This is a genomic window from Pedobacter puniceum (assembly GCF_009674685.1).
Lineage (GTDB): Bacteria > Bacteroidota > Bacteroidia > Sphingobacteriales > Sphingobacteriaceae > Pseudopedobacter > Pseudopedobacter puniceum.
On sequence record NZ_WKJI01000001.1, the window covers coordinates 1,153,432 to 1,562,697 of the forward strand.

Genomic DNA, 409,266 nt, shown 5'->3' on the forward strand with positions numbered 1-409,266 from the left:
TCGGTTAAAATAAAATACAATAAGAGCGCCTAAAAGATAACAAACAGCAATTCTTTGCAATACCCCCCAAACCCTCAGTTCGAGAACGTTTTTAGCTACCAAATCGCCTTCCTCCCATTTTACAAAAGGGAAATAACCTAACAAAAAACCTATAAGAAATATTAAGCCAGCTCTTTTAAAAACTTTTTTAAGGAAAGCAGCATCCCCAGCAGCTTTTAACTTTTGCATACCAAAGCTTAAAGCATTCCCCACTACAAATAAGAATGTTGGGAAAACTAAATCTGTTACCGTAAAGCCATGCCATGCGGCATGTTTAAAAGGGGCATAAATTTGGCTCCAATTGCCGGGAGTGTTTACCACAATCATGAGGCAAACGGTAAGACCTCTTAAAACATCTAAAGAGAGGTATCTTGCTGTTGTAGCTTGGTTTTGTTCCATATAGAAATCAAATTATGAGAATAACTTAATAAAATTTTTAAAAAGATTTTAGCAAAATATGATTTTTTTATTAAGTTTGAAATAGAATTAAAATAGCATATTCATTATACATATAAAAAATCAACCATGTCTCGTTTAAACCTTCTTGAAGAAACTCGCTTTGAAAAATTACCAGTTAGCGTATTTGATAACCAGCATGCTGCTTCTATAAATGTAGCACAAAGAATTGCAAATCTGATAAAAGCCAAGCAAGAAAAAGGCGAAAAAGCTATTCTGGGCCTTGCTACCGGTGCTACCCCAGTAGGCGTTTATGCAGAATTGGTACGTATGCATAAAGAAGAAGGCTTATCCTTTAAAAATGTGGTAACATTTAATCTGGACGAATACTACCCTATGAAACCAGATGCTGCACAAAGCTATGTTACTTTCATGAACGAGCAGCTTTTTAACCATATAGATATTGATAAAGAAAATATTCATATCCCAGATGGTACTTTGCCAGAAAATGAAGTGGCAGACTTTTGTTTAAACTACGAGAAAAAAATAAGTGCTTATGGCGGTTTAGACCTTCAAATTTTAGGTATCGGCCGTACCGGGCATATTGGTTTTAACGAGCCAGGTTCTGCCCCTAACTCGGGCACACGTTTAGTAACTCTTGATGATTTAACCAGAAGAGATGCTTCCAGAGATTTTGGTGGTAAAGAAAATGTACCTACCAAAGCCATTACTATGGGTGTTGGCACTATTTTTAAAGCCCGCGAAATCATTTTAATGGCATGGAACCAGAAAAAAGCGCCTATCATTAAAAAAGCAGTCGAGGGCGAAATTTCTGCCGAAGTACCCGCTACTTACCTACAATTATCAGATCAGGTAGAGTTTATTTTAGATCAAGATGCGGCATCAGAACTAACTCGTTTTGATACTCCTTGGCTGGTAAGAGATTGTGTTTGGGATGCTAAAACCATTAAAAAAGCGGTTATTTGGCTAGCTAAAACTGTTAACAAACCTATTTTAAAGCTTACCGAAGAAGATTATAACAACAACGGTATGGCGCAACTGGCTACAGAAAAAGGTCCGGTTTATAATATCAACATCGATATATTTAACAAATTACAACATACCATTACCGGCTGGCCAGGTGGTAAACCTAATGCAGATGATAGCCAAAGACCAGAAAGGGCAAATCCGGCAAAGAAAACTTCTATCATCTTCTCTCCACATCCAGATGATGATGTTATTTCTATGGGTGGTACTTTCATCCGTTTGGCAGACCAAGGGCATGATGTACATGTAGCTTATCAAACATCAGGTAATACCGCTGTTTGGGATGATGATGCCTTACGCTATTTAGAATTTGCTATTGATTTTGCCAAAGTACAAGGTAATGATGCATCTACCCTAGAGCAAACTTATAAGGATGTAAGGAACTTCTTAGAAAAGAAAAAACCTAATCAGCCCGATATTAAAGAGCTTTTAACCGTAAAAGGTTTAATTAGAAAAGGTGAAGCTATTGCCGGAGCCCGATTTGCAGGTTTAAAAGATGAAAATATCCATTTTATGGATTTACCTTTTTACGATAGATACAAAGCCAGTAGCAAGGTAAGTTTTGAGGATGACATCATCCAAACTATGGAATTATTGAAGAAATATAAACCGCAACAGGTTTTTGCCGCTGGTGATTTTGCCGACCCACATGGTACGCACAAAGTGTGTTTCAATATTATATTAACGGCTTTACAAAGATTAAAACTTACAGAATACTGGATAAAAGACTGCTGGCTATGGTTATACCGTGGTGCTTGGCATGAGTTTGAGATTCATGAAATACAAATGGCTGTTCCGCTTTCTCCACAAGAGGTAAAAAGAAAACGTTTAGCTATATTTAAACATCAATCTCAGAAAGACTTACCTGTTTTCCCTGGAGATGATTCTAGAGAATTCTGGGTGAGAGCCGAAGAAAGAACAAGCGAAACCGCCAAAGCATATGACCAATTAGGTTTGGCAGAGTATGAAGCTATGGAAGCTTTTGTGAGATGGGAATATTAAACCAAAAACACTAAACAAATTATATGACCCAATCTTCATCTTATCAGCCAGCGCAAAAATCTGGTTTAAACCCAATATTCATTATTGGGGCTTTATTTTTCATTTTTGGTTTTGTTACTTGGTTAAACTCGGTACTTATCCCCTATTTAAAAATAGCTTGCGAGCTTAACCATTTCCAATCTTATTTGGTAGCTTTTGCTTTCTATATTGCTTATTTGGTGATGGCCCCAGTTTCTACCAAAGCATTAAATATATTTGGTTTTAAAAATGGGATGGCCGTTGGTTTAGTTATCATGGCTATTGGCGCTTTATTATTTATCCCTGCCGCCATGACCAGAACTTACAACCTTTTCCTTTTAGGTTTATTTGTGCAAGGTAGTGGCTTAGCTATTTTACAAACTGCATCTAACCCATACATTACCATTTTAGGGCCTGCAGAAAGTGCTGCAAAGCGTATCAGCATCATGGGGATATGTAATAAACTTGCTGGTGCTGCTGCTCCTGCAATTTTAGGCTCTATCATTTTAAAAGACACTAAAAGTTTCGAAGAAAATTTAGCCAACTTAAGTGAAGTTGCCAAAGCTGCTCAGTTAGATGAATTGGCTGCTCGTGTAATTACGCCTTATATGGCTATCATAGCTGTTTTAGCCATTCTGGCTTTTTTAATTTACCGTTCTAGCTTACCAGAAATAGATACCAATGCCGAGGATGAAAGCGTAGCAGCATCAAACTCTGGCAAAACCAGTGTATTACAGTTTCCGCATTTGGTACTGGGTGTTATTACTCTATTCTTGTACGTTGGTGTTGAGGTTATTGCAGGCGATACCATCATCAGCTATGGTTTAAGCCAAGGTATTGAGCCTGATACAGCTACTTTCTTTACTACCTATACCTTAATAGCTATGGTAGTAGGTTATATTTTAGGTATTATCTGTATCCCTAAATACATTAAACAAGAAAACGCTTTAAAACTTTGTGCGCTTTTAGGTATAGCTTTCGCGATGTTAGCCATCTTCTCTAGCGGATATACTTCTGTTTTAGCCATTGCATTATTAGGCTTGGCAAATGCTTTAATGTGGCCAGCTATTTGGCCATTAGCTTTAAATGGCTTAGGCCGATTTACCAAAGCAGGCTCCTCTCTATTGGTGATGGGTATTGCCGGTGGTGCAGTAATCCCATTATTATATGGCGCTCTGACGGATGCCTTTAATGCTCAACAAGCTTATTGGATTATGGTACCTTGCTATTTATTCATCTGGTTTTATGCCGTTAAGGGCAGTAAGATTAGGTAGTTGGTTAGTTTGTTAGTTGGTTAGGTGGTTAGTTTGTTAGGGCCCAAAAGGTTTATAAGTACTTAGGGCTTAAGAAGTTCATAGGTATTTAAGAATTGACTAACCGTTTCTATAGATTTTAAAAGCGTCTCTTCTTTTGTGATGAGGCGCTTTTTTGTGGTTAAAAACGTTATTTCAATTAGATTTGAAATATCATCTCTTCTTACACTTCTTTTTAATCATTGATTTATTGGGGATTGTATCAATACTCATACGCTCGCTAAGTATGCCGAAAGTATCTCCCTCTGGAGGGAGAATCAAGGAGGGAGGAAATTCCTATTATTTACTTAAAGCAAAGACTTTCACTCTACACTATCAAGCACTCTCAGCAAACGAGCGTATGACAGTAAACTCAAATAAACAATAAAAAATAAGCGATTGGATAAAAGAGCAGCTTATCTATTAAACCATACCATATTTTTGGATGATAGCCATTTGCCCAGCATGATAAGTGGTATGAGATACAATTCTACCAAAAGCTTCGGACTTGGTTTTGGTACCAAACTCTTGTGTACTGATATGAGTTCCCCAATCTTCATCGGTTTGCTGCTCAACAATAGATTTTAGTTTTTCAAAAGACTCTTTCACATAAGCTTTTAAAGCTGCTGTATCTACCCATTCGCCTGTATCTTTTTTATCAATAACTGTTTTAGCACTTACTTTAATTGTACTATCTCCAAATACATTCTTAGCAAAAAGTAGCTCTACATCACCTATATGTCTAATCAAAAAACCAATAGAGTTGGGCGCATCACCCAATTTCTTTTGTAAATCTAGTTCAGAAATACTTTCTAGCTGATTGGTAAATCTAGTTCTGGCCTCTAGCCAAAGTTCTAGCATCATTGCAGTTTTCGTTTTCATCATCTCTTAATTTAGGCAATCTACAAGTGTGAAAAAATGATTTAAATCCCTTTTTAAAGCTCAAAGCAAAAGGCGGAAAGCTTAAGGCTTAAATCGTTATCAAAAATTTAATTTTCTTGATTAAGATAAATCAATCACTAAAGACCGGCAACTGTTGTCCTTCCTCCCCTACCTTTACTATCAAACGCTCTAAAAGTTACATTCCCTTTATCAGCTAAAGGCTTTGTATACACTGGGCTACTGGCTTGTGGTAAGCTGCCATCTGTAGTGTATCTGATGGTGAAACCAGGTAATTGCATATTCGCTTTTAAGAGTCCGTTTTCTTTAAGCACACCCACCGGAGGGATGCGGTATTGGTAACCACCATTAAAATAAGCTAAACGTGGTAGCTCTCTTTTTCCTAGCAGGTTTACAAACCAGTTCCAGTCTTGCTTATAATGATTTTCTGCCAATAAGCTATCCGTTGCAGAAGACCAAATAGGCTCTGCTGCCCAAGCTCTTTCTGCAAAACCAAGGAGTTTAGGTAGCAACATATATTCTAATTGCTGCGGACCGCTAATCTTCTCAGACCAAATTTGAGCTTGTAAACCAACAATATTACTTTGCCCATAAGCGGTTAAACGTTCTTTATTTTTTAAGATAGATTTATCTAAAACATTGCCTTGTAAATCTTCTTTGGCACTTTTATAATAATCAAAAGGATTGAAATAGAAAGGCTTATCCACATCTACATAAGAACCCCAATATAAACCGGGCTCGTCTGCATCTTTTTCGTAAGCCAAATCAAAATAGAAATTGGTTACAGGTGCTAAAATAACTTTATAACCTGCATTGGCTAAACGGTAAGCCAAATCTTCTTGGCCCCAACCCCAAACGTTATTCCACACATAAGCATGAAAATTTTGAGAGGTAAAATCAGGATTTGCGATGTATTGGTTTTTACCATCTAACTTGGTTTTACGCATGGCAACCTCTTCCCAACCAGAAAGGTATAAGCCTTTTTGCTTTAAAATAGTATTGGCTTTAGCCAGATAATGGTACCATAAATCATCATATTCTCTGATGTTTTCTTTTTGCATCAACTGAGTAATAGCAGGAGATTTTTGCCAAACACCAGCCGGAACTTCATCGCCACCTAAATGAATGGTTTTTAAAGGTGCATCAGCTTCTTGATACATGGCCATCACCTCATCTACCACTTTTTCTATAAAGCTGTAGGTAGATGGCAGAGCGATATTCATCACATTATCATGATAGCCTTGAACAGATTTATAAATAGATTTATCTAGCGTATCTCTTAATAAATAACGTTTTGCTTCTTGCGGATTTCCGGCTTTCATGAAACGCTCATATCGGGCATCCATAGCTTTTATAGCTGCCCTAGCATGGCCAGGAGTTTCTATCTCGGGGATGATTTGGATATGCCTAGCTTTAGCATAGCGTAAAATTTCTATAAAATCAGTCTTGCTGTAAAAACCGCTTCCTGGGAAAGCACTAGTATCTGGCCCAGAGCCGTAAGAAGGTTGTAAGTTTTGCTTATCATCTAAAGTATGACCTCTTTTAGCGCCCACTTGTGTAAGTTCTGGCAAAGCCGGAATTTCTAAACGCCAGCCTTCATCATCATTTAAATGGAAATGTAGGTTGTTGAGCTTATACAAGGCCATCAAATCTAAAACCTTCAAAACTTGTGCTTTAGTTTGGAAATTACGGGCAACATCTAACATAAAAGAGCGGTAGGCAAACCTTGGCTCGTCTGTAATTTCTATAGCCGGGATAGTAATTTGTGTTTGTGGTGCTTTCCAAACCGATAAAGGCATCAGCATTTTTAAAGATTGTATTGCATAAAAAGCACCTGCTGTTTGCGTGGCCGCGATGATAATAGAATCGGGTTTAACCTTTAGCTGGTAAGCTTCTTTAGACAAACCGTTTACCTTTTTTAGGATGATTACTTGTTTTACATCTTGCTTGGCAAGCATCAGTTTTTTACCTAAAAACTGAGCGATATCTTGCTGTAAAAGCTTAGCCTCATTACTAAAAAAATCATCATAAACCAAGGTAGTCTTAGCGTTTAAAAGAAATTGCCCTGTTAATTTTACCGCACTTATTGGCGAAGGCAAAACCAGTTTACTATCTGATAAAGCCCCGTTGCTGATAGCTTCATTCTTCTGATAAATAAGTGCCGGCGAAAGCTTTAAACTTGCTTTTTCTGTCGTTGGTACAGCATTAACCTTAAAATTTTTAATGGGATATGCTTTTTGAGGTTCCTTATCAAAAACCAAATACAAACCACTTGGCGCATCGGTATAGGTAAAGGATCTACCCTCTGCAACATAAGTGATAACAGCTTTTGATGCCGGAGCAAGGGCTTTAAAATTTGTTGATGGAGTTAGACTAGCAAACTCGCCATTGATGGTTTGCAGTACCGCATTTGCACTTAAAACTTGGGTAACTTTTCTTGGGTAAGAAAAATATAGTTTCCAGCCATTTGCTGGTAAGCTTTGTTTGCTTTGGTTATGGATAGTGAAAGATGCTATAAACTGGTTTTTACCTTCATAATGATTAGCTAATAAATTCCACGCTATAGCTATTTTATCAACAGCTATAGGTTGTGCTATCAAGTTAACGCTAAACAGTAAGGTTAAACAGCTTAAAAATATTTTCTTCATCATTATTCATTTTAGGTATTTGATTGTATTTATAGCATCTTATTCAACGTTGACACACGCTATGGCGTATATTTCCATAAATCGGTATTTTTTCTGAAATAGATATTTCCAGAAGCATCCATAGCTAATAAACTAGCTCCTTTATCTAAAATGGTAACTTCTTTAGTTTTTGGGTCGAGCTTAAAGAAATGATTATTTCCCGTTCCGTAAATCATCCCTGATGGATGTATGGTTAAGAAAGCACTTCTCCAGATATGGCTTTTGAAAGGCGGAAAATCATACAATTTGTGGGTAGAAAGTACTACTCTTTGGGTTGCATCATAAATGAATAAAGTACCATCTGCAACACCCCAAATGTAGCCATCGGGTCCATTTATTAAACAAGTAATAGCTGTTGCGCCAGCTACAGGTATTATTTGATGCGTTTTTTGATTTTTATCTAAATCCCAAGAGAAAAGAACTGCTTCTTTGGTGGCTGGCATAATACCTAAACCTCCAGAAATGGTTGTACCTACCAAAATTTCTTTGCCTGTATAAGCTAAACTAGAAATAGCTTGTTGCTTTATAGGCTCATGAAAGGCTTTTAATTCTTGCGTTTTCACATCAAGAGTAATCAAAGCCCCCCCTAGTTTACCATACTCAGGTATCATTCCAAAAACCATTTGCTGGCGTTCTGGAATACTTAATACCGCAAAAGATCTACTTTGTCCTTCTATTTCACCAAGCTTTTTTGGATTGTTAGCTTTCAAATCCCATTTCTGTTGCGTATGGTATTGGTAAAATTTACCTTTTGGATAAATTCCGAAATAGATATTTTCGCCTTGTGAGGCCATACCTTCGGTTTGATCTAAACCGGATAATCTGCTTTTCTGACCACTCACCGGATGGTAAGTTGCATGTCCGCCAGCTAAATACCCTCCCATCCAGATATTACCATCAGGACCGTAAAGTAAAGCATTGATAGGAATAGGTTGTGCCGGAATAGCTAATTTAGTTTTCTCTGAGGTTTTATTTTTAAGACTGTATTTAACTAAATTGGCTCCTGATGTTAATATATAGACATCATCTTTAATAATTTTTATTGCGTTAGCCGTACCAACATCAGCCAAAAGCTTCTCTGCTAAACTAACAGATTTTGATGCATTAAAACTCATTAACGAACCTTTAGCTGTATAAAAAGCTGCTTTGCCTTTTTGGTCAGAAGCAACAGCTTTCATGTCTATATCTTGAATTTCCTGCTCTATTTGTTTAGTTTTTAAATTATATACCAATGTGGTACTTCCGGCGGTTAAGAGCGCTAGAAGACGATCAGATCCGTTTTTACCCGGTACAATTTCTAAACTGTATACAAACTCTTTATCTTGATATTTTTTGGGCAAAAGTTCCTTTTTTTCGCCGCTTATCGGATTCAGCTCTATTAAATGAGCATGAGAACCAATACCTGCATATAAAAGTCCGGTTTTGGCATGGTAGGCCAAGCTTCTTACATAATTCTCGCCAGCAACCAAAGGCCCTTTTGCAACATCAGAAAAACCATCCTTAGGGTGATATCTAAAAACCCTACAGCCAGGATAGGTAGCACCAAAAACTTCACCATCTTTACCTGCCGTAAGGTTCCACAAATAAGTTTCGCCTTTTAAAGCGGTACCCAAATCTTCAACCTCTTGTGTACCGGGCTTGTGTTTAAAAAGATTACCACCTGCACCAGGGATATATAAATAACCATCACTAGCTTGTGCCATATCCCAAACACCATCAGATTCTGGTAAAGCTTTATCTAAAAGCAATTTTTTACTTTTAACATCAAAAGCCAGTAAATGGGCTGGCTCCCCTCTAACAACGGTATAAACCAAGGGGGTTCCTTGTGTATCTTCAACAAAGATACTTCCTTGTATCATGGCAGCAAATACTTGCGGACCCAAGTTGGTAAACTTACCTGTTTTAGGTTGCGCAAAAGTAGCCAAAGAAATACCAGTCGCTATTACTAGCGTAAGCATATATTTTAAGTTCATAATTTACTTATCGTTTTTTAAAAATTCGCTTACAAAAGCGTCATCGTTTAAGTGTGGGTATGCCTTATAAACACGATCTATTTCTTCCATTTGGCCATCAGAAAGTTCTTCTTTAGGGTTTAAGCACCACCTACCTTCTAGTAAACCTTGTCTTCTTAAAACCTCATGAATTCCTGGTATACAGCCGTGGAAAGCTTGTGATGGATCAAACAATGCGGCATTAACATCTGTAACTTCAATACCTTTAATCAGAAGTTCATGTGCCTTTTGTGCTGTTGGGTTTGCCCGATGTTCTTTAATTTCCTCAAGCAGCTCTACCGCTTTCTTTGTCCAAACTGCCCAATGACCTAATAAGCCCCCAATAAACTGTTTCTCAAAAGTTTTCCCTTCTACCTCAAAGCGGTAGCTGGTTAACAAATCAGCCACAATATTATCATCATTACCAGTGTACATCGCTATTTTATCTCTTCTTGAGGAATGGCTTACCGCCCTCATAACATCTAATGTTTGGTAGCGATTAAAAGAAGCACATTTAATAGCTTCAATATTTTCAATCTCGGCAAATTGTAACCAAAAATCATAGCTAAATATTCTACCTCCTACAGATGGCTGTAAGTAAAAACCAAAAACTGGCATTACAGCAGCAACAGCTTTAACACGATCTAAGATTTGTTCCTCAGACCAGTTTTGTAAACCACCCATACTTAGCAAACCAATATCGTAACCGTATTTTAAAGCTATTTCTGCTTCTTTAACGGCTTGTGCTGTTGGCCCACAAATACCTGCAACTTTGATAAAAGGTCTGTCTAAATTTGCTTTGGTAACTTCTTCTGACGCTAATCTTAAAACCGTTTCAAAAAGATTTACTTCTGGGTCTCTAATTTCAAACTGGGTAGAGTGTACACCAACGGCTATACCCCCAGTACCGCTAGACATATAATATCTGCTTAATTGTCTCTGCTTAAATTCGTTTAATGTTCTATCTGCATTTAATGCTAATGGATGAGCCGGAATAACCGTTCCAAAATGTAAATGTCTTTTTAGCTCTTCTGATAATAATTTCATTAGAATTTACCTCCTCTTTCTTGAAAATGTGTTGCTTTGCCAAACTCTTCACCACCTTGTTGTAACCAAGTTGCTGTGATATCTATAATTTCTCTTACTGTAACTTTAGGATAACCAAATAACCTGTGGCATTCTGATGCATTATTAAGTAATGCTGTACCTTCTGCTTCATAAATAAACTTAGGTTCTTTACCAAAAATTTTCCCGAATTGATTGGCTATCCATTTAATAGATAGGGTTTCTGGACCTGTTACGTTTAACATTTTTGCTGGCGCCTCACAATGTAATAAAGAACGTATAGCAATTTCATTAGCATCTCCTTGCCAAATCACATTCACGTTTTCTGTACGCAGGTCAATTTCTTTTCCTTCTAAAACAGATTTTGCAAGCTCCATCATCACACCATATCTAAAATCTACAGCGTAGTTTAAGCGATAAATAAGTGTAGGTGTTTGATTTTTTTGAGAGAAATATTCAAAAATGCGTTCTCTGCCCAAACAAGACTGCGCATACTCGCCAATAGGCTCTGGTGTAGTTTCTTCAGAAACACCGCCAGATGTTACTGGTACAAAAGGTAAAACATTACCTGATGAAAATGCTACGATATTTGAGTTTTTATATTTTTCTGCTACCCTACCCGGTAAATAAGCATTCATAGCCCAAGTAAAACCTTCTTTACCTGTTGTACCAAATTTATTTCCGGCTAGGTAAATCACATTTTTGGCATCAGGTAGTGCTTGTAGTTCCGCATCATTTAATAAATCGCAAGAAATGGTTTCTATACCTACAGCTTCTAATGCTGCTTTTGCTTTGGCATCAGAAAATCTCGAAACACCAATAATTCTTTTGTTTATACCCGCGGCTTTAGCTGCTGAAACAGCTAGTTTACCCATACTTGGGCCCATTTTACCACCAATGCCTAAAAGAATAATATCTCCTTCTATTTTAGCCATATCAGCAATTAATGCTGCCGATGGTGCTAATAATTCAGATTCTAACTTTTCTAAATCTTTCATTCGTTTCTTGCTTAATCTTATAATTATTTAATAAATAGCTCGTAAAAATTCCAAATTGCCAATGAGCTTAATAGTACTAAGCCTATAGCTCCACCTACTTTAGCAAAACTATTATTCACATTTTCACCCATCATTTTCTTGTCATTGGCAATAGAAAACATGGCTATACCTATAATGGGAACTAAAAATATGGTAACACTTTGTGCAAAAATGATAAGTTCTAAAGGTAACTTTCCAAAGATGAGAGAAATGCTGGCTCCACAAACCATTACTAAAGCTATCAGTAACCTTACTGCTTTAGAACTTAATTTACTACTATAACCCAAAGCATCGCCCAAAAGGCTACCGCCAACGGTAGCGTTACCTACTAATGATGAAAAAGAGGCTCCAAATAACCCTGCTAAAAATAAATCAGCTGCGTATGTCCCAAATAATGGCTCTAAAGCTTTAGACATTTCTGATGCAGAATTTACTTTTATTCCTTGCGGATGTAATACAGCAGCAGCACAAATGATGACAACTGCACTCATAATCCCTAAAATATATATCCCTGTTGCGCTTCTGTTTTTTTGAGGTTTGGCGCCAGGCTTTCTGCTTTCTTGTACCAAATAAGCCTGATAAAAAGCCCCTACTATAGAAAAACAAGAAGCCATAAAAGCTATTAGCAAACCTGTTGAACCCACTGGAAAACTTGGAATAAACCCACCAGCAATACCAGTTAAAGAAGGTTTACTCAAAAACAAAGTTGTTAAAAATGAGAAAAGCATCAATCCTACCAATGCAATCATTAAACGTTCTAGGGTTTTATAAAAACTTCTAAAAAATAACAATGCAATGCCTAAGATATTGAAGACTAAAACCCATATCCACGCTTTAGTACCGCTGGCTTCTGCAATGGCAATACCTACCCCTATAGAGTTTCCTGCTTGAAAAGAAGTGGTGACTAAAAACACACCAAACCCTATTATTAATCCAGCTTTGTTACCCCATTTTACTTTAATTTGAGATAAGAGACTATTTTCGCTACTTAGCCCTATACGAGCCCCCATATTGGTAAAAATGAGCATAAAGAAGATAGCAATTACAACCACCCAAAGGGTTGAGTAGCCATATTCTGCACCAAGTTTTGAAGTAATGGTCATTTTACTTGGACCAAAAACCAGAGCTGCTGTAATAATACCTGGCCCTAGACCTTTTAATAATTTCACCAGCTTATTTTGCTGATTTTGTTCTTCCATACTAGCGGTTTTGTGCGATTTCTGTTTCGTTAATTTTAGAGGCCTGATTTCCCCAATTTTGTCTAATATAAATAAGAATATCTGCCAACTCCTGATCTTTTAAAAAAGCGAAACTTGGCATTTTCTGAGGGTTTTCCTTTCTATTGATTCCATTTAACACCGCTTTTATAAGACCTGTTGAAGGACCATTTACCATAGCAGAACCTGCCAAAGCCGGAAAAACATCTTTTACGCCTTTTCCATCTGCCTGATGACAGGATACACAATAACTTTGATACAGTTGTGCCGCATTTAAGTGTTGTAGCGTTGCTTGGGCCTTTAAACCTGTCAAAGGCTTTTTTAATACCTTATCGGATATACTTATCTTTAATATCTTATCATCTCCCGGTAAGGGAAAATCAACTTGAGGTTTCCAATCTTTATTACTTGTTGAAATATAAATTACACCGTTTGCATCCACACATACATCTCTCAAACGCCCATAATAATTCTCAAAAAATATCTCTTCGGATACGATGGCTTTACCCTCTTCATTTAATTTTAAAACACGTAAACTTTGACCTTTTAAGGTAGTTAATAGTAGGCTATTATTCCACTCGGGAATACTTGCAGAACCATAATACGCGATACCAGCAGGAGCAATTACGGGAGTCCAAGATTTAACTGGCTCTTTGGTGTTATTTGCCTGAGCAAAAACAATTTCTTCTGGTAAATTATGTAAGCCTTCTATAGCAGGCCAACCATAATTTCTATTTTTTTCTATCAAATTTACTTCGTCCTCAATAGCATCTCCATGTTCAGATGTAAATACGTTTCCTTTATTGGTAACAGTAATACCCTGCATATTTCTAAAACCTCTGGCCCATACGTAACTTTTAGGATTTGGATTATCGGCTGGTATGCTGCCATCGGGGTTTAAACGCAAAATTTTACCATTCAAAAAGTTTAAGTCCTGAGATTCATCACCATGATAAGCGTCGCCAGTTGCCCAAAGTATTTTACCAGATTTTGAGAAGGTTATACGCCCTCCATTATGTGCTTTAAAACCTTTAACTTTCAACAACTCTTTTGGAGACTCCAGTGTATCGCCTTTAAAAGTATATCTTACCAATTTATTAAATATCAAAGTATCGGTTTTTGTAGTATAATGCACATATACATAAGGATTTTGCTTAAAATCTGGATGAACTGCCATGGCTAATAAACCCGCAGTTCTTTGATGCCAAACTTCTGGTATAACCAATAACTTTTGTTGTTGATGTGTTTCTAGATTGATGTAAGATATAGCTCCATATTGCTCTGTAAAAAATAAAAAATTATTATTCGTTATAGCAATATCCCAAGGTACTTCTAAACTATCTTGAAGAGTCTCTACCTTTAAAATACTAGATTCTAGTTTTACATTATCTAAGAAAGTTAAATCCTTGTTTTCTGGCTTAGAACAGGAACACCATACAACAGAAAGCAATATTATTAAGCTTAAAGCTCTGTTTGTAAGGGTTGTAGGTATAATTGGCATAACCTAATCTTTTACATTTAATTATTTAAGATTTGAAAGTTATAAAAAAAATTAAAAAGCAACTGAAAATTCTTTAATATTTTTTTTGACTATCCTTTTAAAGTTATGATGCTACTTCTTTCTTTTTACACGGATTGGCTTAATAAAATCAGTATTTATTTCTGTTGGTAGTTGATAAACACGCCCTTTTATATCAGAAAAATATAATCTGGAAACTGATTTTTCTCTCCCATGTCCATCTGCCCAAAAAGCATAAAAATCTGGATGAACATTTACAGGTCTTCTGGCATAAGAATGATTATATATACTATTAGCTGTTAAAGCCTTACTTTTCCAGGTTTTACCTTGATTTTTACTTGTCCACATCACCATTTCTCCGCCTGTATTATAAGGTTGAGGCCCCATAGTAGTTGGTCCAATTACTCGCCAGATACCTTTATCATCTATATATAAAGAACCCATATCATAATTATTACCAGAAGTAGTTATCGGATTAATTTCCCAGTTTTCTCCGGTAAATCTGGCGGTATGCCAAGTACGCGGACCTTTTTCTGGTCCTGCTTCATAACCTTTACTGGTTAGGTATAGAATAACAGGTTTCCCTGTTTCATCATAAGCTAAATCATTAATATAAACATTTAAACCTTTACTATAATAATCTTTTACAAGCGCTTCATTATTAACGGTTTTTAAAGGTGTACTTAAAGTTTCTCCTTTAGCATTCTGCCAGCTTTTACCAAAATCTGATGTCTGCAAGTAATACAAATTACTTCTATAATTAAGTCCGTTCTCTCCTACTTTAACAGGATGGAAATTAAAACTTGTACCTACAGTGGTTCCATAACTTCCACTGGTTTGATAGTGGCCTTCTTCTATGGCGGCTATATCTTTCCATTCAGTATAATTTACACCGTTTTGGCTTATCATGAAACTGATAGTTCTTCTTGGTTTAGAGGGTTGCCCCGGAATAACCTTTCTATCGTAATGCGTAAATAGATTGATAAAACCGTTATCAGGCTGATACCAGGTTTGCAGATAAGAGAAATTATTCATGGCTACCACCTCACCATTAACTAGCTTAGTAGCCTTAATTTCTTCAAACTCATTGATATCGTAAGGCTTTTTACTTTTATGGATATAAGAAGGACTATTGGTACCATGCGCTGTAGAGAAAAGCCAGATGTAGCCTTCTTTATCAATATTCATCACCGGATTATCGTGAGCATTGTCTGTTTTCTTATCTAAAACCACTGTTGGTTTTGGAACCATACCTGTTTGATGATCAAAATAAGAAACCATATGAAGCAAGGTTTTCCCAGAAGCATCACTCCCACCATAACAAAAAAAGGTTTTATGAACCTCTTTTACATAAATAGAAAATGGGTAATGATTGGCAGGATAAGTCCCTAAACCTCCGCTGTATTTATATACATATTCATCATGAGAAGGCTGGTTGCTATACCAAATACCTCTATAACCATCATCTTTTTGGTTAAGGGTTATTGGGCTTTCTTGGGCAACAGCTAAAGTATTAAAAGTTATAAGTACTAAAAGGCATAAATTCTTCATGGAAAAGCAATCTGAAAGGAAAAAGAAAAAGGGCTAAAGCATGGATGAAGAATTAACACCAAATAATATAGCTGGTGAAACATCAATGCTTTAGCCCTTCATGATGATTAATTATAACCCGGATTTTGGATTATCTTAGCTTTATTAATATCTATTTGTGTTTGCGGAATTGGGAATAAAGCTTCATGTGCTTCCATTCCTTTAGAACCTAATAAAGTTAAAGCTCTATCTGTTCTTACCAAATCAAACCAACGGTGACCTTCAAAAGCTAGCTCAACAAACCTTTCTTGTTCAATAGCTAATCTGAAAGCTGCTTGGTTTGCTACTCTTAAAGCAGCATCAGGGTTATTACTAGTTTTAATTGGTAAACCCGCTCTAGTTCTAATCTGGTTTAAGTAAGTAAATGCAGGTCCATCAGCAACATAACCCAGTTCATTCAAAGCTTCTGCATACATTAAAAGAACATCTGCATATCTTAAAACTATCCAGTTATTATCGCCATCTATATTAGCCGCTGGTGTGCCAGAATATTTTACTATATAATTATGGACAACCGTGTTTCCGGCTAAAACATAACTGGTACGCATAGAAACTGCTTTTCTAGCATCGTTAGCTTCATAAGCATTATTCATTTCTGCTGTTGGGATATTTTGCCCTAGAGGGTTACCCACAGTTACCACCGCTGTACCAGAACCTATAGGTGCAAATTGATTGGTAAAAGGACTACCCTCTCCGTTAGAAGCTCTTTTAAATTGAACTTCAAAAATAGACTCACGGCTATTTTCATTTGCGATACCAAATACACTAGCATAAGATGGCAATAACTGATATTTAGTTTGTGCTTGCGCATCAATAACTTGCTTAAGCTTTTGAGCGGCTAAATCCCATCTTTTCTGAGTTAAATATACTTTACCCAATAAAGACATAGCAGCACCTTTTGTTGCTCTACCAATATCTCCACCTGTATATTCATAAGGTAAAGCAGCCTCAGCATCTGTTAAATCAGAAATAATTTGATTGTAAACGTTTTCTACTGATTCTCTACCATAATCATAACCTTCTTGTGGGTTTACAATAACTTTTGTAACCAAAGGCACTCCACCAAAAATCCTTACCAAGTTAAAATACATTAAGCCTCTTAAAAATTTAGCTTCGCCAATGTATCTGGCTTTTAAAGTCTCATCCATCGTAACTGTCTGTATTTTCTCTATTACGATATTAGTGTTTTGGATAGCCTGATAATGGCCTGCCCATGTAGTACTACTGATAGAGGTTGTAGGTAAGTTTACAAACTTGTCTACCGCGTCTAAATCTGCACCAGCGTTTACATTTGTAATTTCTGTATTATCAGAACGTAAATCGCCAATGATATGCATAGAAGAATAATACAAACCAGCATATTGTAGTCCTCCATAAGCTGCTGTAAGCGCATTTTTCATGTCGTCTCCAGTCTTATAGAAATTATTAGCATTTAGCTGAGCTACTGGTGCTAATTCTAAAAAATCTTTTTTGCAACTACTTGCAGAAAGTAATACAATTACACCTGCAGTGAATAATGTTTTAATATTTCTCATGTCTATAACTGTATTAGAATCCAAAATTTAATCCAAACATAAAGGTGCGGGCTAAAGGATAACCTCCCGAATCAACACCTGGTACTAAAGGATTAGCACCTTCAAAGCTTACCTCTGGGTTATAACCTTCGTATTTAGTAAAAGTATAAGCGTTTTGGATGGTAAAGCTTAATCTGGCATTAGCAACTTTTAAGGCTTTAAGAGCCGATGCTGGTAAGTTATATCCTAAAGTTATATTTCTGATTCTTAAGAAAGAGCCATCTTCAACAAACTGAGAAGTAACGTTATTGATAACAGAGGCAACACCTAAAGCACCAAAATTACGGTCTATTTGTGGGCTAACTCCATCACCACGGTCGGTTTCTGATTTCCATCCGTTTGAGGTACTTTTTAACACGTTATAAGAACCAGCATAATTTCCGTAAAATCTTCTTGCTGCATTTAAAACCTCAAAACCTTGTACGCCTTGTAGGGTGAAAGCAAAATCGAAGTTTTTGTAAGCAAAGCTGTTAGTCATACCATAAGTAAAATCTGGAAACGGACTACCTAATCTTGTCCTGTCATCCGCAGTAATTTTACCATCGCCATTAACATCAGCAAATCTTAACTGGCCAGGTTTAGAGATTTTAACACCCGAAGCGTTTTCTACTGCTGGGTTGTTATTAACATCATCTAGATTCTGATAAATACCAACAACTTTATAACCGAAGAAAGAACCCGGCTGGGCACCAATTTCTGTAATGTGCGTATTACCAGCGGCAAAAGTTGGTTGTCTTCTTAAAATAGCAGAACCATCTGGCCCTAAAGCAACCACTTTGATGTTATTGGTAGAGAAGTTAAAGTCTGTAGTCCACTTAAATTCTTTAACCATGTTACGGCTAACTAAAGTAAATTCAAAACCTTTATTATTAATCTCTCCAATGTTTCTTAAAGCTTCGCTATATCCTGTTAAAGTTGGTACAGGTACGTTTAATAATAAGTCTGAAGTAGTTTTATTATAATAATCAAAAGACATAGAGAAACGATTTTGTAATAAACCAAACTCTAAACCAGCATCAAACTGCTTATTTCTCTCCCAACCTAAAAGACTATTGGCTATTGTAGTTTGTCTGATACCATTATTAACTATACCTCCGCTAGGTCCAAAAATATAATTCTCTATACCTGTTAAACCTATAGAGCCATAGTTGGTGATGAAATTATTACCTGTTAAACCATAACTAGCTCTAACTTTTAACTCGCTTAACCAATTTACATCTTTCAAGAAATCTTCTTCAGAAACCCTCCAACCTAAAGATACAGAAGGGAATGTTCCCCATTTATTGTCACCACCAAAACGCGATGAACCATCTTGTCTGAAAGTTGCTGTTAACAGATATTTATCATTATAACTATAATTTAAACGGGCAATATATGATAACAATGACCATGCTTGAGGACCAGAAGAAGCACCAACAGTTACTAAACCAGCTGCATTGATAGTTCTTACAGCATCGCTAGCATAATTGCTTCCACTTAAGCTGGTTAAGTCTGTTTTTTCCTTTTGGATGGTGTAACCCGCCAATACATCAAATGCATGTTTATCGATAGTTTTCTTATAATTTAAGGTAAACTCTGACAACCAGTTTCTACTGTTAGACTCATCATAAGAACCTACAGGAAGCTTTGTTGCATTGGTACTATTAGGGTTGATGATAGAAGGACTAAATACATCCTGGTCAAAGTTTCTAAAATCAGCCCCTACTAAAGTTTTAAAATTTAAGTCTTTTGCTATGTTAAAATCCACATAAGCAGTACCTAATAATCTTAAAGTATTTTGTTGTTGGAAATATTCGTTAGCTATTTTTACTGGATTATCAACCTCACTAGTACCAATACCTAGTCCTGTAATTTGTGTATAATTTCCATTAGCGTCATAAGGTTTAAGGTGCGGTGGTGCAGTTAATGCCGATTGAATGATACCTCCACCCTGCCAGTTTCCTTCTGCTAAAGTTTGGTTAGAGAAAGTAAATGATGGCGTTAAGTTGGCCCCTACTTTAACTCTTTTATTTAACTGAGATTCTACATTAGCTCTAAAAGAATAACGCTTTAAATCTGAACCTGTAACAATACCATCTTGCGCTAAATAACCACCAGAAACAAAGAATCTTGTTTTATCATTACCGCCAGAGAAATTTAACTGATAATTACTCATAGGTGCAGTTCTAAAAATCTCATTTTGCCAATTGGTACCTTCACCTAAAGATTCTGGATCTGAGAATACAGCAGGCAATAAATACATGACGTTATTTAAACGAGCAGAGTTAGGATCTGATGCAGAACGACCAGGACCTGAATTTACCCAAGCATTATTTCTTGCTTCATTAATAAAATAGGCATATTCTTTAGCATTTAATACATCTAAAGTTTTCTCTACTTGTTGTACACCGGTATTTAAACTAAAATCTATTTTAGAAACACCACTTTTACCAGATTTAGTGGTAATGATAACCACACCATTAGAACCCCTAGAACCATAAATAGCTGTTGCTGATGCATCTTTTAAAACCTGAATATTATCAATATCAGCTGGGTTAATGGTATTTAAAGGGTTATTTCTTTGATTATAATCATTAGTAACCGGAAAACCATCTACCACATATAAAGGCTCATTTCCAGCACTTAGAGAACCTGCGCCTCTAATTCTTACTGTAGAACCACCACCCGGTGCACCTGTTGCCTGTGTTACTTGCACACCTGCCATTTGTGCCGCCATAGCATTATCTAAGCTTACTACGGGTTGGTCTTTAATTCTTTGCGCATTGATAGAGCTAATAGACCCTGTAACGTCTTTACGTTGTTGGGTTCCGTAACCTACTACCACTACGGTATTTAAATTTTGACTATCCTCTACCAAACTAATATTGATAGTGTTTTTACCAGCTATAGCAACTTCTTGTACTACAAAACCAGTGTAGGTTACCACAATAACTGCATTATCTGTAAGACCATTTAAGCTAAAATTACCATTTACATCAGTTTGGGTAACCTTATCAGAACCTTTAACCTTAATGGTAGCACCTGGCAAAGGCTGACCAGATTTATCTGTAACCTTTCCTTTTACATCAACCGGTAATTTAGGCTGAGGCTTAATTTCAATTTTATTAACTACAATAGTTTTATTATCAATAGAATAACTAAAAGGCTGTCCTTTAAAACTTTCTTGTAAAGCTCTTTCAAGACTTGCTCCTTTTAAATTTAAGGTAACGGGTTTGGCATTTACCAGCTCGTTATACTTATAAAAAAAGAAATAGCCACTTTGCTCGCCAATGGTAGTAAGTGCTTTTTCTAAGGAAATATTCTTCCCTGTAATGCTAATACTTTGCGAAAAACTTTTTGCGCTAAGCTGCAAACATCCAAGGGTTAATAAGATTGCCGTCAGTTTCATAATACGAAACGCTTTCGAAGGGAATAATCCGGATACTTTCCGGATTTTACCGTAAACATTTAATTGCATACTTTTGTAAAGTTTGGGTTAATAGATTAAGTTCCTTCCACAGAATTTTTTTAGGGTTAATCCAAACCGGAACAGCTTTTTAAAAAGCTTCCTTTAGGCCGGTTGTGTTGGTAGCACACCCGGTTTTTTTGTTGGATGAGATATACAGTACTTATGTCTTCATATCATATCTTTTTATTAGGTTAAACATTATTAATTGGTTATGATGATTTTATCACCTTTAATGGTGGTATTAATTTTACTCAATTGCAAGATTCTTAAAACCTCAGATACGTTTTCACTTCTATTGATTTTCCCCACAAATAAATCTTCCGATATTTTTCCTCGATACTCTACATCAACATTATACCATCTAGAAACTTGTCTCATAATGGTTTGGATATTATCTCTATTGAATTTAAAATATCCATTTTTCCAAGCTACAGCAGCTTCCTCATCTGCATCTGACACCTTAAAGTTTTTAGCTTGGCTAGTTAATATCGCTTGTTGACCAGGCTTTAAAATAGTTGATATATTTTCTTCTTTACCTTGTTGATTAAGCTTATAAATTTTAACACTACCTTCTATAAGTGTTGTCTTATCAGCACTTTCATCATCATAAGTATTGATATTAAAATGAGTTCCTAAAACCTCTATCATTTGATGAGCCGAGCTTACTTTAAAAGGCATATTTTTATTCTTCGCAACTTCAAAATAAGCTTCCCCTGTAATTTCCACTTTACGCTCTGTACCTGTAAAAACAGTAGGAAATTTTATTGATGAAGAAGCATTTAACCAAACTTTAGTACCATCTGATAAGGTTAATTTATATTGCCCCCCACGAGGAGTACTTATCATATTTAAAGCTGCATTTTGTGCAGCTTGCTTGCTGCGATAAACAATTTGTCCATCTTTTGTTTTTACAATCTCTGCTCCGGCATCTTGTGTGATAAGACCATTTTCCTTATCATTCAAAATGATAGATGAGCCATCTGCTAAAGTTAAAACAGCTTTATTACCTCCGGGTGGGATATCCAATTTGGTAACTTGTTCTTCTTGTTTATTTGTAGGGCCTGTATTTTGCTGAGTAAAGAGGTAAGATGCTACGCCAATCAATAATAAAGCAACCGCAGCGGCAGCCCATCTCTTTATCCAAATTACTTTGGAAGAGCTTTTACGCTCTTCCGCAGCAATCTGTTCACTCAAACCAACTTTTATTATGTTTTTTAGCTGGGCTTTAGCCACTTCGTCCATCTTGTCTAACACATTCTCCTCAACCTCAAAAAGGTCATAATAAGCTTCTAAGAAAGCAATCTCTTCAGGAGTGGCTGTCCCTTGCCTATATTTATGAAGAATGATATAAAATTCCTTTTGATCCATCTTTTGCCGACTCCTTTTTTTGAGCCTTTAGAGATAAGACCGCCGAGGAACGAAAAGTCCCACGAGAAATAAAAAATTTTAAAGATTTTGTAATAAGAACACCAGATATAAAGGACCTAATGACTCTCTTAATTGAGCCATACTCTTTCCTAATTGGTTTTGTACAGTTTTTCTACTGATTTGAAGTTTATCAGCTATTTGTTGTGTGGTTAAATCTTCGTGATAACGCATCCTAAAGATTTCTTGTTGAGACGGTGTTAAAGAGTTTATCAATCGTTCATATTTGATTAAAAACTCTTTCCTTAATATTTCTGCATCAGCTTGGTCTTTAGCAATACCCAATTGAGCTAAAACTTCGGGAATTGGCGTGTATTTTTGTTCTTTTTCTATCCATTTAAAAACATTATTTCTTACAGATGTATGCAAATAAGAAACTAAATTATCTATAGAAAGCTCTTTACGACGAAGCCACAATTGAAGAAAAATATCTTGGGTGATATCTTTTGCATAATCGGCATCTTTAAGACGTTTATAAGCTGCATTATAAATTTGCTCCCAATATTTATCATATAGGGTATCAAATGCAAGATTATCATCATCTTCCTGCATCTGTAATAATAATAACTTATCCTCTTCTTTATGGCTAATAAACATCTTAAAATGAGATAGGATTTACTCAAATTTATTGAATATTTTTAATAATCCAACCTTACTTTGTTAAAAGCTTCCTTATCAAGACTAAGTATTGAATTTATTTATTAACCATTTTAACATTAATTATCGGTGGCTTTAAATAAATTATCAAACTTTGGATAAATTTAAAATTCTTAAAGCCCCCCTTGCCACAATAATAAAAACTAAGGCTCCAATAATTAAATCAGGATAAGGAGATGAAGTAAAATAAATCATAATAGCAGCTAAGATGACTCCTATATTAACAAATACATCATTTGAAGTAAAAATCATACTAGCTTGCATATGTGCTTCTTTACTTTTACTCTTTTGCAGAAAATACAAACAAGCAGCATTACCTATTAAAGCCAAAGATGAAATCCATATCATGGTGTTAATTTGTGGTAGGCTCTCTAAACCGTAAAAACGCTTTATAACTTCTATAAAACCCCAAACAGCTAATAATAACTGAAAGTAACCACTAGCCTTAGCTATATTTTTCTTAAAAAAAACAGATTTACCAATAGCAAACAAAGCTAATCCATATACAAAACTATCGGCTAACATATCTAAACTATCTGCTAGTAACCCCATAGAACCTGCTATTAGCCCTGCTATAATTTCTATCATAAATAAAGCAAAATTTATTGATAGCACTATCCATAACAGTTTTTTATCAGCTTCTTGAGGAATAGGTACATCTAATTCATCTGCAACGACACTTTCTATAAGCGATGTATTAAAATTAAGGCTATCTAATTTTTGATGAATCTCTGCAGCTGCATCTTCATGATAAACCAGAAGTTTTCTATTTGGAATATCAAAATTTAAAGATTTGATATTAGAAAAACCATCTAATTTCATTCTGATGATTTGCTCTTCAGAAGGACAATCCATTTTTTCTATATGGAAGGTTGTTTTATTCATCACCAAAATGAAATTTATATAAGATTTTATAAAAATAAAAAAGTCCTGAACAATGTTCAGGACTTTTAAAATTTAAGCTTTATGTTTTTAAACCTTTTTTACATTTACAGCTTGAGGACCTTTTTTACCATCAGCAATCTCAAACTCTACATCATCATTGTCTGAGATAGCATTTACGCCTCCAATAACGTCTTTAAAGTGAACAAAAATGTCTTTTCCATCACAAATAATGAAACCAAAACCTTTTTGTGCATTAAACCATTTTACTTTACCCGTTTTCATAATTAATTTAAGTGTTTTAATAATAATCAGACCTAAATTTCTTACTGATTGGGTAAAATAATTTAAGAAAGATTGTAATTCTATTTATTTCTTAATCTCTAAAATATAAAATATATTCTAAAAACAACAGATTTTATAAAAATTACTTATTAGGCTGCGGCGTTGTTCTTAAATAAGGTTTAATTTCTTTAAATCCTTTTGGAAACTTAGCCGGAATATCCTCAGTTTTAATAGCTGGCGCAACAACTACATCTTCCCCATCTTTCCAATCTGCTGGTGTGGCAACACTATGATAAGCAGTTAGCTGTAAAGAGTCTATCACCCTTAAAATTTCTTGGAAATTTCTACCTGTTGATGCAGGATAAGAAATAATCAACTTAACGGTTTTATCTGGCGCTATAATAAATAAAGATCTTACTGTAAAAGTTGTGGATGCATTTGGGTGCAACATACCATAAGCTTCAGAAATACTTTTGTCTTCATCCGCAATGATAGGAAAATTAACCTCCACACCTTGTGTTTCATTAATATCACTTATCCAGCCCTTATGAGATTCTACAGAATCAACACTTAGAGCCATTACCTTTACATTTCTTTTGGCAAACTCATTATTTAAGGCTGCTGTACGACCTAATTCTGTTGTACAAACTGGCGTATAATCTGCCGGATGCGAAAATAAAACACCCCAGCTATCACCTAAATATTCATAGAAATCAATTTCTCCTTCAGAGGTCTTTGCCTTGAAATTTGGAGCTACATCACCTAGTCTTAACATAATTTGAAATTTTTAATTCTCTACTAATTTAGTAGACATATTTACATAAAACAAGAAACCACAATCATGCCATTAATTATATGACATTCAAATTTGATTTCTAAAAGCTTAACCTATGCTAAATAGTTGTTTTTCTAATTTAGTAGCTCGTAAGCGGGCATCAAAAACTGCACATACATTACGCAGAAAGCGTTTACCTGTTTTGGTAACTTTTATAGACTGATGCTCTTGAATGATTAAACCATCTTCTACCAACTCTGGTAATCCTAATAAATTTTCTCTAAAAGCATCATTTTGCAAATCATCATCGCTCCAAGTGGTTACACCTTTACACATGATGTTTAAAATATGCCTCCTAATTAATAAATCCTCATTATTTAAGACGTGTCCTTTAACCACAGGTAATTCTCCGGCATTTATTAAAGCTAAATACTCTTCTTCACTTTTTACATTCTGTGCAAAGGCATCCCAAGTATCGCCAATAGAAGAAACACCTAAACCAACCAATAAACGAGTGTATTGATGGGTATAACCCATAAAATTACGGTGTAGCTTTTTGTTTTGTGCAGCTATATTTAGGCTATCATGAGCAAAAGCAAAATGATCCATACCGATATCTAAATAACCAGCAGCTAAAAGCATTTCTCTGCCTTTTTCGTACAATTCTTGTCTTAAATGGGTATCAGGCAAATCGGCCTCGGTAAACTTACGCTGACCAGATTTTACCCAAGGCACATGAGCATAGCTATAAAACGCTATTCTATCAGGCTTTAAGCCGATAACTTTTTCTACCGTAGCAGTAAGACTGGCAACAGTTTGTAATGGCAAACCATAAATTAAATCGAAATTTACTGAAGTATAACCAATTGCTCTGGCTTGTTTACTCACTACATCTACCTCTTCTACAGATTGTATTCTGTTAATCATGATTTGAACTTGCTCATCAAAATCTTGAATACCTAAACTTAATCTTTTAAAACCTAAAGCATATAATACTTCAAGATGTGCTAAAGTGGTATTTGCCGGATGCGCTTCAAAACTAAATTCTGCATCTTCATGAATTAAACAATCTTCTAAAATACCTTTGATTAAAAGCGCTAGATTTTCTGGAGAGAAAAATGTTGGCGTACCACCGCCTAAATGTATTTCTTTTAACTGAGGTTGAGCACCAAAAACAGCTTTATACAATTTCCACTCCTTTATAACAGCTTTTAAATATGGTTCTTCTACCCCATGGTTTTTAGTAATACGTTTATTGCAGGCACAATAAGTACACAAACTTTCACAATAAGGTAAATGGATATAAACACTTATACCATCTTTATGATTACTGATATCAAAAGATTGCTTTACTTTTTGCAACCATAAAGATTTGTTAAAAGTACTTTCATCCCAAAACGGAACAGTAGGATAACTGGTATACCTAGGTACAGGTACCGTATATTTTGTAATGATATCTTGCGTAAGCATATTATGATTGATGAGGTAGCAATGGTTTTTCTTTGATAGCTTCTTTTTGGCAGTTTTTAGCACAGGCACAAGCTTTACCTACACACTTATTTTCTTGCCAAAGGTCTAAGCTTTTTATGGTAAGCTGCGTTATTTCTTGCAAAACCTCTGTAGTTAAAAAAGCTTGATGTGGTGTGATAATAACATTAGGAAAAGCTAATAACTGTTGTAATAAACAATCTTTTTCTTTGTCTTGATGATGATTTTCAAAAAATAAACCATGCTCATATTCATAAACATCGGCACCTAAAGCACCAATTTTACCAGATTTAAGTGCTTGTAAAACATCATTAGTATTTAACAAACCTCCTCTGCCTGTATTGATAAGCATCACCCCAGGTCTCATCTTGGCTAAATTCTCTGCATTAATAATATGTCTGGTTTCATCATTTAAAGGAACATGTAAAGAAATAATATCTGATTTAGCATAAAGCTCTTCTAAACCAACATGTTGTATTCCTGTATGTTGATGTTTTACTTGGTCATAAGCCAAAACTTTACAGCCAAACCCATTAAATATTTTTGCGGTAATTAGACCAATTTCGCCTAAACCTATTATACCCACAGTTTTACCATACAAAGTAAAACCTACTAACCCATCTAGCCTAAAATCAAAGTTTTTACTTCTTTGTGTTGATAATAAAATTTTACGATTTAAAGCCAAAACAAGTGTTAAAACGTGTTCTGCTATGCTATGTGGAGAGTAAGACGGTATATTGGCTATTTTAATGTTGGCTGCTGCAGCGGCTTGCTTATCAATATGATCTGTACCTACAGAACGTGTGGCAATGTATTTAACGCCATAATGAGCCAGCTTTTTTATAACTGATGCCGAGACATCGTCACTTGTAAAAACTACAACAGCATCTTTACCCTCTGCATATGATGTAGTTTCATCAGTCAGAGGATTAGATATTAAAGTAATATCATGCTTTTTTTGATTGGCCTTTGCCAGCAATTCCTTCTCAAAAGACCTCGTACTGTAAACTACAACTTTCATTTGCTTCGCTTTATACAAGCAAAGCTACCAGCTATATTCTTATTGTAACATGAGGCTAGTCAGCAAGAAAAGTGATTAAAATCAATTTTTCATGTTTTTTAATCGGTTCACATCTAAGATATGTATCTCACCACCTTTTTTCTCAATCAGTTTCTCTTCTTTAAAATCACTTAGTGTACGACTCACCGTTTCTGTTGCCATGCCGGCCATTGCGGCTAAATCATCTCTAGAAATTTTAAAAACATCTTGGTTTTTATTTACTTCTCTAATACGCATTAATGTTTCTGCCAAACGCTTCCTAACAGAATGATAAGCTAATTGAACCAACTGCTCTTCCTTTTGATGAATGTGGGCAGAAAGTAATTGGATAAACTGCATAGCAACCGCTGTATTATTATTTAACAGCGCATTAACTTGGTCTTTGTGAAGCATACAGATGCTACTATTTTCCATAGCCTCTGCCGTTTCTGTATGCAATTGACTTATCAAAGCATCATGCACACCAAAATATTCATCAGTATGGTAAATTCCTGTCAAAAGTTCTCTACCATCTTCACTCAACTTAACGGTTTTAATTTTACCCTCCAGAACTAAATAAATACCTTGTGCATGGTCTTGGTCGTAATAAATAATCTGACCCTTTTTAACCTGTCTTATTTTCTTTTGCGAGATTAATGATTTTAAGTCTTGCTTATCTTCTACTTGTAAGGCAAAGTCTTCTAGATTTTTTAATCCCTTAGTGTAAAACTCTTCTTGTTTTTGCTTTTTATTAAGCCTACTTTCTATGGCATTTAAAAGCTCCATATCGTCAAAAGGCTTAATCAGATAATCATCTGCACCCATCTCCATTCCTTTACGCATATCTGCTCTTTCTGCCTTAGCGGTTAAGAAAATAAAAGGAATATTAGCCGTTTCCGGATTTTTATTTAGTAAATACAAAACGCCATAACCATCAAGTTCTGGCATCATGATATCACAAATAATTAAATCTGGAAGATACTTCTGAGCCTTATCAGCCCCAAGTTTACCATTAACAGCAGTTTCTACTTCGTAACCAGCCAAACCTAAAATTTCAGCTGTACCTTCTCTAATATCCTCGTTATCTTCTATAATCAGGATTTTCTTTTTCATACTAAAGATTAAAAATCAGGGTAAATTTAGCGCCTTTATTTTCCGAACTCTCAAACTCCACTTCACCATTCATGAGTTTAATATAACGATTAACAATATTTAATCCTAAACCTGTGCCAGGGATACTCCCCGTATTGTTGGCTCTAAAGAAAGGTTCAAATAAATGTTTTTGATCATTTACAGGTATTCCAATACCATCATCCTTAATGATAACCATACAGCGTTTCTCATCAAGCTCGGTATTAAACTCTATAAAAGTGTTCTCACCAGAGTATTTAATGGCATTAGCAATAAGGTTAATGATACAATTTTTCAATAATGCGGCATCTAAAGTAACCAAACTACTTTTTCCGGTATGTTGATAAATGATATTTTGGTTTTGCTTGGCTATCAATTGCATTTCTTCGGTAATTTCTTCTGCCAGCTTCACCAAATCAAATGGTGCCGCTTGTGGATTAATTTTACCTGCCTCTAGCCTTTCTAAGGATAAGAAATCATTTAGAATGTTAGTGAGGTTGCCCACACCAACTTTTATTTTGCCTACATGTTTAGCAATATTAGGATTTTGATACTCTTGAGCATACTTTTCTATTAACGATGCAGAGAGTTGTATAGAACTTAACGGCGTTCTAAACTCATGCGAAGCCATAGAAACAAAACGACTTTTCAGTTGGTTAAGTTCTTTTTCTTTTTCAAGGGATAAACTTACCTCTTCTTTTGCATCTTGTAACTGCGCTACAATTGATTGTAAAGCTTGTGTACGCTCTTCAACCAAATGCTCTAATCTTGATGTATATTTTTTTAGCTGCTCTTCGGCGTCCTTTTCTCTGCTTAAATCATGTATGAAACCGGTATATACTATCCTACCTTCATACTGTACCTTACTTACCGCAAGCCTAAATGGAAATTCGCTTTTATCTTTTCTTAACCCCGTAACCTCTCTTCCAATACCGATAATGTGTGCTTCGCCAGTTTGATGGTAACGATGAATATAAGCATCATGCTGAGACCTGTATGGTTCTGGCATTAAAACCGAAATATTCTTTCCTACAACCTCTTCAACCTCATAACCAAAGAGTTCACACGCAGAAGGGTTTATGGCTTCTATAATTCCCTTCGTATCAATCGTGATGATACCATCTATGGCATTATTAATAATTGCTTCAAGTAAAGCCTCTTTATCCATTTGGCTAATTTATCTTAAAAGTATTACTAATAAAAATACTTATGAAGATTATTTATATCGCTCATCAAATGCTTTCTCTAAAGCTTCTCTATGGTCTGGATGCGCTATCTCAATTAAAGCTCTCCCTCTTTGTTTTAAGCTTTTTCCGTATAAGTTTACAATACCATATTCAGTTACCACCCATTGTACGTGTCCTCTAGTGGTTACCACACCTGCACCTTCTTTTAAAAATGGAACAATTCTGGAGATACCTTTATTGGTTGTTGATGGCAAAGCAATAATAGGTTTACCACCTTGAGATAAAGATGCACCTCTGATGAAATCCATTTGGCCACCGATACCAGAGAATTGGTATGTTCCGATAGAATCTGCACAAACCTGACCTGTTAAATCTATTTCTATAGCACTATTAATAGCTATTACTTTAGGATTTTGGCGAATCACACTTGTATCATTCACGTAATTGATATTCATTACCCTTACGGATGTATTATCATCAACAAAATCATATAATTTTCTGGTACCCACCATAAAAGAAGTCACATTTTTGCCTCTATTAAGCTTCTTCATGCTATTATCAATCACACCGCTTTCTATTAATGGAATTACACCATCAGAAAGCATTTCTGTGTGCAGACCTAGATTTTTATGGTTTACTAAATTTTTCAAAACTTGGTCTGGTATACTTCCAATTCCTAATTGTAAGGTAGAGCCATCCTCTATCAAAGAAGCTACATTTTTACCAATTTGCACCACCACATCGCTAGCTTTTGCAGAGTAATCCACCTCTGGTAACTCGGCCTTTTGCCAAACCAAAGCGTTTATTTTATTAACATGGATAAATCCATCTCCGTGTGTTCTTGGCATAAAAGGATTAACCTGAGCGATGACATATTTCGCATTTTCTATAGCTGCTCTGGCAATATCTACTGATGTACCTAAAGAACAATAACCGTGTTTATCTGGTACAGATACATGAATTATAGCAACATCAATAGGTAAATAGTTTTCGTTAAAAAGAATAGGAATCTCACTTAAAAATACTGGAACATAATCTCCAAACTGGCTATTAGCCACAGCTCTTGAATTTGCAGAAACAAATAAGGAATTAAAAAAAAAGCTATCCCTGTATTTTTCATCATTAAAATTAACATCTCCTAAAGTGGTAATACTTACCAACTCAACATTTTTTAGCTCCTCATATCTATGTTGTAAAGCTTTTATAATGTGTACAGGTGTGGCAGCACTTCCGTGTAAAAACACCCTATCTCCTGATTTTACTGCTTTTACCGCCTCTGCGGCACTTATATAATTAACATCCATCTTGTTTATTTTTTTGCTCAAAATAGCTGCATTTTAAGCCTCTAAAAAATGACAATCGTCATCAAAAAAGGTTTCTCTTATCTCTAAAAATCATAAAAAATTAAAGCTTTAGTGATTTACATCATATTCTAGAACAATAATTTATCGGTATTTCGTGAAAAATTTAAATTTAAATGAGTCATACATTTCATATTCCTGTTTTAGGTTTAGCATATTCTGTTGATACACCACTAAAAGTAGGCCGTTATGGTATTTCTTCTGTAGCATCTATTGTTGATGATAATCTGATAGAAAGAATGCGAGCATACCATGCAACACAAAATCAGGAAAATTATACTCCAATAGGTGATAAAGAGCCCAATTTTAGAGCTAAGAGAATTACTGCATATTTAAACCTCATGCAAGACTTGCTTGATAAGCAATTTGAGGCTTTAAAACAACAAGTGTTTGAGCCAGGTACAGATTTAACTAGATATTTTGAATTACAACCAGACCACTCTGTCCTTAAAAAAACCTATTTACAAATGCTTAATATTCAAGATGATGATTTAAAAGCGATTGTACAAAGGCAATTAAAAGAAAAAATGCATAAAGGAGCCATAGATGTAAATATTATGGCTAAAGTAGATAAACTAAATAACCCTATAAATGGAGAAGAGCAATTAAGTGATGCGCTGGCTTCTTTACAAGGCTTTGCTCAAAGTAAGTTAAATGCTGGTGTAGTCTTATCTGCCGGGATGAACCCAAGATTATATGCTCATCTAGAGAATTTTAAGGATTTTTATCCTGATGAACATCAAAAGCTTCAAAAAACTATCATTTTAAAAGTATCTGATTTTAGGTCAGCACTGATACAAGCTAAATTCTTAGCTAAAAAAGGTTTATGGGTATCAGAATTTAGGATAGAATCTGGATTAAATTGTGGCGGGCATGCTTTTGCTACTGACGGTTATTTATTAGGCCCAATTTTAGAAGAATTTAAGGTAAAAAGACAAGAAATGCTTGCCGAGCTTTCTGCCATGTACAAAAATGCTCTCATTGCAAAAGGTTATACTGGCGATATAGAAATACCACGAATGAAAATTAGTGTACAAGGTGGTATAGGTACAGCAGAAGAAGACAGTTTTTTATTAAAGCATTATGAGTTAGATGCAACGGGCTGGGGAAGTCCGTTTTTATTGGTTCCCGAAGCCACCAATGTTGATGAAGAAACCTTAAACAATTTAGCAGAAGCTACCAAAGAAGATTTCTACATCAGCGGCTCATCGCCTTTGGGTGTTCCTTTTAATAACTTTAGAAAAACCACAGCAGAAAAACTCCGTTTAGAGCGTATTGCGAAAGGAAAACCAGGCAGCCCTTGTACAAAAAAATACTTAGTTTCTAATACCGAGTTTACAAAAGAGCCTATTTGTACAGCCTCTAGAAAATATCAAAACTTAAAAATAAAATCACTCCAAAACAGTGATTTAAGCGAGCAAGAGTTACAAGCTAAAATAAACGAAGTAACAGAAAAAATTTGCCTTTGCGAGGGCTTGGTAACTTCTGCTTATCTTAAAAATGACATGATAAAACCTAAAGAAAATAAGGCTGTTACCATTTGTCCAGGTCCAAACATCGCTTATTTTTCTGGTAAGTTTTCTTTAGATGAAATGGTAAAACATATTTACGGCAAAATTAACTTACTGGCTGGTATAGAGCGTTCTAACATTTTTATCAACGAGCTTAATTTATATATAGAACATCTTAAAAAAGATATCAGCATGAGTTGGCAAGATTTATCTGATAAAAAGGTTAAATATTACACCAAGTTTAGAGAGCAGTTAGAACAAGGCATTAATTATTATAAACAACTAATCCCTGAAATTCAAAACCAAACGGATGTATATAAAAACAAGATGCTTAAGGAGTTACAAGAAGCAGAAGAAAGACTTAAAATGATGATTTTCTCAACAGAAAATGCATGATATAAAAATCAGTTGTTTGATTAAACAACTGATTTTTTGCTTTTAGCCAATATGGAAGTAATAATCATATCGGCATGTATTCTAGAATTTTCTATAAACCAAAGGTGCGTATCCATACCACCACAAATAACACCGGCTAAGTAAATACCTTCTCTATTTGTTTCCATAGTATCGGGGTTATGTTGTGGATATTTTTTATCATCCTCGCTCATGGCAACCCCCATTTTATTTAAAAATTCAAAATTTGGTTGGTAGCCTGTTAAAGCTAAAACAAAATCATTTTCTAAGTTTAGTTCTCCATCCGGAGTATCAACAATAACCTCTTTTTCTTTTATTTCTTTGATGGATGATTTAAAATAAGCTTTTATAGCACCTTCTGATATTCGGTTTTGAATATCGGGTCTAACCCAATACTTAACACGTTCGCCAATATCTTCAGCCCTGATAATCATGGTAACATCTGCTCCTTTTCTGTAACATTCTAAAGCAGCATCTACCGATGAATTACTAGCACCTACAACAATGACCTTTTGTAAGGCAAAATAATGCGGGTCTTTATAATAATGATAAACTTTTGGCAAATCCTCTCCCGGCACATTCAACAAAGCTGGTAAATCATAAAAACCGGTAGATAAGATAACATTCTTGCCTTTGTATGTATTTTTTGAGGTGATGATTTCATAATCATCCTTTTTATCTAAACTTTGTACCTCTTCAAAAAGCTTGATATTAAGTTTAAATTTTAAAGCTACCCTGCGGTAATATTCTAACGCTTCTGAACGGCTTGGTTTTGGATTATTAGAAACAAAAGGAACATCACCAATCTCTAGCTTTTCTGAAGTAGAAAAAAAGGTCATGTTTTGCGGATAATTATAAATAGAGTTTACTAAACATCCTTTTTCTATGATGACATAGCTAAGCCCTGCTTGCTTTGCTTTAATACCACAAGCTAAACCAATGGGGCCTCCGCCAATAATGATGATATCATAAACATCTTCCATAATTAAACCTCTTTTCTTTTTCGAATATCGTTAAAACAAAAAAGCTTCCAAATTGTGGAAGCTTCTAAAATTTTATTTTAATATAATTTTATTTACCTGCTGCCTTAGCGTGGTCTGCTAAAAACTGAGCTAAACCGTTATCAGTTAATGGGTGTTTTAATAATCCCATGATAGAAGATAAAGGTCCTGTCATTACATCGGCACCAATTTTAGCACACTCTACAATATGTACAGAATTTCTGATAGAGGCCGCTAAAATTTCTGTTTCAAATCCGTAGTTATCAAAAATTAAACGGATATCTTCAATTAAACCAAAGCTATCAGCACCAATATCATCTAAACGACCTAAGAAAGGAGAAACATAGCTTGCGCCTGCTTTAGCAGCTAAAAGCGCTTGACCAGCAGAGAAAATTAAGGTACAATTAGTTCTAATTCCTTTGCTGCTAAAGTATTTTAAAGCTTTGATACCATCTTTAATCATAGGAATTTTAACTACAATTTTAGGGTTTAAAGCAGCTAAAGCTTCACCTTCTTTTACCATACCTTCAAAATCTGTAGAAATTACTTCAGCACTAACGTTATCGTCTACTAAATCACAAATTGCTCTATAGTGGTTTAAAACGTTCTCTTCTCCGGTAATACCTTCTTTAGCCATTAAGCTTGGGTTGGTAGTTACGCCATCTAATACGCCTAAATCTTGTGCTTCTTTAATTTGTGCAAGGTTTGCGGTATCTATAAAAAATTTCATGTTGTTTAATTTGAAAAATGTGAATATGTATTTGGTTAATTTTTTGATTCAATATTATTGATGTATCAATATTGATGCAAATCTATCAAAATAATCTTTTTTTAATCATTTAAATCGATTGTTTTATAAGAAAATAACAGAAAAATTAAATCTTGGTAGAAATAAAGAAGAAAAAAAATGGGCTAGCACCTTCTATCGCACCGCTACAACCTCCTACCCTTGCTGCGTTCCCACCCTGGGGGAGTTCAGAAGGAGCTGGTCGTAGAAGACTAACCCGGCACAAAGGTATAATTTTTATGCGTTTTCATGCAAATTTTCTTGTTTTATAAACAAGTAGCTGATTATCAAAAAGAAAATTATTTTTTCTTCCGCTTTTTAAGTGGTTCTTGGGCGGCTTCTTTTAATAAACTTTTCCAATCATGAGGATTATCTTCGGAAATAGCCAAAGTTTCCTCATACTCTGTATGGCGTACTTCCATGGCTTTAATAGGGTTGGTTAAATACGTTTCTATTTCAGCTAGTATTGTTTTTTCTTCTTCACTACAAAACGAAATAGCTTTACCACGGTTTACTCCTCTACCCGTTCGTCCTATACGATGAACATAATTTTCGGCTATATCGGGCAAATCGTAATTAATAACATAGTCTACACCTTTTACATCTATCCCTCTAGAACTTACATCGGTAGCTATTAAAACTTTTATTTTGCCTGTTCTAAAGTTTTCCAGCACACTAAATCTATCTTTTTGTTCTTTATCTCCATGAATGGTTGCTGTTACAATGGCTACCCTTTCCATAGCTTTTGCTACACGCTCTGCCCTAACTTTAGTTCTTACAAAAACCATCATTTTCGTTTCCGGATTTTCCTTTATCAATCTCTCTAAAAAGAACCTTTTATCATCCATTTCAACATATATGACTGCATGGTCTACATTTTTAGAAACAGGGTCTTTGGGTGATAATTGAATCCTTACAGGCTTATTTACCAGAGCATAAGCCAAATCTTTAATAGTTTCATTAATGGTAGCCGAAAAAAACATGGTTTGTCTTCTTCGTGGTAAAAAAGTTATGAGCTTCTGTATATCAGCATAGAAACCTTTTGCCAGCATATGGTCGGCTTCATCCAAAACCAAATAGTCTATTTTTTTAAGGTTAAGGATACTTTTATGCACCAAATCCATAATACGGCCAGGTGTAGCAATTAAAATATCAACACCAGCTTTTATTTCTTGAAGCTGAGGATCTATATCTACTCCACCAATAATAGCAGCTGTTTTAATGCTTGTATATTTAGCTAATTCAATAAATACATCTTGTATTTGCAAAGCTAATTCTCTGGTTGGTACCATCACTACAGCTTTCACATGTTGCTCTTGCTGATAGCGCTTCTTTTCTTGCAACATGCTAATTAAGGGTATGGCAAAAGCGGCAGTTTTCCCTGTTCCGGTTTGTGCTATAGCCAAAATATCTTGTCCAGATAAGATTTGAGGAATAGATTTAAATTGTATATCGGTAGGTTTTCTAAAACCTAGTTCTTCTAAACTTCTTTTTAACTCTGGGGATATATGGTATTTATTGAATTTCATGCTGTCCAAAGGTAGCAATCTTTAAACTAATTGATTATTTTTAGCTACGTGAAAAATATAATCCTCCTTATCCTTATAGTTTGCATTAAAAGTACTTATGCCCAAAAAGTTGGATTAGTTTTTAGTGGTGGTGGTGCTAAAGGCCTTGCTCATATTGGTGTATTAAAAGCTTTAGAAGAAAATAATATCCCTGTAGATTATATTACTGGGACATCTATGGGTGCTGTAGTTGGCGCTATGTATGCAGCAGGATATTCACCAGAAGAAATAGAATATATTGCTTTAAGCGATGAATTTCAGAATTGGGTAGCTGGCAAATACAGTAGCAATTACAGTTATTTTTATCAGAAAAAACCAGAAAACCCTTCTTTTTTTACTGCCAAAATTCAAATAGATACAAGTTTTAATTTAAAACTTCGCTCTAACCTTATCAATGATATTCCTTTAAACTTTGCTTTAATAGAGCTGCTCTCGCAAGCATCAGCCAATGCTAAAGATAATTTTGACAACTTATTTATCCCTTACCGTTGTATGGTTTCTGATGTGCTATCACAGGAAATGATTGCACTAAAAAAAGGAAATCTCGCGGAAGCTGTTAGAGGCAGTATGACAGTCCCACTGGTTTACCGCCCAATAAAAATAGATGATAAATATGTTTTTGATGGCGGTTTGTATAATAACTTCCCGGTTGATATAATGAAGAAAGACTTTAACCCTGATGTGATTATTGGTGCTAATGTATCTTCAAAAAACTTTACAGATTACCCCAAAGACAACGATGATAAATTGATGAACCGCTTATTGGTTTACCTCTTTTTAAGTAAAACCGATTCTAGCGCTATTGGTAAAAACGGCATTTATATAGAGCCAGAAATGGCTAATTATAGCGCAACTAATTTTAAACCTGTTAAAGCCATTATAGAAGCTGGTTATTTACAGACACTGGCTAATATGGAAGAAATTAAAGCCAAAATTGCCAAAAGAGTATCAAAAGAAGAAATTACTGCAAAACGTAAAGCTTTCACTAGTAAAAATCCTTACTTAACTTTTAACCAAGTAAATGTTTATGGGGTAAATTCTAAAAAGCGCTCTTATATTAAAAACACTTTTAATTATGATAATAAGCAACTATCGCTTTTAGAAATTAAAGAGGGTTATTACAAGCTTTTAGGTGATGATAATTTTGAAACCGTTTACCCAAGCTTAAAATTTAAACCAGAAACTAATAATTACGAATTTGATGTTCAGGTACAATCTGAAACCAATTTTAAGGTAGATTTGGGTGGTAATATTTCTAATAGGCCAATCAGCAATATTTATCTAGGTTTACAATATAACTACCTTAACAAACTGGCTTATACTTTCAATAGTAATTTTTATTCGGGTAGGTTTTACCAGTCTGCACAAAGTGCCATAAGGATTGATTTTCCTTTTAAAACGCCACTCTTCTTAGAAACAGAGTTTGTGTATAACAATTGGGATTATTTTAGCTCTGGAGAGTTATTTGCAATTAATAACAGACCTCCAGCATTTATCAAACAATCTGATAAAAGAATAGGGCTAAAATTTGGAATCCCGATAAGTAGAAACACAGTTTTAACCCTAAATGGGGCTTATTTTCATAACCGAGATAATTACAGTCCAACAGAAAATTTTAGCGTTGGCGATATTTTAGATAAATCAACTTTTGATGGCTTTTTATCAAGCATCAGATACACCAAAAATAAATTAAATTATAAGCAATACGCCAATACGGGCTCTTACCTGAGTTATGGTTTGTCTTATTATACCGGTACAGAAAACTATCAACCTGGTAATATTTTACGTAATACACCAGAATTTAACCTTATAATTCCTTCAGCTAATAACAGGCAATGGTTTAAATTTGATATTAAGGCTGAAAAATTTTACCGTATATCCTCACATTATCATTTGGCTTACGTTACTGATAACGTTTACGCTAACCGACCAACCTTTACAACTTTTAAAAGTAATTTATTAAGCACAGCAGCATTTTATCCTTTACAAGACTCTAGGTCTATATTTTTAGATAATTTAAGGGCTGATAAATATTTAAGCCTAGGGATGAAACATATCTTTTTATTAAAAAGAAACTTAGATTTGCGCTTAGAAGGATATGTTTTTCAACCTTTTAACGAGGTTAATTTAAAAGGCTTACAACAAACAAAATTGGGTTCACTTTTTTCAGATAGACACCTTATAGGAGCAAGTTCTATGGTGTATCATAGTCCGGTAGGGCCAATTGCCTTAAATTTAAACTATTATCAAGATCAACCTCGTCCGTTAGGAATTTTATTCCATATTGGATATTTACTTTACAATAAAAGAGCTATAGAATGATAAAAAAATTTACCTTAATTATTTTCTTTTTATTTAGTATAACGATGGCATTTTCACAAACGCCTGAAAACTTTACTATCAAAAACTTTATCATTAAAGAAAGCTTTTTAAAAGCTGATAGAATAGCTGTTATTATTACAGATTCTCTTAAAAACCCGAGAACTACAATTAACGGAACTTATAAATTTGATATTAACGGTTTTAGTAAAGATTTAATTTTTCACGATGGTGTAGCAAATTGCGATATGTCTATTGAAAAATCTACTTTCATGTACATTAAACATGAAAACGACGAAACTAATGTTTCTAATTTATATTACATCTATAAATCAAGCGAAAGCTTAACCCCTATTGCTATAAGTTGGTATATTTTATTGGTTATCCCTATAGGCTTAATACTACTAGGCTATATGTTTAGGAAATTGATAGGCTTAATAATTTTTATATTGATGGCTTATATATACTTTAATTATAGTAAAGGTTTATCCATCGGTACTTTTATAGAAAGTATTTTTGATGGATTAAAAAACTTATTCTAAAAAGGTTAGAAAGGCATACCTATACCAAACTGTATTTGCGTTGTTGAGAACCTATCGGGATTATTTGTAATGGCATATCGGGCTTTTAAATCTCTCTTGGCTTCCCTATCAAAGTAATATTGTGTTATCCATTGCTCTGAACCTCTAAACTGCGGATCTTTAACTTTAAAACCAGCATCCAACCTAAATACAAAGAAAGAAACATCAAAACGTAAACCAACACCCGTACCAATGGCCATTTGCTCCCATAGTTTATTAAATTTAATTTGAGCACCCTCAAAGCCATTATCTCTTAATTGCCAGATATTACCAAAATCAACAAAGGTGGCTCCCTTTACTTTTGCACCGAAGAAATTATCTAAAATTTTAAAACGATATTCTAAATTACCTTCAAATTTTAAATCTCCTAATTGGTCTATATTTCTTAGGTTCAAACGTGTAGAATCGCTTTCTAAAGAACTTCTGTTATAATTGCCAGGGCCTAAAGTACGAGCCTGCCATCCCCTAATACCACTAGAACCACCTGCAAAAAACTGCTTATCAAAAGGTAAAGTTTTTACGTTACCAAAAGAGTAACCAATGCCAGGGTTTAACCTTACCACAAACTGCTTTTCTTGACCTAGATATCTGTAAAACCTAATATCGGTTTCTATTTTAGCAAACTGATAATATGGTACACCTAAGAAAGTTTTTTGCCCTCTGCTGTTATCTTTACCAATAAGCTGTGCTGCCAAAGCAGCCGTGTTACCACCAACTTCTATATTACCATTAAAAAAAGTAAAATTGCTTAGGGTTGATAATCTTGCAAGATTTAAGGTATAATTATAGATAGAGCTTGATACCAATTGTGAGCGTAAGGTATTTAAAAAGAAAGCATATCCTCTATTAATCAAATCTTGCTCTACAACAGGGTCTATCATACCTAAAGCATACTGTACATTAATAGGTGTTAAAGAGTGTAATTTATATTTGGTTTCTAACCAATCATGTGTAAAATTGGCTCCTACTGCTCTTCTTAAATACCTATCCTTTAACTCATAAATCTGAAAACTTGCACCTAATCTTGTTCTTGGGATACCGCTATAACCAATAAAAGGTAAATTAAAAGGTGTAACCAATCTAGGGAAAGTTAAGCTTGCCCCAACTTGATAATCTCTACTTAAAAGTCTATCGTTTAAGCCTCCTGTTAAGTTCTTATCAAACTGCAAACCTCCCCTTAACTTAATTTCTAGAATCTCTGCTCCACCAAAAATATTTCTATTTTGGTAGGTTAAGCCCAAGTTAGCCCCAGTAATACTAGAGTTAAAAGTATAATCTCCATCAATACGGTTTGATTTCTTTTTTAATGGAATGATATCAATTAAGCCAATTAATTCTGTAGAATTTGGTCTCTTTCTAAAATCAATAGATACGCTTTTAAATACATTAAGCTCAAATAAACGTTGGTTTGTTAACTCAACATTTTCAATAGAATATTGCTCGCCTTTGTTCAAGAAGATATATGGAGCTATTTTTTTAGCTTTAAAAAACCTAGAATAATCATAAAAACGGTATTGAGAATCTATCACGGCGGTATCTCTATCTACCCCTTGTTTTATAATACCTGTACTTGGCTGTATTCTGATATAAGTATTTCCTATAGAATACTGTTGGTGTGGTATAGAGTCTGGATTTAAAATTTGTATAGTAACATTGGCTTGATTATTATTCAGGTTGGTATCTATTTCTGCTCTTACATATTGCCTGATAAAATCATAATAACCATTTTTCTTCATCAGATTATAAATCTGATCTCTTTCATAAGCGATACTATCCTCATCTAATCTCTCGCCCGGAGTTATCCGTGTAAATTTACTTCTTTGTGCCAAATAAAGATCTTTAATCTCCTGATTTTTAACATCGAAGCTTACATCTTTAAACTTAAATGAAGGGCCTGGGGTAGCCGTAAAACTAATGCTAGCTTTTTTCTTCTTTACCTCAATAGCACTTTCAACTTTCGCATTTAGAAAGCCTTTGGTATTTAAAAATTTTTGTATTTGCCCTCTAGAAACCTCTACCAAAGAGCTATCTAGAATGTGCGGTGCCTCGCCTAAATTTTTCTTTCCCTTTTTATTGAAAGTATTATAAACCCATAAGTTGAATGGAGCATTAGGTCTGATATCTAAAGAAACATAAGATTCTGCCTGTTCTTCAAACGCTTTATCTACCCCATTGATACTTAGCTTTGTGATTAAAGCTTCATTTTCTTTTAATCTTTTAGTAGACCTACAAGCACTAAAAAATAGAGTGAAAAGAAGTAATATTGTAACAGGATAAATAATATATGCTTTCAAAATCTCAAATAAGTTTTATCAAATCCTTACACCAAAAAAAATACCGTAAAGAAAGCGGTCTTTTTTTAGTTGAAGGTATGAAATCTATAACTGAATTTTTAAACTCTCAGTATAGTGTCCAAAGTATTTATTGTTTGGCTGATTATATCCCAAAATTGCCTAAATTATCTCAAAAACAAAAAGTTTTTGAGGTGAGTGAACAAGATTTAACTAAAATTAGCACTTTAAAAACCCCACAAGAAGCTTTAGCTATTTTAGAAATCCCACAAGAAGCCAGTTTTAATGAACTTAAAGCTGATAATGAAATTGTTTTTGTACTAGATGGCGTACAAGACCCTGGTAATTTAGGCACCATTATAAGAACTTTAGATTGGTTTGGTTTTGATAAAATTATTTGCTCGCAAGATACTGTAGAAGTTTATAATCCAAAGGTTGTGCAAGCTACCATGGGGTCTTTAGCGAGGGTAAAAGTTGCTTATACAGATCTAAAACAACTTTTAAGCAAAGAAAAACTACCTGTTTATGGAACTTTATTAAACGGTAAAAACATTTTTGAAGTTAAATGGCCTTCATCAGGATATGTTATTTTAGGAAGCGAAGGAAATGGTATCTCTAAGGAAATCAAAGCTTTAGTTACAGAAGCTGTTACCATACCAGGTGCTGGGCATACAGAATCTTTAAATGTTGCCATTTCTGCGGCTATTTGCTGTACAGAAATAAAGAGAATTAATTACATTAAAAATTGACTTGTATTAAAATTTTACTATTTTTGCAGTCCTTAAAAGAAAAGGTCGAGTGGCCGAGTGGCTAGGCAGAGGTCTGCAAAACCTTGTACAGCGGTTCGAATCCGCTCTCGACCTCATTTAAAATTTTATATATAAAAAAAGTCATGGCAGTAACGCGTTTAAAAAGAAAAGACAGAAGAAATAAGACCGTTTCACGTCTTGAAGTTCAGTTTCTTAAGAATGCTTCTAACATTGAAGTAGGAAGTCGTTCTAAAGAAGGAAGAAGTCAAGTTGTTAAAAACAATGAAGTATTAGCTTCATTAAACGCATCTAAATAATTCGATAGAATTAATATCTTCTAAGATTTAACCTATATATCGGCCGGTATATAGGTTTTTTTATGGCTTTTTATAAGGGGAAATGATTGGGATAGAGAGAACTATCCAACCAATCCTTTCAAAATACGCTTTACTAAACCAGGCCCTTCATAAACAAAACCTGTATAAACTTGTACCAAGCTTGCACCAGCTTCTAGCTTTTCTTTAGCATCTTTAGCACTATGTATCCCTCCTACTCCAATGATAGGGAAAGCTTTATTAGATTTTTCAGATAAATATCTAATCACCTCGGTAGATCTTTTCCCTACCGGCTTACCACTTACACCGCCCATTTCATTTTTTAAAGATGTGGATGCTTGTAAACCATCTCTAGAAATAGTAGTATTGGTTGCAATAATGCCTGCAATTTTTGTTTCTTGTACAATTTCTATGATATCATCTAACTGAGAGTCTGTTAAATCAGGAGCAATTTTTAATAAGATAGGCTTAGAAACACCATCTTTTAAATTTCTTTGCTGTAAGGTATTCAAAATATGTTTTAAAGGCTCTTTTTCTTGTAATGCTCTTAAATTGGGCGTATTGGGTGAGCTTACATTTACCACAAAATAATCTACCACATGAAACAACCTATCAAAACATTTGATATAATCGTTTACAGCTTCTTCATTAGGTGTGTTTTTATTCTTTCCAATATTACCCCCTATAATCAAGCCATCGCGTTTAACGCTTTCTAATTTTCTAGCTAAAACATCAACACCTTTGTTGTTAAAACCCATTCTATTGATTAAGGCAGCATCTTCTTGCAGTCTAAACATTCTAGGTTTATCATTACCTGGCTGTGGCAAAGGTGTTACTGTACCTACCTCAATAAAGCCAAAACCAAAATTTGCTAACTCTTCTATGTACTCGCCGTTTTTATCAAAACCTGCGGCTAAACCAACCGGATTTTTAAATTTCAAGCCAAAAAGTTCTTTTTCTAAAGTAGGATGATTAAAACCATAAACTTTTTTTAACAAAGCGGGTAAGCCCCATATCTTCTGAGCATTTTTTAAACTTCCGGTAACGAAATAGTGGATTTTTTCTGGGTCGAATTGAAAAAACAGCGGTTTAATAAGTTTGTACATGTTGGCAAATCTACAAATTTTTAAATCCTAATGCTATGTGAACCTTTACATAAATAAAATATCAAAATAAAAAAAAAGGATTGCCTACCTATTGTGTAAACAATCCTTTTTTAATGATACTAGTGAGAATTATTCTGCGCTAGCTTCTTCATTAATAGAGTTTTCTGCAAGCTCTGTCAGTAAAACATCTGTTTCTTTTTCTTCGTTTAAAGTTTCTTCTAACAAAGCTTGTGCTTCTGTAAAACCAAGCGTTCCGGCTAGAGATCTTAAGGTGCCATAAGTAGCAATTTCGTAATGCTCTACTTTCTGTGCTGCAGCTATTAAAGCAACATCCCTAACTTCTGTGCCATCTTCAGTGTCTTCTATCAACTCTTCGGCTTCTTTAATTAAACCTTCCATAGCATCACATTTCTTAGCTGTGGCTTTTTCACCAACAGATTCAAAAACGCTTTCTAAACGCGTAATTTGATTTTCTGTTTGGGTTAAATGCTCTTCAAAAGCAGTTTTTAATTGTTCTGAAGTAGCAGCTTTAGCCATTTTTTTTAGGCTTTTTGTAAGGTGTTTTTCGGCCCAAAGGATGTCTTTTAAAGAATCAACAAATAGTTCTTTTAAAGCTCCTGATTCTTTTTCTGTTCTTGCCTTTGCAGCACCTTGTGCTTTTGAGGCTTTTGTTTTTGTAGTAGGCATGTTATTTCTTAGGGTATTTAATTTCTATAAACTAACCAATAACGATGCCACTAAAAAGCCTGTAGTGAAAAATTTTAAATATAAAGTACCTGTATATTTAGAAGTTTGGTTTAAGAACATATTTTTCATAAAATCTAAAAATATGCTCTGCAGCTTCTTCTGCGGTATCTACCAATCTAAATAAGTTTAAATCTTCCGGACTTATATTTCTCTCTTGCTCTAGCATTGTATTTTTTATCCAATCTATTAAACCTGTCCAATAATCCTTACCGACTAAAACTATTGGGAAACGAGCTATTTTACCGGTTTGTATTAAAGTCATAGCTTCAAAAAGCTCATCCATAGTACCAAAACCACCTGGCAAAACAATATAGCCTTGAGAATACTTCATAAACATTACTTTTCTGATAAAGAAGTAATCAAACTCTAAGATTTTATCCCTATCAATGTATCTGTTATGAAATTGCTCAAAAGGTAGCTCTATATTTAAACCAACTGATTTTCCTCCTGCTTCAAAAGCACCTTTATTACCGGCCTCCATAATACCTGGGCCACCACCAGTAATAACACCATAGCCACGCTCTGTTAATAGTTTACCTGTTTCTACAGCTATTTGATAATATTTATTTTCAGTTGGTGTTCTGGCAGAACCAAAAATTGATACACATGGACCTATTTTAGCTAATTTCTCGAAACCATCAACAAACTCGGCCATGATTTTAAATATCTGCCAAGAGTCTGTTACTTTTATTTCTTGCCAAGTTTTGTTCTCAAACGCACTTCTTATTTTCTCATCATTTGTCATAAACTTCTGTTATATAGTTTCTCTTCGGCTGTAGTTTTTGTAGATATTAAATACAAGCCTAAAAATGTTATCAATCCGTTAATTACTATCAATTCATTATCAAAAACATAACCACCTAAAATTGTTTTAGAATTTATGTTTAAAACATAACATATGGCTGGTGCTGCTAAACAAATAATAGGTACCCATTTATCTTTTACACTTTTATGTGCAAATAAACCAAAAGCATATAAACCCAATAAAGGGCCATAAGTATAAGATGCTACTGTAAAAATAGCACTCACCACCGCTTTATTATTTACTTGGTTAAACAAAATAACAACCAAAAACATCAATACAGAAAAACCAACATGTACGGCATGCCTTATTTTAATGTATTTAGCATCATTGATATTATCTTTTTTATCGAAATTTAAAAAATCTACACAAAAAGAGGTTGTTAAAGCTGTTAATGCCGAGTCTGTTGTAGCAAAAGTTGCAGCTGTTAAACCTAACATAAAAATAATGGCAGGCACAAGGGTTAAATGGTTGAGGGCTATCTCAGGGAAAAGAAAATCTGTTCTAATATTACCTGCATCATCTACCGGAATGGCAATACCATTCTTATTTGCATACACATAAAGTAAAGCACCAACACTTAAAAAGAACAGGTTTATCAACACAAAAATCCCTGTAAAGGTAAACATGTTCTTTTGTGCCTCTTTGATGTTTTTACAGCTTAAATTTTTCTGCATCAAATCTTGATCTAAACCTATCATAGCAATGGTAACAAACATCCCTCCTAGTATTTGCTTAGCAACATGAAATTTGTTATCTAAAAAGTTTTCAAAGAAAAATATTTGAGAATAACCGCTATGCTTAATGGTTTCAAAGGCATCAAATACATTTAAGTTTAAACTACTACAGATGAAATAGATGGTCATTAATACCGATAAAACTAAAAAAGTAGTTTGTAAAGTATCTGTAATGATGATGGTTTTTAAACCTCCTTTGTAGGTATAAAGCCAAATTAAAGCCAGTGAAAGTAAAACCGTTAACCAAAACGGAACACCAAATGCATCAAAAATGAAGCGTTGCATCACAATAACAACCAAATACAATCTAAAGGCCGAGCCAATGGTACGGCTCATTAAAAATATGGCTGCTGCGGTTTTATAACTTACAATACCAAGTCTTTTTTCTATATAACCATAAATGGATGTTAAGTTTAAACGATAATACAAAGGTAATAACACTGTAGCAACGATAATAAAACCTAAAGCATTACCCAAAACAAACTGAAAATATTGAAACTGATTACCTGCTGGTGCACCCACCTGCCCTGGTACCGAGATAAAGGTTACACCACTTAAAGCTGTCCCTATCATCCCAAAAGCCACTAAATACCATTTTGAATTTCTATTGGCAATAAAAAATGTGGAGTTATCTGAAGACTTCTTCGAAGTGATAAAGGATATCAATATCAATACAAAAAAATAAGACAGAATAAAGATTAGTAAAGTTATGGGCGACATTTTAAGCTTGTTTTATCAATCGCTATTTAACATTTAATTTTTAATTTAGCAAAATGAATTTCTCCTCTAAATTATTAGAGAATGCCGTTAACGAGTTTGGTAACTTGCCCGGAATAGGCAAAAAAACTGCATTAAGATTAGTTTTACATCTTTTAAAAGAAAGCAAAGAAGACGTTGAGACCTTTGCTAGCAGCATTGTTACTTTAAAAAACAATATTAAATACTGCAAAACCTGCCATAACATTTCAGATTTTGATATTTGCGAGATATGCAACTCTTTTAAAAGAGACCATTCCTTAATTTGCGTGGTTGAAGATACCAGAGATGTGATGGCTATAGAAAACACCAACCAGTACAATGGCTTATATCACGTTTTAAACGGATTAATATCTCCTATGGACGGTATTGGCCCTGCAGATTTGATGATAGACTCTTTAGTGGAACGTATTAAAAACCAAGAAGTTAAAGAAATTATATTTGCCCTTAGCGCTACTATGGAAGGTGACACCACCATATTTTACCTGCATAAAAAGCTTAAAGACTTTAATCTTAAGATTAGTACGCTAGCCAGAGGTATTGCTTTTGGCGGTGAAATAGAATACGCAGATGAGATTACCTTAGGAAGATCTATTACCACCCGTGTTCCTTATGAAAACACTTTAAATAAATAAGCTTGAAACTGTCTATTGTTATTGTAAACTATAATGTAAGAGATTTGCTGCAACAAGCAATTGATTCTTTATTAGATGCATGCAAGGATATAGAACACGAGTTTTTTGTAGTAGACAATGCTTCTGATGATAAAAGTGTGGAGATGCTACAAAGCCATTATCCAACAATAAAAGTCATCAGTAACAATTATAATATTGGTTTTTCTAAGGCTAATAACCAAGCGATAAAGCAAGCTAAAGGAGAATATATTTTAGTTATTAACCCAGACACCATCACCAGTAAAGATACGCTAAGTAAAACCCTAGCTTTTATGGATGAACACCCTGAAGCTGGTGGTTTAGGACTGAGGATGATAAACGGACAAGGAGAATTCTTAGAAGAATCTAAAAGACAAATCCCGGGGGTTTCAACTGTATTATTCCATTTTTCTGGCTTAAGTAAACTGCTACCTCAATCAAAGTTTTTTAGTAGCTATTATGCGCATCAGGTTGGTGAATTTGAAATTGCCGAAGTGGATATTTTGGCTGGTGCTTTTATGCTGTTAAGGAAAAAAGCTTTAGATAAAGCAGGTTTGTTTGATGAAAATTTCTTTATGTATGGCGAGGATATAGACCTTTCTTACCGCTTAAAACTTAGTGGCTATAAAAATTATTATTACGGCAACACCTATATTATCCATTTCAAGGGGCAAAGTACCAAAAAGTATAATTGGCGATATATCAAGAATTTTTACGGAGCAATGCTGATATTTGCCCGTAAGTATTTTTTTAAATTTTAAATCATGGATTTTCAAAACAAAGTTGTAGTTATTACAGGCGCATCTAGCGGTATTGGCAAAGCATTGGCAGAAGAATTTGCTAAAAAAGGAGCCCATATTGCAATAGCTGCAAGACAGTATGTTAAACTTTGCGAAATTACCAATGAAATTCAGGAAAAATACAAAGTAAAAGCATTAGCCATTCAGGCTGATGTAACACAGGAAGAAGATTGTAAAAACATCATCAACCAAACTTTATATACCATGGGCCGCATTGATATTTTAATTAATAATGCGGGTATTTCTATGCGAGCTTTATTTAGAGATTTAGATTTAGAAGTCTTAAAACAAGTAATGGATATTAATTTTTGGGGTGCTGTTTATTGTACCAAATATGCTTTACCAGAATTAATTAATAATAATGGCTCTGTAGTTGCCATATCCTCTATTGCAGGTTATAAAGGTTTACCAGGCAGAACGGGCTACTCGGCTTCAAAATTTGCTATGAATGGTTTCTTTGAAGCGTTGAGGGTAGAGAATTTAAAGACAGGATTGCATGTAATGGTGGCTTGCCCTGGCTTTACAGCGTCTAACATCAGAAATGTAGCTTTAAATAGCGAAGCCCGTCCTCAAGGAGAAACCAGTATGGATGAAGGCAAGATGATGACGGCCGAAGAAGTAGCTCGTAAAATTATTGGCGGAATAGCTAGCAGAAAAAACACTTTAATTATGACGGCCCAAGGAAAACTAACCGTTTTCTTACAAAAGATAGCCCCTAGCTTCTTAAATAAATTGGTTTACAACCATTTTACTAAAGAAAAAGACCCTTTAATTAGGTAAATTATAATCTGCTTGTCTGTTTTTTAAGATAATCGGTTTTTTTATTTTTTAATTTTTAAAAAAATATCATATTTGCTTTTGCAATGAGACATACAAGCGTAAATACAATTTGGTGGTGGCATTACGAACAATCGTAAGGCAAAACCTATTTGTATATACCTGATAAGATACTGTTAAGGGGCTGCCGTTGAGGATGCCCCTTTTTTATTTGATTTTTTTGAGCATATTTTGATGAAAGAAATTCTAAACCATTTATTTGAACATAAGACTTTTAGCACCGCAGAGTCTAAAGAGATATTAAAGAAAATTACCTTAGGCAATTATAATAACTCGCAAATGGCGGCTTTTATGACAGCCTATTGCATGCGTTCTATTACCGTAGATGAGTTACAAGGCTTTAAAGATGCTATGCTAGAGCTTTGCCTACCTGTTAAACTTAACCAAAACTTCAACCTGATAGATTTATGCGGTACCGGTGGCGATGGTAAAGACACTTTTAATATTTCTACATTAGCTTCTTTTGTAGTTGCTGGTGCTGGTTATCATGTTGCAAAACATGGTAATTACGGTGTTTCATCTGGTTGTGGCTCATCAAACGTGATGGAATATTTAGGCTATCAATTCACCAATCAAGAAGATAAACTATTAAAAAGTTTAGACCAGGCCGGAATTTGCTTTTTACATGCTCCTTTGTTTCATCCGGCTATGAAACATATTGCTCCTCTTCGTAAAGAACTTGGGGTAAAAACATTTTTCAATATGTTGGGGCCTATGGTTAATCCGGCGCAACCGCAAAACCAAATTGTTGGTGTATTTAGTTTAGAGCTAGCCCGTTTATATGCTTATATCTATCAAAAATCAAATTTAAACTATACCATTTTACACGCTTTAGAAGGTTATGATGAGGTATCTCTAACCTGCGATTTTAAAACTTTCTCTAACCAAGGCGAACAATTGTATGCCATTAAAGACATAGGTTTTGATAAAATTGATGCTGAAACCATTACAGGTGGCTCAACTGTTGAAGATTCTGCTAAAATATTTTTAAGTGTTTTAAACAACCAAGCGAGTACAGAACAAAGCAGCGTTGTTTTGGTAAATGCAGCCTTAGCTATCAAAACCATAGAGAATGATTTAAGCTTTTCAGATTGCTTTTATAAAGCAGAAACGGCCTTGCTCAATGGCAGTGCATTAAAATCTTTTCAAAAACTTATAGCAATTAGCAAGAATTAAGATGAGCTTAAAAATAAAAGTTTGCGGAATGAAATATGAGGCTAATATCAACGAATTAGGCTCTTTAGAACCAGATTTTATGGGTTTTATATTTTACCCTAAATCTGCCCGATTTATTGGTGTTGATTTTGACCGTCAGGATGTTTTAAAGCTTCCTAAACATATTATCAAAACTGCTGTTTACGTTAATGCACTAGCGCATGAGATTGTAGAGTTTAGTAGAATTTACGGCATCGGCACAGTACAACTTCACGGAGAGGAAAGTCCAGAGCTTTGCCTAAACCTAAAAAAAGAAGGTTTTAAAGTAATCAAGGCATTCGGTATTCATCCTGATTTTAATTTTGATGAATTAACAGCTTACGCGGATGTTGTTGATTTCTTTTTATTTGATACAAAAATTGATTCTTACGGCGGTTCTGGTAAAACTTTTGACTGGGATATCTTAAATCAATATCAATTAAACATACCATTTATGTTAAGTGGAGGTTTATCATTAGAAAACCTCGAAAAAGTTAAAAAACTAACACACCCACAGCTATATGGTGTCGATTTAAATTCTAAATTTGAAGTTGAACCGGGTGTTAAAAATATAGCATTATTAGAAGAGGCATTTAAAATTATCAGATCATAGTTATGGGACATACAAACTATAGAGTAACAGAGAAAGGATATTACGGAGATTTTGGCGGGGCTTATATCCCAGAAATGTTATACCCTAATATTGAGGAGCTTAGAAACAATTACTTAAACATCATAGCACAGCCAGACTTTCAAGCCGAATTTCAATCGCTATTGAAAGACTATGTAGGCAGGCCTTCACCATTATATCTGGCTAAAAGATTATCAGAAAGATATGGTACTAGCATTTTCTTAAAACGCGAAGATTTAAACCATACCGGTGCTCATAAAATTAATAATACCATTGGACAAATTCTTTTAGCCGAGAAATTAGGCAAAAAAAGAATCATTGCCGAGACTGGTGCCGGACAACATGGCGTAGCAACCGCTACCGTTTGCGCTTTGAAAGGTTTAGAATGTGTGATTTATATGGGCGAGGTTGATATAGAAAGACAAGCACCAAACGTGGCTCGTATGAAAATGATGGGTGCAACGGTTGTTCCTGCAACTTCTGGAAGTAAAACACTTAAAGATGCCACCAACGAAGCCATGAGAGACTGGATTAACAACCCGGTTGATACGCATTATATTATTGGTTCTGTGGTTGGGCCACACCCCTACCCAGAAATGGTTTCTCAGTTTCAATCTATCATTTCTGAAGAAACTAAAAAACAATTGATAGAGCATACAGGCTCACCATCTCCAGATTATGTGTTGGCTTGTGTGGGCGGTGGCAGTAACGCTATGGGTATGTTTTATCATTTTTTGGATGACGAACATGTTAAGCTTATTGCGGCTGAAGCTGCTGGTTTAGGTGTAAACTCTGGCCACTCGGCAGCAACATCTGTACTGGGTAAAGAAGGAGTATTACATGGCTCAAGAACTATTTTAATGCAAACAGAAGATGGCCAAGTGATAGAACCTTATTCTATATCTGCCGGTTTAGATTACCCTGGTATTGGCCCTCAGCATGCGCATTTACATAAAACCAAGCGTGTAGAATATGTAAGTATTACCGATGCTGAAGCTATGGATGCAAGTTTATTACTTTCTAAATTAGAAGGTATTATCCCTGCTATAGAATCGGCACATGCCTTAGCACAATTAGAGAAAATGACCTTTAAAGGTGATGAAATTGTAGTTGTTTGCTTATCAGGACGTGGCGATAAGGATTTAAACACCTTTATGAAATATTTTAACCTTTAAATAATAGATCAACAACCTTTAAAGCTTGTTTAAAGCTTTTACATTTTATACATGAACCGACTTAAACAACTATTCGATAAAAAAGACAAAGATATTTTATCGGTATATTTTACAGCAGGATACCCAACTTTAGACGCTACACTTAAAATTGCCGAGGAACTTCAAAATGCCGGAGCAGATTTTTTAGAGATAGGTTTCCCCTACTCAGACCCCTTAGCAGATGGCCCTGTTATCCAAAAAAGTTCTGAAGTGGCTATAGCAAATGGTATGACTTTAAAAGTGCTGTTTGAGCAATTGAAATCTTTAAGAGAAAAAATACATATCCCTGTTTTACTGATGGGTTATGCTAACCCAATGATACAATATGGTGTAAAGGAATTCTGTAAAAAAGCCGCAGAAGTTGGTGTTGATGGTGTTATTGTACCAGATTTGCCGATGTACGAATATGAAGAACTGTATAAAGATGATTTTATTGATAACGGTTTAAGCAATGTTTTTTTGGTTACACCACAAACTTCAGAAGAAAGAATCAGAAAAATTGATGGTTTATCTAATGGATTTATCTATTTATTATCTTCATCATCAACCACAGGTAAAGCCCTAAACGTATCAGACGAAATTGGCGTTTACTACCAAAGGGTAAAAGATATGAAACTTAACAATCCTTTGATTATTGGTTTTGGTATATCAGATCAAAAAAGCTTTGAAAGAGCTAACCAATATGCAAACGGAGCTATTGTGGGAAGCGCATTTGTTAAAACTCTTGCTGATAAGGATGATTATTTAGCTCATATTCATGATTTTATTAAGGGAATTAAGGGGTAGAGTTAGGGTGGAAAGTTTAAAGTTGTAAGTTAAAAGTCGGAGGTCCGATGACTGCGGTCCGAAGGCTGGTGTTATAAGTTTAGAGTCGGATGACCGATGACCGCAGGCTGGGTGCTGAGAGTGGAAAGTGCTGGGTGGTGAATGATGAAATACCTTTTTTATTAAAACATAACTGATAAAGAGAAAGAAGCGGATTTTTTAGAAATTTCGCTTTTTTTTGTTTTAGGGATTTCATCAAAATTCAATATTTACTCATATCGATATCATCAAAATCTTTAATTTCTGAAAGTTTAGCTAATTGTTTTACATCAATTTTCTTCCAAAATTCTTTATAAATCTCTTTCCCTTTTGAGGATACTTTTATAACCTCTTTAATTAATTTTTTCTTTGTCAAAAAATTGATGCTTGTTTCATCAAATGTAATTCCATCAAAAACATAATTACTTCTATAAACGCTTTCATAACCAATAAGCTTAAAATCAGTATTTATAGCTTTGAAAACATACATCCAAGAACCATATCTACCATGTTCATAAGAAATATTAAGATTTCCATTTTTAATACTAATAGCTAGTTCTGGAGCATAATAAACGCCTCCATCTTCATGCTCAGAAGAAAAGCAATCGAGGTTTTTTAAAGCCAATTCAAAGGAATCTTTTTTGTCAAATAAAATGATTATCCCTCTTCGGTTTCGGTCTAATTTTCCACGATATTCATCTACAACAAATTGCTCTTTATCAGTAGCTTTTATGAGCAAAACCACATCATTTATCCCATCCTTATTTAAGTCGCCTTTTATTTCTTCTAAAATCACGAAGCCTTGAGGTATAAAATCATTAACATTTCTATTCGCTTTAACTTGAGCAAAAGTTGTCGTAGTTAAAAACGTGATAAAAATGATAAGTATTGATTTCATGGCGAGAACTTAAGATAAAAGGGAATTTTTATATTTTTTGAGTATCGAGTTTTATTCCACCTAAGCTAATTTTTAATCTCGATATTTAATTGTCTTCCTTCCGCTACAGCTTTTTTATCCATTGAGGAGCCAATTGCATAGCCTATAACAAAACCAAACGGCAAGCCCACGCCTAAATAGGCTATATTTCCTAAACTTAAACCTATGGCTACCCCTATTGGCAAACCAAAAGATGTAAAACCAAATATCATCCAAAGGTTTCTGTAATAGTTTATAGGAACAATTTTAAGTTCTTTTTCAATTTGCTTTAAAATTGAGGTTTGTTTTTGCCTTATTAGTTTAAAGAGCTGACTTCCTGTTAAAGAAGAAGCGTTTATTTCATCTATGGCATCGTTAATTAATTTTTCAATATTTTCTGGTAATTCTCTTTTTCTTAACTCATTTAAAAGCGCAGCAAATTGAGTGTAAACTTTATACTGTTTATCCTCGGTAGAAATATCTTGTCTTTGGTTTAATTCTTTAATGTTCATGTTTTTATTGAATAAGAGATTGATTTTGAGTTGGGTTAGGTTGATTTTTAACGTTTGGCGGTATGGTTAGTTGCCGATTTCGAAGCACTTTCCTGTCAAGTTACAACTACTTTTGATACGAGCTGTGCCGCTCGAATACCCACTGCACCGGCAATTAACTATACCACGTGTTGGCAACTGGTGTTCATTCATATCCGTCTGTTATTCATTTATTTAGCTTTATTTTCTTGTCATTGTCAATCTGCACCAACCTATCCACGAAGCACAAATTTATTTTGTTTTTTTGAGCGTTGGCAATCCTAAAACCGTCATGAAAGGCGGAAGCTCTTTTGCAAGCCTTTGGTTTGAGCGTTGGCTTGAGCGGGCTTGCAAATGTGCTTACGACTGTGGGAAGGCTCTTTATCATTTTCTTATGTTTAAATTTTTGCTAATTGTTTTAAAAAATTCAAGGCATTTTCTCTGTCAAGAATTTCGTGTATTTTTTGGTTTTCATAATTTCGTAAACAACGATAGCAAGAAGGAGAGCATTCACAAGAATCCAATAAATTTATTGCTCTTTTTATTACCACTTTTAATACTTCTCCATCTTCTGTTACAAGACGTCTTGAATGTCCTGCACCACCCGGAACTGCATCGTAAATTATTATTTTATGTTCTGTTCTTCCGTTTGAAATCTTAAAAGTTAAACAAGCCTTGATATCTCGTCTTTCAATGTTAAGTTCATGTGCAAAAGAATTAAGTAGAGCATACATAACCGACAACATTGTTGGATAGTCTGAAGTGTCGCAACCAAAAGATATTTTTGCCACATCTGTCTTAAATTCATGATGCAAACTATATCTTGTGAGTGAAGTATTTACACATTTTCCTTTCCCAAAAGGATTTTTATGTCCGTTAGTATTTCTTTCAATACGAGTGACGCCGGATTTATAATCTTCATATTCTGACAATTTACTTGCTTCATCACTTGCAATTGAATATCCACATTTTGGACACACATAGAAAAAATCAGTAGATTTAACAACAAGAGAATCATTCGCAGTTGATTCAACTTCTAATTTGATGTTTTCAAATTCATATTCATATTTACTAATTGGGTACGCTGTCTTGTCACCAATATAGATGGCTTCTGTTTTATATTTTCGTTCTTGTGAACTAAGCGGAACATCTTTTATTTCCTCTTCTGCAATAAAACCTGCTCTCGGCTCAATACTTTTATAAAAATCTCTGTTTTTTAGTTCTTTACCACAAATAGCACAAGGTATTCCATCTGAACCGATTGGCATTTTAGAATAATTCATGTTCTCACAATCGGGACATTTTGAAAGATATGCTGTTTCGAAGTCGCTCATTTCGCTTTTGTTTACAATGGGTTTTCTAATGTAACGGCTTTTATATAAGCCCCCATCGGCAACCACTTCCGAAGACGGAGCATATTCGGCAATAGCAACTGATAAATCGCGACTTAGATTTAAAGATTTGAAACTTTGTGCTGCAATGTTTTGTGTTAATTCTACTGAATCAATAGGGAAACCATATTTTGGAAGAATATTGCCTCGAACAAGAAAATCAATCAAATCGTTTTTTTGGTACCTGTCTAATTTACGACTAAATATAGAAGCAGTTTTTTCATCTCTTGCCCGCATTGCCTTTTCGTATTCCTTTTTTAAATACTCAACATTCTGTTCAAACTCCTTTATAATTTTCGAAAATGTTCCTTGCTCTCCAATAAAATCGTCCAACCATTCAAAACTATTGATGTATTTGTCTTTCAGTTGTTTATTTGTGATTGCAATAGAATTTCTTAATAAATCGGATAATTCAATTGGTTCAGAGTTAAGCCAGTCAATGAAACCCACATATCCCTTTTCGTTAATAAATGGTTTCGCATTATTAGCGGAATACAAATCTGGATTGATTTTCAAGTATAAGCTTAAAGCCACAGCATAGACATGACGTTTTAAAATTTTCTCATTATCCAAAATAAAGTTTGGTGGATAAATCATTCCATTTATCATTTCTTTTGGACTATCAAAAAAAGTAAAGTCATGAGAACTTAACCTCGCAAATGTCAATGCAAATGCGGCTGCATCTATACTTCTACCTGCACGACCAACTCTTTGAGCATAATTTGAAGCAAGAGGTGGAATATTACGTAAAAAAACGGTTTCCAAATCTCCAACATCAACTCCCATTTCAAACGTGGTAGAACAGGAAAGAGCGTTAATTTCTTTTCGGATAAATTGTTGCTGATAATCTAATGCATCCTTTTTAGCAAGTTGAGCGGTATGTTCCTTAACAAATAAAGGGGATACTTTTTCGCTATCATATAACAATGCATAATAGTTGTCGCTGCAAAACTCTTTTGAATTTAGTCTTTCCAAATTACCTTCACAGCCAATTTGAATACAATTGTTTCCAATATTAAATTGAGTTACTTTTCCGCACTTTTGGCACTTCCACAGAATTGCATTTTTACCTAAGTTTGTTTTGAAATAATTTGCGGGTACAAAATATCCTTTACCATCATTTGTTTGGAGTTTGTATTTGTTATTGTCTGATACCAAATAATCCCAGTAGTTACCTAAAAACTCAACAGCTTTATCATCATCCAGTTTGAGAATTTTAGTTGTGAGCAATAATTTATTCGAACGATAATATTTTTTCTCTCCGCTTTTCAATGTTCTTGGTGTAGGCATGAAACCTTGAGAATTAAAAACTGAATTATCCTTGTATTTTGTTATAATTTTCTGATTTGGTGTAAAATACAAGTATTCTCTATCACTAGGATTTATATCTGATATTTTATCTGTAACAATTGCAGCCGAACGTACTATTTCAAAAGCAAGGAAGTTTAGGAAGTTCTTTGCGTCCTGTTTTGAAAGATTAAAATTATTGACAACCACCTGAATTATATCTTCACTGTTTCCAAGATATTCAAAAGAAATTTTACCCAATGAAACGAGTGAGGTATCACGGTTGCAATTATAAAGCTCGTTGAGCACCGCAACCCAGGCATTACGTCGATTTTCGGTAATTGACGATTCTATATTGTCGGAATTGCTTTTGCGAAACAAATTTAATCCTGAATAATAATTGTCAAGTACACTTACAAAATCGCTTATCCCAATACCATTCCTGTAATTATTTTCTTCTTGTGTTACAACATTCCAAATTCCACGACGGCGTAAGAATTCTTTGTATGAATCACTTAAAAAACAAGCAAATTTTGCAGCACCTTGACGGCTGTCTGAGAAAATCAAAAATTGACTTCCCGTTCTGGATTTACTTTTTTTCTTTTCGGTTTTTTGTAAAAATGGATTATTTGTTGATTGTTTTTCGGCGTTTTCTTCAATGTCAAATTTATATTCTGGTATTTGTTCGTATAAAGATGTCGCAACAACTCCAGTGGCTGCATCATACCCCAAATTAAAGCGTCTCAAAGTTCCACCACAATTTAAACAGTCATCTTTGGGTAATTTTGAAATCTTTATTTTTTGAGTGTTTCCGCAAGTACACCAACTATTGTGAACTTCGTCATCTGCTACGATGGCACCGCAGGTTTTACATAAATAAAAAACAGTATCTTCTTTTTCCTTCTTAGTTTTTGTTTTGAAATCATCTTTACAATTTTCTTCCTCGTCTTCATATAAATCTTGGTTGTATTGCACTTGATAAAAACTCCGTTCATCCAAATTACTTGCTCTTACCAGTTTGCCATTTGAAACCTTTCCAAGAATAGCAATCTCCCCACAATCTTCACAAACAGCAATTTCAAACATTTTTGCTGTTTTTTCATACGAAAGAGGGAAATGGTCTTTTCTTATTAGCGACAAACTATTTTCATAGTCAAGTGCTAAATAACAGCCATCAAGTGCTTTGAGAAAATAATGATATCGAATATCAATTAGCGGTTTCCCGTTTTTTCTTGCCTTCGCACACAACGCAATAAATCTTACCGCTTCCTGACTTGTAATTTCAAGTTGTTCAGCAAAATCAATGAGTTTTAACAAACTCCCTTTGTTTCTCATTTTAGCATACAAACTGGAAGAAGAAATGATATCATATAATATTTCTGCCTCTCTTCCTTGAGAGTATGTAAAATCAAGGTTGTACTTATTTAAAATATCATTAAAGAAATTTTCCTCATTTGCTAAATCAGTAAAAAGTTGAATCGGGTACTGATAAATTTCAGATGATTTTTGTGAGTTATCACGATAAGCTGTAATAATCTCGTTAGTATTATAATTACATCCTGTTAATCGTTCCGCAAATTCTACAACTCTCTTATTACTTGCAATACTTCCATCTCCCAATGTTGCAGAGGTTAAAATAAATTGAGGTTTCTTTTCTCCTGTTATTCTTCCTTTTAACCTTCCCATCAAAAATGCAGTTTCAATACCGGTTGCTCCTGCATAGACGTGTGCTTCGTCTAATACTACAAACTTAAAATTGGAATTACTGAATATTGAATCATCACCTGGTCGAAAAAGCATGTGTTCTAACATTGCATAGTTTGTAAACAAAATATGGGGTGGTCGTTCTTTCATTCTTTCACGAGAAACTTCCTCATTTGGCAATCTCTTTCTTAATTCTGGATATTTTTCGTTGGCATACATTGCTTCATAAAGCTTAATAGCATCCGTTTCTCTGTTCTCTGTACCGCCATTATATACTCCAAAACGAATATCAGGGTATGCCATCAGAATTTCACGTAGTCCTTTAATTTGGTCATTAGCCAAAGCATTCATGGGATAAATGAAAATTGCCCTAACTCCATCATTCAGTTGCCCTTTTTCCTTTTCTCGGAGCAATTCGTTGATGACTGGTATTAAAAAGCAATTTGTTTTACCACTACCTGTTCCAGTTGATACTACTACATTATTTCCTAAAACTATTTTTTCAACTGCCTTTTCTTGATGCAAATACAGAGGTCGAGAAATAGGAAGTTTTGGTGGGTATTTTTTATTTCTTTCTAAATCTGTGAAAAGCGGCGATAATGTTCCGTTTTTAATCAATTCGTCAATTGATTTTCCAGACTTGAATGAATCCTTAATTTCAACGTAAGGACCGTTAGAAACAGTTTTATCTAACTCTTCAAGTAGTTTTTTTTGCAGATTTTGATTACGAAAATGAAACGTAGTATTAATATACCCAATATATTCTTTCTTGATTTCGTCTGCTGCTTTTGCCGGATTAAACATTATCTTCTTCCTTAAATTTGTATAGGTTTATTTCACCATAATAATTATCCTGTTTTTGAATATTGCAAATACCTCTACGCAATTTATCGCAGAATAAATTGCCAATAAAATCATTACCACCTTCCCAGCCTGCCACTAACCAAAGTGTATTGTTGTCTCTCAATTCAATTCTGACAGGATTAGTTTTATCATATGTCCCTTTTTCATTTATCATAGCACTTATCACTCTTGTTTCACCATTTTTGTCTATTACGCACAATTGTCCTGTGTAGTAATTGTTTTCATCTTCTTGTACAAATTTTAATTTATCGATAAAGTATTTAGGTATGAAGGGAATCCATTCAGATTTTTTGCTGTCAAAACAGTTTGCACTTAATAGTGTAATCTTTTTGTATTTAAATCGAAGTTTTTCAGGTGTACCAATAAGTAATTCTCCTTCATAAATTAGTTGATAGTTTTCTGCTTTTGAAAAGATATTTTTGTCCTGAATTTTTACCTGAATTTTACATATATCGTCTTGCAGATTTTTAATTTCACTGTTCTTAAAATTGATTTTCGACCGGAAATTATTATCTGCTGATTTAATTATGAGGAAGAATTCATTGCTTTTTTCTCCTACGAATGAATCTTCAACATTCCAAAAAACTTTACCATCGCTATATGACAATGGATTTGCAATAAAATGTTCTTTTGTGGAAACAGTAAAAATTTCAAAATAATCCTTTCCCAAAACAATATAAACAGAAATATCTGTTATGCTCTCATTGGCGTAGATTGCTCTCCCGATTTCAAAATTTCCACTTTGATTTTTAACAATTTCAAACGGTTTTCCATTTGTCTTGCCGAATATTGTAATGTCATCATTTTCTTTGGGATTATCAATTTCTAATATATCTCCATTTACCAAAAAATCTTTATACCATAATTTTTTGTTAATAGGTTCATTTTGCCATTCATTATCGTTTATTCTCCATCTTAGATAGGGAATTTTTATCAACAGCATACCGTCATTGATGGGACATCTTATTTCATTATCTTGATTACTCCACGTTAATTCTAATGCTTCGTCACCGTTTTTTACAATCAGCTTTCGCTCTAAATCACCGTAATAAAATGGATGGTTAAACTGTATTTCAAAATTCGGCAAAACAATAATTGTTTCGCTTAGAATCATTGATTCTTTTTCGTAGGAATATAAATTGATTTCTGTAGGATAATTTTCGTGAAACAACCCTAGTGCTTTTAATCCAAATTGATAGCATCCGCTTTCAATTCTTTCAAAGGTTAGCTCTTGCAATTTGTGAACTTTCTTATCAATTCGTAATTCCAATGCTTTTAAATTGGCATTTTCGGGAACTAATAGTTTGACACCGCTGGAATATACAATACAAGAAATATCTTCCAAGAACCACTCTATATTTAATTCACTTCCTATTAAACAAACAGTCTTACCAAGGCTTGCGGTTTTTGTTTTATCAACAAAAAATACTTGTTTTATTAAACCCGATAAACTTTCTCCAGCTTTAGGGTAAATATTATATAAATTGGTTCCATAAGTTGTCAATTCGTCCGGTATTCTTCTCAACGAATCAATGTCTTTGGAATAAACAAAATAATTGGTCGGCTTATTTATTTGACTTAAAACTTCGTTTTCTCCCTCAAATAAAATAAACTCTCTATTTAATGATGTCGCTTTGTTTCTTTCCGAATCAAAAATTACAGTATGATTTTCTTTAATTTCAATGCTTAGATTTATTGTATTATAATTTCTCAACAAATCATTCAATTCAAATTCAATTTGTTTTGTTGCAACAACTAATTCGCCTTGTTTTGTTCTTATTTCTTGTGAAATAATCTGTTCTCCATTCACAAAAACCTTAAGAGACACAATGCTGTTACCATCATCTAATCTAATCGAAGGGATGTAGAGAAAAACAGAATTTTCGTCTCTAATATATCTCGCAACAATATTTTCTTTTGAAACAGTAGGAACTCTTTTTTTTCGAGTCGTATTATCAGATACTTTTTCAGATTCTGTTTTATTTTTCCACCATTCTACAATGTAGCGTTCTAATCTTGTGTTTTCATCAATAGGCTCTCTATTGAAAAGCTTATTGATTTGATAGAATGTATCATTTATAAATTGTACAAAATCACCAGATAAATCTTCATTTACTGAAAAGGACCTTAATCCAATTTTTATAGAATATGCACTTGAACCGATTGAAACTTTTTTATCTTCACGATAGCCACCACTTAAAACAGTTTTCATTTGTGCAGCAACTATCTCGCAAAGCCATTCATCTTCATTTGTAAAACCGAAATCCAAGTCTTTTTTGAAAATATTATAACAAAGGTCATAAAATGAAAAAAGACTATTCTTCGGCGAAAATGAATGCATCATCAGGGTTGAATAGTACTTTTTGCCTGTCAAAACAACAGGAATTAAGTGTCTTCTTCCCAACTGCGAGATAACGTCTGTGAAAGCATGATATAATTTTTGGTTGATGTAATCCTCATTTATTAAATGTTTTGATATATAATCCCAAAAACGACTGTTTTCTTCAGCATCGTGTTCATTATCAGAATCTTTCCATCGTTTTGCAATTTCAACAAGCGTAGTAAATATCAATTTATGATGTTTGTCTTCAAATACGTTACTGCAATAAAGAAGAGAATTACACAACAGTCCGACGTTCTCAAGCAACTCTGAGTACTCATCTTCAGTAAAATCGAAGTTGCCTAACAATTTATGTTCGATGAAGTTTCTGTTTATTTTTTGAAGCAATTCGCCCATATCATCTTTTAACTCAATGTTAGTTGTTTTTCCGTTTTTTAGTATTGCCGCTAATTGTTGTTTATCTTCTGTAACTGCATCATTTGAAATTTGTCAAGATTCTACCGATTACTCCTGTGCGTAAGCAAGATTGCACTCTTTGCCAAAGCTTTGGTTTCAGCGTAGGCTTGTGGGGCTTTGGCAATGTTTGCAATGTGGGTGGGATTTCCTTCTTCTTTGTGGGTGGGAAGAAAAAAACAAAATAAATTCCCATCAAATTTGCACTGTCCTGTCATAAAGCTAAATTCTTTATTGTTTCAATTTTAACGTTAACGTATCTGTCTGCTCGTCTGTCTTTTTACACTTGTTGCCAACTTATATATATGTATAGTTTTACTTCCGTAATACACCCAAAACTTGGTGTATTACGGAAGTTTTTATTATTTAAAAAATCAAATCCTTGCTATAAAATAACAGGTAGCTATAAATTTCATCAGGTAATTAAATCTTTAGCTCTAAGAAAATGAATATTTCTTAAAAGTCAAAATTTACGATGGGTAGATTTTATCTAAACAGATTTTGCTCCTCGCTTAGCTATGGTATTTAAAACCAAATAGCCTAAAATACCAGCCAGTACAGATGCTATCAAGATAGAAAACTTAGCTTGCAACTGGTTCTCATACTCACTAAAAGATAAGAGTGCAATAAAGATAGACATGGTAAAACCTATGCCTGCCAGTAAGCCTAGGCCTAAAACTTGTTTCCATTTTACGCCGCTTGGTAAAGCACTTATTTTAAATTTTACAGCTAGAAAAGACATCAGCATAATACCTAAAGGCTTGCCTACTATTAAGCCTAAAATAATACCTAAGCTTAAAGGGCTAGTTAAGCCATCTAACATGGCAGATTCAAATTTGATATTGGTATTTGCCAAGGCAAAAACAGGCATAATGAAGAAGTTTACTGGTTTTACCAGCAGGTGTTCTAATTTCTCTAACGCAGATTCTTGATCGTCTTCTGTTGTAGGTAAGAAAAAAGCGGTTAAAACGCCTGCTATGGTAGCATGTACACCAAAACCATGTACAAAATACCATAAACATAATCCTGGGATGATGTACATCCAAATTCTTTTTACATTAAAATAATTGAGTGCAAACAATAAAGCCAAACAAGCTAAAATATAAGGCAGGTAGGTTAAATGTAGCTCCTCCGTATAAAAAAACGCAATCACGAGGATAGCGCCTAAATCATCTACAATAGCTAAAGCAGTTAAAAATATTTTTAATGATAAAGGGACTTTATTTCCTAATAATGAGATAACGGCTATGGCAAAAGCTATATCTGTGGCCATAGGTATGCCCCAACCGTGTAAAGTTGGTGCAGAAAGATTAACCAAAGCATAAATTAAAGCCGGAGCCAACATACCGCCTACGGCAGCAAATATGGGTAAACTAGCTTGTTTTATAGATGATAACTCGCCCTCTACCAACTCCCTTTTAATTTCTAAACCTACTAAAAGGAAAAATATAGCCATTAAGCCATCGTTTATCCATAACAATACCGGGTAACGCAAATGCAAAGCATCGCTTTGGTAACCAACTTCCTTGTTTAAAAAATTTTCTAAGGCAGGCCCTAAACTGGTATTGGCAATAGTTAAGGATATGATAACACATATCATCAATAAAATACCACCGGCAGATTGCGACTGGAAGAAATCTTTAAATACTTTTAAATTGATAAGTTTCGGCATAGAAAAATGATTTTGGGGTTTGTTATAAATATTCGGATAAGTCGCCTTTTCCTTCACGGATGATGTCAAATTCACCATCAAAACAGCTTACTACGGTAGAGGCTACGTTATCGCCATAGCCACCATCAATAACCAAATCAACCTGATCTTTATATTTCTCGTAGATTAATTCTGGATCTGTAGAGTATTCGATAATATCATCATCATCATGGATAGAGGTAGAAACGATAGGATTGCCCAACTCTTTTACAATACAACGGGCAATATTATTATCGGGAACACGAATACCAACCGTTTTCTTTTGACTAGATAAAAGCTTTGGAACTTTATTGCTAGCATTAAAAATAAAAGTAAAAGGACCTGGCAAAGCTTTCTTTAAAACTCTGAAAGTGGTATTGTCTATGGGTTTGATATAATCTGAGATATGGCTTAAATCGTAACAAATGAAAGAAAAATTGGCTTTCTCTGGTTTTATTCCTCTTAAACGAGCTATCTTTTCTATGGCCTTGCTGTTGGTAATATCGCAACCCAAACCATATACAGTATCTGTTGGGTAAATGATGATGCCCCCCTTTCTTAATACCTGTACTACTTGTTCAATAGCTTTCTCGTTTGGATTCTCTTCGTATATACGTAACAGCATTATATTTCTCTTTTTTACCTTTAAACTAACCTCAACTGTATAGTATGCTATACAATTTTCATGCCTTAATTTTCATAAAATATGCTTTTATTACTTCAAAAAGCCATTTTTCTATGAAAGAGGCTTTAATATTTAACCATTAGGCTATTTTAAAAGCTAGAATGGCATAGTATTCGTATTTCTATTAACAAATCTAATATTAAAATTATGAAAACTATGATAACGGAAGCAGCTAAAGACATAATAAGGAAGTTTGATCAAGAATTGTTCTCGATTTTAAGAGAGGATGTTAAAAAATTCCGTCAAAATCATCAAGATAATATGATAAACTTCAATACCAAAAGGTTTGATATGGAGCTAAAACAAATTTTAGCTGCCGAGTTAGAACAGTTTAGAAAACAAAGTGCTACCCCATTAGTTAAGGTAGGATAATTAAGCTAATACTCTATCATATAATATATCAAGTAGTCATGTCATCAAAAAAAATGATTACTTAACGTGAAACAAAAAAGGCCAGATTTTCATCCGGCCTTTTTTATTAAAATTCTGCATTTTTTGGAAAGCGTGGGAAAGGTATTACATCGCGGATATTAGTCATACCGGTTACAAAAAGTACTAACCTCTCGAAACCTAAACCAAAACCAGCATGTGGTGCGCTACCAAAACGACGTGTATCTAAATACCAGTATAATTCATCTTGAGGGATACCCATATCTTGCATGCGCTGGGTAAGTTTATCTAATCTTTCTTCTCTTTGCGAGCCACCAACAATCTCTCCTATTCCTGGAAATAAAATATCCATAGCAGCAACCGTTTTTTGTCCGTTTACCTCTTCATCATTTTGCCTCATGTAAAATGATTTGATATCTGCCGGATAGTTGGTTAAGATAACTGGCTTTTTGAAATGTTTTTCTACCAAATATCTTTCGTGTTCGCTCTGTAAATCGGCACCCCACTCATCAATAATATAATTAAATTGCTTTTTCTGATTAGGTTTAGAGCGTTTTAAAATCTCTATAGCTTCTGTATAAGTTAAACGCTCAAAATTGTTATCTAAGCAAAAATGTAATTTCTCTAATAAGTTAAGCTCGCTACGCTCTGCTTGAGGCTTATTTTTCTCTTCTTCTAACAAACGGTTTTTTAAGAACTCTAATTCATCTTTACAGTTTTCTAAAGCATGTTTGATAACATATTTAAGAAGGTCTTCCGCTAAGTTCATATTGTCTTCTATATCAGCGAAAGCTACTTCTGGCTCTATCATCCAAAACTCTGCTAAGTGCCTAGTGGTGTTAGAGTTTTCTGCTCTAAAGGTTGGCCCAAAAGTATAAATCTCTCCTAAAGCCATAGCACCAAGCTCGCCCTCTAGCTGACCAGAAACCGTTAAATTTGCAGAACGACCGAAGAAATCTTCTTTAAAATTCACTTCGCCAGTTTCTGTACGTGGGGTTTTATCAAAATCTAAAGTAGTTACTCTAAACATTTCGCCAGCTCCTTCTGCATCAGAAGCGGTGATGATTGGCGTATGTAAATAAACAAAGCCTCTTTCATGAAAGAATTGGTGTACCGCAAAAGCTAAATGATGTCTGATTTTGAAAACCGCATTAAAAGTATTGGTACGAAAACGCAAGTGCGCTATTTCTCTTAAGAACTCTAAGCTGTGCTTTTTAGGCTGTAGCGGGAATTTCTCAGCATCACTTTCGCCTAAAATTTCTACCGAGCTTGCCTTCACTTCTACGGTTTGACCTTTACCTAAAGACTCTACCAGTTTACCTGTAATCTTTAAGGCTGCACCTGTAGTTATTTTTTTTAATATTTCATCCGGAGTTTGCTCAAAATCAACCACTACCTGTAAATTGGCCATGCAAGAACCATCATTTAAAGCGATGAATTGGTTATTTCTAAACGTTTTTACCCAACCCATTACTATTACTTCTTTGCCAAATGTGGTAGTTACCAGCAGATCTTTAACTTTTTCTCTCTTAATCATATTCAATCGGATGTTTTTGATAAAGGCCAAAAATACAAACCTTTCTGTTAATTAAAACAAGAAATAGAACTAATAAGACAATTAAAGCAGGCAGTTGTTAATTTTTGTTAAAATTGTTTTGATGTAGATGATGATATTAAACCATTATCATAATTTGTGTTCTTACTTGTATAAAATTTAAACCCCATGATGATGAAAAAATTAATTCAAAAAATTTCTATGGCTGGTATGTTGTTATTAGCCGTATCTATGACTGCACAAGCACAAGAAGGGCCTAAAAGAAAAGGTCCACAAGGTGGCGGCCCAGGCAGACCAGATGCACCTGTAAGAGAAATGGTTGCTAATATGACCGAAGAGCAAAAGGCTATGGTTAAAGCAAGTATGGAGCAACAAAAGGCAGACCGCGAAGCGCTAAGAGCTACTTTTACCGAGGAGCAAAAGGCTATCATGGCCGACCAAAGTAAGGATATGCTAGAAAAAAGAAAAGCCTTAGAAGCTAGTTACACTGCTGCACAAAAAGAATTAGTGGCTAAGCAAAGAGAAAAAGCTAAAGCGATGAGAGAGAAACTAGAGGCTACTTATACTGCAGAACAAAAAGCAGAAATGAAAGAAAGAAGAGCTAAGATGGGCGAAATGATGAGAGATAAGAAAAAAGCTGAATAATTTGTTTTAAATTTATTGAAGACCGATGATGTGATTTACAGTAACATCATCGGTTTTTATTTTTATAGGCTGATAAATTATTAAGAATGAAAGCTTTGTAATGTTTTTTAATAATTTTTAAAGAAATATTGCAGAATATGATTTGTAAGCCTATATTTGCACCACTTAAGCAATTTAAGTGATGGTTGCATAGCTCAGCTGGATAGAGCAACTGCCTTCTAAGCAGTAGGTCTTTGGTTCGAATCCAAATGCGACCACCCTAAAGAGGCTTCAGAGATTATCTGAGGCCTTTTTTATTTTGAGAGATTTTGTGAAGTTAAAGATTGAAAGTGAAATGTTAGTACAATTGTTAGTACACTTTTTTAGTTGACTAACATTGCAAACAGGTGCCATAATAACAGTTTTATGGCTTCAATTAAAATCATGTTGGATAAACGACGTCCAAAGAAAAATCAAGAATTCAATATCATATTTCGGATAACTCACGATAGAGTACCACATATTGTTCCAACAGGCTTGTCTACGCATCCTAATGATTGGAATGAGGGATTGTCATGTTTCAAAGCTAGTACAAGAAGTTCTACAAATCTTAACAACATATTAAGCACTAAACTACATAAGATACAGGAAGCCATTTCAGAGCTTGAAGCAAGAAATGAATTCTCCATTAGTGCAATACGGGAAACTCTTATCGTTAAAGAAGAGAAACCGAAAACTGATAAAGTATACTGTTTCAATGAATTCTCTAAATCTTTAATAGAAACACTTATTAGGTCAAATAAGACTGGTAACTCTCAAGTTTATAACGTAGCTAAAAACAGGTTAATGAGTTATGCTGGTAAGGATACTCTCTTATTTAAAGAGATAGACTATCAATTTCTCGAAGGATTTAAAGATAAACTCGCTTCTGAAAACATTAAACCAAATACAATCAGCAACTACTTAAGGACTATTAGAGCTATTTTTAATAAAGCAATTAAAGCAAAAGTTGTAGATAGGTCTTTATATCCCTTCTATGATATTCAGATTAAAGGTGAGAAAACGCAAAAGCGTTCCATTACAAAAGAAGATATTTTAAAACTTAACAAAGAGAAAGTAAAGGTTGGCTCTCAGGAGTGGCATGCTAAAAACTACTTCTTTCTAAGCTTCGCTCTAATAGGTGCGTCATTTACAGATATAGCTTATCTAACAAAGGATAATATACAAAAGGATAGAATCGTATTTAGAAGAAGGAAAACTAAAAAGCTATATGATATTAAATTAACACCATTAGCTAAAAGTATACTTAAACTATATACTCCTGATAAATATCTGCTTCCAATATTTCCTTCAAATATGATCGAAGACGGCATCGAATCTAAAAATATTACCAGGCAAGCTATTAAACAGACAAATAAATATCTAGATAGAATAGCTAAGAGGTGTAAGATTGAATTGAATATAACTACTTATGTTGCTAGACACAGTTGGGCTACAATATCAAAACGAATGGGTTATTCTAACGAACTTATTGCAGAAGCATTAGGACATGAATATGGTAATAAAATCACAAATATCTATTTAGACTCATTTGATCAACATCTTATCGATGATTTGAATTTAAAAGTTCAAAAGGGATTAAAGTAATATCTATTTAAGCAGGGTGTGAAAGCATCCTGCTTTTTTTATATTCATTCGGTGGTGTTACCTTTTAAAGAAATATCCAATTTTATAAATACATCCTTACAGACAGATATTTTTATTTAATTTGAAAATGAAGTTTTCAAAAGATAAACCAGAGATAATAATCTTTCCAGACAAAAAAGTAGCATCGCAAATTATTTGGGAGGAATATAAAATTAAAGGCGATCGAATTTCACACCATACTATATTCCAACAACTTGGAGATGTTTTATTTACCGAAGACACATTACCAGATTTTATAGAGAGCTTTAGTTTTAAGGGCGTTGGATTAAACCAATTTACTTCTGTCGAAGAAACTATTCAGCTAGTTGAAAACATTAAAAGTATAGCTCCCAAAGAGCTTTCAATAGATACCATATTATTTTTAGCTATGTTTTATGATGGCTTTTTAAAGATTGTGGTAGTAAGCAAAAAGACTGAGCAATATTTGGATAAATTAATAGACGTTTTTATAGATCTTTCTGCTCGTCAGGTAACGACTGATTATGAATTTTCAGTATCGGAAAAAACATTCGAACGTATGACACTAGAAGATAAACAAGCGTTTATCATTAATGAAACCAATATGGAAGGGAGAATGATAAATAAAGGTGAAGTGATGCATTATATTTCTGACGAATTTGATGTTGTTCTTAAAGGAAGAAAATCAAATGGAAAAAAGGTCATTCGTTCGGGATATGATAAAAAAGGAGTAATATCTCTACCAGAAAGATTATCAAAAAGGATACTAAGTATTGTTTTAGAAGAGATTTTTGAAGAACACAAAAAATATAATACAAAATTTTATCAAATGCTTTCTGCGAGTGAAGCGAATTTGTTTGAATTAGAAAATCGTACTAAATATAAAGAATATGACCTGTCAAACCTTGCTTTATATAACTTAACAATTAGACTTGTTGACTATCTAAAAAAATTAAGTTTATTCGAATTCCAAAAAGATCTATATGCTTTTATATATGATTTTTTTATTTGTCTCAATGTATTGTCTCCAAAAGAGGTCTTAAACAGTGTTGATAAATATTACGCCGTTAAATCAATATTAAAAGATAATGATCCTAATAAGATGTCTCGTAAAAGGGGGAAGTTTCAATTCTTTAAATCAATAAATAAAAATTAATTCGACTTATGGTCAGTCATTTATGGGGTTTTAAGAAATTCAAATAACGATGGTAAATCCCCCTCCTTTATTTGCACTCGTTCTCTCTAATGAGGCAAAAAAATAATGACAAAAATTAATTTCACTGAACTCTTCGTGAGTTCAAACTCCGAAAAAGCAGTAGACACTGCTAAACCATCATTGTTTAATGATGAGAATCCAAATGGATACTTTAGTAGAGAAGAATTAGCAAATCACCTGCTATCTTTAAAAAGGGACAGGAAAAAACAATGGCAAATCCATCATTTGGATTTACTATTTAAATTCTTCAAATCAAAAGGAACCTTAACAAGGTTTCCACAACACACTATTGAAGACGGTGAAGATGTGACGTGGATTTCCATTAGAATTGGGAAAGTGGTGAAACCTGTTAAAATCATTCACTTTAGTGGAATGAAGCAATTGATCGATGATTATGCTTCTGGCGTGATCAAAATCAATCAAACATTGGAAGAGCTTTGTGACGAGGCTAATTCCTAAACTTACTAGGGTAGACTAATTCGGTCTACCCTTTTTATCAAATTATTTATTAAAGCTAATTAAGGAGAATAACCTCCTAAGGAGTCTTATTGAAAAAAATTTCGTAGTAATGAAAAAGAAAACCATCAAGATAAAGACAGATCAATATCTGTCTGACATCATCGATTTTATAGAGAATAAAACTATTTATGAAAAGCCTACTGGAGCCGGGATTACCAGAATGGAACTAAAAGCAAAAAGACATAGCTTAATTATAGAAGCTAATAGACCAGTTATTCAAGGCAAGTGCTCGCAATTTAACGGTAGAGACAGAAGAAACTTGTTGATTAGAGGCGTATATGAAGGAATTACAGTTTCGGATATTGTTTCTTATTTAGAATCAGACGTGAAATACAAAAAGATAATTACCACTCCTGAAAGCTATCCTAAAGTGATTACTGCATTTAGTCAGCTAGGAATTTTGGATGAATTAATTAACGATTACTTTATGCTATTCGATGAATGTGAGAAGACAATACAAGATATAGATTATAGGGATGATATCATACTTCCAATGAATGACTTTTTTAAGTTTAAAAACAAAGCATTTGTTTCGGCAACTCCTATTATACCATCTGATCCAAGATTCGAACAGCAAAAATTTAAATATGTACTGATTAAGCCTGTTAAAATAATAAAGCAACCAGTAAATTTAATCACTACCAACAATGTGTTTTTAAGTTTCCAAAAGTATCTTCAGCATTCAAATGAAGAGCAATATTTTATTTTCCTGAATTCTACAAAAGCTATAGTAGCTCTAATAGAATACTTAAGCATAAAGGATGAATCAATGATATTTTGTTCGGATGAAAGCAAGGGTAAATTAGCCTTAAATAAATACAAGAATGTAAAGACTTTAATGGATGAGTCAGCTTTTAGGAAATTTAACTTCTTTACATCCAGATTTAATTCAGCAGTGGATATTTTAGGTATCACCAAGCCTAATATTATAGTTATTACTGATTGTTATATCGCAGAACATACAAAAGTTGATCCCAACAGCGAAGTTATACAAATGATAGGTAGGTTTAGAAAACCTGAGAAGGGAACAATAGAACGAAAGTTAACGCATATTGCAAATTTAAATCCTGATCTGGGATATGATACAGAAGAAGTGATTGTTAAGGACATCAATGAAATGAAAGTAATTCATAGTTACTTAGTTGCTTTTCACGACGCAGTTACCTCACACATTGCAAAGAAAATTACTCGAGAACTGTTGGAAAAAACTCTTTTTTCTAAGTATCTAAATAAGGACGGTAGTATAAATCATTACATGATAGATAATGCATTGTTTAGTAATAAGGTAAATGGATATTATAGAAGTGAGGATTACTTATACAATGCTTATGAAGAAAGCAAGAAATATATTATCAAGAAGAACAACGAAAATTTTGTTATTACTGATGAACAGAAACGCATAATAAATTCATCATTAGATAGGTTGAAAACCGCTTTAGAATTATTAATTCCAATCTTAACGAATTTGGTGGAAAGAGGATTAGAAGATGCAGAAGTGCTTTTAGAGCTTAAAATGATTGAAAAAGAACATCCAACAACCTATAAAACGATAAAGGCAGTTGGAATCGAAAGAGTTGTTGAATTAAAAGATGTTTTAAGCATTCAAAAAGAAGCTGCTGAAATTAAAAGTCGTGAAGGTGTTGAGCATTTTGGTCTTATGGAATATCTTAAAAATAATATATATGTTGGATCTGGTTATACCATGAAACAGATAACATCAATTTTGAAAAGAGGTATAAATGAATTTAAATTATCTCGTCTTAAACCTAACATGGAACTTTTAAAGCAGTATTTCGATATTTCTGATCGAATATACCTGAACAGCAAAGCCGGAAAGAAAATATATGGCTATAAAATACATAAGAGTAAATTCAACTTATAGTATCGTTTACATTAGGGGTTATATACCCCCTCTTAATAAAACAGGAAAAGACAGAATTAAAGCTCCTATCTTACTATAGGAGTTTTACTCGTGGAAATAGCCTTCGTTTTAGTCTGGAAATCGATCAATTGATTATCGAATCTCTTATTTTAAAATATAACTATCAAAATAATCTAAATGGTTTTACCTTTTAAAGCAGAAGAAAGGATTGTAACATGGAGATTCGCTTCTACATTCTTTAAAAGGTTACTTATCAGAGTTACTCATTAAGCATCCTTATATTTTTTAGGAGGATAGATCAATAATCCCCTGGACGAGCTAACTTTTCTCCTTAAGTTGCGTAGTATCCCGAAATTTCAGACAACATACTGAGATAATAATTCAATACAGCGGTGAATGATAATATAAATAAGATTGCAAAGTCAACGATAAGTAACGCTCTTAACTTAAACTTATTCACATCGTTTAATACGTGTTTTTGATATAAAAAGTTGAATATCAAGTAAGTAAAGGATATAATTAGTGAACAAACAATGTAGATTATAAACTCTTCTATGCACTCACTTTTAAGAATATTTAATGATCCTTCTTTAGTTTCTTCTTTAGGTCCCTGGGTAATTAAAGCTAATCTAATATAGTATACTGCTCCCAAAAGGATTGTTGTCGAATTTAACAGATATAATGCTGTTTCCTTTAAATCGTAATATGTCTTTTTATAAGCTAAAATAATAATCCTAATAATAAGGGATACCCATATTATACAAGAGATTAATATCAAAATCTGATTAATTAATAATCCAGTTTCCCAAGTCATTGATATGATTATTCTAATTTGAATATTATTTCAGGTCTTTTAATTGATTGATTTATAATATCTAAAGAATCAGTATGGTATTCATCTCTAATAGCAAATGCAATATCATTTTCAGTAACAAATCTCTTTAGAGGTTCTAGTGCAGGTAATCTGTTCTTAAGCTCAATTAAACCATCTTTAGTTTTAATATGTAAAGAAACATCCTTTCCTCTCAATGTTGAAATTAAGATAAACTGTATATTATCGCCAACAATGATTTGTTTGTCAGCAAACGGAAACGAAGTTATCAAAGCTATAGAATCTGAACTAAAACTATCTATTCTAACAGAAGTACCATTTCTTAACAGAAAGATGATTACACCAATTACTAGCAAGATCGTTAGCTGTGTCATTGAGTAAATATAGAAGAATAATTAAACTTATTAACTCTATCAGCAGAAGCTATTTATACCCCCCGGCTAGCTTTATATTCCTTCAAATAATTACAGCTTTCTTTTTCAGAAATTACCCCCCGGGTGTGTGGTTTGCACAGACTAATGACCTGATATAAACCCCCGGACTTGATTTCGTGTGGAATCTAATTATATGGCATTTATTTTATGATAGAGGCAGGACCATAAAGCATAAAAACTTCTCTTTCCTGTTTATAAGGTAACAACATTACGTACACTATATAAGTAATGCCTGATGGAAACCAAAGTATCTTACCTTATAAAATAATAAGCGGGATTACAGCACCAAGAGAACCACTAAATCTCTAATCTAAGCTGAATTAACTAATCATATTCTTAATCTGAACAACATACACGCCTTGGTTTAGCAACCAGGGCGCTATTATTATTAACCTTTTAACTTATAAATCATGATTTTCTTTGAGTTTTATCAAATCATTGTACCCAAGAAGACACTCTTAGCTAAATATCCTGGAGGTCTAGAACACTTCATTAAAGACATTCCAAACGGAACCTATACCGAAGATGCTGAATTAGCAAGTGTAAGGTTTCTTAAACTGGATGATATTAACGAATTTGTTGATTTACTAGTCAAGAAAGGACTCCACTTCCACAGAGATGAGTTCTATAGTACCGACTTTGCTGTTTTTACTGGAATGGGTCAGTGGTGGATTACAGATTGGCTACACTTTAATACTGCTGTCTGTTTTCTTAATGAATACTGATAATTTATTAATACAGGATAAAGAATTCTAATTATATTTGTTTTATAACAATCCATCAAATACGAAACAGACATAAATTCAATTACATATTGTTAAGATATAAGCGTTAGCTTTTTGTTCTTGCAACTGGAAACCTGAGAAATTTCAATTATGCAACGAGAACAGAGAAGTGTAACGTTTCATGCTAATAAGCGTGGGACGTGACCTATCTGTTGCATGAGCTTCTCAGGGCTCCCAGTTCAGATTAAGGTTACAGTCCTGCGCTTATTGCATTTATAAACACTGGTGTCGGGTCTGCATCAGTAAACTAAAACCCAATTACATTTTATGAAGAAAATTTTATTGTTGGCATTCACTGCATCAGTAATGCTTGGCGCATGTAAGAAAAGTGATGATGCCAAAGAAGAGGTTTGTACAACCGTTTCATCTTACAGCGAAGCTTATGACAATTCTACAAACACCTACACTTTAACTTATGATAGTCAGAATAGGATAACTAACCAAGCTTCATCTGATGGAAGTTTCACACGCTCATTTACTTATAATGCTTCAATAATAACTGAGGTAACAAACGAAAATGGATTCATTTATAATTACACCTATAGTTTAGATGGAAACAACAGGATAGTAAAAGAGCAGAGTGGATCAGAGGTAATAGCTACGTATAAATACGATAATAATGGCTACTTATCAGAAATAGGGAGAAATGGTCAAATTATTTCTCTTAAATGGGAGAATGGGAACTTAGTTGAGAAGGATAACGGTAATGGAAAAACTACTTATACCTATTATGAGGACACTGCGCCTACATCCCATCTTGTAGTAATTGGTGAGTTTGTAAGTGAGTCTGGCGCATTATATAACTACTTTGGAAAAACACCTAAGAATCTGTTAAAGGAGAAGAGTGGCAATGTTTACACCTATGAAAAGGATAATCAGGGTAGAGTAACTAAGGTTACTGTTACAAGTGGAGATTATAAAGATATATTCTCGTTAAACTATAGCTGTCAATAACAAAACTAAAATAGTGGGCAGACTGAATCGTCTGCCCAATTAATTACACTAAAAACATATTGTTATGTCTAATAATGGCAAATTTTTTCTTAAAGCATGGGTTATAGTTACTATAGTTCTATATAGCATCTGCTCTTTTATTTCATGGGATATTGAAATAGATGAATGGACTGGCTTTGTTCGAGGTCTCTTTATTGTACTCGTTGTAGTATCTGGAATTGGAGCAATAATCTTATCTAACCAAGACAATTAGGAGTACTCTTACTCATTTAAAAGGTAACACATTCAAGGTAGGCATATTGTCTACCTTTTTTTATTTAATAACATTATGGAAAAGATATCACATAGCCGTAGGGCTAAAATGGCAGTAGCTAATGAGCTAAAGAAATATTTAATTGAATGGTTTGATTATCGGTTTAAAGTGGTAGAAATCACAATATTATTCGATAAAATGACAATCTCACATAAGGATAAGTTACTAACCGACAAGGTTGAGCAGATAAAGCAGATGGCTAAAAGTGAGAATGCAAAGCCTTATGCGATAGAGACATTAAATCAGATGAAGTTTGTTATGCAGTTTCAACATCTCAAAATATTCCGTAATATAATTTACATGTTTGATGAAGCAGGAATAGATACGGTTCAATTAAATATAGGATATGAAGATTTTCATACATTCAGCGTACCAAAGCCTAAAGAACAAAAGGAGTCATAGGAATATGGCTCTTTTATTTATCTTTAATTTTAACTATGAAATATTCTATTGAATCAATTTATTTCCAAGCAGGTCAATACGATGCTTATTGTTTAGTTGAATTTTATTATGGCTCAAATGCACATTTGAAATTTGGTAAATCAATACATGGAATGTTGGTTTATGATTCTGAAGAAAGAAAAAACTTAGAAAGGAAAATCAGTCTTGAATTATCAGAAATACCATTTACTGATGGTTTTGTTAGATTTAATTCATCAGATAATATTGAAGAATTGCTAAATGAGGGATTTTTAGTTAGCGAAGTGGAAAGATTTGCAACAGTAGGTGGAATAGGTCCAAAAGTTTATGGAATTTCTAACGAGAAGGAAATACCGAACACGATATTAGTACCATTTTCAAATAGAGACTCGAACTTAGAGTCTTGGCTGTTACTTGAATTAAGAAATTTTAATAACCGGATTGAAGCAAATAATACACTGTTACCAGAAGAAATTTTGAGATACAATACAATTGTTTATATTTTAAAAGGTGAAGAAGAATTTCCAGTTGAACTTCTAGATGAGAATTCCCTCACTGTTAAAAGCGATGCATTATTTTGGATACTGTCACATAAATATAAAAATTCTTTAGAATCAGGAAAATTAAAGATTACACCTGAAGAGTATTTACAATTTCGAATATTGCTTGCATCTCGAAAAACCAGTCGCTTGGAAATAGTTAAACGACAACTTGGAATATCTGATAAACAATTAAAAGAATTTGAAAATTCTTCGCCTGATAACTATAAAGAATTTATAGGATTAATTTTACGGTTTGAAATAACAGCCATTACTTTTAACTACTTCTCCAAACCTATATATTGGGATTTCGATAGGTATATACATATATTCTTAAGACATTATAAGTCATTTTTTATAAGATCTTCTACCAAAGGTCAAGGAACTTTATTTTTATATAGTTACAAAAATATTTTAAACCTAATAAGAATAGTCATAGAACACAATAAGAAAGATATTGAAGAAGCATGGCTTCATGGCAAGGAATTCAGAAAAAGTGGTAGACAAAGTCTATATTTTAACGGAAATTATTTTTCAATAAGAATTAATGCTAACGGGAAATTAACTCAGTTTCATCCACAAGAGTACTAAATAGCAATCCTGATTCATACCTTACCCGCATTTTGCTGCTTACCACGGGATAAGCCATGAACCAGTCTTTAGTTTAGTGGAAGGGTGCAATGATTCTGCTATTTTAAAAGGTAACTGCGTACAGTTCTTTGGTTCTGTATTTCATCGGTGGAGCCTGTGCAAACATGACAGGAAATAAGGCATTCCAACAAACTAAGCTTTTTGCATAAAGTACGCCAGATTCATTGCGTTGATAAGTTCTACGAACACATCAACTCCATCTGCTCCATGCTCAATCCTGGACTAGCGTCTAGGATTCTTTCCATCACTTGCATTCTGTCATACTTGATGCTTAAAGCAAAGTTTTGTTTGCATAAAAGCTGCTTTGTCTTTCTAAACACTCCCGTTGGTTGTTATTTAGAAATCCAACCGCTTTTCATAATTTTGACTCGCCTACGCATTCGTTCAGGCTTCAAACTGTCATAGTTATTGAGTAACCCCATGCTCTTACCTTTTAAATCAATAACTCCGCCAGTCCTCGTTTTATCTTTTCAAGATAAAATATCTCTTAATCGCATCTTGCAGATGCTCCCTTTAAGAGACCTTTCTCAACTCGTATGCGTCTCGTCGTTTGCTCCGAGGTCGATTTAGGATTGGCATTGCTTTATTAGTACTTGATATGCTCATATTGCTGAAATTATTTTTGTAATTTTGAATATAAAGTTAAGCGCATGGATCTACAGACCAGAAAACTAAACATCATCCAATACCTGATTGAGCTTAAAGATGAGAAGTTGTTCAATAAGATTGAAACAATCATTAAGGATAAGGTTGGTAACAAAAAGATGAAGCCTTTTACACAGGAAGAGCTGTTGAGCAGAGCTAAACAATCTAATGACGATTATCTTGCTGGCAACGTTAAAACACAAGAAGATCTAGAGATTGAATCAGAAAACTGGTAAGTTAATGAAAGTAATCTGGACCAGCTTTGCAATTGAAAATCTTAAACATATCTCTGAATACTACACTAAAGTAGCTGGAAAGAATATTGCATTTAAAATAAGGACAGAGCTATTTAAAGCCACAAAACAACTTAAGAACCATCCTGATTCTGGTCAGGTAGAGCCCTTTCTTGAACAACTAAACCAAGGACATAGGTATGTAGTAAGTGGGAACTACAAGGTGGTTTATAAAAGAGTTGAAGAAGGAGTTTTGATTACCGATGTCTTTGATACTCGTCAAGACCCAATCAAAATAAACGACACTAAGCGAAAGTAAAATAAAGAGTAAACTAATCCTTCACTGGTTTTACCGTTTAAAGCATGAGGATGTTGGTTCTTTTATAAGGTAACACCATCTAGTCCTAACCTGATAAGACTTCCTCATTTTGGTTAAATCTTGTCAGTATATAAGAGTTGTCAAAAACTGAACTTTTTGAGGAAGATTGCTTAAAGTATAGTTTTACATCATTTTGTGCTTAAACATTAGTTTAGCATGATTTAACGCTTAAACATCAACTTTACATTTTCCCGTTTCGATTAAGTAGTATATACCCCCCTTTAATAAAACGATACGATTGCTCTTTAATTGATGTAACTGTTGTTTGTTTCTGTGGCTTCTAAAAGTGGTGGTTAAAATGGTTGGAAATCGATAAAACTAACTTCACTTCTAGAATAATGAATTACAGAATTAATATTTACATTTAGTCTAATATTCAAGTTTCAATATACGCTCTTAGGAGATGATTATTTATGAATTATTGGATATGTTAATATGAACGTACTCTCTAAAATAGCTATAGGTTTGATAATCGCAAGCGGATTGATGTTTATCATAACTGCATCAATGTTTACTTACACTGGCGAAATGCTTAGCTCAATCATATTAGTTATAGGCGAATATTGTCTTATGCTCTGGCTACCAACATTTCTAATAGGGGTTCTTCTTTTGGTTATAGCGAAGATAGTTCAGTACATTAAATGGTACAACAATAAAAGATAAGTGCTACTATCAACAGAAAAGAAATCATCAATCATTCCATCCAATTTAAGCTTGTGGTCTGAACACGTTTAAAGAAATTCCGGCATAAACGCTCCTGTGGCATTTGCGCTCATTCCTATTTATATCCGTTGCTTCTTTACTTAGATTCAGCCCAAAGCTGATTCTGATTCCATAATTAATTCATTAACATTTTAATCATTAAACATTATGGAACAAAGTAATGCCTTATTACAGGTAAGTGAAATTCAATTGGTTTATAAACCAGTTATCAGACCTTCTCAAAGGTTAAAAGTTGGTCAAGCATCAGATGTCTACAAGATACTGCTGGATGGATGGGACAAAGATTCCATACACTTAGTCGAACAATTTAAGATAGTGCTTCTTAACAAAGCCTGTAAAGTTTTAGGGGTATCTACAATATCAACTGGTGGAATAACCGGAACAATAGTCGATATGAAATTAGTGTTTGGAATAGCACTAAAAGGTGGAGCATCAAGTATCGTACTTACACATAATCATCCCAGCGGTGGATTAATACCAAGTACACAGGATAGAAACTTGACGAGAAAAATTTATGAAGCAGGCAGGATACTAGATATTGATGTGGTTGATCATTTGATTATATCAACTGAAGGATATTATAGCTTTGCTGAAGAAGGAATTTTGTAACTTTATATATTATATATTTTTAACAAAGGCACCTTGTTAGTACAAATGTTAGTACAGTTTACATAAAATCATTAAAAATCACGTCTGAAGCATAGCTCAGCTGGATAGAGCAACTGCCTTCTAAGCAGTAGGTCTTTGGTTCGAATCCAAATGCGACCACAAAAAGCCGATTTTTAATCGGCTTTTTTTGTTTCTAAAAAATTGATTTTTAGAGTATAAAGAATCATCTTGCGCTTGTTTGCAACTAATGTTTAAAATGATTTTTCGATTATATCGATGACCTATGAGGCCGAAGAGACTGTGCGCAATAGCCCAAAAAAAGAAATATTTTAAAAGGCCAATTCATAAACTTAACTCTCGATAGCTATAGCAACTAACTAAGCCCTCAAAACCTTCTCAATCTTCTTCCCTTTTGCTAATTCATCAACCAATTTATCTAAATACCGAACATTTTTAGTTAGCGGATTTTCTATCTCTTCTATTTTATAACCACAAATACTACCTTTTATCAAACTTGCTAAAGGGTTTAAATGGGCTTTATCAAAAAAATCTTTAAGAGTTAGACCATCAGCTATAAAAGCTTCAATTTCTGCATCTTGAAAACCAGTTAACCAAGTAATCACTTGATGAAGTTCTTCTTTTGTTTTCCCTTTACGCTCAACTTTTGCTAAATAATGAGGATAAACAGATGCAAAAGTCATTTTTGCTATGCGATTGTCGTGTTCAACAGTAGTATTCATATTTAATCATCAAGATTATCAACAATTACCAAAGCACTTAATTTAGGTGGCGCCACATAGCAATAAGCAACATGAAGAAGGTCTTTTAAAATATCAGCTTGTATGCGGGTATATTGAACTAATGTCCATCCATGGCCTCCAAATTTATTAGGTACGGCATAAACAACGTCAGGAAATAACCTGCTAAAAACATCCTGATCTACTACATTAAACTTTAAGCAGCAGCGATTCGCCTGATGATTAAAAGTAGCAAATATCTTCCCCTTAACTTTAAAAGCTGTTTTTTGATGATGTGGAGCTTCTTTAACTTCGGGCAGTGCCAAAGCAAAATTCCTGAATGTCTCAAAGTTTACCATAAGCTTTTATTTAAAGCTAAGATAATGATTTAGCGTATTTATAAATGTCCGCCCGACTTAAATTCACTTTTCCCTTGCTGGGTTCTACATTCGGCAGGTAAAAACACAAAAGATTTTCCAGTATAATCTACCAAGGCTTTATTCATATTTTTAGATGATTTACTTGGGAGTTCCTCTATCTTTTGACCTTGTATAATTTGTTCTTCTCTCACTAAAAAAGTAAGCTGTTGTATCTTTTCTGTTTCGATATCTCTTAGCTCAACCGTTAAAGTATCTCCTTGTATTTCTCCGGTAAAAGCCCCATACATAGGTTTTCTATCATCATTATATTGATACAAAATTTTACCATCAAGCTTTTTATCATGTTGCTTGATTTCTAAAAAAGCAGAATCTTTACCAATAGTGGCCAAATAACAAGGCTCCAAATTGATTTCTGCTTTTCTAACCGTATCTGTGCCAACACTACCTAAAGAATCAACTTCATCTAAAGAAACATCGGTGTTTTTGGGGTTGTTACAAGCATAAATACCATAGCTTAAGGCTAAAGCTATCAGCAGTAAAAAGTTTAGTTTTTTCATATCCTTAAAATAAAAAAAGAGCCTGCCTAAAATATTTCAGACAAGCTCCAAACGCAACGAGGTTAATCGTGACCTTCTGTTTTCACAATTTTATTATAAATGCCGAAAAGCAAAAAAGGCGCTACCCACTGCCCTATAAATAAAGCGGTATGTTTTTTACCCATAAGTTTTAAGGTTAAAGAAGTACCCATAGCTGCCACCGCTATCCATAAATAAGCATCTGACGGCACTTGAGCAGTTTTATCTTCTATTGTTTTTGCAACTTTACCTTCTTGATATTGATTTTGATTTTCCATAACGGTATTTTTTTAAAATTAAAGTGTGCTGTTCTTTTTCTTCTTGTGAGTTTTTATCTGTAAATAGCCCAAATAAAATGGCTAAACAACCAATAAGTAAATGCGGAATAGTAACTTCCTGATAAAAATTAAATAACCAAGGCGATGCAGCTAAAAATATTCCAGTAAAAACATCTACATACAAGTGAGTTTTCATGCTGATAATTTTTTGAAAGCCGCCTTCATACCTGGTTAATAAAGACATCATGAGAATCATTAATCCAATTAAGATGGCTATTAATCTGGCTGATGCCACATGTTCAAACTGAAATAGCCATGGTGCTAATAACAGGAAAACACCTGATAAATAATCAGCAACAGCGTGTAATAACCTACTTATTTTCATGATGTTTAACGTGTTGTAGTATTTGTATCAGAATCATCATTAAGCATGGTATCAGCATTATTATCTAAAGTATCCTGATAGCTATTACCGCCAGAAGGCGCTGTACCCATACCATCTTCTTGGTCATGTTGGTCTGAGTTGGCTGGTGATTTATCTCTGTCGTTACCACCACAGGCGGTTAATAAGCTGCCAACAATTAATATTGATGCAGCTAGGGTTAAAAATGACTTTTTCATAATGTATTTTTTTATAGATAGATAAATAAGAGCTTATTTAAAATTGCTCTTCGGGTTTAATTTTTTGTTCTGTTTGAGCGTATGCTTCATCAATGGGAGAGTGCTAAAATAGGCTCGTTTCCTTCCGGAAAACCATTAACAAACTCAAAACTACCTTTACCGTCTGGAGATTGGCCCATAGTCCAGCGTTCTCCCGGGTCTTCCGGATTATTAATATTAGTGGAAACAAAAGCGTAATTAAAAGCCAGGTTTTCTTTATCCTGAGGGAAACTATTAGGAATAGGATGAACACCTTTTAAACCGCCTAAATCTTCTAAAACTGCTAACCACTGGTTTTGGTGCATGGTATCTCTAGCAATTAAGAATGATAACATATCTTTCATTCCTGGGTCTTCTGTAGATTTCCATAAGCGGGTAGCTAACAACCTACCTGTAGATTCTGCCATTACATTGGCATACATATCGGCAGCTAAATTACCACTAGCCACCACCCAAGAACCATTGAATGGAACTCCGTTACTATCTGCTGCCATAGCCGCCAAACCTGCTGATAGGTAATGACGAGGATCCATCCCTCCTATAATCTCTTTAACCACCGGATTGTTGGATACCACCTCATCAATAATGTTACCTTTTGCGCCTTCTAGGTTTAAGGCAACGGCAGTACAAAGCATTTCTATATGTGAAATCTCTTCTGTACCAGTCTCTAATAACATATCTCGGTATTTTTGTGGGCCACGGTTGCCCCATGCCTGAAAAAGATATTGTAGGCAAACCCTTATTTCGCCTTCTATACCGCCTATCGCTTGTTGTAATAAGCGAGCAAACTGCGGGTCGGGTTTATCAACTTTTACAGTGTACTGTAATTTTTTATCGTGAAAAAACATAATATAAATTTTTAATGGTAGATAATACTAAACATTACCAAGTAAGTGCCACAACCTTAGTGATTTATACGGTATTTAATGTGCTAAATATCTAAATTTTAGGTTGCCTTACCTTTATGCTCCCAATGGTCTTTAAGGAGGTTTCCTGATGCGTCTTCTTTTAAACGACGAGCAAATCTTTCGCCTTTAACGTTCCCTTTTTCGTCAAGTCTACCTAAAAACAATAGGATTGGCCTCCCCTTTTCATCGGTTTTAAAAACCAAATCATACTGTTGGTAACGGACATGTACTTTAGAAGATGCTTCGTAATTTTTATTTAATATCTTCTGTATTTGTTCTCCAATTTTCATAAGGTAGATGTTTAATTTTATGGATTAGAAAGCATCCCAATACGATGATGAGGATAGAAAAAGTAAGGAAAGATAAATTCCAGATTAGAGGATTTACATCAAAATCTTTTACCGAGTGGAATTTAAAAATATGATGATTTAATATCCCTTCAATGAGGTTAAAGAACCCCCATCCTAAAAGCAAACCTCCTATAAATAAATTCTGATGTTTAAGTAATATATTTTGTTGTAATAGCCTATATAAAAGTATGATACCAAAAAATGTAATAAAGAAAGTAAAAGCATGAAATATGCCATCCCAAAACATATTCACGCTTTTAGAGGTAAAATCTAGCGGGATTATTTTTGCAGAAACCATTTCATGCCATTGTAATATTTGATGAAATACAATACCATCTATAAAACCACCTAAACCAATACCTAAAACACAAGCTGATGCCACTAATGGCTTTCTGCTTAAAGGCTTTTGAGGATTGTTTTTATAAGCTAGCGCTTGATATCCTAAAAAAGCGGTTAATAAGCCTAGAAAAATAAAAGGAACAAAAAGCTGTACTAGCTCAATAGTAGTTAAGCTAACAGCAATAGCATTTTGCAAAGGCCGATTGCAGGTAACGCAAAACATCATTAAATCATCCATAGGTAGCAAGGCTAAATGTTAATTGAAAGGTTTAAAAACCGCTCGCATACATTTATTGGTTTTGTCGTTAAACATTTCATAAGCTTTTTGGCCAGCCTCTAAAGAAACAGGATGTGTTAATAAAAACTCTGGGTTGATGATTTCTCTTCTTATTAAATCAAACAACATGGGCACATATTTTTGCCCATGCATTTGCCCTCCTCTAATGGTTAAACCTTTATTCATGAAAAGTCCCATTGGAATTTTATCTACCAAACCAGCATAAACCCCAACTACAGAAACTGTCCCGCCTTTACGGCAAGCAGCAATAGCTTGTCTTAAAACAGAAGCCCTATCAGATTCTAACCGTAGAAACTGTTTGGTTTTGTCGTAAACATGCTCTATACCAGTGGTATGTGCCTCCATACCTACAGCATCAATACAGCAATCAGGCCCTCTGCCTCCGGTAGCTTCTTTTAGCTCTTCTAATATATCGGTATCTTCATAATTAAGAATATCTGCACCGCTATATCTTGCAGCATTGGCTAAACGATAATCTAACCTATCTATAGCAATTACCCTTTCTGCGCCCATTGCGTAAGCGCATTGCATAGCCATTTGCCCAACGCCACCAGCACCCCAAACGGCTACAATATCACCGGGTTTAACGGCTGCCATCTCAGCGGCCATGTATCCGGTAGGTACTCCATCAGAAACAAAGACAGCTTTTTCATCAGAAATATCTTCGGGGATTTTAAAAGCTCCATGGTCTGCAAAAGGGACACGAATATACTCGGCGTGGCTACCTGCATAACCACCAAAAAGATGCGAATAACCAAATATACCCGCTGTTGGGTATTGATAAATTTTTTCCTGTAATAAACCATTGGGGTTAGAGTTATCGCATAAAGACCATGTTTCTTCTTTACAATATTGGCACTCGCCACACCCAATAACAGAAATAACTACTACACGGTCGCCTTTCTTTAGGTTTTTCACCTCTGCACCAGTTTCAACTACTTCGCCAATAAACTCATGACCAATAATATCACCAGCCCGCATAGAGGGTACAAAACCGTTAATCAGATGCAAATCTGAGCCGCAAACCGAGCTCATAGTAACTTTTATAATAGCATCTTTAGGATTTAAAATTTCAGGATCTGGTACGCGTTCAACTCTTAAATCGCGTACACCATTCCAACATAAAGCTTTCATAAGTTATTTTTTTTAGGTGAGATGATTATTTTCTTCCTGATGATTGCCCCTTGATGGTTGCTACTTCACCAGCCTCTATCACTTGTTTAAAGGCCCTGATATCTTCTTTCAAAAGCGTTTTAAAAAGCGGATTAAAAAGTTTAGCTACTCCCTCGCCCAAAGCACCTGCTGGCGGATGGTAACTAAAAATAACTTTAAGAACAGTGCCCTGCCCCCTAGGAGCATCATAAAACTCTACCTTACCGGCATTATCTATGCTAGAGTTTTCTACAGATTGCCAGCCAATAAGCTCGTTAGGTATTTCTTTAACAATTTCAGCATTCCATTTAATAGTGCCAACGCCACCTGGTATTTTAGCTATCCATTCAGATTGTACATCATTTTTTTGGTCAACACGTTGTAAGTGGCTCATAAAAAAAGGCAAATTTTCTAGCTGACGCCAATACCTGTAAACTTCTTCTCGTGGTTTATTTACCGTAAAAATAACTCTTGTATTAATGGCATTTGTTTCATTACTATTTTTGTTTAGGCCCGTATAAAGCGGGCAGTTACCACTTAAACCTCTGTAAACTAAATAAGCACCAGTAAGCACTTTTATTGGATTTGATAAGGCCCTTTTATAATGTTTAGCTAATAAAATACCTCCGGCCGCTAAAGAAAGTAAACGCTCTGCTGTGTTTACATTATTAAAATTGTTTTTACGTTTAGGTTGATGATAGCCAGCATGTAATAATTGTTCTGTTTTCATGATAGTGTTTTTTAGGTAATGATGAAAAGTCCAAAGTTTATGCCGCAGAACATCTAAAAATTTGAAAACAGTACTAATACGGTTTAACAGCATGATGATATATCCTAGCCTAAGAGATATTAAAACCACCATTTTATGCAGAAAACATATTCTTTAAAGCAGATAAAAATTGAGTTTAAAAAAAATCAAGTATTTACACCCTAAAGAAACCGTATTTACCGGCTCTACTTCTGCATCATATTTGTTTTTATCTGTACGGATTTAGCCAAGCTATAAAAAAGGAATTTTATAGATTAAAAAAAGCCCTATATCTACCTATTCTCAAAAAAGCTTGTATGGTAAAAATCCATACAAGCCCTATTTGAGATGATGAAATAGCAGCCGAATTATCCAAAATTTATCTACCAAATTGAAAAACATTTATGAAAAAAATTCTGATAACCGGCGGAGCTGGTTTTATAGGCTCTCACCTATGCGATGAATTAATTACTAAAGGATATGATGTAACTGTTTACGACAATCTTTTACCACAAGTGCATGGCCAAACCGCGAGACAGAAAATAAGATTTTAAGATATCAAGAAAGTCTTGATCATCATCTAAGATTAATATTATAGGCATAAACTCAAAATAGGTAGCCTGAAACTTAATCAAAGGAAGAAAAGCTTACAGGTAGGTGTGCTAAAGTAAACAGGTTATTTAAACATTTATACAGTATTTATACCTTTTAATTACCGTATAAACACGCTATATTTTATTCTATTATACCATTCAACACCGCATATTTTATTAATGCCGCAGTATTTTTAACCTTTGTTTTATCAATAAGATTTTGCCTATAACCTTCTATGGTTCTTTTACTTATGAAAAGTTTGTCAGACATTTCATTATTGGTATAACCTTCAGACATGAGGTATAAAATTTCTATTTCTCGAGCAGAAAAATTATGATGTAAAGCCCAATTTTTCTTTTGTGACGGCAAACTCATCAACTTATCTAAAAACCTTAGAGAAAGCTCATTACAGATGTATTTATGACCATTATGAACATGTTTTAAAGCAAAAATCAATTCATCAGAACCTATATTTTTAAATAAATAGCCTGATGCACCTTCTTTAAAAGTATCTATAATAAATTCTTCATGATCTAACATAGAAAGTATAACTACCGATAGCTGCGGATACCTTTGTTTAATAGTTTTAATTAAATTGACTCCCTCTACATCTGGCACATTGATATTAGCTAGTAAAATATCGGCCACCAAGCCCGTTTCTAATAAATCAAGTACATCTTTACTATATTGAGAATCAGCCACCACTTTTAAATCTGCATCTCGCTCTAATAAAATTTTTATACCGTTTCTTACTAGATTATGATTTTCTGCGAGTATGATATTGATCATGATAGCTGTAATTAGATTTTAAAACATACAAATTCTCGTCGTAACATACGCCTATTTGTTTATTAGCAATATGTATACCTAATCAGTTTTTAAATATTTAAACCGCTATTAATTCATAAACTTATCTTATAATAAACATATAAAGTATAAATAATAATTTATGAATTATAAGTTTCAAATTTGAAGCGCTAGAAATATCAAATATGAAACGAATATTCTTCTACGGTCAAAAATCACTTACTCCTGCCCTTTTTACCTTTTCAATGTTGCTCATCATAATCAGTTTTATAACCGATGAGTCTTTGAGCAAACTAGCATTGGTGGCAGCTATTCTTACATTAATATGGATAGGAAAAAAGCAAATGGAATTGAGCCTAAAAATGACCAGTAGAAAACTAGCTGATGGCAAGAGAGATCATCTAGCAACTATAGAAAACAATTTAGAATGGAACTTCAACAGTAGTAACAAACAAACCACAAAAGTTGATATTCCTAAAAAAAGTCATGATTTAAACTTTAATCATCTGGCTTTAAAGCAAGATACAAACCATAAAAGGCTCACAAAAAATTACCCTAAACAATTTCATAAACATGGTATTGAGGTAGCCCAGTTAGAAAGTAACGATAGCTACAGCATTGCCAAGAAAGCAATTTCCCTAAACTAACCCTTAACTAATGGATCTTCATCTTTTAATTGACAATTTAACAAATCCTGCTCTTTTATTTTTTATTCTTGGTATAATAGCTGTAAGACTTAAAAGCGATTTAGCAATACCAGACCAAACATCAAAATTTATTTCTCTTTATTTATTATTCTCTATTGGTTTTAAAGGCGGACAAGAATTAGCTCATAGCGAGTTTTCCATGTCGATTATTTATGCCATCATTTTTGGTATATGCACAGCCACTGCCATACCTTTTTACACCTTTTTTATTCTCAAGAAAAAGCTTTCTGTTTACAATGCTGGGGCAATTGCTGCTGCTTATGGCTCGGTAAGTGCTGTTACTTTTGTTACAGCAGTTTCTTTCTTAGAAATACAAAATATAGGCTTTAATGGACATATGGTTGCTGTGATGGCGCTTATGGAAGCTCCTGCTATTATTATAGGTGTTATTTTGATAAGGATTTTTGCTAAAAACGACCCTATGAAACCGCAACAAAGCCTCAGCCAAATTATTAAACACTCTTTTACTAACGGTAGTGTACTGCTTATTTTAGGAAGTTTAATCATTGGACTTTTGGCAAGTGATGAGCAAGCCATGGGTATTAAACCTTTTACTACCGATATTTTTAAAGGTTTTCTAGCAATATTCTTACTTGATATGGGAATTGTTAGCGGTAAAAAGCTACAAGATTTCTTAAACAGCGGTAAATTTACTGTGGTTTTTGCTACAGTAACACCTTTAGTAAATGGATTAATTGTAGCTTACTTAAGTAGAATCATTACCCATGAACCTGGTGATAGATTTATTATGGCTGTTTTAGCTGCCAGTGCTTCTTATATAGCTGTACCAGCTGCCATGAAAATTGCTGTACCTAAAGCCAACCCAGGTATTTTCATCCCAATGGCTTTAGCCGTAACCTTCCCTGTAAATATTACCATTGGTATGCCTGCTTATTTAGCGGTTATATTATGTAGTTAATTAGTTGGTTGGGGGTATTAGATACTTAGGTGATTAGTTCTGATAGCTACGGGGAGTTAGGTGACTAAGCGGATGATATATATAAAAAATGAGTTGTTAGTTTTAACGATGATTTTAAAACTAACAACTCATCACTTTTAACTCTCAACTTTTAACGCCCACTTCGCTTCGCTTCCATCCAAAAAATAAGATGATGATAAAGCAAAAGAAAGGAATAAGATAACCTATTTGTATATTATCTCCATTATAATCTATTACTGTACCCATTAAATAAGGCAAAATAGCACCACCAACAATAGACATTATAAGCCAAGATGAACCGGGTTTTGTTTCTTCTCCAAGATTGGTAATACCTAAAGAAAAAATGGTTGGAAACATAATAGACATTAAAAAACCAATGATTCCTAAAGCGTAAATCACGAAAATACCTTGCGTAGTAACAGCTAACAAACACATCAGCGCTGCTAAAACCGCATATAAGGACAATAATTTACGTGGTGTAGTATATTTTAAAAAGAAAGTACCTACAAACCTACCAGCCATAAATAAGAAGCCATAAATGGTTAAATAGTAAGCTGCTGATTTTTCATCTAAACCAGCGCCTTGCTGCGCCATTCTGATAAAAAAGCTGGTTACACATACTTGCGCACCTACATAAAAGAATTGTGCTATAACCGCCCATCTTAAATGGCGATGTTTTAGGACTGCAAAAAATCCGGTTTTGGCTTTTTCTTCTTTACTTGGCTTTATTTCTGGGAAATGGATAAAATAAAACAAAACAGCAACCAAAATTACGATGATACCTAATACCAAATAAGGAGTTTTAACTGCTGCTGCTTCAGAAAATAAATAGCTCATTTTTTCGCTCTTTGGCATATCCGCTAGCTGCGCTGCTGTATATTCTTTTCCAGATAATATAAAGTTTGCGCCAATAATAGGCGCTACCATAGCTGCCAACCCGTTAAATGATGCAGCTAAGTTTAATCGGGTTGTTGCCCCTTCTGGCTTACCTAAGATGGCGGCATAAGGGTTTGCTGCTGTTTCTAAAACGGTTAAACCGCAACCAATAATAAACAAAGCAATTAAGAAAATACTGTATGATAGCGTATTTGCAGCCGGAATAAACAAAAATGCTCCCATTGCAAATACCAATAAACCTATAATCATACTGGCTTTATAGCCAAATTTTCTGAGCATCATTCCGGCTGGAATAGCCATTAAAAAATAAGCTAAAAAAATAGAGGTATCTATTAAAGTAGACTGTCTGTTATTTAGCTGACAAGCTTTTTTTAAGTGCGGAATCAAGATAGAATCCAAATTATGAGCCATCCCCCATAAAAAAAACAAACACACTATTAAGATAAAAGGCAATACATAGTTTTGTTTTGATCCTTCACTTTGGCTTAATACCGATGACTGATTTACTGAGTTCGTATTCATATCAAACAGATTTTCTTTTTACCAATAAGATATGATCACACACCAAAACTACCTCGCCATGTTGATTAATAACCTCTACATGTTCTGTAACGTTACCATATTCGGGCTTTTTAGCATCAGATTTGGCAGAAATGGTAATTTCTGAATGGATGGTATCGCCAATAAAAACAGGCTTAATAAATCTTAACCTATCATAACCTTTAGACATCGCCTCAGGGTTTATTTCCGAAGCTGTTAAGCCAATACCAATGCTAAATATCATGGTACCATGCGCAATACGCTGCTTAAAAGGCTGTGTCTTACACCATTCTGCATCCATATGGTGCGGAAAAAAATCTCCGGTATGCCCTGCATGAACTACAAAATCTGTCTCGGTAATGGTTCTACCTAAGGTTACTCTTTTCTCTTCTAATTGGTAATCCTCAAAAAAAATCGACTTAAAATACATATTTAGTTGTTAGGTGGTTAGGTATTAGTTGGTTAGTTTGTTAGGTGGTTAGTTGTTAGTTTGTTAGACAATAAGTGCTTTAGACAGCGGTCATCGGACTTTTCACTATCCACCTCAGACAGCGGTCATCGGTCCTCGGTCATCGGACTCTTTACTTTAAACTCACTTCATAAGCTTTCTCTACCAGCATCATGGTTTGGAAAACGTCTTCTACGCTAGTGGGTAAAACCTTAGTTTCTCCGTTTTTATAGCGCATGAGGCTAGACATGGTACCAATAAAAGCATCGGGAAACCAAGAACCTTCTAAATTGATACTTTTCCATTCTGGTGCTTTTTCGTCTTCTAATAAGCAATATTCAAAAACATCGGGTACACCATTAGGATAATCCATTAACAAACCCATTTTAGCTTTTATAGCTCCTTTAGTACCTTCCCATTTAATAAAGCTTTCTTGATGATGCGGGCCAAAAGCATGATCGTGGTTGGTATTGATAACTGAGTGTAACGTATCGCCATAATCCAAAATAATGGTAGAACGAGATGAGGATAACTTCTTTGCAGGATGTTTTAAAGTTTTAGCTAAAACACCTTTTGGGTTACCTAAAAAAGAGCGCATTAAATCTATATAATGAATACTATGGTATTGGATTTCTAAACGTGGGTGCACCATCACATGCGGAAATAACTCCCAAGGTGTTTCTACGGTTACCCTGACCTCCATATCGTATAAATCGCCTAAGAAACCTTTTTCTATAAGATATCTGGCTGCACTTACATAAGGTGCAAAACGCAACTGGCAGTTGATGGCCGCTACCAAATTCTTCTTTCTACAAACTTCTAGGATATCTTGTGTTTGCTGGATATCATCGCCCATAGGCTTTTGTATCAGAACAGCGCTACCGTCTGGCAATTGTTCTAAGATACTGATATAACTTTCGGGCATGGTTGTAATATCATAAACCGCATTTGAAGGCGCTTTAGCTACTGCATCAGCAACAGAATCATAAACATTAGGAATATGAAAATCTTGCGCTACCTGCGCCGCTCTTTCCCTGGTACGATTGGTAATTCCTACAACCTCAAAACCTGCTTTTTTATAGGCAGGTAAATGGGCATCTTTTACAATTCCGCCTGCACCAATCATAATGATGGGCAACTTTTTTTGAGGTAATATAGGATGATATTGAATATCCATATCTATTAAATATTTTATTTAATTAAAAAACTATAAAATATTGATTGTATTTATTTTATGCTGAGTATCTTCTAGTAAAACTTTTACATCACTGGTAGTTGAACATGCTTTCACAACCAACTCATCTATTAAGTTTGCAATGGCAGACCAATGCTTGCTTTGTGGCAACGTTTTAGCATGTTTATGCAACTCTTCTAACTTATGATAATAAGGAATGATACGATTAACATCAGCATCTTGCCAGGTAGATTTTCTACAGCCAATACCCCCTTCTAAAGTGAGTAATTTATCTTGCTGAGCTTGGGTTGCATACTTCACAAAAGCCAATGCTATATCCTGGTGTTTACTTCCTGTACCCACGGCATACATCCAATACACATTTAAAGAACAAGCTTCACCGTTGCCAACTTTGGGTAAGCCTGCTACATCAACCTTACCTTTAACTTTTGAGCTTTCTGAAACTTCACAAACAGCCGCAAAGCCAAACCAATTCACCATCATGGCTACCTCGCCACGGGCAAAAGCCTCACCTGCTTGTACAGATTCATATTGCGCTGATTGTGGATGTATAGCTTGATGATTCTTTAATAAATCTCTATAAAATATTAAACCATCAGCAGCTTCTGGGGTGTTAATTTGGATATTTCCATCTGCGTCAAGCAATTCACCTCCTCGGCTCCATAGCTGTAAACAAAAATCAAAAACGGTATTATGCCCATCAGGAAAAGCTGCTATCACAGTACCGTATAAATTATCCTCAGGTCTTTGAAAAAATTCGGCTATTTCTATAAAATCATCCCAGCTTAGGGGCACTTTTAAATCCTTACCATACAAGTCTTTAAACTTTTGCTGCTCTTGCGGAGATTCAAATAAATCTTTACGATATATTAAGCACTCAGGTCCATCATGAAAAGGCAAACCCAATAATTTACCATCAAACTGTTGAATATCTAATAAAGAGTTACTCCATACAGCAAGCTCTTGCTTATTTAGAGCAGGTTTAATATCTGCTATAGCATTAGCTGTATAGGCTTCTAATAACCAATCGGTTACTAAATGTGCTGAATCCCAGTTTCCATTTTTTAAGCCTTCATTAGTGATTAATTCATGATGCAATTCGGGTAAGTCCATTGCTATAAACTCGGCCTCAAGCTTACAACCTGTTGCTACGCAAAAGCTTTCCCAAATCTTTTGCATACTGCGCTCAAAAGGTTCAAACTTTCTTACCGCAAACCTAAACTTGTTTGTATTACTCATTTGATAACTCTTTTATAATCTTAGCATTATCTTGCCCTAATGCAGGTGACGCTTTCGCTGATGTTAATAGCTGACCATCCATACGAATAGGGCAACGCGTGGTTTTATAAGAGAAACCATCTAACATGGTAACCTCTTGCAGCATCTCTAAAGCTTTAAAACCATCATGGGCCATTAACTTATCCCAGGTTAAAACATCTGCACACCAAATATCTGCTGGCTCTAGTACAGATAGCCATTTTTCTGTTGTATCTGTCTTCAAATGCGAGGCTAAAACCGCTTTTATTTCATCTCTCTTATCAAAAGCCTCTGCAGTTTCTTGATAGGCTAGCAAGGCATCGCAGCTTAATAAATTACCTAAAACTGGTATTTGCCCCATAGCTAAAGCTAACCATCCGTTTTGGGTTTGATATATCCCGTAAGGAGCGCCTAAATAAGCATGAGCATTGTTACTAGCTGTTCTTTGTGGTAACTGTCCGCCATCTCTGTTAAAAGTAGTAATAGCTTCAAACTGGAAATCAAAAGCGGTTTCTAGCATACTTACCTGTACCAAAGCCCCCATACCACTTATAGCCTTCTTTACCAAACAAGCCAATAAACCATTTGCTAAGTTTGCCCCTGCCAGCATATCTATGATAGATAAACCCATAGGAACAGGACCATCATCAGCATCGCCACTTAACCAAGTTAAACCACTTAAAGATTGTAGAAGTAAATCTTGTCCCGGGTTACCTTTCCAAATGCCATCGGTACCGTAACCCGATATTTCACCATAAACCACCTGCGGGTTTTGGGCTTTTACGCTTTCATAATCAAAACCTAGTCTTTCCATAACGCCAGGTCTGAAATTATGCATCACCACATCGGCTTTGCGTATTAATTTCCAAATCCACTCGCGGTCTTTTTCATCTTTAATATCTACAGCAAAGCTTTCTTTATTTCTGTTAATAGCATGAAAAACAGAAGATTCTCCGTTTAAAATAACGTTGGAAGTATATAAATGCCTGCAAATATCTCCTGTTTCTGGTCGTTCTATTTTAATAACCCGAGCACCTAAATCGGCCAAGCGCAAACTTGCTGACGGACCAGAAAGAAACTGACTAAAGTCTACAACTAAATAATCTTTTAAAGGCATCATAAGTTAAATTCCTGATTTATAGCTACTGTATGCGCACCAGCTTTAGGAGCTGCTTTTGCTGAAAATAATTTTTGACGATTGATTTGAATAGGACTTCTGGTGCTGGTTAATGGTGTGCCATCTGGCAAATCTAGCTGTTGCTGCATATCCAGAATCTTATAAGCTTCGTGGTTTAGAATTTCCTGATAATTATAAACCTTAGAACACCATATTTTTTGCTCTTCAAGGATGAATATCCAAGCATCGGTTTCTTTTTTAATGAGCTGCTGGGCTATTAAAGTATTGATTTCATCTCGCTTAGTAAACCAATCTTCTTTTTTGCTGTAAGCTGATAAATCTACACCTAAAACCTCTCCTAAATGCCATAAATTACCCATAGCTAAAGTAATGTAGCTATCAGCAGTTTGGTATATCCCGTAAGGAGCGCTCAAATAGGCGTGTCCATTTCCTTTAACCGAGCTTCTATCAGGGAGTTTTCCTCCGTCATTTAAATAACTGGTTAAAACTTCAAATTGCACATCTAGGATAGATTCCATCAGGCTAACTTCTACCAAAGCACCTGTTTGGGTTTTAGCTCTTCTGATTAAAGCGGCCAAAATACCTTGGCATAAATGAGCACCACAAACCATATCGGCGACAGCTAAACCAAAGGGAACAGGGCCTTTTTGTTTTGTACCAGAAAGCCAGGTTAAACCTGATAAAGACTGGATTAATAAATCTTGCCCCGGTTTGTTTGCCCAAGGACCTTTATTGCCGTAACCCGTTACTATGGCGTAGATAACTTTAGAATTAAGCTTTTTTACCTGCTCATAATCTAAACCTATTTTCTCCATCACTCCCGGACGAAAGTTATGGGTAATGATATCTGCCTGCTGAATAAGCTTTTTGATGCGCTCTAAATCTTCAGGATTTTTCAAATCGGCGGCGTAAGACTCTTTATTACGGTTAATGGTATGAAAAACTAAGCTATCACCATCTATAAATAGATTCTTAATAGCAATTTGCCTACCCGCCTCGCCTTTTACGGGGCGTTCTATTTTGATGACACGAGCACCTAAATCGGCCAGTTTTAAACCAGCCGATGGCGCTGCCATAAACTGTGCAAATTCTAACACCAATAAGCCTTCTAGTGGTTTCATATTAAGCCTTCTCTAGATTTTTAGATTGGATATATAACTCGTTTAAAGCTCCTAAAACAGCTTTTTCATTGCCACCGTTTAACAAATAATTTCTAACAATATCACCAGCATGGTCTTGAAAATACATATGCCCTTGGTAACGTGGCCTTAAATAAGCCCTTTGTAAGGTTGGCAAGGTATTTTTAAAATATTGATGAGATGCATTGTTGGTATGCTCACTTTCCCAAGCTTTTAAATGCCCAGGCTGCCCTCCATTATCAAAAAATAAAAATTCTTGTGTATTTGGTTGAGCTGTAAACTCGGCATATTTAACCGCTTCATGGATGTATTTTGATGATGATGAAACAGCCAAGCCCGTACCACCTAAAGAAGTAATTAAATGACCATAATCTTCTAAACTTACTGTATCATGAAAATGAAGTAAGTTGGCTGCATAACCATTTCTTGAATAGTTAGAATAACCATAAGCAAAAGGACAATAAGCTATTTGATTGGTATTTACCATGGTTTCATAAACCTGAATAGGGTTTTTATCAAAGAAAGAACGGTCTATCCTATCGCTTAAGCTTTTAAATAATTGTAGAGCCTTCGTACCAGTTTCTGCGCTAATTACAACATCGTCTTGTAAGCATGGGTTTTCACCTAGCGTTGCACAAAAACCATAAAAAGCCATCAAAACATCAATAGGAATAAGTGCAAAAGCTACCAAACCTTTATCGGCTAAAGCCAAAACATCATTAAAAGTTTTAGGCAAGCTTAAACCTTGCTGCGCTAATAAATCTGGTCTGCTTGACGCTACGGGAGTTGCTGCATCTATAGCTAAAGCCCATTGCTTGTCATTAAAATTATAGCTTTCGTGAGAGCGGCCAACCGAATTTTCCTCTTGGTCTTTGATGAAGGCAGCTGGCAAATAATCATCTAAAGGAAGGATAGATTTTGTACCCGCAGCAAAGCCCGCCCATGGATGGTCGATCACCAATAAATCGTATTTTTCTGCCAGCTGTTGGATAGACATATCTGCAAACTGTTGTAAAGAACGTTTTTCCCAAATGATATCTACATCGGGATAAAGTTCTGTAAAACGTTGGGCTGTGGCTACAACAGATGTAAAGCCTCTACTATGGTTCCAAGTTATTCCTTTTAATATTTTCTTAGTGGACATGTTTATTTCTTAAATTTCTTGAGGATGAGCTAAAAAATCAACTTCTTGGCTAAAGCGCCTTCTTTTTCTTTTAATGCTGTTGTTGGATATAAGTAAAAGCTATAATGATAATTTTTAGCCTTGTTTTGATATTGTGCTAAAGGCTGAGAAACATCAGACCAGGTATCATTACCACCTACACCCATTTGTATCAAATCGATATTTAAGGTGATAAAACCAGCGTCTTTTAGCTTATGCCAATGTTTGGTTTCTGATATATTTTTCTCTGTAAAAGGCCAAGCGCTCATGCTTAGTAAACTATCGGCCACAACCATTAAGCCTTGCCCCTTATTGTTATTGAGGAACATCCAACGAACATCTGTTCTGTTGCCGTTTTCTTGTGGATATACATAAGGCTCCATAAATTGAACTAAAGGCTGACTATAAATGGCTGCATCAAAACCATAGCGTCTATCAACATAATTTTCTAATTCGCCACGGCCATACCATTTGATTTGGCTATAATCACGAGCGATTGCTGTTTTCATACCAATTTTAGGAATATTTGGCAAAGCCGGATGAGCTTCTAAGGCATAATCTACTTTAATTACCCCATCACCATTAATGCTATACTGAACATTTACACGGGCACTATCTTGAATTAGGGTATAAGAGCTTTTGATTTTAATGTTGTTAGCTAGGCTTTGGTCTAAACTGATAGCTGTTAATTTAATTTCGCTATCATACCAAGGTTTAAGTTTTTTTGTTGGTTTCCAACCACGACGGTCGTTGTCGGTTTGTGGGCGAGTAAAATCTGGTAGTAAAGCTTGGAAAATTTGTTCTTTACCTGCTATCACATAAGAAACTAAAGCCCCATTAGCTTTATTAAATTTAGCTATGAACGTTTTACCATGCAGTTCAAACGCTTCTGAGTTTTCTTTAACAATAATATTGGCATAATTTCTTTTATATTTTTTATGCTCGGCCAATCCTGTTAAAGCAAATTGATTGGAAGCTATTTCATGACCTTTTTTAGCCCAAAGCTCATCTTTAGCGAGGGTAAAATGTATATCAGCCAAATACTCGCTGCCCGCTTTAAAATTGGGCAAATATTTCGCAATGCTGATTTCTGTTTCTTTTCCTGCTTCAAGATTTAAAATTGGCAAAGGTTTATTCAGGATAATTTCTCCATCTTCTCTGATGATGAGATGGATGTTATAACCCGCTAATGATTTACTAGCATGACGGTTTTGAATTCTTAAAACACCTTTTTCAGCATCAATTAAGGCTGTTTCTACAGGTTGGTAAATTCTTTTACATTCGTAAATAGCAGCTTTTGGTCTTCCGGTAGCATCAACAATGCCGTTTAAACTAAAGTTTCCGCTATGACTTTTCTCTCCAAAATCTCCACCATAGGCTAAGAACTCAAGTCCGGTAGAATCCTTTTTATATAAAGCTTGGTCTTTAAAATCCCAAATAAAACCACCTATTAAGCGTGGCTGACTTCTAAAAATATCCCAAAACTCTTTCATGTTACCAGTAGAATTCCCCATAGAGTGCGAGTATTCTACAAAAAGTATTGGTCTTTTGTCTCCGTTTTGCTGATTAAGCAAAAGCTCTGGGGTATAAACTCCCGGATAAAACCTGCTGACCATATCTACATAATATTGATCCACTGGGTTTTGTAATCGGTGCGAATGGTCGTTAGTTTTAGGATAACGTGGGTCGCCAAGTTCTATATAACCTTCCTCCGCATGGCTACCCATAGCAGGTTCGTAATGCACTGGTCTGGTAATATCAAAATCATGCAGCCAGGCAGCCATAGCAGCGGTACTTGGGCCTCTGCCAGCTTCATTTCCTAAACTCCAGATGATGATTGAAGGATGATTTTTATCGCGGTAAGCCATTCTGGTAACACGTTCTAAATGTGCAGCTGCCCAAGCTGGGTCATTGGCCAATTTACCGCCCAAACCATGAGTTTCGTAATTGGCTTCATCCATCACTAAGATGCCATACTCATCACACAATTCGTAAAAATAAGGGTCGTTTGGATAGTGGCTTGTTCTGATGGCATTAAAATTAAACTGTTTCAATTGTAAAACATCCCTTTTAATATCATCACGCGTAAGCGCTTTACCTCTTCTTGGGTCGTGGTCATGACGGTTTACCCCATATAACAAGGTTTCTTTACCATTAATAAGCAATTTGCTATTTGTCTTAGAAAACTCTACACTTCTGAAACCTACTTTACAACTTTTAGCCTCTAAGAGCTTACCATTTTTATCAAGCAAAGAAATCACTAAAGTGTATAAATTAGGCTTTTCATCACTCCATTTCAATGGATTTTTAACTTCGGCTTCTAGCAAACCAAATTTCACGTTATCTAAGCGTGGGTAAGATTCGTTAATGATAGACTCGGCACTGCGCTCTAAAGCTTTGCTAAATACAGGCTGCTTTTGCTGATTGTATAATTGTGCTTTTACGATATAACCATCAGGGGCAACACCGGTAAAATTATCTAAACGCGGTCTTAAGCTAAATTTAGCATCTTGGTAGTTTTTATCAAGTTTAACCTGATAATGAAAATCCGCAATGCGTATTTTAGGCTCTGCCAGAAGCATCACCTCGCGTTGTATACCGCTCATTCTCCAATGGTCTTGATCTTCCAGATAAGCACCATCGCTCCAGCGGATAACTTGTACTGAAATGATATTCTCTCCACTTTGCAAATAAGGTGTTGCATTAAATTCTGATGGCAGACAACTATCCTCGGCATAACCTAAAAATTTACCATTTAGCCACACTTTAAAAGCAGAACTTACCCCACCAAAATGCAAGGTAATATTCATGTCTTGCCAATGTTGTGGTAAGGTGAAAGTCTTTTGGAAAGAGCCTACAGCATTATAATCTCTAGGCACACGTGGCGGGTCTACCGGACGAAATGGATAAACCGCACTTTTATAAATCGGGATATCATAACCTTTTAGTTCCCAGTTTGATGGAACTTCTATTTTATCCCAGTTTTTAACCCTTTGTTTATAAAAATCCTGAGGAGCATCGGCAGGTTTAAAAGCAAATTTAAAATCCCATTCGCCGTTAAGTAGCAACATTCTGGATTTTTCTCTTTTCCCTTCTAAAGCATCGGCCTCGCTAGCATAAGAATAAGCAGTAGCCCTAGCAGCATCGCGGTTGATACTGGTAATTTCTGGCTGCTCCCAAGGTTCTGCATTAAAGATACCCGGCACAGGCGGAACAGTAGCTGGCAAACCATCAACTGTTTGCGCTTGCGCTTGATAAAAAGCAAAAGCAGACAAGCCAAAAGCTAAAGAAACTCGCTTAATAAGCTTACGGCATATAATATGTTTTTGATAATTCATTTTTGATTTTTATACCTGTCTTAAGTACTCGTCTTTAAATTTGAAGCCCCATCCTGGCGTGTTATGCGGTGTAGCCATGCCGTCTTTTATCTCTAAAGGATGATCAATAAGCGTGTCTATCCAATCGAAAGACTCGGCGCCAGCCCCATTAGAAATGGTACATAGTAAAGGGATATCGTAATCTTTATAATAATGTGGCAAAACGCTTACATTAAAACTTGCCGCAAGTGCAGCACTATTTCTCCAAGCTTCTACCCCACCTAATCTTAAAATATCTGGCTGCCAAATATCAATGGCATTTCTTTGTAAAAGTTCTCTTAAAGGTGTTAAAGAGTACTCACGCTCTCCCATAGCAATAGAAATACCTGCTTGATTTCTCAACAACTCAAAACCTTGATAATCATCATGTAAAATTGGCTCTTCAAACCAATTGATATGCAGGTTTTTAGCGGCTTGTGCTAGTTGTAAAGCATTGGCTACATTCATCCCTTGGTTGGCATCCATCATGATATTGATTTCGTTACCAACGGCTTCTCTAACCAATCTTAAGCGTTCTAAATCTTCTTTCCAATCGGGTTTACCTACTTTTATTTTAACGGCTTTAAAACCTCTGTTTTTGTATTGGGTAACTTCATCAATCAATTCATCGGGGCTGTAAGAAATCCAACCGCCACTACCATAAATTGGAATTTGTCTTTTAGATGCTCCTAAAACTTTCCAAACTGGCTGACCTAATATTTTAGCCCAGGCATCCCACATGGCAATATTAAAAGCGCCTTGTGCCCAACGGTTTAAGCCCTCCATACCAAAATATTCGTTGGCATGGTTTAGTTTATCAAATACCTTTACGGTATCAAAAACCTTTTCTCCTAAAAGCAGTTCACCGGCATCTTTTAAAGCTCCAATAATGGCTTGAGGGTTGTATTGAAAGCTCAACAAATACGACTCGCCAATGGTACCATCTTTAAGACGGATACGTAAAACGATAAAAGAAATCTCTGTTAAAGTGTGTGTAGCATCTGCTATGGGCTTTTCTAGTTTAGCTTTAGCTGTAAAAACAGCATAGCTTTTAATGGAATGCATGCTAGATTATAATTTGTATTTAATGATATATTCTTTGTTGGATGGGATGCTTAATTCGTAATAGTTTTGCCCAATTTGCTTAACGCTGATGCCTTTTGCTTGAGGTTTGGTTTTACTTTTCAGACGTAGTGTTCCTGTACCGCTATCTGCCTTAATTTTAATTTCTGATGTTGAACAGTATAAACTGATATCGCCATTTGGTGTAGGTACTGTACCTTGCATCCATTGTAAGCCGCCCAGATGCGGTTCTACCAAATATTGCTGATAACCAGCTGTTAAGGGTTTTACACCTAAATAATACTTGCCTAAAAGGTAAACCGGACTAGCACCCCAAGAGTGGCAAAGGCTTTTACCAAACTCTCGGCCGTACATGGCATAATGCTCTGTATCTTTTTTACTAGGATTATACTCTTCCCAAAATGAGGTAGCGCCTAATTTTAGCATGCCGCCCCAATAGTTTTTCATCTCTTTCATCACATAATCATGCTCGCCCATAGCACATAAAGCTTCAAGCTCGTAAAAACGCATATAAGGCGTCATGATTTTCTGGATTTTATCATTTAGCAAGACATTCTTCTTTACCCCTTCTTTTTGTTGAGCGTTTAAGTAATCAAAGAAAATAGCAAACATATTAGCATAGCGGGTTACATTTTCTGTTTGCTTGCCATCTATCCTGCTGTGTACAATAGCTTGTTTATCCGCGTTCCAATAGCTATTGAAAAACTTGGTTTTAAGCTGCATTGCTTCATTTTTATAATATGCTGATGCCTTATCATCGGCTGCTAAATCTGCACATAAAGCGATGGTTTCTAAACTTCTGCATAAAAGCAATTGCTCAAAACTTACTTCACCTTGTTTGCTTAAACCATCTGCCCAGTCAATAAAAATCCAATCGCCGGAAAGACCTTGCATAAAGCCGTTTTGGTTTCTACGCTGTAAGCAAAAATCCATTAAGCTTTTCATTTTAGGATAAACTAAGTTGATAAATTGCTTATCTCCAGTGTATTGGTAATAATCTTGAATGCTTAAGAACCAATAAAAGGTATAATCCATAATGGTATTGATATGGCTAGTAACGGGGTCTTTACCTCTTAAAGCCAAAATGGTTCTTCTTACGCTGGCTTCATCAAAACCTAAATAATAGTTCATTAAATAGCTTTGGTAAGCATCTCCACTCCACATCCATCGGTCACGCTTAATGCCATCAATAAAAAACTCACGTGTGGTAAGTTCCATGGTGTATTTAGAAACTTGCCATATTTTATTAAGTTCGGCATCAGAAGAAGTGAAAGTACCTCTGTCTTTAACAGGCAAATACTCGTACAACATAGAAACCGAATCAAGCTTTACCGCTGCATCTGTTTCTACCTGTACATATCTGAAAGCTTTAGAGAGTTGCAAGGTAGAATCCTGAGCTTTAGTCAGGTTAACATCTACAAAATCAAAGGTTTCGCATTTTTGCGAACTTAAAGCTTCTTCTTTAGACTCGCCATAATAAATTCTTAACTGCCCATTTCCTTTTAAACCATGTAGTTTGATAAATCCGAAAGTTTCCTCTCCAAAATCTATCAATCTGGAAGCACCTTTAACATCTGTTTTAATAGCATATTTAGGTTTAATACTTAGCTTAAAAGTTGAAGGTTTTTGATTGGGCAAATTGAAATTCCATGTCCCTGCATTTACATAGGTTGTACCAGAAGCATCAGAAGCTTTTCCTGTTTCATCTATCCATTCTTTATCCTCAAAAGTTGCTAACCAAGAAGCGTCAGTTTTTACAGTTTTTCCATTGATGTAAATAGCCGGAACTTTATCCTGTGCATAAACTTTGATATTGATTTTCTGCTTTCCGGCTGCTAATTGTAATTTTTTAGGATAACCAGAAAGCATTTTCCCGTTCAGCTTTACATTGTATTGTCCTTCTGTAAAAAGCTCTATTTCTTCGGGCTGCGTAAGATTAAATTCTTTATGAAATTCTACCAAAACATAATGACTATCCATACGCCAGAACGGTGGAAAGAAAGTACCACGCTCTGTTCTTCTGTTTTGCATTTGGTTGCTTAACCAAACTTCAAAATCTCCGGGATACCATATCCAAGTGGCTTGTGTAGTTTTATTTTGTGCTTGTACTTTAGAACTGAATAGAAAGCCATTTAATAAGCACATACATGCGAAACAGCTTAATAAAAGTCTTTTGTAGAAAATTTGCATAGCTTTTAATATAAAAAGGTGTTAATCAAATATTTAACACGCTTTAGGTTTATTAGTAAAGCTATCAACTAAAGCAAATGCTTTTCTGCACTATTTTTTCAAGCTATTGTATGATGTTAGCATAAGGGTTTTAAAGCAAAGAGTTCAAAGTTGAAGGTGGAAAGTTGGAAGTTCTAAAGCTTCAATTCCTTAATATGGAAATAATATTTGTTAATATATTTTTCTATAAATCAATTAAATCCTTAACTACCTTACCAGTTATTCTTGTCAGGTTTAACTAAAAACAAATCAGCTAAATACCTTTCTATATAACCACCAGATACAATGGTATTAGTATTGGTTTTTAATTCTGAACCGCGTTTTCTGGTAAAAATATCGGTAGACTTCATCATACCATGTGTTGTACTATAAAAATACATGTTATTAACGGTCACTTTATATTTTCCGTCTTTCCACATTATCGCAACGTCACCAAAAAATTGATCGCCTAAATATGAAGGAGCGATTCTCCAATACTCTCTAAATCTTCTGTAATCTATATAGCTATTCTTAATTTTCGCGATGATTAACTCGTTTGATTTCTCAACTATAGTTACATCTTTTAACTTAGGAACACCTGCAGAAAGTAGTTTTTCAATATCAGTATCTTTTAAAGAATCAAGAGCATATACCTTTTCAAAAACGAGCTGAGTATTCTCTAATTTTAAATAATCGTATTGAGCTTGAGCAAAAAAAGGAATTAAACAGAAAAGCAGTATTAATTTTTTCATAGTCATTTGTTAATAAATTATACAAAACAGTAGATAGTAAAAGGCTTGTGCCAATTATTATTATTCGATGTTTAAATATAAAATTAGTTATTAAATATTAAAAGAAAACGAAGGTAATATTAAAGATATAAAAGCAATAAAATTGCAACACATTTGTAGTTAAGTAATTTATCTATAATTTTTGATTACCTAAGCAAAATCAGTTGCTTTAGACAATCTTATTCATAAATATTATCAAACACTACAGCAAATGAATAAGCAAATTTAGCTGGTTTACCATAAATTTCTCCGGGGATAAATTTAGGACAGTTTTTAATTAATCTTACAGCTTCTTCATCACAGGCTTTAGATAGCTTTCTTAATACTTTTACATTAGAAACGCTACCATTTTTTTCTACTATAAAAGAAAGCACAACCTTACCCTTTACCTTTCCTATTACAACTTCCTCTGGCACTTTAATATTTTGCTTTATATAAGCTTGATAACCCTCATTTCCACCCTTAAATTCTGGAGCTTTTTCAGGATTTATAAAACTAATGCTATCCTGTGGGTTAACTGGATAACTTTCTAAAGTCTGTTTAATTTCTTCTATTTCATTTACAAAAACAGGCTTTTCTACCCTTTTATTTTGGTAAGCTTGATGATCAAAACTAAAGGAAGTTGTTAATTTCCAATTGCCGTTTTCTAACAACCACATATTGGTAAATTTTGCAATACCTTTTTGACTTTCTCCTTTTTCAGAAAATATATGTACTCCATTATGAATTGCGCCATATAATATACCATTTTTATACAATGGAAAAATCTGAGTACTTTCTTTAACTAAAAAACGTCTAACCTGTCTAGTTTCTGGGTTTTTGCAAAGTCCGTTTTTTAAATCGTAAAGGAATTTAGTTTTGTTCGAAATCCCATCCTTATCATGGTAAAGCTTCAAACTATCACTCAGCAAATTTTCAAATTGCTGAATATTACAAGTATTAAAGCCAACATCAAAAAGTAAACTATCTTTTGTAAGAATGATTTTATATAAATCAGCATTTTTATCAACTTGAGCAAAAGCTATTGAATTTATTAGAAATAGAAAAAGCGTAAATAGTTGTTTTTTCATGGTTTGATGTTGTTTGCTTAGTAGTTATGGTTTGCCTTATTGCTGTTCAAACGAAGGTCTTTTATATTTCATGTTATACATATCGAAGCCTTCTGCCCAATAGTCTTTTTGTGTTTCTAATAACTCAAACCCTTGTTTTTCATAGAATTTATATGCAACCTGAGAAGTTCTAACAGTGATTTCCCTTATGCCTTTTAGAGAATATAGTTTATCTAATCGGTACTTCAACAATTTTGTACCTAAAGATTTCCCTTGATAATCTGGATGAAATATATCCCAACTAATTTTTCCTATTGTATGATGATTAGCAAAGTTTATCCCACCGCAGCCAACAATTTTTTGGTTATACAACAAAACATAATAAAGTTCCCTTTCCGTTTCTAGGTATCGTTGAAAGTCTTCCTCTTCATCAACCGCAAAATATTTAGGTATATTTAGCCTTATTAAGTTAATTACTTCGCTTTTATCTTCCGTATTGTATTCTCTTATTGTAATTATGCTTTTCATTTTAATTATCAATTTCGAATAGTTTACTTTTAAATGCTACCCTTAATCGTCAATAAATTTAAAAGAAGGTATTAATTCCAGCCATTTACTATCGTGTTTTGCTCATAAGCTATATACACCAACTCACCACCAATAGCTATAGGGACTAACCACCTAACCAACTAACACCTAACCAACTAACCACCTAACCAACTAACCACCTAAAAAAACACTACCTCACACATCTAAAGCCCATATTGCTTAAGCCAGAGTCTGGGCTGCTTTTCATACGTCTTGCTACACGGTAGCCAGAGCAATAGCTATCATTACACAAAAAAGAACCACCTCTTGCCACTTTTTTAGGTGTGTAAGGTTCATCCGGATCGTAACTATCTGTTGGGCCTTGCGGATTAGTAATATCGCCTGCTTGCTTAGCGGTTTCGTAATAGTCGTTTCTATACCAATCTGCACACCATTCCCAAACATTACCGGCCATATCATACAATTGGTAGCCATTAGGCTTGAAAGATTTTACCGGTGCTAAACCATCAAAACCATCTTTTTTAAGATTTTGATAAGGAAAACTTCCTTCCCATGAGTTTGCTTTTATACCTTTACTGATATGTTCATTCCCCCAAGGATAAATAGCATTTTGTAAACCTCCACGGGCTGCAAATTCCCACTCGGCTTCTGTTGGAAGACGCTTTCCAGCCCATTTGCAATAAGCCATAGCATCATCCCAACTGATGTGTACTACAGGATAATTATCTTTTCCTTTAATATCACTCCCTGGGCCTTCTGGGTGTTTCCAGTTAGCACCTTCTACCCAACGCCACCATTGGCTGTAATCATTTAAATCTACCTCGGATGTTGTTGGTGTAAAAACTAAGGACGCTGCCACTAACTGACTGTCATCGGGTTTAGGTGTACCCGGAGGAAGCTGTTTTTTTAACTCCTCCCAATTAGGTTTACGCTCGGCCGTGGTGATATAGCCAGTAGCCTCTACAAATTTGGCAAACTGTGCATTAGTAACCTCATGCTCATCCATCCAAAAACCAGAAACCGTTACTTGGTGTTTAGGAAATTCATCTTTATCTGCTTGTTCATTGTCGCCACCCATCATAAAAGTACCACCAGGTATGTATACCATGCCAGTTTTAGAAGTATCACCATTAAAACTGATACTTATAAGGCTATCCTTTTCACTATCAGTACCAGCTTGTTTGGTAGTTTGCTGGCAAGAAACAACAGTTATACTTAATAAACTTAGAACTAAAATACTGGGTTTACATCTTAAATAATTCATCATGTATGGGGAATATGTTGGCTTTTAAAATTTAAAATTATCAAAATTATTCTTCTAATTTGTAACAATTAAAACCAAAACCTATCTCAATTAAAAAACTACTCACATAAATGTCTCAGAAGGAACAAATTTTTAAGGAAATTTTTCAAGCAAATTCTAAGAAAATATATCGTTTATGTTTTGGTTATACCAATGATGAGGATAGTGCGAATGATTTAATGCAAGAGACTTTCTTAAAAGTTTGGCAAAATCTGGATAAGTTCAGAAACCAAGCCATGATTTCTACTTGGATTTACCGGATAGCCGTAAACACTTGTTTAACTTATCTTAAAACAGAAAAACGACAAGCTAAGGACGAGTTAACGCCAAACATCATAGAAAACAAGGCCGAAGAAACTTCAGAAAAACAAGAACAAATAAAAACACTTTACAGTTGCATTGCCCAGCTAGAAGAAAATGAAAGACTCTTGATTACTTTAGTGATGGATGAAGTACCGTATCCAGAAATTGCTGAGATTTCTGGTATTTCTGAAGGAAATTTAAGAGTTAAAATTCACCGTATTAAACACAAGCTTACAGAACTTTTTAATAAGCATGAAAGACTTTGATTCTATATTAAATATTTGGAACGAACAAGCCGACAATACTCCTAAAGTTGATTATAAGGAGCTGATTACGCGTTTTAAAAAATCGAGAAGTAAGTTTAGTGCTAAAATTTGGATAGAATTAATCTGGATGATTTTAGCAGCTTGCACCATTGGCTATTTATGGGCTACTCTTTCTTTTAATACCTGGACTACCCATATTGCCATGTTCATTTTTGAACTTTGCTGTTTTTATTATATCTACACCCAAATTAAGAACTTAAAAACGCTCAATAATGATTCGTTATTAGAAACACCGCAAAAGCACATAGATTATTTAGAGCGCTTTAGAAAAGAAAGATTTAAGCAAAATACCCAAAATTATTACATCTATACTATTGCTTTAGGAATGGCCTTGGGCTTATATTTTATAGAGTTTTTTAACCATGTAAACACCATAACTTTGGTGCTAGCGGTGGCATTTTCTATAACTTGGTTTGCTTTATGCACCTTCTTTATCAGAGTAGTTTACATCAGAAAAGAAGAAAAACGTTTTAACGAGCTTATTGCAGAACTAGAACGCTTAAAGAAACAATTTATAGACGAAGAAGGCTAGTTTTCTTTGATTTCGGTAATATCAAAGCTATTACCTACAATGCTGTATTCTATAAGCTTTTTACCTGTTGGTTTAGCTTTTGGATCAGGGTTCTCATATAAATCAAAAGCTCTTCTCAGCTTACCTTCGTGGAGGTAAAAATTATCTTTCCCTCGGTATAATTTGGATGTTTTACTGGTTAAAGCTGGGAATTTAATTCGGCTAGGTTCGCCATTATTATATTCTAAGCAATATAACTCTGCAGTTTTAACGCTATCATTTAAAGTGGTATAGATTAAAATTTCCGGATTACCATCCGTATCCATATCGGTATTAAAAGCTTCTATAAATTTACCTTCTATTTCTAAATTATAAGCCGTATTTTCCTGTTTCAAGGTATCGGTACGTAAAACTAAAACAGCACCTAAAGTATCTGCACCTTTGCCCCAGTTTACAATATGAAAATCTAGACCTGGCCTCACCATCAATTTCTGCATATTTTTAAAAGGTTGTGGCATAACAACTTTAGCTTCAATAGTTTTATTTTCTGTTTGCTCTGCCTCGCCACAAGCAGCTAAACCTAAAGTACATGCTAAAACGTAAGTCAATATTTTATTCATTGTGTAAAAACTAATTAAACATCATCACAGAAGGCAATTCTATTTTCTTTCCATCGGTACCTTTAACAGATAATTTCAAGGCCGAACCTAAACCATCATCAAAATAAGCTAATTTAATTTTATGTAGACCTGGTCTTAACCAAACCCCAGCAGATCGCTCATAGCGAGCATGCTTACCATCATTCTCTACAATCAATTCATCATCAATATATAACCTAGCGCCATCATCGCTTAACAAAGAAAACTCAAAAGTTGCATCTTCATTTACTTTGATGTATCCGGTAAATACCAAACCGTAACTTCTTTCTTTGCCACTTATTTTACTTAAGGTTAGCTGATTAACTAAACCTCTTTTGGTGGCCAAATTGGTATCAATTTCTAAAACGCTGGTAAATTTACCCGGTACATAATGGTATTTTAAACTACCAGAAACGGCAGGTGTATCTTTAACAGCCTCTAAAGCTTTACGATTAACCAACCACGTGGTAACCACAGCACTACGTTTGCCAGAAGGCGTTATCACGATAGATTTTACCGGAATACGCTCTCCCTCTTTTACGGTAACTTCTAAATTTCCTTGATAAACTGAACAAGTTGCATCAGGTATTCTCCCATCTAATGTATAGTATATAACAGCATCTTTTACAGAAGGTTTCCATGTAAATGTATAACTCGTTTGTATATTTAGCGTGGTATCTTTAGCACCAATAGCTGTAGGCACTCTGTACAGGGTTGATGTTTGATCTAACAATCCCAAATGCAATGGCAAACGCTGGTTAGCAAAGTTTTGATAATCTTTTTGGGAAGTATTTGTCCATGCTACTTCTGCTAAAGCCATAACCCTAGGAAAAAGCATATACTCTACCTTTTGTGTGGTAGGCATATATTCTGTCCACATATTGGCCTGTACACCTTTGATATATTTTTGTTGTGCTACTGTTAAAACCGCAGGTGTAGGATTGTATTGATAAAGCAGCTCTATCCTACCATCGCCACCAATAGAGAGCGGTTCTTGGTCTGAGCGACCTTGAACATGATCTAAATATAAACCGTTTGAGCTAGGTGTCATAATCACATCGTGGTTTTGCTGTGCGGCTGCAATACCACCTTTTTCTCCTCGCCAAGACATTACCGTAGCATTTGGTGCTAAACCACCTTCTAAAATTTCATCCCAACCTATAATTTTTCTACCATTTTTATTTACAAATTTTTCTATTCGCTGGATAAAGTAAGATTGTAGCTCTTCTTCGTTTTTAAGCTTTTTAGCTTTGATACGTTTTTGGCAATAAGTACATGTTTTCCAACGTGTTTTAGGTGCTTCATCGCCACCTATATGGATATAGGATGATGGAAAAATTGCCATTACCTCGGTAAGGATATCTTCTAAAAAATGAAAAGTTTCTTCTTTACCTGCACAAAAAATATCAGGGAAAACGCCCCATTTTTCTTCTACTTTAAATGGACCAGGAGTATCGCCACAAGCAAACTCTGGGTACGATGCTAATGCAGCAACAGCATGGCCTGGTAATTCTATCTCTGGAATAACATTAATGTATTTTGACGCTGCATAGGCAACAATCTCTTTGGCTTCTTCTTGTGTATAAAATCCGCCGTAAGGCTTATTATCAAACCACTGTGGCATACGGTCATGAAAATTACCAATTAAAGTTTGTGCCCTATAAGCTCCTATTTCAGTTAATTTTGGATATTTTTTAATTTCTAAACGCCAACCTTGGTCTTCTGTTAAATGCCAATGAAAGTTATTGAGCTTATACATCGCCATGATATCGATATACTTTTTGATAAAATCTAGCGGATAAAAATGTCTTCCTACATCTAAATGCAAACCACGATACTGAAACCTTGGTTGGTCTTTAATGATAGCTTGCGGAATATTGAGGTTATTTTTATTTAACTGATACAATTGTGCTAAACTTTGCATGGCATAGAAAAGCCCTTGCGCTTGTCCACTTATGGTAATTTGCTTTTCGCTGATGTTGATTTCATAAGCTTCTGGATTTTGCTGAGAAGCATCATTAACGAAGCTGATTAAACGTTCTGGTGCTTGAATAAAATTTTTGGCTACCACCAACTCAAAACCACTATGCTGTTTTACTAAATCTCTAAATAACTCGGCAATTTTTCTGTCTGTATCTTGCTGATAAAGAATAGCCGTTTGTGGGGTAAGAATAAAAAACCCTTCTTTAGGTACCACCTCTTGTGGTGCGGGTATAATACCTAAGTTATTGTTTAAAGGCTGACTAAATACAGAACAAGAGAGTAGAGCAAAGAGAATAAAGAAGTAAAAACGCATATGAAATAGAAATATTTAAAGCTTAGTATTTATAATTAAGACCCCATACTCATGAAAATAGCCGATGCAATACCAAACAGGAAAATAATAGCATAAATAACTAAGAGAATAATCACTAAAATGCCCCAAAACTTATAAACAGATTTTAATCTGGAAAAAGCATAATCCATAGATTCTTGATCTTTAATTTGGATTGCTTGTTTTATGTAAACGGCAAAATCATACAAATATTTAGAAGGGAAATAATAAACTAGTCCCATTAAAAGATAAATAACACCTAAGGTTGTACCTCCTATTGCACCCAACGGAGAGTTTGGTAACATTTCGGTTCCGAAAAAAGAAAGTGCTAAGCCCACTAAAACAATAAGACCTGTAAACACAAAGCCTACGATGGCTAAAAATTTACCCCATTTAGCTGTTTCTAATAATAATTCTTCTATAGAGAGGTTAAAAACCAATGTTTGGGGCTGTTCTTGATTTTGATTTTCTTGACTTTCTAAGTAGTTGTTTTCTTCCATGTTTAGTAAAATTTAAATTTTTATGAATATAAATGATTTTCTTTAAAAAGGAAGCTTAACATAAACCAAAGTTTTATACTTAAACTATTATCTTTGCGCAAATTTTAATCTTGGTTTCTTGATAAAACTAAGATGAGCATCAAAAAACACAAATCATAATATAAAGAAATATGGCACTACAGTGCGGAATAGTTGGTTTACCCAACGTAGGCAAGTCTACCCTATTTAATTGTTTGTCTAATGCTAAAGCGCAAGCGGCAAACTTTCCTTTTTGTACGATTGAACCCAATGTTGGTGTAATTACCGTCCCAGATGAAAGATTAACTAAACTAGCCGAACTGGTAAAGCCTCAAAAAGTTGTTCCTAATACTATTGAAATTGTTGATATCGCTGGTTTGGTAAAAGGTGCTTCACAAGGCGAAGGCTTAGGAAATCAATTTCTAGGAAATATCAGAGCTACTAATGCTATTATCCACGTTTTACGTTGTTTTGATGATGGTAATGTGATTCACGTAGATGGTTCTGTAGACCCTATCAGAGATAAAGAAATTATTGATACCGAGTTACAGTTAAAAGATTTAGAAACGGTAACTAAGCGTATTCAAAAAGTTGAAAAAACTGCTAAAACAGGTACAGATAAAGATGCTAAAAAAACTTTTGAGATATTATCTGTAGTAAAATCTCATTTAGAGGCTGGAAAATCTGCCCGTACCGCTCCTATCACTATTGAGGATTTTGAGTTTATTGAAGACTTAAGCTTGTTAACCGTTAAACCAGTGTTATATGTTTGTAATGTTGACGAAGCCTCTGTTAATACAGGAAATAAATATGTAGACCTGGTAAAAGAATCTGTGAAAGATGAAAATGCTGAGGTTTTGATTATTTCTGCTAAGATAGAATCTGAAATTGCGGAGCTAGAAGATTATGAAGAGCGCCAAATGTTCTTGGCTGATTTAGGGTTAACAGAATCTGGCGTGGCTAAATTGATTAGAGCGGCTTACCGCTTATTAAATTTATCAACTTATTTTACAGCTGGTGTACAAGAAGTTAGAGCTTGGACAATTACGCAAGGCTTTACAGCCCCACAAGCTGCTGGCGTTATCCATAGCGATTTTGAAAAAGGCTTTATTAGAGCCGAGGTGATTAAATACCAAGACTTTGTGACTTTAGGTTCTGAAAATGCTTGTAAAGAAGCAGGTAAATTGGGTGTTGAGGGTAAAACTTATATAGTTGAAGATGGTGATATTATGCACTTCAGATTTAATGTTTAAAAATCGTTTTTGAGATAGAGAAAAGCCAAATCTTTGAGGATTTGGCTTTTTTGTTTTTTGGGTGTGGTGAGGTTGATTAATTACTATCTAAATAAACACTACAAATCTTCTTTAGGCTTTGCTTTTAGCAATTCACTGTTAATTTTATCGTAATAGGCAAGTGTTTGTTGGGGTTATTATCGAACGGTTTACAGATTTGAGATGGGCGGATTTAGAAGCACTTCACTTGATGCTGGTGTTAGCGGTAGGCTTTTTTAAGCATCCTCTGAGATCGCTGCTCACCTTCTCCATTTCTTAAATATTCTTACAAGTCGATAAGTCACAAATAAAAAGAAAGGAACACTAAAGACAAAAAAGGTTGGTGTCTGAGTCCAAATAAAAAACGCTCCCCAAACAACACAAAAGAGAATCAGAACGAAGTCGTAAGTCGCAGACGCCTTTTTCTTGAAAAATTCTCTCATGTCTCTTAAAGTATTCTAGTTTGTCTTTTTAAGCTTACCCCTAACGTTTGACAGGTTTAAGAATTTGCGGAATTAATTGCAAGAAATTCGTCTGCCAGTACAAACTTAATGAAAACAGATGAAGGAAGTAAAACCACGTCGCCCGCAATTTTTTAAACCTGTTGTTAGGTGTAGTGCTGTTATTTAGTTCGGTCATTCATTATGTTTAGAAATTAAAAGTGTATTTGTCGGTCGATTTCAAATTCAAAAAATCAAACTGAATATTGAGGTCAAACCAAGTAAAATACCTAAGATTCCAAAAACTATCATTCTAAAGTTAGTAAGGGTCGCGTCATCGGTAAACTTGTCAAAGATTCCAACATATAGCATTCCAATCCCAACTATCAAAGATATTAAGCCTAGTAAGGTTTCATTTTCGATATATCTTGAAAAAACAGACAAACTTATTATAATTAATAAAATGCCAACTGTTATCTCGGTCTTCGTGAAATTAAATTTGCTTTTTGTCATTATAAACTAAATTAAAGTAAGTCGGTAATTCTATAATTTGAAGTTTATTTTTCGTTTCAGTAGCATTACACCTAACTAGTATATATATCCCATAAAGTTGCACAAATACAACATAAAACAGTGATATATGCGCAAGTCATCAATGTTATTATTATTTTTTATAGCGTATAATTACATCCAATTCCATAGGTATTTTTCATGAAGTAGAATTTAACTCTAAATAAGTAAATATTTATTGAAAGTCAAAGATTAGATGGTTTTTCTATCAATTCTACGTGGTTGATAAAGCTTTTTTATTAATCTGTTGATGCTTATTGAATCTTTTTTAATTGCTCAAGCATTATATTTAAGATAGATTGTAATACTCGATTTGTCTTTCAATTTCTCTTCCTCCTTCTCTTTGAACTGTCGCAAAATTTGCGACAGTTGAATCTTTTATAAGTTCACCTTCAGAGAAAACATTATTTATGTGCTTTCCAATGGTTTTTACATCCCTACCAAATAAGGTAGTTAATTGAGTTCTATTTAACCAAACCGTTTCCTGTTTAAGTCTCACTTCAATATGTTCTGCCAATTCTCCAGATTGATAAAGTATGATTTCATTCTTAATCATATCAAATATTTAAACACTTATTATTCTTATTAAATTTTTGCTAAAGCAATTACTTTAAATGAGGCTTAAATAAATAACTATTGTTGAGGCTTATGGTAGTCTAAGTTTCTTGTATAAAAAAACACAATTACATCCAATTCCATAGGTATTTTTCATAAAGTAGATTTTAACTCTAAATAAGTAAATATTTATTGCAAGTCAAAAATATAGAATATCTGGTTTATACTAAAGCTTTATATTTCCACCTTTTTTGTTTTAATTACTGTTATATTTACTATGTTTGTTTAACCTTTTCTACAACAATCTGTATCATCAAGAAAATTTATTAACACAAGTCCACGTATAGCCCACCTATACCCCACCTTTTATCCACGTTTTCTCCATATTTCCTTCGTAGCTTCTTCGTAGCTTCTCCCAGACATCTTCGGAAAAATGGGGCTGTTCCCCGAACAAGTCTCGAACATGGTACGGAGAAGGTGGAAAGCGGAATGCCTTAAAGCTTAATGTAAAAGGTTTTAAATCATCATACAGAAATTAGTTTTTCTTCTTTTATTTTATCGATTCTTCATACTGGAAGCTTATAATTATTTTAACCCACGAAGGGCTCAAGGTTCACAGAGAGCTTATAAGTCTCCACCCAGCTTTGTGTACTCTGTGGTTGATTTTAAATTCAAAAGAAAAAATTTAAAGAAAATTCAAAAGGTAAAATTCAAAATTCAAAAAGAAAAACAAGGAAATATAACTTATTCAAAATTCAAAAGTAAAAATTCAAAAGTAAAAACAGGGAAATATAACTTATTCAAAATCAATCGTTCTCTCATTCAAAAATCAATCAATCTTCTGAGCAAAAGGCTGAAAGCAGAAGGCTGAAAGCTTTAATCAATCCATCGAAAATCAATCCATCACTAAATAAAATCTCCATCCAAAACTAGAAACTGAATAAAAAATTCAAAAGGAAAAATTCAAAATTAAAAAACAGAAAACTTTACATCCAGAACTGATAACTCACAAATCGTAACTGATTAATGCCCATTAAAAACAATGTACAAAGTCACCATCACCACCATCAATAAAACCCAAGCTATTTTTACCTTTTTAGAAGTAATCTCTCCTGCGGAGACATCAACCAAGCTGGCATTATAAGCTACAGGATTTCTATCTAACAATGATGTAAAGATTGCAGCAAGTAATAAAATGACAAAAGTGTAGAAAGACAACATCAGATAATGTGGCCAGAATTGGTATTGGTCTGATGGGAAAATCCATAGATAACACACCCCAACGCCTAAACTAAAAATAGATCCTGCGGATAGCGTTAGATTTACAGCTAAGCGAGTGGTTCTTTTCCAAAACACAGTAAGTAAAAAAACCACAGATAATGGCGGGGCTATAAAACCTAATACCGATTGAAATACATCAAAAAGATTTAAACCTTTAATACTATCTATAGCTAAAGCTACCGCAACGGCAAGCACACAACCAAAAATTACGGTTATTCTTCCCATTTTAATGAGCTCTTTTGTGCTGGCATTGGTGTTGATTTTCTTGGCATAAACATCCATCGTAAAAACGGTACTTAATGAGTTTAACGAAGAGCCAATAGTACCTACCAAAACTGCTATTAAAACAACAATCACCAAACCATTCATCCCCGGAGGGAAAAGGTTGGTAACCATGGTCATGTAAGCTTCATTAGGATCTTTTAAACCCGGAAATAAAATATAACAAAGTATCCCCGTAAGGATAAATAAGGGTAAGGATAAGATTTTTAGCCAGCCAATAAAATTTACCCCCAATTGCCCCTGCTCTAAACTTTTTGCTCCTAAAACAGATTGAACCATGGCCTGATCTGTACAGAAAAAAGCAATTGCCGCTACCGGATAACCTAATAAAATTGCATACCAAGGATATTTAGGATCACTTGCTGGTTGTACTAAATTCCAATAATGGCCAGGTACTGCATGATAAACTTCCTTAATACCGCCAACTTTTATAATGCCCAAAATGGCTAGGGTAAGAGAAACGCCTATCAGTAAAATCATTTGAAAAACGTTTACTTTAGCAATGGCTTTTAAACCTCCCATAAAAGCAAAAAGCCCCGCAAACAATACCAAAACGATAACAGATTGCCACATGGGGATGCCTAAAATTTGTCTTACTAGAAAGCCTCCGGCAAATAAACCTAGAGAAAGCCATGAGATTAAAATTTTTATAAGTGCATACCAAGCCAATATATTTTGGGTAGATGATCCGTAACGGTTTCCCATAAACTCGGGCATGGTACTAACCTTAGCAGCCAAATATTTGGGGGCAAATACCACAGCCAGTAAAAATAGAAATACAAAAGCATACCAATCAAAATTTACGGCTACAATACCGGTGCTATAACCAATACTAGCAAAGGCTAATAACATAGAAGGCCCTACGTTTGTACCCCACATATTAAACCCAATACTTGGCCATTTTAAAGATTTCTGAGCTAGAAAAAGTGTTTCATCTTCATCTGTTTTATTTTTAGAAAAACTAGCTCTATAACCGATAACCATTAAAATAACAAGGTAAACGATAACGATAGCGTAATCCAATAAGGTTAAACGCTCTATGATATTGCCCATTTTTGATTGTTTATTATAGCTTTATATTTATTAACGAGATCTTTTTTATTTCCAGACCTATTGTATGTAATCGTTTAAATCCTAAAGTACAAGACCATAGGTATCTAAAATATCTTTTATTTTAATTGGCGTACCTGTTTTTAAGGATTTATCCATGGCTTGTAATAAAGCTACGGTTCCTATCCCCTCTTGCATATCTGGGTAAGCTGTGAAGTTTTGCTCTATGCTATCAGCAAAGTATTCTAAATAGTTTTGATACTCGCCCGCATGGTGACTTTGCCCTTCAAAACGAAAGTAATATTTTAAGGTACTATCGCCCCAAATGATTATTTTTTCTTCTCCTGTTTTATCGGTTACGGCATAGCGTAATTCGTGGTAATCTGCCTGGCTGGCTCCTTCTGTCCCTCTTAAAATGGTACTCATCCCGCTATCTCTTTGTGCAGGTTGCGTAGGGCCGGTATAGGCACCACTTACTCTGGCAATTCGCCCATCTGTAGCTTTAAAGATGAAGTGCATGGTGTCTTCATTTTTTAAGCCACCTTTTTTACCATTCTCGCTTAACATACCATAGCCCATCACTTCTTCTATGTTGGGTAAATACCAACGTATAAAATCTACCGGGTGACTTAAACCTCCGTACAACCATTTAAAAGATGATTCTAAAGCCCAAGGCTTTTCTAAAAACCACCTATGGTCTGCATGGTATTGCGCTTCTATGGTAATTAAATCTCCAATTAAGCCTGCTTCAAAATCTTTTCTTTGTCTTTTAGCAGGCTCGAAAAAACGAGAACTTTGTCCAACAAATACTTTCTTGCCGCTTTGCTTACTTAATTCTAAAAGCTCTTTAGCATCAGCCAAATCATCAATAAATGGTTTGGTACAGATAACATGCTTACCATGCTTAAGTGCCATTTTCACATGTCCTGCATGTAATTTATCAGGCGTATAAATAGCAACGGCATCTATCTCCGCATCATTTAACATTTCCTGATAACTGGTAGTGTAATGATGAAAATCAAACTCTTTAGCTCTTTGTTTGCAAGCTTCCTCGCTTAAATCGCACATGGTTTTTAACTGCCACTTTTTGCTATTTAAAGCTGCTGATATGGTGCTTCTTCCTTCACCCAGTCCTAATATTCCTAGTTTTAACATTGTCTAGTTTGTTGGTTTTTTTTAGTTGGTTAGTCCCGATAGCTATCGGGAGTTAGGTGGTTAATTTATTGATTGGATTTTAGGGTCTTTTTACTTTATACTTTCTACTTTATACTATTAAAAAACACCCATGTTTCTCCTTTTGTGGTTCCGGCTATTCCTTCTTGATATTTACTCATGAGCTTGTTCCACTCGTTTACCCTAGGGTTATTTTGTGTAGTTTTTGGGTTTAACTCGTCTAAAGTTTTTCCTTTCGGGATGCTGATGACCAACATCAATTGTCTGCCGTTTTTAAACAAAAGCAATTGTTGGAAACTGGCATTACAAAAGCCTTTTGAAACCTCTGGCCACTCTTTAAACTGTGTAGCATGATATTTTAAATATTCGTTTTGTAAAGTAGTATCGGCTACTAAATTGGCTGTTAACAGGATGTGTTCCCAATCCCTAGCTGTAGTCGTATCGGTACAATAAGAACGGTTAAACTCATAAAACAAATCATCATATTGTTTAAGTTCTGCTTCGGGAAATCTCATTTTTAAGCTATCGTCCAAAGCGGAATCAAGGCCTTTTCCATAAACTACAAAATGCGTTTTCCATCTAAAAAGATGCTCATCTTCTTTCAATAAAGCTTTTAGCTGATTGATAGTCGCCTCGCTAGTATCCTGATAAAGCATTTCTATGATAGCTGGCTTTTGTACATCAGGCTTTTGCTTTGGAGATTGGCAAGCGTAAACTTGTACCATCATCCAAAAGGAAAAAACAAGGCTTATGTACTTAAAAAAACTACTTTTTAGCATCGTTATAAAAATTAATTTCCCAACGTTTATCTGCTGCAACTTGCTCTTTTAAAAGGTGTTGATATGATTTTTGTAAGCCAGCCGCCTGCTTAATTTCTGTTTTAACCATAGGGCCATTATTTGTCCATATGTTATTAGGACCGTTGGCGTTTTGCAGGAATTTCTCTGCCTGACACCAATTGTCTTTTACGGTAAAATAGCTCGTTCCTTCATCAGTATAGAAATAAAACCAATGCTCTGGTAAATGGGCATAAGGTGCTTTGTAAATACTATCAACCACATTTTTTGTGATGCTAGAACCTGGCTGGGCCGATAAAGTATAAACCCCAGCAACATCATACAAATGTTTAGCATAATGATGTATTTTATTAGCATGTATGCGATTATTGCTCATGGCGTTGATGGTTTTTGTCCAACCCCAACCTACGGAGATTCCAGTATAAGAAACCTCATTTATGTCATTGTAAGCGATGTTAATTCCTTTCACAAAACCAGCTCCAATACCTACACAACCCCAATCTTCATGAGTTACATTGGTAATGAGGTTATTGGTAATTTGTAAATTTTGGGTTAGCTCTCTCTCATCTTTAGGCTGATAAGGCAAATGGGCTTCCATAGCTTCATCAGAAAAAACACCGGCTAAAATGGCCGAGCCACCAATATCTTTAAATAAATTGCCATTGATAGTATCTTGCAAATTGCCTCTCTGGTAGTCTAAACCGGTAGAAGAAAGGTATTGAAAACGGCAATTTTGAAAACTAGTTGCTGTTGTATAAGCTGCTTCTACGGCTGCTTTTGGTCGGCCTACCCAAGCTTGGTTTTCTAGACCTGCTTTGTCTGACGTTCCAGGGATTTTTAATTTATAGGCATCCAAAAGAAACAAGCCAGCTTGCAATGGCACATGCCCTTGTTGCGACGGACGTAACCAATTGCTGTATTGGAAAGCAACGTTATTAAACTTTACATGACTTACAGGCTGCTCTGCTGTACCTTTTATTTGTACTAAATTTTCTAGAACGGGTGCTATAACTTCGGTTTTGTTAAGCTGCTGATTTGCTTTTGGCCAGTAATAAATTTTTCTGTTGGCTTTATCTAAAAACCATTCGCCGGGTTCATCTAAAAACGCTAAAGCATTACTGAGGTAATATGCCGAGTTTCCGGTTTCTTTAGAAATCCAAGGGGCTGGCCAAGGGTGTTCTGATTGTATTTTACTTTCTGGTTGGTAAAAAAACAACTCGGCTTGATTGCCTTTTGTTTGTATACTTTTAATTCTAAGAACAGCTATTGCCCACCATTGGTGGATGAACATTTCCATTCCAGGAGCATATTTTAAACCCGATTTTGGAATTTCTATGGTGCAGCTTTCTGTGGCTTTATTCCAAGCTAAAATTCTATCCATTTTAACATCTGGGGTACTTTTTGCTCTGGTAGCTTTCTCGCCCCCTACCCATAACTGCCTAAAATCTATCACATTATCAGCCATGATAGGCACATCAGCCACATAAACATTTCCTTGCGCTATTGCTGGCAAGCCTGCTATTTTACTTGTTACTTTTTTCCAGTTTTGGATATTGATACCGCCACTTAAAATAGCTTGTTCTTTACCTAAAGATTTGATAATGGTTGGCGATTGCGCCGTTCCAGAATCTTCTGGTCTGATAAAAACCGGCTGCTCTAACTGGTAAACTCCGCCTTCTAGGTAAATGGTAATACCGTCTTTTATAGCCGGATTTTTTAATCGTCTTAATTCTCGGGCTTGTCTTAAAGCGGCATCTAAACTAGCTAAAGGCTGCTCTTTTGTTCCTTTATTTTGGTTATTCCCTTTCGGGGATACAAAAATTTCTGTAGCAGCAATAAAATGATGATGAAGGATGAATACTGCAAAAGCTGCTATAAATTTCGTTTTTATCATCTTATTTAGTTTTGATATTGATGCTTACCGGTTTAAATCCATCCGCCTCAGCAGTTAAAACTATATTACCGGCATGCTGACTAGCTTTTACAATGGCTAAAGCTTTACCTTTCCAAAGTTTACGATTAGGTTTACTTAGTGAGCTTAAATCGGCCTGATAACCGTTATCTGTTCCTGCAATTTGCCCTGCACCACTAATGGTAAATTTGATAAGATTATCTGCATCTGGGATGATTGTACCTGCCTCGTCTACCAATGTTGCGGTAACAAAAGCCAAGTCGTTTCCATCAGCGTTAAGCTTATTTCTATCTACATTTAAAACAATATGGTGTGGAGCGCCAGCAGTACGAATCTCTTTCTCTAAAACAACTTTACCATTTAGATAAGAGATGGCTTTTAATGTACCTGCCTCAAAAGGAACTTTCCACGAAACATGCAATTCATCAGTAGTTTTGGCTTTTTTACCTAAGGATTTACCATTCAAAAATAGTTCAACCTCATCAGCTTGGTTATAATAAGCCCAAACATCAACCACCTTGCCAGCTTGCCAATTCCAATGCGGTAAAAGATGTAAAACGGGCTTGTTTGTCCACTCGCTTTGGTACATGTAATATACATCTTTAGGAAAACCTGCTAGATCTATAATACCATAATAAGAGCTTCTGGCAGGGAAATCATAAGGAACGGGTTCGCCCAAATAATCAAAACCTGTCCACACAAAAATGCCCGACATGAAGTTTCTGTCTTTTACCGCTTTCCAAGCTTTTTCATGACTGGTACCCCAATAAGCAGCAACATTATCATAAGCGGTTACGGTATAATCTGGGTTGCCATTTACTACAAATTTATCTTTAGAGCTTGCTGGCCATAAACGTAAGGTATCGGCTAAATCATAAACCCCACGGGTTTGTAATGCCGATGTTGTTTCTGCAGCAATTAAAGGAATATCGCTAAAACGTTTTGGTAAACTATCATAATCAAAATATTTATAGTTGAAGCCTAAAACATCTAAAGCATTGCTTTTCCAGATGAAGTTTTTTGCAGGCTCTGTCTCTGTTAAAGCGGTGGTAACTGGCCGGGTATTGTCATGCAGTTTTACAATTTTACTCAGGTTGGCTGCTATTTTAGTTCCGGTACTATCAAATTGTTCTCTAATCTCGTTACCAATGCTCCACATAAAAACCGATGGATGGTTGCGGTCTCTTTTTACTAAATCGGCTAAATCACGTTCATGCCATTCTTCAAAATCTCGGTGATAATCAAACTTGTTTTTGCGTTTCTTCCACATATCAAAAGCTTCATCCATCACCAAGAAGCCCATTTTATCGCATAAATCTAAAAACTCTGGTGCTGGTGGGTTGTGCGCTGTTCTTATAGCGTTAGTGCCCATGGCTTTCAGCATTTCTAATTGCCTTTCCATAGCTCTAACATTTACAGTAGCGCCTATAGCACCTAAATCATGATGCAGACAAACTCCTAGAATTTTTGTAGGCACATCATTTAAGTAAAAACCGTTCTTAACATCAAACCTAAAACTTCTAATTCCGGTGCTGGTCTTTAGCTCGTCTACCAATACTTTGTTTTGATATACTTTGGTGATGACCTGATACAGGTTAGGCTCTTGTGGCGACCATAAAGCAGGATTTTTAACATTTAGATTTTGTGTGATGATTCCACTTAATTGATTAGCCGGTACCGTTTGAATGTTACGAGCAACCAGTTTGCCTTTTGCATTTAAAACTTTTACTTCTACTTCTAGCGGTGATTTTAAAGTACTGATATTTTCTAGCTGTAGCTGATGTTTTAGCGTAGCTTCTTTGGCAGAAACTTGTGGTGTGGTTACAAAAACACCATGTTGCGCAATAGCTATTGGGTTAGTAATCAGCAATTTTACATTTCTGTAAATGCCCGAGCCACTGTACCATCTAGAGTTTGGCTGCTCGCTATTGTTTACCCTTACGGCGATGATATTTTCTTGATTTGCTGGCTTTAAATGCGGCGTAATATCATACTGAAAAGAGATATAGCCGTTTGGTCTTTTTCCTAAAAACACGCCATTTATCCAAACTTCGCTGTATTGATAAACACCATCAAATTGTATAGAAACTGATTTATTCTGGGTATTAGCTGGTGTTTTAAACGTTTTACGATACCAAGCAATACCGCCCGGTAAAGCACCGCCTTGGTTAGTTGCCGGGTGCTCTTTAGCAAAATCAGCCTCGATGCTCCAATCATGAGGCAAGTTTAATTTACGCCAAGCATCATCATTAAAAGCTATATTTTTTGCTTCTGGCTCATCGCCTAGCTTAAACTTCCAATCGTAATTGAAATTTATTTGTGTACGAGGCTGTGCAAAAACCTGAGTGTATAAACTAAGAATAAAAATAAGGCTCCAGAGTTTCTTCATGATGATGGATTAATCGGCTTTAAAATTGATATTACTTTTCCCTAAATCTTTGGATGTGGCCACGGCTATACCCCTATCACCAGCTTTATTAACAGCACAATAGAAATGATAAACAATGCCTTTATACTTTAAAACCCAAGATTTATGGGCATATAATTCGTCGTAAGGTTCTGATGATTGTATTAGATTTTCGCCTTCCCAATCTGTCCAGTTCACTAAATCTTTAGAAGCTGCAAAACGGTTAAAAGCACCGTTTCTATCTTGCCAAAATGCCCCGAAATAGAACATCACGTAAGTATCTCCCATTTTTTGAATAACACCATCTCCGGTAATTCCTACCGGATGATGAACTACCGGATTTTTCTGAAAACGCTTCCAATTAACCATATCGTCAGAAACAGCCATCCCAATACGCTCGTACCAACGGGTTTTCTTGTTATTTACTAAAGAATCTCCAACTGCGTTGTAATACATCACAAAACGATGTCCGGTTAAAAGCTTTTCATCTTCAATAACCGAGCTTTTAAATAACTTATTACGGTTTTCCCACCAGCGTACATCGGCATCAGATGAGCTTAAAACTGGCTTTGTTAATCTTTCCCATTCATGTGCTTTGCTTGGGTTTTTAGAAGTATAAGCCATCCCGATTGACAAAGGCTCAGGCTCATAGCCTTTGCTGTTTCCTCCGAAATAAGACATCCAATATTTACCCTTGAAACGGTGTAGTTTATAATTACCACCCCATTTGGTATCAACTAAAGCATTATAACCCGCTTTCTGGTGTGCATCCCAACGGTTATCATCACTAAAAGAAAGCTGCTTACCCAAAGTTTGCCATTGCAAAAGATTGGTGCTGCTAGCCAACCAAGTTTCATAACCTGTACCATCAAAAACCAAATAAGTCATGTACCACTTACCTGCTTTACGATAAATGGTTGGGCAATCTATTTTTTTCTCTTTAGACGCTGTAGTGAGCACCAAACCATATTTGTATGGGGTTTTTACTGCTTCATAAATGGCTTGCATTTCTGCCTTTGAAACACTTTTATCTTGTGCTTTAAGCGCATTGATAGCAAAAATTATGGTGGTGATAAACAGACTTATTCTTCTCATTCGATAGTAAATTGATAGCTTCCTGAACCTACTTTTAAAACTACACGATTACCCTCAACACCTTGATTAATAATATTTTCATCGGTTGAGATATCCTTTCCAGCGTCAAAAATTTTATTTGTTTTGCCTTTCGGCAGATAAACTAGGGCTGTTGTATTTGCAGGAATTTCTATATGCAATTGGAAATTTTGAGGATTCTTTTTCCACGATGATTTGATTAAACCATAAGAAGAATCATACACAGCTTCCGCTGATGTAACATCGCCAACTACAACGGGATAAATCTTTATCTTATTAAAAGCAACAGATTCTTCTTCTTGCCTTATTCCAGCCAAACCACTATAAAACCATTCCATTAAATGGCCAAGCATAAAATGATTGTTAGAAACATCTGGCAAAGCTTGCCAGCTTTCTGTTAAAGCTGTAGCTCCCTTTGCTATCTGGTAACCATAGCCCGGCACATCAGAACGGCTGTTCATATCAAAAATAACATCAGAACGGCCAGCTTCTTCAAGCACTCTTAAGACATAGCGGTAGCCAATATCTCCGGCTGTTAAAGCATTATTCCTTTTACGGATATCCTGAATTAAATTTTCTAAAACTGCTGCTCGGTTGGGTTCTTCTACCAAATTCATGTATAAAGCCATGGCATTTGCTGCTTGACTACCTGTAGCATATTGCTTATTTTCTTGACTAAAGAAGGTTTTGTTAAAAGCTATTTTTACTTCTTTGGCTAGTTCTTGATATTGCTTAGCATCATCGGGTTTACCCAATAAAAGGGCTATTTGTTGTAAGATATTTAAATCGTAATAGTAAATAGCTGTACCAGTTAGGCCTTTTGGGGTTTGCTGTGATACGCCTGGTCGCTCTAGACCTATATCATACCAATCTCCTAAACCTTGCTTTAAAATATGCCCATCTGCTTTGCTTTTTAGGTAAGTAATGTAACGTTGCATGCTTGGATAAGCCTTTTCTAAAACTTGTGTATTGCCATACCATTTATATAAATACCAAGGTAAAATAATGCCTGTACTACCCCACTCTGGCGAGTCTCTAAACATATCGCCACCCCAAGTAAATTTCACATATTCTGGAGCTATTTCTGGGATTAAACCATCTTCTAATTGTGATGAAATGATATCATCAACCACTTTTGAGGCTAAAGTAGCAACATCATAATTGTACATAACAGAAGAAATCATGAGGTGAGATTGCTCTAACCAGCCTAATTTTTCGCGGTGTGGGCAATCAGTAAAAACGCTCATCATATTGCTCTTTATAGCCCAATCTATTAAAGTGTTGGTTTGATTAAACAAAGTATTTGATGATGTAAAATTTCCAACTCTAGCTGCAGAATTTCTTACATGTAGACCTTTTAAGGCTATAATTTGAGGTAAAGAAGTATTTGTAGCTTGAGGTGCAGCACCTTTAACTTGTAAATATCTAAAACCGTAATAGGTAAAACGAGGTTGCCATTCTTCCACACCATCGCCATTTAAGACATACTCGAAATAAAAAGGACTGCCAGTTGGTTTTTGGTTAGCTTTTAAATCTTTTAATAATTCTGAAGGGTAAATTCTAACGGTATCACCTCTTTTTCCTTGAACTTTTATATTGATGATACCTGAGGCATTCTGGCCTAAATCATACACCCATTCTTTATTGTTTAATTGATGAAGGAGTTTGGCATCAAAATTCTCAAAAACACTTAAAGGTTCTGCCAACTGAGGTTTTACTTGCGGAGGGCCATCTACAATTAAAACATTTTTCCACTTTTTATCAGCTTTAAACTGCGGACTGTCCCAGCCTTTTTGTTCTAAACGGGCATCATAATCTTCGCCACCATAAATACTTGAAAAAGTGATTGGACCTGGGCTGGTTTGCCATTTTTCATCGCTAATAATATTTTCTTCTGTACCGTCATGATATTTTAGTACCAAACGACACATCATTTTAGGGTATCCGAAGGCTGTTTTAAGCTTTCTAAACCGGCCTTTAACTGGTGGTACATAGTAAAAACCATTACCCAACATCACACCAAGGGTATTTTTACCTGTTTTTAGGGCTTTGCTAACATCAAAAGTAACGTATAGTGCTTCCTCATTGTATTTTACCCAACCAGCATCTAAAAAATGATTGCCTTGTTTGTTACCATTAATGCTTGCTTCAAAATGCCCTAAACCGCTGATATAAAGCATTGCCGATGCTAGTTGCTTTTTAACCTTAAAATCTTTCCTCAGTAAAGGCAAAACATTACTTCCAAAATGCTTATCCTTTTTATTATCTAAGGGTAAAACATCTACTAAAGAATCAGTTAAACGCTCATAAGCTATCCACTTGGCACCCTTCCAATCTTCTTTATGGGGTAATCCGGTATGAAAACTTGCGGTTTTGCTTGTTGCAATATTCCCATGATTATCTTTTACTAAAACTTTCCAGTAATAAGTTGTTGCCGCTTGTAAAGCTTTGCCTTTATATTTTATTTGGATAGATGTTGAGCTTAATTGCTCGCCAGAATCCCAAACATTAGCTTTATTTTCATTCAGATGGGTTAATTCATCGGCAACTAAAATATGATAGGATATTTGAATGGTATTTCTTTGTTGAGCTAATAATTTCCAACTAAAAAATAGCTGCCTAGGACTTATACCTGCTGGCTGTTTAGCATCATTAACTTTGAGTCCTTGAATATCTAGTAAAGACTGTGCACACACCTGTAAACTCAGAAATACAAGAATGAGGCTGGTTATTTTACGCATATTATTTGACTCGTCTTATTTCTTGACCTTCTTATAAAGGCAAGTTTTAGGTTTATACAAAAATAAAATGGTGGGAGCTTTATTATTTGTATCAAGTTCTCCAGCTATTGTAGGATATTAGCCTCGTGACAGTCTAAAAAAGCTCGTTGTTTTAATTAGTTATTTAATTATTTGTAACACTTTGTTTGTTTTACTCGTCTTAACAGCAATCAATAATTATAAAATGAAAAAAATCTTACTATCAACATTAGTACTTGTAGGAGTCCTAACATCAAAAATTTCTGCACAAGAAGTAAACAACACTGTTAAGTTAAACCCATTAAGCGCCCTTTTCAGAATTGGTTCTGTATTTTACGAGCGCAAAATGAGTGACAACTTATCTTTACAATTAGGTGTTGCTTACACTGGATTAAAGCTTGAAGAAACTAAATTTTCTGGTTTCTCTACTACACCAGAACTAAGATATTATCCTAAAGCCAATGCATTAAATGGCTTGTATTTAGGCCCTTTCTTACGTTACCAAAACTATAGTGTTCAAGACGAGTTTAGTAAAGGTACTTACTCATCTTTTGGTGGTGGTGCTGTAATTGGTAGACAATGGGTTTATAAAAGTGGTTTCACCTTAGATTTATTCTTTGGACCTAGTTACAACTCTGGTAAATTTAAAGCAGAAGATGGTAGCGGCGAACCCGAAATTAGCGGTGGTATAGATGGATTTGGTATAAGAACCGGTATAGCTATTGGTTTTGGTTTCTAATTAACCTAAACATAAAAAAATGGATGTTTCAGCTGGTTTTAATACAGACTTAAACATCCATTTTCTTTTTTACAATAAATTCTACTTAATTTGATGATTAACAAAAAATCATCATGAAAACACAAATTAAGCTCTTTAGGCTTTTAGCATTGCTCTTTTTTACACTACCAACATTTGCACAACAAACACAAATTAAAGTTGAAGCAGGTGATTATCCTAGAAAACAAAGCATCATTACTTTAGCGCTACCTATATCTTACAATCAAAAAAATTATCAATTAGAGAATCTCAGAACTGGTAAAAAGGCCATCATACAACAAAAAAAAGATAATCTATATACTTTTATATTGCCTGATGAATTGGCAGCAAAATCTACAGCTGTTTATAAAATTACTGAAGTTAAAAACTCAAAAACATCTAAAAACTTAGTTAAGCTATCTAAAAATGCAGAAAAAATTGAGGTTAAAATAGCAGATAAAAAACTTTTTAATTACCATATACAAACGGTTTATCCGCCTAAAGGCTTTCCTGATTATTATGCTAGAAGCGGTTTTATTCATCCACTATACAGCCCCAATGGAAGTGTTTTAACTGATGATTTCCCTAAAGGACATATGCACCAACATGGTATTATGATGGCTTTAACCAATACCACTTTTAAAGGCGAAAAGCATGATTTCTGGAACCAACACAGCAAATTGGCTAATGTAAAACATACGGAAGTTTTGGCTATTGAAGAAGGCCCGGTTTTTAGCAGTTTTAAAGTAAAACATCAACATTATAGCTTAAAATATGGAGCTGTTTTAGATGAAATTTGGACCGTTAGGGTATATTCTTTTCAAAAGAAGTTCTTATTTGATATCGTATCTGAATTAGAAAATATAACTAAAGACACGCTATTTGTTAATAAATATCATTACGGCGGAATGGCTTTTAGGGCGTCTAAACACTGGAATATAGATGATAGTCTGCATTACCAAAACAAGTGGCAAATTAAAACCAATAATGGCGATGATGTTGCTACAGCTAATGCTAAAGCGGCTAAATATGTATCGGCGTTTGGATTACTGAATGGAAAAACAGCTGGTTTAACCGTTTTTGCTTTTCCGCAGAATTTAGCTTACCCACAACCTATTAGATTACACCCTACCATGCCTTATTTTAGCTTCTCGCCAATGGTAAATGCTGCCTTTACTATAAAACCTAAAGAAGTTTTTATTTCACAATACAGGTATTTAAGTTATGATGATTTGCCTCAGGAAAAATATATTGAAAGCCTAAATATTGATATTGAGTTCCCTCCTGTGGTGAAGTTTATTCCATAGAAAGGAAATTTTGTACTACGAGTATTTCTTGTCAAGCAGAGGTATAATTCCTAAATAACAAGTTAAAAATTCCACATAGATTGACGTGAAATAACATTTTTAAGTATTCCGCCTTGGCGGTTGCGGTATCTACAATATTAGCCCTAGCAGAATCTTTAGAAGCAAGCGGCTTAGCGGAGAGTTTATTCAATTAGCTTATTGTTTTTTTAAAGGCTTTCATGTGTTCGCTTAGCTCGGGCTTGGTTACTTTTTGCGGAAACATGCAAAGCTTTCATGAAGGCCAAAACATAAAACTAATACTTTGAAATAAAAGTAACTTGACATGGCTGGTCAAGAGGCCGGAAAGCCTTGTGTGAATGCCTAATTTTTTAAATATTGATAAGTATGTCAATATTAGCAGAGTCTAAGCATTTATTACCTTTAGACTCTGCTAAAAACAACATAAAACTAAAACTATTTTAAACCTGCTACATCGCCACAGAAATGTACTTGTATACCCATTTCTGTTAAAGCAGCTGCTTTAATACGACAAGCTTGGTGTGCCGAAGCTTCATCTGTTGTGTAAACCACCTGAATATGGTTTGCTTGATGTTTAGCCATCATCTGGTTACGGCTTACGCCTGATAAAGTAGCATGCATAATGGGCCATTGCGGCGTGGTTTCTTGCCAGCGTCTTTGTGTTTCTTCTTCTGGTAATAGAACCGCTTTACCAACGCCTAAATCGCAATGCAAAGCATTATCCATTACATAAACCCTACTCCAAACTAAATCGCCGGGTTTGCTGATGCCTTTTAAGCTTCCTCCGCCCAATCTAAAATACATAGCCGGTTGTCTATCGCTAGAAGCGCCTTCGTAACCACCAATAAAATGCGCTGGTGGTGCTGCACCTGATATTAAAAATAACCATACAAAATCATCTATGCCATTTCCGGTATAATGTTGCCCCCAACGTAAATCATGTAAAGTGTTTTCTCCGGGCATGCCTAGCTCTTTCCATAAATGGTAAGTCACCAAAGCATCAATACCGGCACATTCATCAACTTCATTAAAATGAGGTAAAGCTTCCCCTGCGAATAGTTCTTTTCCGTTTTCAGAGAAAACAGGTGGCCTATCTTGGTTATTTAATAAACCTTCTACCAAATCACTAGCAACTGTTAAATCTTTTAAACCTTGTTGATATTGTATACCAATGGTATCGCAACCAAATTCAGCCGCTATTCTTACAGCTGCGATGTACATTTTGCACTGCTCTAGGGTTTGTTCTTTGGTTAGCTCTGTTTCACCCTGAGCTCCCCAATTAAACTTCATCCCTTTATTAAGTAACCAGTTAAGTACAGCCTCAGCTTCTTGGTCTTTAACTTCCAACATTTTAGCATACAGAGCCGATTGACTTAAACGCTCTTTAAAAATCCCAGTTTCATGAAGCAAATCATCAGGAACAATAGCATTAAACATCCCCATACAGCCTTCATCAAAAACTCCCATGATGGCTTTATTATCTTTTAAACGCTTGCCAAATGCTTTACCAAAAGCCAAATCGTTTTCTGGAATTTGAACAGATTTGAATGACTTTACATGACTTAAATCATGCGTAACTTTACCGGTATCAAACCATTCTTTTAGGCCATTTCTAAAAAAATCATCTTTAAAATCTTCGCTCCATAAACTGCTATATACCACGCCTGCTTTGGTTAAAGAACCATTTAGGTTTAACATCCCCACTAAACCTGGCCATTGTCCGCTCCAATTGGCTAGCGTTAAAATAGGACCTTCATGCGTGGTTAAACCTGCTAAAACATGGTGCGTATATTGCCAAACACTTTCTGCAACAATTAAAGGAACATTTTTAGGTATTTTCTTAAATACCTCTATCCCCATTCTTTGCGAATCTATAAAACCATGCTGCTTTACTTCATCATAAGCATGTGCTCTTACCAGTTGCCAGCCTGCTGCATTAATGGCTTGCTCTAACTCTTTTTCCATGGCTGCCTGTGCTGCCCAGCAACTTTGGTTTGCTGATAAACGTAAATCGCCACTGCTTACCAAGTAAACTCGTTTCTCTGTATTCATTCTTCTTTATTTATTGAGATTTATGGATTATCAGGATAATATTTCTTAAACAAATACTGGTTTAATCTCTAATTCAGATACTAAGGCATCATAATCAACCGCTAACTGATAAATATTGGCCTTCACTTGCTCGTTAAAAACACCTATATTTTGCCTTCTTGTGAAAGTAGAAATATCTAAACCTCTCTTTTGTAAGTAATATTTAGAAATGGTTGGATAAACATTATGCATCACATCCATTTGTTTAATGAAAAATGCTTGTACTTGCACAACTTCTTGTTGTAAAGCTTCATTGTTATAATTCTTACAAAGCCAAACAATAAGCTCTGGAAAGAAATTACCCTGAATACAAGACAAACCTGCCGAACCTGCTTTTAAAGACGCTACTGCATGTGCCATATAAGCATCGTATAAACCAAAATCAGCACCTTGTGTTGCAGCTAGTTTGGCCTTAATTTGTGTAATGTCTAAACAAGTATCTTTATGGTAAGTTACCCTGCCTGTTTTTACCAAATCACCCAATTGTTGCGGACTAATGAGTCTTTTATAAGGAACAGGACATTCGTAAAAACCTAGTGGAATATCATCAGTTTGAGCTAATAAATCTGCTACGCGGTCATTAAAAACAATATCACTTTCTTGTTCACTGGCAATTAAGCCTGTAATTCCGATAACGGCATCTACACCTGTAGCATATATCTTTTTAACAAAATCAGCTTGTTTTTGAATTGGCCCTCCAAAAGTTCCGGTAGCTACCACTGGTACCGCACCCGCTGCAACATCTACAACATGTTTTACAATTGCTAATCGCTCTGCCTCAGAAAGTTCAAACATTTCACTTGATAAACAATTGGCAAATAAACCTGCCGAACCAGCTTCCACATATAACTCGGTAAGCTTGCTTAATCCATCAAAATCTATAGCTCCGTTATCTTTAAAAGGGGTAAGCATTACCGGGATAAAGCCTTTTTCTGATTTATTCATATTCTTTTTATGTTAAATGATTATTTAGATGTTTTTAGATTTTAACCGAGTGATAAAAGCACCCGTTAGGTAAATGGTTAAAGTGCCTACAACAATAGTCATATTGGCGTGTAGCGGATTTTTCAGATAAGCATAATCAACAGGAATAAGGTTAGATAGTGATAACCAAATGATAACCAAAATACCCACGATAGTAGCGGCAAAAGCTTCCATATTACCAGATTTTTTACTGATGATACCTAATAAAAATAAGCCCAGCATCCCTCCTGCAAATATGCCCGATAACTGCCACCAGATATCCAAAATACTTTTTACACCTATCATGGCTATACCACATATCATCCCAAGCAAGCCAAAAATCACGGTAGCTATATGTAGTAATCTCATATTTTGCTTTTCGCTGATGTTTGCCTTGAAATATCTTTTATAAATATCTTCTGAGAATACAGTTGCCGATGCATTCATTCCAGAACTGATGGTACTCATCGCTGCGGATAATATGGCCGATACGATTAAACCAATTAAGCCTGTAGGTATCATGGTAACCATAAAGTGGGGCATCACTTTATCACCATAATCTGCTGGTTGTAAAGTAGCTGCTAAATTTTTAATATCTAAGAAACTGGCATTTAAGCCCAATCTTTCTGTTGCTGCTTGTAGTTTTATGGCTTCAATCAGCTGAGGATTAACTTGATAATAAGCGTATAAGCAAGTTCCTATAATGAAAAACATTAAAGATGCGGGTACATATATCCAAACACATAACCATACAGACTTTGCAGCTTCTTTCTCTGAGGATGCAGTATGATACCTTTGTACATAATTTTGATCCATACCAAAATTGTTAAGGTTGATAAAGAAGCCATATAAAAGTACCACCCAAAATGTTGCTTGGGTAAAATCTAAGGATAAGCTGCCTAAACTAAATTTATCATCCTGCTGGCCTATTTCTATAATCTTAGAAACTCCGCCCGGCATATCAACAACAATAAGGTAAACTATTAATACAGCACCCAAAGTTTTCAAAATACCTTGCACAACTTCTGTCCAGATAACAGCTTCAATACCGCCCATAACAGTGTAAATGATGATACAAATACCTGTTACCAGCATGATGGTTTCCATGCTATAGCCCGTTAAGGCTTGCAGGGTTAAAGAAATCCCGAAGAAGATAGAACCCATTCTGGCTAATTGGGTAAGTAAAAAACAAACAACAGCATAGGTTCTTGCCCATGCACCAAAACGTTTTTCTAAATTGGTATAAGCAGAAACTTCGCCTGTACTGCGGTAAAACGGAACAAAATATTTAGCAGCCACCCAAGCCGCTAATGGCATTGATATGCTAAAGACAAAAGCATTCCAGTTGGCTCCAAAGGCTTTTCCCGGTACTCCTAAAAAGGTATTGCTACTTAAAAAAGTAGCATAAATAGATAAACCAATGGCCCAACCGGGTATCAATCCTGATGCTTTTGTAAATTGGTCTGAGCTGTTATTCTTTCTGGAAAAATAAATACCTACCAAAACCATGGCAACCAGATACATGACAATAATAGCCAAGTCTAGTAAAGGAAGATTCTTTATCATTTCTACTATAAATTCAGGTTTAGGTGTAAAAGAATTGATTATTATCTATTTACAAGACAAAGCTATTTAGAATAAGCATGGCAGAACTAGCATATTTTCTCTAGCTTTTGTAGGATATTATCATTTTAAAGAAAAATCACATATTCATCATATCAGGATGGGTCAGGTTGACAAGTTTATGAAGAATAAGTAATCTAGTACTTTATTCAATTGATAAACCTATTTCCCATTATGATGGTTAAAACCTCTACTCAGAAGTTTTTTTATGTTTTTTTATGTGCTTTTTTTATTAGTGTTTATACTTATGCTCAAAGTACAAGCTTAGCTAAACAAGTAGAAAGATTAGATCGTGGCTTAGTAGCTATCCGTGTAACAACCTCAAAAGTTTTTGTAAGTTGGAGATTGTTTGCCACTGACCCTGATGATATTGCATTTAATGTGTATCGCTCTGGCGTTAAATTAAATAGTACACCTATTACAAACTCTACCAATTTTGAAGATAATACAAGTTTAAATGGCACTTATACTATAAGACATGTTATTAATGGTACAGAGTTTACAGATTCTAAAACTGCTACCATTTGGCAACAAACATTCTTAAGAATAGCTTTAATTCCTCCACCTGATGGTGTTACACCTGCAGGAGAAAGCTTTACTTACACTGCTAATGATTGTAGTGTAGGCGACGTAGATGGCGATGGAGAATATGAAATTTTTCTTAAATGGGACCCTTCTAATGCTAAAGATAATTCGCAATCTGGTTATACAGGCAATGTATTTATTGATGCATATAAGCTAAATGGAACTAGGCTTTGGCGTATAGATTTAGGCAAAAACATAAGAGCTGGAGCGCATTATACCCAATTTATAGTTTATGATTTAGATGGCGATGGAAAGGCAGAAATGGCTTGTAAAACTGCAGATGGCACTATTGATGGTGTAGGAACAGTGATAGGAAGTGCTACCGCAGACTACAGAAACTCAAGCGGCTATATTCTATCAGGTCCTGAGTTTTTAACCGTTTTTAACGGAGAAACAGGTAGAGCCATGGCCACTACCAATTATTTACCTGCCAGGGGTACTGTTTCATCGTGGGGAGATAGCTATGGCAACCGAGTTGATAGATTTATTGCTGCCGTAGCCTATTTAGATGGCAGCAAACCCAGCTTAATTATGGGGCGTGGCTACTACACCAGATTGGTTAGAGTAGCTTGGGATTGGAGAAATAATCAGCTCACACAACGTTGGATTTTTGACAGCAATAATACAGGAAACTCAACATACGCCGGGCAGGGAAACCACCAAATGACCATTGGAGATGTAGATAATGATGGTAAAGACGAAATTTTTAATGGATCTAGTGCAATTAATGATAATGGAAGCGGACTATGGTCTACCAGACGTGGGCATGGTGATGCTTTACATATGAGTGATATGGACCCTGATATTGCAGGGCAAGAAATGTGGATGTGTTATGAAAGTCCATCTGAATATAAAGGATTAGGTTTAACCTTAAAGAAAGCAAGTACAGGCGAAGTGCTTTGGGGTGTTGCTGCAACTGGCGATGTAGGAAGAGCCTTAGCAGCAGATATAGACCCTAATTTCCCTGGTTATGAAATGTGGGGAGCAGCAGGAGGCGCTGTTTATAGCAGTAAAGGTGCTGTTATTAGCAACAGTGTACCTTCTATGAATTTTGCTGTTTGGTGGGATGGTGATTTAAGTAGAGAATTATTAAATGGTACAAGCTTAGACAAATGGAATAGCGCTACTTTAAGAAGCGATCGCTTATTAACCATTGGTAATTTTGGTGCTGCTGTTTCTAATAATGGAACTAAGGCTACACCTGCTTTAAGCGCCGATATTTTGGGTGATTGGCGAGAGGAAATGATTTTCCGAAGTTCAGATAATAGAAGTTTGCTAATTTTTAGCACAACCATACCTACTACCGAGCGTCTTTTTACATTAATGCATGATACACAATATAGAACTGCTATTGCATGGCAAAACTCTGCTTACAACCAACCCCCGCACCCAAGTTTCTTTTTAGGAACAGGAATGAGAAAGCCCGCTAAACCAAACATCACTTACGCAGGTGCTATACCAACCTTCTTTAAAGAAGTAAAAGAAGAAAGCTATAATTTACCATTATATCCAAATCCAGTTTATAATGAATTGAATATCAACTTAAAAACCTCAGAAAAAATATTAAAGCTGAGCTTTTTAGACAATAGCGGAAGGATTATTTTACAACAAGAGGATAGCTTAGAAAACTTAAATAACCTATTAAACAGTAAATTACAACAGATAAGCCCAGGTATTTACACCCTTAGTTTATTAGAAGGTAATAAATTTTACAGCACTAAAATTATTAAGAACTAAATCTTGAAAAACATCAATACTTATCAAAAAAATATTCTTTTAATACTCTTATGTACAACCTTTTTCAACTTATGCCAAGCACAAGAAAGCAAAAGAAATGTACTTTTTTTTGAAAAAGTTTACTTACATACTGATAGAGAAGTTTATGCCCCAGGCGAAAACATTTGGTTTAGCGCTTATTTATTAAATGCACAAAATAATGCTTTGGTTACTACCAGTAACACTTTATATGTTACGCTAAAATCTAAAAACCATAGCAACCAAGATAGTTTGGTTTTGAAAAGGATTATCAGGATGGATAATGGCCGAGGTTTTGGTGATTTTAGCCTTGCCGACTCTATACCTGCCGGACTTTATAAACTTTCTGCATGGACAAATTGGATGCGAAATTTTGGTAACGAGTTTGTTTTTGAAAAAGACATTCAAGTTTTAGATAATGGTAAAATTGTGGCTAAGGCCGATAAAAATCTTCCTAAAGCAAAAGGTGTTACTCCGCAATACACCTCAGCAGTAACTAAAGAAAATATTTACTTTTTTCCTGAAGGAGGCTCTTTAATTGATAGTGTAATGGCTTTAGTAGCCTTTAAAGCTGTTGATGATTTAGCTAAACCTATAGATTTTGAGGGCGCTGTTTACGATAGTAAAGGAGAATCTGTAACAGAAATATCAAGCAAGGCTGGTTTAGGTATTTTTATGCTACAGCCTTTATTAAATGAAAACTATATAGCCAAAGGAACTTTTAGTAATGGTAAAACATTTACCTATCCTTTACCAAAAGCTTTAGCTACAGGTATTGGCTTACATGTTATTGAAAAAGACAGCTTATTTAACTTTATTATCAGTACCAATACAAAATCTCAAAATATTGGAAAGTATGGGGTAATACTTCTCAAAAGTAAAGGGAAAGTAATTCTTAAGAAAGAATTTCAATTCCAAAATATCCAAACCTTAATAAGAATTTCTAAAAAGGATTTACCAAATGGTATCACAACCGTAACTATTTTTGACCAAAGTGGTAAGCCTCAAAGCGAAAGACTTATTTATGTTGAAAATCATCAGCAATTAAAACTAAATATTACCACAGATAAGGCTTTTTATCGACCTAAAGAAGAAATTCAAGTAAATTTAAAGGTTACAGATGTTAAAAATTCTCCTGTTAAAAGCTTTCTATCTTTCGTAGCTGTAGATTCTTCTCTTGCAGATTTAAACCGTATCAATATTGCTTCTTACCTGCAATTAAGCTCAGAAATAAAAGGTACCATAGAAAACCCTCAGCAATATTTTAATAAACAGAATCCAAACAGGTTTAAACAACTAGATTTACTGTTACTTACTCAAGGTTGGCGAGAGTATTTATGGAGAAGACTTGCCGATACTACATTGAAAATTTCTCATATCCCAGAAAAAGGTATTACCCTATCGGGAAGTGTAAAACACAATTTTTCTGAAAAGCCAATTGCCAATGCCAATGTAAGCTTATTTGCTAATGGTGCTACTGGAGATAAACTTTTTGCTACCCAAACCGACTCTTTAGGTAAATATTATATAGATGGCTTAAAGTTTTTTGGTAAACAAACGTTAAGACTAAACTCGGTAAGTGGTAAAGGTAAAAATGTAGGTTGGATAATTTTAGATTCTTTATTTAAAACCAAACCTTACCAAGTTGAAGCAAAAACGGTAGAACAAATAGTTGCTAATAATAAAGCTTCAGAAATTCTTAGAAGAAGTATACAAGCTAAAAAGCTATCGCTTTCTGATACTATTTTGTTAAACGAAATTAAGGTTACTGATGATAAAAATGTAAGACTTTTTGATAGAGTAGCCAGCACATTTGGTTATAAACCAGAGGATTTTACGGTAACACCTAAAGATTACGATTACACTAATCTGATGCATTATATCTTACATAAATCTTCTCAGGCGAGAGAGTTTACCAATCCAGAAGATGGCATCTCTCGACTAGTTTTCCCTTATATGGGCAAAAATTTTCAGCCTAGATTTGTGATTAATAATAAAGAACTACCTTTTACTGATAACGACCCACAATATATGCGAGATGATTATTACAACACCTACCTAACCCTACCTATGAATAAGGTAGAGCGTGTGGTGATAAAGCATTTATTAAGCTCGGCACAATTAAGTTTAAGCGAAGAAACAGGTATGTCGCAATCTACCGCTGCTGATGATATTTTTGTGATTTATCTTTACCTAAAACCTAATGCATTGGTTAAAACAAAGCCAAATGCTATTTTAGAAGAGTTAGATGGTTATTACCAAGCAAAAACTTTTTATCAGCCTAAGCTAAGCGCTGATAACCCAGCGCCGGATGAGCGTACCACTATTTTCTGGAATCCTTACATCATCACTAATGAAAACGGAGAGGCTAAAGTAAACTTTAGAAATCCATCATCTAAAACAAGAATTAGGCTAATTATAGAAGGAGTTGGTGAAGGAGGTGGCTTAATTAATCATTATCAAACCTATGATATAAAATAAGCTATTCTACTTCTGGCCAGCTATTTATCCATTTTAATTTTTCTATTCTAAGTTTTGATATGCCTTTATCTTGTGCATCATAGCCATGAAAAACTAAATAATCGGTGTTGCTTTTTTCATCGTAGAAAACAGCATTATGCCCTACTCCATTCCAGTTTTCGTTACCAGCAAGTAATAAAGTGCCACCACCATTTGCTAAGGCAATATTATTTTTATCTAAATAAGGACCTTTTACGTTTTTAGAGCGGCCAACAATCATCTTATAAGTACTTTTTGGACCTTTACAGCAGTAATCTGTAGAAGCAAAAAGATAATACCAACCATCTTTTTTATAAATAAATGGCGCTTCTATTGCGTTTCCTCCGGCATCTTTAGGGTTGTCATCTACCGCAGGAGGATTATCTTTACCCGGCTTTTTAACTCTCGTAGCTATGGTTGCTAGCTTATTTACATCTTCATCAAGCGTAAAGCGGTCTTTCTTTAGTTTCACCAATTTTAATCCCTCCCAAAAAGAACCAAAAGACAAATAAGCCCTTCCCCCATCATCAGTTATTAAATTTGGATCTATAGCATTCCAATTGGTTTTGCCAGGGTATGATTGAATAACTTTACCCATATCAACCCATTTATAATTTGGATCTTGCGGATGCAGCGTGGTATTAACAGCTAAACCTATGCAAGAGGTATTTTTACCAAATGCCGATATAGAGTAATATAAATAATATTTTCCTTGGTGATAAGAAATATCAGGTGCCCAGATATGATTTTTAAAGCCTGGCACTGCTTTAACAGCCCACTCAGGAGCTTCATTAAATATTGCTTCTTCTTTCTTCCAATTTTTTAAATCTTTTGATGACCAATTGCCTATGCCCCTGCCTGTACAAAAAAGATAATATACGCTATCTTGTTTGATTAATACAGGGTCATGCACAGGAATATTTTGTTTAAGTTCTTGTGCCATTACACAAGAACTTAAACAAATAAAAGCTAGTTTGAAGAAGATATTTTTCATGATTAATTAAGCTTAACGCGGATAACACTTAAAGAATTTGGTGCTAACTGATGGACAATTTGCTTTTTCTTTACTGCCAATGTGCTTTCTTTAGGAAAAACTTGTTTAGGTTTATCGATAGAATTTACATCGTCTAAACTGTTTGAAGTAAGACTAGTAAGTTTGGCCTGTGTTTGTATACCTTTAGCATTATCGATATCAAAAGTTACTTTTTGCTCTTTATCTGAAGCGTTTACTACTTTAATAATCAACTCATTACTTTGCTTATCAATAACTGTAGAAGCATAAATTCCATTCTCACCAACTGCTGCTTTGGCGTTTTTACTAGTTAAACCTACAACGTGTGTACCTCTGTTGGTAGAATACAATTTTTGCACAAAATAATTAGGTGTACCATAAGCTTGTAGGTTATCAACCCAAATTAAATCTGGTGTCCACTGCCAACCCTCTATATGTGCAAAAAGAGGTGCATAAGAAGCCATAATTACCACATCAGCGTTACGCTCTAAACCTGTTAAAAATGCAGCTTCAGAAATAGCACCTTTTAAGTTATTTCTATTGTTTACGCTTACAACTTTATCTGTTTGTGCAGCATATTCACCAGCAAAAATCTTAGATGCATTTCTTGGATAATTATCATATCTGGCAGCATTTTGTAAAAACCACTCGGGTTTACGGTAATAATGCTCGTCAATAATATCGGCATTCATTTTTCTTAACTCGGTATTTAGATAATCAAAACGTTCTCCGTCTGGGTCGGTACCACCGCTATTTACCAACTTTATTTCAGGATATTTAGCCTTGATAGCTTTGGTAAACTGCTTTAATCTTTCTATGTACTGTGGGCCCCAATTTTCATTACCCACACCAAGCATTTTTAAATTAAAAGGTTTTGGATGCCCCATTTGCGCTCTAACCTTACCCCATGGTGTATTTACATCTCCATTGGCAAATTCTATTAAATCTAAAGCGTCTTGTATATAAGGTTCTAGTTGGTCTAACGGTACTACCTCTGCTGTATTAAACTGGCATGCCATACCACAATTTAAAATTGGTAAAGCTTGTGCGCCAATATCTTCTGCTAATTGAAAATACTCATAAAAACCTAAGCCAAATGTTTGGTAATAATCTGGTGTTAAACGATGAGCAAATTCGGTATTCCAACGGTTAACTATTAATTCTCTTCCCTCTACCGGACCAATAGTTTTTTTCCATTGGTAACGGGTAGATAAATCATGCCCTTCAACAATACAACCACCAGGGAAACGTACAAAACCAGGTTTTAAGTCGGCCAGAAGCTGCACCATATCGGCTCTTAAACCACCTTTTCTTCCCTTCCAAGTGTCTGATGGGAATAAAGAAATCATATCTACATCTATAGTACCTTCACCGCTAAAAGTAACTCTAAATTTGCCTTTATTAGCAGTTGCAGTAGCGTTAAAACTTACTTCTTGTTTGTGCCAAGTATCACCAACTGAAGTTGGTATAATTTCTCCTTTACCGATAACCTCATTTTTCTCGTTCAATAACTCTAGCTGTAGCTTAATACCAGGTTTACCTTGGCGATAGAGGAAGGAAAAATCATACCTCAAACCAGCTTTAATCCCCATACCTCTAAAACCTTCATTCACCATGCTTTTAGGTTCTTTATTTACCAGAACTCTTAAAAACCGAGGATTAGAAGAATTTGCTTCGCCTCTGTTAAGTACCAGCATTTCTCCTTCAACTTTTTTGCCTTCTAAAGTCCATCCCATTAAAGGCTTATAAAACTCGAAAGAGCGATTTTTTATTAACTCTGCATAAATACCGCCATCTGCTCCCATATTAATATCCTCAAAAAAAACACCCCACATAGTAGGTTGTATTTCTGTTTTGATTTGGTTTGGCTGCACTTTAAATACAGTTTGAGCCATGGTGGTGAAACTTGACAGGGTTACTGCAAAAATTAATGGTATAGATTGTTTAATTTTCATGATTTATAATTTTGTGGTTTCTTTATTTAGCTGGTTTAACGCCTTCTGTGGTCATGATAACTCTTTTGATAGACCCATCTTTATTGTAGTATAAATTGTCTATACAAACCGAACGGTGAAAGCTTCCTGCATCGGCTGCTAAAGCCCCATTATGATAAATAAAATAGTCTTTTCCTTTAAAATTAATGATTGCCTGATGATTGGTATTACTGTTTCCGGCAATTTCATTAATGATGCCTTTAAACTCCCACGGTCCGTAGATGCTTCTACTCATGGCGTAAGCAATTTTCTCTGGAAACTCGTAGGCATAAGAGAGGTAATACCAGCCTTTTCTTTTATGTATCCAAGGGGCTTCAGTAAAATTAGGCACATCGATGGTTTTAATAGGACCATCCAATTCTATCATATTATCTTTTAATTTCACGTATCTACATTTGGTATTACCCCAAAAAAGATAAGCTTGCCCATCATCATCAATGATAACAGAGGGATCTATATCATCCCAACTTATCTTAATATCTGTAGTCATATCATTGGTAATTAGAGCTTTTCCTAAAGCATCTTTAAATGGCCCTGTTGGGCTATCAGAAACGGCAACACCTATAGCTTTACCATGTATAGTAGCATGAGAAATAGAAACAAACCAATAAAATTTACCATTTTTTTCTATCACTTGTGAGGCCCAAGCATCGTCTTTTGCCCAAGAAAAATCGGTAGTTTTTAAAGGTACTTCATGCTCTTTCCAGTTTACCATATCACTAGAAGAATAGCAAAGCCACTCATGCATTACATAGCGGTTTTCGCCTTTAGCAGCCACATCATGCCCGGTGTATAAATACACCTTATCTTGATAAACCAAAGCTGCGGGATCTGCTGTAAACTTATCTCTAATAATAGGATTACCAACCTTCACCAAGCTATCTTTAAGCTCTTGTTTATCAAAGCAAAAAGCATTGTTATTTAAAGCTAAAATAGCTACACCAATAACTATAGATTTTTTAAAATGAGTTATCATTATTTAATTATTTTAGGGCCAAAACCACAACACTATGAGCAGGTAAAACCACCTGAATTTGATTGCCTTTTAACTTAGCATCTTTAAAAACAGCGGGCTTAATTAAATCTGGATTTTGAAAACTATTAAAATCATTCAATTTTGCAGAGTTTACAATTCTTCCTGAAATGGTTTTATAGGCTTGATCTTGAATATTGATTTTTAATTCATGTGATTTTTTAGCATCTATATTTACCAATGTAATATGTGTAACTCCATTTTTATCTATTGATGCTGAAGCTGATAAAGCTGGTAATTTTTCCTCGCCTAAAACATATTCTTGCGTATTTATGCTTACAGGAATTAATGTGGCATCTTGATGAACCTTATACATTTCTAAAACGTGATAAGTAGGTGTTAAAATCATCTTCTCCTTTTCGGTTAGGATAACTGCTTGCAATACGTTAACAGTTTGTGCCAAATTAGCCATGCGCACTCTTTCAGCATGATTATTAAAGACGTTAAGGGTTACACCAGCTATCATGGCATCACGAATAGTATTTTGCTGGTATAAAAACCCTGGATTGGTTCCCGGCTCTACATTGTACCAACCGCCCCACTCATCTACAACTAAAGCAATTTTCTTATCAGGGTCATATTTATCCATAATAGCAGAATGCTTAGTTACCAGCTCTTCCATGTGTAAAGCGCTTTTCATGGTTGCAAAATATTGTTGCTCAGAAAATTGTGTGGCAGAGCCTTTTTTACTCCACGTTACATTGGCATAATGGTGCAAAGCGATACCTTCTATTAAGTTTCTTGGGATGTTTTTCATCAGTGTTTCGGTCCAATTGTAATCTCCGCCATTAGCGCCAGAAGCAATCCTGAAAATTTTAGAAGAATTATCCCAATCTGTCATGAAAGTTGCATACTTACGGTATTCATTTGCATAATAATCTGGTTTCATGTTACCACCGCAGCCCCAGGCTTCGTTACCAACTCCCCAAAATTTCACTTTCCAAGCGGTATCTCTACCGTTTGCTCTCCTTAATTTAGACATAGGGCTATCGCCATTAAAATTCACATACTGTACCCAGTCTGAAAGCTCTTGTACTGTGCCTGTTGCTAAATTACCTGCCAAATAGGGTTCGGTATTTAATAGCTCGCACATGTTTAAAAAATCATGCGTACCAAAGCTGTTATTTTCTGTTACACCGCCCCACCAAGTATTTACGATAGATGGACGGTCTTTTTTAGGGCCAATTCCATCTTTCCAATGGTAGGTATCTGCAAAACAACCTCCTGGCCATCTTAAATTTGGGATGTTTAAATTTTTTAGTGCTGTTATAATATCATTTCTTACCCCATTGGTATTTGGGATAACTTTATTTTCTTCTCCAATGTAAAAACCATCGTAAATACACCTGCCTAAATGCTCGGCAAAATGGCCATAGATGTGTTTACTGATTTTGGTTTTAGATTCTTTAGGCTTTAAAACAATTTCATTAGCCTGTTGCGCCCATGCAGAACCAGCAAATATTGTAGTTAGCGTAAAAAGTAATCTCAATGATTTGAATTTCATGAGTAAAAAGGTTTATAATTAGAATTTAGTTTATATGAGCTTACAAAAAAATACGTAAGACCTTATACAAATATAAGTGTCTTACGTACACGTAATTTACAAAAAATTATTTCTTTTTCATCCAAATGGAAGTACCACCTCCATTTAATCCCGTCATCACGATGGTTGATGTTTTCTTTTTCTCCCAATCTCTCTCTCTAGAAACGTGTAGTTTATCTATAAATAAACCACCAGCCCATCTCAGCTCTAACCATGGGGCAGTATAAGTCCATCTGTTGTTTGGGTCGCCGTTAATTCTACCATCGGCACCTAAAGTAGTTTGGAAAGCGTTGTTGTATTGCGGGTCTAGTTGCTCATTTGCATAACCCGGTACTACACTATAACCTTGTACAATTTGCTCATAATCACCAGCAATTTCAGCAGCTGTAACAGGTGTATTGGGTACATTCGCATATCGCTGCGGAGAAACAATTGGCCAGCCGTCTGGAGTCCAGAAAATTTTACGAACATGTAAAACCATAAAGGCTAAGTCAACACCTGGTCTACCCTGATGAGCCATAAAATAATTATCGCCATCTTTAAAAACAGAACAATGCGAAACACCAGCCCAACCACCATGATCCATAAATTTGTACGGAGCTAAAATCATTGGACCATTATCTGCTGCGTTATCTACGTTAACACCATTCCAATCTAAGAAAGGTCCGTTTGGACTGGTTGAGCGAAATACCCTAACATTGTATTTTGTAGCCAACCAATCATAAGCTACAAATAGATAATACATATTGGTTTGTGGGTTGAAGATAATTTCTGGCCCTTCTAAATTGCCATTAAATATGTTATTGGTTTTACCTCTTCTTACAATTCTAACACCTTTATCATTAGAAGCTAAAGCCAAACCTGTTTGAGGGTTCAGTTGCAGTTCAAACAAACCATCCCAAGCAGAACCATAAACCATCCAGTGCTGGCCGGTTGGTGTAACTACAACAGACGGATCTATAGCATTTGTACCAGGACCAGAATTGGTTGATGTAACAGCCAAACCTTTTTCTACCCAAGGCCCTTCTAATGATGATGAGGTAAGTAAACCAATAGCACTTGTTCTACCCTCTTTAGCAGCTAAAGAATAATACAATCTAAACTCTGAGCCTACTTTCATAATATAAGGAGCCCAAATACCATCTACTGGCTCTGCACCATTAGCTTTTATGTAACTTACCGCTTGAGAAGGTAATCCATTAATAGCCCACCCCACATATTTCCAATCTACCAAGTCTTTAGATTTACGTACCATGATACCCGCTTTTACTGGTGCACCATAAGCTACATCGGTATTGAAACTATAAAACCACTCTCCATCTTTAATAATAGAAGGATCATGCGCATTATAAGGCCCCCACTGGCGGTAAAATGATGGTGAAGCTATACTACTATAAGTATCAAGTATGTTATTGATGTTAAAAGGTTTTTCAGCAAAAATACCCGGATCAACTTCTGTTACAGTTTCTACATCTTTTTTGCAGCTCCCCAACATCAATATAATTGATGTTGAGAGCAGCATATTCTTAATGGTTTGGTTTATCATCTATTTTTCAATTTAGATTTCTGCTGTGGATTAATTTGCTGGATTACGTGAAAGATTTTTATTTGCTGCCAATTCTGATTCTGGAATAGGTAAATACTCGTTACCCGGTGTCCATGTATTAAAATCAGTATCACGAGCTTTTAACATGGCCAGCTTAGTTGGGTTATATAACCATCCCCATCTGATGATATCATTGATTCTTTGGCCCTCGATAGAAAACTCTAAAGCTCTTTCATGAAAAATTTGCTCACGCATTTGGTCTCTGTTCATCCCTGGTTTAACAGTAGCTAGGTTAGGTAATTTTGCTCTGTCACGTACTGTTTGAATTAAAGGATAAGCCTCTGAGGTTCTGTTTAATTCATTTAAAGCTTCAGCATACATTAATAAAATATCCGCATAACGTAAAACTCTGTAATTAATACCACCACCTTCAAAAGTTTCAAAAGGTACACCTAAACCATCGTAGGTGTATTTTCTAGGATAAATTCTATCTAATGGGTGCGGCCAATTTACGCCATAAGCCATAGTAGAATTATCAGCTGGTTCGTAAGATGCTATGGTAGCAAGTAAACGAGGGTCGCTTTTATTATCTACTGTTTTTTCTAGCTTAAACTCATCATAAATCCAACGGGTTGGTAAATAGTCAGAGAAGCCTTTACCATCCATACCATAAGTAATAGAAACTGCAGAAAACTGACGCCAGTTTGCAGTTGGCTCGCCTGTCCAGTTAGGAACAGAACCACCACTTGCGCTAAATTGTACTTCAAATAAAGATTCTGCGTTGTTTTCATTAACATCTCTAAAATTATCACGGTAGTTTGGCATTAAGCTGTAAACTCCCTGTAAAGGTGCAACAAAGAATTTAGCAAATTCATTAGCTGCTTTTTGCCAATCTTTTCTGTATAAATAAGATTTACCCAACATACCTGTTGCCGCTCCTTTAGTGGCTCTACCTTTTTGACCTCTATCTGGCCCATCAACTGCATCATAAGAAACGGGTAACATACTTGCTGCTGTGCCAAAATCACTAAAAATTTGGCTCCATATAGCATCTTCTGTTGCCGTTGCCGGGAAATAATCGTTTTGATCTTTTGGTGGTGTAGTAATTAAAGGAACTTCTTTAAATGTAGTAGCTAAATTATAATAAGCTAATCCTCTTAAGAAATATGCTTGTCCTAAAACTCTAGACTTAGAAGTCTCATCAATAACAGAAGCATCCATAGCGCCAACATTAGCAATAACTTGGTTAGCTCTGTAAACAACCATATAAAGATCTCTCCAAATCCATTGTACCGGTGCAGAGTTATTAGGGATGATGAACTTGCCTGTTTGCTCTAAATCTGGCCAAGGGCTATCGCCTCTAAAATCATCTCCTCTACTATCTGTAAGACCAGGAAAAGAACGTTGGTAAGTACCATCAGTAATTAAAGCATTATAAACTCCGGTGATGGCAGCAAATGCTTGGTCTTTAGTTTTCCAATAGCTTGCCGCGGTTGGACCATTAGGGTTGACCAAATCTAATTTTTTATCGCAGGCTGTTAGGAAAGCCAAACCTATTATATAGTATTTAAAATTTTTCATCTTTCTTGCTTTTAATATTTATACCATCAATTAAAAACCAACTTGTACACCAAGCATTATTGTTCTAGGTTTCGGGTAAGAACCGTTATCAAAACCAGGTTCAAAAACTCCGGCAGTAAAATCTGGGTTATAAGCTTTATACTTTTGGAAAGTGTATAAATTTTGCGCTGTAGCATATAATCTTGCATTAGACACACCTTTTATAAATGATTTAGGTAAAGTATAACCTAAAGAAATGGTATTGATTCTTACAAAAGTTCCGTCTTGTAACCAACCTTCACGATTAGAGTTTCTACCGTTTTGGTTAACATCGTTCCAATCTAATCTTGGGATATTAGTATTGGTATTGCTTGTTGTCCAACGGTTAAGCATATCTTCATGATAGTTAGCATCACCACCTGTATGCATTAAATCTCTATAAAGTCTGCTGTTGATTAAGAATTTTGCACTTCCTGATAAGAAAACAGTAAAATCAAATCTCTTGTAAGATGTTCCGATATTTAAGCCGTAAGTATAACGAGGAATACCATTACCTAAATACGTTCTATCATCTTCATTGATGATGCCATCATCATTTAAATCTTTAAATCTGATATCTCCAACTGTTGTTCCTGGAAATTGTGTAGCATGAGCATCAACCTCTGCTTGGGTTTGGAAAATTCCATCGGCCACCCAACCATAGTGTCTGCCAACCTCGCCACCAATTTCTGTGTAAGAGCCAACTCCTTCTCTAAACTGAACATCATTACCTAATGATAAAACTTTGTTTTTAATGGTAGTGAAATTAGCGGTGATATCGTATTTAAAATCGCCTGTCATTTTACGATAAGTTGCACTTAACTCTACCCCGGTATTTCTTAAGGCTCCGGCATTTACTGTTGGGAAACGATTGATAGAACCAACTGAAGCTGGAATTGGAATACCTACTAAAATATCAGAACTTTTACTGTTGTAGTACTCTGCTGATAAATCTAATTTTCCGCTAAATAAGGTTGCATCTATACCTATGTTTGATGTTTCTCTTTCTTCCCATTTAATGGTTTCTGACACTACGTTGGTTTGTAAGCCGCCAAGTACACGAACATCATTAAAAGTATAAACGATATTAGGGTTAACTGAAGCTAAGTATAAATAGTTACCTATGTTTTCATTTCCTAAACGACCCCAACTTGCTCTAATTTTTAAATCAGACACTAAAGATTTTGGAAGTTTAAAGAAAGATTCTTCACTAATTTTCCATCCTAAAGCTACAGAAGGGAAATTACCATAACGGTTTGCCTTAGCAAATCTTGATGAGCCGTCTCTTCTTAAAGTTGCCGTAATAAGGTATTTATCATCATAGTTATAGTTAAGTCTACCTAGGTAAGAAGCAATAGTGTGATATTCTTCAAATGCAGATGAGTTGCTTGTAGCTCCATTTGCCAAAGTAGGAAAATATGGTTTTACAAAACCTTCTGCGTAAGCAAATTTAGTTAAGGCTAAATCTCTTTGATACATTTGTCCTGCTAATAAAGCAATAGAGTGTTTGCCAAAAGTTTTATCGTAACTTAAAGTGTTTTCTATAAGTGTACTTCCGTATGTTCTAGAATTATCGGTTAGCCTAGCGGTAACATTAGGAAAGAAATAACCTAAGTTAAATGTTGGGATAAAACCATTATCACGAGCTATAACCCTATCATAACCAACATTAACTTTATATTTTAGGTTATGTCCATTATTTTTTAAAAGCTGTAACTCGCCGAAGATGGTACCAAACATCCTATCAACATCAGTTTTGTTAGAAACCAAACTGTTGTAACCAATACCGTTTAATGATATAGCATCTTCACGATCTTGAAGTGTACCGCCAAAACCACCATCAACAGTAGGATCATACAGTGCCATGGTTGGGATGGCAAAAACTAAGTCGTTAATTAATGGCGGACGAGCACCTAAAAGTACACCTTCATTACCTATTAAAGAGTTTTCATTAGAACGAGTATAGTTAAATGTTTGTCCGATTTTAAAAATCCCTTTTTCTGCCATGGTATTTACCCTAGCAGTATATCTTTTGTAAGTTGGACCATTACCTACGAAGGTTCCGTTATTATCAAAAAGGTCTAAAGAAACATTGTAAGTTGTATTATTACCACCGCCAGAAAAATTCACATAATGGTTTTGTCTGTTACCTGTTTTTAAACCTTCTTTTTGCCAATCTGTATCAATATTGGTAATGTATTTATTTGAGTTAGGATCATTTGCCGGCGCTAAAGGCTTACCAGCGTTAAATCTTGCTTCGTTGTTTAAAGCTTGATAGTTTGCCCTACCTGTTACAGGCATAATTTGCCAAACTTCATCAACACCGTAATAACCAGCGTATTCTACTTTTAAAGGAGAATTTTTCTTCCCTTGTTTAGTAGTGATGATAACAACCCCGTTTGCCGCTCTTGAACCATAAACAGCACCGGCAGAAGCATCTTTTAATACTTGAACGCTTTCTATATCATTAGGGTTAAAATCTCTAGGTACTCCGTTAATTGGCACTCCGTCTATAACATATAGCGGGTCTGAGTTTCCAAAAGTACTGATACCTCTAATTCTTACTTGCGGGAATGCTCCTGGCTGCCCATCGCTGTTAACAGCAACACCAGAAACACGACCTTGTAAAAGTTGCCCAACATCATTAGAAGAAACCTGAAGCATATCGCTGGTATTCACAATAGCAACAGAACCTGTGATATCGGCTCTTTTCTGCGTACCGTAACCTACAACCACAACTTCACTTAAAGTTTTAGAATCATCTACAAGTGTAACATCTACACTTTTTTGATTATTTACAACAACTTCTTGGCTAGAAAAACCAATAAAACTAAACACAAGTACGGTACCTGCATTAGGAATATTGATGGTATACCTACCATTAACATCAGTTGTGGTACCTGTTGTTGACCCTTTTATACGCACACTTACACCTGGCAAAGGCATACCTGCAGCATCAACAACTTTACCTGTAATAGCAATATCTGCTAAACTTTTCTTGTTTTTATAAATTACGTACTGGCTTTCTTTTACCTTTTCGTAATTAAGATCAAACGGACTTAATAATTGTAATAAAACTTGCTCAAGAGGGTTATTTTCTGTGATGATACTAGCTTTAACCAGTTTGTCTTTTAATAATTTGCTATCGTAATTGAAACGAACTTTATATTGTTCTTCCAAAGACTTTAACATGATTGATAATTGCTGCCCCTGCTCCCCAACAGGTTTAGTTGAATCTACTCTGTTACTACTACTTGCATAAGCGTAGGTTTTAGAATAGGCAATGGGTTGTGAGTAGCCGTTCTCTGCTATTTGCAACACCGTAAAAATTCCTAGTATAAAACTTCTCATTTTTTAGATTTATTGGTTATTGGATTAGTTATTTATAATTAAGTTGTTTCCTTGTTTTTGTATGGTGATATTGAAGGTTTTTTGAAGTATGGTGAATAATAAATTGATATTTTCTGTATCGGCAGTTCCTGTGAAAGTAAGATTGGCTAATTCTTCATTAACAAATTTTACTTTATAGCCATAATTATCTTCTAGTAGCTGAGCTATCTCTCCTAAACTGGTATCTTCAAAAACCAATTCTTTATTTACCCAAGCGCTAAATACTTTTGTTTTAACTACTTTTTTAATAAAGGCTTTATTGTTAGCAGAAAAATCTACTAGCTCGCCTGGTTTCATATCAACTTCTTGATTTTTTTCTTGGTGCAAGAATAGTTTAACCTTACCCGAGTTTAAGACTACTCTAGTTTTGCTAGCCCTAGCATTTACATTGAATTTGGTACCTAAAACTTGTACATCTAAATCATTGGTATGAACTATAAATTTTTGATGATTGGCTGTATGTGTAACTGAGAAGAAGGCCTCTCCTTCTAACCAAACTTCTCTTGGTGATTGCTCATCCCAATCATCAGCAAAAGAAACGGAAGAGTTAGCATTTAAAACCACGAAAGAGCCATCTGGCAATTGTATTTTTTGGTTTTCTGCATATTGGGTAGAAATATTAACTTTCTGATTAAGTAAAAACAATATGAGAGCTACTACTACACCAAAGCCTACAAATACAGCAGCTACTTTTTGCCAAGATTTAATAAAACTTAATTGATGAACTACTGCATTTTGCTTTGCTTTTTCTTTATCAAAAGCATCATTAGTAGCCTCTATTCTGCTCCATAAATCGTTCAGTTCATCCTGTATAGGTTCATCATCATCTTTAGCTAATTCTAGAATAATAGCCTTTGCTTGCTCTAGAATAAGTTGATTCTCTTCACTTTTTGCTGCCCAATTGATCCAAAACTGCCCATCTACAGTATCGGGGTTTTTAACCCAAGAAATAAATTTTGCGTCTAAAATTAGGTCTTCTAAAGTGATGTATGGAGCATTCATGTTCTAATAATTGGCTAATGGCTTTATTACTATTAGACATGAAGGATGATTTTTTACCAAAGAATTTTCGATTTTTTTTAAAAAAATATTAGAAGAACGTAAAAATAAGCAAAATGGTTAAGACCATTCATATACAGTAGTTTATAAAACGTGAGGAAAAATTCGGAAGTAGGTGTCCGACAGGTTTTGAGCTTAAAATGACAAGGTTAGGTTACTAAATCGTTACTGACTATAATCTAATCGATAACGATATAATATCTTATATTTCAGTCATTTGCACTTGTTTTCATATCCCCTTGTAACTCAATAAAATTTAATTTTAAACGTTAAACAATTGAGTTATGGAACAAGAGAAAAGATCCACGTTCAAGCTGCTTTTCTACCTGAAAAAGAATGAACCTAAGAAGAACGGGAACGTCCCTGTTATGGGGCGTATCACTATTGACGGAACACCAAAATCCTTTAGTACCAAACTGGACATCAACCCCAATAATTGGGATTTAAAGCACGGAAGGGTTTTGGGCAAAAGTGCCCAGGCGCTGAGCACCAATCTTAAATTGGATAATATACGGGTGCGTATCAATAATATTTACGATGATATGCTCAAAGATGAAGGCTTTGCAACTGCACAAAAAGTAAAGCTATCATTTTTGGGAGTTGGTGTTATGGATGATGCCATCCTTAAAGTATTCAAGGACCAGAATGAGAATTTTGAAAGAATGGTCAGCAAGGGCAAGCGTTCTCAAAACACCTTTAATAAATATAAGACTGTCTATAATCACCTTTCCGAATTTATCAAAGAACGCTATCACAGGGAGGATATGGCGTTTCGGGAACTTACCTCAGACTTTATCCGGGAGTTCGATTTCTTTCTGCGCATAGATAAGGAATGTATGCATAACACGGTTTGGGTTTATAGCATGCCGGTTATTGCATTGGCGGAACTGGCGATAAAAAAAGGCTTGATTAGACAAAACCCTTTTGAGGATTATGAAATCAGCATGGAGGAAACTGATCGCAGCTATCTTTTAAAAGAGGATGTAGAAAAGTTAATGCTTCTCAAACCGTCCAAATCCAAATACGAACTTGTAAAAGACCTCTTTATTTTCAGTTGCTTTACAGGGCTTTCCTATATTGATATTCAAAAGCTGAAATGGAGCAATATACAGTCCTTCTTTGATGGCCACCAATGGATCATTAGCAGAAGGAAAAAATCAGATGTTGCTTCAAACGTCCGCTTATTGGAAATTCCAAAACGTATTATTGAGAAATACAGGGGCGTTACCCGTAATGAGTATGTTTTTCCGGTTCCATCCAATGCTACTTGCAATAGTCATGTAAAGAAATTGATAGAGGAAGCGGAAATTGTTACAGAACAGAAAGTAACCTTCCATACTGCACGTCACACATTTGCTACCATGTTCCTCACTGAAGGTGTGCCACTTGAAAGCCTTAGCAAAATGATGGGGCATAAAAATATTTCCACCACACAGATTTATGCCAAGATCACAAGTCAGAAAATTAGTAAGGACATGGATTTAGTATCAAATAAATTCGCTGGAATGGAAGCAGCATTTATTGATATGGAAGAAGAGGTTGCTTCCTAATATTTATTGCTTTTAAAACTATAAGCAGGGTTAAATCCTGCTTTTTTTTTGTTTCAATAAACCAGGCATTCTTAATAAATTCTTTTTTAAATTTACTTGTAACAATCCTATAAACAACCAAACTATGTCCTTATGTAAACTATGTCTTGAACGCGAAGCAAACAAAAAGAATACGCACTATCTTACTGATGCAATAATCCGTACCTGTCTGAATTTGGACGGAACAAATGAACGTGAAAAAGGTCTGTACTTTGCCTTGGATAATACCAATCCGTTCATTGATTTCAATTTTCAGCGACTTGATGAATTAACTTTGGAAGCCACCATCGGAAGAAAACCTACAGATGAAGAAATTGAAAATGCCAAATCTATTCCATTTTCTGTTGATTATGTATTTTGTAGTGAGTGTGAAAAACTTTTTACCGAGATAGAAGCCTCTTTTATAGAGAAAATATTGCCTCGCTTCAGGCAGAGTGATCTTTCGGGCATTTCTGTGGTCACTGAAGAAGATGTCGTTACAATCAGAAATTTCTTTTACATACAGCTCTATAGGAGTGCTATCTGTGAAGATATCTTGAATTTTCCTTCGGATTTTTTAAAGAAGCTACGTTTAAATATATTAGAAAAAAACGGCGATACATCTATACCTCTTAGTATTACCTATCTACAAACTGTTGGAGGAAACGCTACTTACACAGAAAATTACATTGGATTTACTAATGATAAAAACCCGTTTATTGTCTTTATGAATGATTTCATTATACAGGTGTATGAGAATGAAGAAGCTGTCAAATTTCTTCCTTTTCATGGGCTAAATGAACAAGATAATTTTGCAGCTACCATAAACATCAATGAGCAAGTTTTTAATTTCAAAATATTTGACAATGCAAGAAGAAAGCTTTTCCTAAATAGTGTAATCGTAAATGAAAAGGTTAAGAAGACGATACAATACTATCGGGATATGTTCGATATGTTCTGGAGAAAGCTGTTCGGTGTCGATGCTCCGGTGCTCCAGAAAGAAAGGTACATACACGGCCTTATTAATGGTGATGAAAACAACTTGATTAAATATTCAAAACAAGAGGTTTTTGAGTTTACAGTAGCTTATATGGCTAAGCTTTTCAACGTCACCAAATAAATTATATATAACTTAATAAATAGCCGAGGTAATTAAGCCTCGGTTTTTTTTATGTCCATACTAAATCCTTAAAGCACATTTATTTGCTCCCTAAAAATCCATCGCTATAAAAGAGCTTTGACAGGATTTGTTGATAAACCATACAAAAAATCTTCCCTTCTACTGCTCAACTACATTTTCAGTATCATTTACGTGGCTTCCCAAGCCACGATACTTTGAAACAATAAAAGGTCTTTAAAAAATTCTGTTACAACTGAATGCAGATTTTGTAATCACACAGAACCGTTTCCTAATGCATTTCCTCCTGCTTCCACATTCATTTTATCCAAAGACCCGTATGCTTTTTTGTCCCATTTCAAGAGCAAAGGTATTTCCGTGTTCTTAACGCATCACAAAGGTCAGGCAAGTTTGGAAAATAATCTCCACCCGTTGGGTAGTATTTTTTTCCAAAACCTTGGTGCTGCTAAACACGAACCTTTTATGCTCATGAAACGAAACATAGCATACTCCGGCTCTTTAAACGAATAAAAAAAATGTCAGACAGAAAGATTAAAAACATTGGAAATGGTAATGAAACGAAACAGCACCTCCTCTCATTGCCGAATAAATCTAAAAAATAATAACTAAAAATTAAAGAATATGAACATCACAGGAAGACTGACAAGGGATGCGGAAGTACGCACAACGTCACAGGAAAAACAAGTAGTAAACTTTTCGATAGCAACCAACGACAGCTACCGTAACAAACAGGGCGAACGCATAGAGCAAACTACCTATTTCGATTGCTCATACTGGATAAGCCCCAATGTAGCGAAGATACTCACTAAAGGCACATTGGTAGAGCTGACAGGCAGGGTAAGTGCTAGGGCGTGGACAGGTAATGACGGAGAAGCACACGCAGGATTAAATTTCCATACCTCAAACATCAAACTGCACGGAGGTGGCAAGAAATCAGAAACCGCACAAACTACCACAGGAACGAGCAACAACAAGTCAGAGGACGACCTCCCATTTTAACAACGAATATTTCAAACATTTAAAATCATTTTATCATGGCACATAATATCAATTTCAACGAGAGAACAGGACGTTATTCATTCTTTAGCGTACAACAAAAAGCGTGGCACGGTTTAGGACAAATCGTGGAGCAATACCCAACAAGCGAGGAAGCTATCAAATATGCAGGGTTAGATTATGAAGTCGTAAAATCTCCACTGCTTACAAAAGGTTCGGGTATTATCGAAACCACCAATGGAATAGAGATAGGCAGTACTGAATTAGAAGTACCTAACTATTTCGCCAACATACGCACCGATAACAATGCAGTATTGGGAGTAGTTGGCAAGGATTACCACATTGTACAAAACCGTGAAGCCTTTAATTTCTTTGATGCCATTGTAGACGGTGGCGAGGGCATTCTGTACGAAACCGCAGGAGCATTAGGCAACGGAGAACGCATTTTCATCACAGCCAAACTGCCCGACTATATCCGTGTGGGTAATGGCGATGATGTTACGGAAAAGTACATTTTCTTAACCACTTCGCACGATGGTAGCGGAAGTATCACAGCCGCATTTACACCAATCCGTATTGTTTGCCAAAATACCTTAAACGCTTCATTACGAAGTATGACCAATGTAGTCCGTATCAAGCACACTTCGGGAGCGAAACAACGTATCGAGAACGCTCATAAGATTATGGGACTTGCGAACACATTGAGCGACCAATTAGAGGGGATTTTTAACGAATGGGCAAAAGTAAAGGTAACAGACCGTGAAGTTAAAAAGCTAATACAATTGGCACTTTGCCCGAATAAGGAAACGCTTGACCTTATCAAAAAAGGTGCAGAAGATGAAATTTCCACCGTGTTCAAAAACACCGTAGAGGATGCCTTTGCATACGCAATGATAAGCGACACCCAACAAATGGACACTACCAAAGGTACATTGTTCGGAGCGTATAATGCGGTTACTGGCTACTATCAGAACGTAAGAAAGTACAAAGATGATGAAGCCAAGTTACAGAGTATTGTACTGGGTGGAACTGCTCAACTCAAGTCACAGAAAGCATTTGAATTGTGTAATGGCTTTGCATTAGACGGAGCAGAAATCTTTAATCTTAATTAAATAACAACAGGCTACCGCTTTCATCGGTGGTAGCCCACTAAAATATTCATTATGGCAAATTGGTGCAGTAATACAGTTGTATTCGAGGGGAAACCCGAAACAATCACAGCAATACAGAAACTTTTTCAATTAATGAAGAAAGAGGAAGAAGAAACAGAAGAAGGACAATTACCCGAATTTATTTCTAAAGACAATGGCGGTTATTTCTTCAATATCTATTGGAACGAGGGCGATGAAGGACAATTTCAGTATGAAACAAAGTGGTCGCCTAATATAGAAATCATTCAAAAGATAGCGGAACATTACGATGTGAATTTTACACACGATTATGAAGAAATAGGCAATCTAGTATATGGCAGAGCAACATTTTTTGACAAGGTACTCACAGATATTTATTTAGAGGACGAGGATTTTGAGCAATACAATTTCAATGAAGAAACAGATACGTACCATTTCGAGGGGAAAACATTCGATAGCGATTGTGAGATACTAGAAACACTTTTAGAACGAAAACTATCATTGCTATGAAAATAACAGACTTGAACGGTTGTCTTATTGAGGTAACGAACCTCAGAGAAGCTATTGAAATAGCAAGGCAGTACAAAGAGTATCGCCACGAGGATAAAAGTTTCTCCGAGTTTGACAAACGGCAAAAAGCCTATTGGGCAGATATGCACGAGAAACTAGAAAAAGCAAAGGAAAAAACAACAACAATTAAAATTTCAGAACTATGAACGCAAATTTTTTCAATCAGATAGCACAGTTGGACTTTACAGGAATTTTACAACTAAACATAGCCAAAGGAGCAGAAAGCAACCTAATTGTATCAGTAATACTCAACAACGAGCAATGCGGAGATAACGCCAAAAACCTCATTCCCCCATTGACATTTAACGCTACACCACAGGAGTTTGACGAGGGATTTTTTCAGCAGATAAACACGCCTATACAAAAGGCTTCGGGCTTAATGGTGGATATGGAAGTATTTATGAAGCAATTGGAAGAAGCTAAAAAACAATCAGCAATGGAGAAAGAAAAAGCAGAGAAAGAGAAAAAAGATAAGGAAGCCAAAGACAAGAAGTATAAAGACGGTATGGCAAAGGCTGACGAACTGGAGAAAGATGGCAAATTCCGTGATGCGTGGATGAAAGTACCCGATATAACGGAGTTCCCCGAAAAAGCGGACGAAATCCGTAAACGCAAATCGGAATTATCGGAGAAGTTTTCAACGCCAAGCCTTTTCGGAGCAGAGTAAACCAATTGTTTAACACTTAAAACGAGCATCATGTTATTAGCAACGCAATTAGAGAGGGTATTTATACTCAACGATAAAGGACAGCAAATTAAACTGACCGACCCAGAACCCAAATGGAGCGTGGAAGCCGTGATGAATTTCTATGCAAATTCTTATCCGATACTGACCACTGCCAAAGTATCTGCCCCTGTTATCCGTGACGATACAGTACAGTACCGATTTGAGAGTGTAATGGGAACGAAAGGTTAAACCAAAAATCAAAAAAAATGAATTATGCAAGGCAACATCATATCGGGCATCATCAAAACCCCACAACAACCCAAACAGCGGACTTTGCACAAACAATTGGGCGAGTTCGCAGACTGGATGCAAAGACCAAAGAACGCAGACGAAATAAGAAAAGACAAACTGAAATCGATACCCATAGCGATGCTACCAATGGTTTTCTAAAATGCTCATTTCTGCCTAAACTGCAAGAAGCACAAACCGTACAGGCTTGTGGAAAACCCGAAAAGACGGAAAGCGATTTTTATCAGTCCCTTTCCAAATTGGCAGGGCATTACGGTATACAACCTATGCAGTCCAGGCAATACGGCTATCCCTACAATATCGCTTTGGCTTTGGATGATACAGAGGAACAGTTAAGAAAGAAGTTTCGTGACTGGGAAGAACTCCGTTTGATACAGGATAGTAAGAAAACCTATTTCGTAAGTGAAGAACGGTACAGTACAGGTGCAACCTTGTATTACATTCCCGTAGTGCCATTGCACCGACTATCCAAGCATCCCAATCGTAAGCAAGCCGTACAGCTATTACAATCCGTGTGTGCGTACCTATACCAAATTGCAGATGTTCCTTACTATCGGCAGGAAAACAGTTACTTGTATTGGATGTATGAAATGGTAACAGAGTGGATTGTAAGCGATGACGAGAATGAGGACACGACAACGTTTGTAAGCGAGATTAGGCAATTAGAACAGATAGGCGAACGTATGGAGCAGAAAATTTACAACAAGCACAATTTGACCCGATTTGCCCTCCGTTTAAACTCCTTTAAAATCAAAGATAGCTTTGACCAAGATTGTTACAAACTGGCAAGTGAAGCCTTTGTCTTGTATGAACAATTTCCGAATGCCAACATAAACCGCAATGCCCTGCCAAACGGAGAGGCAAGCGAAGAAGATATGGAAAATAGTATAGGGATGGAAAAGTATGTTTCCTTTTGTGCCGATGCTAAAGGCATTTTGTTTCAAACACTTTTCGACAGCGTGAACACCGAGTTGCAAGAATACGGACAAATGGAAGAACCTACCATTGTGAAAAGGTTTGATGGTAGTGATATTACTGCCAATACCCTTGAATTTGAAAACCGTGTTTTTGCCTTAATTGAGGAATTGATATACATACTGAATAACTTTTAGATACTCTAACATGAAAGATATAACACAAAACTTCGGAACGCTTTACCACCCTTTATCGGCTTTGGTTTTTTACCAAACCAAAGGGAATAATAAATACACCTATGTAGAACATTTTGATATGGACAAGAACGGTAATCCTATCAATGCCCATCCTTTGACAGAAAGAGAAGCTAAAGAATTGGCAAAAGCACTCAATACCAAAAAGGAAAAGAGCAAGGCATTTTTAAAATCTAACGGCATTCTGCCTACCAACGTCCTGCACATTAATCCGAGTGAAAACGGTACGGTGCTTTGGTACACCAAGCCACGAAAAGTAAAAATGTTCTTTACTGAAAGTCTTGAAATACCAAACGGTACGGCGAAAGTACCTGCAATGCTTTGGTATGCAAGCAAGCAGAGCCTTATTGTTTTCGCCCTTGAAAAAGACCACAGACCTACCGAGAATACCGTATTATTTCACGCACCATTTTTCAATATTTACGAGGACGGACACGTATGTATGGGAACTGTAGATATCAATATCAAAAATTCTGCTTCGGTTGAAGAATTTATGCAAGCGTGGGAAAGCTATTTTTTCAATAGCTATTTCAGCCACTTGGTAAACGAACACAACCCCATAACAGGGAATTGTGTAAGCCTTTGGAAAGACCTTATCAGCACAGGTAAAGCCTTTCCTAAAGAAGTATTGAAAAAAACAAACAAGACCATAAAAACGATATTGTAATGAACACAGAAATTTTAAAAGTCCATTTTACAGACAGCTATTTGATAAATCCAACCAACCCGATAACGGTAAACGTAATCGGGGCAGGTGGCACAGGCTCAAAAGTAATGACCGCTTTGCTTGAAATGAACCATAGCCTAATCGAGTTAGGACACGCAGGATTATTTGTACGTCTTTGGGATGACGATGTTATTACCCAAGCCAATTTAGGCAGACAGCGTTTCGCTGAATGCGAGGTCGGGTTGTACAAGTCCGTTGCCATTATCAACCGTATCAACCGTTGGGCAGGTACGAACTGGAAAGCCGAAGCAAGGAAATTTGAAAAAGACAGTAAGGAAAGGTTGCCCGGAAACGCAGGAGCAAGTATTTATATTTCTTGTGTGGACAGCGTACAAGCAAGGTTTGAGATTGCGGAAATATTAAATGGATTGAACAACGGCAAAGCCTATTCCAACCGCCTACGCTATTGGCTGGATTTTGGCAACAGCCAACATACAGGACAAGCTATACTATCTACAATAGGAACTATACAGCAACCCAAGTCCGAGAAATACGAAACGGTGGCAAGCCTGCCAATGGTTACGGATGAATTTGGCGAGTTGCTCAAACAATCGGAACTGGAAGACGATACACCAAGCTGTTCCCTTGCGGAAGCGTTGGAAAAGCAGGATTTGTTTATCAATTCATCTTTGGTGCAGATGGGTTGCTCCCTGTTATGGGGTTTGTTCCGTAACGGATTGACACCATACAGGGGATTCTTTCACAACCTGAAGGATTTCCGTACCCACCCTATAAAAGTCGCCTGATTGGAAAATCGGGCGGCAAAAAGACACTCCCTCACGATGGTCGGGACAGTCTTTTTGCATAAATCGGAGCAACCTCTTTGGCAAAATGGGATGCCTACCCACCATTCATTCCGGCACATTTTACCAAACAGGTTGCGATATTATTTGAGGGATATTTATTATCCCTTTCTCTGTTTTAGAGAACTTCTTTTCTTACCACATTGGCGACCTAAGAAAAGAAGCAAAAGAACGCCGCTCTTTAATGATGGGTTCTGATTTAGATCTATTAAAGCAATGTTTTATTTTATTAAATTTGGATTTAGTATATAAATTATTACACCAATAAGCTCACTCAATAATATTTTGTTTTCAATTAATATCCCAAACAAATTGCCCTATGATTGATAATATGCAAAACGCAGAAAAGAATGCTATTAATAAAATAAACGAAAACTATAACGAAATAAAATTCCAACTTGAAAATGCATACGGGTCAAGCCAATTTGATTTTCTACGAGAAGAAATCTGTTTATGTATTTTATATGGCTTAAATCAGGCTGCTATAACTCTAACAAATCATTTTTTTGAAAATTTTTTTAAAACAATGATTCAATTAAAATTAGGCTATGATAAGAATAACACTGATTTAGGAAGCATGTATAAAGATGTGATTGATGAATATGATGACAAAAACCTTGAAACTGTACTAAATGTTTGTTGTTCAAGCGGATTAATAACAAAAGAGCAAAAGAAAACTCTTAAAGAACTTAAGACGAAATACAGAAATCCATATTCACATGCAACAAAAAAAGAAATATTCGGAGAGGATAAATTAGTAGGATTTCAAGTAAACCCTAATCCTACATCTGGCGAATCTTCTTTCTCAGAAGTTAAAGAATATGAAACTAAATATAATCTTGGGGTACAGGGATTGTTCCAAGAATTGAAGGCAAGAAAAGAAGCGAAAGAGTATTTCATTCAGTTAGATTCAATTATTAGAGAAACTCTTGATAAATTTTACAAATAAAAATCTTACACCAATCTATAATGACACTGAATCTATTTGGAAAACTGGATGGCATAGAAGAAAATATATTGCATCGAAAATTTAAGCTTCTTCGTGATAATCCTGCTTTGGATGGCGAACGAAAGGTAGTGACAAGTTGGACAGAAAGCTTTGTAGACAGAGACAACAAAATTGTTAAGGAGTTTCAGACCACTTTCCACTCCAGTTTTTGGGAGTTCTATCTTCATAAGGTCTTCAAGGAGGCCGGTTTTGTCATTGACTTTAGCCAGGACAGACCTGATTTTATCATTAAGTCACCTATTGATCTGAATATTGAAGCGGTAGTATCAAATATTAGACAGGGAGGTAAGGGAGAAGAAAATAGAAACATGGACAATATTCTCAGTATGCTGGAACCTCCGCACCTACAGGAGAACTATAATGAATTTCTGGACGAGGCTATTGTCAGAAATTCAAATGCCATACTTTCAAAGAGTAAAAAATATGTAAACGAGTACGCAAATTGTGAATGGGTTGACCAGGAAACACCTTTTGTCATTGCCCTGAGTTCATACGGGCAAATAGATTATGGCAGGGAATATTATTACCCATTGCTCGCATTACTCTATGGACTGTATTTTATCCCCTCAAAAAATGGTTTTAGTACGGTAACGGAAATCACAAAACCCAATACAACATCAACCATTCCCGTAGGCCTGTTCAATGACAACTCATTTGAGCATATCTCTGCAGTAATATTTTCATGTACAACTACTCTGGGAAAGTTGACATCGCTTTCCATATCACAATCGTTATCCAGCTTGCAGCTTAATACTGTGCTGAATATCCGACAGGATTACGAGCTGCCAATATATAAAACACAGATGGTAGACCCGGATAATCCCGAAGAGCTCTCCGATGGCCTTTTTATTTTCCACAATCCGTTTGCTAAAAAGAAAATTTCAAAGGAAATCTTTGCAGCAACAAATATTCTCCAACTGACTTTTGAAGACAGGGTTCTTGCGGCAGAGGGAGAAAACCTGCCGATTGTTGCACGATTAAATATGCCTAAGTATCTATTTAACAAATTTATATCTATCGATGTCGACAAAAAATTTAATAGACGTTAGACCTAACAACATTATTTAAATGATAGAAACAGAAATATCAATAAACGTAAACAGGAAATCCGATATTACTATATTAGAGCAAACAATTATAGGGAACAAGTTCCAATTTCCGGTTTACATTCGGGAATATGAATTTAGCTATCAAATAGATTTTACAAGTGATTATGAGGAATGGGAATTAGACACCGCCATTCTCAATTCTTTTCCTGGATATGAATTTACTACTGACCTTGAAAAAGGACGTAAAGAAATACGAGTTCAGATTTCCCGATTCCAATCAGAATTATCAACTGATGGTTGGGGAAGAAGGATTGAAAACCCTTTAGATGAAACTAAATATCTTGTAAAGGAATCGGCAAATAAATCTGAAAAATTCAACCCTAAAATAAAAGTCCTGTTTGAAGATAAAGAGCAGTACTACTTTGTAAATATTGTGAATGGTATTAACAGCGCTACTGAAGAAAAAGGTTTTTTACTTCTGGATTGTTTTGAAACCGATGAAGCTAAAGAAGCAGCATTTTTTAAAGATAGATTGTATAAATCTCCTTTAGAAGCCTTTCATTCAGGATACTATAAGTTGTCTGAATTAGTAGGTAAGGATTTTAGCACTTACATTAAAAATAAAAATAAGGAAAATAGAAAAATTCAGAAACTACCACGAAAAATCATCAGGGATTTTATAAATGCTTGTAACGCTTCCGACGATAGCAGTATTGTGTATAATCTTGACGAAAATATTATTTTTGAAGAACGTAAAAACTGGAAAACTATATTTGAAACCGAAGGTCTTTCAAAATTCAAAGAATATTTGAACTCATCCAAACAACAATTGTGTGGTAAGAATTTTAAAATTAGGTCGTCTTGGAGTTTTAACTTACCAAATGTGACTATTGGTGTCAAATATTTTCCGCTACCTACAGAAGGTAATATGCACCCTACTCAAAAATACGAGCAGATAAGGTTTGTATTAAATGATGAAAAAATAGTCAGCATTTTATATGAATATTAGTCGGTTACAGGATGAAATGATTTAACGTCCTATCTAGCCTCATTCATAGCGGTTTCAATTACTCTTTTAAAATCATCCACATCACTACCAAATAGCAGATAACTTGAAAAACCAATATCCAAAAGAGATTTCCCAACTTTCTCATCATCTATATCACTATGGGCAATCAGTTTTATTGTAGGATATTCTGTTTTTAATTTGTGAAGCTGCACCAGCACATTTTGGTCGTAAAAATCCAAATCAATAATACAGATTTTGGGAAGTTTATTCAATGAAGACAAGTGAGATAGTCCATCCTCAATATTTTCTGACCGACATAGGACTTTCATTTCGGATGCAGCGAGATCTTTACAGATGCTATCGGTTATCGGGCTTTTATCATTAATAAAAGACAGGGAGATTGTTTTTTGTGCAGTACCAGTTTCCATATTATACCTTTTTTGTGTTGATGTAGCCCTGCACAAAAAGAAAGCGCAGGCAACTACACTTACCGCACATTGAGGTACTGGTATACCCGACAACGAATAAGCGAGCGCCCACGCCTATAGCGTGAGCGTTCCTACTTATCTGTCCCGTTGTCTAAAAATTACCAGTTTTCAATGTGGGACTTAAAGCAAAAACACTTTAAGTATTTCTATATTTTCGATGGTAAAGATACTAAACTCGTTCCTTTTCGACAGCATGTATGGCAAAAAAAGGTTGCAATCATTTTGGTTTAGCGGAAACGTAATTTCGCTCCAGTATGGTCAGAATATCGCTTTCCTTATAAATAATCTTACCGGCTATTTGTACGTACGGCAGTATGCTATCATCACGATATTGCTGTAAAGTCCGTTTGCTGACATGGAGCAGCTTGCACACATCTTCGCCCGAAAGGTATATTTCGCCGTTCATTACAGGACGATAGTTTTCCAATATATCTTCGATACGACTTCTTAGCTTAGTTATCATCTCCTGATAGGCAATGATTTCTTCGTTGTCATTCGTAAATAGATCCATTCTATATAGTGTTGTACGGCTGACCGGCTTTGAGCAAAGCCTGTACATCCGAGCGTTTATAATAATTTTTTCGGTTCAGTCGGGAGTATGGTAATAAACCTTTGTCCTTATACGTCTGCAAAGTCCGCTTGGTAATATTCATCATCAGGCACACTTCCTGGTTATCGAGCCATTGCTCTTCGTTGAAGATGGGCGTATATTTCTGCGTAGCATTTTCGGTCAGTTCCAAAAGTGCTTTCAGTTCATTCTTCATTCCGTCCAATGCGGATTTTTGTATTGCGATTACTTCCATTGTTTGCTCAATTTTGCTATGGAAGTCGAATTTATAAACGCTTATGACAGCGTTAGAAAATGTTGCAGGCTTTGGCTCTGAAAGGTAGTGTTTGGCTCCGCGATAAATTTCAGCATAGTTTATTTTGTAAATTTGAAAAATATAGGTTAATAATAAATCAATATGAATTTTTAAATGGCAGTTTTACAAAAAGGCAAATCAAACTATCCGTTTTGGGGAGCGTCAATAAATTTAATTACAGGACTTGACCCATTAGGGCTTCAGACAACGTCAGAGGCAACTTATGCAACGATGTTGCCCGGAATTTCTAACTTGACTAATCGGCTGCGTTACTACGGTTTTTATTGTTGGTTGTTAGATTTTTACTTTAAAACGGAGAAACAAGGAAATTCAAAAGAACAATACCGATTTATTCGTAGGGCTGAGTTGATGATTGCCATCATAATGCAAAGCCAGCGGAAGGGAGTTCAGCAAATTACTGGTAGTAACTTCGCATCAAACCTTCTCAGTACAGTTGAAGAAAATTATTTTGATTTAGCCGAGGGAGCTGATAAAGACGGTACCGACAAAAATGTGTATTGGAAATATCCGTCAGGTGCTTTCGGACAATATTATTACGGGGCTATGCAAGCTCTTTCATTGATTATTACTGCGGTTAATGATTTTGGCGATGTTGTTTACAATATCAGCCAACCACATCCAAGACAAAAAGTTTCAGGAAAACAATTGGCTGACGCTTTTGAAATGTCATTATCCGCTGAAATAAAAGAACTGTTCTACAACAACATAAAAAAAGGAAAGCTTTACCAATCGGATATTCCAGAACTAATCAAATATTTTGCGATTGAGACTATAGAAACTGAAAGCAGTGAATGGCAATTGTATATGGAAATGCTCCTTGACAAAGATGAGCCAAGCCAAGAAGTTGAAGAATTGGTGACTTTTCATAGAAGAGAAACCATTTTATCGCTAATAAAAACAGCGGTTCAAAACGATAATGACTATAATTGGTATAAATTTTTGCTCGAAAGCTATCATAAAAAATTAGGTTCAAGCACTCAACCCGAAACAGAAACCAATATGGGTTGGTATTGCTATCAACTCAATGAATATTGGCAATACAGTTGCGGAACAATATTTTGGGCAGTACTACAACATCTTTACGATTTTCAGCAAGACCAATATTTGCCGTCTTTTGTCGGGAAGTTTTCGGCTAGTATCACCAAAGAAATTTGTAAGGATTTTAACCAAACATTACAGCCAACATCATTGGTTGCAGAAATTCTGTCCGTTATTCCAGAAACAAACGACGAAGAGGAAACGAAAAAAGCAATCGACCAAACCAAAGACCCAATTCTTGCTGGTAAATACGGTTTCATCCTTTTACTTCAGCTATTCAAAAATAATAGAGAACAATTGCATCCTTTGAAAGAATTTATGAGTAGAAAGAGAACAGAAAGAGATGGAAATATGGTTGATGGAATCCTTACAGTTCATAAAGCAGAGAAAGAAACACTTAAAGATTTTGTTGAACAATTTATTTTACGCAAAATAATTTACAGACACACAATGGTTGCACTTAGAAAAATGGGTAATGGCTCACAATCCACGCATAAATTTTTTATAGAAGAACAATACATCCGTTTTATAGATATATTTCCACCAAGAAATACATCGCCGAGAATGAATGCTTTGCAAAACATAATGTTTGATTTGCAGGTAATCGATGAGGAAAAGGTTTTGTCTCCGCTTCACACAAAACTTTTGGTTGACTAATGGCATTAGAAAGAGAAAATATTTTGACTTTAATTGGAAGCAGAAGATATCATTCTTGTATTCTTACCACTTTCAGCTTTGACTTTTACTACTTTGAAATGAAAGCAATGAAATGGTTGCGTTCGTGTGGTGTGAGAAACATTAATGTTTTTATTGACGGCTACTATTATTCAGAGTTGATGAGCCAAGCCACTGGCGAAGAAATGCAACTTACTGCCGGTTATTCACTTTATCCTGTTTTTCAAAAATCAGTATTTCATCCAAAAATTTGGATGCTATTTGGCGATAAGGAGGGTTTGTTAATTGTTGGTTCGGGAAATCTTACCAATTCGGGAAATGGAAACAACGATGAAATTTGGGGAGCATATCATTTTGATATTCGTTCGACCGAGAACGCCCCAATATTTTCATCTGCTTGGAATTATTTATCGATGCTTTCATCAACAGTTAAAGGTCAGATGAATGAAAAGACCACAAGGTGGATAATTGAACATTCAAAATGGCTTAATGAATTACCAGCAGTAAAACCGTTTGAATTTTTAAATACTTCACAAAAAGAGAAAGTTGCTTTTTTATTCAATTCCGAAGCCTCTTCGATTTGGAATGAGCTATTAAAACATATTAGCAACGAAAAAATTGTTGAAATTACTACCATTTCTCCATTTTATGATAGCAAAGGAAAGGTACTGCAAGAGCTGAAAAATCTTTTCCCAAAAGCAGATATTAATGTTGTTTTAGAAGAAAGTGGTTTTATTCCATCGGCAATGGATTTGAGTAAAACATTTTCATTTTACGACTGGTGCAATGCTGGTATCAGTAGAGTTCAATATTCGAAATCTGATAATTCAAACTCTAAACTTCACGGAAAGATTATCCATTTTAAAACAAAAGATGGAAAAGAATTTTGCCTTTTCGGAAGTGCCAATATAACACCGGAGGGCTTGGCATTAGCAGGAAAAAATGCAAATGCAGAAGTTTCACTTCTTATACAATCTGAAAAAGGTGGCTTGCTTAATAAATTAGGCATAAAATTGAAAGTTGGCAACAAAAAACAACTTTCAGATTTTACTTCTACAGCTCATAAATCCATTTATGAAACGATAATCAAGAATAATAAATTTCAGGTTCAACTTCTTAGCGCAGAATTGATTTATGATGAGCTTACAATTCACTTAAATGGCAATTTCTCAGAACCGTTTAAATTTATGCTTTTTGATAAAGAGAACCGATATTTTCATTCCCAAACATTCTCGAAGTTTGAGCAAGAACTAAAAGTAAAACTCAATGCAGAATTAGGTAGTTTTCAGTACGTTCAATTGGCTAATATAGAGGATGAATTTGTATCAAACAAACTTTTGGTGTCTGATTATTTTCTTCTTGCCAAAACCCATCCAAATCCTAAAACTGAAGACATAGAAAGGATTTACAGCGAAATCCAAAATGGAGAACTAAGCAAAGTTCTCGACTTGTTGCATTATGCGATAATTGATGAAACGGAAAACGAAGAAAGTGCAAGTATTCTGAATAGCCGTAAAACTACAGATGCAAAAAGAGACGGAAACAACGAGCCCGAAAAGCTGTATGACCTTTCTTCTTACAAACCAATTGAGCATTCTGCGTATGAGAAAAGTCTTTTGCTTTCTTCTCTTTCGCTTCGGGTTTTAGATGTTTTAAAATTCATTCACTCCAAATCTCTATCCACAAACAGACAGATTGATATTAGCATTGATGAACAGGAAGAAAATTTAGGTAACATTGATGGAAATGAGGAAAACGAAGTGAAAACAGTTCGCAATCTTTCTTTTGCGTTGCTAAAATCTGAAAAAAGAAAATTGACAAGCTATTTTGATAATCTGTATTATAATCAGCAAGAGCTTCTTTATGGTAGCAATAGACCTCAAAACTATAAACCCACATTAACAGACTTAACCAAATATTTGATAACGCTTGAGCTAATGCTTGAATATGGAGGCAAGACAGAAAAATACGACGAGCAAGACAAGCAACATTTCTTTAGCTATCTTCCGTTTAGTAACAATTATGACAACAATAATGTGAAAGGTTGTTGTTTGAACTTAATAGGCGATTTTTTAATGTTGGCAAGAACAGGCTTTAAAGAATACGAATTTGATTATACAAAAAAGAAAGTTGAGGAATTAAAAGCCGATGCACTTGTAAACACGATTGTTTGCCTGATAAACAATTATTGGAAAGATGGCGAGATGCATTACTTTTTTTCAATGCTTCTAAACACGCTTCATTATTTAGGGTGGAAAAATATTGATGATTTTGAAAATAATTTTGATGATTTGCAAACTAAAATCAATCTTAGAATTTCTGACCTAAAACAGCGAACCAAAGGACTTGAACAAAATCTGATGGTGTTTTATTACAAAGTTTGTCCAGCATTTAAAAAAGTTATGAAGCAACTTGCAGAAAAAAACTTCGATACACTTGCAGTTCAAGGTCAAATTATTTACAAATCTCCGTGGGGTTACAGCTATGTTCAATCAGTAAATAAAATAAATGACTTCACGCTTGTTAGACCAGGCTTTATGTGGGATGATGTTAAAGAAGATTATATAAAACATAGCCCAGATGAAATATATTTGCCGTTAAGGCTCTCTTCTTTTATTTGTACGGATTTGTAGTCATAAAAAATCGGATAGCCCAAAAGGTTATCCGATTTGCTTTTAAATTTATGCTGTAATAATTATCTGCGTTGGGCAGGTTGTTCGGTTGTTACTTCAGGCTGTTGTTTTTCCTTTTTCTCACGAGAATAAACCCACAACGACAATAGCCCAAATATAATCAAGGCGTAAGCTAGCCATTTACCAATCTTTTCAATTAATTTAATGAAAACCGAACTTTCATAAGAGGAGAAGCCTTCTGCTCCCATAGGGCTACGCCTGTAAAACTTTCTCCGGTTAATCCAATAACGAAGTCCCAAGCCTGCAACCAAAAATATGATACCTATAACTAGTGATGCGACCATAACAAAAACACTTTATTTCCACTATTTGAATTTAAGAAAAATATTTTTTCAGCCTGTAAACGATTTGTACTTAATGCGGAAACGGCTTACCCATCGGATAAGCCATTTTTAATGAATTGAAATACTGCTCTTAATCGCTGCTGTTAAACTGGAAGCTCACTTGCTTTTCATTCCCGAAGCTGTCCGAAATCCAAACATCAAACGATTGCGATACGGAAGACGTTGAAGTGTAGTATAGACGAAACTGCTCCGTTGGTAGCTGGTACAGGTCATTGGGATGATACGGCGGTTCATTGTAGTATTGCAACGTTCCCTGCCCGTCAAATTGAAAGTAACGGAGGAAATACTGCGTATTGCTATAATTTCCTGTACGCTGTATGGTAATGCGTATTTCTACGGTCTGCCCATTGGCAATAGCTTCAGGCACTGGCATTACACTCACCTCGAAAGGAAAATTATTCTGTATTTCGAGGTCATCATCTTTGCTGCAAGATACCAACGTAACCGAAGCTGTGAGGATTGTCAGGAATACATATAGTGGCAGTAGCCCCGTTCTGAATTTATTGAATATTGCTATCATCGTTTTTACGTTTTAAAAGTTAAACCTTAATCCCACACCTGCCGACGGTCGGAACTGTTGTAAATCCGTACCCCAAAGGACTTTTGTACGCCCTTGCAGGACTAATACAAAACGGTCGGACAGGTACGTTTCAAAAGTGAGGCGACCGCCTGCTCCGTAGATAAAATTATCTTCGCTCAATATCTTTGCACCGTCGTACAGCATCGCTTCGCCCCGGTTAATGGTTTCGTAACCGACCACACCCGTTACGGCGAAATTCAGCGTGATGTTCTTACGGGCATCGCCCAACAAGAAGAAGCTGTAACCGCCCTCTGCGGAATAGGTTTCCTGCGGTATGCGGAGGTCTTTGTAGTCGTGGTACTGGTGGGTATATCCCAATGTCCAAAGCTGATAGTTGCCGTTCTTACCGTTTAAGGTCATTGCTGCGCTGATGTAGTAATCATTGCCAATCTTATCATCGAACAATACACCTGCACTTATTTCCAATCCTTTCTGCTTTGGCAGCATCCTTTGCGCCTGTGCAGCCGTGATGCCTATCAGGACAAGCAGCACGGTATAGATATACTTTTTCATATTCTTGCTTTAAAGGGTTATTAAAATTTCAGGTGCATATCGTCAATCAAACGGGCTTTGATTAAATCGGAATTTTCTACCTGCAATGTTTGATGCCTGCCGCCGTTCTTCTCGAAAATCTCAATCAACAACACCTTGTCATCGGCAATGGTAAACTGGTCCAACAGGAACACGTTTTGTTCGGTCGATTTTCCGGCAATACCGTCCAATGGCTTGTATGTTCTTAAAGGCGTTAAAGGGCGTTCCTGGACTACGGTACGTTTGGCTACTTTCTTATCCACCACTTTGAAATTGATAAAATCAATCTCGAAAGGCACATTGGTACGGTTTCTCAATTCGGTATGGAAATAGTATTTGCCGTTGTGTATGTAAATCCCTCTCAGGATAAACTGAATGCCGAAGCTCTTAGCCCCGATATGCTTTACAATGCGCTTGTCTTTCTTGTAAATGGTTTTCAGTAACAAGTCTGCCAGTGAGGGCGAATTGTTGCCCAGTTCCTCAAAAAGCACATCGTTTCCGTTGGCTTTATCCACCGCTTTTTGCATTGTGAGCAGGTCGTAGCTCAATGCCTCCGGGTAGGAACTGTAATACACGTTGAAGCTGTAAAAACGCCCGTCATTCGTGATAACTGAAAAATTAGTTTCCGGCTCAAAGTTCCTTACCGATGCTTTTACACGCAATACGTTTTCCGCATCTTCAGCCTTACCTGCAATCAGGTATTCGCTGCCCAAATCCACGTAACGAATGGCGGTCGGGAAAATCAGGTGCGACGTTTTATCGTAGGTAACTTCCATACGGTACGGTTCTATCTTGCCCAATGCAAGCGGTGCTTTTGCAGTGGCACTATCCTGTGCATAAGTTGTTACGGCAAAGCCGAGTATCAGGGCAATAGCCCAGAATATTTTTAAACGATTTTTCATTGTCTTTAATATTTAATTTTTAATGGTAATGAAGCGTGTTCCGTTGCCCGGAACAGGTTTCATTGTTTTATTTATTTGAGTTCAACATTATTTTTTAGATACAAGGAAGACCTGATAACCCGCTTTCAGCATAACCTTTGGCGTTCTCACTTTCTTGGCGAAATAGCCCGAAATACCCTGTACTACGCCACGGCTAAGGTCAGCCGCTACCTGCTGTCCGGCATTCTGCGTGAGCATTACGCTTGTTCCCCCGGTCTGGCTCATATTGCCCGCCATTTCGGTAAGGGCGTTCATTTCCGGCGAATACGGAACGTACAAGCCTTGCTGTCCGTCCAAATCGTAAATGGTAATATCTACCGGGATGATATTGCCCTCCAGTTCTACGGAGGTAACTTTTAATTGCAGCCTGCCATTCTGAAATTTAGCGTTAGCCGTTACAATCGTTCCTTTGGGGATGGTACGTTGCGGGGTTTTGGCAGGCTCTAACAAGCGTAAACGCACACCTGTTTCGCCAACTACCGTTTGGGCTTCGTGTACACAGGCTTTGATACTGTTTTTGGGCTGTACCACCTCTTCAGTAGAACCTGCGGTATAAAATCCCCTGTTTTTTGTTTGGCTCCAATCGGCTGCAAAGGCACTGTCCGACGGTTCACGGTACAAGGCTGATACAATGTTCTTTCTTGTTGGTGTGAACGATACAAATTGCTCTTTTTGGTTAGCACCCGCAGCCCCAGTAGTTGCACCGTTGGCAGGAGCAGCGTTTCCGGTATTGGCATTTTGCGGAAGATACTTTGCAGCCATTTCATAGGATTTCTCCATTAGTTTGAGTTGGTCGTCAACGGTGGCCACAGGTGGCACATCTTTTTCCGACAACTTTGCTTTAAGTTCGTCCACTTGCTTACGGAGTTCTATTGTTTCGACATTGTCATTATTATAAAATGAACCCAGTGTGCTTCGTGCATTACGGTAGCTGTTCAATGCAGAATTACCGTTTCGTCCCGAATTTCTGCCACCACCGCCAAATCCGTTGCTTTCTTCATCTTCTTCAGGTAAACTTTCTTCATTGTCAGCAGATGCACTGTCTTCAGTATTCCAATAGTCAGAAAGCGTGGTCAGTGCATTACGCTTTTCCTGTTCTTTGCGTTCGAGCATTTCCTGCTCATACGCTTTGCTTTTATCGTCGGGCATTCCTGCTCCGGTAGCCTGCGGCACGGCATCGTTCAGCCCAATATTTTCAACCGCCTTTTTATCTTTCGACGGTTTAAAGATGAGGTACATACAGCCGAGAAATACCACGCCCATCAAAAGGAATATGATTGGTTTTTTGAGCTTATCCTTATTACTCTTCTTATTATCCGGCAGATTTGATGCTGCGTTTGGATCTTCCCCCTCAACGAGAAAGCTGACCCTTTTTTCATTTTCTTTCATAAATCTGATTTTTTAAAATTGTTGATACACTATCCTGCAACCTTGCAGGATTTTTACTTTTTAGAACAGGGTTCTCGATATGCTCAATGACCATATCATTACCAGGCTTTGAAGTGTCGTACAGCACTTTGCCAACAACCGCTACAGTAAGCAGCAGGTAACCCACAAAGAAGTACAGCGTATATTTATGCTGTTTGCGTAAAGGCAATGCCCGCCAACGCTCATCTAGCTTGTCAAAGTACCTGTCCATATTTGCTCTTAATTTTTTCATAGCCTTACTATTTCTGTGTTACAGCTTGAAACGCTTAGGACTTTTACCCGCCTGTTGCTTTGGCGCATCGTTGACCAGTGCGACCGCTTCCGTTAATTTAGGTGCGGACATTACGGACAAGTTTGCCAGTTCCGATTTTTTGAGCAGTTGCCCAAAGCCGTCTTTCTTGGTTACTTCCATACGGCTCAATGAGAATTTGCCATTCAGGTACTTTACCCACATATTGCATTCTACACGGGGCTTGTCATCGCCCGACCATTGCAGGTAGCCTGTCAGCAGTAAATCCTGCTTTGGCAAAGTGTCTGCACCTTTTTGGCAGCTTTCGAGGTATTCGCTGATGCTGTCTTTCAGCTTTCCGGCATACGCACCTTGCGTATGGAAATATCCGTTGTATCCTTTATCGGTAAGGATTTTTGTGAACGTGCTTAAATCTGATAATGCTTCCATAAGATTGTTTTTTAGCGTTCGATAACCTCTATATCCTTATTTTCCACGACTGCAAATTTTTCAATATTGAAGCCCTGCGGATTGTTGTCGGAACGAACGGAGTTGACGAGATAGCAGGTAGTAATCAGGTTACGTCTGGTTACATTGCTTGACCGGATAATAAATTGTTTGGCATAGGTGCGCACTGCATACGGGTAGTTGTCGAAATTGCACACGACACTATCCACCTCAATGCGTTGCTGCACGTTCCCCGAAATGATACGGCTGTAATAGCCCTTTTCCGACAAGTCTTTGTAGTAATCAAAAGCACTTTTATCGGCAAGGTTAAATGCCCTGCTCATATTGCTTTCAATAGCGTTCTTGTCGGGCGCAAGCGTAAAGAACAGTTCGTGAAATCTCCTGACGTGTTCCCTTGCTTCAACCGGGCGGTTGATGCTCGCATCCTGCGACAAGGCAAGCATCAGGGATTTGCCGTTATCCAGTACATAGATTTTTTGGCGTTGTTCTTCTGCAAAGCGGTAGGAACGCCATACGGCGTAACCTACCACGCTAATGCAGAGAACCGCAAACACAATGGCATATAATCTTATCTGCCTAAAGCTGTTTTCGATATTTCTTAGCGTTTTAAATTCCATTTTTTAGAATGATTAATGTTTATTTATTCATCAGTTTACCGCCGATGTTTCCAACTGTTGAGCCTGCACCTGCTCCGGCGATGTTTCCGGCTTTCATTGCTGTAGAGTTTACATTGCGGGTAAAGTTTCCTGCGCCTCCGGCTTGGATTACCCAACCTGTTACTGTCGGGATAGTGAAGTACCCGATGATGCCGATAATCATAAAGATGATGTACACGGTATTGCTCGTATCAGGTATATAGGTGGGGTCGGCAAGCATTGCTATATCCCGTTCTAAAATGAGGGATTGTATTCTTGCCAACATTGAGCTGAACAAATCCGAAACGGGAAGCCACAGGTAAACGCTGACGTACCTCGTGAGCCATTGCGTGAGCGTGGACTGAAAGCCATCCCATACGGAAATAGCAAAGGCTATTGGTCCGAGTATGGAGAGGACTATCAGGAAAAACGTCCGTATGGTATCAATGACCAATGCTGCCGCCTGAAAGAGTATTTCCAGTAGATTGCGAAACCAATCCTTTATGGCTTTCTCTATCTTGTAGGCTTGCCTGTCCATATACATACCCGCCATCGTGCCAATGTCGGAGGGCGACCAACCCAGTTCGTCCAGTTTCTTATCAAACTCTTCGTCTGATACCATATAGGCGGTTTCGGGGTTCCTTACCATTGCCTCGTATTCCAACTTGTCTTTCTGCTGTTGCAGCTTGTTCAGGTCAAGCACCTGGTCTTCGAGTATTTGGTGGGTTCCTACCACCACCGGGCTTAGTACCGCATTGATGGTTCCCAATACGATGGTCGGGAAGAACATAATACAAAGCCCCAAAGCGAACGGGCGCAGCAAAGGGAACATATCAATAGGTTCGGCACGGCTTAAAGCCTGCCAAACCTTTAATGCCACATAGAACAATGCTCCCAATCCCGCCAAACCTTTAGCGACTGCCGCCATATCGCCTGCAAGCGGCATCATATCATGATAAAGCGACCGCAGGAGTTCGTGAAGATTATCCCATTCCATAGTTTACCAGTATTTTTGGTTAGCAGTTCCGTAGAGTTCAAGCACTCTTTGGGCATCGTTTTTCTTTTTCGCTCTTAGGTAGCTTACAGAAATGTTCTTGTTGGTGTAGTAGCGTACAAGACTGTGGTAATCCTTAACCTCTTTGTACACACGGTCAATCACATCCATACGCTCTTTGTCATTTAGCGAAAGGCTTGATGAGGTTATAATCTGCTTCAATTCTTTCAGCAGTTCAGTACTTTCATTGAGCAGTGCCGAATAACCGTTGCCGATAGCGGTCAGTTCCTGCGGTGTGAAATTTGGGTCGTTCATCATCTTACCGAAATTTTGCACATACATTTCGGAAACATCGCCCACCAACAAAACCGTTTGCTGCACCTTGCGGGCATCTTTCACAAGGTTGTTGATGGCTTTCAGCTTGTCGTAGTATTCCTTGCCCTGGTCATACACTTTTTTCACTTCGTTAAAGTTTTTTATCACGTTACTCACGGTGGAAGAAGTCTGCACGATTTCGTTTGCAGAGTTGATAATGCCCGAAGCCAAATTAGCGGGGTCGGTTACAACCCACTGGGCTTTTGCTGACGGTGCTACGGCAAGCATAAGTGCCGTACACACCAGATACAATACTTTTTTCATTGTTTCTGAATTTTTAAATTGTTAATGACTATTGATTTGAATTGTCCCGCCTTTGCATTGCGATATGCTTAATGGCGAGTTCCACATTGCCGTCCAGTTCAGCAGCAAGCTGCATCACTTCCATTTTCTCAGTTTCTTCGGTCGTGTAAGCGAGGTATTCCTCCAAACTAACTTCGGTGGCATAGACTGCCGAGTGCGTACCACCTAAGCCAATCCAAACCTCTTTGTAAAGGCGGCTTGCATCGTTGTTCATATTGATGGAAAGTACCTGCCCTTTCTCTTTGTCAGTAAGCCCCAACATCGCCTGTATGTCATCAAACTTGTTCATATACTTGCGTTGGTCAAGCAGGATTTTGCAGTCGGAGTTGTTGATGATACTTTCTTTCACAATGGGCGACTGGATAATATCATCGACCTCTTGCGTTACGACAATCGCTTCGCCGAAAAATTTGCGGACGGTTTTAAACAGGTACTTGATGTATTCCGCCATTCCCTCTTTGGCAATCGCTTTCCAGGCTTCTTCAATTAGGATGAGCTTGCGAATACCTTTCAATCGGCGCATCTTGTTGATGAACACCTCCATAATGATAATCGTGACTATGGGAAAGAGGATTTTGTGGTCTTTAATCGCATCAATTTCAAACACGATAAAGCGTTTGGAAAGCAGGTCTAACTGCTTGTTTGAGTTCAGCAGGTAATCGTATTCGCCACCCTTGTAATAGGGTTCGAGTACGTTCAGAAAGTTGGCAATGTCAAAGTCTTTTTCCCTTACCTGCTTTTCCTCCAATACCTTGCGGTAATCGCTCTTTACATACTCATAAAAACCGTTGAATGAGGGATAAACATCTTGGTGCTTGATACGCTCGATATAACCGCTTACCGCATTGGAAAGGGCAACTTCTTCAGAACGGGTTGGCGGTTCATCATCACGTTTCCATAAAGTCAGTATCAAAGTCTTGATACTTTCCCTTTTCTCAATATCAAAGACGCCGTCATCAGTATAGAAAGGATTAAAGGCAATCGGGTTGTCTTCGGTGTAAGTGAAGTAAACGCCGTCTTCGCCTTTGGTCTTTCCTTTGATGAGTTCGCATAAGCCCTGATAAGAGTTACCCGTATCTACCAACAGCACGTGTGCGCCCTGCTCGTAATACTGCCGTACCATATGGTTTGTGAAGAACGATTTACCACTGCCTGATGGCCCTAATATGAACTTGTTCCGGTTCGTGATGATACCCCGCTTCATAGGCAGGTCGGAAATATCCAGATGGATAGGTTTTCCGGTCAGGCGGTCAGCCATCTTGATACCGAACGGCGAGGGCGAATTGTGGTAGTTGGTTTCTTCCGTAAAGAAGCACAGCGCAGGCTCAATGAACGTGTAAAAACTTTCCTCACTGGGAAAGTCGCCTGCATTGCCCGGCATTCCTGCCCAGTACAAGGTAGCCACATCCGCAGTGTTGTGCCGGGGTTTACACTCCATCAGTGCCAACGCACTACCGCAATCGTTCTTTAGCTGTTTGAGTTCCGAAAGGTCTTCCGACCACGCCATAATGTTGAAGTGCGCACGTATAGAAGACAGCCCGAAGCTGCGCGCTTCGTTCAGGTACTTTTCTATCCACTCTTTGTTGATTTGGTTGGCACGGCTGTACCTTGCCAGTGAGTGCATATTACGGGCAGATTTCTCAAACTTTTGCAGGTTGTCTTCACTGTTATCCAAAAACAAATACTGGTTGTAGATGTGGTTGCAGCTCAACAGCAAACCCACGGGTGCGGCGAATGACAAACGGCAGTCGCTACGGTCGGTGGATAGCTTTTCAAAACGGGTATCTGCCGATACGGTTCCGGGCAGGTCGTCTGTGTCTGACAAGGTGTGCAGGCTTAACCTTTTGTTGCCAATGCGTACTTCTTCGTTTCCAAGTGCGATGTCCTGCATTGGTGTTCCGACTCCCCTCGATAGCGTGAGGTACTGCTCCAGTAATCCCTGTGTATCTTCCGTACCGATGATTTCATCTTCGGTCAGGCATTTCAGGCTTACAAAACCGCTATCGTTCACGATACGCTCAAATTGGGCGACCGCCTCCATAAAGCGATGTATCGTTTCCTTGTTCCTGATTTCCTTTGGTATCAGTTTGCCTTTGCAAAGCGAACTGAAGTTGCTTTGCATCCGCATTCTTTCCTTAGTGGTCTTCGTCAAGAACAGGTAACAATAATGGTTCAGGAACGGTCGCTCATTGAAATGGCGTTGATAAGACTTTGATAAAAAACTTTGGTCTTCTATTGACAGATCGGGCGCATAGCTTTCCTTGATGTACCAATCCTGTTTGTGAATGACCGTAAAATCAGGCAGGGTTTTAATCGCTTTGTGCCAGGCGGAATGTATCACTTCATATTCCGCAGAAGCTACCGTGAACAGTTCCGGCAGGCGCACTTCAAAGCAGGCGGTAATGTCCGCATCTTTGGAAAGGATGCAGTTGTTCTCTACTGCCAACAACGGAAATTTGTTTTCCAGTGTGGTGGTCTTTGCTACATTTCTCATACGGCATTCTGTTTAGGTGTGAATTTTAAATAGCGGTGTACAGGCTTGCGGCAGATGATGTAGCGGGGATGCCGTTTATTAGCTGCAATTTTCATCAGCCCGTGTTCACCGTACTTCCTGTTGAGTGAAAAGGTCTGCCATACAATGAGCGATGCACCGCCTGCTCCGAGGAATAGGCAGATGTAAGAGTTTACGCCTGCCATATACAGTATCATTACGAAGATTAGCGTACCGAGTAGTCCGCCAGCGAAGATGAAAAGGTATTGCGCTTTCAATCCTTTAAATTCTACCGTTCTTCCGATGCCTTTGTTGATATTGTAATTGTTCATAAGGCTAGGGATTAAAGGAAGAATGAACGCAGGATAGTAGCCGCTACAATCAAGAATATACACGCACCAAACCACGAAGCCGCAGTTTTCGATGTGTCAGGGTCACCCGAACTGAATTTGTTGTACACCTTAACGCCCCCGATGAGCCCAACAACTGCACCGATAGCGTAGATCAATTGAGTAGCGGGGTCGAAATAACTTGTTACCATTTGGGTGGCCTCGTTGATACCTGCAGAACCGTTTCCCTGTGCGAATGCACCAATTCCTGACAGCATTGTCACTGCTACCAGCAAAACTTTTTTTCTTTGTTTTTCCATAATTGAAACACATTAATTTGTTACTGTTTATCCCGCACCTTGCGAGCTTTCGGGACAAATGTCTTATGGAAAAAGAGGCGTTACCTTAAAGTGGCAGTCAGAGGAATTGTTTGGCTGCTAGTGGCGGTTGTAAAAGGTATTTTTATAACTTAGGCATCTATTTATTTTAATACGCTAACATTATGATTGATTTTGAAATAGCAGAAATTGAAGCTACTAATCAATTTGCCCAATTACTAAACCCAAGGGTAGATTTTGCAACACCATACGTATTCTATTACGATGAAACCAATAATATCAAAACATTCTATGTAAGAGAAAATGATTTCAATTATACGTTTACAGCTAATTTTGTTTTGGGAGGAGTTCTACATGAAGGAGCAGTACCGGATGTACAGCCATTGATAGATAGTTTTAAATTACAGAAGACAGCCAAGGAAGTAAAATTTAAACATATCGCATTTGGAGATTTTCTTGATTGTCTAAAATCCCAGAAGCTAAACCTCTTCTTTCGCTTTTTAAAAGAAAGCGATCTTTATGTCCATTATTCAAGTTTAAATATTTTGTACTGGTCTGTAGTTGATATTGTAGATTCTGCGATAATGAATTCTGACGCAGCTATGCAATTAAGACCTGGATTTGACAATCAAATGAAGAATGACCTTTACAAACTCTGTCGTCTTGAAATAGATGCCGTCGTTCAACTTTTTTATGCTTTCGAATATCCTAATGTTAAACCTGAGAAAATTGGTGATTTCATAGAAGCATTGAGTAATCTTTTCGAAGAATATCTTCCGTTACAAGAATTTCATTTTGGGTTGGAATCTTTACGGCAGATATTGAAAGAGTCTAAAAAGAAAGGTGAGCTAGCTTTTGTTATGGATGAAAAAGATCACGTACTGTTAGCAGATTTGACACACTTTTATCTCAGACCTATATATACCTTCAAGAATTCAACTCATATTTTTGACAACGAGGATTCTATCCGAGAAGCTTTGAACGATTACAGAATGCTAGATAAAGGTGTAGAGTTTAAAAACTATTCTTTTGTTGATTCTCAGGGCAGCCAATTGACACAACTATCTGATATTTTTATTGGTTTCATGGGTAAATATACCCAATACAGGAATACGCATACTATGGAAGAAATTAAAGCGGATATCGACTCTTTCTCAGCCTTACAGTTAGTAAATATGAAGTTATTTATTGATATCATTAATAAATCAGATCAAAAAAATCCTGCCTTTCTACACGCAACAGATAGTTATGAAGAGGTAATGAAATTTGGGGAGCTATGCGAAATTATTGCAGGAAAACAACCTTAATTAGTATTAGATAACCCAAAGACAGTATATAAATAAAGCCGAAGAATTACCTTCGGCTTTATAGAAATAAAAATCAAAGTTCTACAATCGGAAAAATTTGGAGATTTTCTGCCAAATAGAAGATTTTTGACTTTCTTGAGGTTCTTCTTTTGGAATATCCGGCATGTCAAAATACTCCGTCTTACGTTCTAAGTCATTTTCTCTACCTAGACGGATTTCCTTTTCTGTCCAATGACCAGCAAACTCAACGTTATTGTTTCTTATCCAATAATGAGACTGACATTCAAAATTCCAATTGCCTATAGACGGATAAAGCGTAATTGATTTGCCATTAAATGTCAACCTCCAATCAGTCGGAGACAATGGAGTTACCACTTCGTTACCGCAACCACATACACATTTATGTATTGCAGTGCAGTATTCGATTGAGACGTATAAAATACCTTCTTCAACCTTCTCGGGAATGAACTCAACGAACTTATGCTGTAACGACATCTTCATTAAAAATTTTAGATGTGCTAATAGCATATGAGCTATGATGCTCATTTTCCAAATCAACATAAATTCCAGATAGCTTCTTCCATTTCAGGATAGCAAAAATTGCATTCAATGCATTCAATTCCGCAATTTGAATATTAGTAGCATATTCATTATTATCGGAATCTTCTGAAAAAATACGAAGAGGTAAATGGTCATTTTTGTCACGGGTGGCAGAAGTAACTCTTACAGCACCCGTAAGCTTGTCATCAACGACATTCACACCCAAACCTACATCGGAAAACGGAATACCTGCGCTAGCCAAATAATCTGTTACCATCTTCCTGACAGCATTTTTATCAACACATATAAATACATAATCCATTTTATCTAACTCTAATAGATTCTCTTTCTTCACATAGTAGTCATGGACATAAATGTATTTGTGCATGTTAGAATACAACTTTTGATAATATGCAGCCTTTCTCGGATTTTCATCAAGGTCACTCATTGATGCAGCACCAGGCGAACGGAATGCATTGTGTTGGTCAAAGCTATCCCCATCAAAAAGATGGATTTCCTTTACCGGTGTTTTAGCCACCATATCCAAAATATATGCTCCAGTTCCTCCTAAACCAACAATTGCTATTTTCTGATTTTCCAATTTCGAATTAATAGCTTCTATGTTAGCGCGGCTTGAATTAGTATCAATGTATTGGAATACTGTTTCATTAGAGCTGTCTGCTATCAGCTTAAAAGTCTTTTCCGTAACTGACGGATACAAATATTTGGCGGGAGCGGAAATGATATCTACATACCTCTTGACCTTTTCGTAATAGTTAGGATATCCACCAGTAGGCTTATTAGAAAATGATCTATTTACGGTAATCTGATTGTTTAATACAGAATTACTGTTGCCATGTTGAATAGCGGTAATAAAGTTGCCGTCGATTTCACAGGGATTATCTCCTATAAAAAAAATAACATGGTTTTGAATATCATGTAATGTAGTTACCAATATACCGTATTGTAGATTTTTGTTTTGATCAACAAAGGGTATATGATGGATAAGTAAATATCCACCACGTACCTCGATCTCATAACCTTCGTCTCTTAGACGTTTAAGGTCGGGACTATGATTTATCAGTTGCTGTGACATCGAAGATCATTTTATTTTTGACACGAACAACTGAACCTTTAACCATAGTGCCTTCTGGTTTAGGTTCCCAACCTCTACTGTAAGTAACTGTATAACCTTTGTTTGGATTATTATCATATGATCCAAAGGCTAAAACAACCAATTGCTCAAAAGAAATGTTTATTTCTTTCCATATGTGCGGACGTGCATTGACAATGATGGTTACTTCAGTTGGTCTTGGCTTAGAAAAGAATCTCTCTTTACCCGGACGAGCTAAATCAACTACTTCATCATCGAATATTTGATCGTCTTGCCAGCCTTCCTTGATGTCAAGGAAGATATCATCTTCCGCAGGTATGTTGCCCAGCTCTCTGATTTGAACACCTCTGATATATTGCTTATACCAAGTAAAAGGCTTGTCGTTAATGAAAAACTGGAGTTTTTTCTTTACAAAGAAATATTCAGTTTCTGGCCGAGCCAGATTTACCTGCTTTTCATTTTCAATAAGCTCATCCTGATAAGGTTTACTAATTGATAAAAACAACTCGGTATCTAAAGGTATCCCAGCAAGTTGTTTTAATTCTGCCCCTGTTTTGTATTGGTCAAAAGTCTCATATTCTTTGCCTTCTATTACAAATTTTAGGGGTATTTTTGGGCTATGGGAATGCAAATCCCCTTGATGATTATCTAACTTCATCGTAAATTAAATTTTGATATTAACTAATAAATAATTGCTTATTGCCTATCATTTCAGCAATAAATAAGGGCTTGCCCTACGATAGTTTTAATCCTGATGCAATTGAAATTTTATACTATTAATACCAAGCCCTACTGCCTGAATTGCAATGACAGCAGGTTAAAATCACGAAAAGCTTGTTTATTACAAATAAAGGAAGTAGTTTTGAAGTGCAAAAACATTACTACCAAGAGCCTTGCAAGGGCTTTTGTTTCCTTTAAGGAATCAAGCCAGGTGATTTTCGCCTGGTTTTTTATTTTCTTACCTGCCTTTTTTCATTAAAATTTTGTGTCTGTTATTGATTTCGGATCGTTTCCGGGTTTAACAGTATCGCTATCTCTAATAGGTCCACCATTCGGGCGATGTATTCTAACTTCTCCTCCGCCATTTTTTGATGAAAATTGTTTTGCAAGTTGTTCAGCTTGCTTTTGAGTACTGACAATTGCTGATGCTTTCTTGCCGCCTTCCTTTTGGACGTTCCACCCGTCTTGTCCTTTTTTCTGTGTTACATGATAATTTGCCACAATTATAAATATTAAATTAAACTCTTGGTACAATTCGAGCTGCAGTTTTGATATCAACGGCTTGGACTCCAAGCGACTGTAGCATTTGTCGCATATCATTAAATACTGGTTTCTCACTATCAGGATCAGAAATTGTTAGTATTGCTGTAAACGGTACACCTGCAGCTGGTAGAGTTACACCATCTCTTGATAAGTACTCTACATCTAGTTTCCATTCTGTCGATGGTCCAACTCCTCGGGGGAAAGTTTTTTCATAAACTTTCACTGGACTCCATTTGAAAGAATGTTCAATCTGATCTTTCTCGTATAAACTTCCATCACCATCTTCAGGCGTGTAAATTGCATTCAACCTTCCTTTATAGTTACCATTATTTTGCAGTTGTCTTAAAGCTGCGTCGATATTTATTCTGACAAACTCAGAACCAAATCTGTAATCAAACCTTGGCGTACTTACAATGGTAAGTTTTGCATGCCCAAAGCATTTACCATCCCTTACTAAACTTGAAGGCCACGTAAATTTAAAACTCATCTTATGTCCACTTATAGCTCGGTTTGCAAATACTAATGTTATTGCAGACGAACTTCCGTTCAAAATATCTTCAGAACCGTCTGGCATACCAAATCCAACCAAGTGTTTGGAGACGTTTCTCAAATTTTTGTCGTTAAGGGACTCTGGTAATACAGCATGATGGATTCCCAGAGCGATTAGTGTTTCTCTTGAAACAATACCTTCAATTGAATGATCAAGACTTGCTAAAGTCTTTGCTACATTAGGAGCAGCATAGCTAGTTCCGCAACCATCGACAATGTTACTCGTAGGGTCTAGAGATAGAAGACCATGTCCTAAAATTGGATGACTAGTCCCGGATCCACCGATATGAGCAACATCAGGTTTAAGGCCTACTCGTAGTCCAGGTCCTCGACAGCTGTAATTACTTAGAGCGTAAGGAACAACACCGTCAAGATGTGGAGGATTTAAAGCTGAAACACTGATATTACGACAGCTTTCAGCTGGTTTTTTAATAGCATCATTTCTCGAAGAAGCTAATATTTTTAATGCATCAAAATGATCCGAAGGCCATTCTTTTCTAATATCTCTCGGATGGGTATTACCCGCCGAAATAACAAAAACGACATCATTTTCTTCCGCAATCTTGTCCAAAATTTGTGCAGGAATGCTATAACCTGTAGTTGATGCATGTTCTTCTATATTCAAGCTGAAATTAAATATTCGAACTCCAGTTCTAGCTTTTAATTCCTGAACAGCAGTTTCAAGTTCATTAAAAAATTCTAAAGGTTTTGAATAGTAGGAACTATATCTGTCAACACGAGGCAATATATCAAGATCTACAATTTTACAACCATCAACCTCCCTGCAAATAGCCTTTCCGTTTAATTGTTGACCAAAGATTGCTAATCCAGCTATAAAAGTACCGTGATTTTCGTCTTTATCCGTGCTGCTAATTAATCCCCAACGATCTTCTATCCAGTCACCATAAACGTCCGAAACACCACCGTCTACAACGCATATTTTCGGATATGAGCCTTTGTGATCAGGAGCAAGAACAGTAAAGTTTTTACCTTTGACCTGAGATTTGACAGTTGAGCTTTGTGTAATGATGGGAGGAAGAGTAACTTTTTTTACCAATGGATGATTTCCTAAATATTCTAACAATTGGTTATGTCTCTCCAAATCGAGGTCGATAGATTTTTTCTCTCCTGATTTGCCTGCTGTTGACGATGAATAAAGCTGTATTACCGGAGACGAATCTGTTTTCTCTAATTTTATACCAAACACAACAGATGAACCCTGACCGGTAGTAATTCTTGATACAAATAAGCCTGTGCCCAAAACGGTTAACCCGCCAAAAAAGCTATCAAACAAATCGAATTTGTATTTGCTTAGTAGATCCCAATCTTGTCTCGCTGGAGGAGCTTCAAATAATTCTACCATATACGAACCGCCAGTTTGAGGATTAGATAGCCATTTTACGGCTTCTTTGACAGAAAAATTCCTTTTGTCACTTGCGGTGTATGGACTAATTTCTTCAATTGCACCAACTTCACTTCTTAATCTTGAAGGATTAGGTTCATTTTTTCCATTCTTTTCTTTATATCTTGTTTCAGGCTCGGCCTGTCCAACTTTAGTATTTATTTTATCAATACTTTCAGGAGTCAGTTCGACAAATAATTCTCCCAAATCCCCAGCTCCAATTATAGGAGCAACATCCCTTTTGAAAACTTGGGAAGTTGGACGATGGCTTTTTGCTAATGCAGTTTGCTTTAATGTAACTTTCGCATAAGAAACCTTGGCGAAACTATTTACCAACTGCATACTCTTTATCTCACTAAGCTGATTTTGAATGTTATCCCTATGCTCAATGAATTCATTATCATTTCCAGCAAAAAAGTCTTTAGAACCACCGCCACCATTATTTTCTAATGCTTCAATAAAAGCATCGCTATTTAATACTATTTGAACAGGACTATTTGCCATAACTTATATTTTTTCAGAATCTTTAAATTTTGATAACTGTTTACTCAAAGTTGACGGAGTCATTCCGAACAATGATGCTAGATCTTTCTGTTTAAAAGAGTAAACCTTATCGTTTAATAACATATTGATAAAATCTTCATCACTGTGAACCATAACATTTCTCTTTTTTGCGTCCACCCTTCCAGAGTTAAGTACAGCAAATTGCTTCATTACTTCCACTATATTGCTTTCCCTTTCTAAAACAAAAGCTCTTTTTAGCCATTTAGAAAGCATTTCTGCATCAGCACCTGATGAGCCATCTAAGCACCATGCAAAAAACTTAATTTCACTTTCGTTAAATTCTAAAGGCGTAATAAAAGTCTTAAGTAATTGAATCATTACCTCAGGGGAAGGTTTGGGAATTTCAACCTGTATATCAAACCTTCTCCAAATAGCAGGATCAAGAAGACTTTCATGGTTAGTTACACCAATGGTAAAACCTTTTTCATGACGTGAATCCAAACTTTGCAACAAGGTATTCACCACTCTTTTTACTTCACCAACCTCCTGCGGATCGTTACGGAGTTTAGCAATTGCATCAAACTCATCAAGAAGTAGGATGCATTTATACCTATTAGCAAAAGTGAATAGATTGCCAATATTTCGAGATGTAGTTCCTAGATACGAAGACATAAGCCCTTCCAACCTTGCCAGTACTACAGGTAATCCAATTTGTTTTGCAATCCATTTTGCTAAATGTGTCTTACCAGTTCCTGGCGCACCGTAAATTAAGCAGGAGCTAGCTGGAGTAGCATTAATTTCTAAAAGTTGATCGAATTTGCTCCATTCATTTACAATTGAGTGAATAGCAAGCTGGATGTTATCATCAAACATTGGAGCTTTCTCTGGTAGATCATCAGGAAAAAAAATCTCTGCTAATGGTGTTGATGTCTCCTTATCTACAGGAATTGATGTCTTAGGAGTTATCTCTTCACCTTTTAAAACCACGAAAGATCTTTGGATTTTACTTGGGGACATCTCAAGCGAAGATTCAGAGGCAGTCAGTAAAGCCTCCAATGACTTAGCCTCTTTAGTAAATCCATCTTTTTCCAAGCTCTCTTTTAGTCTTCTAATTTGATGAGTGACAGCTTCATTCGGCATTGCCAATGCGGACCTGCTTAAAGCTTGTACTATACTGAAATATTTGAGCATTTGCTTATTGTTTCTTAATTTATAAATGCAAATATAGTAATAAATTTCCAAAACAAGATTTTAATTTCCCTTTTTTGATATAAATTTCCAAAAACAGACTTTAGTTTCCTTTTTTTCTTTATATCATCTTTAATAGCGTGAAAATGAGGATGTTTAAGGAAACATTAAAAATGTAAATCATTTTCAAATAGAAAAAGGGAGTTCGCTTACACAAACTCCCCAATGTCAAAATCACTCAAACCACTTTTCCGCAAAGTGGAAGAACTGTTGTCCGTTTCAGCCGAAAGTGTGCTGTCCAAAAGCTCGGCAATTTTTCGGGAAGCACCCTCAACGGAATTTTCCAGCAGGCAGAATAATTCAGTTCCCTGCAATTTTTGAACTATCGCAACCGCTGTTTCCTTTTGGGATTGTTCCAAATTTTCTTTTTGGAGCAATGCCTCTACGGAGCTTAGTTCGTCATAGGTAACCCCTTGGGCAAGACTGTCATCGCTACCGGATATTCCGTACCTGTTCCACTCTTCTTCCTCTTCCTCCAAATCAGGCATATTACTGAAAACTTTGTCCAGCTCTTCCTGCGGAATTTGAATACCTACGTTTTCATTTTCGTCGTATTCAATGTCTAAATTATCAGGGTTTATCTCTTGTTCCTCAATTTGGCTTTCATCGGCAGTGTTTGGCACTAAAAAGCTTCTTACAGGCTTGGGCTGACCCATAATATCGGGCAGGTTCGGGTTAACCTTTTCCTGCATTGGCTTATGCTTCGACCTTTTTTTAATGACAATCTTGTCTTGCAAAAGCAGGGCAATGACGATGAGCAGACAAATAATAATTAATATTTCCATAACCAGGTGCTTTAAAAAATAGGTTTAAACTTTTCGTTGAAATCATCGGTAATGGCTTTTTCAAATTGCTCAAAATGATGCTCCAAGATATTGTCGAGGTATGCATAAAGGGGTATCGCATCTTTACCGATTACCTGTACAATACGGGATAAGCGTTCGTGGTATTCCTGCCGGATATAAATGCTTTTATCGCCCCGCTTTGTCATCGAGTGCGTTTTCAAAAAATGTTCGCCGTAGCTGCCGTCAAGATTTTTCTTGGTGCGGTTACGTTCCCTTTGTACTGACTTGCTTGGAAGTAATTCTTCCTGTTTTGCTTCTTCTTTTACAGTTTCCTTTTCCGGTTCTTCCGGCAGTTCAGGTGGAAGCTGTAAACCCTCTTTTTTAACTCCGTTTACCATCAAGTTCATCATCAACTCTTCGTTGATGTCCGGCGTGGCTTTCCTTTTATTATCTTTTTCCATAAGGCTATAATTGAACGATTTTTAAAAATTCGTTGATGAACAGGTCTAACTGGCAGGCTTTCATTAAACGTTCATCAGGTGGCATTACGGTAGAACGGAAAACCGTTTTACTGTCGGCTTCGCTTTCTTTGCGAAAGCGGGTACTGTTCTTCACTTGGCTCTGCATCAGCCTTAATCCCAGCTGCTCAATAAGCTGATTGTACACGTCATATAAGGGAGTGCTTTCCCTGCCGTCCACCTGGTTCCAAAACAGGTTAATGGTCTGTATGGAAGTTTCGCCCTTTTTCATAATCACATCCTGTAAAAGCTGGGTAAAGATGAGCGTACTTTCCATTACCACACGGTCTGCGGTAATAGGCGTAAAAATATGGTGTATTCCTGCGAGTGCTTTCAGAATGCCGGGCGTGTTCACGGTTCCAGGCAGGTCAAAAAACACCACGTCGATCGGAACGGCGGAAGCCATTACAAATTCGTGAGCAGCATCCAGTACGCTATCTGCTTTATGCTGTGTAATGGGATAGGCTTTCTTGTTGATGGTGGTAAATTGCTTATATGCCATTTTTTTTAAAGCCTCATTTTCCATTACCATTGCCAAATCGCGGTTTTTCATTTTCATCAGGCTATGCTGCGGAAAATCCGCATCAAATACGGCTACGTTGTAGCCCAACCGATAGTGCATCGTACTTGCCACAAGCGTGGTAAATGTGCTTTTACCAACACCGCCTTTTTGTGAAGAAAAAGCGATAAACAGAGGTTTCTTTTTTGTGTCCATATTTTTAAAATTTAAAGTTTTCAAATTCCTGTTTTCAGGCTTGCAGGCGTCCCGGCAAGCCGTTCTGATTTCCTGCGTTCTTTCAGGATAGCTATCAGGGTTGCCTGCGTTCCTACCTACTTCCTTGCAGTACAGCAGCCTTGCAATCATTCCGGTAGTTTATCAGGAAGGCTTGCCGTCATTCTTTCATTCCGTCAATCAACCAACCATTCAGGCGAGCCGTATAGTTGGATAGCAAGTGTTCACGCTTTCCGGCAGTCGTGCAATCTTGCTTTCTTGCATTCCTGCAATCAGGCAGGCAGGATTGCCTGCGTTTCTGAATGCGTGCTATCTGCTATTCATGAAGCACGGGCTGCCTGTCTTCCTGCCATCATTCAAAGGCAAAGAACCAATCACTCTCTTTCGATTGTACGCCTGTGGCATTGTTTGGCGGTCAGAGGCACTGTTTGGCACTGTGGCACAGTGCAACGCTATCGGGAACAGGGCTTTACTTTGTATTGTGATTTTTATTAACGGATTTATGCAAAAGTCTTTTGACAAATTGGAGGGTAACGGGAACGGCATCTAGCCGCTTTTCCCTGTTACATTCAATCCGTCCCGCAGGGCGGATTTTTGTGTTCACCGGAACACGGCAAGTTGTGTTTTGAGGCACTCGAAACCGAGTTAGTGCCTCAAAACAACTTGCCCTGCTGGGAGCTTAAAAAACGTCTTCCGAAGTCAGCGTTTTGTGTGGATTTAAAAATGGATTAGTGATGAACGAGAACAATAACAAAAAACAGAATAAGGGCGGACGGAGAGCTAAGACCGACCCAAGCATCCATCGCCACGTTTTCCGCCTTACAGACGAAGAAAACGCCAAACTTTTATCGCTTTTTGAAGCATCGGGAATGCCCAATAAAGCAAAGTTTATTATTTCCCTGCTGTTTAGTAAGGAAATGAAATCGGTTAAAATTGACAAAGGAACAGTTGATTTTTATATGCGACTGACTTCTTTTCACAGCCAGTTTCGCTCCATAGGTGTAAACTATAACCAGATTGTAAAGCTGTTGTACAAGAATTTTTCGGAGAAAAAAGCCGCAGCGTTCCTGTACAAATTGGAAAAACAAACGGCTGAAATGGCGATGCTATGCCAAAAAATCATTCAGATAACCGAAGAATTTGAAGCAAAGAACCTGAAAAAATAGCAGTACAGATGATAGCAAAGATTGGCAGAAGCGGGAATTTATACGGTGCATTGGCGTACAATCAGCTCAAAGTAGAGAATGAAAACGGGAAAATTCTGTTCGCAAATAAGATAATCGAAACGCCAACTGGAGCATATACTGTTGCACAATTAGCACAATCTTTTGCACCTTACCTGATTGCCAACCGCAATACGGAAAAGCATACGTTGCATATTTCGCTCAATCCCGACCCGAAAGATAAGGTTAGCGATGACAGGTTTCGGCAAATGGCGGAAGAATATATGCGGGAAATGGGCTACGGCGAACAGCCTTTTGTGGTATTCAAACATACCGATATCGACCGCAGCCATATACACATTGTATCGGTTTGCGTGGACGAGCAGGGCAAAAAGATTTCGGACAAATTCGAGAAAATGCGGTCTATGAATGTGTGCCGTGAACTGGAAAGACAACACGGCTTGATACCCGCAACCGATAAAGAACACAAGCAGAACGACAAGATTTTCCGTCCGGTAGATTATCGGGCAGGCGATGTGAAAAGCCAAATCGCTTCGGTTGTCCGCCACCTACCGAATTATTATAAGTTTCAGACTTTGGGCGAATACAATGCCTTGCTTTCCCTGTTTAATGTTACCACCGAAAAAGTGGAGGGCGAATTGCAGGGAAAAATGCGGCAAGGCTTATTATATATTCCTTTAAACGAGAAAGGCGAAAGAGCCGGGCATCCGTTCAAGGCTTCGTTGTTTGGTAAAAATGCAGGGCTTCCGGCTTTGGAACTGCATTTTGCAAAATGCAAAGAGGATTTAAAAGACCACCCAAGTAAGCAGACCCTAAAAGCTGCAATTTCTATTGCTCTGAAATCCACAAATGATGAGCAGGCTTTTAAAAAGCAGTTGAGTGAACAGGGCATTAATGTAGTGGTCCGCCGGAACGATACAGGTCGTATTTATGGTATCACTTTCATAGACCACAATTCAAAGGCGGTTTGGAACGGTTCACGCTTAGCAAAGGAACTTTCTGCCAATACCTTTAATGATTATTGGAACAATAATATCAAACCGGAGATTAAAGAACCTGTCGTACAACTTCCAAAAACATCCACATCAAATGATGCAGATCTTCCTGCGGAAGAACCTCATCATTTGTTCGACTTCCTGAATACTACTGAAAAACACGAAGACGGTTTGATTGAGGCATTTGGCGGTTTGTTACCCGAAGCACAGGGCGATGATTACGAGGAACAGGATTTTGCTAACAAAATGAAGAAGAAAAAAAAAAGAAGACTGTAAGAGGTCAGATTTTGGAATTAAAAATCTGTTTTTAAAAAGATTTATTGAGCTGTCACTTTATAATTCTGAAAGAATTTGAGTTGTATTTAAGTAATTGCTTAAATAAACAAATTGACTATCTTTGTGCTATGGACAATAATTCTTGCATACGACAACAAGCAGACATTAAACAAATAAACCGCTGTAAAGACCGAGTTTCAGAACTCAACGGTTCTTTTGACTATTTATCGAACGGACTTGAATTAGCGGGAAACAATGTAAGACTGAAAATACTCTTTCTACTTTATGAAGAAAAACGACTTTGTGTTTGTGATATAAGTGATATTCTTGGTATGACAATTTCAGCGGTTTCACAACACTTGCGGAAACTCAAAGACAGAAAACTTATTGAAACCGAACGAGAAGCTCAAACTATTTTTCACTCACTGACTAAAGAGTATGAAAAAATGCTGAAACCATTTTTCAAAATACTTGACGAAAACAAAATATTAGAAACAATATGAAAACTGACAAAAAATTAATTGGTGCAGGACTTTTGACTACAATTGCAGCTTCTCTTTGTTGCATCACACCAGTATTGGCTCTTATTGCAGGAACAAGCGGTCTTGCTTCCACTTTTTCTTGGCTTGAACCTTTTCGACCCTATTTTATCGGGTTGACAATTTTGGTTCTTGGTTTTGCTTGGTATCAAAAGTTGAAACCCAAAAAGCAGATAGATTGCAATTGTGAGACAGAAGAAAAACCAAAATTCATTCAGTCAAAAATGTTTTTAGGAATTGTAACAGCATTTGCAATCGTAATGCTTGCCTTTCCATACTACTCAAGCATTTTCTACCCAAAGACAGAAAAGCAAATTATAGCGGTGGACAAATCCAATATTCAAAAAGTAGAATTTACGATTAGCGGAATGACTTGTGCAAGTTGTGGCGAACACGTAAATCACGAAGTAAATAAATTGACAGGAATAATAAGTTCAAACGCCTCATACGAAAAAGGAAACGCAATCGTGGAATTTGACAACTCAAAAACGAATATTTCTGAGGTCGAAAAAGCAATTAACTCAACAGGATATTCTGTAACCGACAAAAAATAAAACCAAATGGAAATCATATTGCAATCAACAATTACTTGCCCCAACTGCGGACACAAGAAAGAAGAAACAATGCCGACAGACGCTTGCCAATATTTCTACGAATGTGAAAAATGCAAACAAGTTCTTAAACCAAAACAAGGAGACTGTTGTGTTTATTGTAGTTACGGAAGTGTTCCTTGTCCACCAATTCAGCAGGACAAAAAATGTTGCTGACGGACAGAAAACAGAAGAGCAACTAAAAGTATTTTTTATTTGGATGCTTCATAAATGTTACGATACAAAAGGATCATAGAAGCTACAACTCTTATCACTTCGCCAAACACTGCCACGCACCGCCATTGACTGCCACATTCTTATAGCCGCTGTGTAGAGCCTTTAAATTCACGCCCGAACATTAAAACTAAAAAAGAATGCAGGGAGAAGACGATTTAAGAGGTTTAGCCAAAATAATGGCTTTTATGCGGGCAGTCAGTATTCTTTTGGTGCTGATGCACCTTTATTGGTTCTGCTACGGGTTCTTTTTAGAACGTGGTTGGACGTTGGAAATAATCAACAAGATATTAGGCAATTTCGACCGGACGGCGGGCTTGTTTTCACATACCCTTTATACCAAGGCGTTCGCTTTGGTTTTGCTTGCTTTGAGTTGTTTGGGAACGAAAGGCGTAAAGAATGAGAAGATAACCTGGGCTAAAATCTACGTGGCTTTGGGCGTTGGTTTTGTGCTGTTCTTTCTGAACACGCCGTTGTTAAAGCTATCTCCGGTAATAGGCACATTTCTGTATATCCTTACTATCTCGTTAGGTTATATTGCTTTGCTGATGGCGGGCGTATGGATGAGCCGCTTGCTTCGTACCAACTTAATGGACGATGTTTTCAACAACGAGAACGAGAGCTTTCAACAGGAAACAAAGCTGATGGAAAATGAATATTCCGTTAACCTGCCCACCAAATTTTACTACAAAGGCAAATGGAACAACGGTTGGATAAACATTGTAAATCCTTTCAGGGCATCAATCGTGTTGGGTACTCCGGGTTCCGGTAAATCTTATGCCATCGTAAACAACTACATCAAGCAGCAGATTGAGAAAGGCTTTAGTATGTATATATATGATTTTAAATTTGACGACCTTTCCACCATTGCCTACAATCATTTATTGAAGCATCGGGATAAGTACAAAGTTCAACCAAAATTCTATGTGATAAATTTCGATGACCCACGCAAGAGCCATAGGTGCAATCCACTCAATCCCGATTTTATGACAGACATTTCCGACGCTTACGAAGCGGCTTACACCATAATGCTGAACCTCAACCGTAGCTGGATACAGAAGCAAGGGGATTTTTTCGTGGAAAGCCCAATTATCCTATTGGCTGCCATTATTTGGTATCTGAAAATCTATGAGGATGGTAAGTATTGTACATTCCCGCACGCCATTGAATTGCTGAATAAAAAGTATTCGGACGTATTTACCATTCTGACCTCATATTCCGATTTGGAAAACTATCTTTCTCCGTTTATGGATGCCTGGCAAGGTGGCGCACAAGACCAATTGCAGGGACAGATTGCATCGGCAAAAATCCCTTTGTCAAGAATGATTAGCCCGCAGTTGTATTGGGTTATGACTGGCGATGACTTTACGCTCGACATCAATAACCCAAAAGAGCCTAAAATTTTGTGCGTGGGTAATAATCCCGACCGCCAAAATATCTACTCCGCAGCATTGGGTTTGTACAATTCCCGTATTGTTAAGCTCATCAACAAAAAAGGGCAATTAAAGAGTTCAGTAATCATAGATGAGCTGCCCACAATTTATTTTAGGGGACTGGATAATCTTATCGCAACAGCGAGAAGTAATAAGGTGGCTGTATGTTTGGGCTTTCAGGATTTTTCGCAATTAACAAGGGATTATGGCGACAAGGAAAGTAAGGTAATTCAAAATACCGTTGGTAATATTTTCTCCGGGCAGGTAGTTGGCGAAACGGCAAAGAGCCTTTCGGAACGTTTCGGAAAAGTATTGCAGAAACGCCAAAGTATGACGATTAACAGGAATGATAAATCTACCTCTATCTCCACACAGTTAGACAGCCTTATTCCGGCTTCTAAAATCTCAACACTTACACAAGGTATGTTTGTCGGTTCGGTATCAGATAATTTTGATGAACGTATTGAGCAAAAAATCTTTCACGCTGAAATTGTAGTGGACAATGAAAAAGTTGCCGCAGAAACTAAAGTATATCAGAAGATACCGGAAATCCTATCCTTTGTTAATGAACAGGGAGAAGATAAAATGAAACAGGAAATTGAAAGCAATTACCGTCAGATAAAATCAGACATCCTGCATATTGTGGAAAGCGAAATAGAACGGATCAAGAACGACCCGAACTTGCAGCATTAAGTGCAAGAGGGATAATTTTCTCAAATTGCTTGTGTATTTAGAAATAATATCGTAATATTGCGATATTAAAATATCGAAACAATGGGAGCAAGCAAAACAGACCATTTTACAGATCAGCAAAACCAAATTGCGATTATCGCAAAAGCGTTGGGGCATCCGGCAAGAATAGCCATTATAGAGTATCTCCTAAAAGTGAATGCCTGTATATGCAGCGATATAGTTGATGAACTTCCCTTGGCACAGCCTACCGTTTCGCAGCATTTGAAAGAATTAAAAAACGCAGGATTGATAAAGGGAAATATTGAAGGTAATTCTATTTGCTACTGCATCAATGAAAAAACCTTTGATTTACTGAAAGAATATTTTTCAAAAATCATCTTTACCGTAACCAATCAAAAATGTTGCTAATCGTATGGAAATCGCATTTATCATTTCAATAGTATTGCTCATAGCTTATTCTTTTCTTGCATTGTTTGACGGTGTATTTCTGCATCTGTACAAATACCGTTTGTACGAACATAAGGAAAGTAAATTTGAACATCTTACGCATACCGTAAGAGCAATTCTGTTTACAGGTATTCTCGTTTCATTATTCATCAACATAGAAAATAATAGCTTATTTTTATTTGGTGCAGCGTTGGTAGTAGCTGATATTATCACATTGATTGTTGATGCTTATTTAGAAAAAGACAGCCGTAAATTTATTGGAGGTTTGCCACGTTGGGAATACATTTTACACCTGTTGGTAAACGGTTTTCATTTCGCAAGTATAGCGGTATTTTTAGTCATTAAAATAAACCTTGACAGCAACGGAATTACATTAGCTAATAATTTTCAGCAGATAGAGAGCTTTCATACATTTAGAACTATAGCTATAAACCTTTTACCCGGAGCAGTGCTTATAAGCCTGTTACATATTTTGGTTTATTTCCCAAAATTCAATTTCTATTTTAATAAGTTGAACTTTAAATGTTGCTAAAAATTTGCTTATAATAATCGCAATATTACTATATAACAATAATACAAAAACAATGAAACTATCAGAAATTAAAGAAATCCTACCAACATTAGAGAATGTTGAATTTCAATTAGAGAACGGAACATTTGTACCGGAACATTTCCACGTTACCGAAGTGGGACAAATCAATAAAAATTTTATTGATTGTGGCGGAACCATCAAAAATGAAAAAGTTGTCAATTTCCAATTATGGAATGCTAACGATTTTGAACATAGACTAAAGCCAACCAAACTATTAAATATCATCAAATTATCCGAAGAAAAATTAGGTATTGAAGATGCTGAAATCGAAGTAGAATACCAAAGTGATACTATCGGAAAATATGATTTGGATTTCAACGGAAAAACATTCGTACTAAAAAGTAAAACAACGGCTTGCTTGGCAAATGATGCCTGTGGCATTCCTGCCGAAAAACAAAAAATAAAATTATCGGCGTTGAATAATGCGTGTACACCTAATTCAGGATGTTGTTAAACCCTATAAATCAATCAAAATGTATAAGAATTTAGTTGAAACAATAAACAATGTTACTACTTTTCAAAATATCAGTGAGGAACGAAAAAACACATTACAACCGCTGATAGATTTTGTACAGCAAAAAGTAATCAATAGACAGGAAATAAATATCAATTTTATTTGTACCCACAATTCCCGAAGAAGCCATTTATCGCAGGTTTGGGCACAGGTGGCATCAGCACACTATGCTATCCTCAATGTACATTGTTATTCAGGCGGTACAGAGGAAACAGCATTATTCCCGAAAGTGGCAGAAACATTGAACCATCAGGGTTTTAACATTTTCAAAATAGCAGATACCAACAATCCTGTATATGCCATAAAATACAGCGATAATTCTTTGCCAATTATCGGCTTTTCAAAAAAATACGATAGCCCGTTCAATCCTGTATCAGCATTTGCAGCTATTATGACCTGTTCACAGGCAGATGGCGGATGCCCTTTTATTGCAGGTGCTGAAAAAAGAATACCTATCACATTTGAAGACCCTAAAATTTCAGACAATACGCCGGGGCAAACAAATGCATATGCAGAAAGAAGTTTGCAGATAGCAACCGAAATGTTTTATGTCTTTTCAAAAATCAGCCAATAACCAATGCAACCAAAACTAAAATTTCTTGACCGTTACCTAACCTTATGGATATTCCTTGCAATGGCAGTAGGCATAGGATTGGGATATTTCTTTCCGGGTATATCAAAAATTACGGATGTCCTATCCGTAGGCACTACAAACATTCCTTTGGCAATAGGTCTGATACTAATGATGTACCCGCCATTGGCAAAAGTGGATTATTCATTATTGCCTATGGCATTTAAGGATAAAAAAGTAATCGGTATATCCTTATTGCTGAATTGGGTTATCGGTACAGTGCTGATGTTCGGATTAGCTGTTTTGTTTTTACGGAATGAACCCGATTATATGACAGGGTTGATACTGATAGGTTTGGCAAGATGTATCGCAATGGTAATCGTTTGGAGTGACTTAGCTAAAGCAAACAGAGAATATACAGCTATGTTAGTTGCATTAAACAGCATCTTCCAGATATTTACTTACAGCTTTTTAGTTTGGTTATTCATCAACATATTACCTGCAAAATTGGGGTTAGCCAATTTCAATGTAAGCGTATCAATGAAAGATGTTACCGAAAGTGTATTAATATATTTAGGCATTCCATTCTTGGCAGGTTTTCTAAGTCGTTACTTCCTTGTAAAATTAAAAGGTATAGAATGGTATAACAGAAAATTTGTACCCCGAATATCGCCCATTACATTGTATGCTTTACTGTTTACGATAGTATTAATGTTCAGTTTGAAAGGCGATAAAATATTGGAGTTGCCAATGGACGTGGTAAAAATGGCTATACCCTTAATCATCTATTTTGTACTGATGTTTTTTGTGAGCTTCTTTATCAATAAATCCCTTAAAGTTCCTTACGACAAAAACGCATCCATCGCATTTACAGCCACAGGAAACAATTTTGAATTGGCAATAGCCGTAGCCATAGCGGTTTTCGGTATTCATTCACCACAGGCATTTGTGGGCGTTATCGGTCCACTTGTGGAAGTTCCGGTACTCATATTATTGGTCAGGGCAAGCTTGTGGTTGAAGAAGAAATATTATAAATAAAAATACTTATAAGGCATAAATCACGAATAGATATTTGAAAACTAATTTTTAATATCTTAGCAAAATGAAATTTATATCTTTAATATTAGCCGTCTATGTAATGCTGTTATCAGCAGTACCGACTTTTATTGAAGATAAATGTATGCAGGAGCAGACAACCGAGCAAAGACAAAACGGACAGGAAGACCAAGATTGCAATAAAGGTTGTTGTTCGCCATTTTTTAGCTGTAACACCTGTACAGGATTTGTTTTAACTACTTTTCATTTTTCGGCTACACATTCAGTAAAAGAACCGCAAAGAAAATTAGGGACAATGCCAACACCGCCTGTTTCTGATTTTCCCTTTTCCGTTTGGCATCCCCCACAGCTTGTTTAATATGTAGTGCTTTCAGCACAGTTTATTACCTGCGGTGCATAGCACCGCTATCATTCATTTATTCATATTAAGCATTATTTTTTCAATGAAAAAAATATTCATTGTGTCATTATTTATGACATTCAACCTTTGTGTATATGCACAAAATACGTTCAAAGCTGTAATAAAAGACAGTGAAAAAAAAGAGCTTTTAATGGGCGTAACCGCACAGGTTACAGGAACTACAATCGCAACAACTTCAGACGAAAACGGACAAATCATATTAACAGGTATTCCAAACGGTTTACAGGAAATTCAATTTAGTTATATTGGTTTTGCCCAACGTACCGACAGCTTTAATTTTCCGTTAGCAGATACAACCCCGATTGAGATTTTACTTTATGAAAGTTCAACGGAGTTAGACGGTATTGTTATTTCATCAACAAGAAGTACAAGAACTATACAAAATATCCCTACACGCATTGAGTTTATAGGAAGTGAGGAGTTAGACGAAAAAGGCAATATGAAAGCAGGGGATATTCGTATGCTTTTGAGTGAGAGTACAGGTATTCACGTACAAACCACATCGCCCACAAGTGCCAACGCAAGTATTCGTATTCAAGGGCTTGACGGACGATATACGCAAATTTTAAAAGACGGTTTTCCTATTTATTCGGGTGCTTCAAGTGGGTTAGGCTTGTTGCAAATTCCACCGCTTGACTTAAAGCAGGTTGAAGTTATTAAGGGTTCAACATCTACGCTGTACGGTGGTGGAGCAATAGCAGGTTTGGTAAACCTGATTTCCAAGACACCAACGGAAGAAAGGGATTTGCGTTTTCATTTAAACGGAACATCGGGCAGAGGTTTAGACATCAACGGTTTTTACGGACAGAAGTTTAAGAAAATCGGAACAACAATATTTGCTTCGCATAATCGTAATGGAGCTTACGACCCTGCACAAATCGGGCTTTCTGCCATTCCTAAATTTGAAAGGTATGTACTGAACCCTAAATTATTTGTTTACTTCAATGATAAAACAAAAATGAACTTTGGTATTAACACCACCATTGAAAACCGTTTGGGTGGCGATATGCTTTACATCAAAGGCAAAGGCGATAACACACACCAATATTTTGAAGAAAACAAAACACAACGCTATTCTACCCAATTTGTTTTTGACCATACTGTAAACGAAAACAGTTTTGTACAGATAAAGAACAGCGTAAGTTATTTTAACCGCAATACAGCTATTCCCAATTACGAGTTTGAGGGAACACAAACAGCCACTTTTACGGAAGCAAGCTATACCCACAGCAAAGAAAAATCAGAATGGGTAACAGGCGTTAATGTTTGGACGGACAATTTTAAAGAAAAGCAGATTACCGCATTTCCTTTGAGAGATTACAACCAAACCACATTCGGGGCTTTCGTTCAAAATTCTTTTAAGGCTACGGATTGGCTTCAATTAGAGACAGGTTTAAGAACAGATTACGTGATAGATTATGGAGCTGTTTTTTTGCCAAGAGTATCGGCATTGTTTAAGATTGCAAACGGATTGACTTCACGTATCGGGGGCGGATTTGGCTACAAAACACCAACCATTTTTACCGAAGAAAGCGAACGCATACAATATCAAAACGTAATGCCTATTGATGATAATACCAATAAATTAGAAAAGAGCTACGGAGCAAATGCTGACATCAACTACCGCATTAATATGGGCGATGATTGGACTTTTAGCATAAACCATTTATTCTTTTACACCTATTTGGATAATCCTTTGTTGCTTCAAAATACATCTGCAAACGTTTATCAGTTCATCAACTCATCGGGCTACATTCATACCAAAGGAACGGAAACCAATATCAAAATCGGCTATGACGATTTGAAACTGTTTTTGGGCTATACCTTTACCGATACCCGATTGATTGAAAATGGAACAAACACCGAAAATCCATTAACCCCAAAACACCGTGTTAATTCTGTATTGATGTATGAAATAGAAGATAAATGGAAGATTGGCTTGGAAGCCTATTATTTCAGTCCGCAAAAGCTAAATGACGGAACAATAGGAAAAGAGTATTGGATGTGTGGCTTTATGGCTGAAAAGATTTGGGAAAGGTTTTCTTTGTATATCAACTTTGAAAATTTCTTTGATACAAGACAGACACGTTTTGACAACATTTATACAGGAACGATAACCAATCCTGTTTTTAAAGACATCTATGCACCATTAGACGGATTTGTAATTAACGGAGGAATAAAATTTAGACTATAAAACAAGTGAAAATAATCATTAAATAAACTTGACAATGGAACATAAACATATATACGACAAAGACGGTAAACAGCTTTGTTGTACACAAGAAGAAAAAATATACACCAATGCAGGTGCAAAAGAGATGATAGATGATACCTGTTGTTCAGTTGAAAAAAAGGATAACACCATCAAACACAGCAGGGAAATTAGTAAAAACAGCACTATTAAAATGTTTTTGCCAAGCATTATTTCATTAATACTGTTACTCATAGCCATTTACTTTGATAATGTCCTGAAACCCGAATGGTTTACAGGTTGGATAAGGATTGTTTGGTATGCCGTAGCCTATATGCCTGTTGGTTTACCTGTAATAAAAGAAGCGTTTGAAAGCAACGGTAAAGGAGAGATATTTTCAGAATTTTTATTGATGAGTATTGCTACAATCGGGGCTTTTACCATTGGCGAATATCCAGAGGGTGTTGCGGTAATGCTGTTTTATACCGTTGGCGAAGTCTTTCAAACATTGGCAGTAAAGAGAGCTAAAACAAACATCAAATCTTTGCTTGACCAACGACCTGATGAAGTTACAATTTTACAAGATAATCAGCCAAAAGTTGTAAAAGCGGAAACGGTTGCTATTGGCGAGATTATACAATTAAAGTCGGGCGAAAAATTAGGATTGGACGGAGAATTATTATCCGAAAAAGCATCTTTCAACACATCTGCACTCACAGGAGAGAGCAAACCAGATACTAAATCAAAAGGAGAAACCGTATTAGCAGGAATGATAAACCTGAACACCGTTTCACAGGTAAGAGTGACCACAGCATATACAGATAGTAAGTTGAGCAAGATTTTAGAATTGGTACAAAATGCCACTTCTCAAAAAGCACCCACAGAGTTATTCATCAGGAAGTTTGCAAAAATTTATACACCTATCGTAGTGCTGTTAGCCGTTGCCATTTGTGTACTGCCTTACTTTTTCGTTGCCGATTATCAGTTTTCGGATTGGTTGTACAGGGCATTGGTATTTTTGGTTATATCGTGTCCTTGTGCATTAGTGATAAGTATTCCGTTAGGCTATTTTGGTGGAATTGGTGCAGCGAGCAAAAACGGAATACTGTTTAAAGGAGGCAATTTTTTAGATGCACTTGCCAATATCCAAAACGTGGTAATGGACAAGACAGGTACAATGACAGAGGGTGTTTTTAAAGTGCAAGAAGTTGTTTTTGATGCAGCATTTAATCAGGCTGAAACTCTGCAAATGGTCAACGCTTTGGAAAGCCACAGCACGCACCCCGTAGCAACTGCCATTCAAGAATATGTTGGTGCTGTAAACCATAATATCCCATTGCAAAATGTAGAAGAAATAGCAGGACACGGATTAAAAGCCAGTGTAAACGGAAAAGAACTCTTGGTAGGAAATTTTAAGCTGATGAATAAATTTTCTATCGCTTACGGCATTGACCCGAATAGTATTGTTTACACCGTAATTGCAGTGGCTTATGATAAAAAATTTGTAGGCTATATCACTATTGCAGACACCATAAAAGAAGATGCCCAAATTACGATTGAAAAACTAAAATCACTCAATGTAAAAACTACAATGTTGAGTGGCGATAAAGCTACGGTAGTAAAATTTGTTGCAGAAAAATTGGGTATCAATAATGCGTTTGGCGATTTATTACCCGAAGACAAAGTAAACAAAGTCAAAGAGATAAAAGCCAAAAATGAAAGCGTTGCCTTTGTCGGGGACGGTGTGAATGATGCACCTGTTGTAGCATTAAGTGATGTGGGTATTGCAATGGGTGGTTTGGGAAGCGATGCTACTATTGAAACCGCCGATGTAGTAATACAAGACGATAAGCCGAGTAAAATACCAATGGCAATCAATATCGGTAAACAGACAAAGAAAATAGTTTGGCAAAATATCGCTTTAGCATTTGGAGTGAAAGCCATTGTATTGATACTTGGTGCAGGTGGATTAGCCACAATGTGGGAAGCCGTATTTGCTGATGTAGGTGTGGCATTATTGGCTATATTGAATGCAGTAAGAATACAACGAATGAAGTTTTAAACAACGTTCAGTTCAACTTAAATCGTAAATTTGTGCATTAGTTTGATATGAATATAAATGTGAGTAAGGAATGAATATACTCTTTATAAAAAATATGGTTTGCAACCGCTGTATTATGGTGGTACAAAATGAATTGGACAAGTTGGGTTTAAACGTAAAGAACATAAAACTTGGAGAAGTAGTACTTAGCAAAGAACCTACAGCCGAAGAAAAAAATAAATTGGATAAAGCCTTAGTTTTATTAGGGTTTGAACTCATTGATGATAAGAAAAGTAGAATTATCGAAAAAATAAAGAATATAATTATTGAGTTGGTTCATCATCAAAACAACGATGCCAAAACCAATCTTTCAGATGTGTTAAGCAGTCAATTACACCACGATTATAATTATTTATCCAACCTGTTTTCGGAGATAGAGGGTACTACCATTGAAAAATACTTTATAGCCCAAAAAAATAGAAAAGGTAAAAGAGCTATTGGTATATGATGAACTGTCTTTGAGTGAAATTGCTTTTCGTCTGAACTATTCGAGTGTAGCTTATTTAAGCAACCAATTCAAAAAAGTAACAGGACTGACACCGAGCTATTTCAAGCAAATACGGGATGATAAAAGAAAACCTTTGGATAAGGTCTAAGTAAATCTTACAAATCCATTCCATAATTCCACAATAATTCCCATCCATATTATCGCCAATTTTGTATTGTTAATTAAAGCAAGCGAAAATGGCAACAAATAAAAATAAAGAAATCATCTATCTTCCGTTGGAAGATGTAGAAAGCGAGCATTGTGCATTAATCGTTGAAAAAGGATTGGCACAGGTAAAAGGCATAGAAACCCACAAAGTAGAACTGAATAACCGCAGGGCAGCCATTACAGTAAATAATACAGAAGTTGTAGGCGAAGCGGTAAAAGTAATTAAAGATTTGGGTTATGGCGTTTCTACTGTAAAAAACACCTTTCCTGTTTTGGGTATGACCTGTGCTTCTTGTGCGGGCAGTGCTGAAAGCATCGTTAAATACGAACCAGGTGTAGTAAACGCTTCTGTAAACTTTGCCACGGGAAATCTTACCGTTGAGTATCTTCCCAATATGACCGATGCTGCCAAACTGAAAAAAGCAGTTCAGTCCATCGGTTACGATTTGTTGATTGAAGATGAAACCAATCAGCAGGAAACATTAGAAGCCATCCACACTCAAAAATTTCAAAAACTAAAAACTAAAACCATTTGGGCGGTTATACTTTCTCTTCCGGTAGTAGTGATAGGAATGTTTTTTATGGATATGCCTTATGCCAACGAAATTATGTGGTCATTTTCTACACCTGTTGTATTGTGGTTGGGCAGGGATTTTTTTATCAATGCATGGAAGCAGACAAAACACCGTTCAGCCAATATGGATACATTGGTAGCATTGAGTACAGGTATCGCCTATCTGTTCAGTGTATTCAATATGTTGTTTGCCGACTTTTGGCATCAAAGAGGATTACACGCCCACGTATATTTTGAAGCAGCGGCGGTTATTATTGCATTCATCCTGTTAGGGAAACTGTTGGAAGAAAAAGCCAAAGGCAATACCTCTTCAGCTATTAAAAAGTTAATGGGGTTGCAGCCGAAAACTGTCATCGTGATACAAGCGGATGGAACAGAAAAACAGACCGCTATTGAAGAAGTAAATGCAGACGATGTTATTCTTGTAAAGCCGGGCGAAAAAATTGCGGTGGACGGTATGGTAACTTCGGGTAGTTCCTACGTTGATGAAAGTATGTTGAGCGGAGAACCTGTACCTGTATTGAAAAACGAAAACGAAAAAGTATTTGCAGGAACTATTAACCAAAAAGGAAGTTTCCAGTTTAAAGCGGTTAAAGTAGGAAAAGAAACAATGCTTGCCCATATCATCAAAATGGTGCAGGACGCACAAGGAAGCAAAGCACCTGTACAGAAATTGGTAGATAAGATTGCTGGTATCTTTGTTCCGGTTGTGATAGGGATTGCCATTCTCACATTTATCCTATGGTTTGTTTTAGGAGGCGATAACGGAATTGTTCAGGGGCTATTGGCAGCCGTTACGGTATTGGTTATTGCCTGTCCTTGTGCTTTGGGATTGGCTACACCTACGGCTATAATGGTTGGCGTTGGCAAAGGTGCTGAAAAAGGTATTTTGATAAAAGATGCCGAAAGTTTGGAATTAGCGAAAAAAGTTGATGCCATTATTTTAGATAAAACAGGAACAATTACAGAGGGAAAACCAGAGGTAACAGGCGTTCAATGGCTGAATAATGATGATGCGACCAAAGACATTTTATTAAGCATCGAAAAACAATCGGAACACCCATTGGCAGAAGCGGTGGTAAAACACTTAGATGGAGCAACAACCACAACTTTAACACAATTTGACAGTATCACAGGTAAAGGAGCAAAAGCCAATCATAATAACGAAACCTATTTTGTAGGCAATAAAAAACTATTGGCAGAAAACAATATCAGTATTGCGGAACAATTACAAAATCAAGCCGATGAATGGGGCAAACAATCGAAAACTGTTATTTGGTTTGCCGACAGCAAACAGGCACTTTCCGTATTAGCCATATCAGACAAGATTAAAGAAACATCTGTACAGGCTATCAAAGAAATGCAGGATATGGGCATCGACCTGTATATGCTAACCGGAGATAATGAAGCTACTGCCAAAGCCATTGCAGAGCAAACAGGCATTAAGCATTACAAAGCAGAAGTATTGCCACAGCACAAAGCCGATTTTGTAAAAGAGTTACAAAGTAAAGGTAAAGTAGTGGCAATGGTTGGGGACGGTATCAATGACAGTACCGCTTTGGCAACAGCCGATGTGAGTATAGCAATGGGCAAAGGTTCGGACATTGCAATGGACGTCGCCAAAATGACCATCATTTCATCAGACCTGACTAAAATACCGCAGGCAATAAAATTGTCAAAACAAACCGTAGCCACCATTAAGCAAAATCTGTTTTGGGCATTTATTTATAATTTAATAGGTATTCCCATTGCGGCAGGTATTCTCTATCCGATAAACGGTTTCCTATTAAACCCGATGATTGCAGGTGCAGCAATGGCATTGAGTAGCGTGAGCGTAGTAACTAACAGCCTGCGGTTGAAATGGAAAAAGTAAAACAGTAAATCTCACAAATCAAATAAGAAATTCCGCAATAATACAGAATGGTATCGTACCGAAATTTGTATCAATAAATAACATTCTAAAAAAGTAAAAAAATGGAAAATAAAAATCTTCAATTCAAAACAAATATTAATTGTGGCGGATGTGTAGCATCTGTAAAACCGCATTTAGACAATGCTGATGGCATTTGCCATTGGGAAGTGGACACAACTAATAAAGACAAGGTATTGACCGTAAAATCGACGGGAATTACAGAGGAACAAGTTATCGAAACGATACAAAAAGCAGGTTTTAAAATAGAGCCTCTGACTATAAAATAACTTTCTATTTGGGATGCCTATCTAATTATTTTCATTTGAAATATTTGAAGGTAGTAATTAAATAGGTATCCCTTTCAAGGGAACGGAAATCGCTAAAAAACTTATAGAGTGCAGTATATAATTTAGGTTGAAGATTTAAGAAAGTGCAAAATATAGCAGTTAAAAGAAATAATTTCATAATTTTGTAGTGTTGAAAAATTTGAGTAAACATATCAGCTTTGTCATCTTATTGTGTTTGGGCTTTTTCCTAATGCCAAGCATAAGCTATGCTTGTGCAAAAAAAACAGCTAAGACAGAACAAAAAAGTTGCTCAAAAGAAAAATCTGAAAAATCTCAACATAAAGACAGTTGCAAGGACAAGTCCTGTAAAAAATGTAAGGATGGTCACGACTGCGACGGCAATTGTAAACACGGCTCTTGTGGATGTAGTACTTCTTCATCTTCTGTTAGTTTACAAATACCAATAGATTTAAAAATAACAACCCCTTTTGCCGAAACTAAAAAGCAAAAATTCGGGTTTAAACAAGCCAACTATTCTTCGGGCTACTCTTCCATTTGGCAACCGCCTAAAATAAGCTAAAACGGTGGCTTGTTAGCCACAGGTATGTCTTGTCGAAAGCTATTTAGTTTTCGCACAATCTTTGTTTATCTTACTAAATTAAAAATTTTCAAAATGAAATCATTATCAAAAATAGTGATGGTAATTGGCGTATTACTATCATCAGTAAACAGTTTCGCACAAATCAAGAATGCGAAAACAGAAACCGTAAAAATTTACGGCAATTGCGGTATGTGTAAAGCCACTATCGAAAAAGCAGGAAACGTGAATAAGGTAGCCAGTGTAGAATGGAATAAAGATACCAAAATGGCTACGCTCAACTATGATGATAAAAAAACAAATCAGGATGAAATATTGAAACGAATTGCTTTGGCTGGTTACGATAGCGAAAAATTTTTAGCACCTGATGATGTTTATGCTAAACTTCCTGGATGTTGCCAGTACAGCAGAGAATTAAAGCCAGTCGCAAAATCTAATGATGCGGGTATGCATATGAAAAATGAACACGCCAACCATAACCAAAGCGATATGGCTAAAAAAAATACCGCTGAAACGCAAAATGCAACACAACTTAAAGCCGTTTTCGACAATTATTTTTCAGTGAAAGATGCTTTGGTAAAAACTGATGCAGGTACTTCATCGGCAAAAGCTGCCGAATTGGCAAAAGCTATCAAAGCGGTAGAAATGGCAAAACTTTCTACTGACGAACATACAACTTGGATGAAAGTAATGAAAGACTTGACAGTAAATGCCGAAAAAATTTCCACTTCTAAAGATGTTGCAAAACAAAGAGAAACATTCGCTTTGCTTTCCAAGAATATGTACGAATTAGCTAAGGCATCAAAACAAGAAACACCTGTTTACTATCAGCATTGCCCAATGTATAACAATGGTAAAGGTGCAAATTGGTTAAGCAAAGAAGAAGCAGTTAAAAATCCATATTACGGTTCTCAAATGCTTACTTGTGGCAGTGTACAAGAAACTATTAAATAACAAATAAAAAGCAATTGTTATGGAAAGTATGAAAAACCAACACGGAATGCAACATACCCACAAGAGTGAAGAAAATAATTCCAATCATTCTTTGGCAATGTACAAACGCTTTGCTGTAATGGCTGTTGCAATGTTTGTAGCTATGTATTTTATTATGTATGCTATGATTGACGGATTGAATAATCTTATCCCAAACATCAACAATTTATATATGACGCTGCTAATGGTTTCAGCAATGTTGATTATTGAATTATTGATAATGAAAGGAATGTATCAAAACAAAAAAATCAATTGGGCTGTAATTACAGTTTCTCTTGCGATTGGTATCTTCTCGTGGTTTGGCATTAGGGAGCAAATAAATGTGGGCGATAAGCAATTTGTAAAAGGGATGATACCGCATCACGCAGCAGCGGTATTAATGTCCGAAAAAGCTAAGCTTACCGATCCCGAATTAATTGAGCTACAAAAAAACATACTCGAAACACAAGCAAAGGAAATCGAATTTATGAAGCGAAAGCTGAAAGAATTTGAAAACAAGTAAACAACAAAAATTTCTTTAATAACATTAAATAGCATTAAAATGAAAAATATATTTTTCTCCATCATCGCATTGGCAACGGTTGCAACAATAACAGTTTCGTGCAATCAGTCTTCCAATAAAAATAGCACCCAACAGGCTAATGATAGCACCGGAGTATCAGAAACTAAGGATTTATCATCAGCGGTACAAAATGATACTGTAGCTACTGTTACTTCAACAGATATGTCTTCTCAGAAAGAGGAAAAGTCCACTGTAAAGGAACAAGCACAAAACTTTACAATCACACCGATAATTAAGGATTATTTGGCTTTGAAAAATGCACTCGTTGCTGATAATGATAAAGCAGCTGCAAATGCTGGAAAACAACTTTTTGCTACTTTAAAGAAGGTGGATATGAAAACCATACCTGCCAGCAAGCATAAGGAGTTTATGGATGTTTTCGAAAATGCTAAGGAAAATGCAGAACACATTGGCGACAATGCTGGTAAAATAGACCACCAGAGAGAGCATTTAGCATCGTTAAGTAAAGACGTTTCCGACCTTATCGCATTGTTTGGAACAACTCAAAAATTATATCAGGACTATTGCCCAATGTACAATGATGGCAAAGGTGCAGTTTGGATTAGCGAAGCTAAAGCAATAAAAAATCCGTATTACGGTAGTCAGATGCTTACCTGCGGTTCTGTAAAAAAAGAATTTTAAAATGAACAGAGTATTAAAGATAATATTAGCAATAGTGCTGTTTATTTTTATTGCAATTCAATTTTATCAGCCTGCCCTTAATGTAGATAAAGGGCAGGTTTACACAACAGATTTTACCCAATTCTATAAAATGCCTGTTCAAGTAAAAGCGATGTTTCAAACCTCTTGCTACGATTGCCATAGCAACAATACCAACTATGTTTGGTACGATTACATACAGCCCGCAAGAGCATTGGTAGAGAGCCATATCAAAAACGCAAAAGAAGATTTGAATTTCAATGAATGGGGTACATACTCAAATAGGAAACAAGAAAGATTATTAAACTCAATCAAAGAACAAATAGAAACGAAGCAAATGCCCCTGTCCTCATATACACTGATGCACAAAGATGCAAAACTGAATGACGAGCAAATCAAAACATTAACCGACTGGCTAAAAGAACAGGAATAAGTTTCATTAATAAAATATCAAAATGAATATACCCATAAATAGTAAAAGGAGATTGTTGCAAGCGGTATTTATACTGCTGTGTTCGCAATCCGTTTTTGCACAAAAAGTAGTGAGATATGAGCTGTATGTAAAAGATACGCTTGTAAACTATGCAGGCAAAGAAAAAAGAGCTATTGCCGTAAATGGACAAATACCAATGCCTACACTTACTTTCACAGAAGGCGATACAGCCGAAATAGTAGTCCATAACCAATTAAAAGAAAGTACCTCGCTCCATTGGCACGGTGTGTTCCTACCTAATAAAGAAGATGGTGTGCCGTGGCTGACACAAAAACCTATTAAGGCAGGTACAACTTATACCTATCGTTTTCCGATTATCCAACACGGAACGCATTGGTATCATTCCCATTCAGGTTTGCAGGAGCAAATTGGAATGTATGGCAGTTTTGTAATGAAAAAACGTAATGACGATAAAACCTTTAGAAAAGGAATTGATGATTTGCCGACCGTACCCATCATTTTAAGCGAATGGACAAACCTAAATCCCGATAACATTAACCGCATGTTGCATAATGCCAATGATTGGGCTGCGATAAAAAAGAACGCTACACAGTCCTACGCGGAAGCAATCAGGGAGGGGCATTTCAAAACCAAATTGACCAACGAATGGAAACGGATGTTGGCAATGGACGTAAGCGATGTGTATTATGACAAAATATTAATCAACGGAAATCATACTACCGATTTAAAAACAGTTGATGGCAAAACACTAAAAGCGGGAGATAAAGTAAGATTAAGAGTGTCAAACGGCGGAGCATCATCCTATTTTTGGTTACGATATGCAGGCGGTAAAATTACAGTAGTAGCCAATGATGGGAATGATGTAGAGCCAGTAGAAGTAGATAGATTAATCATTGCGGTTTCCGAAACTTATGATATAGTGGTAACAATTCCTGACGATGGAGTTGCCTACGAGTTTTTAGCCACAACCGAAGACCGAACACAATCGGCAAGCTATTTTGTAGGCAATGGCGTCAAACAGTTAATATCGCCGCTCCCAAGATTGAAATATTTTGAGGGGATGAAGATGATGAACGATATGATGAAGATGAACGGCGATTTGGATGATATGGGTATGAAAATGAGCCTGAACCAAATGGATATGAATGTGGTAATGTATCCCGAAATTACTGGAGAGGCTAAACCTAAAGAAGACCATAGCGGGCACAATATGAATATGGATAATGACCCCAACCGTTACAATGCAAATGCTTTGGGAGAAATAAAAACACTGAATTATGCAATGTTACAATCTCCTTACAATACAGAACTTCCTAAGGATGCTCCGGTCAAAGAATTGAAGTTTACCCTTACGGGAAATATGAACCGATATGTATGGAGTATGGATAATAAAATACTTTCTGAAACCGATAAAATACCCGTAAAAAAAGGAGAAATTTTACGAATTACCATATATAACAACTCAATGATGCGCCACCCGATGCACCTGCACGGTTTCGATTTCAGGGTAATCAACGGTAAAGGCGAAAAATCACCACTCAAAAATGTTTTGGATATTATGCCGATGGAAACAGATACTATTGAGTTTTTAGCTAATGAAGAAGGAGATTGGTTTTTCCACTGCCACATCCTTTATCATATGATGTCGGGGATGAATAGGGTATTTGCTGTTGACGATTATCAAAATCCATATTTGCCCAACAAAAAACAAGCCTACAATAAATTGCAGAGAGAAAGCAATATGCCGCACTTTATGGCACAGAATGATTTTGCAACCAATGGAAACGATGGCGAAGCAATGTTTCAAAATGCAAGATGGAGTTTAGGTACAGAATGGCGTTTAGGCTACAATGATATGCACGGTTACGAAGTGGAAACGCATTTGGGAAGATATATCGGTAAAATGCAATGGTTTATGCCGTTTATAGGCTTTGACTGGCGCTACCGAAGAATGGGAATAGACGAACAAGAGAAGAACCTGTTCGGGCAAAAGAATGAAAAAGATACACGTAGAGCTTTAAGTTTAGGTTTTATGTACACTTTGCCAATGCTGGTTAATTTTCAGGCAGAAGTATATCACGATGGAATTGTACGATTGTCGTTGATGCGTGAGGATATTCCTATCTCAAAAAGATTAAGAGGTGGTTTTATGGTCAACACCGATAAGGAATTTATGGGAGAGCTTAGGTATATTATCAATAAAAATATAAATCTCCGTACCCATTATGATAGCGATATGGGTTTTGGAGCCGGGCTTGCGTTGACATATTAAAGGGTATTAGCTGGATGATGCCTAAATCTGACAGATTTAGGCATCTCTATTAGTAAACCAAATTTTAAGACTTCAAAATGAACAAATTTTATACAGAAACACTTTATAAGCTGGAAACAGAAATCGACGAATTAGAAATTGAAGCTGATTGCCCAATCCAAAGGATAGAAACCGTTATACATATAATTGTTGAATACTTATCAGAATTAAAAAGGTACGTTCTGAAACGAGGCTTTAAAAACACAGAAGAAGAAATCCAATTTTTCAAACATCAGAAGCCTGCCATTGTTTCAAAACTAATTTATTACAATGCTATTTATAAAATAGAAAGCAAAAAGCCAAATGAAAAAAAATCTGCAAGAAAATACTTCAATACCGAATTGAAGAAACTCAAAAGATTTTTTGACAATAATCTTGAATTTTATAAATATTACCGCACCAACAATACCTTTATTGATGACCAACTATTTGTGCGGGGAAAGTATGACATTAAGCTAAATTTAGATACCATTTATTTTGAAACGGACCATTCCTTTTCTACCATTGCCGATTACAAAGTAGCTAAGATACTGGCGAACGATTTAATTCAAGTCTATCTCGAAGACCAGCTAAATAATAAACAATATAAAAAAGTAAATAATAAATCTCTTTTGAGCTGGACAGCAAGCAAAACAGCGTTAACCGAATTGATTTATGCACTCCATTCGCAGGGCGCATTTGGCAACACAGATATAATATCCATCACTAAAACATTTGAAAGTACATTTAATATTAATTTAGGCGATTTCTATCATACATTTATGGAACTTAAAGCAAGAAAAATAAACCGTACCAAATTTCTTGACAGCCTAAAAGAAAGCCTGCTTAAAAAAATGGACGAAGAGGACGAAATGTAATAAGCATTCTTATAAGACCCCACGAGGCAAATGAATACCTTTTGTCCGTACAATATTCTCCGAATTGTTTGCCGTTTGCTTTTGTTTCTCGACCTGCTCCGCTGGTTCTTCTTTCGTTTCCGGAGTAATAGACAACTGTATCTTCCGTTCAACGGCAGCCAGTTCCGTTTTGAGTTCACTCAATCGGTTTTCTTTAGACCACGAACCGTTTACCACTTCCTGAAGAACAGGTAAATCTTTTTGTATTTCCGCTATTTTCTTTTTTTCCTGTTCGATATAGCCGGGCAATTTCTCCAGTGCATTAAGGAAGTTCGTAGCAGCCAGCTTTTCATCTTTGGCGATGATACCGTTGTTATAGGTGTATTTGATATTGCCCTCGCCCTGCACCAAAAAACGGTTAACCCGTATATCCACGCCCTCTTTTTCGGACATTTCGGTTTTTACCAAGAGCTGAAACCCGTAAAGGCTTCCTATTTCTTCATAATCTCCGCCTGTACGGGCTTTGTCCGAAAGGTGGTTGAGCTTTGCACCGATTAGTTTTATATCCACATTGGGCGGTAACCCGTCCAACCGTACAGGATTTGCGATTGTGCCATCCGAATGTTTTTGTATGCGTTGCTGTAAGTTTTCCCAGTCAAGGCTCATTCGGTTCAAGCGTGATTGCGTACTATCCAGCAATTCCGTAAAATCTTCCAGCTTATATTTGGCACTGAATTTAGAACGGTTGAACGCCTGTTTTTCACTTTCCAATCCGGCAATCTGTTTTTCTAATTTGGCTTTATCCAAAAGGTCAGTATTTCCCGAAAGGATAGCCACATATTCCGAAAAGTTCATTCCCGATTTTTCGTCCATACTGCCCTCGTCAATGGTACGTTTGCCGAGGTTATTGTTTTTCAATTGGTCTATAAAAAGTTGTTTGTTGTACAACAGGTTGAACTTGTAGCTATCTAATGATTTTTCTACGGCATAGATAATCACATCTACTTTGTTCTCTGCAAAGAACTTGGCAATTTCATTGCCTTTACGAACAGCTCTGCCATCCCTTTGAGCAAGGTCACTTGGTCGCCACGGTGTGTCCAGGTGATGAACCGCAACAGCTCTTTTCTGTGCATTGACACCTGTACCCAACATACTTGTAGAACCGAACAGCACACGGATTTTGCCCTCGTTCATTCCTTTGATAAGTTCCTTGCGTTGCTTATCATTTTTAGCCTCCTGTATAAACCGTACTTCGTGTGCAGGGATGCCGTGGTCTTCCACGAGCTTGCGTTTGATTTCGGAGTACACATTCCATTCGCCCGACTTGTAGGTTCCCAAATCGGAGAAAACGAACTGTGTTCCTTTCTGTGCGTTGTATTGGTTGTAATATTTGGCAATGTTTGCCGCACAATGCGAAGCCTTATTATCGGGGTGGTCATCATACGCACCGCTTACCATACGCATATCGAGCGACATCTTACGGGCGTAGTCCGTAGCGATGAGCATTTTTGCTTTTTCTTCGCTTTGACTTAGCGGAGGTCTGCCCAACAGTTCTGCATTTCCTGTTTTAGCAAACTCCATTAGCTTTTTAATAAAATCTTCCTGGTCGGGAGTAGGCGGTATATTATACAACACCTCGTTCTTGTTAGGGCGGTCAATGCCAATATCTTTTGCCGTTCGGTAATCCGTGATTTCCGAGTAGAATTGGGCAAGCTCCGGTACTTTGATAAAGTAGCGGAAACGTTCTTTTGCCACGATATTATTAGCAACCGAAAACTCGTAATCGGTCGTTTTTCTTGCATAAATAGCTGCCCAGGCATCAAAAGAGTGAATACCTTGTTTTTCCAATGCTCTTGGTCGCAAGTATTTGAACAATAGGTATAATTCGGTAAGCGAATTACTGATAGTTGTTCCCGAAAGGAAAGTTGCTCCCATATCCGCATTAATGCGTTCCTGAATGGTACGGATAGCAAAAAGTAGGTTCAATGCCTTTTGGCTGCCGTCCACATTGCCTAATCCGGCAACCCTTGTATGCCGTGTATTGAACATCAGGTTTTTGAATTGGTGGCTTTCGTCCACAAACAAATGGTCAATGCCCATCATCTTAAAATCCACTACATCATCTTTGCGGTTTTCAATATCGTGTTGCAGGGTTTTGAGCTTCACTTCGAGGTTCTCTTTCCGCTTAATTACTCCGGCAAGCATTCCCCTTGTAACTTCCTTGCCTTGCGATTGCAGGGCATCGAGGTTACGCTCTACGCTGTCCAATTCGATTTCGAGTATTTCCTTTTGAATTTCGGGCGACTGCGGTATCATACCAAATTGGTCGTGTGTGAGGATTACACAATCCCAATCGTTGTTTTTAATATCCCCGAAAATTCGCAAGCGTTTTTGGGGCGTAAAATCTTCTTTGCCCGGAAACAGGATTTTAGCGTGTGGATAGGCAGTGCGGTAGGCTTCGGCAATTTCGTGAACATTGCTTTTCAGCCCGATAATCATCGGTTTGTGTGCCAATCCCAAACGTTTCATTTCCTGTGCTGCGGTACACATCACAAGGGTTTTTCCTGCACCTACTTCGTGGTCACAAATTGCCCCGTTGTTCAGCTTTATCATCCAAACGGTGTCCTTTTGGCTTGAATACAGGTCTTCAATGCCCAATGCCTTACGGTCTAATCCCGGAAAGTCCTGATGCGTTCCGTCATAATTTGGTCGGACAAAGCAGTTAAACGTATCGTTGTATTGGTCGGTCAGCCTGTTTTTAAACTCATCGTTTTGAGCGTGGAGCCATTCGGTAAAGGCGGTACGGATTTCGTCAATCTTGGTGTTCGCCATTTGTATGGCTTCCATATCCCGTACTTTGGCCTCTTGGTCGCCAACCTTAATTTTCTTGGTAATATCAGGCGTGGTATTGACAAGGGCGTGTTTGAGCAGGGCAATCCCGTCAAACGTTCTACTTTCAGCTTTGACAGCGTATTTTTCCCATATATGCAAATTCTTACGGTCGCACTTTACTGAAAAGTCATCGGAGCTTTCAGAGTAATGAACCAGTACGTCCGTATCAAAAAGATGTGAAGCAAAACGGGCATAAATGCCTGTGGGTATCCAGCGTTCTCCCAAATTAAAATCGAGTTCCTCAAATTCGATACGCCTTGGTCGGGCTTCTTCTATGACTGTAAGGCTTGCTTTGGCTTCGGCATCATCGGGATTGCGTTCGAGATACGCTTTGACCTCTTGGGCTTTCTCTACTACATTCCCTGCAATCCAGCGTTCGGATATTTCATATTCCTTTTGCAGAGGATTGTAGTAAATACGACCGTGCAATGCTTCTTTCAAAGCATCGTCCGTCATACCGCTGATTTCGGACATATACTCCAAATCCACGCTTCCGTATTTGTTCAGCGAAGCCGCTAACGCTTCTTCGGGATTGTCCGTTGCTATTGTTAAGGTGGAGAAACTTACAGGACGGCTGAATATATCCGCCTTGTGGGTTACGCCACCAACGACACGCTCCAAATAAGGGATTTCCTTGCCGGAGCTATCCGTTTTGATGAGCTTGATATTATCTGCACTGTTGAGATTGCCGTACTTTTTGACAAACGCATCATAAAGGCGGTTAAGGTTTTCCCGTTCTTCCTTGTGTTCGGTCTGAAACTTTGCCTCTTTATTGTAAAGCTCTTGGTAAACATCACGTACAGCAATGTACGCTTCGGCTCTTGCTTTCTGTAAGGTCGGTAAAGCTAAAGGGTGGAAAACTGCCGTACCGTCTGATGTATCTACATCTTGCAGATGACCGACCCAACCATTATCCACAACAAGACAATCGTTACGGTGGTACGATTGCAGTTCGCCACTATAAGGAGCAGGTTCGGGAATAGTATTGGGAACGGCTGGTTGAGCAGCTTGGCCATTCCCGTTTATTCCCGAAAACAGGTCGCCGATGGCTTCTTGTTTTTTACCGTTGGTTGATGTGCTTCCGTTGGTAGTTCTATTGGTAATCGGAGGCGTATAAGGTTGCTGCATCGCACTGAACAAGTCGGTCTGGCGATTTATTGCACCTCTTCTTTTGTTGGTGCTTTGCCTTTTAACTTGTGTCGTTCTTTTGGGTGGAGCAGCAACCATTACAGGCTCGTCCACATTTTCAAACAAGTCGAAAATGCTTAGTTGCTTTAATTCCTGCGGACTTTCCCGATTGATTATAGGAACAGATAAAGGTTGTATTTCCGGCTGAATGGTTACAGGTTCGATAACGGGAGGTGTTATTGGAGTTTGTGTAACAAGTTCATCGTTCCTTTCGCCTTTGTACAAACCTAAATTCAGGTGCTTTCCAAAATCTTCGGAAAGCATTTGTTTTAAATCTTTGGCAATTCCCTCTACGCCTCCTTTATGCGTATAGATTAGTGCAGGTTGTCCGTAAGGGTCAGTATCTAATTTCTGGTCGGTATAAACAATTCTTGTGCTGTCCAGAAATAGCGTATTACCAGGCGTATTGTATTCCGTTTGCTTGCTTTGGCAAAACAGTTCTTCTACTTCGGTCAGGTTTTGTTTTGCCGTATTCTTTTGCAGGATAATCAAATCACTACCGACTTCGGTACCGGCATATTCTGTAAACAGGTTGTTGGGTAAGCGGACAACTGAAACCAGATTATTATCCTGCATCAACGCCCTGCGTATCGGCTCGTTCTTCGGGCTGTTTAAAATGCCCTGTGAAGTAATGTAAGCCAATAAACCGCCCTCACGGAGCATATCAGCACCTTTCAGAAAGAAGTAATTGTGTATGCTTCGGGCAGCCTGTACTTTTGCCGTGTCTTTGCTTCGGGAATAGGAAAGGTCAAAAACGGAAGTATCTCCAAACGGTATGTTGCTGGCGATTACATCATAGCTGTTTTGTTCCTTTTCGGGAATTTCCTCAAAGCCACTTACACGGATATTGCTTTCGGGATAAAGCTGCTTTAAAATCTTGCCTGTGAGCAAATCCTTTTCATAGGCGGTAACACTGGCTTTTTGATTTTCTGAAAAGGATTGTACGAATGAGCCGATACCTGCGGAGGGTTCGAGAAATTTATCAATGTTCAGACCGCTATCACGCAAGGTTGCGGAAATAGTATCTATGACCTGTGGCGGTGTATAAAAAGCCGTCAGTACAGAGCTTTTCATACTGTCCACATACCTGCGGTATTGCTTTTCGTCTTCGGAATTTTCTTTGAGTAGCTGATGTAGTTCCTGCGTAATCGGGAAAAGGTCGTGTTCCGTTTTTCTCCAATTATTGATGTCTATTTCATTTGCTATGGGGTTCAGAACGAATTTAAGACCGCCAAAGCCGCTGTATTGCATCATTAGCAGTCTTTCGCCTACGGTGGCTTGTCGTTTCTCCTTTTCTAGTTTAAAAGCAATTCGTAGGGCATCAATATTCTGTTGGAGATGTTGCTTCTTACTGAAGCCCATTTTCGGCTATCCATATGGCGATGGTTCCCGTTATTTCGCTATAGAGCAGGTCGTACTCTGTTTTATAAGCGAAATCATCCGTTAGTTTGTAGCCGGAGAAAATAGGCTCACAAACAGTGAACATTTTTAGGGCAAACGGTCGCAGTTCCTCGTCCGCCATTATGGTATCGAACTCATTGCAGACTACCTGAAATACTGTATCGAATTTGGAGAAGTGCAAGCCCTCAAAAAGAATGTAATTGGCTATATCGTTGCATTGCTCAACTGCATTTCCCGAACTAAAAGCACCCTCGTAGGCATCGGCAGCCCACGATGAACGTTGCTCAATAAATTTTTGGTCGTTTGCTTTTTCGGGAAAGCTGGCGTTTAATAATTCTTGCAGCCGTAACCTGAAGTACGATAGGTCTTTTTGTTGTGTAGCCATACTATAATTTTGTTTATAATTTTACTTGAAGCTTAAAATTATAACAGTAGATAAGAGCCTTTAAAAACGTGGCAGGCTTTGGCTTTGAGAGGTAGGATTTGGCTTAAACATAATAGACGAAGCAACCGAATACAGATTGGTTTTGACTAAATTTGACGATAAACAATACGGTGAAGAATATGGCTAAAAAGGATTTTGAGAATAAGAAACCAAACAACATTGCAGAATATATAAACCTGGCAAATGAAATATCTGACTACCAGAGCAGATTGAAAGCAATAGGCTTCCTTTCAAAGCATAGGTGCTTTGAAAGGAAAAAGGAATTGTATCGTTTGATGAAAACGGATAGAATATTTGAAGTTAAGGAGGAAGCCTTTAGAGCATTGCAAAATTTTGGCGAAGATGTTAAATTGACCAAAAAAAGAAAGGAAAGCCAGTTAAAACTATAAATGACAAACTTTCGATTTTGCACAATTCGTTTAATGGCGACCCTTATACATTAACAGATTTAAAAATAAAATTTAAAGATTTATATCCCTGATAGATGCAATTAAAATAATCTGAAACTTTGCAATCCGATTGCACAAATTATTTTTCTATATTTGTATTCTAATGAAATGGTTTCTCACGATATGTTCTTTTTACCTGATGGTACTTGCAGCATTGCCTTGTAGCGATGCAAGCAATCTGTGTGAAGATACCGCTCCTAAAATTGAAACCGCCCAAACTCACGACCACAACCAGGATAGCAACGATAAATGTAGTCCTTTTTGCTATTGTAATTGCTGTAGCATAAGTATTGCTACTTACCATTTCAAAACTTTTGAAATCGAGCGCCCTAGACCCGCTTTTATCGATAAAAAAATTACACTTCGTGATTTTACTTTGATTTCCTTCTACTCGGGGAGTATCTGGCATCCGCCCAAGTTTACTGTTTAATTTTTGCAGATTTTCTTAATGCTATTGAAAGCTTATTGCAAGCCTCGTTAAGCCGTATGCCTTTTATTGTTTTTACGGTATTTTCAACGCATTTGCGGGTGTTTTATGTGTTGTCTTTAAACATTTGTTTATAGAATAATTACAGACATTATTCACTTCATTCAATAGTTATTGGATTATCTGTTGGCTTCTGATTACAAGAAGCAAGAATTTATTTGTCAAAAATTTAAACAGATATACGTGTTAGATAACATCATAAAATTCAGTATCAAGAACAAGCTTGTCGTTGGTATAATGACCTTGTTGCTCATCATTTGGGGAGTGTGGAGTGCCACAAAACTTCCCATTGATGCCGTACCCGATATAACTAATAATCAGGTACAAATTATTACCGTTTGTCCTACATTGGCAGGGCAGGAAGTGGAACAGTTGGTTACATTTCCCATAGAACAAAGTATTGCAAACCTTCCCGATTTGGAAGAAACCCGAAGCATTTCAAGGTTCGGGCTTTCGGTCATTACTGTGGTGTTTAATGATGATGTGGACATTTATTTTGCCCGACAACTTGTCAATGAAAAATTGAAAGAAGCCGAACAAAACATTCCACAAGGAATAGGAACGCCCGAACTAGCACCAGTAAGCACAGGACTGGGCGAAGTTTATCAATACATTTTACACCCGAAAAAAGGGAGCGAAAACAAATACAACGCCAAAGACCTGCGAACTATGCAGGATTGGATTGTTGCCCGTCAACTAAGGGGAACACCGGGTATTGCCGAAGTGAACAGTTTTGGTGGCGAACTAAAACAATACGAAGTAGCCGTAAACCCAAATCGTTTAAAGTCACTGGGTATAAGTGTTACGGATATTTTCAACGCTCTTGAAAAAAATAATCAAAATACTGGTGGAGCATACATTGACAAAAAGCCAAATGCTTATTTTATACGAGGTATTGGTTTTGTTACGTCATTAGAAGATATTAGAAACATAGCGGTAAAAAACGTTACTGGGAGCGTGCCTATTTTCATAAAAGATGTTGCTAAAGTTCAGTTTGGAGAGGCGGTTCGCTATGGAGCAATGACTTACAATGGAGAAGTTGATGCTGTTGGTGGTGTGGTAATGATGCTCAAAGGCGAAAACAGTAACGAAGTAGTAAATCGCATCAAAGAAAAGTTACCCATTATTCAAAAATCACTACCTGATGATGTGGTGATTGAGCCTTATTTGGACCGAACCGATTTGGTTGGCAGAGCTATTAGTACCGTTCAAAAGAATTTGATTGAGGGCGCATTGATAGTTATTTTCGTATTGGTGCTGTTTTTAGGCAATTTACGAGCGGGATTGATTGTTGCTTCTGCCATCCCTTTGTCGATGCTATTTGCATTGGGAATGATGAAAGTCTTCGGGGTAAGTGCCAACCTTATGAGCCTGGGTGCGATAGATTTTGGACTGATTGTAGATGGTGCTGTTATAGTTGTGGAAGCAACCTTGCATCATTTAGGTTTAAGAAAATCGACACAAAGGTTATCGCAACAGGAAATGGATAGCGAAGTATTTACGTCCGCTTCCAAAATCCGTACTAGTGCAGCGTTTGGAGAAATCATTATCCTAATCGTTTACATTCCGATACTTACCTTATCAGGTGTTGAAGGCAAAATGTTTACGCCAATGGCTCAAACAGTCGGTTTTGCAATTTTCGGAGCATTGATTTTATCCTTAACCTATATTCCGATGATGTGTGCTTTGTTCCTGTCTAAAAAGCCATCGCACAAAGAAACTATTTCGGATAAAATGATGAATTGGCTACAAAGAAAATATCAACCGTTATTGGAAAAAGCCATCGATATAAAATATTGGTTAGTGGGTATTACAGTTGCCGTATTTGCTTTTAGTCTTTTCTTATTTAGTCGAATGGGTGGTGAATTCATACCACAATTGCAGGAAGGAGATTTTGCATTCCACTGCATTTTGCCACAAGGCAGTTCATTGAGCCAAAGTATTGAAACTTCTATGCAAGCTTCAAGAATTATTAAAGAGTTTGATGAAGTAAAAATGGTTGTTGGCAAGACCGGTGCAGCAGAAGTTCCAACTGACCCAATGCCTCCCGAAGCTACCGATATGATGATATTACTCAAACCTCAAAGCGAATGGGAAAGCGGTAGAAGTTATGATGAATTAGCAGACGCCATCAGCGAAAAACTAGAAGCGATACCTGGTGTGTTTTTTGAAAAGAACCAGCCGATACAAATGCGTTTCAATGAATTGATGACTGGTATCAGGCAAGATGTTGCAGTGAAAATATTTGGAGAAAATTTAGATACACTGGCTTTGAATGCTGATAAAGTAAGCAAGGTCATTCAAACAGTACAAGGGGCCACTGCTCCGCAAGTAGAACGAGTAAGCGGATTGCCTCAAATCAATGTAGAGTACGACCGAACACGGCTCGCCAATTATGGAATAAATATAGAAGAGGTTAACAATGTACTAAGCACTGCATTTGCGGGAAAAAAAGCTGGGTTGGTTTATGAAAATGAAAGGCGATTTGACTTAGTTGTACGGTTGGACAGTATATATAGAACCGACATAGAGGATGTAAATAACCTGATGATACCAACTTCAACTGGCAATCAAATTCCATTATCGCAAGTAGCAAGGATTGATTATAAATTAGGACCAGCACAGATAAGCCGTGATGATGGTAAACGCAGAATTGTAATTGGGTTTAACGTTGCAGGCAGGGATGTGCAAAGTGTGGTAGAAGAAATTCAACAAAAATTAAATACACAAGTAAAATTACCGCCGGGTTATTATTTCACCTATGGCGGCCAGTTTGAAAATTTACAGGAAGCCAGCAACCGATTAATGATTGCCGTTCCCGTTTCGTTGTTGTTGATTTTCGTATTGCTCTATTTTACTTTCCGTTCCTTCAAGCAGGCAGGTTTAATATTTACCGCAATTCCAATGAGTGCCATTGGTGGTATATTGGCTTTATTGCTTCGTGGTATGCCTTTCAGCATTAGTGCAGGGATTGGTTTTATCGCATTGTTTGGTGTTGCCGTACTCAATGGAATTGTATTGATAGGGACTTTCAACCAACTGGAAAAAGAAGGAATGAAAGATGTCTTTAAAAGAGTAATTGAAGGAACTAAAATCCGTTTGCGACCGGTTTTGATGACGGCAACCGTTGCAAGTTTAGGATTTTTGCCAATGGCATTGAGCAGCAGTGCAGGTGCAGAAGTTCAAAAGCCTTTAGCAACCGTAGTTATTGGAGGACTGGTTACAGCAACTTTCCTGACGCTGTTTGTACTACCGTTGCTCTACATCATTTTTAATTCAAAAATTAATTTAAAAAGAAAATCGCAAGTGAAACCAATTGCAACCATCATTGTATTGCTGCTATCATTGGCAGGCTTTACAGCAAATGCGCAAACACAAAATCTATCAAGTGTTGATGATGCGATAAATATTGCACTTCAAAATAATAAAACCATAAAAGCTTCAGATTTAGAAATTGATGCCAGCAAAGCTTTGAAAAAGACAGCCGGAGAATTACCTAAATTAGATTTTAATGCACAATTGGGACAATACAATAGTATGAAATTCGACCAGTCTTTTCAGATGTCGCAAACCATTCCTTTTCCTTCACTATTCGGAGCAAAAAAAGAATTGATTAATGCTGAAATAAAAGGCAAAGAATTGCAGAAAAACTTGAGTGTTTTAGAATTGAAAAATCAGGTGCGTACATATTATTATCAAATTTTATACTTGCAACACAATCAAAAACAATTGCAAGAACTAGACAGTTTGTACAATAATTTCATAAGTATTGCAGAGCTTCGTTATAAAACTGGCGACACCAAAAAAGTGGACATCAGCACAGCGGAAGCTAAGAAAGGCGAAATCAATTTATTGCTAAAACAAAATGGAGTGTTCTTATCCAATGCCGTTGCCAATCTGAAAACATTGATGAACACAAAAGACGATTTTACCATTGCAGAAAACGGAATATTTCAACCTTTGCAAATTTCTAATTTATTGGATAATGATGCAGTAGCCAATCACCCTGCTATTCAATCCTTATATCAGGATGCGGTTATTGCAGAACAGACCAAAAAGGTAGAACGTTCGAAAGGTTTACCCGATTTTACGATTGGCTACGTCAATCAGTCTTTAATTGGTTTTCAAAATGTGAATGGAACAGAGAAATTTTTCAATGGTGGAAACCGGTTTAATTCTGTAAATATCGGTATTGCAATACCAATTACTTACGGTGCTACCAAAGCCAGGATTAAATCTTTGGATTACAGGAAACAAGCCGCTGAAGCCAATGCTCAACAGCAACAGAAAACATTGACAACGCAAATGCAGAATGCTTTGCAACAATATCAGCAAGATATGCAGCAATACAATTATTTTCAGCAGGAAGCTTTACCTAATGCTAAGGACATTGTATCGGCAGCACAATTGGGTTACAAAACGGGCGACATCGGTTATGTAGAATATCTTTTTGCCTTGCAAACCGCAACCGATATTCAGTTGAATTACCTCAAAAGTATTCAGCAGGTAAACCAGTCTGTAATCAATATTTATTCATTCATCAATCAATAAGTACAAATGAAATTTAATATAAATAAAATCACGTTGATAGCAGCGATAGCTGTTTTAATGTTAACTTTTTCTGCCTGCAAAAATGATAAGCCAGCCGAAGATAAATCTGCCGAAACCAAAACTGCAGGGAAAGAAGAAGCCGCCCACGAAGATGAAACAGCAGCCATTGCCACACTTACCGAAGAACAAATAAAAACAGTAGGCATCCAATTAGGCGCAATAGAACACAAGGAATTGACAGCGACCATCAAAGCAAATGGAAATTTGAAAGTTCCTAATAACAACAAAGCCAACGCCACTTCTTTGTACGGAGGTGTGATAAAATCGCTGAAAGTTCAAATCGGAGATTATGTAAGAAAAGGTCAGGTAATTGCTACTATTGCCAATCCGCAGTTTATACAATTGCAGGAAGAATATCTTACCATTGGAAGTAAAATTACTTTTGCCGAGCAAGAAGTGCAACGCCAACAGGAACTGAATGCAGGCAATGCCGGCGCTTTGAAAAATTTGCAAAACTCAACTGCCGAGCTCAAAGCGCTTCGCACACGAAAAGCATCATTGCAACAGCAAATACAGCTTATGGGCATTAATCCAAATTCAATCTCAAACAGCAATTTGAAATCGGCATTGTTGGTTACAAGCCCATTGAACGGAACGATAAGTAATTTGTATGCCACAATAGGCAGTTATGTTGATGCTTCTTCGCCAGTTGCCGAAATTGTTGACAACACTTCATTGCATTTGGATTTACAGGTTTTTGAAAAAGATTTGCCACAGGTAAAAGTAGGACAAACCATTCATTTTACTTTAACCAATAATCCTACAACAGAGTATGATGCTACGGTTTTCAGCATCGGTTCATCCTTTGAAAATGAGAGCAAAACCATTGCCGTTCACTGCCGTGTAAATGGCAATAAAAGCGGTTTAATTGATGGAATGAACATCACAGGAATTGTAAGCCTCAATAACGTAACAACGCCTTCTGTACCTAACGATGCGATTGTAAATGCCGATGGCAAATATTACATTTTTGTACAAACAGATAAAGAAGTAGAAGTGCATCACGAAGAAGGCGAAAAAGAGGGCGAAGAAAAAGACCATAAAGAAGATAAAACCGCCAAAAATTTTGAAAAAGTAGAAGTGCTGAAAGGCGTATCTGATATGGGTTATACCGCAGTAACATTTTTAAATCAAATTCCTGCCGATGCAAAAATTGTAGTAAAAGGAGCATTTTTCGTAAATGCAAAATTGAGCAATGCAGGTGGTCACGAACATTAAAAATTGAACGATATGATTTGGTTGAAATTTTATTTGCCATTGTATTTGGTGTTGTATATGATGGTAGCTTTTGTGCTACCATCATATCGCACTTACAAGCAAACAGGCATCAACCCCGTAAAATTTGGCAAAACGGATAATGCACACGACTATATCGGATTTGTGATGAAAATATTGATAGCATTGCTTTTCGTAGCTGTTTTCATTTATTCATTCAGTGATAATGTTTATCAATATTTAGTGCCGATTTCTTATTTAATGAAAGATTTATTTTTAATAATCGGATTAATTCTGATACACCTTTCATTACTATGGATTTCGGTGGCCCAATATCAAATGAGTTACAGTTGGCGAATTGGTATTGATGAAAGCAATAAAACCGAATTAATCACAAAAGGACTGTTTTCCTATAGCCGGAACCCAATTTTCTTAGGAATGATAATCAGTGTTGGGGGAATATTTTTTATACTGCCCAATGCACTTACATTTTTTCTGATGCTTTCAACTTATATCGTTATCCAAATTCAGATAAGACAGGAAGAAGAATTTTTGAAAAAACAACACGGAGAACAATATTTAATTTATAAAAAAACAACTAAAAGGCTATTCTAATGGAACACAAACATAAATACGATGCACAAGGCAAACAGCTTTGTTGCACAGCACAAGAAGAAAAAATATATACCGATGCCAATGCTAAAAAATTATTAGAAAAGCATCACGACGACGATGGACATAATCACGAACACAGTGACGATGACGGTCATAACCACGGGAGTACGGACAAATCTACGTTTCAAATGTTTTTACCAGCCATTATCAGCTTTGTATTGCTGATGATAGCCATTGCTTTTGACAATTGGTTTCCACAATCCTGGTTCACAGGTTGGGTTAGAGTTATTTGGTACATTGTTGCCTATGCACCGGTTGGATTTCCTGTAATCAAGGAAGCATTTGAAAGCATTCGCAAAAGCGATGTATTTTCAGAATTTTTATTGATGAGTATTGCCACCATTGGAGCTTTTGCGATTGGCGAATATCCCGAAGGTGTAGCCGTAATGTTGTTTTATGCCGTTGGCGAAGTATTCCAGACTTTAGCCGTGACAAGAGCCAAAGCCAACATCAAAACTTTGCTCGACCAAAGACCTGATGAAGTAACGATTTTAGAAAACAACCAATCCAAAACTGTAAAAGCAGAAAGTGTAAACATCGGTACTATCATTCAATTAAAACCCGGAGAAAAATTAGGATTGGACGGAGAATTATTGTCCGAAACCGCTTCATTCAACACAGCAGCATTGACCGGAGAAAGCAAGCCTGACACCAAAACAAAAGGCGAAACTGTATTGGCGGGAATGATAAATTTAAATACAGTAGCACAAGTAAAAGTAACGACTGCTTATACTGATAGCAAACTTTCTAAAATTTTAGAATTGGTACAAAACGCCACAGCACAAAAAGCACCGACAGAATTATTCATTCGGAAATTCGCGAAAATCTATACACCGATTGTTGTTTTATTGGCAGTGCTTATTACCATTGTTCCTTACTTTTTTGTTGATAATTATGTGTTCAGTCAATGGTTGTATAGAGCATTGGTGTTTTTGGTTATTTCTTGTCCTTGTGCTTTGGTTATCAGCATTCCTTTAGGGTATTTTGGTGGAATTGGTGCAGCTTCTAAAAATGGAATTTTATTTAAAGGAAGCAACTTTTTAGATGTACTTGCAGCTATTAAAAATGTAGTAATGGATAAAACCGGTACGATGACAGAAGGCGTTTTCAAAGTACAGGAAGTGATTTTAAAACCAGAATTCAATAAAGACGAAATTCTGAAATTGGTAAATGCATTAGAAAGTCAAAGCACACATCCCGTTGCAACTGCCATTCATCAGTATGTAGGCGAAATTGATAATTCCATAAAATTAGAAAACACAGAAGAAATAGCAGGTCACGGTTTGAAAGCTACCGTAAACGAAAAAGAATTATTGGTAGGTAATTTCAAATTGATGGATAAGTTCAGTATCAGTTATGATTTAGACCCAAGCACAATCGTGTACACGCTAATAGCCATTGCTTACAATGGTAAATTTGCAGGCTACATCACCATTGCCGACAGCATCAAAGAAGATGCACAGCTAACCATTGATAAATTAAAAGCATTAGGTGTAAAAACTACAATGCTAAGCGGAGATAAAAACACCGTGGTAAAATTTGTTGCTGATAAATTAGGAATTAATAATGCCTTTGGCGATTTATTGCCGGAAGACAAAGTAAACAAGGTAAGAGAAATCAAAGTGAAAAGCGAAACCGTAGCATTTGTGGGCGATGGTGTGAACGATGCTCCTGTTGTAGCATTGAGTGATGTAGGTATTGCGATGGGTGGTTTGGGAAGCGATGCCACTATTGAAACTGCCGATGTGGTTATTCAGGATGATAAACCAAGCAAAATCCCGATGGCAATTAATATCGGAAAACAGACCAAGAAAATAGTTTGGCAGAATATCATTTTAGCATTTGTGGTAAAAGGGATTGTGCTCATTTTAGGAGCAGGTGGTTTAGCCACTATGTGGGAAGCCGTTTTTGCAGACGTAGGGGTAGCATTATTGGCAATTTTAAACGCTGTACGAATACAACGGATGAAATTTGATTAAGTAATATAAAACTTCGGAAAACTTCAGAAGGATTTGCTTATTGTTTGTTCAGGATTTGAAGCATTCTACCCACTTCAATATCCATTCTCGAAAAGGCAAACCATTTTTTGCCCAGGTCTTTTAGTGAAGCCCCGATATGATACAGCTCCGTTTGGTCTATTATTAAAAAGCGGTCGTGAGCATCGGAAAAAATCTCTATTTCAATGGGAGGATATTGGCTGTTATACCGTTGCACATCCAGCCTTAGCTGATTGCTGATGCTTTTGGTATAGATGGTGGCAGTTACATGGGCATTACGTTTTCCTAATAAGGTTAAAACTGTATCATCCACGTAATTATCCAGCAGTATAATGGAGATTTTTGCACTTCGCACAATATCAGACACAAAGGCGTAGGCATCAAAAACCTGCCCGTTGTAAAAGATACCTTTTTCGCTGTGGAGCTTATCGCTTTCCAAAGCCTTAAAAAGCTCTTCAAATTTTTGGTCTGCTTCTAATTGCTTTAATTCAATATTATCCAAACGATGAAACAAAGCGGCATTGCTGATAAGCATTCTACGCATTTCCACAAAGGCTTCCATAATTCCAACACTGACTTTAACCGCTATATCTGAACGGAGTATAGCAGAAGCCATTGCGACCCCTTGTTCGGTAAAAACATAGGGCAGATAACGTCTTCCGCCGTAGTTCAAACTTGAGGTTCCAATTTGGAACCTCAAGTTTTCAACTTCCTCTTCGGTCAGTTGAAAGCAAAAAGAAACGGGAAACCTTTCAATATTTCTTTTTACGGCTTTATTGAGGTTCTTTGTTTCTACCTGATATAAGGAAGCGAGGTCGCTATCCAGCATCACTTGCTTGCCACGTATGGTATATATAAGGTTCCTGATTTCCATCGGGCTAATGGTAGGTTTATTTTCCATTACTTTTGTAGCTTTTATTTTTAGCAAATTCAAAAGAGGTTGTACAATCCTCTTTCAATACAATATACGCATCGAATTTCTTACCTGCCTTGCTTTTCATTCCTTTGATGAGTGAAGTTTTCTTTTTATTGACAAGGCTTTCAATATCGGCTATGCCGATTTGTACGCCACACACATTACGGAACTGTACCCAATTACAAGCCTCATCTGGACATTTCACAATTTTATCACGGATAATGAGTTGTTGGCTTGTGCATTTCGGGCAAACCAATTTAGGCAGGTTGTTTTGGGCAATGGAAGTTTGCAACAATTCATTGGTAATAGAGAAAGCATAAGTTTCCATTTCTTTTTGAAAAGTTCCTGCATCCACTTCGTTGTTTTCGATTTTCTGCAATGCGAGTTCCCATTCGGCGGTCATTGCCACGTCTGCAATTTTGCGGTCTTTGACCAATTCATATACCTGCAATCCCTTTTCAGTCGGTATTAAGGATTTTTTTTCTCTTTGGATATAATTACGGGTAAACAAGGTTTCGATTATTGCGGCTCTTGTAGCCGGAGTGCCGATACCTATATTTTGTAAAGCCTTGCGTTCCTCTTCATTTGCGATTTCCTTTCCTACACTTTCCATGGCCGACAAAAGCCCCGCTTCGGTATAAAGCACCGGCGGCTTGGTTTTCTTTTCGAGAACGGAGGCTTCTTTTATTTTGAGTTCATCGCCTTTTTTCAGTTCGGGTAAATCCTGTACAGGTTCGGTATCATCATCAGAGAAACTGCCTTTAATGGAACGCCAGCCAGCTTCTATAATCTTACAGCCTTTTGCGGTAAAATCGTAATGCAATACCTGTAAACCTACATCCGTTATCTCCTTAATACAGGCTTGTGAAAGAGCTTCGAGCAACCGAAAGGCAATCATATCATAAACGGCATTTTCCTTTGCGTTCAATGCTGACGGGATTTTGTCTGTAACCAATAATCCGTGGTGGTCGGTAACACGCAAATCATTCACGATACGTTTATTGAAACGTCCCCATTTCATTTTTGATATGGCTTGCTTGCAAGTTTCCCTATCCTGCAAGGCCCTCACGAGGTTGGGAATTTCTGCCCACATATCTTCAGGAATGTATTTGCTTCCGGTACGTGGGTAAGTGATAAACTTCTTTTCGTAAAGGCTTTGGGCAATGTTGAGCGTTTCTTCGGCAGAAAGGTTCAATTTTTTATTGGCTTCCTTTTGCAATCCGGTAAGGTCTAACAATAAAGGGGGTTGTTCTGTAACGCTTTTGGTTTCTACTGATGTAATTGTTGCCGTTTCGCTTCGCTGAATGGCTTTCAACGCATCATCGGCAAGTTTTTGGTCTTCCCATTTGGTTTTGGAAAGGCTTTTAAAATCTATCAACTCTTTATCATGCGATAACTGTATCTGCCAATATTTCTTTACCGAGAAATTCTTGTTTTCCAAATACCTTTTGCATATCAAAGCCAATGTAGGCGTTTGCACTCTTCCGAGCGAATAGATGCCATTTCCTGCGGCAATACTCAACGCCTGTGTAGCATTTATGCCCACAAGCCAATCGGCTCGGCTTCTGCTTTGTGCCGCCTGATGCAATCCGTCAAATGCTGCCCCGTCTTTTAGATTGTCAAAGCCTTGCTTGATGGCTTTTTCAGTAAGCGAACTTATCCAAAGGCGCTCAAAGGGCTTATTGCATTTCAGGTATTCGTAAATGTACCTGAAAATGAGTTCGCCCTCACGCCCTGCATCGGTTGCAACGATAATGCTGCTACTTTGCTTAAATAGCTGTTCAATAACTTTCAGTTGCTTTAATGCACCTGTATCAGCGGTATAACCTTTTTCTTTTTTTACTTTCCGGACGGTCAGCAAAAAAGGGTTGGGGAGTATTGGCAAAGCAGCTTTGTCAAACCCTGAAATTCCGTAATCTTCGGGCATTCCCAATCCTATTAAATGACCGAATGCCCATGTAACAAAATAGCCATTACCTGTCAGGTAACCTTCCTTTTTATCAGATGCTCCTACAAGTCCAGCTATTTCCCTCGCTACGCTTGGTTTTTCTGCAATGATTGTTTTCATACTTGATTACCTTTTTACGCCTTTGGATTTTGCAGGAGCTTTCGGCTTTTCCTGTTGTTCCTGCTGTTGTTTGTTTTTCGGTCTTTGCTGTCCCGACTTCAAAGGCTCATTGATGTTTTTAGTTGCTTCGTTGGTCTTGCCCTCCGAATTGACGGCAGTTTGCGTTTTATGGGCTTCGGTGGGTTTTACCCTTTCTTTATATTGATTAGGAAACTCAAAGTCTGTTTTTCCGGTATCTTTGTTGAAAGTGATATAGCCATTGTACGTTTGTCCTTTCTTATCAACCAGCCCTGCCATATAAACGGTTTGTCCGGCTTTGAAATCCTTATGCTGCTCATCGGTCAGTTCTTTACCTCTGAATGTTTTTGGAGCTTCCTGCGGCTGGTTTTGCTGATTGTTTTGTTGATTGTTTTGGGTTTGACCGTTGTTTTGGATTTGCCTGTTGGAGTTATTGCGGTCAAAAAGGAACTCTACATAACGCTTATCAGCATTGAGCTGTACCGTTGCCGAGAACTCCGTTCCTTTCGTGGAAATCATAGCGTCTAACTTTAGCGGTTTACCCTCCATTAGAGTTTGCTTCTGCTCATCATTCAGCTTTACGCCTTTAATTTCATCGGGAATTTTTATGAAATCCGTCCGTAAGGCTATCACATCATTGGTTAGCCTATCTATGCTGATAATGGACGGCATCAGTTCGCCAGTTTTAGAATTGATCAGGTTAACCACACGCCCCATATTACCCGTTTCGAGCAGGTTCTTTTTGTCTTCATCGGTAAACTTGTGTCCGAAAAACTCAAAATGTAGGTTGGGTTCTTTTTTGATACCGTGTATTGCTACGATAACATTTCCATCTTCGGCTTGCTGTAAAGACAATCGGGCATCTGTACGAAGAACAGAACCTCCGAAATTAACGCCTATCGGCAAAAGTTCATTGGTTTTATAACCTCGTAACAAAGGGTCAAGCAGGTTTCTTTTTTCAAGGTATTCCTTGCTTAATCCGAGGTTTTTCATTGTGTCCCAATCAATCTGCTCCGGTTTGTAGCGGTACTCGCTGGCTTCCGGTGTTGTTTGTGTTGTTGCCATATTTTTTTGATTTTCTTGTTTCTTATCCTGTTGCGGTTCTGTTTTTACTTCGTGTTCTTTCATCACTTTTTCACCTTCGGGAGTAGGCTTATCTACCTGCTTTTGCATTTCCTGTGCTTTTTCAATTGCAATAGGTGCAGGCACTTTGAAGAATGAAAAATTGGTAGGGTTCTTTAACTGGCTGAAAAAATTAGAGAAGAAGTTGGAAAAGAAATCGCCGCTTTTATCCACCCGCATAAACTGGTTTTGGTTTTTCTTGGTGGGGTCAACGGTTTCCATTTTCCCATTCTCGTCAATACTCTTTACGGCTTGGATTTTCATTTTTTCTTTATCCAGCACCAATAATATGTCCGATAACTGTTCGGGCATTTCCTGTTTCTTTGTGGTTTCTTCGCTCATATTCTGAAAATTTTAAAAGTTCACTGCCGAATGTAAAATAAGCGTTGGCGGTATTGCTCAATTTGGCACTCAAAGGCAGTCTTTGGCGTTCATTGGCGTTCATTTTGAGGGCGGGTTAAAGCTCTCTCTAATGAACTGATGTACATCAGATAGCTTGTAATACAATTTCCCGCTTATGGTATAATACGGTAACTTCCCGATGGAGCGATACCGTTGCAGGGAACGGTTACTGATTTTTAGCATTTGTAGTAAATCCTGGTTATCCAGCAATTCCTCGCCATCTATGCTATTGCGTTTCTTTTGCAACTCATTTATATTGTCGCCCAGCATATCAAGACGGCCCATCAGGCGTTCCATCCACGCTAAAAATTCCATTCTGTCAATATTCATAGGGATATACTTTTAGGGGGTCATACCTATTTTTTATCTGTCTTTAGCTTTCTGCCTTTTTCGATATAGCTTTTCCCTTTTGCCATAAGCTCCTGCACAAACTCATCACTGCTCTGTATCGCATTGGCATTGAGCATATCCTTAATTGCTCCTATGGTGTAGAAATATTGACCGTAGATTTTTGAATAAGCAATCTCGCCTTTGGTGCGCATACGCCATAAGGTCTTTTCGCTGATGTGCAGGTATTGGCATACCTCGTGGTTATTGAGCCACAGGTCATCATAGTTGGTGTCGTCCAATCTTTTCAGGTAATCGGCAATGGCATTAATACGGCTGTTTAGCTGTTGCCACGCTTCTTCTTCAATGGTTATTATTTTCATTGCACAGCTTTTTAAAGTTCACTATGCAAAATTGTTAAAGGTGGCAGTGTTTGTCTGCCAAGCCTTGCCAATTGGTTTGGCGGTTTTTTGAAAATTTTTACAATTAGGGAAAATCGCTGTTTAATAAGGGTTTGGAGGCATTGGGGATATTTTGTAATGCAGTTTTGCCAACATTTGCCAATTGGCAGATATGGGCAAAGAAAAAGCAGTACATTTTGTGTACTGCTCTGAACATACCGTTTTAACTTAGCTAAAGGTCTTTATCCATATATTCTTCGAGTGATATTTTGAGATGGTCTAAAAATGCCGTCCGGGAACCTGCCCTTGTTTTCATTCGGTGGAAAGAGTGATGTATATCGTTTAAGGGAGTTCGGAATAGGACTTGAAAAATCAAAGCTAATTTTCGGATGCCTATTTTTCCGTGTGCAATGGAATTTGAAGCATAAAGTGCATATATCAGTTCGATAAGAGCATTTTGAGAATTTGTCCACGAAATATCTTTGTGTGTATCTCCGTTTATTAAAACGGTATCGGGATTTTTTTCGGGATTTATTTTGGTAAGCAAAAAAGTATAAAGTAATTCATTCGCTATAATATGGGCTATTTTGTTATCATAATATGTAGAAAAACTAAGGTCAATTTCAAATACGCCACTCTTTAATCCATCGTGGTAATTGACTTTTCCGAGCCTGAAATAACTATGGTCACGGTCTATCCTGCCAGTCCGATAATACCTGTAAAAATCCTCATTGCAAATACTTTCTTTGTATTCTGATTTGAGGGTTTTTAATAGGTTCTCAAAATAGCTTTGATGTATTTTGCCATTGCTAACGGGGCAGGTAGTTTCGATACGGAAGACTTTGTTATAGTAAATGAGCTTTCCTAAGATTTGTGGTTTGATGTTCTTGAAAAAGTCAATTTCTTGCTGCTCATTTGTAAATCCATCCTGTAAAACTTTTGCTTTTATGTTACACAGCATTTCATTTAGAAACAAGGTCATTTGGTAAGCCTCTTCCGTTGTTTGCATCATTTGGGAAGAAAGTTTATCTTCTTGATGTCTGATTTGCGTTAATAATTTACTCAACACGATTTCCATAGCATAGTCTTTTAGAGGTTCTCACTATTTGTTTCGGAGTTGCAACTGTTGTTGATATGCCAAAATTTGGGAATAATATTGAAACCAATATCACAGGCTCCCCACAGTGTGGGTTTTTTTTTCAAAGATTTTTCTATTCGCACGAATGATAAAAGGGTAAAGCACCAATGTACTTTACCCTTTTATTTTTTATATTTGCAGTATTGATTTACAAGGTAATCGAATGAAAGCAAGTGCAGTAAGCACCATTACTAAATCGTTACCGATAGAGTTTCCCTCTCTTGTAAACTACTATTTATTAGCCACTTTGGGCTATATTAATCTTTTTTTTTAAAAAATCTTTAAAAGCCCTTTAAATAGTATTTTAAGGTAGGTAAATAAAGACTAACATTGCAGCGCCAGCCATTTGATTTTTTAAAATTTGGATGGCATTAAATGTGGTGTTGTAAATGGTACGTATAGAAACAGACATGATAGCGGCTACTTCTGCCGGACTTAAGTTATTATAGTAAAGCAAGAAGATAACCTCTTTTTGTTTATGGCTTAAGCTTTTTAAAGCATCAATAAGTTTCTTCTTATTCTCGGTATCTAGCTCTTTTAAAACTAGTACATCTTCATTAGAAGGCGATAATCCAAAATCATGCTCGTTTAAATTTTCTTCTTGTGTAAACTTGGCTGTTTTACTATGTTCTCTTAAAACTTTGTTTCTTAAAGATTTTACTAAATAATTTTTAACAGAAGCTGGCGCAGAAAGATTCTCTTTATTTTTCCAAAGAGATGTAAATAAATCATGAATGGCGTCTTTAACCAATTCTTTATCGGTACTAATTTTACAGCCGTACCTAAATAATAATGCCGAGTATGTTTTATAGAAATATGCATAAGCCAACTTATCTCCTTCCTTGAATTTTATCCAAAGAACAAGTTCATTATCTACCTCTACAGATTCAAATCTTCCTTCTACCTTCATTTAGTAAACCGAAAAAACAAATACTTATATAAAAAGGCTGAAAATAAAATACGAATGGTACGCTTCAGCTATAATTGGTTATTCAATTATAAGCAAAATATTTTTAAAATGTTAAATACACACTTATTTATTTTTTTATTTTTTTTTGAGATTAAAATATTGTCCGGAAGATGCGCCTTAGTACATCTTTCGGAAGAAAAATCATATTACTGTATAAATAACTTTCTAACTTCGATAAAATCGTTAGCCTTTATTTGTAATAAATAGTTACCTGGGGCTAGTTGTTTATCAAAGTTTATTTGATAATTACCTGTAGAATTTTTGTTAAAGGACTGTTTTAAAACCACACTTCCTGTTAAACTAGTTAAGGTTAATTCTACTTGATGGTAAGAAATGTCTTTAAGCGTGATATTAATTTTTTCTGTTACTGGGTTAGGATAAACATGAACTTTTACATCATCATATAAAGAAAAATTAACCACTTTAATACCTTTCTCTGATGATAATCCATTAAAATCGTATTGTATAAGTTTGTAATAGTTTAGGCCGTTAAGCGGATTTTTATCTGTAAAATTATAATCGCTTCTAGCATGAGTATTACCTTTTCCATCAATAAAACCTATGCTAGTGAAATGGATACCATCAGCAGATCTTAGAATTTCGAACTTCTGGTTGTTTTGTTCTGAAGAAGTTGCCCAGCTTAATATAGTCGTGTTACTTTGAGCTTTTGCGTTAAAGCTGATTAACTCGATAGGTAAAGTCATGCTAGCATCGCCTTCTAAACTGATGTAATCATACATGATATGGTTACCATAACTAGATGTTGAAGGCATTAATAAGGTAATAGTATTTGCCCCTACCCTAAGTTTATTCATAGGAATATCTACCACTTGTATGGAGTATTTAGCATGGTTAGACTGTCTTAAAAAAGCATTACCACCACCCAAAGGAGGGTAAAAATTAATAGGTGTTGAGGATTCGTTATTTACATAAATCCATTGTTGTGCATGGTCTGAGCTGGCATAAGCAATGGTTAATTTGGCATTCCCTGTTGTTGGGATACCACTTGGTAAATTAAAATTTAAACGCCATTTCCATGATGATTCTACCGTACCATCGGCCTTAAAATAAGGCGAATGTACATAAGGCAGAGCTGTTGACCAGTTTTTGCTGGCTACATTATACTCTATAGGATTACTAAATGTTACTCTAAATTTATCTTGTACATAGCCTTCTGAATAATCAAAATCTCCAAATTTATATTCTGCAGCGGTACGGTCTGGCACACCTATTTCCCAAATTAAACTTCCATTTGTTCTAGGTATTGTCCAAACGATATTACCTAAATTTGTTGTGTTATTAGCCGTTACGGTGATATTAGCTACTGAAAATTCTCCGGTAACACCATTACTAAAAGCAAATAAGGTATAAGTTCCGGGTCTTACATGTTTAATATCAAAATTACCAGAGGCATCGGTTTTAACCCAATATTGGTAATTTTCTTCTTCAAATTGCCATTGTCCGTTTGAGTCGTCACTTAATTGGGTTACTCCTATCCAAGCATTAGCACCAGTAATTTGTGGTTTATAGGGGTCATTAATAGAGAAATTACCTATTATATTTCCTCTTTGGTTTGCCAAAGGATATTGCGGGGTATTGGTAAGCCAAGCATATGGCCATTGTGCTTTTTCAATGGCAGCTCTTGCTTTAGCATCTGCCCAGTTTAGCTCGGCAGTAGATTTATTAGAAGTATACAACAAATAAGGCCCATAGATTTTAGACCAAGCTTCGCCTTGTTTTATCACAAAACCTTTAGAGTTATAATGTACCCCGTTCATACAAATATGGATAATACCAGCAGCGGCATTTAAATCGTGATGGGTTGGACCGCTGTTAAAATACTCGTGACTACCAAATACAGCCCAGCTACCAATGTTATTAACATCGCTACCAAAACCATAAGCGGGTAATTCTATCAATGGCTCGCTATACTGATATTTACCATCGTATTTACCTGCTCTAACGCCAGCGTTTATTTTTATAATTTCTGCAATACCTGTTGGTGTTGCCGTAGCATAATCGGCAACAGAAGGCATTTTCCATTTCTTTACATCATTAACAAAAATGTTTTCTGCTAAATAATCTGTCCCGTTATTGGCAATCCACATCACTTGTCGCCACGAGCCTAAATCAAAATCCGGATAGCTAGCTTTATGTTCTAGAATAGAATACGTATATAAACCGCTATCGTTCTTTTTAAGTACGTAATGTATATCGGCATCACAAGGGGTAACATTGCTACCAGGAGTGTATGGTCTTTTAAAGGATACATCAATATAATCTGCAGTTTCTTCTTTTACAGAAAAAGTAGCTCCAAATATAGTTTCAAAACCTTTGGAAGAAGTAAAATCATAATAAGCACTTATTTTATTTCCTGTTTGCGCTATGGTTTCTACGCCATTTACTTTCATAGATAAGATATTGCTTGTTCTCTTATCTATTTTAGCCTCCACAATACCATTATTTAAAATGATGTAACTGGTATATTCTCTTAAAAGACTGTTTGGATTTTGAGGGATGGTAGCTGTTGTTCTAGTACCATCAAAAGTTACAGATAAAGTTTTCCCTGCAGGAAAAGTTATTTTACCATTGGTAATATGGGTTTGTAAAGCAGCAACTTTATCTCCGGTAACAATTAATCGGCCTATGCCGCTAATAAAGATAGAACCATTGGCACCAATGTTAACATTACCTGTAACATCTACCGTACCGTCGTTAATATTTAAAATACCTATTGGGTTTGCTGTACCCGTAGCAACTTCTAAATTAGTACCTACATAAATGGTACCGCCTGTTACATTTGCAGTAGCATTTCCTCCAACGCCGTTTCCTACATAGAAAATATACCTACTATACATAGCACCACCATTTACTTGTAAAGTAGCTGTGGCCTCTTTACCCAAGAAAACATTATTTCTAATATTAAAGCTAGCAGGTGCATTTAAAGTAATATTGCCATTTAAATAAGAACTATTCCATGGAATAAGATTTCCATTTATGGTAATATTAGCACTAGCAGTAGTATTAAAATAGTTTGGTCTGTAACTTACATTGCTTGCGTTACCACCACTTTGTATTGGGTTATTTGGATTTCCTGCACCAATAACCATGGTATGAGCTTGCATATCTGCAAAGTTGATGGCTGTATTAGACCAGTTATTAGCGTTATAAAAATCGGTACTGGTGCCACCAACCCAATTGTATGTAATTTGCGCAAACAGCTTAACGTTAATAAACAAGAAAATGAATGTGTAAAATAGTGTAGTTTTTGTAAAGTTTAATTTCATAAATGGTTATTGGTTAAATTTTATAAACCATTTTAAAATATAACACACCGAGTTCTTAAGTATAGAGATACTAAGTTTTAGTGTTTAGGTTTTTGGTTTATAAAGGCTTATCTAATGTAAAAACTACATTTTTCAACCGCATCCTGCCCCATCATGATGAAAGAGAAAGAATTATAAAGAAGGCCTAAGGGTTACATAAAATGGAACAGCATGATGTTCTTGCTTATTGGTTTTAATCATTTCGGCGGTTAAATTTCCCATCAATTTAAAATCTGTAGATATGGTGGTAATACCATTTAACAAGAGTTTTTTTAGAGGTGTTTCATTGTAGGATATTAAACCTACATCTTTACCTAATACTAAATCTAAAGAAATGATATTCTCTATTAAAGTAACCAAATCATCCTCCATTAAATTGATATAAACTTCGCCAGCATTTATAGGCTCTTGTTTTATATCGCTAACAATAACATGATTAAAAGCATATTGCTGACAAAATCTTATAAAGCCATGAACTATTTCTTTTGGGAAGTAACTCTTTTTAGGAAATAATAATTTAATAGTATTGTATTTACTTAATTGCTCATTTAACTCGGTTAAAGCATTATAAATATCCTTCTCAAAATTCTCATAAACAGCACCATAAGAGCCTTCTACGCCATATACCTTCTTATCCAGTAAAATCAATTTCTCTTTAGGTAACTGATTGATGATTTCATAAGCATTCTCGCCACCTTCTAAAAAATGGGGAGCTATTACGAAATGAGAATAATCTGTTCTTCTGTTTAGGATGAGCTTTTTAAAGATGGTAAAATCATTATTATAGATATAAAAATCTACGGCAGCATCTGGACCTAAAGCGGCTACAAATGCATCGTAAATCATTTTCTTATGTACCGAAAGCTTATTAAAAAGCAAAAATACCTTTATTTTCTTTTTAAAATTTGTATTACCAACATAATAACCTCTACCAGGAACAGATACTATGACGCCCAACTTTTTCAGGTATTTATAACCTCTTTCTGTGGTATCTCTTGATATTTCTAAGACATAACTCAACTCATTAATAGAAGGCAAAACATCATCTTTTTTTAGATGGTTGTTTTCTATAGCTGAAATGATAGCGTTGCTTAACTGTAAGTATTTTGGCGTTGCAGAGTATTCATCTACTTGAAGAAATTTATATAAATCGGTTGGTTTCATACTTATTCTACCGTTTTAACATTCAACAACTTTTGTAATTCTTCTTCGGTGATGTTTAAAATAGAGCCATGCCTAATACCTTTAGGCAAATTTATTTTGTATGATATGTCTTCCCAGTTTTCTAAATCTTTAGAGATTAAGGCTCCGTACTGTTTTAAGGTATATTTATCGAAATAAACTATCCAATTACCTTGGTGCTTAAAAGCTGTTGGCCCTTCTGCCCAATAATTGCCAGTAAAAGGTTTACTAGCCGCACTGTAAGGACCGGTTATTTTCTTACTGTAAGCGATTTTTAAATTCTTTTGAACAGGCTCTCTAGTTTCATCCTTCAGAAACATAACGTAACGCTTTCCATCTTTTACTATAGAAGCATCAATAACATTAAAACCGGGCTCGTACAATAAACGCGTTGGGCTAAAGGTTTTAAAGTCTTTGGTTAAGGTATAATACATGCGATGATTATAACCACTTTCTTTTTCTGAGGCTGTTTCTAAAAACTTACCTTTTATTGTTGTTGCCCAATAAATCATGTATTGCTTTTTCTTGGCATCGTAAGTAATTTCTGGTGCCCAACAGTTTCTAGCGCCTTCTTCATGCGCCATAACCGGAATAGCTATTTGCGGAGACCAATGAATTAAATCTGTTGATGATGCATAACCAATGGTTTTATCTGTCCAACTAACTGTCCACACCATATGAAACTTACCATCTGCCCCTCTAATGATGCATGGGTCTCGCATTAATTTATCTTTAGATACTTCTGGTTTCAGAAAAGATTCATCGTTTTTTAAGGCTTGCCAAGTTAAACCATCTCGGCTGTAAGCCAAATGCAAACCATCTTGTCCGTTGTTTTTAAAGTAGGAGAATAAATAAACCGTATTCTTTTCTTGCGCTTGAATAGCCAATGAAAGAAGAAGCATCAATAAAATAAGAATCCTTTTCATATGCTTAATCAAGATGAAAAACCTGTTTTAAAGGAATACTTACCGGAGAATTATCCGGATTGGTTTCCATAATATCTGCCATGTAAGCCCACCATTTTTGTACTATTGCAGTTGAGCCTAAATCTTGCGATGATGAACCCGATTGTTGTTGTACAGCAAATAGCGTATTAGTGGCTTCTTCTAAAAATATCGAGTAATCACTTATCCCGTTATCTTTTAAGAGCTGAGCTAATTCTGGCCAAATCTCATCATGTCTTTTCTTATACTCTGCTTCGCAGCCAGGTTTTAATTTCATTGCAAATGCTATTTTCATATGATTTAGCTAAGCTTAATTTTTATTGAATAACTACCTCAAAAGCGCCACTGGCTTCTAGCATAACATAGTTTTTGCTGTTATCATACTTCCAGCTGCTTAGTGGTAATTCTTGATTATTGACTTTAACTGATGTTGGTTTTTGTTTAAAACCATAAACCTGTAATTGAAATTGCTGAGCTATTGGCTGATAATCGCCTACAGGCTTAGCTACAATAATTTTTACAGCATCTTTTAACTCTTCTGAAGTGATTTTGGTTGTAGCAAATTTTCCTTTTTGATAGTCTAAAGTTTTACCATCATCCTCATACAAATTAAATTCTGATTTCCCTGATGGATAAACCGCTAGCGTGATATTTTTAACAGCTTGCTCATCGGTATATTTCATATCTTGTTGCATAGGGATAATGCCTCCACCTCTTACAAAAAGCGGAATGGTATCTAAAGGAGCAACCACGTGTATGTACTGAGAACCAGAAATTTTCTTACCTGTCCAGTAGTTATACCAATTGCCTTTCGGCAGATATAAAGAGCGTGTTTTGGCAGCTTTAATAGTTATCGGGCAAACCATTAAATTATCCCCAAGAAGATATTGATCATCTATGTTATAAGTATTAACATCATCCTGATGGTTTAATACCAAAGCCCTCATCATAGGGATACCCGTTTGATGATTTTGATACATACTTGCGTACAGATAGGGCAATAAACGGTAGCGTAACTTATCGTAATTTCTAAAATTACGAAGTGCATCTTCGCCATAGTTCCAAGGTTCTTTATAACCCGGATGATCCATCCCAAAAACCAAAGCAACCGGACTTAACATCCCAAATTGTACCCATCTGATATACAATTCTGGATCTGCAGGGTGCTCAAAACCACCCATGCAATGTGCCCAATTACTCACTCCGGATAAACCGATATTTAAACCCGCTTTAATAACCGGAGCAAAATATTGCCACTCGCTAGGCCAATCTCCAGCAAAAATAAATGGATAGCGCTGTATGCCTGCATAACCTTCGCGGGTTTGGTTTAGGCCTCTTATTTTGTTTAACTCTTGAAACTTCTCGTAAGGAGCTTTTGCATAAGCTATAGGGAAAATGTTGTGTAAGCGTTCTGCTTCTTGCCCTGTTGGGCCAACCTTATCACTTTCGTTTGCTTTATGACCAAAGGCACTTCCCTCATCTGTTTTAAGAAACATGGCACCTTGTTTGGCTACACGCATAACGCCGTTTTCCCACCACCAATCGACAGCTTTTTTATCAAAAAAGTTTACAAATTCGCCCGGCTTACCATCTTCTGGATAGGTAAAACCTTTTTTACGGGCTTGGTCTAAAAGGTTTAGTTTTTTAGCATTATCAAAACGCGGGCGTAGGTGTAAACCCACCATTTTATAATCCATCGCATAAATGCTATCAAACATGGCTTTAGGATTCTTGAAGGTCTCTCTCCACTCGAAAGTGGTAGCACCCTTACCACCATTTTCGCCAAATAAACGCCAGGTTGAATCTAACCAAATGATATCTGCAGGTATATTTTGCTGACGAAGTTTTTGTGCCAAAGCTATTACATATTGGGTGCTTGTCATTTCTTCATGCCCCCAAGTACCACCGCTATAAGTACCTACATGTAAGCCCAAAGCAAATTTAGGCATCAACGGTGCTTTACCTGTTATGCTGGTATAATCCTGAATTAAAGAAGGGAAACTAGGGCCATAGATGAAGTAATAATCTAACTCACCATTTTCTGGGGCAAAGCTGTATTGATTTGGATTGCTAGCACCCATATCCCAATTAGAAGCATAGGAAGTATGTAAATAAATACCATAACCTTTGGTACTCATGAAAAAAGTAACCGGGCAGTAATTGGCTTCTAAAACATTATAAGCACCAACTTCATGCGGTAAACCTTCGCCTCTACCCACATTTAACCTTAGCTTTTTACCCTTGCGGTCTAAAAAATCCATTCTTTCGCCAAAACCAAAAAAATGCTCGTTAGCTTGCATGGTTTTGGTAATGGTTTTTGCTTCGCCTTTTATTTGCGCTGGTAAAGCATCTTCATTAATAAGTAAACCTTTATGGTTATAAACTTTGATTAAAAATGGAGATTTCTGAATTTCTAGCTTTAAACTATCAGAATTAATGGTGATTTTGTTTTGATTTTCTACATGGTTAAACTGTACTGTAGACCAATTGTAATTATTAACCATGTAATTTTCTTGAGCTGCAAAAGCGCCATTAGCACTGTATCTTACTCTGAAAATTTTAGGCGAACAAAACTCTATTTTAATAGTAGCGCCGTTTTGTTGAAAGGTAAACTCGTTTCCCTTTTTTATAATAGTTTCTATTGCTCTCTCCTGAGACAGTACCGAAGTACTGCCCAGAAAGAAAACACTTAGAAAAATGATTAGAAAATTCTTTTTAATCAGCATTATTTACCTCCAAGTTTATACATCTCGGCACCAGCCAAAAGAAAACATCCTAAGCCATAATCTTCAAAATCAGGCATGCTGGTATAGGTTACCGGCTGCCCATCTTTAGGCTCTTTGCCTGTACCTTGTACATATCCTAAAAATCCGTTTGGATGTACTGCTTTGGTTACCATGGCATTCCATGCTTTATTGATAACCGGTAAATAAGTTGCTTTGTCTAACAAACCGTTATTAATGCCATAGGCCATTCCGTAAACAAAAAGGGCTGTACCTGTAGTTTCTGGACCACCAAAATTATTTGGATCATTTAAACTCACATTCCAAAAACCATCTTCTCTTTGCAAAGGCACTAAGGCTTTCATCATTTCTAAATAAGTCTTTAGGTATTCTTCACGATGAGGGCCATCTTTAGGCATAATATCTAAAACCCTAACCAAAGCTGCTACTACCCATCCGTTACCACGACTCCAATAGCAATCATCGCCATTAGGCTCTTTATAAGGCGGAACAAAATCTTTATCTCTCCACCATAAACCTTCTTTAGCATTATACAAACCGCCACCTTCTACTTCTTTGGTGTGCATGTACATTTTATACATATACTCGAAATAAGCTGGATTTTTCTCTAAAACACCTAGTTTAGCAAATACTGGCATTGCCATTTGAATAGCATCAATCCATGTCCAATCGTTTACTTTACCAGATGCCATCATTAAATCCATAGAGGCTTTAATATCTTTAATGCGCTCAGGTTTTTTATCGATATAATACAAATCAATATAAGTTTGACCGCATGCTTGATCATCCCCATTACGGGTTTTAATACCGTTTCTTAATCCCCATTTATGTTTTTCGCCCCATTCTACTGCATAATCATAATATTTTGGATTTTTATCTATCTGATAAAGCGCCATTAAACCTTCATAATAAACCGCTCTAGTCCAGATATTACTTGGTCTTAAAACATTGGTAAAAATAGGCTTGTATGGGTCTGGCCATTTGTTCATGAAGTAAGCATTTGTAGAACGCATTACTTTTAGGATTTCTTCTTTTTGAGCTTTTCTTTGCTTTTGTGCAGCACAAGAAGAAAACACCATAACAGCCAAGCCGAGGATAAAAATTTTTAATAGGGATTTAGACATGATTGTATATTTTATAATCGTTAATTATTGATTTGCACAAAAAATCATCAACTTTTAGTCTTTAAGAATAAAGGCCAATAAAATTTAGCGACAAAATTGTATAACTGGTTTTCTCTGCGATGTTAAGGAAATATAAAATGGACAGCAACCTGCTGTGTCCTGTTTGATGGTAAAAAAACTCGTTTTAAACCATAAAAACCTTGATAATTAAATTTCAAGGTTTTTATGATAGGTGTTTAAGGTTATTTTTTGGGAAAGGAACGAAAATTAATTTATGATAACATCCTACAAAAAAATAAAAATTATTTGATTTTCGGTTTTAGCTCATCAGGGCTGTCTTTGGTGTAGGTATCAAAAACTTGTTTAGAGCTTGTTTTAAAAATATCTTCTATTAAATGGATATCTAACTCATGTTCGGGTTTAAAATCAGCAGATTGCATATAACGTTGTAAGCTATAAAAAAGCTGACGAGCCGCAGGCTGATTAATACCAGTTTGTGGTGATAAATTTGCACTAGACACTATGATTTTACCATTTCCTACTTTGGCTTCAAAAAGCATGGCTAATCTTCTATTCATAAACCAAGTATCAATGGGTTGAATAAGAGGTTTAAAATTAACAGGAAAATCTTCCAAATGCATTACTTGTGTTTTATTCACAATTTCCCACCATTGTATATCACTATGATAATCTGTTGGAAAATGATGATAAGCTGGATGCTTTGGATTAAGCAAAATTCCTAACGTATGAGGCGGACGCATTTTAAACCACGATGTATTCCAAAAAACTGGAGTAAAATTTTGGATAACTTCTTTACCTTTTATAATACTTCCTGAAGCATTTAAGAAAACATTACCGCCTTGATGCAATACTTTCTTAGCCTGCTCATCTAATACCGTTGTATAATAAAAACTAGGTTTTGTAGTAGGTAATGCACTTGGATAAACCCAAATATTCCAATTATTACTAAAACTAGTTGCTTCTATACTTATCTCGTAAGTGAGCTTGGTAGCTTGAGTAATTGATTTTAATGGAAAACTAATTTTTCCGAGATGATTAAAACCGTAATTTATTTGTTGATTATTGAGCCTTTGGGTAAAGATAACTTCCCCATCATCTGTTTTAAGGGTTACTAAGACAGTTTGATTGATTAAGGGCTTTTCTCCATAATGTGATACATCTACCGTAGCGTTAAATACCTCATCGTGATGATAAATAAATTTAGGTACTTGAGTGAGTGCTACTGTTGTATTACAAAAGCGAGTAAAATCTTTAGCGCTGGCATAACCTTTTTCTTCCCAAAAAGCATTTAAAACGCCAACAAGTGCTGTGCCTTGTCCAGAATAATCATTTAATCCTAAAAGTTGAAAGCCTGAATAGCCTGGTGTTCTTAAAGCCTTTTCAATCTCGTTTTTATAACAAAGTAATTGCAGTTTTCCAGAAGCCATCAAAAAATCATTTGCTTGGTTTAGCATATGATGGTCTGCCAAATCTTCTTTAAACAACTCTAGGTTTTTAGCTTGGAAAGCACCCCTATATTTTGGTATTTCTGTAAAATCTGGAAAAACACAATACTGCCCCATTTCATGTGCCACAAAAGGTACTTTAAACTGCGTAATTTGCTTTTCGTAAGTACTTTCACTTTCAGGTAACTTATTCCAAGCTAAGCCTCTTGCTCCTGCCCTAACCATAAACTCATTATTAGGTATTACAGGCCAGCTACCACCTACAGAAGCACCTGTATAAAGTTTTCTGGCATCTTTAGCCTTCCAATATTCATTAAATTTAGTAAGGTATTCTACCTGTTTGCCACTAGGCTCGTTACCATAAGCCATCATACAAAATGAAGCGTAATTACCGTAAAAATCATCCATACGGTTGGTTTCATCATAAATGTATTGGTCTATAGGTTTACCATTTCCTAAAGAACTACCGTGGTTTGCCCAACTTGGCCCTTCTGGTTGTAGGTAAAAACCCATTTTATCTGCTGCTTTAAAAGCGGCTTCTGGCGGACAATAAGAATGAAAACGCATATGGTTTAAACCAAATGATTTACAAATCTTAAAGACTTTTATCCATGCTTCTTCATCCATTGGGGCATATCCCGTTAAGGGAAAAACACAATTTTCTGCTGTACCACGTAGAAAAACTGGTCGGTTATTGATATAAAAATCTTTTCCTCTGGTTTCAAACTTGCGCATACCAAAAGTTACTGTTTTGGTATCCTGTTCATTTTTAAAAAGAGTATTCACTTTTAACTCATATAAAGCCGGATTAAATTCATCCCACCATAAAAAATCATCGCCCATAGGCAACTCTATGCTTACAGTATCTTGATTTTTCTTGAGATTATAGCTAATTGATAAAACGCTCTTTTGCTTTGGTTGGGTACTATTAAAACTGTTGGCTTCTAAATGAATAGTACCTTTTTGTTTAAAATTATCTGCATTTAAAGCCACCTTCACTATTGCCATTTTTTTATCTGGCTGTGGATAAACTTGAACATTAGTGATAGAAACTAAATCTTTTGCTTGAAGCTCTATTTTACCTACAACGCCATTCCAGTTACCTTGTGTATGGTCTGTAATACTATGAGAATCTGGGCCAACGTTAATTTCTTTAACCCTATTATCAATACGTAAGGTAATGGTATGTTTGCCGGGTTTTAATGGCTTTTCTAAAGTATAAACATGAGGTGCTACTAAGCTATTTTGCATTCCTATTTGCTTATCATCCACAAATAAAACGGTTTCTGTGTGGGCTCTTTCTAAAAAAAGACTTATTCTTTTATGCTTCCATTTTTCTGGTACAATTACCTCTTTTTGATACCAAACGGCACCTAAATAATGTTTTTTAGGTGTTAGCCAAAAAGGAATTTTAATATTATTTGGCTGCCTATATTTTGCTAATCGCGGATGAAAATAAAAAGAACTATCGTAAATACTGCCTGTCCATTTGGTAGTTAAAGTAATTGGATTACCTATATTTTGCTCATTTAAAGAACCTGGTAGTTGTAGCTCTTTATTGAATTTTTGAAGATACCATTTTTCATTTTCGCCTTTATCATTGGGATCTAAACGGTATTTCCACTGACCGGCTAAAGAAACAACTTTTTCATTTTCTGGTCCATTAAAACTTAAAGAAAGTAAGCCAGCAACAATAAAAAAGAAAAATAAAGAATTGAATTTAGCACTCATAGTTCATGATTAAGGCTTCTTTTTATCTAACAATTCAAAAGGAATAACACCTGTATCTTGTGCCCATTCTTGATACAAAACAGCCATTTCTTTTACTTTATCAGAAAATTGTGAAGCAAGGTTTTGCTGCTCAGCCCGGTCTTTAGATAAATCATACAATTCCCATTGGTTTGCAGGGTAGTTAGATACCAATTTCCATGAGCCAACTCTAACAGCCCTGTTACCTTCATGCTCAAAAAACAAAGCTTTATGCCCTTCCCATTTCTTTTTCTGAAAAACAGGAACTAAACTTTTGCCACTTGTAGGTACAATCTTATTACCCCGATAGCTTTCGGGATAATTTACTCTGGCTAAAGCCAAACAGGTACTCATTATATCTATAATATGTGCTGGCTGATGGTTAATTTGAGGTTTTATCCATTTTGGACCGTAAGCTATAAAAGGTGTTGCTGTACCACCCTCGTACTCCCAATGTTTAAAAGAACGAAAGGGTGTGTTGCTTACATGAGCACCCCAAAAACCATAAGCTGTAAACGATGAAGGATTTGATGCTGGCATTTTAGATGCTTCAATAATTTGAGGTGTAAAACCATTAGCATTGATATTTTCATGACTTGCACCATTATCAGATAGGAACATAAAAACGGTATTCTCATCTTCCCCTATTTCTTTTAGCTCGGCTTTAAGCTTACCAATATTTTTATCCATACGATAAATCATAGCTGCATAAACAGCCATTTTATCATCCCAATCTTCTTTTTCTTTTTGCGATAAGCTATTCCAATCTGGTAAATTAGTATCTCTAGGAGATAGTTTTTGGTTAGCCGAGATGATACCCAATTGTTTCTGCTTTTGAAAACGCTGTTCTCTTAAAACATCCCAACCTTGCATAAACTTACCTTTAAATAAAGCTATATCTTCTGGTAAGGCATGTAAAGGCCAATGCGGCGCTTGATAAGCTAGGTATAAAAAGAAAGGTTGTTTAGGGTCTTTTCTTTCTTTGATAAATTTAATGGCAAAATCTGTATAAGCATTGGTAGAATAATAACCCTCGGGAGTTTGATACTGGTCTTCGCTTAAAGCTATGGTAAGTTTTTGGTTTGGACGATAAGGTCTGTTCTCGAAATAGCTATTAGCACCATCAATTAAACCAAAATATTTATCGAAACCTCTTTTAGTGGGCCAATTTTCTTTTGCTTGCCCAATATGCCATTTACCAGCCATAAAAGTTGCATAACCATTGGTTTTTAAAGCCTCGGCTATGGTAACACAGTTTCTGTTTAAATAACCTTGATAAGCTGGCTGAGGTCTGGTATTCACCATATCACCTACACCTGCTTGATGCTGATATAATCCTGTCATTAAAGAAGCCCGAGTTGGACAGCAACGAGAAGCGTTATAAAAATTTGTCATTTTTAAACCTTCCTTAGCCATTTCATCTAAAACCGGAGTTTCTATTTCTGAGCCAAAACTGCCCAAATCAGAAAAACCCATATCATCAGCCAAAATTAAAATGATATTGGGGCGTTTCTGAGCTTTAATTTGTTGAGCAAACACCTCGCTTACAGCTATTAAACTAAAAAATAATAGAGACAAAAATCTATTCATGACGATAAGAGGTTTACGATATGGATACCCTAATTTAGTTTATCATTTTAGGTATTTAGCTAAATTTAAACCTTTAGTAGTTTTAATACCATCTGCTACTTTTTTAGCGTTAAACTTTGCGCCTTCTTCTATGGTGTGGGTATTATCTTTTGGCCCAAAATAAAGTTGATTTACTTTACCAGTACCTAGGGCATCATATTCATGGGCGATAAGCTTATTTAAATCAATAAAAAAAGCATTTTCTTGTTCTGCCGCAGCTTTTGCCCAAAGCGCATACTCGGCCCGGTTTACCTTAGCATCTTTCCATGCATTTCTGGGTACTAAAGAGCAAACAATAGGAATAGCACCTTTGGCTTTTGTTTCTTTTATAAATTGCCTGATATACCAACCATAAGTGTAAACCACTTCTTGTTTTTTTAAGATAGGATTATAAATTTCTTTACTCTCATCACCATTCCCGCGGATGGTTCCTCTGGCTCTAGCGGTATCATCTAAAGGGCTGCTATCATTATGCCCAAACTGCATGATAACATAATCTCCAGGTTTTAACTTTACCAAAACGCTATCCCACAAACCTTTAGACCTAAAAGTTCTGGAACTTGTGCCGCCAAGCGCATGGTTTTCTATGTTGATTTTATTGCTATCAAAAAAATCGGGAAGGAAATGACCCCAACCCCATAAACCACCAGCACCATTATCTCTACCATTTTTTACGGTAGAATCGCCAATGAGAAATAAAGTAGGTTTATCTGCTTTTTTAAGCGCTAAACATGAAACAGCTAGTACTAAGACAAGAAGTAATAAGATTTTATATTTTTTGAACATGATTATTTAATTAAGAATTTTTTCAATCTCTTTTCTGATGATGCTTTAATACCTTCTACAATAGATAGCGCATTAATTCTTGCACCTTCTTTATTGGTATGGGTATGATCGCCTGCAAAGAAATCTTTCACTTTATCTGGCCCTAAAGCATCATATTTATCAGCAGTTATAGCATTTAAATCAATAAAAGTAACATCTTCTTCTTGCGCTACTGTTTTTGCCCATAAACCAAAATCCTTATCTACACGTTTCACTTTTCCATTAGCCCATTGGTTACGTGGTATCATAGATAAAACAATAGGAATAGCACCTTTAGCTTTACTTTCTGTGATGAACTTTCTGAGGTAATAACCATGCGTATGAACGGTTTCTACAGTTCCGTCTTTCCAGGTAAGGTTAACGGTCTCTTCGCCAGTGCCACGTAAAACACCACGATAACCTGCTTTAGAAGTATCGGGTTTACTACCATCATTATGTCCAAATTGCATTAAAACATAATCTCCTGGCTGTAAACTATTTACAACTTTCTCCCAACGTTGTTCTTTAACAAAAGTACGGGTGCTTCTGCCTGCCATAGCGTGGTTTTTAATAGTTACTTTGGTAGAATCAAAAAAAGTTGGTAAAAGACTACCCCAACCCCACTGGGCTTTATCATTATTTCTTACGGTAGAATCGCCAATTAAATAAATGGTTGGCTTATCTTGAGGTTTAAAAGCAATTAAAATGGCAAAAAAACTGGCTAATAAAAAAGCAAACTTTTTCATCTTCATACGTTAAGGTTTATTTAGGTTTAAGTTGAGGTAAACAGGTGCGTTTCTATCACAAGTGATGATGCCGTTTTCGTATTTTAACTCGGCAACTTGTATGCTGCTTCTTCTTTGTTCATAAGTATCTTTCCCTTTATTTTCTGGGGTTTTGCCTGGGTGAGTAAAGTAAAAAACATAAGCTTTATCACCTCTTACTACAACATCGGGGTGACCACCTATAACGCCATCATCTACACCTGTACCAGGCTTTTCTAGTATGTTTTCTGCTTGTTTTTTCCAGTTGAGTAAATCTGTTGAAGCGTAAATTCCTAACCCACGCCACATATCTACCACCATCCAATATTTATTTTTCCATTTAAAAACTTTAGGTCCCTCGCCACGGGTGGCAAGTGCTTTGCCTTTATCTGTCCAGTTGTATAAATCCTTACTATCTGCATAATAAACAGATTTACCATCGTTTTCATTATTATACCACATACGCCATCCGCCTTCAGGCAAAGGAAAAACACAGGCATCAATAACTTTATCTTTAGCAAGTTGAAGCTTACTTTCAAATTTCCAATCTAGCAAATTGGTACTGGTAAGGTGAAGTATATATCTTGGATGTTGCCAATCTTTAAAAATACCGGGCACATAGGTTAAATACATATGGTAAAGCCCTTGATGTTCTATAACCTCTGGTGCCCAATGGGTATAATCAGCATCTCTATAATTGATATTAGCAGTATCTAAATAGTTCCATTTAGCACCGTTTACAGATTCTGCAATACCTATTCTGGTACCATGTACCCAAGTTACTCCGTCTAAATTTGAAGCATTTGCTCTTCTGTTGGTGTAAAACATAAGCCATTTTTGGGTGTTTTTATTAAAGATAAGCACCGGATCTGCAGCACCGTCAAAAATAGGGTCTCTAAAAAGTGGTTTATCTGCCTGTTTTAATTTGTTTTTTTGAACAAAACAGGATGAGAAACTTAGTATAATTATTAAAAAGCTTAAATAACGAACCATTAATATGAGATTAGTTTAGAGTCAATAATTTTAAAATCTGGTTTGTTATTGTCTACTGTTTTAATATCCTTGAAGACGATTTGCTCACCATTTTTAATTCTGATAATGGTTTGAGCTGGTAAGTTCAAATCTTCAAAAAGGATATTTCTTGTATAATGCTTTTCGTCTTCAAAACCATTAATATCAATTAAAACTTTTCCTATTTCTGCTTTCGATAAATCTAGGTTTGAGAACTCCATATCGCTAAACTGAGCTAAAACTGGAGCTGCCTCACCATCATTATTATAATTAACTGCGGTATATAAAGTTATTTTAAGTAACTCACAATCTTTAACAATTACATTTTTTACATAACCACCTCGATCTTTAGTAGCTTTTATTTGTAAACCGTGGTTTAAGTTTCCAATTTTACAATCCTGAATAAAAACATCGCTCACTCCACCAGACATCTCACTGCCTATAGCTAAAGAATGCCCTTTAATGAAATTACAATCGGTAATGCGAATATTTTTTGTTGGCCTACCTACATAATAGCCTTCCGGATTTTTACCTGATTTAATTGCAATACAATCATCTCCAGTAGAAAAATCACAATTAAAAATATAAGAATCAGTAGAGGAATCAGGGTCTACACCATCGCCATTTCTTGCTGTACTTATAATATTCAAATCATGTAAGGTAATTTGATTACTATAGATATAGTGTATTGTCCAACAAGGAGCATTCTCTATTTTCAAACCCTGAATATTGATGTTTTGACCATTCATGATACAAATTAACCTTCCTCTGCTTCTTAAACCATTTGCATCTATCATGGCTTTACCCAAAGGAGAACCACCTCCGCTAATGGTGCCCTCACCAGCGATACTTAAATTACGTACATGATATATTTCTTTTCTATCTAACTTACCTGCATTAATTAAGCTAGCAAAGGTTTCCATTTCCCAACCTTCAAATCGGTTGAGGATAAATGGTTTATAATCATTAATTTCCTTAGTACCTTTTAAGACACCTCCTTTAGCGATGTATAATGTCATATCACTTTTAAGATATAGAGCCCCACTTAGAAATTCACCTGCGGGGATATAAACAGTACCGCCTTTTGAACAAGCATTAATGGCCTTTTGTATGGCTAATGTATTTTTTGTTTTTCCATCGCCAATTGCTCCAAAATCTAAAACATTATAGGTTCTACCTTTTTTTAATGTTTTACAAGTTATTTGATTGCTGGCTGATGACAAACTACCATCAACATTTTTAGCCAAAATATAAAAGGTATGCTTACTATCCGGACTTAAATTCTTAATGGTATAATTTGTTTTTGATGATTCGCCAATCAATTTTCCGTCCATGTAAATACCATAACTTTTAGTGCTTTGATAGTCAATAGGTTTATCCCATAAAAGAGTTATTGTAGTGGAAGTTATACTTGCTTGTGGTGCAAATAGATTTCTAACTGCTGAATTTGAAGCAAAGGAAGAATTTATAAAGCAAAATAAAATAAAGGATAAGCTAATTCGTCTAAGTATCATAGAATAAAAAAGTTAATGATTTTAATTTTTTAGTTTAATAAAAGGTTTAGGCGCTGGTTTCATCCCTTTACCCATATAAAAGCCTGTGTGAGGTGGTTGGTTATAGCCAACATTTTGCCAAGCAATGCTTAAACGGTAATGCGGGTCATGCATTAGGGTATATTGTCTTATAGAGGTAGGGATAGTTGTGGTATAGATGCGTAGTTCTTTATTATCAGCGCTACGAAGGATGAGTTCTTCTCGCCAATCGCCTAAAATATCAGCAGATAATGAGGGGGTAGATTTTGTACCATTGTTAGACACAGCACCATCGGCAGTGAAAATTCTGCCTTTGCCATATTTCTCTATATAATTTCCATTAAGGAGTTCTCTGCTTAAATCGCCATCCCAATAAATTAAAAAATTAGTTGAGCGAGGTGCCAAACCTATTTTTTCTCCTTTTATCGTATATAAATCTGGAGAACCAGACCACCACATTTGAGCACCTACTCTTGTGGTATCAATATTTGCAGCTACGCCTCTACCAATATCCTCGTTATCAGCAGATTTAAATAAAATTTTACCTGTAGCAGCTTCATAAAGGGCAACACCAGGACCAGTAGTACCTTCTTCTATTTCATGTACACCAAATACCTCTAAGCCGGGATGATCAGGATCTAAATCGCTTACATGAAGGGCGTCTCCGTGTCTTAAACCTGTTGAGTATAAACCTTTACCGTTATCATCAACCACCATAGCGCCAAAAACAATCTCATCTTTCCCGTCTTGGTCTACATCAGCAACAGATAAATTATGATTTCCCATCCCTGAGAAAGGATTTTTACCATCTTTAGAATCAAACACCCACCTAGAGCTTAGTTTTCCTTCTCTAAAATCAAAAGCGGCTAAAACGGTTCTGCCATAATAGCCTCTACCCATTACCAAACTTGGGCGCTGTCCATCTAAATATGCTACACAAGCAGTAAATCTGTCTACTCTATTTCCCGTCCTATCATTACCGCCATTTCCACCAACACCACCCCAGGCACCAATATCTCCTCTTGAAGGAATATAATCTACTGTAGCTAAGGCTTCGCCTGTTTTACCACTAAATATGGTTAAAAACTCAGGACCTGATAAAATTTTACCATAAGTAGGCGCTCTTTTATTTAAGGTGTCTCGCCAATCTGCCTGAGCATCGCCAATAACTTTTCCTTTCCCATCTGTAGTGCCATCTGCTGTTTTACAAGCAAATTCGGCTATGCCATCACCATCTAAATCATATACCATAAACTGGGTGTAATGAGCGCCTTCTCTGATGTTTTTTCCGAGATTAATTTCCCAAAGAAAAGTACCATCAGACTTATATGCTTGAAAGATGGGGGGATCTGTTAAACCTGCCGAGCTATTATCTCTGCCCCTACCAGATTGATGTAAAATAAAATCATATTGGCCATCGCCATCTAAATCTCCAACAGATAAATCATTAGGAACGTAACCCGTGATATTTTTTAAAGGGATAGACAAATAAGGTTTTTCTTCGGCGTTAGCGGCAATGGTAAATTCGCCTTTTTCTGTTTGTTCTTTTTTGTTAATAATACTTTTAACAAACCATGTATTTACTTTGGTTTCTTTAGCTGTAGAATCTATAATACAAGTAGCGCCTGTTATAGGTTTAGCATTTATTTTAACAGGCTGTTCATCACCAGATTTTCTGTAAACATTAAAAGCTACATCAGGCGCATCGGTACCTAAAACACGCCAACTCACAAAATAATGATGATTACCCTTATAAATAGCCACTACACCGCGGTCTAGTGCCTCCATTTGCCTTTGTGCAAACAAGAAATTTATGGTAGCAAAAAGAAATACATGCAGTAAAAAATATTTTTTTAGACGTATAGTCATGTAGTTTTTTTATAAAGTATAATTGGTAGCTCCAAAATATAAATTTAAAAGGATGCAGGCATCATGCACCATCCTGAAAAGCTCTTATTAATTATTTACTTATCAGGATGAAACAGGATGATTAATCTCTTGATTATTGACAATTTGCTTCAACCAATTGTTAAATTTCTCATGTTTATAAAAACACCAAAATACTTCCTCATTCTAGTATTGAGTTTATTTTATGCACAAAGCTTTGCCGCTAAATATTATGTTGCACCCAATGGTAGTGATACCAATACAGGAACGATAAACTCGCCTTTTTTAAGTATCCAAAGATCACAAGATGCTGTAAGCGCTGGTGATACGGTATATGTACGTGGCGGGACTTACATGATGACGGAAAGCCAAATTGCTTTAAAATCTAGCATTTTTGCTTATGTAACTTACCTTAATAAAAGCGGAACAGCTGGAAAAATGATTAAATATTGGGCCTACCCCGGAGAGAAACCCGTATTTAATTACAGCAATGTTAAACCTGCAAATTACCGGGTACATGCCTTTGAAGTTGTTGGCTCTTATATCCATTTAAAAGGTTTAGAAGTTGTGGGTGTACAGGTTACTATTCTTACCCATACTCAATCTATTTGTTTTGAAAACCAAGGGAGTTATAACATTTATGAACAGCTAAGTATGCATGACGGACAAGCTATTGGCTTTTACTTAACCAAAGGTTCTAATAACTTAATTTTAAACTGCGATGCTTATAATAATCATGATAATGTATCAGGAAATAAATTAGGCGGTAATACTGATGGTTTTGGTAATCATCCATCATCTGCAGCGCACACAAATAATATTTTTAGAGGTTGCCGAGCTTGGTTTAATAGTGATGATGGTTATGATTGTATTAGTGCCGAAGCGCCTACTGTATTTGAAAACTGCTGGGCCTTTTATAATGGATATTCAACAAATTTCACCAGCTTAGGCGATGGAAATGGCTTTAAAGTTGGTGGTTATGGTTCTTCTCCACTTAGTAATTTACCAGCCATAATCCCCAGAAACACTACAAAATCTTGTTTAGCTGTTAAAAATAAAGCTAATGGCTTTTATGCTAACCACCACTTGGCTGGTAATTATTGGTACAACAATACCGCTTATCAAAATGGTAATAATTACAATATGCTTAATAGAAAAGCTGCTAATAGTACCGATTATTTGACTGATGTACCTGGCTATGACCATGTGATGAAAAACAATTTGGGTTTTGCGGCTAGAAGCAGTGAGACTACACAGATAGATGCACCAAAGTGCGATTTAACTTTTAACTATTTCACTTTGCCTGTTACCGTTAGTAGTAGTGATTTTGTAAGTTTAGACCTAGCACAACTAACCCAACCGAGAAAAGAAAACGGCGATTTACCCGATATTAATTTTATGAAATTAGTTTCTGGAAGCGATTTAATTGATGTTGGTATTGATATTGGGATTGCTTTTGAAGGTGCTAAACCAGATTTAGGCTATAGAGAGTTTAAATCTATTACCACCGGAATAGAAAAATACCCTACTTATAAAGGCTTTAAATTATATCCAAACCCAAGTCAGGATTCGTTAAACATAACTTTACCCAACCAAAGTGAAACTGTTGTTTTAAAGGTTTTTAGTATGGATGGTAAATGTGTAAAAGAGGAGACTTTAACTATCAAAGAGCATATACGAATAGATATTTCTAAACTAGCTCAGGGTTCTTACATCTTAAACCTAAGTTTAAAAAAGAACAATGCCACTTTAGTTAGTACAAAGTTTATCAAGAACTTATAATTTAAAATAGTGAAGGTTTTATTAAAACATCTTTTTAAAACCTTCACTTCTAACTTTCCAAGTACCGTCTTTTGGAAAGCCTATATTTGGCGTTTCGTGGCCATCCCAACCGGCGCACATCAAAGCTATTGCTGTTAATAAACCTCCGTTTCCGGGAAGATAAATTCTTAATCTATCATCTTGATAATTATGACCATTTACCAAATAAGTATTGGTCTTTATAGGCATCAATAAAGCATCTATAGCTTTATTTGGCATACCTAAGCGGGTTGCTGTCATGGCAGTCATCGGAAAATCCCAACCCCAGGTATCATTCCAAGTCCAGTCTTTTAGGATAAGCTCAAAAGTATTTTTCATGATGCTTGTATCCACCATACCTGTTTGTGGCAACATTCCAAAAGCACCTAAAACAGAAGGATGATCGGTTTTATATTTTGGGTTGGTATAAGAATCTATTGCACTTTCTGTAGCTAGATAAACATGGTTTTGAACGGGTAGAGGCGCTAGGTTATTCATCACCATATTCCACTTTTCATTTTCGGGTAAGCCTAAGCGTTTCCTCCAAGTTTGAGCAGTTTGTAAAGCCCATTTCCAATAACAAAGTTCATAGGTAGGATTAAAAGTTTCCTCGGCTTTAAAACGTTCTTGTGCGGGTATCAAAACCGGGCCTAAATCGTACTTTTTTGTTTTGGGATTTAGATGTGCAAAAGAAGCCATAAAATCTGCGGTAGCAAACACTAAATCTTTATAACGATGTAAGATGCTATCACTAGGTTTATCTCTGTACAATAACTCGATAAAAGTAATGGGATGCGGCTGTTGCCAAATTAACATAGCACCAACACTAGAAGGCACCTCGGCACCTTCATTATCTGTCATTTTTTGCCACCTCACACCATCAAAACCTTGCCTTGTGGCGATAGCTTTTGCAGTGTCTTTTACTTTGAAATACCAATCGGTACTTTTTCTTAAAATATCTGCCCTTCCCCACAAAGCAAAATGTACCGCATGCCACCAGTGCATTTCTAGATGGGGTTTTCCAAACCAACTATTATAAGTTAGGCCAGTTTCTTGTGGTGGATAATTACCAGCACATTGTATTTTAGTAAGGTATTGAGATAAAATAACTCTTCTCTCCAATTCTTTGGCTCTGATATCGGTACTGCCAGAAAAATCTACTGTGGCACCACTTTGCCAAAAGTTTTCCCAAGCGTATAAGTTGCTTTTCTTTAACTCTTGAAAAGCTATGGGTTTAAAATCATTTGTTTGAGAAAATCTTACAGAAAGCTCAAATGAAGCTATTGATGTAGCCGGACTTAAAACAAATTCATGCTTATTTTGCTCTTTCAATTGTGCTTTACCGCTCCAATCTAAACTTGTAAAATAGCTACTTCCTTGTAATTGATGCTTGATAGAAGATGTAGAAATAGTTTTCTTAACTATTTGAGTTTGATGTTTTTCTGCCTCACCGTAATAATTGCCAACATCTATCCATTCACCATTTGGATATGGAAATTTCAATCTTACTTTTAACCGCCCTTTAGTAATTAAAGCAGATTGAACACTCACCAAAACACCATCTTCATTTTGGTTAGCAATGGTTTTAACCTGCACTTTTTCCCCATCAACTTCATATAAAGAGCTAATGGTTCCTGTATACATGTTTAATTCCTGATGGATACTTTTTATAGCAGAAATACCGAGTTCTTTACCTAATTTATCATAAAATACAAAGCCTAAATTACCTAGTTGTAAACGGTGTTTATTTTGTCTAAACCAATCAGATGCTTGTTTAGCTTTCGCCGATGTATTGTTTTGAACAGCATAAGTAACCGTTCTACCATATTGCTGATAGGCTTTAAAACTATCTTCTAATTGATGACCCGCTGTATTTTTAAAACTATCCCATGCCCATTCTGCCTGTGTACCAAGTGGCACACCTTCAGCATAAAAATCCGGAAAAGTTTGTAAGCCGGTAACATCAACCGTCATCGCAAATTTGCCATTACCAACAGTTAAAGAAGCTAAAGCGTCTGCATGTTCTATTTTTACGGTATGACGCTCTACCAGAGCTTTACGATCTATTTTTTGTGCATACAGAGCAGAACCACAAAACAAGAGAACAGTTATATAAAAGAATTTCATCATTTAAAAATCTACTTTGATAGATTTTTCGACTTTTACTTTTGAGTTATCTTTTGCTTTAATGATGATGTTTTTAAGTATCCAATCTTTAGCATAAGTTACAGCACCAGCCATTTCAACTTCCAAATTAATATTGGTGAAAGTAAAGTTCTCTACCGGCGAGCCTTCTAAACCCGCAACATTAAACGCTCTTTTAATACCCACACCTTGTACATTGCTAACATGGATATTCCTGAAAACCGGGATGCCTTTTTCAGCAGGCTCTACCCTATTTAGCATTTTTTGCCAATGTACAGGCACTTCTTCATACTTGTATTCTTTTGGTAAGGTAGAATAGCTGTAAGTAGGATTCCAATTTTTACCAATTTGGAAGGCAACGGTTACGCTATCCATTTTTAAGTTTTTGAGGTAGATGTTTTCTACACCACCACCACGTGTTAAAGCAGATTTGATGCTTACCCCATTTGAAGTACCTAAGCCAGTTAAATTTTTGGCTAAGATATTTCTAATCATCCCTGAGGTTTCGCTACCAAAAGTGATTAAGCCTGCACCACGCCTTGCAATATTATTTTGGATAACCACATATTCTGTTGGGCGATTTACCCTTAAACCATCCCAATCTCTACCGGCTTTTAAGCAAAAATTATCATCATTACAGTCGATATCACAATTTTGTACCAATACCCACGATGAAGAATCAATATCAACACCATCTGTACTTGGGCCTTTACCTTTGGTATTATTTCTAATGATTAAACCATCAACCGTTACATAAGTACTGTATAAAACTTGTACACTCCAAAAGCCGGCTTCAAGAATTTTAAAGCTTTTCAATTCTATATTTTGGCTGCTTTGCACCAATACGGTTCTTGGTCTTTTAGCATCGTAATCTACAATCCATCGTAAACCTTTAGGTTCATAGGCTTTACGCATGCTCCAATATAAATCCCAAAAAACTTTTCCTCTTCCGTTAATAACACCGTTACCCGTAATAGCAGCATTTTTTTGCTCTATAATATTTACCAGAGCTGCTGGCCATTTCATCTCCATACCTGCAATACGAGTATCAATTAAAGGGTAATCTTCTATATTTTGGCTACCTATAAGTTCTACATCGGCATCAATCATCAATTTAACACCACTTTTAACAAATAGAGAACCTGTAAGGTATTTACCAGGTAATAATTTAACCACACCGCCACCTGCTTTTTCGCAAGCATCTATAGCTTGTTGTATAGCTTTGGTACTTAAAAAAGTTGTATCGGCTTTTGCACCATAAGTATTGGCTATAAACTCTTGTTTCTTAAATTTTAATTTAGGAGAACCTACTTTTTTTACCCAAGACGGGTCTTTTTCTCCGGCTAAAGCCAAAAAACTTAAAGATAAAAAAGCTAGTAACGTATATATTTTGATGATATTGATTTTCATTATTAAAGTTTAAATTCTGCTATTAATCTGTTAAAATATTCACCTTAGGCATCACAAAATTGTTTGGCTTGTCTGATGGTTCTAAACCGAAAAAGAAGTATAAAGTACGTTTTTGTTCACCTGCAAATTCATTCATTTCTCCGGCTGGGCCGTACATCTGCGGACGAGGTGTAATTCTTAAACCCAATTTACTTCCCACGGCTGGTATACCTTCTAGAAAAGAAATATCGCCAACAGGCAAAGCTGGATGTGGCTGAATGCCAGATAAACCATAAAAATCAAACAACCTTACAAACAAATCTTCTTGTGGCGTAGCAATGGTAAATTTCCCCTCTACGGTATTCATCTGCAACCAAGTGATATTTGAGTAATAACCTTTAAACTCCGGAAAAACCCACGGAGCAGAACCTGTTTGGGTATTGTTATTAAAATTCTCCCATGTATTATAGGTAACACCTTGTAAACGGTTTTTCCAAACCCTAAAAGGCCCTTTGCCTAAAAATTTAGCTCCTAAAACATAATTTTCAGGGTAATTGAAGCTGATACCCGCAAAAGGATACTTTCCGTTTAAAGCAAAACTATAATCCATTTGTAGCCAACCACTTGGGTACATCGTATATGTTACGGTTTTCATATCGCCGGTATATTGTACTTCTATTATGGCTTTATCTCCTTCTTCGCGGTATGCTATTTTAGCGAAAGTAGCATTACCACTTACTAAAACTGGCCCATTTCCAAAAGATATAGCTGCGCTTTTATCATTGGCCAATCCTATCAATCTACCTGTGTTTTTACAAAAGCTTACGCTGATTTCGCCACCTTTTAAAGTAATTAAGCTATCTTTTTCTGTAACTGTTGCTTTTGCGCTTAACTTAGTTTTTAACAGCGGATTAATAAGGTTTTCATTGGTTTGGATTTTCCATACCCAACGGTAAATTTCCTCGCCATGTTGGTCTTTTGCAGTAAGGGCTAAAGCCTGATAGCTTTTCCAATCGGCCGGTAAAGGAATTTGGAAGCTACCTTTTTCAAATGGTTCTAAGTTTGGCGCTATGGCAGTACCACTTTTTAAAACTTTATAACCTGCTGTTTTATCTTCCGGAAGGTTAAAATTTAACAATTCCCAGCTTAGTTTGCAGGTATTTAAGTTGGTGAAATTGTATCGGTTTTCTACCTCAATTTTACCATCAAAATTGGTTGGGAGTTTTTGAAGCACTATTTTAAAAGGCGAGTATATTTCTTTGATAGCATTGTAACTCCCCTCTTTTTCGCGGTGTGGCCCCAATAAACCATCCGGGGCATTTACGCCATTGGCATCTAACATCCCATTTCTATCGGTACGTACAATGGCTTCATCGGCGAAAGCCCAAATAAAACCGCCCGCACCTTTTTTGGCGTTCCAGTGTAAATCCCACATATCAGACAAACCGGCAGCACCAGCACCATCATCTTGTGCATGCATAAATTCTGTTGGCATGTAAATGTTGGTATCGGCAAGTATTTTTTGAGTACTGTTATAATCTTCATAATGGTTACAATCTATACCATTAATGGCATTACCAGGCCTATGGTGGCCATGAATAACCGTACGTTTTGATAAATCATACTTAGCATAATCATCAATCAAACTAAAGTTATGACCACCTTCATTTCCATTGCTCCAAAATAAAATAGATGGATGATTAGCATCTCTTATCACCATTTCTTTTACCAAAGGCTCGCCAGCTTTTGTACTGTATGCTTTTTGCCAACCTGCTAATTCATCTAAAACATATAAACCTAAGGAATCACAATAGTTTAAGAAAGCTTTATCTGGCGGATAGTGCGAGCATCTTACAGCATTCATATTCATACCTTTGATTAGTTTCACATCTTCTAAATCTAATCTGGCATTTACACTTCTACCCGTTTCTGGCCACCAAACATGCCTGTTAACACCTTTTAACTTGATTTTCTTACCATTAACATAAATACCATCTTGCTTTCTTACCTCAATAGTTCTGAAACCAAACCTATCTTGTGTTTGATGAATGGTTTTACCTGCTTGGCGTATATAGGTTTTCACCTGATAAAGGTGTGGTGTTTCTGCTGTCCATAAAGCCGGATTTTTAACTGTTGTTTTTAGTGTAACAACAGAATCTGCTTGCTTATTAATTTGCTTTGCAGAACCTATGGTATGGCCTTTTAAATCGCTAATTTCTGCAACTATTTCTGCACCTTTTACAGGATTTTTAAGGTGTACATTCATAGCAAAACTACCATCCGCTTTAGCGTCTATAGCTGTCCAATCTATATGTTGCTTTGGCGATGCAGCTAAGTAAACCGGACGATAAATACCTCCAAAAATCCAATAATCTGCTAAACGCTCTGCATTGTTTACAGAGTTATCTGCAGACATTTTACTTACCGTAACTTCTAATAAATTAGCTTGACCATATTTTAGCTTATCGCTGATATTATATTTAAATCTATAAAAAGAACCTTGATGAATTGCCCCGGCAGATTTACCATTAACCTTCACTTCAGTATCTGTCATAGAGCCTTCAAAAACGATGTAAACATCTTTCCCTTTCCATGCTGCTGGTACAGTAAACTGATGCTTATACAAGCCCTTTTCATCGGCAAAACGAAAGTTTTTACCGTATGTAACATAATCTCTTCCGTAATTATATTCGCCAAAACCTTGTTGCTCCCAATGACCTGGAACGTTAATTTTTGTCCAAAAACCTGCTTTTCTACCTCCGGTACACCAAAAATCCCAAGCTACAGTTTGCTCATTATCTTTACCAGACAAGTATTGGATTTGCGTTTGCATTTGTGCAAAGCTTTGTAAAGCGCAAAAGGTTAAAAAGCATAAAAATAAGTTCTTCATCTTGATGAAATGTTAGGGCTTAAAATGAGTTAAAGGAATTAAAGAAACCTGACTGGTTAAACCAGAAGGCTTTGGTTGCCAATTTTTAGCAGTAAATAAACCATCGGCACCGCGGTTTTCTGGCAACCTTGATGACATATTGATATTGTAGAATATCTTATAATTCTGGTTGGTTTTATCCATCCATGATGCTCTGTTTGCCATACCATTAGCCACCTGAATTTCTAAAACATTCTTTTTCTGGATTTTAGCCGATGGAATTTCTAACTTATAATCTGGACCTATTAAAGTAGCCAATAACTCGCCGTTAAGGGTAACTTTAGCGCTTTGCTCTACCTTGCCTAAGTCTAGCAAATAAAAATCGGCTTTAGCTTTTGGCTGTTTAAATGAAGTGGTATAAGCGGCTGTTCCAGAGAATTTTTCGTAATCTGCACCGTTTACGGTCCAAGATTTTAATTCTTTTAAAACTAAAGGCTGAGGTAAAACAGGTCCGCCTTTAATGAACGTTACTTTCCACTCGTTACCTAGCGGGATAGCTTTTCCTGCTGCTTTAGCATAAGGATAGCTAGTTTCATTAATCTCATTATCAAAAGTTTGTAGGATGCAGCTTTCGCCTTTCTTCAACTGTAAATAAACTTGTGTGTTTTTATTATCCTGACGGATAGCTGCGTAACCTTTCTCGCCAGTCATCGGGTTAAATAATGCTACGCTATTGGCTTTGGTATTGATATTTACCCAAGTATCTACAGCTGCTGCACTTTCATTTAAAATGAAATAATATTTACCACCTTCGTAAGACCTACGTATGGTTGATAAACCTTGAGCCTTCATGGTTTCTGCTTTTATCTGCGCAGCATCCATTAAAGCAGGTATTTCATCGCTTATTATAATGCTTCCTTTACCCACCAAGGCTCTCTTAAATTTACCGTTTTGCTGAAATTGAAGTAAACCCAAAGCATCTTTAAAAGCCTTTTGTCTTTCTGCTAAGTTTGCTAAGCCCGGAACATCTTGTGGTAAGCTTTTGTAAAATGTAATATTAGCGCCAGCATCGGCAAGTTTTAACAATTGCTGAATGGTTTCTAAAGGCATAAACTCGGCAGCAGGCACTAAAATAGTTTTATAGCTTACATCGGCCGTTTTAATTTGGTTGTTAGCAACGCTTGTAGCTAATATTTGCTTATCTGAAATATAATCAAAGGCATAACCGCTTTTATTTAAGCTGGTAGCAACATGTTCAAAAGGTGTATTTTTAAAGCCATGTTCTATACCATCATAATGTCTGATGATAGCCTTTTCTCTTTCTGCATAAGAATCTGCCATAGGCAAATACAAGAGAATATCATTATCTGCTTTTCCTTTTTGTAAGAAAGATTGAGAACGAGCCACATAGTTGTTTAAAGCCGAAAAATCATCCCAAAAACTATTGTTTGGCGTAAAATGAACAGCTGCATAAAATATCCACCCCGGCCAAGCAGCATCTTTTGGAGTATAATTAGCACCATGATAAAAATTATGGTTGATACCACCAAGTAGAAATACATCTAAAGCTTTTTTAACATCGCTAAGACTAGACAAGAAATGGTCGTTTTCCCATGTTGCCGCTTCTGATGAGGATAATAATTTACCCGTTACATGTGCCGCAGATGAAGCAAATTTTACTCTTAAAATATCTGTTCCTTCTGCTTCAGGGATATCTGTTGCAGCATATAAATCTAAAATATTAGCTGGCGAACCATGTGCTTGATTACGGATAAGTTTACCTTTTCCTTGCGCCCATTTATGCCAAGCTTCTGTATAATTTTCTAGCAAAAGATCTGATATGGTTTGACGATAATCTATCAAAACTCTGGTTGCTTGCAGTTTATCATCTGTAGCACCAAAAAGAGCTGGAAGAAAATTCCTTAAATCATAACCTCTTCTGGTTTTAAACTCGGTAAGGAAATCTGGTGTCCAACTGGCTTCGCCAAAAGCATCATCAACCTCGTAAGAATCATTAAAAAATGCTCTCAGATAAGATAAATCATAACCGTTAAAGGCTTTATCAAAATAGCTTAAATAATTATTGGTTGCTTTTAAAGAAAAATGGTCTATGGCATAACCCTCGCCTCCGGGGCCGGCTCTTTCAACCATTTTACCATGTAAACCTTGGAAAAGTGCATATAAAGTCCAGTTGCCTTTACCTTTTGGAGCCGTCCAGTTTAATTGCCCTTGTTGGTCTAGCTTATCGGTTAAATCTAAAATTTCTCCCTTGGTAGAGTAACCCATTAAAGCTTGAGCTTTAAGTTTTTTAGGATACCTCACCTGATCAAAAGCATGTAATTGCAGGTTTTCATTAGCCGTAATAGGTTCTTTTATTTTATCGATACTGATTTTCTCTCCCACAATTCTTAAAACAGTTTTTTGGTCGAAAAAAACAGGTGTATTTAATTTTTCGCCCTCTTTTAGGTTATAAGTTTGATGAGCAAAATATTTACTAGCGTCTTCATCTTTAACCCAAGGACCGCCAAATGGCCAGCCAGATGCTTGAGCCATATCTATACCTAAATCTAGCTTTTTGGCTGTTTTTAAGGTATAAGTTAGCATATCCATCCATTTTGGTGATGTGAAATTGATAAACTTACTTTCTTGTCCTTTTACGCCATAAATTGGAGTAATTTCTAAACCACCTAAACCAGCTTTTTGGTATTGATTTAACATCCACGAAAGGTTGGCTGTATCTACAGCGCTACCCTCCCACCACCATCTTGTCCATGGTTTTGTTTGTTGGGTAATTTGTGGCCATGTTGGTTGGTTCTGCGCAAATAATGGAGATAATGCGCCACTAAAAAATAAGGCTAAAGCAATTTTCTTGTATGTTTTTTTCATAATCTAGTAATCGAAGCAGTTAAAACAGCGATATAAAAACGCTAAAGGTTTCATCATCAAGCTTGTGGCTTTACAAGCTTATTTAATGCTTTGATAATTGGTTAAAATCTATTTTTCTAAAATAGGCTATTTAAAACATTTACCTATCCTGTTGTGTCCTGAAAAAAGAAATATTAGTTATTACACTAATTAGTTTCTGGCATTAAACCATAAGCTTTAGGATGCTCTTTTAGGCTTATTAAAACCCTATCAAACATAATTTCTGGGTCTAAGGCCATTATTTCTAATCGGTGTTTACCAGGTTTTAAATCATCAAAAACAAAAGTTTTAACAGCATTGTTACGCAATACATTTTCTTTCCACTCGGTACTTCTTCCTTGCACCTCAAAATTTTTAATTTGCCATGCGCCACCATCAATTCTAACAGCATATTTTAAACTAAACAGATTATTTAATGGATGCGTGGGGATGGTAAAAACATCAACTTTGGCTTTCGCCGATGTGGTATTCATAAAATTGTAAGATAAAATCATACTGTCTTGGGCAGTAACTAAATGATGGTAAAAATTACTTTTGATAACGCTACCCGCATAACCTAAACCATCTATTTTCTCCCATTTAAAGCTGTTGGTTTCTCTTTTAGAAGTATAATTTACCGCGTAGATAGAAATAAACCCATTTTGCTCAGTAAAAGTATCTTTTACTTTAGGTTGTGGATGACAAACTAATTGAAGCGTTTTTACACCCAAATTGGTTTGCAGTTTTAGATATGCTACTTGTCTTTCTTGCTTTAACTGTGCAACATCTGGCTTAAACCAAATTCTTATTTCTTTAGTTGATGATGAAAGGTTTCCTGTAGCTTGAGATACCTTAAGCCACTTTGGGATTTCTAAAAATTGCCATGATAAAGTGACAGCCTGTTTCAAGAAGATATCTAAGAAAGTAGAATCTGATGCTTTACTATATAGAATAGGAAAACTTATGGTATCGGCTTGATGGGTTGGTGCTGTACCTTCAACATGAAGCCCCCACGCTTCTGAACTTGTTGTGTTAAGTGTAGTTTTTGATTTTGGCAAATCAAAAACTGGTAAACCGCGTGGTTGCGCATGCATCATGCCTTTCCATTTACCTGCGCTTAAAGAATCGTTATAAAATTTGGTGAGTTGGTGGATGTTATTAAAAGCTTTAGCAACAGAATCTTGATAAGATATAGCACTTAATCTGCCTTGTTGTTGATATAAAACGGCTTTATCATGATATAAGAATTTCTTATTCATTTCTGATGCAGCTAAAACCGGGTAGCTAATCAATTGGAAATAGGCGTCTTGAAGATGAGCAGGGATGTTTTTTTTAAGCTGCAAAACATCATGTACCAATTGCTGATATTGCTTTATTCTTTTTTGTCCTTCATCGCCATAAGCAAAATGATTGTATGCTGTTAGCTGAGTTGGCGTTGTGGGTTCTGTTTGGCTCCAGCCCATATATTCTGGCTTACGCTCAAAAGCCAATTGATAATATTTTTGTAGGATAGGATTTAGCTTTAGGGCAACATTGGCATTAAAAATCTGCTGGTACCATTGTTTTAAATGATTTTGTACATAAACTTGCTGATGAAATGGTGTAATATCATAAGCCATATCTAAAAACAATTGTGTTTGATACTCGGCCGGTTTAATATCGCCAACATTTAATATCCAAATACTTTTAGCTTCATTACGGTAAGCTTTAAGCATTTCTTGATGAATTAAAGCAGGCGGAGTTGTACATAACCACAGATAATCATGCGGCCTACCCCAATAAGAAACATGATAGTAAACACCAGCACCACCTTTTCTCTTATTTTCATCAGGATTACCTAGTCTTCTGATGTATCCGTAATTATCATCTGGCCAAACTAGGTTTACGTCATCCGGGACAGGCAAACCCTCATCATAAATATCTAAAACCTCTTTATAAAGTGTTAAAGCTTGCGGAATAGCTTTTATATCTTTTTTTAAAGTATTTTTAAGCATATTCCTTTGAGCGGTAAATACATCACCTAAAACCTTAATGGCTTCTTTGTTATTCTTAATGCCCTCCATCCCACTATCATGTACGCCTCTTATTCCAAGGCTATAAATTGCGTTAATAGAAGTTGTTTCCTTAATTCTTTTTTGCCAATAATCATTAATATTAAATGAATTATCAACATAATTAAAAGCACCCATGGCGTTTTTATCCCATTCGTCTACATTATTTCTGAGCATGGGTTCTGCATGTGAAGAGCCAATGATTATTTCATATTGCTTAGCAATTTTTAAATTCTCAGGAATACTAAAAAAAGCTTTTGTTCCCGGATGCATGGCTGGCCAAATGGTATTTGCTTTAAGGCGTAGCAAAAGCTCGAAAATTTTAGCGTAGCTATTAGGTCCAATATTTTTTAAATTTTTATCGATGTTTTGCGCTGCCCAAGGCCTTAAGCCCCAGTCTTCATCGTTTAAGAAAATACCTCGGTATTTTACAGACGGCGTTTTAGAAATGGTATCCTTTATAGAAACACTTAATTGCTTTTTCTTTTGCGGGGTAACATCTGCCCAGTAATACCAAGGATGAATGCCTATCTTTTCAGAAATATGAAAAACACCATAAGCTAAACCTCTTGCATCGCTGCCGGTAATGATGAGTGCATCTTTAATTTTAGATGTTGGATTTTTTAACCTTTTGATGGCAAATATTTCAAACTGATTTTCGATTTCTTGGGGATAATAATTTCTAAAGGCTTTAGCCTGAGCGTTTTTAACCTGGCCCAAAAGGATAACATTTCCTTTAGCCTGTTTGAGATGCTTATAAATGGGAGGTTTATAACCACATACTGCTTCTATATCTTTAGCTAATAGGTTTGCCACAACAGCATCTAAAGTTGAATCTTTAGAATTACAAACTATACTTACTTGATTTTTAACACTATATAAATCAAAATCTTGTGCTTTGATATAAAAACATAACACTGTAAGAATAAGAGATAAGAAATATTTTTTTGCCATATAGAAGTTGTAAATCATCATTTAAAAAAATAAAGGCCGCTTTAACAAAAACGACCTTTATTGGTGGCGGGAGCCACTCTTATTAAACCAATTTTAAATTATGCAAACGAGATAATATTGAATTGCATAAGGAAACCCAAAACTAGCTTAATGAAACATCCTCTGCAACCTGTTGTGTCCTGTATTAATCTAGTTTGAAAGGTAAATACCAATTATTAGGATCCAATAACTTATTTCTTACTGCTGTAGCATTAGGATTACCTTCTCTTAATAATTTGTTATATATTCTATCAGCAAGGAAAGCTGGCTCACCTCTTCTTCTGGCAATACGCATTAAATCTGCCCAACGGTTTCCTTCAAAGGCGGTTTCTAAACCTGCTTCTGTAATTAAATCGTTTTCTATGGTTAAGGTACTATCACCAACTACGGTTCTTGCAGGTAAATTAGCTCTGTTTCTTAAACCGTTATGTCTATGCCAATTAGCTCTAAAGAAAGGAAAATCGCCAAATCTTGCATCAAAATCATAAGGTGCAACATCAAAAGTTTGCTGAATATTGGTTACATCTCTACCAGAAACACCCGGATTTGGATCGTAAACGTTATTGATACCTGTATTTAAAAAGGCACCTGCAAGTTTATGTCTGTTATCGCGGTTTGCAGCTTCTGCAAAACGTAAATGTAAAGTTGCTGCTCTGTATAAAAACCAGTTACCTTCCTTTTCAAATAAAACCTTAGGTGTTAAAGTTCTATCATCTAAATAATAATATAGATATTTCATGATAACTGGACGAGTTGGATTATCTTGAATAGAAAGTATTTTACGAGCATCGTAAGGAATACCATTTCTTTGAGTTTCTGAGTTCCAGTAGTGAATACCTTGTGCAGATGGCTTTAAAAGATATTTTCCACCGGCTACAGAAAACAACTCGATAAATGGATTTTCTGGCTGAAAGTTTTTACTAAAAGGTAATGCCCATATCCACTCTTGGTTCCATAACTCGTCTCTGTTTCTTGCAAAAATAGATTTCCAACCTTGGGTAACGCTGTTAATTAAAGCGGTAGCGTCTTGCTCTCTGAAACGAATATAGCCTACAGAAATATCATTATTAGTAGCTACTTCAGCAAATCTAACTTTATAAACATTATATCTATCGTTATCATTACCAGTGTTTTCAAAACTCGTCATTACGGCTTTATATGCTGTTGCAGCTGCTCTGTAATTACCTTTCCACAGGTTTAAATCGCCAATTAAACATTGTTTATTGATGAAAAATTTAGCGGTTGAATATCCATCAACAGTAGTAATTAAAGAAGCATTATTAGCATAGGTATTTTTGTAAGGTAAGCCCTCTACAAAAGGAATAAGGATATCTAATAACTGATCGAAATTTACTCGTGGAAACTTATTGGTATCTTTTATATCACTTAAATCTTCTAAAGGATCTGTAATATAAGGGATAGTACCAAAATGGATTCCTAATTGCAAATACACCCATGATCTTACACATGCAACATCAGAATAACGCTGGTTGTATTGGTCTTGGGTAAATTTATTCTCCCTTAACATGATATCAAAATTGGCCAAGACATCATTACAATTTATGATAACTTCATAAAATGGCTTAGGGCTAATGTAAGGGTTAGAAGCGCTTACTTCGTGGTTGTTTATTTCTCTTAAGAAAGGATCTGAGTTTTCAGTAACCGTCATATAATCAGCCCTTAGCTCGTTTAAAATAACATACTGCTTGGCTAAATTCATCATTTTACCATAAACACCTAGTACGGCAGCATCGGCATCAAATACGTTCCTGTAATATTGCTCTTTAACTAATCTATCTTGTGGTTCTACTTCTAAAAATTTATTACAAGACACAGTGGTTAGCGCCAACATAGCCATTGCCGCATAGCTTAACCATTTTCTTTTATTGATTTTTAATTTCATCATTTCTATGCTAAAAATTCTTAAGTGGTTATAGTCCTAATTTGAAACCTAATTGGAAAGTTCTTACTTGTGGTACTAAACCAATATCAACACCTTGAGCAAATAATGCCGAGTTAGCACTAAATTCTGGATCAAAACCTAAGTAGTTAGATACAGTAAACAAGTTATTGGCTGTTACATAAACTTTTGCTCCTTTAAAGATTTTACTTTTTACCGGTACATCGTAAGCTAAGGCTAGGGTTCTTAATCTTAAGTAAGAGCCGTCTTCTATCCAACGGTCAGAAAATTGTGCATTACCCATTGGGTCTCCCCAGTTTGCTCTTGGTGTATTGGTAATTTGGCCATCCGCTCTCCATCTGTTTAAAGCTACCTGAGTTTGGTTTTCATAACCAGACATTTTTTCTAAAGTATTTCTGGTACCGTTATAAACATCATTACCAATAGAGAAGTTAAAGAAGGCGTTTAAAGAGAATCTTTTATATGTTAAAACGCTGTTAAACATCCCTACAAAATCTGGATTTGGGTTGCCAATAACTTGTCTGTCTAAATCATCAATCACATTGTCATTATTGGTATCAACAAAACGAACATCACCACCTTGGTAAGGCACTAAAGAAGCATTAGGTAATCTTCTTAATAATCCAGATGCGGCAGCATCTGCTTGAGTAGCAAAAATTCCGTTGCTTTTTAAACCATAAAACAAATTAGCATCTTGACCTTCTTTGGTGATAAAAGTAGCACCACCGAAATTGGTCACAAACTCTCCAGATGGCAAAGAAGTAATTTGGTTTTTATATCTAGAAATGCTTAAGCCTAAATCTAATTTTAGTTTAGATTTACCAATTACTCTGCTATTTGCAGTAACCTCAAAACCATTGGTTTTCATGGCTGCATTGTTGTTGATAGCAAAATCAAAACCAGTGAAAGCGTTTAAACCTTCAAATACAATCATGTTTGTGGTTTGGTTGTTATAGTAATCAAAAGTAAAGCTTAGTTTTTCTTTCAATAAAGCTACATCAAGCCCTATATTGGCTTTTTTAACGGTTTCCCATTGTAAGGCAGAGTTACCAATATTACCTCTTACTAAGCCTTGTACACCAATTAAGTTTTGAGATACATAGTATGATCTTGCAGCGTAATTACCAATATCATCATTACCGGTAATGCCATAAGAGGCTCTTAGTTTTAAGAAGTTTATAAATTTATTATTGGCCATAAAATTCTCTGAAGAAATTAGCCATGCTGCACCAACAGAAGGCATAAAGGCAAACTTATGCTGGCCAATTTTTATAGCACCATTATCGGCATCTTTTCCAAATCTGCTAGAACCATCTAAGGCAAGGTTTACAGAAAGGAAGTATTTATTCATTAAACCGTAATTATTGGCCATATAAAGGTTCATCCAATTCCAGCTTCCAAGAGTACCTCCTATTTGTCTTAAAGTGGTACTACCAGCGCCAACGCTTAAGAAATCATCTGTTGCCGAGTTGAAACCTAAGCCTAAATCACTTTCAGAATCATTAGTTTGGGTACGTAAACCCAATCTTGAGCTAAAACTGTGCTTATTGGCTACTGTTTTTTTGTAATCTAAATAGGTATCGTTAAAAACGCTAAACAATCTAGAAATTTCGCTTCCAGAACGGTTTAAAGCAATTGCTGTTCTTAAAGTATCACTAGTAACACCTAGTTGTGGTAAGAAAAAGTTCTCTCTACCTTTATCAAAAGTAATAGCTGATATGGTTGCCAAATTAAGGTTCTTATTTAGCTTATAGTTGAACTGCAGATTACCAAAAAAGCGATAGTTTCTATTGATACCCACTGTATTATCAGAAACTAAAACAGCTGGATTACTTACATTAAAAATATCAGTATTGGCAAAATTAGGAGACTGTGTACCATCGGCAGCAAAAACATTAGAACCTAAAAAAGGTGCTTTTGTTAAACCTAAATAAAGCGGACTGGTAGTATTAAAATTATTTCCTTGATCTCTTAAATTTTGTTGATTGTAGTAAAAAGATAAATTAGCCTGCATGGTTAATTTTGGCGTTAAGTTTAAATCGCCGTTTAACCTCATGTTGTATTTAGAAAAATCGGTATTTTCTACAATCCCACCATTATTTACATAACCTAAAGACAAAGAGTATTTAGCAATGTTATCTCCACCTGTTACTTTCATGTAATAGTTTTGATTATAGCTATCTCTTAATACCCTATCTTGCCAATTAGTATTGTTATTATAAGTATAAAAGTTTGCATTTTCAGGGTTATCGTTCATGAAAGGCTGGCTTTGTATTTGCGTTTGACTTAAACCTCTTGTTTGAAGAAGCTGAGTTAAGTAAGAGCGATATTGACCAGCATTTAATAAAGGTATATTTTGTGGCTGCTGATTAAAGCCTCCATAAACAGCAAAATCCATTTTTGTGGTTAACTCTTTAGTGTGAGTGGTGTTTATCAATACCACGCCATTTGCACCTTTTGTACCGTATAAAGAAGAACCATCTTTAATGATGCTGATATCTTCAATATCCTTAACATCTATATTTGCTAAAGCGTTATTAAAGAAGTTACCCATCATTTCTGAGCTATAATCTTCTGTATCATAAATAGCACCATCAACAATTATTAATGGCTTATTTGTAGCATATAAAGAGTTAAAGCCTCTTAACCATAAAGTAACATCACTATTTGATGTACCAGAACGACGGATAGCGTTTACACCCGCTAACCTACTTTGTAAGAGTGTACCAGGTGTTTCTGATGCTGCTTCCCACTGTGTTTTTTCAACGCTTAAAGATTTTGTTGCAAAAGTAACATGACTCTCTGGCGTTAAACCAACTGACGTGTTAACTTCTTCATAAAAAGAGGTATAACCAGATTCATAAAGGAAAATATCTACTTCTGGTTTGCCTTTTAAAGCAACTTCTTTAGTTTGATAACCGCTACCACTAATAAGAATAGTAGAGTTTGGATAACGTACAGATAAAGTAAATCTACCTTTATCATCAGTAATATTAGCTGAGAAATTTGGCTGAGAAACGTTTATACCAGCTAAAGGCATCCCTGTTATAGCATCTTTAACTACACCTTTTATTTTAAGTGCTTTCACACTTTTAATAGTTTTGGTAGTAACACTATCTTTTTGTTGAGCAATAACGTTAAAGCTTAAGACACTTAAAGTAAATAAGCAGCTATAAGTTAGTATATGTTTAGGTTTTATTTGCATCTTAATAATTCTATATTTTAACAATTATTACTTTATGGTTGGAACTAGCCTTAAATAATCAAGGGTTACTGTATTATTTCCGTTGGTAGTTACAGCAGCACCTATTAAAGCAAGCGGAATATTACCTGTACTTGTAAGTGTAAAATCACCTATATAAACCTCAGAATAATCATTAACATTAACATTGATGTATGGAAAAGTAGTAATGGTATTTACCACTACACCAGCAGTATTTCTTACACCCCCTACTCTTAATCTTTGTTGGAAAACGTTGGTTTGGATATCATTAATGGCTCTCCAGAAAACCCTATAAGTGGTGCTATATAATAATGGTGTTTGATAACCTACCTCAAATAAAGAAACACCATGATTTTGCACCATTAAATCATTAAATAAAATACCTTGTGGATCTCTTTTAGCTCTGTAATAGGTGTTACCTCTTCTATCACCAGGGATAAATTGTCTTGGGTTTTCACCTTCAATTTTTGTGGGTACTAAACGATGTCTAAGCTCAACATTCATATTGCTCACAATATGAATAAGGCCGTTACTTGTCTTTATAGTTTCTACAATATTATTTTTGTTAACTGGCACTTTAACACCAAACTTTGAAATTAAGGTATCGGGTAAACTACTAACTCTTAACTCTCCAGGGAATACTAAATCTCTAATAGCATATTGCGTAGCTATATTGGTATTGGTATCTACAGATGGGCGTAAAAAATAAGGTAATAACTTATTTACTTCTGAGGTTAGTGCTGCATCTTGCATCAAAAACATGGTATATTTTACCTCTTCATTTCTGATGTTATAAGTCTCACGTGTAAACTCATTATCTACAGTAGGGTTACCAGTATTAGCAGGCCCGTTTGGATAAATATTTAGTGTATCTAAAGAAGTTATAAAAGCCGCTTGGCGGTAATTGGTCTTATTAGTTCTTAAATATTCCCAAATACTACTTCTTGGAGTTAAAGCACCATTAATTACATGATAGATACCATTAGCTGCAAATTTATTAGCTGTAGTTATTTGAATCTCGTCTATTTCATTTTGTAAGAAAACAAGATTTTTACCACTAAACATTTTCAGTTTCACAGAATCAGAAGCCATATCTGTACGGTATGCAGAGATAGCTATATGGTTACCAATAAAAGCTTTAAGCCTTGTTGTATCTTCTATTAAAGACGGACTTAAAGTTGCTATTATATTATTATTAGGCGCAAAAACAGTATAGGTTTTAGATGCTGATATTACTTTATCATAACCGGTTTTTACCAATAACTTGTTAAACTCTGATACTTCATTGTTTTCTGAAAGCTGCTCAAAAAGATTATCATTAACAATCTCATCGGTTACAGCTACATGCTCGTCCCATTTATCATTACATCCGTATATTGCTAAGGATAGCAAGGCTGCAGATAATATTGTATTTATATGTTTGCGAATATTCATCCTTTATGGATTATTTATAAAACTTTAACTATCAGCTATTATGAAATGATAATAGCCGATAGTATTCATTGGTTAATTAATAAACTATCTCCCCGTTAGGTCCAAACTTTGGTGTTAACTGGTTTTGGTCTACAGGTATAAAATGTATCATATCTATGGTTGCAGAGCTTGCATTACAATTGGTTAAAGCATCTAATCTTAAGATATGTCTATCTGTAGTTTGGATATCCATAGTACCTAATAAACGACAGTTCCAGTTAAGGTTGTTGAAGGTAATTGGGTTCTTATAACCTTGTGCCTCTAACTCCTCGGCAGATGGGTCTGTTGCCAAACCACCTGGATCTGTTTTAGTTCTGATTCTATACTCTCCAAAACTTACTGTTCTTGAGAATGGTACACCGTCTAAAGAAGCACTAGCCGTATTTTGACAGTTACCACTACCACGTATCGCTCTAAAAGAAATCCATACTTTATAGCGTCCTCTGATGATAACAGGCGTTCTAAACTCTACCCATTGTGCAACAGCTGTTCTTAAGCTTATTGAAAAATAATCTGAGAAATAAGCTCCTGCAAAGCTCCCTGTATTAGCTACGCTATAAGTAAATGCAGGATTTAAATTACCACCCCATTTAATATCTCTTAATGTATTTAGATTAAAAACTTGAGACTTGCCAGGCACTCTAAAAATAGAAGGTAACTGGCGTAACTCTGGCTGGTCTGCAATATCAAAAAATACAGCTGTTGGTACTCTTTTCTTGATAGAGAAATCACCATTAACAAAATGTAAAACACCATTTGTGGTAGATACATCACTTAACTCACGGTTAGCACTTACACCTTTCTCTAATACACCACCAAAAATATCTTCGTTAAATAAAATAGTATCCTTAGATAATTTAACACTGATAATTTCTAAAGGAGCTTTTGTTTCATGTGAAGGAGCAGAAACAATATCTGCCATATATTTTAAACCTGGTAAAACCTTGTAAGCAATGTAAAGATTTAAGCTATCTGTTAAACTTGCTGGATTACCGTTTCTTGAATACTTGTTTTTTAAATCGGTAAATGAATTTATACCAGATTTCCTATAAACATCATTAGTAACAGCTAAAACAGAAACATAACTTGGCACACCATTATTTACAGTTAAAGCCGCATTTAACTTCACATCCCAACCTGTAGCAACCAGGGCTTCATTAAATATAGATAGCTCTGGTTTAGATGCGATTTCTTGTGCTAGCGTTCTAACAGATTTTTGTAAAACGCGGTCTAAACAATGGATAATACCATTACCTACTTTTACATTACTTCTAGTGATACGAGCCGTTTTATTGATGATAATGCTGGTTACACCACCTTCATTGCTTGCTCCAGTAGTTAAATATTGCCCAAGCGCTGTTGGCTTTTTTATTTTACCATCTGTAAAAGAAGTAGTGGAGATGGTATCTTGGATGATGTGCAATTTTACAACATCTTTTAAAACATCTAAGTCTACCTGTTCTAGACTTGTTTTACCTTGTTCTTCTAAAAACAATTTAAAAGCATCATTATTTGGCGCAAAAACGGTGTAAGTACCATAAGCAGCTAAATAAGAAGCATTACCGGTTAATTTTAAAGCTTTCTGAAACTCAGAAAACTGAGAGGCCTCCTGCTCAAAAAAACCAGTTATATTTACACTCTCATCTGTAGTTTGTGTAAATAATTCTTTTTTACAAGCGGAAATACTTGCTACTAATAATAGAATTACAGCTATTATAGGTAAGCGGTTGAGTTTAAATAACTTTTCCATATTCTATTTAATTAGATTTATTTATAAAAAGGATTTTGTACCAAGGCTTTATTAGTTCTTAACTCGGTAAAGTTTATTGGTAAATAATGACTATTAAAATCTCTGTATTTAGAAATAATTGATTGTTGTTTATCAACTGGTGCACTATTAGTAACCATTTCTATAATTAAGTCTAAGCGCTGGTAATTATTTCTTTTTGCATTTCTTAAAACATCAAACCATCTTTTTCCTTCAAAAGCAAACTCTCTTGCTCTTTCTTGTAAAATATAATCTGTTACACCTATTTTATCAGAATTTGGATCTGCAAAGGTTTTACCTGTTTGTGCTAAAGCGCTAGCTCTTGTTCTAATAGCTTCTACATAAGTAATTGCTCTTGCACCATCTCCTATTTCATTAAGTGCTTCTGCCTTCATGAGCAGGATATCTGCATATCTGTATGCAAACCAGTGGGTAAATGATTGCTCTAGTGTTTTCCTATTGGTTCTATCTTCACCTAAATATTTATAAATGGTATTATCACTAGCTATTAAAGAAGCGCCATTACCCCTGATATCAAATTTGGTATCATCAGTAAAATTGATTTGATAGATTTGTTCCATTACTCGTGGTGTAGCAATAAATCTCGGACGTTGGAAAAACATCACATAAAATGTATTTAATTGCTGTAAATCAAACTGGAACTCGAAAATACCTTCAGATGAATTACCATTAGCATAAAGAGTACTAAACCAAGCGTTATTACCTGGTACAAGAGAGAATCTGCCAGAATTTTCTATTTTCTCACAAGCCTCTATACATTTGTTATAATCTTCTAACCAAAGATAAAGCTCGGCCTGCATGGCATTAATGGTGTATTTAGTGATACGACCTTTATCTGCCGCTACGCTACCATGTGAGGTTTTAGCTTTGGCTTCTGCCTCAAGCAAATCTTTTTCTATTTGTTGAAAAACTTGTAATTGGGTAGATTTTGGTATCTGAAAATCATCAGCATCACTTTTTGTAGCCGTTAATTTTAAAGGCACATCGCCCCAAGTTTTAGCAAGTGTTAAGTATAAAAATGCTCTTAAACCTAGTGCTTCTGCTACATAACTATTAAGTTCTGTTTGTGTTAAAGTTGGGTCTCTTTGTAAAACCGCCGGAGCCAACTCTATTACATTATTACAATAATTAATAATTCTGTAGAAAGGTCTCCAGTTTGTTAAACTGTTAGTTTCTAAAATATTTACGTTGGTAACATCAATCTCATCAATACTAGCAAAAGGGCCTGGTGTAACCATATCACCTCTTAGCTCGCCATACATAAATAATAGTTCTGCTAGGGGAATATCTCTGTTTCCCGGAGGAGAGGTTAATAAAGAACTGTAACAGCCTATTACAGCAGACTGTACTTGCTCTTTGGTTTGCCAAAACTCGCTACCAACGATACCATCTTGTGGTTTTAACTCTAACCATTTGTTACAAGAAGTAAAGCTTCCTAAAAACAAGGTTAATAAAAGCGTGATATAAATTTTTCTAAATTTCATAATGTAATTCTTTTCAATTAAAACCTAGTTGATAAGCCGAAAGTAAAACGCTTAGTAGGCGGAGTTCTTGAATTATCAAGCGCAATACCGAATACTCCACGTTGCATGTTTACCTCTGGGTCTTGACCCCTGTAATTGGTTAAAGTGAAGATGTTTTCACCGGTTAAGAATACCCTAACATCAGCCAGTTTAAGTTTCTTTAACATGTCTTTTCCTAAGCTATAGCTTAAGGTTGCAGTTCTGAAACGTACAAAAGATGCATCTTCTACATATCTGTCTGAACCTAACCAGTTATAACCAGATGCAAATAATGCTCTTGGGATATCAGTAACATCTCCTGGATTTCTCCATCTTCTTAATACAGCTGTACTTTGGTTGCTATATCCGGTAAGGTTAGTGGTAAACATATCGGTTTGGTTAATTACCTCATAACCTATTCTGTAACTAAAGAACATGGATAATCTGATACGATTTTTGTAATTAAAAGACGGCCCAAAACCTCCGGTAAACTTAGGGTTACTATTACCTAGGTATACAATATCTCTAGAATCTATATTACCATCTTTATTAATGTCTTCATACATTGCATCTCCAGCTTGGAAAACATAATCAGTTCTTGGATAGTTAAAGCGCATGTAAATAGGCTGACCATCAGGACCAAAAATTTGATTCCCATCAGCATCTCTAGCAATAGTTGCGTCTTGGTCTTTATATACACCTTTGTATTTGTATCCGTAAAAAGAACCGTAAGGGTTATTTACTCTTAAGAATCGCTTATAACTACCATTTCTATCAGCAAAACCTTCTTCTGCCGGGAAAAATTCTGATATCTCACGTATAATATTTACGTTTCTGGCAACGTTGAAACCAAAATCTATAGTTAAATTTTTTGATTTGTATGGTGTAGCATTAATACCAACTTCCCAACCTTGGTTATCTAATTTACCATAGTTTAAGTCGATATCATTAAAACCAGAAACTGAAGAAATTTGTAAGTTTTCAAATAATAAATCGGTTGATCTGTTTCTATATAAGTCAACATCAACTTTTAATTTTCTGTTGAACATTTCTAGGTTGAAACCAAGATTGGTACCCGCAACAGTTTCCCATTTTAAATTGGTAAGCTCTATGTTAGCCGGATAAACACCAGATAAACCTAAGTAGTTAGATTGGAAATTGTTATAGAAATTATAGAACAAGTAATCTGTTCTTGGTACTCTTCCAGACTCACCGTAACTAGCTCTAATACTTAAATCATCAATAAATTTAAACTTCTGCATAAATTTCTCTGCAGACATTCTCCAACGTGTTGATATAGATGGGAAATATCCAAATCTATTATTAGGACCAAATTTTGAGCTACCATCTGCTCTAATACCTACGTTAATGATGTATCTATCATCATATTTATATTGTGTACTTAATAAAGTACCAATACTTCTAGATTCTCCGATACTGGTTAATAATCTCAACTCGGTATTTTGAGTTCTTGATGGTACAGATGGATCTGTTAATAAAGAAGATGCTGTGTTAGAGGTTAAGGCCTCATGAAAAACGCCTCTATAATCATCTGTTTGAATAGAAAGAATACTTTGCCACTCGTGTTTATCACCAATAAATGGTTTATAAATAAAGTTAGCTTTAGATTGAACTCTAAACTGATCTAAATCAGAATCTCCTGCTCTGTTTACAACAGTTTCTGTATATGGTCTTCCTGTTGCATTTTGAGGTAAAAAGTTATTGATTTTACTGTTATTGATATCAAACATCACAGAAAAATCAGAGAAAAGTACTTTAGGAATGATATCGTACTTTAAGTTAAAAATAGGTGTTATCCTCTCTCCTCTTTGTCTGTTATAAGCAAACTCTGCCATAGCTACAGGGTTATAAGTACCACTGTAAGCCCCTTGAATATTTCTTGCTGGTGAGAAAAAGTTTGGTGTTAAGTTTCCAAATTCATCATACTCATAAATGCTCATGTTTGGCATTTTGGTATTGGCAACACTTCTCAATCCGTCTACATTATCACGGTCTCCGTTAACATAATTTCTATCTGTTACAGAGTGTGTATAGGCAATATCAGTTCTAAATCTTATTCTATCAGATACGGTATAATCTAAGTTTAAACGGGCAGAAATCCTATCTAAACCTGTGCCTTTAGTTACCCCAATTTGGTCTAAATATCCTACTGAGGTATAGTATCTGGCTTTCTCGCCACCACCTTGTAGAGATAAAGTATGATCGCCAGATAAACCTGTCTGTGTAATTGCATCTATCCAATCTGTATTATTGCTATAGTTTTTATACCAATATACATCACTTGGATCGTACTGAAATTCTTTAACCGTTAAGGTGTTAAGAGGTGTACCATTTCTATTCATCACCATTTCTGGGATTAATTGAGAATACTGGTCACCATTTAAAAGCGGAATACCTGTTGGTACTGTTGCCATAGAGCCTCTAAAAGAATAATTAATGGTTGGTTTACCAATAGCACCTCTTTTGGTGGTAATTAATAAAACCCCGTTTGAAGCTCTTGCACCCCATACAGCAGTTGCGGCAGCATCTTTTAAAATGGTTATAGTTTCTATATCTGCCGGAGCAATATTTAGCAACTGAGCATAACCATCTTGATCTGCGGTACCAAAATTAAAATCTGATGGTACTGTGGTTTCGTATGGTAAACCGTCTACAACGATTAAAGGATCTGCAGTACCGCTGATAGAAGAAGTACCTCTAATTCTGATAGCCATACCAGAACCTGGGTCTCCGGAGTTTGAAGCGATATCCACACCCGCTATTCTACCTTGTAAGGCTTCATCAATAGATGTAGATTGCATTTCTTGCAAAGATCTTGCGTTAATAGTAACACTAGAAGTTGTTAAATCACGCTCATCAATAGACATTAAACCAGAGTTACCAGATTTTGCTGCACTTACTGTTACACCTTCTAACTCGTTAAAATTTGACTCTAAAGAAAAGTTGATATTTGTTCTTCCGTTAACTGCTACTGATTGAGATTTATAACCCAAATAAGATACTGAGATTGTATGTTTTGGGTCTTTCATTTTTAAAGCAAAATTTCCGTTTAAATCTGTAACAACGCCCGTAACAGTACGCTTATCTTTATCTTGCTCTACAACAGATGCCCCAATAACTGGCTGCTTATCTGTTCTATCTATTACCCTTCCTCTTACAATAAACGTAGTAGAAGCGGCTGGACTTTGAGCCATAAGCGCTTGCGTACTAAACACACAAACAATTATTGCTACTGTCCTTAAAAAATAACTATTTATTATATTTCTCATTTCTATCTATAATCAAGATAATTATCAACTAAATGAATTAAAGCTCTGTCTGCAAGGTTATTACTTGGCCCATTGATGACCCTTGCCGTACGGTTGTTGTTTTGACCAGAAAAAGAAAGATTATTTAACTGATTATTGATTCTTACGGTTACAACCTCATCGTTTACGTTTTTGTAAAGGGTTTCTGTAGAAGTTATATTTTGGTTACCATCTGGTGCTACCGTATTTCTAACCAGAATATGGTATCTGATAAAGGAAGATACTTTTTCTATATCAACACCAGTTGCAGGCGTTACACTAGCTGGTAATAAGCCTGCTGTAACAGCCGCGGCTATGGCAGCATTATTTGGTACTAATAAAGTATAAGAAGTACCCAACGCTACTCCGTTAATAACACCTGTGGTACGGTTGTATAATGGAGAGTTATTTAAGTAATCAAAAAATCTTTTAAATTCTGAAGTTGTAGGGGCTGCTAAAGCTGCTAATTCTAAACCTATGGCTCTTTCGCTAAACTCTAGTAAATTATCTGTATAATAAACTCTACCGTTTCTAGTATCTTCAAAACCAGTAATGTTTACCACATTACCTAAATCTTCATTACCTGCAGCAAATACAGTATTATTATTCCACTTAATGTATTCACCTGGGATATCTCTGTCTCCGGTTCTAATAATTCCAGAACCTGATAAGTTATTTAACTCGTTATTAGGTGTAGCAACAATATGATTATATAATATTCTTTGTAATCTTGTTCTTGCCGCCGGACCAGAAACCCTTGCTCCTGTTGTAGGCGATACATAAACCCACTCGTTTCTGGTACCGTCAAAATCAAATCCTTTTGCTTTTAGAACCTGATCAGACATCATGAATAATGTAAATCTTATTCTTAAGTTGTTGATGATTCTTTTATACTCTTCGTTAAGAGCTCTTGTCATTAAAGTATAAGCCGGATTCAAATATGGAGCACTGTAAACAGAGTAAAAAGTATTAGCTTCTTGTACTTTGTTTGTACCATAGAAAATACCATTACTCAATACTTTTTTATCTACAATATTGGTGTTAGGATTAAATCTGGCTTCTTCTTCTAAAAGATTGATACTTGCATTAAACTTACTTGGCCATACTGTATTTTGCCACATGTGGGCGTTAATCAAGTCTGTTAAAATATAGGTTGGAAGCGCATCTAAAGATGAATAATGCTCTAAAACAACATTATTGATAAAATCTTGTAAAACCGCATTGGTAGGTACAAATATGCTATATCCATCTGCCTGTCCATCATTATCCATAGCTTTAAGGAAGTTCTCATTATTAGGTGAAAATGCTAATGCCGGATTATAAACTTTTATAAAAACATCTTCTGTACTTCCAGTTAAAATTCTGTATCTCCTTGTTGCTAGTTCGTTTCTTTGATAGGTTACTAAATATTTATCTAATATAGATTTGAATAGGCTATACTCTGGCTTACTTGCTAAGTATTGATCTATACTTGGTAAAGGAACATTTACAGAGGTTACTTCATGTATGATACCGTTTTCGGCAATAATATCGGCTGTTTTAACAGAACCAGCACCTACATTAAAACCTGTATATGTTTGGTTTGGATAGAAATAATTATAATCTGCAGCTGTTAAGCCCGCAGCGGTCATGTATTTTTCGTGAAAATAGGGAAGATACTTATTGTTGTTATCACCATCCACATAGTAAGGTGTACCTGTACCACCTACTGTATTATTTCTATTAGAAGAAAACACAACCCTTTCTTGCCCATTAACAATTTCTTTATAAAAACCGTCGTAGTAAGCTGTTCTTCTCTTGTAAGCCGCATTTGGCACCCAACCGATATTTGATTGATAATCAGAAATTCTATCAGTTTTAAAAGCATTAAATACCAAAGCATATTTTACAATTTTCTCTGCCAACTCTTTAGAAACAGCATCTGCATTAGCGATACCATTTTCTTGAAAAAATAGTTGGAAAGCTTCATCGTTAGGTGCAAAAATTGTCCAGTAACCTGCTTTGGATAAAATATCTTTGTAAGATGCTTTATCAATAAGTTTGGTAAAACTGGTAAAATTACCTCTAGCAACTAATTGCTGGTAGATAGGATCTGCTAAGGAATCCGGTCTTCCATAGTACTCGTCAAATTTATCTTTTTGGCAGCCTAACAATATTAAATTGGCGGCAACAACCAAAAGGATAACACGTTTAATTGATGTTAACATAATCGGGTATATCTAAAAAAATATAAAGTGGATTCTTGTAAAAAAGAATTATAAAAGGTTTACAAACCAATACTTAGTGTATCATACATTAAAATGTTTTAAATAATGTACACTTAAATAAGGCTTACTTTGGCTAAAGTAAAGTTTCATCATGTTTGGCTTTTTTTAGGTTACTATTTGGTTTTTATAACAGTATCATAGCTACTGCTATTGGTTATCATCTAAGGTAGATGAATAAAAAAACACCCGCAACCTGTAGTATCCTGCAAGACAGGCAAACGAATTAAAAAACATGATTATTAGATAAAAATAACCCTTTAATTACCGTCTGGCCTAACTAAATCATTCCTCAAGCTTAAAGGCCAATTCCAGCTATCGGGATGATCTGGTTTGCTAGGATGGTAATTTTTAAAATTCCTGATATACTTCTTTAAGTTTATATCTTGTTTCTTAATTGCTTGAACAATGATTTTGGCAATCTGAAAAGCACCGTAAGTACTAAAGTGTGTATTATCTGCAATGGCTTGGGTTTGCCCTGGATAAGTATTTGCAGCATAGTGTACCAAAGCCTTTTTTGATTGTTCTTCTCCTAATGCTTCGTACAATATTTTTGTTTCTTTATTAAGATCTATCAAAGGGACATTTAAATCTCCAGCTACTTTTCTGGCTGCGTTAGGAAAATCACCTAAAGTTTCTACCACTTTACCTTCTTTATTAAAAGCCCTCCTACTGGTAGAAGTAACAATAATAGGTATGGCATTTTTACTTCGGGCACTGTTTACAAATAACTTCAAACGTTCTGTATAAGATTTATAAGCACCATCATCAATACCTTTATCTTTTTGGTCATTATGTCCAAACTCTATAAATAGATAATCTCCGGGTTTAATAACACTTAAAACTTTTTCTAAACGTTTTGAGCCTAAAAAACTTCCTAAAGTTAAGCCAGACTCGGCATGGTTAGCAATAGCAACACCGGGTTTAAAGAAGTAAGGTATCATCTGCCCCCAGGAAGCCCAAGGCTCGGTATCTTGATTAACCACCGTTGAATTTCCTGCCAAGTAAACAGTTATTTGATCATCAACCGGAGTGATTTCTAAAGCGGCTAAATAGGTTTTACCGTTAAACTCGAGGGTTAATTTATCATCCCAATCTAATTTAGTAAGCTCTCTTTCTTTTAAAGCTACTTTTTTGTCTGGCGTTATGTTTCTGTCTTTGATGTTTACAATAAAGCTTTCATACTTATATTTCCCTTTCGGGATTTTAACATCTTTTAGCATCAGCCTTCTAGACTCTGCTTTTACGGTACTAAGTGCATCACCATGAGGGTTTGCTAAAAGCACTTTTACTTCATAGTTACCTTCTGGTAAATTTACCGAGAAATAAAAAACTTTGTCTGATGAAACTATATCATAATTACCCTTTTTTACCTCGCTAAAAACAGGCTGAGTTTCTAAATCAAAACCAAAAACTGATGCTTTGGTATATTCATCGCCTTGTTTAACATTTTTATAGTCTGCACCTAAATCGGCTTTGCCAAAATCAAATTTATAACTAGGTCTGGCGGCTGGCTGTGCCTGTAAATTCACTGAAATGGCAATAGCTAAAAGTAAAGAACTTAGAATCCTCATATTTTTGTTAGGGTGTATAATTGGTTGCTTTGGGTTTTAAAATTTAGTTGATGATAGGTTTTATTGTTGATGATAATTTGCTTACTAAACTGGCCTGTTTCCTTTAGTTTTAAGGGAACCAAACTTAAAACATTGCAATCTTCGCCTTTGCGAGATAATATTTCTGCTTTTACCAATTCCTTTTGTTGCCAAGACATATTGATAACAAAATTTCCTCTGGCCACAAGCCCTTTTACTTCTCCAACAGGCCAAGCATTTGGTAAGGCAGGCAGTAATTGCACATATTGTAAATGACTTTGCAAAAGCATCTCGGTTATGCCAGAGGTTGCCCCAAAATTTCCATCTATTTGGAATGGCGGATGTGTATCAAAAAGATTATTAAGGGTTGAGTTTTTTAATAGCTCTTGATAAAGTAAATAAGCATGATCTCCGTCTAGCAACCTTGCCCAAAAATTTATTTTCCAAGCTTTACTCCATCCTGTCCCACCATCTCCTCTTACATTTAAAGTTTGTTTTGCAGCATCGGCATATTTACTTGCTAATAAAGGAGATATTTGCCTACCGGGATGCAATCCAAACAAATGTGAAACATGTCTGTGTTGAGGGTCTTCATCCTCCCAATCGCCGTACCACTCCATTAAATTACCCTTTTTACCAATTTGTAATGGATGTAGAAGAGCTTTCTTTTGCTCTAGTCTTTTAATAAGCTCTTCATCAGTCTTTAAAACTTTTGCAGCATCAATAACATTGGTAAATAAATCCCAAATGATTTGTATATCCATTGCTGATGCAATAGTTACTGCCCCTTTATAACCAGCTGGATGCAGGTAAACATTTTCTGGTGATGTTGAGGGCGCTGTTACTAACTCTCCTTTATACTCTACCAGCCAATCCTCACAAAAAGCAGCTGCTGTTTTCATTAATGGATAAGCCACACTTTTTAAGTATTCTTTATCTTTGGTGAACTGATAATGCTCAAATAGATGCTGTGATAACCAGGGGCTACCTAATGACCAGTTGGCCCATTTAGGGTCGCCACCACCTTCACCTACCGGATTAGTTTGAGCCCATAAATCAGAATTATGGTGTAGCACCCAGCCTTTCATTTTATAATAATTTTGCGCTGTTGCTGTTCCGTTTTTTGCCATTAAGCCAATATGATTTATTAATGGCTTTGTAAGTTCAGACAGGTTAGTTATTTCTGCAGGCCAATAATTCATTTGCAGATTGATATTGGTAGTGTAATTACTGCGCCATGATGGTCTTAATAAATGATTCCAAATTCCCTGCAAATTTGCAGGCGGACTGCCAGCTCTAGAGCTAGAAATTAATAGGTATCTACCAAACTGATAATATAAAATCTCTAATCCTATATCTTTCTTTCCGCTTTTATAAAGCGCTAAGCGTTGTTTGGTATCAAAATCAGGCTGAGATTCTCCTTTTAGTGATAAGGACAACCTATTAAAATAAGATTGATAATCTTGCTGATGCACTTTTAGCAAAGTTTGGTAGCTTTTTTTTGCCACTCTATGAATATCATTAGTTACAGCTTGTTTTTCATCTTTACCATCTTTATCTGGGCATTTATCTATCCCGTTAAAAGAGGTTTGTGCTGCTATGATTAGAACTACTTCTGTAGCATTTTTAAAAGTAAGTGTACTATCTTTAGAGCTGATTATACCATCGTTTTTTAGGATTTTAACTCGCCACTCAAAACGCATTCCTTTACAAGCATCATCATCATTAAAAACTATTGGTTTAAGATTTCTGCGTTCATCACTTTCTATTCTTGCTTTACCTTGTAATACCAATTCGTTTTGTTTATTAACAAAGCTTTTATGTTGTAACAGATGAGAATTAGATACACTAAAATTCAGCATTTTAGCTTTATCACTATGTATACGTAAAACCATCACTTGGTCTGGAAAAGAAGAAAACATTTCTCTTGTATAGGTAACTCCATCAAGCTGAAAAGTTGTGGTGGCTAGTGCTTTCTCTATATTTAAAGTTCGTTTATAGTTTTTTACTTCTTTATTTATTTCTTGATGGATGAGTATATCGCCCAAAGGCTGATACATATTGGTATTTGGCCCCTGCATTTTCTTCAATAAAGAAATTGCTTTTGGCACACTATCGGCAAACAAAGCTGAACGTACTTGTGCTAAATAAGGAAAAGCGTTGGGGTTAGGATTTAAATCTACCGGACCACCTGTCCAAAGTGTGGCTTCATTTAATTGTATCAATTCTTTAGATGGATGCCCAAATATCATAGCTCCTAATCTACCATTACCAATAGGCAGAGCTTCATTCCAATCTTTTGCTGGCTCTTTATACCAAAGTTCTAACTTTTCTTTTTCTATAATCTGGGCTTCACTATCACATAAAACAAACAGGATAGCTACCGTTAGCAAATAACGTACAAGATTTTTCATTTGTTGGTTATAATTGGTGTTTGAAAGATAAAAGATAATATTATTTACAGCATCCTGTAGCATCTTGTACAAAATAAAGTTCAGGACACCGCAGGTTGCGCTTCTTTATAGGTATCTATAGTTTAGCAAATATCAATCTAGAAAAACATCATTCATTTTAGCCAATAATACCTTTTAATAATTCTTTACATCTGTATCTATTCGGCTTGGTTTATTTTTTCTGAATTGATTATAACCTTTTGTTAACCAAATTATTTCACTATGAAAATTAAACTCTATTCGCCGCTTTGCAGGTATTTGCAAGGTGTTTTCCTACTCTTTATCCTTATTACTTTAAGCCTCAAAACATTTGCCCAACAGAGTATTAGTGGCCAAGTAAAAGATAATGCCGGCTTAGGTATTCCTGGTGTTTATATATCTGTTAAAAACGGAAAAAACACAACACTAACGGATATTGATGGAAACTTTAAGATTTCTGCTAATGCAGGTGAAACATTGGTTGTAAAATCATTAGGATATACAACCAAAGAAATTTTAGTTACACAAGCTACTAGCAGCTTACAAATTCAGCTAGAAACCAATACCGAAAAATTAACTGAAGTGGTAGTTGTAGGTTATGGTACAGTAACTAAAAAAGAAGCTACCGGAGCTATTGCCCAAGTATCATCCAAACAAATTGAAGAAGTACCGGTACAAAATGCCATACAAGCTTTACAAGGAAGAGCAGCTGGTGTTGATGTAACTTCTAATGCCAGACCCGGAGAATTGGGAAGTATAAGAGTAAGGGGTAACAGATCTTTATTGGCTGGAAACGACCCTTTATATGTTGTTGATGGAATACCGCTTACCGCAGGTGGGATAGACGCTATAAATCCACATGATATTGAAACTATTGATGTTTTAAAAGATGCTGCCTCTACCGCCATATTTGGTTCTAGGGGTGCTAACGGCGTAGTAATGATTACCACAAAAAAAGGTAAAAGTGGTACAGCAAAAATTAATTACAATGTCATAACCAATTTTGATAACATCAATTACCTAGATGAAAATTTTACTGCCGGAGAATATGCAGAATATAGAAGAGATGCTTACCGAGCCTTATCAAACAACCCTAGTTCTGGCTACTCTACCCCTTACCCAAACCCAGTAGAAGATAAACGTATTTTAGGGAACGACCCTAATGCTTGGGAAAACATTGCAAGAGGTTATACTTGGCTAGACAAGGAAAACCTGATTGCACAAACAAGACCTACAACAGCCGCAGAGCAAGCCTTGTGGGGTGTAACCCAAGTACCTATCTATAATGGCGATTTAATTCCTACTACCAATTGGACAGATTATGTAAGCGGAACGGGTATCACCCAAGACCATACTTTAAGCCTAAGTATGGGTTCAGAAAAAATGAATGCTTATGTTTCTGGCGGGTATTTAGACCAAGTTGGCACCAATAACGGACAAGATTATAAAAGATATAACCTTAAAACTAGTTTTGATTTAAAACCTACTACATGGTTTATTTTAGGAGGTTCTATCACAGGAACATGGAGCGTACAAAACTTTGGTTTTATGGGTACTGGTAGCAGAGGCGCAAACGGTATTTATGCTGCTGCACTTGGTATGTTGCCTTTTGCTGTTCCATACGATGCTAATGGGCAATTTATTTACAATCCAGGAGCAGACATCAACATCGTAAACCCTATACAAGAAGATAAATTTGTGATTAACGAAAGAACAAGTTTAAGAGCTTTAGGTAGCCTATATGCCGAGCTAAATTTCTTAAAAGATTTCAAATACAGAATCAACTTCGGACCAGATTTTAGAAACTTCAGAAACGGACAGTTTCAAGACAAGCAATCTCTATTACGAGGTGGAGGTGCCCCTACATCTACCAATTTTGCAAGATTAAGCCAAAACCAAGCTTTTGCATGGACATTAGACAATCTTATTTATTATGATAAAACCATCAACAAGCAACATAAAATAGGCTTAACCTTATTACAAAGTTCTACTTTTAACCGTATTGAGGGCTCTGATATGTCTGCCATAGATTTACCTTATAACAGTCAGTTATGGTATAATTTAGGTTCAACATCGCAAGGGAAATTACAAGGCTGGGGCTCTAATTACAGCAAATACACCTTATCATCTTACATGGCAAGGGTTAATTATTCCTTATCAGATAAATATATCTTAACGGCTTCTGCCAGATGGGATGGCTCATCTGTTTTAGCCGAAGGTAATAAATGGGATTTCTTCCCCTCAGCATCTGTTGCATGGCGAATGGAGCAAGAAAATTTCATCAAAAACATCAATTGGATATCGCAATTAAAACCTCGTTTAGGTATCGGGGTAACCGGAAACTCTTCTGTTGACCCCTACTCTACAGCCGGAGCCATTATTTTAATGCCAATTGTTTTTGGCACTCAAGTTTCTACGGGTTATATCCCATCAGACCCTAAAGCGGCTAACCCAGGCACTTTGCCAAATAGAGAGTTAAGTTGGGAAAAAACCACATCAGTAAACTTGGGTATTGATTTTGGATTTTTAAGAGATCGGATATCAGGAAGTATAGATTTTTATAGAACCACTACTAACGATTTACTATTTAACCGCCCCGTAAATTTAGTAACAGGCTTTACTTCTATTTTCTTTAACACCGGCCAAACCCGTGGTAAAGGTTTAGATTTTAGTGTAAATACTGTAAATATTGATAGCAAAGATTTTAGATGGAACACTACGCTTAACCTTTCATTAAATAATGCAGAAGTTGTTGAAACCGCTTTTGGTAAAGTTAATGATGTAGGGCAAAACCTTTTTATTGGTGAAAATCCATACATTTTTTATGATTACAAAAAGATAGGAATTTGGCAAACTTCTGATGCCGATGAACTTGCAAAATTTAATGCCAATGGTTCTAATTTTAAGCCAGGCGATATACGTGTTGAAGACGTTAATGGTGATTATAAAATTGATGCGATTAATGACAGACAAATTCTAGGTAACCGTTTTGGAACTTGGAATGGAGGTATCACCAATACACTAGCTTACAAAAATTGGAATTTATCTTTCTTTGTTATTGCCCGTGGTGGCTTTTTAATTGAGGGTGGCGCATCTGATTTGCAAGGGCGTTATAACTCTAGAAAAGTTAATTATTGGACACCAGACAACCCAAGTAATGAATACCCTAGAGCCGATTTTGGTAACGGAGGGCAGCCTCTTTTCTATTCTGCTATGAATTATCAGGATGGTACTTTTGTTAAAGTTCGTAATATCTCTTTAGGCTATAATCTTCCTAAAAAAGCTATTCAGCCTTTAAAAATGAGCAATCTAAACATCTATGCTCAAGTATTAAATCCATTCTTATATACTAAAAACGGGTTTATAGACCCTGATATTTTCAGTTCTATCAGTTCTAGAACTTTTGTATTAGGTCTTAATGCTTCATTTTAAAAACATCATCATGAAAAAGATAAAAAACTTAATTATAGCAGGGCTGGCAAGTACAGTTTTAGCTATGCCTGCTTGCAAAAAATTTATAGACGAAGAATTGGTTGCTACCTTAACCAATGATTATTATAACACACCAGACGGAATTGAAAAACTTGTTACCGGTATGTATGATGGTTTAAGATTCCATTTTAACTATGAATGGGCTTATACTACTACCAATTATGGTGTAGATGAGTTTACCAATGGTGGAGGTTTAGACCGAGTTTATATGAACACCTATTCTAGCGTTTTTGACCCCAGGGTAGAAGATATTAATGCTGTTTGGAATAATATGTATGCAAACATCAATACTGCAAATACAGGTATCAGTAAAATTCCGCAGGTTTTTCCGCAAGGTGGTACATTAGCTAATACGCGTTTAGGCGAGTGTTATTTCATGAGGGCTTTTGATTATTTTAAACTGGTAAAGCAATTTGGTGGTGTACCTTTAAAATTAACACCAACAGAGGGCTTACTTACCGAGTTTTCTAGAGCTAGTGCAGAAGAAGTTTATGCGCAGATTATTACAGATTTTAGAAAAGCTATTGATTTATTACCGCCAACAGCTGCACAAACGGGCAGAATTACCAAAGCTGCAGCACAACACTGTTTGGCCAAGACTTATTTGTATAGAGCGAGTGAATTAAATGCTGCTTTTAGTAAAACTACAGATTTAGACAGCGCCATATTTTATGGCAAACAGGTTATAGAAGCTTCTACCCATCGTTTAGCTACAAATTTTGCAGATATTTTTAGATACACCAAAGTAAATGATGTAAATGAAACTAATCCGGAGATTATTTTAGCTGCCCAATTTGATAATAATGATGCCTTAGCCGGTAGGTACGGAAATCAAACACACCTACATTTTTTATCGGTTTACCAAAACCTGCCGGGTATGACAAGAGATTTAATTAATGGTAGAGAGTTTCAGCGATTAAGACCTACCAATTATGCGTTAGATATTTATGATAGAACCAACGATTCTAGGTTTTACAAAAGTTTTAAAACTTCTTACTTAGCTAATAATGCTAACACTTTACCAAGCTGGAGTGCCGCAAACGCCCCTACTCCGGCACAAGTTGGCCAAAGAAAGTTCTTAGTTGGCGATACATCTATTATTTACATTGTTAATGCAGCAAACGACACAAGGTTTACACTGCAAACCATTAACCGCTCTGCTCCATCTTTATATGTAAGATATTATTTAGATAATGGGGTAGTAAAAACCAATTGGAGCTTAAGTCAGTACCCAAGTTTATCAAAATATTTAGACCCTTTTAGAACATCAGTTGCTAGCCAGTTAGGTACTAGAGATGGTATTATAGCCAGAATTGCCGAAACCTATTTAATTGTAGCAGAAGCGTATGGCAGAAAAGAAGATTATGCAAATGCTGTCATCTATATCAATAGGGTAAGAGAAAGAGCCGGCTACGATACTAATGAAACACGTAGCCCAGTTTATTTTAGAGCGCAAAACTTGCCAAATACGGCAGCTGGTTCTACCAAAAATGCGATGCTAATTACAGAAAATGCCTTTGTACCAGGTACTACCGAGGCTGCCAAAGAGCTATATATTTCAGGTGTTAATACCAAGAAAGATGGTTTTGTACATTTCATGTTAAATGAAAGATCAAGAGAATTGATGGGCGAATTTCATCGTTGGGAAGATTTATCTAGAACCAGAACATTGGTGAGCAGAGGTAAGGCTTTTAACCCAGAAGCAGCACCAAACCTAAGCGATAAGTTTTTATTGAGACCAATTCCTCAATCTTTCTTAGATGTTAACGAGAAAGATGGCAGACCCTTAACGCCAGAAGAAAAACAACAACAACAAAATCCGGGTTGGTAATTATCAAAAACCTAGCAAACAAGAAAGGGATTCTCTCTAATCAGAGAATCCCTTTCCTTTTATAATTAAAAGACATTTTTTACAGCTTAATTTCTAAAATAAAACCGCCTTTAGGCTTTATTTTAATATCATAAAACTTGCTAAACTTTAGTTGTTTCTCCTCAAATAAAGAAGTAGATCCATCTGTTATCAAACGCATATTTTTTCCTTTTATGAAAGATAAATCTATGGTTTTAAGCAAATCATCATCACCAGCATTTAAACCGGCAATTAGCCATTTATCTTTTACTTTTCTAGCCATAACAACAAACTTACCCGGATAACCATCTATAAACTTAGTATCTATAAAAGTTGCTGGTAAGCTTTTTAGAAAATCTATTACATAGCTTGGCATTTGTGCCATCCCCTTTGGTGTTTCTGCTAAATGCTGTATACCCGATTGAAAAACAACCGTTGTAGCCAATTCAAATGCGCTTGTTGTAACGCGTTTTATATTTGGTATTTTGTATAAGCTCATGGGTGTAAAGTCCATAGGATCAAATAGATTACGGGTAAACGGAATGGTAGTAGCATGGTAAGGCTCTTCGTTAGCATTTACTTGTTCAAAAGTGATAAATTCCATCCCTTTAATAGATTCCATGGTCATTAAATTAGGCCAAGTACGTTGCCATCCTCGGGGTAAAGTTGCGCCATGACAGTTTACGCTTAAGCCATAATCGGCAGCATCAGCAAAAATATCAAAGTAATATTTTATCATAGATTGTCCATCACCACCAAAAAAATCAACCTTTACTCCTTTTATACCCATTTGTTGAAGTCGGCTAAACTCGGCTCGCCTTACTTCTCTATTTAACAATTTATCTTTAGGAGAGTATTTTACGGTATTCCAGTCTCCGGCAGAATTGTACCATAAAATAAGTCCTACATCTTTGGTTTTAGCATAAGCAGCAAGTTCAGCAATTTTATCGTATCCAATTTTTCTATCCCAATCAGCATCAATTAAACAATAAGCCCATTTCATTGCTGAAGCATAATCAATAAACTGCTTTTGGACATGGTAAACGGTAGAATCATCTTTAAGTAAAACCCAACTCCAAGATGCTACGCCGGGCTTAACAAAATCAAAATTCTTTTTAACAGCTGGCTTTGCTAAATCTGTCCCTAAGGATGACTCTACTAAGTTTTTTAAACTCCCTAAACTAATAATTCGCCAAGGTGTAGTTAAGGGTAAGCTACTGATTGGGTAAACATTTTTGCCCGTAAATTTCTCTCTTTCATCGGGAAAAGTAACGCTATAATTGCCTTGCGGCGATAAATGACTTAAACGAGTTGCGCAATAATTAGTATCTAACCCAGCTTCTGTAACAGAAAACCAGTACTTTTTATATTTAAACAAAGCAGGATAAACCCAACCTGTACCTAAAGTAGAAGGTGTTGCTACTGGTATTTCTTTTTGATAGTACTCTTCATAAGAAGGATTGGTTTTCTCCCATCCAGTTTTAGCCACAGACATAGGTTGCAACCAAGCTTTAGCATCATTAAAGAAATTAAAAGAGCTTGATTCTTGAAGTACAGCCACCGTTTTAAAACCTTGAATTTGAGGGATATGATATTGGAAGGCTACACCATCATTAGATAATCTAAATACAACTTCTAAAGCTACTTGTTGTTTATTTGTAAACGTAAATATTTTCTCGTTTGCCTGATAAACATTGTGTTCTCTTTTACCATTTAGTAATTGATATTGCTCTTTTACTGCTTTAACAGCAGAAACCTTTGATAATATTAACCCTTCGGTTAGATTAGCTTCTTTTAAAACCAACCCTAAAGACGATGCTTCAAGTAATTGTTCTCCATTTTTAAAAACCTTGTAATATGCTTGTCCATGCTCTAAATAAACTTTTATAGCTATAGTTTTATCAGGACTTTCCAAATCATAATTCTGAGCATATAAGCCTACAGAAAATATCATCAATAAACTAAAAAACACATTCCTCATACTTAAAATTTAAAAGGTTCTTGTTTAAGAAAAATTCGATAATCTTTTACCATACCGTTTTGGCTTTTATCAGATCTTGGAAGGTATCTTAAGCTATTAACTTCTACTAACTCTCCTAAATCTATCACAATTTGGTGCGGATGTTTGGGTTTTACGCCAACGGACTGTGTTTGCCAAAAGGTAGATTCTTGCTGGTCGTAAACTTTATCTGCTGCATGGTTAGCCGCAGTAATTTCTTCAGAATCTGCATAAATTACCTTCCATTTTAGGGTTGATAAAGGTTGTCCATCTGCACCTGTAAGTTCTAACTCGGCAATAGAGCTTAAAACATCTTTTTCTTGTTGCGCATTTAAAGCCTCAAAACATAGGTGTCTGGCTTTTATAGTTTTCTCAAACTTTACTTCTTTCCAGCCTGTACCGGCTGTAAAACTTCCAACGGCAATAGGTTTTTCTGCTGCTAAATCTAAATTTTGGTTTTTCTTACGATGAAGCAAAGACTCATCGGGGTTTAGTTGGTCTAAAATAGCTTCTTTTAAACCCGCCAATTTGGTTTCTTTAGGACTATCAACATCTAAAATAATAACTTCGTTTTTACCCTTTTTAAGCCAGGCACCGGGTATAAATAACGTTTGTTGCGGACCAATTTTCCAAAACCTGCCCATATTGTATCCGTTTACCCAAAGCATACCTTTTCCCCAAGTACTTACATCTAAAAAGGTATCTCCTACTTTATCTATTACAAAATATCCTTTATACCACCCAGGAGTTTGAATTTGTTGCGTTTTAAAATTAGCCTTGGTTTGAAATTCATAATCTACCGGAAAATTATAAACCGTCCAATTGGTAAGTATCTTTTTATCATTTCCATGGATGATTTCTACCTTTTCTGTGATGCCTTTTCTATCTATAATAGCTTTACCATAATTTACTCTTCCGGTAGCTTCAACTAAAATATCTAATCTGGTAGTTTTGGATAATGCTGGTATTTCTAAGGTATTATCGCCTCTTCTTCTGTCTAATCTGCCAATAGATTTTCCGTCAATAAACACATTAGCCCAATCATGCAACTCGGTAATTAAAAGTTTTTGCTTGTGAGCTGATGGCTTTAAATAAGTTCTGTATAAAATACGGCCCCAACCTTGGTTAAACATTTCCATAGGTTTTATTTCTTTTGATGGGATGCCTTTGGGAAGATTATCAAAAATTGAAGCTGCTTGGTTTAACTTAAATTCAGGAATTTCTATAATGGGCATAGCTGGCGGAATTTCGCCTAAAGTCTCGCCTTCCTGAAGGTAATTTTTTAATAAATTTCTTACAGCATAAAACTTCTCTGTGGTATTTCCTTGTTCGCCGATAGGCGCATTATAATCGTAAGAAGTTGCCATGGCAGAATAAGGCGGAGCGTTTGCGCCTCCCCACTGACCAAAAGAAGTTCCACCGTGTGCCATGTATAAGCTAAAAGATATTTTTCTATCTAACATATCTTTTAAACTACCTATAAATGAAGCTACTGAGCGTGTTTCATGCGGGCGACCCCAGTGGTCAAACCAACCCGACCAATACTCGCTACACATTAAAGGCGAGTTTGGATATTTCTCTTGAAAAGTTTTAAACTGTTTATCAATATCAGAACCTGCACCAAAATTTAAGGTGGTGGCTACGCCGTCTAACTCGTACTTACTAAAATTTGAAGACCAATCGCATCTAAATAGTTGAACTTTATCAAAACCTGCTGTTCTTAACTCGTCTCTTACAGCTTCCATATAAGGTTGCTCGTTCCCAAAGGCAGCAAATTCATTTTCTACCTGCACCATAATAATGTTTCCACCATTTTGGATTTGTAAAGGAGCCAACTGCTTAGCTACTTCTTTTAAATATTTAGCGGTTCTTTGCATAAAGAAAGCATCTTTTGCAGTGCGTACTTGTATGTCTTGCTTTTTTAAAAGCCACCAAGGTAGGCCGCCCATATCCCACTCGGCACAAGCATAAGGGCCTGGCCTAACAATGCAATACATCCCATTATCTTGAACCAACTTCACAAAAGCTGCAACATCTTTTTGTCCGCTAAAATCAAAAACATCTTGCTCTTGCTCATGTAAATTCCAAAACAGGTAAATACAAATGGTATTCATACCCATGGCTTTACAAAGCTTAATCCGCTGATCCCAATACTCTCTAGGGATTCTTGGAAAATGCAATTCGCCAGCCCTTATTACATAAGGTTTTCCGTTAAGCAAGAAACTTTTATCGCCTGCAATAAAGGTTTGGTTTTGAGAAGTTTGAGCAAAACCAGAAAAGGATAAAAAAACTAAATATAAGCCTATTAAAACGGCACTTATTTTCTTCATGTTCTTGATAAGCTATTATTTTAAATCTACTTGGATAATCTTCACCATTTGAGCCGGCTTATGCTCGGTTTTTTCACCATCGCCCTGCCCGGTTTGCTGCACAAATAGCTGAAGTTTATTTTTTCTTTGCCATAAGGAGGTATCATAAGAAGGTTCCCATTGTTCCTGACTTTCGGCTGAGACATCTTTCACTTGCCATATTCCTTTTTCTATGTCTTTGGTGGTGGCTACAGAAATTTTGCTACCTCTTTCTTCATCTCTAAAAACCAAAGCTATTTGCTTTTTATTCACTACAATCTGAGGTCTGGAAATAGGAATTCTTTTAGTACCTACACCGCTTAAAGTAAAAGGTATTTTCCTTTCTGCTACCTGCTTTATCAGCCATTTTTCACCATTGTAATAGATAATTTGGTATTGCGGAATATTAGAATTTACCGAACGCCAATAGCTGGCGATGTAAGGCATACCGCTTGGACTGGTTGTCATAGATGTGGAGTTTATCAACTCACTTTTTTGCGGTATCAACACAATGGGTGCGGTGTTTTCTATGTTCATAGGGGTAGGATATGCTTTACCTGTTTCAGAAATCCAGGTTTTACCCTCGTCTAAAGATTTCGCATAACTCATATCATGATTGGTAGCTACATCACTTTGCTCTCGCCATACCCAACTGATGTGGAATACCCCACTTTTATCAATACATGCTTGCCAATAGGCATTTCTTTTTCCTTGTCCATCAATTAAATTATCATGAACACGTTCCCATTTTTTTGTTTTGGTATAGTATCGGTTTAAAACCAAATTACCTTTCCCAGAAGCGCCCTCACGGTAAAGAAAAAGTAAATCGCCATTTTTTAAAGCATAAAACTCGGGGTAAGTAGCTTTTTGCTCATTACGGCCAATCATAACCATTTCTGCTCCAAGTTCTAAAGCGCCTGGCGCTATGCTTCTAGCATATCTTAATTTACTAGCGTGTTGATCCCAAGAGACATGTAAGTAACCATCCCCATCTATCATGATACTGATACTGTTATGTGCATCTTTTATGTTTCCACGATATTGGCTTTGCCTAACTTCCCATTTGTTGGTATGAAGTTTACGTTTAGCTAAAACCAGATAACCAGCATCATTATAATAAGAAGTGTATTGCCAATTTTTATGACTGATAACCGAGTTCTTTCTGAATACAACGGTATTTACGCTATTACCTGCCCAGCCTAAACCAACATCAGAAACCTGAGCCGTTGCTAGTTTGCAGCAAACGGTAAATAAAATGATAAGCTTTTTTAGCTTCATATAATTTAAAAGATTACCATCAAATTATTAGAATGCTAATATTTTAGGTAAGTAAGTTTTAATGAGATGAACCTATTAATTGGATGTTCTAATATGAATAAAATTAGTTAAAAAAGCATCCTGCCTTGTCCTGCTTATTAAAATTACAAAACCAGATCAAACAACTTAACCTCTTCAAAATAACGTTTTAAGGCATCGTTTAAACTAGGTAATAAAGAACCATTTTTACTTGCAAGAACACTATAAAGAGGTCTTTTAGCTTTTAAGTTTATCTCTTCAATAGGTTTGGCTATAATTAAAGACTCATCTAAACCTTGGTGTTTAGCTACTAGAAGTGCAAATTCTACGAAGCTGAGCGCTCCTGTATTGGCAAGATGCCAAATTCCGCTTTCGTTATCTATCAATAAATCTAAACTGATGTTAACTAAATTTGGTACATAAGTTGGCGAAATCACAACATCATTTGGCGCAATAAAAGGCAAACCCACTTTTAAACAATTGATAACTTGATGAATATAGTTGTACTCATCCCAAGGGCCAAAAAATGTGCTGCTTCTTATAATTAATCCATTTGGGTGATGTTTGAGCACCTTTTCTTCTCCCCTAAATTTACTTTTGCCGTAAATGTTTAAAGGGTTTGGCTCATCATCTTCTGTGTAGGGATAATTTTTAGCACCATCAAAAACCAAATCTGAAGAAAATGTTAACAGCTTTACGCGATGCTTCTCGCAGAGGATAGCTAAATTTCTACATCCGATAGTATTAGTGTTATAGCATTCTTCTTGCTGTTCCTCAGCATCATCAACCCTTACAAAACCTGTGGTATTGATGATGGCCCAAGGCTGTTCTTTTAAGATGATTTGCTCTATTTGTAATGGGTTAAGAATATCTACATCAGCCCTACTTAAAAGCTTAAAATGTAAATCTCTTTTGGTACAAATTTTAGCGAAGGCATTGCCTAAAGTGCCGCTTTTACCCAATACCAAAATAGGTTTGCAATCAAATTTACTGGCTAATTCTTTTGGTAGTTCTCCATACAATACTCGGTAGTGTTTTTCCCACCAACCACCACCACAAAGAACAGGGTGAGTAAAATCTTCTTTTTTAGCTAAGGCTTTAACCATAGCCACCAAAGCTGTTTTTCTTAATATTCCAGCTCTTATATCAAACACGCCTGATTCGTAATTTCCATTTGGCTGTGTTAAAAGTTTATCCCAACCAAATGCACCTAATAGTGCCCAAATGGTTATCGCTTTTATATCAATACCTTCATTTTCTAATTGTTGAGCTTCTTGATGAACGTAATTTAACCAACGCATTTGCTCTTCTCGGGTACAATGTAAATGTACTTCGGTTAGGGCTAAAGGAATTTCATATCTGCGCCAAGCCTCTTTTAACAATTTATAAGGACCTAAAATTTTCACTTTTGATGATCTTACGGCTTCAATATCCGCATACTGATGTTTGCCATTACCGCCATGTGTATGTTTAGGATAAGTATCCAAATCTTCATCTATAAAACGTTCTGAAGTGATGTAATAATTAAAACCTAAAACATCAGGCACACAGGTATGCTTTTCAAAAAAAGCGATTTCTGCTGGTGTAATACCATTTTCTATCAAATAAACATATAACGGATGTTGTTGATTAACCCTGCCGCATAATAAATCTAAACCCAGCCACCTACGCTTATTTTCTAATTCGGCCTGGTAGCCTAATAAAGCCGTAGCATGTGTTTTACCCAAATCTTCTGTATGTACCAACTTGGCCTTAGGATTTACCGTTCTTATAGCTTGCATAGCCAAAACAGTTGCTTTACATTCTTGAAATAAGATTTTTAGAAAACTATAATCATTACTTTCATGCGGCCACCATAAACCGTATAAACCACAAAATCTAGCAGTGGTTAAAGGCTCATTTATGGGGGTATAATGGTTTATCCAAGGGAAAGCCGTTGCAACTTCTTTGGCATATTTGGCTAAGCCTGCAGAGAAAGAATCATTTAAAATATCAACATATAAAGGGCCACTTCCGTGATGTACTAAGCCTGCAATAACTTCAATATTTTGCTCTTTTAGATATAAAAGTTTTTCTCGGGTTTTATGCCAATTTATAACTGTATTTAGCTGGGGCTGATGTTTTTCCCATAAAACCGGGTAACGAATGCTGGTCAAACCCAATGCTGCAATATCTTCTAAATCAGTTGTTCTATCATCATGCCCAGCATCATCTAGCTGACTAAAATATTGGTATCCAACCCTATTAATGGTACATTCTAAACCTCCCCAAATCTCCATATTATTTAATTAAAGTTTCGGTAACTTCAGCTTCCTTTTTTAGGATATTTTTAAACGTAGCCAAAGCTTGCGCCACTACCTGATCCATATTATAATACTTATAAGTAGCTAAACGCCCCACGAAATAAGTATTCTCTAATTGGTTAGCTAAAGCTTGATATTTGGCATATAAAGCCGCATTATCTTCTTTAGGAATAGGATAATAAGGGTCTCCTTCTGCCTGAGGAAACTCGTACACGACTGATGTTTTATGGTGCTTTTGCCCACTGATGTACTTAAACTCAGAAATACGTGTAAAAGCATAATCGTTTGGATAGTTTACAGTTCCGGTTTCTTGAAACTTTTCTTGGCCATGCGTTTCAAACTTAAATGCTAAAGAGCGGTAAGGTAGTTTACCATAACAATAATCAAAATACTCATCTACAGGGCCTGTAAAAATGAGTTTCTTATAGTTAATCTCACCTATTATCTCCTTATAATCTGTATTTAACATGATTTTTATGTTCGGATGATTTAACATTTGCTCGAACATTTTGGTATAACCATGTAGCGGCATAGCCTGATAGGTATCGGTAAAATACCTATCATCTTTATTGGTTCTGGTAGGTACTCTGGCTGTTACCGAGGCGTTAAGTTCTGATGGGTCCATTGCCCATTGTTTACGGGTATAACCTCTAAAAAATTTCTCGTAAAGCTCTCTCCCTACTTTGGCAACCACCACATCTTCAGAGGTTTTTACTTGTTTTACATCCTCGGCCCTTGAGGCAAAAAAATCTTCTAACTCATCAGAATTAAGGTTTAAACCATACATGTTATTGATGGTGGTAAGATTTATTGGAATAGGAAGCATTTGCCCATCTACACTAGCCAAAACGCGATGTTGGTAATTACGCCACTCGGTAAATTCAGAAAGGTAATCAAACACATCTTTACTATTGGTATGAAAAATATGAGGCCCATATTTATGAACCAATATACCTGCTTCATCATAATGGTCGTAAGCATTGCCACCAATATGATTTCTTTTATCAATCAACAAAACTTTTTTATCAGCTACACGAGCCAAACGCTCGGCCAGTACGCTTCCTGCGAAACCAGCGCCAACAATTAAATAATCAAACATAGGTTTTCTTTAAAATTAGCTGGCTATAGATATATTTTGTTTACTGTTAAGGGTTTTTAACATCAATTCTTGCATATTTTGGCAAGTATTATCCCAAGAGTTATCTGCTAAAAAAGCGTCTACTTTTGCTAACCATTCTGATTTATCTTTTTGACTGAGCTCTATTGAAATAGCCTCAATAAATTCGGCATTGTAATTAGCTATATTTACAAAGTTTTTAACACCATAAGGTTTAACCACATCTCTAATAGCCGATGATACTACTGGTACGCCTGCTGCTAAATACTCTGGAGTTTTGGTTGGGCTGATAAATCTGGTAGACTCGTTCAACAAAAACGGAATTAAAGCTACATCCCATCCAGAAAGATAAGCTGGTAGTTCGGCATAGCTTTTTTGCCCCAAATAATGAATGTTTTTGTTTTTTGGTAAAGTTGCAGGGTCTATTTTAACTACTGGGCCTATCAAAACAATTTGCCAATCTGGTTTTTCTGTTGCGATGGCTTCAATAAGCTCAATATCAAAACGTTCATCTATTACGCCATAAAAACCAATTTTCGGACCTAGGATTTGTTGTTGGTCGGCCGGAATTGTTTTAATAGTTCTGGCTTTTTGAAAATGCTCTTTTTCTATACTGCTTGGGAAAGGATGAATATTAGCGTGTAAATGCTTTTTAGCCTCGTACAAAGAATGGCCTCCGGTAAAAATAATATCAGCTCTTTGAATAAGCCTTTTCTCTAAAATTTTTAACTCTTTTGGCGCAAACTTAAAAGCCGATAATTCATCCATACAATCGTATATGGTGAGCTTAGGTCTAAATTTATCTGTAAAAGCCAATGCCATTGGGGTGTAGTACCAAAAAGCAAAATCTTCTAAATCTTTTTGCGATAAGAAATTACTCAAAAAGCTAGTTAATAAATTATTTATATCATCTTCTTCTAAACCGGCAGGCAAGTGTGGTGTGCAAACCCATAAACCAGGCAGTTTATTTTCAACAGAGAAATAAGGTTCTTCGGCATCAAAAAATGGTTCTTCTATAAAATAGGTTTTCATTTGTTTAGCAAACCTGCTTAATAAATGTTGTGGTCTTTGAAATACAAAATCCCATCTTAAGTGAGAGAAGCATAACAAGTTTTTCGGTAGTGATTTAGTGATGTTTTTCATAATAATTAGCTGTCATATGTTGGTAGATAATGGTAGGCTAAGAATAAGAATTATAGAATTTTATCTAAGCCATACAGCTGATAAAGTTAAGATCAGCTGTATGGTAAAATTCAAAGTTTATGCCGCTAACAAAAGAGAAATTTTCATTAAGCACTTAATATTAAACTAAAAGAAATGTAATTAATCTACACCAAAACCACTGCTTTACCTTATTTTTAAGACTAATTTTATGAGGCTTTTGGATTCATGACCTAAAAATTTAACGTATAAATACGTTATTAAATTGAGCATTTAATTCTGATTTAAGTATTTATCCTGGTTAAGTTTACCAATAAAATAGTATAATTTTAGCTACAATTAAAGGCCAACGCTATACAGTTAGGCTATTTATAATGATTAGAATTTAATAAGCCAGCAGTAACATCTAGTGCCCCTGTTTTAAAATCAATGATACCGTTTTTCTCATCTTCTATATTAGTTGCTTGGGTGTAAACATCACCAGCAATTTCTCTTTTTCTTAATTCTGTCTTAAATTGTTTGATGTATGCTTCCCTTTGTTCGGCATCTTGCGGCCCTCCGTAATCTGCAAAGCCAAAACCACCCCATTCGCTTACTAATAAGGGCACCTGTTTGCGGTAGAAAAACGGATCGCCTACTACCAAAGGTAAAACTGCCACATGGTCTATCTGCCCTGAGATTAAACTGTCTAGCATTTCTTTCCACCTTTTAAGTTCTGCAGTATATAAATGAGCTGTTAATAAATCGCTTTTTAAACGGCCCTGATGAGAGATATGCTGCCAGCCATCATTATCAACAACTAAAAATTGTGGATGCTCTATCTGCATAAAATGATACCTATCCATAATGTAATTACGTGTTTCTATATTACTAGCAATGTCTTGTGCTCCCCAATCCTCGTTATATAAACTCCATATCACCACCGATGGATGCGTTTCTATCAAAGCCAACATCCGATGTAGTTCTTCTTTATGATTCATACGACTTTTATGGCTAGAGCTATGCGGGCTAGGTACTTCTACCCAAAGTAAAAGACCAATTTTATCTGCAATTTTATAGATACGAGGGTCTACACCTGCAATATGAATTCTCACCAAATTGCAACCCAGTTCTTTCATAGCGTACATATGTCTTTTTATTTCTTCATATGTAGCAGTACCGGGTTGATAAAGTATGCCGTCTAAATAAATTCTTTGGTTATTGAGGTAAACATAAGCTCCACGAGCTTCTATTTTCCTTAATCCGAAATGTGTTTCTATCTCTGCGGTATAACCATTAGCATCAACCAATTGCGCAACCAATCTATACAAATGTGGGGTTTCTGGCGACCAGTAAATAGCATCAGGAATTCCCATAACTAATCTTTGCTGTTTTTCTCCTGCGCTTAAACGTAAAGGAAACTCATCTACAGCAATTGGCTCATCACTTTCTTGCTTTTTATGATAAACTTTTAGTTTAATGGTATATAAACCTGGGTCGTGTATACGAGTAGTAAAATTAAACCTTACCAAATTATCTTCAACAACACTTACTACCCCTACTCTAGAGCGTAACCTGTTTCTTTCTACCGTTTCTAGCCATATACTTCTAACCGCCCCAGTATAAGTTTGGTACCAAATGCCGCCTCTTTTGTAAACATGAGATTCTTGTTTCCCTCGGGGGATATCTGCATCCATACTAACCGCAATTCTTACCGTGATACGGTTATTAGCTTGTAAAAGCATCTCATCTAATTCATAAGAAAAAGAGGTGTATTCTCCATAATGAATATCCTCACCATCAATGGTTTTTAAATGATGACCATTTAACCAAACTTGAGTTTCATAACCACAAGCACCAAAAGTTAATTGTAATTGCGATGATGGATGAACATCTTCTTTAGGTATTACAGGTTTAGGAAAACTTCTTTCGTACCAAACTACATATTTATCATACCAGCCAACATCAGACTGTAAACCATTTTTAATATGCTCTTCTACGCTTCCGGGCCATTGGGCAGTATATTTATAATCATGATTCACATACCAACTTTCTTGTAAACCTACATTCTCTGGATCTACAGAAAATTTCCACTCGCCGTCTAATAAAATAAAATGATTAGGGCGTATAACTGCTCTCGGCAAAGGACTGATAAAGTTTTCATCTAAGGAGTTTTCATCTTTACTTTTTGATAGCCCATAATTAGGATGTATAGGTGTTATTTTAATCATGATGTTTATGTTTTTCAAATGAAGATTATACCTTAAAATGCTCAATACGTATGCCATACCTAAAAACAGCACAAAAACTATTATGCCACCGATTGCATAAATCACCTCACATTTTCTATTTTTGAGACTCTTGAATATCTTTTAAACATCAATTATGGCATTAGAAAAGACCTGGCGCTGGTTTGGAGCTAAAGATTCTATACAACTATCAGATTTAAAGCAGTTTGGTGTAGAAGGTATTGTAACCGCCTTACACCATATTAAAGCTGGCGCAGTTTGGCCTATAGATGAAATTTTAAAAGTTAAGCAGGAAATAGAAAGCCATGGTATGCATTGGAGCGTAGTAGAAAGCCTTCCTGTTTCAGAAGAAATTAAAATTTGTAGCCCCAAAAGAGCAGAACTGATAGCAAACTATAAAACCTCTTTAAGAAATTTAGCGGCATGTGGTATAGATACAGTTTGCTATAATTTTATGCCGGTATTAGATTGGGCTCGTACCAGCTTGCATTATACACATGAAAGCGGAGCAGAATCTATGCTATACAACCATGAAACTTTTGCAGCTTTTGATATTTTTATCCTTGCAAGACCAAATGCCGCTCAAGATTACACTACTGAAGTTGTTGAGAAAGCAAAAACTATTTTTGATGGGATGAGTGAGGATGAACAAAACACCCTTGCCTTTAACATTATTGTGGTAACCCAAGGCTTTATAAATGGTACTGTTGATAATGCTGCTACTTTTAAACAAGACTTCTTATATTATTTAAGTAGATATGAACATATTGATAAAGCTGTTTTAAGAGACCATTTATCATTGTTTTTGGAAGATGTTTTACCAGTAGCAGAAGAATGTGGTATTAACTTATGTATACACCCAGACGATCCTCCTTTCCCCTTATTAGGTTTACCCAGAATTGCCAGTACAGAAGAAGATTTTGAATGGTTATTTAATCAACATCCATCTTTAAACAATGGCTTAACTTATTGCAGTGGTTCTTTATCTGCAAGAGAAGATAATGATTTGCTTGCAATTGCAAAACGTTTTGCAGAACGCATACATTTTGTACATCTCAGAAATATCAAAAAATTGGATGAAAGAAGCTTTTATGAATCGGCACATTTAGATGGTGTGGTTGATATGTATAGCGTTTTAAAAGTTTTATTAGAAGAACAAAGAAGAAGAATTGCAGAAGGCAGAAAGGATACCCGTATGCCTTTTAGACCAGACCACGGCTTAAAAATATTAGATGATTTTAATAAAAAAAGTAATCCAGGTTATCCATTAATTGGGCGTATGAAAGGCTTGTGTGAAATTACAGGATTAGAAATGGGAATTGAAAAGGGTTTAGAAGTATGGAGTTATAAGTTGAAAGTTAAAAGTACTTGTTCAACTAACTAACTAACTACTCACTACTAAGCGCTAAAACACCATCTTTTAAACCTTTACCACTAACTAAAAGCTCTATTTTACCAGCTTTTTTTACTGATTGTACTAACACCACCAATTTACCACTAAACAGTTTCATAGTGGATAAGTTAAACTGCTCTAATGAAGTAGCATCTCCATTGCAAGCGGCCTTAAAAACACCCTCTCCTTTTACTTTAAAATTTAGTTGATTGCTAGCTGTAGGACAAGGGTTTCCATCCTTATCAACTACAGAAACGGTTACAAAAGCTATATCATCGCCATCGGCAGTGATACTTTTACGATCAGGTTCTAGTATAAGACTATGAGGTTTACCCGCTGTTACCATTGTTTTTTCTGCTGCTACCTTTCCATCATCATCATAAGCTACAACTTTTACGGTACCCGGTTCGTACTTCACATTCATCCACATTAAGCGGTATTGATGTTGCAAACTACTGTTATTTTTACGCTGTACGCCCATACTTTTGCCATTAATAAAAAGCTCGGCACTTTTAAAATTGGTATACACAAAAATTGGTATGGTTTGTCCTTCTCTACCTTCCCAATTCCAATGTGGCAGAATGTGTAAAGTAGTATCGTGGGTATTCCACTTGCTGCGGTATAAATAATAGCGGTCTTTAGGTAAACCCGCTAAATCACAAATACCAAAATAAGAACTTCTTGATGGCCACTTATCATCATAAGGTGTTGGCTCTCCTAAATAATCAAAACCAGTCCATACAAACTGCCCAATTACCCATGGTTTGGTATCCTCTAAAATAAAATCATCTTCTGGTAAATTAGACCAACGGCAATATTCTAAATCGTAAGAAGAGCATTGGTAATCATCATGTTGCTTATCACTAGCTTTAACAACCGGAAATTTATAAACCCCTCTTGAACTTACGGTAGAACCAGTCTCAGAACCTAAAATTAAACGTTGTGGAAAAGCTTTATAAGCATCTTCATACAAATGTGTACGGTAATTTAAGCCCGGAATATCCATAACAGCACCAAAACCACTAGCCATAGTGGCTTTCACCTGATCCATACCTACCGTAACCGGACGAGTAGGGTCTTCTCTATGAAAAATATCTTGCAACCATTTGGCAAGTTTAGCTCCATCAGAACCAAATTGGTCTGGTACCTCGTTTCCAGAACTCCACATCACAATACTAGGGTGATTTCTGGTAGCCCTTACCAAATTTAAAATATCCTTTTCAGCATCAGTTTTAAAAAAACGATGGTAACCATTTGCTACTTTTGCTTTAGCCCATTCATCAAAACTTTCTGCTAAAAACATAAAGCCCATCTCATCACAAAGCTCTAGCTGCTCTCTGGAAGGCATATTATGTGAACTTCTAATGGCATCGCAACCCATATCTTTCAATATTCTTAACTGCCTGCGCATGGCAGCAATATTTACAGCAGCACCTAAAGGGCCTAAATCGTGGTGTAAACAAACTCCTTTAAACTTACGTACTTGGCCATTTAAGCTAAAGCCTTTATTAGGGTCAAAAGCAATACTTCTAACACCAAATTTAGTATGCAACTCATCTTTTAAAACACCATTAGCATATAGTTTACAAACAGCTGTGTATAAATAAGGTTGCTCTGGGCTCCATAATTGAGGCTGTTTTAGTAATAAATTTTGGTCAAACTCTTTTGCAAAAGTTTCATTGGTAATTTTTGTTATTATGGTATCGCCTTTAGCGTTAAGGATAATGGTTTTTAACGTTAGGTTTTCACCATTAACTTTGGTTTTGATATTCACTTTTGCCTCGTTATCAGTAATCATTGGCGTGGTGATAAAAGTTCCCCATTGCTCTATGTTAGCGTCCTCTTTGATGATGATTTTTACATTTCGGTACAAGCCTGCTCCAGGGTACCATCTCGATGATTTTTCTCGGTTGGTTAAATGTACTGCTAAAAGATTAGCACCTTGTTGTACCTGCTTACTGATATCGAAATAAAAATAATTATAGCCATAGTTCCACTCGCCCACTTTTTCACCGTTGATATAAACTTTTGGCTCGCTCATGGCCCCTTCAAAAAGGATTAAAACTTTTTGATTTTTGTTTAGAGTAGGTAAATTAAAGTTATTTCTGTACCAAGCCTCGCCAACATGAGGTAAAGCACCTGTTCTACCTGTTTTCTCACTTGCTGTTTTCTCACCATTTTGCACAATAGCCACCACTTGCTTATCTACCTCTTTATCAAAAGGGTTGTTTATGGCCCAATCATGGGGGATATTGACTTTCTCCCATTTTGCATCATTAAAACTTTTCTCATAAGCTTGAGCATGAACTCCTCTAGAAAATTTCCATCCCGTTTTTAAAACAAATTCCTGTCTAGATTGGGCAAAAGAAAAACTGGCGAAGCAACAAAATAAGTATAGCAGTAACTTATATTTCATGTTATAAGAATTTATAATGGTGAATGGATTTCAAAATTAGAACTATTAAACTAAAAACCATGCTGTACCATACTGCTCTAAAAACATCAGCTAGTTAATATTAAAAAACAAAAAAGCCTTGGATTTAAACCCAAGGCCAACAAACAACACATTTTCAAAACATCATGATTCAAAAACCAGTTCACCAAAATAGGCTGGCAAATGAAAATTAGGCTCATGGTTTTCTACTTTGTTCCAACAGAAAAAATGAGGATATGCTAAATCATCTCCACATTTATAAAAATTGGCTTTACAATGTTTACCTTTTAAAGTTTTTAATTGATGATGGCTAAAAGCTTGTAATGGTAATAAAACCGTAAGCTCCCAGCTGTATGGAAGTTTACCATTTTGATCTTGCTTAAAACTTTTATGCATCCTTATTTTGCGAATATCAGCAGCTAAAATAAACTCTCTTTTATGTTTACTTATACCAAACTGGGCTAAACAAGCTCCGTTAGCGTTAAACTCGAAATTATAATAACCACTATCATCAAAAGCTATAAAAAACTCTACACAACTGTCACTATAAACAGGTTCGTTGGGGTTAATATACCTTGCCAAATAATCATTCTCTTGCACTTCGTATTTTAAAGCCAACATATCAGCAGTATAAAGTGTTGCCACAGTACACACACCTTTATAATTGGGGTTTGGCCAAACGGTATCGGCTATTTGATGCTTTGTTTGCTGATCTAGTGCCGCAGATACAAGCTGTATATCACTTAAAAAATTAAGTTCTTTTACTTCTGATATGACAATTTTTTTAGCCATTACAAACCTTTCTCTTGTTTGGTTAAATCATCCGTATTGGTACTCTGTTTTTTACGCTGTACCGGACCTTGGAATTCTTGAAATTTCTCTGGTAAAAAAGGATGGAAATAGTACAAACCACTCTCTCCAAAGTATCTTAAATGAACATTTAAACGCTGTTTAAATAGTGTATAATCTTTAGCATCTGGTTTAACCCATGCTGCTTCTGCCAAAGCTGTAATTCTTGGAAAAAGCATATAATCTAAATGATTTTCTGTAGAGATAGACTCTGTCCAGATGTTAGCCTGTATACCCTGTACTAGTTTTGCAGCGCCTTCTAAACTTAAAATATCCTGATTAGGGAATTGATAAACCTGCTCTATGGTAACAAATTTACCATCCCACTTACGCCCTATTTGATGTTTTTCATCCTGCACAAAATCAAAATACAAAGGCAAACGCGGACATAATACCGTTTTAAATCCTTTTACTAAAGCTTGCTTTAGAACTTCGGGCTTGTCATGTCGCCACCAAAAAACGGTAGTTTGTGCAACTGGTAATTTAGAATCTACCACCTCATCCCAAGCTAAAATTTCATTATCCATTTTCAAGATGCTATCTCCCATCCTGTACAAGAAATGATGTTCTACTTCTTTTAAGGATGTGAAATTCTTCTCCTTCATCAGTTTTTGAACATCTGCATCAACATTCCAATGTTGGTTTCCAAAATGTACTTCATCAGCACCGATATGTATTTTCTGAGAAGGGAACAGCACATTAACCTCTTTTAAAATATCAGTTAAATATTGGTAAGTGCCTTCTTTAGCAGGATTAAAGGTAAATTCTGGATATTTTGGAGAACCACCACCGCTAAACTGCGGATAAGCTAAATTAGCCGCTGTAGCATGGCCCGGCATATCTATTTCTGGAATAACCTCTATAAACCTATTGGCTGCATAAGCTATAATTTCCTTAATATCTTCTTGAGTGTAGTATTGAGCTTTAGCATTTGCATTACTGTAACTGCCCACACCACCTACTGTTGTTAAACGCGGATATTTCTTAATCTCTATACGCCAGCCCGGTTGATCTGTTAAATGCCAGTGAAACTTGTTAAGCTTATAAAAAGCCATCCAATCTAAAATTTGTTTCACCTTTTCTTTACCAAAGAAATGTCTTGATTCATCTAGCATTAAACCTCGCCACTCGAAAAAAGCTTTATCTGTAATATTCCAACAAGTAAGTGTGTAAGTGCCGTTGGCGTTTTTAGATTGCTTTAATACTTGTAATAAGCTAGCAGCACCTCTAAACAAACCCTCTTCTGTAGCAGCGGTAACTTCTACCTTTTGGAAAGTCATTTTTATTTGATAAAAATGGTTTTCTTTACTTTTAAGTGGAACTAGCTTAAAGCTGATGACATTGTTAAGTGCAGTTTTTTTTATCCCTAAACTTAATCCTGTAGCATTTAAAACCTCATTTTGGAAGTAGTAAGCTGCCTGTGCATTACTTTTCTCATCAGTTTGTATGGCTGTGGCCTGATGAACTAAAAAAGAAGCCGCTACTTTTTCATAAGAAAAAGGTTTTGGAATAATTGCCAAATCATGATCTTGAGCTTGACTAGCTAAGCTAAAGCTGATGAATAAAATGAAGATAAAATGTTTAATAAGTTGATGCATGATACCTAGATTTTATTTAACCGTAAAAACTGCACTTTGTCTAATATCTTCTGAAGAAGAACCCAACATAACTTTAAAATCTCCGGGCTCTACAACACGTTTCATATCTCTATTCCAAAGCATTAAATCATCAGAAACAAGTTTAAAAACCAGTTTTTTGGTTTCACCAGGGTTAAGACATATACGTTGAAAGCCTCTTAAATTTTTCTCGTATGTGGTAACTGTACTTAATAAATCTCGGGTGTATAATTGTACAACTTCATCTCCTGCTAATGCACCTGTATTGGTAACATCAACACTTACCATAACTTCATCTTTATCAGCCAATTGATTGTCAATTTTAATATTGCTGTATTTAAAAGTAGTATAGCTTAAGCCAAAACCAAAAGGATATAATAAGCCTTTTACTCTGGCAGATTCACCTTCATCTGTTTGTGCGTAAGGTTTAGTTGGAAAATTAAGCGGCAGTTGCCCTACAGATTTTGGAAAAGTTAAAGTTAATTTCCCTCCCGGATTATAGTCGCCAAACAAAACATCGGCAACAGCCAAACCACCTTTTACTCCTGGGTAACCAGCATAAACAATAGCAGGCGCATAACGGTCTAGCCAATTGATAGTCATGGGTTGCGAACCTGTTAAAACCACCACATAAGGTTTCCCGGTGGCATGAATAGCTTTGGCTAAAGCCATTTGATGGCCAGGTAAATCTAAAGAAGTACGACTTTTATTTTCACCGGCGGTTTTGGTATTTCCGCCCAATACTAAAATGGTTAATTCTGATTTTTGAGCCTGTTTAACAGCAAAATCTATAGCTGCTTGTTCTTCAGCATTTGGTGCTTCTGGGAAAATTTCGCTCTCTGGCCAGTTTTTATCAATTAAAGCACTACCCTCGGCATATAAAACTTTGGCTTTACCTATTTTATTTTGGATACCTTCTAAAATGGTAACACTTGCCGATTTTAGAGGGCCATAATGCGTATGCGCATAATCATTATCTTTTGCGTTTGGACCAATAACTGCTACAGAGGTTAATTTCTTTGAAAGTGGCAAAGCATTATTGCTGTTTTTTAAAAGTACCAAACTTTCTTTTGAAGCCTGTAAAGCAATATTTTGATGGCTAAGGTTGTTTACCAATTTTGCACTTTCTTCGGCATTTTTAACGTAAGGCTCATCAAACAAACCTAATTTAAATTTAACTCTTAAAACATCTTTCACACGACTATTGATGGTATCCATCGGGATTCTGCCCTCTTTCACCAATTCTCTTAATGAATAAATGATGCTATCCGGCGTTCTAAAAGTTGTTCTTACATTCATACCAGCCATAAAAGCCTGATAAACGGCCTCTTTCAAATTGGCTGCTACATGGTGTTTATTATATAGATATTCAAGAGCATCGCTATCACTCACTACATAACCGGTAAAACCCATATCGGTTCTTAACCTATCTATTAACCAATATTTACTTCCAGAAACTGGGATGCCGTTATAATCGTTATAAGAACTCATAACGCCCATGATATTGGCTTCTTTGATTACTTTTCTGAAAGGATAAAGCAAAATATCTTCAACTTCGCGAGGAGAAACCTGTGGGTCTGTACGAGCTAAACCTTCCCTAGCTCCTTTATTTGCACTATAAACTGCAAAATGTTTTGGTGTTGATGCCGCACCGGCAGCTTGTATACCTTTTGCCATCTCTACACCTAACCGAGCGGTTAAATATGGGTCTTCGCCATAAACCTCTTCTAAACGTCCCCAGCGTTGGTCGCGGGCAACATCTAAAATAGGTGCATAAACATTGGTATAACCTAAGGCTCTGGCTTCTTTACCAGTAATAACGCCCATTTGGTGTACTAAAGAAGGGTTCCAAGTCATACCCATATTGAGCTGTGTAGGAAAACCTGTAGCTTCATATGCCTCTATACCACGGATGCCTTCATTGGTAAAATCTACCGGAATACCTAAACGAGTTTGCTCTATAAAAAAGCGTTGTGTCTCGTTCATAGCCCATACATGGCGTTTAATATCGGTAACTAAATCTAGTTTGGTTTCTACTTTAGTCCAATTTAAAAAGCCGTTTAAATGTTCGTCAATATTGGCAATGCCATCTTTCCAAATCTCGTTTTTCCAATTGGCGGTAGGTAAAGAATCTTTTAATATTCTTTTCCAGCCGTATAAAGTAGCCATCTGATTGGTTTTTTCGTTCAGGTTCATCTGCGAAAGCAAATCGTTAACACGTTCATCAATAGAGCGTGTTTTGTCTTCGTAGATGTCTTTTTTACCGTTTTTATTAAGGTCTATCCAATCTTTTTTATAAATCTTGTATGGATTAGTGAAAGACACCGAAACCGTTAATACTACTAATAATGCTGGAAAAAGCTTTTTGTTCATAATTGAATATCTTCAAATATAATCCAAACTTATTAAATTTTTTAAAAAGAATGGTATTTATTTTTTTAATTGTTGATAACGTAAAAGCGCCTCTAAGAAATAATAATCGGCATAAATTAAAGGAACATCTACTTCTGATTTATGCGGAATACTACCTACAGAATGTTTTAAGATAAAGCCTAAATTACCACCTTCTTGCGCTAAATAAGGTTTGTTAGATAAAGATTTAAGCATTTCTTCTGCTGCTTTAAAGTAGACTTTACCTTTTGATTTACTGAAGGTGCTTAGCTCAAACAAAGCAGAAGTTACCAAGGCACCCGCAGAGGCATCTCTTGGGATATAATCTAAGTTTTTATACTCTGGATACATCCATTGTGGTGTATAACCTGCTTGGTTGGCGTTAAAATCCCAATAAGGAATTTTATCTTTTGGTAAGTTTGGATGATTGATAAAGAAATCCGCAGCTTTTTCTGCAATGGCTAAAAATTCTGGATTTTGTGTTTCGCGGTACATCATGGTGAAGCCATAAATAGCCCAACCCTGCCCTCTAGACCATGTAGAATTATCGGCATAGCCTTGGTTAGTTTGTTGATGTAAAACTTTACCTGTTTTCTCATCATAATCTACCACATGGTAAGTACTATAATCATCTCTGAAATGATTTTGCATGGTTTTAGTAGCATGGCTGATGGCTACATTTTTATATTTAGGGTTACCTGTAATTTTAGAAACATAGCAAAGCATCTCTAAATTCATCATATTATCTATGATTACTGGATACTGCCACATGGTTTTCTTATCCCAAGACATTTTAGGGTTCCATGATTTGATAAGCCCTACTTTTTCATCGTAACGGGTTAAAGCAGACTCGGCAGATTGAATTAAAATATCCTGATATTCTTTAATTTTTTGAGGGTCTTTTTCTAAGCGAATAGCATTGCCATAAGAACAATACATCACAAAACCTACATCATGATGCTGGGTTAAAAACTTACCGGCTTCTAAAGCTTCTGTCCATTGTTTGGCTGCCGCCTTCCATTCTGGCTTTTTGGTGTACTCATAAATATACCACAAACCGCCTGGGAAAAAGCCTCCTGTCCAATCCCAAACATCAGTAGACTTCATCGTACCATCTGGGTAAATAGACCTTGGAAAAGCTGTTAAATCTTTTGATTCATTTAACAAGGTTTTATATTGTTTTTCTGATACCTCAAAATCTTTTTTGATAAGATTTTGAGTGCTGCATGATATCATGAGCAAAGAAAGACTACCTGTTATAATGGTATTTTTTGTTGTTGAGATAAATGAACTTCTTTTCTTCATCATTACTGTACGGCTATTTCTTGGAGTGTATGATAGCAGGGCTAACCAATTTCTTGATTAGCCTTTACTACTTCTACTAAACCAAACTATTTCTAAATTTTATTTTTTGAGTTTAAAAGGGTATTAAGGATTTATGGTAAGTTCTAGTTCTTTTACAACTTTACTTTCGCCGTAAATATTAACATTAGAACCTACGAAAGTAACTTTGTAAGTACCGGCTTGCTTGTATATGAAGGTATAACTATCTAAACGGCTGCTCATGTTTTTTAAAGCGGTACCAACATCAGGTTTAACCTTAGTAAGATTTAAGGCATTAGAAACCGCCCATACCTGATTGCTTAAAACAGTTGTACCACCACCTGCGTATTTTAAAATTTTATCTGAACCAAAAACCCATGCTACAGGGGAAGTTCCAAATTTTACTGATGTCCAGCCAGCAGTACCAATATCTGCAACGGTTAACAATTGCCCGTCAGTAGTGGTCATCTTAATATCAAACTTATTTACCCACCAACGTGGCTGTGTAAAACCTGTTATTGCGTTATATTTGAAAGCAAAGTATACAGGCTTAGTTTTATCGATAGTAAACCCTAAACTACTTAATGTTAACAAGTTAACCACACCAGAAGAAACATAAGTAGCATCGCCAGTTTGAAGGCCAGACAAGGTAAAAGCTGAGGTTATATCAACCCAATCTGCAGATTCGTTGATATTAGCTTCTGTATACTGACCATTAAATTTTTGAGAGGCAAAAACCTTTAATGATTGAGGCTGCTGAGCATCAGAGCCATACCTTCTATTGGTTGCAAACTCTAAAGTGATGTTTTCACTTTCTGCATTAGTTCTATCTTTATAAGCATATTTACTTCCTTCTAAACCAGAATAGAATATCAATTGCTCTGGGTTGCCAGAAAGTATGAACTTTACTGTATCTCCTACTTTATAGCTTGTTTTCTCTGTTCTTACAGAAAAATTTAGCTCTGCTACTTCCTTTTTGTTACATGCAGAAAGCAACATCAACAAAAGGGGTACTATAAATATCTTTTTCATCATGACGTTTAAAAATTAAATATTACCATCCTTGATTTTGTACCATTCCATTATTTAAAGAAAGCTCTAACACCGGAATAGGCAATAAATTATGTCGTGGTGCAACATTACTTCCTGCCAAAGCTGCAAACCTAAAATTGGTAGGCGCTGTATTTTGGATATCTCTAGCTAACTGATTCATCTCTGAAGTAAAAATATCCCATCTGATTAAATCAAACTTTCTTAAACCTTCAAATGCTAGCTCTAAGAATCTCTCTTCTCTAATTAATCTACGTAACTCTTCTTTACTTGTTGCTAAAGCCGTTACATCAGTAGCCCCTGCCCTATCTCTTACTTCTTTTAGTGCCGATGTGGCAACGCTGGTTGGCCCGTTAACCTCGTTTTCTGCTTCTGCTAACATGAGTAAAACATCAGCATAACGCAGTAAAGGATAGTTCATTGGGGTATAATTCTTATTTTTAGGTTTTACAACTTCATAAACCCTTCTGTATTTACCGCAGTTTCTGTTATAAAGTTGTGAGCTTGTCCAAAAAGTAGAATCTCTTACCACTTGTAAATTGTTTACGGTATTATATACATATTGATATGAAGCAATTGTCCAGTCTCTTCTGGTGTCTGTAGCACCATAGCGACTGTAAAGTTTTGGTGTTGCATTTATAAAGCCATAACCATAACCAAAAGCTTCATCGTTGCATTGTAAACCTAGAGTATTACCCACGCGGCCTGCCTCAAAGTCTCCGCCTCGGTTACCAAAAAATTCTACTTCCCAAATAGACTCGCCAATATCATATTTATCAGCAGCATAATTGATGAATATTTGTTTAAAGTCTGGATTTAAGCGATGTTCTTTGGGACCATTATCTGGATAAACAATTTTTCTAGCCCATTTTAAAGCCTCGGCATATTTGCTTACATCATTTAAAGGAGCACCAGCCATTTTTAGATAAACTCTGGCTAAAATACCTCTCACAGCAGATTTTGAAACTCTACCACCAGCACCTATTTGCGTAGCAGTTTTCACTAAACCTTCTGCTTCTTCCATTTCTTTCACTATAAAATCATAAACCTCTCTTTGCGGAGTTCTTTTGATATTTACATCATTTACAGAAGATGTTGGTACGGTTTTCAAAGGTACATCGCCCCAATTACTTACTAATAAAAAGTGATAATAAGCTCTTAAAAATTTAGCTTCGCCTTTTGCCGCAGCTTTATTAGCCTCTGGCATTTGTACTTGATCAATTCTACTTAAAAACACGTTAGCTCTTTCTATACCTTCGTAAAGAAATCTCCATAAATTACTTACTGTACTTGTAGATGCATCAAAATTATAAACGGCTGTACCAATGGTAAAGGCGCTTCTAGAATAAAAACCATCATCGGCAACGTTTAAGTCTAGTAGTAAAGCACCACCATAAACTTCTTCTTTACCCATGATATCATAAATACCTGCAAGACCAATATTTACATCGGTTTCATTATTGTAATAGTTCTCTTTTACAATGAAAGTTGGATCTTTCTCTAAGAATTTCTCGCATCCGGTTTGCCCTAACAATAGCATAGATGCAAAGCCGAGCAATGCTGTCTTTTTTATGATAGTTATTGAGCTTAGTGCTTTCAAATAAGACTGAGCTTTTATTGTGGTGTTTTTATTTTGAGTTTTCATAAAAATCAGATTATAAGGAAACATTAAAACCAAATACTATTGTTTTAGGACGAGGGTATGATGAATAATCAAAACCTGGTGTTAGTGGCGAATAGTAAACTGCAACCTCTGGATCAAATCCGGTATAATTGGTGAAAGTGAGTAAGTTTTGTGCCGAAGCATAAACTTTTGCAGATTTCACTTTTAAACGTTTTAATACGGCTGGAGGAATATTATAACCTAAAGCAACGGTTTTTAATCTTAAATAAGAACCATCCTCAACAATACGACTAGAGTATGCATTTGGCCCTTGTCCGTTTACCCTAAACATAGTGGTATTAGTGTTTTCCGGTGTCCATCGGTTTGAGAAAGTAGCATATTGATTTAAGCCTGGTCTGTTACCTGCTTCAAATAACAATCTGTTTGCGTTTAAGATATCATTACCATAAGACCATTGGAAAAACACATTTAAATCGAAGTTTTTATATCTAAGGTTATTGGTAATACCACCTTGATGGATAGGATAACCTCTACCAATTACGGTTCTGTCTAAATCATTCACCACACCATCAGCATTTAAATCTCTGTATTTGATATCACCTGGCTTGATAGAAGCTCTTGTATTACCATTAGTGGTTACATTGTCTTTTAACTGATAAGCTCCGCTTGGTAATAAGTCAAAATCATCGTAGCCATACACACCTTCCCAGATGTAACCATACATTTGCCCCAATGGCTGTCCTAGTTTGGTGATGTATGCCGGTATCTCTCTAAAGTTTTGATCCCAAGGAACTGTACGTATTAAACTTTCTTGATTTTGTGTAAGCTCTAATACTTTATTTTTATTGAAAGCAATGTTTATAGAGGTACTCCAATCAAAATCTTTAGTATCTATATTTTGGCTTAAAATGCTTAATTCTAAACCTTGGTTAGATGTTTTACCGATATTTTTAAATGCAGAACTATATCCGCTAGAATATGGTAATAAAGCGTTCAATAATAAATCAGAAGTTACTTTTTTATAGTAATCTGCAGTAAACGTAATACGTTGTTTTAAAAATCCTACATCAAACCCAATATTGGTTTGGGCAGTTGATTCCCATTTTAATTGAGGATTAGCTATAGAACTTAAATAAATACCTTGTACCAAATTATTATTGAAAGGATAATAACCATTGCTAGTAGGTCCTGTATTATCAAAATTTATTTCAGCATAAGTGGCGTATTCGCTTACGCGATTATTACCGGTTACACCATAACCTAACCTAAATTTAGCATCAGAAAAAATGGTTTGGTTTTTCATGAAGTCCTCGTTAATCACTCGCCATGCAAATGCTGCAGAAGGAAAATAACCCCACTGGCTACCCTTTCTAAATTTAGAAGAACCATCGGCCCTAAAAGATGCTGTTAATAGATATTTACTCTTGTAATTATAATTAATTCTTGATAGGTAAGACATTAAAGACCACTCGGTATTTAAAGCTGTTACCGGCTGTTGTGTACCTTGACTTAAACCTGCTAAGCCTAAAATCTCGTTTGGTAATTGCGTAGCTCTTAAACCATATCTTCTAAAAGTATTCTCTTGGAAAGTAAGACCTCCAACAAGATTAATGGTATGGTTCTTATTTATTTTTTTATTGTAGGTGATGATATTCTCATTTAACCAAGTATTGTTATCGGTATAAGTAACAGAACCGTTTACCTTATCTGTACTACCAAAATAGCCATATCTGGTTAAAGAGTTATTAAAGCTTTCTTGTCTTAAAGCCGAATTATTTACCCCCCCAGAGATTTTAATTTTAAGATCTTTAGTAAAAGCATATTCCAAGAAACCATTGGCTACTAAACGATTGTTAAAAGTTTGTCTTAATTCGTTTCTTGCAGAAAGAATGGGGTTAATACGATAATCATTTAAAGGATTATCAATCTCTGGATCCAATAATAAATCATCCAACTCTACCCCTGTAGCGGTTACCGGACGATAGCCCCAAACGCTATACATCAGATAATTCATTGCAGAGAAATTTTGCTCTGGTGTAGCTGGGTTAGAACCAAAAGTTTTAGTACCAGAATATAAAATGTTAGTACCTGCTTTTAACTTATCATTAAAAGTTTGGTCTAATGTAAACCTCCCTTGTTTACGGTTAAAACCAGAGTTAATAATAACCCCTTTTTGATCAAACAAATTACCAGAAACAGAATATTTAGTATTTTTTGTTCCTCCTCTTATAGATAATGAATGATCTTGCATAGGCGAACTTTGGAAAAGTTTATCTTGCCAATCTGTACCTTCTGCATTTCTGTAATCTTCTAAAGTTTTACCATCTCTAAAGTAATTAAGCAGGATTCCTGTTGGGTCTCTTTCTGCTTGTAATTTTACAAATTCATAAGGCCCCATTAAATCAATAGAATTAATCACTTGCTGAGAGCCTAAATAACCTTGATAATTAATTGAAGGCGGCCCCTCTTTACCTCTTTTGGTTGTAATTAAAATTACACCATTTGCACCTCTAGCACCATAAATAGCTGTTGCAGAAGCATCTTTTAAAACCTCAATAGATTCTACTTCGGCCGGGTTTAAAGTACCGCTATTTGCATCTTCAGTAGGGAAACCATCTATCACATATAAAGGAGAATTATCTTGTGTTAAAGAGTTGGCACCTCTTACTACTATATTAACTCCAGAACCTGGCTTACCACTTTCAGAACTTACTTGCACCCCTGCTATCCTACCAGCTAAAGCTTCTATAGCAGAACCAACAGGCGCCTTCTGTACATCGTTCATGTTAACAGAAGAAACAGAGCCTGTTAAATCTTTTCTTTGTACCTCGCCGTAACCAATTACTACAACCTCACTTAAAGCTTTGTTATCCATTCTTAAAGCAATGTCTATAACGGTCTTAGTTCCTACCACAACTTCCTGTGAAGAATAGCCCAAGTAACGAAACTCTAAAACTGTATTTGCTGTTGTAGGTACTTTTATACTGTATTTACCATTAATATCAGTAACTGCCCCCATGGTACTGCCCTTAATAGCTACACTTACACCAACTAATGCATCTCCTAAACCAGCATCGGTAACTTTACCAGTTATTTGTCTGGTTTGTTGTGCTTGTAAGCTTACAAGCGGAATCATTAATAAGATTAATAAAGAAATCTTCCGAATCATATATTCTAAGTTTATAATTTAGTTCTGCTTCATTACATCATCAGTTTTTAACTGATTTTGTAAACCTGCTCTTCAAAATTGAGAATAGCACCATAAAAAACAGGGGTAAAATTTAGTTTGAATGAGGGTAATAATTCTTTAAATATTAGAAATAGCTAGTGATTAAGCTATTTCTAATATAATTTTTTTCATCAAATCATTTATCATGATTGATGCTGATTGCAATTTATTTTTTAACAAATTTAGTTTCTGCATTTAGGCCATTAGCTAGAACTCTGGCAATGTAAACGCCAGCTTGAATAGCTGGTAGAGCTTTACTAATAGTGTTATTACCTTCTTGCAAGCTTACTTGCTCTTCAAAAATCTTTTTGCCGCTCATATCGTAAACAGCTATTTTTCCTGACGCATAAGACGTAGCATAAATGTGTGCATTTAAAACACTTTCTTCACTTACAGAAACTTTAAAGTTTTGATTGTTAAATGCTGATTTAACCGCTACTAATTGATTAAAAATTGTTTCTGTACCATCAAAATCAACTTGTTTTAATTGATAATAGTTATTACCGTTAAGGGGGTTATTATCATTAAAGATATAGTTTTGTACAGTTTCTGAATTTCCTTTACCATTAATGCGAGAAATAAATTTAAAATTTTTGTCTTCTCCGGCTCTTAAAAGCTCAAAATGAGAATTATTTTGCTCTGATGCTGTTTTCCAATTTAAACGAATACCACTGGCTGTGTTTTCTCCTGTGAAAGAGGTTAGAGAAACTGGAAGAGTTGGGTCTGTTTCAACTTGATAAGTGATTACTATATTAGAGATCCCAACTTTTTCAGCTCCTGCTGTTCCAGAACCAGATGCATAAGCAAAAGATATTGCATTTATCGCTGTTTGACTATATGTTGTACCAACTTTAGGAAATTCTTGAGTATATTTTACACCATCAACATAAATATGATAAGTATTTGAGTTAAGAGATACAGAAGATGCAGGAGTACCATAAGAATAATTTATGCTACCTGAAGTACTATTCACAAATATTTCAACTTTCTGTGATTGAGAAGCTTTAATTAATGAAGTACTAGGAGTGGTAGTAGTGTTAGCACTTCCATCTGCACTTCTAAACTGAGTTATTAAATTACCACTTTTTACAATTCTAAAAGAAGCAAAAATATCAGCAAGGGGAGTCGAAGTTAAAGAATTAGTATTAACCAAATTTGTAGCTCCGCTTACTGAAGAATTACCAAAAGCTATCATAAATTCTTTTAAACCTGTATAAAGAGATAAATCTAAATCAAAAGAAAATTTAACTATACCTGTTGCATTTTGAATATTAAAAACTGTAGCTTTAGCTAAACCTGACATAGAATTTTTGATAGTTAATTTACTACTAGCTAAAGTAAATTCGGCATCTGTTTGATAAGATATCGCTCTTAATTTATATGCACTTTTTACAAATGGAAAAAATTGTCCTTGTACACTTGTTGAAGTGGATAAAGGAGACTCATACCATTTCGAATTAACACCATTGACTGTTGCCGTGGTATCTAAATTAACATTAATTGTTCTGTTAAAAGGAGAAAATTGCCCTTTCACAAAACTTGCGCTTAATAATAAGCCTAACACTAAAAGTAGTTTTCTTTTCATAATTTTAATTTGTTTGGTTTTATATTTTTATAATTTTTTGTGTGATTTTCTTTTGATTTTCAGAGACTTGAAGTACATAAACCCCGGCAGATAAATAGGATATATCTAACATCAATTCCTGAGTAGCATTTACCAAATGACTCTGTTTGTAAAATTCTTTTCCTAGCAAATCCAGAATTTGAACCTCTATTTGTTTAGAAAAATAAGCAGGATAACGAATATTGATTTCTCTCTGGCTAGGGTTTGGATATATGGTAATTATTTCAATTTCTTGTTGAGGTACATCTACCAAAATCACCTTTTCGTAACTAATTGTCCCATCCAAATCTGTTAACAACAACTTATAATAAAGCTGTGGGTAATTACTCGGGTAGTTTTTGTCTACATAGCTGTAATTGTTTATAGATACAGCATTATTAGCAGCTTTTACCGTAGTAATTTCCTCAAAATCAACACCATTTGTACTTCTATAAAGAGTATAAACATCTGTATTATGTTCTGATAAGCTTTGCCATGTTAAGGCTATACCTTCCCGTTTTAAAGTCCCTTCAAAACCATGCATTTCTACAGGTAGGGTAACATCTTTAACCAATTTTAAAGTAGCAGAAAAACCATCTTTTAAAGTAAAACCTGCATTTAATCCGTTGGTTACTTGTGTAATGTTAGCATTATTGGTATTGGTTACTACTCGCCATTTTCCTGAAAGAGATACGGTTATTAAACTGGCAGATGAAACCCAATCACTATCTACATTGGCTACCGCATTTAAATCTGGATTAGCGATTTTAACAATTAAAGTGTCTCCCACTTCCCGTAGCGTTAGCAAAGCCCTTCCTGATATCCCTTTCAAATAACCTATGTTAATATTAGGCTGTGCTAAATAACAAGCATAAGCTCTTATCTGGGCCGGTAAATAATGTACAGCATGAACAGAATCTGTTTGTTTTAATACCTGATAAACTTCTCCGTTCCTAATTTTTTGTGCCAAGGCACTCATATCTTGAGGTGTAATACTTGGCACTACAGTATAATGGTATTTCGCTGCCGATGGCCTTGTACCATGTAATAACCAAGCTTTACTAGCATTAGCGGTTGAAGTAGTACTGGTATTATTAGTAATATGCTGCGGCGTAGATTGTTGCCCTCTAAAAACTTGTATATTTCCATTTCCTACCGGGATGTAGTAACCTGTAGTTTGCCCATTTACCAACCACACCGGATTAGTTGCCGTAGAAAGCTCTCCACTATAAGTAGCACTTGTTGGTGTTAAAGAGTTTAAATAAATAGATGGATTTGAACTGGCATTAATGCCTTGAAAAAGCGTAGTAATTACTTGATTGGTGGTATTGGTAGCGCTGATATTTGAGCCCAAACAAACCATCAAAGAATCAAAAGTAAAAACAGATTTTCTAAACCTTAGGTTATTAGCATTATATTTAGAACCTCCGTCTTCGATAAAATTCATTCCAAATACACCATAATTACCATCTGCTAAAGCACCTGCAAAATCATCTGCTTGATATTCTGATGCAGTACCACTTATAAGAGGCTTTAAATCATCATAAGCTAAACGCAAACTGGTTGTACCAGGCATCATGTTCCAATCCCAACCAGCACCACCAGCTATATAACCTGATGCTGCCAAACTACCATCGTATAAAACTTCTAAAGAACCGTAACTTTGGTAACGACCGTATCGGTTGGCTTCTGTATAAATTTCTGAACCAAACATAATATTGGTAAAACCCCGCATAGCTGCTACCCAATTTCCTTTCCTCATCACACCGGTTTGACCATAATTAAATTGGTGATAGCCATCTAAATTGATATTAGCGACACTGTATCTGTTGGTTTGGAAGATATAATTGTAAAACTTAGCCATCTCTGGCTCAAAACTACTTCCTACCAAATCTCCGCCAACGGTAATCAACCTTTCAAACGCAGTAACATTTACAGGAACATTAGACGGGAAAGGTCCTCTTCCAGAGGCTGCATGCGGATATATTGCTCCTTTTGAAGTTTCTAAAAACAAACTCTTCATGAAGAAACACATGTTTTGATAAGCCGCCTGACTAATTTTAAAAGGTGTAGCTCTAAGCTCAAATGCTCTGGCTATCCAAGTAGCATAAGCATAAGCATAGCTAATGTGTTGAGAATTATGGTGGAAGAATGTACCATCTGGCTTTATACCATCTAAAGCACCCTGGCTAATTTCTACTGCATAAGCAAGAAAACCAGAAAAACCTCTTAAATCTCTGGCAATTTCATCATTAGTTGCTCCTAGTAAAGCTAATTCTACCAAGAAATTAGATTTTACATGTACAAAATCTGTGTTTTGCCCAGGTATTTGATTAGTAGCGTATATCTTGTTAAACTCATTAGACCATTTTAACATTTTTAAGACTTCCGCTTTTAGTGTAGCATCTTGTATATAAGGATATGCCTCTAGAAAGCCTATTGGGAAATTACGTGACGCGGTATAATCATTATAAGGCATTATATTTCTGGCTCCTTCTGCTAAACCTTGCTCAAAAACCAAATAAGCCAACAAGCTTTGCAACTGATTATACGCTGTAACATCACTACTTACTGCATGAGCTCTAGCTAAAGCACCACAATGGGTAGAAATGGCTAATAAAGTAGCCTCATCAAACACATTAACACCTACACCTTTTAAAGAACCATCGGTATTGGTTGTGATAGATAAACTGCTTACGTAATCCTTTGCTGCTTGTAATACAGTGGCTGTTGGTGCTGCAAGTGTTCTATTATAAGTGGTTCTAATGCTTTGAATGGCAGAAATTTCTGCTTGAGTAGCAGCAGTAATATTTTGCTGTGGCTGATTTAACCAATTTGCCAAAGCCGAAGTATATGGCGAAGTAACCACAAAATGCTGACGGTCTAATATTAAATGCGGACCTGGTATTCTTTGCTCTGCGTTACCTACGAAAAGCATTTCATCAAGATAAAGCGTGTTTAAGGTACCTGATGCAGGACGATAAACCAACTCCATCCTATTTAAAGTAAAGGAAGAAGACTCGTTACCATTGTTGTAATCGTACCTATAACTTCTGTGGTATTCCCTCCACCCAGCATAGTTTAACAACATACGGCCTTGCCTTCTTAAGACACCGCCAGTATCGTAAAATCTAAAAAGTAAAGTATCATTGCTTTTTCTTGAGCTGTAAATTAAAAACTGGGCAGCACTTGCATAATAATCTCCTATTTCTGATGATGGAATATTTAAGCTATTTGCCGTCAAAACCGAGCCACTTTGAGGTGTCCATTTCAAAGCTTTTGTTCCGCCTTTCACATGCTCCTCGCTTAAAACAATTTGTCCGTTACTTGCCGTCCAATTACTAGGTATACTTGTATTAAAGTCTACAAAGCGTTGCTGTGCAAATACAGAAATGTTTGAACCCAGAATAAGCAGCAGTAAAAGTCTCTTCATAAAAATATCTTCAAATAATTGGTTTTAGCTTGGTTAGCTGTTATCCGAATTTGATGAAGTTTTAGTTTTTATGAGGGATAATAATTGGTTTGTTGAGGGGTAAATATTGGTTTATGAGGTTTTAAGGCAGATTTAGATGGTTTTTGGTTTTATATCTTGAGATTTAATTTTTTGAAAAAGTACAACCTATATTATAGTTTCTAAAAATTGCTTAGCTGTAAGAATAGGTAATTTTGAACTCTTAAAATCTTTAAGATTTCTAGTAATAATCAAATCCTGTTCATTTCCAATTGCGGTAAAGTACTGAATAGCGTCTTCAAAATCAATAAAAGTATCATCATTCAAAGCCATATCAATAATTTTATCATCAAACGGTAAAACGTGAAGAACTAACCTTAATTTTCTTAAAACCGATTTTGCTTTTTGAACACCTAACTGCTTTAATAATACATAGCTCGTATCCGCAAAAGTTAAAGATGAAACAGAAAGCTTAACTTGCTTTTTATCGGCCAAAGAGAATAATATTTCTGCTTCTTTGAAAAAAGGTTCCCTTCGTGATAATAAATCTATCACAATATTGGTGTCAACAAAAAGCTTTTTCATTTATACTTTTTGTCTAAGTAATCACGATAATCTTTCTTATAATCAAATTCTTCGGGCAGGTCAATAACACCACACAAGCTTTCTATGAATGGGGTTATGGTTATGTGTTTTTCCTCCTGAAACTTCTCTTTTGTAACGCTATCTAGATAAGATTCAATCATTTTTGAAAGACTCATATTATGACTTCGAGCATAGATTTTGGCTCTTTCTATAACATTTTCATTAAGTCTTAATGTTAATTTAGCTTCCATAGCAAAGTGTTTATACGTACAAATACAAAAAAATTACACGTCAAAACTATATTTTCTGTTTTACTATAAATTTAAATAGCCCATAGTTAAACCTTGGGCTATAAATGATATAATGATTTTTAATCATTTAATTATAATCAGCAAATCACTCTAGAGATTATTCTAGTATCCCTAAAAAGCCAGAAGAACTTCTTTACTAGAACCTACATAAGGTTTCTGAGGCATGTCTACTGCTATGTCTATCTTTTTGCCAGATTTAATATCGCTTATACTAAATTTGATTTGCTTTTCCTGCTGTAAAGGATCTGCAACGTATAAAGTCTTTTTACCTTTTATATTTTTAATCATGAAAACACAAGGTTTATCAGTTTTTATACTCAGCTCATCTGTTTTAACTTCTGTAGCCTCGTGTAAAACGGCCTGTAATATTTTTAAACCTTTGTGATAAACCACTTGCTGAATAGCCGTATTGCTGATGGTTTGTATCTGCTCTGGGTTAAAGCTTTTCACATCTTTTACTGCTGGTAAAACTACATAATTATAACTTGCAGCTCGTGGTTTGCTGCCATGGTTTATCCATAATTTAAATACATGACCGCTTATTTCGTTTTTAGGTTGTGAGTTATTGATTTTCTGCCATGTACCAGTTTGCTTTTGAGAACTAAGCTTTACATTTGCTCCACTTGGAAAATAATAAGCAATGCCATCATGTAGTACCCAACTATTATTATTTAAAGCGTATTCATTTAACTCATCTTTCTTTTGCGCTTTACCTACAGAAAGCTGAATATTGCCATTTAACCAAGCTTGGTTTAGCGTAGTAGTAACAGGTAAAGCACTGGTAGATTGTATATCTGCACCTAAACAAACAATTTCCTGATCAAAGAAAAACCATGCTTTTTTTGCGGTAACACCATCGTAATTTAAATGGTAAGCTGTAGCACCATAAACACCATCAGAAACGCCTCCTGCATAGGTATTTACTGCAAACTCTCCCCATTGTTTTTCTAACAAAACATCTTCAGGATTATCTACACTGGTTGTTCCAGGGATTTTATCCCACTCCCACAAAGGCATAATATCAAAATACTCTGGGCCTCTTACTTGTATATTAGTTGCTCCATCAGAAAGGTAGCGGCCATATAGATTTTCCTTATTTCCGCTTTCCGACCTTTTAGTACGATTACTTGCAATACGCACATGAAAAGCGTATTGAGGACGTACATGTTGAGTATAATCGCCTTTCCAATAATGTTGATGAAAAGGTTTAAGTTCATAATCTGGTGCCGCTAAGCTATCTACCCTTTGTCTGATGTTTTCCCACTCTTCTTCTCTTGTAGCATCAATTGATTTTACCGTTTGGATACGATACTTTTCAGAAGTTTTCTTGAGATTACCTTTTCTAGTAATACCTCTACCCTCTACATTAAAATCTATATATCTAGACCTAAAAGCATTGATAAAGGTTTGTCTGTAAAATTTAGAAAAAACCTCCAACTTCTCTACACTTAACGCATAAGGAGTTGCCTTTACGTAATTAGCAATTTTAGTTACCCCACCAATAAACACATTACCATAGCCAGAAATATACAATTGAGGTCCGTGTTGCAGGTAAGAATAATCATGTTGTAAGCCTTCTTCTGCTTCAGTTAAAACCACAGGTTCAAACAATTGGTCTAGGGATGACTTTAGTAAATCTTTATCTTCAGTAAGCAATGCTCTATAAAAATAATGCATGGCTATATCTGTTTTATTAGCTCCGGTTTTATCCTCAACAACACCTCTTTTCATTCGCTCTATAAGCCTTTTCTCAAATTCTTCTGGTAAATAGCTTTCACTAAACTTGAGCAAAATCAAAGATGCACCTATTCTTTGCGGTACGCTAATTTCATTATGCCACCAATTATCACTTTTAGGGTCTTTAGCATACCAATATTCATAAGCTTTGATGATAGCATCTAAAAAAGCTTTATTATTATAGTAAGAGCCACCTTTGTTAACGTAGGCTTGTATAAGTAAATGTATTTTTTCAAGATGATTTACAGGTGCCCAGTTAGAAATATCTCTAGCTTGATAATTGATATTGCTCCAGCTACCATCGGGCTGTAAAGCGTCTAAAGCAGCCTTTGCAGGAGCATCTGCTTTAGCCAAAGACTTACTCTCATCGTCAAAAATCCTTTTCATTATGGTGCCAAAAGGATAAGTTGCTTGTGCCTTTACCATAAAAGGTAAAAAACTGATAAAAATTAGGGTAATGAATACTTTTTTCATCTTTATTAATTAAGGATATTTAATCTCCATCTCTCTTCCAACCACTTCCATACGGTGCTTTTTTATTTGATTATCATCGCCATAATCACTTACCCAATGTGGTTGTTGCATTTTTTGCTCCCAGTTTTGGAGCTTCTTTTCTAATTGTTTTACTTTTTGCGGATAGGTATTCGCTAAGTTATTTTGTTCGCTTATATCATCCTTTAAATTGAATAAGAGTAAAGGATTATTAGCTGTTTTAATCAATTTCCAATCGCCACTTCTAACGGCTGCAGCTACGCCTCTTCGCCAAAACAAATCTTGATGAGGCATAGCTTTTTTAGGATTTAACAAATAAGGAAAAAGATTTACACCATCTAAAACCTGCCCTTTTAAGGCTTTCCCCTCACTAGCGGCAATAGCCGTAGGAGTAATATCCATAGCAGAAACCATAGGATGATAAATTTGATTAGCTGGTAATTTTGCAGGCCATTGCATGATATAGGCTACACGAATGCCACCCTCCCATTTAGAACCTTTTAAACCCCTTAGCACTCCATTATCAGCAGCGTTATTGGTTGCAGCGCCATTATCATTTAAGAAAACAATCAAAGTATTTTCGTAAAGCTTTTGCTCTTTTAAAGTAGCTACCAATTTACCTATGTTACGGTCTAAAGAAGTCATCATAGCTGCATAAGCTCTTCTTTCTGCGTTTTGGATATGAGCAAATTGTTGCATCAATTCTTGTTGCGCATTTATAGGGGTATGCACCGCATTATAAGCCAAATACATAAAAAATGGATTCTTTTGATTTTCTTTTACAAAAGATATGGCCTTATCGGTAAACATATCTGTAAGATAATACACCTCTCCTTCCGGTACAGCTTTTCTGTTGTGTAGCAATTGTAACTCTCGTTTAGGTTGCTTGTTATAAGCAAAAAAGTTACGATGCCCGCCAATAAAACCATAAAACTCATCAAAACCTCTATTTAAAGGGAAGTGCTTTTCTTCTTCACCCAAATGCCATTTACCAATCGCAATGGTTTTATAACCATTAGCTTGCATTTGGTTTCCTATGGTTTTCACTGATGGATTTAAACCAACATCTGTTAACTGAAAACCGTTAACGGGCTTGCTAGAAGTATTGTGCTCAAACCCGAAACGCTGCTGGTAACGCCCGCTAAGTAAACCCGCTCTTGATGGTGCACAAACTGCCGCTGTAACATAAGCATTTGTAAAGCGTACTCCGTTTTTTGCTAGTGCATCAATGTTTGGAGTAGGTATTTCTTTACCTCCGTAACATCCAAAATCAGCATAACCGGCATCGTCACTTAAAATAACAATGACATTGGGTTTTGCCTTTGACTGTGCTACTACCTGTAAAGTTATAGCACATAATAAAGTTGTTATAAATAGCTTGATGTTCATTTAATTTCCTTTCATTAATTTCAATGGAGTAGCCAAACCATAAGCACAATTTACTTTAATTAAAGTATTACCTTGGGTTGTTTTTGCAACTTCATATTTCTTACTATCATCGGCTTTTAGCCAATTACCTTTTAATTCTAACTGTATTACTGATGGTTGAGCATCGGTTTTAAACCAATAACGAGAGTAAATACTTACCTCTTTTCTAGTACCATCGCTGTTTAGGGGTGTTTCATCAGCACCTTGGTAAAAGCCCAAATCTGGGTCGGTGACAGCCAAATTTAATTTTTCTGCTTCTTGCTGATATAAAATTAAACAAGCTTTACTGTTGTTGATGATAAGCGGGTCTGTTGATTTACTATTTTCTTTAAAAAGAGCCAAACCTGTAAGTTGTTGTGCTATATATTTTACGCTATGTGCCTCAGCGTTTTTTTGCAAAACCTGATAAACAGGAGTTTTACCAGACATTTGCATTTTAAAAGCCTGCATTTTTTGATCATCAGCACCTATCAGCATAGCATATTCATAAGCTTCACTTTTGGGTGCAAAACCATGTTGTAAAACTAAGCTTGCAAAATTACCCTGCGTGTTTTGTGTATCTTTTTGGTCTCTAGATTGCTGCTGATTTTTACTTAAAGCCATTTTACTATTGGCAGTTAAATAATAGCCTATCCCTCGGTTATCCAATACGAAAGCTGGCTTTGTTAAAGCTTTAGATACTTGTGTAGGAAAATCAATTGGCTGATGATCAAGCAATACAGCTTCGCTAGGGTTGTTTAAATAGTTTTGAAAAATGGTTGTTTCTGTTGGATATTCCTTGATGTTATTTTCAATATCAGAACCTAAACACACTACCAAGCTATCAAACATAAACCAAGATTTTATCGCCTTAAAGCTTCCCAAATTGTATTTATCATGCCCTCTAAGCTTCATAGCAAAAAGCCCTTGTTGGTTTAAAGAAATACCTCCGGCAAAAACTTCATCTGTTAAAAGCATTTCTTCTACACCGCTAAAATCATCCACATTAAGAATATGAGCTCTTAATTTATCAAGCGGAACATGTAAAGTAGTTGCTCCGGGTATGCGGTTCCAATCCCAACCTTTATCGGCAAAATTACTTCCTGTATAGCCTGGCGTTTCTGGAAACAAAACTTCCAAATGCCCGTAATTTAGATACCTGCCAAAAACATTGGCTTTAGGGTAAGCTTCATGACTTACCATATATCTGTTATGACCTTTAACCGTTAGCAACCAGTTATTTCTTCTGTGGATAGCCAGTAAGCCATAGTTTAAATTCCAATGTCCGTTTGGGTATTTTGCAACTTGTACATCTGCTTGCTTAAATCTTTTCTCCCAAGCCAAGCTTTTCTTTTTAGATACCAACAAATAAACAGCAGCCATTTCTTTATCTATGGCTTCTTTACCATCAGGAGTACCGGCAAGCGCTAGGTAAGCATAAGGTTTGTCTGGTATGCTCCAAGTTCCTGTTGGATGCCTTCCCGAAATACTGATTGGCCATTTATAAGGATTGGTGTAATAATGCATCATCAATAAATTTTCTTTAAATTTTTGATGCGCTTCCTGCTCTACTTGATAACTTGTTTTACTCAGCACATAAACAATCGGAGCTAGACCATTATAGCCTCCAACACCATAAGCCGGATACAAAGTTGCATGATGAAAAACTGCTCCATCGGGTTTAAAAGCACCTGTTATGGCTACATTGGGTTTCATGTTAAAAGACAACCAACGCGAGTAATATTGTAGAAAGCGCATTTTTTCTGGAGTATCATCTAAAATTAAAATACTACTCAACATTCCTTGTAAAAGCGTATTTAAAACATCAATATTAGATTCTGGCATTTTTTCTGGCACTTCCATAGCTCGGCCCAAGCCGCTAAACCAAAACATACTTTTAAAAGTTTGTTCTAACTTTCCGGATGCCTTAATAACGTCTTTCATGAGTAGGCAGGCGGTATAATAATTTTCTAAATTATAGCCTAAATGATGCAAAGCGCCCATACCACTACCAAAAGACCAACCTTGATTTTCTGCATGGTCTAGCAGATTTATAAACATTGTTGCTAGCTTATCTTTATGGGTTTGGCTGGTACTAAAGTAATGAGCTTCTGCTACAGCTAGCATCAGATTACTATATTTACTAATATTTGTTGTAGCGTTAATTTTCTTTGCAGAGTCTAAATCATTTTCATTAAACAGTTCAATATCATTAGTAGAAAAAATGGTTCTTCCTGTAATAAATTGGCCGCTTCTCTTGATTGTCCAGAAGGCATAATCTTTTTCTAGTTTCCTGATAATAGTATCTGTTATAACTTTTTTTGAAGGAAGAATTACCTCTAAGAAACGTTTATAAATTTGGCTAACTTCTTTTTTGTCTTGTGTAGTTATAGCCGCTTTTAGAGGCAAGTTATCTGGCGTTGTGCTAAATTTATAGAGTGCATTCCAATGGGCATTTGCAGCATAGTCAGCATCTAAATTCACAAAAGGCACTTGAAAATCTCGCATAGGCGACCGTGGATTGATGTTTACCTGATACATCACTTGGTCTAGGTATAAGGTTCCCTTTTTTACTGTTGAAGGCGCTTTAATTTCTAAGCGATTCATATTGGGCTGTGGCATACCTTGCATATCGCGGTGGTACATCACCCAAGCTGTTCGCCAACCTTTAAAATTGAGGTTAAAATCAAATTTACAGGCTTCTTTATCTGCATTATAAAATGTAAAACTTAGTTTATCTGCAACAGGGTTTTCATTATAAATCCAAAAAACAAAAGTGCTGCGTTTGTCTGCAACTACCTTTTTAAACTCATCTGAAACTATATTTAAAGTACTTTCATTTCCTTTTGCCCAAGTCCATGCAACAGAACTTTCGCCCATTTTCTGATGTTGCGTACTGATGGCTAACTTACCGGCTTTAGCTTGCCATTGTTTAGGCACTTCTTTTTCACAAATATCTTTTTGTAGTTGCGCTAAAGCCTGATGCTGTAATGCAATAAACAAACAAAGTATAAATACTATTTTTTTCATGTTTGGGATGCTGATTTATTTGCTTAATCTGGTAACCTGATTTTCTTTAATACGCTTAAGCTCTTTAGCCAGCTTTAAGGCTTTTTTAGGTTTTTGGGTAAGTAAATCTTCCCGCTCTGATGGGTCTTGTTTCAGATTATAAAGCAAACCATTTGCTGAGTTACCACTTTCTATATTGGTTACCGGATATACCTCCGGACCTTTACCAGGTTCTATATATTTCCAATTGTTTTTAATAAGTGATAAAGTACCATTTACCGCATGTTGAACAATATAAGGCCTACTTTTAGCAGATTTTCCTAAAAGTGCATCCAACATATTAAAGCTGTCTGGAGCTTCGCTTACTGCTAAAGATTGCTTAGTAAGTGCTGCTAAAGAAGCATATAAATCAACCTGACTGATAGCCGCAGAAGAAACAGCTGGCTTTATGTTTTTTGGCCAGTAAGCTATAAAAGGAACTTTTGTTCCGGCATCAAAAGCGCTGTATTTACCTCCACGCAAATGAGCTGCTGGAGTGTGCCCGTTTAGCATTTCATTGGCAAAATCGGCATAGCCATCATCTAAAACAGGGCCATTATCGCTACTAAAAATAATTAATGTATTATCGGTCAGTTTTAAGCTATCCAAAGCTCTTACAACTTCACCAACAGTCCAATCGAGCTGTAAAATAACATCCCCTCTTGGCCCTAAACCACTTTTACCCACAAATTTCTGGTTAGGCGCTCTAGGTACATGAATATCATTGGTAGCCAGATATAAAAAGAATGGATTGTTCTTATTCTGAGCGATAAACTTTACAGATTGTGTTACGATATGAGCAGCCAATTCTTCATCTTTCCAGAGTGCTTTTTTGCCACCGCTCATATAACCAATCCTACTGATACCGTTTACAATGGTTTGCGCATGACCCTCGCTCAATTTCATTTTCAAAAGCTCGGGATTCTCTTCTCCTGTAGGCTCGTTTCCTACTTTTTTATTGTAATCAACTTCTATAGGGTCTTTAGGATCTAAGTTAATGATATGGCGATTTTCCATAAAAACGGTTGGCACACGATCTGCCGTCGCCGGGATAAGAAAACAATAATCAAAACCTATTTCTAGCGGGCCAGGCTTAATAGTACCATTCCAGTTGGGGCCACCATCTGGCCCTAAACCCAAATGCCACTTACCTACTGCACCAGTTTTATAACCTGCTTTTTGCAGCATGGCAGGTAAAGTTGGTGTTTCGGTTGGGATGATTAATCCTGCATTTCCGGGAGCAATATTTGTTCCTGATTTTCGCCAAGCATATTTACCCGTTAACAAAGAAAACCTAGAGGGTGTACAAGTTGCCGATGTAGCAAAGCCATTGGTGAAACGTAGGCCTTGTGCTGCAAGTTTATCTATATGTGGTGTTTTTATTTTGGCGGCACCATAACAACTTAAATCACCATAGCCTAAATCATCGGTATAAATAAGTACAATATTAGGCCGTTTTTGAGCAAAGGAAGTAGCACTAAAAATGATTAAGAAAAGTAAAAATTGGAATCTTAGCATGGTTATTTGTAAAAATTGGTTTAATCTGAATATCCCTTTAGGTTTATTCATTTATCCAAATATTCTACAAATTGATTACTCTTTAGGATAAAAATCGGTTATAATAGGGGTAAAAAATGGTTTGAGATATAAGTTGAAAGTTAAAGGTTGAAAGTAAAAAGTACCTCAATTACGGAAAGCTTAAAGCGGAATGCTTATAATAGTCAGAAGACCGAAGTTAGAGGACAAAAGAGGCTAAAGGCTTACAGAACTCATGGCTGATAACTGGTAACCCACAACTGGAAACTGAAAACTGATTACCTGCAACCTATAAATTAACGTTCTCCTTCAGCATAATCAGATGGGGATTTGCCGAATTGTTTTTTAAATTCTTTACTGAAGTATTTACGATCATTGAAACCTACAGAATAAGCAATTTCTGCAATGCTAAGTTGGTTATCTTCTAAAAGCTGAGCTGCTCTTTTCAATCTCACAGATTTGATAAAATCTGTGATGGATAAATCTGTTAAAGCCTTAATTTTTTTGTATAAAACGGTTTGGCTCATTCCTATTTCTACCACCAAACTGGTTACATTAAACTCTGGATTTTCTAGGTTATCTTCTACCAATTTCATTAGCTTATTTAAGAATTTTTCATCCGGAGATTCAAGCTCTAACTTCCTTGGCATCAGCATCACTTGCTTGCTATATCTCTCTTTTAAAGCTTCTCTGCCTGCTAATAAGTTTTTAACACTTAGCTCTAAAACATGGATACTAAATGGCTTAGTGAGGTAAATATCTGCACCAGCCTCTAAACCACCTATTTGATGCATATTGGCAGCCATAGCGGTAAGTAAAATCACTGGAATATGGCTAGTTCTTTCTTCCTGTTTAAGTTTCGAGCAAAGTTCAAAACCATCCATTACAGGCATATTTACATCACTGATGATGATATCTGGTAGTTGCTCTGTAGCCAGTTCCCAAGCTTGCAAACCGTTTACACTTTCTAAAATATGGTAATATTTATCTAAAGATTGCCTAATAAAAGATCTCAATTCATCATTGTCCTCTACAATTAAAATGGTGTATTTTTTCTCTTGTGATGATAGTGCTTCTTCTTCTACAAAAGGCTGCGGGTATAAATCAATCTCGGGCAACCAAACGCGTTGGTTTTCTAGAACATCGCTTTCTTGGGCAAATTCTTCTTTTGTAAAATGTGCCTGACCTTTTTTAAGGCTTACTTTAAAGGATGTTTTGCCGGTAGCCTGTTCTGTTTCTGGCTGACTCATCAAGCTAATACTACCATGATGCTGCTCAACAATGTTTTTTGATAAAGCTAAACCAATTCCCCACCCTTCTTTTTTATGAGTACTTTGCTTGGCTTGATAAAAATTGGTAAATATCTTTTTTTGGTCTGCCAATGATATACCTATCCCGTTATCTTCAACGGTTATATGTACCTCGTTTTCATCATCAGCTAAAGCTAAAACAATAGTTCCACCGTCTGGGGTGTATTTAAAAGCATTAGATAAAATGTTATACAACACTTTCTCCATCTGGTTAACATCAAAAAATACAGGTAATTGCTCTTGAGGGCTTTTAAAAATAAAATCTATTTGCCTACTTTCTGCAATACTGGTAAAAGAGTTAAAAACATTCTGGCAAAAAGCTACCATATTATGCTGCTGAACCAAAATTTTCATGTTACCAGTTTCTATTTTCCTAAAATCTAATAACTCGGTAATAAGCCTTAATAAACGCTCTGCATTGTTTTTAATATGAACTATTTGCTTATTAACCCCTTCTTGTGCTGTAGTTTGTTTAATTAAATTCTCTAAAGGTGCAAATATGAGGGTTAAAGGCGTTCTAATTTCATGAGAGATGCGGGTAAAAAAATCAAGCTTTAATTGGTAAAGCTCTTCTATTTTTTGCGAGTTTAAATGCTCATAATATAATTGCGTTTCTAGTCTGGCTTGTCTTCTAAAAAATCTAATCACCAAAAACAATAGCCCAGAAGCCATCATAAAATATAATAAATAAGCCCACCAAGTTCTCCATAGTGGAGGTTTAATGATGATGATTAATTTTGATGCTTGCGGATTCCATAAACCATCGTTATTGCTAGCTTTAACAAGAAAATCGTATTTTCCTGGAGGCAAGTTGGTATAAGTTGCTGATGGAGTGCTTACATAATTCCAGTCTTTTTCAAAGCCTTCTAGCTTGTAGGCATATTTATTACGCTCTGGGTTAATGTAGCTTAAGGCTAAAAAGTCAATTGTAAAAATATTCTGGCTAGCACTAAAAACTATCTCTTCTGTAAAAGAAATATCTTTCTCTAAAAGCCCGTCAGGACCGTTGATACCTACTGGCTTGTTAAATAATTTCAAACCAGAAAATACTACTTTAGGAATACTCTTGTTTTCTTCTATTTCTTTAGGCTGAAAACTCACCAAGCCATTATAGCTACCAAAATAAAGTTTCCCGTTCTTATCTTTAAAAGCCGAGTTATAATTAAACTCATTAGCCGGTAAGCCATCTGCTACGGTATAGTTTTTAAATATTTTCCCGTGGGTATCAAATTTTGATAGGCCTCTATCAGTACTAAGCCACAAGTAACCTTCTTTATCTTCTAAAATAGAGATAACATTATTGCTATTTAAACCGCTTTCAGTAGAATAGGTAATAAAACCTCTAGTTTTAGGAATATACAAACTTAAACCTCCGTGATGAGAGCCTATCCAAATACGGCCTTTACTATCTTCCATAATTTCATTAATATGACCAGATTGCAAAGCACTTTTAGATGCTGTATTCTTTAAAAAATAGATGGCTTTTGTACTTCTATATGGAATTAGATTAAGACCTTTTGCAGTGCCAACCCATAAATTACCTTTAGAGTCGCAATATACTTTTCTGATGTAACTACTACTTAATTTTATTTTAGAGTTCTTACTGGTATCGTAAACACTAAATGTTTCGCTTTCGCGGTTAAAAAGATTAATACCTTTAGATGATGTGGCTACCCATAAACGGCCATCTTTATCTTCGGTAATACTACTTACGTAGCCATAACTTATAGCTTTAGGATTATTAGGATCTGGATTATAATGCTTAAAAACACCAGTTTGCGGATTGTAAACATCTAAACCTCCTTGAAAAAGACCAATCCAGATATTCCCTCTACTATCTGCAAAAATATCTTTAACGGTATTATGCCCTAAACTATTTGTATTGAGTGGATTATTTAAAAACTGGGTATAACGTTGGCTTGCTTTGTCATAATAGTTTAAGCCCTGTCCTTCTGTTCCTATCCATAAATTACCACTTCTATCCGCAGTAATTACACTAATAATATCACTACTAATACTATTTCTGTATTTACTATGCTTTTCTACTGTAAAAGGTATAGTGTTAGGATGCTTTACATTTACGCCCCCAAACATGGTTCCTAACCAGATAGAACCCTGGTTGTCTTCATAAATTTCTTTGATAGAATTATCGCTTAAACTATTAGGATTTTCAGAATCATGACGATAGATGGTAAACTTCATATCCTTGGTATTCAAGATATTTAGTCCTGTCATGGTGGCTATCCATAAGTTCCCCTTTTTATCCTTAATAATCTTACGGATGTTATTGCTGCTAATGCTATTTTTTACTAAAGGATTTACTTGATAACGAATAAATTTTTGTGTGGCTTCCACAAACATATTTAAACCACTCGTTTCTGTACCTATCCAGATATTTCCATTATTATCTTCTGCAAAAGTTTTAATAGAATTACCGCTTAAGCTGTTTTTATCGTTCTTATCGTGATAATAAGATTTTAGATAAGGTCTATTATTTTTAAAGCTTAAAACAGTTAAACCTGTTGTAGTACCAATCCAAACACGTTTTTTACTATCCTCAAATACACTATAAATTTGATTTCCGGCTAAACCATTTTTCTGATAAAGTTTTATAAAATTTCTATCTGTAGGTTTATGAAGAATACTAAGTCCGTCATTTGTTCCGAAGAATAATTTACCATCTCTAGTTTGATGTATGGCTAATACAATTCTATCACTAATACTACCTTTATCATCCAGATTATACTTGATACGCTCAAAAGAATCGCTCTCTGGGATGTAACGATTTAAACCATCTTGTGTGCCTATCCATAAGTTTTTACTTCTGTCTTCATATATGCTATAGATATAATCATTGGTACTGATAGAAGAAGTGTCTTTTGGATTGTTTTTATAGATTTTGATGCTTCTACCATCATAGCGGTTTAAGCAATCTCTAGTACCAAACCACATGTAGCCCCTACTATCTTTATAGATAGAAAGTACTGTACTTTGCGACAAACCACTACTTATAGACAAGTGATCAAAAGATAGCTGTCCATAACAAATGGATGAGAAAAACAATAATACAATAAAAAGGCTACGTTTGGACATAAAATCAGGTTTAGCAGTTTTGCGCCTAACTGTAAACTAATTTATGGATAAAAATGAGTACCCATCAATTTTACAACAATTAAACTATAATTTAAATCCTAATCCTAAATTTAAGAAAGCTTTGTTGCTTTTTTGAGTTCTATTTTACAAAATCAAATGAATTAATGATTAAGGCTGTTTTCCCAAGCCCAAGAAGACTGTATCATGTCCTTTAAATTTAAAGTTGCCTTCCATAAAAGCTCCTTTTCTGCTTTACTGCAATCTGCATAAACAGCTTCAGCATCTCCTGGCCTTCTTGCTCCAATCTGATGAGTTAAAGATTTCCCAGTTGTTGCTTCAAACTGTTTGATGATTTCTAAAACGGTTGTTCCTTTACCTGTTCCAATATTGTAAACTTCAGAAGAACTTTGGCATTCCTGATTAATAATTCTTCTGCATGCCGCTAAATGTGCTTTGGCTAAATCTACCACATGAATATAATCTCTTACACAAGTACCATCAACTGTATTATAATCATCACCAAAAACAGTTAACATAGCCAATTTCCCTTTTGCAGTTTGTGTAACATAAGGGAATAAATTATTAGGAATACCTTTTGGTAACTCGCCAATTAAAGCGGTTTCATGTGCACCAACAGGATTAAAATATCTTAAAGAAATAGCATGAAATGAAGCAGCATCACATACTTTTTCTAAAATCTCCTCGCCCATTTGCTTAGTACTTCCATAGGCAGATAAAGCTTTCTTAAACGGCGTTTCTTCTGTAGCAGGTAACTCATCTGGCTCGCCATATACCGTTGCTGATGATGAAAAAACCAAACCTTTTACGCTATTTTCCTGAATCAGTTGTAAGATATTGAGTAGAGATATTAAATTATTTTGATAATAAAGCAGTGGTTTTTCTACCGATTCGCCAACAGATTTAAAGGCTGCAAAATGAATAACTACATCTACCTGATGTTTCTTAAAAATTTTGCTCATGGCAGCTAAATCGCAAACATCATCCTGATAAAATATAGGCTCTTTTTGTGTAATTCTGATGATTCTATCTAAAATAAAATGTTCAGAATTACTTAAATTATCTACTACAATTACCTGATAGCCTGCCTTAAGCAACTCTACCACAGTATGCGAACCTATATAGCCTAATCCGCCTGTTACTAAAACCGTTTCTTGTTTCATGTTTATGATAATGCTTTTACATCCTCTATAATTTGATTGGCAATTGCAACAGCCGCAGCTTCAGATTTTGCCTCTGCATAAACCCTAATGATAGGTTCTGTATTAGATTTCCTCAATTGCACCCATTGGTCTTCAAAATCTATTTTTAAACCATCTATAGTATTACAATCCTCATGCAGATACTTATTTTTCAATTGCTCCAAAATATCATCAATAGATTGTGATGCACTTAACGTGATTTTATTTTTAGACATGTAATACGCCGGATAGCTTTTTCTCAACGCAGAAACAGACTGCTTTTTCTTAGCTAGGTATGTTAAAAATAAAGCAATGCCTACCAAAGCATCTCTACCATAATGTAACTCTGGATAAATGATACCACCATTACCTTCGCCACCTACAACAGCGTTATTGGCTTTCATTAAGTTAACCACATTAACCTCGCCAACGGCAGAAGCAGCATAAGTTTCGCCTGCTTTTCTCGTGATATCCCTTAATGCCCTAGTTGATGATAAGTTAGAAACCGTAGCTCCTGGTTGGTGTTGTAATATATAATCGGCAACAGCCACTAAAGTATATTCTTCACCAAACATCTCTCCATTTTCACAAACGAAACATAATCGATCTACATCTGGATCAACCGCTATTCCTAAATGTGCTTTTTCCTTTATCACTAAAGCCGAAAGTTCTGTTAAATGCTCTGCTAAAGGTTCTGGATTATGAGGAAAATGACCATCAGGTTCGCAAAACAGTTCGTAAACCTGATTTACTCCTAAAGCTTTTAATAGCTGAGGTACAAATATGCCACCACTAGAGTTTACTGCATCTACAACAATGCTAAAATTAGCTGCTTTAATAGCTTCTCTATCTACCAAAGGTAAATCTAAAATCATAGCTATATGCTGCTGCACATAATGGGTTTTATGGTAAACTTTGCCCAAATGGTCTACACTTACATAATCAAACTCTTGTTCTGCCAATTGCAATACTTCTTTACCATCAGCATCGCTAATAAACTCACCTTTATGGTTTAACAATTTTAGGGCATTCCATTCTTTAGGATTATGACTAGCAGTTAAAATAATACCACCGCCAGCTTCTTCTAGCGGAACTGCAATTTCTACCGTTGGTGTAGTAGACAAGCCAATATCAACAACATCTATACCCAAACTTTGCAAAGTACCAGTAACTAAATTGTTTACCATAGCACCAGAAATTCGAGCATCTCTGCCTATCACAATTTTAGGATTATTTGTTTTAGATATTACCCATTTGCCAAAAGCTGCTGTAAATTTCAATATATCTGGTGGTGTTAAACTCTCACCTGCTTTACCGCCAATAGTCCCTCTTATTCCTGATATAGATTTGATTAAAGTCATCTTAACTCATTAAAATTTAAAACGTACAAAAGCCTCAATAGCTTCATATTCTGCCAAGCCTAATTGATTGTAGCGATGTGCTGTTTCGCTGGTTCTTTCTTCTGCCCTCACCCAAAATTCACGAGCATCATCACCCGGGAAAACCGGAATATCTTTTTGAGATTGATGCTTAAATATAGCCATACGCTTACGAGCTACCTCTTGCGGAGAAAGTGGAACAGCCATTTCTATATCATGAATCTCAAACTCATGCCAAGCACCACGATATAGCCATAACCAACAATCTTTAACCCAATCTTCGGTTGCTTTCAATCTTTTTAAAGCTTCATAAATGATATCAAAACAAACTTTATGTGTACCATGTGGGTCGGCAAAATCTCCGGCAGCAAAAACCTGATGAGGTTTTATTTTTTGTAACAGAGCCATTGTTTCTTGAATATCATCCTCATAATTAGCTTGCTTTGTGCTTTTATTTCTGTCGTAAAAAGGAAGGTTCTGGAAATGGATGTTTTCATCGGGCAAACCTGCATATCTAGCACCTGCAATAGCTTCTCCTTTTCTGATTAAGCCCTTAATTGTTCTTAAAGGAATGGTATCTGCCTGGTTAGGTTTTTTCTTATTGATAAAATCTCGCATCTCCTGATATTGCTTAGCCAACTGCTCGCTATTGCCATCAAAACCTTGAGACTTTAAGAAATCTATCGTAAACTCCACAAAACGTAGAGCATCATCATCCCAAACGGCTGTATTTCCAGATGTTTGATAAGCTACATGAACTTCATGCCCTTGGTCTGCCAAGCGGATAAAAGTACCACCCATAGAAATCACATCATCATCTGGATGTGGTGAAAATACGATGGCCCTCTTTTTAGCTGGCAAAGCTCTTTCTGGTCGTTGCGAATCATCAGCCTCTGGTTTACCACCCGGCCACCCAGTAATGGTATGTTGTATTTGGTTAAAAACATCAATATTGATATTGTAAACCGGCCCCATCTCTGTTGCCAATTGTGCCATACCATTATTGTTATAATCTTCTTCTGTGAGCTTTAAAATTGGTTTTTTAAGTGTAGAAGCTAGCCAAACAACTGCTTTTTTGATTAGCGTTTTATCCCAAACACAATCTTTTACCAACCAAGGCAAATGGAAACGGGTTAATGCCGAAGCTGCATCTTTATCTAAAATAAAAGTAACCTGGTCTGACAGTTGTAGATAGGTTGCTGGTACTTCAGAAGAAATTTCGCCCTCAACAGCTTTCTTTACAATAGCGGCTTTCTTCTCGTTCCAAGCCATTAAGACAATCTCACGAGCTTTAAAAATGGTACCAATTCCCATCGTAATGGCTTTACGAGGCACATTATCTTTACCACCAAAATCTCTGGAAGCATCTCTTCTAGTTAAATCATCTAAAGTAACTAAACGCGTCCCCGAGTTTGGTGCCGAACCTGGCTCGTTAAAACCAATATGCCCGGTTCTACCAATACCTAAAATTTGTAAATCTAAACCTCCAGCATCGTTAATTTTCTTCTCATAACTTAAACAAAATTCTGCAATTTCATCCTCTGGCAAAGTACCATCAGGGATATGCACATTATTCATATCAATATCGATATGATTAAAAAGCTGCTGTTTCATGAAATGAACATAGCTTTGTGCAGCATCTGGCTGCATGGGATAATATTCATCTAAATTGAAAGTAATAACATTTTTAAAGCTTAAACCCTCTTGCTGATGCAGCCTTATCAATTCCTGATAAACTAAAACTGGTGTTGCACCTGTAGCTAAACCTAAAACAACTTTTTCTCCCTGGGCGCTTTTCTTTTTAATCAACTGAGCAATTTTATGAGCCACATCTATAGATGCGGTTTCAGGATTATCAAAAACCTGTACGGGTAATTTTTCGAAACGAGTTTCTTCTAATAAATTAAGTCTAAGCATGTTATAATGATTTTTTATGAGACGATTTTAATTGATAGCCATATACCCCAAAATAACCTATGAAAAGATAACAAGGTATCAGGATAATATAAGCTTGTTGAGTGTTTAAAACATCGGCTAGGTAGCCGTATAAAAGTGGTAAAATAGCTCCACCGGCTATGCCCATAATCAGTAAGGATGCTCCATCTTTTGTAAAGCGTCCTAATCCGGCCATAGCTAAAGGCCATATTGCTGGCCATATCAGCGCATTTGCTAAGCCTAATAAGGAAATAAAAACTACCGATAAAAAACCTGTAGTAAAGATAGCAGCAGCAGAAAAAACCAAACCTAATAGCGCACAAATACTTAATGCTTGCTGCTGATTAATATACTTAGGTATACAAATAACACCTATTAAATAACCAACAATCATACTCACTAAAGTGGTTGTTGTAAAATATTTTGCTGTTGATAATGCAATGCCCTGTGAAGCACCATAGCTGATTACCGTATCACCGGCAATAACTTCTGCTCCTACATATAGAAATAAAGCAATCGCACCAACTATTAAATGCGGGAATTGTAAAATTGACTTTTTACCTTCATTAGCTGCTGATGTTTGTGCATCTTCTTCATCGGTATTAATTTCTGGTAAACTAGAACGATAAACCCAAAAAGCTAGTAGCAGTAATGCAGTTACGATTAATAAATAAGGGATAATTACCCTTGTAGATAATTCGTTTAAAATAGTTTCTTTTTGGATAACCGACATGTTAAGCAATTGCTGTTCTATAGCATCGGTATTTTTTAAAGTAACAGCCCCTAAAACTATAGGTGCCAAAGCACCTGCAAGCTTATTACAAATACCCATAATACTAATTCTTTTTGCCGCACTCTCTGCCGGACCTAACACCGTAATGTATGGATTAGATGCTGTTTGTAAAATAGCCAAACCTGTACCTTGTATAAACAAGCCTAAAAGAAATACACTGTAAGTTCTGCTTAGCGCTGCCGGGATAAATATTAGAGCACCTAAAGCTATCACCATCAAACCTATACTCATCCCCTTTTTATAGCCCGTATATTTTAGCAATTTCCCTGACGGTACGGCCATCACCAAATAGGAAATGTAAAAAGAAAAGGCTACCAAATACGACTCAAAATTATCTAACTCACAAGCAATTTTAAGATAAGGTATTAATACCGAGTTTAACCAAGTGATAAACCCAAAAACAAAAAATAAGGCTCCTATCATGATGATAGGATTCACACCTTTCTGAACATTTTTTTGATGCTGCATATTATTTTAGCTTGTAAATACTGTAAGTAGATATGATTTCTTGTAGCTCTGCTTCATGCTCTTCTAGCTGTTTTAGCAAATGCAATTGTGCTTTGGTACGCACCAAATTATGCTCTGGATAAGCAATTTTAAAGTAATGATCTCCTTCAAGATAGTCTGTAAGAAACCTTACTGCCTGCATATAAGGAAGTAGAAAAACACCTAGAAGTAAAGATTTTACCTCATTAGCAGTTAAAAATTTTCCGGCTTCCGCTAGATAGCCTTTAGTGTAAGCTTCAAATAATGGTATGTTTAATTTAATCTTGCTTAAATCCGCCTCATCTTCTGCGGCAGTATTGATAATGGTACGGATAGCATCTCCAAAATCATAAGCTACGTAACCCGGCATTACGGTATCTAAATCAATTACACAAATAGCTTTATCTTGCTGATTAAAAAGGATATTATTGAATTTAGTATCATTATGGGTAATTCTTTTAGGTAAAAGACCTTGTTGCCCCATATCATATATCCTTCGCATTTGGGTAACTCGGGCTAAAATAAAATCAATTTCTTCTTGTACGTTTGCAGCTCTATTTGCTTTATTTTCCTTCAAAGCTTTATTAAAATTATCTAACCTGAATAAGATATTATGAAAATCTACAATGGTTTCAGACAAAAGTGAAGCATTCATATCAGACAGTAAAGCCTGAAATTGCCCAAAAGCTCTTCCACCCTCTTCTGCCTGCTGCTCTGTTTCAACAATATCAAAGCTTTTAGAATCTTTTATAAAAACATACATCCGCCAGTAGTTGCCATCCTCATCTTTATGATAAAGCATTTTGTTTTTTGCAGGAATAAGCTCTAAAACCTGTAAATCGCTCTGTTGCAAAAGCTGCATCTTTTTCTTTAGATAATTTAATACCAAATAAATATTATCTGTTAAAGCCGATACATCCTTAAAAACATGATGATTGATGCGTTGTAACAAATAATTGGGCTCATGAGGCTGCTTATTGTACAAGCAATAAGTATCATTAATATGCCCCGAACCATAATTTAAACCTGAAGTTTCAACCTCACCAGAGATAAGGAAGTTCTCTACTATTTTTTGGATGTCTGCTGCCTTTGCTTTAGCTTTCATATTTAACAAGCATGTATTGTTATACATGTAATATTTATAAAGTAAATATAATGTGTTCGCACACACAAAAGCAAATTATTTTTTAAACTATTATCAACACACAAAATAAAAAACACAAAAACAAGCTTTTAAAGCTTAAATACTATGCGTTTAAAATGTTTACGCACACACAAAATGTGTTTAAAAAAATTAATACTCGGGTTTATCTAAGAAATAATTAAGATTCTCTTTAGTTACAATATCCAAAGGTAAATACTTAAAAACGGCAACCTCTTTTTTAAAAATTAAATGATTAGCTAATTGATGTACTCCCCAATACCCCTGCCCTTTGGGGTTTTGGTTAATGAGGAAACTAATCATCCCGTTATTTAAAAAGTGTACATTTTTAGGAAGCAAATCATAACCAACTATTTTTATATGATGGATATGACGCTCTTTTAAATAAGCAGCAATCTCAAAAGCTTTAGATGTAGTTACGTAAATTCCTTTTAAATCGGGGTTATTTTCTATCACCTCACTCAACTGTTGATGAAAAACAGAAAACTGAGCGCTTTTGAACTCTCCTTTAATGAATTGGTAAGTATCATTTAATTGGTTTTGTATAAAATAGTTCCTAAAACCACTCTCCTTTTTCACCAAGTGAGCAGCATTAGTAATATCTTCATCAAAATGAGCAATTAAAATACTACTTGGTTCTGGCAAACCGTAATGAAGCATTTTTGCAGCTAGCATACCGCTTAGATAAGAATCTTGTCCGATATAACTTAGCGGTTGGTAATCTGTAATTTCGGTATTAAAAAGTACAAATGGAATATTTTGTGCCTTCCATTGCTCAAAAAACGGAAGTGCTTCTCGATAAAAAATCGGCGAAAGCAAAACACCATCAAGCTCGGTTTTATGAAGTTGCTGAGCTGCTTCAATAAAAGAAGCTACCTCGTAAGGATTAAAAAAGTAAAAATTAACCTCTACACCAAATTGCTTCAATTCTTTAAAAGCTTGCTCAACCCCAGCTTTAGGCCCGTACCAATAAACATCAAATTGAGCATCAGGAATTAAAGCTGCAAACCTATACACCTTTTGCGAACCTAAAGCCCTAGCCATTAAATTGGGTTCGTAATTCAACTCTTTAATGATGCTAAGTACTCTTTCCTCAACATCTTTGGCCACTCTACCACGCTTATGCAAAACCCTATCTACAGTACCGGTTGATACATTTGCCTTAAGCGCTATATCTTTAATTCGTACTGTTTTATCTTTCATGTTACTTTGCGTTTGCGCACAAAAATAATAGAAAAACAAAATACATTATCTTTTATTTTTGAAGTAAGATATATGTGACATCATTGGATGATACAGAAAACAACACAGCCTCAGGTTTAAACTTGAGGCTGTGTAAAAATTCTACCTTATTAACCTATCAATCCGTTTTGCGCATTAAAAATAAAGCATTAGATACTGCTCTCTCTGAACCATCAGAAGGTAAATTTTTTCTTTGATAAGTTCCATTAGATGCTCTTACAATAAAAGTGCTGGATCCTCCACCGTCTAAATTAATAGCATCTGTTACCCCTAATGCTTTCATTACCTGTGCTAATTCTTGTAAGGTATACCCTATTGAATGACTTTGTCTTCCATCTACTACTAACATAATCACTCGTTTATTATTTATCAGACCAATGGAAGTCCTTGGGCTTACAGTATTATCTGTCACACCAGATACCACCACGCCATTCTGAACTAGAATATATTTACCTCCAAGCCCTTCTTGTATCTTTAGCTTTAACCGATCGTATTCAAGCTTTGGCCCAATAGCATAAGTCTTATTATCTAGTTGCGCAAAGAAATTATGGGTACTATTGATCGTCTCTTTTATCCTAATACCATCTTTAATAACTGGACCACTAGGTATACCTGTGGCAAGTTCATAATAATCGCCATTAATAGCTCCAATCACTTGCTTTTCAAAAGAATTGGCATTTTTATAAGGAATCATATTCATGACTCTTTGTGTTCCACTAGCAATCGCTGCGTCGTTTGGCGTCCCTACCTCAATGGATAGTTTTGGATCTATCAAATCAATCTCAAGAATATATAAAGCTATATTATTTTGAGCCGGATTAACATAACTTATATAAGCCTCTTTTACACCTGGATAATTATTTACGATAGATTCTGAAGTAATAGAAGCCACCAAATTGGTATTATCTTTTATTTTTTGCGCTAAAGATTCTGTATTAACACTAGGTTCAACATATACAGGAGGTGCTTTGTCTTTACTAATACCTGTTACAGTAGCAAAATCTGTAACACTCTTATTATCAGATTTTGCATATAAATAAGCTCCTTTTGCAGGAGTACTTAAAGTATGTAATTTAGGTGAAGTAATTCCGTTATAATGACTAGAACTGCTTAAATCGCCATAAGCAAAAGCGTGTACTGGATTGGCAGCATCCATACCCTCTCCAAAACCATCATCCCATCTTAATAAAACCACTTCTTTTAAATCACCAAGCATAAAAGTTCTATCAATATAGGATGAAGCATTAATATCAGAGGGGCTAGCAAGCGTTCTTAAATAATTGGTATTTCTGATGTTGATATCAATAGTAAAATCTGATGCATCTATATCTTCTACGTAATTAGGATCTGGCGAAGGATTTGCCGTGAAAGTTGCGCCTGGTTGTCTTAAGACAATTGTTGTACCAGAACGTAAGTCTTTCCATAAAGCAACATCTTTAAAACGAAATTTCCCTCCAGCATCTCCAGACAAGCCTGTTACAACTGCATTTGCATAATCCTTAATAATCCAGTTTCTCATGTCTACATGATCTTCAACTACTAATAATTCAATAGCATCATACCTGCCCCTAGTAGTAGTTCCCTCTCCCTCTGTCCCCTTAAAAACTCTATTGATGACTACACTTTGAGATTGTCCATTTAGAGATGATAATAAGCATAAAACTCCTATCAAAAGCTTCTTCATGTTCATAATAAATGTTTTCTAGCTTAGATTTATTTAATAATTTTTTGAGTAATGATTTGGCCTTCAAAAGCAAAAGATATAAGATACAATCCTTTATTTAGGATTAAATCATTGAATTGATAATGAATATCTTCTGCAATATTTACTTTTTTAAATGCTACTATTTGTCCATTTAAATTAAAGACAGTTATTTCTACAAAGCCTTCTTGTTTTGGGATATCAACAACTGTATTTAAGAAACCTCTATCAGAGAAATATGCAAACATCTTTTGATTCTTAAGATGGTAAGCAGTAGTAATGATATCAGACAAGGTCCTTGTTCCATCAGCATCAACCTGCTCTAACTTATAATAATTTTGACCGATTAGAGGAAACCGGTCAAAATATTGATAATGAGTAGTGGAGGAAGACTCTTTAACAGCCTTAATCTCAGCAATAGCCTTAAAAACTTTATCATCTCCTGCCCTTTTCAAAATAAAATGAGAGCTATTTTTTTCATTAGCCGTTTTCCATTCTACCTTAATGTAATTATCTGCAACTTTTAGTTCAAAACTCATCAACGAAACTGGCAGAACTACATTTCTTAATTGCTGAATATAAGCTGCATTATTTCCAGCATGCCCTTTTCCAAAATTTCTATCAGCCTCATTAGATATTACGGATGTTACCCCCACTTTATCCTGAGCATAAAGAACTGAAATCAGCATCGAGAACAACAAAGTGAATAATCTCATTTTAAACATTTAAGACTCTTGTAAAAATTAGCGTTTAATCACTTTAGTATGATGTAATAATTTCCCGTTTTTAGATACATTAAGAATATAAACTCCCGCCTCTAAATCTTTCAATACAACTTTATTACCCTCTACTAAACCTTTAGTAGAGATTTGTTTTCCTTGGACATCAAATAAAGTGATAGTGCTACCTATTGTATCCAATCCGTTTAAAATGATAAAATCTTCTGTTGGGTTTGGATAAACTGATATACCATCTGTAACAGAAAGTTGATTAGTGATAAATTTCACTTCAGAGTAACTGAATTTACCATCAAGATCTACTTGTTTTAATCTGTAATAAGTTGTACCAGGTTTAGCTAACTTATCAATAAAAGAATAGTTTAAAATGCTGTTACTGTTTGTTGCTTGTGAAGCTACAAAGCCAATCTTATTAAAAGAAACACCATCCTGACTGCTTTCAATTTCAAAACCTGCGTTATTAGATTCTGAGGCCGTAGACCAGTTTAGCTGACTTTGATTATTTAACAAAGATGCTGTAAATGAAGTTAAAGAAACCGGTAAAGTACCATCTGCAGCAAAGGTAATGGTATGTGATGCGAAGCCATTTTTACTTACTACTTGAAAAAACTGCATGGTTACAGTTCCATCAGCATTATTAGTTCTTTTAAAATCTACAGCTGCCATACCTGCTGTATTGGCCACACCAACACCACTCATGGCAACACCGGCCACAAAAGAAACATTAGCGCTACCCTCAGCCGTAACTCCGGTTACATCATAAATATGTAAAGACAAATCTTCTCCTGGATAAGTACTTGATGTTGTGGTTGTTGCTATGGCACCACCATTAACTGCCACAAATTTCTTTGCACCTATTTCAAAATATTTCAACCCTATAAAGTTTTTACTTATAGCGTTAGCAGTAGGACCAGTTGCTGTTAAAGCCGTATTTACTGGTGTACCCAAACGTGTACCATCTGCTGCATATTTTCTTTTTCCATAGTTAGAACCGCTAATCCAAAAATCAGATGTTAAACCAGTTGTAACAGCAGAAATAGCAGCTCCTCCAATACCCGCAGCATTTAAAGTGATATCTCTCTTTTTCACAAAAACACCATTTTCTTTCGCTAAGACTCTAATAGTCGTACTTAAAGAAGCACCACCCGTATATAGAACTACATTATCTCCTGTACCCGTTAATCCAAAAGAATCACCCATCCTTTCTGTTGTTGCAGTTATAGTATAGGAATAGACTTTAACAGGAGTGGCAGATTCATTACTCCAATAGTATATTTCAAACACAGAGGCAGTAGTAGTATTAACCGCTGCTGTGGTAGCATATATTTCCCCATCCGTGGTGACAGCTACTTTACTAAAAGTATATTCAGTAGTTGTGGTAGTTCCTACAATAGATGATCTTTTTATACCTGTACTAATTAAAGAATCGGGGCCTGTAGTAGGCGCAACACCAGTAGCTGGATCTATAATCGAAATTTTTAGTCCCCTTTGTGCTAAATAAAGCTTTTGGGTTACTGGATTATAAGCGATACCTGAGGCAAAACCTATAGTAGATCCATTACCACTGTAACTATCTGCTCTATTTTGCCAATTTGTAATGAAATTTTGTGCTTTACTAGAAACGGCTAAAAACAATAGTGTAGAAAAAAGTAAAAGTTTAATGTTCATAATCTTAGTTTAATGGTTAGTGATGATTTATTTATGATTTATGTCTATTCTCTGTTCAATATTTCTCTTGAGCAACGACAGCTTATTTATTAATTCATAATATTTCAAAACATATTTTATTAAGTACTAGGCCTAAATGGTCAAGAGAATTCTTGTATATGTATTAAAAACAGTTACCTAGAACAGAAGGGTGAGTGGAAATTGAAATTTTCTAAGATGTTTTAGAAAACAGTTACTTATCTATCTAGTTAATAATATATTTAAATATACATTATTAACTTTTTAATATTTTAATTAACTTTCGAAAAACAAAAATCACCTTTATCATGAAACTTTATACCAAAACCAAACTGAAGATTATCTTATTTATTTGTTTATTCTTTTGCTTTTCTATTGGGAGTTCAGCTTCATTAATAAAAAAAGATTATATATCAAAGAAAGATAGCATTGTAAGGATTTTGGCTATCGGAAATAGCTTTTCTGAGGATGCTATGGAACATTTCCTGTTTGATTTAGCTAAAGCTGATGGTAAAAAAGTTATTATAGCTAATCTATTTATTGGTGCCTCAGATTTAGATTTGCATTGGAAAAATGCTTCTGGCGATATTGGTAAATACAATTACCGAAAAATTGAAGTAGACGGACAAAAAACTAAAACACCTGGTGTCTCTATTTCTACAGCTTTGGCTGATGAAAAATGGGATTATATAAGTTTCCAACAAGTAAGTACAAAATCTGGTTTATATGATACTTATGTAAGCCCCTTAACTAACTTATTAGCTTATGTAAAAAGCAAAAGCCATCCGAAAACGAAATATATCCTCCATCAAACTTGGGCTTACAGAAAATCTTCTCCAGTAAAAAGATTTGAAAAATATGACAATAATCAAGAAGGTATGTATAAAGCTATAGTAGAAACTACTCGCAAAATAAAGAGAGACTATCATTTTGATTTACTTATTCCTTCTGGTACTGCTATACAAAATGCAAGAACATCTTTTATAGGAGACAACCTAAACCGAGATGACCTTCACCTAAGTCTTTTTTTAGGAAGATATATAGCTTCTTGTGCTTGGTACGAGATGATTTTCAAAACAAAAGTTATTTGTAATAAATTTTTCCCAGAAAATATAACAGCCTACCAAGCAGAAATGGCACAATACGCTGCGCATTATGCATGTATAGAGCCTTACAAAGTTACAAAACTTAAAAAATTTAAAACTGATAAACCATAAGTCTTTAAATAGTTAAAAACAAAAAAGGGCTGCTTTATAAAGCAACCCTTTTTTATTCAGGTAAAACCCGGTTTTGTACCCAGAGCCGGGGTCGAACCGGCACATCCGAAGATATTGGTGTTTGAGACCAACGCGTCTACCAATTCCGCCATCTGGGCATTTTGGCAATCCCTATCTTTAAGACGGGGTTGCAAATCTATTAATTGATTCCCGTATTCGCAACAAATATTTTTTACGGTAATAGATGTCTTTGATTTGCAGCAATAAAGCTTTTCTTTCTTCTTCCTTTTGCTCATCAAACTGATGAGTAAGTGAGGCTAATTCTGTATCTAAACTCTCTTCTATTTCTGCTACTTGTGCCTTTAATTGTTCTACTTTGGCTAAATCTTCATCAAATTCTAACTCCATCAAAGCCTCGTTTACATCCATCATTTCCATCAAGAAATCTTGTGGCAAAGCATATTTCTCTCCTTCTTCTAAAGCACCAAATAATTCTAAAACGTAGTTTAAACGCTTCTGCTCATGAGATAATACTTGATAAGCTTTATTATTTAAGGTAGATAAATCAAGAATTTCCTGCTGTTTCTCCTCCGACTCATTTACATAAAAATCAGGATGAAATTGTTTACTTAAAGTATAAAACTTCCTCTTTACTACCTCTGCATCAGGGTGAAAAGAAACTGGTATTTCATAAAACTCAAAGTAATTCATTTTTTAAGTAAAAAGTTGAAAGTAAAAAGTTAAAACTGCTTTGTATAATGCTTTGCGCTTTTAGCTTATTTGGTGAATGCTTTAAAAATATCGTTACCTAAAACAAAAACCATTAAGGTAGCTAATAAAACAAAACCTACAATTTGTGCTCTTTCCATAAACTTGTCGCTTAATGGTTTGCCTTTAATCATTTCTATCAATAAGAAAACGGCATGCCCACCATCTAAAGCTGGTATAGGTAATAAATTCATTAAAGCCAATGCCATAGAAAGTAAACCTGTAATACTCCAAAATTTAACCCAATCCCAAGTACCGCCATATAGTTTACGGGCAATTTCAACGGGACCAGAAAAAGCTTTATTGGCTTTAACCTCACCTTTAACTACCTTACCTAAACCTTTTGCGTTATCAGTTAAACTTCCCCAAGCTTTAGCTGCACCAACAGGAAGTGCTTCAAAGAAACCATATTTCTGCGTTTCTAACTTTAAATCTTCAATTTTAGGTGCAAAACCTATTGTACCTTCAGCAGTAACTAAAACTGGCAAAGAAAGCGTATCGGTTCCTCGTCTTATTGCGGCGGTTACTGTTTTACCTTTATTATCTTTTAAAACAGTTTGCAATTCATCAAAAAACACTGTCGATTTACCATTAATAGCATATATTAAATCGCCTTTTTTAACCCCTGCTTTAGCGGCATTGCTACCATCAACAACAGAGTCTACGGCAAATTTCAGTCTTGGTGCAACAAATTCATCTACACCATAATCTGCAACAGTATTTAAAATATTAGCAGGTACTAAAACATCTGTTTCTTTACCATTTCTGATAACAGTGATGGTAGAATTCCCCATCAAAACCTCAGAGCTGCTTAACTCGCTAAATTTTATAATTTCTTTTCCATTGATGGCAACAACCTTATCACCAGTTTGTAAGCCTATTTCTTTACCAATAATACCTGGTGCTATCCCATTTCTAATTTCCTTATTAGGGATATAAGTTTCACCATAAGTAAAGGTTAGCATCCAAAAAATAAGAATACCTAAAATAACATTCACCGTAACCCCACCAAGCATCACAATTAAGCGCTGCCATGCTGGTTTTGCTCTAAACTCCCAAGGTTGTACAGGTGCTGCCATAGCCTCGGTATCCATAGATTCATCTATCATACCCGCTATTTTCACATATCCGCCTAAAGGCAACCAACCTATACCGTATTCTACATCTTTATATTTAACGCTAAATAATTTTACGCCCCAAGCATCAAAAAACAAATAAAATTTCTCTACTTTAATTCCAAATGCTCTTGCAGCCCAAAAATGCCCCAACTCGTGTAAAACTATTAAAATTGATAATCCCAGCAACAGCTGGCCAATCATAACTAAAACATCCATCTAATTTTCTTTTCTATTTTTATTTATATCAATTCTTCTGCAAATATTCTTGTTTGTTTATCTGTCTCAAAGTAATCGTCTAATATAGGGTTTTCTACAAAGCTTACCCTATCCATACAACGTTCTATGATATCACTCATTTGTAAAAATCCGATACGTTCTTTCAAAAATGCCGCAACCACTACTTCATTAGCAGCATTGATGATGCAAGACATATTACCACCTTTTCTTAAAGCATCATAAGCTAAAGCTAAATTTCTAAAAGTTTGGGTATCAGCTTGCTCAAAACTAAGTTGAGGATAATCTAGAAAGTTAAATCGAGGAAAATCACTTATAATCCTATCGGGATGTGTGAAAGCATACTGAATAGGTAATTTCATATCGGGCAAACCCATTTGTGCTTTCATCGAGCCATCCTCAAATTGAACGATAGAGTGAATGATAGATTGTGGATGCACAATAACATCTATTTGCTCTACAGCTAAATTAAATAGCCATTTTGCTTCTATTACTTCTAAACCTTTGTTCATTAAAGAAGCAGAATCTATCGTGATTTTTGCTCCCATAACCCAATTAGGATGCTTTAAGGCTTCTTTAAAACTTACATGAGCTAAATCTGCTTTACTTTTACCTCTAAAAGGACCGCCAGATGCGGTAAGATAAATCTTTTCTATTGGCGATTGCTCTCCCACTAAACATTGGAAAATAGCCGAGTGTTCTGAGTCTACAGGTAAAATTTTAACATCATTTTCTTTTGCCAAAGCGGTTACTAAATCGCCAGCAACTACCATGGTTTCTTTATTAGCTAAAGCAATATCCTTTTTAGCTTTGATAGCCGCAATAGTAGGTTTTAAACCTGCAAAGCCAACTAAAGCCGTTAAAACAATATTTAATTGAGGTAAAACTACGGCCTCGCATAAAGCATCATGACCAGCCTTTACTTCGATATTTGTATGTGCTAGTGCTTTTTTTACTTCTGGATATTTACTTTCATCTGCAATAACAACCAACTGAGGCTGAAATAGCAAAGCCTGTTCTATCAATAAAGAAGCATTAGACTGAGCGGTTAACACTTCTGCTTTAAATAAGGTTGGATTTGCCTTGATAACGTCTAAAGCTTGCGTACCAATACTGCCTGTAGAGCCTAAAATGGCTATATGCTTCATATTTTTTGAAAACGTATTTGTCAATTTATTTTATGATAATTGGTAAGGAACAAGTTTATCTGCCAAAGCTCTATCGTTTGCTAAACGAGGGACTTTATTTTGCCCACCTAGCTTACCTTCTGCTCTCATCAAGTTCACGAAAGCCTTTACTTGTAAAGGTCTGATAATTAAAGGCTGTAACACCTTACCTTGGATTAAATCCTTATAATAAATATTTTTCAACTGTAATTGTTCGTCTACTTTGGCACTAAAAACAGCCAAATCTGCAGGTTGTTTTACGAATTCTACAAACCATTCGTGATATGGTAGCTCTCCAATGGGCGGATTCACCTGTGGTGCAACTGTAAACTCGGTAATTTCTAAACCTTCTTCTTTAGCTACATGAAGCAAAGCATGTTCTACCTCCTCGCCTATCACATGCTCGCCAAAAGCAGAAATATAATGCTTTATTCTGCCTGTTACCAATATTTTATAAGGATTTTTAGAAATAAACTTCACCGTATCGCCAATGGCATATCCCCACAAACCAGCATTGGTGCTCATGATTAAAGCATAATTTTTGTTGAGCTCTACCTCGGCTAAGCTTAAGCGAGTTGGATTTTCATTAAAATATTCATCCGTAGGGATAAATTCATAAAATATACCAGCATCAGCTAAAAGCAACAAACCTTTATCTTGCTGAGAATCTTGAAAAGCAATAAAACCTTCTGAAGCCGGGTAAGTTTCTATGGTAGAAATTTTCTTTCCTATACTTTCTTCTATTCTTGCTCGGTAAGGCTCAAAATTAACCCCTCCGTAAACAAATAAGCTAAAATTTTTGAAGATATCTTTTATCTTTTTACCATTGGCTTTCGCCGATAAACGATCGAAATACATTTGGCACCAAGGCGGTATACCCGATATCAATCGCATATCTTCATGGAAAGTTTCTTCTACTATAGCATCTACTTTTTCTTCCCAATCTGCAATACAATTTACCTGATAACTTGGTAACCTATTTTTTTGCAAGTACTGCGGAACATGATGTGCGACAATGCCAGAAAGCCTTCCGAAAGAAATTCCGGCTTTTTTATCCATCTCTGGGCTACCTTGTAAAAAAATCATTTTACCATCTACAAAACTAGCATCACCAGTTTCATGGATATAACATAATAAAGCATTTCTGGCTGCTTTAATATGCTCTGGCATAGATTCTTTAGAAAGCGGAATGTATTTAACACCCGAAGTAGTTCCGGATGTTTTAGCAAAATAAAGAGGTTTTCCTTTCCATAATATATCAGACTCGCCTTTTACAACACGCTCTATATAAGGCTTTAAATCTTCATAATCCCTAACAGGAACATGCTTTTTAAAATCCTGATAGTTTTTAATATCCTGAAAGTTATGGTCTTTACCAAATAAGGTATGTTTTGCTGTATTAATTAGGTTTGCTAATACTTGCTCTTGAGCCGCAATTGCATTAAATTTCCATTTATTTATGCCCCGCACTGCCCAAGCTGCAAATGGCTTACTTAACGCTGCTTTTAATCCCATAGTATTGTTTATTCGGCTGATGGTAATTGGCCATCATGCTCTTGTACATAAGAGTTTACCAATTTACGATATGTTACAACCAATATCACATTTGTAAACGGATAAGTTACAATAATACCTACTCCTAATGCCAAAAAGCCTAGTACTATAAAACCAACTACGATGAGTAAAACGGTAACAATCCTCAATAAATTATCTTGAGTAAGTGCTCTACTCTGTCTTAAAGATTCTATTGAACCGGAATCGTCATCAACAATAAAACATGGAAAAAACATAAACCTCATGGTAACCATCATCAATAAAATAAAAGCAACAACAGCTAAAAGCTCTAGAGCTATTGGGGTTTCTTTTATTTGATTTATGAAATTGCTAAAAGAACTTATGGTTAGTAACTTTAGATAAATAAGATTAAAGGTGGCTACAATAAAGCCCAAGAAAAGAGTTAAAGTAATGAAGCTAGAAATATTTTTCCATGTGGGGATAACTGATTTCACCTCAATATCTTCATGCTCTTTATCAATAAGATGGAAAGTAAGTTTATAAAAACCTAAAGTTGCCATACTATTGAGAATTAATACCAAGAAAAGGATAATGAAACTAAGAAAGCCTCCATCACCAATTAAAAACATGGAGGTAAATTGCATTAAAGCCAGTACGATAAAAGCAGTTACAGAATAGCCAATAATCACTAAAAAGTTTTTCTTGGTGATTTCCCATGAGGTTTCTAAAACTTCTATTACTGAAAAAGATTTCTCCATTTAAGATTTAAGGTATAAACTAATATTGATTGTTAATGTCTTGCTTTAATAATACACGTTTGCAATAATCTTGCACAAAACCAAAGCCATAAGCTGTTAGCTGTATGAAAGACGCAATAATGCTCAAAAATGCAACATTTAATGACTTATTTTTAAACAATGAGTCAAAAAATATCAACATTATGTAAAGCAGGAGCAATAAGTTGCCTAAAGCGGCCAAACTTATAGAAAAAAGATTAAGTATGAAGACTAAAATTAAGAAAGCTGTAAAGGCTACAGGTAGTAAATGAACCGCTTTTAGGGTATCCGGATAACGGAGAAATAAATCCACCCGAGTGCGCCCAAATGAGTGAATTTGTTTCCAAAATTGTTTAAAACTAGTTCTTCTTTTATGGTAAACTTTTGCTTCTGGCACCAAAGCTATTTTAAAGCCCATTTGATGTATACGGATAGATAAATCCATATCTTCTCCCATACGAGTTAACTTAAAACCTCCAGTTTTTTCCCAAACTTCTCTAGAAATACCCATGTTAAAGCTTCTAGGATGAAACTTACCTCCTGCATTTTTTTGCTTGCTTCTAATACCTCCGGTAGTTAAAAAGGAAGTCATACCATAACTGATGGCTTTTTGTACTGCTGTAAAAGAAGAATGCGCTTCATCCGGACCACCGTAAGCGTCTAAATATTCTTGATAAAAATGATCTCTTAAAAGTTCTAAATAGTTATGGGGGATGATACAATCTGAATCAAAAAAGATAAAATAATCTCCTTTCGCTCGCTCAAAACCATAATTACGAGCAAAGCCTTGTCCGGCATTTTCTTTATAAAAATAATGGATATCTAACTGATTTTTAAACCCTTCTACAATAGCTTTAGCATCATGTTTAGAGCCATCTTCTACTACTAAAACCTCAAAAGAAGTATAAGTTTGCTGCGTTAAACTTTCTAGCAGCTCTTTTATCTCTTGCGGCCTGTTGTATAAAGGAATAATGATGGAGAAAAACATTTAAGATGAAAAGGGTTAATGAGTTAATCCAGAATTTTTGATAATATCATGAAAATGAACCAAAAACTATATTTCTTTTTCTATTTGATACTGATTTCTGTTGACAGAACTTCTTGAAACTAGCTCGGCAACAAACCCTGTTAAAAATAACTGTGCCCCTAATACTACTGCAACTAAAGCGATATAAAATAAAGGTTGCTCTGTTACTTCTCTTTGATAAGGAGTGTGCATAGCAATATGGTAAAGTTTTTCGCCAATAATCCATAAAGCCATAATACTACCGAAAAAGAAGCTTAAAACCCCCATCGTACCAAAAAAGTGCATGGGTCTTTTACCAAATTTACCTACAAAGAAGATAGAAAGTAAATCTAGAAAACCATTGATAAATCTGCTAAAACCAAATTTAGTTGTACCGTATTTTCTGGCTCTGTGTTCTACAACTTGTTCTTCTATTTTATTAAAACCAGCCCATTTTGCAATTACAGGTATGTAACGGTGCATTTCGCCATAAACCTCAATATTTTTTACTACTTCTTTGCGGTAAGCTTTTAATCCGCAATTAAAATCATGTAGGTTATAAATACCAGACATACTTCTGGTAGCAGCATTAAATAATTTTGTTGGGATGGTTTTACTTAGCGGGTCGTAACGTTTTTTCTTCCAGCCAGAAATTAAATCTAACTTTTCTTCTTTTATACGACGGTAAAGCGCTGGAATTTCGTCTGGCGAATCTTGTAAATCAGCATCCATGGTGATAACAACATCACCCTTTACACTGTTAAAACCAACGTTTAAAGCCGCAGATTTGCCGTAATTTCTTCTAAATTTAATAGCTTTTATTTGCTCATGCTCTTGTTGTAACTCCTCTATCTTTTCCCAAGAACCATCATTACTACCATCATCAATTAAGATAATTTCATAACTGAATGCGTTTTTATCCATCACCTGCCTTATCCATTGGGTAAGTTCTGGTAATGATTCTACTTCATTATATAAGGGTATTACAACTGAAATATCCATTTCTTAACATGAGCTTTGTATGGCAGCCAACCTATTTTATTGATGATTTATATTGATAACGAATATTTATGCTTCGCTTTCCTCAAACATTGGCGCTTCTTTTTTAAAGATAGCTGCAAATACTAAACTTAAAGCTGCCCCTGTTAAAGTGTACATAATGGCTGTGGTAACAGCAGCTAAATATGGTCCCCAACTTCTGGCAATACTCATAGCAGCATCTATTTGTTTAGATGATTGTCCTTGGTCTAGCATTTGATTTTCTGCTTCAACCAAGCCAAGCTCTAAAACATCAGGATTTAACCATTTCAAATAAATCAGCATAAATAAACCCATCATTAAAGAAAGTAATGAACTAAATCTAAAGCCTGTATTAAATGCTCTACCAAAAGTGATATAACCATCTAATTCTTTTTCTTTATGATTTTTGATGGCTAAAGCCAAGCAAGCTATAAAAGGAATGTAAGTTATATAGTTTAATGCCGATTTTTGATCAACCTCTGCAAAGTAAAACACATAGGTTAAAATAACAATCATCACAAAAGCCAATAAAGCCCAGTAGCTTGCTGTTTTTGTTGGTCTAACTTCTAATTCTTTCATGTTATGCTTGGTTATAGTTTACTATTAAATCTAAAACAGCGGCATCAAAAGCCGGATCTTCACTCAAAGTTTTAAACTCTTTCATATATTGAGCGTCTGGATTGATATTATAGAAAAATGCCATCAACGGGAAAAACAATTCTCTAATTTCTGAATCTGGAGAAAGTTTTTTAGATATTCTGGCTATTTCTACTAAAGAACTTTCCATTAATACTTGGTTGGCAATAACATCTTCATAAATACGATGCTCGTCTTGAAACTCATCCTCATCAACCAACAAAAACTCTTTTAGATAGTCGTCTAAAGATGGGTCAATATCTTCATCATCACACTCTTTTAAGTATAATAAAAGATTTAAAAGCTCTGTACCTCTATCAATGGTTTCTTCTTCAATTTTTTCCCATTCTGGAGATTCTAAATAATCTTCATCTAGCTTTTTAGCGTCTTCGGCAAAAAAGTTAATCAACAACAAATCAAAAGTTAGTTCTCTTACCGGATCTAAAGCTGCTGAAGTATCAAAAACTTCGTCCATAGCAGACACTTTATCCATAAAATGTTGGTCTGAACCAAATATGGCTGTTAACTTATTAAGTTCTTGTTGAGCCGATACACCTTCTAATGCAGAAAATGTATTAAAAAGGCTTTCTAATGCTGCTTTTACTTTCTTATCCATAAGCTTTTGATTTTATTTAGCTTCGTAAAGCTGATGATTATTAATGGTTAACCAAACTTTTCCTTTTAATTTTTCTCCTATAAAAGGCGAGTTTTTGGATTTTGAATAATTATTTTCGGTTGTATAATCCCACTCGCTTTCATCAAACAGAGTTAAATTAGCCTGTGCCCCTTCTTTAATTTCTGGCTGCGGTAAGCCTAAAATATCTCTTGGACCAATCACTAATTTTTCTACAATTTCTTGCGCATTTAAACCCGCTTTAAATAGTAATGGCAAAGCTGTTTGTAAGCCTGTGATTCCATAAGCAGCTGTTTCAAACTCTACTTCTTTAAACTCTATCTCGTGTGGCGTATGCTGAGAAACAATAGCATCAATAGTGCCGTCTTTTATACCTGCTAGTAAAGCCTCAACATCAGCATTAGTTCTTAAAGGAGGTTTAACTTTGTAATGCGTATCAAAATCATGTAAAGCTTGTTCCGTTAAAACTAAATGATGCGCCGTAACATCGCAAGTAACCTGTAAACCTTTGGCTTTAGCAGCCTTGATAAGCGCCACACTATGTGCTGTAGAAATACTGGTGAAATGTATTTTAGATTGGGTATATTCTGCTAAATATAAATCCCTTACAATCATTAATTCTTCGGCTATGTTAGGAATACCTTTCATTCCTAAATAAGTACTCATTTCGCCTTCATTCATTTTAGCTTTTCCGGCTATAGAGCTATCTTCAGGATAAGAAATCACCAAAGCATCAAAACCTTTTGCATATAACAAGGCTCTTTCCATTAAACCAGCGTCTTGTACGGGTGCTGTACCATCCGTAAAAGCTACAGCGCCAGATTGGGTCATATCATACATTTCTGCAAGGTCTTTACCTTCTTTCTTTTGCGAAATGGTGCCATAAGGATAAATATCAACTAATAATCCTTTAGCTCTGTTTTTTAAATACTCTACCTGTGCTTTTGCATCAACAGGTGGCTGCGTATTAGGCATAACACCAACCCCTGTAAAACCACCGGCAGCAGCAGCAGCACTACCACTTATAAATTCTTCCTTATTTTCTAACCCTAACTCACCTAAATTGGCATTCAAATCAAAAAAACCTACTGATAAGTATTTACCTTTTGCATCAATAGTTTTTGTTTCTGATGGCTTAATATCAGCAGCTATTTTACTAATGATACCATTTTCTATAAGCACATCAACTACTTTTAAATGATGCGAAGAGGCAGGACTTACAAGCGTACAGGATTTTATAAGGATATTCATGATTAATTTATTGCAGTTTTATTTGCCTGGATTTTGAAATACTTAACAAGAAGCATCTCAATAGCCAAAAATATCAAAACCAAAATTATACAAAGTTTCCATAAAGAAGCACCTAATTTCACTTCTTTTATCTGATTAGCTATGGATGATGTGCCTGCTTCAATAATTTCAGTGTTTTTTCCAAAACTATTATTCAAATCAGTGTCGCTAGCATAACTTAAATCAGACTCATTTCTGCTTTGGTTAAAAGCCAGCATAGCAATTAGTTTATCTTGTTTATAAAGATCATAAAAACCTTGCTCTTTAACTTGGTCTGCAAAGAAAATAACTGTTCCTAAACTTGTATTTCTAAGTTCGGGAATGATTTCTTGTTGTGCCGATTTTAATGTCAAAACCTCACTAGCGGCTAAATCCACATTATCTATTAAAGCAGTTTCCTGCATCCCTAAAATGTAAAACAGCTTTTGCTCTTGCCTTTTTAGCAATGCCATTTTAAATAAAAGTGGCAAAAACAAACCATGGTTAGTGAAATTAGAAATCTGTGGTTCAAGCGGTATAGCGCTCAAGTAAAGATTGCCTTTCCCTATCTGATAAGCTTGCAGAAGAGGCAAACTAGCATCTACCTCCATTAAATTTTGCTTATTAGTTTTAGTAATGTTACTTAATTGGTAATAAGCAGATGTTCTAGGTAAATCTATTTGCTGAGGGATGTTTTCAAACACGTTTTCAAAAACCGGATGCTTTAAATTTAAACTAGCTGCCATTACGCTATCTTTTTGATAACGGATGGGATAATTTGCACCAGCAGCTTTTAAAAAATTGGTGTAAGAAGCTAAATCAGCCTCTAGAGGCAAGAAGACACTTAAATTACTACCATTTTTTAGGTATGCTATCAATTGCTGACTTAAGCCCTCAGAAATATGCTTCAGATTATGTAGTACAATTAATTGTTGCTGTTTTAAATCGCTGTAGTTTATTTGGCTTTCGCCGATACTTTGCACTTTGAAAAAGCTATCAGTATCAAAAGCTGATGTTATCGCATTAGCTTCGACAGTTGAATTGATGATGGTTATAGGTAGCTCTTTTTTAACCTGAAAAGTAAAAAATAAAGCATCATCAAAAATCATTGGATAATCTTTAACCTTCAACTCTCCTTTTTGCCAACCGGTGTTTAAACCAGAAAAAGTAAGGGTATCTAAACTGCTTTCTCGTGGTGCTATAGCTACTTTACCAATGGCTTTTATTTGGTTGTTAATTTTTAAATTAAGTGATACATCTTCCAGGCTTTTATCAGAATAATTCTTTACCCTTACAACCAATTGTTCTTTACTTTGCGGACGATGCAAAGGAGAAATAAACCAAACGCTATCTACCGCAACGTTGGGTAAGCTATTGGCTTTTAGTTTGATAAGATGATATTTTGCTGTACTATCTTTTTGTAACTGAAGATTACCTTGCTGTTGAAAATCAGACAACAAATAAGCATGTTTTTGATAACCATTATTTGTTTTAAAAAAGCGCTCTTGCTGATTTAAAATTTGCTGATAATCATTTGTTCTGGCACTAATTTCTAAAGCATCTAAAGCTTCAAGAAAAGCTTCTTTATCTAACAGTCGGTTTTGCGAGCCGTTAAAATCATTACTCAAAAGCTGAAATTTATCGGTTAAACCATAAGTAGCAACAATTTCTTTGGCTTTACGTTTGGCTTCGTCTAACAAACGACCATCTTGGTTTACAGCTTCCATAGAGAAAGAATTATCTATATAAATGCTTACCAAGTGGCTTTGGTTGGCAGAAACTGTATTTTCTTGCGGGATATAAGGTTTGGCAAAAGCTAAAACCAAAAAAGTGATGGCTAAAATCCTACTCAATAAAATTAACCGCTCTTTTATATTCCTTCTAGATGAAGTTTGCTGTTGTATATCCTTTAAAAAGCTGGTATTTGAGAAATAAACTTTCTTGAACTTCCTGAAATTAAAAAGATGAATAATTACCGGAATGGCAATTAATAATAATCCGAAAAGAAATTCAGGATAATAAAACTTCATTAAGAATCAAAGATATTAATTTTTATCAGTTGATGGTAATCAGTTGTCGGTTATCAGTTGACAGTTTTAAGTTGTAAGTTGCAAGTTAACAGTTTTAAACTATAGACCATAGACCATCAACCATGGACTATTAACCATCAACCAGCCTATTCCGGCAAATATTTAGACAAATAAGGCTTAAGCTTAGCATCGTAACCATAAACATCATCTGCGATGATTAATTTTCCGCTGTCATTTGTCCAAGCGGTATAATAAGCAATAAAAACTTTTACAGGCTCTTTAATTTTAACCCATCTTGAAGCTATCTCCTCTCCTTTGGCTGCAGCCTGAGTTTCTTTTTCTATACGTTGAGCCTCCCTATCATTATTCAATAAGAAAGCAGCCAATTTCATGGGTTGTTCTACACGTACGCAACCATGACTAACAGCTCTGTTTTTCTCCTGAAACATGGCTTTAGCAGGTGTATCATGTAAATATATCGCATAGGGATTTTGGAATATAAACTTGATTTGCCCTAAAGAATTATCAGCACCAGGGTTTTGTTTAAAAGCATAATCGGCAACAGAAGCTGTGCTCCAATCTATACTTCTTGCATCTACCAACTCGCCTACCTTATTGTAAGCTACCATATTATTCTCCTCCAAATAATTTGGATTAGATTGTAAGCTTACCATAATTTCTTTACCAGCAATGCTTTTAGGAATATTCCAAACAGGGTTCACCTGCATCCTATCTATATTGCCGCTTAAAATTGGTGTTTCATGGTTTTTACCATCTTTAGAAAACGGAGCATAAGCCGTTTCGCCAACGCAAACCTTCATTTCTAAATCGGTAGTATTGTTTTCTATCATCCTGAGCTTAAATTCCGGGATATTTACCAATAAATACTTACCGCTGTACTCTTTTGTTGGCCATCTTAAACGCTCTAAAGAAAAGTAAATTTTTTGTTTATCGCTGGCACTTAAAGCTTGTTCTGGTGTTTCATTAATCAATAAATTTTGAAGCCTTTGGTAATAGCCGTTTTTAGGCTGAATATCCTTTAAAAAGCTAGCCAGCTGTAATTGGTCTAATGTTTTATGAGAATCAATAAAATCTGGTCTTTTTACGCTCACATAATATCGTCCAAAAATACTTTTTGGATTTACAGCACCATACTTCAAGATATTAGAATAATTAATCAAAGCATCGGCACTTAAAATTTCTAAACTTGCTAATAATGGATAACTCTCCTCAACCTTTTTAAACTTTTTGGTTTTCACCTGATGTAATAAATCATTAATCTCCTTGGTATGAAAATAAGATGGATTTAGCCCATGAAAAACACTCAATTTTAAATACCTAGATAAGGTGTCAAGCTCTCCATTAATTAAAAAATCGCCAATAAGGGTTAAACCTTTCTCCTCTTCTTCGTACATTTTACTTATCCATTTTGGGTTATGGATACGTTCTTTTTCTTTTACTAACTGCTTCTTAAAAACCTGATAATAGGCAGTGGTATCAAAATCTTTGTATTTTTTACTTTTAAAAGTCTTGGCTAAATCTCTTCCAAACTCTTCGTGTTTGTATTTTTTGCAAGACACTAACAAGAATAAACAAACAATAAATAGGTTGATGGTATACTTTAAACTCATATATGTTTTTTGCTTTGTGCTTAGGCAATTGTTATGCCCTTATGTAAATCACCAAATTTCAATCTATCTCCAAAGACTAAAATAAATATCATATTACCTTGTAATTTAAGCAATGCTTTATATATTTGCAGCATTCTAATATTTCTCTTCACGTAGAAATTATTAAAAAGACAAAATGAAAAAGTTTTTAACCACTGTACATCATCACATTCATCACCACTTAGGTGGTGCGCTATAGTATGTTTTGTACGTCAAAACTTTTCATTTTAAATAATCAATTAGTCTTTTAATAATAAATAATCATCTTGAAAACTTTAAAAATTGCTATCCAAAAGTCGGGCAGACTTAACGAAAAATCTGTAGAACTATTAAAAAACTGCGGCTTAAGCTTCGAAAATTATAAAAGCTCCTTAATATCATCGGTTTCAAATTTCCCTTTAGAAATTTTATTCTTAAGAGATGATGATATTCCAGAATATGTACAAGACGGCATTGCTGATATTGGTATCGTTGGCGAAAACGTTATTGCAGAAACCAAAGTAGAAGTTGCTTATTTACAACGTTTAGGCTTTGGTAAATGCAAATTAAAACTGGCAGTTCCGGTTAATAGTACCCTAAGTAATATACAAGATTTAAACGGTAAAGCTGTTGCAACTTCTTACCCAGTTATCTTAGAAAAATTCTTTAACGATAACAACATCAAGGCTGATATTAAGATGATTTCTGGTTCGGTAGAAATTGCACCAGGTTTAGGTCTTAGCGATGCTATTTTTGATATTGTTTCTACAGGCGGAACTTTAAAAAGTAATGGTTTAAAACCTTTTGCCGATGTTATGTCTTCAGAAGCCATTTTAATTGGTAGAAACGGCGAAGAAGAAAATCCGCTTATACAAGAACTTATACAAAGAATACAATCTGTTTTAAGAGCAAAAGAAACCAAATATGTGGTTTTAAATGTAGAAAAGAAAAACCTTGAAACCGTTATTTCGTTACTTCCAGGAGTAAAAAGTCCTTCTGTGGTATCTTTAGCCGAAGAAGGCTGGGTAGCCATACACACCGTTATTCCTGAGCAGGATTTTTGGGAGAAAATAAACTCTTTAAGAGCTGCCGGAGCACAAGGTATTGTGGTAATGCCTATTGAGAAGATAATACTTTAGATGTGCGATTTGAGTATTGAGTATTGACATAACAAATACGAGATATTAGACTTAGCAGTATAAATATTTGATTAAGAAATGAAGGATACGATAATGAGGCAATACAATTTTAAAGCTTTAAGCAAAGCGGATGTAAATCAACTTATTTTACGTAATACTGATAGTGGTAATGCGATTAGAGAAAGTGTACTAAACATTATTGAAGAAGTAAAAACTCATGGCGATGATGCTTTAAAAAACTTTGCTCAAAAATTTGATCAGGTAGATTTAAAGCAACTATACATCGGTAAAGAGGCATTAACAAAACTGGCTAATGAAATTCCGCAACAGGTTAAACATGCTATTACTACCGCTTTTCAAAATATCAAGAAATTTCACGAAAGCCAAACGTCAAGCAAACAAGTTATAGAAACCAGCATTGGTGTAAACTGCTGGAGAGAATCTAGAGCTATAGAACGTGTGGGTTTATACATACCAGGCGGTTCTGCCGTTTTACCAAGTACTTTTTTAATGTTGGGTGTTCCTGCAAAAATTGCTGGCTGTAAAGAAATTGTGGTATGCTCTCCGCCTCAAAAAAATGGTTCTGTTAATGGTTATATAGCCTTTGTAGCTCAACTACTCGGGATAGAAAAAATATATTTAGCTGGTGGTGCACAAGCTGTTGCTGCTATGGCTTATGGTACAGCAAGCATCCCTAAAGTGGATAAAATTTTTGGCCCAGGAAATCAGTTTGTAACCATGGCTAAAACCATTGTACAATCTACTACCAATACCGCCATTGATATGCCTGCCGGACCATCAGAAGTACTGGTGATTGCTGATGAAACGGCAAATCCGGTTTATGTAGCTGCTGATTTATTAGCGCAAGCAGAACACGGAGCAGATAGTCAGGCAGTTTTAGTAAGTACATCGGCTAGTTTAATTGAAAAATCATTAGAAGAAGTGAGCAAGCAATTAGCTGTTTTACCAAGAAAAGAAGTTGCGGCTAAAGCCCTTACCAATTCTTATACAGTTTTGGTTGATGATTTAGAAGTGGCTATGGATTTTAGTAATGAATACGCCCCAGAACATTTGATACTGGCAACTGATAACTGGCAACTGATAACCGATAAAATCACGAATGCAGGTTCTGTTTTCTTGGGTAATCTTACTCCAGAAAGTGCAGGTGATTATGCTAGTGGCACCAACCATACTTTGCCAACCAGCGCTTATGCCCGTTCTTACTCTGGTGTTTCTTTAGATTCTTTTGTTAAGAAAATTACGTTCCAGCACATCAGCGAAAGCGGCATAAAAAACTTAGGCCCTACAGTAGAAATTTTAGCAGAAATTGAAGGCTTGCATGCGCATAAAAATGCGGTAACTGTAAGATTAGAAAATATTTAAGAATGACGATTTTAGATTTACGAATTTACTAATCTAAAATCGTTCCTTGTAAATTAATTAAAATCATGTTAAGTCTAATTATTTTAATAATCTAAAATGATGAGAAACTTTTTATATTTTTTGCTTCTTAGTCATGTCTTAACATCATGCTCTTCTAATTCTGCTCAAAAAGCTTTAAAAGAAGATAAAGTTTTAACAATCCAAAAAGATGATAAAAGAGAATCATTATACAGCATCAAAGACTCTGGCTATTTTTGGAATGAATTAGACGAAGGCAAATTTCTTATTCTAGAATTTAAAGATAAAACCATAGACTCCATTGACACATATTTTGGAGTTTATTCATTAAAAAATAAAGATATCGTATACTTAAAAGTCTCAAAAGATAAAACTGATGATTTTGATTTTAAAAAAGACACTGTTTATGGCTCTACTGATAAGTACATTATCTTAAAAAAAGGCTCTAAAAAATCACTCAAGGACCTAACATTATACTTTGATGATTATTTTTCATCTCCAATTTTTAAAAATGACAAAATTTATTTTTGGGGTATTGATTATAATGAAAAAACTAATCTAGGAAAAATTTATGCTACGGAATACAACTTACTAACTAGTAAGACAAAGCAAAAATTTTTAATTGAAGACGACTTAGCTACAGACTTTAGAGGTTATTTTAAAGAACCTTATGAAAATAATGATAAAATTATTTTCGAACACCAGAATAAAAAATGGGTATTTAATAAAGAATTCCAATAAAATAATGAACTTTGACATCAATAATATCATCAGAACCAATATTAAAAATCTTAAACCCTACTCTTCTGCAAGAGATGAGTTTAAAGGCGAAGCTTCTGTTTACTTAGATGCTAATGAGAATGCTTTTGGTTCTCCTTTAGCAACTTCATATAACCGTTATCCAGACCCTATGGCTTATGCTGTAAAAACTCGTTTAAGTCAGATAAAAGGTGTTCCTCCTAAAAATATCTTTTTAGGAAATGGTAGCGATGAAGCTATTGACATCCTATTTAGAAGCTTTTGCAACCCAGGTGTAGATAATGTGATTATCGTTCCTCCTACTTATGGGATGTATGAAGTTTCTGCCAACATTAACGATGTTGAGCTTAAAAGAGTTAACCTTACGGCAGATTATCAACTTAACCTAGAGGGAATAGCAGAAGCTATTGACAAAAACACCAAGCTGATTTTTATTTGCTCGCCCAATAACCCAACAGGAAACAGCATTCACAGAGAAGATATTGAAACCTTATTAGCCAATTTCAATGGCATTGTGGTGATAGATGAAGCCTATATCAACTTCTCGCGTCAAAAATCCTTTATTCAAGAACTTACAGAATATGCTAATCTGGTAGTTTTACAAACCTTATCTAAAGCTTGGGGATTAGCTGCTTTACGTGTTGGGATGGCCTTTGCTAGCGAAGAAATTATTGAGGTATTTAATAAAGTTAAGCCTCCTTACAACATCAATGAAGCATCGCAACAATTGGCTTTAGAAGCTTTACAAAACACCAATCAGGTTAACGATTGGATAAAAGAAACGCTTAAAGAAAGAGACCAATTGGTTATCAATCTAAAAAATTTAGACTTTGTATTAGATATTTATCCGTCTGATGCGAATTTCATTTTAGTAAAAACCACTGCTGCTGATGCTATTTATAATTTTTTAGTAGAAAATGGCATCATCATCAGAAATAGAAATAAAGTTGAACTTTGCGAGGGTTGCTTAAGAATTACCATTGGTACACCACAAGAAAATCAAACATTAATAGAAACTTTAAAATCCTATAAAGGATGAAAAAAATACTTTTTTTAGACCGAGACGGAACTTTAATTCTAGAGCCAGCCGACGAACAGATAGATTCTTTTGAAAAATTAGTGTTCTATCCTGGAGCTATCACTAACCTTGCTAAAATTGTAAAAGAATTAGATTATGATTTGGTGATGGTTACCAATCAGGATGGTTTAGGCACAGCATCACACCCTGAAGAAAATTTTTGGCCAGTACACAATTTTATTATCAAAACTTTAGAAAACGAGGGTATTTCTTTTTCTGAGGTTATTATTGATAAAACTTTTGCTAAAGATAATGCCCCTACCCGTAAACCAGGTACTGCTTTGTTGCAGCATTATTTTAATGCAGAGGAATATAACCTAAAAGAATCTTTTGTAATTGGCGATAGATTAAACGATGTTGTTTTAGCTAAAAACTTAGGTGCTAAAGCTATTTGGTTAAATAATAATCCGGATTTAGGAGCCTCAGAAGCTCAAAATAAAATTGATAATGCTCAAGAAATTATTGCTTTAGAAACCAGCGACTGGAATAAGATTTACGAGTTCTTAAAAGTTGGCAAACGCGAAGTTTCTCATGTAAGAAAAACCAAAGAAACAGACATCCAAATTAAATTGAATTTGGATGGTAAAGGTGATACTAACATATCAACCGGATTACATTTCTTCGACCATATGCTTGACCAAATTGGTAGACATGGTGGTTTTGATTTAACTGTGATTACTAAAGGCGATTTACATATTGACGAGCACCACACCATTGAAGATACTGGCATTGCACTAGGCGAAGCCTTTTTAGAAGCTTTGGCAGATAAAAAAGGAATTGAAAGGTATGGCTTTTGCTTACCTATGGATGATTGTTTAGCACAAGTAGCCATAGATTTTGGTGGTAGAAACTGGATTGTTTGGGATGCTGACTTTAAAAGAGAAAAAGTTGGCGATATGCCAACAGAAATGTTCTTCCACTTCTTTAAATCATTCTCTGATGCTTCAAAATCAAATTTAAATATCAAAGCCGAAGGTGATAATGAGCATCATAAAATTGAAGCTATTTTTAAAGCCTTCGCAAAAGCTATTAAAATGGCCATTAAAAGAGATGTAAATAACATGCGTTTGCCAAGTACAAAGGGCTTATTATAATTAGATTAAAGAGTACAAAACAAAGAGTAAATAATTGGATTAAAGAATAAGGGCGGGCATTAGTCTTTTTCTCCTTATTGCTTACTCCTTCATCATCAAATAATGATTGGAATAGTTAACTACGGTGCCGGAAACATATTTTCTCTAACCTCTGCTTTAGAAAGGTTAAACATCCAATACGGAATGATTAACCAAGAAAGTGATTTCGATTTATACGAAAAAATTATCATTCCTGGAGTTGGCCATGCCGGTGCTGCTATGCAAAAACTTACCGAATCTGGTTTGGTTCCTGCAATAAAAGCCCTAAAAAAACCAGTTTTAGGTATTTGTGTAGGGATGCAATTAATAACCTCATATTCCGAAGAAGGAGATTCTAATTTATTAGATATAATTCCTGTAAAAACACTCAGGTTTAAGGAAGAAATATCGCATAAAGTCCCACATATGGGCTGGAACCAAATTTATCCAGAAAACGATAGTCCTATTTTCTCTAAAATTGCCCCAGGAACCTACTTTTATTTTGTTCACTCTTATTTTATAGAATTTAATCCTAAATTTACCGCTGCTACCTGCAATTACGGAATTAAATTTTCTGCGGGTATTCAAAAAGATAACTTTTATGCAGTTCAGTTTCATCCAGAAAAATCTGGAGAAGCTGGCGAACAACTGCTTAAAAATTTTGCTAACTTATAATTTCAAGAGATGTATATCATTCCTGCAGTAGACGTTTTAAATCAAAAAGTAGTTAGACTTCGCGAAGGCGATTATAACCAGGTAACTCAGTATGAAGTATCCTTAGAAGAACAAATAGAAACTTACCAATCTAACGGTACTGAGTTTGTTCATATCATAGATTTAAATGGCGCAAAAGGCGATTTCTCTAATCAGCAATACCTCTTTGATATCATTAAAAAAACCGATATGAAGGTGCAATACGGCGGTGGTGTTAGAAGTATCGATAAAGTAAAAGAATTAATAGACTCTGGTATTCATCGTGTTATAGTAGGTACCCAAGCTATTACAAACCCAACTTTTTTAGAAGAGCTAAGCAAAGAAGTTTGTAATAAAACCAAATGTTCTGACCAAGTTGTAGTTGCTATAGATGTATTGGATGAAGTTATCAAATACTCTGGTTGGATGGAAAGCTCGCCTATTAAATTGATGGATTATGTGGACAGATGCTTACAACTAGGTTTCTTTAGATTTTTATGTACCGATATTAATAAAGACGGAAAACTAGGTGGCGCCGGAGTAGATTTATACAAAAAACTATTAGCCCACTCTCCCTTCATTAAATTAATTGCTTCTGGCGGTATTAGCTCTATGGCTGATATTGAAGAATTAAATGAATTTAAGATTGAGTCTTGCGTTGTAGGTAAAGCCATTTATGAAGGAAGAATTTCTATAGAAGAAATTAAAAACTGGAATTTACAAATGCTTACTTCGCTTTAAGCCTAAAATATAGTGTTAAGTAAAAGAATTATTCCTTGTTTAGACGTTAAAGACGGAAGAACAGTTAAAGGTGTAAATTTTGTTGATTTAAGAGATGCCGGAGACCCTGTAGAATTGGCTTGGCAATACTCTCAACAAGGTGCAGATGAGTTGGTTTTCTTAGATATAGCCGCTACTCACGAAAAGCGAAAAACCACTTTAGATATGGTTAAAGCGGTTGCCCGTCAAGTTAATATTCCCTTTACTATAGGTGGTGGTATTAGTGAATTAAAAGACGCTGAAGCCCTTTTAAATGCTGGTGCAGATAAAATATCTATCAATTCTGCCGCTGTAAGAAGACCAGAATTAATTAATGAATTAGCCAATGCTTTCGGCGTACAATTTGTAGTTTTAGCTGTTGATACTAAGCATTTGCCTCAGGGAGATTTTGTTCATTTAAATGGAGGTAGAATTCCTACAGAAATACAAACACAACACTGGATAAAGGAAGCAGAAAGTAGAGGGGCTGGCGAAATATTATTAACATCAATGGATAAAGATGGCACAAAATCTGGCTTTGATAATATCCTCCTAAAAGAAATTAATGATATGGTTACCATACCTGTTATAGCTTCTGGTGGTGCCGGTAATGAACAAGATTTTATAGATGTTTTTCAAAAATCTGATGTTGATGCCGCTTTAGCTGCTTCTGTTTTTCATTACGGCGAGATATTAATTCCAGAATTGAAGGCTTTATTAAAACAAAATAACATAGCGGTAAGAATATAAGAGCTAATTTTTAGTAATTTTAAGTAATGGAATCCATCACAATAGAAATATTAAATCCAAAAGTTAAAAGGCTATTACAAAATTTAGCAGACTTAAATCTAATTGCTATTTCGCAAAATGAAGCAACTTCTGAAGATCTTAAACAATGGGATTTGCTAACAAAAGAGCAACAAGAGGGGATTTTTGATGCCATAGAATCTATAAAATCAGGTAAAGGGAAACCGCATAATGAAGTAATGGATAAACTAAAAAAAATCTATAAATGATTAATGAGATAGTTTGGTCTCCTGAATCTGAAAATGATTTATCCATTATCCTAGAATACCTTGTATCAAAATGGAATATTAAAGTTGCTACCCATTTTTTAGATGAAATTGAGCATCAAATACAACTCATAGACAGTAACCCTAAATTGTATCCTATCATTCATAAAGAACAGCGATTTAGACAATGTGTCATCACAAAACATAATAGTTTGATATACGTCCATGAAAACACACAGATTATTATCCTAAGAATTTTTGACACGAGACAAAATCCAAAAAAATTAAAATTTCAATAGTAGTGAAAATAGATTTCCAAAAAAGCGATGGCTTAGTGCCAGTAATTATTCAGGATGAGCAAACATTAGAAGTTTTAATGTTAGGCTACATGAATGAAGAAGCTTATTTAAAAACAGAGCAAGAAGGAAAAGTTACTTTCTTTTCTCGTTCTAAAAATAGGTTATGGACAAAAGGTGAAGAAAGCGGAAATTTTCTTTTTGTAAAATCTATCAGTATAGATTGTGATAAAGATACCATTTTAATAAAAGCTAACCCTGTTGGACCAACCTGCCATACAGGTTCTAGAAGTTGCTTTTTTACTGATTATAATCAAAACTTTATCTTTAAACTAGAAGCTATCATTAAAGATAGATATGATAATCCTAGTCAAGAATCATACGTTAATAAACTACGTCAAAAAGGTCTAAATAAAATTGCACAAAAAGTTGGCGAAGAAGGTGTAGAAACTGTTATTGCTGCGTTAGCAGAAACAGACACCGATTTTATAAATGAATCTTCTGATTTAATTTTCCACCTTTTGGTTCTTTTAAAAGAGAAAGGCTTTACCCTAGAAGATATTGCTAAAAATCTGGAAGCTAGACATAAATAGAAGTGAGACATTAAATTTGAAATACTAGATTTTAGTTTTTAATTGATGAGAGTAGATACTTTAGAAGGTCATAATAACCCAGTTTATGCCGTTGTCAGTCATCCAGAACTTTCATTAGCCTATACAGCGGGTAATGATAAAGGAATTGTTGAGTGGGATTTAGTTAACCAAAAGCATCTTCGTATTTTCAATCAGGTTAGAAGCACTATTTATGCCTTAGAAATTGTTATCCCTCAGCAACTATTAATTGCTGGTTGTAATGATGGTACACTTTTATTCTTTGACCTATCAAGCACCAAACTTTTAAAAGTAATTCCATTAGCATCTGCTATTTTCCATATCAAATATCATCCTGTTAAAGAAGAACTCATCGTTTCTACAGATAATGGAAGTATTTTTATCATTTCTCTTACAGATAAAAGTATCTTACATCAGTTTAAATCAGGTAACGAAAAAATAAGAGCTTTTGATTTTAGCGATGTTTTAAATTATCTGGTAACAGCTTCTAATGATAATTTAGTAAGGGTTTATAACCTTCAGGATTATACTTTTATACATGAGTTTGAGGCGCATAGCATGGGGGTTGGTGCAGTAAAATTCTCTCCAGACCATCGCTTTTTGCTAACAGGTTCTAGAGATGCTCATTTAAGAAGCTGGCACACCCAGAATTGGGCTTGCGAACATAATTTTCCGGCTCATTTATTTGCTATATATAAAATTGCTTACCATCCTACCCTACCTTATTTCATAACTTGTAGCAGAGATAAATCCATAAAAATTTGGAGAACAGAAGACTCAAGTTTATTTAAAAATTTAAGTATTGATAAGGGCTTACCCGGCCACCGCCTTTCTGTAAACGATATTTGCTGGTCTGCAGATGGGAAGTCTATCATTTCTGTAAGTGATGATAAACAAGTAAAAGTTTGGGATTTTACAGCTTAAATCTATCCAACCTTAGATAATTCTGTAGTGATTTTCTCGTATAAGAGGTTTTGGTCTACTGGCTTGGTCATGTAATCATTCACACCTAATTCAAAGACACGTTGTTTAGTACTCTCCATCACATCTGCAGTTAATACGATGATAGGAATATCTTTATTATGAGTACCAGCCCTACCATTTCTTATAGCCTCAGTAGCTTCATAACCATCCATCACGGGCATTTGTAAATCCATTAAAATAACATCTACTTCATTATTTTTAAGAACTTCTAAGCTCTCTGCACCATCAGCCGCAAATAAGGCATTAGTATTAGCCCATTTCTTTAAAATCATCTTCACAACCATTTGGTTTAGCTGATTATCCTCAACCACTAAAACTGTTTTACCTAATAAATCTCGGTTATCTGTAGGGAATAAATTTATCACTTTAGCCTCTTGAGGTGCTAATTGATAACTTAACAACACTTTACAAGTTGTCCCTTCATTTAAGGTACTTTCTAAACTCACTTCACCCTCATGCAAATCAACCAAAGCTTTTACAATACATAAGCCTATACCAAAGCCGCCAAATTTTCGCTTGTTATCAATATCTACCTGGGTAAACATATCAAAAACGGTATTCATCTTCTCCTGACTTATACCTATTCCAGTATCTGTTATTGAGATTGAGAGATTCAATTTCTCATCTACAACCTCATGCTCTATAATGAACTTTATCCCCCCTTTAATGGTAAATTTTATGGCATTATTAAGAATATTATTAATAATTTGACTTAATCGAGCTTCATCTCCTATTACTTCTAAATCAGTAACTTCAGGCTTTACAAACTCAAACCTCAAGCCTTTATCTTTTGCTTGTATAATTACATTAAAGGTTAGTTTTTCTAAGGTTTTAATAGGTTCAAACTTCGTCTTTTGCAGTTGCAGTTCGCCTTTTTCAATTTTAGAAAAATCCAAAATATCGTTAACAGATGATATCAAACTATCAGAAACGTATTTGATAGTTTCCATCTTTTCTTTTACTTTCTCATCCTTTATTTCGGCTTCTAACGAATTTGCAATACCCAAAATAGCGTTTAAAGGCGTTCTTAATTCGTGGCTCATGTTAGATAAGAAATAAGATTTTACCTCATTCATTTCTTGCGAACGTTGTAAAGCGATAGTTTGTAATTTCTCTCTATCTGTTTTCAATAATCTAATACGATTAGACATAGATAAGGAAAGAGCTATCACCTCTAAACCTATCCCAAGTTTGGTAACATTATCAATCCCCAGAGATAAAACTCCAAAATTTAATAAAATAGCAACTGTAAAACTCAAAAATAATATGGCTATACCCGAAGTAAAAAATACATCAATAGGTTGTTTTTTAACATTTAAACTTATTACAGATGCTAAAATCAACAACATCCCTATTAAGGTTAAAATATTAACTATAGGGTATGAAAACTCTAAAAAAGAAGGAATTAATAAAACACCAAGTAAAACCATGCCTAAGGCTATATAAATGATTTTGAAAAACTGATGTAGTAGCGGATTGTACTTCTTAATATTGAGAAACTCTTCGGTATATTTTCCAAAAAAGAATGAACCTAAAATGGCAAATATGATAACAGCATGTAGCGAGAACCAAGAGTTTGTTGTACTTATATATTGATGATAATAGCCGTCTAAAGAAAAGTGGCAAAACGCAACAAATATCACATATACAGAATAATATAAGAAAGATCTATCTTGAAGAGCAAAATAAAAAAAGAGATAAAAAATAGAAACTAGTAATAGTATACCGTAAAAAACACCAAAAACGATTTGCTCATGGTAAACCTTTTGTAACAAACTTTCCTGACTTATAAGTATCAGCGGTAGATTATTCTTTTCGCCATCATTAATAACCTCTAAATAAGCTATTTTCTCCTCATGAGGCATCAATTCTATCTTAAATAAAGTTGCCCTATTTTTAACACTTTTTTCAGAAAAATCTATATTATCTCCGCTCTTTTGTAAAGTATATTTTTGAGTATTAGCCCCTTTAAACATGTAAAGATTTACATTATCTGTAACAGGTTCAGCAGTTTCTAAATAATACATTAATTCATGTTCTGTATTATTTTTTATGGCAAACTTTACCCAATAAATGTCTTTGGTAAAACCTAAACTAGCTTCGTTATTTTTTATCTGTTGAAAGAGGAGCTTACTTTCTTGATTTCTTATTTGATTAATGGTATACTGCTGACTACCGACATTAACAATGCTAGCATACTTGGTAATATAAGCTTTTTCAGGTAATTTATTCGGCTGTAAAACTACCTGAGCCTGAAGCACAACAATATTAAAGAATAAGAAAATGAGAGATAACAATCGCAATTGTTTAAAGTTTATAAATGAGCTTATGTACAATTTACCCTTTATAAACTTAGAAAGCAATTTTTAGTTTTGATATCTTTTAATTATTCTGAGTTTATGTGAATATTTCTTTAAATCAGAAGAGAATATCCCTTGATTATCTATAAAATCAATTTTAACTCTTCCGGATGCATGTATAATCTGACTGTTATTGAGCATGATGCCAACATGCGTAATTCTTCCTTCCTCATTATCAAAAAATGCTAAATCACCAGCTTTAGCTTCTGTAAGAAAATTAACTAAAGTACCTTGTTCTGCTTGTTGCGAGGCATCTCTCTTGATTTTTTTTCCTAACATTTTAAAAACCGTTTGGGTAAAGCCAGAACAATCTATACCAAAATGCGTTCTTCCACCCCATAAATAAGGAACATTTAAAAACCGCTTTGCTATTTCTTCTACATCACCAGCAAAATCATCAGCATTAGGCATCATTACATTGCTACTTATAATTTGATAATATTCATCATCCAAAGTACATTTACCATCATCAAAAAAAGGTAATAAACTACCTGCACATAAATAAACTGGCTCTTTATGCGCTCCTTTTAAAGCTAGTGTGTTAACATCTAAAGTTAAAAACTGCATATGCTGATTGAGTTTTTCAAACTGATGATTATCCAAAAACTTCACCTGCTTTTCATCAATCCAACCCTCATAATCATCAAAAGAAGTTTTTACTCTTAGCCAATGGTCTTCCTGCTCAAGCACATGCATGGTCTCGCCAAATAAAACTTGTGAAACCATTTCCGAAGAATGAGAAGCATTTGCCCTTAATGGCACAACGGATAAAAAAGCAATAGCGAATTGTTTGTTCATAAAATTATAATGTAGAAATAATTTTATGTAAATTAACACAAATGAATGATATCATGGAAAATTTCACAACTTTTCAAAAAATTTTAATCGCAGTAGACGATAGCAAATATTCTTATAACGCTGCAAAATATGGTTTTGGCCTAGCAAAAAAGCTGGGTGCAGAGGTTGGTTTAATACACGTAAATGAGTTTCCGGTAACTGCAAATATTGCTGCCGACCCTTTATTAGGTGATCCAGGTATTTCTATCCCAAATATTTTAGATATACAAAAAGAAAGTGCTGTAAACCTAGTAAACAAAATTAAAGAAGAATTTGCAGAGGATTTAGCTGTAAGCGAGTTTATTCTGGAAGGTAATATCACAGATGAAGTTATTAATACTGCTAAAAGCTTTAACGCAAGTTTAATAGTTTTAGGCACACATAGTAGAACGGGATTAAGCCATTTTATTGCGGGTTCAGTGGCAGAAAATATTAGCAGACATTCTGTATGCCCAGTCTTAATTGTTCCTACTAAATCATAAAAAAATCCGGCATTTTTAATGCCGGATTTTCATTTCTTAACCTTCTTGGTGTAACCAAGCCTTTTTAGCCAAAAGTTCTTCTTCGGTTTCTCTAACGTCTTCATCATCAACACAGCAATCTACCGGGCAAACTGCAGCACACTGTGGCTCATCATGAAAACCTTTACATTCTGTACATTTATCAGAAACTATATAGTAAACTTCATCAGAAATTGCACTTTGTACCTCATCAGCGTCAAGCGTTTCCCCTCCGCCAAAATCAATAATACCTTTTAAACTGGTTCCTTCAGAAAATTTCCATGGTTGTCCGGCATCGTAAATAGCATTATTAGGGCATTCAGGCTCACATGCTCCGCAATTTATACACTCATCTGTAATTTTAATAGCCATATCTTATAATATCTTCAGTCTTAAACGTAGTTTTGTGTCTTCCAAAATTAAGCTGCAAATATAACACATTTACAGTATTAGAGTTTTAAAATCTATGTCTAATTTTAATAAAGAGAAAAAAGCTGAGGCTTTGGTGACATTAGGAGCTTACATGCTTCAACCAGATGAGCAATTACAACAGCTTATTTTACAAGCCAAAAATAAAAATGGCTGGTTTACAGAACATGAAGTTAGTAATGCTGTAAAAGCTGTTGCGAGTTCTTTAAACACCAAAGACCTAACTTATTGGCTTAATGATTATGAATTTCATACAAGTGCAAAAAAAATCGGGTTGGTTCTAGCGGGAAATATCCCAATGGTTGGTTTTCACGATATTATTTGTGTTCTATTGGCAGGGCATCATGCACTTATTAAATTATCTTCTCAGGATGATATGCTGATTCCTTACATCTTAAACAAATTGATTGAGATTGAATCTGAATTTAAATCCCAAATCAGTTTCGTAAATAGGTTAGAAAATTTTGATGCCATTATTGCCACAGGAAGTAATAATACTTCCCGGTATTTCGAATATTATTTCTCTAAAGTACCACACATCATCAGAAAAAATAGAAATAGCATTGCTGTATTATCTGGGCAAGAATCTGAAACAGAACTTAAAGCCCTAGGAAAAGATATTTTAGATTATTATGGTTTAGGATGCCGTAACGTTTCTAAAGTTTTAGTTCCTAAAGGCTACAATTTTATTCCATTTTTTGAAGCGATAGAAGAATATAACACCATTATCAACCATCACAAATATCAAAACAATTACGACTACAACAAGTCTATATATCTGGTAAATAAGGTAGAACATTTAGATAATGGATTTTTATTACTAACCAGAAATGAGCAATTAAGTTCTCCTCTTTCTGTTTTATACTTTGAGGAATATGATGATTTAAAAACCGCCGAAACTTACATTACAGAAAGAAGCGAACAAATACAGGTTGTTATAACTCATTTAAATTTAGATATTCAGAATGCTAAAGCTAGCTTTGGAGAAAGCCAGCAACCAAAGCTTTGGGATTATGCCGATGGTATTGATACCATGAAGTTTTTGGCCGCTTTAAATTGATTTAAAAATAACCATCATCAGCAAACAAAAAATTTTAACTTTGAAACTATGTATGTAATCAAAGTAAAAGGAGTGGCAAAAATACCGGATTACGTACAACTACGTGACGAGAAATTTACGCTTCTTGCATATTTTAGAATAGATAGGCCAGATAAATCTTTAGAAAAAATAGGTTTAGGCGATAAGGCAGAATATATAATGAATATGGTAAAGGATTTGCCTTTTGGGCAGATTCTTAAATTAGATATCTAACAAAATGATTGGGAATACGGTAATACAACTTAATAATATTGATATTTTTCAGCAAAAACACTTAGTGCTTTCTGGTGTAAATCTGGAAGTTAAAAGAGGTGAATTTGTTTACCTTATTGGACAAACCGGTTCTGGAAAAAGTAGCCTGCTTAAGATTATTTATGGCGATTTACACATTGCTAGCGGAGATGGGCATGCTGTAGGTTTTGAATTAAAGACTTTAAAAGAACAAGATGTACCTTTTTTAAGAAGAAAACTGGGTATTGTTTTTCAGGATTTTCAGTTATTAACAGACCGTACCATAGAAGAAAACCTCCAATTTGTACTTAAAGCTACTGGCTGGAAAGACAAAAACTTAATTGCAGAAAGAATTAAGGATGTTTTAGAAAAAGTTGGTTTACGTAGTAAAATGAAGAAAATGCCACATGAAATTTCTGGTGGTGAGCAGCAAAGAGTAGTGATAGCTAGAGCCTTGTTAAACGATCCAGAATTGATTTTAGCTGATGAACCAACAGGTAACCTAGACCCGGAAACATCAGAAGAAATTATGATATTATTAAGGCAAATTAGCCAGTCTGGAACCGCCGTTTTAATGGCTACTCATGATTATCATATCATTAGAACCTTCCCTTCAAGAATTATCAAATGCGAAAGCGGTAAAGTAGTTGAAGACGCTACCGTATAAACATTAGAAACATACCTAAAACAGTCAAAATGTAATTCTGCTAAAAACAGAACTGACAGCTTGACTGTTTTTTTGCATCTGGCAAAGTTTTGGTAATTCTTTAAAATATTAGAATTATAATATGTTTAAGAAAAAGAAGACTGTGGAAAATCAAGATACTAACAAAATGACAGACAATACACAAGAATCTCAGGCAGAGAAAGAAGTAAGAGAAGAAATTGAGCAAGTAAACGAGGCAAGACAAAACCAAGTTGAAGAAACAATTGAAAACGAAGAAATCTCTGAAGTAGACAAGTTAAAAGATGAAGTAGCTTCTTTAAACGATAAATATATTAGACTTTATGCTGAGTTTGACAATTACAAACGCAGAACCACTAAAGAACGCATAGATTTACTACAAACTGCGGGTAAAGATGTAATTGTATCTCTATTATCTGTTCTTGATGATTTTGAAAGAGCTGCAAAAGCAATGGAAAATGCACAAGAAATAGAACCTGTTAAAGAAGGTGTTAATTTAGTTCATCATAAACTAAAATCTTTATTAACACAAAAGGGCTTAAAAGAAATGGAATCTAAAGGTCAACCTTTTGATGCAGAAATACATGAAGCTATCACCAATATCCCTGCTCCTTCTGATGATTTAAAAGGAAAAGTGATTGATGAGGTAGAAAAAGGATATTATTTAAATGACAAAGTAATACGCTTCGCTAAAGTAGTAGTTGGAGCATAAGTTAAATTTTGAAGGATTGATTTTTAAGTGAATGAACAATTTTCAAGAATTTAAAATCTATCGTTCAATCATTCAACAAATAAATACATGAGTAAAAGAGATTATTACGATATACTTGGTGTTTCAAAAGGCGCATCTGCTGATGAGATTAAAAAAGCCTACAGAAAGTTGGCTATTAAATATCATCCAGATAAAAACCCGGATGATAAAGCAGCTGAAGACAAGTTTAAAGAAGCAGCAGAGGCTTACGAGGTATTAAGTAATCCAGAGAAACGCCAGCGTTATGACCAATTTGGGCATGCCGGGGCACAAGGTGGCTTTGGTGGGGGCTACGGCGGAGGTGGCATGAATATGGAAGACATATTTAGCCAATTTGGAGATGTATTTGGCGGTGGTAATCCTTTTGATAGTTTCTTTGGTGGCGGAGGGCAGTCTCGTGGCGGTAGAAGGGTACAACGTGGCAGTAACCTACGCATTAAAGTAAAACTCACCTTAGAAGAAATTGCTAATGGCGTAGAAAAGAAGGTTAAGGTTAATAAACAAGTTGTTTGTAATACTTGCGACGGAACTGGTGCTAAAGATAAAAGCTCTTTTAGTACTTGTAAAACTTGTGGTGGAAGTGGCGCTGTAAGAAGAGTTACTAATACTATTTTAGGGCAAATGCAAACAACCAGCACCTGCCCTACTTGTAATGGCGAGGGCTCTACAATTTCTTCTAAATGTAACACTTGCCATGGCGATGGTGTAACCAGAGGCGAGGAAACCATCAGCATCAATATTCCTGCTGGTGTAAGTGAAGGTATGCAACTAAGTATGAGTGGCAAAGGTAATGCTGCCCCACGTGGCGGCGTTCCAGGAGATTTAATCATCTTAATTGAAGAAGTGCCTCATGAAACACTAAAAAGAGAAGGCATTAATATCATTTATGATTTACATGTAAGCTTTGTTGATGCTGCTTTAGGTACAAGTGTAGAAATACCAACTATAGACGGTAAAGCAAGAATTAAATTAGAACCAGGCACACAAGGCGGAAAAATCCTCAGACTAAAAGGCAAAGGTATACCAGAAGTAAACTCTTACCACAAAGGAGACCAGTTGATACAAGTAAACATCTGGACACCAAAAAATATTAATCATGAAGAAAGAGAGCTTCTAGAAAAATTAAGAACATCTGAAAACTTTAAACCAAATCCTGGTAAGAATGAAAAAAGCTTCTTTGACAGGATGAAAGAATACTTTGAGTAAGATAAAGATTCGAAAGGCGAAATATTAAGTTTCGCCTTTTTTTCTGTGTTTATTTTGATAAATTAGATTTTAGAAATCGATTTATTTTAAAAATAAAGCACTTTTTTGGGTTTTTGTATCTAAAATAATAGATTATACAAACAACAATTTTTAATCAAAATTGTAATTTCATAAAATAAAACTTTAAGAAACCACTCAAACTATGCTTAAACCTATTATTACTGTTATAAGTGCCGTAGCGATATCTGCCGCCTTATATCAAAACCAACAAGAAACAAAACCAACTATTACTCCTATTAAATTACAAGAAAACAAAAATTTTGGTCAAGCTGCTTTGCATTATAAAACTTATTGCGGTGGTTGCCATGGCGAGAATTTAAACACCTTTATTGACAGAAAATGGAAGTATGGAAACACCAGAGCAGACATTTTTAAAGCCATTAAAAATGGTTACCCTGATGGTGGAATGCCGTCTTTTGCAGCCGCTTTTAAAGATCATGAAATCTATAATTTAGCAGATTACATTTTAGACAGACTTAAAAATGCTGATAAATATGCAGTATCAACTAAGCCAAAATCTAATGTTTTTAAAACAGAGAAACTTACCATTAGGTTAGATACAATTTATGCTGGCGGACAATCTCCTTGGGCAATTGCATTTTTACCGGATGGAGATTTATTGGTTACTTACAAAGAAGCTAGCTTAAAAAGAATCTCTAAGAATAAGATAGCGACTGAAATTTCGGGTTTGCCAGAAATTTTATCAGAAGGACAAGGCGGTTTAATGGATATTTTATTACACCCAGAATTTGAGAAAAATCAAACGCTTTATTTGTCTTACAATAAATTTAAAAAAGTTGACGGTAAAACGGTTTCTACCACCGCTATTATGATGGCTAAATTAAGTGGAAACCAGCTTACAGAACAAAAAGACATTTTTGTTGCAGAGCCTTATCAATCAACAAGAAGGCATTATGGCGCTAGAATGATATTTGCAAACGACGGTTATTTATATTTTTCTGTAGGAGAGCGTGGCGATCATGAAAAAAATCCTCAAAGCTTAGATAATAATAGTTTAGGTAAAATTCACCGCATTAATGCTGATGGGTCTATCCCTAAAGACAATCCTTTTTTAAGCGATAAAAAGGTTGTTCCATCAACTTATTCTTACGGACATAGAAACCCTCAAGGCTTAGCTGTGAACCCTAAAAATGGCCAAATTATTTCTCATGAACATGGCCCTCGTGGTGGTGATGAGTTAAATCTTATTTTACCTAAAAAGAATTATGGCTGGCCTGTCATATCTTACGGAATCAATTACAATGGCACTATTCTTACCAACAGAACAGCTAAAGAAGGTATGGAACAACCTTTACATTATTGGGTACCTTCTATTGCACCAAGTGGTTTAGCATTTGCAAATGGTAATATTTATAAAGGCTGGGATAATAATGTGATGATAGGTTCTCTTAAATATTCATACCTAAACCGTTGTGAGCTAGTTAATAACAAAGTAGTTAAAGAAGAATTGCTTTTCCAAAACATTGGCAGAGTGAGAGAAGTAAGAACAAGTCCGGATGGTTATTTATATATGACAGTTGAAAATCCAGGGATTATTTATAAACTTGTTCCAGTCAATTAAAACTATACTCCATGTTAAGCATTAAAAATATTGTTAAGGAATATGCAAAACACCGAGCTTTAGACGATGTAAGTTTAGAAATCGAAAAAGGTAAAATATTTGGTTTATTAGGGCCAAATGGTGCTGGTAAAACTTCCTTGATTAGAATCATTAACCAAATTACAGCTCCAGATAGTGGTGAGGTTTATTTTAATGGTGAAAAGCTAAATCCAGAACATATTAATAAAATTGGTTACTTACCAGAAGAAAGAGGCCTTTATAAAAAAATGGAAATTGGTGAACAGATGCTTTACTTAGCCCAACTTAAAGGGCTAAGTAAAGCTGATGCCATTAAAAGAATAAAATACTGGTTCGAAAAAATGGAGATGCAAACCTGGTGGAAGAAAAAAGTTGAAGATCTTTCTAAAGGGATGCAACAAAAAGTACAGTTTGTAGCCACCGTACTTCACGATCCAGAATTAATCATCCTAGATGAACCTTTCTCAGGTTTTGATCCAGTTAATGCAGAAATCATTAAAGATGAAATTCTTGAACTGAACAAAAAAGGGACTACCATCATTTTCTCTACCCACAGAATGGAATCTGTTGAGCAATTATGCCATCATATTGCACTTATTCATAAATCTCACAAAATTTTAGATGGTAGTATTAAAGAAATTAAAAATGCTTATCGTAACGAGACTTATAAAATACAGTACGAAGGTATTTTAAATCTTTCCCAACATAGTAATTTCGAAGTTGTTGAAGAATCTGTTAAAGACGAATTACAAGAAATTACCATCAAGTTACACGAAGGGATTAAAACTAACGATGTATTATTAGAACTTATTCCTAAAGTTCAAATCAAGCATGTGGAAGAAGTTATTCCTAGTATCAATGAAATTTTTATCCAAAAAGTTACTGCACTAAACTAAGCCTCCATGAAAAAAGTTTTTCTAATTATTGAAAGAGAATACCTCAGCAGGGTAAAAAAGAAATCGTTCTTAATCTTAACTTTTTTAGTTCCTTCTTTATTTATTGCGATGTATGCAGCCGTATTCTTCATTTATAAAAGTGAAGGAGAAAGCAAAAAAGAGTTTTTAGTTTTAGATGAAAGCGGACTCTTTAAAAACGAATTTAAAAATTCTGAAACAACAACTTTCAAATATGCCGATGGAGATTATGCTAGTAACAAAAGTAAAATCAAAAACGAAAAGGATTTATTGTTACTCTACATTCCAAAAGATTACGCTTCTTCAAATGATATAGAAATTTTATCAGCAAAAAAACCTGGATTTTCTTTACTTAATGATGTTGAAAAGCAAATGGAAAACATCATCGAAAACAAAAAACTTATAGCTGCAGGTATAGATACAGCTGTTCTTAAAAATTCTAAAACCCAAATAAATATAAATGCAAAACAACTAACAGATGAAGGCGAAAAAGACTCTAATATTGGTGCAACTTATGTAGTAGGTTTTATATCTTCTTTTTTGATTTATCTCTCTCTTTTCATCTATGGGGCTCAAGTAATGCGTGGTGTTATCGAAGAAAAAACCAACAGAATTGTTGAGGTTATAGTTTCTTCTGTAAAGCCTTTTCAGTTAATGTTAGGAAAAATATTAGGTATAGGTGCTGTTGGTTTAACCCAATTTTTATTATGGATTATCTTATCTAGTACGATATCTATAGCTGCCGGTAAATTTTTAACTCCAGACCAACAAACTGTTACAACAGAAAAAGTTGATACTAAAGCCAGTACTACAAATACAAATCCTAATAAAACACAAGAAAGTCCGGCTATAAAATTCATAAATGCTGCTAACACCATTAACTTCCCTTATATTATAGGCTCTTTCTTATTTTATTTTATTGGAGGATATTTAATTTATAGTGCTTTATTTGCTGCTGTTGGCTCTGCTGTAGATAATGAAACAGAAACACAGCAATTTATGTTTCCTATAACGCTGCCGCTGATATTTACTTTTATTGTAGGAATGAATGTAATCATCAACAATCCTGATGGGCCTTTAGCTTTTTGGTTATCTATGATACCACTTACCTCTCCTATCGCTATGATGATTAGAATTCCGTTTGGTGTACCAGCTTGGGAACTCATTTTATCTATCGTTTTATTGATAGCAGGTTTTGTTTTCACTACTTGGATAGCATCAAGAATATACAGAGTAGGCATTTTAATGTACGGCAAAAAGGTTACTTATAAAGAGCTAGCGAAATGGTTCTTTTATAAAGAATAATATGTTTCACAATTCTTGATTTAACCACACAGAAATGCTTTCTGCTGCTATAGACATTGGTACAAACACTTTTCATTTGCTTATTGGTAAAATAGAATCGGGTAAAATAAAAGTTATTTACACTAAGACTATTGCAGTTAAGCTAGGTGAAGGTGGAATTAATAAAAGAGAAATTATGCCTGCTGCCTATCAGCGAGGTTTAAAAGCCTTAGCCTATTTTGCAGAAGTAATCAAAGAATATGAAATTACAAAGGTAAAAGCCACTGCAACTGCTGCAGTAAGAGATGCCTCAAACGGATTAAATTTCATAAAAGATGTTTATGAGAAAAGTAAGATTAAGATTGAAATCATAAATGGGCATCAAGAAGCTTTATTTATTTATGAAGGTGCAAAAGCATCAGGAGCTATAAATGAAAATTGCTTGGTTATCGATATTGGTGGCGGAAGTGTAGAGTTTATTTTATGCAATAAAGATGAGGTTCTTTGGAAAAACAGCTATCGTATTGGTGCAGCCAGATTATTAGCAGATTTCTATCATCATGATCCTTTAGAAAAACAAGACATCAACAATATTAACAATCACTTAACAAATACTTTAAAAGATTTAAAAGAAGCTTGTAAAGAATTTAAACCTACCAAACTTGTAGGTACTGCTGGTGCGTTTGACTCGTACCGAGAAATATTTACATCAAGAGGTTTTATTAAACCTCTTGATGATGTTTTTATAACATTAGAAAACCAGAAACTAGCTGCTTTAATGGATGAAATAATAGCTTCTAATCATCAGCAAAGATCTGAAATAGAGGGTTTAATCCCTCTACGCGTAGACATGATTTTGATGGCTTCTATAATTGTTAAATACGTGATTGAAAAATTACATCTAAATAAAATTGTAGCTTGCGAGTATGCTCTTAAAGAAGGATTATTGATTCATCAAGCTTAATTATTTAAGAGTAAAATCCTGGATACTTTTTTGGATTAGAATCCTGCATCATTCGGTAAATCTTTTCAACAATATCATCTAAGCTTGGTTTACCAAAATAATCTCCATCAGAACCATAAGATGTACGATGCTCTGCAGCAGATAAGGTTTGTGGTTGAGTATCTAATAAATAATAACCTTTTTGCCTTTCTAAAATATCTCTTAAAATATAAGCTGTTCCTCCTCCAGGTACATCTTCATCAACAACTAATAGCTTGTTAGTTTTTTCTAGAGATTTAGCGCAATCCATAGCTATATCAAAAGGCATTAAAGTTTGTGCATCAATAACTTCTACATCAATATGATAGGCTAATAGCTCTTCTGCGGCTTCCATCACCAATTTTAAAGTAGAGCCGTAAGAAACAACGGTAATATCTTTACCTGTTTTTAATATTTCTACTTGTCCTAAAGGGATAGTAAACTCTCCAACATTTTCTGGTAATTTCTCTTTTAAACGATAACCGTTTAAACATTCTATAACTAGTGCTGGTTCATCACCTCTAAATAACGTATTATACATTCCAGCAGCTTGTGTCATGTTACGAGGAACACAAAAATGAATTCCTTTTAAGGTATTCAAAATCATTCCAATAGGAGAACCCGCATGCCAGATACCTTCTAAACGATGACCTCTTGTACGGATGATTAGCGGCGCTATTTGACCACCTTTGGTTCGGTAACTTAAACTAGCTAAATCATCACTTAAAATATTTAATGCAAAAATGAGATAATCTAGGTATTGTATTTCTGCAATAGGCCTAAATCCTCTTAAAGCTAAACCTATTCCTTGCCCAATAATGGTCATTTCTCTAATTCCAGTATCAGCAATTCTTAGCTCCCCATATTTGGCTTGCAAACCAGCAAAACCTTGATTAACATCACCAATTCTTCCTAAATCTTCTCCAAATGCAATTAATAAAGGATTTTTACTGAAATTATAATCAAAGCAGGCATTTAAAACATCTTTCCCATCAACAACCTTAGTTTGTGTTGAGTAAACTGCTTCAATAGCCCCTACATTTAATGGAGATAAGGGTGTTTGAGAAAATAATTTCGAATTATATCTTTCATGATTAATTTCCTTTTGTGCTAAAAGCCATTGCGCTAATCCTTCTTTTACAGGAGATTTTAAATTTCTAGCTATACGTAAGGCTTTTTTTCCTGCAGAAAGAATTTCTTTTCTTAAAGGATCTATTTCTGAACGTAGTTTTAGTGCTACTTCTTCTACCAAAGGTTCCTCTTGAGCAAGCTTATCTATCAACCCTAATACTGCTTCCTTTTCTTGGTTAATATCTGCCATCACATTATTCCAAGCTTGCTTAAGCATATTCCTAACCTCTGTTTTAACAGAATTTTCTAAGCTATCTAATTCTTCATCAGTAGAAATAGCAGAAGAAATCATCCATTTACGCATCTGTGCTATACAATCATACTCCTTCTCCCACTCTAGGCGCTCTTTAGATTTATAACGCTCATGAGAACCAGAAGTAGAATGCCCCAGAGGTTGTGTTAATTCTGTAACATGAATAAGTACGGGCACATGCTCTTCTCTACATACTTGTATTGCTCTTTCATAAGTTTCGCAAAGTGCAACATAATCCCAGCCTTTTACTTTAAAAATTTCAAATCCAGGTTTTTCATCATCGCGTTGAAAACCTTTTAAAATTTCAGATATGTCTTCTTTAGTTGTTTGATATTTGGCCGGAACAGAAATGCCATAAGCATCATCCCAAATTGATATCGCCATCGGGATTTGTAGTACTCCAGCTGCATTTATAGCCTCAAAAAATACACCTTCTGAAGTTGACGCATTACCAATAGTACCAAACGCTACTTCGTTACCATTGATAGAAAAATGTTCAAATTCTTTTAATTCTGGATTTTGACGATACAATTTCGATGCATAAGCCAAACCCACCAATCTAGCCATTTGAGCTGCCGTAGGCGAGATATCAGAAGAGCTATTTTTCATAGCTGTTTGGCTTTTCCAGCTACCATCTTCATTTACAAACCTTGTTGCAAAGTGAGAATTCATTTGTCTTCCGGCTGATGCTGGTTCTTTTTCTATATCAGTATGTGCATAGAGTTGAGCAAAAAGCTCCAAAATATTACTCATGCCTGATGCAAACATAAAAGTTTGGTCTCTATAATAACCAGAACGCCAATCTCCAGCCCTAAAAGCCTTAGCCATTGCCAGTTGAGCTACTTCTTTCCCATCTCCAAATATCCCAAATTTGGCCTTTCCTGTTAACACCTCTCTACGGCCTAAAATACTGGCCTGTCTGCTCTCGTATGCAATCTTATAATCATTGATTACCAACGATTTAAAATCATCAAAACTAAGTTCAGAAGTATCAAAAGGATTAGTCATTTTGTATTGTGCCTCTCTCATATCAACTGGTTTGTAAGATTTCAAAAATATGAAAATATCATTTGTATGAAGAATTTTAAAGCTTATTTCAGTAAAATGTTTGGAACAAAATTTGAGTTTATTACATTTGAATAAATTTTTGAAAAAATGAAAAAGATTTTAATCATTGTAGCAGTGCTTGTGGGTTTCTTAGGCTTTACTGCTATGCAAGACAATAAAGCTGAATTTAAATTTGTAGAAGAAACACATGATTTTGGTAAAATTCCTCAAGGAAAACCAGTTTCATTTACCTTCAAATACACCAATACAGGTAATGAGCCTCTAATTATTTCTGATATTGCATCATCATGTGGATGTACGGTTCCAGAGGTTTTACCTAAAGCTGGTACTCCTATTAAAAAAGGTGAATCAGGCTCAATTACCATTACTTACAATGCAGCAGTTGCAGCTCCATTTAACAAGTCAGTTACTATTACATCTAATTCAAAAACTCCTAAAAAGATGTTATACATCAAAGGTGAAGTTGAAGCCGCCAAGTAATTTTTGAACATATAAAATTCAGGAAAAGCCTTCTCTGTAATTTCAGAAAAGGCTTTTCTTTGTTAATGAAGATTAAACTTAAACCCTAAACAAACAACCACTAATTTTGTGGATTATGCCTAAAATTTCCAATAAAGGACAACAAATGCCAGCTTCACCAATAAGGAAGCTAACCCCTTTTGCTGAGAGAGCAAAATCTGAAGGTAAAAAAGTATATCACCTCAATATTGGTCAACCTGATATTGAAACACCAGCTGCAATGCTGGATGCAATTAAAAATATAGACTTTAAAGTTTGGGCCTATACAGCCTCTGAAGGTACTATCACTTACAGAGATGCCTTAACAGATTATTACAACAAATTAGGATACAACATTACTCCTGAGGATATTTTGGTAACTACAGGAGGTTCTGAGGCTATTATAATAAGTTTAATGACTTGCTTAAACCAAGGCGAGGAAGTTATCATTCCTGAACCTTTTTATGCAAATTATAATGCTTATGCCTGCCAGAGTGACAGTGTTATTAAACCAATCTTGTCTGTTATAGATAATAGTTTTGCTTTGCCTCCTATTGCTGAGTTTGAAAAAGCGATAACTTCTAAAACTAGAGCTATTATGATTTGTAATCCTAATAACCCCACTGGCTATTTATACTCTAAGCAAGAATTTGAGGATTTAAAAACCTTAGCTTTAAAGCATGATTTATTTATAATAGCAGATGAAGCTTATCGCGAGTTTTGTTACGATGACAAACAGTTTTTCTCTCCTATGCATTTTGAAGGTATAGAAAATAATGTCATTATCATTGATACTGTTTCTAAACGCTATAGTGCTTGTGGAGCTAGATTGGGCTGCATGATTACTAAGAACAAAGAAGTAATTGCTACAGCGCTTAAATTTGCACAAGCAAGATTAAGCCCTGGTATGGTAGAACAAATTGCTGGTACTGCTGCAACTATTTATACTCCGGATAGTTATTTTACTGAAGTAAACCACGAATATGCTGAGCGTAGAGATATCTTAGTTAATGCTCTAAATAAAATGGAAGGCGTGTTTTGCCCTAATCCTGGAGGTGCTTTTTATGTAGTTGCTCGTTTCCCTATTGATAATGCTGATAAGTTTTGCCAATGGATGTTAGAAGAGTTTTCTTACGATAATCAAACTGTGATGTTAGCTCCTGCCTCAGGATTTTATGCTACACCAGGCGTAGGCGAAAATGAGCTCAGACTAGCTTATGTTTTAAACAAACCTGACTTAAAAAAGGCTATGATTTGTTTAGAAGAAGCTCTAAAAGTCTATCCTGGAAGAACAGTGACTTTGCAAAATGAGATAATACACACAAATTGATACTTTAAAATTGGTACTTTTGTTGCTACAAGTTAAACAACAACTTGCAGCTAAATTGGGGTCGACCGGAATTGACAGGATGGAAGATCAGTGTGTAAGCATGCAGCGAATTGAGAAAACATCGCTATAATCAGGATTCTCAAACTATAAAAGGCGAAAATAATTACGCTCTTGCTGCTTAATTTTAACCGAGTTAAAATTAGCCTCGTCTCGCTAAAGTAGCGGAAGCAGGATGTTTCCCGGGAGTTATGTCTGGCGACACCCGATTAGGAAGCACCGAAAAGCCGGAATAAGGATAAGTTAGTTTCGAGCTTATCCCGACAACCAAAGAAACTAAGGTTAAAGCAGGCTGTTTGTGGCCAACTTTAGCTCTAAAATCAATTGCAAAATAAGCATGTAGAAAGCGCAACTCATCCCATGTTTGGACGAGGGTTCGAATCCCTCCGGCTCCACATTAACAAACTAAAGCCTTGTAAATAAATAATTTACGAGGCTTTTTTTTTATTTAAAATTTATAGACATCACTTCTACTAAATCCATTTGTGGATATAAAAGAGAATTCTGATAGATCCAAGCAACTTTACCGGGTCATGCTGCAATATTAAATCCTCTTGTTTAATAAGATAAATCATATTCTGTTCTAAAAATGCTTATCTGATAAAAATGTTTTAAACTATCAGCTGTTAACGATATATTTGATTACACAAGAAAATATAACTTTCTTTTACTCTCTCTTTTAACTTATTTTTCAAATACATATAGTATTTGATTTTGCGCACTATACTGACATTAATATTTATCATATCTAAGTATTATGTTGCAAACTTTATTCAAAAGTCGTTACTCCTTATTATTAAACTTTATTGTAGGATTTATTCTTTTATCCTTTTCATTAAGAACTACTTTTTATTTCTTATGCTTAACTAAAATAGATATTAGCTTATTAAGCTTTATTAAAATATTTAGCTTAGGTTCTTTATATGATTTATCTGTTGCCTTAGGTATAACATTAATTTATAATATATACCTATTAATTTTACCAGATAAATGGGTAAAAACTAAAGTCAATAGTATTATTACAAAAGCTTGGCTTTTTATTACTTTATTAATAACACTATTAAGTTTCTTTGCAGAAATAACTTTTTGGCAGGAGTTTGAAAGTAGATTTAACTTTATCGCTGTAGATTATCTTATATACACCTATGAAGTTGTAAATAATATCAACGAATCTTATCCATTACCTATTCTTTTAGGTAGCATAATTATACTGATTATTCTGATTTACTATTTCTTTAAATCAAAGAAAGTTTTCTTATATACATACAAAAAGGGTTTAAATTTCGGGAAAAGAATAGCTGTTTCTGGAACACTATTAACATTCACTATAACCTTATTCTTTTTTCTAAGAAACAGTGATGCTGATATAAGTTCAAATCGCTATGAAAATGAAATTACTAAAGCTGGGATTTTTTCTTTTTTCTCTGCCTTTAAAAATAACGAACTGAATTTTAATGATTTTTATTATAAAATACCTACAGAAAAAGCCTTTAATATTATTAGAAAAGAACTTAATGAAGAAAATACAACCTTTTATCCTAAAAAAAATTCTATAAAAAGAGCTATTAAAAATGGCACCAACAGCAATAAACCTAACATCATAATGATAACAGTAGAAAGCTTAAGTGCAGATTTTTTAAAACATTTTGGTAACAAACAACAACTTACACCAATGCTAGATTCTTTGGCTGACTGCGGATTATTGTTTACAAATATGTATGCCACAGGTACTCGTACTGTTAGAGGAATGGAAGCATTATCATTATCCATCCCTCCTACACCTGGTAGCAGTATAGTTAGAAGATCTAATAATAAAAACTTAACAACTATAGGAAGCATTTTTCAAAAAGCAGGTTATTCTACTGCTTTCTTTTACGGTGGAGACGGTTATTTTGATAACATGAACGAATATTTCGGAGGAAATGGATTTGATATTATTGACAGAGGTAGAAGTGTTACAATTGGCGATTCATATAAAACAAAAAGAACTATCATTGAAGATAAGAACGTAAGCTTTGAAAACGCTTGGGGTATTTGTGATGAAGACTTATATAATGTTGTTATTAAAAATGCTGATGATGCTTATTCACAGAAAAAGCATTTTTACGATTTTGTAATGACAACCTCAAACCACAGACCTTATACTTTTCCTATCAATAAAATAAAAGCTCCAACAGGAACCAGAGAAGCAGCAATACAATACACAGATTATGCACTAGGTAAGTTTATTGAAAAAGCCAAAACAAAAAATTGGTATAAAAACACAATTATTATCATCGTTGCAGACCATTGTGCTAGCAGTGCCGGTAAAAATGAAATTGAAGTAAGCAAGTATCATATTCCTTGCATAATTCTTAATATCCCAGAATATCAAAAAAAGACAATTAATAAGCTTTGTTCTCAAATAGATTTATATCCAACATTATTCAGTTTAATTGGATGGTCTTATGAGAGCAATTTATATGGTAAAAACATTTTTGATAAAAACTTCACTCCTAGAGCCTATTTAGGTACTTATCAGAAGCTTGCTTATCTTGAAAATGACAGCCTTGTTGTTTTAGGTCCACAACAAAAAGTAGAAACTTATTTATATAACTCTAAAACAAATCAGCAAATTCCTTATCAAGTTTCAAGAATACTAATTGAGAAATCTGTTGCTAGCTATCAAACTGCTTACAACTTGTTTAAAAACGGTGGGCTTAACTTATAAATAACAAAACGGAACCTTTTAAAAAGAATTCCGTTTCATAAACCAACCCAAATCAATTTTGGAAAACGCTTTTAGTTTTTCAAGAACTACTTAACCTAATTACGCATTTTAATTTGTACGTAAGTTTAACTAAAAGGTTTTGTTATGATAAATTAAAATTTATAGTTGATAATGTTTTGTTTAAGTTTGCTTTTCTTAGCATCTTTAAAACTTAAACAAACCAAAGTTGTTGCTAAGCTGCATATCATGAAAAACAAAAAAATAATTTTAACAACTATAGCAGTTTGTATCATTATAATAGCTTACAACCTTTTTACCCTTTTTAAGTCTTACAATAAAATCAGCGATAAATATAACTCTGTACAAAGCAAATACGATTTTGCTATTAGCTCTCATTCTCTATTAGAAAATATAAAAGATGCTGAATCTGCAAAAAGAGGGTACCTCTTAACTGGCAATAAAGCTTATTTAGAAAATTATTATAAAGCTAGTTTTAGAATAAATTTCGAAAAAGAAAGGTTTAAGAAAATATTAGCCTACAAAGAATTAGAGAAAAACGAACAAGATCAAATTAATCAATTACTAAATTTAGTTGATTTAAAAAGCGAGCAGCTAAGAAAAGTCATCGATTTAAAAAATAACGATAAAAGTGAGGAAGCCATAGCTTTATTAAAATCCTACAATGCAATCAGCTTATTCGATAGCTTAGAAAACAGTATTAAAAAAATTAATAGCCAAAAGAAATATCAAGAAATAAAGGATAAACAAATTATTAATGATACTAGAGAAACAACTAAATTTAAACTAGCCATAGGGCATATTATAATTCTTCTCTTATTAGTTATTATAGGAATTTTAATATCAGAAGATAAAACTAAAAGTCTTTCTGATTTTTAAAAAAATCATCAATAAAATTCACAAAAAACAGCTCTTTAGAAGCCCTTGTACATGCTGTATAAAGCCATCTTAACAACTCGGTGTTCAACAATTCTGGGGTTAAGTATCCTTGATCTACAAACACAGCTGGCCACTGCCCGCCTTGCGCTTTATGACAAGTTACAGCATATGCGAACTTAATTTGTAAAGCATTATAATAAGGATTAGTTTTTAACTCTTCCATGCGTACCCGCTTGTTGGTAATATGCTCATAATCTTTCATCACCTCATTAAAAAATATTTTTTGATTTTCATAAGATAGATTTGGACTTTCTGCATACAAGGTATCTAACAAAACTTTACATTCTAATTGATAACCTTCCTCTGTACTATCTAGAATTTCTAATTGCACATCAGCAAACCTAAAACCATACATATCATGAATATTTTTAACTCGGGTAATTTTAGCGATATCACCGTTTGCAATAAAGCCTCCTTTATCTTCTGGCATCCAGAAATAATTATTTTTAACAATCATCACTAAATCTCCTCCAGTTAACTCATCTTCACGCCAAAGTATCTGATTTCTAATATGCTGATTGTATATATTAGCGTTTTTATTAGACCTACAAACTACCAAACAATTTTCTACTCCATATTTATCATAAGCATAGTTTAAACCTTCTATAATTTTATCACCAGTCATTTTATAAACATCCTTATAACCAGATGTTATAAGTGATGGAAAACTTGCTTCTTCATTTCTAATTTGATTTCTGATACGTGTAGCATTAAACAATATACCAGATTTCTGAGCCTGACGCACAACATCTGTAAGTTCTATACCCATCATTTCAAGAGAAAACCCACTTAAATAATCAGCAGATAAAGCTGGACTTTCTAAAGAGTTAACAGGTGGTAATTGTGCTGTATCACCTATAAAAATCAACTTATTGCCTTTATCATTATAAACATAAGTGATTAAATCCTCTAATAAACTACTTCCGCTAAAATCACTTTTATCATCGCTAATCATTGAAGCTTCATCCACAATAAAAAAAGTATCCTTATGGAGATTTGGAGAGAGGCTAAACATCAAATCCGGACTTCCCGCTGTACGCTTACGATATATTTTACGATGTATAGTAGATGCTTGTAAACCAGAATACTGAGTTAAAACCTTTGCAGCTCTTCCTGTTGGAGCAAGTAAAACAACTTGCTTTTTATACATCCTTAAAACATTTACAAAGGCACTTATCACTGTAGTTTTACCTGTTCCGGCATATCCTTTAATTAAAAAAGCCGCATCAGGATCCTCCGTAGCAACAAAATCTTCTAAAAGTTTAAATAAAGAAAGCTGTTGCTCGTTTGGTTCGTGTGGAAATTTCTGACGGAGTGATTGCGCTATTAACATGTTCTTCAAATTTGATAAAAATTTTGAACTCATAGATTGATTAAAAATTTTACTTTTGTTAATAATGGAAGATATCATCATTAAATCGTCAGATTTTAAACCAGAAGATTCAAATCTTCAACAGTTGCTTTTAGAAGTTGATGAAGCTGGCTATAAATATGCTATTATACAAGACAAATCGGTTAAACTTTTGGGGCGTCAATCATCTTATCCTTTTTCTGAAGAGCATGATTTATTTGAGACAAGCTTTGCGCAGATAAAAGTTTCTTTAACTACCAAATCTTTCACCTTTCTGCCAGAAATTTATTTTAATCCTACTTTAGAAAATAAATTAAAGGCTTTTATAAACTTTGATAATCAGCATGAAAAAATATTTGAATCATTAATCAATAAAATTGATATACGCTCGGTATATGCTTTTAAAGATTCTCAAATAAAAGAAGTAGAAACTTTACTTAAAAATCCTACACTTTATCCGCAGTTCTTACCGTTTTATACTGGTGCTACACAATTAGCAGCTAAAACATTACATCCAGAAATATTTATAAACTTAAAAAAAGAGCATCTAGAAGTATTGATTTTAAAAAATGGAGAACTATTTTTTTATAACATTTTTGAAATTAAAAATAAAGAAGAATTAAAGTATTTCATTATGCTTATTCTTCAAGAAAAACAAATAAACGCCAAAGAAACCAATCTAAAAATAAGCGGCGATATACAATTGGATAGTATCTTTTTTAAAGAAATAGACCAACTATTTACAGATTGTACTTTGATAGATGATGTACCTTATATTCGTACTGATGAAAATTTTAAAGAGGTCTCAATCCATCAATTTTTCTCTCTTTTAAGTCTTTATTTATGCGAATAATTGGAGGTACTTTAAAAGGAATTAGATTAAATCCACCAAAAAAGCTTCCTGTTAGACCAACTACAGACATAGCTAAAGAAGCTTTATTTAATATTTTAGAGAACCAATTAGAAATTAGTGACCTAAAAATTTTAGACTTATTTAGTGGTACAGGGAATATCTCATTAGAATTTGCCTCTAGAGGCGCTAAAGAAATCACAGCAGTAGATAGAGATTTTGGCTGTTATGGTTATTTAAAAGCTACTAGTAAAGATTTAGAGCTAAACCAAATTAAAGCTTTTAAAAGCGATGTTTTTAAATTTCTTAATACAGAAACACAACAATTTGATTTGATTTTTGCAGATCCTCCATATGATTTAACCAATATACCAGAAATACCAAAAATTGTATTTAACAAACAACTTCTAAAGCCAGGAGGAGTTTTAATTATAGAACATCAAAGCATGCAAAATTTATCTAATCACCCTAATTTTACAGATAAAAGAAAGTATGGCTACTCTGCATTCAGCTTTTTTACAAACTAAAATCTAAAAATCATGAAAATTGCACTTTTTCCAGGTTCGTTTGATCCCATAACAAAAGCTCATGTTGATATTTTAAAAAGGTCTATTTCCCTTTTTGATAAAGTATACGTTGGTATAGGCTTAAACAGCAACAAGAAACCTTTAATGGAAGCAGATAAAAGATTAGAAATGCTAAAAGCCGTTTTTACTGCAGAGCCCAAAATAGAAGTGATTTCCTATGAAGGTCTTACAGTTAATTTTTGTCAAAAAATTGGTGCTTCTTACATGATTAGAGGTATTAGAACTGTTTCAGATTTTGAATACGAAAAAGCCATAGCTCAAATGAATCATGCATTAATACCTGATATAGAATCTATATTTATTCTAAGCAAACCAGGCTATTCTTCTATTAGCTCAACAATAGTAAGAGATATTCTTAGATATGGTGGAGATGTAAGCCAGTTTGTACCTGCAGAGGCTATTCCTTTTCTTCCTGCACTAAGCAATGGCTAATACATCTAAAATAGAAGGATAAGTATTTGCTTTAACCAAATTCCAGTCTTTTTTGGAAATCCACTTAACATCTGTTATACCTTCTTCTATTTGCGGTATTAATTTCTGATTAGACTTACTACTCATCTCATACCAATGAGACACTTTAAGAACAGGCTTACCCTTTAACTCATAAACGTGATAAGTTTTGGTTAATTTCTTCCCTAATTTCTTAACTGTAATACCACACTCCTCCTCAACTTCTCTCATAGCTGCATCTCTTTTACGCTCTCCCTCTTCCAACTTACCTTTGGGCAAATCCCATCTGCCATTTCGCTTAATAAAAAGATACTTATTTTCATTACTTTTTACTAAACCACCAGCAGCCTCAATAACACGTAATGCGTTTTTAAAGCTTTTAAATACCGATTTAGGTTCATTTGTGAGTAGATAAAATATAGCTTGAGGATTTTTAGATAAAGACTTGTAAAATTTTTCAAATTCAAAACCTTGAACATCAAGTATTTGACAATCTAAACCATCATTAGGTCTTATAGAAGTTATAATTAGCACCTTTTGGTTTATATAAATATTGTATTTTTGAGCCATGTACAACAAAAGTGAAATCGAACAGAAAATTGCTGAATTTTTGTTGCAAATTAAAGCAATTAAATTACAACCTGCTAATCCTTTTACATGGGCCTCAGGTTGGAAATCACCAATCTACTGTGATAACAGGATAACACTATCTTATCCGGCTATCAGAACTTATATCAGGCAAAAACTTTCTGAACTTATTCAAGAAGAATTTGGTTCAGTTGGTGCTATTGCTGGTGTTGCTACTGCTGGTATCCCTCAAGGAGCGTTAGTTGCTCAAGAATTGGGCTTACCTTTCATTTATGTACGCTCTAAACCAAAAGAACACGGTACTCAAAGTTTAATTGAAGGAGAAATTAATGAAGGACAAAGAGTAGTAGTAATAGAAGACTTAATTTCTACTGGAAAAAGTAGCTTACAGGCTGTTCAGGCCTTAAGAGATGCTGGATACGATGTTGCTGGCTTAGTAGCTATTTTCTCTTATGGATTAGATACGGCTACAGAAAATTTCCAAAAAGCTAAATGTCGTTTTGCTACGCTTTCTAATTATACTGCTTTATTAAAATATGCTTCAGAACATAATTTATTCCCTACTTCTGATGTTGATTTATTAGAAGAATGGAGGAAAAATCCAGCAGTTTGGGGAAACAATTAATCAATATAAAGATGACAGTATTTGAAAGTAAAACTTTAATAAACAAAAGTGTTTCAGAAGTATATCAATTTCTTGAAGATTTAAATAATCATCAAGTCTTGATGCCAGAAAATATTTACAACTGGTCTTCTACTAAAGATGAAGCTCGTTTTACCATACAAAATATGGCAAAACTTGCGCTAAAAGTAGAAAGCCGGGTTCCTAATCAAAAAATCACCATTATACCTGCAGAAGAAGCACCAATTGCGCTAAATCTTCAATGGGATTTATTAGAGATTAACAATCAAACGCAAGCAACCTTAACTATATCAGCAGAATTAAACATGATGATGAAAATGCTTGCTAGTGGCCCTCTTCAAAAACTTACAGACTTTCAAGTAAATGCTTTACAGAATAAATTAGGATAATTAATCTGTACCATACAATATAAAAAGCGCTTTAATAGCGCTTTTTGCATTTAAGCATGCTATAATTACATTACCATAATTAAATATCAGCCATATTGTCTAACTAGATCATTTTTTAAAGACATTTTTTCATGATTTAATCCCTAATCTTACTCTGGATATCTTTTTGATAATAAATTTTCGGAGGGAATTAATCATGAATTTCAACAATTTCACAATAAAAGCACAGGAAGCAATACAAAAAGCTTCCGAAATTACACAAGGTTTTCAACAACAGTCCATAGAAAGCACTCATATTCTAAAAGGCTTACTATCAGTTGATGAAAATGTGGTAAGTTTTTTATTAAAAAAGCTTAATGTCAATATCAACAAATTAAATGAATCATTAGACGAACAAATTAGAAACTACCCTAAAGTAAGCGGTTCTAATATTTATCTTTCATCAGGTGCCAATGGTGTACTACAAAAAGCACAATCTTATTTAAGAGAATTTAAAGATGAATTTGTTTCAGTAGAACACATTCTTTTAGGACTACTAGTTTCAGGAGATAAAGCAGCTACTCTTTTAAAAGATCAAGGAGTTACTGAAAAGGACTTAAAAAAAGCTATTAAAGATTTGAGAGGTGATGCTAAAGTTATAGACCAGAATGCGGAAGCTACTTACAATGCCTTAAATAAATATGCTCGCAATCTAAATGATTACGCAGAGTCTGGAAAACTAGATCCGGTTATAGGAAGAGACGAAGAAATCAGAAGGGTTATTCAAATCTTATCTAGAAGAACTAAAAATAATCCTATTTTAATAGGAGAACCTGGTGTTGGTAAAACAGCTATTGCAGAAGGAATTGCATTTAGAATCATTAAAGGCGATGTTCCAGAAAATCTTAAATCCAAGACGGTCTTTTCATTAGATATGGGAGCATTAGTTGCTGGAGCGAAATATAAAGGAGAATTTGAAGAACGTCTTAAAGCTGTAGTAAAAGAAGTTACAGATAGTGATGGAGAACTCATACTCTTCATAGATGAGATTCACACTCTCGTCGGAGCTGGTGGTGGTGAAGGAGCTATGGACGCAGCAAATATTCTAAAACCTGCTTTAGCTAGAGGAGAATTAAGGGCAATAGGAGCAACTACACTAAATGAGTATCAAAAATATCTGGAAAAAGACAAAGCACTAGAGCGTAGATTTCAAAAAGTATTAGTAGACGAACCAGATACGCAAGATGCTATCTCTATTCTTAGAGGGCTAAAAGAACGCTACGAAACACACCACAAAGTAAGGATAAAAGATGAAGCTATTATTGCTGCTGTTGAACTTTCTCAGCGCTATATTTCAGATCGCTTCCTACCAGACAAAGCTATTGATTTAATGGATGAAGCGGCTTCTAAACTACGTTTAGAAATGGATTCTGTACCTGAAGCTGTAGATGAATTAGACCGTAAAATCATGCAACTAGAGATAGAAAGAGAAGCTATAAAAAGAGAAAACAATGATTCAAAAGTAAAAGATCTCACACAAGAGATAAGTAATTTAAGTGCAGAAAGAGATGAACTTAAAGCCAAATGGCAAAGTGAAAAAGATTTAGTAGATGCAATAAATAATAATATTCAAAATATTGAAAACTTTAAACTTGAAGCAGAACAAGCAGAAAGAGCCGGAGACTATGGTAAAGTCGCGGAGATAAGATACGGTAGAATTAAAGACGCTCAAGACCAAGTAGAAAAACTAAAGCAAGAACTAGCTAATAAAACTATTGATAGCAGAATGTTAAAAGAAGAAGTTACGGCTGATGATGTGGCAGGAGTAGTTGCCCGTTGGACAGGAATACCGGTAACTAAATTAGTATCTAGCGAAAAGGAAAAACTCCTACACCTAGAAGCAGAATTACATAAGAGAGTAGCTGGTCAACAAGAAGCTATTGAAGCTATATCAGGTGCTATAAGAAGGTCTAGAGCTGGTTTGAGCGATCAAAAAAAACCAATCGGTTCTTTCATTTTTCTTGGTACAACAGGCGTTGGTAAAACTGAATTAGCTAAAGCTTTAGCCGAATTTTTATTTAATGATGAACAGGCTATGGTCAGAATTGATATGAGTGAATATCAAGAAAGGCATGCTGTATCCAGATTAATTGGAGCTCCTCCAGGGTATGTTGGTTATGATGAAGGCGGTCAATTAACAGAAGCAGTTAGAAGAAAACCTTATTCAGTTATATTATTAGATGAAATCGAAAAAGCACATCCTGATGTTTTTAATATATTACTTCAAGTTCTAGATGATGGAAGATTAACTGATAATAAAGGACGTATGGTAAATTTTAAAAACACTATTATCATCATGACTTCTAATATAGGATCACATCACATTCAAGAAAATTTCGAGTTACTTAATGAACTAAATAGAGATGAAATTATAGCTAAAACAAAAAATGAAGTCTTTGAAATCTTAAAAAAAACTATCAGACCAGAGTTCTTAAATAGAATTGATGAAGTAATCATGTTTACGCCATTAAACAGAGATGAAATTAAAGATATTGTAAAACTACAATTCGCAGGATTACAAAAAATGCTGTTTGATATGGGAATACAAATTACAGCAACAGATGAAGCTCTAGATTGGTTATCTCAATTAGGTTATGATCCTCAATTTGGAGCTAGACCTTTAAAAAGAGTTATTCAAAAGAAAATCCTAAATGAATTGTCTAAGCAAATACTTTCAGGAATAGTGAATAAAGAAAGTGAGATTAAATTAGATGTATTTGATAAACAATTTGTTTTCATAAATAAAACTTAGGTTAAATAAGAAAATTTAGTTTAGTATAAAAGCCAGAACTTAAGTTACTGGCTTTTGTTATTCAAAACCTAATTATTCTAAATAAGAAACATAATTTTTAAATTATATAATTAACGCTTCACAGCTTTCAGAAGTTTGAAGCTTTAAGGGTGATATATTTAGGATGGTTGCTTAGATTTATGTATACCCTTAGCATGGGGTAGTATAGTATATTACGGTATCGTAAGCATCGCCTATACAAACACAAAAGCTCTTGATATTTCTATCAAGAGCTTTATGCTTATTTATTTAATAAAAGTCGGCATCGACCTACTCTCCCACATTTTACTGCAGTACCATTGGCTCTGATGGGCTTAACTTCTCTGTTCGGAATGGGAAGAGGTGGACACCATCGATATAGACACCTG

General features: G+C 35.5%; 317 protein-coding genes, 4 tRNA genes, 1 rRNA gene, 2 other RNA genes and 1 pseudogene (1 of these 325 only partly in view). 125 read left to right on the plus strand and 200 right to left on the minus strand.

Annotated elements, in window-relative coordinates; translation table 11 throughout:
- Nucleotides 1-438, minus strand: the start of a protein-coding gene (locus tag GJJ64_RS05205; RefSeq protein WP_154286659.1) for an acyltransferase family protein. It extends 696 nt beyond the left edge of the window; 438 of the gene's 1,134 nt are visible here — the first part of the coding sequence; the start codon lies at nucleotides 436-438; the stop codon falls past the left edge of the window.
- Between the two features lie 126 nt (nucleotides 439-564).
- Between GJJ64_RS05205 and nagB (GJJ64_RS05210) the strand changes: the two genes are divergently transcribed.
- Nucleotides 565-2,484, plus strand: a complete 1,920-nt coding sequence (nagB, locus tag GJJ64_RS05210) for a glucosamine-6-phosphate deaminase (RefSeq protein ID WP_154286660.1) — start codon at nucleotides 565-567, stop codon at nucleotides 2,482-2,484.
- A 23-nt stretch (nucleotides 2,485-2,507) separates the two neighbouring features.
- A complete protein-coding gene (locus GJJ64_RS05215) occupies nucleotides 2,508-3,776 on the plus strand; it encodes a sugar MFS transporter (protein ID WP_154286661.1) in 1,269 nt (422 codons plus the stop codon).
- 441 nt (nucleotides 3,777-4,217) lie between these two features.
- Here GJJ64_RS05215 and GJJ64_RS05220 read toward each other — a convergent pair whose 3' ends face one another.
- From GJJ64_RS05220 to GJJ64_RS05315, 20 genes are all read right to left on the minus strand, one after another.
- A complete protein-coding gene (locus tag GJJ64_RS05220; RefSeq protein WP_229655463.1) occupies nucleotides 4,218-4,679 on the minus strand; it encodes a DinB family protein in 462 nt (153 codons plus the stop codon).
- A gap of 134 nt (nucleotides 4,680-4,813) precedes the next feature.
- On the minus strand, nucleotides 4,814-7,342 hold the full coding sequence (locus tag GJJ64_RS05225) for a family 20 glycosylhydrolase (protein ID WP_154286662.1): 2,529 nt from the start codon (nucleotides 7,340-7,342) through the stop codon (nucleotides 4,814-4,816).
- A 59-nt stretch (nucleotides 7,343-7,401) separates the two neighbouring features.
- Nucleotides 7,402-9,339: a ligand-binding sensor domain-containing protein gene (locus tag GJJ64_RS05230; protein ID WP_154286959.1), complete on the minus strand. Its 1,938-nt coding sequence runs from the start codon at nucleotides 9,337-9,339 to the stop codon at nucleotides 7,402-7,404.
- Nucleotides 9,340-9,357: 18 nt separating this feature from the next.
- Nucleotides 9,358-10,419: a dihydrodipicolinate synthase family protein gene (locus GJJ64_RS05235; RefSeq protein ID WP_154286663.1), complete on the minus strand. Its 1,062-nt coding sequence runs from the start codon at nucleotides 10,417-10,419 to the stop codon at nucleotides 9,358-9,360.
- A complete protein-coding gene (locus tag GJJ64_RS05240) occupies nucleotides 10,419-11,435 on the minus strand; it encodes an NAD-dependent epimerase/dehydratase family protein (RefSeq protein WP_026903205.1) in 1,017 nt (338 codons plus the stop codon). Before GJJ64_RS05240 ends, GJJ64_RS05235 begins: the two co-directional genes overlap by 1 nt.
- Nucleotides 11,436-11,458: 23 nt before the next feature.
- Nucleotides 11,459-12,673, minus strand: coding sequence for an Nramp family divalent metal transporter (locus GJJ64_RS05245; RefSeq protein WP_154286664.1), 1,215 nt, complete (start codon nucleotides 12,671-12,673; stop codon nucleotides 11,459-11,461).
- 1 nt (nucleotide 12,674) lies between these two features.
- Complete coding sequence (locus GJJ64_RS05250) at nucleotides 12,675-14,192, minus strand: PQQ-dependent sugar dehydrogenase (protein ID WP_154286665.1); 1,518 nt, start codon at nucleotides 14,190-14,192, stop codon at nucleotides 12,675-12,677.
- A gap of 111 nt (nucleotides 14,193-14,303) precedes the next feature.
- Nucleotides 14,304-15,761: a BNR-4 repeat-containing protein gene (locus GJJ64_RS05255; protein ID WP_154286666.1), complete on the minus strand. Its 1,458-nt coding sequence runs from the start codon at nucleotides 15,759-15,761 to the stop codon at nucleotides 14,304-14,306.
- A gap of 107 nt (nucleotides 15,762-15,868) precedes the next feature.
- On the minus strand, nucleotides 15,869-17,335 hold the full coding sequence (locus tag GJJ64_RS05260) for a RagB/SusD family nutrient uptake outer membrane protein (RefSeq protein ID WP_154286667.1): 1,467 nt from the start codon (nucleotides 17,333-17,335) through the stop codon (nucleotides 15,869-15,871).
- Between the two features lie 13 nt (nucleotides 17,336-17,348).
- A complete protein-coding gene (locus GJJ64_RS05265; protein ID WP_154286668.1) occupies nucleotides 17,349-20,762 on the minus strand; it encodes a TonB-dependent receptor in 3,414 nt (1,137 codons plus the stop codon).
- A 261-nt stretch (nucleotides 20,763-21,023) separates the two neighbouring features.
- Nucleotides 21,024-22,190: a FecR family protein gene (locus tag GJJ64_RS05270; protein ID WP_154286669.1), complete on the minus strand. Its 1,167-nt coding sequence runs from the start codon at nucleotides 22,188-22,190 to the stop codon at nucleotides 21,024-21,026.
- 78 nt (nucleotides 22,191-22,268) lie between these two features.
- Nucleotides 22,269-22,844: an RNA polymerase sigma factor gene (locus tag GJJ64_RS05275; protein WP_154286670.1), complete on the minus strand. Its 576-nt coding sequence runs from the start codon at nucleotides 22,842-22,844 to the stop codon at nucleotides 22,269-22,271.
- A gap of 147 nt (nucleotides 22,845-22,991) precedes the next feature.
- Complete coding sequence (locus tag GJJ64_RS05280) at nucleotides 22,992-23,789, minus strand: cation transporter (RefSeq protein WP_154286671.1); 798 nt, start codon at nucleotides 23,787-23,789, stop codon at nucleotides 22,992-22,994.
- 87 nt (nucleotides 23,790-23,876) lie between these two features.
- Nucleotides 23,877-24,071 carry a cold-shock protein gene (locus GJJ64_RS05285; RefSeq protein WP_039451338.1) on the minus strand — a complete coding sequence of 65 codons (195 nt, stop codon included), beginning with the start codon at nucleotides 24,069-24,071 and terminating at the stop codon, nucleotides 23,877-23,879.
- A 142-nt stretch (nucleotides 24,072-24,213) separates the two neighbouring features.
- Nucleotides 24,214-24,849, minus strand: coding sequence for a peroxiredoxin (locus tag GJJ64_RS05290; protein WP_317162913.1), 636 nt, complete (start codon nucleotides 24,847-24,849; stop codon nucleotides 24,214-24,216).
- 105 nt (nucleotides 24,850-24,954) lie between these two features.
- Nucleotides 24,955-26,316: an oxygen-independent coproporphyrinogen III oxidase gene (gene hemN, locus GJJ64_RS05295; RefSeq protein WP_154286673.1), complete on the minus strand. Its 1,362-nt coding sequence runs from the start codon at nucleotides 26,314-26,316 to the stop codon at nucleotides 24,955-24,957.
- A 1-nt stretch (nucleotide 26,317) separates the two neighbouring features.
- Nucleotides 26,318-27,355, minus strand: coding sequence for a 2-hydroxyacid dehydrogenase (locus tag GJJ64_RS05300; protein ID WP_154286674.1), 1,038 nt, complete (start codon nucleotides 27,353-27,355; stop codon nucleotides 26,318-26,320).
- Between the two features lie 81 nt (nucleotides 27,356-27,436).
- Nucleotides 27,437-28,486, minus strand: coding sequence for a response regulator (locus tag GJJ64_RS05305; protein WP_154286675.1), 1,050 nt, complete (start codon nucleotides 28,484-28,486; stop codon nucleotides 27,437-27,439).
- 1 nt (nucleotide 28,487) lies between these two features.
- Nucleotides 28,488-29,672, minus strand: coding sequence for a PAS domain-containing sensor histidine kinase (locus tag GJJ64_RS05310; protein ID WP_154286676.1), 1,185 nt, complete (start codon nucleotides 29,670-29,672; stop codon nucleotides 28,488-28,490).
- A 48-nt stretch (nucleotides 29,673-29,720) separates the two neighbouring features.
- Complete coding sequence (locus GJJ64_RS05315; protein ID WP_154286677.1) at nucleotides 29,721-30,995, minus strand: acetyl-CoA hydrolase/transferase family protein; 1,275 nt, start codon at nucleotides 30,993-30,995, stop codon at nucleotides 29,721-29,723.
- Nucleotides 30,996-31,168: 173 nt separating this feature from the next.
- Here GJJ64_RS05315 and GJJ64_RS05320 point away from each other — a divergent pair, with 173 nt between their 5' ends.
- The gene (locus GJJ64_RS05320; RefSeq protein WP_154286678.1) at nucleotides 31,169-32,959 is read left to right on the plus strand and encodes a hypothetical protein; all 1,791 of its coding nucleotides are present in this window, start codon (nucleotides 31,169-31,171) and stop codon (nucleotides 32,957-32,959) included.
- Nucleotides 32,960-32,979: 20 nt separating this feature from the next.
- On the opposite strand, the gene GJJ64_RS05325 is transcribed toward GJJ64_RS05320, so the two are convergent.
- From GJJ64_RS05325 to GJJ64_RS05340, 4 genes are all read right to left on the minus strand, one after another.
- On the minus strand, nucleotides 32,980-33,960 hold the full coding sequence (locus tag GJJ64_RS05325) for a YpdA family putative bacillithiol disulfide reductase (protein ID WP_154286679.1): 981 nt from the start codon (nucleotides 33,958-33,960) through the stop codon (nucleotides 32,980-32,982).
- Nucleotides 33,961-34,048: 88 nt separating this feature from the next.
- Nucleotides 34,049-34,708, minus strand: coding sequence for a fructose-6-phosphate aldolase (gene fsa / locus GJJ64_RS05330; protein ID WP_154286680.1), 660 nt, complete (start codon nucleotides 34,706-34,708; stop codon nucleotides 34,049-34,051).
- Between the two features lie 177 nt (nucleotides 34,709-34,885).
- An RNA gene (gene ffs / locus GJJ64_RS05335) (signal recognition particle sRNA small type) lies at nucleotides 34,886-34,984 on the minus strand.
- 80 nt (nucleotides 34,985-35,064) lie between these two features.
- On the minus strand, nucleotides 35,065-36,294 hold the full coding sequence (locus GJJ64_RS05340) for a DEAD/DEAH box helicase (protein ID WP_154286681.1): 1,230 nt from the start codon (nucleotides 36,292-36,294) through the stop codon (nucleotides 35,065-35,067).
- Between the two features lie 48 nt (nucleotides 36,295-36,342).
- Here GJJ64_RS05340 and GJJ64_RS05345 point away from each other — a divergent pair, with 48 nt between their 5' ends.
- On the plus strand, nucleotides 36,343-38,655 hold the full coding sequence (locus GJJ64_RS05345) for a patatin-like phospholipase family protein (protein ID WP_317162904.1): 2,313 nt from the start codon (nucleotides 36,343-36,345) through the stop codon (nucleotides 38,653-38,655).
- A gap of 44 nt (nucleotides 38,656-38,699) precedes the next feature.
- Entirely contained in the window at nucleotides 38,700-39,194 is a 495-nt protein-coding gene (locus GJJ64_RS05350) for a hypothetical protein (protein WP_229655464.1), read from the plus strand.
- A gap of 5 nt (nucleotides 39,195-39,199) precedes the next feature.
- Here the strand turns inward: GJJ64_RS05350 and tamL are convergent, their stop codons facing one another.
- The gene (tamL, locus tag GJJ64_RS05355; protein ID WP_154286684.1) at nucleotides 39,200-41,527 is read right to left on the minus strand and encodes a translocation and assembly module lipoprotein TamL; all 2,328 of its coding nucleotides are present in this window, start codon (nucleotides 41,525-41,527) and stop codon (nucleotides 39,200-39,202) included.
- Between tamL and GJJ64_RS05360 the strand changes: the two genes are divergently transcribed.
- The 3 genes from GJJ64_RS05360 to GJJ64_RS05370 all read left to right on the plus strand — a co-directional run bounded on the left by GJJ64_RS05360 (nucleotide 41,518) and on the right by GJJ64_RS05370 (nucleotide 42,590).
- Complete coding sequence (locus GJJ64_RS05360) at nucleotides 41,518-42,273, plus strand: TrmH family RNA methyltransferase (protein WP_154286685.1); 756 nt, start codon at nucleotides 41,518-41,520, stop codon at nucleotides 42,271-42,273. The two genes, tamL and GJJ64_RS05360, sit on opposite strands and share 10 nt — an antisense overlap.
- 43 nt (nucleotides 42,274-42,316) lie before the next feature.
- Nucleotides 42,317-42,387: transfer RNA gene (locus GJJ64_RS05365), tRNA-Cys, on the plus strand.
- Nucleotides 42,388-42,416: 29 nt separating this feature from the next.
- Nucleotides 42,417-42,590: a hypothetical protein gene (locus GJJ64_RS05370; protein ID WP_026903530.1), complete on the plus strand. Its 174-nt coding sequence runs from the start codon at nucleotides 42,417-42,419 to the stop codon at nucleotides 42,588-42,590.
- 101 nt (nucleotides 42,591-42,691) lie between these two features.
- Here GJJ64_RS05370 and GJJ64_RS05375 read toward each other — a convergent pair whose 3' ends face one another.
- The 4 genes from GJJ64_RS05375 to GJJ64_RS05390 form a co-directional block, all read right to left on the minus strand.
- Nucleotides 42,692-43,714 (minus strand): quinone-dependent dihydroorotate dehydrogenase, encoded by a 1,023-nt coding sequence (locus GJJ64_RS05375; RefSeq protein WP_154286686.1) that lies wholly within the window; start codon nucleotides 43,712-43,714, stop codon nucleotides 42,692-42,694.
- Between the two features lie 129 nt (nucleotides 43,715-43,843).
- Nucleotides 43,844-44,401: a YciE/YciF ferroxidase family protein gene (locus GJJ64_RS05380; protein ID WP_154286687.1), complete on the minus strand. Its 558-nt coding sequence runs from the start codon at nucleotides 44,399-44,401 to the stop codon at nucleotides 43,844-43,846.
- 97 nt (nucleotides 44,402-44,498) lie between these two features.
- Nucleotides 44,499-45,206 (minus strand): LOG family protein, encoded by a 708-nt coding sequence (locus tag GJJ64_RS05385; RefSeq protein ID WP_026904732.1) that lies wholly within the window; start codon nucleotides 45,204-45,206, stop codon nucleotides 44,499-44,501.
- Complete coding sequence (locus GJJ64_RS05390) at nucleotides 45,203-46,720, minus strand: sodium:solute symporter (RefSeq protein ID WP_154286688.1); 1,518 nt, start codon at nucleotides 46,718-46,720, stop codon at nucleotides 45,203-45,205. Before GJJ64_RS05390 ends, GJJ64_RS05385 begins: the two co-directional genes overlap by 4 nt.
- Before the next feature lie 53 nt (nucleotides 46,721-46,773).
- Here GJJ64_RS05390 and recR point away from each other — a divergent pair, with 53 nt between their 5' ends.
- The 7 genes from recR (at nucleotide 46,774) to trpA (ending at nucleotide 52,871) form a co-directional block, all read left to right on the plus strand.
- The gene (gene recR, locus GJJ64_RS05395; RefSeq protein ID WP_154286689.1) at nucleotides 46,774-47,391 is read left to right on the plus strand and encodes a recombination mediator RecR; all 618 of its coding nucleotides are present in this window, start codon (nucleotides 46,774-46,776) and stop codon (nucleotides 47,389-47,391) included.
- 2 nt (nucleotides 47,392-47,393) lie between these two features.
- Complete coding sequence (locus GJJ64_RS05400) at nucleotides 47,394-48,170, plus strand: glycosyltransferase family 2 protein (RefSeq protein WP_154286690.1); 777 nt, start codon at nucleotides 47,394-47,396, stop codon at nucleotides 48,168-48,170.
- Nucleotides 48,171-48,173: 3 nt separating this feature from the next.
- Nucleotides 48,174-48,989 carry an SDR family oxidoreductase gene (locus GJJ64_RS05405; protein WP_154286691.1) on the plus strand — a complete coding sequence of 272 codons (816 nt, stop codon included), beginning with the start codon at nucleotides 48,174-48,176 and terminating at the stop codon, nucleotides 48,987-48,989.
- A gap of 231 nt (nucleotides 48,990-49,220) precedes the next feature.
- Nucleotides 49,221-50,222, plus strand: a complete 1,002-nt coding sequence (trpD, locus tag GJJ64_RS05410; protein ID WP_149074318.1) for an anthranilate phosphoribosyltransferase — start codon at nucleotides 49,221-49,223, stop codon at nucleotides 50,220-50,222.
- A 1-nt stretch (nucleotide 50,223) separates the two neighbouring features.
- Nucleotides 50,224-50,853 carry a phosphoribosylanthranilate isomerase gene (locus GJJ64_RS05415; protein WP_229655465.1) on the plus strand — a complete coding sequence of 210 codons (630 nt, stop codon included), beginning with the start codon at nucleotides 50,224-50,226 and terminating at the stop codon, nucleotides 50,851-50,853.
- 2 nt (nucleotides 50,854-50,855) lie between these two features.
- Complete coding sequence (gene trpB / locus GJJ64_RS05420; RefSeq protein WP_154286692.1) at nucleotides 50,856-52,046, plus strand: tryptophan synthase subunit beta; 1,191 nt, start codon at nucleotides 50,856-50,858, stop codon at nucleotides 52,044-52,046.
- A gap of 51 nt (nucleotides 52,047-52,097) precedes the next feature.
- Nucleotides 52,098-52,871 (plus strand): tryptophan synthase subunit alpha, encoded by a 774-nt coding sequence (gene trpA, locus GJJ64_RS05425; protein ID WP_154286693.1) that lies wholly within the window; start codon nucleotides 52,098-52,100, stop codon nucleotides 52,869-52,871.
- Nucleotides 52,872-53,112: 241 nt separating this feature from the next.
- Here trpA and GJJ64_RS05430 read toward each other — a convergent pair whose 3' ends face one another.
- The 6 genes from GJJ64_RS05430 to GJJ64_RS05455 all read right to left on the minus strand — a co-directional run bounded on the left by GJJ64_RS05430 (nucleotide 53,113) and on the right by GJJ64_RS05455 (nucleotide 64,690).
- Nucleotides 53,113-53,787 (minus strand): hypothetical protein, encoded by a 675-nt coding sequence (locus GJJ64_RS05430; RefSeq protein WP_154286694.1) that lies wholly within the window; start codon nucleotides 53,785-53,787, stop codon nucleotides 53,113-53,115.
- Between the two features lie 65 nt (nucleotides 53,788-53,852).
- The gene (locus GJJ64_RS05435; protein WP_154286695.1) at nucleotides 53,853-54,317 is read right to left on the minus strand and encodes a hypothetical protein; all 465 of its coding nucleotides are present in this window, start codon (nucleotides 54,315-54,317) and stop codon (nucleotides 53,853-53,855) included.
- Between the two features lie 416 nt (nucleotides 54,318-54,733).
- Nucleotides 54,734-59,521: a DEAD/DEAH box helicase gene (locus tag GJJ64_RS05440; protein WP_154286696.1), complete on the minus strand. Its 4,788-nt coding sequence runs from the start codon at nucleotides 59,519-59,521 to the stop codon at nucleotides 54,734-54,736.
- The gene (locus GJJ64_RS05445) at nucleotides 59,514-62,318 is read right to left on the minus strand and encodes a hypothetical protein (RefSeq protein WP_154286697.1); all 2,805 of its coding nucleotides are present in this window, start codon (nucleotides 62,316-62,318) and stop codon (nucleotides 59,514-59,516) included. The genes GJJ64_RS05440 and GJJ64_RS05445 overlap by 8 nt, the downstream gene beginning before the upstream one ends.
- A gap of 547 nt (nucleotides 62,319-62,865) precedes the next feature.
- Nucleotides 62,866-64,047: a Na+/H+ antiporter NhaA gene (nhaA, locus tag GJJ64_RS05450; protein ID WP_154286698.1), complete on the minus strand. Its 1,182-nt coding sequence runs from the start codon at nucleotides 64,045-64,047 to the stop codon at nucleotides 62,866-62,868.
- 22 nt (nucleotides 64,048-64,069) lie between these two features.
- A complete protein-coding gene (locus GJJ64_RS05455) occupies nucleotides 64,070-64,690 on the minus strand; it encodes an L-threonylcarbamoyladenylate synthase (RefSeq protein WP_039451284.1) in 621 nt (206 codons plus the stop codon).
- Nucleotides 64,691-64,897: 207 nt separating this feature from the next.
- Between GJJ64_RS05455 and GJJ64_RS05460 the strand changes: the two genes are divergently transcribed.
- Nucleotides 64,898-65,122 (plus strand): hypothetical protein, encoded by a 225-nt coding sequence (locus GJJ64_RS05460; protein ID WP_154286699.1) that lies wholly within the window; start codon nucleotides 64,898-64,900, stop codon nucleotides 65,120-65,122.
- 106 nt (nucleotides 65,123-65,228) lie between these two features.
- Here GJJ64_RS05460 and asnS read toward each other — a convergent pair whose 3' ends face one another.
- Nucleotides 65,229-66,677, minus strand: a complete 1,449-nt coding sequence (asnS, locus tag GJJ64_RS05465) for an asparagine--tRNA ligase (RefSeq protein ID WP_154286700.1) — start codon at nucleotides 66,675-66,677, stop codon at nucleotides 65,229-65,231.
- A gap of 192 nt (nucleotides 66,678-66,869) precedes the next feature.
- Here asnS and GJJ64_RS05470 point away from each other — a divergent pair, with 192 nt between their 5' ends.
- From GJJ64_RS05470 to GJJ64_RS05495, 6 genes are all read left to right on the plus strand, one after another.
- Nucleotides 66,870-67,340 (plus strand): hypothetical protein, encoded by a 471-nt coding sequence (locus GJJ64_RS05470; RefSeq protein ID WP_154286701.1) that lies wholly within the window; start codon nucleotides 66,870-66,872, stop codon nucleotides 67,338-67,340.
- A 183-nt stretch (nucleotides 67,341-67,523) separates the two neighbouring features.
- Nucleotides 67,524-67,597: transfer RNA gene (locus GJJ64_RS05475), tRNA-Arg, on the plus strand.
- Nucleotides 67,598-67,745: 148 nt separating this feature from the next.
- Nucleotides 67,746-68,966, plus strand: a complete 1,221-nt coding sequence (locus GJJ64_RS05480) for a site-specific integrase (protein ID WP_154286702.1) — start codon at nucleotides 67,746-67,748, stop codon at nucleotides 68,964-68,966.
- 127 nt (nucleotides 68,967-69,093) lie between these two features.
- Entirely contained in the window at nucleotides 69,094-70,140 is a 1,047-nt protein-coding gene (locus GJJ64_RS05485; RefSeq protein WP_154286703.1) for a hypothetical protein, read from the plus strand.
- 105 nt (nucleotides 70,141-70,245) lie between these two features.
- A complete protein-coding gene (locus GJJ64_RS05490) occupies nucleotides 70,246-70,659 on the plus strand; it encodes a hypothetical protein (protein WP_154286704.1) in 414 nt (137 codons plus the stop codon).
- Nucleotides 70,660-70,768: 109 nt separating this feature from the next.
- Complete coding sequence (locus tag GJJ64_RS05495; RefSeq protein ID WP_154286705.1) at nucleotides 70,769-72,601, plus strand: hypothetical protein; 1,833 nt, start codon at nucleotides 70,769-70,771, stop codon at nucleotides 72,599-72,601.
- An 822-nt stretch (nucleotides 72,602-73,423) separates the two neighbouring features.
- Here GJJ64_RS05495 and GJJ64_RS05500 read toward each other — a convergent pair.
- Nucleotides 73,424-73,807 carry a hypothetical protein gene (locus GJJ64_RS05500; RefSeq protein ID WP_154286706.1) on the minus strand — a complete coding sequence of 128 codons (384 nt, stop codon included), beginning with the start codon at nucleotides 73,805-73,807 and terminating at the stop codon, nucleotides 73,424-73,426.
- Nucleotides 73,808-74,277: 470 nt separating this feature from the next.
- Between GJJ64_RS05500 and GJJ64_RS05505 the strand changes: the two genes are divergently transcribed.
- The 8 genes from GJJ64_RS05505 to GJJ64_RS05540 all read left to right on the plus strand — a co-directional run bounded on the left by GJJ64_RS05505 (nucleotide 74,278) and on the right by GJJ64_RS05540 (nucleotide 80,277).
- Nucleotides 74,278-74,592, plus strand: coding sequence for a hypothetical protein (locus GJJ64_RS05505; RefSeq protein WP_154286707.1), 315 nt, complete (start codon nucleotides 74,278-74,280; stop codon nucleotides 74,590-74,592).
- A gap of 327 nt (nucleotides 74,593-74,919) precedes the next feature.
- A complete protein-coding gene (locus GJJ64_RS05510) occupies nucleotides 74,920-75,606 on the plus strand; it encodes a hypothetical protein (protein WP_195759228.1) in 687 nt (228 codons plus the stop codon).
- A 328-nt stretch (nucleotides 75,607-75,934) separates the two neighbouring features.
- Nucleotides 75,935-76,321, plus strand: a complete 387-nt coding sequence (locus GJJ64_RS05515) for a hypothetical protein (protein WP_154286709.1) — start codon at nucleotides 75,935-75,937, stop codon at nucleotides 76,319-76,321.
- 35 nt (nucleotides 76,322-76,356) lie between these two features.
- Nucleotides 76,357-77,469 (plus strand): hypothetical protein, encoded by a 1,113-nt coding sequence (locus GJJ64_RS05520; protein WP_154286710.1) that lies wholly within the window; start codon nucleotides 76,357-76,359, stop codon nucleotides 77,467-77,469.
- Between the two features lie 710 nt (nucleotides 77,470-78,179).
- Nucleotides 78,180-78,410 (plus strand): hypothetical protein, encoded by a 231-nt coding sequence (locus GJJ64_RS05525; RefSeq protein WP_154286711.1) that lies wholly within the window; start codon nucleotides 78,180-78,182, stop codon nucleotides 78,408-78,410.
- A gap of 4 nt (nucleotides 78,411-78,414) precedes the next feature.
- On the plus strand, nucleotides 78,415-78,726 hold the full coding sequence (locus GJJ64_RS05530; RefSeq protein WP_154286712.1) for a type II toxin-antitoxin system RelE/ParE family toxin: 312 nt from the start codon (nucleotides 78,415-78,417) through the stop codon (nucleotides 78,724-78,726).
- Nucleotides 78,727-79,656: 930 nt separating this feature from the next.
- A complete protein-coding gene (locus GJJ64_RS05535) occupies nucleotides 79,657-80,118 on the plus strand; it encodes a JAB domain-containing protein (protein ID WP_154286713.1) in 462 nt (153 codons plus the stop codon).
- Between the two features lie 89 nt (nucleotides 80,119-80,207).
- Nucleotides 80,208-80,277, plus strand: a tRNA-Arg gene (locus tag GJJ64_RS05540).
- Nucleotides 80,278-80,495: 218 nt separating this feature from the next.
- On the opposite strand, the gene GJJ64_RS05545 is transcribed toward GJJ64_RS05540, so the two are convergent.
- The 11 genes from GJJ64_RS05545 to GJJ64_RS05595 all read right to left on the minus strand — a co-directional run bounded on the left by GJJ64_RS05545 (nucleotide 80,496) and on the right by GJJ64_RS05595 (nucleotide 86,525).
- Nucleotides 80,496-80,858, minus strand: coding sequence for a DUF2200 domain-containing protein (locus GJJ64_RS05545; RefSeq protein WP_154286714.1), 363 nt, complete (start codon nucleotides 80,856-80,858; stop codon nucleotides 80,496-80,498).
- Between the two features lie 2 nt (nucleotides 80,859-80,860).
- The gene (locus GJJ64_RS05550) at nucleotides 80,861-81,214 is read right to left on the minus strand and encodes an MmcQ/YjbR family DNA-binding protein (protein WP_154286715.1); all 354 of its coding nucleotides are present in this window, start codon (nucleotides 81,212-81,214) and stop codon (nucleotides 80,861-80,863) included.
- 38 nt (nucleotides 81,215-81,252) lie between these two features.
- On the minus strand, nucleotides 81,253-81,792 hold the full coding sequence (locus tag GJJ64_RS05555; RefSeq protein ID WP_154286716.1) for a hypothetical protein: 540 nt from the start codon (nucleotides 81,790-81,792) through the stop codon (nucleotides 81,253-81,255).
- A 62-nt stretch (nucleotides 81,793-81,854) separates the two neighbouring features.
- On the minus strand, nucleotides 81,855-82,088 hold the full coding sequence (locus GJJ64_RS05560) for a hypothetical protein (protein ID WP_154286717.1): 234 nt from the start codon (nucleotides 82,086-82,088) through the stop codon (nucleotides 81,855-81,857).
- The gene (locus GJJ64_RS05565; protein ID WP_154286718.1) at nucleotides 82,057-82,473 is read right to left on the minus strand and encodes an SPW repeat domain-containing protein; all 417 of its coding nucleotides are present in this window, start codon (nucleotides 82,471-82,473) and stop codon (nucleotides 82,057-82,059) included. The genes GJJ64_RS05560 and GJJ64_RS05565 overlap by 32 nt, the downstream gene beginning before the upstream one ends.
- A 5-nt stretch (nucleotides 82,474-82,478) precedes the next feature.
- Entirely contained in the window at nucleotides 82,479-82,709 is a 231-nt protein-coding gene (locus GJJ64_RS05570) for a hypothetical protein (protein ID WP_154286719.1), read from the minus strand.
- 89 nt (nucleotides 82,710-82,798) lie between these two features.
- The gene (locus tag GJJ64_RS05575; RefSeq protein WP_195759229.1) at nucleotides 82,799-83,596 is read right to left on the minus strand and encodes a manganese catalase family protein; all 798 of its coding nucleotides are present in this window, start codon (nucleotides 83,594-83,596) and stop codon (nucleotides 82,799-82,801) included.
- 98 nt (nucleotides 83,597-83,694) lie between these two features.
- Nucleotides 83,695-83,946, minus strand: coding sequence for a hypothetical protein (locus GJJ64_RS05580; RefSeq protein WP_154286720.1), 252 nt, complete (start codon nucleotides 83,944-83,946; stop codon nucleotides 83,695-83,697).
- Complete coding sequence (locus tag GJJ64_RS05585) at nucleotides 83,909-84,583, minus strand: DUF2243 domain-containing protein (protein ID WP_229655466.1); 675 nt, start codon at nucleotides 84,581-84,583, stop codon at nucleotides 83,909-83,911. The genes GJJ64_RS05580 and GJJ64_RS05585 overlap by 38 nt, the downstream gene beginning before the upstream one ends.
- A gap of 18 nt (nucleotides 84,584-84,601) precedes the next feature.
- Nucleotides 84,602-85,777 carry a zinc-dependent alcohol dehydrogenase gene (locus GJJ64_RS05590; RefSeq protein WP_154286721.1) on the minus strand — a complete coding sequence of 392 codons (1,176 nt, stop codon included), beginning with the start codon at nucleotides 85,775-85,777 and terminating at the stop codon, nucleotides 84,602-84,604.
- Nucleotides 85,778-85,802: 25 nt separating this feature from the next.
- Nucleotides 85,803-86,525, minus strand: coding sequence for an SRPBCC family protein (locus tag GJJ64_RS05595; RefSeq protein ID WP_195759230.1), 723 nt, complete (start codon nucleotides 86,523-86,525; stop codon nucleotides 85,803-85,805).
- Nucleotides 86,526-86,947: 422 nt separating this feature from the next.
- Here GJJ64_RS05595 and GJJ64_RS05600 point away from each other — a divergent pair, with 422 nt between their 5' ends.
- Nucleotides 86,948-87,097, plus strand: a complete 150-nt coding sequence (locus GJJ64_RS05600; RefSeq protein WP_154286723.1) for an NAD-dependent epimerase/dehydratase family protein — start codon at nucleotides 86,948-86,950, stop codon at nucleotides 87,095-87,097.
- 181 nt (nucleotides 87,098-87,278) lie between these two features.
- Here GJJ64_RS05600 and GJJ64_RS05605 read toward each other — a convergent pair whose 3' ends face one another.
- Nucleotides 87,279-87,926, minus strand: a complete 648-nt coding sequence (locus GJJ64_RS05605) for a response regulator (RefSeq protein WP_154286724.1) — start codon at nucleotides 87,924-87,926, stop codon at nucleotides 87,279-87,281.
- A 203-nt stretch (nucleotides 87,927-88,129) separates the two neighbouring features.
- Here GJJ64_RS05605 and GJJ64_RS05610 point away from each other — a divergent pair, with 203 nt between their 5' ends.
- Nucleotides 88,130-88,591: a hypothetical protein gene (locus tag GJJ64_RS05610; RefSeq protein ID WP_154286725.1), complete on the plus strand. Its 462-nt coding sequence runs from the start codon at nucleotides 88,130-88,132 to the stop codon at nucleotides 88,589-88,591.
- A 10-nt stretch (nucleotides 88,592-88,601) separates the two neighbouring features.
- Nucleotides 88,602-89,570 carry a sodium-dependent bicarbonate transport family permease gene (locus GJJ64_RS05615; protein ID WP_154286726.1) on the plus strand — a complete coding sequence of 323 codons (969 nt, stop codon included), beginning with the start codon at nucleotides 88,602-88,604 and terminating at the stop codon, nucleotides 89,568-89,570.
- A 144-nt stretch (nucleotides 89,571-89,714) separates the two neighbouring features.
- On the opposite strand, the gene fucP is transcribed toward GJJ64_RS05615, so the two are convergent.
- The 14 genes from fucP to GJJ64_RS05685 form a co-directional block, all read right to left on the minus strand.
- Nucleotides 89,715-91,010 (minus strand): L-fucose:H+ symporter permease, encoded by a 1,296-nt coding sequence (fucP, locus tag GJJ64_RS05620; RefSeq protein WP_154286727.1) that lies wholly within the window; start codon nucleotides 91,008-91,010, stop codon nucleotides 89,715-89,717.
- Between the two features lies 1 nt (nucleotide 91,011).
- A complete protein-coding gene (locus GJJ64_RS05625) occupies nucleotides 91,012-91,458 on the minus strand; it encodes a MaoC/PaaZ C-terminal domain-containing protein (RefSeq protein WP_154286728.1) in 447 nt (148 codons plus the stop codon).
- A 151-nt stretch (nucleotides 91,459-91,609) separates the two neighbouring features.
- On the minus strand, nucleotides 91,610-92,653 hold the full coding sequence (locus GJJ64_RS05630) for a Gfo/Idh/MocA family protein (protein ID WP_154286729.1): 1,044 nt from the start codon (nucleotides 92,651-92,653) through the stop codon (nucleotides 91,610-91,612).
- A 30-nt stretch (nucleotides 92,654-92,683) separates the two neighbouring features.
- On the minus strand, nucleotides 92,684-93,910 hold the full coding sequence (locus tag GJJ64_RS05635) for an extracellular solute-binding protein (RefSeq protein WP_154286730.1): 1,227 nt from the start codon (nucleotides 93,908-93,910) through the stop codon (nucleotides 92,684-92,686).
- Nucleotides 93,903-95,048: a CaiB/BaiF CoA transferase family protein gene (locus GJJ64_RS05640; RefSeq protein WP_154286731.1), complete on the minus strand. Its 1,146-nt coding sequence runs from the start codon at nucleotides 95,046-95,048 to the stop codon at nucleotides 93,903-93,905. Before GJJ64_RS05640 ends, GJJ64_RS05635 begins: the two co-directional genes overlap by 8 nt.
- Nucleotides 95,045-96,187, minus strand: coding sequence for a CaiB/BaiF CoA transferase family protein (locus GJJ64_RS05645; RefSeq protein WP_154286732.1), 1,143 nt, complete (start codon nucleotides 96,185-96,187; stop codon nucleotides 95,045-95,047). Before GJJ64_RS05645 ends, GJJ64_RS05640 begins: the two co-directional genes overlap by 4 nt.
- Before the next feature lies 1 nt (nucleotide 96,188).
- A complete protein-coding gene (locus tag GJJ64_RS05650) occupies nucleotides 96,189-97,349 on the minus strand; it encodes an ABC transporter substrate-binding protein (RefSeq protein WP_154286733.1) in 1,161 nt (386 codons plus the stop codon).
- Nucleotides 97,350-97,378: 29 nt separating this feature from the next.
- Nucleotides 97,379-100,705, minus strand: coding sequence for a glycoside hydrolase family 2 TIM barrel-domain containing protein (locus GJJ64_RS05655; RefSeq protein ID WP_154286734.1), 3,327 nt, complete (start codon nucleotides 100,703-100,705; stop codon nucleotides 97,379-97,381).
- 9 nt (nucleotides 100,706-100,714) lie between these two features.
- Nucleotides 100,715-101,788: a mandelate racemase/muconate lactonizing enzyme family protein gene (locus GJJ64_RS05660; protein WP_154286735.1), complete on the minus strand. Its 1,074-nt coding sequence runs from the start codon at nucleotides 101,786-101,788 to the stop codon at nucleotides 100,715-100,717.
- 6 nt (nucleotides 101,789-101,794) lie between these two features.
- Nucleotides 101,795-103,996 (minus strand): alpha-L-rhamnosidase-related protein, encoded by a 2,202-nt coding sequence (locus GJJ64_RS05665; RefSeq protein ID WP_154286736.1) that lies wholly within the window; start codon nucleotides 103,994-103,996, stop codon nucleotides 101,795-101,797.
- 251 nt (nucleotides 103,997-104,247) lie between these two features.
- On the minus strand, nucleotides 104,248-104,772 hold the full coding sequence (locus GJJ64_RS05670; RefSeq protein ID WP_195759231.1) for a hypothetical protein: 525 nt from the start codon (nucleotides 104,770-104,772) through the stop codon (nucleotides 104,248-104,250).
- Between the two features lie 212 nt (nucleotides 104,773-104,984).
- Nucleotides 104,985-105,875, minus strand: coding sequence for a TonB family protein (locus GJJ64_RS05675; protein ID WP_154286738.1), 891 nt, complete (start codon nucleotides 105,873-105,875; stop codon nucleotides 104,985-104,987).
- Nucleotides 105,876-105,911: 36 nt separating this feature from the next.
- Nucleotides 105,912-106,382, minus strand: coding sequence for a GNAT family N-acetyltransferase (locus tag GJJ64_RS05680; protein WP_154286739.1), 471 nt, complete (start codon nucleotides 106,380-106,382; stop codon nucleotides 105,912-105,914).
- Nucleotides 106,383-106,593: 211 nt separating this feature from the next.
- Entirely contained in the window at nucleotides 106,594-107,670 is a 1,077-nt protein-coding gene (locus tag GJJ64_RS05685; RefSeq protein ID WP_154286740.1) for a formylglycine-generating enzyme family protein, read from the minus strand.
- 107 nt (nucleotides 107,671-107,777) lie between these two features.
- Between GJJ64_RS05685 and GJJ64_RS05690 the strand changes: the two genes are divergently transcribed.
- Nucleotides 107,778-108,275 carry an RNA polymerase sigma factor gene (locus GJJ64_RS05690; protein WP_039454513.1) on the plus strand — a complete coding sequence of 166 codons (498 nt, stop codon included), beginning with the start codon at nucleotides 107,778-107,780 and terminating at the stop codon, nucleotides 108,273-108,275.
- Nucleotides 108,262-108,867, plus strand: a complete 606-nt coding sequence (locus tag GJJ64_RS05695) for a hypothetical protein (RefSeq protein WP_154286741.1) — start codon at nucleotides 108,262-108,264, stop codon at nucleotides 108,865-108,867. Before GJJ64_RS05690 ends, GJJ64_RS05695 begins: the two co-directional genes overlap by 14 nt.
- Here the strand turns inward: GJJ64_RS05695 and GJJ64_RS05700 are convergent.
- From GJJ64_RS05700 to GJJ64_RS05710, 3 genes are read right to left on the minus strand one after another with little or no spacing between them, the layout of a single operon-like run.
- Complete coding sequence (locus GJJ64_RS05700; protein WP_154286742.1) at nucleotides 108,864-109,466, minus strand: hypothetical protein; 603 nt, start codon at nucleotides 109,464-109,466, stop codon at nucleotides 108,864-108,866. The genes GJJ64_RS05695 and GJJ64_RS05700 overlap by 4 nt on opposite strands.
- A 10-nt stretch (nucleotides 109,467-109,476) precedes the next feature.
- Nucleotides 109,477-111,780, minus strand: coding sequence for a family 20 glycosylhydrolase (locus GJJ64_RS05705; protein WP_154286743.1), 2,304 nt, complete (start codon nucleotides 111,778-111,780; stop codon nucleotides 109,477-109,479).
- 35 nt (nucleotides 111,781-111,815) lie between these two features.
- Complete coding sequence (locus GJJ64_RS05710; protein WP_154286744.1) at nucleotides 111,816-112,298, minus strand: DUF5362 family protein; 483 nt, start codon at nucleotides 112,296-112,298, stop codon at nucleotides 111,816-111,818.
- Between the two features lie 170 nt (nucleotides 112,299-112,468).
- Here GJJ64_RS05710 and ychF point away from each other — a divergent pair, with 170 nt between their 5' ends.
- Entirely contained in the window at nucleotides 112,469-113,569 is a 1,101-nt protein-coding gene (gene ychF, locus GJJ64_RS05715; protein WP_154286745.1) for a redox-regulated ATPase YchF, read from the plus strand.
- Between the two features lie 1,317 nt (nucleotides 113,570-114,886).
- On the opposite strand, the gene GJJ64_RS05720 is transcribed toward ychF, so the two are convergent.
- The 8 genes from GJJ64_RS05720 to GJJ64_RS05755 form a co-directional block, all read right to left on the minus strand.
- Entirely contained in the window at nucleotides 114,887-115,153 is a 267-nt protein-coding gene (locus GJJ64_RS05720; RefSeq protein WP_229655467.1) for a hypothetical protein, read from the minus strand.
- A 1,022-nt stretch (nucleotides 115,154-116,175) separates the two neighbouring features.
- On the minus strand, nucleotides 116,176-117,768 hold the full coding sequence (locus tag GJJ64_RS05725; protein ID WP_154286746.1) for a sodium:solute symporter family transporter: 1,593 nt from the start codon (nucleotides 117,766-117,768) through the stop codon (nucleotides 116,176-116,178).
- 81 nt (nucleotides 117,769-117,849) lie between these two features.
- A complete protein-coding gene (locus GJJ64_RS05730; RefSeq protein ID WP_154286747.1) occupies nucleotides 117,850-118,920 on the minus strand; it encodes a Gfo/Idh/MocA family protein in 1,071 nt (356 codons plus the stop codon).
- Between the two features lie 104 nt (nucleotides 118,921-119,024).
- Complete coding sequence (locus tag GJJ64_RS05735; protein WP_229655468.1) at nucleotides 119,025-119,666, minus strand: L-rhamnose mutarotase; 642 nt, start codon at nucleotides 119,664-119,666, stop codon at nucleotides 119,025-119,027.
- Between the two features lie 37 nt (nucleotides 119,667-119,703).
- Nucleotides 119,704-121,629, minus strand: coding sequence for a right-handed parallel beta-helix repeat-containing protein (locus GJJ64_RS05740; RefSeq protein WP_154286749.1), 1,926 nt, complete (start codon nucleotides 121,627-121,629; stop codon nucleotides 119,704-119,706).
- A gap of 1 nt (nucleotide 121,630) precedes the next feature.
- The gene (locus GJJ64_RS05745) at nucleotides 121,631-124,036 is read right to left on the minus strand and encodes a glycoside hydrolase family 2 TIM barrel-domain containing protein (protein WP_154286750.1); all 2,406 of its coding nucleotides are present in this window, start codon (nucleotides 124,034-124,036) and stop codon (nucleotides 121,631-121,633) included.
- Between the two features lie 9 nt (nucleotides 124,037-124,045).
- The gene (locus tag GJJ64_RS05750; protein ID WP_154286751.1) at nucleotides 124,046-125,149 is read right to left on the minus strand and encodes a glycoside hydrolase family protein; all 1,104 of its coding nucleotides are present in this window, start codon (nucleotides 125,147-125,149) and stop codon (nucleotides 124,046-124,048) included.
- Nucleotides 125,146-127,908, minus strand: coding sequence for an alpha-L-rhamnosidase (locus GJJ64_RS05755; RefSeq protein ID WP_154286752.1), 2,763 nt, complete (start codon nucleotides 127,906-127,908; stop codon nucleotides 125,146-125,148). The genes GJJ64_RS05750 and GJJ64_RS05755 overlap by 4 nt, the downstream gene beginning before the upstream one ends.
- Before the next feature lie 223 nt (nucleotides 127,909-128,131).
- Here GJJ64_RS05755 and GJJ64_RS05760 point away from each other — a divergent pair, with 223 nt between their 5' ends.
- Nucleotides 128,132-128,665 carry a DUF3575 domain-containing protein gene (locus GJJ64_RS05760; protein ID WP_154286753.1) on the plus strand — a complete coding sequence of 178 codons (534 nt, stop codon included), beginning with the start codon at nucleotides 128,132-128,134 and terminating at the stop codon, nucleotides 128,663-128,665.
- A gap of 113 nt (nucleotides 128,666-128,778) precedes the next feature.
- Entirely contained in the window at nucleotides 128,779-129,990 is a 1,212-nt protein-coding gene (locus tag GJJ64_RS05765) for a DUF6807 domain-containing protein (RefSeq protein ID WP_154286754.1), read from the plus strand.
- Between the two features lie 453 nt (nucleotides 129,991-130,443).
- Here the strand turns inward: GJJ64_RS05765 and GJJ64_RS05770 are convergent, their stop codons facing one another.
- The 3 genes from GJJ64_RS05770 to GJJ64_RS05780 are packed head-to-tail and all read right to left on the minus strand — an operon-like array spanning nucleotide 130,444 to nucleotide 134,628.
- Nucleotides 130,444-132,060 carry a fucose isomerase gene (locus tag GJJ64_RS05770; RefSeq protein WP_154286755.1) on the minus strand — a complete coding sequence of 539 codons (1,617 nt, stop codon included), beginning with the start codon at nucleotides 132,058-132,060 and terminating at the stop codon, nucleotides 130,444-130,446.
- Between the two features lie 45 nt (nucleotides 132,061-132,105).
- Nucleotides 132,106-133,044 carry a dihydrodipicolinate synthase family protein gene (locus tag GJJ64_RS05775; RefSeq protein WP_154286756.1) on the minus strand — a complete coding sequence of 313 codons (939 nt, stop codon included), beginning with the start codon at nucleotides 133,042-133,044 and terminating at the stop codon, nucleotides 132,106-132,108.
- Between the two features lie 24 nt (nucleotides 133,045-133,068).
- Nucleotides 133,069-134,628 (minus strand): sodium:solute symporter, encoded by a 1,560-nt coding sequence (locus tag GJJ64_RS05780; RefSeq protein WP_154286757.1) that lies wholly within the window; start codon nucleotides 134,626-134,628, stop codon nucleotides 133,069-133,071.
- 231 nt (nucleotides 134,629-134,859) lie between these two features.
- Here GJJ64_RS05780 and GJJ64_RS05785 point away from each other — a divergent pair, with 231 nt between their 5' ends.
- Together GJJ64_RS05785 and GJJ64_RS05790 are read left to right on the plus strand one after the other, a co-directional pair.
- On the plus strand, nucleotides 134,860-137,007 hold the full coding sequence (locus GJJ64_RS05785; protein ID WP_154286758.1) for a rhamnogalacturonan lyase family protein: 2,148 nt from the start codon (nucleotides 134,860-134,862) through the stop codon (nucleotides 137,005-137,007).
- A 3-nt stretch (nucleotides 137,008-137,010) separates the two neighbouring features.
- Nucleotides 137,011-139,506 carry a hypothetical protein gene (locus GJJ64_RS05790; protein WP_154286759.1) on the plus strand — a complete coding sequence of 832 codons (2,496 nt, stop codon included), beginning with the start codon at nucleotides 137,011-137,013 and terminating at the stop codon, nucleotides 139,504-139,506.
- A 1-nt stretch (nucleotide 139,507) separates the two neighbouring features.
- Here the strand turns inward: GJJ64_RS05790 and GJJ64_RS05795 are convergent, their stop codons facing one another.
- The 8 genes from GJJ64_RS05795 to GJJ64_RS05830 all read right to left on the minus strand — a co-directional run bounded on the left by GJJ64_RS05795 (nucleotide 139,508) and on the right by GJJ64_RS05830 (nucleotide 152,643).
- Entirely contained in the window at nucleotides 139,508-140,518 is a 1,011-nt protein-coding gene (locus GJJ64_RS05795; RefSeq protein WP_154286760.1) for a family 43 glycosylhydrolase, read from the minus strand.
- 2 nt (nucleotides 140,519-140,520) lie between these two features.
- A complete protein-coding gene (locus GJJ64_RS05800; RefSeq protein WP_154286761.1) occupies nucleotides 140,521-142,491 on the minus strand; it encodes an alpha-L-arabinofuranosidase C-terminal domain-containing protein in 1,971 nt (656 codons plus the stop codon).
- A 22-nt stretch (nucleotides 142,492-142,513) separates the two neighbouring features.
- Nucleotides 142,514-143,506: a glycoside hydrolase family 43 protein gene (locus GJJ64_RS05805; RefSeq protein WP_154286762.1), complete on the minus strand. Its 993-nt coding sequence runs from the start codon at nucleotides 143,504-143,506 to the stop codon at nucleotides 142,514-142,516.
- Nucleotides 143,507-143,513: 7 nt separating this feature from the next.
- Nucleotides 143,514-145,067: an alpha-N-arabinofuranosidase gene (locus GJJ64_RS05810; RefSeq protein ID WP_154286763.1), complete on the minus strand. Its 1,554-nt coding sequence runs from the start codon at nucleotides 145,065-145,067 to the stop codon at nucleotides 143,514-143,516.
- Nucleotides 145,068-145,173: 106 nt separating this feature from the next.
- Nucleotides 145,174-146,652 carry an arabinan endo-1,5-alpha-L-arabinosidase gene (locus GJJ64_RS05815; protein WP_154286764.1) on the minus strand — a complete coding sequence of 493 codons (1,479 nt, stop codon included), beginning with the start codon at nucleotides 146,650-146,652 and terminating at the stop codon, nucleotides 145,174-145,176.
- Nucleotides 146,653-146,682: 30 nt separating this feature from the next.
- A complete protein-coding gene (locus GJJ64_RS05820) occupies nucleotides 146,683-148,233 on the minus strand; it encodes a RagB/SusD family nutrient uptake outer membrane protein (RefSeq protein WP_154286765.1) in 1,551 nt (516 codons plus the stop codon).
- A 30-nt stretch (nucleotides 148,234-148,263) separates the two neighbouring features.
- A complete protein-coding gene (locus GJJ64_RS05825; protein WP_154286766.1) occupies nucleotides 148,264-151,602 on the minus strand; it encodes a SusC/RagA family TonB-linked outer membrane protein in 3,339 nt (1,112 codons plus the stop codon).
- A 24-nt stretch (nucleotides 151,603-151,626) separates the two neighbouring features.
- Nucleotides 151,627-152,643, minus strand: a complete 1,017-nt coding sequence (locus tag GJJ64_RS05830; protein WP_154286767.1) for a FecR family protein — start codon at nucleotides 152,641-152,643, stop codon at nucleotides 151,627-151,629.
- Nucleotides 152,644-152,984: 341 nt separating this feature from the next.
- On the opposite strand from GJJ64_RS05830, the gene GJJ64_RS05835 reads away from it, so the two are divergent.
- The 14 genes from GJJ64_RS05835 (at nucleotide 152,985) to GJJ64_RS05900 (ending at nucleotide 164,844) form a co-directional block, all read left to right on the plus strand.
- Nucleotides 152,985-154,250, plus strand: a complete 1,266-nt coding sequence (locus tag GJJ64_RS05835; RefSeq protein ID WP_154286768.1) for a site-specific integrase — start codon at nucleotides 152,985-152,987, stop codon at nucleotides 154,248-154,250.
- 214 nt (nucleotides 154,251-154,464) lie between these two features.
- Nucleotides 154,465-155,388, plus strand: coding sequence for a hypothetical protein (locus GJJ64_RS05840; RefSeq protein ID WP_195759232.1), 924 nt, complete (start codon nucleotides 154,465-154,467; stop codon nucleotides 155,386-155,388).
- A gap of 639 nt (nucleotides 155,389-156,027) precedes the next feature.
- Nucleotides 156,028-156,405 carry a single-stranded DNA-binding protein gene (locus GJJ64_RS05845; protein ID WP_026706492.1) on the plus strand — a complete coding sequence of 126 codons (378 nt, stop codon included), beginning with the start codon at nucleotides 156,028-156,030 and terminating at the stop codon, nucleotides 156,403-156,405.
- A gap of 35 nt (nucleotides 156,406-156,440) precedes the next feature.
- On the plus strand, nucleotides 156,441-157,514 hold the full coding sequence (locus GJJ64_RS05850) for a DUF932 domain-containing protein (RefSeq protein WP_154286770.1): 1,074 nt from the start codon (nucleotides 156,441-156,443) through the stop codon (nucleotides 157,512-157,514).
- A gap of 51 nt (nucleotides 157,515-157,565) precedes the next feature.
- A complete protein-coding gene (locus tag GJJ64_RS05855) occupies nucleotides 157,566-158,042 on the plus strand; it encodes a DUF1281 family ferredoxin-like fold protein (protein WP_026706490.1) in 477 nt (158 codons plus the stop codon).
- The gene (locus GJJ64_RS05860; RefSeq protein ID WP_026706489.1) at nucleotides 158,039-158,248 is read left to right on the plus strand and encodes a hypothetical protein; all 210 of its coding nucleotides are present in this window, start codon (nucleotides 158,039-158,041) and stop codon (nucleotides 158,246-158,248) included. Before GJJ64_RS05855 ends, GJJ64_RS05860 begins: the two co-directional genes overlap by 4 nt.
- Nucleotides 158,245-158,769 carry a PRTRC system protein E gene (locus GJJ64_RS05865; RefSeq protein WP_028298680.1) on the plus strand — a complete coding sequence of 175 codons (525 nt, stop codon included), beginning with the start codon at nucleotides 158,245-158,247 and terminating at the stop codon, nucleotides 158,767-158,769. Before GJJ64_RS05860 ends, GJJ64_RS05865 begins: the two co-directional genes overlap by 4 nt.
- Before the next feature lie 30 nt (nucleotides 158,770-158,799).
- Nucleotides 158,800-159,018 carry a PRTRC system protein C gene (locus GJJ64_RS05870; RefSeq protein WP_013406998.1) on the plus strand — a complete coding sequence of 73 codons (219 nt, stop codon included), beginning with the start codon at nucleotides 158,800-158,802 and terminating at the stop codon, nucleotides 159,016-159,018.
- 17 nt (nucleotides 159,019-159,035) lie between these two features.
- Nucleotides 159,036-160,190 (plus strand): hypothetical protein, encoded by a 1,155-nt coding sequence (locus tag GJJ64_RS05875; protein ID WP_154286771.1) that lies wholly within the window; start codon nucleotides 159,036-159,038, stop codon nucleotides 160,188-160,190.
- A gap of 10 nt (nucleotides 160,191-160,200) precedes the next feature.
- Complete coding sequence (locus GJJ64_RS05880; RefSeq protein ID WP_154286772.1) at nucleotides 160,201-160,914, plus strand: PRTRC system protein B; 714 nt, start codon at nucleotides 160,201-160,203, stop codon at nucleotides 160,912-160,914.
- Nucleotides 160,914-161,720 (plus strand): PRTRC system ThiF family protein, encoded by an 807-nt coding sequence (locus GJJ64_RS05885; RefSeq protein ID WP_154286773.1) that lies wholly within the window; start codon nucleotides 160,914-160,916, stop codon nucleotides 161,718-161,720. The genes GJJ64_RS05880 and GJJ64_RS05885 overlap by 1 nt, the downstream gene beginning before the upstream one ends.
- Before the next feature lie 388 nt (nucleotides 161,721-162,108).
- Entirely contained in the window at nucleotides 162,109-162,726 is a 618-nt protein-coding gene (locus GJJ64_RS05890) for a hypothetical protein (RefSeq protein WP_195759233.1), read from the plus strand.
- A gap of 20 nt (nucleotides 162,727-162,746) precedes the next feature.
- Nucleotides 162,747-163,835: a hypothetical protein gene (locus GJJ64_RS05895; protein WP_154286775.1), complete on the plus strand. Its 1,089-nt coding sequence runs from the start codon at nucleotides 162,747-162,749 to the stop codon at nucleotides 163,833-163,835.
- A 19-nt stretch (nucleotides 163,836-163,854) separates the two neighbouring features.
- The gene (locus GJJ64_RS05900; protein ID WP_154286776.1) at nucleotides 163,855-164,844 is read left to right on the plus strand and encodes a hypothetical protein; all 990 of its coding nucleotides are present in this window, start codon (nucleotides 163,855-163,857) and stop codon (nucleotides 164,842-164,844) included.
- Between the two features lie 29 nt (nucleotides 164,845-164,873).
- Here the strand turns inward: GJJ64_RS05900 and GJJ64_RS05905 are convergent, their stop codons facing one another.
- The 3 genes from GJJ64_RS05905 to GJJ64_RS05915 all read right to left on the minus strand — a co-directional run bounded on the left by GJJ64_RS05905 (nucleotide 164,874) and on the right by GJJ64_RS05915 (nucleotide 166,135).
- The gene (locus GJJ64_RS05905; protein WP_154286777.1) at nucleotides 164,874-165,272 is read right to left on the minus strand and encodes a response regulator transcription factor; all 399 of its coding nucleotides are present in this window, start codon (nucleotides 165,270-165,272) and stop codon (nucleotides 164,874-164,876) included.
- A 277-nt stretch (nucleotides 165,273-165,549) separates the two neighbouring features.
- Nucleotides 165,550-165,843, minus strand: coding sequence for a helix-turn-helix domain-containing protein (locus tag GJJ64_RS05910; protein WP_154286778.1), 294 nt, complete (start codon nucleotides 165,841-165,843; stop codon nucleotides 165,550-165,552).
- 1 nt (nucleotide 165,844) lies between these two features.
- The gene (locus GJJ64_RS05915) at nucleotides 165,845-166,135 is read right to left on the minus strand and encodes a helix-turn-helix domain-containing protein (RefSeq protein ID WP_154286779.1); all 291 of its coding nucleotides are present in this window, start codon (nucleotides 166,133-166,135) and stop codon (nucleotides 165,845-165,847) included.
- Between the two features lie 174 nt (nucleotides 166,136-166,309).
- Here GJJ64_RS05915 and GJJ64_RS05920 point away from each other — a divergent pair, with 174 nt between their 5' ends.
- Together GJJ64_RS05920 and GJJ64_RS05925 are read left to right on the plus strand one after the other, a co-directional pair.
- Complete coding sequence (locus tag GJJ64_RS05920; RefSeq protein ID WP_154286780.1) at nucleotides 166,310-167,911, plus strand: hypothetical protein; 1,602 nt, start codon at nucleotides 166,310-166,312, stop codon at nucleotides 167,909-167,911.
- Nucleotides 167,911-170,562, plus strand: coding sequence for a phospholipase D-like domain-containing protein (locus GJJ64_RS05925; protein ID WP_154286781.1), 2,652 nt, complete (start codon nucleotides 167,911-167,913; stop codon nucleotides 170,560-170,562). Before GJJ64_RS05920 ends, GJJ64_RS05925 begins: the two co-directional genes overlap by 1 nt.
- A 62-nt stretch (nucleotides 170,563-170,624) precedes the next feature.
- Here the strand turns inward: GJJ64_RS05925 and GJJ64_RS05930 are convergent, their stop codons facing one another.
- From GJJ64_RS05930 to GJJ64_RS05990, 13 genes are all read right to left on the minus strand, one after another.
- Complete coding sequence (locus GJJ64_RS05930; RefSeq protein WP_449421283.1) at nucleotides 170,625-170,810, minus strand: hypothetical protein; 186 nt, start codon at nucleotides 170,808-170,810, stop codon at nucleotides 170,625-170,627.
- Nucleotides 170,811-171,036: 226 nt separating this feature from the next.
- Complete coding sequence (locus GJJ64_RS05935) at nucleotides 171,037-171,486, minus strand: DUF3872 domain-containing protein (protein ID WP_154286783.1); 450 nt, start codon at nucleotides 171,484-171,486, stop codon at nucleotides 171,037-171,039.
- A gap of 12 nt (nucleotides 171,487-171,498) precedes the next feature.
- Nucleotides 171,499-172,059: a conjugal transfer protein TraO gene (locus tag GJJ64_RS05940; RefSeq protein WP_154286784.1), complete on the minus strand. Its 561-nt coding sequence runs from the start codon at nucleotides 172,057-172,059 to the stop codon at nucleotides 171,499-171,501.
- Nucleotides 172,060-172,079: 20 nt separating this feature from the next.
- The gene (gene traN, locus GJJ64_RS05945; protein WP_154286785.1) at nucleotides 172,080-172,979 is read right to left on the minus strand and encodes a conjugative transposon protein TraN; all 900 of its coding nucleotides are present in this window, start codon (nucleotides 172,977-172,979) and stop codon (nucleotides 172,080-172,082) included.
- 87 nt (nucleotides 172,980-173,066) lie between these two features.
- Nucleotides 173,067-174,407: a conjugative transposon protein TraM gene (traM, locus tag GJJ64_RS05950; RefSeq protein ID WP_154286786.1), complete on the minus strand. Its 1,341-nt coding sequence runs from the start codon at nucleotides 174,405-174,407 to the stop codon at nucleotides 173,067-173,069.
- Nucleotides 174,394-174,678: a nitrogen regulatory IIA protein gene (locus tag GJJ64_RS05955; protein ID WP_154286787.1), complete on the minus strand. Its 285-nt coding sequence runs from the start codon at nucleotides 174,676-174,678 to the stop codon at nucleotides 174,394-174,396. Before GJJ64_RS05955 ends, traM begins: the two co-directional genes overlap by 14 nt.
- 18 nt (nucleotides 174,679-174,696) lie before the next feature.
- Nucleotides 174,697-175,125: a hypothetical protein gene (locus GJJ64_RS05960; protein ID WP_154286788.1), complete on the minus strand. Its 429-nt coding sequence runs from the start codon at nucleotides 175,123-175,125 to the stop codon at nucleotides 174,697-174,699.
- A gap of 11 nt (nucleotides 175,126-175,136) precedes the next feature.
- The gene (traK, locus tag GJJ64_RS05965; protein WP_089874077.1) at nucleotides 175,137-175,760 is read right to left on the minus strand and encodes a conjugative transposon protein TraK; all 624 of its coding nucleotides are present in this window, start codon (nucleotides 175,758-175,760) and stop codon (nucleotides 175,137-175,139) included.
- A 19-nt stretch (nucleotides 175,761-175,779) separates the two neighbouring features.
- On the minus strand, nucleotides 175,780-176,775 hold the full coding sequence (traJ, locus tag GJJ64_RS05970) for a conjugative transposon protein TraJ (RefSeq protein WP_154286789.1): 996 nt from the start codon (nucleotides 176,773-176,775) through the stop codon (nucleotides 175,780-175,782).
- 3 nt (nucleotides 176,776-176,778) lie between these two features.
- Nucleotides 176,779-177,411 carry a DUF4141 domain-containing protein gene (locus tag GJJ64_RS05975; protein ID WP_034735094.1) on the minus strand — a complete coding sequence of 211 codons (633 nt, stop codon included), beginning with the start codon at nucleotides 177,409-177,411 and terminating at the stop codon, nucleotides 176,779-176,781.
- Nucleotides 177,412-177,439: 28 nt separating this feature from the next.
- Nucleotides 177,440-179,944: a TraG family conjugative transposon ATPase gene (locus GJJ64_RS05980; RefSeq protein ID WP_154286790.1), complete on the minus strand. Its 2,505-nt coding sequence runs from the start codon at nucleotides 179,942-179,944 to the stop codon at nucleotides 177,440-177,442.
- Nucleotides 179,941-180,273 carry a DUF4133 domain-containing protein gene (locus GJJ64_RS05985; RefSeq protein WP_055134009.1) on the minus strand — a complete coding sequence of 111 codons (333 nt, stop codon included), beginning with the start codon at nucleotides 180,271-180,273 and terminating at the stop codon, nucleotides 179,941-179,943. The genes GJJ64_RS05980 and GJJ64_RS05985 overlap by 4 nt, the downstream gene beginning before the upstream one ends.
- An 11-nt stretch (nucleotides 180,274-180,284) precedes the next feature.
- Nucleotides 180,285-180,590 carry a DUF4134 domain-containing protein gene (locus GJJ64_RS05990; protein ID WP_154286791.1) on the minus strand — a complete coding sequence of 102 codons (306 nt, stop codon included), beginning with the start codon at nucleotides 180,588-180,590 and terminating at the stop codon, nucleotides 180,285-180,287.
- Between the two features lie 182 nt (nucleotides 180,591-180,772).
- Here GJJ64_RS05990 and GJJ64_RS05995 point away from each other — a divergent pair, with 182 nt between their 5' ends.
- A complete protein-coding gene (locus tag GJJ64_RS05995; protein WP_154286792.1) occupies nucleotides 180,773-181,915 on the plus strand; it encodes a DUF3800 domain-containing protein in 1,143 nt (380 codons plus the stop codon).
- A gap of 81 nt (nucleotides 181,916-181,996) precedes the next feature.
- On the opposite strand, the gene GJJ64_RS06000 is transcribed toward GJJ64_RS05995, so the two are convergent.
- The 9 genes from GJJ64_RS06000 to GJJ64_RS06040 all read right to left on the minus strand — a co-directional run bounded on the left by GJJ64_RS06000 (nucleotide 181,997) and on the right by GJJ64_RS06040 (nucleotide 190,703).
- The gene (locus GJJ64_RS06000; protein ID WP_229655469.1) at nucleotides 181,997-182,410 is read right to left on the minus strand and encodes a DUF6527 family protein; all 414 of its coding nucleotides are present in this window, start codon (nucleotides 182,408-182,410) and stop codon (nucleotides 181,997-181,999) included.
- Nucleotides 182,394-183,551, minus strand: coding sequence for a ThiF family adenylyltransferase (locus GJJ64_RS06005; RefSeq protein ID WP_154286793.1), 1,158 nt, complete (start codon nucleotides 183,549-183,551; stop codon nucleotides 182,394-182,396). The genes GJJ64_RS06000 and GJJ64_RS06005 overlap by 17 nt, the downstream gene beginning before the upstream one ends.
- The gene (locus GJJ64_RS06010) at nucleotides 183,526-184,227 is read right to left on the minus strand and encodes a multiubiquitin domain-containing protein (protein ID WP_154286794.1); all 702 of its coding nucleotides are present in this window, start codon (nucleotides 184,225-184,227) and stop codon (nucleotides 183,526-183,528) included. The genes GJJ64_RS06005 and GJJ64_RS06010 overlap by 26 nt, the downstream gene beginning before the upstream one ends.
- Before the next feature lie 317 nt (nucleotides 184,228-184,544).
- Nucleotides 184,545-184,823: a DUF2188 domain-containing protein gene (locus GJJ64_RS06015; protein WP_229655470.1), complete on the minus strand. Its 279-nt coding sequence runs from the start codon at nucleotides 184,821-184,823 to the stop codon at nucleotides 184,545-184,547.
- Nucleotides 184,807-187,287 carry a S8 family peptidase gene (locus GJJ64_RS06020; protein ID WP_154286796.1) on the minus strand — a complete coding sequence of 827 codons (2,481 nt, stop codon included), beginning with the start codon at nucleotides 187,285-187,287 and terminating at the stop codon, nucleotides 184,807-184,809. Before GJJ64_RS06020 ends, GJJ64_RS06015 begins: the two co-directional genes overlap by 17 nt.
- A 3-nt stretch (nucleotides 187,288-187,290) precedes the next feature.
- The gene (locus GJJ64_RS06025) at nucleotides 187,291-188,529 is read right to left on the minus strand and encodes an AAA family ATPase (RefSeq protein ID WP_229655471.1); all 1,239 of its coding nucleotides are present in this window, start codon (nucleotides 188,527-188,529) and stop codon (nucleotides 187,291-187,293) included.
- Between the two features lie 155 nt (nucleotides 188,530-188,684).
- Nucleotides 188,685-189,320: a conjugal transfer protein TraD gene (locus GJJ64_RS06030; protein WP_154286797.1), complete on the minus strand. Its 636-nt coding sequence runs from the start codon at nucleotides 189,318-189,320 to the stop codon at nucleotides 188,685-188,687.
- 11 nt (nucleotides 189,321-189,331) lie between these two features.
- Nucleotides 189,332-189,781: a DUF3408 domain-containing protein gene (locus GJJ64_RS06035; RefSeq protein WP_154286798.1), complete on the minus strand. Its 450-nt coding sequence runs from the start codon at nucleotides 189,779-189,781 to the stop codon at nucleotides 189,332-189,334.
- A gap of 4 nt (nucleotides 189,782-189,785) precedes the next feature.
- Nucleotides 189,786-190,703 carry a ParA family protein gene (locus GJJ64_RS06040; protein ID WP_449421284.1) on the minus strand — a complete coding sequence of 306 codons (918 nt, stop codon included), beginning with the start codon at nucleotides 190,701-190,703 and terminating at the stop codon, nucleotides 189,786-189,788.
- Between the two features lie 602 nt (nucleotides 190,704-191,305).
- Here GJJ64_RS06040 and mobA point away from each other — a divergent pair.
- From mobA to GJJ64_RS06160, 24 genes and pseudogenes are all read left to right on the plus strand, one after another.
- A complete protein-coding gene (gene mobA / locus GJJ64_RS06045; protein ID WP_034727191.1) occupies nucleotides 191,306-191,737 on the plus strand; it encodes a conjugal transfer protein MobA in 432 nt (143 codons plus the stop codon).
- Between the two features lie 8 nt (nucleotides 191,738-191,745).
- Nucleotides 191,746-193,026: a conjugal transfer protein MobB gene (gene mobB, locus GJJ64_RS06050; RefSeq protein ID WP_065719249.1), complete on the plus strand. Its 1,281-nt coding sequence runs from the start codon at nucleotides 191,746-191,748 to the stop codon at nucleotides 193,024-193,026.
- Nucleotides 193,027-193,154: 128 nt separating this feature from the next.
- Nucleotides 193,155-193,529: an ArsR/SmtB family transcription factor gene (locus GJJ64_RS06055; protein WP_002978466.1), complete on the plus strand. Its 375-nt coding sequence runs from the start codon at nucleotides 193,155-193,157 to the stop codon at nucleotides 193,527-193,529.
- Complete coding sequence (gene merTP / locus GJJ64_RS06060; RefSeq protein WP_002978464.1) at nucleotides 193,526-194,119, plus strand: mercuric transport protein MerTP; 594 nt, start codon at nucleotides 193,526-193,528, stop codon at nucleotides 194,117-194,119. Before GJJ64_RS06055 ends, merTP begins: the two co-directional genes overlap by 4 nt.
- 6 nt (nucleotides 194,120-194,125) lie before the next feature.
- Nucleotides 194,126-194,332 (plus strand): GDCCVxC domain-containing (seleno)protein, encoded by a 207-nt coding sequence (locus GJJ64_RS17015; RefSeq protein WP_002996045.1) that lies wholly within the window; start codon nucleotides 194,126-194,128, stop codon nucleotides 194,330-194,332.
- A 197-nt stretch (nucleotides 194,333-194,529) separates the two neighbouring features.
- Complete coding sequence (mobC, locus tag GJJ64_RS06070) at nucleotides 194,530-196,515, plus strand: conjugal transfer protein MobC (protein WP_154286799.1); 1,986 nt, start codon at nucleotides 194,530-194,532, stop codon at nucleotides 196,513-196,515.
- Between the two features lie 81 nt (nucleotides 196,516-196,596).
- Nucleotides 196,597-196,923: an ArsR/SmtB family transcription factor gene (locus GJJ64_RS06075; protein WP_132776694.1), complete on the plus strand. Its 327-nt coding sequence runs from the start codon at nucleotides 196,597-196,599 to the stop codon at nucleotides 196,921-196,923.
- 4 nt (nucleotides 196,924-196,927) lie between these two features.
- Complete coding sequence (locus tag GJJ64_RS06080) at nucleotides 196,928-197,494, plus strand: hypothetical protein (protein ID WP_154286800.1); 567 nt, start codon at nucleotides 196,928-196,930, stop codon at nucleotides 197,492-197,494.
- Between the two features lie 52 nt (nucleotides 197,495-197,546).
- Nucleotides 197,547-198,008 carry a DUF6428 family protein gene (locus tag GJJ64_RS06085; RefSeq protein WP_154286801.1) on the plus strand — a complete coding sequence of 154 codons (462 nt, stop codon included), beginning with the start codon at nucleotides 197,547-197,549 and terminating at the stop codon, nucleotides 198,006-198,008.
- Between the two features lie 19 nt (nucleotides 198,009-198,027).
- Complete coding sequence (locus GJJ64_RS06090) at nucleotides 198,028-198,642, plus strand: arsenate-mycothiol transferase ArsC (protein WP_154286802.1); 615 nt, start codon at nucleotides 198,028-198,030, stop codon at nucleotides 198,640-198,642.
- A gap of 3 nt (nucleotides 198,643-198,645) precedes the next feature.
- A complete protein-coding gene (gene arsB, locus GJJ64_RS06095; protein ID WP_154286803.1) occupies nucleotides 198,646-199,677 on the plus strand; it encodes an ACR3 family arsenite efflux transporter in 1,032 nt (343 codons plus the stop codon).
- 64 nt (nucleotides 199,678-199,741) lie between these two features.
- Complete coding sequence (locus GJJ64_RS06100; RefSeq protein ID WP_154286804.1) at nucleotides 199,742-200,053, plus strand: hypothetical protein; 312 nt, start codon at nucleotides 199,742-199,744, stop codon at nucleotides 200,051-200,053.
- Nucleotides 200,054-200,138: 85 nt separating this feature from the next.
- The gene (locus GJJ64_RS06105; protein WP_154286805.1) at nucleotides 200,139-202,310 is read left to right on the plus strand and encodes a TonB-dependent receptor; all 2,172 of its coding nucleotides are present in this window, start codon (nucleotides 200,139-200,141) and stop codon (nucleotides 202,308-202,310) included.
- 34 nt (nucleotides 202,311-202,344) lie between these two features.
- The gene (locus tag GJJ64_RS06110; RefSeq protein WP_154286806.1) at nucleotides 202,345-204,369 is read left to right on the plus strand and encodes a heavy metal translocating P-type ATPase; all 2,025 of its coding nucleotides are present in this window, start codon (nucleotides 202,345-202,347) and stop codon (nucleotides 204,367-204,369) included.
- 70 nt (nucleotides 204,370-204,439) lie between these two features.
- Nucleotides 204,440-205,004: pseudogene (locus GJJ64_RS06115) on the plus strand (helix-turn-helix domain-containing protein).
- An 88-nt stretch (nucleotides 205,005-205,092) separates the two neighbouring features.
- The gene (locus tag GJJ64_RS06120; RefSeq protein ID WP_065719290.1) at nucleotides 205,093-207,510 is read left to right on the plus strand and encodes a heavy metal translocating P-type ATPase; all 2,418 of its coding nucleotides are present in this window, start codon (nucleotides 205,093-205,095) and stop codon (nucleotides 207,508-207,510) included.
- A gap of 101 nt (nucleotides 207,511-207,611) precedes the next feature.
- Nucleotides 207,612-207,836, plus strand: a complete 225-nt coding sequence (locus GJJ64_RS06125) for a heavy-metal-associated domain-containing protein (protein WP_065719291.1) — start codon at nucleotides 207,612-207,614, stop codon at nucleotides 207,834-207,836.
- A gap of 199 nt (nucleotides 207,837-208,035) precedes the next feature.
- Nucleotides 208,036-208,416: a hypothetical protein gene (locus GJJ64_RS06130; protein ID WP_154286807.1), complete on the plus strand. Its 381-nt coding sequence runs from the start codon at nucleotides 208,036-208,038 to the stop codon at nucleotides 208,414-208,416.
- A gap of 93 nt (nucleotides 208,417-208,509) precedes the next feature.
- Nucleotides 208,510-209,388, plus strand: a complete 879-nt coding sequence (locus GJJ64_RS06135) for a DUF3347 domain-containing protein (protein ID WP_138731303.1) — start codon at nucleotides 208,510-208,512, stop codon at nucleotides 209,386-209,388.
- A gap of 19 nt (nucleotides 209,389-209,407) precedes the next feature.
- Entirely contained in the window at nucleotides 209,408-209,929 is a 522-nt protein-coding gene (locus tag GJJ64_RS06140; RefSeq protein ID WP_080779253.1) for a DUF305 domain-containing protein, read from the plus strand.
- Between the two features lie 39 nt (nucleotides 209,930-209,968).
- The gene (locus GJJ64_RS06145) at nucleotides 209,969-210,631 is read left to right on the plus strand and encodes a DUF3347 domain-containing protein (protein WP_065719295.1); all 663 of its coding nucleotides are present in this window, start codon (nucleotides 209,969-209,971) and stop codon (nucleotides 210,629-210,631) included.
- A 1-nt stretch (nucleotide 210,632) separates the two neighbouring features.
- On the plus strand, nucleotides 210,633-211,082 hold the full coding sequence (locus GJJ64_RS06150; RefSeq protein ID WP_065719296.1) for a heme-binding domain-containing protein: 450 nt from the start codon (nucleotides 210,633-210,635) through the stop codon (nucleotides 211,080-211,082).
- A gap of 22 nt (nucleotides 211,083-211,104) precedes the next feature.
- Nucleotides 211,105-213,375: a multicopper oxidase family protein gene (locus GJJ64_RS06155; protein ID WP_132776683.1), complete on the plus strand. Its 2,271-nt coding sequence runs from the start codon at nucleotides 211,105-211,107 to the stop codon at nucleotides 213,373-213,375.
- A 77-nt stretch (nucleotides 213,376-213,452) separates the two neighbouring features.
- The gene (locus GJJ64_RS06160) at nucleotides 213,453-214,271 is read left to right on the plus strand and encodes an RteC domain-containing protein (RefSeq protein ID WP_154286808.1); all 819 of its coding nucleotides are present in this window, start codon (nucleotides 213,453-213,455) and stop codon (nucleotides 214,269-214,271) included.
- Nucleotides 214,272-214,280: 9 nt separating this feature from the next.
- Here GJJ64_RS06160 and GJJ64_RS06165 read toward each other — a convergent pair whose 3' ends face one another.
- Together GJJ64_RS06165 and GJJ64_RS06170 are read right to left on the minus strand one after the other, a co-directional pair.
- Nucleotides 214,281-219,692, minus strand: a complete 5,412-nt coding sequence (locus GJJ64_RS06165; protein WP_154286809.1) for an N-6 DNA methylase — start codon at nucleotides 219,690-219,692, stop codon at nucleotides 214,281-214,283.
- Entirely contained in the window at nucleotides 219,679-220,116 is a 438-nt protein-coding gene (locus tag GJJ64_RS06170) for a DUF1896 domain-containing protein (protein ID WP_154286810.1), read from the minus strand. The genes GJJ64_RS06165 and GJJ64_RS06170 overlap by 14 nt, the downstream gene beginning before the upstream one ends.
- A 179-nt stretch (nucleotides 220,117-220,295) precedes the next feature.
- Between GJJ64_RS06170 and GJJ64_RS06175 the strand changes: the two genes are divergently transcribed.
- The 6 genes from GJJ64_RS06175 (at nucleotide 220,296) to GJJ64_RS06195 (ending at nucleotide 229,592) form a co-directional block, all read left to right on the plus strand.
- Complete coding sequence (locus GJJ64_RS06175) at nucleotides 220,296-220,565, plus strand: hypothetical protein (RefSeq protein ID WP_154286811.1); 270 nt, start codon at nucleotides 220,296-220,298, stop codon at nucleotides 220,563-220,565.
- 163 nt (nucleotides 220,566-220,728) lie between these two features.
- Nucleotides 220,729-221,055, plus strand: a complete 327-nt coding sequence (locus GJJ64_RS17065) for a DUF6660 family protein (protein ID WP_394350009.1) — start codon at nucleotides 220,729-220,731, stop codon at nucleotides 221,053-221,055.
- A 240-nt stretch (nucleotides 221,056-221,295) separates the two neighbouring features.
- Nucleotides 221,296-225,663: a CusA/CzcA family heavy metal efflux RND transporter gene (locus GJJ64_RS06180; RefSeq protein ID WP_185269552.1), complete on the plus strand. Its 4,368-nt coding sequence runs from the start codon at nucleotides 221,296-221,298 to the stop codon at nucleotides 225,661-225,663.
- Nucleotides 225,664-225,669: 6 nt separating this feature from the next.
- Complete coding sequence (locus GJJ64_RS06185) at nucleotides 225,670-226,941, plus strand: efflux RND transporter periplasmic adaptor subunit (RefSeq protein WP_154286812.1); 1,272 nt, start codon at nucleotides 225,670-225,672, stop codon at nucleotides 226,939-226,941.
- A 12-nt stretch (nucleotides 226,942-226,953) separates the two neighbouring features.
- Nucleotides 226,954-227,553, plus strand: a complete 600-nt coding sequence (locus tag GJJ64_RS06190; protein WP_154286813.1) for a methyltransferase family protein — start codon at nucleotides 226,954-226,956, stop codon at nucleotides 227,551-227,553.
- Nucleotides 227,553-229,592, plus strand: coding sequence for a heavy metal translocating P-type ATPase (locus tag GJJ64_RS06195; RefSeq protein ID WP_154286814.1), 2,040 nt, complete (start codon nucleotides 227,553-227,555; stop codon nucleotides 229,590-229,592). The genes GJJ64_RS06190 and GJJ64_RS06195 overlap by 1 nt, the downstream gene beginning before the upstream one ends.
- Nucleotides 229,593-229,629: 37 nt before the next feature.
- Here GJJ64_RS06195 and GJJ64_RS06200 read toward each other — a convergent pair whose 3' ends face one another.
- From GJJ64_RS06200 to GJJ64_RS06295, 20 genes are all read right to left on the minus strand, one after another.
- Nucleotides 229,630-230,511 carry an ORF6N domain-containing protein gene (locus GJJ64_RS06200; protein ID WP_154286815.1) on the minus strand — a complete coding sequence of 294 codons (882 nt, stop codon included), beginning with the start codon at nucleotides 230,509-230,511 and terminating at the stop codon, nucleotides 229,630-229,632.
- The gene (locus tag GJJ64_RS06205; protein WP_154286816.1) at nucleotides 230,501-232,594 is read right to left on the minus strand and encodes a type IA DNA topoisomerase; all 2,094 of its coding nucleotides are present in this window, start codon (nucleotides 232,592-232,594) and stop codon (nucleotides 230,501-230,503) included. Before GJJ64_RS06205 ends, GJJ64_RS06200 begins: the two co-directional genes overlap by 11 nt.
- Nucleotides 232,595-232,600: 6 nt before the next feature.
- Entirely contained in the window at nucleotides 232,601-234,076 is a 1,476-nt protein-coding gene (locus GJJ64_RS06210; protein WP_034867810.1) for a DUF3945 domain-containing protein, read from the minus strand.
- Between the two features lie 99 nt (nucleotides 234,077-234,175).
- Nucleotides 234,176-234,466: a helix-turn-helix domain-containing protein gene (locus GJJ64_RS06215; protein WP_034867813.1), complete on the minus strand. Its 291-nt coding sequence runs from the start codon at nucleotides 234,464-234,466 to the stop codon at nucleotides 234,176-234,178.
- Between the two features lie 26 nt (nucleotides 234,467-234,492).
- Nucleotides 234,493-234,846, minus strand: coding sequence for a helix-turn-helix domain-containing protein (locus GJJ64_RS06220; protein ID WP_034867814.1), 354 nt, complete (start codon nucleotides 234,844-234,846; stop codon nucleotides 234,493-234,495).
- Between the two features lie 250 nt (nucleotides 234,847-235,096).
- Nucleotides 235,097-235,942, minus strand: coding sequence for an RteC domain-containing protein (locus tag GJJ64_RS06225; RefSeq protein ID WP_034870198.1), 846 nt, complete (start codon nucleotides 235,940-235,942; stop codon nucleotides 235,097-235,099).
- A 364-nt stretch (nucleotides 235,943-236,306) separates the two neighbouring features.
- Nucleotides 236,307-236,912 (minus strand): RNA polymerase sigma factor, encoded by a 606-nt coding sequence (locus GJJ64_RS06230; RefSeq protein ID WP_154286817.1) that lies wholly within the window; start codon nucleotides 236,910-236,912, stop codon nucleotides 236,307-236,309.
- A 206-nt stretch (nucleotides 236,913-237,118) separates the two neighbouring features.
- Complete coding sequence (locus GJJ64_RS06235; protein WP_154286818.1) at nucleotides 237,119-240,259, minus strand: polysaccharide lyase family protein; 3,141 nt, start codon at nucleotides 240,257-240,259, stop codon at nucleotides 237,119-237,121.
- Nucleotides 240,260-240,430: 171 nt separating this feature from the next.
- Nucleotides 240,431-241,462, minus strand: a complete 1,032-nt coding sequence (locus GJJ64_RS06240) for a GntR family transcriptional regulator (RefSeq protein ID WP_154286819.1) — start codon at nucleotides 241,460-241,462, stop codon at nucleotides 240,431-240,433.
- Nucleotides 241,463-241,464: 2 nt separating this feature from the next.
- A complete protein-coding gene (locus GJJ64_RS06245; RefSeq protein ID WP_154286820.1) occupies nucleotides 241,465-242,406 on the minus strand; it encodes a glycoside hydrolase family 43 protein in 942 nt (313 codons plus the stop codon).
- A 4-nt stretch (nucleotides 242,407-242,410) separates the two neighbouring features.
- Complete coding sequence (rhaM, locus tag GJJ64_RS06250) at nucleotides 242,411-242,719, minus strand: L-rhamnose mutarotase (protein ID WP_039448668.1); 309 nt, start codon at nucleotides 242,717-242,719, stop codon at nucleotides 242,411-242,413.
- A 22-nt stretch (nucleotides 242,720-242,741) separates the two neighbouring features.
- Complete coding sequence (locus GJJ64_RS06255) at nucleotides 242,742-245,150, minus strand: glycoside hydrolase family 31 protein (RefSeq protein ID WP_154286821.1); 2,409 nt, start codon at nucleotides 245,148-245,150, stop codon at nucleotides 242,742-242,744.
- On the minus strand, nucleotides 245,150-246,292 hold the full coding sequence (locus GJJ64_RS06260) for a glycoside hydrolase family 88/105 protein (RefSeq protein WP_154286822.1): 1,143 nt from the start codon (nucleotides 246,290-246,292) through the stop codon (nucleotides 245,150-245,152). Before GJJ64_RS06260 ends, GJJ64_RS06255 begins: the two co-directional genes overlap by 1 nt.
- Nucleotides 246,293-246,594: 302 nt before the next feature.
- Nucleotides 246,595-249,489, minus strand: a complete 2,895-nt coding sequence (locus tag GJJ64_RS06265) for an exo-beta-1,4-galactosidase (RefSeq protein ID WP_154286823.1) — start codon at nucleotides 249,487-249,489, stop codon at nucleotides 246,595-246,597.
- Between the two features lie 9 nt (nucleotides 249,490-249,498).
- Nucleotides 249,499-251,097, minus strand: a complete 1,599-nt coding sequence (locus GJJ64_RS06270) for an arylsulfatase (RefSeq protein ID WP_154286824.1) — start codon at nucleotides 251,095-251,097, stop codon at nucleotides 249,499-249,501.
- A 42-nt stretch (nucleotides 251,098-251,139) separates the two neighbouring features.
- Complete coding sequence (locus GJJ64_RS06275; RefSeq protein WP_154286825.1) at nucleotides 251,140-251,922, minus strand: rhamnogalacturonan acetylesterase; 783 nt, start codon at nucleotides 251,920-251,922, stop codon at nucleotides 251,140-251,142.
- A gap of 2 nt (nucleotides 251,923-251,924) precedes the next feature.
- Nucleotides 251,925-252,686 (minus strand): rhamnogalacturonan acetylesterase, encoded by a 762-nt coding sequence (locus GJJ64_RS06280; protein WP_154286826.1) that lies wholly within the window; start codon nucleotides 252,684-252,686, stop codon nucleotides 251,925-251,927.
- A gap of 9 nt (nucleotides 252,687-252,695) precedes the next feature.
- A complete protein-coding gene (locus tag GJJ64_RS06285) occupies nucleotides 252,696-253,697 on the minus strand; it encodes a glycoside hydrolase family protein (RefSeq protein WP_154286827.1) in 1,002 nt (333 codons plus the stop codon).
- Nucleotides 253,697-255,229 (minus strand): glycosyl hydrolase family 28 protein, encoded by a 1,533-nt coding sequence (locus tag GJJ64_RS06290; protein WP_154286828.1) that lies wholly within the window; start codon nucleotides 255,227-255,229, stop codon nucleotides 253,697-253,699. Before GJJ64_RS06290 ends, GJJ64_RS06285 begins: the two co-directional genes overlap by 1 nt.
- A gap of 21 nt (nucleotides 255,230-255,250) precedes the next feature.
- The gene (locus GJJ64_RS06295) at nucleotides 255,251-257,116 is read right to left on the minus strand and encodes a rhamnogalacturonan lyase (protein WP_154286829.1); all 1,866 of its coding nucleotides are present in this window, start codon (nucleotides 257,114-257,116) and stop codon (nucleotides 255,251-255,253) included.
- Nucleotides 257,117-257,287: 171 nt separating this feature from the next.
- Between GJJ64_RS06295 and GJJ64_RS06300 the strand changes: the two genes are divergently transcribed.
- A complete protein-coding gene (locus GJJ64_RS06300; RefSeq protein WP_195759235.1) occupies nucleotides 257,288-258,916 on the plus strand; it encodes a right-handed parallel beta-helix repeat-containing protein in 1,629 nt (542 codons plus the stop codon).
- Nucleotides 258,917-258,937: 21 nt separating this feature from the next.
- On the opposite strand, the gene GJJ64_RS06305 is transcribed toward GJJ64_RS06300, so the two are convergent.
- From GJJ64_RS06305 to GJJ64_RS06370, 14 genes are all read right to left on the minus strand, one after another.
- Nucleotides 258,938-261,064 carry a hypothetical protein gene (locus tag GJJ64_RS06305; protein WP_154286830.1) on the minus strand — a complete coding sequence of 709 codons (2,127 nt, stop codon included), beginning with the start codon at nucleotides 261,062-261,064 and terminating at the stop codon, nucleotides 258,938-258,940.
- Nucleotides 261,065-262,489, minus strand: a complete 1,425-nt coding sequence (locus tag GJJ64_RS06310; RefSeq protein ID WP_154286831.1) for a glycoside hydrolase family 28 protein — start codon at nucleotides 262,487-262,489, stop codon at nucleotides 261,065-261,067.
- Between the two features lie 22 nt (nucleotides 262,490-262,511).
- On the minus strand, nucleotides 262,512-265,358 hold the full coding sequence (locus tag GJJ64_RS06315) for a glycoside hydrolase family 2 protein (RefSeq protein ID WP_154286832.1): 2,847 nt from the start codon (nucleotides 265,356-265,358) through the stop codon (nucleotides 262,512-262,514).
- 12 nt (nucleotides 265,359-265,370) lie between these two features.
- Nucleotides 265,371-268,223 carry a glycosyl hydrolase gene (locus GJJ64_RS06320; protein ID WP_154286833.1) on the minus strand — a complete coding sequence of 951 codons (2,853 nt, stop codon included), beginning with the start codon at nucleotides 268,221-268,223 and terminating at the stop codon, nucleotides 265,371-265,373.
- 185 nt (nucleotides 268,224-268,408) lie between these two features.
- Nucleotides 268,409-271,246: a glycosyl hydrolase 115 family protein gene (locus tag GJJ64_RS06325; protein WP_195759236.1), complete on the minus strand. Its 2,838-nt coding sequence runs from the start codon at nucleotides 271,244-271,246 to the stop codon at nucleotides 268,409-268,411.
- 184 nt (nucleotides 271,247-271,430) lie between these two features.
- On the minus strand, nucleotides 271,431-273,191 hold the full coding sequence (locus GJJ64_RS06330) for a RagB/SusD family nutrient uptake outer membrane protein (RefSeq protein WP_229655472.1): 1,761 nt from the start codon (nucleotides 273,189-273,191) through the stop codon (nucleotides 271,431-271,433).
- Nucleotides 273,192-273,216: 25 nt separating this feature from the next.
- On the minus strand, nucleotides 273,217-276,411 hold the full coding sequence (locus GJJ64_RS06335) for a SusC/RagA family TonB-linked outer membrane protein (protein WP_154286835.1): 3,195 nt from the start codon (nucleotides 276,409-276,411) through the stop codon (nucleotides 273,217-273,219).
- A gap of 27 nt (nucleotides 276,412-276,438) precedes the next feature.
- A complete protein-coding gene (locus GJJ64_RS06340; RefSeq protein ID WP_154286836.1) occupies nucleotides 276,439-277,863 on the minus strand; it encodes a fasciclin domain-containing protein in 1,425 nt (474 codons plus the stop codon).
- Nucleotides 277,864-277,939: 76 nt separating this feature from the next.
- A complete protein-coding gene (locus tag GJJ64_RS06345) occupies nucleotides 277,940-279,652 on the minus strand; it encodes a fasciclin domain-containing protein (protein WP_154286837.1) in 1,713 nt (570 codons plus the stop codon).
- A 17-nt stretch (nucleotides 279,653-279,669) separates the two neighbouring features.
- Nucleotides 279,670-281,175: a RagB/SusD family nutrient uptake outer membrane protein gene (locus tag GJJ64_RS06350; protein WP_154286838.1), complete on the minus strand. Its 1,506-nt coding sequence runs from the start codon at nucleotides 281,173-281,175 to the stop codon at nucleotides 279,670-279,672.
- 17 nt (nucleotides 281,176-281,192) lie between these two features.
- Nucleotides 281,193-284,408 carry a SusC/RagA family TonB-linked outer membrane protein gene (locus GJJ64_RS06355; protein WP_154286966.1) on the minus strand — a complete coding sequence of 1,072 codons (3,216 nt, stop codon included), beginning with the start codon at nucleotides 284,406-284,408 and terminating at the stop codon, nucleotides 281,193-281,195.
- A 77-nt stretch (nucleotides 284,409-284,485) separates the two neighbouring features.
- A complete protein-coding gene (locus GJJ64_RS06360; protein WP_154286839.1) occupies nucleotides 284,486-286,708 on the minus strand; it encodes a fasciclin domain-containing protein in 2,223 nt (740 codons plus the stop codon).
- Between the two features lie 317 nt (nucleotides 286,709-287,025).
- Nucleotides 287,026-288,339, minus strand: a complete 1,314-nt coding sequence (locus tag GJJ64_RS06365) for a rhamnogalacturonan acetylesterase (protein ID WP_154286840.1) — start codon at nucleotides 288,337-288,339, stop codon at nucleotides 287,026-287,028.
- Nucleotides 288,336-290,771 (minus strand): glycoside hydrolase family 95 protein, encoded by a 2,436-nt coding sequence (locus tag GJJ64_RS06370; protein ID WP_154286841.1) that lies wholly within the window; start codon nucleotides 290,769-290,771, stop codon nucleotides 288,336-288,338. Before GJJ64_RS06370 ends, GJJ64_RS06365 begins: the two co-directional genes overlap by 4 nt.
- A 261-nt stretch (nucleotides 290,772-291,032) precedes the next feature.
- On the opposite strand from GJJ64_RS06370, the gene GJJ64_RS06375 reads away from it, so the two are divergent.
- Nucleotides 291,033-294,221, plus strand: coding sequence for a SusC/RagA family TonB-linked outer membrane protein (locus GJJ64_RS06375; RefSeq protein WP_154286842.1), 3,189 nt, complete (start codon nucleotides 291,033-291,035; stop codon nucleotides 294,219-294,221).
- A 10-nt stretch (nucleotides 294,222-294,231) separates the two neighbouring features.
- Entirely contained in the window at nucleotides 294,232-296,112 is a 1,881-nt protein-coding gene (locus GJJ64_RS06380) for a RagB/SusD family nutrient uptake outer membrane protein (RefSeq protein ID WP_154286843.1), read from the plus strand.
- A 79-nt stretch (nucleotides 296,113-296,191) separates the two neighbouring features.
- On the opposite strand, the gene GJJ64_RS06385 is transcribed toward GJJ64_RS06380, so the two are convergent.
- The 7 genes from GJJ64_RS06385 to GJJ64_RS06410 form a co-directional block, all read right to left on the minus strand.
- A complete protein-coding gene (locus tag GJJ64_RS06385; protein ID WP_154286844.1) occupies nucleotides 296,192-298,111 on the minus strand; it encodes a glycoside hydrolase family 97 protein in 1,920 nt (639 codons plus the stop codon).
- Between the two features lie 2 nt (nucleotides 298,112-298,113).
- Nucleotides 298,114-300,459, minus strand: a complete 2,346-nt coding sequence (locus GJJ64_RS06390; RefSeq protein ID WP_154286845.1) for a beta-galactosidase — start codon at nucleotides 300,457-300,459, stop codon at nucleotides 298,114-298,116.
- A gap of 15 nt (nucleotides 300,460-300,474) precedes the next feature.
- Nucleotides 300,475-301,755 (minus strand): BNR repeat-containing protein, encoded by a 1,281-nt coding sequence (locus GJJ64_RS06395; RefSeq protein WP_154286846.1) that lies wholly within the window; start codon nucleotides 301,753-301,755, stop codon nucleotides 300,475-300,477.
- 143 nt (nucleotides 301,756-301,898) lie between these two features.
- Nucleotides 301,899-304,052, minus strand: a complete 2,154-nt coding sequence (locus GJJ64_RS06400; RefSeq protein ID WP_154286847.1) for an SDR family oxidoreductase — start codon at nucleotides 304,050-304,052, stop codon at nucleotides 301,899-301,901.
- A gap of 1 nt (nucleotide 304,053) precedes the next feature.
- Nucleotides 304,054-305,175: a UDP-galactopyranose mutase gene (gene glf, locus GJJ64_RS16890; protein ID WP_229655473.1), complete on the minus strand. Its 1,122-nt coding sequence runs from the start codon at nucleotides 305,173-305,175 to the stop codon at nucleotides 304,054-304,056.
- A 15-nt stretch (nucleotides 305,176-305,190) separates the two neighbouring features.
- Nucleotides 305,191-306,225 carry a glycosyltransferase gene (locus GJJ64_RS16895; RefSeq protein WP_229655474.1) on the minus strand — a complete coding sequence of 345 codons (1,035 nt, stop codon included), beginning with the start codon at nucleotides 306,223-306,225 and terminating at the stop codon, nucleotides 305,191-305,193.
- Between the two features lie 494 nt (nucleotides 306,226-306,719).
- Nucleotides 306,720-308,564 (minus strand): sugar-binding domain-containing protein, encoded by a 1,845-nt coding sequence (locus GJJ64_RS06410; protein WP_154286848.1) that lies wholly within the window; start codon nucleotides 308,562-308,564, stop codon nucleotides 306,720-306,722.
- 154 nt (nucleotides 308,565-308,718) lie between these two features.
- Between GJJ64_RS06410 and uxuA the strand changes: the two genes are divergently transcribed.
- Nucleotides 308,719-309,966, plus strand: a complete 1,248-nt coding sequence (gene uxuA / locus GJJ64_RS06415) for a mannonate dehydratase (protein ID WP_154286849.1) — start codon at nucleotides 308,719-308,721, stop codon at nucleotides 309,964-309,966.
- A 4-nt stretch (nucleotides 309,967-309,970) separates the two neighbouring features.
- Here uxuA and GJJ64_RS06420 read toward each other — a convergent pair whose 3' ends face one another.
- From GJJ64_RS06420 to GJJ64_RS06545, 26 genes are all read right to left on the minus strand, one after another.
- Complete coding sequence (locus GJJ64_RS06420; RefSeq protein ID WP_154286850.1) at nucleotides 309,971-312,391, minus strand: DUF4982 domain-containing protein; 2,421 nt, start codon at nucleotides 312,389-312,391, stop codon at nucleotides 309,971-309,973.
- 162 nt (nucleotides 312,392-312,553) lie between these two features.
- On the minus strand, nucleotides 312,554-313,201 hold the full coding sequence (locus tag GJJ64_RS06425; protein ID WP_154286851.1) for a carbohydrate-binding family 9-like protein: 648 nt from the start codon (nucleotides 313,199-313,201) through the stop codon (nucleotides 312,554-312,556).
- Complete coding sequence (locus GJJ64_RS06430) at nucleotides 313,201-314,856, minus strand: beta-N-acetylhexosaminidase (RefSeq protein WP_154286852.1); 1,656 nt, start codon at nucleotides 314,854-314,856, stop codon at nucleotides 313,201-313,203. Before GJJ64_RS06430 ends, GJJ64_RS06425 begins: the two co-directional genes overlap by 1 nt.
- A 12-nt stretch (nucleotides 314,857-314,868) precedes the next feature.
- Nucleotides 314,869-317,247 (minus strand): glycoside hydrolase family 3 N-terminal domain-containing protein, encoded by a 2,379-nt coding sequence (locus tag GJJ64_RS06435; RefSeq protein WP_154286853.1) that lies wholly within the window; start codon nucleotides 317,245-317,247, stop codon nucleotides 314,869-314,871.
- 57 nt (nucleotides 317,248-317,304) lie between these two features.
- Nucleotides 317,305-318,573 carry a glycoside hydrolase family 88 protein gene (locus GJJ64_RS06440; RefSeq protein WP_229655475.1) on the minus strand — a complete coding sequence of 423 codons (1,269 nt, stop codon included), beginning with the start codon at nucleotides 318,571-318,573 and terminating at the stop codon, nucleotides 317,305-317,307.
- A 120-nt stretch (nucleotides 318,574-318,693) separates the two neighbouring features.
- Nucleotides 318,694-319,623, minus strand: coding sequence for a DUF5017 domain-containing protein (locus GJJ64_RS06445; protein ID WP_229655476.1), 930 nt, complete (start codon nucleotides 319,621-319,623; stop codon nucleotides 318,694-318,696).
- Nucleotides 319,624-319,642: 19 nt separating this feature from the next.
- On the minus strand, nucleotides 319,643-321,283 hold the full coding sequence (locus GJJ64_RS06450) for a RagB/SusD family nutrient uptake outer membrane protein (protein WP_154286855.1): 1,641 nt from the start codon (nucleotides 321,281-321,283) through the stop codon (nucleotides 319,643-319,645).
- A gap of 10 nt (nucleotides 321,284-321,293) precedes the next feature.
- On the minus strand, nucleotides 321,294-324,431 hold the full coding sequence (locus GJJ64_RS06455; RefSeq protein WP_229655477.1) for a SusC/RagA family TonB-linked outer membrane protein: 3,138 nt from the start codon (nucleotides 324,429-324,431) through the stop codon (nucleotides 321,294-321,296).
- A 226-nt stretch (nucleotides 324,432-324,657) separates the two neighbouring features.
- Entirely contained in the window at nucleotides 324,658-326,076 is a 1,419-nt protein-coding gene (locus GJJ64_RS06460) for a T9SS type A sorting domain-containing protein (RefSeq protein WP_154286856.1), read from the minus strand.
- 19 nt (nucleotides 326,077-326,095) lie between these two features.
- Complete coding sequence (locus tag GJJ64_RS06465) at nucleotides 326,096-329,527, minus strand: polysaccharide lyase family 8 super-sandwich domain-containing protein (RefSeq protein WP_154286857.1); 3,432 nt, start codon at nucleotides 329,525-329,527, stop codon at nucleotides 326,096-326,098.
- A 186-nt stretch (nucleotides 329,528-329,713) separates the two neighbouring features.
- Complete coding sequence (locus tag GJJ64_RS06470; RefSeq protein WP_154286858.1) at nucleotides 329,714-330,130, minus strand: type II toxin-antitoxin system VapC family toxin; 417 nt, start codon at nucleotides 330,128-330,130, stop codon at nucleotides 329,714-329,716.
- The gene (locus GJJ64_RS06475; protein ID WP_154286859.1) at nucleotides 330,127-330,381 is read right to left on the minus strand and encodes a DUF6364 family protein; all 255 of its coding nucleotides are present in this window, start codon (nucleotides 330,379-330,381) and stop codon (nucleotides 330,127-330,129) included. Before GJJ64_RS06475 ends, GJJ64_RS06470 begins: the two co-directional genes overlap by 4 nt.
- A gap of 171 nt (nucleotides 330,382-330,552) precedes the next feature.
- Nucleotides 330,553-332,652: a chondroitinase-AC gene (gene cslA / locus GJJ64_RS06480; protein WP_154286860.1), complete on the minus strand. Its 2,100-nt coding sequence runs from the start codon at nucleotides 332,650-332,652 to the stop codon at nucleotides 330,553-330,555.
- Nucleotides 332,653-332,661: 9 nt separating this feature from the next.
- Entirely contained in the window at nucleotides 332,662-334,059 is a 1,398-nt protein-coding gene (locus GJJ64_RS06485) for a sulfatase (protein ID WP_154286861.1), read from the minus strand.
- Nucleotides 334,060-337,107 carry a chondroitinase family polysaccharide lyase gene (locus GJJ64_RS06490; protein WP_154286862.1) on the minus strand — a complete coding sequence of 1,016 codons (3,048 nt, stop codon included), beginning with the start codon at nucleotides 337,105-337,107 and terminating at the stop codon, nucleotides 334,060-334,062.
- Between the two features lie 15 nt (nucleotides 337,108-337,122).
- Nucleotides 337,123-338,694, minus strand: a complete 1,572-nt coding sequence (locus GJJ64_RS06495; RefSeq protein WP_229655478.1) for a sulfatase family protein — start codon at nucleotides 338,692-338,694, stop codon at nucleotides 337,123-337,125.
- 263 nt (nucleotides 338,695-338,957) lie between these two features.
- Entirely contained in the window at nucleotides 338,958-343,064 is a 4,107-nt protein-coding gene (locus tag GJJ64_RS06500; protein WP_154286863.1) for a hybrid sensor histidine kinase/response regulator transcription factor, read from the minus strand.
- A gap of 161 nt (nucleotides 343,065-343,225) precedes the next feature.
- Nucleotides 343,226-344,245 carry a UDP-glucose 4-epimerase GalE gene (gene galE / locus GJJ64_RS06505; RefSeq protein WP_154286864.1) on the minus strand — a complete coding sequence of 340 codons (1,020 nt, stop codon included), beginning with the start codon at nucleotides 344,243-344,245 and terminating at the stop codon, nucleotides 343,226-343,228.
- A 2-nt stretch (nucleotides 344,246-344,247) separates the two neighbouring features.
- The gene (gene glmM, locus GJJ64_RS06510) at nucleotides 344,248-345,624 is read right to left on the minus strand and encodes a phosphoglucosamine mutase (protein ID WP_154286865.1); all 1,377 of its coding nucleotides are present in this window, start codon (nucleotides 345,622-345,624) and stop codon (nucleotides 344,248-344,250) included.
- Between the two features lie 9 nt (nucleotides 345,625-345,633).
- A complete protein-coding gene (gene nagB / locus GJJ64_RS06515) occupies nucleotides 345,634-347,559 on the minus strand; it encodes a glucosamine-6-phosphate deaminase (protein WP_154286866.1) in 1,926 nt (641 codons plus the stop codon).
- Nucleotide 347,560: 1 nt separating this feature from the next.
- On the minus strand, nucleotides 347,561-348,838 hold the full coding sequence (locus GJJ64_RS06520) for a sugar MFS transporter (protein WP_154286867.1): 1,278 nt from the start codon (nucleotides 348,836-348,838) through the stop codon (nucleotides 347,561-347,563).
- Between the two features lies 1 nt (nucleotide 348,839).
- A complete protein-coding gene (locus tag GJJ64_RS06525) occupies nucleotides 348,840-349,961 on the minus strand; it encodes a phosphotransferase enzyme family protein (RefSeq protein ID WP_154286868.1) in 1,122 nt (373 codons plus the stop codon).
- A gap of 189 nt (nucleotides 349,962-350,150) precedes the next feature.
- Nucleotides 350,151-351,221 (minus strand): substrate-binding domain-containing protein, encoded by a 1,071-nt coding sequence (locus GJJ64_RS06530; RefSeq protein WP_154286869.1) that lies wholly within the window; start codon nucleotides 351,219-351,221, stop codon nucleotides 350,151-350,153.
- Nucleotides 351,222-351,378: 157 nt separating this feature from the next.
- Nucleotides 351,379-352,944 (minus strand): phosphodiester glycosidase family protein, encoded by a 1,566-nt coding sequence (locus tag GJJ64_RS06535; RefSeq protein ID WP_195759238.1) that lies wholly within the window; start codon nucleotides 352,942-352,944, stop codon nucleotides 351,379-351,381.
- 29 nt (nucleotides 352,945-352,973) lie between these two features.
- Nucleotides 352,974-353,678 (minus strand): T9SS type A sorting domain-containing protein, encoded by a 705-nt coding sequence (locus GJJ64_RS06540; protein ID WP_195759239.1) that lies wholly within the window; start codon nucleotides 353,676-353,678, stop codon nucleotides 352,974-352,976.
- 27 nt (nucleotides 353,679-353,705) lie between these two features.
- Complete coding sequence (locus GJJ64_RS06545) at nucleotides 353,706-355,367, minus strand: T9SS type A sorting domain-containing protein (protein WP_154286872.1); 1,662 nt, start codon at nucleotides 355,365-355,367, stop codon at nucleotides 353,706-353,708.
- A gap of 326 nt (nucleotides 355,368-355,693) precedes the next feature.
- Here GJJ64_RS06545 and GJJ64_RS06550 point away from each other — a divergent pair, with 326 nt between their 5' ends.
- Entirely contained in the window at nucleotides 355,694-356,602 is a 909-nt protein-coding gene (locus tag GJJ64_RS06550) for a DUF4886 domain-containing protein (RefSeq protein ID WP_154286873.1), read from the plus strand.
- Nucleotides 356,603-356,678: 76 nt separating this feature from the next.
- On the opposite strand, the gene GJJ64_RS06555 is transcribed toward GJJ64_RS06550, so the two are convergent.
- From GJJ64_RS06555 to GJJ64_RS06615, 13 genes are all read right to left on the minus strand, one after another.
- Nucleotides 356,679-356,760, minus strand: a tRNA-Leu gene (locus tag GJJ64_RS06555).
- Nucleotides 356,761-356,779: 19 nt separating this feature from the next.
- Complete coding sequence (hscB, locus tag GJJ64_RS06560) at nucleotides 356,780-357,313, minus strand: Fe-S protein assembly co-chaperone HscB (protein WP_154286874.1); 534 nt, start codon at nucleotides 357,311-357,313, stop codon at nucleotides 356,780-356,782.
- A gap of 65 nt (nucleotides 357,314-357,378) precedes the next feature.
- Nucleotides 357,379-358,704, minus strand: coding sequence for an RIP metalloprotease RseP (gene rseP, locus GJJ64_RS06565; RefSeq protein ID WP_154286875.1), 1,326 nt, complete (start codon nucleotides 358,702-358,704; stop codon nucleotides 357,379-357,381).
- Between the two features lie 23 nt (nucleotides 358,705-358,727).
- Nucleotides 358,728-359,870 carry a 1-deoxy-D-xylulose-5-phosphate reductoisomerase gene (locus tag GJJ64_RS06570; RefSeq protein WP_154286876.1) on the minus strand — a complete coding sequence of 381 codons (1,143 nt, stop codon included), beginning with the start codon at nucleotides 359,868-359,870 and terminating at the stop codon, nucleotides 358,728-358,730.
- 30 nt (nucleotides 359,871-359,900) lie between these two features.
- Nucleotides 359,901-361,403 (minus strand): GH3 auxin-responsive promoter family protein, encoded by a 1,503-nt coding sequence (locus GJJ64_RS06575; protein ID WP_154286877.1) that lies wholly within the window; start codon nucleotides 361,401-361,403, stop codon nucleotides 359,901-359,903.
- A gap of 8 nt (nucleotides 361,404-361,411) precedes the next feature.
- Nucleotides 361,412-362,161: a hypothetical protein gene (locus GJJ64_RS06580; RefSeq protein WP_154286878.1), complete on the minus strand. Its 750-nt coding sequence runs from the start codon at nucleotides 362,159-362,161 to the stop codon at nucleotides 361,412-361,414.
- A 19-nt stretch (nucleotides 362,162-362,180) separates the two neighbouring features.
- The gene (locus GJJ64_RS06585) at nucleotides 362,181-363,167 is read right to left on the minus strand and encodes a glycosyltransferase (protein WP_154286879.1); all 987 of its coding nucleotides are present in this window, start codon (nucleotides 363,165-363,167) and stop codon (nucleotides 362,181-362,183) included.
- A 66-nt stretch (nucleotides 363,168-363,233) separates the two neighbouring features.
- Complete coding sequence (locus GJJ64_RS06590; protein ID WP_154286880.1) at nucleotides 363,234-364,187, minus strand: glycosyltransferase family 2 protein; 954 nt, start codon at nucleotides 364,185-364,187, stop codon at nucleotides 363,234-363,236.
- Nucleotides 364,188-364,253: 66 nt separating this feature from the next.
- Entirely contained in the window at nucleotides 364,254-364,784 is a 531-nt protein-coding gene (locus GJJ64_RS06595) for a DUF4199 domain-containing protein (RefSeq protein WP_154286881.1), read from the minus strand.
- Between the two features lies 1 nt (nucleotide 364,785).
- Entirely contained in the window at nucleotides 364,786-365,457 is a 672-nt protein-coding gene (locus GJJ64_RS06600) for a hypothetical protein (RefSeq protein WP_154286882.1), read from the minus strand.
- 12 nt (nucleotides 365,458-365,469) lie between these two features.
- A complete protein-coding gene (locus GJJ64_RS06605) occupies nucleotides 365,470-366,726 on the minus strand; it encodes a dihydroorotase (RefSeq protein WP_154286883.1) in 1,257 nt (418 codons plus the stop codon).
- Between the two features lie 2 nt (nucleotides 366,727-366,728).
- On the minus strand, nucleotides 366,729-368,774 hold the full coding sequence (locus tag GJJ64_RS06610) for a BatA domain-containing protein (RefSeq protein ID WP_154286884.1): 2,046 nt from the start codon (nucleotides 368,772-368,774) through the stop codon (nucleotides 366,729-366,731).
- Nucleotides 368,775-368,920: 146 nt separating this feature from the next.
- On the minus strand, nucleotides 368,921-370,405 hold the full coding sequence (locus tag GJJ64_RS06615; RefSeq protein ID WP_154286885.1) for a L,D-transpeptidase family protein: 1,485 nt from the start codon (nucleotides 370,403-370,405) through the stop codon (nucleotides 368,921-368,923).
- 305 nt (nucleotides 370,406-370,710) lie between these two features.
- On the opposite strand from GJJ64_RS06615, the gene hisG reads away from it, so the two are divergent.
- The 12 genes from hisG (at nucleotide 370,711) to GJJ64_RS06675 (ending at nucleotide 380,208) form a co-directional block, all read left to right on the plus strand.
- A complete protein-coding gene (hisG, locus tag GJJ64_RS06620; RefSeq protein WP_039448556.1) occupies nucleotides 370,711-371,562 on the plus strand; it encodes an ATP phosphoribosyltransferase in 852 nt (283 codons plus the stop codon).
- A gap of 78 nt (nucleotides 371,563-371,640) precedes the next feature.
- Nucleotides 371,641-372,945, plus strand: a complete 1,305-nt coding sequence (hisD, locus tag GJJ64_RS06625; protein ID WP_229655479.1) for a histidinol dehydrogenase — start codon at nucleotides 371,641-371,643, stop codon at nucleotides 372,943-372,945.
- Between the two features lie 96 nt (nucleotides 372,946-373,041).
- A complete protein-coding gene (locus GJJ64_RS06630) occupies nucleotides 373,042-373,704 on the plus strand; it encodes a hypothetical protein (RefSeq protein WP_154286886.1) in 663 nt (220 codons plus the stop codon).
- A gap of 4 nt (nucleotides 373,705-373,708) precedes the next feature.
- On the plus strand, nucleotides 373,709-374,761 hold the full coding sequence (gene hisC, locus GJJ64_RS06635; protein ID WP_154286887.1) for a histidinol-phosphate transaminase: 1,053 nt from the start codon (nucleotides 373,709-373,711) through the stop codon (nucleotides 374,759-374,761).
- Nucleotides 374,758-375,894 carry a bifunctional histidinol-phosphatase/imidazoleglycerol-phosphate dehydratase HisB gene (hisB, locus tag GJJ64_RS06640; RefSeq protein ID WP_154286888.1) on the plus strand — a complete coding sequence of 379 codons (1,137 nt, stop codon included), beginning with the start codon at nucleotides 374,758-374,760 and terminating at the stop codon, nucleotides 375,892-375,894. Before hisC ends, hisB begins: the two co-directional genes overlap by 4 nt.
- A gap of 102 nt (nucleotides 375,895-375,996) precedes the next feature.
- A complete protein-coding gene (hisH, locus tag GJJ64_RS06645) occupies nucleotides 375,997-376,587 on the plus strand; it encodes an imidazole glycerol phosphate synthase subunit HisH (protein WP_154286889.1) in 591 nt (196 codons plus the stop codon).
- Between the two features lie 9 nt (nucleotides 376,588-376,596).
- Complete coding sequence (locus tag GJJ64_RS06650; RefSeq protein ID WP_026902469.1) at nucleotides 376,597-377,346, plus strand: 1-(5-phosphoribosyl)-5-[(5-phosphoribosylamino)methylideneamino]imidazole-4-carboxamide isomerase; 750 nt, start codon at nucleotides 376,597-376,599, stop codon at nucleotides 377,344-377,346.
- A gap of 12 nt (nucleotides 377,347-377,358) precedes the next feature.
- A complete protein-coding gene (gene hisF / locus GJJ64_RS06655) occupies nucleotides 377,359-378,114 on the plus strand; it encodes an imidazole glycerol phosphate synthase subunit HisF (protein WP_317162906.1) in 756 nt (251 codons plus the stop codon).
- Nucleotides 378,115-378,140: 26 nt separating this feature from the next.
- Nucleotides 378,141-378,380, plus strand: a complete 240-nt coding sequence (locus tag GJJ64_RS06660) for a hypothetical protein (protein ID WP_154286890.1) — start codon at nucleotides 378,141-378,143, stop codon at nucleotides 378,378-378,380.
- Nucleotides 378,377-378,676, plus strand: coding sequence for a type II toxin-antitoxin system RelE/ParE family toxin (locus GJJ64_RS17070; protein WP_154286891.1), 300 nt, complete (start codon nucleotides 378,377-378,379; stop codon nucleotides 378,674-378,676). The genes GJJ64_RS06660 and GJJ64_RS17070 overlap by 4 nt, the downstream gene beginning before the upstream one ends.
- Complete coding sequence (gene hisIE / locus GJJ64_RS06670; RefSeq protein WP_317162914.1) at nucleotides 378,661-379,266, plus strand: bifunctional phosphoribosyl-AMP cyclohydrolase/phosphoribosyl-ATP diphosphatase HisIE; 606 nt, start codon at nucleotides 378,661-378,663, stop codon at nucleotides 379,264-379,266. The genes GJJ64_RS17070 and hisIE overlap by 16 nt, the downstream gene beginning before the upstream one ends.
- A gap of 45 nt (nucleotides 379,267-379,311) precedes the next feature.
- On the plus strand, nucleotides 379,312-380,208 hold the full coding sequence (locus GJJ64_RS06675; RefSeq protein ID WP_154286892.1) for a WD40 repeat domain-containing protein: 897 nt from the start codon (nucleotides 379,312-379,314) through the stop codon (nucleotides 380,206-380,208).
- Between the two features lie 2 nt (nucleotides 380,209-380,210).
- Here the strand turns inward: GJJ64_RS06675 and GJJ64_RS06680 are convergent, their stop codons facing one another.
- Entirely contained in the window at nucleotides 380,211-382,565 is a 2,355-nt protein-coding gene (locus GJJ64_RS06680) for a hybrid sensor histidine kinase/response regulator (RefSeq protein WP_195759240.1), read from the minus strand.
- Between the two features lie 69 nt (nucleotides 382,566-382,634).
- Nucleotides 382,635-383,426, minus strand: coding sequence for a C40 family peptidase (locus tag GJJ64_RS06685; protein ID WP_154286894.1), 792 nt, complete (start codon nucleotides 383,424-383,426; stop codon nucleotides 382,635-382,637).
- Nucleotides 383,427-383,467: 41 nt separating this feature from the next.
- Here GJJ64_RS06685 and GJJ64_RS06690 point away from each other — a divergent pair, with 41 nt between their 5' ends.
- Nucleotides 383,468-383,947, plus strand: a complete 480-nt coding sequence (locus GJJ64_RS06690) for a universal stress protein (protein ID WP_229655480.1) — start codon at nucleotides 383,468-383,470, stop codon at nucleotides 383,945-383,947.
- 36 nt (nucleotides 383,948-383,983) lie between these two features.
- On the opposite strand, the gene GJJ64_RS06695 is transcribed toward GJJ64_RS06690, so the two are convergent.
- Nucleotides 383,984-384,337 (minus strand): 4Fe-4S dicluster domain-containing protein, encoded by a 354-nt coding sequence (locus tag GJJ64_RS06695; protein ID WP_026902476.1) that lies wholly within the window; start codon nucleotides 384,335-384,337, stop codon nucleotides 383,984-383,986.
- A 94-nt stretch (nucleotides 384,338-384,431) separates the two neighbouring features.
- Between GJJ64_RS06695 and GJJ64_RS06700 the strand changes: the two genes are divergently transcribed.
- From GJJ64_RS06700 to GJJ64_RS06740, 9 genes are all read left to right on the plus strand, one after another.
- Nucleotides 384,432-385,454: an acyl-CoA reductase gene (locus tag GJJ64_RS06700; protein ID WP_154286895.1), complete on the plus strand. Its 1,023-nt coding sequence runs from the start codon at nucleotides 384,432-384,434 to the stop codon at nucleotides 385,452-385,454.
- Nucleotides 385,455-385,502: 48 nt separating this feature from the next.
- On the plus strand, nucleotides 385,503-385,706 hold the full coding sequence (locus GJJ64_RS06705; protein WP_026902478.1) for a hypothetical protein: 204 nt from the start codon (nucleotides 385,503-385,505) through the stop codon (nucleotides 385,704-385,706).
- Between the two features lie 4 nt (nucleotides 385,707-385,710).
- Nucleotides 385,711-386,391: a cell division ATP-binding protein FtsE gene (locus tag GJJ64_RS06710; RefSeq protein WP_026902479.1), complete on the plus strand. Its 681-nt coding sequence runs from the start codon at nucleotides 385,711-385,713 to the stop codon at nucleotides 386,389-386,391.
- Between the two features lie 121 nt (nucleotides 386,392-386,512).
- Nucleotides 386,513-387,121, plus strand: a complete 609-nt coding sequence (locus GJJ64_RS06715; RefSeq protein ID WP_154286896.1) for a nucleotide exchange factor GrpE — start codon at nucleotides 386,513-386,515, stop codon at nucleotides 387,119-387,121.
- Between the two features lie 87 nt (nucleotides 387,122-387,208).
- Nucleotides 387,209-388,366 carry a molecular chaperone DnaJ gene (dnaJ, locus tag GJJ64_RS06720; protein ID WP_154286897.1) on the plus strand — a complete coding sequence of 386 codons (1,158 nt, stop codon included), beginning with the start codon at nucleotides 387,209-387,211 and terminating at the stop codon, nucleotides 388,364-388,366.
- Between the two features lie 202 nt (nucleotides 388,367-388,568).
- A complete protein-coding gene (locus tag GJJ64_RS06725; protein WP_154286898.1) occupies nucleotides 388,569-390,008 on the plus strand; it encodes a PQQ-dependent sugar dehydrogenase in 1,440 nt (479 codons plus the stop codon).
- A gap of 11 nt (nucleotides 390,009-390,019) precedes the next feature.
- Nucleotides 390,020-390,922 (plus strand): ABC transporter ATP-binding protein, encoded by a 903-nt coding sequence (locus GJJ64_RS06730; protein WP_154286899.1) that lies wholly within the window; start codon nucleotides 390,020-390,022, stop codon nucleotides 390,920-390,922.
- A gap of 6 nt (nucleotides 390,923-390,928) precedes the next feature.
- The gene (locus GJJ64_RS06735) at nucleotides 390,929-392,245 is read left to right on the plus strand and encodes an ABC transporter permease (protein ID WP_154286900.1); all 1,317 of its coding nucleotides are present in this window, start codon (nucleotides 390,929-390,931) and stop codon (nucleotides 392,243-392,245) included.
- Between the two features lie 34 nt (nucleotides 392,246-392,279).
- A complete protein-coding gene (locus GJJ64_RS06740) occupies nucleotides 392,280-393,188 on the plus strand; it encodes a Ppx/GppA phosphatase family protein (RefSeq protein WP_154286901.1) in 909 nt (302 codons plus the stop codon).
- A 4-nt stretch (nucleotides 393,189-393,192) separates the two neighbouring features.
- Here the strand turns inward: GJJ64_RS06740 and GJJ64_RS06745 are convergent, their stop codons facing one another.
- Nucleotides 393,193-395,619: an alpha-ketoacid dehydrogenase subunit alpha/beta gene (locus tag GJJ64_RS06745; protein ID WP_154286902.1), complete on the minus strand. Its 2,427-nt coding sequence runs from the start codon at nucleotides 395,617-395,619 to the stop codon at nucleotides 393,193-393,195.
- A 126-nt stretch (nucleotides 395,620-395,745) separates the two neighbouring features.
- On the opposite strand from GJJ64_RS06745, the gene GJJ64_RS06750 reads away from it, so the two are divergent.
- From GJJ64_RS06750 to GJJ64_RS06770, 5 genes are all read left to right on the plus strand, one after another.
- Nucleotides 395,746-396,138, plus strand: a complete 393-nt coding sequence (locus tag GJJ64_RS06750) for a DUF1573 domain-containing protein (protein WP_154286903.1) — start codon at nucleotides 395,746-395,748, stop codon at nucleotides 396,136-396,138.
- A gap of 115 nt (nucleotides 396,139-396,253) precedes the next feature.
- Nucleotides 396,254-397,486, plus strand: coding sequence for a pyridoxal phosphate-dependent aminotransferase (locus tag GJJ64_RS06755; RefSeq protein ID WP_154286904.1), 1,233 nt, complete (start codon nucleotides 396,254-396,256; stop codon nucleotides 397,484-397,486).
- A 57-nt stretch (nucleotides 397,487-397,543) separates the two neighbouring features.
- Nucleotides 397,544-397,941, plus strand: a transfer-messenger RNA (tmRNA) gene (gene ssrA / locus GJJ64_RS06760).
- A gap of 359 nt (nucleotides 397,942-398,300) precedes the next feature.
- On the plus strand, nucleotides 398,301-400,253 hold the full coding sequence (locus GJJ64_RS06765) for an LTA synthase family protein (RefSeq protein ID WP_154286905.1): 1,953 nt from the start codon (nucleotides 398,301-398,303) through the stop codon (nucleotides 400,251-400,253).
- 246 nt (nucleotides 400,254-400,499) lie between these two features.
- Entirely contained in the window at nucleotides 400,500-401,150 is a 651-nt protein-coding gene (locus GJJ64_RS06770; RefSeq protein ID WP_195759241.1) for a CHASE3 domain-containing protein, read from the plus strand.
- Here GJJ64_RS06770 and GJJ64_RS06775 read toward each other — a convergent pair.
- On the minus strand, nucleotides 401,128-402,543 hold the full coding sequence (locus GJJ64_RS06775; protein ID WP_154286907.1) for an ATP-dependent DNA helicase: 1,416 nt from the start codon (nucleotides 402,541-402,543) through the stop codon (nucleotides 401,128-401,130). The two genes, GJJ64_RS06770 and GJJ64_RS06775, sit on opposite strands and share 23 nt — an antisense overlap.
- 64 nt (nucleotides 402,544-402,607) lie before the next feature.
- Here GJJ64_RS06775 and GJJ64_RS06780 point away from each other — a divergent pair, with 64 nt between their 5' ends.
- Genes GJJ64_RS06780 through coaD form a run of 3 tightly spaced genes read left to right on the plus strand, consistent with a single transcriptional unit; the run spans nucleotide 402,608 to nucleotide 404,430 of the window.
- Nucleotides 402,608-403,414, plus strand: a complete 807-nt coding sequence (locus GJJ64_RS06780) for a DUF3822 family protein (RefSeq protein ID WP_154286908.1) — start codon at nucleotides 402,608-402,610, stop codon at nucleotides 403,412-403,414.
- The gene (gene rsmD / locus GJJ64_RS06785) at nucleotides 403,405-403,938 is read left to right on the plus strand and encodes a 16S rRNA (guanine(966)-N(2))-methyltransferase RsmD (protein WP_154286909.1); all 534 of its coding nucleotides are present in this window, start codon (nucleotides 403,405-403,407) and stop codon (nucleotides 403,936-403,938) included. Before GJJ64_RS06780 ends, rsmD begins: the two co-directional genes overlap by 10 nt.
- 12 nt (nucleotides 403,939-403,950) lie before the next feature.
- Entirely contained in the window at nucleotides 403,951-404,430 is a 480-nt protein-coding gene (coaD, locus tag GJJ64_RS06790) for a pantetheine-phosphate adenylyltransferase (RefSeq protein WP_154286910.1), read from the plus strand.
- On the opposite strand, the gene GJJ64_RS06795 is transcribed toward coaD, so the two are convergent.
- Nucleotides 404,416-405,018, minus strand: coding sequence for an NUDIX hydrolase (locus GJJ64_RS06795; RefSeq protein WP_154286911.1), 603 nt, complete (start codon nucleotides 405,016-405,018; stop codon nucleotides 404,416-404,418). The two genes, coaD and GJJ64_RS06795, sit on opposite strands and share 15 nt — an antisense overlap.
- Between GJJ64_RS06795 and pyrE the strand changes: the two genes are divergently transcribed.
- The 3 genes from pyrE to clpB all read left to right on the plus strand — a co-directional run bounded on the left by pyrE (nucleotide 405,017) and on the right by clpB (nucleotide 408,859).
- On the plus strand, nucleotides 405,017-405,661 hold the full coding sequence (gene pyrE / locus GJJ64_RS06800) for an orotate phosphoribosyltransferase (protein ID WP_154286912.1): 645 nt from the start codon (nucleotides 405,017-405,019) through the stop codon (nucleotides 405,659-405,661). The genes GJJ64_RS06795 and pyrE overlap by 2 nt on opposite strands.
- A gap of 11 nt (nucleotides 405,662-405,672) precedes the next feature.
- On the plus strand, nucleotides 405,673-406,068 hold the full coding sequence (locus GJJ64_RS06805) for an SRPBCC family protein (RefSeq protein ID WP_154286913.1): 396 nt from the start codon (nucleotides 405,673-405,675) through the stop codon (nucleotides 406,066-406,068).
- A gap of 196 nt (nucleotides 406,069-406,264) precedes the next feature.
- Complete coding sequence (gene clpB / locus GJJ64_RS06810; protein ID WP_154286914.1) at nucleotides 406,265-408,859, plus strand: ATP-dependent chaperone ClpB; 2,595 nt, start codon at nucleotides 406,265-406,267, stop codon at nucleotides 408,857-408,859.
- A gap of 296 nt (nucleotides 408,860-409,155) precedes the next feature.
- Here clpB and rrf read toward each other — a convergent pair.
- Nucleotides 409,156-409,264 (minus strand): 5S ribosomal RNA (rrf, locus tag GJJ64_RS06815).
- Nucleotides 409,265-409,266: the final 2 nt, after the last annotated feature.

Excerpts from the sequence above, each read along its gene's own strand:
- nagB (WP_154286660.1), top strand. The coding sequence starts at position 565 with ATGTCTCGTTTAAACCTTCTTGAAGAAACTCGCTTTGAAAAATTACCA.
- GJJ64_RS05215 (WP_154286661.1), top strand. The coding sequence starts at position 2,508 with ATGACCCAATCTTCATCTTATCAGCCAGCGCAAAAATCTGGTTTAAAC.
- GJJ64_RS05220 (WP_229655463.1), bottom strand. The coding sequence starts at position 4,679 with ATGATGAAAACGAAAACTGCAATGATGCTAGAACTTTGGCTAGAGGCC.
- GJJ64_RS05225 (WP_154286662.1), bottom strand. The coding sequence starts at position 7,342 with ATGAAGAAAATATTTTTAAGCTGTTTAACCTTACTGTTTAGCGTTAAC.
- GJJ64_RS05230 (WP_154286959.1), bottom strand. The coding sequence starts at position 9,339 with ATGCTTACGCTAGTAATAGCGACTGGTATTTCTTTGGCTACTTTTGCG.
- GJJ64_RS05235 (WP_154286663.1), bottom strand. The coding sequence starts at position 10,419 with ATGAAATTATTATCAGAAGAGCTAAAAAGACATTTACATTTTGGAACG.
- GJJ64_RS05240 (WP_026903205.1), bottom strand. The coding sequence starts at position 11,435 with ATGAAAGATTTAGAAAAGTTAGAATCTGAATTATTAGCACCATCGGCA.
- GJJ64_RS05245 (WP_154286664.1), bottom strand. The coding sequence starts at position 12,673 with ATGGAAGAACAAAATCAGCAAAATAAGCTGGTGAAATTATTAAAAGGT.
- GJJ64_RS05250 (WP_154286665.1), bottom strand. The coding sequence starts at position 14,192 with ATGCCAATTATACCTACAACCCTTACAAACAGAGCTTTAAGCTTAATA.
- GJJ64_RS05255 (WP_154286666.1), bottom strand. The coding sequence starts at position 15,761 with ATGAAGAATTTATGCCTTTTAGTACTTATAACTTTTAATACTTTAGCT.
- GJJ64_RS05260 (WP_154286667.1), bottom strand. The coding sequence starts at position 17,335 with ATGAGAAATATTAAAACATTATTCACTGCAGGTGTAATTGTATTACTT.
- GJJ64_RS05265 (WP_154286668.1), bottom strand. The coding sequence starts at position 20,762 with ATGAAACTGACGGCAATCTTATTAACCCTTGGATGTTTGCAGCTTAGC.
- GJJ64_RS05270 (WP_154286669.1), bottom strand. The coding sequence starts at position 22,190 with ATGGATCAAAAGGAATTTTATATCATTCTTCATAAATATAGGCAAGGG.
- GJJ64_RS05275 (WP_154286670.1), bottom strand. The coding sequence starts at position 22,844 with ATGTTTATTAGCCATAAAGAAGAGGATAAGTTATTATTATTACAGATG.
- GJJ64_RS05280 (WP_154286671.1), bottom strand. The coding sequence starts at position 23,789 with ATGAATAAAACAACCTTCCATATAGAAAAAATGGATTGTCCTTCTGAA.
- GJJ64_RS05285 (WP_039451338.1), bottom strand. The coding sequence starts at position 24,071 with ATGAAAACGGGTAAAGTAAAATGGTTTAATGCACAAAAAGGTTTTGGT.
- hemN (WP_154286673.1), bottom strand. The coding sequence starts at position 26,316 with ATGCTTACGCAAGATATCATTACAAAATATACGGTACCTGTACCTAGG.
- GJJ64_RS05300 (WP_154286674.1), bottom strand. The coding sequence starts at position 27,355 with ATGAAAGTTGTAGTTTACAGTACGAGGTCTTTTGAGAAGGAATTGCTG.
- GJJ64_RS05305 (WP_154286675.1), bottom strand. The coding sequence starts at position 28,486 with ATGAAAAAGAAAATCCTGATTATAGAAGATAACGAGGATATTAGAGAA.
- GJJ64_RS05310 (WP_154286676.1), bottom strand. The coding sequence starts at position 29,672 with ATGGATAAAGAGGCTTTACTTGAAGCAATTATTAATAATGCCATAGAT.
- GJJ64_RS05315 (WP_154286677.1), bottom strand. The coding sequence starts at position 30,995 with ATGGATGTTAATTATATAAGTGCCGCAGAGGCGGTAAAAGCAGTAAAA.
- GJJ64_RS05320 (WP_154286678.1), top strand. The coding sequence starts at position 31,169 with ATGAGTCATACATTTCATATTCCTGTTTTAGGTTTAGCATATTCTGTT.
- GJJ64_RS05325 (WP_154286679.1), bottom strand. The coding sequence starts at position 33,960 with ATGGAAGATGTTTATGATATCATCATTATTGGCGGAGGCCCCATTGGT.
- fsa (WP_154286680.1), bottom strand. The coding sequence starts at position 34,708 with ATGAAATTTTTTATAGATACCGCAAACCTTGCACAAATTAAAGAAGCA.
- GJJ64_RS05340 (WP_154286681.1), bottom strand. The coding sequence starts at position 36,294 with ATGAAATTCAATAAATACCATATATCCCCAGAGTTAAAAAGAAGTTTA.
- GJJ64_RS05350 (WP_229655464.1), top strand. The coding sequence starts at position 38,700 with ATGGCATTTTCACAAACGCCTGAAAACTTTACTATCAAAAACTTTATC.
- GJJ64_RS05360 (WP_154286685.1), top strand. The coding sequence starts at position 41,518 with ATGCTTTCAAAATCTCAAATAAGTTTTATCAAATCCTTACACCAAAAA.
- GJJ64_RS05370 (WP_026903530.1), top strand. The coding sequence starts at position 42,417 with ATGGCAGTAACGCGTTTAAAAAGAAAAGACAGAAGAAATAAGACCGTT.
- GJJ64_RS05375 (WP_154286686.1), bottom strand. The coding sequence starts at position 43,714 with ATGTACAAACTTATTAAACCGCTGTTTTTTCAATTCGACCCAGAAAAA.
- GJJ64_RS05380 (WP_154286687.1), bottom strand. The coding sequence starts at position 44,401 with ATGCCTACTACAAAAACAAAAGCCTCAAAAGCACAAGGTGCTGCAAAG.
- GJJ64_RS05385 (WP_026904732.1), bottom strand. The coding sequence starts at position 45,206 with ATGACAAATGATGAGAAAATAAGAAGTGCGTTTGAGAACAAAACTTGG.
- GJJ64_RS05390 (WP_154286688.1), bottom strand. The coding sequence starts at position 46,720 with ATGTCGCCCATAACTTTACTAATCTTTATTCTGTCTTATTTTTTTGTA.
- recR (WP_154286689.1), top strand. The coding sequence starts at position 46,774 with ATGAATTTCTCCTCTAAATTATTAGAGAATGCCGTTAACGAGTTTGGT.
- GJJ64_RS05405 (WP_154286691.1), top strand. The coding sequence starts at position 48,174 with ATGGATTTTCAAAACAAAGTTGTAGTTATTACAGGCGCATCTAGCGGT.
- trpD (WP_149074318.1), top strand. The coding sequence starts at position 49,221 with ATGAAAGAAATTCTAAACCATTTATTTGAACATAAGACTTTTAGCACC.
- GJJ64_RS05415 (WP_229655465.1), top strand. The coding sequence starts at position 50,224 with ATGAGCTTAAAAATAAAAGTTTGCGGAATGAAATATGAGGCTAATATC.
- trpB (WP_154286692.1), top strand. The coding sequence starts at position 50,856 with ATGGGACATACAAACTATAGAGTAACAGAGAAAGGATATTACGGAGAT.
- trpA (WP_154286693.1), top strand. The coding sequence starts at position 52,098 with ATGAACCGACTTAAACAACTATTCGATAAAAAAGACAAAGATATTTTA.
- GJJ64_RS05430 (WP_154286694.1), bottom strand. The coding sequence starts at position 53,787 with ATGAAATCAATACTTATCATTTTTATCACGTTTTTAACTACGACAACT.
- GJJ64_RS05435 (WP_154286695.1), bottom strand. The coding sequence starts at position 54,317 with ATGAACATTAAAGAATTAAACCAAAGACAAGATATTTCTACCGAGGAT.
- GJJ64_RS05440 (WP_154286696.1), bottom strand. The coding sequence starts at position 59,521 with ATGTTTAATCCGGCAAAAGCAGCAGACGAAATCAAGAAAGAATATATT.
- GJJ64_RS05445 (WP_154286697.1), bottom strand. The coding sequence starts at position 62,318 with ATGGGCGAATTGCTTCAAAAAATAAACAGAAACTTCATCGAACATAAA.
- nhaA (WP_154286698.1), bottom strand. The coding sequence starts at position 64,047 with ATGCCGAAACTTATCAATTTAAAAGTATTTAAAGATTTCTTCCAGTCG.
- GJJ64_RS05455 (WP_039451284.1), bottom strand. The coding sequence starts at position 64,690 with ATGCTGTTACGTATATACGAAGAGAATCCAAACGAGAAAGCTATTGAA.
- GJJ64_RS05460 (WP_154286699.1), top strand. The coding sequence starts at position 64,898 with ATGAAAACTATGATAACGGAAGCAGCTAAAGACATAATAAGGAAGTTT.
- asnS (WP_154286700.1), bottom strand. The coding sequence starts at position 66,677 with ATGATTAAGAGAGAAAAAGTTAAAGATCTGCTGGTAACTACCACATTT.
- GJJ64_RS05470 (WP_154286701.1), top strand. The coding sequence starts at position 66,870 with ATGAAAAAATTAATTCAAAAAATTTCTATGGCTGGTATGTTGTTATTA.
- GJJ64_RS05480 (WP_154286702.1), top strand. The coding sequence starts at position 67,746 with ATGGCTTCAATTAAAATCATGTTGGATAAACGACGTCCAAAGAAAAAT.
- GJJ64_RS05485 (WP_154286703.1), top strand. The coding sequence starts at position 69,094 with ATGAAGTTTTCAAAAGATAAACCAGAGATAATAATCTTTCCAGACAAA.
- GJJ64_RS05490 (WP_154286704.1), top strand. The coding sequence starts at position 70,246 with ATGACAAAAATTAATTTCACTGAACTCTTCGTGAGTTCAAACTCCGAA.
- GJJ64_RS05495 (WP_154286705.1), top strand. The coding sequence starts at position 70,769 with ATGAAAAAGAAAACCATCAAGATAAAGACAGATCAATATCTGTCTGAC.
- GJJ64_RS05500 (WP_154286706.1), bottom strand. The coding sequence starts at position 73,807 with ATGACACAGCTAACGATCTTGCTAGTAATTGGTGTAATCATCTTTCTG.
- GJJ64_RS05505 (WP_154286707.1), top strand. The coding sequence starts at position 74,278 with ATGATTTTCTTTGAGTTTTATCAAATCATTGTACCCAAGAAGACACTC.
- GJJ64_RS05510 (WP_195759228.1), top strand. The coding sequence starts at position 74,920 with ATGAAGAAAATTTTATTGTTGGCATTCACTGCATCAGTAATGCTTGGC.
- GJJ64_RS05515 (WP_154286709.1), top strand. The coding sequence starts at position 75,935 with ATGGAAAAGATATCACATAGCCGTAGGGCTAAAATGGCAGTAGCTAAT.
- GJJ64_RS05520 (WP_154286710.1), top strand. The coding sequence starts at position 76,357 with ATGAAATATTCTATTGAATCAATTTATTTCCAAGCAGGTCAATACGAT.
- GJJ64_RS05525 (WP_154286711.1), top strand. The coding sequence starts at position 78,180 with ATGGATCTACAGACCAGAAAACTAAACATCATCCAATACCTGATTGAG.
- GJJ64_RS05530 (WP_154286712.1), top strand. The coding sequence starts at position 78,415 with ATGAAAGTAATCTGGACCAGCTTTGCAATTGAAAATCTTAAACATATC.
- GJJ64_RS05535 (WP_154286713.1), top strand. The coding sequence starts at position 79,657 with ATGGAACAAAGTAATGCCTTATTACAGGTAAGTGAAATTCAATTGGTT.
- GJJ64_RS05545 (WP_154286714.1), bottom strand. The coding sequence starts at position 80,858 with ATGAATACTACTGTTGAACACGACAATCGCATAGCAAAAATGACTTTT.
- GJJ64_RS05550 (WP_154286715.1), bottom strand. The coding sequence starts at position 81,214 with ATGGTAAACTTTGAGACATTCAGGAATTTTGCTTTGGCACTGCCCGAA.
- GJJ64_RS05555 (WP_154286716.1), bottom strand. The coding sequence starts at position 81,792 with ATGAAAAAACTAAACTTTTTACTGCTGATAGCTTTAGCCTTAAGCTAT.
- GJJ64_RS05560 (WP_154286717.1), bottom strand. The coding sequence starts at position 82,088 with ATGGAAAATCAAAATCAATATCAAGAAGGTAAAGTTGCAAAAACAATA.
- GJJ64_RS05565 (WP_154286718.1), bottom strand. The coding sequence starts at position 82,473 with ATGAAAATAAGTAGGTTATTACACGCTGTTGCTGATTATTTATCAGGT.
- GJJ64_RS05570 (WP_154286719.1), bottom strand. The coding sequence starts at position 82,709 with ATGAAAAAGTCATTTTTAACCCTAGCTGCATCAATATTAATTGTTGGC.
- GJJ64_RS05575 (WP_195759229.1), bottom strand. The coding sequence starts at position 83,596 with ATGTTTTTTCACGATAAAAAATTACAGTACACTGTAAAAGTTGATAAA.
- GJJ64_RS05580 (WP_154286720.1), bottom strand. The coding sequence starts at position 83,946 with ATGAAAATTGGAGAACAAATACAGAAGATATTAAATAAAAATTACGAA.
- GJJ64_RS05585 (WP_229655466.1), bottom strand. The coding sequence starts at position 84,583 with ATGGATGATTTAATGATGTTTTGCGTTACCTGCAATCGGCCTTTGCAA.
- GJJ64_RS05590 (WP_154286721.1), bottom strand. The coding sequence starts at position 85,777 with ATGAAAGCTTTATGTTGGAATGGTGTACGCGATTTAAGAGTTGAACGC.
- GJJ64_RS05595 (WP_195759230.1), bottom strand. The coding sequence starts at position 86,525 with ATGAAAACAGAACAATTATTACATGCTGGCTATCATCAACCTAAACGT.
- GJJ64_RS05600 (WP_154286723.1), top strand. The coding sequence starts at position 86,948 with ATGAAAAAAATTCTGATAACCGGCGGAGCTGGTTTTATAGGCTCTCAC.
- GJJ64_RS05605 (WP_154286724.1), bottom strand. The coding sequence starts at position 87,926 with ATGATCAATATCATACTCGCAGAAAATCATAATCTAGTAAGAAACGGT.
- GJJ64_RS05610 (WP_154286725.1), top strand. The coding sequence starts at position 88,130 with ATGAAACGAATATTCTTCTACGGTCAAAAATCACTTACTCCTGCCCTT.
- GJJ64_RS05615 (WP_154286726.1), top strand. The coding sequence starts at position 88,602 with ATGGATCTTCATCTTTTAATTGACAATTTAACAAATCCTGCTCTTTTA.
- fucP (WP_154286727.1), bottom strand. The coding sequence starts at position 91,010 with ATGAATACGAACTCAGTAAATCAGTCATCGGTATTAAGCCAAAGTGAA.
- GJJ64_RS05625 (WP_154286728.1), bottom strand. The coding sequence starts at position 91,458 with ATGTATTTTAAGTCGATTTTTTTTGAGGATTACCAATTAGAAGAGAAA.
- GJJ64_RS05630 (WP_154286729.1), bottom strand. The coding sequence starts at position 92,653 with ATGGATATTCAATATCATCCTATATTACCTCAAAAAAAGTTGCCCATC.
- GJJ64_RS05635 (WP_154286730.1), bottom strand. The coding sequence starts at position 93,910 with ATGAGTAATACAAACAAGTTTAGGTTTGCGGTAAGAAAGTTTGAACCT.
- GJJ64_RS05640 (WP_154286731.1), bottom strand. The coding sequence starts at position 95,048 with ATGATGCCTTTAAAAGATTATTTAGTTGTAGACTTTAGTCAGTTTCTT.
- GJJ64_RS05645 (WP_154286732.1), bottom strand. The coding sequence starts at position 96,187 with ATGAAACCACTAGAAGGCTTATTGGTGTTAGAATTTGCACAGTTTATG.
- GJJ64_RS05650 (WP_154286733.1), bottom strand. The coding sequence starts at position 97,349 with ATGTCCACTAAGAAAATATTAAAAGGAATAACTTGGAACCATAGTAGA.
- GJJ64_RS05655 (WP_154286734.1), bottom strand. The coding sequence starts at position 100,705 with ATGAATTATCAAAAACATATTATATGCCGTAAGCTTATTAAGCGAGTT.
- GJJ64_RS05660 (WP_154286735.1), bottom strand. The coding sequence starts at position 101,788 with ATGCATTCCATTAAAAGCTATGCTGTTTTTACAGCTAAAGCTAAACTA.
- GJJ64_RS05665 (WP_154286736.1), bottom strand. The coding sequence starts at position 103,996 with ATGCAAATTTTCTACAAAAGACTTTTATTAAGCTGTTTCGCATGTATG.
- GJJ64_RS05670 (WP_195759231.1), bottom strand. The coding sequence starts at position 104,772 with ATGACTATGAAAAAATTAATACTGCTTTTCTGTTTAATTCCTTTTTTT.
- GJJ64_RS05675 (WP_154286738.1), bottom strand. The coding sequence starts at position 105,875 with ATGAAAAAACAACTATTTACGCTTTTTCTATTTCTAATAAATTCAATA.
- GJJ64_RS05680 (WP_154286739.1), bottom strand. The coding sequence starts at position 106,382 with ATGAAAAGCATAATTACAATAAGAGAATACAATACGGAAGATAAAAGC.
- GJJ64_RS05685 (WP_154286740.1), bottom strand. The coding sequence starts at position 107,670 with ATGATGAATTATTTAAGATGTAAACCCAGTATTTTAGTTCTAAGTTTA.
- GJJ64_RS05690 (WP_039454513.1), top strand. The coding sequence starts at position 107,778 with ATGTCTCAGAAGGAACAAATTTTTAAGGAAATTTTTCAAGCAAATTCT.
- GJJ64_RS05695 (WP_154286741.1), top strand. The coding sequence starts at position 108,262 with ATGAAAGACTTTGATTCTATATTAAATATTTGGAACGAACAAGCCGAC.
- GJJ64_RS05700 (WP_154286742.1), bottom strand. The coding sequence starts at position 109,466 with ATGAATAAAATATTGACTTACGTTTTAGCATGTACTTTAGGTTTAGCT.
- GJJ64_RS05705 (WP_154286743.1), bottom strand. The coding sequence starts at position 111,780 with ATGCGTTTTTACTTCTTTATTCTCTTTGCTCTACTCTCTTGTTCTGTA.
- GJJ64_RS05710 (WP_154286744.1), bottom strand. The coding sequence starts at position 112,298 with ATGGAAGAAAACAACTACTTAGAAAGTCAAGAAAATCAAAATCAAGAA.
- ychF (WP_154286745.1), top strand. The coding sequence starts at position 112,469 with ATGGCACTACAGTGCGGAATAGTTGGTTTACCCAACGTAGGCAAGTCT.
- GJJ64_RS05720 (WP_229655467.1), bottom strand. The coding sequence starts at position 115,153 with ATGATTAAGAATGAAATCATACTTTATCAATCTGGAGAATTGGCAGAA.
- GJJ64_RS05725 (WP_154286746.1), bottom strand. The coding sequence starts at position 117,768 with ATGGGCAATATCATAGAGCGTTTAACCTTATTGGATTACGCTATCGTT.
- GJJ64_RS05730 (WP_154286747.1), bottom strand. The coding sequence starts at position 118,920 with ATGTTAAAACTAGGAATATTAGGACTGGGTGAAGGAAGAAGCACCATA.
- GJJ64_RS05735 (WP_229655468.1), bottom strand. The coding sequence starts at position 119,666 with ATGATGGTACAAGTTTACGCTTGCCAATCTCCAAAGCAAAAGCCTGAT.
- GJJ64_RS05740 (WP_154286749.1), bottom strand. The coding sequence starts at position 121,629 with ATGATAAAAACGAAATTTATAGCAGCTTTTGCAGTATTCATCCTTCAT.
- GJJ64_RS05745 (WP_154286750.1), bottom strand. The coding sequence starts at position 124,036 with ATGAAGAAACTCTGGAGCCTTATTTTTATTCTTAGTTTATACACTCAG.
- GJJ64_RS05750 (WP_154286751.1), bottom strand. The coding sequence starts at position 125,149 with ATGAGAAGAATAAGTCTGTTTATCACCACCATAATTTTTGCTATCAAT.
- GJJ64_RS05755 (WP_154286752.1), bottom strand. The coding sequence starts at position 127,908 with ATGCGTAAAATAACCAGCCTCATTCTTGTATTTCTGAGTTTACAGGTG.
- GJJ64_RS05760 (WP_154286753.1), top strand. The coding sequence starts at position 128,132 with ATGAAAAAAATCTTACTATCAACATTAGTACTTGTAGGAGTCCTAACA.
- GJJ64_RS05765 (WP_154286754.1), top strand. The coding sequence starts at position 128,779 with ATGAAAACACAAATTAAGCTCTTTAGGCTTTTAGCATTGCTCTTTTTT.
- GJJ64_RS05770 (WP_154286755.1), bottom strand. The coding sequence starts at position 132,060 with ATGAATACAGAGAAACGAGTTTACTTGGTAAGCAGTGGCGATTTACGT.
- GJJ64_RS05775 (WP_154286756.1), bottom strand. The coding sequence starts at position 133,044 with ATGAATAAATCAGAAAAAGGCTTTATCCCGGTAATGCTTACCCCTTTT.
- GJJ64_RS05780 (WP_154286757.1), bottom strand. The coding sequence starts at position 134,628 with ATGATAAAGAATCTTCCTTTACTAGACTTGGCTATTATTGTCATGTAT.
- GJJ64_RS05785 (WP_154286758.1), top strand. The coding sequence starts at position 134,860 with ATGATGGTTAAAACCTCTACTCAGAAGTTTTTTTATGTTTTTTTATGT.
- GJJ64_RS05795 (WP_154286760.1), bottom strand. The coding sequence starts at position 140,518 with ATGAAAAATATCTTCTTCAAACTAGCTTTTATTTGTTTAAGTTCTTGT.
- GJJ64_RS05800 (WP_154286761.1), bottom strand. The coding sequence starts at position 142,491 with ATGAAAATTAAACAATCTATACCATTAATTTTTGCAGTAACCCTGTCA.
- GJJ64_RS05805 (WP_154286762.1), bottom strand. The coding sequence starts at position 143,506 with ATGATAACTCATTTTAAAAAATCTATAGTTATTGGTGTAGCTATTTTA.
- GJJ64_RS05810 (WP_154286763.1), bottom strand. The coding sequence starts at position 145,067 with ATGAAATTCAAATCATTGAGATTACTTTTTACGCTAACTACAATATTT.
- GJJ64_RS05815 (WP_154286764.1), bottom strand. The coding sequence starts at position 146,652 with ATGATAAACCAAACCATTAAGAATATGCTGCTCTCAACATCAATTATA.
- GJJ64_RS05820 (WP_154286765.1), bottom strand. The coding sequence starts at position 148,233 with ATGAAAAATTTTAAATACTATATAATAGGTTTGGCTTTCCTAACAGCC.
- GJJ64_RS05825 (WP_154286766.1), bottom strand. The coding sequence starts at position 151,602 with ATGAGAAGTTTTATACTAGGAATTTTTACGGTGTTGCAAATAGCAGAG.
- GJJ64_RS05830 (WP_154286767.1), bottom strand. The coding sequence starts at position 152,643 with ATGAATGCTCCATACATCACTTTAGAAGACCTAATTTTAGACGCAAAA.
- GJJ64_RS05835 (WP_154286768.1), top strand. The coding sequence starts at position 152,985 with ATGGAACAAGAGAAAAGATCCACGTTCAAGCTGCTTTTCTACCTGAAA.
- GJJ64_RS05845 (WP_026706492.1), top strand. The coding sequence starts at position 156,028 with ATGAACATCACAGGAAGACTGACAAGGGATGCGGAAGTACGCACAACG.
- GJJ64_RS05850 (WP_154286770.1), top strand. The coding sequence starts at position 156,441 with ATGGCACATAATATCAATTTCAACGAGAGAACAGGACGTTATTCATTC.
- GJJ64_RS05855 (WP_026706490.1), top strand. The coding sequence starts at position 157,566 with ATGGCAAATTGGTGCAGTAATACAGTTGTATTCGAGGGGAAACCCGAA.
- GJJ64_RS05860 (WP_026706489.1), top strand. The coding sequence starts at position 158,039 with ATGAAAATAACAGACTTGAACGGTTGTCTTATTGAGGTAACGAACCTC.
- GJJ64_RS05865 (WP_028298680.1), top strand. The coding sequence starts at position 158,245 with ATGAACGCAAATTTTTTCAATCAGATAGCACAGTTGGACTTTACAGGA.
- GJJ64_RS05870 (WP_013406998.1), top strand. The coding sequence starts at position 158,800 with ATGTTATTAGCAACGCAATTAGAGAGGGTATTTATACTCAACGATAAA.
- GJJ64_RS05875 (WP_154286771.1), top strand. The coding sequence starts at position 159,036 with ATGAATTATGCAAGGCAACATCATATCGGGCATCATCAAAACCCCACA.
- GJJ64_RS05880 (WP_154286772.1), top strand. The coding sequence starts at position 160,201 with ATGAAAGATATAACACAAAACTTCGGAACGCTTTACCACCCTTTATCG.
- GJJ64_RS05885 (WP_154286773.1), top strand. The coding sequence starts at position 160,914 with ATGAACACAGAAATTTTAAAAGTCCATTTTACAGACAGCTATTTGATA.
- GJJ64_RS05890 (WP_195759233.1), top strand. The coding sequence starts at position 162,109 with ATGCAAAACGCAGAAAAGAATGCTATTAATAAAATAAACGAAAACTAT.
- GJJ64_RS05895 (WP_154286775.1), top strand. The coding sequence starts at position 162,747 with ATGACACTGAATCTATTTGGAAAACTGGATGGCATAGAAGAAAATATA.
- GJJ64_RS05900 (WP_154286776.1), top strand. The coding sequence starts at position 163,855 with ATGATAGAAACAGAAATATCAATAAACGTAAACAGGAAATCCGATATT.
- GJJ64_RS05905 (WP_154286777.1), bottom strand. The coding sequence starts at position 165,272 with ATGGAAACTGGTACTGCACAAAAAACAATCTCCCTGTCTTTTATTAAT.
- GJJ64_RS05910 (WP_154286778.1), bottom strand. The coding sequence starts at position 165,843 with ATGGATCTATTTACGAATGACAACGAAGAAATCATTGCCTATCAGGAG.
- GJJ64_RS05915 (WP_154286779.1), bottom strand. The coding sequence starts at position 166,135 with ATGGAAGTAATCGCAATACAAAAATCCGCATTGGACGGAATGAAGAAT.
- GJJ64_RS05920 (WP_154286780.1), top strand. The coding sequence starts at position 166,310 with ATGGCAGTTTTACAAAAAGGCAAATCAAACTATCCGTTTTGGGGAGCG.
- GJJ64_RS05925 (WP_154286781.1), top strand. The coding sequence starts at position 167,911 with ATGGCATTAGAAAGAGAAAATATTTTGACTTTAATTGGAAGCAGAAGA.
- GJJ64_RS05930 (WP_449421283.1), bottom strand. The coding sequence starts at position 170,810 with ATGGGAGCAGAAGGCTTCTCCTCTTATGAAAGTTCGGTTTTCATTAAA.
- GJJ64_RS05935 (WP_154286783.1), bottom strand. The coding sequence starts at position 171,486 with ATGATAGCAATATTCAATAAATTCAGAACGGGGCTACTGCCACTATAT.
- GJJ64_RS05940 (WP_154286784.1), bottom strand. The coding sequence starts at position 172,059 with ATGAAAAAGTATATCTATACCGTGCTGCTTGTCCTGATAGGCATCACG.
- traN (WP_154286785.1), bottom strand. The coding sequence starts at position 172,979 with ATGAAAAATCGTTTAAAAATATTCTGGGCTATTGCCCTGATACTCGGC.
- traM (WP_154286786.1), bottom strand. The coding sequence starts at position 174,407 with ATGAAAGAAAATGAAAAAAGGGTCAGCTTTCTCGTTGAGGGGGAAGAT.
- GJJ64_RS05955 (WP_154286787.1), bottom strand. The coding sequence starts at position 174,678 with ATGAAAAAATTAAGAGCAAATATGGACAGGTACTTTGACAAGCTAGAT.
- GJJ64_RS05960 (WP_154286788.1), bottom strand. The coding sequence starts at position 175,125 with ATGGAAGCATTATCAGATTTAAGCACGTTCACAAAAATCCTTACCGAT.
- traK (WP_089874077.1), bottom strand. The coding sequence starts at position 175,760 with ATGGAATTTAAAACGCTAAGAAATATCGAAAACAGCTTTAGGCAGATA.
- traJ (WP_154286789.1), bottom strand. The coding sequence starts at position 176,775 with ATGGAATGGGATAATCTTCACGAACTCCTGCGGTCGCTTTATCATGAT.
- GJJ64_RS05975 (WP_034735094.1), bottom strand. The coding sequence starts at position 177,411 with ATGAAAAAAGTATTGTATCTGGTGTGTACGGCACTTATGCTTGCCGTA.
- GJJ64_RS05980 (WP_154286790.1), bottom strand. The coding sequence starts at position 179,944 with ATGAGAAATGTAGCAAAGACCACCACACTGGAAAACAAATTTCCGTTG.
- GJJ64_RS05985 (WP_055134009.1), bottom strand. The coding sequence starts at position 180,273 with ATGAACAATTACAATATCAACAAAGGCATCGGAAGAACGGTAGAATTT.
- GJJ64_RS05990 (WP_154286791.1), bottom strand. The coding sequence starts at position 180,590 with ATGGAAAAACAAAGAAAAAAAGTTTTGCTGGTAGCAGTGACAATGCTG.
- GJJ64_RS05995 (WP_154286792.1), top strand. The coding sequence starts at position 180,773 with ATGATTGATTTTGAAATAGCAGAAATTGAAGCTACTAATCAATTTGCC.
- GJJ64_RS06000 (WP_229655469.1), bottom strand. The coding sequence starts at position 182,410 with ATGTCGTTACAGCATAAGTTCGTTGAGTTCATTCCCGAGAAGGTTGAA.
- GJJ64_RS06005 (WP_154286793.1), bottom strand. The coding sequence starts at position 183,551 with ATGTCACAGCAACTGATAAATCATAGTCCCGACCTTAAACGTCTAAGA.
- GJJ64_RS06010 (WP_154286794.1), bottom strand. The coding sequence starts at position 184,227 with ATGAAGTTAGATAATCATCAAGGGGATTTGCATTCCCATAGCCCAAAA.
- GJJ64_RS06020 (WP_154286796.1), bottom strand. The coding sequence starts at position 187,287 with ATGGCAAATAGTCCTGTTCAAATAGTATTAAATAGCGATGCTTTTATT.
- GJJ64_RS06030 (WP_154286797.1), bottom strand. The coding sequence starts at position 189,320 with ATGGAAATATTAATTATTATTTGTCTGCTCATCGTCATTGCCCTGCTT.
- GJJ64_RS06035 (WP_154286798.1), bottom strand. The coding sequence starts at position 189,781 with ATGGAAAAAGATAATAAAAGGAAAGCCACGCCGGACATCAACGAAGAG.
- GJJ64_RS06040 (WP_449421284.1), bottom strand. The coding sequence starts at position 190,703 with ATGATTGCAAGGCTGCTGTACTGCAAGGAAGTAGGTAGGAACGCAGGC.
- mobA (WP_034727191.1), top strand. The coding sequence starts at position 191,306 with ATGAACGAGAACAATAACAAAAAACAGAATAAGGGCGGACGGAGAGCT.
- mobB (WP_065719249.1), top strand. The coding sequence starts at position 191,746 with ATGATAGCAAAGATTGGCAGAAGCGGGAATTTATACGGTGCATTGGCG.
- GJJ64_RS06055 (WP_002978466.1), top strand. The coding sequence starts at position 193,155 with ATGGACAATAATTCTTGCATACGACAACAAGCAGACATTAAACAAATA.
- merTP (WP_002978464.1), top strand. The coding sequence starts at position 193,526 with ATGAAAACTGACAAAAAATTAATTGGTGCAGGACTTTTGACTACAATT.
- GJJ64_RS17015 (WP_002996045.1), top strand. The coding sequence starts at position 194,126 with ATGGAAATCATATTGCAATCAACAATTACTTGCCCCAACTGCGGACAC.
- mobC (WP_154286799.1), top strand. The coding sequence starts at position 194,530 with ATGCAGGGAGAAGACGATTTAAGAGGTTTAGCCAAAATAATGGCTTTT.
- GJJ64_RS06075 (WP_132776694.1), top strand. The coding sequence starts at position 196,597 with ATGGGAGCAAGCAAAACAGACCATTTTACAGATCAGCAAAACCAAATT.
- GJJ64_RS06080 (WP_154286800.1), top strand. The coding sequence starts at position 196,928 with ATGGAAATCGCATTTATCATTTCAATAGTATTGCTCATAGCTTATTCT.
- GJJ64_RS06085 (WP_154286801.1), top strand. The coding sequence starts at position 197,547 with ATGAAACTATCAGAAATTAAAGAAATCCTACCAACATTAGAGAATGTT.
- GJJ64_RS06090 (WP_154286802.1), top strand. The coding sequence starts at position 198,028 with ATGTATAAGAATTTAGTTGAAACAATAAACAATGTTACTACTTTTCAA.
- arsB (WP_154286803.1), top strand. The coding sequence starts at position 198,646 with ATGCAACCAAAACTAAAATTTCTTGACCGTTACCTAACCTTATGGATA.
- GJJ64_RS06100 (WP_154286804.1), top strand. The coding sequence starts at position 199,742 with ATGAAATTTATATCTTTAATATTAGCCGTCTATGTAATGCTGTTATCA.
- GJJ64_RS06105 (WP_154286805.1), top strand. The coding sequence starts at position 200,139 with ATGAAAAAAATATTCATTGTGTCATTATTTATGACATTCAACCTTTGT.
- GJJ64_RS06110 (WP_154286806.1), top strand. The coding sequence starts at position 202,345 with ATGGAACATAAACATATATACGACAAAGACGGTAAACAGCTTTGTTGT.
- GJJ64_RS06120 (WP_065719290.1), top strand. The coding sequence starts at position 205,093 with ATGGCAACAAATAAAAATAAAGAAATCATCTATCTTCCGTTGGAAGAT.
- GJJ64_RS06125 (WP_065719291.1), top strand. The coding sequence starts at position 207,612 with ATGGAAAATAAAAATCTTCAATTCAAAACAAATATTAATTGTGGCGGA.
- GJJ64_RS06135 (WP_138731303.1), top strand. The coding sequence starts at position 208,510 with ATGAAATCATTATCAAAAATAGTGATGGTAATTGGCGTATTACTATCA.
- GJJ64_RS06140 (WP_080779253.1), top strand. The coding sequence starts at position 209,408 with ATGGAAAGTATGAAAAACCAACACGGAATGCAACATACCCACAAGAGT.
- GJJ64_RS06145 (WP_065719295.1), top strand. The coding sequence starts at position 209,969 with ATGAAAAATATATTTTTCTCCATCATCGCATTGGCAACGGTTGCAACA.
- GJJ64_RS06150 (WP_065719296.1), top strand. The coding sequence starts at position 210,633 with ATGAACAGAGTATTAAAGATAATATTAGCAATAGTGCTGTTTATTTTT.
- GJJ64_RS06155 (WP_132776683.1), top strand. The coding sequence starts at position 211,105 with ATGAATATACCCATAAATAGTAAAAGGAGATTGTTGCAAGCGGTATTT.
- GJJ64_RS06160 (WP_154286808.1), top strand. The coding sequence starts at position 213,453 with ATGAACAAATTTTATACAGAAACACTTTATAAGCTGGAAACAGAAATC.
- GJJ64_RS06165 (WP_154286809.1), bottom strand. The coding sequence starts at position 219,692 with ATGGGCTTCAGTAAGAAGCAACATCTCCAACAGAATATTGATGCCCTA.
- GJJ64_RS06170 (WP_154286810.1), bottom strand. The coding sequence starts at position 220,116 with ATGGCTACACAACAAAAAGACCTATCGTACTTCAGGTTACGGCTGCAA.
- GJJ64_RS06175 (WP_154286811.1), top strand. The coding sequence starts at position 220,296 with ATGGCTAAAAAGGATTTTGAGAATAAGAAACCAAACAACATTGCAGAA.
- GJJ64_RS17065 (WP_394350009.1), top strand. The coding sequence starts at position 220,729 with ATGAAATGGTTTCTCACGATATGTTCTTTTTACCTGATGGTACTTGCA.
- GJJ64_RS06185 (WP_154286812.1), top strand. The coding sequence starts at position 225,670 with ATGAAATTTAATATAAATAAAATCACGTTGATAGCAGCGATAGCTGTT.
- GJJ64_RS06190 (WP_154286813.1), top strand. The coding sequence starts at position 226,954 with ATGATTTGGTTGAAATTTTATTTGCCATTGTATTTGGTGTTGTATATG.
- GJJ64_RS06195 (WP_154286814.1), top strand. The coding sequence starts at position 227,553 with ATGGAACACAAACATAAATACGATGCACAAGGCAAACAGCTTTGTTGC.
- GJJ64_RS06200 (WP_154286815.1), bottom strand. The coding sequence starts at position 230,511 with ATGGAAAATAAACCTACCATTAGCCCGATGGAAATCAGGAACCTTATA.
- GJJ64_RS06205 (WP_154286816.1), bottom strand. The coding sequence starts at position 232,594 with ATGAAAACAATCATTGCAGAAAAACCAAGCGTAGCGAGGGAAATAGCT.
- GJJ64_RS06210 (WP_034867810.1), bottom strand. The coding sequence starts at position 234,076 with ATGAGCGAAGAAACCACAAAGAAACAGGAAATGCCCGAACAGTTATCG.
- GJJ64_RS06215 (WP_034867813.1), bottom strand. The coding sequence starts at position 234,466 with ATGAATATTGACAGAATGGAATTTTTAGCGTGGATGGAACGCCTGATG.
- GJJ64_RS06220 (WP_034867814.1), bottom strand. The coding sequence starts at position 234,846 with ATGAAAATAATAACCATTGAAGAAGAAGCGTGGCAACAGCTAAACAGC.
- GJJ64_RS06225 (WP_034870198.1), bottom strand. The coding sequence starts at position 235,942 with ATGGAAATCGTGTTGAGTAAATTATTAACGCAAATCAGACATCAAGAA.
- GJJ64_RS06230 (WP_154286817.1), bottom strand. The coding sequence starts at position 236,912 with ATGAAGGTAGAAGGAAGATTTGAATCTGTAGAGGTAGATAATGAACTT.
- GJJ64_RS06235 (WP_154286818.1), bottom strand. The coding sequence starts at position 240,259 with ATGAAATTAAACTTTACAAAAACTACACTATTTTACACATTCATTTTC.
- GJJ64_RS06240 (WP_154286819.1), bottom strand. The coding sequence starts at position 241,462 with ATGAAACCAACCGATTTATATAAATTTCTTCAAGTAGATGAATACTCT.
- GJJ64_RS06245 (WP_154286820.1), bottom strand. The coding sequence starts at position 242,406 with ATGAAAAGGATTCTTATTTTATTGATGCTTCTTCTTTCATTGGCTATT.
- rhaM (WP_039448668.1), bottom strand. The coding sequence starts at position 242,719 with ATGAAAATAGCATTTGCAATGAAATTAAAACCTGGCTGCGAAGCAGAG.
- GJJ64_RS06255 (WP_154286821.1), bottom strand. The coding sequence starts at position 245,150 with ATGCTGATTAAAAAGAATTTTCTAATCATTTTTCTAAGTGTTTTCTTT.
- GJJ64_RS06260 (WP_154286822.1), bottom strand. The coding sequence starts at position 246,292 with ATGTCTAAATCCCTATTAAAAATTTTTATCCTCGGCTTGGCTGTTATG.
- GJJ64_RS06265 (WP_154286823.1), bottom strand. The coding sequence starts at position 249,489 with ATGAGTGCTAAATTCAATTCTTTATTTTTCTTTTTTATTGTTGCTGGC.
- GJJ64_RS06270 (WP_154286824.1), bottom strand. The coding sequence starts at position 251,097 with ATGAATAGATTTTTGTCTCTATTATTTTTTAGTTTAATAGCTGTAAGC.
- GJJ64_RS06275 (WP_154286825.1), bottom strand. The coding sequence starts at position 251,922 with ATGTTCAAAAAATATAAAATCTTATTACTTCTTGTCTTAGTACTAGCT.
- GJJ64_RS06280 (WP_154286826.1), bottom strand. The coding sequence starts at position 252,686 with ATGAAAAAGTTTGCTTTTTTATTAGCCAGTTTTTTTGCCATTTTAATT.
- GJJ64_RS06285 (WP_154286827.1), bottom strand. The coding sequence starts at position 253,697 with ATGGTTCGTTATTTAAGCTTTTTAATAATTATACTAAGTTTCTCATCC.
- GJJ64_RS06290 (WP_154286828.1), bottom strand. The coding sequence starts at position 255,229 with ATGATACTTAGACGAATTAGCTTATCCTTTATTTTATTTTGCTTTATA.
- GJJ64_RS06295 (WP_154286829.1), bottom strand. The coding sequence starts at position 257,116 with ATGACTATACGTCTAAAAAAATATTTTTTACTGCATGTATTTCTTTTT.
- GJJ64_RS06300 (WP_195759235.1), top strand. The coding sequence starts at position 257,288 with ATGTTTATAAAAACACCAAAATACTTCCTCATTCTAGTATTGAGTTTA.
- GJJ64_RS06305 (WP_154286830.1), bottom strand. The coding sequence starts at position 261,064 with ATGATGAAATTCTTTTATATAACTGTTCTCTTGTTTTGTGGTTCTGCT.
- GJJ64_RS06310 (WP_154286831.1), bottom strand. The coding sequence starts at position 262,489 with ATGAAAATCAATATCATCAAAATATATACGTTACTAGCTTTTTTATCT.
- GJJ64_RS06315 (WP_154286832.1), bottom strand. The coding sequence starts at position 265,358 with ATGAAGAACTTATTTTTATGCTTTTTAACCTTTTGCGCTTTACAAAGC.
- GJJ64_RS06320 (WP_154286833.1), bottom strand. The coding sequence starts at position 268,223 with ATGAAAAAAACATACAAGAAAATTGCTTTAGCCTTATTTTTTAGTGGC.
- GJJ64_RS06325 (WP_195759236.1), bottom strand. The coding sequence starts at position 271,246 with ATGGCAAAAAAATATTTCTTATCTCTTATTCTTACAGTGTTATGTTTT.
- GJJ64_RS06330 (WP_229655472.1), bottom strand. The coding sequence starts at position 273,191 with ATGATGAAATTAAAAATCAATAAAAGAAAATGGTTAAGCTATGCGGCA.
- GJJ64_RS06335 (WP_154286835.1), bottom strand. The coding sequence starts at position 276,411 with ATGCAAATAAAACCTAAACATATACTAACTTATAGCTGCTTATTTACT.
- GJJ64_RS06340 (WP_154286836.1), bottom strand. The coding sequence starts at position 277,863 with ATGAATATTCGCAAACATATAAATACAATATTATCTGCAGCCTTGCTA.
- GJJ64_RS06345 (WP_154286837.1), bottom strand. The coding sequence starts at position 279,652 with ATGGAAAAGTTATTTAAACTCAACCGCTTACCTATAATAGCTGTAATT.
- GJJ64_RS06350 (WP_154286838.1), bottom strand. The coding sequence starts at position 281,175 with ATGAAATTTAGAAAAATTTATATCACGCTTTTATTAACCTTGTTTTTA.
- GJJ64_RS06355 (WP_154286966.1), bottom strand. The coding sequence starts at position 284,408 with ATGGCTCAAAGTCCAGCCGCTTCTACTACGTTTATTGTAAGAGGAAGG.
- GJJ64_RS06360 (WP_154286839.1), bottom strand. The coding sequence starts at position 286,708 with ATGTTAACATCAATTAAACGTGTTATCCTTTTGGTTGTTGCCGCCAAT.
- GJJ64_RS06365 (WP_154286840.1), bottom strand. The coding sequence starts at position 288,339 with ATGAGGATTCTAAGTTCTTTACTTTTAGCTATTGCCATTTCAGTGAAT.
- GJJ64_RS06370 (WP_154286841.1), bottom strand. The coding sequence starts at position 290,771 with ATGAAAAATCTTGTACGTTATTTGCTAACGGTAGCTATCCTGTTTGTT.
- GJJ64_RS06375 (WP_154286842.1), top strand. The coding sequence starts at position 291,033 with ATGAAAATTAAACTCTATTCGCCGCTTTGCAGGTATTTGCAAGGTGTT.
- GJJ64_RS06380 (WP_154286843.1), top strand. The coding sequence starts at position 294,232 with ATGAAAAAGATAAAAAACTTAATTATAGCAGGGCTGGCAAGTACAGTT.
- GJJ64_RS06385 (WP_154286844.1), bottom strand. The coding sequence starts at position 298,111 with ATGAGGAATGTGTTTTTTAGTTTATTGATGATATTTTCTGTAGGCTTA.
- GJJ64_RS06390 (WP_154286845.1), bottom strand. The coding sequence starts at position 300,459 with ATGAAGAAAATAAGTGCCGTTTTAATAGGCTTATATTTAGTTTTTTTA.
- GJJ64_RS06395 (WP_154286846.1), bottom strand. The coding sequence starts at position 301,755 with ATGAAGCTAAAAAAGCTTATCATTTTATTTACCGTTTGCTGCAAACTA.
- GJJ64_RS06400 (WP_154286847.1), bottom strand. The coding sequence starts at position 304,052 with ATGGAGATTTGGGGAGGTTTAGAATGTACCATTAATAGGGTTGGATAC.
- glf (WP_229655473.1), bottom strand. The coding sequence starts at position 305,175 with ATGTTTGATTATTTAATTGTTGGCGCTGGTTTCGCAGGAAGCGTACTG.
- GJJ64_RS16895 (WP_229655474.1), bottom strand. The coding sequence starts at position 306,225 with ATGAAAACCTATTTTATAGAAGAACCATTTTTTGATGCCGAAGAACCT.
- GJJ64_RS06410 (WP_154286848.1), bottom strand. The coding sequence starts at position 308,564 with ATGATTAAAATAACACCTATACATCCTAATTATGGGCTATCAAAAAGT.
- uxuA (WP_154286849.1), top strand. The coding sequence starts at position 308,719 with ATGGCATTAGAAAAGACCTGGCGCTGGTTTGGAGCTAAAGATTCTATA.
- GJJ64_RS06420 (WP_154286850.1), bottom strand. The coding sequence starts at position 312,391 with ATGAAATATAAGTTACTGCTATACTTATTTTGTTGCTTCGCCAGTTTT.
- GJJ64_RS06425 (WP_154286851.1), bottom strand. The coding sequence starts at position 313,201 with ATGGCTAAAAAAATTGTCATATCAGAAGTAAAAGAACTTAATTTTTTA.
- GJJ64_RS06430 (WP_154286852.1), bottom strand. The coding sequence starts at position 314,856 with ATGCATCAACTTATTAAACATTTTATCTTCATTTTATTCATCAGCTTT.
- GJJ64_RS06435 (WP_154286853.1), bottom strand. The coding sequence starts at position 317,247 with ATGAACAAAAAGCTTTTTCCAGCATTATTAGTAGTATTAACGGTTTCG.
- GJJ64_RS06440 (WP_229655475.1), bottom strand. The coding sequence starts at position 318,573 with ATGATGAAGAAAAGAAGTTCATTTATCTCAACAACAAAAAATACCATT.
- GJJ64_RS06445 (WP_229655476.1), bottom strand. The coding sequence starts at position 319,623 with ATGATGAAAAAGATATTTATAGTACCCCTTTTGTTGATGTTGCTTTCT.
- GJJ64_RS06450 (WP_154286855.1), bottom strand. The coding sequence starts at position 321,283 with ATGAAAACTCAAAATAAAAACACCACAATAAAAGCTCAGTCTTATTTG.
- GJJ64_RS06455 (WP_229655477.1), bottom strand. The coding sequence starts at position 324,431 with ATGATTCGGAAGATTTCTTTATTAATCTTATTAATGATTCCGCTTGTA.
- GJJ64_RS06460 (WP_154286856.1), bottom strand. The coding sequence starts at position 326,076 with ATGAAAAGAAAACTACTTTTAGTGTTAGGCTTATTATTAAGCGCAAGT.
- GJJ64_RS06465 (WP_154286857.1), bottom strand. The coding sequence starts at position 329,527 with ATGAAGAGACTTTTACTGCTGCTTATTCTGGGTTCAAACATTTCTGTA.
- GJJ64_RS06470 (WP_154286858.1), bottom strand. The coding sequence starts at position 330,130 with ATGAAAAAGCTTTTTGTTGACACCAATATTGTGATAGATTTATTATCA.
- GJJ64_RS06475 (WP_154286859.1), bottom strand. The coding sequence starts at position 330,381 with ATGGAAGCTAAATTAACATTAAGACTTAATGAAAATGTTATAGAAAGA.
- cslA (WP_154286860.1), bottom strand. The coding sequence starts at position 332,652 with ATGAAAAAAGTATTCATTACCCTAATTTTTATCAGTTTTTTACCTTTT.
- GJJ64_RS06485 (WP_154286861.1), bottom strand. The coding sequence starts at position 334,059 with ATGAACATCAAGCTATTTATAACAACTTTATTATGTGCTATAACTTTA.
- GJJ64_RS06490 (WP_154286862.1), bottom strand. The coding sequence starts at position 337,107 with ATGAAAAAAATAGTATTTATACTTTGTTTGTTTATTGCATTACAGCAT.
- GJJ64_RS06495 (WP_229655478.1), bottom strand. The coding sequence starts at position 338,694 with ATGAATAAACCTAAAGGGATATTCAGATTAAACCAATTTTTACAAATA.
- GJJ64_RS06500 (WP_154286863.1), bottom strand. The coding sequence starts at position 343,064 with ATGTCCAAACGTAGCCTTTTTATTGTATTATTGTTTTTCTCATCCATT.
- galE (WP_154286864.1), bottom strand. The coding sequence starts at position 344,245 with ATGAAACAAGAAACGGTTTTAGTAACAGGCGGATTAGGCTATATAGGT.
- glmM (WP_154286865.1), bottom strand. The coding sequence starts at position 345,624 with ATGACTTTAATCAAATCTATATCAGGAATAAGAGGGACTATTGGCGGT.
- nagB (WP_154286866.1), bottom strand. The coding sequence starts at position 347,559 with ATGCTTAGACTTAATTTATTAGAAGAAACTCGTTTCGAAAAATTACCC.
- GJJ64_RS06520 (WP_154286867.1), bottom strand. The coding sequence starts at position 348,838 with ATGCAGCATCAAAAAAATGTTCAGAAAGGTGTGAATCCTATCATCATG.
- GJJ64_RS06525 (WP_154286868.1), bottom strand. The coding sequence starts at position 349,961 with ATGAAAGCTAAAGCAAAGGCAGCAGACATCCAAAAAATAGTAGAGAAC.
- GJJ64_RS06530 (WP_154286869.1), bottom strand. The coding sequence starts at position 351,221 with ATGAAAGATAAAACAGTACGAATTAAAGATATAGCGCTTAAGGCAAAT.
- GJJ64_RS06535 (WP_195759238.1), bottom strand. The coding sequence starts at position 352,944 with ATGAAGAAGCTTTTGATAGGAGTTTTATGCTTATTATCATCTCTAAAT.
- GJJ64_RS06540 (WP_195759239.1), bottom strand. The coding sequence starts at position 353,678 with ATGAGATTATTCACTTTGTTGTTCTCGATGCTGATTTCAGTTCTTTAT.
- GJJ64_RS06545 (WP_154286872.1), bottom strand. The coding sequence starts at position 355,367 with ATGAACATTAAACTTTTACTTTTTTCTACACTATTGTTTTTAGCCGTT.
- GJJ64_RS06550 (WP_154286873.1), top strand. The coding sequence starts at position 355,694 with ATGAAACTTTATACCAAAACCAAACTGAAGATTATCTTATTTATTTGT.
- hscB (WP_154286874.1), bottom strand. The coding sequence starts at position 357,313 with ATGAATTACTTTGAGTTTTATGAAATACCAGTTTCTTTTCACCCTGAT.
- rseP (WP_154286875.1), bottom strand. The coding sequence starts at position 358,704 with ATGGATGTTTTAGTTATGATTGGCCAGCTGTTGCTGGGATTATCAATT.
- GJJ64_RS06570 (WP_154286876.1), bottom strand. The coding sequence starts at position 359,870 with ATGAAGCATATAGCCATTTTAGGCTCTACAGGCAGTATTGGTACGCAA.
- GJJ64_RS06575 (WP_154286877.1), bottom strand. The coding sequence starts at position 361,403 with ATGGGATTAAAAGCAGCGTTAAGTAAGCCATTTGCAGCTTGGGCAGTG.
- GJJ64_RS06580 (WP_154286878.1), bottom strand. The coding sequence starts at position 362,161 with ATGGAGAAATCTTTTTCAGTAATAGAAGTTTTAGAAACCTCATGGGAA.
- GJJ64_RS06585 (WP_154286879.1), bottom strand. The coding sequence starts at position 363,167 with ATGTTTTTCTCCATCATTATTCCTTTATACAACAGGCCGCAAGAGATA.
- GJJ64_RS06590 (WP_154286880.1), bottom strand. The coding sequence starts at position 364,187 with ATGGATATTTCAGTTGTAATACCCTTATATAATGAAGTAGAATCATTA.
- GJJ64_RS06595 (WP_154286881.1), bottom strand. The coding sequence starts at position 364,784 with ATGAAAGAATTAGAAGTTAGACCAACAAAAACAGCAAGCTACTGGGCT.
- GJJ64_RS06600 (WP_154286882.1), bottom strand. The coding sequence starts at position 365,457 with ATGGATAAGAAAGTAAAAGCAGCATTAGAAAGCCTTTTTAATACATTT.
- GJJ64_RS06605 (WP_154286883.1), bottom strand. The coding sequence starts at position 366,726 with ATGAATATCCTTATAAAATCCTGTACGCTTGTAAGTCCTGCCTCTTCG.
- GJJ64_RS06610 (WP_154286884.1), bottom strand. The coding sequence starts at position 368,774 with ATGAAGTTTTATTATCCTGAATTTCTTTTCGGATTATTATTAATTGCC.
- GJJ64_RS06615 (WP_154286885.1), bottom strand. The coding sequence starts at position 370,405 with ATGAGTTTAAAGTATACCATCAACCTATTTATTGTTTGTTTATTCTTG.
- hisD (WP_229655479.1), top strand. The coding sequence starts at position 371,641 with ATGAAGGATACGATAATGAGGCAATACAATTTTAAAGCTTTAAGCAAA.
- GJJ64_RS06630 (WP_154286886.1), top strand. The coding sequence starts at position 373,042 with ATGATGAGAAACTTTTTATATTTTTTGCTTCTTAGTCATGTCTTAACA.
- hisC (WP_154286887.1), top strand. The coding sequence starts at position 373,709 with ATGAACTTTGACATCAATAATATCATCAGAACCAATATTAAAAATCTT.
- hisB (WP_154286888.1), top strand. The coding sequence starts at position 374,758 with ATGAAAAAAATACTTTTTTTAGACCGAGACGGAACTTTAATTCTAGAG.
- hisH (WP_154286889.1), top strand. The coding sequence starts at position 375,997 with ATGATTGGAATAGTTAACTACGGTGCCGGAAACATATTTTCTCTAACC.
- GJJ64_RS06650 (WP_026902469.1), top strand. The coding sequence starts at position 376,597 with ATGTATATCATTCCTGCAGTAGACGTTTTAAATCAAAAAGTAGTTAGA.
- GJJ64_RS06660 (WP_154286890.1), top strand. The coding sequence starts at position 378,141 with ATGGAATCCATCACAATAGAAATATTAAATCCAAAAGTTAAAAGGCTA.
- GJJ64_RS17070 (WP_154286891.1), top strand. The coding sequence starts at position 378,377 with ATGATTAATGAGATAGTTTGGTCTCCTGAATCTGAAAATGATTTATCC.
- GJJ64_RS06675 (WP_154286892.1), top strand. The coding sequence starts at position 379,312 with ATGAGAGTAGATACTTTAGAAGGTCATAATAACCCAGTTTATGCCGTT.
- GJJ64_RS06685 (WP_154286894.1), bottom strand. The coding sequence starts at position 383,426 with ATGAACAAACAATTCGCTATTGCTTTTTTATCCGTTGTGCCATTAAGG.
- GJJ64_RS06690 (WP_229655480.1), top strand. The coding sequence starts at position 383,468 with ATGAATGATATCATGGAAAATTTCACAACTTTTCAAAAAATTTTAATC.
- GJJ64_RS06695 (WP_026902476.1), bottom strand. The coding sequence starts at position 384,337 with ATGGCTATTAAAATTACAGATGAGTGTATAAATTGCGGAGCATGTGAG.
- GJJ64_RS06700 (WP_154286895.1), top strand. The coding sequence starts at position 384,432 with ATGTCTAATTTTAATAAAGAGAAAAAAGCTGAGGCTTTGGTGACATTA.
- GJJ64_RS06705 (WP_026902478.1), top strand. The coding sequence starts at position 385,503 with ATGTATGTAATCAAAGTAAAAGGAGTGGCAAAAATACCGGATTACGTA.
- GJJ64_RS06710 (WP_026902479.1), top strand. The coding sequence starts at position 385,711 with ATGATTGGGAATACGGTAATACAACTTAATAATATTGATATTTTTCAG.
- GJJ64_RS06715 (WP_154286896.1), top strand. The coding sequence starts at position 386,513 with ATGTTTAAGAAAAAGAAGACTGTGGAAAATCAAGATACTAACAAAATG.
- dnaJ (WP_154286897.1), top strand. The coding sequence starts at position 387,209 with ATGAGTAAAAGAGATTATTACGATATACTTGGTGTTTCAAAAGGCGCA.
- GJJ64_RS06725 (WP_154286898.1), top strand. The coding sequence starts at position 388,569 with ATGCTTAAACCTATTATTACTGTTATAAGTGCCGTAGCGATATCTGCC.
- GJJ64_RS06730 (WP_154286899.1), top strand. The coding sequence starts at position 390,020 with ATGTTAAGCATTAAAAATATTGTTAAGGAATATGCAAAACACCGAGCT.
- GJJ64_RS06735 (WP_154286900.1), top strand. The coding sequence starts at position 390,929 with ATGAAAAAAGTTTTTCTAATTATTGAAAGAGAATACCTCAGCAGGGTA.
- GJJ64_RS06740 (WP_154286901.1), top strand. The coding sequence starts at position 392,280 with ATGCTTTCTGCTGCTATAGACATTGGTACAAACACTTTTCATTTGCTT.
- GJJ64_RS06745 (WP_154286902.1), bottom strand. The coding sequence starts at position 395,619 with ATGAGAGAGGCACAATACAAAATGACTAATCCTTTTGATACTTCTGAA.
- GJJ64_RS06750 (WP_154286903.1), top strand. The coding sequence starts at position 395,746 with ATGAAAAAGATTTTAATCATTGTAGCAGTGCTTGTGGGTTTCTTAGGC.
- GJJ64_RS06755 (WP_154286904.1), top strand. The coding sequence starts at position 396,254 with ATGCCTAAAATTTCCAATAAAGGACAACAAATGCCAGCTTCACCAATA.
- GJJ64_RS06765 (WP_154286905.1), top strand. The coding sequence starts at position 398,301 with ATGTTGCAAACTTTATTCAAAAGTCGTTACTCCTTATTATTAAACTTT.
- GJJ64_RS06770 (WP_195759241.1), top strand. The coding sequence starts at position 400,500 with ATGAAAAACAAAAAAATAATTTTAACAACTATAGCAGTTTGTATCATT.
- GJJ64_RS06775 (WP_154286907.1), bottom strand. The coding sequence starts at position 402,543 with ATGTTAATAGCGCAATCACTCCGTCAGAAATTTCCACACGAACCAAAC.
- GJJ64_RS06780 (WP_154286908.1), top strand. The coding sequence starts at position 402,608 with ATGGAAGATATCATCATTAAATCGTCAGATTTTAAACCAGAAGATTCA.
- rsmD (WP_154286909.1), top strand. The coding sequence starts at position 403,405 with ATGCGAATAATTGGAGGTACTTTAAAAGGAATTAGATTAAATCCACCA.
- coaD (WP_154286910.1), top strand. The coding sequence starts at position 403,951 with ATGAAAATTGCACTTTTTCCAGGTTCGTTTGATCCCATAACAAAAGCT.
- pyrE (WP_154286912.1), top strand. The coding sequence starts at position 405,017 with ATGTACAACAAAAGTGAAATCGAACAGAAAATTGCTGAATTTTTGTTG.
- GJJ64_RS06795 (WP_154286911.1), bottom strand. The coding sequence starts at position 405,018 with ATGGCTCAAAAATACAATATTTATATAAACCAAAAGGTGCTAATTATA.
- GJJ64_RS06805 (WP_154286913.1), top strand. The coding sequence starts at position 405,673 with ATGACAGTATTTGAAAGTAAAACTTTAATAAACAAAAGTGTTTCAGAA.
- clpB (WP_154286914.1), top strand. The coding sequence starts at position 406,265 with ATGAATTTCAACAATTTCACAATAAAAGCACAGGAAGCAATACAAAAA.